Here is a 364414-nt window from a genome sequence, read left to right as displayed (position 1 = left end):
CCGGGCGCTCCTGGCGGCGCTGGAGGACGCGGCGCGGGAGCTCGGCTACGCCCGCGTGCGGCTCGACGCCGGCGCGGAGCAACGGCACAGCCGCGCGCTCTTCGCCGACACCGGGTACCGCGCCGTCCCGGCGTACAACGGCAACCACATCGCGGTGTTCTTCGGGGAGAAGATCCTCTGACACCGGGTCCTATGGTGTGGATCACACCGAGGTGCGACGATCGTCCGCGACCGCGAGATCGACATCGAGCACCGGGAGCGATGGATGGCGGATTCCGGTGCGGCGACGGCGTGGCACCAGCGCGCCCTGGCCGAGATCACCCGGTGGCCGTGGCTGCAGAAGGCCAACGACCGCGCCACCGCCGTCGTCGACCCCGTCTACGACCGCTTCCGCAGCAACCCCGTCCTCGAGCTGATGCACGGCGGGCGCTGGCTGGGGCACTCGCTGCACCCCGCGCTCAGCGACCTCCCGATCGGGTTCTGGTCCGCCTCCGTGCTGCTCGACTCGGCCGGGCAGGACGTGGCGCCCCGTGGTCGCCGGCTCGACCCGTCGTCGACGCTCAGCGCCGCCGGGCTCGCCGCGGCCGCCGCCACCGCCGCCACCGGGTGGGTCGACTGGAGCGTCAGCGACGGCGAGGACCGCCGCGTCGGGCTGTTCCACGGCCTCCTCAACGTGGCGGGCGTCAGCCTGCAGGGCGCGTCGCTCGCCGCCCGGCTCTCCGGTCACCGGCCGACCGGCCGTGCCCTCGGCGCCGCGAGCCTCGGCGTCACGGTGGTGGCCGCCTACATCGGGGGCCACCTCGTTCAGGGCCGGGCCGTGATGGTCAACCGCGTGGCCACGACCACCGGACCGACCCGCTGGGTCCGGGCGGTCGCCGAGGAGGACCTGCCCCTCGACGGCGTGACCGGCGTCGAGGTCGAGGGCCGGCACGTGCTCCTCGCGCGGCGCGACGGCGAGGTGCACGCGATCGACGACGTGTGCAGCCACGCCGGCGCGCTGCTGCACCGCGGCGAGACCGACGACTGCACCGTCACCTGCCCGCTGCACTTCTCGGTGTTCGACCTCCGCGACGGACGCATCGTGCGCGGACCGGCCCACCACCCCCAGCCCGTCCTGCCCGCGCGCGTGCGCAAGGGCTGGATCGAGGTCCGCGGCTCCGCCCCGGCGCCGCGGTCCCGTCGTCCGGCGACCTGAGTCCGACCCGCGAACCGAGAGGAACCACCACCATGGCCTGGGAAGCAGTGGCGGACGACGACCAGCTCGACGAGGGCGACATGATGGTCGTCCAGATGGGCGGGCAGCCCATCTGCGTCGTCCGGCTCTACGAGGACGAGGCGGTGGCCGTGCACAACACCTGCACCCACCAGCAGCAGCCACTCAACGAGGGCTACCTGCAGGAGGACGACTCCCTCATCTGCCCGGCGCACAACTCCCGCTTCGACCTGCACACGGGCATCCCCACGGGCGTCCCGGCCGTGGACCCGATCCCGACCTACGCGTGCAAGATCGAGGACGGGGCGATCTGGGTCGACTTCGAGCAGCAGACCAACGACGCGGCGATCCCGCACAAGCCGTACTACACGTGACCCTCTCCACGTGACGACGGCTCTTCGGCGTCCGCGAGCCCCGCGTAGGTGTCCCGCAGCTCGCGTTTGAGGATCTTGCCGCTGGGGTTCTTCGGCAGCTCGTCGACGAGCACGACGTACTTGGGCGCCTTGAAGCCGGCGAGCCGTTCCCGGGCGTGGGCGACGATGCCGGTGCCGGTGGCGCTCTCCCCGTCGCGCAGCACCACCGCGGCGGCGACCGCCTCGATCCACTCGGGGTGCGTCACGCCGAACACGGCGACCTCGCTGACGGCGGGGTGGGAGTAGATCGCGTCCTCGACCTCGCGGCTCGCGACGTTCTCCCCGCCGGTGATGATGATGTCCTTCTTGCGGTCGACGATCGTGAGGTAGCCGTCGGCGTCCATCACCCCGAGGTCGCCGCTGTGGAACCAGCCGTGGCGGAAGACCTCGGCCGTCGCGTCCGGCTTGCCCCAGTACCCGCGCATCACGTGCGGCGTGCGGTGCACGATCTCGCCGACCTGCCCCACCGGCACCGGCCGGTCGTCCTCGTCGTGCAACCGGGTCTCCACGTTCAGGCTGGGCCGCCCCGCGGTGCCCGCCTTCGCGATCTGCTCCTCGGGGAACAGGACCGTGGCGTTGGGGGCGAGCTCGGTCTGGCCGTAGTAGTTGAAGAGGCGGACGCCGGGCAGGCGCCGGCCCAGCTCCTCGAGGACGGCCACCGGCATGATCGCCGCGCCGTAGTAGCCCTTGCGCAGCGACGACAGGTCGTGCCCGTCGAACGACGGCGAGCGCAGCAGCCGGATCCACACGGTCGGCGGGCAGAACATCTTCGTGATCCCCTCGGCCTCGACCGTGCGCAGGATCAGCTCCGGGTCGGCCGCGTCCACGATGACGCTGGTGGCGCCGAGGTAGACGTCGGGCGTGAGGAAGTCGTGCAGGGCCGCGCAGTGGTAGAGCGGCAGCGCGTGCAGCTCGACGTCGTCGCGGTGGTACTCGCCGTCGACGATGTCGCTGACGTACTGGGCGATGAGGTTGCGGTTGGTCATGATCGCGCCCTTGGGGGCCGACGTGGTGCCGCTCGTGTAGAGCAGCTGCACCGGATCGTCGTCGCCGATCTCGACGTCCGGCGGGGTGGCGTCGGCGTGCTCGAGGAGCCGGTCGAACGACGTCCAGCCCGGCCGGTGCCCGATCACCACCCCGAGGGACAGGGCCACGTGGGCCGCCCCGAGCGTGTCGACCAGCGCGTCCTCGACGATCGCCGCCGTCGACCCGCTGTCCTCCAGCACGTAGCGGACCTCGGAGGCGACGAAGTTGAAGTTCACCGGCACCGAGATCGCGCCCAGCCGCGCGAGCGCGAAGTAGGCGACGACAAAGGCGTAGGAGTTGTGCGAGTAGATCGCCACGCGCTGGTTCCGCACGACCCCGCGCTCGGCGAGGGCGTTCGCGACGCGGTTGGCGTCGGCGTCGAGCTCGGCGAAGGTCCGGCGGGTGTCGCGGTGCACCACCGCGAGCTTCGCCCCGTACTTCAGCGCGGTCCGCGCCAGCAGGGTGCCGATGGTCTGGCGCCGGGCGCGGGCGAGGTCGGCGGTCCAGGGCGGGAGGTACCGGTCGATGTCGTCCATCTGGTGCTCCTCATCGACGTCCCGGGTGCGGGGCCGCACACACACGGACCCTTGCAGATCAGAGCGGCGACCCCGGCCGACGCGCGTAGCGGACGGCCAGCGCGCGGCACACCACGGCGCCCCCGGCCCCGAGCAGGCCCAGCCCGCTCAGGACGAGCAGGTAGGACGCGAGCCAGACGTGCTTGAACACCTCGAAGTACCCGTCCCCCAGCACCGCCGCCGCGACGAGGCCCAGCGCGGTGACCGCGGCGAGGCCGGCGGCGAGGCACCAGCGCGCGGCCGCGGGTTCCCGGTGTCGCCAGAGGACCGACGTGCCGGCCGCGGCGACGGCGAGCAGCACCAGCGCCGTCGGGAGCCACGCCGGCCACGGGGTCTCGTCGAGGACCGCGCGGAGGGCCGGCCCCCGCGACCCGGACCAGCCGGCGTCCCCGCCGAGGCCGGTGGGCCGGGCGGGGTCGCCGGGGCCCGCGGCGAGGTAGGGCAGGTCCGCGCGGGTCGTGGCCTGCAGCCCGACCCCGAGGCCCCGCAGCAACGCGCCCGGATGCCGGATCAGCGCACCGTGGGCGGCGGCGCGGGTGGCGTCGGCGTCCTCGCCGATCGCCCGGACCCACCAGTCCGCCGTCGGGAGCGGCGGGCCGTTGAAGAACCCGTCGCCGGCGACGTCCGCGGCCTCCGGTGGCAGGCCGAGCGCGCCGGGGCCGTCGGGACCGAGCTCGGGCAGCGCGAGCGTGAAGACCACGTCGTGGACGTTCGCGCCGCCGTAGACCTGGTCCTGGAACTGCACGGCGGCGCCGATCGGCACGGCGACCGCGAGGACCGTGGCCAGGGCGATCACGGGTCCGAGCCGCCGCCGGTGGCCCACGGTCACCACCGCGCACGCGACGACCGCGGCGAGGAGCACCGGGAGGTAGCCCACCTTCGCGGTGGCGGCGACCGCCCCGCCGAGGGCGGTCAGGGTCAGCGCGACGGTGCGGGCCGCCCGCTGCCCGGGGCGCGTCACCAGCAGCGCGGCGACCCCGCAGGCCACCGCGAGGGCGCCGAGCAGCCCGGCGGGCTCGCCGTAGGTGGAGACGAAGAACCGCGTGAACGCCGGAAGGGCGAGCGGGGCCACCGGGACGAGCAGCACGGCGGCACGCCCGAGACCCGACGCCGAGGCCGCCCAGGCCGCCGACGCCACGACCAGCCCGACGAGCACCGCGTACCACCAGGCCACGGTCGCGAGCGCCACCGAGCCGTCGCCGCCGAGCATCGCGGCCCGGAGCACGAGCGCGGCCGACGACGGCGTCGACATGCCGCACGTCGGGCTCGCCACCACGGCGAAGTCCGTGACGACACCGCCCTTCCAGGCCGCGATCCGGTCCACGGTGCGGGGGACCATCCCGAGGCCGCAGAAGAGCCGGAAGCCGTCGCCGTTGTCCTCCACCCCGAAGGTCCGGCCCGTCGGGAGCCCGAGGGTCAGGACGACCAGCGACGCCGCGGCGACGCCCGCGCCGAGGGCGAGCGCGATCCGGCGCGTCCCGTGGCCCACGAGCCCGTGCCCCTTGACGCTGGGCCTCATCACGCTGGGCGTCACGACGCCCCGACGAGGGGCCGGACCGCCGGCGGGTCCGGCGCGGCGTCCGGGGCCGTGCGGCGGGCGCACACCGCCCACAGGGCGAAGGGCACCGCCGCGGCGCCCAGGGTCAGGTCGAGCTCCCCCGCCGGTCCGCCCGCCAGCCGCCGAACCAGCGACAACACCGACGGGGCGAACAGGACCGCGGCACAGAACCAGCCCACGGCGCTCGGCGTCGACGGCCGGACCACCAGGAGCGCGGCGAGCAGCAGGGCCGCCGCCACCAGCCCGACGACGACGATCCCGGCCGTGAGCCCACGGTCCCCGGTGACCTTCGCCGCGACGTGCCACGGCGAGAACCGCGCCGACCCGCCGAGCAGGAACGGGACGATCAGCAGCGCCCACACGGTGCTCGCCGTCGCGCCCACCAGCACGGCCCGCCGCCACCCCGCGAGCGCCCCGACCGCCGCGGCCACCACCATCACGACCAGGGCCAGGTGCGGGCGGGTGCAGGTCGCGATGCCCAGCGCCGTCCCGGCCGCCACGAGCGCGCCGACCGACGCGCGCCGGGCGAGGGCGAGGGTCCACGCGGCGGCCGCGACCGCGGGGACCGCGCCGGTCACGAGGTCGTCGCCGACGACGAACTCCCGCACCACCTCCAGCCCGCCGAGGGCGACGCACGCCCACAGCAGGGTCGGCCCGGTGCGGCGCCACGACCCGCCGTTCAGCAGCGGCAGCAGGAGCAGCAGCCCGGCGACGTTCTGCCACGCCGCGTCGCCGGTGAGCCACGCGAACGGGGCGGCCATGAGCAGCGCGCCGGGGAGCGGGGTGATCGGGTTGCCGAGGTAGGTCACGCCCTCGTAGGGGTACCGGCCGTCGGCGAGCCGGGCCAGCGCGACGTCGAGGGCGTCGGACCGGTCGCTGCCCACCCCCATGGCGTGCCCGTACGCCACGGGGAAACCGAGGACGAAGAGCGCGACGAGGACGGCGACGACGACCGCCACCAGGCTCGGCAGCACCCATGCGGGGGCCCGGGCGACGGCCCGCGTCGCGAGGGGCAGGGCCGCGACGATGACGACGGCGCACGCGACGGCGTACACCACGCCGCCGGCCGTCCCGCCCAGGTTCGTCGCGGTGTGCCACGAGACCACGGCGAGGATCAGCGCCAGGCCCGTCGCCGCGGCCACGTCGCGTGCCCGAACGGGGACCCCGACCTCCAGCATCGCTCCCTCACCGCCGCGGCACGCCCGTGCGGGCCCTTGGCACAGTAGCGGGCGGCCCGACCGTGTCCCGGGGACACGGTCCCTGGTGACGGAGGGTCACCGCGATCGGGGGCGCGTCCAGCGCACCTCGATCGGTCGGGCCGGGTCGAGGGGGAACCCGGCGGCCTCCTCCTCGGCCGCCCGCCGGATCTCCCGCGACGGGGGGTCGAACGCCGCGACCTCGATGCGGTGGCCACGGCGCCGCCAGGTGCCGGCGAGCTCCCCGTCGACCAGCAACGCCCCGGGCTGCGGCGTGCCCCGCGGCCACACGGCCGCGCGCCGGGCGGCGTCGGGCACGAGCAGGTCGCGGTCCGGGGCCTGCAGGAAGAGATCACCCGGCGGCAGCAGGCGCACGCCGCGGGCCGGGGCGTCGTGCGGCGCGGGGGGCCGCGCCGGCGGCTCGGCCACCAGCTCCCAGGTCGCCCGCGCGTCGGCCGGGGTCAGGCCCGCCCAGGTCGCGAAGCCCGGGGCGGTCGAGGGCCCGAGCACGGCGAGGAAGCGGCGGAGCAGCTCGGCGCGCGCCGCGTCGGGGTCGACGGACGGCGGCGGCACGGTCCACACCAGGGTGTCCCGGCCGTCCCACCGGATCCGCACGCGGCCCGTCGGGGCGGCCCGCAGGAGCCGGTCGAGCCGGCCACCGACCGCGTCGAGTGCCTCGCGCTTGCGGACCCGGTCGGCGCCGAGCGCGGCGGCGAGGACGTCCGCGTCCTGCTCGGCGGCCTCCCGGAGAGCCTCGTCGCGAGGCAGCAGCCCGAGGGTGAACACCGCGACGTCCGCCGCGGGCACGACCCACACCGCGCCGCGCGGACCCCACACCTGCACGAAGCCGGGGTCCTCCCACGCGTCCGCCGTCGTGCCGGCGACCCGCGCGTACAGCGACAGGACCGCCGACCGGGGCGCGCCGTCCTGGAGCCCGCACCGGGCCGCCCGGCCGCACGCGGACGCGGGCAGCCGACGGTCGAGGTGCTGCGCGGCCAGGCGGGCCGAGAGAACCTCGGCGCGGGTGCTCAGGTGACCGTCTTCCCCGTCGTGTCGGCGCGGGCCTTGCTGGGCTGCACCCGCTTCGGCTCGCCGGGCATCTTGGGGTACTCCGGCGGGTAGGGCAGGTCGCCGAGGTCGTGGTCGCGCTGGTCGCGCTCGACCCACTCGAGCGCGGTCTCGAGTCCCCGCGGGTCGTCGTGCATCCCGGCGTGGGCGTCACCGCGCTCGGCGAGCACGCCGGCGGCGGTGAGGACGTCGAAGTCGTCGGGGTCGACGTCGGCGAGGTCGTCCCAGCGCAGCGGCATCGACACCGTCGCCCGGGGGGTGCCGCGCACCGACCACGCCGAGGCGATCGTGCGGTCGCGGGCGGCCTGGTTGTAGTCGAGGAAGACGCGTTCGCCGCGCTCCTCCTTCCACCAGTCCACGGTGGCCTCGGTGGGGATGCGCCGGCACACCTCGCGGGCCAGGGCGATGACCGCGCGCCGGACGCCGACGAAGTCCCACTCGGGGCGCACCGGGACCATCACGTGGATGCCGCGCCCGCCCGAGGTCTTCGGGTGGCCCCGCAGGCTGGCGTCGTCGAGCACCTCGCGCAGCACCCCGGCGACGCGCACCGCGTCGGCGAAGTCGGTGCCGGGCTGGGGGTCGAGGTCGATGCGCAGCTCGTCGGGCTCGTCGACCCGGCCGCGGCGCACCGGCCAGGGGTGGAAGTCGAAGGTGCCGAGGTTGGCCGCCCACACGGGCGCGGCGGTGACCGTCGGGCAGATCTCCTCGGCGGGCCGCCCGCTGGGGAAGCGCACCTCCACCGTCTCGAGCCACGGCGGGGCGCCCTTGGGCACGCGCTTCTGGTAGAAGAACTCGCCGGTCACGCCGTCGACGAAGCGCTTCAGGTGGGTGGGCCGCTCGTAGAGCACGGCGAGCAGCGGCTCGCGGACCGCGACGTAGTGCTCCACGACCTGGCGCTTGGTGATGCCCCGGTCCGGGAAGTAGATCTTGTCGGGGTTGCTGACGCGCACGGCGATGCCGTCGACGTCGATCTCCTCCGCCGGGGACTTCGCCACCCGCGGAAGGTTAGGGGACTACTCCCCGCCGGTCACGCCGCTCTCGTCGGCGGTGCGCAGCCGGTCGGCCAGCACCTGCAGCTCCCCGCGCAGCCGGATGAGGTCCTCGATCGGCAGCCCGGTCTCGGCCTGCACGCGCCGCTGGACGGCCATCACCGGCTCGCGGAGGGCCTGACCGTCCGGGGTGCAGGAGACCTCGACGGTGCGCTCGTCCTCGGGGCGGCGGCGGCGCACGACACGCCCGCGCTCCTCGAGGCGCTGCAGCAGCGGCGAGAGCGTGCCACTGTCGAGGTGCAGCTCGCGGCAGAGCCTGCCCATCGTCACCGGCCCGTGCTCCCAGAGCACGAGCAGGACGACGTACTGGCTGTAGGTCAGACCGAGTGGTGCGAGGCCCTTGCGGTAGGACGCCGAGATCGCACGCGAGGCGTCGTGCAACGCGAAGCACAGCTGCGCGTCGAGCGTCGTGCACGCCGAGGTGTCCGTGGTCATGCCTGACAGGGTAGGCCTGATCGGCCCGGTCGGGGGGTACCGTGGCCAGGTGAGCCTGTCCGAAGGTCCCTCCGGAGATCGTTTCCGGGGTCGCGGCGCCGGTGAGACGGCCGGTCCGCCCGGCCGGTTCGCCGACGATCTGATCGGACTGGACCCCGACGATCCCGAGGCTCGCGCCTTCGCCGCGCACCTCGACCGCATGGAGAAGGCCAGCCCGTCGACGTTCACCGTCGAGGGCCAGCTGGCCGGGGTGCGCGACTTCGCCGAGTCGGCCAACCGGGCGGACGGCGCCCGCCGACTGGCCGCCGTGGTCCTGGTCACCCTCGTCCTGCTGGGCACCGGCTACGTCATCTTCGAGGCCCTCGAGGTCGTCCTCAGCACGTAGTCCTGGCGCTGTCCCGACTCGGCGGCAGACCCCGCCGCGAGCGCCTAGCCTGGTCCCATGAGCAGTGACGCATCGATCGGCACCCCTAAGGTCAGCAAGTCGGACGCCGAGTGGCGCGAGCAGCTCAGCCCGGAGGAGTACGCGGTGCTGCGTCAGGCCGGCACCGAGCGGCCCTTCACCGGCGAGTACGACGAGGTCTTCACCGAGGGCGTCTACTCGTGCCGGGCGTGCGGGGCCGAGCTCTTCCGCTCCGAGACCAAGTTCGCCTCCCACTGCGGGTGGCCGTCGTTCTACGCCCCCTCCGCGGACGACAACGTGATCCTGCGCGAGGACCGCGCGATGGGCATGACCCGCGTCGAGGTCCTGTGCGCGACCTGCCACTCGCACCTGGGCCACGTGTTCAGCGGCGAGGGCTACGGCACCCCCACCGACCAGCGCTACTGCATGAACTCGGTGAGCCTGCGCCTCGAGCCGCTGGAGTCGAAGGGCTGAGTCGAAGAGCTGAGTCGGGAGCCTGGGTCGAAGGCCTGACCCGATCGGGTCGGCGGGCACGTTACGGTCGTCTCCCGATGTCCGTTGCTCTGACCACGCGTGACCGCCCCCGCCGCGTCCTGCGGGCCCTCGCCCGCCACCTGGCCCCGGTCCAGCCCCGCCGCCTGCTCGTCAGCGCCGGCCGCCGGCTCACCCCGCGGCACCTCGCCGGGCTGCGGACCGCGCTCGGCGCCCTCGAGCAGGGCAGCTGGATGCGGGAGCTCGAGGTCCACGTCCCCAACCGTGGCGACCGGTTCGACGTGTTCGCCGAGATCGTCGGGCGTCTGCGCTCCCCGCGGCCGCTGTACCTGGAGTTCGGGGTCCACGAGGGCCGCACGCTGCAGTGGTGGAGCGAGCACGTCGACGCGCCCGGGGCCCGCTTCGTCGGGTTCGACAGCTTCGACGGTCTCCCGCACGACTGGCACGCCGACGCCCCGGCGGGGAGCTTCGCCACGGGGCGCGTGCCCGAGATCCCCGACCCGCGGGTCGAGGTCGTGCCGGGCTGGTTCTCCGAGACCCTCCCGGGCCGCACGCTGCCCCCGCACGACGAGCTGGTGGTCAACGTCGACTGCGACCTGTACTCGAGCAGCCGCGAGGTGCTCGACTGGCTGGAGGCCCACCTCCGCCCCGGCACGCTGGTCTACTTCGACGACCTCTTCGACCACGACGCCGAGCTGCGGGCGGTGTGGGAATGGGTGGACGAGCACCAGGACGCCGTCCGGCCGCTGTCGATGGCACGGTGGGGACAGCACCTGCTGCTGGAGTACCGCTGACGGCTGGTCCGACCGGACCAGGCGACGCCCCCGTAACGACGCATTCCGTCGTGTTGTCGGTGGCTGACACCACCCGCGCCACGGTGTGGCCGCTCCCGGCGATTAGCGTCGGGAGACGGCACACCGCCTCCGCGTCCAGGAGAGGACCATTGCCGTCGATGACCCGCCCCGTTCGTCCGGGCTCCTCGCCCGACCACCCGCGCCGGCCGCATCCCCTCTCGGCGCGGTTGCCACGCTTCGACGAGACGGTCCAGTACGACGTCATCCGCGACAGCCTGATGCCCGAGGAGCACATCGACGGCGTCTACGCCAGTGAGAGCGCCGGCATCGCGCTGTGCGGGATCACCAACCGCCGGGTCATCCTGCTCGACACCGCGTTCCCCGGCGGCCGCGCGGCGCTCATCACAGCGCCGTACAGCCGCATCACGACCGTGGCCTACGTGTCGAACGAGGACGAGAACATCTTCTCGCGGACGGTCGCGATCCAGATCGGCCGGACCTTCTACGAGGTGACGTGCCGGGGCGAGCAGCAGGCCGCGGAGATCCACGACCTGATCACCTGGCACCTCATCGAGTGAGGGCGGGCATCCCGCCCGGGATGCCGGCCCCGCCGGTCACCCCCGCGAACTCCTCGACGCCGATCGCGGCGATGCCGCGGTCGCGCGCCGCGCGGGCCACGTCGCCGAGCAGGGCGGGCCAGGTGCACACCACGGCGTCGACGTCGCGCCCGACGAGCTCGCCGACCCGTGCGGCGATCCGCTTGCACGGGTCGATCGTGGGATCGAGCAGGTGGCGGTCGACCAGGTGGACGTCGACGACGCCGGGCGCGTGCTCGGCCAGGAGGCGCCGTGCGGCGTGGACGTGCGCGGCCGCCACATGGAGGAAGCCCACCGTCGCCACGTGGAGAATATGACACGTTGCGGTGCGTGAGGACAGAGTGTGATCGCCGTGCGGCATTCCCGACGAGTCGGACGGGCTGCCCGGCTCGGTGCGATCGGGGCTCACGTCACGGCAGGGACGTGACCAACTGCTCCGGGGAGACCCGCGGACCGGTGAAGAACGGGACCTCCTCGCGCACGTGACGCCGGGCCTCGGTGGCCCGCAGGTCGCGCATGAGGTCGACGATGCGGTCGAGCTGGTCGGACTCGAACGCGAGGATCCACTCGTAGTCACCGAGGGCGAACGCGGGCACGGTGTTCGCGCGGACATCGGCGTAGCCGCGGGCGGCCTTGCCGTGGTCGGCGAGCATCTGGCGACGCTCCTCGTCGGGGAGCAGGTACCAGTCCAGCGAGCGGACGAACGGGTAGAGGCAGAGGTAGCCCTTGGGCTCCTCCCCCGCGATGAACGCCGGGAGGTGGCTCTTGTTGAACTCCGCCGGACGGTGCAGCGCCGTCGACGACCAGACCGGGGTCGACGCGCGACCCAGCGCGGTGCGCCGCAGCGCGGAGTAGGCGGCCTGCAGCGACTCGATCTCGGGGGCGTGCGTCCAGACCATCCAGTCGGCGTCGGCGCGCATGCCCGCGAGGTCGTAGACGCCGCGCACGGCGACGCCCTTGCCCTCCTGCTGCTCGAGCACGCCCGCGAGCTCCTCGCCGAGGGCCGCGCGGTCCTCGGGCAGGCGCGCCGGGTCGGTGCGGAACACCGACCACATGGCGTACCGGACGGTCGAGTTCAGCTCGTCGTAGTTCAGCCGTGCCACGCCCTCCATCGTGCCACCCCCTACAGCGACTCCTCCGCGCTGGAGACGCCGGGCACACGGTCCTCGCGGAACGCCTCGACGAAGCGGCGGTGGTCCTCGCGCACGACGGCGGCGTAGTCGCGGCCGAACGCGACGAGGTCGGCGACGAACGCGTCGTCCTCCCCGCCCACGACGGCGAGGATCGCGTCCTCGACCTGGCCCTCCACGAGCCCCTGCTCGGCGTCGGTGTCCGAGACGCAGTGCGCCCGCGCGGTGGCGTGGCCGAGGTGGTGCAGGACGCCGCGCAGCTCGCGGGGCTCGGTGAGGTCGTCCCAGTCGAGGTCGTCCTCGTAGGGCGAGAGCTCGGCGACGACGTAGCCGACCCCGTCCAGCTCGGTCCAACCGAGCAGGCGGTCGGCGTGGGCCTGCAGTGCCCGGCGGGACAGCGACGTCCGGTGCCCGTGGTGCCGGAACCAGGACGCGACCTCCTCGTCGTCGACCACCCGGCTCGGCGCCGCCCGCACCGCCTGCTTCATCGACAGGACGATGTCGTAGTCGAGCGCCTCGTTCGGCCCCTCGATGAGGACGTTGTAGGCCGGGAGCCCGGCGCTGCCGATCCCGAAGCCGCTGCGCCCGACGACGTCGTGGACGACGTAGGCCGTGTCCGCCCACCGCTTGGCGGGCGGGATGGTCTTCAGGTAGTCGGCGTAGGCGGCGAGGACCTCGTCGCGCTCGCCGTCCTCGAGACGCCGCACGCCCGGACCGTCGCGGAAGATCCGGTCCTCGCCCTCGATCTCGGTGACCGCGTCCAGCAGTCCGCGGCGGCTGCTCTCCCGCGCGTGCTGCAGCGCCGCGTGGATCGGGCCGTCGGTGTTGCGGCGCGTCAGCGCGAACTCGCGCTCACTCGAGCCGCCGGAGAAGGACCGCACCGCCTCCAGGTAGGCCCGCAGGTAGGCGGTGTTCAGCGCGTCGATGTCGGCGTCGGAGAACGCCTTGGACCAGCCCAGGAGCGCGACGCTGGCCACGAGCCGGCGCAGATCCCAGGTCCAGGGCGCGACGTAGGCCTCGTCGAAGTCGTTGACGTCGAACACCAGGACGCCGTCGCCGTCGAGGTAGGTGCCGAAGTTCTCGGCGTGCAGGTCACCCTGGATCCAGACGCGACGGGTGCGCTCGTCGACCCACCGGTCCTCGAGCCGGGCGACGTCGGCGTAGTACAGGCAGGCGCTGCCCCGGTAGAAGGCGAACGGCTCGGCCGCCATCTTGCGGAACTTGTTGCGGAACGCCGCCGGCGAGGCCGCCATGAGGTCGGAGAACGCCTCCGCGAGCGTGTCGACGATGAAGGTCGTCCGCTCCTCGTCGTCGAGGGTGCCGTCGTCCCGGGCCCCGAGGGCACCGGCGAGATCGTCCATGGGCGCAGTGTGGCCCGGGCGACCTGCTCGCGGGCGACCTACCCGCGGGCGACCGTGGCGGCCAGGTGTGCCGCGACCCGCCGGGCCGCGGCGTCGGCGGTGGCGAGGCACGCCGGCACCCCGACGCCGTGCAGGGCCGCGCCCGCGATCGCGAGCCCCGGCAGCGCGGCCACGCCGTCCTCGAGCGTCGCGACCCGCTCGACGTGCCCGACGCCGTACTGGGGCAGGCCGCCCGGCCAGCGCACGACCGCGGACTCGACCGGCACCTCCTCGATGCCGGTGAGCGCGCCGAGGTCGCTGCGGGCGGCGCTCACCAGGTCGTCGTCGTCGCGGCGCAGCGCGGACGCCGAGGCCGCGTCGCCGTGCCGTCCGATCGACAGCCGCAGCACGGAGGTGTCGTCGGGGTCCTCGCCGGGTGCGAGGTGCGGCCACTTCTGCGCGCTGAACGTGGCCGCCTTGATCGTCCAGGGCAGGCCGTCGGGCCGGCGCTCCCCGGCCCCGACGAGGACCCCGGAGCGTCCGGCGAGCGGGGCCGCGGCCGCCGCGGGCAGGGCGAGCAGCACGAGCGCCGATGACCCGACCTCGATCTCGCCGGCCGCGCGTGCGGCGGCCGGGGCGTGGTCGGCGAGCAGGCGGCGCACGGCCGGGGCCGGCACGGCGAGCACCACGGCGTCGGCGTCGATCGGGGGCCCGTCCTCGCCGAGCTCGGCGCGCCAGCCCGTCGCGGTCCGGGCCAGCGCCGTGACCGTGCGCCCCAGGCGCAGCTCGGCGCGCGCGGCGAGGGCGAGGGTGGCGGGGAGGTCGGCGAGGCCGCCGCGGAGGGTGCCGAAGACCGGGAGGGGTGGCGCGCCCTCGATCGGGGGCGCGGGCAGGCACGAGCGCGCGGCGGCGAGCAGCGAGCGGGGGTCGGCGTCGAGCGCGGCGGCCAGCGCCGGCACCGTCGCGCGCACCCCGAGCGCGTCGGCGCGCCCCGCGTAGACGCCGCCGAGCAGCGGGTCCACGAGACGGTCGGCCACCTCGTCCCCGAGCCGCGCCCGCACCAGCGCGCCGACGGCGACGTCGCCGCCCGGCTCCCACGCGCCGGGACGGTCGGCGCGCAGCGCGGCGAGCCCCTCGGGCGACAGCGCGCCGGCGGCGACCTCCGGGTCCCCGGGCACGCCCATGACCGTGCGCGGCGGGAGCCCGACGGTGCGGCCGCCGACGCGCAGCGCGGACGCCGCGGGCCCCGGGTGCACGAGCTGGTCGTCGAGGCCCAGCTCGGCGATCCGCGCCGCCGCCTCGGGACGCCGCGCCAGGAAGGCCTCGGCGCCCGCGTCGACGCGACGGCCGCCGATCTCCAGGGCCGTGAGCTTGCCGCCCAGCGAGCGCGCGGCCTCGACGACGACGATGTCCGCCTCGGCGCCGAGGAGGGTGCGCAGGCGGTGCGCCGCGGCCAGGCCCGAGACCCCGCCGCCGACGACGAGGACGCGGCTCACGGCATGGGTGTGGCTGGCGCGGGTGTGGCTGGCACGGGTGTCTCGTGCACCAGGTCGACGACCCGCGCGAGCACGTCCGGATCGGTCTCGGGGAGCACCCCGTGGCCGAGGTTGAACACGTGGCCCTCGGCGGCGGCGCCCTCGGCGAGGATGCGGCGGACCTCGCGGTCGACGACGTCCCGGCCGGCGAACAGCAGCGCCGGGTCGAGGTTGCCCTGCAGCGCCCGGCCCGGCCCCACGCGGGCGGCGGCGACGTCCAGCGGCAGCCGCCAGTCGACCCCGACGACGTCGGCGCCCGCCTCGCCCATGGCGCCCAGCAGCTCGCCGGTGCCGACCCCGAAGTGGATGCGCGGCAGGCCGGTGTCGGCCAGCCCCTGCAGCACGCGGGTGGAGTGCGGGAGCACCAGCTCGCGGTAGTCGCGCTCCGAGAGCGCGCCGGCCCAGGAGTCGAAGAGCTGCACGGCGTCGACGCCGGCGTCGACCTGGGCGCGCAGGAACGTCAGCGTCGTGTCGGCGAGGCTGGAGCACAGCGCGTGCCAGGTGTCCGGCTCGGCGTGCATCAGTGCCTTCGTGCGCTCGTGGTTGCGGCTCGGGCCGCCCTCCACGAGGTACGACGCGAGGGTGAAGGGCGCGCCCGCGAACCCGATGAGCGGCGTGTCGCCGAGCTCTCGGACGAGCAGCCGCACCGCGTCGGCCACCGGCGCGACGCCCTCGGCGTCCAGGACCGGCAGGGCGGCGACGTCGGCGCCCGTGCGCACCGGCTGCTCCAGGACCGGCCCGGTGCCCGCGACGATGTCCACCCCGACCCCGGCGGCCTTGAGCGGCACGACGATGTCGGAGAAGAGGATCGCGGCGTCGACGCCGTAGCGGCGGACGGGCTGCAGCGTGATCTCGCACGCGAGGTCGGGGGTCAGGCAGGCCTCGAGCATCCCGGTGCCCTTGCGGAGCTCGCGGTACTCGGGCAGCGAGCGGCCCGCCTGGCGCATGAACCACACGGGGCGCCGCGACGGGCGCTCGCGCCGGGTGGCCGCGAGGAACGGGGCGTCGGGCAGGTGGCGTCGCGCCGCTGCGCCCTGCGTGCCGCCTGCGGTGGCCGTGCCCGCGATCCCGCTGCTCATAGTGGCCTCATCGTCCCACGCCCACGGCGCCCTCCGCCGTCGGGAGCGAGGGACGCCCCGGCTGCGCCGGAGGCAGCGAGGGACGCCCTCGCTCCCGCGCCGGTGGGACGAGCGGGTCGGGTGGTGGACGAGGGACGCACGGGGCCCGTCGGCGTGGGAGGTGCCGGAAAGAACCCGTTCGGCCTACTGTCGTCGAGGTGACGGCGCCCACCACCCACCCCGAGACGTTCCGGCGCGCGGTGGAGTCCCTCGCCGATCTCCGGACGCGTCCCGAGATCGAGCTGCGGACGATGCGGCCCCCGCAGCGCCTGGCGCCGTACTCGGCGGCCTGGAGCGCCGAGGTCCTCGCGGGCCCGCCCGCGCCGGGCGTGGGCGAGGTGGGCGACGCCGAGGTCGTCGTCACCGGGCGCCTCGTGCTCCTGCACGACCCCGAGGGCCAGGACGCCTGGGACGGCACGCTGCGCGTGGTGACCTTCGTGCGCGCCGAGCTCGACCCCGAGCACGCCGGCGACCCGATGCTGCCCGAGGTGGCGTGGTCCTGGCTCACGGGCGCCCTCGAGGACTCCGGGGCGGCCTGGACCGCGCTGGGCGGCACCGTGACCCAGACGGCCTCGGTGCGCTTCGGCGACATCAGTGGCCCGAGTCACGCCACCGATCTCGAGCTGCGGGCGTCCTGGACGCCCACCGAGGACGTCCTCACGGCGCACGGCGATGCGTTCGCGGGTGTCCTCGCCATCGCCGCGGGACTTCCGCCGGAGGGCGTGACGACACTCGGTACGCGTCGCGCCGGACGATCCGGCTGACATTTTTCCGGTACTACCGGTATCGCTCCCGCAATTTCAGCAACCCCTTGCAGGTCATCGCACCTTCGCGATGGGATGCACAGGCAGGCGTCCGATCAGCCCGAACCCGCTCCACCCGTCACGCGCCGACGTTGGGTCGTTGGTTGCAGCGGGGCTGTGCCGCTCGGCGCTACTCAGCACTCTACGTAGCGGCAGTTACACGCAGTGTTACCGAGAGACGATTCCGTGTCGTCTGTCCACTCCAAAGGGTGACCGCGGCCGCGTAACGCACGAAACTCCACCGAGCGAAGTTGGCCCTGATGCTCTCGTTAACTCGCCCGGGGGGATATCTTCTCTCGCACGCACTTCCTCGTCCGATCGGCGGCGCGGTCGATGGTTCGGGGGCCCGGTGCGGAATGTCGGGGGGCAAGACCGACTTCTAGGAGGTACTCGACGTGGCAACCGTGGGCCCAGGCATGGCCCTTCGCGGCGTCGCAAGCGGCTTGTTGCCGCCGGCCATGGTCCCGCATCCGCGGGAAGAGATGTTCTCTGTCCTGGTGGTCGACGACCACCCGTTGCTGCGCGAGGCGATCGCGCAGCGGCTCTCCTCGATGGGCGCGGGCACCGTCCACGAGGCGGCCTCGATCTCCGAGGCCCGCACCCGGGCACTGGCCAGCGGGCCGTGCGATCTCGCGATCCTCGATCTCGGCCTGCCGGACGGCAGTGGCCTGGACCTGATCGCCGAGCTCCGCGCGCAGGGCTGGAACCGTGTCGTGGTGCTGGCGGCCTCCGACGACCCGTCGGCGGTGCGTGCGGCCTTCCAGGCCGGCGCCCAGGCCTACCTGCTCAAGTCGGCGTCTCCCGGCGTCGTCACCGACGGCGTGCGGCGAGTGCTCGAGGGCGGCCTCTACGCCGACCCCTCGGTCGCTCCGCTGCTCGCGGCGGGCACGCGTGTGCCGGCCACGGACAACACACCCCGGGAGCTGTCGGCCCGTGAGGTCGAGGTGCTCCAGCTGGTCGCCGACGGGCGATCCAACAAGGAGATCGGCGACGCGCTGAGCCTCTCGGCGCTGACGGTCAAGAGCCACCTCTCCCGCATCGGGCGCAAGCTCGGGACGGGCGACCGGGCACAGATGGTCGCGCTGGCCATGCGGGCCGGCGTCATCCGCTGAGCGCGAGGGCACGGGGGTCGGCCCGCTCCTCCTCGGAGCGGCCGACCCCGGCCAGCCGGTCCACGGACCCCGCCGGGAACGCCGGTGGGGTCCGTGGCCGGGCCCCGGGAGACCCCTCCGCCCCCGACACACCGGCGAGATCCACTGTTCTCCCTGCGCCGGGCGCCGGGAGCGGGCAGACTCCACCGTCCGTGACGGCCAACACTTCGCAGAGCGAGCAGGCCGGGGCTCCGGATCGGGTCGGTCGGCCCGAGGACCAGCCCGAGGACCAGGCCGGGAACCAGACCGGGGACCAGGCGGAGCCCGCCGAGGACGCGGCCGTCGACCTGCTCGAACCGGCCGAGGGCGTACCGCCACTCGTCGAGGACATCGCGGCGCTCTCGGACGCCGCGGCGCGTCTGGCCGCGGGCAGCGGCCCCGTCGCGGTGGACGCCGAGCGGGCGTCGGGCTACCGCTACTCGGCCCGCGCCTACCTGGTGCAGCTGCGCCGCGAGGGCGCCGGTTCCTTCCTCGTCGACCCCATCGCGTGCGGCGGCGACCTCTCCGTGCTCGGCGACGCGCTGCGCGGCGTCGAGTGGGTGCTGCACGCCGCCTCCCAGGACCTCGCGTGCCTGGCCGAGGTCGGCATGCGCCCCGACTCCCTCTTCGACACCGAGCTCGCCGGGCGCCTCGTCGGCTATCCCCGCGTGGGCCTCGGTCCCCTCACCGAGCACCTGCTGGGCGTGCGGCTGCAGAAGGGCCACGGCGCCGCCGACTGGTCGCGCCGCCCGCTGCCCGACGACTGGCTGACCTACGCCGCCCTCGACGTCGAGCTGCTGATCGAGCTCCGCGACGCGGTGGCCGCCGACCTCGAGCGGCAGGACAAGACCGTCTGGGCCGAGCAGGAGTTCGAGGCCGTGCGCCTCGCCCCTCCCCCGCCGCCGCGCGCCGAGCCGTGGCGTCGCACCTCGGGGATGCACAAGGTGCGCCGGCCCGCGCAGCTCGCCGTGGTGCGCGAGCTCTGGGAGTCCCGCGACGAGCTCGCGGCCGCCCGCGACGTCGCGCCCGGCCGCCTGCTGCCGGACGCCGCGATCGTCGACGCCGCCCTGCGCGAGCCCGCCGGCCGCGAGGAGCTCATCGCGATGCCGGTGTTCCGTGGGCGTGCCCAGCGCCGTCTGGGTGATCGCTGGTGGTCGGCGATCGCCCGCGCCCGCGCGCTGGACCGCACGCAGTGGCCCGCCGCCGCCGCGCAGCCCGACGGCCCGCCGCCCGCACACCGATGGGGCGACAAGGACCCGGCCGCCGCCGCGCGCCTCGCCGCCGCGCGGGCCGCCCTCGCGGGGCTCTCCGAGCGCACCGGCACCCCGGTGGAGAACCTCGTGACGCCCGACCTCGTGCGGCGTCTGTGCTGGTCACCGCCGGACGCTGCCGATGCCGACACGGTGGCCGCGACCCTCGCGGACCTGGGCGCGCGGCCGTGGCAGGCGGAGCTCGCCGCTCCCCTGCTCGCCGAGGCCCTGACAGCACAGCCGGCCCCTGTCGACGAGCCGTCCTAGCTCAGGACGGCTGGTACGGCGGCGCCACGCCCCATCCCCACTGCGGGACGGGCGCCTGCTCGACGACGTCGGCACCGCTCTGCGAGTTCGCCAGCGCGAGCCGGGTGCCCCACTCGACGTAGCCGACGAAGGCGGCGCGGAACTCGGGATCGTCGGGCAGGCCGGCGTCGTCGGCCGCCCGGCTCATGGTCTCGGCGAACCGCCGGCGCTGGTCGGGGGTGATGCCGAGCTCCCGGTGGTGGGCGAGCATCCGCTCGTAGCCGCCGAGCGACGTCGTGTACTGCGCGGGCCCGCCGAACACCTCGGCCCACCAGAGGGTCACGTGCGCCCGGTGCTCCTCGGTGACCCCGCCCGGGAAGAGCGGGCTCAGCAGGTCGTCGCGCTCGACCCGGTCGTAGAACGCGTCGATGAGACGGCGGAACGCCTCGGTCCCGCCGGCCCACTCGTACAGCGTCGGTGTCATTGCAACACTGTAATCACGTGCTCGGCCGGGAATCCAGCGGCAACGCCACGGTCACCGCGAGCCCACCGCCCTCGACGGGCTCGGCGGACGCGCGTCCCCCGTGCGCGTGGGCCACGGCACGCACGATCGACAGGCCCAGGCCGGTGCCGGTGCCGGTGCGGCCGGCGCCACGGCGGAAGGGCTCGAACAGCTCCGCGACGGTCTCCGGCGAGACCACGGGTCCCGACGACGCCACGGCGAGCACCGCGTGCCCGTCCTCGACCCCGGTGCGCAGGGTCAGCCAGCCCCCGTCGACGTTGTGGCGCACACCGTTCTCGACGAGGTTCCCGGCGATGCGCCCGAGCAGGGCGGCGTCGCCGGCGACCCCGGCGGAGGCGAGGTCGGTCCGAATCCTCAGCCCCCGGTCGCGGGCCTCCGCGCGCACCGCGTCGAGCGCGATGGGCACGGTCTCGGCGAGATCGACGGGCTCGGTCGGCACGGCGTCGGCGGCCTCGGTGCGCGCGAGCAGCAGCAGGCCGGCGACGAGGTGCTCGGCGCGGCGGGTGGCCTCGCGGATCACCTCGGCCATGCGCCGCAGCTCGGCGACGTCGGCCTCGGGGTCGGCGAGGGTCACGTCGACCTCGGTGCGCAGCACCGCGAGCGGAGTGCGCAGCTCGTGGCTCGCGTTGGCGACGAAGCGGCGCTGCGCGTCGAACGCCGCCTGCAGACGGTCGAGCATCGCGTCGAAGGTGGCGGCCAGCTCGGCGACCTCGTCGCGGGGGCCGGTCAGCCCGATGCGGGCGTCGAGCGACTCCGCCGAGAGCCTGCGCGCGGCGGCGGTGACCTCGTGCAGCGGGCGCAGGACCCGCCGGACCAGGACCCAGGACACCAGGGCCGCCGAGATCACGACCATCGCGAACGCGATCGACCCGACCCGCAGCACCTCGGTGCGGGCGGACTTCCCGAGCGCGTCGGCCAGCTCCCCGGCCGGCACGCGCACGCCGTCGACGGTGACGGGGGTGTCGGGCGGGAGCTGGGGAACGCCCGCCGCGACCTCGCCGACGAGCATCCAGCCGAGCCACACCATCACCACGGCCACGACGGCGACGAGGCCGGTGGCGACCAGCGTCAGCCGGACCCGGAGGCCGGGTCCGCGGCGCAGGGCGGGCGAGGCGGCGGACACGGCCGTGACGCTACGGGGCGCGCGGAGGCGGCCCCGTGAAGGGCTCGAGCGGCCCTAGACCACCGCGGGCGACTCCGCCGGCACCCGGTAGCCGGACCCGACGACGGTGTCGATGATCCCCGGCTCGCCGAGCTTCTTGCGCAGGGTCATCACCGTGACCCGCACCGTGGTGGTGAACGGGTCGGCGTTCTCGTCCCAGACCCGCTCGAGCAGCTCCTCGGAGCTGACCACCGCGCCGCCGGCGGCCATGAGCACCTCGAGCACCCCGAACTCCTTGCGGGTGAGCTCGAGCACCGAGCCGCGGCGGGTCACGGTGCGCTTCGCCGGGTCGAGCACGATGTCCGCGGAGCGCAGCACCGGCGGCACCGCGGGCGTGGCGCGCCGGCCGAGGGCGCGGACACGCGCCACGAGCTCCGGGAAGTCGAAGGGCTTGGCGAGGTAGTCGTCCGCGCCGAGCGCGAGACCCTCCACCTTGTCCCGCAGCGCGCCGCTCGCCGTCAGCATGATGACGCGCGTGACGTCGCCGACGATCTCGGCGCACAGCTCGTCACCGGAGCGTCCCGGCAGGTCGCGGTCGAGCACGACGACGTCGTAGCGCGTCACCCCGACCTTCTCGCTGCCCTCGTCGCCGTCGTACGCGACGTCGACCGCCATGCCCTCGCGGCGCAGGCCACGGGCCAGCGCGTTGGCCAGGGCCTGCTCGTCCTCCACGATCAGTACTCGCACATCTCCACGGTGCCACAGGTCTCCTGAGCAGCCCCTGAGAAAGCGAAGAGGGGGCACGAGCGATCAGCGCGCGACGGTGTCCGCGTCCGGCACGAGAGTCGTGTCGCGCCCCGAGACCCATTCGGTGATCCGCCGGGCGACGTCGGCGTCGGTGAGGCCCGCCCCGGCGAGCACCTGGCCGCGCGAGGCGTGGGCGAGGAACTCCTGGTCGAGGGCGAGCGTGCGCACGGGGACGTCCACCTCGGCCGAGGCGAGGGCGTCGGCGATCGCCGACCCGACGCCGCCGTGGCGCCCGCCGTCCTCGACGGTGACCACGAGGCGGTGCTCGCCGGCCAGCGTCACGAGCGCCTCGGGCACGGGCTGCACCCAGCGCGGGTCGACGACGGTGACGCCGATCCCCTGCGCGGTCAGCCGCTCGGCCGCCTGCACCCCGAGCTCGCCGAACGCCCCGACGCACACGAGCAGGACGTCCGGGACGTCGGGCACGACGCTGTCGGGCAGCCGGTCGACCGCGGTGGGCCGCGGCGCGGCGCGCGAGGGACGGCCGGGCTCGGCGAGGACGTCGACGCGCCCGGGCCCCTCGGCCGGGCCGAGCGTGCGCAGCGCGGGCACCGCGGCGGGCACCGCGCCCTTCGACCAGCGCAGGGCGGTCGGCCCGTCGTCGATGCCGACGGCCTCGCGCAGCTCCTCGCGCAGCGTCACCGCGTCCCGGGGGGCGGCGACCCGCAGGCCGGGCACGATCCCGAGGATCGAGAGGTCCCACATGCCGTTGTGGCTCGCGCCGTCGCTGCCGGTGACCCCGGCGCGGTCGAGCGTGATCGTCACGGGCGCGCGGTGCAGTGAGACGTCCATGAGCAGCTGGTCGAACGCGCGGTTGAGGAACGTCGAGTAGATCGCGACGATGGGGTGCAGGCCGCCCGCGGCGAGCCCGGCCGCCGAGGTCATCGCGTGCTGCTCGGCGATGCCCACGTCGAACAGCCGCTCGGGGAACGCCTCGCCGAAGGGGGTCAGGCCGGTGGGGCCCTGCATCGCCGCGGTGATCGCGACGACGTCGGAGCGCTCGCGCCCCAGCTCGAGCATCGACTCGGTGAAGACCGCGGTCCAGTCCCGGGGCTTGGGCCCGACCGGCACCCCGGTCTCGGGGTCGAGCGGCCCCGGGGAGTGCATGAGGTCGGCCTCGTCGGCCTCGGCGGGGGCGAAGCCCCGGCCCTTCGCGGTCACCGCGTGCACGACGACCGGGCCGCCGAAGTCGCGGGCCACCCGCAGGGCGTGCTCCATGGCCTCGACGTCGTGCCCGTCGACGGGCCCGAGGTACTTCAGCCCGAGGTCGGCGAACAGCGGCTGCGGGCTCAGGGCGTCCTTCATCCCGGCCTTCGCGGCGTGCAGGGCCGAGTACAGCGTCGGGCCGACCAGCGGCATGCCCTGCACGGCGCGCTTGCCGTGCTCGAGGACCTGCTCGTAGCGGGGCAGCAGCCGCAGCGCCGTCAGCTTGCGCGACAGCCCGCCGATCGTCGGCGAGTACGAGCGCCCGTTGTCGTTGACGACGATCACCACGGGCCGGTCGGGGGCCGCGGCGATGTTGTTGAGCGCCTCCCAGCACATCCCGCCGGTGAGGGCCCCGTCGCCGACGACGGCCACCACCGAGCGGTCGCGCCCGGTGAGCGCGTCGGCCTTCGCGAGACCGTCCGCCCACGACAGCGCGGTGGAGGCGTGGGAGTTCTCCACCAGGTCGTGCTCGCTCTCGGTGCGGCTCGGGTAGCCCGAGAGCCCGCCGACCTGGCGCAGCCCGCCGAAGTCGCCCGCACGTCCCGTGAGGATCTTGTGGACGTAGCTCTGGTGGCCCGTGTCGTAGATCAGCGCGTCGCGCGGGGAGTCGAAGACGCGGTGCAGGGCCAGCGTCAGCTCCACCACACCCAGGTTCGGCCCGAGGTGCCCGCCGGTGCGGCACACCCGGTCGACGAGGAACGCGCGGATCTCGGACGCGAGGGCGACGACCTCGTCCGCGTCGAGACCGCGCAGGTCCGCGGGGGTGCGGACACGGTCCATCAACGTCACGAGGTCACCTCTGCTCCGCCGGGGGTCAACGGCCCGCCCAGTCTACGGACGCGCGGAGCGGGCGCAGTTCGCCCGGATCGTCGTCGACGGCGCGACCATCAGGTTCGCGGCCGCCGGGCGACGTAGACCACAGCCGGGGGGATGTTCGCCATCACCGTGCGGGTGACGACGACCTCCTCGAAGTGCGTCTCGAGGTTGCGCTGCACCTGCTTGGCGGCCGGGAAGAAGCGGATCCAGGCGTGCGCGAGCTGCGTCACCGCGCCGCCCGGGGCGGCGAGGCGCGCCAGCGGGCGGAAGATCGTGCGGTCCTTCGGCGACGTGACCGGCCACGGCAGCCCGGAGACGGTGAGGTCGCTGCGCACCCCCTCGGCGAGCAGGCGCTCGACGACGGCGTTCGCGTCGTCACAGATCACCTCGACCTTCGGGTGGCGCTCCTGGAGGACGGCGGCCATGCGGGGGTTGAACTCCACCGCGATGTGCCGGCCGCGTCCGCCCAGGCGCTCCTGGATCACGTCGGTGACCTGGCCGGTCCCGGCGCCGAGGTCGAGCACCACCGGGTCGCCGGTCTCGGGCAGCGGTGCGGCGGCCTGGCGGCAGAGGGGCGCGAAGCTGGGGACCAGCGCGGCGACGTTGAACGGGTCGCGCAGGAACTCGCGGGCGAACGCCTGGATCTCGGTCACGGCTGATCTCCTTCACGAGGGCTCGTCGGCCCGTGGTCCCGGGGTGGTGACGAGCGGGGTGGTGACGATCTGGAGCCGGCCTCGGGTTAGACCAGCGGGTCCGCAGGCTCCGCGGTGGTGTCCACGAGCGCCGCGCCCGCGGCGACGACCGAGGCGAGGAGCGCGCGGGCCACCTCGCCGACCATCGCGTCGTCGGGCGAGAACTCGGGGTGGTGCAGGCCGGGGCCCTCGCCCGGGGTGGACCCGGCCGGGGTCGTGCCCACGAACAGCATCAACGACGGCAGCACGTCACCGTAGTGCGAGAAGTCGTCCGCGCCGCAGGATCGGAACGTGGTGTCGAGCACCAGGCCGGTCGGCTCCCCCGCGCCGTCCGCGTCCCCGTGCCCGTTGCCGCTGCCGTGACCGCTGCCACTGCCCCTGCCACTGCCACTGCCACTGCCGTTGCCACTGCCGCCGGCCCGGTCCTCGCGGCGGCGGCCGCCGAGCGACGCCGCGACCGTGCGGGCCAGCGCGTCGTCGTTGACCACGGCCGGCTCGTTGGGCACCACGGTGAGCGTGGCGGTGCACCCGTAGGCCGTGGCGGTGCCCTCCACGACGTCGCGGACCGCGGCGAGCATCTCGTCCCGGTCGGCGTCGAGCGCCCGGACGGTGCCGCGCGCCGACGCGGTCTCGGGGACGATGTTGGGCGCCGAGCCCGCGGTTATCTGCCCGATGGTGATCACGCCGGCGGCCATCGGGTCGACGCGCCGGGACACGATGTGGTGCACGCCGGCGACGATCTCGGCGAGGGCGAGCACGGGGTCGCGCGTGCGGTGGGGGTAGCCGCCGTGCCCGCCGCGCCCGTGCACCTCGATCTCGATCTCGTCGGCCGAGGCGTTCACCGGGCCGCCGCGCACCGAGACCGTGCCGCGGGGCAGCTCGGGCTGGACGTGCACGCCGAGCACCGCCCCCACCCGGTGGGCGACGAAGGCGGGGTCGGCGGCGACGTCCGCGGCGCCGGACGGGGCCTTCTCCTCGCGCGGCTGGAAGACGGCGAGCAGCGGCGCGGGCAGCGCGTTGGCGCCCGCCCGTGCGATCGCGCGCACCACGGCGACCAGCGCGGCGACGTGCACGTCGTGCCCGCACACGTGCGCGGCGGCGCCGGTGGCGCTGAACGGCAGGCCGGTGCGCTCCACGACGGGCAGGGCGTCGAGCTCGGCGCGCACGGCCACCGCCGGTGTCCCGTCCTCGGCCGGGGGGCCGAGGCGCAGCATCGCCCCGGTGTCGGCCACCGGGTCGGGGGTGCGCCCGTCCGGCACCACGTCCGCGAGCGCGCCGAGCACGAGGTCGCGGCTGTCGGCCTCGTCCCCGGACAGGCGGGGGTCGCGGTGCAGCGCGTGCCGCAGCGCCACGGCCGCGTCGAGCTCGTCCTCGAGGGCGACGTGCAGCGCCGGGGCGACGCGGGGCGGGGTCGCCGGCTGGGGCGTCGTGGGCTGCGGCGTCGTGGGCTGGGGGGCCGCGGGCCGGGGCCGACTCACGCCGGCATCCGCCCGTAGACCCGGCGCGCGTTGTCGGTCCCGATCATGGTGGCCACCCGTTCGGCATCGGCGGGCGCGAGCTCGTCCGTCGCGCAGAGGTGCTCCAATAGACCACCCAGCGCCGAACGGAAACGCAGCGCCCCCAGCAGGTGCAGCTCGGGCAGGCCGAACGCGTCCGAGGAGTAGAGGACCTTCCCGAAGGGCGCGAGCTCGAGCAGCTCGCCGATCACGGTGGCGGCGCGGGGCCCGACGTAGGGCACGGCCAGGCCGACGTCGACGTGCACGCCGGTGAACACCTGCGCGAGCCACGCCGCCTCCCGGTGGTACGGGTAGCAGTGCAGCAGCATCAGCGGCACGCCCAGCGGCTCGACCAGACGGGCCAGGCCGACGAGCAGGGCCGGGTTGGCGCGGTGCAGGTCCTCGTCCCGGTCGCCGAACCCCGTGTGCATCTGCAGCGGCAGCCCGGTGTCCAGGCCGGTCCAGAGGCCGTGGCGCAGGAGCACGGGGTCGCGCAGGGGCTCGCCGGTCTCCGCGCGGCGCCGCAGCCACCCGTCGGCCGCCTTCTTGACCTCCGCGGCCTCCGGGCGGGTCGGGTCGACGTCGAGGCCCGCGCGGTAGGCCAGCACGCTCTTGGTGGCGACGGGCGTCGGCACCGCCCCGGGGTCGGTGCGCGCGGCGACGGCGTCCCGCACGGCGTCGCCGTAGCCGGCGGCGTCGACGCCCGCGTCGGCCACGGCCTCGGCCACCGCCTCGAGCCGCACCACCTCGCCCACCGCCGCGCCGGCCGCCGCGCCGAGGGCCGACGGGGCGAGCAGGTCGCCGGCCGCGAAGCCGTGGTCGACGAACACCGCGCCCACCCCGGCCCCGCCGAGGAACCGGCGGGTCACCTCCTCGGGCCCGAGCTCGGCGCGGCGGGCGAGGTAGTCGTCGGGGTCGGCGTGGGCGGGCAGGTCGAGCGCCGGCGCGCACCACCGGCGCACCGAGAACCCCAGCGCCGAGTCGAAGGCGCTCGTGCCCGGGGCCGGCGCGGCACCCTCGGTGAGCAGCGCCTCGAAGCCCGCCCGGTCCAGCGGACCGGCGACGACGCTGTGGCAGTGGTGGTCGATCATCCGGACCCCGTCCAGGAAGCTGACCGGCCCCGCCGGCACCAGCCCCGCGCTGACCAGGCTTCCGCTCAGGCTCCCGCTCACCGGTGACTCCCTCGACGCCGCCGGTCCCTGTCTACCGGAGTACGTCACGTCCGGCGCACGGTTGCGACGCACTCGACGTGATGGGTCATCGGGAATGCGTCGAACGCACGCAGCGTGTCCAACCGGTAGCCGTGCTCGGCCATCGCGGCGACGTCGCGGGCGAGCGCCGCCGGGTCGCAGGCGACGAGGACGATCCGCTCGGCACCCTGCTCGGCGAGCCGCCCGGCCAGGCCGCGGCCCAGTCCCTTGCGCGGCGGGTCGGCGACGATCACCGCGGGCGGTCCGGGGAGCCCGTCCAGGACCTTCTCCACCCGGCCCCGCACCACCTGCACGGCCGGCAGGTCGGCGAGGCACCGCCCCGCCGCCGCGGTGGCCGCGGGGTCGCTCTCGACGAGCACCACGCGACCCCCCGGCCCGACGCGCTCGGCCAGCGGGGCCGCGATGAGCCCGGCGCCGCCGTAGAGGTCCCAGGTGCACGCGCCCGGTGCGACGTCGCCGACGCCCTCGAGCACCGCGGCGACCACGGCGTCCGCGGCGTGCGGGTGGACCTGCCAGAACGCCTCCGCGGGCAGCTCCCACCCGCGGCCGGCGGCCTGCTCGTGGGCGGTGCCGCTGCCCAGCGCGGGGTGGCGGACGCCCTCGAACAGCTCCGCGGCGTGCACCTCGCCCGCGGCGTCCCGGACGATCTCGACCTCGGCGGTCGGGGTCCACTCCCGCTCCAGCACGGGCAGGAGCGCCCCCGGCGCGGCGATCGGGCAGTCGCCGACCGGGAGCACCTCGTGGCTGCGGTGCGCCCGCAGGCCCGGCCGCCCGTCGTCGGTGACGGCCATCCGCATCCGGGTGCGCCAGTCCAGCGGCCCGCCGGGCAGCTCCTCGACGGTGACCTCGCGCTCGATCCCCGCCAGGCGGGAGAGCTGCTCGGCGACGACCACGGCCTTGAGGTCGCGCTGCAGGGCCGGCTCGGCGTGCTGCCAGTCGCAGCCGCCGCACCCGCCGGGCCCCGCCCACGGGCAGGGCGGCTCGACGCGCTGCGGCGACGCGACGAGCACCGCGACCGCGTCGGCGCGGCAGAACGAGCCGCCGGCGTCCTCGGTGACCGCCGCCCGCACCCGCTCGCCGGGCAGCGCGTGGCGCACGAACACCACCCGGCCCTCGTGGCGCGCGACGCAGTGGCCGCCGTGCGCGACCGCCCCGACGTCGAGCTCGAGCAGCTGGTCGGTCCAGTCGGTGACGGCGGGCTGGGCGGCGGGCTCGGCGGGGGGGTCGGCGGGGGGCTCGGCGGCGGGCTCGGCGGCCCCCTCGGCGGGCGCGCTCATCGCGGTCGCGCCGGCGTCTCGTCGAGCCCGGCGGCGGGGCGCCGGGACGGCGAGCGCCCGGCCGTCGCGGGGCTCGGCGGCGGCGCCGGGGCGGCGTCGGCCGGTACCGCGGGCCCGCCGGCACCCGGCGGGGGCTCGTAGCCGCGGCGCGCCGAGCCCGGCGCGCCGGGGGGACGGCGGGCCGCCGCCCGCTTCGAGGACTCGAGCTGCCACGGCACGCTGACCACCATCACCCCGGGTTGGAAGAGCAGGCGGCCCTTGAGCCGCAGGGCGCTCTGGTTGTGGAGCAGCTGCTCCCACCAGCGCCCGAGCACGTACTCGGGGATGAAGACGGTGACCACGTCCCGTGGGTTGTCGGTCCGGATGCGCTTGACGTACTGCAGGATCGGCTTGGTGATCTCTCGGTAGGGCGACTCGACGACCTTGAGCGGCACCGGGATGTCGCGGCGCTCCCACTGCGCGACCAGCATCCGCGTGTCGCCGTCGTCGACGTTGACCGTCAGCGCCTCGAGCACGTCCGGGCGGGTCGCGCGGGCGTAGGCCACCGCCCGCAGCGTCGGCATGTGCAGCTGCGAGACGAGCACGATCGCGTGGTTGCGGCTGGGCAGCGTGCTGGTCATCACCTCCGGGGCGGCGATCTCCTCGGAGATCCGGTCGTAGTGGCGCCGGATCGAGAGCATCAGCAGGAACGCGAGGACCCCGGCGACGATGGCGATCCACGCGCCGACCACGAACTTCGTCACCAGCACGACGAGCAGCACCGTGCCGGTCATCGCCGTGCCGAAGCCCGAGACCCACCGGGAGCGCCGCAGGCGGGAGCGCTCGGTCGCGTCCGTCTCGGTGCCCAGCAGCCGCGTCCAGTGCCGCACCATGCCGGTCTGGCTCAGGGTGAACGAGACGAAGACGCCGACGGTGTAGAGCGGGATCAGCGCCGTGACCTCGGCGCCGAAGCCCACCACCAGCACGACGGCGAAGAAGGCCAGGAACAGGATGCCGTTGGAGAACGCCAGCCGGTCGCCGCGGGTGTGCAGCTGGCGGGGCAGGTAGCGGTCCTGCGCGAGGATCGAGCCGAGCACGGGGAAGCCGTTGAACGCGGTGTTGGCGGCGAGCACGAGGATCAGCGCGGTGAAGATCGTGACCGCCCAGAAGCCGGGCGGGAAGCCGTCGAAGACCGTGCGCGCGAGCTGCGCGACCAGCGTCTCCTGGCGGTAGTCCGCCGGGGCGCCGACGAGCTGGTCGCCCGGGCGCTCGGCCATGACCACGCCCGACGCGCGGGCCAGGGCGATCATCCCGGAGAACAGGAAGACCGAGATCAGCCCGAGCAGCGCCAGCGTGGTGGCGGCGTTGCGCGACTTGGGCTTGCGGAACGCCGGCACCCCGTTGCTGATGGCCTCCACGCCGGTCAGGGCGGCGCAGCCCTGGGTGAACGAGCGCAGGACGAGGAAGACGAGCGCCAGCTGGGTGAGGTCGTCGGTGGAGTCGCCGCCGCCCTCGGGGAGCACCCCGAACCCGGCGCTCGGGGCGACCAGGGCGTCGCCGGAGGCCAGCCGCAGGGCACCGACGACGATCATGCCGACCATGCAGACGATGAAGCAGTAGGTCGGGATCGCGAAGGCGGCCCCGGACTCGCGGACCCCCCGCAGGTTGACGGCGGTGAGGACGATGATGGCCAGCACCGCGAAGAGCACCTTGTGGTCGCCGACGAACGGCACGAGCGCGCCGAGGTTGTCCGCGGCCGACGACACCGACACGGCCACCGTGAGCGTGTAGTCGACGAGCAGGGCGCTGGCCACGGTCAGCCCGGCGTACTTGCCGAGGTTCACCGTCGCGATCTCGTAGTCGCCGCCGCCGGACGGGTAGGCGTGCACGTTCTGCCGGTAGCTCACGATGACCGTGCCGAGCACGAGGATCACTGCCGCGCCCACCCAGGGCGACAGCGCGTAGGCCCCCAGCCCGGCCAGCGACAGGGTGATCAGCACCTCCTGCGGCGCGTAGGCCACCGACGACAGCGCGTCGGAGGCGAACACGGGCAGGGCGACCCGCTTGCGCAACAGCGTGCCCTGCAGCTCGTCGCTGCGGAACGGCAGGCCGAGCAGCAGGCGCTTGGTCGCCGTGGCGAGCTTGGACACGTGGCGAGCGTAGGCGCGTCCGCACCGACCAGCGCATCGGTGGGTACGCCCTCCGGGGAGATACGGTGCGCACCGCCCGTCCGGGGATGTTCCGGCGCGGCCGAGCGAGGATCGGGGAGGCGGCGTGCACATCGTCGTGATGGGCTGCGGGCGCGTGGGGTCCTCCCTCGCCCTGGCCCTGGAGCGGCTGGGCCACGACGTGGCCGTGGTCGACCGCGACGCCCAGGCGTTCCGCCGCCTCGGCAGCGACTTCCACGGCCAGGAGGTCGTGGGCACCGGCTTCGACCGCGAGACGCTGACGGCCGCGGGCATCCACCGCGCCGAGGCGTTCGCGGCGGTCTCCTCCGGGGACAACTCCAACATCATCGCCGCGCGCGTGGCCCGCGAGACCTTCGGCGTCGCCCACGTCGTCGCCCGCATCTACGACGCCAAGCGCGCCGCGGTTTACGAGCGCCTCGGCATCCCCACCGTCGCCACGGTGCCGTGGACCACCGACCGCTTCCTGCGGATGCTGCTGCCCGACGGCGTGGCCACGGCCTGGCGCGACCCGTCGGGCACCGTCGCGATCATGCAGGTGCACTTCCACGAGGACTGGGCGGGCCGGCCGGTCACCGAGCTCGAGGAGGCCACGGGCAGCCGCGTGGCCTTCATCGTCCGGTTCGGCACCGGCGTGCTCACCACCCCGGAGACGGTCCTGCAGGCGGAGGATGTCGTGTACACGGCCGCGGTCAGCGGCACGGTGGCCGCGGTCACCGCCGCGGCGGCGGCGTCACCGGAGAGGGCGGAGCAGTGATACGGGTGCCCGGGAGGGACGACCGATGCGTGTGACCGTGGCCGGCGCCGGGGCGGTCGGCCGTTCGATCGCCGCCGAGCTCGTCGAGGCCGAGCACGAGGTGATGCTCATCGAGCGCGACCTCACCCACGTCGAGCCCGAGGCCGTCCCGCAGGCCGAGTGGGTGCACGCCGACGCCTGCGAGCTGGCCTCCCTCGAGGAGGCCCGCGTGCAGGGCTGCGACGTCGTCATCGCGGCGACCGGCGACGACAAGGTCAACCTCGTCGTCTCCCTGCTCGCGAAGACCGAGTTCGCCGTGCGCCGCGTCGTGGCCCGCGTGAACGACCCGCGCAACGAGTGGCTGTTCACCGACGCCTGGGGCGTCGACGTCGCCGTGTCCACCCCGCGCATGCTCGCGGCGATGGTCGAGGAGGCCGTGTCCGTCGGCGACCTCGTGCGCCTGATGACGCTGCGTCAGGGCACCGCGAACCTCGTCGAGGTCACCCTGCCGCCCAACACCCCGCTGGCCGGGCGCGCCGTGCGCGAGGTGCCCCTGCCCCGCGAGGCCGCCCTCGTCGCGATCCTGCGCGGCGGCCGCGTGATCGTCCCGCAGCCCGACGACCCGATCGAGCCGGGCGACGAGCTGATGTTCGTCGCCTCGGAGGACCTCGAGGAGGAGATCCAGCGCGTCCTCAAGGGCCGACCGGAGGCGAGCTAGCGGGCCCGTCGGGAGTGGGGCCGGGTCTCGGGTCGTGACCGGCCGTGGGTGTGGGCCCGGCGGCTGCGCCGGACCGCCCACACCGTGACCGCGGCGGCGACGGCGGCCAGCGGCACGCCCATCGCGATGCGGACCCAGCCCAGCCAGGTGTCGGCGTAGACGGAGTCGTAGAGCCAGCGCTGGACGACGAAGCGCGCCCCGAACACGACGACCCAGGCGAGCGAGGCGATGTCGAACGCGCGGCGCACCGCGACGTCCCGGCGCCAGGCCTGGCCCTCGCCGTTGACGAGGTGCCAGATGACCCCGACCAGCGGTCGCCGGACGATCACCGACAGCAGGAAGACGCCGCCGTAGATCAGGCTCGTCCAGATGCCGAGCAGGAAGAAGCCCCTGGCCTCGCCCGTGCGCCAGGCGACGAACGCGCAGACCGCGACGCCGAGCAGGCCGGACAGGGCGGGCTGGACCGCCTCGCCGCGCGTGAGCCGCCAGCCGGCCACCAGGAGCGCGGACGCGACCGCCGCGACGATCGACGCGACGAGGTTGCCGGCGACGGCCTGGGCCACGACGAACACGACCACCGGGACGCCGGAGGCCACGATCCCCGACATCCCGCCCATCTGGTCGAGCAGCGTGGGGTTGCGGGGCGCGGGGGCGTCGTCCGCATCCGGATCGGGGTCGTCGGGAGCCTCGTCGCGGGCCTCGTCGCGCACCACCGGCGTGCCCAGGGCCTCGGTCTCCGGCTCCTCGCGGCGCGGGGCACCCACACCGCGCACGGGACCCGTGGGCGGGTCGATCGGCTCGGCCGGGCCGGCGGGGTCGGACGCCGGGCCGGGATCGGAGGGGCGCGTCTCGGGTCGGATGGCGGTCTCCCGGAGGACGGCGGACGGCCCGGGCGGGGCGTCCCGCACCGGCCGACGGCCGGTGGGACCACGGTACTCAGTGCGTCCGCTGGAGCTCGTAGTACGGGTTGTAGATGACCTTCCGCCCGTCCCGGACCGCCACCCGGCCGCTGGCGCGCACGGTGCGACCCGGCTCGATGCCCGGGATCCGGCGGCGTCCCAGCCACACCAGGGTGACGCCGTCGGTGCCGTCGAAGAGCTCGGCCTCGAGCGTGGCCACCGAGCCGCGCGGACAGATCTCCACCGAGCGCAGGCGGCCCTTGACGGTCACCGCCTCGCCCGTGCTCGAGTCGCAGGCACGGTTGCACCCGGACCGGACGGCCTCGGCGGACAGGTCGTCCGCGTCGAGGTCGCCGACGTCGGAGGTGAGCCGACGGACCATGCGTCGCAGGAATCCGCTCTCGGCGCTCATGACCGCTCCTGTGCCGTCACCGCGGACGTCGCCTCGATCGGGCGCCGTCGGCCGCGGACTGCTCCCGAGAATAGTCCTGTCGTGTGCGATCGGTCGCCCGTGTCCCGCAGCTCACGACCTGCTCAGCTGCGGCCCGGTGAGGTGCCCGCCCCGGGCCGCTGCGGCAGCATCATCGGGATCACCGGACCCTCGGGCCGGGTGATCTGCCGGGGCTTGGTGGGCATCGACTCGACCAGCGAGTCGGCGAACTCCTCGGGCACGTCCTCGGGCACGTCGAGCGGCAGCAGCGAGCGCACCGGCAGCGCGTCCGACGAGCGGACGACGACCGTGCCGCGGAGCATCTCGCGCAGGAGCCCGTGCAGCTTGAGGGCGTGCTCGACCGGCCCGGTGCCGACGCCGCGCAGCATCCACCGGGGTCCCTCGACGCCGATGACCCGCGCCACGGTGGTGCCGTTGCGGGCCACGAGCTCGCGGCCCCACTCCCCGCGGTCGCGCCGGATCGTCGCGCCCTCCTTCTGGAGCTGGGCGGCGAGCTCCTCCACCAGCTCGGGCCAGAGGCCACCGGTGCGCGGCGCGGCGAAGGCGCTGACCGTCAGCCGGCCCTCGGGGACCATCGCGTGCACCGCCCGCAGCGGGCCGGAGGGGTCGGGCTCGGCCTTGAGACGGGCCCCTCGGGGCACGGGCAGCTGCACCGAGCCGAGGTCCAGGCGCAGCCGGCCGTCGCGCGGCGCCTCCTCGGCGTCCCACGGGCCCTGTCGCTGGTGGTGACGGCGCCCCGCGGGGTCGGCGGCGACGCCGACCTGGGCCACCCGCCCCGCGCGCTGCCGGTGACGCCCACCCCGCACGTCCTCGCTCACCGCTGGTCTCCTTCCGTACGACGTCCCCCGCCGGCGACCCCGGTCGATCCGAAGCCGCCCTCCCCCCGGGCCGACGGCGCGTGCGCGGCCAGGGCCTCGACGTCGTCGACGCCCTCGAGGACCCGGAACACCGTCTCCTCCACCCGCTGGACGACGAGCTGGGCGACGCGGTCACCGCGCCGCAGGCTCACCGTGCGGGCCGGGTCGTGGTTGACCAGGCACACCTTGACCTCGCCGCGGTACCCGGCGTCGATCGTGCCGGGCGCGTTGAGCAGCCCGATGCCCTCACGGACGGCGAGCCCCGAGCGGGGCATCACGAACGCCGCGTAGCCCTCGGGGAGCACGAGCGCGATCCCGGTGCCCACGAGGGCGCGCTCGCCGGGAGCGAGGGTCACGTCGTGGGCGGCTGCGAGATCCGTGCCGGCGTCACCGGGACGGGCCTGCGCCGGCACGGGGAGCCCGGGATCGAGGCGGACGAGGTCGACCTGCACCACGGCGCGCGAGACTACTCTGGGTGTCGTGAGCTCCCCACGGCCCTCACCGGGATCCGACGCGGGCCCCGGAGACGGGGCCGACCACGACGAGCGCCTGACGGTGCCCTGGTGGTGGTGGCCGCCCGCGCTGCTGATCGCGGTGCTCCTGGCGGCCGAGCTGCACATGGGCTATCCCGGCGTGCGCTCCTGGCTGCCCTACGTGCTCCTGCTGCCGCTGGCGGCGGCCGTGCTGATCTGGCTGGGCCGCGTGCGTGTCGGGGTCGGCACGCCGTCGGGAGGGGCCGACCGGGCCGCGCGCGAGCTGCGCGCCGGCGAGGCCCATCTCCCGGTGTCGTTCGTCGGACGGGTCGACGTCGTCACCGGCGAGGCCAAGCGGGAGGCACTCGGCCCCCAGCTCGACCCGCAGGCGTTCGTTCTGCACCGTCCCTGGGTGGGGCCCGTCGTCCGGATCGAGGTGCTCGACCCGGACGACCCCACCCCCTACTGGGTCATCTCCACCCGTCGTCCGGAGCACCTGATCGCGGCGCTCCGGTGATCACGCCGCACAGTCGCGGCAGATGAAGAGGCCTCCTCGCTGGTCGGCGAGGCGGCTGCGGTGATGGACGAGGAAACAGCTTCCACAGGTGAACTCGTCAGCCTGCTTGGGCAGTACGCGGACCGTCAGTTCCTCGCCGGAGAGGTCGGCCCCGGGGAGCTCGAAGCTCTCTGCGGTGTCGGTCTCGTCGACGTCGACGGCGGCGGACTGCGCTTCGTTGCGCCGGGCCTTGAGCTCCTCGAGGGAGTCCTCACCCATCTCGTCGGTCTCGTTGCGGCGCGGCGCGTCGTAGTCGGTCGCCATGCGGTGTCCCACCCTCGGTCTTGCCCGGTTGCTGCCGGAGGTACATCTGTCGTGCGGCAGCACAACGCGGGAGGACGGCCGTTTGTGCCGGACCGGGAAAGTGACCCGGGTCTCACCGGGGTGACCCGGCGCGGACGAACGCGACGTCCGCGCAGAGGCTGCGGAGCGGCGGGAGGGTAACCCACGCGACCCCGCCCGGTCAGCCGGCCCCGGTGTCAGCGGCGCGGCGGAACGGACACGACCCGGCAACCCGCACGTCCACGACCCCTTCCCCGCCGTCCCCGCCACGCCGGGCCGCGGCCGGGGTCGGTCGCGCAGGGGGACCACTACTCTGGCCCCGACGCGGCGGGCCGAGGTCTCTCGCCGCGTCGGGGCGGGAAGGGGCGTCGGTGGTCGGCACGTTCAAGGCGGGCACGTCACGTGTCCGCGACGTCTACCGGCGGCGCAACATGGTGCCGGCCACGGTTCTGGTGGCCGTGCTGGCGGTGGCGAGCATCGTCACCTGGACCATCGTGTTCACCAACTCCACGGCGGGCTCGGTGACGTCCTGCAACGCCTCGCCGGTGGCGGGGGCGGGCGCACCGCAGGCCTCCGACGCGCTGGACGACCAGCAGGCCGCCGCGCCCGGCGACGTGCGCGTGAAGGTCCTCAACGGCGCCGGGCAGCGCGGGCAGGCCCAGCTGGCGGCCGCCGAGCTCGGCGAGCTGGGCATCGCCGAGGCGGCCCCGCCCGACAACGACCCCTTCTACCCCGCGCAGGACCTCTCGTGCGTCGGGCAGATCCGCTACGGGCCCGAGGGCGCCTCCGCGGCCCGCACGGTGAGCCTCGTGGTGCCGTGCGCCGAGCTCGTGTCCGACGGCCGCACCGGCAGCGAGGTCGACCTGGCGCTCGGCGACGACTTCCGCGACATCTCCCCCGGCCAGCCCGTCACCGAGGCCCTGCGGGCGCTGGGCCGCCAGACGGCCACCGACGGCTCGGGCGCCCCGGCCCCGACGCCCGACGCCGCCACGCTGACCGCCCTGCGCACGGTCGACTGCAGCTCCTAGATCTCCCCGGCCCCCTCGGCGGCGAGCAGCGCGACGAGCGCGGCCACGATCCCGGCCGGGGCGGCGAGGGTCGCCTCGTCCCCCAGCCCGTCCTCACTGCGGCCCGGCAGGCGCACGACCGCCCCGGCCTCCTCGGCGATCAGCGACCCGGCCGCGACGTCCCAGGGCTGCAGACCGTGCTCGTAGAAGCCGTCGAGCCAGCCCGCGGCCACCGCGCAGAGGTCGAGCGAGGCGCACCCGGTGCGACGCACGTCCCCGACCGACGTCGCGATCCGGGCGAGCACCGCCGCCTGGCGCCCGCGGCGGGCCGGGTCGTAGTTCAGTCCCGTCCCGACCACGCCGAGGCGCAGGTCCTCCAGGGCCGAGGCCCGCAACGGCACGTCGTCACGGAAGGCGCCGTGGCCCCGCGCCGCGCGCCACACCCGCCCCGAGACCGGTTCCACCACCGCGCCGGCGACGACGACCCCGTCCACCTCGGCCCCGATCGAGACCGAGAACCAGGGCAGGCCGTGGGTGTAGTTCACGGTGCCGTCGATGGGGTCGACGATCCAGCGGACCTGGCCCGGGGCCGGCGTGCCGCTGGTGCCGCCCTCCTCGCCGAGCACGAGGTCGTCGGGACGGGCGGTGGCCAGGCGCTCGCGGACCAGGGCCTCGCAGGCCCGGTCGCCCTCGGTGACGACGTCGGTGGCCGAGCTCTTCGTGTCCAGCCGGCCGGGGTCGGCGACGGCCCGCTCGCGCACCGTGAGGGCCAGGGCGGCGGTCTCGCGGGCGATCGTCACGGCGAGACCCTCGAGCACCTCCTCGTGCAGCGGGGAGTCCATGAGGAGCATCCGACCACACGCAGGTGGCGGCCCGGCGACGCCCGGACCACGGGCCGGGGCGCCCGTGCGGACGCTCGGAATCGATCCCGTGACCGGCCGCGACGAGGACTCGTCCGTCGTCGGACCTGTGAGGTGCGACGGACTCGCCCGACGCTCGTTACAATGGATGGTGAGCCGAGGCGGTACACCCGGGGGACGGGGACCTTGGCGTACCCCTCCCCCTTCCGGGTGGCCCTCCGGCGGCCCGGCCCGTCGATCCCACCGCCGTGCAGCCGTTCGTCACGAAAGGTCGTCTGTGGCAGCCGCAAAGTCCGCAACCCGACGCCGCGTCTCCGACGCCGCCGACCCCGCCGAGGCCCCTGCGGGCCCGGTCGGTGTGGTCGCGGCTCCCGAGGATGCGGAGGCGCCCGCGACGGCCCCTGCGAAGAAGGCCACCCGCTCCGCCAAGGGCACCAAGAAGGCCGCCCCGGCCAAGGGCAAGGGCGCGGCGAAGGCCGACGCCCCCGAGGGTGCGGAGGACGCCGACGGCGCCGCCGACGAGCCCGAGGGCGCCGACCTCGAGGGCCTGGAGGGCACCGAGCTCGAGGCCGCCGCCTCGGAGCTCACCGAGGACGTCGTCGTGCTCGGTGCCGAGGTCGTCGAGGCCACCGAGGTCGAGACCGAGGAGCCCACCGAGGAGGACAAGAAGTCCGGCGACTTCGTCTGGGACGAGGAGGAGTCCGAGGCGCTGCGCCAGGCGCGCAAGGACGCCGAGCTCACCGCCTCGGCCGACTCGGTCCGCGCCTACCTCAAGCAGATCGGCAAGGTCGCCCTCCTCAACGCCGAGGAGGAGGTCGAGCTCGCCAAGCGCATCGAGGCCGGCCTCTACGCCTCCGAGCGGCTGCGCAAGGTCGCCGAGGCCCAGCAGGAGCTCGCGACGCAGATGCGGCGCGACCTGCGGTGGATCGTCCGCGACGGCGAGCGCGCCAAGTCCCACCTGCTCGAGGCCAACCTCCGCCTGGTCGTGTCGCTGGCCAAGCGCTACACCGGCCGCGGCATGGCGTTCCTGGACCTGATCCAGGAGGGCAACCTCGGCCTGATCCGTGCGGTCGAGAAGTTCGACTACACCAAGGGCTACAAGTTCTCGACCTACGCGACGTGGTGGATCCGCCAGGCCATCACCCGCGCGATGGCCGACCAGGCCCGCACCATCCGCATCCCGGTGCACATGGTCGAGGTCATCAACAAGCTCGGCCGCATACAGCGTGAGCTGCTCCAGGACCTCGGGCGCGAGCCCACTCCTGAAGAGCTGGCCAAGGAAATGGACATCACCCCGGACAAGGTGCTGGAGATCCAGCAGTACGCCCGGGAGCCCATCTCGCTCGACCAGACGATCGGCGACGAGGGCGACTCGCAGCTCGGTGACTTCATCGAGGACAGCGAGGCCGTGGTGGCCGTCGACGCGGTGTCCTTCACGCTGCTGCAGGACCAGCTGCAGTCGGTCCTCGCGACGCTCTCCGAGCGCGAGGCCGGCGTGGTCCGCCTGCGCTTCGGCCTCACCGACGGCCAGCCGCGCACCCTCGACGAGATCGGCCAGGTCTACGGCGTGACGCGCGAGCGCATCCGTCAGATCGAGTCGAAGACGATGTCGAAGCTGCGCCACCCGTCGCGCTCGCAGGTCCTGCGCGACTACCTGGACTAGACGCTCACTGCGACGGCCCCCGAGTTCCGGCTCGCTCGGGGGCCGTCGTCGTGTCCGGGGGCGCGAGGTGGGGGCAGCGAGGGTCACCCTGGCTGCGTAGGAGGCAGCGAAGGGGTCCCTCGCTCCACCCCCTCGCCGGGAGACAGCACTCCATCGCGGTCCTGACGCGCCCGGGGAGATCGTCCGCACGACGGCGATCTCGGGGCCGTCCGGTCGATGGCCCCGCAGGAGCCGGGTTCCTAGACTCCCGGTCGTGACCATGAGCCCGGCGTCGGGCGGCGTTCGTCGCTCCCCCCAGGGCGGGCTGGCCGAAGTCCTCGACCTGATCCTCGACAAGGGCCTGGTCATCGACGTCTTCGCCAAGATCTCGCTCGTGGGCGTCGAGATCGTCACGATCGACGCCCGCATCGTCGTGGCCAGCGTCGACACCTACCTGCGCTTCGCCGAGGCCACCAACCGTCTCGACCTGCACGCGAAGGGCGGCGTCGGCCTCGACGAGCTGCCCAAGAAGATGACCGAGGGCGTCACCCACGGCGCCGCGAAGGGGATCACCAAGGGGGTCCTCGACGCCGGCCAGGAGAAGTGGCGGGAGTTCCGCGGCAAGCGCTGAGCCCTCGGCGGGCGCCCGTCCCCGGCTGGGATGCTGGCGGCGTGCATCCCGATCCCGCCGCCGACGGCCTGCCCGCCCCCGATCCCGCCGAGGTCCACCGCCGTTCGGTGGCCCTGATCCAGGGCATGGACGCGAACGACCTCCCGGCGGTCGGCGCCCTCCTCGGCGAGCTGGCCGGGCCCGAGGAGTTCGCCGCGCAGGTCATCAGCCTCGCGAGCCTCGCCCGCCTGCTGCTCGACCAGCGCGACGACACGGCCCCGGGGTCGGACGACGCGCGGGCCGCGGTGCTGCACGAGCTGGCCGGTGTCCTCACCGCCGCCGAGGGCGGCTGATCCCCACCGGGTGACGCCGCGCGGCGTCGGGCAGGATCGGGGGGTGAGTGCCGCGAGGGATCTGCCATCGGACGAGCCCACCGTCGCCGAGGACGCCGCGCTGGCCCGGGAGCTCGCCGAGGCCACCGGCGACCTGCTGATGACGTTGCGCGACGACACGTCGGCAGGCCGCGAGCGGGAGTACCGCGGCGACGCCGAGGCGCACGACTACCTGATCGGCGCGCTCACCCGTCACCGGCCCGAGGACACGGTGCTCTCCGAGGAGGGCACCCAGGACCCCGCGCCGCGCCGTGGGGCGCACCGGCTCTGGATCGTCGACCCGCTGGACGGCTCGAGCGGCTACGGCCGCGGCGGGGACGAGTGGGGGGTGCACGTCGCGCTGGTGGTCGACGGCACGCTGGTCGCCGGCGCGGTCTCCCTGCCCGCCCGCGGCGAGCTCGCCGACTCGGCCACCGTCCGGCCGCTGCCCGACACCCCCGTCGACCCCGAGGCCGGGCTGTCGGTCACCGTCAGCCGCTCACGGCCCCCGATGGAGCTGCGCCGGCTCGCGGCGGCGTTCCCCGTGCGCACCGTGGCGATGTCCGCGGCGGGCGTGAAGACCCTGGCCGTCGTCGACGGCCTCGTCGACGCCTACCTGCACTCGGGCGGGCAGTACGAGTGGGACAACGCGGCGCCCGCCGCGGTCGCCGAGGGCGCGGGCGTGCGCGTCACCCGCCTCGACGGCTCCCCGCTGCCCTTCGGCGCCGAGGACCCGTACTCCCCCGACCTGCTCATCGCCCGCCCGGCCGCCCACGAGGCGATCCTGGACGTCCTGCTCGCCCGGTAGCGGGCCCGTCTAGTAGCGCCAGCGCCAGGCGGCGAGGACGTCCTCGGGCTCGCGCTCGGCCGCCCAGGCGGCGTCCGCGCGCCGGACCTCGAGGAACGCCCCGAGCCGCTCGGTGCCCAGGGCCTCGGTGATGCGGGGGTTCGCGAGCAGTGCGGCCTCCTGGTCGGCCTGGGTCGTGGGCAGCTTCTCGACGCCCGCGGCGGCCCGCTCCTTCTTCTTCCAGGTGCCGGGGTCCGCGGCGATCGGGGACGGCGGGACGAGGTTCTCCTCGACGCCGGCCACGCCCGAGGTCAGCAGCGCGGTGAGGGCGAGGTACGGGTTCGCCGAGGCGTCGGAGACCTTGAGCTCGACGTTGGCGTGGTCCGCGCCGAGCAGCGGCGAGCCCACGACGTAGCGGACCGGGGCCTCGCGGTTCTCGATGCCCCAGAAGCCGTAGGCGCCCGCGAAGAAGCCCGGCCGCAGCCGCGCCATCGAGCCGATCGAGGGCGCGGTGACGGCGGCGAGCGCCGGCAGGTCGCGCAGGAGGCCCGCGATGTAGCCGCTGCCGGCCGTGCCGGGCCCCTCGGGGCCGCCGGCGAGCAGGTTGACGCCGTCGCGCCACAGCGAGCTGTGGACGTGCCAGCCGTTGCCCGCGAGCTGCAGCGACGGCAGCGGCGCGAAGCTGATGCGCAGTCCGTGGCGCGCGGCGGCGGCCAGGACGGTCTGGCGGGCCAGGAGCTGCTCGTCGGCGGCCCGGACGGGGTCGGTCGCGCCGAGCGAGAGCTCGACCTGCCCCGGCCCGTACTCGGCGTGGAACTGCCCGATGCGCAGCCCGTTGGCCTCGGCGTCGCGCAGCACGTCGGTGGCGAACGCGTCGATCTCGAGCAGGCCGTGCGGGCTGTACGCCGGACCCCGGTAGGCGGGCACCACCGCGCCGTCGGGGCTCGGCGCGGAGACCGCGAACTCCATCTCGTAGCCGACCAGAGCGGTGTAGCCGCGCTCGGCGAGCCCGTCGACCGTCGCCGCGAGCAGGGAGCGCTGGTCCCACGGCCACGGCGACCCGTCCACGTCGACCTGGGTGCCCGGGGCCCACGCCATGCCCCGCTGGCCCGCGAGCGGCGTCAGACGGTCGAGGTCGGGCACCAGGCGCACGTCGCCCGACGGCGTCTCGCGCCCCGGCGCGCCGTACTGGATGCCGTCGTTCGTGTTGAAGATCGCGAACACGGTGCTCACGCCGATGCCGGTCTCGGCGACCTGGGGCAGCGACGCCACCGGCACCGTCCGGGAGCGCGGGATGCCGTTGTTGTCGCACCACGCCACGGTGACGCCGGCGACGCCCACGCCCCGCAGCTGTTCGACGAGCTCGCTCGCCCGCTCCGCCGTGTCGCCCACCGCAGTCTCCTGTCACCGTCCCGGTGTGGTGGCCACAGGCTAGTGGGCGACCCCGACGGACCCGCCGTGACCGACGGGGGCAGCGGGGAGCGGCGGGGCGCCGTCACCACTCGTCGCTCGAGATCGACTCACCAACGGGTGGTCCTCGCCCCTACCCCGGAACGAACGGTTCTCCACCTCCGATGAGCGGTTCGTGACGGATGACAAAGCGGCGCGTGAACACGAGCGGTCGCGGGCAGCGTCTGACACAGTGGAGGGACGGTCGCATGACCGGATCTCGCGGGCCCGGGACGAGAGTCACGGACCCCGACGGAGGGAGATGACGATGCCCGGCACCCTGACCCGGCCAGAACTCACCGCCTCGGACCGCTGCGACCGCTGCGGTGCAGCGGCCAAGGTCCGCGCCGTACTGCCCTCCGGTGGAGAACTCCTCTTCTGCGGGCACCACGCCCGGGCCCACGAGGCCAAGTTGAAGGAGCTGTCGGTGGACGTCCAGGCCGGTGAGAGCGCATGACGGCCACCTGACCAGCGACTTCTTCGCAGAAGACCACAGCCTCAGATCGAGACCACGACGGGCGAGGACCTCAGGGTCCTCGCCCGTCGTCGTGTGCGGGGTCGGGCGTCGTGCTCCGGCCGCCACCGGCGGGCTCCCCCGGACCGGCGCGGGCCCCGCCCCGGACCGCGATCATGCGGTCCGCTCCGCGGTCGGGAGAACCGGGCGTCCGGTCCGCGTCCCCGGTCCAGCTGCTTCGCTCCGCGCCCGCTCCGCCCGGCGAGCCGGGCCCCTCGGCATCGTGACGCTCCGGTGAACGGCGTGACGCCGGGATGTCGGACCGCGACGACCGCGACAGCGCCCCCTCGCCACGGAGTGTGATGTGTAGCACAGGTTAAGGATCAGACACTCTGCGTAGAGATCAGCGCCAGGACCGCAGCGTGGCGATGCGCTCCTCGATCTGCTCGAGCGACGCCATGGGCGTCGCCGGCCCCCCGCAGTACTTCCGCAGGTCGCCGTGGATGGCCCCGTGCGGCTTGCCCGTGCGGTGGTGGTGCGCGGCGACGAGGGCGTTCAGCTCGCGCCGGAGCTCCTTGAGCCGCTCGGCCACGCCGACGTCGCGGCGGAACTCGCGGACCGACGACGGGGACGGCTCCGGGGCCGCCGCCGCGGGCGCCGGCGCTGCCGACTCCTCCCCGCGGTCGAGCTGCTCGCTCTGGCGCCGGCGCAGGAGCGCCCGTACCTGGTCGGGCTCGAGGAGCCCGGGCAGCCCGAGGTAGTCCTGCTCCTCGGCGGAGCCCGCGCCGGCCGCGGTGCCGAAGGACGACCCGTCGTAGATCAGCTGGTCGAGCTCGGCCTCGGCGGACAGCGACTCGAACGCCTTCTCCTGCTCGCCCGGCTCGTCCTCGGTGCGGTTGGCCGCCTCGAGGAGGTCGTCCTCCCAGCCCTCCTTCGGCCGGTGGGGCTGGCCGAGCACGTGGTCGCGCTGCACCTCGAGCTCGCTGGCCAGCGTGAGCAGCGACGGCACGCTGGGCAGGAAGACGCTCGCCGTCTCCCCCGGCCGCCGGGACCGGACGAAGCGGCCGACGGCCTGCGCGAAGAACAGCGGCGTCGAAGCGCTGGTGGCGTAGACGCCGACGGCCAGCCGCGGGACGTCGACGCCCTCGGACACCATCCGGACGGCCACGAGCCAGCGCTCGTTCGTGCGCCCGAACTCCGCGATGCGCCCGGAGGCCTTCGGGTCGTCCGAGAGCACGACGACGGGCTCCTCGCCCGCGATGCGGCGCAGCAGCGCGGCGTAGGCCTTCGCCGTGGTGTGGTCGGTGGCGATCACGAGCCCGCCGGCGTCGGGGACGCCCCCGCCGCGCAGCTGGGTCAGGCGGGTGTCGGCGGCCTGGAGGACCGCCGGCATCCACTCGCCCTTGGGGTCGAGCGCGGTCTTCCAGGCGCGGGCGTTCTGCTCGGCGGTGAGGGGCTCGCCGAGCCGCGCGGTCATCTCCTCGCCCGCGCTGGTGCGCCAGCTCGCCTGGCCCGAGTACGCGAGGAAGACGACCGGGCGGACGACCCCGTCGGCCAGCGCGTCGGCGTAGCCGTAGGAGTGGTCGGCGCGCGAGCGCAGCACGCCGACGCTGTCGGGCTCGTAGGCGATGAACGGGATCGGGTTGTCGTCGGACCGGAAGGGCGTCCCGGTCAGCGCCAGCCGGCGCGTCGCGCCCGCGAACGCCTCGCGGGTCGCCTCGCCCCAGGACTTGGCGTCGCCCGCGTGGTGGATCTCGTCGAAGATCACCAGGGTGCGCCGGCCCTCGGTGCGGTTCATGTGCAGCACGGGGTGCGCGGCGACCTGCGCGTACGTCACGGCGACACCGCGGAAGTCGGTCGACGTGCGCCCGACGGCGTTGGAGAACTCGGGGTCGATCGCGAGGCCCGCGGCACCGGCGGCCTCGGCCCACTGGTGCTTGAGGTGCTCGGTGGGACAGACGATCGTCACCGTGTCGACGGAGCGGTCGCCGAGCAGCTCGGCCGCCACCCTCAGCGCGAACGTGGTCTTGCCCGCGCCGGGCGTCGCGACCGCCAGGAAGTCCTTGGGGCGGTCGGTGAGGTACCGGGTCAGCGCACGGCGCTGCCAGGTGCGCAGCGGCCGTGCCGCCACCGTGTCCGTACTGGTCGGGCTACCGGTCGTACGGGTGGTCAAGGGCCCTCCGGGCAGACGTCGGACGGGGACGACGGCGGCCCGGTTCCGGGGCGGCCGTCGGAGGGGGTCCGGAGGGACCTACTCGCCGTCGTCGCCGGGCCGCATCTTGCTGAAGATCTCCTTGCAGGCCGGGCAGACGGGCGAGCCCGGCTTGGGCGAGCGCGTGACCGGGAAGGTCTCGCCGCAGAGGGCCACCACCATCGACCCGGTGACCGCCGACTCGGCGACCTTGTTCTTCCGGACGTAGTGGAACATCTTCGGGTCGTCGTCACCCGTGCGGTCGGTCCCCTGGGGCCGGGTGTCGGGAAGCACGGTGGTCTGGCTCATGGGCTCCATGATGCCCCACGACCCCGACGGTGGGGGCACGCCGGGAGGCCCGTCGCGCAGAGTCCCCGGACGCCGGGGGCGGATCGCACCGAACGGCACCCACACCGCCGACCGGGCTGTCACGGTGAGCGCACCCGTCCCCGGTCGAGGAGGAGTGCTCATGGCCGAGCCGGCCCGGTCGGCCCATCCCCTCGCTCGTCCCGGCGTGGCGCGTCCGTTGGCCCGGCCGCCCGCCCCCTGGCCGTCCGACGAGTTGGCCGGCGAGCTGCCCGACGGCCCGGGGTCGCGATTCGAGGCCGTCCACGCCTTCGTCGCCGAGCACCGCGCGCGCCTGCTCCGGCTGGGCCTGCACCTCCTCGTGGCCGCGCTGCCGCTGCTCGCAATCTCCGCGCACGTGTTCGGGATCGCCCCGATGAACGTGACGGCCGGCCTGCTCGTGGTGCCGTTGACGCTGGTCACCCTGCTGCTCGGCGTGTTCTCCCCCTCCGGCGAGGAGCGGCTGCTGCTCTCCGGGGCGATGTGGGGGGTGCTGGCGACGCTGGTCTACGACGCGGTGCGCCTGGACACCGTCTACCTGCTGGGCTGGTGGGGCGACTTCATCCCGCGCGTGGGCACGTGGATCCTCGGCTCCGGTTCCGCCGCCGGCCCCGGGTCCCCGGTGGTCGGCGCGGTCGTGGGCTACCTGTGGCGCTACGTCGGCGACGGCGGCGGCATCGGGGTCGCGTTCTTCGTGCTCGTCGCCGCCACCGGGCTGCGCCGGTGGGGCGCGCGCGCCACCGTCGCGGCGTCGGTGACGTTCGCGGTCTTCCCCGTGTGGACGGGCCTGGTCGCCACGGTGGCGCTGGCCCCGCGCGGGCAGCAGCAGATGTTCCCGCTGACGCCGGCCACCGTGCTCCTCTCGCTCGTCGGGCACCTCGTGTTCGGCCTCGTGCTGGGGCTGGGGTGCGCCCGGTGCCGCCGCCTCGAGGAGTACTGGCCCTGGACGCCGCTGCTCGACCTGCGGCGGGGCGTCCCGGCGCTGGTGCCGGTCCGGCCCGCGAGGAACGACGGCTGGGGGCCGCCGGCCCTCGTCACCACCGGCGGTGACGACCCGGAGCGCACCGAGATCCGCCCCCTGGCGCCGCCGAGGCCCGCGGACGCCCGCCGGGGTGGCGCACGTCCGCACCCGCTCGATCCGGCCTCGGGGCCGGTGCGTGTGCTCGACATGCCGCCCGGCCCGGCACCCGCGGTCCGCGCCGGGCCGAGACCACGGTCGGGACCCTGGTCGGGACCCGTGCCGATCGTCCGGCAGGCCCGCCCGGGCACGGGGCCGTGGCCGCACCCCGCGCCTCCGGGCGGCGACCCCTGGTCGGGCCCGGTCCGGTCTCGCGCCACGAGTTCCGCGAAAGCGCCACCGGGCCGCGCGGGCCGCGGCTAGCGTCCGCGACGCGGAGGCCGGGGTGTCGGACGGAGGGTCATGAGCGGGTCGCGGTGGGGGCGCTCGCCCCGGGTGCGGCGGGGCACGCAGGTGCGGGCGGAGGCGGACGCGGAGACGCCCGCGAGCCCGTGGGACACGCTCGAGCGCCCCGCCCGCGGTCCCCGCCGTGTCCCGGTGCTCCTGCTCGCCGTGCTCGCCGTCGCGAGCATGGTCATCGGCGTCCTGGCCGGCGCCGGGACGCCGCTGGTCTCCCACGGGGGCCTGGTCGCGGTCGCCGAGGACGACGAGGGCTCCGGTGACTCCGGGTCCGGGTCGGGCTCCGACGACTCCGACGACTCCGACGACTCCGGCTCCGGCTCCGGCTCCGGCTCCGGCTCCGGCTCCGAGGAGGACTCGGGCTCGGGTTCCGGCGGTGGCTCCGATCAGGAGGACGGCGGGCAGGACGAGGAGGAGGGCGGCGGGGGCCAGGCCGGTGGGGGTCAGGGCGGTGGGGGTCAGGGCGGTGGCGGCGGTGGTGGCGGTGGTGGCGCCGGCGCCGGCGCCGGCGGGGAGGACGCCGAGCAGTTCCCCGACCGCGACAAGGCGGGCCGCCCCAGCGCCGAGGAGTTCGTGGACATCCAGAACGTCCGCTCGGTGGGCCGGCGCGGCGAGGGCGGCGTGTTCTCCGGCGGCAGCTACAGCATCCGGTGCGCGATGAGCGCGCACCACAACTCCGACAACTTCATCATCGCCCCGGGCGTGCGCAACGGCGCCCAGCACACCCACGACTACGCCGGCAACGAGGGCACCAACTTCGCCTCGGAGGACGAGACGCTCGAGGAGTCCTCCACGACCTGCACGAACGGCGACCGCTCCCCCATCTTCTGGCCGGTGCTGCGGGATCTCCGCGGCGTCGGGCCGGACGTCGGGGCCGACGGGGGCAGCCTCGACGGCAACGTCGGGTCGTTCATCGAGCCGTCGTCGGTCGACTACACGTTCCACGGGCACGGCACGCGGCGCACCGAGCCGATGCCGCTGAACATCGCCCTGGTCACGGGGTCGGCCAAGGCCGCCACCACCGGGGGCGAGGGCAGCAACGCCAAGTTCACCTGCACCGGGTCGGGTCAGCGCATGACCGACCTCTACCCGATGTGCCCGGAGGGGTCGTCGCTGCAGCGCGTCTACGACTTCCCGAGCTGCTGGAACGGCCAGGACCTCGACTCGGAGGACCACGCCACCCACATCCGGTACCCCGACGAGAACGGCGAGTGCGACGAGGACCTCATCCCCGTGCCGGCGCTGCGGATCACGGTGACCTACGAGGACCCGCCGCCCGGGCGCCAGTTCGCCATCGACAGCTTCCCCGAGCAGCGCCACAACCCGATCACCGACCACGCGCTGCTGGAGTACCTGTCCTCCGAGCGCCGTGCCGAGGAGGGCGCGGACTGCATCAACAGCGCGCGGCGCTGCGTGCAGGGTCCCTCCGAGGACGCCGCGGCCGCGGGGTCCACCGACATCGTCGACCAGGTGCCGCGCTCGCGGACGTTCGTGCACGCCCTCGCCACCCACGCGAACGCCCACCAGCCGCGGCCCGCGGTACCGGCGCCCGACGGCACGCCACACGACGGCACGGCGCACGACGGCACGGCGCACGACGGCAACGGCGACGCCGCGCCGGAGCAGCACCCGTCCGTGCCGCGCCTCCCGGCTCCCGCCGGCGGGCTGGGACCGCTGCCGGGCGTCACGCCCCTGCCGCGCAGCGCCCCGCAGGTCGCGCCCGTGCGCATCCCGATCGTGCAGGGCACCTGACGCGGGTCAGGACATCGACCGTCCGGACGTCACGGTCCGGGACGCGCCGAGGCGAGGATCAGCCCCCGGTGCCCGTGCGCGGTGGTTCGTGGGCCGGGCCGTCCTGCTGGGACTGGCGGGGCCACTCGGTGCGCTGGTCGCGCCGGTCGAGCACCTCGGCGGCCTCGATGATCTGCGCGTCGGGCACGCTGTCGAGCTCGCGGTGGCTCTTGCGGTAGCGGTTGGCCTTCTCGGCCTTCTTCGGCGGGCGGTCGTTCGCGATGAGCACCGCGACCCACGGCAGCGGCACCGACAGCACGATGAACGCGACCGCGACCCAGGGCCACTGGAAGGCGATGCCGAAGACCCCGGCGAGGATGAGGCACGGGATGCGGCACGCCATGATCAGCGAATAGCGCTTCTTGCGCGCCGCGAACTCCTCGTCGTACGAGACCTGGGCCTGAGTGATCAGGATCGGCCCGTCGTCGTCCTGACGTCGGTTCACGCTCGTCGCCTCCTCGGCACCGCTCTTGCGCGGGTGCCCGCACCCATCAGAGTCAACCCTGGGCGCCCCGGGCGCCACCTGGGGGCGATCAGGAGGGCGCGTCGGCCTTCGCGGCCTTGGCCGCCTTCTTCTGCGCCTGCTTGAACTCGCGCACCTCGCCGAGCGTGACGGGGTCGACGACGTCGGCGATCGAGCGGCGCGAGCCGTCGTCGCCGTACGAGCCCGCGGCCTCGCGCCAGCCCTCCGGGCGCACGTCGCACTGCTTGCCGAGCAGCGCCGTGAAGATCTGCGCCTTCTGCTTGCCGAAGCCGGGCAGCGACTGCAGGTTCGCGAGCACCGTGCGCCCGTCGGCGGCGTCCGTCCAGAGGCGCTCGACCTCGCCGCCCCAGTCGGCCACGATCGTCCGGCACAGCGCCTGCACCCGCTCGGCCATCGAGCGCGGGTAGCGGTGCAGCGCCGGCGGGCCGGTGAACGCGGCGACGAGGGCCTCGGTGTCGTACTCGGCGATCCCGGCGGCCGTGAGCGGGCCGCCGAGGCGCTCGGTGAGCAGGGCGGGCGAGGCGAACGCGCGCTCCATCGGGAACTGCTGGTCGAGCAGCATGCCGATGAGCAGCGCGAGCGGGTTCGAGCTCAGGACCGCGTCGGCGTCGGCGTCCTGCGCGAGGGTCAGGTCGGGCACCGGGTCAGCGTCCCAGATTCTTGGCGAGCACGGCGAACCTGAAGTCGTCGTCCCGCGGCTCGCCCACGCCCTCCGCGCCGTAGGGGAACGGGCGGGTCTCCCCCGTGCGCGCGTAGCCCCGGCGCTCGTACCAGGCGATGAGCTCCTCGCGGCGGTCGATGACGAGCATCTCCATGACCGTCGCACCCCGTTCGCGGGCGTGGTCCTCGGCCGCGGCGAGGAGCGCCGACCCGACGCCCCCGCCCTGGAGACCGGGCCGCACCGCGAACAGGCCGAACGACGCCGTCGACGCGCTGGCCTCGTGGGTGACGGCGGCGCAGCCGAGCAGGTCGCCGGCGACGAGCACGGAGATCGACGGGTCGGCCACGTCGGCGGCGAGCAGCTCGCGGGTGGTGCGCGGGCCGTCGATGAGGTCGGCCTCGGACGTCCAGCCCTCGCGGCCCGACGGACCCCGGTAGGCGCTGTGCACGAGGGCGAGCAGGGAGTCCACGTCGGCGGCCTCGGCGACGCGGATGGTGAGCGGAGCGGTCACGGCGAGGCAGTGTGCCTGCCTTCTGGCTGGTATCGCTCGCCGAGCGAGCGCTACCAGCCAGTAACCGCCTCAGCGCCGGGTCGGGGCGAGCTGATCGAGCCCGCGCCCGGTGTCGACGGGACGGCGGGCGATCACCGGCAGGCCGCGGGCCCACAACCGGAGGCCCCGGTGCCGGATGGCCGCCGATACGCGCAGCGTCACCGCCGGGTGCCGCAGGACGGCGGCGAGCACCGTGCGCGCCGTGACGGGGCGCCGCCGGCCGCGCAGCGTGGCGACGAACGCCGTCCCGCCCTCGCGGCGCAGCACGATCGTCGCCGAGAGCGTCTCCCCCGGCTCCGGCACGCGCATCCGGTACTCGCCGTCGACGGGGAAGAACGGCGAGACGTAGAAGTCCTTGTCGACGCGGGCGCGGCCGGCCTCCGGGTCGTCGGAGACGTCGAGCAGGTAGTGGTGGCGCCCGCCGTAGGTGTTGTGCACCTCGGCGACGACGGCGACGAGCGCGCCGTCGGCGTCGCGGCACCAGTAGAGCGTGATCGGGTTGAACACCCACCCGAGCACGCGGGCGTGGGCGAGCATGAGGACCCGCGCGGGCCGCTCCATCCCCCGCGCGGCGAGGAACGCGTCGAGGTTCTCGCGGATCGTGCGGTCGGGGTGCCCGATGTGGTCGGCGGCCCGGAACCGCGCGAACGGCCGGAGCGGCGCGGGCAGGCGGGGCAGGTCGTCGAGGTCGACGAGCCACAGGTACAGCCGGTGGGTGAAGGCGTCGTCGAGGCCCTCGCGGCGCTGGTGCCCGACCTCGGCCTCGTAGAGCCAGCTCACCACGTCACGCCGAGGGCGGCGGCGGCGCGCACCCCCGAGGCGCAACCGTCCTCGTGGAAGCCCCAGCCCTGGTACGCGCCGGCGAAGGCGATCCGGTCGTCGTTCAGGCCCGGCAACCGGTTCTGGGCCGCGACCGACTCCGGGGTGTAGGCGGGGTGCTCGTAGTCCATGCGGGCGATGACCTTCGACGGGTCGATCCGGTCGGTCGCGTTGAGGGTGACGACGTAGGTCTCGAGTCCGGGCAACCGCATCAGCCGCGTCATGTCGTAGCTGACCAGCACCTTCGACTCCCCCGGCACGCGCAGCAGGTTCCACGACGCCCGGGCCCCCTCGGCGCGCGGGAGCACCGAGGTGTCGGTGTGCAGCAGGGTCTCGTTGGGCGAGTAGCGGAAGGCCCCGAGCACCGAGACCTGCTCGGCGGTCGGCGCGAAGAGCAGGCGCAGCGCGTCCGGGGCGTGGGTGGCGACGACGACGCGGTCGAAGCGGCGCTCGACGTCGGCGTCGTCGCGGACGCGCACCTCGTCCCCGCTGCGCACCACCGCCCGGACCGGCGTCGACACCTCCACCGCCGACAGGCCCTTCGCGGCCCGCTCGACGTAGGTGCGCGAGCCGCCGACGACGGTTCGCCAGCGGTGCGAACCGCCGATCGAGAGCATGCCGTGGTTCGCGAGGAACGTGAACAGGTAGCGCGCCGGGTACTGCCGCGAGAGCTCCGGCCCCGACGACCAGACCGCGGACACCACCGGCACCGCGAAGGTCTCGACGAAGTAGGGCGAGTAGCCGCCGGCGTCGAGGAACTCGCCGAACGTGACGTTCTCGGCGAGCGGCGACGATCCGTCCACCACCGCGCGGGCCTGGCGGTGGAAGCGCAGGACCTCGCCGAGCATCCGCAGGTAGCGCGGGTTCGCGAGGTTGCGCGGCTGGGCGAAGAGACCCTGCACGCCCCGGGCGCCCGCGTACTCGAGGCCGGTGGCCTCGTCGCGGACGCTCATGCTCATCTCGGAGTCCTGCGTCGCGACCCCGAGCTCGGAGAACAGCCGCAGCAGGTTCGGGTAGGTGACGTCGTTGTGGACGATGAACCCGGAGTCGACCGCGACGGTGTCGAGCTCGTGGGTGTGCGCGTGCCCGCCGAGACGACCTTCCGCCTCGAACAGGGTGACGTCGTACCGCCGCTGGAGCAGGTAGGCCGCGGTGAGTCCCGAGACCCCCGCACCGATGACCGCGACCCGCTCCCGCATGCCTGCTCCTCACCCGAATCCCTACGGATTCTCCAGGGGGACCTCCAGTCCCTCCGGATCCCCTGCCGCCATCGCTTTCGCGACGGGCTCGGTGAACGGTTCGAGTCCGAGGGCCCCGAGGGCGAAGTGTGTGACGAGGTCGTGCCAGTCGGACGCCCGCCGCAGCATCGTGTGGCCGTCGCCGAGGACGTCGAAGCGGGCGACGCGATCGGAGATCGTCGCCACCCGGCCGGCGAACCACCGGGAGGCCTGCGGGGAGGTCATGCGCTCGCGGTCGCCGTGGGCGATCAGCACCGTCCGGCCCGCGAGGTGCTCCCAGGGCTCGCCGCGCTCGATCCACGGCGCCAGCCCGGCGACGCCGACCACGCCCTCGTCGCCGCCGACGCGCAGTGCGGCGCGCCCGCCCATCGAGTGCCCGACCAGCACGACGGGCACGTCGCCGTGACGCTGCCGCAGGTCGCGCAGGGCCCAGCGGGCGTCCTGCACGGGGTCGAGGTCGGGGGCGTTCCAGCCGCGGTAGCGGTAGCGCAGCAGGCCGACGTCCACCCCGCGGCGGGCTCCGGCGGACGCGAGGCTCCGCGCGAACGGCACCATCCGCAGGTAGGGCAGCCGCAGGCCGTCGGCGGCGTCCCGGTTGTCCGGGCTCCCGCCGTGGAGGACGACGACGGCGCCGGTCACGGGACGCCGGGTGGCGGGGCGGACGCGGTCGAGGCGCGGGAGCGTCACGTCTCCATCCTGCGGCCTGCGGCGTGGGGACGCGGGCCGGGAGGCGCCTCAGCGGACGAGGCGCGCGCCACCCTGCCTGCCGGCGAGCGCGAGGATCAGCTCGGCGGCGCTCGCGGCCACCGGCGTCCCCCGCCCGTGCGTCCAGGCCAGGTCGGTGGCGCTGAGGGCGAGACCGGCCGTGTCGACTCCGAAGACGGTGCGCCCGCCCGGGGCGACGAGCTGATCGAGGACCGCCGCGGCGGCCTCGTCGGCACCGACCCGCCCGAGGGCCAGCGGCACCGTCACGTCGAGTCCGTGGATCACCACGTGGCTCAGCGAGCCGGCCATCCCGCCACCGGGCTGGGCGAAGGAGGCCATCGTGTCGCTGCGCAGGTCCGCGATCAGCGCGGTGGGCAGCAGCGTCCCGTCGGCCGCCGCGAGGCGGTCGGAGGTGCGGGTGAAGTCGTACCCGTCGGCGGCGAGCTCGGCCGCGAAGCGGTCGGCCGGGTAGCGCGCGGCCATCGTCAGGTGGGCGACGACGTGGGCGACCGTCCACCCCGCACACAGCGAGTCCGCCGACCAGCGGTCGGGCCCGAGCGGCTCGAGCGCGTCCGCCAACGCCGTGAACTCGGCCGCGACCAGGGCGTCGAGCGTGCTGGTGCTCATGCCGGAGCCCCGCCCGTGAGGACCTGGGTCAGCCGCACCTGGTTGCCCGAGGGATCGCGGAACCCGGCGTCGATGCCGTAGGGCCGCGCCTCGGGGGGTTCGGTGAACTCGACTCCCCGGGCCGTGAGCAGCTCGTGGTCGCGCCGCACGTCGTCGGTCGCCAGGAAGATCGCACCGGCCAGGCCCTGGGACATCACGGAGCGGATGAGCTCGGTCTGCTCGCGCGCGAGCACCGGCGGCTCCGGGACCGCCATCAGCACGAGCTCCAGGTCGGCCTGCCCCGGTGGCCCGACGGTCAGCCAGCGGAAGCCGCCGAGCTCGGGGAAGGTCGCGTCCGCCCGGAGCTCGAACCCGACCTTGCGCGTCCAGAACTCCAGGGCGACCCGCTGGTCGTGGACCCAGACGTTGATGCGGTGGATGGCGAGCACGGCGCCGACGTTAGGGATCCGCGACGCGCGGGTCCTCTCGAGAACTCCGGTTCTGCGGGCGCCCGTAGAGGCGCGTCACGCACTCCGGCAGGAGCGCGTGGTCGTGCGCGGGCGGGAACGCCGTCCGATGGGCGGTCGGGGTGCGCCCGAACATGCGCCGGAAGCTGACGGTGAAGCTGCCGACGCTGCTCAGGCCCACCTCGGCGCAGATCCGGGCCACCGTGTGATCGGTCTGGCGCAGCAGCGCCGCGGCCCGTTCCAGCCGACGCGTGAGCAGATAGGCGTGGGGGGTGACGCCGAACGCCGCGGCGAAGCGGTCGCTGAAGTGGGCGGTGCTGAGCCCGGCGGCGCGCGCGAGATCGGGCACGTCGAGGGGTTCGGCGTAGGCACGGTCGGCCAGGTCGCGCGCCCGCAGCAGGTGCCGCTCGACCGGGTGCGCGGTCACCGTGCCCACGGCCCCATCATCGTGGCCCATCATCGCCCGGCGACACGCCCGTGTCACGGCCGCCGAACCCCTCGCGCGCCCGGGACGTACGCGTGCCGAGACATCCCTGCCCCCGGAAGGAACCCCATGAAGGCCGGAGACATCGCCCCCGACTTCGAGCTCGCCGACGACACCGGCACCCGCCGGACGCTGTCCGGACTGCTCGCCGACGGTCCGGTGGTGCTGTTCTTCTACCCCCTGGCCTCCTCGGGCGGCTGCACCCAGGAGAGCTGTCACTTCCGCGACCTCGCATCCGAGTTCGCCGCGGTGGGGGCCCAGCGCGTCGGTATCAGCGCCGACTCGGTCGAGAGGCAGCACACGTTCTCGACCGCGAACTCCTTCGACTACCCCCTGCTCTCGGACCCCGACGGTGCCGTCGCCAAGCAGTTCGGCGCCAAGCGGTCGTGGCTGCCGGCGCTGCCGGTGAAGCGCAAGACCTTCGTCATCGACACCGACCGCACGGTGCTCGAGGTGATCGGCAGCGAGATGAAGTTCGACCTGCACGCGGACGACGCCCTCACGACCCTGCGCGAGCGCCAGGGCGCGTGACCCCGCCCCGGCTCTGCCCCGTCCGGTCCGCACCGCCTCACGTGGCGCGGGCCGGGCGGGAGCCCGGGGGCAGCGGGAGGAAGCCCGAGGTGCGGCGCACGTACTCGTCGTAGCCCGGGCGCTGCGACATCGACTTCTCGGTGAGCTCCTTGCCCGTCACGGACGTGAGCAGGTACGTCATCAGCAGCGGCCCGACGACGGTGACCAGGGCGAGCGGGTGGCCCGCCGCGACGACGAAGACGCCCCACCAGACGCAGGCGTCGCCGAAGTAGTTCGGGTGGCGGGTGTAGCGCCAGAGCCCCGAGTCCATGACCTTGCCCTTGTTGTCCGGGTCGGCCTTGAACGACGCGAGCTGGGCGTCGCCGACCGACTCGAAGGCGAACCCCACCAGCCACAGCAGGGCGCCGACGATCACCACGGGCAGCACCGTCGACGCCCGCACCATCGCGGCCAGCACGGGCAGGGACACGACGAGCATGACGCCGGCCTGCGGCAGGTAGACCTTGCGGAGCACGAAGGCGGTCACCGCGCCCGGCGGGTGGTCGTCGCCGAGCATCTCCGCGTAGCGCGGGTCCTCGCCCTTCCCGTGGTTGCGCCAGCCGATGTAGATCGCCAGGCGCAGGCCCCAGACCGCCACGAGCGCGAGCACGACGGTGCGCACCACGGTGTCGCCGACGCCGAGGACGCCCGAGGTCACGTACGCGATCACCGCGACGGCCACGAAGCCCAGGCCCCAGGTCACGTCGACGACGCTGTGCCGCCCGGCCGCGCGCGCGACGACCAGCGTCGCCGCGAACACCACGACGACGCCGGCCACCGCGGCCGCGACCAGGAGGCCGAAGGCGGCCAGGTCGAAGGCTGGGCTCACGATCCCGTCGTACCCGCGTCCGACCGCGCCCGCACCGACCAGTCGTCGCGGGTGACGGGCATGCCGCTGCGGCCGCGGTCGGTCGGGCGGGCGAGGAGGATCTGGTCGACGCCCATGCGGTTCTCCTCGAACGCCAGCGCACCGCCGGCCAGGTAGAGCCGCCACATCCGCGCGCCGCGCTCGCCGAGGAGCCCGACGGCCTCGTCGAAGCGCTCCTCGAGCGTCGCGAGCCAGGCCCGGATCGTCGGGACGTAGTGCTCGCGCATGACGTGCACGTCGCGGACCTCGAGGCCGGAGCGCTGCAGGAACGTCAGGGTGTCGCCGACGGGGCGCATCACCATGTCCGGGGTCACGTAGGTCTCGATGAACGCTCCGCCGCCCGGCGCGTTCGCCCCGCGCGACATCTGCTGGACGAGCGCCCGCCCGCCCGGCCGGAGCGCGCCGTGGAGGGTCGCGGCGAAGACCGGGTAGTGCGCGTCGCCGACGTGCTCGCCCATCTCGATCGCGCTCACGGCGTCGAACGGGCCGTCGACCGCGGTGATCTTCTCGGCGACGTCGCGGTAGTCGAGCAGGTCGACCTGCACCTGCCCGGCGAGCCCCTCGGCGCGGATCCGGGCGTTGACCTGGTCGCGCTGCTCGCGCGAGATCGTCACCGCCCGCACCTGGGCGCCGAACTCGCGCGCGGCGTGCACGGCGAGCGAACCCCAACCACAGCCGATGTCGAGCAGCCGGCGCCCGGGCGCGAGGTCGAGCTTGCGGCAGACCAGGTCGAGCTTGTCGCGCTGCGCCTGCTCGAGGGTGCTGTCCTCCGACGTCCAGTAGCCCGACGAGTAGGCCATGGAGTCGTCGAGCAGCAGACCGTAGAAGGCGTTGCCGGCGTCGTAGTGGTGGGCGATGACGGCCCGGTCGCGGCGCTTGCTGTGCAGTCGCCCCTTGATCCTGATGGCCTCGGGCGGGGGCGCCGGCCTGGTACCGAGCAGGCCGAGACGCACGGCCTGCGCGGCCAGGCCCGGCAGCTCGCGGGCGCCGGGGCGGCGCTTCGTGATCGTCCCGGAGTTCACCAGCGCCCACATCGCCGAGAGCCCCTCGGCGAGGTCACCGTCGACGTCGAGGTCGCCCGAGACGTAGGCGTGCGCCAGGCCCATCTCGCCCGGCTCCCACAGCAGCCGGCGCAGCGCCCGCCGCGAGCGCAGCACCACCGTCGGGACGCCGGGCCCCGGCGCCGCCCCGGCCTCGCTGCCGTCCCACGCCCGGATGCGCACCGGGATCGGACCCTCGAGGAAGGCCCCGACCGCGCCCACCACCCGCTGTGCTGCCCCTGCGCCCATCGTGTTCTCCCTCCGTCGCGACGTCCCATGGATCGGACGGAAGCGGCCATCGGTTCGCCCGGTTCGCATCCGTCACAGTTGCCTCGTCGCGATCGGGTGTAGACGGCGTGTCGTCCGGGTGATCCGAATACGGAACGTGCTGCGATTCACTCCATGGTGGGGGTGGACCTGGCGGTGAACGACGTCCCGATCGTGGGAGAGCCGATCGCGTTCGGTGTCGGGTTCATCGTGCTGCTGTTCGTGTGTTTCTCCGCCGTCCTCCGGAAGTACTTCGTCACGCTCGCACACGAGGGGGGTCACGTCCTCGTCGCAGCTGTCACCCTCCGACCGAAGATCACCATGGAGCTCAAGGACAACGGCAACGGAGAGACGGGCTGGGCACGCTCCGCGTGGTTTCCCAACGTCCTGAATTGGATCGTGGGCTACGCGACACCTCCCCTTCTCGGTCTCGCCGCCGCCGCACTCATCGCGATCGGGAACCCCTGGGCGGTCCTCCTCGGAGCGGTGGTCCTGTCCTTCGCCCTCATCCCGTTCTCGATCAAGGGGCTAGCTTTCCTCGTACCCACGTTGGTGGTGCTCGGAGTCGGCTACGTACTGGTGTCCGGTTCGGCAGAGCTCCAAGCCGGAGTCGCGGTGGGCATCGCGTGGCTCCTGCTCATCGGCGGCGCCGCCGACAACCTGAAGTTCCGTGGCGGCAAGGCGGACGCGGGCTACCTGGCAAGAGCGACGATCATCTTTCCTACGTTCGTATGGGAGCTGCTCTGGGCCTTCGTCTCGATCGTGACCCTCATCGTCGGCGGCCAACTCCTCCTCCGGCCGGGCTACGCCATCGGCTAGGGACGCCCACCCATGCAGTCCGCGACGCCGGGAGACATGATCTGCGGCATGGCGCGTCAGGACCGGCTCCGCCGGATCTCCCAGGCCCACGATCGCCGTCGTCCGGGGCGGCCGATGCGGCTGTGGCGCAAGCTCGCGATCCTGGCGCTCTACCCCCGCACCGACCGCGGCTTCTGGTACGGCTTCGCGATCGACGTGCTCTGGCCGGTGCTCATGGCCGTGGCGCGCTGGGACTTCCGCGGCGGGCGGCAGGTGCCGGCGTCGGGCGGGGCGCTGCTCGCGGTGAACCACCTCTCGCACGTCGACCCGATCGTCCTGGTCTCCTACTGCATGGCCCAGGGCCGCGTGCCCCGCTTCCTCGCGATGAAGGAGCTGTGGGGCCAGACGGTGGTCGGCGCGCCGCTGCGCGGGGGCCGGCACATCCCCGTCGACCGCAGCGCCTCCGGCATCGAGGCCTACCGCGCGGCGGTCGAGGCGGTCCGCCAGGGCGAGGTCGTGGTCGTCTACCCCGAGGGCGGCTTCTCCGAGAACTCCGACGGATGGCCCCGCCCGGCGCGCACCGGCGTCGCGCGCATGGCCCTGGAGACCGGCGCGCCGGTGATCCCGGTGGCCCAGTGGGGCTCCAACCACCTGCTCCCGCCGACCGCGAAGTTCGGCACGCTCTACCCGCGCGCGACCCTGCGCGTGCTCGCGGGCCCGCCCGTCGTCCTCCACGACCTGCGCGAGGGACGGATCGGGCGCACCGCCCTGCAGGAGGCCACCGACCGGATCATGGGCCGGATCACCGAGCAGCTCGCGGTGCTGCGTCGCGAGGAGCCGCCGCAGCCCGAGGTCCGCGACCCGGAGCCCGCGGCCGACCTCCAGCCGCCCGCCGTCAGCTGAGCAAGCTCCACATCAGCCCAGAAGATCACCAGCGCGTCGTACACCTCCCGAACGCGGACGAGGTGCATCTCGCGCCCCTGATCTTCGGTGCCGACCCTGCACACCGGCCCCAGAACGAACGAACGGCACTTCCGCTTCATCCGATGAAGCGAAAGTGCCGCTCGTGTGCCTCCGGCATGTGAGCACTTCGAGGTGCCCACATGCGCGCAGCGCACCTAGCCGTTCATCTGCTTCTGCATCTCCTCCACGACGGTCGGGTCGACCAGCGTGGACGTGTCGCCCAGCTCCTCGCCCTCCGCGAGGTTCTTGAGGAGCCGCCGCATGATCTTCCCCGACCGCGTCTTCGGCAGGTCACTGGCGAAGATCACCGTCGCGGGACGGGCGAGCTTGCCGATCGACTGGGCCACCTGCTCGCGCAGCGCCTGCTCCAGCTCCTCGGTGCCCTCCTTGTCGCCCTTGAGCGACACGAAGGCGACGATCGCCTGGCCGGTGTCGTCGTCCTTGCGCGCCGCGACGGCGGCCTCGGCGACGTCGGCGTGCTCGACCAGGGCGCTCTCGACCTCGAAGGTCGAGAGACGGTGGCCGGACACGTTGACGACGTCGTCGATGCGACCCATGAGCTGGATGTCGCCGTCGGCGTCGTACTTGGCGCCGTCACCGGCGAAGTACGCGTCGGAGTACTTCGACCAGTAGGTGTCCTTGAAGCGCTGGTCGTCGTTGTAGAGCGTGCGCATCATGCCCGGCCAGGGCTGGGTGAGCACGAGGTTGCCCGTCTGCTCGACGCCGAGCTGGTTGCCCTCGTCGTCGCGGACCTCCGGACGCACACCCGGGAACGGCTGCTGGGCCATGCCCGGCTTCATCGTGGTGATCCCGGGCAGCGGCGTGATCAGGATGTGCCCGGTCTCGGTCTGCCACCAGGTGTCCATGATCGGCGCCTTGCCGCCGCCGACGTGCTCGCGGTACCACTCCCAGACGTCCGGGTTGATCGGCTCACCGACGCTCCCGAGAATCTTGATCGAGCTCAGGTCGTGGCCCTCGATGTGCTGCTCGCCGGCCTTCATGTGCGACTTGATCGCCGTCGGCGAGGTGTAGAGGATCGTCACCCCGTACTTGTCGACGGTCCTCCACCAGACGTCCTTGTCCGGGTAGCCGGGGACGCCCTCGAAGAGCACCGAGGTGCACCCGTTGGCCAGCGGTCCGTAGACGATGTAGCTGTGGCCGGTGATCCAGCCGATGTCGGCCGCGCACCAGTAGACCGAGTCGTCCTTGACGTCGAAGACCAGGTTGTGGGTCGTCGCGCAACCGACCAGGTAGCCGCCGGTGGTGTGGACGACGCCCTTCGGCTTCCCGGTGGAGCCCGACGTGTAGAGCAGGAAGAGCAGGTCCTCGGACTCCATCGGCTCGCACGGGCAGTCCGACGCGTCGCCGGAGACGTCCGCGACGAGGTCGTCGAGGTAGACGTCGCGGTCGCCCATCGGGATGTCCGCGCCGGAGCGCTTGACGACGACGACCTTCTCGACGGTGGTCGGGCCGGCGTCGAGACCCTCGTCCGCGTTGGTCTTCTGCGCGCCGGACTTGCCGCCGCGCATCGCCTCGTCCTGGGTGATGAGGACCTTGCACTCGAGGTCGTTGCAGCGCTCGGCCACGGCCTTGCCGCTGAACCCGCCGAACACCACGGTGTGCGGCGCGCCCAGACGGGCGCACGCCAGCATGGCCACGACGGCCTCGGGGATCATCTGCATGTAGATGCCGACCGGGACGCCCTTGCCGACCCCGAGCTTCTTGAGCCCGTTGGCGAACTTGACCACCTGCTCCTGCAGCTGCGAGAAGGTGATGTCCCGCGCCTCGGACGAGTCCGGGCCGTCGTCGGGCACGACGTGCAGGGCGACCTTGTCGCCCTTGCCGTTCTCGACGTGGCGGTCGACGCAGTTGTAGCAGGCGTTGAGCTTCCCGCCCACGAACCACTTCGCGTAGGGCAGGTTCCACTCGAGCACCGTGTCGAAGGGCTCGAACCAGCTGATCTTGTCCTGGGCCTGCTGGCTCCAGAACTCCTCGAGATCCTGCTCCAGCATCTCCGGCCGCACGTTGGCCGTCTTCGACAGCTCCGAGTCCGGCGGGTAGGTCTTCCCCTCCTGGCTGGTGGTCGCTTCCGACATCCGCGTGTGCCTCCCGGTCGTCGTCACGGGCACCGACGGGCGCCGTCGACGCCTGGTGCCCCTTGCTGTGTGCGTACCGTCACGCACATCCCTGCCCGAGGCAACGGTGCGATCGGAGAAGTCGCGTCCGGGGTGGCGATGATCGCCTGCGGCTGCAGTGTGACGATCACGTGCGTGCCCCGACCCGACCTCCCCGATTCGGACATCGCTGTCACGGGGGGTGTCGTCGTCCCTGATGCCCAATTGTGGCGTGGCTTACGCACGGCCCTGGTGCGAACGGGGTTCACGGTGGACCGGGTGGCCGCACTCCTCGGCCCGGCGGCACGCGCCGCGCTCGACCGCGGCGAGACCACGCCGGCCCGTCGGGCGATCCGGGACGCGGGCGACGCGGGCACGCTGATCCGGTTGTTCCTGCTGGGCGACCCCGTGCCGCGGGACGAGGTGGCGGCGGCGCTGGAGCCCGCGGACGTCGACGAGGCCGTGTCCGCCGGGCTGCTCGCCGACCGGGACGGGCAGGTCTCCGCCGCGCTGGACCTGCGCCCGCACGGCGACGCGGCCGTCCCGGACGCGGCGCCGTGGTGGGTGCTCTCGGACCTCGAGGTCGACCCCGCCGGCCGGACCGCCGACCGCGAGCACGTCCTGGGCACCGGCGCGGCGTCGCTGTCGCTGGCGCGGGCGACGGTCCGCCGCCCCGTCGACACGCTCCTGGACGTGGGCACCGGGTGCGGGGTGCAGGTGCTGCACTGCTCCGGGCACGCGCGCCGGATGACGGCCACGGACGTCTCGGCCCGCGCGCTGGACATGGCGCGGGTGACACTCGCGCTCTCCGGGGTCGACGCCGAGCTCCTCGACGGCCCGTGGCTCGAGCCGGTGGCCGGGCGCCGGTTCGACCAGATCGTCAGCAACCCGCCGTTCGTGCCCGGGCCGCCGCAGGTGGACCACGTCTACCGCGACTCCGGGCTCGGCGGCGACGGGGCGAGCGCGCTGCTGGTGGGCCGGCTGCCCGGCTTCCTGACCGAGGGCGGCGTCGCCCAGCTGCTCGCGTCCTGGCTGATCACCTCCGACGACTGGACCGACCGCCCGCGCACCTGGCTCGCGGAGGCCGCCGACGCCGCCGCGCCGGACGGGCTGGACGCGTGGGTGGTGCAGCGCGACGTCGCGGACCCCGGGCTGCACGTCGGCACCTGGCTGCGGGACGCGGGCGTCGACCCGGCCTCGCCCGAGGGCACGGCGCTCTCGGAGCGGTGGCTGGACTTCCTGGCCGGCGAGGGCGTCCACGCGATCGGGTTCGGGTTCGTGACCCTGCGCCGCACCGCACCGGACGTCGCGGGCACGGTCGTCTGCGAGGACCTCCGCCAGTCCCACGACGACCCGCTGGGCCCCGAGATCGAGGGGTGGCTCGACCGGACGGCGTGGCTCGCCCGCCACCCCGGCGACGCGCTGCTCGACACGCGGCCCCGGGTGCCGGACACCGTCGCCCTCGAGCGCGGCCTCGTCCCCACCGACGAGGGCTGGTCGGAGGTGGCGGCGACGCTGGTGCGCCTCGACGGCCCGCAGTGGCGCCACGACGTCGACGAGCTGGGCGCCGCCCTGCTGGCCGGGTGCCGCGGGTACCTGCCGCTGCGCGACCTCCTCGAGCTGCTCGCGCTCGCGCACGGCCGCGACGCCGACGAGCTCGCCGAGGCCACCCTGCCCGTCGTCCGGGACCTCGTCCGGCACGGGATGCTCGAGTGCGGGTGAGGGTGACGTGCGGGCCGTCGTGAGCCGCGTGGCCTGGGCGCGCGTCACCGTCGAGGGCCCCGACGGCGACGAGGTCGTCGGCGAGCTCGACGCCCCCGGGCTGCTCGTGCTGCTCGGCGTCCACCGCGACGACGGTCCCGACGCCCCGGAGACCATGGCGCGCAAGCTCCACGAGCTGCGCCTGCTCAGGGGCGAGCGCAGCGACGGGGAAAGGAGAGGCGACGAGCGCTCCTGCGCCGAGACCGGGGCCGGCCTGCTCGTCGTCAGCCAGTTCACCCTCTACGGCGACACGCGCAAGGGCCGGCGCCCCTCGTGGTCGGCGGCCGCACCCCCGGCGGCGGCGCGCGCGGCGGTCGACGAGGTGGTCGCGGCGCTACGCCGGCGCGGGGCGCCCGTCGAGGTGGGGAAGTTCGGGGCCGACATGCGCGTTGTATCGAGCAACGACGGCCCCTTCACGGTGCTCGTGGAGACGTAGCGCAGGCGCGCTCGGGCCGTCGAGTGGAGATCCGGAAGAAGTTGCCCGCGGGTGGCGCGCGCCATGCGTCGGGCACGCCACACCGGGCACCCCACTGTTGTATCCCAGTACGGGAACGAACGCCGTCCCCGACGCGTTCGACCAGATGTAGCGGCGCCACAGCACCTTCGCGCCGCGCAGGGAGGAAGCAATGACGGCGACACTCGCACCGCAGACCGGCCCCGAGGCGGCCACGCCGACCGGGTCTGCCGAGAGCGACCTCGACGCCCAGGGCCCTGCGGCGGACCTCGTCCGCGTCTACCTCAACGGTATCGGAAAAACCGCGCTGCTGACGGCCGCCGACGAGGTGGACCTGGCACGCCGCATCGAGGCGGGCGTCTACGCGGCGCACCTGCTCGAGCAGTCCGAGGACCTCGACCCCCAGCGCGCCACCGACCTCCGGGCCGTGGCCCGCGACGGCCGTCGGGCCCGCGCGCACCTGCTCGAGGCCAACCTGCGCCTGGTCGTCTCGCTGGCCAAGCGCTACACGGGACGCGGCATGCCGCTGCTGGACCTCATCCAGGAGGGCAACCTCGGCCTGATCCGCGCCGTCGAGAAGTTCGACTACGCCAAGGGCTTCAAGTTCTCGACGTACGCGACGTGGTGGATCCGCCAGGCCATCACCCGCGGCATGGCCGACCAGGCCCGCACCATCCGCCTGCCCGTCCACCTGGTCGAGCAGGTCAACAAGCTCGCCCGCATCAAGCGCGACCTCCACCAGACCCTCGGCCGCGAGGCCACCCACGAGGAGCTGGCCGAGGAGTCGGGCATCGCGGTCGAGAAGGTCTCGGACCTCCTCGACCACAGCCGCGACCCGGTGAGCCTGGACATGCCGGTCGGCTCCGAGGAGGAGGCCCCGCTCGGGGACTTCATCGAGGACGCCGAGGCCACCGACGCCGAGTCGACGGTCATCTCCGGCTTGCTCCACGACGACATGCGCCGCGTCATCGCGACGCTCGACGAGCGGGAGCAGAACGTCATCCGGCTGCGCTACGGCCTGGACGACGGGCAGCCGCGCACGCTCGACCAGATCGGCCGGCAGTTCGGGCTCTCCCGCGAGCGGGTGCGCCAGATCGAGCGCGAGGTCATGGTCAAGCTCCGCGACGGTGACCGCGCCAGCCGGCTCAGGGCCTACGCCGCGAGCTGAGCCGCGAGCTGAGCCGCGAGCTGAGCCGCGCGCTGAGCCGTGCGTTGACGGGCCCGACCGCGCGTTCGGGAACGCACCGTGTCGGGATCGTTCCGGACGGTGCCGCCCGAAGTGCGGATTGACGGTGACTGGCCAGTAACGGCAGTCTGAGGTGCACGGGCCGGGTGTGACCCCACTCACGTGGGGTCCACCGGCTCGGCCAAATCCATGACGGCAGGTCGCAACCCGACCTCGCCTCGCGACGGGAGACCGGGACGGTCGGGGGCCGGCCCGGTCTTCCGACTTTCCGGGGTCCGGCTCCTCCCCCCTGGTCCCTCCGCCCTCAGGGCACCTGTCCGGTCAGCACCACCGGACGCTGCCCCAGCGGGGCGTCGAGGGTGACCTCCAGCGGCGGGTAGAGCACCTCGCGTGTGCACGGTCCGGGCCCGGTCGTGAACTGGACGACCCGCAGGACGACACGGTCCGTGCCCTGCTCGACGACCCCCACCCGCGCGTCCGTGCACCCGCCCGCGCGTCCGTAGACGCCGACGGTGCGGTCCCCGCGGGTCCACACGAGCGTCGGCAGCCCCGCGGGCAGCGCTCCCGCGTCGACCCGCTCGACGGGCAGCACCGTCGTGCCCGCGGGCGGTGTCGCCACCAGCGGGTCCGGGACCGCCGGGACCGGTCGGTTCGCCGGCGGCGCCCCGGTGGGGATCGTGGCCGCGGTCGGGGGTGCCGGCGTCTCCCCCGCCTCGCCGCAGCCCGCGGCGAGCAGGACGACGGCGGCGAGCAGCCCGAGGCGCAGGGCCGTCGGGATCGCGGGTGCGTGGCGCATGGTGCGTCCGACGGTAGGGCGCCGCCGTCCGCGGTGTGCTGCGCACCCGTGAGCACTTTCGGGTGCTCTGGCCCCTGAGCGCGTCAGCGCAGACGGCGCGGCCCGGCGTCGCTGGGACCCGGCGGCGGGCCGAGCACCACGGTGACGCCGGTGGCGTGCGCCCCGCGCTCGGCGGCGAGCACCGGGTCGAGCACGAGCGAGCGGATCTCGGGGACGGCGTCGGCGAGCACGCCGATCCGCAGCACGAGGTCCTCGAGCGCGGGCAGGTCCGCCCGCCGGGCGCCGCGGTAGCCGTCGAGCAACGGGGCGGCCCGGGGCGCGCGGACCAGCGTGGCCGCGTCCATCGTCGACAGCGGCGTGGCGCGGTAGGCGCGGTCGCCGAGCAGCTCCCCCACCACCCCGGCGAGCCCGAACGACACGAGCGAGCCGAACGACGGGTCGTCGCGGACCTCCACCACGCACGGGATCCCGGGCGGGGCCTGCACCTGGACGTACACCTCGTCGGAGCCCGAGAGCTCGACGAGCTGCTCGTAGGCGCTCGCGATCGCGGTGGACTCGGTGAGCCCCACGTGCACCCCGCGCAGGTCGCTGCGGTGCCGCCACCCGCGGTCGGCGGTCTTGAGCACCACCGCGCCGCCCAGCTCCCGCGCCACGGCCACCGCGTCCTCGGCCGACCGCACCCGGCGGAACGGCGCCACGACCACCCCGACGCAGCGCAGCAGCGCGTCGGCCTGCTCGTCGGTGAGCAGCGTGCGCGGGCCGGGCTCGATCGCCGCGACGAGCGTGCGCGCCGCCTCGACGTCGACGCCGGACGGGACGACGAAATCGCCGACCGGCCGCGAGCGCCACTGCGTGTAGCGCACGGCGCGCGACAGCGCGAGCACCGCACGCTCGGGGCTCGGGTAGGACGGGATGCTGCCGCGCTGCGGACCGCCGTGCTCGCCGTCGTAGACGGTGAGCACCTCGGGCACGCCCTCCGAGGCGAGGAATGTCGAGACCACCGGCTTCTCCGCGCCGCGCACGGCGTCGGCGAGGGCCCGGGCGTGGTCGGTGGCGTCGGTGGTGATGGCGGGGACGTAGACGACGACGAGGGCGTCGCACTGGTCGTCGGCGAGGAGGTCGGCCACCGCCGCACGCAGCTCCTCGGCGCCGCTGGAGGTCCCCAGGTCGACGGGGTCCCGGGCGAGGAACAGGCCCTGGGCGAGCACCACGTCCGCGGCCAGCACGCCCAGCGCCGTGGAGTTGCCGACGATCCCGATCCGCGGGCCCGGCGGCAGCGGCTGGTGGGCGAGCAGCTGGGCGGCGTCGAAGAGCTCGTCGACCGAGTCGACCCGGATCACCCCGGACTGGTCGAACACCGCGCCCACGGCGACCTCGTCGATGGGCTGCGCGCTGCCCGCGAGACCCGGCGCCGCGGCGACGTGGCGCCCGCTCTTCACCGCGATCACGGGCTTCTGCCGGGCGAGCCGGCGGGCGACCCGGGCGAACTTGCGCGGGTTGCCGAAGGTCTCCAGGTAGAGCAGCACGACGTCGGTGTCGGGATCGGTGTCCCAGTACTGCATGAGGTCGTTGCCCGACAGGTCGGCGCGGTTGCCGGCCGAGACGAACGACGACAGTCCCAGGCGACGCTCGGCCGCGGCGGCGAGGATCTGGATGCCGAGCGCGCCGGACTGGCAGAAGAAGCCCACCCGGCCCGGCGGGGGCAGCCGCGGCGCGAGCGAGGCGTTGAGCGACACCTCGGCGGCGAGGTTGACGACGCCGAGCGCGCTCGGCCCCACCACCCGCATGCCGTTCGCGCGGGCGGCGGTGACCAGCTCGCGCTGCGCGGCGAGGCCGGTCGGACCGGTCTCGCCGAAGCCCGAGGTGATGACGACGAGCCCCCGCACCCCCTTCTCGAGGCACGCGTCGAAGACGCCCGGGACCTCGTCCGGCGGGACCGCCAGGACGGCGAGGTCCACGTCGTCGGGGATCTCGGTGACGCTCGGGTACGCGCGCACCCCGCGCACCGACCGCGCCTCGGGGTGCACCGGGTAGACGGGGCCGGTGAACCCGCTGCGCAGGAGGTTCGCGAGCACGACGTGGCCGATCTTCGTCTCGTCGGGCGAGGCGCCCACGACGGCCACCGACCGCGGCGAGAGCACGTTGGCGACGCTGCGGGCCTCGGCGCGCTGCTCCCGCGACAGCTGCACCTCGCGGGCCCGCGAGGTGGACGCGACGTCGAACTCCAGGTGCAGCGTCGACCCCTCGAGCGCGCGGCTGACCTCGAACCCGGCGTCGCGGAAGACGCGGACCATCTGGTGGTTCTCGGTGAGCACCTCGGCGACGAAGCGCGTGAGGCCGCACTCGCGGGCGGCCGCGGCGAGGTGCTCGAGCAGGATCGACCCGAGACCCCGGCCCTGGTGGTCGTCGCGCACGACGAACGCGACCTCGGCCGCCGTGGTCTGCGCGAGCCGCACGTAGCGCCCGATCGCGATGATCTCGCGGCCGAGCCAGAGCACGAGGGCCACGCGGTCGTGGTGGTCGACCTCGACGAAGTTCTTGAGGTCGCGCTCGGGGATGTGCGGGTAGGGGCTGAAGTACCGGAAGTAGCGGGTGCGGTCCGACAGCCGGGCGTGGAACGCGACCACGTCCTCGGCATCGTCGGCCGAGATCGGGCGCAGGTGTGCGGTCGCGCCGTCGGAGGCCACGACGTCGGCCTCCCAGTGGGCGGGGTAGGGCGCGTCGGGCACCGCCCGGACCTCAGCGGTCGTGGCGTCGGGGTCGGCGATCTCGGTCATCCTCGCCCTCGTCGGGGTGTCAGTCGCGGGTGTCCGCCGGGTCCAGGCCGTGCAGGGGGAACACCGCGCGGCGGGTCTCGAGCAGGAACGGGTCGACCTCGACCTCGGTGAAGCCGCCCCAGCGCTCGAAGTCGGTGGGGGCGTCCTCGGTCATCGACGTCGGCAGGGGTCGCCGGGTCTTCTCGGTGGCGTACGACGTCCAGTCCGCGGGGATCGGGCGGTTCGGCTCGACGTCGCGGTCGAGGACGGTGGCCAGCAGGTGGGTCCAGGACCGGGGCACGGCGCGGAAGAGCCCGTAGCCGCCCCCGCCGAGCGCGAGCCACTTGCCGTCCGAGTACTCGGCCGCCAGCTCCCGCAGCCTGCTGTAGATCGCGCGGTGGCCGTCGACGGTGAGCGACAGCTCGGCCAGCGGGTCCTCGTGGTGGGTGTCCACCCCGCACTGGGTGACGAGGATCTGCGGCCGGAAGGAGCCCAGCAACGACGGGACGACGGCGCTGAACGCCCGCAGCCAGCCCTGGTCGCGGGTGCCGGGTGGCAGCGCGAGGTTGACCGCCGTCCCCGACGCCCGGCCGCTGCCGAGCTCGGAGGCGAAGCCGGTCCCGGGCCACAGCGTCCGCGGGTGCTGGTGCATCGAGATCGTCAGCACGCGGTCGTCGTCGTAGAACGCGGCCTGGACGCCGTCGCCGTGGTGGACGTCGGTGTCGAGGTAGGCGATCCGGTCGTAGCCGTGGTCGAGCAGCCAGGAGATCGCCACCGCGCAGTCGTTGTAGACGCAGAAGCCCCACGCGTGGTCGGCCATGGCGTGGTGCAGCCCGCCGGCGATGTTGATCGCGCGGTCGGCGCGGCCCTCGGCGATCTCCCGGGCCGCGGCGATCGACGCCCCGGTGGCCAGGGCACTCGCCTCGTGCATGCCCTCGAAGATCGGGTTGTCGGACGTCCCGAGCTGGTGGGCCATGTCGTCGCCGCGCTCCGGGGCGAGCCGCACGGCCTCGAGGTAGCTGGCCACGTGGACGCGGCGCAGCTCCTCGTCGGGCGCCATCGTCGGGGTCAGCAGGTCGACGCCGTCGAGCACACCCAGCGAGCGCGCGAGGCGCATCGTGAGGTCGAGGCGGACCGGGTGCAGCGGGTGCGACTCGGAGAGCTTGTAGCCCAGCAGGCTCTCGTCCCAGACCACGGCCACGCGGGCCGGGTCCACCGTCGGGGCTCCGGAGCTGCTCACGTGGCGACGGTACCGGGGCCGGTCTCCACCGGCCGTCCCGTGCCGCACCAGTGTGACCAGCTCCCGACGTAGAGCCCGGCGGGATCCGCGGGCGTCCGCAGGCCGGCGTGCTCCAGCCCGAGCACGAGCATCGCCGCGCTCACCCCGGAGCCGCAGTAGGCGCCGACCGCCCCCGCCTCCTCCACCAGCGGGCGCAGCACCGACGCCGCGTCGTCGGCGGCGCGCCAGTGGCCGTCGTCGCCGATGAGGGTGGCGGCCGGCAGGTTCTCGGCCCCGGGCACGTGGCCGGCGACCGGGTCGATCGGCTCGGTCTCGCCCCGGAAGCGCTCGGCGGCGCGCCCGTCGAGCAGGACGGCGTCGCGCGCCGCGGCGACGTCGGCCGCGCCGGACGCGGTGAGCACCGGCATCGCACCGGCGTCGACGCGCAGGGTGCCGGGGCGGCGCACGCCCCCGCCGACCGTCGAGACCTCGCCGCCCGCGGCCACCCACGCCGGCCAGCCGCCGTCGAGCACCGCGACCCGGTCGGGCCGGATGCCCGCCCAGCGCAGCACCCACCAGGCCCGGGACGACGCCATCCCGTCGCCGCCGTCGTAGACGACGATCTCGGAGTCGTCCACGGCGCCGGCGCGCTGCAGGGTCTCCTCGAGCACGTCCGGGTCGGGCAGCGGGTGGCGGCCCGCGGGGCCCGGCGGACCCGCGAGCTCGGTGTCGAGGTCGACGTAGACGGCGCCGGGGATGTGGCCTGCCTCGTGCTCGACGAGGCCCGGCGGGTCCTCACGGGCGGCGGCCTTGCGCTCCTTGGCGTTGCGGGGCGGCGGCCGCAGCGTCCACCGCACGTCGAGCACCACCGGGCGTCCCTCGGGGCGCGCGAGGGCGTCCCGGAGCCAGTCGACGGGCACGACAGGGGTGGGCAGGGGACCCGACTCGGTGTCCATGCGTCGATCGTGCCCTGTGGCACCACCTCGCCGCCGTATCGGTGTCGGACGGCGTCGGTACTATTGGTGAGCGGAAAGGGGTGTGCATGAACGACCTCATCGACACCACCGAGATGTACCTCCGGACGATCTACGAGCTCGAGGAGGAAGGGGTCGTCCCCCTCCGGGCCCGCATCGCCGAGCGTCTGGAGCAGAGCGGTCCCACCGTCAGCCAGACCGTCGCCCGCATGGAGCGCGACGGCCTGGTCCACGTCGCGGGCGATCGTCATCTCGAGCTCACCCCCAACGGGCGCGCCAAGGCGGTGGCCGTCATGCGGAAGCACCGCCTCGCCGAGCTGCTGCTCGTCAACGTCATCGGGCTCGAGTGGGAGCACGTGCACGTCGAGGCGTGCCGCTGGGAGCACGTCATGAGCGACGCCGTCGAGCGCAAGCTCTTCACGCTGCTCGGCGAGCCCTCGGTGTCGCCGTACGGCAACCCGATCCCCGGTCTCGAGACGCTCCGGAACAGCGACGGCGAGGAGCCCGCGGCCCCGACGCGCACCCCCACGCCCGACGAGGCGGGTCTCGTGCGGCTCGACGAGTTCGCGCGCGGCGGCGGCGGCAAGGTCGAGGTGCGCCGCATCGCCGAGCACATCCAGCTCAACGAGCAGCTCATGGCCGACCTCAAGAGCGCCGGCGTGCTGCCGGGCAGCGACGTCGACGTCGTGGCCATCCCCCGCTTCGGCGACGCCGTGGGCGTCGGCCACAAGGGCTCGAGCGCGCAGGTCGACCCGCTGGTGGCCCACGCCGTGCTGGTGCGCGCCCAGTAGCTCCTCCCCCCGCCGGGCCCACGTCGGTAGGCCCGGCACACTGGCCGCCATGACGCTGGTGGTCACGGGGGGCGCCGGGTACGTGGGCAGCGTGTGCGCCCGGTACCTGCTGGATGCGGGCAACGACGTGGTGGTCGTCGACGATCTGTCGACCGGGCACCGGGACGCGGTGCCCGACGGCGCGCGCCTGGTGGTGGGCGACGTCGCGGAGGTCGCCGACGAGGTGCTCGGCGCGGGTGACGTCGACGGCGTCGTGCACTGCGCGGCGCGCTCGCTGGTGGGCGAGTCGGCCGAGAGGCCCGCGAAGTACTGGCACGGCAACGTCGTGACCACCGTCGCGCTGCTCGACGCCCTGCGGCGCCACGACGTGCCGCGGCTGGTGTTCTCCTCGAGCGCGGCCACCTACGGCGAGCCCGAGAGCTCCCCGATCACCGAGGACGCGCCGACGCGCCCGACCAACACCTACGGCGCGACGAAGCTCGCCGTCGACCTCGCGATCGGCAACTACACCGCGGCCTCGGGCGGCGCGCTCGGCGCCGTGAGCCTGCGCTACTTCAACGTCGCCGGGGCACACGGCACCGACGGCAGCGGCGACACGGGCGGCACCGCCGCGCTGGGCGAGCGGCACACCGTCGAGACCCACCTCATCCCCCTCGTCCTCCAGGTCGCCCTCGGGCAGCGCGACGAGATCGCGATCTACGGCGACGACTGGCCCACCGCCGACGGCACCTGCGTGCGCGACTACATCCACGTCGACGACCTCGCCGAGGCCCACGTGCTCGCGCTGGACCTGCTGGCCCGCGGCGACGCCGGGTCGGTCCGCGAGGCGGACGGCCACCTCGTGTGCAACCTGGGCAACGGGCAGGGCTTCTCGGTGCTCGAGGTGATCGAGGCCTGCCGCCGGGTGACCGGCCACGCCATCCCGGCGCGTGTGGCGCCGCGGCGCGCCGGCGACCCGGGCGTGCTCGTCGCGTCGTCGGCCCGGGCGCGCGCCGAGCTCGGCTGGAAGCCCACCCACACCGACCTCGACGGCATCGTCGCCGACGCCTGGGCCTTCGCCCGCGCGCGGGCCTGAGGCCACCTCACCTCGTCCGGACTCCCAGCCGCGCGCCCGACTCGGCGCTGGCCTCGCGGATGATCGTGCGCACCGCGTCCGGCCCGGCGCCCGACGCGAGCAGGGCCTCGACGAGCCCGGTGAGCCGGTGCCCCGGGTCGGCGCGGCGCGCCCGCTCGAGCGCCACCCCCACGAGCGCCGAGCCGCCGCGCACGAGCAGCCCACAGGCCAGCAGGATCGCGGGCTCGGCGACCTCGGGCGCCGGGACGGCCCGCACCAGCAGCGTCCAGAGCTGCTCGGCCGCCGCCGCGACCGTCTCGTCCGGGTCGAGCGCCCAGCCCATCACGGTGTCCCGGACGTCCGGGTCGGTGAGGGCCACCGCGACGCGCGCCATCTCCGCGTCGCCGAGCACCCGACCGGCGGCCACCTCGCCGCGCGCGGCGACGACCGCGTCGAGGTCCCGGCGCGCGGCCGCCGGCCCGCCCAGCTCCCGGTCGAGCGCGGCGGCCTCGAACTCCGCGGCGAGCAGCTCGGGCATCCGGTGGTGCGACCCCGCCGGAGCCAGCGACGCCTCGAGCTCGTCGCGCGACGCGTAGGTGACCTGGCCGAGCCAGGCCGCCGCGGCCGCGAGCGGGGAGTCCTCGGTGGGGGCGACGGCGCCCCGGCAGTCGCACGGCGGGTAGCACCGCCACGGCGCCCCGGTGGCGATCGCGGGCACCCACAGCCGCGAGGGCACGGCGACGCCGCGCCGGGTGAAGGCCTCGCGGACGGCGTCGGCGACGTCGACCCGGGGTGGCTCGCCGTCGTCCGGGCCGGAGGCGACGACGATCACCGCGACCTCGACGGGGCCGGTGGGCACCACCCGGGCCGCGCACCCCTCGACGACGGCCTCGACGTCGTCGGGGGCGGGCAGGTCGGCCCGGGCGACGACGCCGAGCCGTCGGCGCCGGCCGCGCCCGTGCACGGCGACGATCACCACGGACTCGACGGGGCGGAAGCCGAGCAGGTGCGGGACGGCGGCGATGAGCTCGCCGGGTTCGTGCAGGCGGAGTCGGAGGGGGGCGGTGGTGGGTGCGGTGGGCGATGCGGTGGGCGGGGCGTCGGACGACGGGCGGCCGGGGCGGTGGTCGGTGCTCACACGGGTTCCGACGCAGCGGCGGCCCCACCGGATCCATCGGGTTTCCGGGGCCTGTGGACAACCGCTGTTCCCCGGAGCGTCACGCGATCCGCTTGCCGGGGCCCCCGGCGGCGGCGAGGGTGGGGCCGTGCACCCCGTGGATCCCCCGACGGACGTCTCGCCCGATCTCGCCGCGGGCCCCGACACGTCCCACGACTACGACCTGCTGGTCATCGGCTCGGGTCCCGGCGGGCAGAAGGCGGCGATCGCGGCCGCCAAGCTCGGCAAGCGCGTCGCCGTCGTCGAACGTCGCGGCATGATCGGCGGCGTCTGCACCCAGACCGGCACGATCCCCTCGAAGACCCTGCGCGAGGCCGTCCTCTACCTCACCGGCTACGCGATGCGCGGGCTCTACGGCGAGAGCTACCGGGTCAAGCAGGACATCACCGTCCAGGATCTGCTCGCGCGCACCAACTTCGTCATCGGCCGCGAGGAGGAGGTGATCCGCGCGCAGCTGCAGCGCAACCGGGTCGACCTGCTCAGCGGCGCCGCCCGGTTCGTCGACGAGCACACCGTCGAGGTCGTCGGCGAGCCGCGGGGCGAGCGCAGCGACGGGAAGAGATCTCGCGGCGAGCACCGGACGGTCACCGCGGCGAAGATCGTCGTCGCCACCGGCACCCGCCCCGCACGGCCGCCGCAGGTCGAGTTCGACGACCGCCGCGTCGTCGACTCCGACGGCATCCTCGCGATGGAGCAGATCCCGGCCAGCATGGTCGTCGTCGGCGCCGGGGTGATCGGCATCGAGTACGCCTCGATGTTCGCCGCGCTCGGGACCCGCGTGACCGTCGTCGAGCGCCGGCCCCAGATGCTCGACTTCTGCGACGCCGAGGTCATCGAGTCGCTGAAGTTCCACCTCCGCGACCTCGCGGTGACCTTCCGGTTCGGCGAGGAGGTCTCCGGCGTCTCGGTGTCCGAGCGAGGCACCGTGACGACGCTCGCGAGCGGCAAGAAGATCCCGGCCGAGACGGTGATGTACTCGGCGGGCCGCCAGGGCGTCACCGACGAGCTCTCGGTGGAGCGCGCCGGGCTCGAGGTGGACGACCGCGGCCGGCTCAAGGTCGACGAGCACTTCCGCACCGCGGTGCCGCACATCTACGCCGTCGGCGACGTCATCGGCTTCCCCGCGCTCGCCGCGACGTCGATGGAGCAGGGCCGGCAGGCGGCGTACCACGCGTTCGGCGAGCCCGTGCAGTCGATGACCTCGGTCTCGCCGTTCGGGATCTACACGATCCCGGAGGTCAGCTACTGCGGCGCCACCGAGGCCGAGCTCACCGAGCAGGCCGTCCCCTACGAGGTGGGCATCTCGCGCTACCGCGAGCTCGCGCGCGGCCAGATCGTCGGCGACGACTACGGCATGCTCAAGCTGCTGGTCTCCCCCGACACCCACGCGCTGCTCGGCGTGCACGTGTTCGGGACCTCGGCCACCGAGCTCATCCACATCGGCCAGGCGATCATGGGCTGTGGCGGCACCGTCGACTACCTCGTCGACGCGGTGCTGAACTTCCCGACGCTCTCGGAGGCCTACAAGGTCGCCGCCCTCGACGCCACGAACAAGATCCGTGCCCTCGAACAGTTCGCGTGAGCCCGGCTTCGCGCGCGACGCCTTCGTCCTCCCGCGCACCCCCGGCGGTGGCGACGCGGTCTACCTCGCCGGCAACTCCCTGGGCGCCCAGCCGCGTGCCGCGCGGGACGCGGTGCTCGCGGCGGTGGACGAGCAGTGGGCGAGGGTCGGGGTCGCGGGCTGGGAGGACAGCGGCTGGTGGGCGACGCCGCAGCGCCTGGGCGACCGGGTGGGCGCGCTCGTCGGCGCCGCGCCCGGGCAGACCGTGGTCGGCGACTCGACGTCGGTGCAGCTGTTCGGGGCGCTGATCGCCGCGTCCCGGCTCCGGCCGGGGCGCTCGGTGCTGCTCTCCGACGCCGGCCACTTCCCCACCGACCGCTACCTCGCGACGTCGGTGGCGCGCCTGACGGGGCTGACGCTCGTCACCGCGGCACCGGATGCGCTGGCCCCGGACGCCGACACCGCGGTGGTGGCCGTGCCCGCCGTCGACTTCCGGACCGGCGAGCGGTGGGACCTCGCCCCCATCGTCGACCGTGCCCACGCGGCCGGCGCGGTGGTGGTGGCCGACCTGTCGCACGCGGTCGGCGTCCTGCCCGTCGACCTCGACGGGCTCGGCGTCGACCTGGCCGTCGGCTGCACCTACAAGTACCTCAACGGCGGCCCGGGCGCGCCCGCCTTCGTCTACGTCGCCGCCCGGCACCACGACGTCCTCGACCCGCCGCTGACCGGCTGGACCGGCCACGCCGAGCCGTTCGCGATGACCGAGGCGTGGACCCCGGCGCCCGGCGTCGGGCGCCTCCGCGTGGGCACGCCGCCGATGCTCTCGATGCTCGCCCTCGACGGCGCGCTGTCGATCTTCGACGGCGTCGCGCTCGCCGACGTCCACGCGGCGTCCCTGGCGCTCGGCGACGCGTTCCTCGAGGCGCTGCCGGCCGGGGTCGACGTCCTGACCCCGCGGGAGCACGGACGTCGGGGCGGGCACGTCGCCGTGCGCGTCCCCGACGCCGAGGGCCTGTGCGCGGCGCTGGCCCGGCGCGGGGTCGTCGTGGACGCCCGCCCGCCGGACCTGCTGCGCTTCGGCTTCGCCGCGCCCTACGTCACGCTCGACGACGCCCGCATCGCGGCTCGGGAGCTCGCGGCGCTGTTGGTCTGAACGGACGCCCGGACACATGTCAGCGGCGTGGCGCCGCAGACGTTGAGTGTCCGTAGCGCCACGCCGCTGACAGGAAGGTTGGTCCGATCAGCTCCCGGTGGGGAACCGCAGGATCGCGCCGACGCCGTCCTGCAGCGACGTGCCGCCGCCGAGGACCTGCACCTGGCCGCCGAGGGCACCGACGGCGCGCAGCAGGACCTGCTCCGCGGGCCGGGCGACGGGCTCGGTGTCGGAGATCTCGGCGAGGTTCGCCGGGTCGGTGGAGATGGCCTCCGGCGACGACCCCGCGTAGAGCTCGCCCGGCACCTCCTGCCCGTCGACCAGCAGGAGCGTGTCGACCGCGCCGGTCCGCGCGGCCTCGAGCACCGGCTCGAGGCCCTCGACCGCGTTGGCGTGGCCCTTGCCCTCCTCGAAGCGCTGGCGCACGGCCGACTCGCGCTCGGTGGCGATCTCGCCGGTGACGGTCAGCAGGGCGTCCTCGAGCGCGTCCTCGGAGGCGCCGGCGGCGCGGCTACCGGCCTCGATCTCGCGGGTGATGTCGGCGAGGTCCCCGGTGAGCTCCTGGCGCACCGCCGAGCGGCCCTGGATCTCGCCGGCGATGACGATGACCTCGGGCCGGAACTGCGAGGCGGCGCTGCGCAGGCCCTTCACGACCGCGTCCGCGTTCTCGTAGGACGCCATCTCGTGGCGGTTCTGGCGCGTCCGGTTGCCGACGCCGCCGCCGCGGGCCTTGTGGACGGTCTCGATCGCCTGACCCTTGACGGTCTCCTCGGAGAGCTCGCGAGCGCCCTCGCTGTTGTCGGCGATCACCTGGTAGATGTCGCCGCCGGTCTGGTCGACCACGGCGAGCAGCACGCGCACCGAGCCGGTCTGGCTGCGGTAGTACCGCCCGAGCTCGGGCAGCGGTGACCACACGGCGATGTCGCCCGCGGCGTCGACGGCCTCGACCTCGTCGTCGAAGAGGATGCCGTCGGCCGAGGCCACGAGGACCCGGCCGACCTCGGTGATCGAGCCGGCGCGCTCGCCACCGAGCTCCTCGTCCAGCGCGGCGACGGTCTTGTCGTCGGCGCCGGCCTGCTGGAGCTGCCTCGACAGGTCGCGCCAGCGCAGCTCGACCTGCTTGGCCGAGTTCTCGCCGGCCTGCACGGCCTCCAGGTAGACCGTCGCGAACGGCCCCGGCCGCTCGAAGATGTCTCGAGTACGCGACAGGTCCATCCGGTGTTCCTCCTGCTCCACCCGTCCCGGGGTGGGACGGGAACGTCGACTTCCTTATCGTTCGACCTACCCTCTCGCCCCCTCCCGCATGCGTGATGAGGGGGTGAGCGGTGCGCTCCCGGCGACCGGCGGGAGCCGGCACACGGGCACGCACCCACGAGAGCGAGCGCACATGCAGCACGACGCGGTCCTGGCCGAGACGATCGGCATCCGGGGCCACGGTAACGACGAGATCGAGGCCTACACGGCGCGGCCGATGGACGGCAGGCCCCGCGGCGGCGTGATCGTCATCCACCACATGCCCGGCTACGACGCCGCGACCAAGGAGATCACGCGCCGGTTCGCGACCATGGGCCACCACGCGATCTGCCCGAACCTCTACACGCGCGAGGCCCCGGGCGCCGCGCCCGACGACGCCGCCGCCACCGCGCGCGCCCAGGGCGGGGTGCCCGACGAGCGCTTCGTCGGCGACGCCGCCGGCGCCGCGCGCTGGCTGCGCTCCCTGCCGACGAGCAACGGGAGGGTCGGCGCGATCGGGTTCTGCTCCGGTGGACGCCAGGCCGTCCTCGCGGGCATCGAGGTCGACCTCCAGGCCGCGATCGACTGCTACGGCGCCTTCGTCGTCGGTGCGCCGCCCGAGGGGTTCCCGTTGCGGGTCAGCCCGTTCGGCCACCGCATCCCCGAGCTGCGCGCGCCGCTGCTCGGCCTGTTCGGCAACGAGGACGCGCACCCCTCCCCCGACCAGGTCGACGAGCTCGAGAAGCTGCTCCGGGAGGCGGGCAAGACCTACGAGTTCCACCGGTACGACGACGCCGGGCACGCGTTCTTCTCCGTCGACCGGCCCAGCTACCGGCAGGCTGCCGCCGTCGACGGCTGGGAGCGCATCCGCGACTTCCTCGCACGGCACCTGGGGGCGTGAACCGCATGTGCACCTACAGCACCGAGAAGCGCGCGCTGACGAAGTCCAGCGGCAAGGGCCCCGACGGCTGGTTCCCGCTCGAGACCGCCACCGTCTACTACGACCACCCCGTCCACGCGCCCGACGAGCACACGGTGAACATCGACTTCCTCAACCCCGGCCGGGGCCCGGGCGCTCGCGTCGCGGTGGAGCTGAGCCTGGACTCGGCGAAAGAGCTGCTCGCTGCCCTCGCGGTCACGGTGGAGCGCGCCGCCGACCACTAGGACCCCTCCCGCTCCTCCTCGAGCGCCTTGCGTTGACGACAGTCGCGATATATCGTAAGCGTGTCGCGATCGAACAATGAAGGAGGAGCGACATGACGACCCACGAGACGCCCGGCGAGCGCCGGGACGAGGGAGAACGCGGGCACGGCCCGCACGGACACCACAGCCACGGCCCCCACGGCCGCGAGCGGCGTCGCCACGGCGGGTTCGCCCGCGCGGCGATGTTCGGTGGAGACGCGGGCGATCCCCGCGAGCGGTTCCGCCGCGGGAAGCGGGGCGGCCCCTTCGGGCGGCCGGGCTTCGGCGGCCCCGGGGGCTTCGGAGGCCCCGGTGGCGGACCGGGTGGTGGCTTCGGCGGTCCGGGCGGCTTCGGCGGCCCGCGCGGCGGCGGCCGAGGACGACGGGCGCGCGGTGACGTGCGCACGGCGGTCCTCGCGCTGCTCGCCGAGGAGTCGATGCACGGCTACCAGATCATCCAGGAGATCGCCGAGCGCTCCGGTGGGGCCTGGCGCCCCAGCCCGGGCTCGGTGTACCCGACGGTGTCGCAGCTGGCCGACGAGGGCCTGGTGCGCACCGAGAAGGCCGAGGGCCGGTCGGTGATCCACCTGACCGACGCCGGCCGCACCTACGTCGACGAGCACCGCGAGGAGCTCGACGCCGTGTGGAACACCGCCGCGGCCGAGGACGGCTTCGGCGCGCTGCGCGAGTCGGTCGGCCTCGTCATGGGCGCCGTCTCCCAGGTCGCCCAGGTCGGGCGTGAGGAGCAGGTGACCGAGGCGGTCCGCCTGCTCGACGACACCCGTCGCCGGCTCTACCTGCTCCTGGCCGGGGAACCCGCGGGCGAGCCGGCCACCCCGGGCGGCGACACCGACCCGAGCGGGAGCGAGACGGGCACGGCCGGGTGACCGTCACGTGGCGGCAACACGGGGGTGATCTCGCGTCACACCGCGCCCCTATGCTTCCGGTCCCGCTGACGACGAGACCGAGGAGGTCGGAGGACCGGCCGTGTTGCTCCGCCGCCCGCCGTCCGGACCCCCCTCGCCCGGCCCCGTCCTGCGGGACGTGCCGGGCGAGCGATGGGCCCTGCAGTACCGGACCGTGCACGGGTACCGCCGTGCGTTCCGGATGGCCGGCTCCGGTCCGGTGCTGCTGCTCATCCACGGGATCGGCGACGACTCGTCGACGTGGGGTCCCCTGCTCGACGACCTCGCCCGCGACCACACCGTCCTCGCCCCCGACCTGCTCGGGCACGGCGGCTCGGACAAGCCGCGCGGCGACTACTCGGTCGCGGCGTACGCGAACGGGATGCGCGACCTGCTCGGCGTCCTCGACGTCGACCGCGCCACCCTCGTCGGGCATTCGCTCGGCGGCGGCGTGGCCATGCAGTTCGCCTACCAGTACCCCGAACGCACCGAACGGATCGTGCTCATCGGCGCCGGCGGGGTCTCCCAGTCCGTGAGCCCGGCCCTGCGCGCGGCCTCGCTGCCCGGCGCGCAGCTCGTGCTCGGGATGCTGGGGCTGCCCGGCATGCGCACGCAGACCGAGGCGGTGATGTGGGCGCTCACCCGCCTCGACCACCCGCTGGGCCGGGACGCCGAGGACCTCGTCCGGCTCGTCGACGCCCTCCCCGACGCCACCAGCCGCAGCGCGTTCCTGCGCACCCTGCGGGCCGTCGTCGACTGGCGGGGTCAGGTGGTCACCATGCTCGACCGCTGCTACCTCACCGCGGGGATGCCGACGCTCCTGCTGTGGGGGTCCGACGACATGATCGTCCCGGTCGAGCACGCGCAGCTCGCGCACGACGCCATGCCCGGCAGCGAGCTGCAGGTGTTCGAGGGCGCCGGGCACTTCCCGTTCCACACCCACCCGGGCGAGGTCCTGCGCGCGCTGCGCACCTTCCTCGCCGGCACCGCCCCCGCGCACTGGAGCGCTGCCGAGTGGCGCGAGCTCCTGCGTCACGGGCGGGACGACTAGTCGTCGTGCCACCTGCCGTGAGCGGCCGCCCTCCGGTGGTCGCGCTCACGGGGTCGTTCGTGGAGATGCTTCGGTTTCCGAAGCTTCCGCTGCGAGTCGGCCGCCTCCCCGTCCTCCGTGGGCGAACACCAGATCACCCACGAGCGTCGGGGTCCGGCGATGGGTGAGGATGGTCGCGTGAGCTCCCCCGCGACCACCGCCAGCCCGGACGGGACCCCCGACGACCCCTACCTGTGGCTCGAGGAGGTCACCGGCGACGAGGCGCTGACCTGGGTGAAGGAGCGCAACGCCGAGTCGCTGGACGTCCTCACCGGGGGCGGGCGCTTCACCGAGCTCCGCGACGGGCTGCGCGCGGTGCTCGACGCCGACGACCGCATCCCCTACGTGCGACGCCGGGGCGCGCTGCTCTACAACTTCTGGCAGGACGTCGAGCACTCCCGCGGGCTCTGGCGGCGCACCACGCTCGAGAGCTACCGCACCGGCGACCCCGACTGGGAGCTGCTGCTCGACCTCGACGCCCTCGCGGCGCAGGAGGACGAGAACTGGGTCTGGGCGGGCGCCGCCGTCCGCTTCCCCGACTACGACCGCGCCCTCGTCCAGCTCTCCCGCGGGGGCGCCGACGCGACGGTGGTGCGCGAGTTCGACCTCGCCTCGAAGAGCTGGGTCACCGACGGGTTCACGCTGCCCGAGGCGAAGAGCCGCGTGGGGTGGATCGACGCCGACACCGTCTTCGTCGGCACCGACCTCGGGCCCGGCTCGCAGACGACGTCGGGCTATCCGCGGGTGATGCGCCGCTGGCGTCGCGGTCAGCCCGTCGCCGAGGCCGAGGTCGTGTTCACCGCCGACGAGACCGACGTGTCGGCCTTCGCCTCGCACGACCACACCCCGGGCTTCGAGCGCGACTTCGTCGGGCGCAGCCCCGACTTCCACACGACCGAGGAGTACCTCCTGCGCCCGGACGGGACGCAGGTGCTCCTCGACGTGCCGCCGGACTCCGACACCGACGTCGAGCGCAGCTGGCTGCTGGTGCGCACGCGCTCGCCCTGGACTCTGGAGGGCGTCGAGCACGCCGCCGGCTCGCTGCTCTGCTTCGACTTCGAGGGCTACCTGGCCGGCGACCGGTCGGCGCGGGTGCTCTTCGCCCCCACCCCCAGCCGCTCGCTGGGCTACCACGCCTGGACGAAGAACCACCTCGTGCTCGCCGTCCTCACCGACGTCGTCACCCGTCTCGAGGTGCTCACCCCCGACCAGGACTGGGCGCGCCGCGAGCTGCCCGCCGGGCCCGATCTCGGCTCGGTCGACCTCATCGGCGTCGACCCCGACCAGAGCGACGAGTACTTCCTCGACACCGACGGCTACACGCAGCCCTCGACGTTCTTGCGCGGCGAGCTGGGGCGCGACACCGACCCGGAGCCCGAGGTCCTGCGCACGGCGCCCGCGCGCTTCGACGCGAGCGGTCTCGAGGTCCGGCAGTTCTTCGCGACCTCGGACGACGGCACCCAGGTGCCGTACTTCGTGGTCGGCCGGGTCGCGGACACCCCGGGCCCCGCGCTCATGACCGGCTACGGCGGCTTCGAGATCGCCCTGACCCCGGGCTACAGCGGGATCATCGGACGGGGCTGGCTCGCGCGGGGCGGCACCTACGTCGTCGCGAACATCCGCGGCGGCGGTGAGTACGGGCCGACGTGGCACACCTCGGCGCTCGGCGAGCACCGCCACCGCGCGTACGAGGACTTCGCGGCCGTCGCCCGCGACCTCGTCGAGCGCGGGATCACGACGGCGTCGCAGCTGGCCATCCACGGCGGCAGCAACGGCGGCCTGCTCATGGGCGTGATGCTGACGCGCTACCCGGAGCTGTTCGGGGCGATCGTGGTGATGGTGCCGCTGTTCGACATGCGCCGGTTCCACCTGCTGCTGGCCGGGGCGTCGTGGATGGCCGAGTACGGCGACCCCGACAAGCCCGAGGAATGGGCGTGGATCGCGCAGTACTCGCCGTACCAGAACCTGCGCGCCGACGAGGCCTACCCGCCGGTGCTCGTCACGACCTCGACCCGCGACGACCGCGTCCACCCCGCCCACGCCCGCAAGGCCGTGGCCCGGATGCGCGAGCAGGGCCACGACGTCGAGTACTACGAGAACATCGAGGGCGGCCACGGCGGCGCGGCCGACAACGCCCAGCGCGCCTTCCAGTGGGCGCTCGTCTTCGAGTTCTGCTGGCGGCAGGTGGGCTGAGGGCAGCCGATCACCAGAGGTCGCGCGTGTACCAGTGGGCGGCGTAGGGGTTGGCGTTGTAGGGCTCGGTCTCGACGAAGCCCTCGCGGGCGTAGAGCGCGCGGGCCTCGAGGAGGTCGTCGGCGGTGTCGAGCACCAGCCGACGCAGTCCGGCCTCCCGGGCGAGCTCGGTGAGGTGGTGCAGCAGGCGCGTGGCCAGGCCCTGGCCGCGCACCTCGGGGTCGACCCACATGCGCTTGATCTCGCCCGCGCCCGGCGGGACGTCGACCCCCTCGAAGCGCAGGCCCGCACAGGCGACGACCCGCTCGCCCTGCTTCGCGACGACGAGGACCCCGGCCGGTGGGGCGAGGGCCAGGGGGTCGTCGGCGAGGAACTGCTGCGACCACGTCGGCTCGGGCGCCTTCTCCGGCCAGCGGCGGGCGAGCTCACCGGCGTAGGCCCGCAGGGCGGTCAGCCCGTCGGGCGAGTCGGGGCGCACGGCGGTCAGGACGATCTCCACGTCCCCATCCTGCCGAGCGCCCCGACGTCGGTGATCAGTAGCCCGGCGCGACCTCGCCGTTCCAGTCGACCAGCTGCACGATCACGCGGTTGGGGTCGCGCACCTGGAACGCGCGCTCGCCCCAGGGCTCGGGCGTCAGCGGCATGGTGATCGCCACGCCCTCGGACTCGAGCCGGGCCAGCTCGCCCTCGAGGTCGTCGACGACGAACGCGAGGATCAGCCCGGCGGCGTGCTCGTCGCGCTGGTCGACGGGCAGGGACTCCAGCCCGGTGCGCAGGAAGACGACGGACATGCCGGCGTCCTCACGGGCCAGCGACACGAAGCCGTCGGCGGCCATGGCCTGCTCGAAACCGAAGTGCTCGACGAGGAAGGCCCCCGAGACCTCGGGATCGGCGACGTTGAGGGAGACGGCGGACGCACTGATCTTCATGGACCCTCTTTCTCCGTACGCTGTACACCGTACGTTGTACACGAAAAAGTGAGAGGGTGTCGCCGATGAGCGCCGACCCCGCCCGCACGCTCGCGCTGCTGTGGCGCACCGCTCCCCCGGCCACCCGCGGTCCCCGGCGCGGTCTGGACCTCGACGCGGTCGTGCGCGCCGCCACGACGCTCGCCGACGCCGGCGGCGCGGACGGGCTGGCGCGCCTGACGATCCGCGCGCTGGCCACCGATCTCGGCGTCGCGCCGATGACCATCTACACCTACGTCCCCGGGCGCGACGAGCTCGCCGACCTCGTCCTCGACGCCGCCTACGCCGCCATGCCGCGCCGCGACACCGCCGGTCGACCCTGGCGCGAGCGCCTCACGGCGGTGGCCGAGGAGAACCGCGCGCTCTACCGCGCGCACCCGTGGGCGGCGCGCGTCGACCCCCGGCGTCCCGTGCTCGGCCCCGGCGAGACCGCGAAGTACGAGCACGAGCTGGCGGCCTTCGACGATCTGGAGGACCTCGACGACGTCGACCGCGACGCCGCGCTGACCTTCCTGCTCGACGTCACCCGCGCCGCGGCGCTCCCAACCACCGGGACCGACGACGGATCCTCCGACGACGCCGCCTGGTGGGCCGCGCGGGCCCCGGTGCTCGCCGAGGTGCTCGACCCCGAGCGCTTTCCGCGCGCCACCCGGGTCGGCGCCGCCGCCGGCGCCGCGCAGGGTTCGGCCCGGGATCCCGACCGCGCGTGGCGCTTCGGGCTGGAGCGGGCGCTCGACGGGCTGGCCGCGATGATCGGGTGAGGGGGATCAGGGAGTGAGCACGTGCCGGTCGCGGCCGGCGCCGATGCCCATGAGGATGGTCGGCACCACGAGCACCGCCATCACCACGAGCGGGACCGTCCACCCGTCGGTGAGGTCGTGGAGCGCGCCCAGACCGAAGGGGCCGACGGCCGCGAGCGTGTAGCCGATGCCCTGGGCCATGGCCGAGAGCTCGGCGGTGTGCGCGGTGTCCGGCGAGCGTAGGGTGATCAGCAGGAGTCCGAGGGCGATGTTCGAACCCTGCGCGACGCCGAGCAGCACCATCCAGAGCGCGGGCAGCGTGCCGGGCGCGAGGATCAGCCCCGCGTAGCCGGCGATGTAGAACAGGCAGGTGACGGTGACGAGTGCGCTCTGGCTGGGGCGGCGCATCGCCAGCGAGGGCATCGTCGCCGAGAACACGAGCCCGACGATCCCGGCCAGCGAGAGCAGCAGGCCGGCCTCGGCGGGACTGCGGCCGGCGTCGACGTAGATCGTCGGGATCCACGCCGACGTCGCGTAGAACTGCAGCGACTGCAGGCCCATGAACAGCGTGACCTGCCAGGCCAGCGGGTCGCGCATCAGCCCGCGACGCATCGCCGCGGCCTCCCCCACCGGGCTCGACGGCACCGTGCGACGGCGTGCGCGGGGGACCCAGACCGCCAGCGTCACCAGCGCGAGCAGGCCCCACAGCCCGAGCGTGTACCGCCAGTCGAGGCCCGTGACGCGCTGCAGGGGCACGGTGACGGCGGCGGCGAGCGCCCCGCCACCGGTGAGCACCATCGAGTAGGCACCGGTCATCGCGCCGGTGCGGTGCGGGAAGTCGCGCTTGACCAGCGTCGGCAACGACACGTTGCCCACCGCGATGGCGGTCCCGACCAGCACGCTCCCGACGAGGATGACCGCCAGCGCGTCCACCAGGCGCAGCGCGATGCCCGCGGTGAGCACGAGCAGCGCCGCCACCATCAGGCGCTCGAGTCCCCAGCGACGTGCGAGGCGCGGCGCGATCGGCGCGAGCAGACCGAAGCAGAGGACCGGGAGGCTGGTCAGCAGCCCGGCGACGCCGCTCGAGACGCCGAGGTCGTCGCGCGCCTGGTCGACCAGCGGCGCGACCCCGACGACGGGGGGACGGAGGTTGGCCGCGAGCAGGAGGACGGCGAACGCGGCGAAGGCGCCGCCGCGCCGCGCCGTCGTCGCGGTGGCGACGGGCGTGCTCACGACCAGAGCCGGGCGACCTCGTCGGCCCACGCCTGGCCCTGTGCCCGTCCCGCCCGCGCCGAGGCCGGCATGGTCGACGGATCGAGGACGTTGGTGCCGAACGCCGCGAGGGAGGTCTCGTCGGCGAGGATCGCGAGCGCCCGGGTGTCCGGGTGGCTCTCCTGCCGCTGCTCGATCTCCTGGGTCACCGAGCGGAACGGCCCGCCCGCCGGCGGGTCGAGCGGGGCGACGACGAGCACGCGGTCGGCCGCCCCCTGGATCTCGAAGCCGTCGTCGTCGGCACGGGCCACGTGCACGACCGACGCGACACCCCCGTCGATGTAGCGCCGCTTCGCCGCCGTCATCGGCGGCCAGATGCCGGGCACGGCGCAGCTCGCCGCCACGGTGTCGACCAGCTCGACGCGGGCGTCGCGGGTGAACACCGCCAGCTCCCCGGTCTCCGCGTCGACCGCGGAGATCCGCAGGTCCGTCCGGGGCCATTCCTTCACCGGCAGGCGGGCCTCGATGATCGCGCGCCGCTCGGACTCGGGCGGGGTGTCCGCCGCGAGCGCCCAGGCGCCGAGGCGCGCCCGCATCACCCCCGCGTCGCGGGCGCCGTCCATCGCGGCGGCGAGCTGGGCCCCGAGCGCCTCCATGTCCAGCGTCGCGGGCGGGCCGGAGCTGTCGGACGCCGCACCGGCGAGGTGCTCCTCGTGCACGGCGGCGAGGTCCACGCCCGTGGTCAGCAGGGTCCCGACGACGGAGCCGGCCGAGGTGCCGACGACGCGGTCGGCCAGCGACAGGTCGACGCCGCCCTCGGCGAGGCCGACGAGGACGCCCACCTCCCAGGCGATGCCGGCGAGTCCCCCTCCCCCGAGGACGAGGGCGCGGATGGGGCCGGGGTGAGCGTCTTCGGTCACGGCGACACCTTCCACCGCATGGCGCCGACGCGCACGGGCGGGTTCCGGAGATCACGCCGGCGGCAGGCGAACCTCGAGGTCGTAGAGCCGGGTCGTCTGCTCGGCGTTCTGGTTGTCGTCGCTGACCAGAAGCACCCGCAGGGCCCCGTCCGGCGTGCGCCCGAGCACCGTCATCCCCTCGATGTTGTCGAGCAGCGGGTTCGCCTGCACCTGCTGTGACGTGGCCCCGAGGTCCGGGCAGGCGCCGAGGTCGGCGAGCGGCGTCCGGACGAGGGTGTCACCGCGCGGGTCGGCCAGGACGAGGTGCACGGTGTTGCCGACGCCCCGGGTGAAGGCCCGTTCGACGACGAGCAGCCGGCCGTCGCCGGTGGCCGCGAGCTCCGCGACGTCGAGGCCGGGGTCGGGCCGGTAGGAGTACGTGGGGCCGGGCGCACCGCTCGTCCAGGTCGGGAACCGGCGCACGCCCGGGTCGTCCCCGGCGAGCGGGCCCTCCATCGCGGCGACGACCCGCTCGGGGGCGAGGACGGCGACGCCCTCGAGGGCGTCGTTGCGCGCGGCCCGGGCGGCGAGGTCCGGGGGCACGTCGAGGCGGCCGACCAGCCGGCCGTCGGTGTCGAACCGGAGGACCGCCGGCGGGGCCTCCGACGCGACGAGACGCGTGCCGTCGGCGTCGACGGCGAGGGCCTCGGCGTCGAGGGCCTCGCCCGCCCCGTCCGCCAGTGGCGTCGCGGCGCGCGGCTCCCGGGACCGCGGGTCGAGTGTGAACAGCACCGAGCGGTCGCCCAGGGCGAGCAGCGACCCGTCCCGGTCGACCGCCAGCCCCGACAGCCCGAGGAGCGGGTAGGTCCGCCGTGCGCCGTACGTGGCGCCGTCGAGGGCGTCGGAGAAACCGGTGATGGCGACGGCGGGCGAGCAGGGTTGCGGGGCGACCTGGACGGCGGGCGCCCCGCTGCACCCCGTCGCGGTGGCCAGAGCGACGAGCAGCGCCGCCACCACCTTGAGCATGCGATCCACGTTCCCGCACCCGAGTGCGTGGCGCTGACATCTCTCGGTCAGCCGTCGCGCCGCGACTCCGCCTCCGCGACGCGCTCGATCACCGTCAGGACGCTGTCGGGGTTGAGCGACATGGAGTCGATGCCCTGCTCGACGAGGAACTCGGCGAGGTCGGGGTGGTCGCTCGGACCCTGACCGCAGATGCCGACGTAGCGGTCCTTGGCGTGGGCGGCCTCGATCAGCATCGTGATCATCTTCTTCACCGCGGGGCTGCGCTCGTCGAACAGGTGCGTGAGCCGGTCGTCGTCGCGGCCGATCCCCAGGGTGAGCTGGGTGAGGTCGTTCGAGCCGATCGAGAAGCCGTCGAAGCGGTCGGCGAACTCGTCGGCCTGCAGGATGTTCGACGGGATCTCCGCCATGACGTACACCTGCAGGTCGTCGCGGCCCCGCTCGAGCCCGAACTCCGCCATCGTCTCCAGGACGCGGTCGGCCTCCTCCGGCGTGCGGCAGAACGGGACCATGACGATGACGTTGGAGAAGCCCATGGACGTGCGCACGCGGTCCAGGGCGCGGCATTCCAGCGCGAACGCCTCCTTGTAGTCGTCGCTGTAGTAGCGCGACGCCCCGCGCCACCCGAGCATCGGGTTCTCCTCCTCGGGCTCGAACTGCCTGCCGCCGAGGAGCCCCGCGTACTCGTTGGTCTTGAAGTCCGAGAGGCGCACGACCACCGGCTCGGGGTACTGCGACGCGGCGATCGTCGCGATCCCGCGGGCGAGGTGGTCGACGAAGTACTCGGCCTTGTCCGGCCAGCCCGCGGTCAGCTCCTCGATCTGCTGCCGCGCGTCGTCGTCCTCCACGTCGTCGAGGTGCAGCAGGGCCAGCGGGTGGGCCTGGATGACGTTGTTGACCAGGTACTCCATGCGCGCGAGCCCGATGCCGTGCGCCGGCAGGCGCCACCACTGCATCGCCGCCGCGGGGCTGCCGATGTTCATCATCACGCGCGTGCTCGTCCCGGGCACCGACTCGAGGTCCAGCTCGCGCTCGGAGAACGCGAGGATCCCGTCGTAGACGTGCCCCTCGTCGCCCTCGACGCACGACAGCGTGACCTCGCGGCCCGCGGCGAGCCGCTCGGTGGCGTCCTGGGTGCCGACGACGGCGGGCACCCCGAGCTCGCGGCTGACGATGGCGGCGTGCGAGGTGCGGCCACCGCGGTCGGTGACGATCCCGGCGGCGCGCCTCATGATCGGCACCCAGTCCGGGTCGGTCATCTCGGTGACCAGCACCTTGCCGTCCTCGAACGAGTCGACGTCGTCGGCCGACGCGATCACCTGGACCTCGCCCGCGGCGATCGCCTGGCCGATCGCGAGCCCGGAGACGAGCACCTCGCCGGTCTCGTCGAGGTGGAACGTCGAGAGCGTCCCGGCGCCGGCGCGCGACTGCACGGTCTCGGGGCGGGCCTGGACGACGAACAGCTCGCCGGTGCGCCCGTCCTCGGCCCACTCGACATCCATGGGTCGCCCGTAGTGCTGCTCGATCGTCACGCCCCAGCGGGCCAGCGTGAGCACCTCGTCGTCGTCGAGGACGAGCGCGCGGCGCTCCTCGTCGTCGGTGTCGACGTTGGTGGTCGGCTCGTCGCCCGAGTCCGTGTAGACGAGCTTGCGCTCCTTCGCCCCGACGGTCCGGGCCAGGATCGGCGTCAGCTCCTCCCGGTCGAGGAACGGCTTGTAGACCGTCCACTGGTCCGGGGTGACCTCGCCGCCGACGACGTTCTCGCCGAGGCCCCAGGCGCCGTTGATGATCGCGGTGTCGGGGAAGCCGGTGTCGGAGTCGATGGTGAACATGACGCCGGCGGACCCGAGGTCGGAGCGCACCATCTTCTGCACGCCGATCGAGAGCGCGACGTCGGTGTGCTCGAAGCCCTGCTCGACGCGGTAGCTGATGGCGCGGTCGGTGAACAGCGACGCGTAGCAGTCCTTGCAGGCCGCGAGCAGCGCGTCCGCCCCGGTGATGTTGAGGTAGGTGTCCTGCTGGCCGGCGAAGCTGGCGTCGGGCAGGTCCTCGGCGGTGGCGCTCGAGCGCACGGCCACGTCGACGTCGTCGGTCTCGTAGCGCTCGCCCAGCTCGGCGTACGCCGACCGGATCGCCTCGGCCGTGGCTTCGGGGAACTCGGCGGTGTCGAAGAGCCCGCGGATCGCCGCCCCCGCGTCCGCGAGCTCCCGCTTCCCGTCCGCGAGCTCACCGAGCACGGTCGCGATCTGCTCGTCGAGGCCGTTGACCTGGAGGAACGAGCGGTAGGCCGACGCCGTCGTCGCGAACCCGCCGGGCACCCGGATGCCCACCTCGGCGAGGTTGCCGATGAGCTCACCGAGCGAGGCGTTCTTGCCCCCGACCTCCTCGACGTCCCCGGATCCCACCGTCTCCAGCCACCGGACCTCGTCCGCCACCGTGTCCTCCTCCGTCGCGGTCGGTCGCGCCACCGTTCCCGTCACGGCGGCGCAGGACCGATCGGCGGGAGGACTCCCCCCTCGGGGCACCGAGGGAAACAACGGAGCGATTCAGGACGGCGCGCGGACCAGCCGGGCGAGCAGGCGTTCGATCTCCGCGTCCGGGTCCGAGGTCAGCCCCGTGTGCACCGGACCCGGTTGCAGGACGGTGCTGCGCGGGGCGATCAACCAGCGGAAGCGCTCCCCCGCCGACAGCACGCCGGCCGGACCCTCGCCGCGCACCGCGCCCTCCCAGGCGGCCACCGCGTCGCGCACCGCCTCGAGGTCGGCCGACGGGGCGAGGGCGCGCAGGCGGTCGGCGTCGAGGTGGGTCCGGACGGCGAGGTGCTCGCGGTGCCGGCAGTAGAGCAGCACGCCGACGTTGACCAGCTCGCCGCGCTCGATGTCGGGCACCACGCGCAGCAGGGCGTACTCGAAGGTGTCGCGCTCCGTCTCCCGGCTCATCGCGGCACCCACGCCTCACGGGCGGCGAGGCGGGCGAGCAGGTGCTCGACGTAGTCCTCGGGCGCCACGTCGTCCAGCCACTCCTCGGGGATGAGGGCGGCCGCGTCGGTGAGCATCGCCTCGTCGACGCGCCCCGACAGCTCGGCGTCGGCCTCGGCGCGGGCCGTCGCGGCCGGGGCGAGGACGTGGTCCGCCAGGTCGTAGGGGCGAGCGACGACCGACGCAGCCCGTGCCCAGGAGTGGTGGAAGTACAGGCAGGCCCCGTGGTCGATCAGCCACATCTCGCGGTGCCAGCGCAGCAGGTTGGGGTTGCGCCAGGAGCGGTCGACGTTCTCGACGAACGCGTCGAACCAGAGCACCCGCGACGCCTCGAGCGGGTCGACGCGGTGCGCGACCGGGTCGAACCCGAGGGCACCGGGGAGGAAGTCCATGCCGAGGTTGGGGCCGCCGCTGCGGGCGAGCAGCTCCTGGACCTCCCAGTCCGGCTCCGCGCGGGCGATCACGGGGTCGACGTCGAGGACGACGAGCTCCGGCACCCGCAGCCCGAGGCGCCGCGCGATCTCGCCGGCCACGACCTCGGCGACGAGCGCCTTCGGGCCCTGGCCCGCCCCGGTGAACTTCGCGACGTAGGTGCCGAGGTCGTCGGCCTCCACCAGCCCGGGCAGCGACCCGCCCTCGCGCAGCGGGGTCACGTACCGGGTGGCGGTGACCCGGCGCAGGTCGGACACGCGCTCATCCTCTATGGGCTGCGCCCACGTGAATGATCCGGGTCGTCCCGGCGACCCGGATCACTCACGAGGGCGGAGCCCATCAGGAGCCACCCCGATCCGACGCAGGAGGAACAGGCAGGCCACGGCGATGTCGTTCCACGCCGTCGCGACCTCGGCGCGCTCCCAGTCGATCTTCTCGCGCAGGGCGCGTGCGGTGGGGAGCACCTTGGCCAGGTCGCAGGCGTGCTCGTTGAGCGCCGCGAGCTTGCCGATGATCAGGTCGGTGGCACTGACGACGGGCATGGCCACCGAGAGCACCTCCTGCTCGGTCGCCCGCCCGAGCAGCTCCTGGTCGACGCTCTCGCCGGCGAGGCGGAAGAGGATGTCGACCAGGGCGCCGTCGCTGTGGACCTTGAACAGCCAGTCCTCGGGCGGATGGTGCACGTCGAGCCCGGCCTCGGCCAGCACCGTCGCCGCCTTCTCTGCCTCGGCCTCGACGACGACGAAGTCGACGTCCTTCTCCGGCTCCGGCCCGCCGAGGGCCCACCCCGCGTAGCCGCCCGCCAGCGCGAAGCCCACACCGCCGCCGCGCAGGGCGACCGCGACGCGCTTGAGCGCCTCGCGCCGCCCGGCACCGGCGGGTGGGTGCTCGGGCTCGTGGGGTGCGCTCACCCCGGTTTCGTTACCCGAGCTGATCGGCGACGAACCCGGGCGGGCACCCTGGGCCCGTGCGACTGGGGACCTGGAACGTGCTGCACGGCGCCGCCACGCCCACCGGGCCGGCCGACGTCGACGGCTACGCCGAGGCGGTGAAGGAACTCGACGTCGACGTGCTCGGGCTCCAGGAGGTCGACCGTGCCCAGCCGCGGTCGGGCGGCGCCGACCTCACCGCCGTGGCCGCGGAGGCGATGGGCGCCGTCGAGCACCGCTTCGCCTCCACCCTGCTGGGGGTGCCCGGCGACTGGGAGCCGTCGCCGGTCACCGATCCCGGCGAGACCCCGGCGTACGGGATCGCGCTGCTCTCGCGGCTGCCGGTGACCGAGTGGCGGGTCCTGCCCCTGCCGCGCCTGCCCCGACGGGTCCCGCTGCTCCTCGGTCACCCGCGGGAGCTCGTGTGGGTGCGCGACGAGCCGCGGACCGCGGTCGCCGCCCGCATCGAGGGGCCGCACGGCCCGGTCACCGTCGTGACCACGCACCTCACCTTCATCCCGGGCTGGAACCTCGTCCAGCTGCGGCACCTGGCCCGTGCCCTGCGCGGCGCCGGGCCGGTCGTGGTCACCGGGGACCTCAACCTCGGCCCCCGGCGCGCCCGCTTCTCCAGCGGGCTGCAGGGCCTGGTGACCGGGCGGACCTTCCCCGCCGACGCCCCCCGCCGCCAGATCGACCACCTGCTCGGCCGGGGCGTCGTCGCCTCCGCCCCGTCCGTCCACCACCCGCCGCTCTCCGATCACCGCGCCCTCTCGGCGACCGTGGTGCCCGCCGGCTGATCTCGCGAGTCCGGGAGCGAGGGTCGCCCTCGCTGCGTGGGAGGCACGCGGGGCGTCCCTCGCTGCACCCCTCGCCTGGTCAGGCGGGGTCGACCTGCTGCCAGAGGTCGGTGAACTCGATGGTGTCGAAGAAGGCGATCACCTCGGCCACCGCGCCGTCGGCCCCGAAGCGCAGGTACCAGGTGTAGGTGTTCCGGTAGGGCGCGCCGTCGCGCCGCGTGGCCTGCGCGTCGAACAGGACGATCGTCCAGTCGCCGTCGGCGAACAGGTGGCGCACGGACGGCACGAGGGGCTCGGACATGCGGGCGTTGAACGGCTCGATCACCGTCCCGATGAACTCGGCCTTGCTGCCGTAGGTCCGCGAGACCGGGCTGTTGCCCACGATCGTCCAGGTGGCGTCGTCGGCGAGGAGGTCGAACGGGCCTCCCGTCCCTGCCGCCCAGGCCTCGAACGCCGCCGCGACCCGGTCCTTGTTCGCCTGCTCACCCTCGTGATCACGGGACACGCGGCGAACGTACCCCGCCGCGAGGGGCGCCCGGCAGCCGTGCGGCCGGGCGCCCCTGGCGGGGCCGGGGAGCGGACGGTCTAGCTGCAGCCGCTGGTGGAGCCGCAGCCCTCGCAGACGTAGCAGGAGCCGGCGGGCCGCATCTTCGTGCCGCAGGTGAGGCAGAGCGGCGCGTCGGCCGCCTTGCCCTGCTGCAGCTCGAGCAGCTCGGTGGAGCTGCCGACGGAGACGTCGGCCCGGCGGCGGTCCGGGGCCTCGGGCTTCTCCGTCGAGATGTCCAGCGACGTGCGCAGCGACTCGACGTCCACCGGGTCCGCCGCCGGGGCCGCGGGGGCGCCGGTGCCGTAATCGGTGGCCGCGACCTGGGCCGAGCGCTCGTCCGCCGAGAAGATGCCCAGCTGGGCGCGCTTCTCGTAGGGCAGGTGGTCGAGCGCGACGCGGCGGAACAGGTAGTCGACGACGCTGGTGGCGATGCGGACGTCCGGGTCGTCGGTCATGCCCGCCGGCTCGAAGCGCATGTTGACGAACTTGGAGACGTAGGTCTCCAGCGGGACGCCGTACTGCAGCGCGATCGAGATGGCCATGGAGAACGCGTCCATGACGCCGGCCAGCGTCGAGCCCTGCTTGGACATCTTGACGAAGATCTCGCCGAGGCCGTCGTCGGGGTAGCTGCCGGCGGTCATGTATCCCTCGGCACCGGCGACGGTGAACGACACCGTCTGGCTCGGCCGCTTCTTGGGCAGCCGCCGGCGGACCGGCCGGTGGTCGGCGGCCGCCACCTCCTTGCCGGTGGTCGCCTCCGTGGTGCTGCCGCTCGTCTTGCCCGTCGACAGCGGCTGGCCGACCTTGCAGTTGTCGCGGTAGATCGCGAGCGCCTTGAGCCCCAGCTTCCAGGACTCGAAGTAGATCTCCTCGATGTCCGCCACCGTCGCCTGCTCGGGCATGTTGACGGTCTTGGAGATCGCGCCGGAGATGAACGGCTGGACCGCGGCCATCATCCGCACGTGGCCCATCGGGGCGATCGAGCGCGTGCCCATCGCGCAGTCGAACACCTCGTAGTGCTCGGGGCGCAGGCCCGGGGCGTCGATGACGTGGCCGTGCTCGGCGATGTACTCGACGATCGCCTCGCTCTGCTCGGGCTGGTAGCCCAGGAGGTCGAGCGCGCGCGGGATGGTCTGGTTGACGATCTGCATCGAGCCGCCGCCGACCAGCTTCTTGAACTTGACCAGCGAGAAGTCCGGCTCCACCCCGGTGGTGTCGCAGTCCATCATGAAGCCGATGGTGCCGGTGGGGGCGAGCACGCTGGCCTGGGCGTTGCGCCAGCCGTCGCGCGCCCCGACCTCGAGGCCGTGCTGCCACTCGCGGGTGGCCGCGTCGCGGACGCGGGCGTCCTCGCGGTGCACCGTGCGGATCGCGTCGTTGGCCGCGGCGTGCTTGCGCATGACCCGGCGGTGGGCGTCGGCGTTGCGGGCGTAGCCCTCGTAGGGGCCGACCGCGCCGGCGAGCTCGGCCGAGCGCCGGTAGGCGGCGCCGGTCATCAGCGAGGTGATCGACGCCGCGAGCGCGCGGCCGCCCTCGGAGTCGTAGGCCCGGCCGGTGGCCATCAGCAGCGCACCGAGGTTGGCGTAGCCGATGCCCAGCTGGCGGAACGCGCGCGTGGTGTCGCCGATCGCCTCCGTCGGGAAGTCGGCGAAGCAGATCGAGATGTCCATCGCCGTGATGACCAGCTCGACCGAGCGCACGAAGTCGTCCACGCGGAACGCGTTGTCGTCGCCGAGGAACTTCATGAGGTTCAGCGACGCGAGGTTGCAGCTGGAGTTGTCCAGGTGCAGGTACTCCGAGCACGGGTTGGACGCGGTGATGCGCCCCGACTCCGGCGAGGTGTGCCAGTCGTTGATCGTGTCGTCGTACTGCAGGCCCGGGTCGGCGCACTCCCACGCGGCCTCGGCCATGCTGCGGAACAGCTGCGTGGCGTCGACGGTGTCGATCACCTCGTTGGTCATCCGCGCCCGCAGGCCGAACTCCGAGCCGGACTGCACCGCGCGCATGAACTCGTCGGAGACGCGCACCGAGTTGTTCGCGTTCTGGTACTGCACCGAGGCGATGTCGGACCCGCCGAGGTCCATGTCGAACCCGGCGTCGCGCAGCACGCGGATCTTGCGCTCCTCGTCGCGCTTGGTGGCGACGAACTCGGCGACGTCGGGGTGGTCGACGTCGAGGACGACCATCTTCGCCGCGCGGCGGGTGGCGCCGCCGGACTTGATGGTGCCGGCGGACGCGTCGGCACCCCGCATGAACGAGACCGGGCCCGACGCGGTGCCGCCCGAGGAGAGCAGCTCCTTCGACGACCGGATGCGCGAGAGGTTCAGGCCGGCGCCGGAGCCGCCCTTGAAGATCAGCCCCTCCTCGCGGTACCAGTTGAGGATCGACTCCATGGTGTCGTCGACCGAGAGGATGAAGCAGGCGCTGACCTGCTGCGGCGAGCTGGTGCCGACGTTGAACCACACCGGCGAGTTGAAGCTGAAGTACTGGTGCAGCAGCATCCAGGTGAGCTCGTGGGAGAACACCTCGGCGTCGGCGGGGGTGGCGAAGTACCCGTGCCGCGTGCCGGCCTCGGTGTAGGTGCCCACCACGCGGTCGATGAGCTGGCGCAGGCTCGACTCGCGCGCCTCGGTGCCCAGCGCGCCGCGGAAGTACTTGCTGGTGACGATGTTGACCGCGTTGAGCGACCAGGACTGCGGGAACTCGACGCCGCGCTGCTCGAAGTTGACCGAGCCGTCGCGCCAGTTCGTCATCACCACGTCACGGCGTTCCCAGACCACGTCGTCGTAGGGGTGGACCCCCGCGGTGGTGTGGACACGCTCGATCGTCAGGCCGCGCCGGGGCGCAGCTGTGCCCGACTCCTCGGACGTGGTGCCGACGGTCTCGGTCATCGATGTCATCCCTCTGTTCGTTCCCCGACGTTCCGGCGGCGCTTCCCCACGCTCCGACCCGTCCCTGTTCTTGCGACCGCTAGTCCTCGGCCCGTGCTCCGGCCGGTGTCCCGGCTGTGTCCCCCGTCGTCCCCGCAGTGTCGCCCCGACCCCCGACACCGCCGGCCCGCGTGGCGCGCAGGTCCGCGATCTCGGCCTCGAAGTCGGCCGCCGACGAGAAGTTCCGGTAGACGCTGGCGAACCGCAGGTAGGCCACCTCGTCGAGCTCGCGCAACGGCCCCAGGATCGCCATGCCGACCTCCTGGCTGGGCACCTCCGCGGTACCCGACGCGCGGACCGACTCCTCGACCCGGTGCGCCAGCTGCGCGAGGGCGTCGGTGTCGACCGGGCGCCCCTGGCAGGCGCGGGCCACGCCGCGCACGACCTTGTCCCGGCTGAAGGGCTCGGTGACCCCGCTGCGCTTGACGACCGCGAGCACCGGCTCCTCGACGGTGGTGAAGCGCTTGCCGCACGACGAGCACGACCGGCGGCGCCGGATCGCCTGACCCTCGTCCGCCTCACGCGAGTCGACGACGCGGGAATCGGTGTTCCGGCAGAACGGACACCGCATGCCGACACCCCCCTCCCTCGTCGCGCGGCCACCGGCGGAGTTGTCCCCAACCCCCGCACCGGGACCCGGCCCCCACCCCGTCCCTGGGGACGGAGCTGGGGATCACCGGTCCCGATCCGTGGATCGAAGGCCCTCACCCGTGGATCGACCACCGTCGTGCGGTGGATGACCCTGTGGAGCGTCTGATCACCGTGTGCACAAGCTGTGGACTAACTACACCAGTGTAACCACTAGATGTTGGGGTGGGACGGTAGCGACGCGCGGACGCGCCACGCAACTCCCCGGCCCGCCCACGCGGGCCCGGGCGCCGAGCGGACGTCGGGCCCGGACGGGCGGGCGGAGGCGGGACGGCCGGTGCCCGAGTGGGTGATGACGGCGTGCGGCGCCCCCCGGACGTGTCCGGTCGCCGTGCGATCAGGCCGCGCTGACGGCCGTCGGAGACACCGACGACGACCGCGAGGACGGCCTGATCACGCGGACGTCCGCGCCCACCGGAGGGCGGCGTGGCACGCCGCCGCAGGTCGCCGGGCGCACGGAGCCCCGGCGGCGACCGGCCTCACCCCGCGGCCGCGGCGGCCGGCACGACGAGGGGGCGCCCGGGCGTGAGGGCGGAACCGTCGAGCTCGTTGAGCTCGCGGATCCGGCCGGCGACCGCGTCCGCGTCGGACCCGGGCGCGACGCGGCCCGCGACGTCGGACAGCGACTCGCCGGAGCCGACGACCGTGACCGTGGTGCCGGACGGGGCGGGAGCGGCGGCCCCGGCGAGCGGCACCACGAACCCGACGAGCACGCCGAGCAGCACCCCCAGCACGACACCGAGGACCGCGACGGCCACGATCCGTCGGCGCCGCAGCACCGCCGAGGCGACCAGGGCCTCGACCGGACGGGCGGCACGGGCGGGCGTGGCGCCGCCACCGGCGACCCGCGGGCGGGCGGGCGGCAGCACGGCCGGGCCGCGCCGACCGGCCGGGCGCACCGGGCCCCGGGCGTCCTCGGGGCGCGCCGGGCGCGTCCCCGCGGGCTGCGGGCGCGCCGCGGACCGGCCCATGGGCCCGGCGGGCCCCGCGGACCCCGTCCCCCGACCCGACACCTCGACGTCGCAACGGTCCCGCGCACCGGTGGTCCCCACGGACATGTCGACCTCCTCGCCTCGCACACGCGTTCGATCGAACGCGTGTGCGATGTCTAGCATCGACCCCCGACAACGTCGACGGATCGCCCGGCGTGTCGTTCGAACACGTGTTTGATCCCGTCGGTCCTCGGCGCTAACTTCGCAGCGCAACCCCGCCACGCGGGCGCGGCGTCCCTTCGACGCCGGACACGACATCGGAAAGGACACGGTCATGGCACGTACGCCCCAGGGCCCACGCGGGCCCGAGGAGTCGGGGGCCACGGCCGACGCCGTCGTCCCCGCGCGGGTGCACCCGTTCCCCGAGCCCGCCGACGCCGACGCGTCGCCCGGCCTGACGCCGCGGCAGCGCAAGGTCCTCGAGGTCATCCGCGACCACGTCGAGCGCCAGGGCTACCCGCCGAGCGTGCGCGAGATCGGCGACGCGGTCGGGCTGACGTCCACCTCGTCGGTCGCGCACCAGATGCGCACGCTGGAGAAGAAGGGCTACCTGCGTCGCGACCCCAACCGCCCGCGTGCGCTCGACGTGCGCCTGCCGGAGGAGCTCGAGGGCGCGGACACGGCCGACCACACCGAGGAGATCCGCGCGGACCGGCCCGCCCCGACGTTCGTGCCCGTCGTCGGCCGCATCGCCGCCGGTGGGCCGATCCTCGCCGAGCAGGCCGTCGAGGACGTGTTCCCCCTGCCACGCGAGCTGGTCGGCGAGGGGTCGCTGTTCCTCCTGCGCGTCGCCGGCGACTCGATGGTCGACGCCGCGATCACCGACGGCGACTGGGTGGTCGTCCGACAGCAGCCCGTCGCCGACAACGGCGAGATCGTGGCCGCGATGATCGACGGCGAGGCGACGGTCAAGACGTTCAAGCGCAGGGACGGCCGGGTCTGGCTGATGCCCCACAACGTGAACTTCGAGCCGATCCCGGGCGAGGACGCCACGGTGCTCGGCAAGGTCGTGGCGGTCCTGCGCCGCCTCTGACCGCCGCCCCTGACCGCCGCCTTTGAGCCGTGTCAGCCCGCGGCGCCCTCCTGCCAGGGCGCGGGCCGGCGGACCACCACGGCGAGCACGAGGACGATCGCCAGGAGGACCACCGGGGCCGGCAGGAGCGCCCAGGCGAGCCCGGCGTTCAGGACGAGGACGGCACCGATCAGTGCGCCGCCGAACATCATCGCGACCGAGAGCACCCGCCGGGTGACCACCGCTCGCCCCGAGGTGCGCACGTCCGCGGCGATCCCGGTGAGGGTCATCGTGAGCACCGTCGTCGTCAGGTCGGGGACACCGAGGCGGCGGACGGCGGAGTTCTGCAGCCCGAGGGCGATGGCGGCGAGCGCCGCGACCGCCGACGCGAGCCCGCTGGACGGCGTCCCGCTCACGCCGACGAGCAGGCCGACCGAGACGAGCAGGAGCACCGTCTCGATCAGCGCCGCGTCGCGCAGCAGATGACCCCGACGGTGCGCCCGGGACGTGGCGAGCGCACCGCCGGCCAGGGCCCCGACCAGGAACCCGCCGAGCGCGGCGAGCGACGCCGCCAAGGCGAAGCCGGGTGCCCCGGCCACCGCGAAGCCCAGGAAGACGATGTTGCCGGTCATGTTGGCGACGAAGACGCGGCCGAGACCGAGCACGCTCACGGCGTCGACGAGCCCGGTCGCCGCCGTCATGACGAGCAGCAGGGCGGGGAGTGGTCCGTGGGCCGGTCCGGAGACGAGCGATCCGGCGCGCGATGCGGGCATGACCGCCATCCTCGCCGGACGCCCGCCGCCACGAGCACCGCAGCGACGAGGAGCACCACGACGCACACGCCGATCCCCCCGAAGCGTTCGGCCGAGCCGCCGCGCGACGCCACCAGCCCGCTGAGGAGGACCACGGGCACGAGCAGCGCCGGCAGCGCCCCGCGGACGGCGGCGAGGACGGCGGGCTCGAGGACGACCGGGCTCGGTTCCGGGTGTCGCGACATGCCTGGAGCGTCGTCCCGCCGTCGATCCCGCACCATGCGCGATCCCGGAGGCCTGCCTACGTCGGGGACAGAGGCTGCTGCGCCGCCCGACGCAGGTGCTCGGCGAGCTCGTCGACGCCCGGGCCGGGGCGGGCGCCGCGCTGCAGGACGAGCGTCCGCCGGGCGAACGGCTCCGCGAGCTCGCACACCGCGAGCGCCCGCGCGGGGTCGACGACGTGGCGCGGGACGACGGCGAGCCCGACCCCGGCCTCGGCCAGGTCGACGACGGTCCCGAGGTCGACGGCCCGGCCGCGGTAGCGGGCGACCGGGGCGTGCTCGCCGAGGTTCGCCTCGAACGTGCGCGTGAGGGGCGCGTCCGGTTCGAGCCCGACGAGTGGGTGCTCGGCGACCTCCGGGAAGGTCATCGCGTCGCGGCCCGCCAGGACCCCGTCGGTCGGCCCCACGACCACCAGCGAGTCGTCGGCGAGCCTGTCCTCGGCGCGGGGAGGGGCGTCGCGCGCGTCGGCGATGACCACCCCCAGGTCGGCCTCCCCGTCGGCGAGAGCGCGGACCGAGTCGGCGCTGCGGCGCTCGCGGGTCACGACGTCGACGTCGGGGTGCGCGACGAGGAACGTGACGAGCGCCCGCGGCACGAGGCGGCGCATCGGGGAGCTGCCGGCCAGCAGGACCAGCGGCGTCCCGGCCGGCCGGCGGTACCCGGCGACCGCGCCCTCGAGCCGGACCAGGTCGTCGAGGACCTCACCGGCGTGGCGGGCGAGGGCGATGCCGGCCGGCGTGGGCCGGACCCCGCGGCGCCCGCGCTCGAGCAGGGCGACGCCGGCGTGGTGCTCCAGCGCCCGGATGCGCGCGCTGGCCGACGGGAGGCTCAGGTGCAGCCGCTCGCCGCCGGCGGTGATCGACCCCTCGGCGACCACGGCGCGGAACAACCGCAGGTCGAGGAGGTCGTACCGCACCCCGCGAGCCTACGGCTGCCGCGGACCCTGGGGCGTCGTCCCGGACCAGCACGTACTCTTCAGGTCATCTGATGACTGAGAGGTGAGCATGCGTCCGGTGCGACGGGGTGGGCTGGTGGACCAGGTGATCGACGCGCTCACGGCGTCGATCCGCAGCGGCGCGTGGCCACCCGGCCACCGTCTCCCGGCGGTGACCGAGCTGGCCGTGGAGCTGGACGTCGGTCGCTCCACGGTGCGCGAGGCGGTGCAGGCACTGGCCCACCGCGGGGTGCTCGAGGTCGCCCAGGGGCGGGGCACGTTCGTCGGCGATCCGGGCGCGGGCGCCTGGCACCTCCGACTGCAGCGCAGCGAGGCCCTCGACGTCTACGAGGCCCGGCGCGGCCTCGAGATCGAGGCCGCGCGGCTGGCCGCCCTCCGGCGCACCGACGACGACCTCGCGGCGATCGAGGCCGCGGTCGCCGACCGGCGCGCCGCGCGGACCTGCGGCGCCGTCGGCGAGTGGGCCGCCGCCGACCTCGCGCTGCACCGCGCCGTGGTCGCGGCGACCCAGAACCCGGTGCTCGTGCGCCTCTTCGACGCCCTCGCCGACGGGGTGCACGCGACGTTCCACCACCAGAGCGCCGACCCCGGCAGCGGCGTCGACACCGCCGACGACCACGACGCCCTGGTCGACGCCATCGCCCGTCGCGACCCCGAGCGCGCGGCCGCCGCAACCCGCGCCTACCTCGACGCCTGCGAGGCGGAGCTGCGCACGCTGCTGGGCGCCCGGTGACGGCGCGCCGCCGCGCGCTCGCACTGGCCGTCGAGCACGGCGTCGACGACCTGTACCAGGGAGCGGTGCCCGCGCTGCTCCCCGCGCTCGTCGCCACCCGCGGCTGGGACCTCACCCGCGCGGGCGGCATCGTGCTCGCCGCGACGGTGCTGTCGTCGGTGGCCCAGCCGCTGTTCGGCGTGCTGGCCGACCGGCTCCGCGTGCCCGGTCTGCGGGTCGCGGGCCTGCTCACGGCCGCGGGCGGCGTCGCCGCCGTCGGCGTCGTCGACTCCTACGTCGCGACCTGGGCGGTCGTGCTGCTCTCCGGGCTCGGGACCGCGGCCTACCACCCCGAGGCCGCCCGCGCGGTGCACGCGACGGGCACCGGCGACCGCGGGATGGGCTGGTTCACGGTCGGCGGGCTCGCCGGGTTCGCGGCCGGCCCGGCAGCGGTCGGCCTGGTGGTCGGCGGCCTCGGGTTGGGTGCCACGCCCCTGCTCGCCCTCCCGGCCGTCGGCGCCGCCGTGGTGGCGCTCGTGCCCCGGAGGCGTCCGGGGCCGGTCGACCCGGGCCGGGTCCCGGCGGCGTCGGAGTCGGCGAGGGGCCGCGACGACTGGCCGCGCTTCGGGTGGCTGACCGGTGTCGTCGTGTCCCGCTCGGTGCTCTTCTACGGCCTGTCCGCCTTCCTCGCGGTGCACCTGACGATCCGGTTCGACCTCTCCCCCGGGCTGGCGGCGATCACGCTCGGCATCTTCACCGGGGCGGGCGCGGTCGCGACGATCACGAGCAGCGCCCTGACCAGGCGCTTCGGGCGCACCGCGGTGCTGCGCGGGTCGTACGTCGCCGCGCTCCCGTTGCTGGCGGCGACGTTGCTGGCGCCGTCGCCGGTGCTCGCGCTCGTCGCCACCGGCCTGCTGGGTGCCGCGCTCGGGGTGCCCGTCCCGGTGCACACGACGCTCGGGCAGGCCTACCTGCCGCACCACCTGGGCCTCGCCGCGTCGGTGACGCTGGGGCTCGCGGTGAGCGCCGGCGGCCTCGCGTCCCCCGCGCTCGGCGCCCTCGCCGACCACGCGGGCACCACCGTCGCCCTCGCCGTCCTGCTCGGCTGCCCGCTGCTCGCGGGGCTGCTGACCCTCCCGCTCACGGATCCGGAGGAGCGAACGGGGAGTTCGCGCGCCTAGACGCAGCGAACGGGCTGTTCGCTGCTACCGGGACGTGCGCCGGCGCACCACGGCCACGACGGCGACGAGCGCGAACACCCCGAGGGCGACCGCGACGACCACGCCGATGGTGGTGAGCGGCTCCGGGAGGCCGGCGCGCTCCGGGACCGGCCTGCCGACCGACGTGGCCGGGGTGCCCTCCGTCGCCAGCGTGGTCGCGCCGGGCACGGCGAGCAGGGGTGCCGGCCTTTCGCCCGACGGCGTCTCCCCCGTCGCGAGCAGCGTCCCGTCCGGGGCGAAGGCCAGCGCCTCCCCCTGGACCTCGCCGGACAGCGGCACGCGCACCGGTGGCGACGCCAGCGCGGTGACGACGTCCTCGGCGGTCGCGGTGCCGCCCGGCGCGGGGTAGAGCCAGGCGTCGGTGTAGGTGCGCAGCGCGACGACCCGGCCGTCGGCGGAGATCGCGCCGCCGGTGTAGGTGCCCGAGCCCACGCTGGTGATCGCCTCGCCGGGCACCACGACCTCGCCGGCCCGCCGCAGCGGCTGCGGCTCCTCGGAGTCGTCCGGGGCCTGCTCGGCGACGTAGACCCCGCTACGCCCGCTGAGATCCTTGGTGACGATCACCGGGCGGTCGTCGCCGGGCACCAGCAGGGACTCGGCGTCGTGCGCGCCGTCGGGGTAGGCGAACCGCGAGACGGTCTCCGCCCCGTCGGGGGCCAGCCGCAGCACGGCCACCGAGGAGCGCCGCCGACCGTTGTCCCCGATGTCGGCGATCCACAGGGTGCCGTCGGCGCCGCGGGCCAGGTCCTCGACGTCGCGGCCCTTCTCGGGCACCTCGCGCTCGCCGACCACGACGCAGCGGTCGTCGAGCACGTAGACGGTGCTCGCGTTGCCGCTGTCGTTCACCACCGCGGAGGTACCCCCGGGCTCGGCGACGAGCCCGGAGGCCTCGGCCAGCCGCTCGTCGTCGAGCGTGCAGCGGACCTGGGGCTCCGCCAGCGCCACCCCGGGCACGAGGAGGCCCGCTGCCACCATCAGCAGGACGAGCAGGATCCGCCTCAGGGCACGTGCGCCGGGTCGACCGCCGAGCGCCGCATCGACGTCGCGAGTTCCTCGGAGACACGCGCGTGCAGCACCGTGCCCTCGGCGGTGTGGCGCTCGGCGAGCACCTCCCCCTCACCGTGGGCCCGCGCGACCAGCGCTCCCTCGGTGTACGGCAGCACCACCTCGAGCTCGACGTCCGGGTGCGGGAGCTCCTCGGTGAGCCGGGCCCGCAGGCGGTCGAGGCCCTCGCCGGTGGTCGCCGAGACGAACACCGCGCCGGGCAGCGCCGCCCGCAGCTGCGCGAGCGCCATCGGCTCGGCGGCGTCGACCTTGTTCACCACGAGCAGCTCGGCCGGCTTCGGGCCTTCCAGCTCCCCGATGACCTCGCGCACGGCCGCGATCTGGTCCTGCGCCGAGGGATCGGACCCGTCGACCACGTGCAGCAGCAGGTCCGCCCCGCCGACCTCCTCCAGCGTCGAGCGGAAGGCGTCGACGAGCTGGTGGGGCAGGTGGCGCACGAAGCCGACGGTGTCGGTGAGCGTGACCTCGCGGCCGTCCGCGGTCTCCCAGCGCCGGGTGGTGGGGTCGAGGGTCGCGAACAGCGCGTCCTCCACCAGCACGCCCGCGTCCGTGATCGCGTTGAGCAGGCTGGACTTGCCGGCGTTGGTGTAGCCGGCGATGGCCACGGCGGGCACGGCGCGCGCCTGCCGTCGTCCGCGCTTGGTCTCACGGACCGTGGACATGTCCTCGATCTCGCGCCGCAGCTTGGAGATCCGGCGGTGGATGCGCCGGCGGTCGGTCTCGAGCTTGGTCTCACCGGGACCACGGGTGCCGACGCCGCCACCCCCCGCGCCGCCGCCACCGCCGGCGCCGCCGCCCTGGCGGGACAGCGACTCGCCCCAGCCGCGCAGGCGGGGCAGGAAGTAGCGCAGCTGGGCCAGCTCGACCTGCGCCTTGCCCTCCTTGGAGCGGGCGTGCTGGGCGAAGATGTCGAGGATCAGCGCGGTCCGGTCGACGACCTTGACCTTGAGCTTCTCCTCGAGCTGGCGCAGCTGCCCGGGCGAGAGCTCGCCGTCGGCGATGACGGTGTCGGCGCCGGTGGCCTGCACGGCCTCACGGAGCTCGGCGACCTTGCCGGAGCCCACGAACGTGCCCGGGTCGGGGTTCTTGCGGCGCTGGATGAGGCCGTCGAGGACCTCGGAGCCCGCGGTCTCGGCCAGGCGGGCCAGCTCCACGAGCGAGGCCTCGGCCTCCCGCGAGGTGCCCTCGGTCCACACGCCGATGAGCACGACGCGCTCGAGGCGCAGCTGCCGGTACTCGACCTCGGTGACGTCGGTGAGCTCGGTGGACGACCCCGTGAGCCCCGGGACGCGCCGGAGGGACGAGCGCTCCTCGAGGTCGAGCGCACCCCCGGTGGGCTCCTCGGGAGACCCGTCGGTGCCCGGGTCCGGGGCCAGGGGGTCGAGCCGGATGTCGCTGGCGCGGTCGCGACGGGCGCCCCGGACGAGGGGCGACGTCGATGCGCGGGGGTCCTGCGGTGCGGGTTCTGTCATGTTGCGACCCATGGTTCCACGACCGGCAACGCGAAAACCACCGCGCGTTCAGGCCGTCGCGGGAACGGGGGCGCCCCAGGTGCCGTGAGCGACGAGCTCGGCGGGACCGGTGAGGGTCGTGGTGGCCCCGTCGACGCCGACGACGAGCGTGCCGCCCGGGGTGTGGACGGTGACCGCCCCGGTGCCCCGACCCGCTGCGTGCAGGGCGGCGACGGCCCCCGCGACGGTCCCGGTGCCACACGATCGGGTCTCGCCCGAACCGCGCTCGTGCACCCGCAGGCGCACCGCCCCCTGGGTCAGCGGGGTGAGCACCTCGACGTTCACGCCGTGCGGGAAGAGCGAGGTGTCGAACCGCGGCGGGCGGGCCAGGTCGAGGGCGTCGAGATCGGTGGACGTCACGCAGGCCAGGTGCGGGTTGCCGACGTCGACCGCGACGCCGGAGAGCTCCACCCCGTCGACGACGGTCGAGGACCCGGGCCCGATGAGGGCGGGTCCCATGTCGACGGTGACGGGGCCGGTGTGGTCGACGGTCACCCAGCGGGTGCCGGCGCGGGTCGCGACGGGGTGGGTTCCGGGCGCGACGAGGCCCGCGTCGACGAGGTGGCGCGCGAACACCCGCACCCCGTTGCCGCACATCTCGGCGAGCGAGCCGTCGCCGTTGCGGTAGTCCATGAACCACGTCGCCGTGCCGGCGTCGATCCCGGCCACGGCCGCGGCCGGCGAGTCGGTGCGCGCGACGCGCAGGACCCCGTCGGCGCCGATGCCCCGCCGGCGGTGGCAGAGGGCGCGCACCAGCGCGCCGTCGTCCGCGTCCAGGTCGATCGCGCCGTCGGGGTCGGGGAGGACGACGAAGTCGTTCTCGGTGCCGTGCCCTTTGACGAACTCCACACTCCCCAGACTATCGACCCCCCAGCTCTTGCGTGACGTGCAGAACATCCTGCTGTGCAAATCTGCACGGACTGCAAGTTCGGCGTAGCGTGGTCCTCGTGACCACGGGACTGCGCGAGCGCAAGAAGCTCCGGACGCGGCGCCGGCTCGGCACGGCCGCGCTCGACCTCGCGGTCCGGCACGGGCTCGCCGACGTCACCGTCGAGCAGATCGCCGAGGCCGCCGAGGTCTCGCCGCGGACGTTCTTCAACTACTTCTCCTCCAAGGAGGAGGCGGTCGTCGCCGCCGGCGTCGAGCACGCCCGGGAACTCGCCGACCGCCTCGCCGCGCGCCCGGCCGACGAGCCGGTGATGGCGTCGCTGCGGGCCGTCATGCGCGAGCTGCTCGGCGAGAGCGCCCCGCCCAAGGAGTGGGTCGCCCAGGTCCGGCTCGTGCGCGCCAACCCCGCGCTCCTGCCCCACCAGCTCGCGGCCCACGCCCAGATCGAGCACAGCCTGCGGGTCGTGCTCGCCGAGCGCACCGGCCTCGCCCCGGACGACCTCCACCCCGCGCTGACGGCCGCCGCGGTGATGGCGGCCATCCGGGTCGCGACCGACCGCTGGCTCGGTTCCGACGAGCACGCCGACCTCGGCGACGTCATCGACGACGCCCTCGACCTGCTGGCGGGCGGTCTGCGCCACCCCTCCCGGGCGCCCTGACGCGGCCCGTCCCCCCGCGCCGCGTCCACCACCCCCGCTCCCCTCCGGAGACCCCCATGTCCGCACCCGCGACGGCGCCGTCCGCGGTGTCCAGCCCCGCCCCCGCCGCGCCGGGCACCCGTCACGTGCTCGTGGCGCTGTCGGGCCTGCTCATGGCCCTGTTCGTCGCGATCCTGTCCTCGACGATCGTGTCCAACGCGCTCCCCCGGATCCTCGCGGACCTCGGCGGGTCGCAGGCGCAGTACACGTGGGTGGTCACGGCCTCGCTGCTGGCGATGACCGCCTCGACGCCGATCTGGGGCAAGCTCGCCGACCTCTTCTCGAAGAAGCTGCTCGTCCAGATCGCCATCACGATCTTCATCGTCGGCTCGATGCTCTGCGGCCTCACCACGGACACCGAGGCGCTCATCGGCTTCCGCGTCCTGCAGGGACTCGGCATGGGCGGGCTCATGGCCCTGGCCCAGGTCGTGATCGCGGCGATCATCCCCCCGCGCGAGCGGGGCCGGTACTCCGGCTACCTCGGCGCGATCATGGCCGTGGCGACGGTCGGCGGCCCGCTCATCGGCGGCGTCATCGTCGACAGCATCGGCTGGCGCTGGTGCTTCTACGTCACCGTCCCGATCGCCGTGGTCGCCCTCGTCGTCCTGCAGCGCACGCTGACGGTGCCGACGGTCCGGCGCGAGGTGCACATCGACTACCTCGGCGCGGTCCTCATCGCCGCCGGCGTCTCGGCCCTGCTCGTGTGGACCTCGCTCGCCGGCAAGCAGTTCGCGTGGGGTTCGTGGGCGTCGGTGGCGTGGGTCGGCGGCGGCGTCCTCGCCCTCGTGCTCGCCGTGGTCGTCGAGTCGAGGGTCCGTGAGCCGATCGTGCCGCTGCACCTGTTCCGCAACCCGACGGTCGCGCTGGCCACCGTCGCCGGCCTGTGCGTCGGCGTCGCGATGTTCGGGTCGACGGTCTACCTCAGCCAGTTCTTCCAGCTCGCCCGCGGCGCGTCGGCCACCGAGGCCGGCCTGCTGACCCTGCCCATGATCGGCGGGCTGTTCCTCGCCTCGACGATCGTCGGCCAGCTGATCACCCGCTACGGACGCTGGAAGCCCTACCTCGTCGGCGGCGGCGTCCTGCTCACCGTGGGGCTCCTCGGCGAGGGACTCCTCGTCAGCGCGACGGTGTCCTACCCGGTGCTCGCGGTGTTCATGGCGATGGTCGGCGTCGGCGTCGGCGCCACCCAGCAGAACCTCGTGCTCGCCGTGCAGAACCAGGTGGCCATGAGCGAGATGGGCGCAGCCAGCTCCACCGTCGCGTTCTTCCGCTCGCTGGGCGGTGCCGCCGGCGTGGCCGCGCTCGGCGCGCTGCTGAGCACCCAGGTGACGACCTCGATCAGCCAGGGCCTCGGCGCCCTCGGCCTGCCCGCCTCGGCCACCGGCTCCGCCGGCCAGATCCCGAACCTCGCGACCCTGCCCGGGCCGGTCCGGGGCGTGATCGAGAACGCCTACGGCGACGCCATCGCCACCGTGTTCCTCGCGGCCTCCCCGCTGGCGCTCGTGGCCCTCGTCGCGGTGCTGTTCCTGCGCGAGGTCCCGCTGCGCACCACGATCGACGTCGAGGAGGTGCCGGCGGCCGGGCCCGCCGTGCACGACCCCGACACCGCGCCCGCCCCGCTGCACCGCCCGACCCTGGCCGGTGTCGTCCGCCGGGGCGAGGAGCCGGCGCCGGGCGCGGTCCTCACGGTCGTGGACGTCGACGGGCAGCAGCTCGGGCGGGCGGTCTCCGGCGGCGACGGGTCCTACACGGTCGACACCCGGGACGCCGGGCGCCCGCACCTGCTCGTCGTCCAGTGGCACGGCACCCCGCACGTCGAGGCCCTCGGCGGCGCGACCGGCCCCCAGTACCGCGACGTGGCCCTGCCCGGCGCGTCCGGACGCCACGCCCTCAGCCGCACCTGACGACGTATCCCGTGGTCTACGGGTGGCTCCCGGTGGCCCGGTGGAGGGCCAGGACGGCGTCGGCGTCCGCCTCGCCGGCGTCGAGCCAGGTGATCCGCCCGTCGCGCCGGAACCAGGACCGCTGGCGCCGCACGAGCCGCCGGGTGGCGACGATCGTGCGGCGCCGGGCCTCGTCGAGGTCGATCGTCCCGTCGAGGTGCTCGAGCACCTCGCGGTAGCCGACGGCCCGCGAGGCGGTGGCGCCCTCGCGCAGCCCGCGTCCGGCCAGCGTGCGGACCTCGTCGACGAGCCCCGCCGCGAGCATCCCGTCGACGCGGACCTCGATCCGCTCGTCCAGGACGGCGGTGTCGCGGTCGAGCCCGACGAGCACGGCGTCGTGGCGGGGGGCGCCCGGGCGGGGCAGGCTCGCCGCGAACGGGAGGCCGGTGAGCTCGACGACCTCGAGGGCGCGGACGATCCGGCGCCCGTTGCTCGCGAGGATCCCGCGGGCGGCGTCGGGGTCGCGGTCGGCGAGCCGGGCGTGCATCGCCGCCGGCCCGACCGTCGCGAGCTCGGCGTCGAGCCGCGCGCGCACCGCGGGGTCGGTGCCCGGGAAGCGCAGGTCGTCGAGCACCGCCTGGACGTAGAGACCCGACCCGCCCACGACCAGCGGGACCCGGCCCCGCTCCCGGATCGCGTCGACGGCCGCGCGGGCGTCGCGCTGGTAGGCGGCGACCGTGGCGGTGTCGGTGACGTCGAGGACGTCGAGCAGGTGGTGGGGCACGCCGCGACGCTCCACGGGCGGCAGCTTCGCGGTGCCGACGTCCATGCCGCGGTAGAGCTGCATGGCGTCGGCGTTGACGACCTCCGCCCCGGTCCCCCGGCGGTCGAGGGCGGCGGCGAGATCCAGCGCGAGGTCGGACTTGCCGGTCGCCGTGGGGCCGACCAGCGCGATCGGGCGGATCATCTGGTCGAGGATCCCAGACGTGCGGTTCCGGAGGGGCGCCGGACCCGCAGCCCCCCACCTGACCGGGAAGGGAGTTCCTGCGCGGCCTCCGGACCTGCTTGAATGCCCGGACGCCGAGGAGCGGGAGGTGTCGGCCGGAGATGACCGACGAGCAGGCTCGGGGCGCCGTGGACACCGCGGCTCCCGGCGGCGCGGCCCCGCCCACGGTGACGCCCCCGGCCTCCCCAGCCCCCACTCCGGCCGGTGCCCCGCCCACCTTCCCGTCCGTGCCGGCGGCGGCGGCCGACCCGGGTCGGTGGGGGCGCGTGGACGACGAGGGCACGGTCTGGCTGCAGGTCGAGGGCCCCGACGGCGCCGTGACCGAGCGGGCGGTCGGTTCGTGGCAGGCCGGTGACGCCACGGAGGGCCTGGCCCACTTCGCGCTGCGCTTCGACGATCTGCGCACCGAGGCCGACCTGCTCGTCCGCCGCCTGACCTCCGGTCGCGGCGAGGCGCGCGCGACGCTGCGCAGCGCCACCGCCCTGCGCGAGCGCCTCACCGACGCCGCGGTGGTCGGCGACGTCGCTGGGCTCGCCGCCCGGCTCGACGCCGTCGTGGCCGCCGCGGAGCAGGCCGACGAGATCGAGCGCGCGGCCCGGGCCGGGGCCCGCGAGGACGCGGTGGCCCGCAAGGAGGCGCTCATCGCCGAGGCCGAGGCGCTGGCCGAGGAGACCACGCGCTGGAAGCACGCCGGCGATCGTTTCGCGGCCATGGTCGACGAGTGGAAGGCCGTCACGGGCATCGACCGGCGCACCGACGACGCGCTCTGGAAGCGCTTCTCCCGGGCCCGCGAGACCTTCGCCCGCCGCCGCGGCGCGCACTTCGCCGAGCTGGACCGGGCGCGGACCGCGGCGAAGGCCCGCAAGGAGGAGCTGGTCGCCGAGGCGGAGGCGCTCACCGACTCCGAGGACTGGGGCCCCACCGCCGGGCGCTACAAGGAGCTCATGGCGGAGTGGAAGGCCGCCGGGCGCACGAGCAAGGACGCCGACGACGCGCTGTGGGCGCGGTTCCGCGGCGCCCAGGACAGGTTCTTCGCCCGCCGGTCCGAGACGTTCTCCGCCCGCGACGCCGAGTTCACCGGCAACGCGACGGCCAAGGAGGCGCTGCTCGCCGAGGCCGCGCGGATCGACCTGTCCGACGTCGACGCCGCCCGCGCGGCGCTGCGCGACGTCCAGGAGCGGTGGGACGCGATCGGCAAGGTGCCCCGGGAGCGGGTCCGTGAGTTCGCCGGGCGTCTCAAGGAGGTCGAGGACCGGGTCCGCGCCGCGGTCGACCGCCGCTGGCAGGCGGTCGACCCCGAGACCGAGGCCCGCGTCGCACAGTTCCGCTCGCGCGTCGAGGGGTACGAGGCGCAGGCGGCCAAGGCGCACGCCGCGGGCGACCTCCGCCGCGCGAAGGAGGCGGAGCGCCAGGCCGCGCAGTGGCGCGAGTGGCTGGCCGCCGCGGAGCAGGCGACCCGGTAGATCCGGCGCGGTCGGGAGCTACCGCCGCGAGAAGGCGTACCCCGCCCAGCGGCCGGCGAGCACGATCATCGCCAGCAGGGCGAGCCAGAGCCCCCCGCCCGGGCCCGTGCCGGCCGAGGTGTTCTGCGACCAGATCGCCCACAGGCCGGTGACCGACGTGATCGCGCACCCGGCGGCGGTCACGAAGACCAGCGGCCAGCGAGCGGTCAGCAGCGTGACCGCGGTGCCGACCACGCCGAACACCACGGCGAGCGTGCCGAAGAGCCGGGGCAGGACGGTGACGCCCGGGCGGCCGAGCACGACCTCCCAGCCCGAGGCACCGAGCCCGGTCCAGGGCAGCACCGCGGCGAGCAGCAGGACGAGGACGGCGACGGCGGCGACCAGGGCGCCGGCGCCGAAGTCGACCCGCGCGTCCCGCGGCGGCGGGCCGTCGGTGCGGGGCCGGCCGGTGTGGGGATCGGTGCTGTGGGGATCGGTGGTGCGGGGATCGGTCACCGTCAGACCTCCGTGAGGGTGGCCGGGAGACGCAGCATCAGAGGAGCACGCCGATAGGGGAGCCCGGCTCCTCGGGACCCGTCCCGCAGCCGGTGGCGGGCGTGGCCGGAGCGGCCGGCGGCCCGAGCGTCGGCAGACCGAGACCCGTGGTGCGCGGGGTCGTCGGTCGCTGCCCGGCGGCGTGGGCGTCGCCGGCTCGCGTGCGCCGGTGGGTGCGCACGTCGCCGTCGGCGACGATGTGGTGCGGCGCGCCGTAGGTGGCGCGCACGGTGACGACGTCGCCGGGGCGCACCGCTCCCTCGACGGCGGGGCCGACAGGGGTGAAGTGCACGAGCCGCCCGTCGCGGGCGCGTCCGCTCATCCGGCGGGTTACCCCGTCCTTGCGGCCCTCACCGGTCGAGACGACGAGCTCGAGCTCCCGGCCGACCTGCTCGCGGTGCAGCTCGAGGGAGATGCGCTCCTGGAGGTCGACGAGGCGGTCGTAGCGCTCCTGGACGACGGCCTTGGGCACCTGGTCGGGCAGCGTCGCCGCGGGCGTGCCGGGCCGCGGCGAGTACTGGAACGTGAAGGCCTGCGAGAACCGCGACTCCTCCACCACGCGCAGCGTCTCGGCGAAGTCCTCCTCGGTCTCGCCCGGGAAGCCGACGATGATGTCGGTGGTCAGCGCCGCGTCCTGCATCGCCTCGCGGACCTCCGCGACGATGTCGAGGTAGCGCTTCGCCCGGTAGGAGCGGCGCATCGCCTTGAGCACGCGGTCCGAGCCGGACTGCAGGGGCATGTGCAGCTGGGGGCAGACGTTGGGGGTCTCGGCCATCGCCGTGATGACGTCGGAGGTGAAGTCGCGGGGGTGCGGGCTGGTGAAGCGCACCCGCTCGAGGCCCTCGATCCCCCCGCACGCACGCAGCAGGTCGGCGAACGCCGTCCGTCCCGTCGCGCGGTCCTCGAACCCGACCCCGTAGGCGTTGACGTTCTGGCCGAGCAGCGTCACCTCGAGCACGCCCTCGGCGACCAGCGCCTCGACCTCGGCGAGGATCTCGCCCGGCCGCCGGTCGACCTCCTTGCCGCGCAGCGAGGGCACGATGCAGAAGGTGCAGGTGTTGTTGCAGCCCACCGAGATCGAGACCCAGCCCGCGTAGGCGGAGTCGCGGCGGGCCGGCAGGTGCGACGGGAAGGTCTCGAGCGCCTCGAGGATCTCGACCTGCGCCTCACCGTTGTGGCGGGCCCGCTCGAGCAGGGCGGGCAGGGACCCGGTGTTGTGCGTGCCGAAGACGACGTCGACCCAGGGGGCCTTGCGGACCACGGTGTCGCGGTCCTTCTGCGCCAGGCAGCCACCGACAGCGATCTGCATCCCGGGCCGGCGGGCCTTCTCGGGCGCGAGGTTGCCGAGCTGGCCGTAGAGCTTGTTGTCGGCGTTCTCGCGCACCGCGCAGGTGTTGAACACGACGAGGTCGGCGCCGTCGGCGTCGGGCGTGTGCTCGTAGCCCGCCTCCTCGAGCACCCCGGCCAGGCGCTCGGAGTCGTGCACGTTCATCTGGCACCCGTGGGTCCGGATGTGGAAGCGGGGCCGGGGTCCGGCGCTCATGCCTGCGGTCATCACCGCCCAGCGTAGGCGCCCGTCACTTGCCGAGCCGCTCCGCGTCGAAGTCGTCGACCCTGCCCACCGTCGCGCGGTTGACCCCCCACAGCACGATGCCGAGGAGGATCAGGATGCCGCCGAACAGGTACTCCTTCGGCGGGCGCCCGGAGAAGGGGCTGGCGAGGAACGCGCACAGCACGGCGGCGACGATCGGGATCGCCGTCGGGGTCCGGAAGTGCTTGTGGTCCGACGGGTCGCGGCGCAGCACGAGCACCGCGATGTTGACGATGGTGAAGACGACGAGAAGGAGCAGGGACGTCATGCTGCCGAGCTCGGAGATGTCGAGCAGCAGGACCAGGATGATCGCGAGACCGCTGGTGACGACGATCGCGAACCACGGGGTGCGACGTCCCGGGTGCACCTTAGCGAACGCGTTCGGGATGATCCGCTCGTTCGCCATGCCGTAGAGCAGCCGGCTGGCCATCATCATGTTGATCAGGGCGGTGTTGGTGACCGCGAACAGCGTGATCGCGGCGAACACGATCGCCGGGAAGGCCGGCGACGCGGTCTGCACCACCTTCAGCAGCGCCCCGCTCTCGGCCTCCGCGAGCTGCTCGGTGGGCACGAGCGTCGAGGCGATCACCGCCACGATCAGGTAGATCGTCGCGGTGATCCCCATGGCCAGCAGCATCGCGCGGGGGAACGTCCTCGGCGGGTCGACGGTCTCCTCGGCCATGTTCACCGAGTCCTCGAACCCGACCATGGCGAAGAACGCCAGCGCGGTGGCCGAGGAGATCGCGAGCAGGACGGCGGGCTCGGAGAAGATCGAGCTCTCCGGGGCCGACGCCGCGAACTCGGTGAGCCGCGACGGGTCGCCCAGTCCGTTCAGCACCGCGTAGCCACCGAGCACGATGACGATGAGCAGGCCGAGGAGCTCGATCGAGGTGAGCACGACGTTGACCTTCACCGACTCGCCCACGCCACGGAAGTTGATCGCTGCGAGCATGAGGAGGAAGGCGACGACCACCAGCGGCGTGACCCAGCTCGGCAGCTCCCCGACGATCGTCTCGAGGTTCCGCCCGCCGAAGGCCTGGGCAGCGGAGGCCGCGGAGGTGATCCCCGAGCACATCACCGTGAAGGCGACGAGGAACGTGATGAAGGGACGCTTGAAGGCCAGCTGCGTGTAGAGGGCCGCGCCCGCGGCACGGGGGTACTTGCCCACCAGCTCGAGATAGCTGAACGCCGTCATGAAAGCGACGACGAAGGCCAGCAGGAACGGCAGCCACAAGGCCCCGCCGACCCGTTCCGACACCGTCCCGGTGAGGGCGTAGATCGTGGTGCCGAGGATGTCCCCGATGATGAAGAACACGAGCAGCTTGGGCCCGATCGCGCGGACCAGGCTCGTGCCACCGCCCGATCCACCGCCGGATCCTTCGGTGGTCGGGGCGTTCGTGGTGTCGTCGGTCACGGGGGCATGTTGCACCATGACGCGATGACCCGGGGCCTGCGTCGCCGCACGGTCCTCGGGGCTGGTCTGGGCGGCGTAGCGCTGCTCGGCGTCGGGTGCGCCCCGCCCGACAGGACGCCCGTCGTCGTGGCCACGGGCGGGCCGCAAGGGGTCTACCGGCGTCTCGGCGAGGCGATGGCCGAGCTCTGGCGGATCGACCCCGGGGTGCCGACGGGGGTCCTCGGCAGCGAGGGCTCGGTCGACAACGTCGGCATGCTCGTCTCCGGCCGGGCGCGGGTCGCCTTCTGCGCCGCCGACGTCGCGGTCGACGGCGCGGTCGACGGCGCCCGTCCCCGCCACCCGCTGCAGGCGCTCGCCCGGGTGCACGACGACGCGATCCACGTCGTCGTCCCGGCGGAGTCGCCGATCCGCCGGCTCGCCGACCTCGCGGGACGCCGGGTCTCGGTGGGCGCCCGCAACTCCGGCGTGCTCGTCGTCGCCCCGCGCCTGCTCTCGTCGGTGGGTCTGACCGCCGAGCGGGACATGCGGGCGGTGATGCTCGGGCTCGACGAGTCGGCGGCAGCGCTCGCACGCGGCGAGATCGACGCCTTCTTCTGGTCGGGCGGCGTCCCCACCGCCGGCGTCGAACGGCTCGCCGCCACCCGCCCGGTCCGCCTGCTCGACCTCGGCGAGGAGACGGTACGGCTGCGCACCCGGTACCCCGTCTACGACGTCACCACGGTCCCGGCCGGCACCTACGGGCTCGTCGACCCCGTCAGTGTGGCCTCGGTCCGCAATGTCCTGCTCGTCACCGGCGACATGGCCCCGGACCTCGCCGAGTCGCTGACCCGCGCGCTCCTCGAGGGACGCGAGGCCCTTGCCGACGCCGATCCAGCCGGTCGCAGCATCGACCCCCGCTCGGCGATCGGCACCCAGCCGGTCGCGCTGCACCCCGGGGCCGTCGCCGCCTACCGGGCGGTCAAGGGGCTCTGATCCACGGCCGACCGGGACGCGGCGGCCCCGGAGGCGGGGGCATCGGAGACGGGGGCATCGGAGACCGGGATATCGGAGACGGGGGCATCGGCCGAGCCGGCCGCCGCCTCGGCCCGCTCGCCGTCCGCCTCCGGCGCCGCGGCCGGCGGCAGGCGCAGCACGACGCGCAGGCCCCCGTCCTCGGGCAACTGCAGCAGGAGCTCGCCCCCGACCCGCTCGGCCGAGCGGGCGGCGATGGCGAGCCCGAGGCCGGTGCCGGCGCTGCCGTCCTGGGCCGGTGAGCGCCAGAACCGGTCGGTGGCGCGGGCGAGCTCGCTCGGATCGATCCCGTCGCCGTGGTCGCGCACGCCGATCTCGACCCAGCCGTCGACCCGCGCCGTGGAGAGCTCGACGTCGGTCCCCGGCGGGGCGTACTTGAGCGCGTTGTCCAGCACCGCGTCGAGCACCGCGACCACCGAGTCCACGTCGGAGCGCGCCACCAGCCCGCCGGGGCCGAGGCGACGCAGGGACAGGCTCTCGTGCTCCGCGAGCACGCCCCACGTGTCCGCCCGCTCGTCGAGCACCGGGTCGATCGGCATCGGCACCGGCTGCGGCGGACGGCCCTCGGCGCGCGCGAGCGCCAGCAGCGCGTCGAGCACCGAGGCCAGGCGATCGGTCTCCTCCAGCGCCGCGCCGTGCTCGTCGCGCAGGGCGTCGTCGACGCGGGCGTCCGGCACGGCGAGGGCGGCGCCGACGTTCTGGAGCCGCAGCCGCAGGGCGGTCAGCGGGTTGCGCAGCTGGTGGCCGGCGTCGGCGACGAACGCACGCTGCGACTCGAGCGCGTGCGTCACGCCCACGGCCATCTGGTCGAAGTGCCGGGAGAGTCGCCGCAGCTCGGGCGGGCCGTGGTCGTCGCCGACCGGGCGGGGCGCCCGGCCCGCCCGCACGGCCGCGGCGACCTGGGCCGTGCCCCTGTCGAGGCTCTCGACGGGGGCGAGGATCCAGCGCACGAGCGGGAGCGCGAGCCCCGCGGCGATGCCGAGTGCCACGAGCGCCGTCCCGGCCAGCGCGGCCCAGGCGCGCAGCGTCTCCCACCGCGCCGGCGCCGTGGGCGAGACCGTGACCGCGGCACCCCGCACCTCGCCGCCGACCAGGACGGGCTCAGCGAGCAGCATCGGTGCGGTGTCCCAGGGCCATACGGTGTCCGGGGGCTCGGAGCGCTGCCCCACCAGGGCGAGCTGCACCCGCGCCACGGTCGCGTCGGACACCTCCGGGCGCGACGCCGTGAGCACCCGGCCCTCGCGGTCGAGCACCACCGCGGCGATCCCGTACAGCTCGTCGTAGCGGGCGAGCTCGCCCGCCAGCGCCCCCGGCTCGTCGTCGGTGACCGCGCGCTGGGCCAGGGCCGCGAACCGGGTGGTGTCCCCCAGCCGGTCGGCGAACAGCCGCGACGTGGCCGCCGACGCCGCGGCGCCCGCCAGCGGCGCGCCGAGGCCCACGACCAGCAGGCCCACGAGGACCCCGAAGACGACGAGCAGTCGCGTCCGCACCCCGTCAGGCCCCGCTCCGGCGGTCGGCCCCGGCGGCCAGCCGGTACCCGACCCCGCGCACCGTCGCCACGATCCCGGGGCGGGCGAGCTTGGTGCGCAGGGTGGCGACGTGGACGTCGAGCGTCCGGTCGGCGCCCGGCCAGCGGCGGCCCCACACCTCGGCGACCAGCCGGTCGCGGGTGCACACCGCGCCGTCGGCCTCCGCGAGCAGGGCCAGGACGGCGAACTCCTTGCGGGAGAGCGCGACCTCCTCCCCGTCGACGGTCAGCGCGTGCCGGGCCCGGTCCAGCACGACCCCGTCGCCGAGCTCCGCCACGGCGGCGGGGGTCCCGCCGGTCGGGGGCACCACGCCGCGACGGCGGCGCACGGCGTGGATGCGGGCGACCAGCTCCCCGACGTCGTAGGGCTTGACCAGGTAGTCGTCGGCGCCGTGGTGCAGCCCGAGGATGCGCTCGTCGACCCGGCCGCGGGCGCTGACCACGATCACCGGCACGTCGCCGGCCTCGCGGATGCGCCGGCACACCTCGAGGCCGTCGACGTCGGGCAGGCCGAGATCGAGGAGCACGACGTCGGTGCCGGCGAGGTGCGCCGGTACGGCGAGCCCGCGCGAGACCCGCTCCACCTGCATCTCGTGGCGCTCGAGGGCGGCGCGCAGGGCCGCGGCGACGCGGTCGTCGTCCTCCACCACGAGCACTCGCACTGCCGCGCTCCTCCCGGCCCACCTCCCCCGATGTCACGGTCGCCACGGGGTGGCCCGGTAACCCTAAGTCTTCCTCAAGAGCGTGGACGCCCAGTTCGGCGCACTGGCACGTTCCGCACCACCGGGTCGGTGGCACAGCGAGGAGGACCGGTGGCGATGAGTGACCAGAGCGCCCCGGGCGCAGCGAGCTCCAGCGCCCCGATGGTGCGGATGGCCGGGGTCAACAAGAACTTCGGCGACCTGCACGTCCTCAAGGACATCGACCTCGAGGTCGCGCGCGGCGAGGTCGTCGTCGTGCTCGGCCCGTCGGGATCGGGCAAGTCGACCCTGTGCCGGGCGATCAACCGCCTCGAGCCGATCGACGGCGGCACCGTCGAGATCGACGGCACCCCGCTGCCCGAGGAGGGCAAGGACCTCGCGAAGCTGCGCGCCGACGTGGGCATGGTGTTCCAGCAGTTCAACCTGTTCGCCCACCTGACGATCCTCGACAACGTCGTGCTCGCCCCGACCCGCGTCCGTGGCGTCTCGAAGGCCGAGGCGCAGGAGCGGGCACACGCGCTGCTCGACCGGGTCGGGATCGCCGAGCAGGCCCAGAAGTACCCCGCCCAGCTCTCCGGTGGCCAGCAACAGCGCGTGGCCATCGCCCGCGCGCTCGCGATGGAGCCCAAGGTGATGCTGTTCGACGAGCCCACCTCGGCGCTCGACCCCGAGATGGTCGGCGAGGTCATCGAGGTCATGGCGGGTCTCGCGAAAGACGGCATGACCATGGTCGTGGTGACCCACGAGATGGGCTTCGCCCGCCGTGCGGCGCACCGGGTCGTGTTCATGGCCGACGGCGAGATCGTCGAGGACACGACGCCCGACAGCTTCTTCTCCCGGCCCGCCACCGAACGGGCCCGCGACTTCCTCGGCAAGATCCTCACCCACTAGATCGGAGCCGTCATGAGACGCGTCGTCTCTGTCCGGACCCTCGGCGTCCTCCTCGCGGTCGTTGCGCTCGCCTTCGGCGCGGCGTGCGGGCGCGAGGGCAGCCCCGGCGGCCAGCCGGTCGCCGGCGTGCCGGTCGCCCAGAACGTGCAGGTGCCCGGCTCGCCGACGTTCGCCGCGATGCAGCAGCGCGGCCGCCTCGTGCTCGGCGTCAAGAACGACCAGCCCGGCCTCGGCATCCAGGACCCGACCACCGGGCAGTACACCGGGTTCGACATCGAGATCGGCCGCATGGTGGCCGCCGGGCTCGGCTTCTCCCCTCAGCAGATCGAGTACCGGGTCATCCCGTCGGCCGCTCGCGAGGACGCGATCTCCCGCGGCGACGTCGACCTCTACGTCGGCACCTACACGATCAACGACAGCCGCAAGCAGCGCGTGGGCTTCGCCGGCCCGTATTTCGTCGCGGGCCAGGACCTGCTCGTCCGCGCCGACGACACGACCATCACCGGCCCGCAGACCCTGCAGGGCAAGCGGGTCTGCTCGGCCACCGGGTCGACGCCGATCCAGCGGGTGCGCCAGCAGAACCTGACCCAGAACGTGGTCGAGTTCCAGAACTACTCGCAGTGCGTCGACGCCCTACGCGGCGGCCAGGTCGACGCCGTGACCACCGACAACGCCATCCTGCAGGGCTACGCCGCCCAGACGCCCGACCAGCTCAAGGTCGTCGGCGTGGTGTTCTCCGAGGAGCCGTACGGCATCGGCATGAACCGTGACGACGTCGCCCTGCGCAACAAGGTCAACGACCTGATCCAGGCCTCCGAGAACGACGGCACCTGGACGCGGCTCTACAACGAGACGCTGGGCCGCTCCGGCACCCCGGCGCCCCAGCCCCCGCCCATCGAGCGTTACTGAGGCGCTTCGCGCTCGTGAGTGATCCGGGTCGTCACGGCGACCCGGATCACTCACGTGGCGAAGCCATGGAGGCCACACGTGGACGTCCTGTTCGGCAACCTCGGTGAGTTCCTGACCCGCTTCGGCGGCACCATCGGGCTGTTCGTGTGCTCGGCGATCGCGTCGCTGATCCTCGGCGTCATCCTCGCGGCCATGCGCGTCAGCCCGGTGCCCGCGATGCGCGCCACGGGCACGGTCTACGTGACCCTGCTGCGCAACACCCCGCTGACGCTCGTGCTGTTCTTCTTCGCCCTCGGGTTCACCAAGCTCTTCTTCTACCTGCCGTTCTTCCTCCTCGCCGTCATCGGGCTCTCGCTCTACACGGCCGCCTTCGTGTGCGAGACCGTGCGCGGCGGCATCAGCACCGTGTCCGAGGGCCAGGCCGAGGCCGCCCGCGCGCTCGGGTTCGGCTTCACCCAGACCCTCACGCTCGTCGTGCTCCCCCAGGCGGTGCGCTCGGTCATGCCGCCGCTGACCAGCGTGCAGATCGCGCTGCTCAAGAACACGACCGTCGCCGCCGGCTTCTCGGTGTTCGAGGCCGGCGGGTTCTACCGCGCGGTCAACGAGCGCGGCGGCTCCACCCTGGTCGCCCTCCTCTGGGTCGCGCTCGGGTTCATCGTGCTCGTCATCCCCCTGACGGTGCTGCAGCGCCGGCTCGAGAAGCGCTGGAGCGTGGCCCGGTGAGCGCCCCGACCGCGGTCCTCTTCGACGTCCCTGGGCCCCGCGCGCGGGCCCGCAACACCGTCGCCGGCGCCGTCACGCTCGCCGTCGTCCTGGCGCTGCTCGGGGTCCTCGTCTGGCGCCTCGCGGCCACGGGCCAGCTCGACGCCCGCGTGTGGGAGTGGGTCCTCTACGAGAACGTGCAGCTGGCGATCCTCGACGGGCTGATCAAGACGCTGCAGGCGTTCGCGACCGGCGCCGTGCTGGCGCTGGCGCTGGGCGCGCTGCTGGCCCTGGGGCGGCTCTCGGACCACCGCCCGCTGCGGTCGGTGTGCAGCACGGTCGTCGAGCTGTTCCGCGCCGTGCCGCTCGTCGTGCTGATGTTCCTCTTCTACTACGGCCTGCCCTCGGCCGGCATCAACGTGTCGACCTTCGTGGCCGTGGTGCTGGGGCTGATGCTCTACAACGGCGCGGTCCTCGCCGAGGTCTTCCGCGCGGGCGTGCTGGCCGTGCCGCGGGGACAGTCCGAGGCCGCCTACGCCCTGGGGATGCGCAAGTCCGGCGTCATGCGGTTCGTGCTGCTCCCCCAGGCCGTTCGCTCCATGCTGCCCTCGATCGTGAGCCAGCTCGTGGTGCTGCTCAAGGACACCGCGCTCGGGTTCCTCATCACCTATCCCGAGCTGCTGTTCCAGGCGCAGTTCCTGGGCTCCAACGCCGCGCTCGGCTCGCCGCTGATCCCCGTGGCCCTCGTCGTCGCGGTCATCTACATCACCCTGTGCCTGCTGCTGTCGGCGCTGGCGAACTGGCTCGAACGGCGTTCGCGGCGCAACCCGGCCGTCATCGCGGTCGCGATCGAGCGACCCGACGACGCGTGACCGACCTGACGATCCGACCGGCGCGCCCCGACGAGCTCGAGACCCTCCGCGAGCTCGAGATCGCCGCCGGTGCACCGTTCCGCGACCTCGGGATGGACCCGATCGCCGACGACGCCCCGCCCTCGACGGTCGCGCTCCGGAGCGCGCTGGAGCGCGACGGGCTGTGGATCATCGAGGACGGCGGCGTCGTGGCCGGCTACCTGATGGACGACGTCGTCGACGGCGAGGCCCACCTCGAGCAGGTCTCGGTGCACCCGGACCACGCCCGCCGGGGCCTCGGGGCGCGGCTCGTCGAGGACCTCGTCGCACGGGCCCGAGCGGACGGCCACCACGCGGTCACGTTGACGACGTTCGTCGACGTCCCCTGGAACGGGCCCTACTACGCACGGCTGGGCTTCCGTCCGCTCGCCGACGACGAGCTCGGCCCGGGCCTGCGGGCCGTGCGCCGCGCCGAGATCGCCAAGGGGCTGGACCGGTGGCCCCGGACGGCGATGCGCCGCGAGCTCTGAGGGCCTGCGGTCGTCCGAGGTTCGCCGTGGAAACCCGTCCGTCCCGTCCTTACTCTCGGTGACCCCGGTCGTCGAGGAGGCAGCGTGGACCCCGAACCGGCCGCCGCGCCCCGCGGCTCGCGCATCCACCGGGTCACCGATCTCGTCGTGGGGCTCCTGCTCCTCGTCGGTGCCGTGGGGGCGGCGGTGAACGCCGGAACGGCGACGTGGGACGCCGCCGTGCTGCTCGCCCGTGGCGAGTCCGTGACGGCGACCGTCGTGGCCGCCGACCACGACTCCCGGCTCGGTCGCATGGACGACCTCGTCGTGGCGCTCCCCGCCCCGTACGACATCCGGACGGAGGTCGCGACGCCGCGCGAGGACCTCGAGCCCGGTGACGTCGTCGCGACCGTGGTGGATCCCGACGCGCCGGCCCGCGCCGCTCTGGTCGACGACGGCTGGCCGTGGCGCACGACGGTGCCGCTGCTCCTCGCCCCCGTGCTGGCACTCGCCGGCCTGTTCGCCCTCGGCCTCGCGGCGTTCGGGCGTTCGCCCGGGACGGAGCCGAAGACGACGGAGCCGGAGACGACGGAGCCGGAGACGACGGAGCCGGAGACGACGGAGCCGGAGACGACGGAGCCGGGGTCGACGGAGCCGGGGCCCTGACGCACCGCGGCCCGGGCCCGCCGTGGCGGACCCGGGCCGACGGGCGACCGGAGGGGCGTCAGGCCTGCGCGCCCCCGCGCTGCTCGATGTGCGCGATGTGGTCGGCGTCGAGCGCGGAGCCGTTGTCGGGCCCCGGGGCGTCCAGCGAACGGGCGCCGGTGGCGCCGCGCTGCTCGAGCTCCTGGCGCTTGAAGATCTTCTTACCGAGCCACACCAGCGGGTCGTACTTGCGGTCGACCACGCGCTCCTTCATGGGGATCAGCGCGTTGTCGGTGATCTTGATGTGCTCGGGGCAGACCTCGGTGCAGCACTTGGTGATGTTGCAGTACCCGAGGCCGTGCTCCTCCTGCGCGTCCTCCTTGCGGTTGCGCACGTCGAGCGGGTGCATGTCCAGCTCGGCGATCCGCATGAGGTAGCGCGGGCCGGAGAACTCCTGCTTGTTCTCCTCGTGATCGCGCACCACGTGACAGACGTTCTGACACAGGTAGCACTCGATGCACTTGCGGAACTCCTGCGAGCGCTCGACGTCGACCTGCGACATGCGGTACTCGCCGGGCGCGAGCCCCTCGGGCGGCGCGAACGCCGGCACCTCGCGGGCCTTCTGGTAGTTGAAGTCGACGTCGGTGACGAGGTCGCGGATCACCGGGAAGGTCCGGATCGGCGCGACACTGATCTCCTCGTCCTCCTCGAACGTCGACATCCGCGTCATGCACATCAGCCGCGGGCGGCCGTTGACCTCGGCGCTGCACGACCCGCACTTGCCGGCCTTGCAGTTCCAGCGCACCGCCATGTCCCCGGCCTGGGTGGCCTGGATGCGGTGCATGATGTCGAGGACGACCTCGCCCTCCTCGACGTCCACGGCGTAGTCGACGAAGTCGCCGCCCTCGGCGTCGCCCCGCCAGACCTTGAACTGTGCCTGGTAGCCCATGCCTACGCTCCCCCTCCGGTGAGCTCGCCGCCCGGGTCGCCGCCGGTCTCCACGGTGGTCGAGCTCCGCTCCGCTTCGTCTCCGGCGTCCTCGGTGCCCCGCGACTGCCGCGGCGGCGCGTCCGAGCGGTGTCCGCCCAGCTCGTCGCCGGTGTAGTACTTCTTCAGCTCGTCGAGCTCGAAGAGGTCGAACAGGTCGTGGCGCATGGCCGGCTGGCCCTGGTGCTCGAGGTGCACCTCGTCATCGCGCAGCGAGCAGACGAGCAGCTCCTGGCGCCAGTTCTCGTCCATGGTCGGGTAGTCGTCGCGGGTGTGGCCGCCACGGCTCTCCTGCCGCTCGAGCGCGGCCTTCGCGATGCACTCGCTGACCATGAGCATGTTGCGCAGGTCGAGCGCGAGGTGCCATCCCGGGTTGTAGGCCCGGCGGCCGTCGACCGCGACGCGCGGGATGCGGTCCTTGAGCTCGTGGAGCTTCTTGAGCGCCAGCTCCATCTCGTCGGCCTTGCGGATGATGCCGACGAGGTCGTTCATCGTCTGCTGCAGTTCCTGGTGGACCGTGTAGGCGTTCTCGCCACCCGAGTTGTGGATCGGGCGCTCGACGTCCTCGCGGGCCGTGGTGATCGACTGCTCGCTGACCGACGGCACCTCGTCGAGCCCGTCGAGGTAGGCCGCGGCACCGGCACCGGCGCGGCAGCCGAACACCAGCAGGTCGGACAGCGAGTTCCCGCCGAGGCGGTTCGAGCCGTGCATCCCGCCCGCGACCTCGCCCGCGGCGAAGAGTCCCGGCACCGCCGACGCGGCCGTGTCGGGGTCGACCTCGACGCCACCCATGACGTAGTGGCAGGTCGGCCCGACCTCCATGGGCCCCGCGGTGATGTCGACGTCCGCCAGCTCCTTGAACTGGTGGTACATCGACGGCAGGCGCCGGGTGATCTCCGCGGCCGGCATGCGGCTGGAGACGTCGAGGTAGACGCCGCCGGCCGGGGAGCCGCGGCCCTCCTTGACCTCGTTGTTGATCGCGCGGGCGACCTCGTCACGCGGGAGCAGCTCCGGCGGGCGACGGTTGTTGTCCGCGTCGGTGTACCAGCGGTCGCCCTCGTCCTCGCTCGTGGCGTACTGCTCGCGGAACACCTCGGGGATGTAGTTGAACATGAAGCGCTCGCCCTCGGAGTTCTTGAGGACGCCGCCGTCTCCCCGCACCGACTCGGTGACGAGGATGCCCTTGACGCTGGGCGGCCAGACCATCCCCGTGGGGTGGAACTGGACGAACTCCATGTTCAGCAGCTTCGCGCCGGCGCGCATGGCGAGCGCGTGCCCGTCGCCGGTGTACTCCCAGGAGTTGCTGGTGACCTTGAACGACTTGCCGACGCCGCCGGTGGCGAGCACGACCGCGGCGGAGTGGAAGCAGACCAGCTCGCCGGTGGGACGCCGGTAGCCGAAGGCGCCGGCGATCCGGTCGCCGTCCTTGAGCAGCTCGGTGACCGTGTACTCGTGGTAGACCGCGAGGTCGGACTCGTAGTCACCGGTGCGGGCGAAGTCCTCCTGCTGCAGCGAGACGATCTTCTGCTGCAGGGTGCGGATCAGCTCGAGTCCCGTGCGGTCGCCGACGTGGGCGAGCCGCGGGAACTGGTGCCCGCCGAAGTTCCGCTGGCTGATCTTGCCCTCGGGCGTGCGGTCGAACAGCGCCCCGTAGGTCTCGAGCTCCCACACCCGCTGCGGCGCCTCCTTGGCGTGCAGCTCGGCCATGCGCCAGTTGTTGAGGAACTTGCCCCCGCGCATGGTGTCGCGGAAGTGGACCTCCCAGTTGTCGCGAGGGTTCGCGTTGCCCATCGACGCGGCGATCCCGCCCTCGGCCATGACCGTGTGGGCCTTGCCGAACAGCGACTTGGAGATGATCGCGACCCGCTTGCCGCGCAGGCGGGCCTCGATCGCGGCCCGCAGGCCGGCACCGCCGGCGCCGATGACGACGACGTCGTAGGTGTGGTGGGTGACGGGGGCCTCGCCCGTTTCGGGCGCGCCGGCCGCCTCGAAGGCGGTGGTGGTTCCCGGGTCGGTCATCAGTTCACGATCCGCAGGTCGGAGATGGTGCCGCTCGCCACGAGCATCACGTACAGGTCGGCCAGGATCAGCGTCCCGATCGTCAGCCAGGCGAACAGCATGTGGCGAGTGTTGATCTTCGAGAGTCCGGTCCAGAGCTTGTAGCGCACCGGGTGCTTCGAGAAGTGCTTGAGCCGTCCGCCGGTGATGTGGCGGCAGGAGTGGCACGACAGCGTGTAGAGCCAGAGCCCGATCACGTTGACCAGCAGGATGAGCGTCCCCAGCCCCACCCCGAACGACGTCTGCCCGGTGGCCGGGTCGGTGCTCTGGAACGCGAGCAGCATGTCGTAGGTGTTGAGGATCGAGATCGCGAACGCGACGTAGAAGAAGTAGCGGTGCGCGTTCTGCAGGATCAGCGGGAACCGCGTCTCACCGGAGTACGACGCGTGCGGCTCGGCGACCGCGCACGCCGGCGGCGACGACCAGAACGCCCGGTAGTACGACTTCCGGTAGTAGTAGCAGGTCAGCCGGAAACCGAGCAGGAACGGCAGCGACACGAGCGCGTAGGGCAGGAACCACGGCATCTCGCCGAACCACTGGCCCAGGTGGCTCGCCTCGGGGATGCACGAGGCGCTCACGCAGGGCGAGTAGAACGGCGAGAGGTAGTGGTACTGCTCCACGTAGTACGCGGAGCCCCACAGCGAGCGGATCGTCGCGTAGACGACGAACGTGGCCAGGCCCAGCGCGTTCGCCAGTGGCGGCAGCCACCAGCGATCGGTGCGCAGCGTTCGCTGTCGGATGTCGGGTCGTCCCGGCGCCGGCGGCCGGTACGTCCCGGAGTCGTGTGTGGTGGTCACGGCACCCCGGTCCTCGTCTGCGATGACGTTCCGCGTCGCCGGGACCGCCGCGGTACGGGGCGGAGAGCCGCAGGGAACCACGGCGCGGCGACGCTCTGTGGTGGGCCGCACACTACGACGCGTCAAACCCCGGTGTCGCCCGGGTCACCCCCGTCTCGGGGCGTGACGATGGCCACGTCGGGTGATCGAGACCGCCAGGGAGCGTCAGCGGTGGTCCGCGTCCGGATCGGACAGGAGGTCGTCGAGCGCCTCGTCCCCTGTCTCGTCCGGGGACGGCCGCTCCGCGAGCGCCTCGCGGACGACCGCGTACGCCACGCCCGCGTCGTAGCCCTTGCGCGCGAGCATCCCGACCAGCCGGCGGGCCGCCACCGCGTGCTCGAAGCGGGCGAGCGAGGGCAGCCGCCGGTCGACCAGCGCCCGGGCGCGGGCGCGCTCGTCGTCGCGGCCGATCTCCTCGACCGCCGTCGTCGCCGTCTCGCGGTCGACGCCCTTGCGGTGCAGTTCCCCGGCCAGCGCCCGCTTGCCGAGGCCCTGGTGCCGGTGCCGCGAGGACACCCACTGCTCGGCGAACGCGGCGTCGTCGACCAGCCCGGCGGCGCCCAGGCGGTCGAGCACCCGCCCGGCGACGGCGTCGTCCACGTCCTTGCGGGCGAGGGCGTCGGCCAGCTCGGCGCGTGAGCGGGCCCGCGTGGTGAGCAGGTTCAGGCAGATCGTGCGCGCCACCGACTCGGGGTCGGCGGGCGGATCGGCCGCGTGATCGGGACGGTCGGCGTCGGGCGGTTCCGGCGCGCGTCCCCGCGACGACCCCCGCCGCCCGGCCCTCTGACCGAGGCCCATCCGACTCAGAAGTCGACGGGCGCCGCGGCGGGCGCCTCGGCGTCGAGCTTCGCCCCGATGCCGAGCTTCTCCTTGATGCGCTTCTCGATCTCGTCGGCGACGTCGGGGTTCTCGCGCAGGAACTTGCGGGCGTTCTCCTTGCCCTGCCCCAGCTGGTCGCCCTCGTAGGTGTACCAGGCGCCCGACTTGCGGACGATCGCCTGCTCGACACCCATGTCGATCAGCGAGCCCTCCTTGGAGATGCCGCTGCCGTAGATCATGTCGAACTCGGCCTGCTTGAACGGCGGGGCCACCTTGTTCTTCACGACCTTGACCCGCGTGCGGTTGCCGACCGCGTCGGCGCCGTCCTTGAGCGTCTCGATGCGGCGGATGTCGAGCCGGACCGAGGCGTAGAACTTCAGCGCCTTGCCACCCGTGGTGGTCTCCGGCGAGCCGAACATGACGCCGACCTTCTCGCGGAGCTGGTTGATGAAGATCGCCGTGGTGCCCGAGGCGTGCAGCGCACCGGTGATCTTGCGCAGCGCCTGGCTCATGAGGCGGGCCTGGAGACCGACGTGGCTGTCGCCCATGTCGCCCTCGATCTCGGCGCGCGGCACGAGCGCGGCGACCGAGTCGACGACGATGACGTCCAGCGCGTTCGACCGGATCAGCATGTCCATGATCTCGAGCGCCTGCTCACCGGTGTCGGGCTGCGAGACCAGCAGCGCGTCGGTGTCGACCCCGAGGGCCTTGGCGTACTCCGGGTCGAGCGCGTGCTCGGCGTCGATGAACGCCGCGATGCCGCCCTGGGCCTGCGCGTTGGCCACCGCGTGCAGCGTGACCGTCGTCTTGCCCGAGGACTCCGGGCCGTAGATCTCCACCACGCGGCCGCGGGGCAGTCCGCCCACGCCGAGCGCCACGTCGAGGGCGATCGATCCGGTCGGGATGACGTTGACCGGCGCCCGGCCGTCGTCGCCGAGCCGCATGATCGAGCCCTTGCCGAACTGCTTGTCGATCTGGGCGAGGGCGAGCTCGAGCGCCTTGTCGCGATCCGGTGCCTGTGCCATGGAATGCCACCTTGCGTCGAAGGTCGGGGTGTCAGGGTCAGGGGTCGACTCTCTGGCGCCGACGCTAGGCGGGGGGTCCGACAACGGTGGAGCCGGACCGGCCGCCCTGTGGAGGAACGGAACGGTTGTGGACGGACGACGGCGACGCTGACGCCGCACGGCGGCCGTACGGAGGAGGGTAGACGAACACCTGTTCGATACCGAGCCCCGGTCGCCGACCGGCGTGTCGGGTCTGCCTCGGAACCGGTCAGCGCCTCTCGGCCGGCACCTCGAACTCGGCGCACACCGCCCGCCACACGTCGCGGGGCTCGTCGCCGTCCTCGAGGGCCTGCTCGACGGTGCGCCCGCGGAGCGCGCCGAAGACGTGGTCGCGGGCGATGGAGCCGGCACGCACGGCCCCGAACTCGTCGTCCATGAGCCGGCGGAAATGGGTCAGCCGCACGGGCCCCACGATAACCTCGAGGACGTGGACCTCCTGCTCACCACCACGGCGTTCGACTCCCTCGGGGGCACCGTCGGCGCGGTGGTGGCGCTGCTCGGGATGCTCGCGGCGCTGGTCGTCCTGCTGCGCTGGTGGTTCCAGAACCGCGGGCGCTGACCAGGGCCTCCTCACTGCATGGCCTCACTGCACGGCCTCACTGCACGTCGAGGTGGCGCAGGCTCGGCCAGACGGCGTCCCACGGGGCGAGCCGGCCGGTGGCCAGCCACACCTGCGCCCCGGGATCGGTGGGGCTCCCGGCCTCCCCGACCGGCCGGACCTCGGCGAACCACGGCCGCAGCTCGTCGGCGGTCGACCCGACGTAGAGGACCGAGTCCACGTCGTCGCCCGGCGGCGGGAACCACCCGTAGCTGCGGTTGCTGCTCATCGCGGGCGGGAGCGTCCCCTCCGGTGCCTGGACGTCGAGGATGGCGGCGTAGATGTAGGACTCGGCCATCACCCCGGTGTGCACGCGCCTTTCGGGCGGGAGCGCGTCGTACGCCCGCGTCGTCGCCTGCGTGACCTGCTCGCCGACCGCGGGCGCGGCCGCCGGTACCGACACCGCCAGCATCGCGCCCGCGGCCCCGGCGCCGAGCGCGGCCGCCGGCCACGCGACCCACCGTCCCCGGCGGTGTCCGGTCTCCCGCCGGCGCTGCAGGCCCACGGCACCGACGGCCGCGAGGAGCCCGTACAGGCCGACGAGGTAGTACGGCCGTCCGATGGTGATCGAGAACGCGGCGTAGAGCACCGCCGCGGTGAGCGCGAGGTAGCGCAGCTCCCGCAACGCCGGGTCGCGGGCGAGACGCCACAGCCCGAGGAGCACCAGCGGGACGCCCACGACCCCGGCCGAGGCGATCAGCCCGATCATGACCCCGGTGCGACCCTGGTAGAGGTCGGCCGCCTCGGCGGCGACGATCGGCGCCATCCGCAGCTGCGGCCACCCGTTGAGGGCCTGCCAGACCAGGGTCGGGGCGGCGATCACCGCGGCGAGACCGACGCCCACCCAGAGGTGCGGCCGGCGCAGGAGTGCATGCGGACCGAGCACGGCCACCGACAGGAGCAGGACCGCGCCCAGCAGGATCACCTGGAACTTCGTCTGCGCCGCGACCCCCACGGCGACGCCGAGCGCGAGCAGCAGCCGGTCGTCACGGACCCGCCACCACCGCACGAGCAGCCAGCCGATCAGCAGCCAGGTGACCGGCTCGAGCGTGTACGGGGTCAGCCAGTGCCCCGTGAACGCCGTCCAGATGCCCGTGGCCTGGGCGATCGCGGTGAGGGTCTGCGCCCGCGCATCGCCTCCGAGCTCCCGGGCGATCAGCGCCGCGAGCACCACGGCCGCAGCCGTCGCGGCGATCGCGGGCAGGCGCAGCACCAGCACCTCCCCGGGCGCGATCAGGTCCGTCAGCGCCGCGAGCAGCGGGGCCACCGGCGGCTGGTCGACCGAGCCCCAGTCGAGGTGGTGGCGCCCGATCGCCAGCGTGAGGGCCTCGTCGAACCACCAGCCGGGGATCCACGCGACGGCCAGGTGCGCGGCGGCGACGGCGGCGGCGACGGCGCCGACGGGCCACCGCGCGAGACGCGGCAGCGTGGCGGGCACGGACGGGCCTGCGGTCGTGGGCGGAGCCGTGAGCGCCATGCCGACGAGCGTCGCGGGACGGCGGGCCGGCGACCACGGCGCACCGGCCGGAGATCACCGTCGAACGGACCGCTCCCGGTCGACCTTCGGCCGGGGCGGCGTGTCGGACGGCGGCGCTAGCGTGACCACCGTGCCGTCCACCGGGCTGACCCCGCGTCTGTACGACGCCGGCGCGCTCGCCGTCGCCCTGCTCGGGGTCTACCTCGTGCTGTGGCCGGAGCGCCCGGTCCTGCCCACCGAGGCGCCGGCGTGGTGGTGGATCGACCTGGTGGGCGGGGTTCTCGCCGCCCTCGTGCTGCTCGCCCGCCGCCGCGCCCCCATCGGCTCGGCGCTCGTCGTCTTCGCGCTGACGATCCCGTGCACGGGCGCCTGGCTCGCCGGTGCCGTGGCGACCTTCTCCCTGGCGGTACGCCGGCCCTGGCCGACGGCGGTGGGTCTCGCCGTGCTCTCCCTCGCGATCGCGCCCGTCCAGGGTCTCTTCCGTCTCCAGACCGAGGAGAGCACCTCGTGGGCCAACGTCGGGTGGGCGGTGGTCATCACCGCGGCGCTGGTGGCGACGGGGGCGGCGATCCGCGCCCGCCACGAGCTGCTCGACTCGCTGGTCGAGCGGGCCGAGCGGGCCGAGACCGAGGCGGCGCTGCGGGCCGAGGCGGCCCGGACGGCCGAGCGCACCCGCATCGCCCGCGAGATGCACGACGTCCTCGCCCACCGCCTGTCGATGGTCTCCCTGCACGCCGGGGCGCTGGCCCACCGGCGGTCCGCCTCGCCCGAGGAGATCCGCGACGCGCTCGAGGTCATCCGGGCGGGTGCGCGCGACGCGCTGGTCGACCTGCGGGCGATCCTCGGCGTCCTGCGCGACCCCGACACCGACGACGACGACGCCGGCGTCGATCCCGCCCAGCGGCCGCCGCAGCCGACCCTGGCCGACCTGGAGCGCCTCCTCGACGGCGTGCGCGCCGCGGGCACCCCGGTGACCCTGCGCGACGAGCTGGCCGAGGGTGCGCTGCCCGACGAGTGCGGGCGCACGCTCTACCGGATCACCCAGGAGGCTCTCACCAACGCCGCCCGCCATGCCCCGGGCCGGCCCGTCGAGGTCGTGCTGCGGGGCGCGCCCGGCGGCGAGGCCGAGCTCGAGGTCTCCAACCCGCTGCCCGCCCGCGGCCCCGTCCGGCCGCCCGGCAACGGGCTGCTCGGGATCACCGAGCGCGTCGACCTCGCGGGCGGTCACGTGCTCTCCCGCGGCCCCGACCACGACCGCTTCCGTGTCGCGGTGCGGGTGCCCTGGCCGGTCATGGAGCCGCGATGACCGAACCGACCCCGGTCCGCGTGCTCCTCGTCGACGACGACGCGCTCGTGCGCTCCGGACTGCGGCTGATGCTCGGCGAGGCCGACGACATCGCGATCGTCGGGGAGGCCGCCGACGGCGACGAGGTGCCCGCGGCGGTCGCCGAGCACCGTCCCGACGTCGTGCTGATGGACCTCCGCATGCCCCGGGTCGACGGCGTCCGGGCGACCACCGAGCTCCTCGCGCGGCCCGAGGCGCCCGCCGTCCTCGTCCTCACCACCTTCGACTCCGACCAGGACGTCCTCGCCGCCCTGCGCGCGGGCGCCACGGGCTACCTGGTCAAGGACACCCCGCCGGCCGACATCGAGGACGCCATCCGCCGGGTCGCGGCCGGCGGCACGTCGCTGTCGCCGTCGGTGACCCGCCGCCTGATCGCGGCGGCCACCGGGCGGGGCTCGGGACGCCCGGACGCCGGGGCCCGGATGGCCGCCCTCTCCGAGCAGGAGCGCTCCGTCGCGGCGGCCGTCGGGCGGGGCTGGAGCAACGCGCGCATCAGCCGCGAGCTGCTGCTCTCGCTCTCGACGGTCAAGACCTACCTGTCGAGCGCGCTGTCCAAGCTCGACCTGGACAACCGCACCCAGCTGGCGCTGCTGGCCCACGACGCCGGGCTGTCGTCGGAGGACTAACCGAGCAGCCCCAGGACGCCCTTGCCGGTGAGGTAGATCCCGACCCCGCCGACGGCGAGCACCAGCAGGACCGTGGCGTGCCGGCGTCCCCACGCGTGCACCGTGCGCACGAGCTCGAGGGTCCGGTCCGGGCGCAGGATCACCAGCACGAGCACCGCGACCGGCACCGCGAAGCGCAGGAGGTTGTAGACGAGCACCTGCGCGATCCCGCCCACCGGGCTCGGGTGGGTCTGGAGCACCGCCACCAGCGCCGCGATGTAGTAGAGCCCGGGGAGGTTGGTCACGAGGCCCGCCCCGGCCATGGCGGTCGGCGTCGGGGACTTCAGGCGCGTCGCGAGCGCGTCGGGGAGCACCGACGAGCGTTCGCGGTCGGGCCGTCGACGCGGGCGCGGGAGACGTCCCGTCCCGCGGGCGGCGGCCCAGACGATGGCCAGGACGCCGAGGACGACGTCGACGATCAGGCGCCCGGCGGTGTGCTCCGAGCTCCGGGTGCTCGCGCCGAACGCGGTGACGACGAGGACGCCGACCACGACGCTGATGGTCGCGCCGGCCAGCAGGTACGCGGTCAGCAGGCGCCGGGGGCTCTCGGTGAGCAGCACCGCGTACACGATCGCCAGGGGGACGGCGCGCACGGCGCTGACGAGACCGAGGACCAGGGCCTCGGGGCTCACGGAGCACTCACCGCTCGTCCTCCGGCACCGCGCCGAGGTGCAGGGAGACGAGCCGCTCGCCGGCGAAGGACACGGTGAGCACGCCGGGCGTCCCGGAGGCCGCCACCCGCCAGACGACCTCCTCGCCGACGAGCTCCTTGCGCGTGACGTCGCGGGCGACGGCGGTGGCGAGCAGGACCGCGACGTCCTCGGTGGCGCGCCCGAACGGGGGCTCGACCTCGAGGCGGGCGCCGGCCAGCAGCGTCCGGAGGCGCTCGACGTCGCCCCCGGTCCAGGCCTCCTCGAACCGCAGCGAGGTCAGGAAGACCTCGGCCTGCTCGGCACCGCGCCGGCGCAGGTCGCGCAGGAACACCACGTCGCGGTTGACCTTCGACGCGGCGCCGAGCAGGCCGCTGACGATCGAGCGGTCGAGCTCGAGCACGCGCACGGCGACCTGGCGGTACCCGCTGGCCGCGGTGAGCGTGCCGGCGGCGAGGAGCTGGTCGATCTTCTCGATCGACGCGAGCTCCTGGTAGAGCGAGAGGTTGCCGGCGAGCTCGTTGCGGCGGTCGGCGATGTCGAGGGTCGTGCGGGGCTCGTCGTCGCGCCGCGTCGGGTTGATCTGGACGACCCAGAGCTCGTCGGGGTCGTCGTCGAGCAGCGGGGCCACCGGCGGGTTCTGCGAGAACAGCCCGTCCCAGTAGAGGCCGCCCTCGACGTGGATCGCGCGGAACAGGGTCGGGATCGCCGCGGAGGCGAGCACGGTGTCCGGGGTGATGCGGTCGCGGCGGCTGTCGAACGCGCGGAACGCGCCGCTGCGGACGTCGACGGCGCCGAGGACGAGGCGCGGGTGGCGGGCGTCGGTGTCCGGGACGTCCAGCGCGTCGAAGTCGACGTGGCGGCGCAGCAGCCGGCGGAACTCCTCGCGCCCGTCGAACGCCGGCGGCACGAGGTAGGGGTTCAGCGGCGGCGCGAGGCCGAGGCTCTGGGCCACGCCCGCGCCCACCGCGGCGGCGTTGCCGAGGCGCTCGAGCGGGTTGCTCGCGGCGTTGTCCTCCCAGAAGCCCTCGAGGTCGGCCGGGATGCGGTCGCGCCGGCCGTCGCGCAGCGCCGCGAACGTCAGCAGCGCGTTGATCGCCCCGCCCGAGGTGCCGCTGACCGCGACGACCTCGTGGCCGTCGAAGGCCCCGCGCTCGACGAGCCGGGACACCACCCCCGCGGTGAAGGCGGTGTGGCTGCCGCCGCCCTGGAAGGCCAGCGCGATCCTCATGCGTCCCCCTTGTCCGCAGGCCCCGCGGCCAGCAGGTCCCCGAGCCACGCCGCACGCGGGTCGACGTCGACGAGCAGGGCCTTGACCAGCAGTGTCAGGGGGATCGCGAGCACCGCGCCCAGCGGCCCCAGCAGCCAGGCCCAGAAGCCCAGCGACAGGAACACGACGGTCAGCGAGAGCCCGACGGCGTCCCCGATGTAGCGCGGCTGCACCAGCGAGCAGAGCACGAAGTTGACCACCAGGTAGATCACGACGACGACCAGCGCGAGCCCCGGGCCACCCTCCAGGAGGGCGAGCAGCGCCGGCGGCACGACCCCGATGAAGAAGCCGACGTAGGGGATGTAGTTGGTGATGAAGGCGAGCAGTCCCCAGAGCACCGCCAGCGGGACGCCCAGGGCCAGGAGCACGACGGTGTCGACGACCGCGGTGAGCAGCCCGAAGACCGTGGTGACGACGAGGAAGCGCCGGGTCCCGCGGACGAAGTCGCCGAGGACGCCCGCGACCGCCGGACGCACGCCGGCGAGGACCCCCAGCTTCGCGCGGAACCCGCCCGACTCGATCGCCAGGAACAGCAGCAGCGAGAAGAGGAAGACCAGCGAGCCGGCCAGGCCGACGACCCCCGACAGGACGCCGGCGGCGACCCCCGCCACCCGTCCGAGGTCCAGGCCGGCAGCCAGCTCGCGGATCGGCACGACGCCGATCCCGAGCGCCGCGAGCTGGCCGACGAGGTCCCCGACCAGCGCCGCCGCCTCGGCCCGGTACCCCGGAAGCACCGTCGCGAGGCGGGCCAGCGACACCAGGATCGTCCCGGCGAGCGCGGCGACCACCGCGTAGACGAGCAGCACCAGGACCGTCGACGACAGCCAGCCCGGGAGGCCCCGGCGGCGCAGCCAGGTCTCCACCGGACGGACGGTGATCACCACGACCAGCGCGAGCAGCAGCGGGCCGATGAGCCAGGCCAGCGAACGGAGGCCGACGACGAGGATGACGGCCGCGGCGCCGCCGACGAGCACCACGAACAGCCTCGGCAGCGCGGGCCCCGTCGGGACCTGGACGGTCACCCGGCCACGCTAGTGCTCGGCGCGTCGTTGTCGGGGGTCCGGGGCACCATGGAGCCGTGACCGTCCTCGAACGCTTCTCCCCCGCCACCCGCGACTGGTTCACGGGCGCGTTCGAGGGGGCCACCGCCGCGCAGGAGGGCGCGTGGGAGGCGGTCGCCGAGGGGCAGCACGCGCTGGTCGTGGCGCCCACCGGCTCGGGCAAGACGCTCGCGGCGTTCCTCTGGGCGCTCGACCGTCTGGCCACCACGCCGCCGCCCGAGGAGGCCACGCGCCGCTGCCGGGTCCTCTACGTCTCGCCGATGAAGGCGCTCACCGTCGACGTCCAGCGCAACCTGCGCTCGCCGCTGGCCGGGCTGCGCCAGGCCGCGCACCGCCTCGGGATGACCGAGCCCGACGTCACGGTCGGCTCGCGCACCGGCGACACCCCCGCCGACGAGCGGCGCAGCTTCAACCGCACGCCGCCGGACATCCTCGTCACCACGCCCGAGTCGCTGTTCCTGCTGCTCACCTCGGCGGCGCGCGAGTCGCTGCGCGGGGTCGACACGGTGATCGTCGACGAGGTGCACGCCGTGCTCGCCTCCAAGCGAGGGGCGCACCTCGCGCTCAGCCTCGAGCGCCTCGACGCCCTGCTCGACGCCCCGGCCCAGCGCATCGGGCTCTCGGCCACCGTCCGCCCGGTCGACGAGGTCGCGTCCTTCCTCGGCGGCGGGCGCCCGGTGCGGATCGTCAACCCGGAGACGGCGAAGACCGTGCAAGTCCGGGTCGAGGTGCCGGTCGAGGACATGGCCGCGCTCGACGGCGGCGGCAATGACTCGGGGCCCGGCGTCGAGGAGGAGGTCGAGGGCTCGGCGGCCGGCGCGGCGCAGAAGGCCTCGATCTGGCCGGCGGTGCAGGAGCGCGTGCTCGACCTCGTCGGCGAGCACCGCTCGACCATCGTGTTCGCCAACTCCCGCCGGCTCGCCGAGCGGCTCACCGCGCGGATCAACGAGCTCGCCACCGAGCGGGCGCACGCCGCGGAGGAGGAGCGGCCGCCCGTGGAGCTCGACACCGACGACGAGGCGGACGAGGTCGCGCCGGTCGTCGGCACCGCGTTCCCCGCCGAGGCCGTCGGGCAGTCGGGGACGGCCGAGCCCGCCGAGGTGATCGTCGCCCGCGCCCACCACGGCTCGATGAGCCGCACCCAGCGCACCCTGGTCGAGGAGGCGCTGAAGTCCGGGCACCTCCCGTGCGTCGTGGCCACGTCGAGCCTCGAGCTGGGCATCGACATGGGCGCGGTGGACCTCGTGATCCAGGTGGAGGCGCCGCCGTCGGTGGCCAGCGGATTGCAGCGGGTCGGCCGCGCGGGCCACCAGGTCGGCGCCGTGAGCGAGGGCGTGGTGTTCCCGAAGTACCGGGGCGACCTCGTCTCGTGCGCCGTGGTGGCCGAGCGCATGGCCGGCGGCCAGATCGAGGCGATGCGCTACCCACGCAACCCGCTCGACGTCCTCGCCCAGCACGTCGTGGCGATGACGGCGATGGAGCCGTGGTCGGTCGACGACCTCACGTCGCTGGTCCGGCGCGCCGCGCCCTTCGCGGGGCTGCCGGACTCCGCGCTGCAGGCCGTGCTCGACATGCTCGCCGGGCGCTACCCCAGCGACGACTTCGGCGAGCTGCGCCCGCGCATCACCTGGGACCGCGTCACCGACCAGCTGGCCGGGCGCCCCGGCGCGCAGCGCCTCGCGGTCACCAGCGGGGGCACGATCCCCGACCGCGGGCTCTACACGGTGGTCACGCCCGGCTCCGGCGAGGGCGGCACCGGCGGGTCCCGGGTGGGCGAGCTCGACGAGGAGATGGTCTACGAGTCCCGGGTGGGCGACACCTTCCTGCTCGGGTCCACCAGCTGGCGCGTCCTCGACATCACCCGCGACCGCGTCGTCGCCGAGCCCGCGCCCGGCGTGCCGGCGCGGATGCCGTTCTGGAAGGGCGACGCCCCCGGCCGCCCGCTGGAGCTGGGCCGCGCGCTCGGGGCGTTCGTGCGCGAGGTCGCCGCGGCCGACGACGAGGCGGCCCACGCCCGCACCGAGGCCGCCGGGCTGGACGCCAACGCCTCGACCAACCTCCTGACCTACCTGCGCGAGCAGAAGGAGTCGACGCGCCACGTCCCCAGCGACCGCACCATCGTCGTCGAGCGCTTCCGCGACGAGCTGGGCGACTGGCGGCTCGTGGTGCACTCCCCCTTCGGCGCGCAGGTCAACGCGCCGTGGGCGCTGGCGATCGCCGCGCGGTTCCGCGAGACGCGGGGCCTGGAGGTGTCCGCGGCGAGCGCGGACGACGGCATCGTCCTGCGGCTGCCCGAGGCCCTCGACGACGCCGGCGAGGAGATCATGCCCACCGCCGAGGACGTGCTGCTCGACCCGGACGAGGTCGAGCAGGTGGTCACGGCCGAGGTCAGCAACTCCGCGCTGTTCGCCGCGCGCTTCCGGGAGTGCGCGGCCCGGTCGCTGCTGCTCCCGCGCCGCGACCCGACACGCCGCACCCCGCTGTGGCAGCAGCGCCAGAAGGCCGCGCAGCTGCTGAGCGTCGCGAGCCGGTTCGAGCAGTTCCCGGTGGTGCTCGAGACGATGCGCGAGGTCCTGCAGGACGTCTACGACGTCCCGGGGCTCGCCGAGCTCATGCGCGACGTGCGCTCGCGGGCCGTGCAGGTGGTCGACGTGGCCACCACCAGCGCGTCGCCCTTCGCGCGCACGCTGATGTTCGGCTACGTCGGCATGTTCCTCTACGAGCTGGACGCCCCGCTGGCCGAGCGCCGCGCCGCCGCCCTCTCGCTCGACTCGACGCTGCTCGCCGAGCTCCTGGGCTCCGAGGCCATCCGTGAGCTGCTCGACGGCGACGTCCTCGCCGAGATCGAGGGCCAGCTGCAGCGCACCGACCCGGAACGCCACGTCCGCGACGCCGAGGGCACCGCCGACCTGCTGCGCTTCGTCGGCGACCTCACCACCGCCGAGGCGGCGGCCCGCGGCGTGCAGGAGCAGTGGCTCACCCAGCTGGAGTCCGCGCGCCGGGTGATCCGGGTGCGGGTGGCCGGCGAGGAGCGCTGGATCGCGATCGAGGACGCGGGCCGGTTCCGCGACGCCCTCGGCGCCGGCCTGCCGGTCGGCGTGCCCGAGGCGTTCACCGAGCCGGTGGCCGATCCGCTGGGCGATCTCATCGCCCGCTTCGCCCGCACCCGCGGGCCGTTCCCGGTGGCCGCCGCGGCCCACCGCTTCGCGCTCGGCACGGCCGTCGTCGGCGGGGTGGTCGACCGCCTGGTCTCGTCCGGCCGGCTCATGCGCGGCGAGCTGCGTCCCGAGGGCGCGCTGCCGCTGCCCGGTGTGCCGGCCGACCTGCCCGCCACCGGCCCGGACGTGTGCGACGCCGAGGTGCTGCGCCGGCTGCGGCGCGGCTCGCTGGCCCGGCTGCGCGCCGAGGTCGAGCCCGTCGAGCCGGCGGCGCTGGGACGCTTCCTGCCGTCGTGGCACGGGATCGGGCCCAAGCGGATGCGTCGCTCGCCCGGTCCCGACGACGTCCTGGGCGTCGTCGAGCAGCTCGCCGGCGCGCCGATCCCGGCCAGCGCGCTCGAGAGCCTCGTGCTCCCGGCCCGGCTGCCCGGCTACTCCCCCGCGCTGCTCGACGAGCTCACCAGCGCCGGGGAGGTCACGTGGACCGGGTGCGGCTCGCTGGCCGGTGGCGACGGGTGGCTGGCGGTCGCGCCCACCGACCTCGCCGACCTGCTGCTGCCCGACCCCGAGGACGAGCACGTCGACACCCCCCTGCACCGCGCGCTGCGCGAGACGCTCGACGCGGGCGGTGCGCTGTTCTTCCGCCAGCTCACCGAGCGCACGCAGGCGGTGCTGCGAGAGGGCGGCGAGGCCGAGACGGCCCGGGAGATCGACCTGCCCGATGACGCGACGCTCGTCGCCGCGCTGTGGGACCTCGTGTGGGCCGGTCTCGCGACCAACGACACGCTCGCGCCGGTCCGGGCGCTCGTGTCCGGCGGCGGGTCGCGCGGCAGCGGGGGCTCGCGTGGCGGGGCGCACAAGCAGCGCCGCTCGCCGTCGCGGGGTCGCTACGCACGGCTCGGGCGCGCGCCCATGCCCTCGCGCACCGGTCCGCCGACGGCCCAGGGCCGCTGGTCGGGCGTGCCCGTCCGCGAGGCGGAGCCGACCCGGAGGGCCCAGGCCCGCACCGAGGCGTTCCTCGAGCGCCACGGCGTGCTCACCCGCGGCGCGCTCGACACCGAGCGCGTCACCGGCGGCTTCGCCGGCATCTACCCGGTGCTGCGGGCGATGGAGGAGTCGGGCCGGGCGCGGCGCGGCTACGTCATCGAGGGCCTGGGCGCGGCGCAGTTCGCGGTCCCCGGCGCCATCGACCGGCTGCGGGCCGAGTCGCGCCTCGAGGACGACGGCAGCGCGCCGACCGCCCTCGTCCTCGCCGCCACCGACCCCGCCCAGCCGTGGGGCGCGGCCCTGGAGTGGCCGCCGACGACCGGCGACAACTCCCATCGTCCGGGGCGCAAGGCGGGCGCCCTCGTCGTGCTCGCGAACGGGGAGCCGGCGATCTACGTCGAGCGGGGCGGCAAGTCGCTGCTGAGCTTCACCGGCGAGCGCGACGCCCTCGCCGCCGCCGCGTCCGCGCTGGCCACGGCCGTGCACGAGGGCTGGCTGGGAGGCATCGCCGTCGAGAAGGCCGACGGCTCGGGAGCCCTCGACGGGATCCTGGCCGAGGTGCTCACCGACGCCGGCTTCCGGCACAGCCCGAAGGGCCTGCGCCTGCGGGCTTAGGGTGGGCGCCGACACCGATCAAGGGAACAGCAGGGAGCGGTATGGCGCTGGCGTGCCCCACGTGCGAACAGTCCGCGGCCGAGTACCTCGGGATGGCCGACGACGGGCGCAACATGATGCGTTGCACCAGCTGTGGGCACGAGTGGGTGCTCGGCGCCAAGCCGATCTCACCCCGGGCGATCAGCCAGACGACGCGGTCGCGGAGCACGACGACCCGCACCACCACCCCCCGCTCGACCGGCCCCGGCGCGACCCCCTCCGGCGCGACCACGCCCCGGGCCCGGACGTCGGTCCCGGGCAGCTCGCGGCCGTCCCGCGGCGCCCGCCCGGTCGAGGGCGTCGACATGGCCCGTCGCCGCTTCCCGACCGTCGACGACGTGGCGCCCGGCGCCCTGGTGCGCCTGGAGAGCCTGCGCAAGGAGTTCCTCGCCGACTTCCCGCGTCCCGACCCCGAGGCCGGGCTCTACCGCGACGTCTACCGGCAGGCGTTCGAGGCCGACGCCCTCCCGTACACCACGCCGGTCGCGCTCAAGGACTTCGCCAACAGCAAGGTCGTGGCGAGGCCCGGCAACATGAGCCGCTTCAACGACGAGTGGAAGACCCTCGGCAACCAGCAGGCGGCCGAGGCGTTCCGCGGGGTGATCGAGTACCTGCTCCGCGGCGAGGAGCCGGCCTCGCAGGAGGACCGGCTGACGACGCTGATCACCTCGGACGAGCCGCCGGCCATGCCCGGCTTCCGCGAGTCGATGCTGACCCGGGTGCTCTGCATCGCCGAGCCCGAGCGGTTCCTGCCGATCCTGGTCTACTCGAGCCCGGCCGGGGGCAAGCGCGAGATCGCCCGCCGGGTGTTCGGCCTCGAGCTCCCGGCCCCCGCGACCACGGGGCAGACGATCGGGCGGCTCGTGCACTGGAGCAACGACCTGCTCGTCGAGCTCGTCGGCCACCGCTTCGTCGACCTCGACCACGCCCGCCAGTTCCTCTGGTGGGTCAAGGACCACCCGGACCTGGGCTGACCTCGTTCCCCGGGGCCAGCTTCGAGCGACGGCGGCCGTAGACGAGGTAGATCACGAGCCCGATCAGGAACCAGACGGCGAACCGCAGCCACGTCTGCGGGTCGAGGAACGTGATCAGCCAGAGCGAGAAGACCACGCCGATGATCGGCACCACCGGCATCCCGGGGCAGCGGAACGAGCGCGGCAGGTCGGGGCGCCGGTAGCGCAGCACGACGACGGCGATGCAGACGACGACGAAGGCCAGCAGGATGCCGATGTTGGTCAGCTCGGCGGCCTCGCCGATCGGCAGGAACCCGGCGATGAGGGCGGACGCGACGCCGAGCACCCAGGTGATGCGGTTCGGCACGCGGTGCTTCTCGCTGGTCTTGGAGAACCACGGCGGCAGCAGCCCGTCGCGGCTCATCGCGTAGCCCACGCGCGTCGCGCCCATGAGGAACGTGAAGAGCACGGTGAGGATGCCGAGGATCGCGCCGACGGCGACGATCAGCCCCACCAGCGGGAGCCCGACGTCGGCGAACGCCTGCGAGAAGGCCGCCTCGCCGTCGATGCGCGTGTAGTCGACCATGCCGGTCAGCACGAGGCAGGCGAGCACGTAGAGCACCATCGAGATCGCCAGCGAGTAGAGGATCGCCTTCGGCATGTGCTTCTGGGAGTCCTGCGACTCCTCCGCGGCGGTGCTCATCGCGTCATATCCGAAGACCGCGAAGAACACCGTCGCGGCGCCGGTGAAGATGCCCGCGAGCCCGAACGGCGCGAACGGGCTGTAGTTGCCGGCGTCGATGTGGAAGGCGCCGACGACCACCACGAGCAGCACGACGCCGACCTTGAGGTAGACCAGCGCGGTCTCGGCGCGGGCGGCGTTGCGCATCCCGCGGTTGAGCACGAACGCGATGAGCAGGCAGAGCAGCATCGCGAACAGGTCGACCTTGTGGGTGCCCGGCGGCAGGCCGTCGGACTCAGTGCCCGGCGCCCCGAGCATCCACTCGGGTAGCGAGAGCCCGAGGAACCCGAGCAGGTCGTTGAAGTAACCGGAGATCCCGATCGCGACCACCGCGACGATCGCGGTGTACTCGAGCAGCAGGTCCCAGCCGATCAGCCAGCCGACGAGCTCGCCGAGCACCACGTAGCCGTAGGTGTACGCCGACCCGGCGCGCGGGATGAGCCCGGCGAACTCGGCGTACGAGAACGCCGCGGCCGCGCTCGCGACGCCCGCGACCAGGAACGACAGGAGCACCGCGGGCCCGGCCGTCTCGTTGGCCACCTGCCCGGCCAGCGAGAAGATGCCGGCGCCGATGATCCCGCCGACGCCGATCGCCGTGAGCTGGCGCAGCGTGAGCGTCCTGCTCAGACCCGTCCCGCCCGCGTCGGGACCCGTCTCGATCTCCTCGACGGGCTTGCGACGGAACAGGGCCGCGATCCCCCCGCGGGGCGACGTGGTCGTCATCCGCCCATGGTGCGGTCTCGATCCCCCTAGAGGCCACACAGGGACTTCACCTCGCCGGCGCCCGTCCCCGGACGCCGGATCAGGACGAGGTGCCCACCCAGCCCAGCCGCGTCGAGAGCTCCTCGGCCGCCGCCCGGAGATCCGGGACGATCGCGCGGGCGCGACGGCGCGGCAGCCGGTAGGCCGGGCCGGCGGCGCTCAGCGCGGCGACGACGACGTCGCCGGCGCCCCACACGGGCACCGCGACGGCGTGCAGGCCCACCTCGAGCTCCTCGAAGGACCGCGCGTTCCCCTCGTCGACCACCCGGGTGAGCTCGGCGCGCAGCGCGGCCGGCTCGGTGATCGTCGACTCGGTGTAGCGGGGCAGGCGCCGGCGCAGGAACGCGCGGCGGTCGGCGTCGCTCATGTACGCGAGCAGGACCTTGCCCGCCGAGGTCGCGTGCAGCGGCGTGCGCCGCCCGACCCAGTTGCGGGTGGTCACCGACGACGTCCCGAACTCCTGGGCGACGTTGATGGCGGCCTCGCCGTCGTGCACCGCGAGGTTGACGGTCTCCCCCACCGCCTCGGCGAGCTGCTGGCAGGTCGGCTGGCCGAGACGGGCGAGGTCCATGCTGCCGGTGGCCGCCGCCGCGAGGCGGACGACGCCGAAGCCCAGGGCGATCCGGCCCCGGTCGCCCTTCTGCTCGAGCAGCCCGCGACGCGCCAGGGCGGCCACGAGCCGCGAGGCCGTGGACTTGTGCACCCCGAGCTCGTCGGCCAGCTCGGTGATGCCGATCTCGCCACGGGCCGCCACGACCTCGAGCACGGTGACCGCCCGATCGACCGAACGGACGAGCGCGGGCTCCTTGCCGTCGCTGTCGCCGTCGGTGCGTGCCATCGACCGACATCCTCTCCGACCGGACGAGGGCGACCGGGCGGCGGGGTGCGGCGCGCGAGCGGAGCCACCTCGGGTTGCGGGATACGCAACCCTAGCGTGTCGTCAGCGCGTCTGCCGCTGCTCCCGCGACGGGACGCCGTTCGGCCCGCCGAGGTCGACCGCGTAGGTGCCCAGCGAGACCGCGAGGGCGTCGAGCATCCGGTCGAGGGCGACGCGGTCGATGTTGGCGACGGTGTCGCAGGCCTGGTGGTAGCACCGGTCGAACGGGACACCGGCCTGGCCGCCCCACAGCGCGGCGTCCTCCGGTGTCTTGACCTCCTCGGCCCCGGTGAACAGCCCGCCCGACGGGATGCCCGCCTCCACGAAGGGCCCGTAGTCCGAGCGGCCGTCGAAGTCGGTGCCGCGCGGCTGCACGCCGGTGGCCGTGAGCGCCGCGGCGAGGGTCCGCTCGATGCCGTCGGACCCGGTCGGGCCGGGCGGCGCGCCCTCACGGTCGGAGTCGTCGCCGTCGTAGATCAGGTAGGCGGGGTTCGGCGAGGCGAGCATGTCCGAGTTGAGCAGCACCGCGATGTCGCGGCGCGCCTCGGGCGTCAGACCCTGCACGTAGGCCGTCGACCCGAGCAGGCCGTTCTCCTCGGCGCCCCACCACGCGAAGCGCACGGCGTTGGTCACCGGCGGGGCGCCGCCCATCCGCATCGCCAGCTCGAGCTGGGCGGCCGACCCGGAGCCGTTGTCGTTGATCCCGGGTCCTTGCGGGACGGAGTCGAGGTGGGCACCGCTCATGACCACCTCGTCGGGGCGCCCGGTGGTGGTCTGCGCGATCACGTTGCGGGTGGTCACCGTGGCCGTGCGGGTGGCCAGGGTCAGGCCGACCGGGGTGCCGCCGCGGGCGACGAGCCCGTCGAAGTCGGCCTGCAGGAGCCCGCCGGTGGGCAGGCGGCCCTCGGCCACGGAGCCGAGCGTGCCGCCGAGGGGACCCGGCGCGTTGTTGCCGACGAGCACGGCCGCCGCCCCGACGTCCGCCGCGACCTGCTGCTTCTGCGTGAACGTGCACGAGCCGCGGCGCACGAGCACCACCGCGCCGCGAGCCGGCAGGTTCGCGTAGTCCGTCGCCTCGCAGCCCGGCGTCGGGTCGGCCGGCGCGTCCGGGGCCACCACGAGCGGCGCGGTGACGCCGCCGGGCGGGGTCGCCGGCGAGTAGGTCAGCGCGGTGACCGCCGGACCCGGCGCCCCACCGACGGTGAGCGTCTCGCCGTCCACGGCGAAGGTGTCGAACGGGAAGCTCGGGGTCTCCACCCGGAAGCCCGCCCGGCGCAGCTCGCTCGCGACGTACTCGACGCTCGCGTCGTAGCCCGGCGAACCGGCCGCGCGGTTGCCGGCGTTCGCGTCCGCGATCCGCTGCAGCTCCTCCAGCCGCGCGAACGCCGCGTCGCCGGTGCTCTGCTCGGCGAGCCGGCGCGGCAGCCCGGGGTCACCGGTGGGCGCGGCCGCCGGGCTGGGCTCCTGCTGGCCGGGCTCGGGCGGGGCCGTCGTCCCCGCGCCCCCGCTGCCGCCGTTGCCGCAGGCCCCGAGCGTGAGGGCGGCCACGATGACCAGCGCCGCGGCGCTCCGTCGAGACGCGATCATGCTCACGGACCGTAGCGGATCGGTGCGGACGCGGTGACGGCAACCGCCCGGACCGGACGCGGGGCGCGACAAGAGACACGTGTCCCGTGGAATGCCCGCCGTCTACAGTTGGTTGGCACAGCCAATTACCCCTCACGTCCTCCGGGAGGATGCGTGCCGAACACCGGCGCTCCGGAGTCGGTGGACTCGGTATCGGGCAGCGGCGCGCCCCGCCCGGCGCTCGTGGTCACGGTCCTGTCGTCGGTCGGGCTCGTCGCCTCGCTGTGCATGACGCTGGTCGTGCCGCTGGTGCCACAGCTCCCCCAGCTGCTCTCGACGACGTCCGCCACCGCGTCCTGGGTGATCACCGCGACGCTGCTCGCGGGTGCGGTGGCCACGCCGATCGCCGGCCGGCTCGGCGACATGATCGGCAAGCGCCGTGTCCTGCTCGCCACGCTCGGGCTGCTCGTCCTCGGCTCGGTGCTGTGCGCCGTGACCTCGGACCTCGTGCCCGTCCTCGTCGGCCGCGCGCTGCAGGGCGTCGCGGTGAGCGCGGTGCCGCTGGGCATCAGCCTCATGCGCGACACGCTCCCGCCCGAGCGCCTCGGGTCCGGGATCGCGCTGATGAGCGCGACGCTGGGCATCGGCGGCGGCCTGGGCCTCCCGCTGGCCGCCGTGATCGTCGAGATCGCCGACTGGCACGCCCTGTTCTGGGTCGCGGGCGCCCTGGGGCTCGCGGGCCTCGCGCTCGTCGCCGTGATCATCCCCGAGTCGACCACCCGCTCCGGCGGGCGCTTCGACACCGGCGGCGCGGTCGGCCTCTCGATCGGCCTCATCGGCCTGCTGCTCGCCGTCTCCAAGGGCGCCGAGTGGGGCTGGACCAGCGCCGCGACCCTGGGCTCGGCGGCCGTCGCCGTCGTCGCCCTCGTCGGGTGGGCGCTCTACGAGCTGCGCGTGCGCGACCCGCTGGTGGACCTGCGCCTCAACGTCCAGCGCGCGGTGCTGCTGCCGAACCTGATCTCGATCCCGGTCGGCGTCGCGATGTTCACGGGCATGGTCGTCTTCCCGCAGCTGCTGTCCGCGCCGGTCGCCTCCGGCCACGGCCTCGGGCTGAGCCTGCTCGTCGCCGGGCTCACCCTGGCCCCGAACGGCATCGTCATGATGGCGATGTCGCCGGTGACCGCCCGCATCTCGAGGATCTGGGGTCCTCGGACGTCGCTGCAGATCGGCCTGGTCATCATCGCCGCGGCCTACGGCGCGGGCACCCTGCTGCTCTCGGCGGCCTGGCAGGTCTCGCTGGTCATCGCCGTGATCGGGGCCGGCGTCGCGCTGGCCTACGGCGCGCTCCCCGCGCTGATCATGCGAGCGGTGCCCACCACCCGCACCGCGGCCGCCAACGGCCTCAACACCCTGATGCGCTCGATCGGTACGTCGACGGCGTCGGCCGTCGCGGCGGTCGTGCTCTCGGCGTCGACCGTGCCGGTCGAGGGCACGCTCGTGCCCTCGCTGGGAGCACTGCGCACCACGCTGATCATCGCCGCGGGCTGCGCCGTCCTCGCCCTGCTCGTCAGCCTCGCCGTGCCCTCCCTGCCCGACCCGGCCCGGCGGGTGGAGCCGTTCGGGGACGACGCCCCCGACGGCTCGGTGGCGGACGAGCCCGCCGCACCGGCGCTGGTCCGCGGCCGGGTCCTGCACGACCACGGCGCCCCGGCCACCGGGGCCCGCGTGACGCTCGTGGGCCACGATGGCCGGCAGCTCGCGGTCATCCCGGTCGATCCCGACGGCGGGTTCGCCGCCGACCCCGGTGCGGAGCGCCCCGTCCTGCTCATCGCGGGCCTCGCCGGTGCCCGGCCCGCGGCCGTCCACGTCGTCCCGGGCCAGGACACCCTCGACCGCCCGCTCGTGCTGGCTCGCCCGGAAAGCTGAGTGCCGGAGAGCTGATCCCCGGAGTTTGTGCTGCGCTCCGCGCGTGGCACCCCTCCCGCCAGGACCCGACGACGTGTCCCGGGAGGGCTCCATGTCCATCGACGACACCCCGGTGGTGGCGGTCCGCCAGGCCACCGCCGCGCTGCGAGCAGGCACCGTCACGCGTGCCCTCGACAGCGACGACCTCGGGCTGCTGGGCGCGGAGGCCCGCGGCCTGGTCGAGCAGCTGGTCGACGTGCTGCAGAGCGTCGACCGGACGACCACCGACCCGCGCGACCCGCACACCCGCGACCTGAACTCGCTGCGCGAGCGGCTCGCCGGCGCGCTCCGCCCCGTCGACGTGGCCGGCGACCCGCGCGACCGCGTCGGGGAGCAGGAGGTCAGCGTCGGTCGGCCCGACGACTGACCTGGTGGGACGATGGCGACGTGCCCGAGGGTGACACCGTCTTCCTCGCCGGCAGGCGCCTGCACGACGCGCTGGCCGGCGCGACGCTGACGCGCGGGGAGCTGCGGCACCCACGTCTCGTGCAGCACGACCTCGCCGGGCGCACCGTGCTCGAGGTGGTCAGCGTCGGCAAGCACCTGTTCACCCGCTTCGACGACGCCACGAGCCTCCACAGCCACTTCCGCATGGACGGCACCTGGCACCTCTACCGGCCGGGCCGTCCCTGGCGCGGCGGCGCCGACCACCAGATCCGGGCGATCCTCGAGGTGCCGGAACGCGTGGCCGTCGGCTACCGGCTGCACGACCTCGACCTGCTGCCCACCGCACACGAGGACACCTGGGTCGGCCACCTCGGGCCCGACCTGCTCGGCCCCGACTGGGGACCCGAAGCGGCCGCCGAGGTCGAACGGCGCCTGCGCGCCGACCCGGCCCGCGAGCTCGGCGCCGCCCTGCTCGACCAGCGGGTGGCCTGCGGGGTCGGCAACCTCTACAAGGCCGAGATCTGCTTCCTGATCGGGGTCTCGCCGTGGACCCCGGTGGGCGACCTGTCCGACCGGCAGGTCCACGACGCCGTCGCCTGGGCCCGCAAGCTGCTCGAACGCAACGCCTGGCGCCCCGAGCAGTCCACGACCGGCGACCTCGGCGGGAACGCCCAGCACTGGGTGTTCGAGCGCGGCGGGCGTGGGTGCCGCCGGTGCCGCGACGTCGTGCGGACCGCCGGGCAGGCAGAGACACAGCACGCCGATAGGGGATCGCCGGACCGCGAGGACCGCATCGCCTACTTCTGCCCCACCTGCCAGCCCGGCCCCCATCCCCCGCTCGAGCGCCGGCGGGGCCGCCGGCCCCAGCAGCAGTCGGGTCGCCAGGCCCGCTACTAGCGAGCGGGCAGCGTCCCTCCACCACAGGATGCTTCGACAACCGAAGCATCCTCACGATGTCGACGACGACCTCACGGGTGCATCCGCGCGCCTTTGACGATCTTGTCGACCGCGTTGCGGGGCCCGTGCACCGCGATGCCGACCAGGTCGAGGTCGTCGCGGCCGACCTTGGCCACCGCGGCGCGGTTGTCGGCGTCGTTGCCCGTCGCGAAGAGGTCGGCCGTGAACACCGCGATGCGCAGCCCGCGGCCGAGGGCGCGTCCGTGGGCCGCGCGCACCACGGCGGCGTGGCCCGCGAAGACCATGACCGGCTGGCCGAGCATCGGCAGGTAGGCGGTGCCGTCGGCGTCGGCGTAGGGCTCGCCGACCAGCTCGGGGGTCGCCGCGGTGATCCCGCTGACCAGGAACGCGGTGACGTTGAGGGCCTGCCAGCCCGCGAGGTCGTCCCGCAGGACGACGGCGATCTTGGTGTCGAATGCGCTGCTCACCGGGTCAGCGTCACCGGGTCGCACCGCGCCGGTCTTGTACGTTCCTGGCATGGCTGGCCCGGCCGAGCACGTCCGCGCCTGGCGCCCGGCGGTCCCGGGGGTCACCGAGGTGTTCCACGCCCGGTTCACCGAGCACGCCTATCCGTCGCACACCCACGACGCGTGGACCCTGCTGATCGTCGACCACGGCGCCGTGCGCTACGACCTCGACCGCCACGAGCACGGCGCGCTGCCGACGTCGGTGACGCTGCTGCCGCCCCACGTCGCCCACGACGGGCGATCGGCCGTGCCCGGCGGGTTCCGCAAGCGCGTCGTCTACCTCGACGACACCGCCCTGCACGGCCCCTCGCTCACGGGTCGCGCCGTGGACCGGCCGGCGTTCGACGACCCGGTGCTGCGCCGGCGCATCGACCAGTTGCACCGTGCGCTCGCCCACCCCGGTGAGGAGCTGGCGGCGCAGAGCCGGCTCGCGTTCATCACCGAGCGGCTCGCGGCCCACCTCGGCGACGAGCGCGCCGCGACACCCCGCGACCCGGGCCTCGCCCACCGCCTGCGGGATCTCCTCGACGCCCGGTTCCCCGAGGGTCTCGGCCTCGACGAGGCCGCGCGGGTGCTCCACGCGCACCCGACGCACCTCGTGCGGGCGTTCGGCGCCGAGTTCGGGCTGCCGCCGCACCGCTACCTCACGGGACGACGGGTGGACCTCGCGCGCCGCCTCGTGCTCGGCGGGATGCCGCCGGCCGAGGTGGCGACGGCCGCGGGGTTCCACGACCAGCCGCACCTGACCCGGCACTTCCGCCGCGTCACCGGCACCACGCCGGGCCGCTTCACAGCGGCCCGGCGCGGATGACCTCCGGGACCGGAGCTTCGGTACCGGCGACTCGGTACCGGCGACTCAGTACTGGCGCGGGGCCTGCGTGTTCTGGGTGGGCTGCTGCGCCGGCGCGGGCTGGGCCTGCGTCGGCTGCGCCGGCTGGACCTGCGGCTGGGCCGCCTGCCCGGCCGGGATCTGGGCGCCGCCGCCCATCGAGGCGCGGATCTGGTCGAGGCGGCTCTTGCCCGCGAAGTCGCGGGTGGACTCCTCCACCTCGAGCATCCGGCCCTGCACGCTGTTCTGCGCCAGCTCGGCCTGACCGAGCGCGGTGGAGTACCGCCGCTCGATCTTGTCGCGCACCTCGTCGAGCGAGGGCGTGTTGCCCGGCGCCGCGACCTCGCTCATCGAGCGCAGCGATGCGGAGACCTGCTCCTGCATCTTGGCCTGCTCGAGCTGGCTGAGGAGCTTGGTGCGCTCGGCGATCTTCTGCTGCAGCATGTTGGCGTTGCGCTCGACGGCCTGCTTGGCCTGCTGCGCCGCGCCGATCGACTGGTCGTGCAGCGTCTTGAGGTCCTCGACGTTCTGCTCCGCGGTGACCAGCTGCGAGGCGAACTGCTCGGCGCTCTGCTCGTAGCGGCGCGCCGACTCCTCGTCGCCCTTGGAGCGCGCGTCGTCGGACATCACCAGTGCCTGCCGCGCCGAGGCCTGCAGCTTCTCGATGTCGGCCAGCTGACGGTTCAGCTTCATCTCCAGCTGCCGCTGGTTGCCGATCACCGACGCGGCCTGTTGCGACAGCGTCTGGTGCTGACGCTGTGCGTCCTCGATGGCCTGCTGGATCTGGACCTTCGGGTCCGCGTTCTCATCGATCTTCGAGGAGAACGCGGCCAGGAAGTACCGCCAGGCCTTGACGAAGGGGTTGGCCATCTGCTCCCGCCCAACTCGTGACGTCGATACGGCTCAGGCCGCGACAGCCGCGCCTGGTCTCCCGACCATCGTCTCACCTCCTCGCGGAGGCTTCCACCGACCCGCCCATCGGCGACGATCACGCGGGCCGGACGCTCACACCGATCACACGGCTCAGGCCGCGACGCGCACCACGGGCGACCGCGGACCGCTGGTCGCACCGCCCGCCAGACCCACCAGACGCACCGTCGTCGCCCCCTCCACGGGCGCCACGACCTCCTCGTCGGCGTCCCGCTGCGGCAGGCCCTCGGGCTCGGGCAGCGCCACCGTGCGCGGTGCGCCGGGCTCCTCGGGCTCCGGCGGGGTCGGGAGGGTGGCGGACATGCTGGCCGACATCCGGGCCGAGGCCTCGTCCCCGGAGGTCGCGGGCTCGAAGGCCTCCTCGACCGCGGAGCGCAACGCGGCGTCCACACCGGGCGCGGCCCCGAAGCCCCGCGGAGCACCGGCACCGGCGCCCGCGCCGACCCCGGCCGGGACCGGGCGGGGCGCGGGACGCAGGACGTCGGCCACCTCGTCGAGCAGCTCGGGCAGCGGCAGGGACAGCGCCTCGCAGATCGCGGCGAGCAGCTCGCTCGACGGCTCCTTGCGCCCGCGCTCGATCTCGGAGAGGTAGCCCAGGCTCACGCGCGCCTCCTTCGAGACGTCACGCAACGTGCGGCGACGCTCGGTCCGGGCGCGGCGGATGCTCCCGCCGATGGCCTCCCGCAACAGCAGCGACATGCCACACCTCCCACCACCGGCCGCGCGGGGTTCCCCTGGCGGCACCTCGGAGGGAGGGCCGTCGACGACCGTGTCCGTCCACCGTACCGACGCGCGACGATCAGGGAGCGCGTCGCGAGCCCCGCCGCGTTCGCCGAGGGCGAACGCCGTCGGAGCCCCTCGGACCGCGGGAGTCAGACCGCCGCGGCGCGGGCCTTCGCCCGCGACCGCAGGCGCAGCGCGCGGATGAGGTAGTCGAAGCCGGTGACCACCGTGACCACCACGGCGGCGACCATCAGCACCGCGACCGCGGGCTCGAGCACCGCGGGCAACGGCATGATCGCGAGGCCCAGAGCGAGCGTCTGCACCACCGTCTTGATCTTCCCGCCCCGGCTCGCCGGGATCACGCCGTGGCGCAGCACCCAGAACCGCAGGAGCGTCACGCCCAGCTCGCGGACCGCGATGGTGATCGTCACCCACCACGCGAGCTCCCCCAGCATCGACAGCCCCACCAGGGCGGCGCCGGTGAGGGCCTTGTCGGCGATCGGGTCGGCGATCTTGCCGAAGTCGGTGACGAGGCCCCAGCGTCGGGCGAACTCACCGTCGAAGGTGTCGGTCAGCGAGGCGAAGGCGAAGACCGCGAACGCCGCCCACCGCCAGCCCGGGCTCTGGCCGTGGTCGACGAACAGCACGACGAGGAAGACCGGCACGAGGAGCAGGCGCACCACGGTGAGCCCGTTCGCGATGTTGACCAGTGGCACCGGGGGGACCACGCCCGACGGGGTGGTCGGTCCGCCCGGGCCGGCGTCGGTCACCACGCTCCGGCACCGACCGGCGCACCGGTGGCGGGGTCGGACGCGAGCTCGGTGCCGGCATCGTCGAGAGCGTCGGTCACCACGGCCAGCGCCTCGACCACCAGGTCGATCCCCTCGGCGTCGGTCACCGGCCCCCGGACCACGACGCCCGGGGCGAGCCCCTCGAGCAGCTCGGGGTCGCCCTCCAGACGGCACTCGCCGTCGACGTCCGGGCCCTGGTGCGGGGCGCGGCCCACCCAGCACTCGTCGTCGGCGTCGTACCGCTCGACCAGCACCTCCACGGTGGTGCCGACCCGGCGCGCGGCCCGGTCCTCCGCGACGTGCTCGGCGAGCCGGGTGATGCGCTCGACGCGGGCGGCGATCTCCGTCGGGTCGACCTTGTCGGGCAGGCCGAGCGCCTCGGTGCCGTCCTCGTCGGAGTAGCCGAACACCCCGACCGCGTCGAGCTCGGCCTCGGCGAGGAACGCCTCGAGCTCGGCGAGGTCCTCCTCGGTCTCGCCCGGGAAGCCGACGATCACGTTCGACCGGATGCCCGCCTCGGGGTCCAGCGCGCGGATCTCGCGGCAGAGTGCGAGGAACGTCTCGCGCGACCCGAAGCGCCGCATCCGGCGCAGCACCGCGGCGCTGGCGTGCTGGAACGAGAGGTCGAAGTAGGGCGCCACCCGGGGCGTGCGGGCGATGGCGGCGAGCAGCGGCGGGCGGACCTCGGCCGGCTGCAGGTACGACACGCGGACCCGCCGCAGCCCGGGCACGGCGGCCAGCTCGCCGAGCAGGCGCTCGAGGGCGCCTCCCGCGGCGCCGCGGGCGTCGATGTCCTTGCCGTAGGACGTGGAGTTCTCGCTGACCAGCAGGACCTCGGCGACGCCGTGGTCGGCCAGCCAGGCGGCCTCGGCGACGACGTCGCGGGGGTCGCGGGAGACGAAGGCGCCGCGGAAGGACGGGATCGCGCAGAAGCTGCAGCGCCGGTCGCACCCCGAGGCGAGCTTGAGCGGGGCCACCGGGGCGTCGTCGAGGCGCTGCCGCGGCACCGTCGGCACCCACTCGTGGCCGGGGATGCTCTGGTCGCGCACCGCCTCGGGCCGCTTCACCGGGCTGATCGGGAGCAGCGTGCGGCGGTCGCTGGGCGTGTGGGCCGCGAGGGGCCGTCCGGCGAGGACGTCGTCGAGCCGGGAGGGCAGGTCGCCGTAGTGGTCGAACCCGAGCACCGCGGCGGCCTCGGGCAGCGCCTCGGCGAGCTCCGCGCCGTAGCGCTCCGCCATGCAGCCGACCGCGACGACCCGGGCGTTGCCCCCGCCCGCGGCCAGGACGGCGTCGACGGAGTCCTTCTTCGCCTGCTCGACGAACGTGCAGGTGTTGACGACGACGACGTCCGCGTCGCCGTCCGTCCCGTCGGCGGAGGCGCTGACGTCCCACCCCTCCGCGGCCAGCCGGCCGGCCAGCTCCTCGGAGTCGACGTCGTTGCGGGCGCACCCCAGGGTCACGAGCGAGACCCGTGGGGGACGCTCATCGGTACCGGGGGAGCTCTCGACCACCTGCCCAGCCTATCGGCCCGGGGGCTGGCCTACCCTCCGCCGGTGTGAGCCCCTCGCCCGAGACGGCCGCGCCGGTCCTGCTGAGGCGGGCCCGCACGGCCGACGTCCGCGGCATCAAGACCCTGGTCGACTCGTTCGCCGACGACAACATCCTGCTGCGCAAGCCCCTGGTCACCCTGTACGAGACGGTCCAGGAGTTCCGGGTCGCGGTCCGCGGGCGGGAGGTCGTCGGGTGCGGGGCGCTGCACGTGCTCTGGGAGGACCTCGCCGAGATCCGCACCATCGCCGTCGACCCACGGATGCAGGGCGCGGGCATCGGGCACGCGCTCGTGGAGGAGCTGGTGGCGCAGGCGCGGGCCCTCGGGCTGCGCAGCCTGTTCGTGCTCACCTTCGAGCTCCCCTTCTTCCAGCAGCACGGGTTCCGGGAGATCGAGGGCTCGCCGGTGGCCCCCGAGGTCTACGCCGAGATGCTGCACTCGGCCGACGAGGGCGTGGCCGAGTTCCTCGACCTCGCCTACGTCAAGCCGAACACCCTGGGCAACAGCCGGATGCTGCTCGACCTGTAGGGCAGGCCTCTCGAGCGGACCGGGAGAGCGTCAGCGCAGTGCCGCCGTCACGCCCGAGAGCACACGGTCCCAGCCCGCGCGCTGCTCGGCGCCGTAGTGGTGCCCCGACCCGGCCGGTGCGCCGACGGCCCCGAGGAGGTCGACGGAGGTCTGCACGAAGGAGACGACCGGCAGCCAGGGCCGGGCGACGGGCCGCTCCGGCGGCGTCACCAGGAGCCGCGGCGACCAGACGGCGGCGGGGTCGGTCGGGTGCGCGAGCGTGACCGCGCCCGGAGACGGCGGCGTGTCGGCCGGTGGCCCGACCCAGAACGCCCCGTCGGCCCGCTCGGGATGGCGCGCCCACGCCTGCGCCCCGGCGAGGGCCCCGAGGCTCTGGCCGTAGAGCACGACGCGGGTGCCCGCCGGCCGGTGCCGGGCGACGGCCGCGAGCAGGGCGTCGGTGGTGGCGACGGCGTCGTCGCGGGCGGTCAGGTACGACAGCCAGCTCGGGGCGTCGTCGTAGGCGACGGCCACCGAGGCGACGTCGCCGTCCGTGGCGCCGGCGAGGGTGTCGAGCGCGACGTCGTCGACCCAGCCCGAGCCCGTCGGGACCACGACCACCAGCGTCCGCCGCGCCAGGCCACCCTCGGCGGCGAGCCGGCGGACCGCCGTCTCCGCCCGGTCGGCGGGTGTGCCCGGCCCGAGGGCGAGGTCCACGTGCACCGGCGTCGTCCCGAGCGCGGGTGCGACGGCGGACGCCGGCGACGCCGCCGCCCGCGGGGTGTGCGCGAGCGGGACGAGGGACGCGGCGACCAGGACGACCGCGGGCACGACCGCCACCCGCGCGATGCCGCCCCGGGCGGCGAGCAGCACGACCGTCCCGAGCACCACCGCGGGCGCCCAGCCGATCGGGTCGAGGCCCAGCTCCACGCTCTGGGCGTCCTGGAGCCCGAGCGTGACGGCCACCCAGGCCGCGGTCACGACGACACCGACGGGACCCAGCGGTGCGCGCCCCCGACCGAGCCGGGCGCCCAGCGACCACAGCACCCCCGACTCCACGACCTGCACGAGCACCTCGCGCGGCAGCAGCGGCGGGTAGGTCGAGACCGCCAGGAGGAGCGCGCCGATCACGTCGTGTCCCGGACGAACGGGCCGTGCTCGACCACCGGGACGCTCCAGCCCTGGCGCCAGGAGTTGGCGGTGACGACGACGTCGGCGAGGCCCGCCAGGAGGTGGCAGCGGGCGGGCTCGACCCCGCTGGTGTCGCAGGCGCGGCCGAGGTCCCGGGCGAGCTGCGCGTCCAGCGCCTCGCGGGCCCACGGCCCGAGCACCCCGCCCTCGGTGGCGGCGTGGCGCAGCAGGTCGTACCCGAGGTCGTGGGCCCGGCAGGCGTCGTCGAACGCCGGCGGCAGCGCGACCGGCGAGGAGCACGCCCCGCCCGGGTCGACGAGCATCCCGCCGGTCACGACGGGCGGGCGCTCCGCCGCGGCCAGGAACGACGCCGGCAACCGGGCGGCGGCGCGGTCCGCGCCCGTGAGGTCCGCGACCGCGCGGGCGGACCCGGCGTCCTCGGGGCCGCGCTGCGTCACCGTGGCACGCCCGGTGCCGGTGGACAGCAGGAGCACCCCGAGCGCGACGAGGACGGCGAGCACGACGGCGGTCCCCGACGGTCGGACGCGCGTCGCGCCGGTGCTGGTCACGACCCGGAACGATCATCGCCGGGGCCGTCGTCGGGCGTCGTGCCACGGAGCCGTCGTGGCGGGGCCACCCCGGACCCGGGACGGGTCGCGGGTCATACCCAGGGGGGAGGCCGGAGGCGCTACCCGGGAGTGACGACACGGCCCGTTCCGTCCTCCTACTCTCCGGCCATGGACGGGACCCGGGTCGCGCGACGGCGTCGCTGGTCGTGGATCGGTCGGATCGTCCTCGCGGGGATCCTGCTGGCGATCGCCTGGCCGACGTCGCTGAACGAGCTCGCCGTCACCTCCGCGACCGCCCTGCCCGTCGCCCTCGTCGTGGCCCTCCCCGTGCTCGTCGCGCCGGAGCACCCGTGGCGCGCCTGGGGGGCGTCGGCGCTCGGCGCCCTGCTGGTCGCGCTGCTCGTCGGCCCCGCTCCCGGGTACACCGGCGGGATCCAGGCGGTGCACCTGGTGGTCCTCTGCGGCCTGACCGCGCTCGTCGTCGGCCGGTGCGCGTCGTGGGCCGCCGCCGTCGCGGCGGTCGGGCTCGCCGGGGCGTTCGTCCTGGCCACCGGCGCGGCGCCCGAGGGGTTCGGGCTGGCCGTGTTCTGGACGGCGGTCGTGCTGGCCGTCGGCCTGCTCCTGCGCCGCGTGCTCACCCAGCGCCGCGAGATCGCCGTCGTCGAGGAGCTCCGCGCCGACGAGGAGTCCCGGCGCGCCGTGCTCCAGGAGCGCGCCCGCGTGGCCCGCGACCTGCACGACGTCGTCGCGCACTCGATGTCGATGGTGGTGGTGCGCGCCGAGACCGCCCGCTACCGGCTCCCGGGCGTCGACGAGGCGTCCGCCGGCGAGTTCTCCGCGGTCGCCGACGCCGCGCGCCAGGCCCTCACCGAGCTGCGCGGCGTCCTCGACGTCCTGCGCACCGACGACGAGGGCCGCCTCGCCCCGCAGCCGACGGTCGCCGACGTCGACACCCTGCTCGCCGCGACCTCCGACGCCGGCGTCGACCTCACCGTGACCACCACCGGCGATCCCGCGTCCACCGGCCCCGCCGCCGCCCTGTCGACGTACCGGATCCTCGCCGAGGCCCTGGCCAACGCGTCCCGGCACGCCGCGGGCGCCCCCGTCGCCGTCACCCTCGACCACGGCCCCGACGCGGTCCACGTCCGCGTCGTCAACGGTCCGGGCCGCGACGCGACCGGGCCCGGTTCCGGCCTCGGGCTGCCCGGGATGCGCGAGCGGACCGCGGCGGTGGGCGGCGAGCTGACCGTCGGCCCCACCGACGACGGTGGCTTCGCGGTCGACGCCCGGCTGCCGGTCGTCCGCGCCGTCGGGGTCGCCCCGTGACCCGTGTGCTCGTCGTCGACGACCAGGCGATGGTCCGCGAGGGCTTCGGCGCCCTGCTGTCCGCCCAGGAGGGCCTCGAGGTCGTCGGGCACGCGGCGGACGGCGAGGAGGCCGTCGAGGCGGTCGACCGCCTCTCCCCCGACGTCGTGCTGATGGACGTCCGGATGCCCCGCCTCGACGGGCTCGCCGCCGCCCGGCGGATCCTCGCCCGTCACGACGCGGTGCGGGTCCTCATGCTCACCACGTTCGACGTCGACGACTACGTCTACGAGGCCCTGCGCGCCGGGGCCAGCGGCTTCCTGCTCAAGGACGCGCCGGCCGAGGAGCTGGTGCGCGCGGTGCGGGTGGTCGCGGGCGGCGAGGCGCTGCTGGCGCCGTCGGTCACCCGCCGGCTCATCGCGGACTTCGCCAGCCGGGCCGTGCCCGCCCGCGCCGTGTCCGCCCGGATCGACGTGCTGACCGCGCGCGAGCGCGAGGTCCTCGTCCTGATCGCCCGGGGGCTGTCGAACGGCGAGATCGCCGCGCAGCTCGTCCTCGCCGAGCAGACGGTGAAGACCCACGTCGGGCGCATCCTCACCAAGCTCGACCTGCGCGACCGCGTCCAGGCCGTCGTGCTGGCCTACGAGACGGGGGTCGTGAGCGCCCGGCTCGACCAGCACCGGGACGGCCGCTCCGGGTGATCCTCCCGCCGACGACGGGGTCCTCAGATGTCGTCGTCCGGCACGCGGGTGTCCTCCGGGTCCTCGGACTCGCCCCCACCCGCCGACGGGGCCGGCTCGCCCCGCAGCGACGCGAGGAGGTCGGGCAGCTCGTCGGGCTTGAACAGCACGTCGCGGGCCTTCGAGCCCTCGGACGGCCCGACGACGGCGCGGGTCTCGAGCAGGTCCATGAGCCGCCCGGCCTTCGCGAACCCGACGCGCAGCTTGCGCTGGAGCATCGAGGTCGACCCGAACTGGCTGGTGACGATCAGCTCCGCCGCGGCCACGAGCAGCTCGAGGTCGTCGCCGATGTCGGCGTCGATCTCCTTCTTCTCCCCGGCGGCCTCGGTGGTGACGCCCTCGGTGTAGTCCGGGTCGGCCTGTTCCTTGCAGTGCTCGACGACGGCGCTGATCTCGTCGTCGGCGATGAACGCACCCTGCAGGCGGTTGGTCTTGCCCGCGCCCATCGGCAGGAACAGGGCGTCGCCCATGCCGATGAGCTTCTCGGCGCCGGGCTGGTCGAGGATGACGCGCGAGTCGGTCAGCGACGACGTCGCGAACGCCAGCCGAGACGGCACGTTGGTCTTGATCAGGCCGGTGACGACGTCGACGGACGGGCGCTGGGTCGCGAGCACCAGGTGGATGCCGGCGGCGCGGGCCTTCTGCGTGATGCGGACGATCGCGTCCTCGACGTCGCGCGGGGCGGTCATCATGAGGTCGGCGAGCTCGTCGACGATGCACATGATGTACGGGTAGGGCCGGTAGACGCGCTCGGAGCCGAGCGGCGCGGTGATCTCCCCGGAGCGCACCTTGCGGTTGAAGTCGTCGATGTGCCGCACACGGTTGGCCTGCATGTCCGTGTAGCGCTGTTCCATCTCCTCGACCAGCCACGCCAGCGCGGTGGCGGCCTTCTTCGGCGAGGTGATGATCGGCGTGATCAGGTGCGGGATGCCCTCGTAGGGCGTCAGCTCGACCATCTTCGGGTCGATGAGGATCATCCGGACCTCGTCCGGTGTCGACCGCGTGAGCAGCGAGACCAGCATCGAGTTGACGAAGCTCGACTTACCGGAGCCGGTGGAGCCGGCGACCAGCAGGTGGGGCATCTTCGCCAGGTTGGCCGTCACCATCCGGCCCTCGATGTCCTTGCCGAGCCCGATGACCATCGGGTGGGTCTCGGCACGGGCGGTCGGCGAGTTCAGGACGTCGGCCAGGCGCACCATCTCGCGGTCGGCGTTGGGCACCTCGATGCCCACCGCGGACTTCCCCGGGATGGGGGCGAGCAGCAGGATCCGGTCGGTCGCGGCGGCGTAGGCCAGGTTGCGGTGCAGCGCGGTGATCTTCTCGACCTTCACGCCGTGCCCGAGCTCGACCTCGTAGCGGGTGACGGTGGGTCCCCGGGTGAAGCCGGTGACCTCCGCGTCGACCTTGAACTGCTCGAGGACCCCGGTGATCGCCTCGATCATCGCGTCGTTCGCGGCGCTGCGGGCCTTGGGCGGGTCGCCCGGGATCAGCAGATCCGGTGGCGGCAGGCGGTAGTCGTCGTCCGCGCCGGGCTCGCGCTGGGAGCTGAACGAGGCCGCGGCCTGCGGGTCGGGCTCGGTCTCCGGCGGCGCGGTCACGTCGGGCACGACGGCGGGCGCCGCCGCGGCCGGGCGCTTCTTCGCGGGCGGCGCGGGGGCGGCGGCCGCGGGCTCGGCGACGACGGCCGCAGCGCCCTCGGGGGGCGTCGTGAGGTCGGGCACCGCGCCCGGGGTGCGCTCGCGGTGGCGAGCCGGGTGCGCGGCGGCGTCCGGGTCCTCCTCGGAGGCAGCGTCCTCCCCGCGACGTCGACGACGGATCCGCGTGGTCGGCGCCGTGCCGTCGTCCCCGTCGACCCGGTCGACGTCGACGTCCTCGGGGCCGCCCCACTCGTCGTCGCGGTACTCGCCGGTGACGAGGGCGCGCAGGCGCTCGCCGACCTCGCGCACCGGGGTGCCCGTGAGCACGAGCAGGCCGTAGAGCCCGACGAGCACGAGCACGATGCCGGCGATCCAGGTGGTGACGCCGCGGGCCAGCGGGTCGGCGACGACCGCACCGATCACGCCCCCGGCGGCGCGCCGGCCACCGAGGTCGCGGGGTGCGCCGGCGACCAGGTGCCACACCGCGAGCACGGCGACGCCCAGCAGGAGCCCGCCCACCACGCTGCGCGGGCGGGTCTCGGGCGACGGGTCGGTGCGCAGGAGGATGACCGCGACGCCCAGCAGGACGACGGGCAGCACCAGGGCGGCCGCGCCGATGATCGTGCGCAGGCCGATGTCCAGGCCCGTGCCGACCGGGCCGCCGGCCCCCCACCACACGCCGGCGGCGGTGAGGACGGCGAGCACCACGAGCCCGAGGGCCACCCCGTCACGGCGGTGGGCGGCGTCGACGTCCCGGGCGCGACCCAGGGTGCGGACCAGGGAGCCGAGGCCGCGCGCGGTGAGCACCCAGCCAGCGCGCAGCGTGCGCACGATCGGCCCGGGTTCGCCGCGGCGCGCGGGCGCACGACCCTTCGTCGTCCGGCCCTTCGAGCCGCCGGCGGGGCGGCGCCCGCCCTTCGAGGGCGGGCGCTGCTGGGGCGACCGGGTCGGCGCCTCCGGACCGGCGCCACTGCGGCGCGGCGTCCGGCCGCCGGTCAACGGGCGGCTACGGGACGCGCGCTTGTCTGGTGTCTCGGTCCGCCCGGCCATGCCGTCACGGTATCCCGGGCGCACCACGAGCCCCGGTAGCCACACGCGCCACGACCCGGCCCGTCCCCGTTCGAGACCCGGAGCCCCGGAGGGTCAGCAGTCCGGAGAATCGGCAGTCCGGAGAATCGGCAGCCCGGAGATCAGCGACCGGCGTGGTAGCCGACCTCGCCGGCCCACACCGAGGTCTTCTGGACGTACTCCCCCGCGCAGGTGACGTCGCGCTCGGAGATCAGCCGCTCGAACGCCGCCGCGGTCGCGACCACGTCCGGCGGGCAGCACCGGGTGGAGAGCTCGAGGAGCTCCCGTCCGCTGGGGAAGCGGAAGTGCTCCAGGTCGGCCCGGCTCAGCCCCTCGGCCGCCGCGACCTTGACCCGCCGGACCACCAGCGGGCCGTGGACCAGGAGCTCCTTGAGCAGGTCGTCGTCGACGGCCTCGCTGCCGCCGCCGCACGCCCACGCCTTCTGGGTGGGCGAGAGCAGCTGCCGCGACTCGATCGAGCCGGCGATCACCGCGGCGGCCGCGGCGCGATCGATCTCGCGGCGCACCTCGATGTCCTGCCACACGCCCCCGGGCACGACGTCGTACTCCACGCGCGCGCCCCGGGGGATCGCCTCCGGCCGCGTCGTGCCGCTGCGGCGCGTGGACACGCAGAGATCGAAGCGCCCGCGGGCCCGGCGGCGCAGGCGTATCTCGACGCCGGCGCGGATCAGGTCCAGCGAGGGGGTGTCGACGAGGTAGGACTCGCGCACGCTCCACGTCGGGGACGGACGTCCCGTCAGCGCCTCGGCCGCCGCGCCCGCGGGGGGCATCAGCAGCGACTTCATCTCGACGCTGGCACTGTCGTCCCCGGGTCCGTGCAGCTGGGCGAGCGCCTCGGCCGCCGCAAAACTGCCCACCGATCGACCTCCTGCCGGACCTCCGTGTCGGTCCCCGTCGCCGGCATCGCCCTGCCGCGACCATAGCTCTGCGCGGTGACCCGGGACACCTCGGGACACGGATCCTGGCGGGTTGGCCAGGTGCCCCCGAGCGTGCGCGGCGAGCCGTGACCCTCCGGTGTGTTTCCGGAGACCGGAACGGCTCCGAGATTGCTCGGAGATTCGCCGCACGCCACCGTTTCCCCTGGCGGGCACGTCGGAACGACCCCCATCACATGATCGACATGGCGGACGGACCAATCTGACCCTTGCTGATCACGGACCGCATCCCTATGGTCACCTGTGGCTCAGCACACACCGTTGACCGGCAGACTTGCTCCGCTCGTCGCCGAGAACGTCGTGTCCTGCCGCCCAGCGGTCGACACCCTCGGCCAGACGGTCCTCCTGGACCGTGGCGGCACCTGCTGTACGCCGTCTCCGAGGTGTCCCCGGGACGGCGACAGCCAGGAGGAGCACATGGGAGTGCCCGAGCATGCGTCCGCGGACGCGCTCGCGCCGGGAGGCATCAGCCCCGGCGGCAGTCACTCCTCCTCCCTGCACGTCGATCCCGCCGTCCGCCGCGTCGACCTCACGCGGCTCGTCCGACCGGGAGAGCGCACAGCTCCCGGTCGTCCCGGGCCGGAGTGACCGTCGACGACGGAAGGGACGGGCAGGTTCACGCGGTGGCCGTGCCACCGCGCGCAAGGAGTCCGCTAGTGACGAGGAGGGACGGCCGATGACGGCCACGGATAGCGATCGCGAGTCCGAGCTGCACGCAGCGGGACTGGACGGACAGAACAGAACGGCCCTGGGCCGGCTGCTCGGTACCGGCGGCATCGGTTACGCCGAGGAGGGATCGGACGGGGTCATGCGGGCCACGGTCCGCATCCCCGAGGACCAGCTCATCTTCGAGCCCTCGATCCTCGTCTTCCCGCACGGCGGCGAGATCGAGCTCACGCTGATCAACGACGACAAGAACACGCACTGCGCGGTGCTGCCCAACAACGGTGACCCCAAGATCATTTGGATGGTCAACCACTCCAAGGGCACGGCGCGGCTCAACCTGGGCGGACCGGGCACGTACTACTACGGCTCCACCACCGGCAACGACGAGGGCCGCGGGCTGACCGCCGCGCTCGTCTTCGGTGGCGAGGTGCCGGACTCGGCCAAGCTCGACCGTCCCCCGCAGCCGCGCCCGTAGAGAGGAACTCGTCAATGACTGACTACGTGGACGCCGGCGAGGCCGTCCCCCACAAGACCCTGAGCGCCGTCAAGGGCAATGCCCCTCAGGTCAGCAACGTCGACTACGAGCGCATCAAGAACGCGACCTCGGAGCCGCACAACTGGATCACCTACTACGGCAGCTACGACGCCCAGCGGCACAGCCGGCTCGACCAGATCAACAAGGACACCGTCAAGCGCCTGACCCCGGCGTGGGTGTTCCAGGCCGGCTCGACGGGTCTGCACTCGGGCTCGTCGACGTACTCGTTCGAGGCCTCCCCGCTCGTGGTGGACGGCGTCATGTTCATCTCCGGGCCCGAGGGCAAGGTCTGGGCCATCGACGGCAAGACCGGCGAGGAGCTGTGGCGCTACAAGCACGCCTCCCCGTACGACGTCTCGCTGTGCTGCGGCAACGTCAACCGCGGTGTCGCCGTGGGCCACGGCAAGGTGTACATGTACACCCTCAACGCCCACCTCATCGCGCTCGACGCGGAGACCGGTGACCTGGTCTGGGACGTCACCAACGGCGACGTGCGCGCGGGCGAGTCCGGCTCGGTCGCCCCGCTGATCGTCAAGGACAAGGTCATCGTCGGCAGCGCCGGCGGCGAGTTCGGTGTCCGCGGTCACCTGGACGCGTTCGACGCCCAGACCGGTGAGCGCCAGTGGCGCTGCTACACGGTGCCGAAGCCGGGCGAGCCCGGCTCGGAGACCTGGCCGGACGACGGCGAGGCCTGGCAGCGCGGCGGCGCGAACTGCTGGATCACCCCCTCCTACGACCCGGAGCTCGAGCTCCTGTTCCAGGGGACGGGCAACCCGGCGCCCGACTTCGACGGCGGTGTGCGCGAGGGCGACAACCTCTACACCGACTCGACCGTCGCGATCGACGTGAACACCGGCGAGATCCGCTGGCACTACCAGTTCACGCCCCACGACCTGTGGGACTACGACTCGACGATGGAGAACGTCCTCTTCGACGCTCCGGACGGGCGCAAGCTGCTCGCCCACGCGGACAAGAACGGCTACTTCTTCGTCCTCGACCGCACCAACGGCGAGCTCGTCCGCGTGTTCCCGTTCGTCGACCGCATCACCTGGGGCGACATCAGCCCCGACGGCAAGGTCACGCCGAAGGTGTACCCGGACGAGGAAGGTGTTCCGGTGCACTTCTGGCCGGGCCCGGCCGGCGGCAAGGAATGGACGCACATGGCGTACAGCCCCAACACGGGGCTGATCTACGTGCCGGTGCAGGAAGTCGGCGCGACGGCCACCCGCCGTCGTCGCGAATTCAAGGAGAGCATCCCCTACTGGGGTGCCGGTGTGGCCGTCGACCTCGACGACCACTACGGATTCGTGGCCGCCATCGACCCGCTCACGGGCGAGGAGAAGTGGCGCTGGCGCAACGAGTACCCGATGTGCGCCTCGACCCTGACCACCGCCGGTGGTCTGGTCTTCCAGGGCACGCCGACCGGTGAGTTCGTCGCCCTCGACGAGCAGACCGGCGAGAAGCTCTGGTCGTTCCAGTGCGGCAGCGGGCACCACAGCAGCCCGATGTCGTACAGCGTCGACGGCCGGCAGTACATCGCGGTGCCCACGGGCTGGGGCGGCTGGATCGAGGGCTTCCTGCCCGGGCTGCTCGGCGCGGCGGCGGGCGACGCCCTGTTCGTCTTCGCCCTGCCCGAGAACTAGTTTTCCGCTCCAAGGAGATACGCCCGTCAGCGCTCCTACGTCGCGCTGCCGAGCGATCTCCGTCGCGAAGCATGTGAGAGGAGGTCACGAGATGGAGCTCCACGTGTGGGAGGCCCCGCAGTTCGAGGAGATCGGGGTCGCTCCCGAGGTGACGATGTACGTCGCCCAGATGGACGACTGATCGACTGACACCGGGAGGGGCGCCGGACCGCGCAGGTCCGGCGCCCCTCTCCGGGTGTTTGGGGTCCGCTCGAGCAGGAGAACCGTGGAGAGAGGGTATGACCGTCGAGGAGACGCTGGCGCCGCCCGAGGCCCCACGATGGCTCTGCGAACTGTGTGGATTCATCTATGATCCCGAGGAGGGCGACCCCGACAGCGGCATCCCGCCCGGGACGCCCTTCGAAGACATCCCGGACGACTGGATGTGCCCGATCTGCGGAGCCGAGAAGTCGGACTTCCGCATGCTGGAACCGGGAGAGCACCTCCCGGGGATGTGAGGATGCTGATCAATGATCACCGGGTACGGCCACTTCGTCCAGCTCGCAGAATCACTGCAGTGGGACGAGACCACCATCGACCTCTCCACGGACATCGAGTCCTGGACGAAGCTCGAGGACAGCGAGTACGACCAGATCCTCGGACTGATCGCCGGCTTCTGCGTCGGTGAGACGTCGGTGGCCCTGCACCTCGGATCGTTCCAGTCGAAGGCCACCGTCGACGACGCGATGGCCGGCTGCTTCGAGTCGCAGGCCCGCGACGAGGCCCGGCACGCCCGCTTCTTCGACCGCGTGGTCAGCGAGGTCGTCGGCGTCCCGGGGAAGAACCTCAACGAGCGGCTCGAGGTCCTGCGCGAGCGGGTGAGCCCGGACCTCCTCGAGCTGTTCGAGGAGCGCCTGCCGGCCATCGCCCGCGGCCTCGCCGACTCCGACGAGGAGCTCACCACCGCGGTCGGGCTCTACCACATGATCCTCGAGGGCGTGGTCCTCACCGCGGGGCAGCACGCGCTGCTCGACGCCCTCGAGAAGCTGTCGGTCCCGATGCCCGGGATGCGCAAGGGCATGGAACTGGTGCTGCGCGACGAGCGCTGGCACATCGGCTTCGGCTCCCGGGTCATCCAGAGCGCCGACCTCGTCGACAACGACCTCGAGAAAATCCTCAACGAGGGCTCGAAGGCCGCGTGGGCCTGGGGAGACCTCATCTCCTCCAAGGACATCGAGAAGGTCGACCAGCTCCACAAACGCCGTCTCAAGTCCGTCGGGATCAAGTTCTGGTGATCCCCGAGAACACTGCTGCGCTCTGCCGCAGCAGGTAGGTTGGACCGACCGTTGAGAAAGGAGGTGGCATCAAGCATGGAGATGCTCGCCGTGTGGGAGACCCCGCAGTTCGAGGAGTTCGGAGTCGCCCCCGAGGTGACGATGTACATCGCTCAGCTCGACGACTGACCAACGTCACCGCGAGGGGCGCCAGAATTGTTCTCGGCGCCCCTCGCGTGCGTTGTACCGCAAAATCACGAGGAAGTGTCCAGGAGGAGGGCGACTCACGATGTGGGTGCGGGTGCTGGGAGCCGGCGCCGGTGGCGGCTTTCCCCAGTGGAACTGCGGGTGCCCGGGTTGCCGGGCCGTCCGTGACGGTTCCCGCCCCACCCGGCCGCGCACGCAGTCGTCGATCGCCGTCAGCGCCGACCGGACCACATGGTTCCTGCTCAACGCCTCCCCCGACCTCCGCAGCCAGATCGAGGCCACGCCCGCGCTGCAGCCCCGCTCGGGACGCGAGAGCCCGATCGCCGCGGTGCTGCTCACCGACGCCGAGCTCGACCACACCATGGGTCTGCTGCTCCTGCGCGAGGGTCCGGGCATCGAGCTGCACGCCTCCGACGCCAGCATCGAGACGCTCACCGGGGGCACCGGGTTCCTGCCGACCCTGGAGCGCTACACGGAGGTCGACCGGCGGCGCGTCGTCCCCGGCGAGACCGTCGCCCTCGGCGAGGGCCTGTCCTACCGCGCGTTCGACGTGCCCACGGTGAAGAAGAAGCGGTTCGCGGACGGCTCGTCCACGGACGCAGCCGCCTCGGACGTCGGCCGGGTGGTGGGCTATCGCCTCACCGACACGGCGAGCGGGCGCGTCGCGGTGTACCTGCCGGGCGTCCAGGAGATCACCCCCGCGGTGCACGACGAGCTCGCGGCCGCGGACGTCGTGCTGGTCGACGGCACGACGTGGACCGACGACGAGATGATCCGCCTGGACCTGGCGTCCAAAACCGCCCGCGACATGGGGCACATGGCCGTCGACGGTCCGGACGGGAGCCTCGCGGTCCTGGCCGGCCTCCCGGCCGAGCGCAAGATCTACGTACACATCAACAACACGAACCCCATGCTGCTCGAGGATTCCCCCGAGTACGCCACGGTGGTCGCCCGCGGCGCGGAGATCGCGACCGACGGGCTCGAGGTGGAGGTCTAGACCGGATGACGGCGACGCACGACGTGACCCACGAGATGGCGGGGACCAACGGCGCCGGACACGGCGACGCCGTGGGCCCGGACGCGCTCGTCGAACGCCTGCGGTCCCAGGCCACCCGCTACCACAGCGAGCACGACTTCCACGTGCGCATGAACGCGGGCGAGCTGTCCCCCGCCCAGATCCGGGGCTGGGTGGCCAACCGGTTCTGCTACCAGGAGGCGATCCCCCGCAAGGACGCCGCCATCCTGGGCAACTGCCCCGACCGCGAGATCCGGCAGCGCTGGATCCGCCGGATCACCGACCACGACGGCACCGAGACCACCGAGGGCGGCATCGAGGCCTGGCTGCGACTCGGCGAGGCCGTCGGGCTCGACCGTGCCGAGCTGCTCGACGGGCGGCACATCGTGCCCGGCGTCCGGTTCTCCGTCGACGCCTACGTGGTGTTCGCCCGCACCCGGCCCTGGCTCGAGGCCGTGGCGTCCTCGCTCACCGAGCTCTTCGCGCCGGGCCTCATGGCCGAGCGCCTCGCGGCGTTCGAGAAGCACTACACCTGGATCGACCGCGACGGGCTCGACTACTTCCGCAACCGGCTGCACCAGGCCCCGCGCGACTCCGAGCACGCCCTGGAGATCGTCACCGCACGCTGCCGCACGGCCGAGCAGCAGGACGCCGCCGTCGCCGCGCTCGCGTTCAAGAACGACGTGCTCTGGGCGATGATGGACGCCATCGACAGGGCCTACCCGGCATGACCGGCACCGTCCCGCTCACCGGCCGTCCCGCGCTCGCTCGGTTCGTCAAGATGCGCTTCGACAAGGCGCGGGACCGCCAGGTGCTGCTCGGCCCGGAGACGGTCGTGACGCTCAACCCCACCGGCGCCGACATCCTCGGTCTCTGCGACGGAACGCGTACGGTCGCCGACATCGTCGACGAGCTCGGCCGACGCTACGACCGCGTCGTCGACGACGAGGTGACGCAGTTCCTCGCCCAGCTCGTCGCCCGGCGCTGGATCGCCATCGAGGAGGACACCCGTGGCTGAGACGACGGTCGACGGCCCGCTCGGTCTGCTCGCGGAGCTGACGCACGCCTGCCCGCTGTCGTGCTCCTACTGCTCGAACCCGCTGGAGCTCACCAAGCGCTCCGCGGAGCTGGCCACCGCCGACTGGCACCGCGTGCTCGACGAGGCCGCGGACCTCGGCGTGCTGCAGAGCCACTTCTCGGGCGGTGAGCCCCTGCTGCGCCGCGACCTCGTCGAGCTGGTCGGGCACGCGAGCTCGCTCGGGATGTACACGAACCTCGTGACCAGCGCGATCGGCCTGTCCCGCCCCCGCGCGCAGGCCCTGCGCGAGGCCGGCCTCGACCACGTGCAGGTCAGCATCCAGGCCGACGAGCCCGTGCTCTCCGACCGTCTCGCCGGCATCTCGTCCTTCGACAAGAAGATCGAGGCCGCGCGGCTGGTCAAGGAGCTGGGGTGGCCGCTGACCCTCAACGTCGTGCTGCACCGCCAGAACATCGACCGCGTCGAGGCCATCCTCGGCTGGGTCGAGGAGCTCGGGGCCGACCGCGTCGAGCTCGCCAACACCCAGTACTACGGCTGGGCGCTGGCCAACCGGTCCGCGCTGCTGCCGAGCCGTGAGCAGCTCGAGAACGCGGAGAAGGTCACGCGCGCGTTCCGCGAGCGACTGCGGGACCGCACCGACGTCATCTACGTCATCCCCGACTACTACAGCCAGTACCCCAAGCCCTGCATGGGCGGCTGGGGCGACCGCCAGCTCGTCATCGGGCCCGAGGGGAACGCCTGGCCCTGCCTGTCCGCCCACGAGCTGCCGCTGCCGAAGGCGAACGTCCGCGAGCACGACCTGGAGTGGATCTGGCGCTCGTCGCCGATGTTCACCGCGTTCCGGGGCACCGACTGGATGTCCGACCCGTGCCGCAGCTGCGACCGGCGCGAGGTCGACCTCGGCGGGTGCCGCTGCCAGGCCTTCCAGCTCACCGGGGACATGACCCGCACCGACCCGGTCTGCGTGCTCTCGCCCGATCGCCACATCATCGACGAGGCCGTCGCGGCGGCGAACGACCCCGCCGCCGCCGAGCCGGTCGGCGCCGTCCCGGTCGGTTCGGGGCCCGTCGGGCTGGGGATGCCGGAGCTCGCGGTCCGGCCGCACCGTGCGGACTGATCTGGGCAGGACTGATCACCGGGAGCGATACCGCGAGTGACCCGGGTTACACAGCGGGGTGAGGCTGTCAACCCGTTGAAACACGCACACATGACGATCACCATATGGCGGCCACCTCACCAAACGTCGGTTGAGCAAGGAGCCGTTCGTGATCCCCATCCTCCAGTTCGTCCTGGGCATCGCGGTGCTCGTGTACAGCGCCGAGAAGCTCATCGGATATCTGGTCGGCGTCTCGAGTCGATGGGCGATCTCGCTCTTCCTCATCGCGGTCGTCTTCACCGGCATCGAATTCGACGACCTCGCCTTCGGCATCGTCCTCAACCTCGAGGACCTCAGCGAGGTCGCCCTCGGCACCGTCGTGGGGACGACCACCGCGATGACCGGCATCGTGCTCGCCCTCGCGGCGATCATCGCGCCGACCCCGGTGGACGTCCCCAAGGACTACCTCGCCCTGTTCGTCCTCGCGCCGATCATCATGTTCGCGCTCGCACTCACCGGGGCCCTGACGGTCGTCACCGGCGTGGTGCTGCTCCTGCTGTTCGTGGCGTTCGTCGGCTGGGTGGCGTACCGCGAGTACTCCGCACGACGCCCGGTGTGGCGCAACGCCGAGGTGTACGAGCAGCTCGAGAAGGCGGGGGTGACCTCCGGCGGCGGCACGGCGACCCTGACCCGTGAGGGTGGGGCTGGTGACGGCCCGAGCGCCGGCACGGGCACCGGCGGCGGCACGGGCGGCGGCACGGGTGGCGGCACGGGTGGCGACACCGGCCCCGGCGGTCACGGCGGCTTCGAGCTGCCGGCCGACCTCCGCATCGACCAGGGCTTCCTCAAGGCTCGCCAGACCTCGCCGGTCGGCACCGTCGTCCTCGCCGTCCTCGCCCTGGTCGGCCTCGTCGTCGGCGCCGTGGTCGCCGGCGCGGGCACCGAGGGGATCCTCGACGAGTTCGCCATCGAGGGCACCGTCTTCGGTGTCACGATCGCGACGCTGGCGCTCTCGCTCGAGGACATCTTCCTCACCGTGGAGCCCGCCCGCCGGGGCGCGCCGGAGATCGGCATCGCCAACGTCATCGGCAGCGTCGTCTTCTCCGTGACCGGCAAGCTGGGGATCATCCTGCTCATCGGCGGGGCCATCACCATCGACGCCGACACCCTCGCCTGGCACATGCCGGTCCTGCTGGTCATGACGGTGATCGCGGCGATCTTCCTGGCCACCGGCCGTCTGCGCCGCTGGCACGGCTTCGTGCTGCTCGGCCTCTACATCGCCTACTTCGTGATCAGCCTGGTCTTCTTCGGTGAGGTCCCCGTCGACGACTGAGCCGGACCCACCGAGGACACGCCCACCGGAGAGGACGATGTGACGTGACGAAGGATCGAGTCGGGGCCGGCTTCGCCGTCCTGGCCGCCATCATCGGGCTGTGGCTGGTGTTCCAGTTCCCGCAGTCCCCGGGCGACGACGACGACGGCGACGACGCTCCCGTCCCCGGCACCAGCGAGATCGCTCCGGCGCCCGGCGGTGTGCTGCCGCCCGGCCAGGTCCAGCAGCCCGCCCCGGGCGGCCAGGTGCAGCAGCCGCAGGCCCCCGCGCAGCCGGACACCGACGGCGATGACGACGACGACGACGGCTAGGACGTCCTGACAAGACCGTGCGGCCGCGCTCCCCCGACGGGGAGCGCGGCCGCACGTCGTCGTGGTCGGCTCGGTGGTCAGGTCAGTGGGCGATCATCCCGTGCGGGTCGATGACGAACTTCTTCGCGACGCCCGAGTCGAACTGGGCGTAGCCCTGCGGGGCCTCGTCGAGGGAGATGACGGTCGCGTTGACCGCCTTCCCGATCTGCACCCGGTCGCGCAGGATCGCGTTCATCAGCTGCCGGTGGTAGCGCATCACCGGGCACTGGCCGGTGGTGAACGAGTGCGACTTGGCCCAGCCGAGACCGATCCGGATCGACAGGCTGCCCTCCTTCGCGGCGTCGTCGGCCGCCCCGGGGTCGCCGGTGACGTAGAGGCCGGGGATGCCCAGCCTCCCCGCCGCCCGGGTCACCTCCATGATCGAGTTGAGCACGGTGGCCGGGGCCTCGCCCGCGCCCTGGCCGTAGCCGCGGGCCTCGAAACCGACCGCGTCGACCGAGGCGTCGACCACGGGCTCGCCGACGATCTGCTCGATCTTGTCCGGCAGCGTGCCCTCCTGGGAGAGGTCGACCGTCTCGGCGCCGATCACCCGGCGGGCGTGCTCGAGGCGCTCCTCGTTCATGTCGCCGACGATCACCGCCGCCGCGCCGAGCAACTGGGCCGAGGCCGCGGCGGCGAGGCCGACGGGACCCGCACCGGCGATGTAGACGGTGGACCCGGTGGTGACCCCGGCCGTCACGCAGCCGTGGTAGCCGGTCGGGAAGATGTCCGACAGCATCGTCAGGTCGAGGATCTTCTCCATCGCCTGCTCGCGGTCGGGGAACCGCAGGAGGTTCCAGTCGGCGTACGGCACGAGGACGTACTCGGCCTGGCCGCCCTGCCAGCCGCCCATGTCGACGTAGCCGTAGGCGGAGCCGGGACGTTCGGGGTTGACGTTCAGGCAGACCCCGGTGTGGCCCTCCTTGCACATCCGGCAACGCCCGCAGGCGATGTTGAACGGCGCCGAGACGAGGTCGCCCTGCTTGATGAACTCGACGTCGCGGCCGACCTCGACGACCTCGCCGGTGATCTCGTGGCCGAGGATCAGGCCGGGCGGCGCCGTGGTGCGGCCGCGCACCATGTGCTGGTCGGACCCGCAGATGTTGGTGGCGACGAGCCGGAGGATCACGCCGTGCGGGGTCTGGCGGCCGACGTTGGCGGGGTTCACCCCCGGTCCGTCCTTGAGCTCCAGGCCCGGGTACTCGATGTCCTGGACTTCGACCTTCATGGGCTCGATGTAGGCGACAGCCTTCATGGGCGCTCCTCAGGGGGTCGTCTCGCCGGCTCGGACCGGCCCCGGCCGGGGCCGCCGCGACGGGCTGACTCCTTGATCCTCCGCCGTGGAGTGGCGCGTGTCACTCGCGCGGCCGCACCAGGACGGGCCCCTGGACGTTCCAGCGGTCAACGCTCTCCGCAGTCGCCCGACTCCCGTTCGTGACCGCCACGAGCCCGGCGGCGACGACAGCGCACAGAACGGTCACCGCCCGCGTCCGCCGCGTCCCCACCCCGGGCTCACCCGACCCCGGCGAGCAGCAGGACCGCGGTGGTCACCCCGGCACCGACGACGACACCGGCGACCACCTGCGGCGCGGTGTGGGCGCGCAGCACGAGACGCGCCCACCCGACGAGGGGCACGGCGAGCCAGGACAGTGCCCACCACGGCCCGCCGAGCAGGGTCAGCACCGCCGCCGCCGCGGCCACGACGGCGGTGTGGAAGCTGATCTTCCAGACGAGGGTGATCGCGGTGGCCACGGCGACCGTGACCAGCACGGCGATCTGCAGCGCGGTGATCGCGCGCGGCGCGCCGGCGACGACCAGCACCACCACGCCGGTGGCGACCGAGAGCGCGGCCAGGCCCAGCGGCACGGCCCGCTGCTCGCGCTCGCGCAGGTGGTGGTCGGTGTACCGTCCGCTCCGCACACCGCGGTCGACGATGAACGCCGGGATCGCCACGGTGAACAGCATCCCGACCAGCGACCACGCCACGCCCACCACCCCCACGGCCAGGGCACCGACCACGGGGTAGAGCACGGCGAGCAGCAGGGTCGGCGACGTCAGCGTGGTGACGCGCGAGGCGATGCGCCGGGCGGAGACGGTGGCGCTCACCCGCGGGAGCCTAGGCCGAGGACGACCACCGCCGAGCAGAGGAGAGACGCGTGGGCCGGGAGGCACAGCTCGTGCTGGCCGTGGTGACCGCACCCCCGGGGCGGGTGCTGCTCGTGCACCGGCCCGGGGAGTGGCCGCCGGCGATCCTGCCCGGTGGGCGCCCGCAGGCCCGCGAGTCCCCCGGCGCGACCGCGGAGCGCGGGTGCCTCGAGGAGGCGGGCGTCGAGATCCGCGCCGGCCGCCAGCTCGGGCGGCTCCTCGACGACGGGATCGCGACGATCTACGTCGCCGCCCGCCCGCAGCACGAGGTCGACCCCGAGGAGATCCCGATCAGCGTGCGCGCCGGCTGGTACACGCTCGACCAGGTCGACCTCGTGCTCCCCGACCTGTGGGCACCGGTGCGCCACCACCTGTCGAAGACGATCCGCCGGTGATGCGCCGGTGATCCCTCGGACCGGCCGAGTCCTTCAGACCGGCAGCACCGTCGGGACGATCATCGGGCGGCGGCGGTAGGTCTCCCCCACCCACTTGCCGACGACCCGGCGCACCGACTGCGCGATGCGGTGGGTGTCGGTGATGCCCTCGGCCTCGGTGCGCGAGAGCTCCATCTCGACGAGCGAGACGACGTCCTCGAGGGCCTTCGGGTCGTCGGAGAACCCGCGCCCGGAGATGCGCGGGGGCGCCACCGCGCGTCCCGTGGCCGCCTCGACGGCCACGGTGATCGCGATGAAGCCGCCCTCGCCGAGCACGAGGCGGTCCGAGAGCGTCGACTCGCCGACGTCGCCGACCTGGTTGCCGTCGACGTAGACGTGCCCGACCTCGACCCGCCCGGAGATCGCGGCCCGGCCGTCGACGAGGTCGACGACCACGCCGTCCTCGGCGATGACCACGTTCTCGACGCCGGTCCGGCGCGCGATCTCGGCGTTGGCGCGCAGGTGGCGCCACTCGCCGTGCACCGGCATGACGTTGCGCGGGCGCAGCGCGTTGTAGAGGAACATCAGCTCGCCGGCACTCGCGTGGCCCGAGACGTGCACCTTGGCCACACCCGAGTGCACGACCTCGGCGCCGAGGCGCGTCAGGCCGTTGATCACCGCGAACACCGCGGTCTCGTTGCCGGGGATCAGGCTCGAGAGCAGGACGACGGTGTCGCCCGGGGTGATCGTGATCTGGCGGTGGTCGCCGCGCGCCATGCGCCCCAGGGCACTCAGCGGCTCGCCCTGCGAGCCCGTCGAGACGAGGACGACGTCCTTCTCCGGCATGGCCAGGGCGTCGTCGAGATCGACGAGCAGGCCGTCGGGGACGTGGAGCAGGCCGAGGTCGGTGGCGATGCCCATGTTGCGCACCATCGAGCGCCCGGTGAAGCAGACCTTGCGCTCGTGCTTCGCCGCGGCGTCGAGCACCTGCTGGACGCGGTGCACGTGGCTCGCGAAGCAGGCGACGATCAGGCGGGACGGCGCGTCGCGGAACACCCCGTCGATCACCGGCGAGATGTCGCGCTCCGGGGTGACGAAGCCGGGCACCTCGGCGTTGGTGGAGTCGACGAGCAGCAGGTCGACGCCCTCGTCGCCCAGGCGCGAGAAGCCGGCCAGGTCGGTGAGGCGTCCGTCGAGGGGCAGCTGGTCGAGCTTGATGTCGCCGGTGTGCAGCACCGTGCCGCCCGGGGTGCGGACGGCGACGGCGAGGGCGTCGGGGATCGAGTGGTTGACCGCGAAGAACTCGCAGTCGAACGAGCCGTGGTGCCCGCGCTCGCCCTCGCGCACCTCGAGCAGGCGCGGGGTGAGCTGGTGCTCCTTGCACTTCGCCGCGACCAGGGCGAGCGTGAAGCGCGACCCCACGACGAGCAGGTCGGGACGCTGGCGCAGGAGGAACGGCACGGCGCCGATGTGGTCCTCGTGCCCGTGCGTGAGCACGAGCGCGTCGACGTCGGAGAGCCGGTCCTCGACCGCGCGGAAGTCGGGGAGGATCAGGTCGACGCCGGGGGCCTCCTCCGACGGGAAGAGCACCCCGCAGTCGACGATGAGCAGCCGTCCGCCGTACTCGAGGACGGTCATGTTCCGCCCGATCTCCCCGATGCCGCCGAGGGCGACGATGCGCAGCGCGCCCTCGGGCGTCGGGGGCGGGGCGCCCTCGGCGCCGGGGGCGGACGACGTGGGCACGCCGGAGCCGCGGGCGCAGTCGTGGGTGGGCGGCGTCGAACCGCGTCCCTGCGGAGGGCCGCCGCGGGGCGGCTCGGGGCGGCGGGCGGTCGATCGGCTCATCGGGCGCCTCCGTGGGCGCGGCGCGGCGAACGGGTGGTGATCAGGTCCTCCTGGTGCGGGGGGCCGGGGCGGGGGGTCCGTCCGGCCGTCGTGGGTGGGTCCTGGCGGGACCCGTCGCTGATGTCGGTGGCGTGCCTCTACAGGCCGCGCTCGAGGGCCATGACCGCGGCGACGTCGGCCGGCTCACCCTCGGGGTGCACGACGCACTCGTCCCGGCCGGCCGCGTGCAGCAGTAGCTCACCCGGCTCGCCGGTGAGGATGACCGTGCGCGGGCCCGACTTGACGGCGTGCTCGGCGCCGTCCGGACGGCGCAGCGTCACGGCCACGGGGCTGGAGCGGTAGGTCAGGCGGCCGAGGAGGCCGACCATGCGCCAGAGCTGGTGGTCCCGCGCCTCGTCCGGCGGACGGGGCGACCAGCCGGACTGCGCACGGCGGACGTCCTCGTGGTGGATGAAGAACTCCTGGACGTCGACGGCGCGCAGCGGAGGCAGCGCCAGCGGGCTCCAGAACGGCGGGCCCGAACGCAGGGTGCCGACCAGCTCGCCGAACTCACCGTGGGCCACCGAGTCCTGCACGCGCTCGGTCCACCACGCCAGCGGCGGGATCAGGATGCCGGGCGCGGCGTCGAGGCGGCGCTCACGGGTGATCAGGTGGGCGACCAGGTCGCGCGTGGTCCAGTCGCCGCAGAGCGTGCTCTCGTCGGGGCCGAGCTTCAGCAACAGGTCGGCGAGATCGCGACGCTCGGCGTCGGCGATCTGTGCGGCACTCATGGACTACTCCTACCCGGGGGGACCCGGGGTTCACCCCTCGGCGACGAAGGGGCTGGTGGCGACCTCGGACCCGCTGGGCAGCCGGGTGATCTCGAAGTCGGCGAAGACGTTGGGGACCTCGGCCTGCAGGATCTTCAGGCACATGATGGCGAGGTCGCGGATCTCGACGTCGGCGTGCTCGCTGGCCCGCATGGCGATGAAGTGCCGCCAGGCGCGGTAGTTGCCGGTGACGACGATCCGCGTCTCGGTGGCGTTCGGGAGCACGGCGCGGGCGGCCTGGCGGGCCTGCTTGCGCCGCAGCGTGCGGTTGGGCTCGTCGGCGAAGCGCTCCTCGAGGCCCGCCAGGAGCTTCTCGTAGGAGGCCAGCGCCGCGGCGCTGGCCTCGGCGAAGAGCTGGTGGAGCTCGGGATCGGCGGCGATGACGTCGGGCTCCACCATCGCGGCGTCCCGCTCGGGCACGTAGCGCTGCGAGAGCTGCGAGTACGAGAAGTGGCGGTGCCGGATCAGCTCGTGGGTCAGGCTGCGCGACATCCCGGTCAGGTAGAAGCTCACCGACCCGTGCTCGAGCACGGAGAGGTGGCCGACCTCGAGGATGTGGCGCAGGTACCCCGCGTTGCTCGCCGTCGCGGGGTTCGGCTTGCTCCACGACTGGTAGCAGGCGCGGCCCGCGAACTCCGCGAGCGCCTGCCCACCGTCCGCGTCGGTCTCCCACGGGACCCCGGGCGGCGCGTGGAACTCGGTCTTCGCGATCAGCGTCACCTGGGGATACACGGTGTCGGCCACCCCCGCACGGTACGACACGGGTCCGGCGCGTTCGCCCGCGGCGGACGTGACACCACGATGGTGGCGCTCCCGTCGTCGTGGTGTCACAGTGGTGTCATGGACCTGACACCGTACGTCGCCTCCCTGCGCGACGACCTCGCCGCGGCCTCCGCGGTCGGCGACGAGGCCACCGCCCGGGCGGGCAGCTCGCTCGCCGCCGCCCTCGAGCCCGCCGTCCGGCTGGCGCTCATGAACGCCCTGTCCGACCTCGCGGGCGAGGTCACCGAGGCCCTCGGCGACCGCACCGTCTCGCTGCGCCTCTCGGGGCGCGAGGTCAAGGTCGTCGTCGACCGCGACTCCTCCGGCGACGGCGCCGACGGCTTCTTCGCCGGCCCGACGTCCTCACCGTTCGCCGGCACCCCCGGTGGCGGGCCGGGCGGGCCGCAGCGCCCCACCCCTCCCCCGCCGCCCGGGCCGGGCTTCTCGGGCGCCGACGCCTTCAACGCCGCCTTCGGTGGCGGCCAGGGGTTCGGCGGCCGGGGCGGTCCCGACGTCGGCGACATCTCGCGGATGACCCTGCGCCTCGTCGACCAGATCAAGGGCCAGGCCGAGCGCGCCGCGGCGTCGCAGGGCATGAGCCTGAACTCCTGGATCGCCCAGGCCGTCCAGGGCGCGCTGCACGACAAGCAGCGCGGCGGCGGCTGGGGCGGCGGCTGGGGCGGCCGGGACGGCGGCTGGGGCGGCGCGCGTGACAGCGGCGGCGGCAGCGGCTGGACCGACGGGCGCCCGAACGACGAGCCGGCGCCGGAGAAGCCTGCGGACAGCCCCGCGGACGAGCCCGGCGACACGTCCGGTCCGTCCGGCACCGCGAAGGACGGCCCCGACGACGGGGGCGTCGACGGGTGGGTGAAGGGATGAGCCCGGCGCGCGAGGTCACCGGCACCGGCCCCGAGCCGGTGACCCTGGACGTCGCGCTCGATGCGGGCCGGGTGCGGGTGCGCCTGGCGCCGCCCGCCGAGGACGGTGCGTCCCTGCGCGTCCGGCTCGAGGCCGACCCGGACGCCCCGCCCGGCTGGCTGCGCGGGCTGGGCACGGTGCTCGGGTTCCTGGGCGTCGACCGCGACGGGCCGTCCTCGCCGGAGGAACGGGCGGAGGCGGCCGTCGCGGCCGCGACGCTGGAGTGGGACGCGGAGGCCCGCCGGGTCACCGTCCGCGGCCCGCGCGACCTCGGCCTGCGCGGCGTCCCGCTCGCGGTGACCGTGCGGGCGCCGCAGGACTCGGAGCTCCGGGTGCGGGCGGGCGCCGCCCGGGTCGCCGTGGAGGGCCGCGCGGGCGAGGTCTCGGTGCACGGCACGGGCGAGGTCCGCCTCGACGAGGTGGCCGGGCGCACCGACCTGCGCTGCGGCGCCGGCGAGGTGCGCATCGGGCGCCTGGACGCCCCGCTGCGCCTCACCGGCGGCGCCGGCGAGGTCCGCGTCGACCACGTGCACGCGCCGGTCGAGATCACCACCGGCGCCGGGCGCGTGCGTCTGGGCGACGTGCACGCCGACGTCGCGGTGCGCGCCGCGGCCGGCGACATCGAGGTGGCCGACGCGGTCGCCGGCGACGTCGAGATCGGCACCGGCGTGGGCTCGCTGTGGGTGGGCGTGCACGCCGGCGTCGACGCGAAGGTCGTGCTGAACGCCGCCGTGGGCCGCGTGCGCAGCGAGCTCCCGGTGCGCGCCGACCGTCCCGACCAGCCCGACGGCGGACCCCTGCGCGTGCGGGCGAGGACCGGCGCGGGCGACATCACCGTCGCCACCGCCCGTCCCCGCCCGGCGCTCACGGCCTGAGCGCGGTGACCGGCGGATCGAGCGAGGGCCGCCCCCACTGCGCCCAGCGCAGCGAAGGACGCCCTCGCTCTCCGCACCGCGCGACCCCTGGAACGAGCGAGGGACGCCCCGACTGCGTCAGGCGCAGTCAAGGCGTCCCTCGCTCGACACCGGCCGGCGGCGCCTAGTCCGAGCGCGCTCCCGTGAGGGTCGCGCCGAGGACGTCGTGGTTGAGCTGGGCGATCGAGGCCAGCGGGATGCCCTTGGGGCACACCTCGTGGCAGGCACCGACGTTGGTGCAGCCGCCGAAGTCCAGCTCGTCCTGGGTGGCGAGCATGTTGATCGCGCGGGTCGCCCGCTCGGGCTGCCCCTGCGGGAGCAGGCCCAGGTGGGTCACCTTGGCCGCCGTGAACAGCATCGAGCTGCCGTTCGGGCAGGCCGCGACGCAGGCGCCGCAGCCGATGCAGGTCGCGGCGTCGAACGCGTCGTCCGCCGAGACCTTGTCCACCGGGATCGCGTGCGCCTCGGGGGCCGACCCGGTGTTGACCGAGATGTAGCCGCCGGACTTGATGATCTCGTCGAAGGCGCTGCGGTCGACCACGAGGTCCTTGACGACGGGGAACGCCTTCGCCCGCCACGGCTCGATGTCGATCGTGTCGCCGTCGTTGAAGTGCCGCATGTGCAGCTGGCACGTCGTCGTGAACTTCTGCGGGCCGTGCGCGTTGCCGTTGATGACCATGCCGCACGAGCCGCAGATGCCCTCGCGGCAGTCGTGGTCGAAGGAGACCGGGTCCTTGTCGTCGAGGACGAGCTTCTCGTTGAGCACGTCGAGCATCTCGAGGAACGACATGTCGGGCTCGACGTCGTCGAGCGTGTACTTCTGCATCTTGCCCTTGGCCTCGGGTGAGGCCTGACGCCAGATGCGCAGGGTGAGCTTCACGTCAGACTCCGCTACTTGTAGCTGCGCTGGCTCGGGTGCACGTAGGAGAACTCGAGGTCCTCCTTGTGCAGCACGGGCCGCTGGTTCTCGCCGGTGTACTCCCAGGCCGCGACGTACGAGAAGTTCTCGTCGTCGCGCTGCGCCTCGCCGTCCTCGGTCTGGGACTCGACGCGGAAGTGACCGCCGCAGGACTCCTCGCGGTGGAGGGCGTCGAGGCACATGAGCTCGGCGAGCTCGAGGAAGTCGGCGACACGGTTGGCCTTCTCCAGCGACTGGTTGAACCCGTCGCCGGTCCCGACGATCTTGACGTCGCGCCAGAACTCCTCGCGCAGCGAGGGGATCCGGTCGAGGGCCTTCTCGAGGCCCTCCTTGCTGCGGGCCATCCCGCACTGGTCCCACACGAGCTGACCGAGCTCGCGGTGGAACGAGTCGACGGTGCGGTGCCCGTTGGCCGAGAGCAGCTTGTCGATGCGCTCGCGGGTCGACTCGACGGCCTCCTGGACGGCCGGGTGGTCGTCGGGAACGGCGTCGAACGGGGCGTCGGCGAGGTAGTCGGCCACCGTCGTCGGGAGCACGAAGTACCCGTCGGACAGGCCCTGCATCAGCGCGGACGCGCCGAGGCGGTTGGCGCCGTGGTCGGAGAAGTTGGCCTCGCCGCCGACGAACAGGCCCGGGATCGTCGAGCGCAGGTCGTAGTCGACCCAGAGCCCGCCCATCGTGTAGTGGATCGCCGGGTAGATGCGCATCGGGACCTCGTACGGGTCGTCCCCGGTGATGCGCTGGTACATCTCGAACAGGTTCCCGTACTTGGCCTCGACGGCCGGGCGCCCGAGGCGCTCGATGGCGTCCTTGAAGTCCAGGTACACGCCCAGGCCACCGGGTCCGACGCCGTGCTCGGCGTCGCACATGTTCTTCGCGGCGCGCGAGGCGATGTCGCGCGGCACCAGGTTGCCGAACGCCGGGTACTGGCGCTCGAGGTAGTAGTCCCGCTCGTCCTCGGGGATGTCGTTCGGGTTGCGGTCGTCGCCGCGCTCCTTGGGCACCCACACGCGGCCGTCGTTGCGCAGCGACTCCGACATCAGCGTCAGCTTCGACTGGTACTCACCGCTGACCGGGATGCAGGTCGGGTGGATCTGCGTGTAGCAGGGGTTGGCGAACAGCGCGCCGCGCTTGTGCGCCCGCCACGCCGCCGTGACGTTGGAGCCCTTGGCGTTCGTCGACAGGTAGTAGACGTTGCCGTAGCCGCCCGAGCAGAGGATCACGGCGTCGGCCAGGTGCGTCTCGATCTGCCCGTTGAAGAGGTTGCGGGTGACGATCCCGCGGGCCTTCCCGTCGACGACGATCAGGTCGAGCATCTCGGTGCGCGGGTGCATCTCGACCGTGCCGGCGCCGATCTGGCGCTCGAGGGCCTGGTACGCGCCGAGCAGCAGCTGCTGGCCCGTCTGCCCGCGGGCGTAGAAGGTGCGCGAGACCTGGGTGCCGCCGAACGAGCGCGTGTCGAGCAGGCCCGAGTATTCCCGGGCGAAGGGCACGCCCTGCGCGACGCACTGGTCGATGATGTTGAGGCTGACCTCGGCGAGGCGGTGCACGTTCGACTCGCGGGAGCGGAAGTCGCCGCCCTTGACCGTGTCGTAGAACAGGCGGTGCACCGAGTCGCCGTCGTAGCGGTAGTTCTTGGCGGCGTTGATGCCGCCCTGCGCGGCGATCGAGTGCGCGCGCCGCGGGCTGTCCTGGTAGCAGAACGACTTGACGTGGTAGCCGGCCTCGCCCAGCGTCGCCGCCGCGGCGCCGCCGGCAAGGCCGGTGCCGACGACGATGACGCTCATCTTGCGGCGGTTGGCCGGGTTGACCAGGCGCGCGGAGAACTTGCGGTCGGCCCACCGGTCGCCGATCGGGCTGTCCGGGGCGCGGGTGTCGGCGATCGGGTCCCCGACGACGTAGCGGCCCTCCCCCTGGGTGGCCGTGGGCTCCTGCTGCAGTTCAGGCCTAAAGAGATCAGACACCGTGTCACCTCACCAGACCGGTCATCACGGACAGCGGCACGATCGCGAAACCGATCGTGATCACGGCCGCCACGACGAAAGCGAAGGTCTTGAGCGCGTTCTGCTTCAGCGCGCTGTTGGCGCCGAAGGTCTGGATGGCCGACCAGAGGCCGTGCCGGATGTGGAGACCGAGCGCGACGACGGCCAGGATGTAGAAGAGCGCCACGTACCAGCGGTCGAAGCTCGCGACGAGCTTCAGGTAGGCGCTCTCGTCACCGCCGAGGGGGTTCACCGTCCCCGTGGTCAGGTCGAGGATGTGCCAGATCACGAACAGCGCGATGATCACCCCACCCCAGCGCATCGTGCGGGCGGCGTAGCTGCCCTCCCACCGCTGACGGTGCTGGTACCCGATCGGGCGGGCCTTCTTCGCCTGGTACCAGAGCGAGAACGCGGCCCACATGTGCAGCACGACGCTGCCGACCAGGACCGCGCGGATGCCCCAGAGGACACCCTCGTAGCCGAAGATCGCCTCGCCGATCTCGCGCAGGTGCTGCGAGTAGGCGTCGAACGTCTCGATGCCGAAGAAGACCTTGAGGTTCCCGATCATGTGGGCGATGACGTAGAGCAGGAACACGATGCCGGTCACGGCGATGACCGACTTCTTCCCGACCGAGGTACCCCACGTCCTCGACACGATGTTGCGCTGCGGAGTGATGACCACGTGAAAACGGTAAGTCGCCGCCCCACGAAGCGCTAATGCATGCAACAGCGGCATGGCATAGCTTCTAGCTATGGCGATGACCATCAAACAGCTCAGCTACTTCCTCGCTGTGGTGGACACCGGCCGGTTCACGCAGGCAGCGGCGTTGTGCCGCGTCGCGCAGCCGACGCTGAGCAAACAGATCCGCAGCCTCGAGGAGGACCTGGGCGAGACCCTCGTCACGCGGGGTCACGACAACGTCACACCCACGGCGGCGGGCGAGGCCCTCCTGCCCCTCGCCCGGCGGATCGTGGCGGACTCCGAGACGGCCCGGATGGAGATCGCCGAGCTCGCCGGGCTGCGCAGGGGACGGCTGCGCCTCGGGGCCACCCCGAGCCTGTGCGTCAGCGTCGTGGCCGACGTCCTCGAGGTCTTCCACGGCCGCTACCCGGGCATCGCCCTGCAGATCTCCGAGGGCGGCTCGCAGGACCTCGTGTCCGATCTGCAGCGCGGCCAGCTCGACGTCGCCCTGGTGATCGACCGCGGCGTCACCGTCGCGGACCTCGCGCTGACCCCCGTGCTGCGCGAGGAGCTCGTCGTCGTCTCGGCGCCGGGGTGGCCCGACCTCGGCGACCACATCGGCGTCGCCGAGCTGGCCGCGCACCCGCTGGTGGTCAACCGCCCCGGCTACGAGCTGCGCGAGGTGACGCTCGCGGCGTGCGCGGCCGCCGGCGTGACGCCCCGGATCGCGGTGGAGGGCGGCGAGATGGACGCCGTGCTGCGCATGGTGGAGCGCGGCCTCGGCGTCGCGATCGTGCCGAGCCTCGTGCTGGCCGGGCACCCGACGCTGCGCGCGACCCGCCTCGACGGCGGGGCGTGGAGCCATCGGACGATCTCGCTGGCGCACCGCACGGACGTCGCGCCGACCCGCGCCGCGCAGGCGTTCCGCGAGGACCTGCTGGCCGTGCTCGCGCGCACCTCGCGCACCGGGCACCTGCCCCCGGGTGTGCGCTACGTCCACCCTCCCGCGCTGATCGCCTGAGCCAGCGCCGGCGCGAGGTCGCCGCCCCCGTCGACGGCGACGCCGTCGAGCCCGAGCCACCCGGCCATCGTCGCGAGCTCCGCGGCGAGCTCGGCCGCGACCCGACCGACCTCGACCCCGTCCTCGGCGAACGCGCCCGGCACGTGCAGCACGCCACCGACGCGGTCGGCCTTGAGGTCCACCCGCGCGACGAGGCGCCCGTCGAGCAGGAACGGGAAGACGTAGTACCCGTGCGTGCGCTGCTCGGCCGGGGTGTAGATGCCGATGCGGTAGTGGAAGTCGAAGAGGCGCAGGGTGCGGGCGCGGAACCAGATGAGCGGGTCGAACGGCGCCAGCAGGGCCCGTCCGGTGACGCGGCGCGGCAGCCGGGCCTCGGGCGGTCGGTAGGCCGGCGCCGGCCAGCCCTCGACGTCGACCCGCACCAGCTCGCCGGCGTCGACCAGCTCCGCGACCGCGGCCTGGCTCTCGGCCGGCGGCAGGCGGTGGTGGTCGCGCAGGTCCGGCTCCGTGGCGACGCCCAGCGTCGTGGCGGCGCGGCGGATCAGGGCCCGCATCGACTCGTCGCGCTCCGGGCGCAGGGCGTGGACCGCGGGCGGGATCACGCGCTCGGAGAGCTCGTAGGCGCGGCGGAAGCCGCGGCGCGTGCCCGTGGTGAGCACCCCGGTGGCGAAGAGGTGCTCGCAGGCCACCTTGACGTCCGAGCGCTGCCACCAGCCGCCGTGGGCGCGGGCCACGCGGTCGCCGGCGTCGCCGAGCACCTGCGCGACCTCGCTCGCGTCGAGCGGGCCGTGGGCCTCGATCACCTCGTGGACGGCGTCGAGGATGTCGGGCCGGTGGTCGAGCGCGTTGCCGAGCCAGCGGCTCTGCCGCTTCTCGTTGTCGCGCATCCGCCAGCGGAACAGCGGCCAGTCCTCCACCGGCAGCAGGCTCGCCTCGTGGACCCAGTACTCGACCATCGTGCGGCGCCGTCGCTGCGCGGCCGTCTGCGGCCAGGCCAGCGCGTCGAGGGCGTCGCGGTCGTACGGGCCGAGCCGGGCGAACAGCGGCGCGTAGTGGGCGCGCACGGCGACGTTGACCGAGTCGAGCTGGAGCAGGCCGAGGTGGCGCGCCGTCGCCGCGAGCGTGGCGCGGCTCGGCCGTCCCTTGCGGGCGGCGCCGCCGAATCCCTGGGCGGCGACGGCCGCGCGCCGCGCCTGCGCGGCCGACATCTGCTCCACGTTCCCGATCCTGCCCCAGACCCCCGACAACGCCGGAATCAACCAGCCCACACGGGCGTTGACCAGGGAAAAGAGTTCTGAGGAGGACCCATGGTCGGGGACCGTGTGGAGATCGTCGTCGACGCCGGTGGCACGACGAGGACGTGGGACGTGGAGGCGACGAGGGCCGGGCGTCGCGTGGAGATCGCGCACGGCCGCGGCGTGGTGGAGGTCAGCGAGGTGACCCGCGGCGGGACGCCGGTGCGCACCGCCCGCTTCATGTCCTCGCGGGTGCTCGCGCTCGTCGAGCACCCGGCCCGGCAGGTCCGGCTGGTCGACGACGAGCCGCCGGCGCTGCCGCTGCCGAGACCCGCGTAGCGCACGCCCCGTACCCGGCCGGGTGCGGACGGCGATCATGCTGGTCAGGGTGGTCGCCGTGGCGCAGGATCTCCCCGTGCCCTCCACCGTGCCCGAGATGATCGCCGCGGCGCGGCGCCCCGCCGAGGCTGTCCTCGAGCACGTCGGACCGGGGTCGCAGATCGTCGTCAACGGGTACAACGGCGAGCCGGGGACGGTGATCGACGCCCTCGAGGCGGCCGGCGACCGACTGACCGACGTCCGCCTGCACGAGATGCTCGCGCCCCGGACACGGCCCTCGATCGAGGGCAGGATTCCGGGGCTGCGCCACGTCTCGTGGTTCCTGTCCCCCGCGACGCGCGAGGCGTTCCACGCCGGGCACTGCGATCTGGTGCCCAACAACTTCAGCGACGTGCCGCGCCTGCTGCGCCGCTCGGTGCGCCCGGACCTGGTCGTCGCGTCCGTGTCGCCGCCGGACCGGCACGGCTACTTCTCGCTGGGCACCATCGCCACCCACACCGCGGCGTTCATCGGTGAGCTGCCGTTCTTCGTCGAGGTCAACGCGCAGATGCCGCGCACCTACGGCGGCAACCAGCTCCACATCAGCGACATCGTCGGCTGGTGCGAGGCCGACCGGCCCCTCGTCCTGGCCCCGCCTCCCGAGCCGACCCCGCGCGACCGCACGATCGCCGGGCTCGTCGCCGACCGCATCCCGGACGGCGCCACCCTGCAGGCCGGCATCGGCGCCGTCCCGGACATGGTGCTCGCCGCCCTCGGCGACCACCGCGAGCTGGGAGTGCACAGCGAGGTGCTCGGCACCGGCTTCGTCGACCTCGTGGACCGGGGCGTCGTCACCGGCACGCGGAAGGCCACCCACCGCGGGAAGATCATCACCACGTCCGCGATGGGCGACGCGTCCCTCCACGACTTCGTCGCCGACAACCCCGGGGTCGAGTTCCACCCCGTGGACTACACCAATGACCCGTGGAACATCGCCCGCGAACCGCTGTTCCGGGCGGTGAACGCGGCCCTCGAGGTCGACTTCCTCGGGCAGTGCGCCTCGGAGTCGCTGGGCAGTCAGTACTTCTCGTCCTCCGGCGGCCAGCCCGACTTCGCGCGCGGCGCGATCATGTCCGAGCACGGCGCGGCGTTCATCTGCCTGCACTCGGCCACCCACGACGACACGGTGTCGCGGATCGTCCCGCAGCTGCATCCGGGCGCCGCGGTCACCACGTTCAAGAACATCGTCGACCACGTCGTCACCGAGTACGGGGTCGCCGAGCTGCGCGGCGCCACGATCGCCGAGCGCACGCAGCGCCTCATCGCGATCGCCCACCCGGGTTTCCGCGACGAGCTGACCGCGCAGGCCCGCACGCTGGGGTACCTGTGAGCGCCCCGGCCGAGCCGGAGTGCGTGCCGTTGAGCGACGAGGACCGCGCCATCCTCGACCTCGAGTGCGCCACCGTCGTCGGGCACGTCCTGCACGGATCGATCGTCGACGGGCCGGTGGTGGACGCCGCCGCGTTGCGCGCGCGGATCGCGGCCCGCCTGCCCGCCGCCCCCGAGCTGCGCTACCGCCTCGACGAGCGCGCCGGCGCACCCGTCTGGGTGCCCGACGGCGAGCTCGACCTCGAGCGCCACGTCGTCGACGCCCCCGACGGGCCCTACGACGACGAGGCCCTGCGCGCGCTGGTGGCCGACCGCTTCGCCCAGCACCTCGACCGGACCCGTCCGCTGTGGGCGATCGACGTGGCGCCGCGGGCGGGCGGGGGCACGGCCCTGCTCTGGCGCGTCCACCACGCCCTCGCCGACGGCGCGACGATGACGCGCCTGTCGCACACGGTGCTCTACGACGAGGGTCCCGTCGACGACGCGGGCCGCCCGGCCACGGGGACTGCGGTGTCCCCGCCCGCCACCGTGCGCGCCGACCACGCACGCCGGCGCGCCCACCTCATGGGCGTCCTGCGGCGCGAGTTCACGGTCGGGCCCGCGCGGTCCCCGTTCGACGGGGCGATCTCGGCACGACGCGACGTCGCGTTCCTCGACACCGACCTGGCGGCCCTGCACGCGGCGGCGAGATCGGCCGGGGCGACGGTCAACGACGCCTTCCTCGCCGTGCTGGCGGGCGGGCTGCGGCGCTGGCTCGACCACCACGCGGGCACGGTCACCGACCTGCGCGTCCGCGTCCCGGTGAGCCTGCCCCGCGAGGACCCGTCCGCCGGCAACCGCGACTCGGCCTTCGACCTGCCGCTACCGGTGCACGTCACCGACCCCCTCGAGCGCCTGCGCGCCGTGCACGAGCTGACGACGTGCCGCAAGGACGCCGCCGACGCCGCGCTGCTCGACGACCTCCTGCACCGCCTGGCCGAGGTCTCCCCGCCGCTGCGCCGCGTCGTCGACCGGCTGCGGGCCACCGCCCGCGCGTTCACGGTCAGCGTCTCAGACGTGCCCGGGCCCCGCACGCCCGTGGCGGTCCTGGGCCGTCGCGTCCACGCGACCTGGCCGCTGGCCGAGATCGGCGTCCACCACGCGCTGCGGGTCACCGCGGCGTCGATGGTCGACGTGCTGTCCTTCGGGGTGTGCGTCGACCCGGGCCTCGTCCCGGACGTCGACGTGCTCGCCGACGGCCTGCGCGCGGAGGCCGACCTGCTGGTGACCGCCTGTCAGACCAGGCCGGAGAGCCGCTGAGCCACCTCGCGGTAGCGGCTGACGGCGACGAGGTGGATGCCGTCGACGCCCGCGTCGCGCAGGGCCAGCGCGTGCTCGCAGGCGGCGTCGACGCCCGCCGTGTCGTCCTCCTCGAGCGCGCCGACGAGCCCGTCGGGCAGCTCGAGGTCCATCCCCTCGGCGACCCCCCGGGCCATGTCCGGGCCGGTGGGCACGAGCACGCCGGCGCGGACGGGCACGGTGAGGTCCGCGTGGCGCTCGCGCCACGCCGTCACCGCCGGCAGCGAGAACGTCGGCGCGAGCCACACGACGTCGGCATCGCGCTTCCAACCCGGCAGGTCGCGGCCCGGGGCGGCGACGACGCCGACCGTCAGCGGGGCGTCGTGCTCCTCGGCCAGCGCCCGGGCCTCGCGGAGCATGGCGCCGACCGTCAGCGGGCCGTCCTCGGCGGGGTCGTCGGGCTTGTCGCCCCGGAGCAGCAGCACCTCCTGCACCCCGAGCGCGAGCAGCCCGAGCAGGTCGCGGCGCAGGCCGAGGGTGTTGCGGTCGCGGGCGTTGAGCACGGCGACGGTCTCGTGGCCGCGGCGTCGCACCTCCGCCGCGACCACCAGCCCCGCCACCGCCGCCCGCGCCGTGGCGTTGTCGGGCACGAGGAAGCGCGCGGCGACCGGCGCGAGCGCGTCGAGCTGGCGACCGACCGGAGCGAGGTCCGGGCGGTGCGGGACGTCGAGCTCAGCCGTGACATCGAGAGCCGTCACGTCCAGCGTCATGACACCTCGGTGAGCGACCCGGTGTCGACGTCGTAGAGGAACCCGCGCACGGCGTCGGTGTGGACGAGGAACGGGCAGTCGCGCACGGCGGCCAGGGAGTCGCGGAGGTCCTGCTCGGTGTCGGGGAACGTGCCGGGGACCCAGGTGGGCCTCTGCCCGGTGTCGGCCTCGAGCTCGGCGACGAAGTCGTCGTCGGTGAAGGTCGCCATCCCGCACTTCGTGTGGTGGATCAGCACGACCTCGCGGGTGGAGAGCTTGCGCTGGCTCACCGCGAGCGAGCGCAGGACGTCGTCGGTGACCACGCCACCGGCGTTGCGGATGACGTGGGCCTCGCCGTCGCCGAGTCCGAGCACCCGGTAGACGTCCAGCCGGGCATCCATGCAGGCCACCACGGCCACGCCGCGCGAGGGCGGGCCGGGCAGACCGGGCGTCGAGAACCCCGCCGCGAAGGACGTGTTCGCGGCCAGCAGCTCGTCGGTGGTGCTCATGCGTCCTCCTGGGTGTCGCGGCGAGGCCACACTGCCCGTCCGTCGTGTCCGGATGCCCGCCCGCATCCTGGCGGTCACACGCCGGCGGTGCACCGCGTGGTGATCGGGACGACAGCGGGTCTCTAGGGTCGAGGCATGGCGCTCGCCTCCGTCCGCCCCGCCACCGCCGCCGACGCGACCGCGGTGGCGCAGGTCCAGCGCACGGTGTGGACCTCGGCGTACGCCGAGCTGCTCCCGCCGGGGGCGGTGGACGGGTTCGACGCCGACGCCGTCGCCCGGGCCTGGGCGGACCCGATCGCCGCCGGGGCGGTGCGCATCGCCGTCGAGGGCGACGCGGTGGTCGGCTTCTGCGCGGCGGGGCCGGCGTCGGCCGAGGACCTCGCGGACGCCGCCGGCGCCGTGCCCGAGGACGCGTCCTCGGTGGGCCTGGTCGCCGCGCTGCTCGTCGAACCGCGCTGGGGCCGTCGCGGGCACGCCGGGCGCCTGCTCGTCGAGACCGCCGCCGCCCTGCGCGCCGCGGGGGCGACACGGGCCATCGCCTGGGTGCCCGAACGGGACGTCGCCTCGCGCCGCTTCTACGAGCGCGCCGGCTGGGACCCCGACGGCACGGTGCGCACCCTCGACGCCGGCGGGCGCCCGCTGCGCGAGATCCGCGTCGGCGGCACCCTGGACCTGGAGTTCCGGCCCGAGCCGTCCCTCGACGACCTGGACCTGCCCCTGCTGCCCTGACTCTTCATCTCTCACCTGGGGAGCGCCCGTGCTGGTGGTGTACGGCTTCACCCGCATCGCCGTGGTGGTGCGGCGCTGGTTCGAGATCTCCCCCGAGGCGGTCATGGAGCACGGCGCCCGCATCGAGCTGCGCCTGCTCACCCCGCAGGAGCACCGGGGCAGCGAGTCGGCGGCGCAGCCGACGGTGGTCGACGAGGCCTTCTGGCGCGCCGACCTGTTCGACCGCCTCGACCGGTATCCCGGGGAGTTCTCGGCCGCGCACCTCCACCCGTTCTTCGAGGGCGACGAGCCGTCGGACCGCGTGTGGTCCGCCGAGCTCACCGCCGACCCGTGGGGCTGGCTCGCCGACCAGCTCTCCGACGTCCGCGCCTGGCTCGAGGGCGCCGGGCTCGACCCGGCCCTCGCGGCCGACGACGCCGACGCCGTCCGCGCGGCGGTCCCGCAGATCGTGGCGACGGCGCGGACCTTCGGCCCGGAGCACCGGATGTCGCGCGACGAGGACTTCCGCCTCACCCGGGACGCCGCGGAGCGGGTCCGGCGCATGGTCGCGCTGATCCCCGAGCCCACGTCGGAGGACCGGGAGTACCTGCGGCCCTGGCTCGAGCAGCGCTAGTCGAGATCCAGGAGGGCGTCGAGGCCGACGGTGAGGCCGGGGTGGTCGGCGACGCCGCGGACGGCGAGCAGGACGCCCGGCATGAACGAGCTGCGGTGCAGGGAGTCGTGGCGGATCGTGAGGGTCTCGCCCTCCGAGCCCAGCAGGACCTCCTGGTGCGCGACGAGCCCCGCCATCCGCACCGCGTGCACGGGGATGCCGTCCACCGTGGCGCCGCGGGCGCCGTCGGGGTCGTGCGTGGTGGCGTCCGGACCCGGTCCGACGCCGGCCTCCGCCCGGGCGGCGGCGATCATCTGCGCGGTCCGGGTCGCGGTGCCCGAGGGGGCGTCGGCCTTGCGCGGGTGGTGCAGCTCGACGACCTCGACGGACTCGTAGAACCGGGCCGCCTGGGCGGCGAAGCGCATCATGAGCACCGCGCCGATGCCGAAGTTCGGGACCACGAGCACGCCCTGGCCGGGCTGCAGGCGGCCGCGGACGTCGTCGAGGAGCTCCTCGCCCACGCCGCTCGTGCCGACCACGACGTGCAGGCCGGCGTCGACGCACCAGCGCAGGTTGTCGGCGACGGCCGAGGGGTGGGTGAAGTCGACGACGACGTCGGCGGCCTCCAGCGCCTCGCGCGGGTCGCCCACGTCGACGCGGGCGACGAGCTCGAGGTCGTCGGCCCCGTCGACGGCGGCGCAGGCCTCGGAACCCATGCGCCCCGCGGCGCCCAGCACCCCGACCTTCACGATGGTCGAGCTTCCGCTCCGCTCCGTCTCCGGGATCGTCACTCCACCATCTCCCGCACCTCGTCCGGCAGCTCGTCGGCGTCACCGTAGGGGCCGACGACCGCGGCCGCGCGGGGCCCCGTGAGCAGCTCGGACGCGAGCGCGGCGACGTCGGCGGCGCCGACCCCGTCGATCCGCTCGAGGGTCGAGGCGAGGTCGGTGGCGCGGTCGAGTCCGCCGTGGTCGAGCTCGCGACGCCCGAGGCGGGTCATGCGCGACGAGGTCTCCTCGAGCCCGAGCACCAGCTCGCCGCGCAGCTGCCCGCGCGCCCGCGCGAGCTCCGCGTCGGTGATGCCGTGGGCCGCGAGGTCGCCGAGCTCGTCGCGGACGACCGACGCCGCGGCGCCGAGGCGCTCGGGCGCGCAGCCCACGTAGACCGCGAGCGTGCCGGCGTCGGTGTAGCCCGTCGTCGACGAATAGACGGAGTACGCGAGACCCCGCTGCTCACGGACCTGCTGGAACAGTCGCGAGCTCATGCCGCCGCCGAGCACGGTGGACAGCACCTGCAGGGCAGGCCAGCGGGGATCCGCGCGGCGCAGCGAGGGCACGCCGAGCATGAGGTGGGCCTGCTCGGTGTCCTCGTCGCGCACCCCGAGCCGCCCATCCGGCGGGTACACAGGCGACGTCGCGGGCGTCTCGCCGGCGGTCCGGTGCCACGGCTGCGCCGGGCCGTCGAGGCGCGACCCGTAGGCCGCCTCGACCGCGGCGAGCACGTCGGCGTGCACGACGTTGCCGGCCACCGCGAGCACGGAGCGCGCCGGGACGTAGTGGCACGCGTGGAAGTCCGCGAGGCGGTCGCGGGTCATGCCCGTGACCGTCTCCTCGGTGCCGATCACCGGCAGGCCGAGCGGGTGCGCGCCGAAGAGCAGCGCGTCGAAGTCGTCGGCCAGCAGGTCCTCGGGGTCCTCGTCGCGGCCGGCGATCTCGGAGAGCACGACGTCCCGCTCGAGCTCGACGTCGGGCGTGGCCATGACGGCGTCGAGCACCACGTCGCCGAGCACGTCGACCGCGAGCGGCATGTCGCGGTCGAGCACGTGCGCGTAGAAGCAGGTGCTCTCCTTGCCGGTGAACGCGTTGAGGTCGCCGCCGACGGCGTCGATCTCCTCCGCGATCGCCCGCGCCGAGCGGCGCCGCGTCCCCTTGAACAGCAGGTGCTCGAGGAAGTGCGCGGCGCCGTGCGCGCCGGTGCCGACGGCGGGCTCGTCGCGCGAGCCCACGTCGACCCAGAGCCCGACCGAGGCCGAACGGGCCCCGGCCACGTGCTCGGTGACCACCCGCAGGCCCCCGGGCAGCACGGTGCGTGCTACTCCGGGGGCCGGGTGTTCGGTCGCACCGGTTCCCGTCGGGGAGGTACCGAGAGCCGTTCCGATGGTCGAGCTCCGCTGCGCTACGTCTCCGGTCACTCCGGCGACGAACCCCCGATGGCGCCGGTGACGGCGCCGGAGGTCGCGGCGGCCGGGGCCGACTCGGCCGGGGCCGGGGCGTCGGAGCCCGCGGCGTCGGACCCGCCGTCGCCGTTGGTGGCGGCGGCCGCGTCCTCCTCCTGGACCGGGATCAGGCTGATCTTGCCGCGGTTGTCGATGTCGGTGATCTCGACGCGCAGCTTGTCGCCGACGTTGACGACGTCCTCGACCTTGCCGATGCGCTTGCCGCCGCCGAGCTTCGAGATGTGCACCAGGCCGTCGCGGCCGGGCAGCAGCGAGACGAACGCGCCGAACGCGGCGGTCTTGACCACCGTGCCGAGGAAGCGCTCGCCGATCTTCGGCAGCTGCGGGTTGGCGATGGCGTTGATCCGGTCGATCGCGGCCTGGGCGCTGGGCCCGTCCGCCGCACCGACGTAGATCGTGCCGTCGTCCTCGATGGAGATGTCGGCGCCGGTCTCCTCGGTGATCGAGTTGATCATCTTGCCCTTCGGGCCGATGACCTCGCCGATCTTGTCGACGGGCACCTTCACCGTCGTGATGCGCGGGGCGAACTCGCTCATCTCGTCGGGCGCGTCGATGGCCTCGGCCATGACGTCGAGGATCGCGAGGCGGGCGCCGCGGGCCTGCGTCAGCGCCTTGCCCAGCACCTCGGACGGGATGCCGTCGAGCTTGGTGTCGAGCTGGAGCGCGGTCACGAAGTCCTTCGTGCCGGCGACCTTGAAGTCCATGTCACCGAACGCGTCCTCGGCACCGAGGATGTCGGTCAGCGCGACGAACTTCTGCTCGCCGTCGACCTCGCCCGAGACGAGGCCCATGGCGATGCCCGCGACCGGGGCCTTCAGCGGCACACCGGCGTTGAGCAGCGACATCGTCGAGGCGCAGACCGAGCCCATCGAGGTGGACCCGTTGGAGCCCAGGGCCTCGGAGACCTGCCGGATCGCGTAGGGGAACTCCTCGCGGGTGGGCAGCACCGGCACGAGCGCCCGCTCGGCGAGCGCGCCGTGGCCGATCTCGCGGCGCTTGGGCGAGCCCACGCGGCCGGTCTCGCCGGTGGAGAACGGCGGGAAGTTGTAGTGGTGCATGTACCGCTTGGTGGTCTCCGGGCCGAGCGAGTCGATGTTCTGCTCGAGCCGGAGCATGTTCAGCGTGGTGACGCCCAGGATCTGGGTCTCGCCGCGCTCGAACAGCGCCGAGCCGTGCGCCCGCGGGATCACCTCGACCTCGGCGGCCAGCGGACGGATGTCCGTGGTGCCGCGGCCGTCGATGCGGAAGCCGTCGGTGAGGATCCGCTTGCGGACCGTCGACTTGTTGAGCGAGCGGAACGCCTCGCCGATCTCCTTCTCGCGGCCCTCGAACTTGGGCCCGAGCTCGGTGACCAGGCGGTCCTTGATGGCGTCCTGGGCGTCGTCGCGCTCGTGCTTGCCGGCGATCGACATCGTCTTGTCCAGCTCGTCGCCGACCGCGGACGTGACCGCGGAGAGGACGTCGTCCTGGTACGCCGGGAAGGTCGGGTAGTCCTTCGTCGTCGTCCCGGTGGCGCGGTAGAGCTCCTTCTGCGCCTCGCACAGGGTGCGGATGAACGGCTTGGCCGCCTCCATGCCCTGGGCGACGATCTCCTCGGTGGGCGCCGGGGCGCCCTCGCCGATGAGACCGATGGCGTGGTCGGTGGCCTCGGCCTCGACCATCGCGATGGCGACGTCGCCGCCGTCGGCCGTGATCGACCCGGCGATGACCATGTCGAACACGGCGCTCTTGAGCTGCTCCCAGGTCGGGAACGCGACCCACTGGCCGTTGATCAGCGCGACCCGCGTCGCCCCGATCGGCCCGTCGAAGGGCAGGCCCGAGATCTGGGTGGACGCCGACGCGGCGTTGATCGCCAGGACGTCGTAGGGGTCCTTCGGGTCCAGGCTCTGGACCGTGATGACGACCTGGACCTCGTTGCGCAGGTTGCCGACGAAGGTCGGGCGCAAGGGGCGGTCGATGAGCCGGCAGGTGAGGATCGCGTCCGTGGACGGGCGGCCCTCGCGGCGGAAGAACGAGCCGGGGATCCGGCCCGCGGCGTACATGCGCTCCTCGACGTCGACCGTCAGCGGGAAGAAGTCGAAGTTGTCCTTCGGCCGCTTCGAGGCGGTCGTCGCGGAGAGCAGCATCGTGTCGTCGTCGAGATAGGCGACGACGGCGCCGGCCGCCTGACGGGCCAGACGGCCCGTCTCGAAGCGGACGGTGCGGGTGCCGTAGGCACCGTTGTCCAGCACCGCGGTGGTCTCGTGGACACCGTCGGTGGATGTGGCAGTCGTGGTTGCGGACTGGGTCATGAGGGTTCCTCCTCGTGGCCCCACCACGTCCCGCCCCCGGCTCTCTCCGCGACGCGGTCGGCGAGCGAGCGGTCATCGATCGAAGCCCCCGGGCTCCGCCCCAGTACCGATGACTGGGGACGATTCCGGGGGCCACTACCGAGGACCGGCCGACGCGCGGGCGTCGCGGATTCGCGGGCGGTGGTGGTCGGGCCGATGTGTGGTGCGCACGCCTCCGCGCCGACCGGCATCGTGGCCGGTCGGCGCGGAGCGGGCGCGGGATTCAGGGCAGCCTCGTCAGCGACGCAGCCCCAGCCGCTCGATCAGCGAGCGGTAGCGGGCGACGTCGACGGAGGCGACGTACTTGAGCAGGCGCCGGCGGCGGCCGACCAGCAGCAGCAGCCCGCGACGCGAGTGGTGGTCGTGCTTGTGCATCTTGAGGTGCTCGGTGAGCCGCACGATGCGCTGCGTCAGCAGCGCGACCTGCGCTTCGGGCGACCCGGTGTCGGTCTCGTGCACGCCGTACTCGGCGAGCGTCGACTTCTTCTGCTCGGTGGTCAGTGCCACGGGGGTGGTGCTCCTTCTGTGCCATCGGTGCCGTGACGATCGGCGGCACCCGCCACGACGAGCTCGTCGGGGGATGTCGCACGCTCGCGGGGGACGGGCACGCCCGGTCCACCCGCCGCCCGGCCACCACGGACCGCAGCCAGGCGAATCAAGGACCAGTGTAGCGACGAGCCCGACACCGGCCGCTGCGGGCCTGCCGCACCCGTCGTCCCGGCCCGGCTCATCCCCCGGCGGCGGCCCGGCGGAGCAACCCGGCCAGCGACGGGAAGCCGGGGTCGAGCGCGGCCGCGGCCGCGGCGAGCTCCTCCGGTCCGGCGACGGTGCGCAGGAGGTCGTAGTCGTTGCGGAGCTCCGCCTCCCGGACCTCTCGGAGCAGGCGGGCCACCGCCTCCGGGCCGCTGCCCGCGTCGCCGGCGGCGATCCGCTGCTCGAGCAGGAGGAGCCGGCCCAGCACCGCGGGCGACCCGATCTTGACCCGCCGGCCGCTCATGAGCTGGGAGAGCATCGGGGAGCTCACCCCCAGCGCCACGGCCAGCACCGCCTGGGAGACGTCGAGGGCGCCCAGGAGACGACGCAGGCGGTCGCCCAGCGGCTCACCGTAGAAGCGGCGCTGCAGCTCCCGGTTGCGCCGTACGGCGTCGGCCCTGCCCTCCTGCCTGCCTTCCTGCCCGCCCAACCCGCCACCCTCCGGCTCTCCCCGCGCGGCGATCGTGACAGCCGGGCCGCGGCGGTGGGTGCCGTTCGGGGAAACCGGCTCAGACGCCCAGGACCTCGCGGGTGCGCACCACGTCGCTGTCCATCGTGGCGATGAGCTCGTCGATCGAGTCGAAGCGGTCCATCCCCCGGATGCGCTCGACGAAGTCGACCGCGACGCGGGCGCCGTAGAGGTCCTCGTCGGTGTCGAGCACGAACGCCTCGACAGTGCGCTCACGTCCCGAGAACGTCGGGTTGGTGCCCACCGACGTCGCTGCCGCGCGCTTCTGCCCGCGGTGGTGGAACCAGCACGCGTACACCCCGTCCGCCGGGATCGCGGCGTGCTCGCCGCAGTCGACGTTCGCGGTCGGGTAGCCGAGCTCGCGGCCCCGCTGGTCACCGCGCACGACGACGCCCTCGAGGCGGTGCGGCCGGCCGAGCGCCTCGGCGGCGGCCCGGACGTCGCCGGCGCTGATGCAGGCGCGCACGTAGGTCGACGAGAAGGTCACCGGCGACCCGGTCAGCGCGACCGAGGGATCGGCGACGAGGTCGACGCCCTCGGCGGCGAAGCCGAACCGCTGACCCAGGCGCTCGAGCTCGGTGACGTCCCCGGCGGCGCGGTAGCCGTAGGTGAAGTTGCGGCCGACGACCACCATCGCCGCGTGCAGCCGGTCGACGAGCAGCTCGTGCACGAACTCGTCCGGCGCCACGCGGGCGAGGTCGGGCGTGAACGGCAGCACCCAGAAGGCGTCGATCCCGAGCTCGGCGACCAGCTCCGCGCGCCGGGCGAGCGACGTCAGCCGGGCCGGGTGGGTGCCGGGGCGCAGCACCGAGGCGGGGTGCGGGTCGAACGTGATCAGCACGGTCGGCAGGCCCAGCTCGCGGCCGTGGGCGACCGCGCGGGCGATGAGCTGCTGGTGGCCACGGTGGACCCCGTCGAAGACGCCGATCGTCACCACGCATCGACCCCAGCCCGACGGCACACCGTCGAGTCCCCGCCAGCGTTGCACGGCGGCGAGCCTACGGGCGGGGCCCGCCCCGGCGCCGTGTCGGTCGCGCGTCGGTGATCACGTCCCGGCCGGCGCGAGCACCAGGACGGGGCGGGCGGAGCCGCGGTCGTCGGCGACGAGCCCGACGACGTGCCCGTCGGGCCCGAAGACCCCCACCGTCCCGGGCCGGCCCGCGGCCGCGAGCGGGCGGCCGTGCGCCAGGCCCGCGGCCTCGTCGGCGTCCGCGTCGCGGCGCGGGAAGGCCGTGGCGACGGCGGCGTCGAGGTCCAGCGACAGCGCCGCACGCCCCTGCTGCTCCTCCTCGCCGGCCAGGGTCTCGAGGGTGCGGGCGTGGGCGAGGGTGAACGGGCCGACCCGCGTGCGCCGCAGCGCCGTGAGGTGCCCGCCGACGCCGAGCCCGGCGCCGAGGTCGCGGGCCAGGGCGCGGACGTAGGTGCCCGACGAGCAGTCGACGAGCACGTCGAGGTCGCGGAACGGGCCCTCCGTGCGTGCCGCGAGCACGTCGAAGCGTCCGACCGTCACCGGTCGGGCGTCGAGCCGGACCTCCTCGCCGGCCCGGGCGCGCTCGTAGGCCCGGCGGCCGTCGACCTTGATCGCCGACACGCTGCTCGGCACCTGCTGGATCTCGCCCGTCAGGGCCGCCACGCCCTCGGCCACCGCGTCGTCGCCGACCCCGGCGGCGTCGACCGCGTCGCCGATCGGCTCGCCCTCCGCGTCGTCGGTGTCGGTGGCCAGGCCGAGCCGGATCGTCGCGAGGTAGGTCTTGGTGTCCAGCGCCAGGTGCCCGAGGAGCTTGGTGGCCCTCTCGACGCCCAGCACCAGGACGCCGGTGGCCATCGGGTCGAGCGTGCCCGCGTGCCCGACCTTGCGCGTGCCCATGAGGCGCCGCGCCCGCCCCACGACGTCGTGGGACGTCCAGCCCGCCGGCTTGTCCACCACGAGCAGCCCCGGCGGCGGGGGCTCACGGCGTTCCCGGGGTGCTCCCCCACCACGTCCCCCACCACGTCCCGGCACGGCGGGTCACTATGCCCGCCCTCACGGATCCGGCCGACCGCGGGATCAGCAGGCATCCTGGAGCCGTGAGCACCCCGACGCGTACCGACGTCCTCGTCGTGGGCGCCGGCCCCGCCGGCTCGGCCGCCGCGGCCTGGGCGGCCGACGCCGGCCACGACGTCGTCCTCGCCGACGCCGCGGTCTTCCCGCGCGACAAGGCGTGCGGCGACGGCCTGACCCCGCGGGCCATCGCCGAGCTGGAGCACCTGGGCCTGGGCGACTGGGTGCGCGGGCGGGGCCAGAACCGCGGCCTGCGCGCCGCCGGGTTCGGGCAGCTGTTGGCCCTGCCGTGGCCCGGCGGCTCGCTGCCGGCGCACGGCGGCGCGGTGGCGCGCACCGAGCTCGACGCCCGCATCCGGACCGTGGCCCTGGAGCGGGGCGCGCAGCCGGTGGAGGGCGCCCGCGCGGTGGACGTCGAGCGCGACGGCGACCGGGTGTCCGGCGTGGTGTTCGACACCGACGACGGCCCGCGGACCATCGCGTGCCGCCGCCTCGTGGTCGCCGACGGCGCGCGCTCGACCCTGGGGCGGGTGCTCGGTCGGGTGTGGCACCGCGACACGGCCTACGGCGTCGCCGCCCGCGCCTACGTCCGCTCCGGCCGCCACGACGACGAGTGGATCTCGTCGCACCTGGAGCTGCGCGGCACCGACGACGAGGTGCTCTCCGGCTACGGCTGGGTGTTCCCGCTGCACGACGGGCACGTGAACATCGGCGTCGGAACCCTCGCCACGGAGGCCCGCCCCGCCAACGTGCGGCTGCGCTCGCTGATCGCGCACTACGCCGAGCAGCGCCGCGAGGACTGGCAGCTCGAGGGCGAGGTGCGCGACGTCGCGTCGGCGCTGCTGCCGATGGGCGGCGCCGTGTCCGGCGTCTCCGGCCCCAACTGGGCGCTCGTGGGCGACGCCGCCGGGCTGGTGAACCCGCTCAACGGCGAGGGCATCGACTACGGCCTGGAGAGCGGGCGGACCATCGCGGGCCTGCTCGGGGACGACGACGACCTCTCGCTCGCCTGGCCGGCGACGCTGCGCCGCCAGTACGGCTCGGCGTTCTCGATCGCCCGGCGCCTCGCCGGTCTGCTGACGGTGCCGCGCCTGCTGCCCCTCGCGGGGCCGGTGGGCATGCGCTCGCGGATGTTGATGACGGTGGCCCTGCGCGTCATGGGCAACCTCGTCACCGAGGAGGACGCCGACCTCGTCGCCCGCGCCTGGCGCGGTGCGGGCCGGGCGTCCCTGCGCGCCGACGAGCTGCCACCCTTCCCCGCCGCCGACCTGCGCACTCCGCTCGCGGCGAGCTGAGCCCACGATCCGGCGTCAGGCACGGCCGGTCCGCGCCCGTGGGACCGCGACGATCGGCTCGCGCGGGCGCGGGACGTCCCCGGGCCCGTGGTGCCAGACCGGCGTGATCGCGAGCCACGGCGGCGTGCCGGGCGGACCCGCGTAGGGCACGCCGAGCCAGCCCGCCGTCGTGCCGCCCACGGGGTCGCCCGCCCAGACCAGCACCAGGTGGCGCAGGCCGTCGGGGTCGTCCGCGGCGCCCGGGACGAGGCCGGGCCACCACGTCTGGCCCGACTGGTCCTCGACGCACGGCTCGTAGCGCCGCGCGTTGTCCTCCGCGGCCAGCCTGCGGACGTCGCTGGCGGCGTCCCACCGGATGCCCGACCGCCAGTCGTGCTCGTCGTCGTCCTCCACGGGGTGCAGGCGGCGGTCGGCGACCTTCATCAGCAGCATCCGGCGCACGCCGATCCGCAGGACGAGGGCCTGCTGCACCGAGGTGACCACCACCCCGCGCGCCGCCCACCGCTCGTGGTCGACCCGCAGGAGCAGCGTGCGAATGTTCTCCGACGCCGTGATGCCGAGCGAGGTGGCGGTGTCGCCCGCGACCACGGGGTCGTACCGGTCGACGTTGCGCTCCCACACGTCGGCCACCGTGGCCTCGACGAGCTCGGCCAGCCCGGCGTCGCGGATCGCCGCGAGCACGTCGTCCAGCCAGCCGCTCACCTGCGCGTCCCACCTCATGGGGACATGGCACCACCGACCCCCGACAGTGCTCCCCGAGAATGCGGCGATCCTGTGTCGAGAACCGGGCGGCGGCTCCGTCCCAGGGGTACGAGCGGCCGAGGAGGGTCGCCACGACGAAGGAGAACGACCGTGAAGTACCTGATGCTGAAGCACTACCGCGGCGGTCCGACCCCGGCCGTGGACTCCCCGCCCATGGACCAGTGGACGCCCGAGGAGGTCGACGCCCACATGACGTACATGAGCGACTTCGCGAAGCGCCTGGTGGAGACCGGCGAGTTCGTCGACAGCCAGGCCCTGTCGGCCGAGGGCGCGTTCGTCCGCCACGACGGCGAGGGGCGCCCGCCGGTCACCGACGGCCCGTTCGCGGAGACCAAGGACCTCATCGCCGGCTGGATGATCATCGACGTGGAGTCCTGGGACCGCGCGCTCGAGCTCGCAGGCGAGCTGTCCGCCGCGCCCGGCGCCGGTGGCAGGCCGATCCACGAGTGGCTCGAGGTCCGGCCCTTCCTCACCGGCGTGCCGGGGAACACCGAGTGATCACGGACGGGCTGCGGGAGCTCGTCCCCGCGGTGATCGGCGTCCTCGTCCGGCGCGGAGCGGACTTCGCGTCGGCCGAGGACGCCGTGCAGGAGGCCCTGATCCGGGCGCTCGAGACCTGGCCCGACGACCCGCCGCGTGACCCGAAGGCGTGGCTCGTGGCGGCGGCCTGGCGCAAGTTCCTCGACGCGGTCCGGTCGGAGTCGTCGCGCCAGGGCCGGGAGCTCGCGGTCGACCTCGAGCCGCCCGCCGGCCCGGTGACCGGCGCCGACGACACGCTGCGCCTCTACTTCCTGTGCGCCCACCCGACGCTGCCGGCGGCGTCGGCCGTCGCGCTGACGCTGCGCGCGGTCGGCGGCCTGACGACGCGGCAGATCGCGACCGCCTACCTGGTCCCCGAGGCGACCATGGCGCAGCGGATCAGCCGGGCGAAGAAGCGGATCGAGGGTCTGCCGCTCGACCAGCCCGGCGACCTCGGCACCGTCCTCCGGGTGCTCTACCTCGTGTTCAACGAGGGCTACGGCGCCGACAGCACCGAGCACACCGACCTGGCGGACGAGGCGATCCGCATCGCCCGCCAGCTCGCCGCGCTCACCGACGACCCGGAGGTCGCGGGGTTGCTCGCGCTCATGCTGCTGCACCACGCGCGCCGCGCCACGCGCACCGGAGCGGGCGGACGCCTGATCCCCCTCGCCGAGCAGGACCGGTCGCGCTGGGACACCGGCATGATCGCCGAGGGCGTGGCCGTCCTGCAGGCTGCGCTGGCCCGCGACCGCCTCGGCGACTACCAGGCCCAGGCGGCCATCGCGGCGCTGCACGCGGACGCCCCGAGCACCGCGGAGACGGACTGGGTGCAGATCGTGGAGTGGTACGACGAGCTGCTGGCGCTCACCGACAGCCCGGTGGTGCGGCTCAACCGCGCGGTGGCGGTCGGCGAGGCCGACGGCGCGCAGGCCGGCCTCGCGGCGCTGGCCGACCTCGATCCCGACCTGCCCCGCCACGCGGCGGTGGCCGCGCATCTCCACGAGCGCGCCGGCGACCTCGCACGCGCCGCGGAGCTCTACGCCGAGGCCTCCCGGACCGCGACCAGCGTGCCGGAGCGCGACCACCTCACCCGTGAGACCGCGCGCGTGCGGCAGCTGCTGCGGCCGTGACCTGCGGCGGTCGACGACGACCGTGTCCTAGCGTGCGGGCGCATGACCATCCGAGCGGTCGTGTTCGACATCGGTGGGGTCCTCGAGATCACCCCCGCCATGGATTTCGACGCGCGGTGGGAGAACGACCTCGGCCTGGCGACCGGAACGGTCTTCCAGTGCCTCGGCGACGTGTTCGCCGCCGGCAGCCTCGGTGAGGTGACCGAGGCCGAGGTGCTCGGGGCGGTGCGCGAGCGGCTCGAGGTCGGCCGCGAGAAGGCCGACGAGATGATGGCGATCGTGTGGGAGCAGTACCTCGGGACCGCGAACACCGAGCTCATCGCCTGGGCGCGGCGGCTGCGACCCGCCCACCGGACCGGCATCCTGAGCAACAGCTTCGTGGGGGCACGAGAACGCGAGCACGCCGCCTACGGGTTCGGCGACCTGGTCGACGTCCTCGTCTACTCCCACGAGGTCGGGGTGGCGAAGCCCGACCCTCGGGCCTACGAGATCACCTGCGAACGGCTGGGGGTCAGTCCCGGCGAGGCCGCGTTCCTCGACGACGTGGAGGCCGCGGTGGACGGCGCAAGCGCGGTCGGGATGCGGGCGGTGCTCTACCGGGACAACGCCCAGGCCATCGAGGAGCTCGAGAGCCTGATCGCTTCCACGACCTGAGGTCCCGAGTGCTCGCTCGCCGGTGCCGTTGCCGTGCGGCCCACCTCAGAAGGGCGGGGGCGGGTCGATGAGGGCTTCGCCGCGGCGGTGGGCGGTGTCTGCGGTCGACCCGGTCGACCCGGTCGTCTCCGGTGGGAGCGAGGGTGCGAGGTCGTCGGCCTGGTCGTCGTCGTCCTCGTTGTCCTGGTCGTCGTCGGCGGGGTCAAGGGCTTCGTGGGCGGGCAGGGGGCGGGGCCCGTCGCCGGGGTGGGGTGCGGGAAGCGGGTCGGGGAGCGGGTCGGTGATGCGGGGAGGTTCGACGGTGTGGCGGGCGCCGGCGCGGGTGGTGATGTGGAACCGGCCCGGGGAGGGCTGGGTGACCCGCCAGCCGCCCTCGTGTTTGGTGCGGTGGTGGTGGCGGCACCAGACCCCGCAGTTCCAGGACACGCTCGGGCCGCCGAGGGCGTGGTCGAGGGTGTGGTCGAGGTCGCTGGCATGGGCCGGGCGGCGGCAGCCCGGGGCCACGCAGTGGCGATCGCGGATGCGCACCCACCTGTCGACCTCGGCGCCGGGACGTCGCCGCCGGGCCTGCGCCGGCGTCGCGGCATGGTCGGGTGGACGACCGGGCGGCTGGTCGGGTGGGTGGTCGGCGGTGAGTCGGTGTTGCAGTTCGTGCAGCATCGGGGCCCACGTGTCGTGGTCGTCGGGGGCGAGGGCGGCCAGCAGCGTTGCCGGAGCCTGGAGCTCGACAATGGCGTTGCTGCCCGTCCCCCGCCGGCGTCCGGGCCGGTGGGGGCCGGCTGGTCGATCCGCCGACCGCGGGCGGCGGCGTGGGAGCAGGACCTGCAGCAGGCGGCCGTCGTCGTCGGTGAGCACCATCCGCCACTCGCTGCGGCGGTGACGCTCGAGCAACTCGCGGGCGGTGCCGGCGAGCACCGTGCCCCACCCCGGGATGTGGGCCGGCATGTCGTCGAGCCCGAGCGCGGTCGAGAGCCGCAGCCGGACCTCCACGATCCCTTCCCGCACCACACCCGCCCGAGGGTCCGCGCCCGAGATCAGCTCGCCGCCCTCGGCGTCGTCGCCCTCGTAACCCGGGCTGTCGTCGGCTCTGGCCGCGTCGTCATCCGCGGCACGACCGTCAGCGAGCGCATCGGCGGCGGGCGCATCGGCGGCGGGCGCATCGGCGGGCTCACGTTTGCCGGAGCCGCTGTCGTCGAGACCACCGGGGTCGCCGTCGCCGCCGTCACCACGGCCGGAGCCCGCAGGGCTGGGGCCACCGTCCTCGGGGCCACCGTCCTCGGGGCCACCGTCATCACCCGGGCCACCGTCCTCGGGGCCACCGTCCTCGGGGCCACCGGCGCCTCCCGCGGGAGCGGGAGCGTCATCGTCATCCGGGGCCTCGGCGCCGAGCTCGGCGACCAGCAGCGGCACCAGCTGCTCGTCGGTCAACCCCGCCGCGAACCCGTCGAGCAGCCGCTCGAACACCCGCCCCCGCAGCCACGCCATCCGCCGCGTCACACCACCCCGACGCACCGCCAACGCCAACGCATCCACCCGCGCCATGATCGCCACACCGCTGCTCATCGGCAGATCACAGCCCGACACGTTCGCCGTGCCCGACGGGTTCCGCGACGCCACCACCCGCAGCCGCTTCTCCGCCGCCCGCTCCCGGCGCGCCGCCCACTCCGGGTCCAGCGCCCCCGCCACCTCCTGCAACCGCGCGATCAACGCCCCCACCGGCAACCCCGGCGCCTCCGGCAACAACACCCGGCACACCTGGTGGGCGTGGTCGTCCGCCAGGTCGCGGGTCCACTCCGAGAACACCCGCGCCTTGGGCTCGTCGAGCTCCCCCGAGCCCATCGCCGCCGCCACCTCCACCAGCCGACGGTGCAGATCGTCGGCGAACTCCAGACACCGCCCCGCCATCGACCGCGACCACCCCAGCGCCGTCGACACCTCGTCACCGGAGAACTCGTCGACCAACGCCCGACGGGTCGTCGTGCCGTCCTCCGCCCGCCCGGCCTCGTGCACCGCGGTCAGGAACCGCGCCGCGGCCCGGTTCCGCGCCCGCGCGCACCCCCGCAGGTACTCGATCGACTCCGCACCGGCCAGGCACGTCGGATCGACCCCCTCCAACGCCGCCACCAGCACCGACCCCGGCGCGAGACCCTCCAACCCGGCGACACCACCGGGGGTCGGATCGAGGTCGATGCTCACACCAGGAACGCTAGACCCGACCCCCGACAACGAAGTCGATCATGACGCCGCGGCCGTGAGCCGATCGACCGTGACGGCGCGTGCGGCGACGGTGCGGTCACGACCGCCGAGACGGAGATGCGCGGTGGCGCCCTCGAGGACGAGGAACAGCTCCTCGGTCACGGTGGGGTCGGCGTCCGGCACGGCGTCGGCCACCAGCTCGGCGAGCCGCGCGAGGACGGCGTCCTTGTGCTCGCGCACCACGGTCATCCCGGGATGGTCGGCGGGCAGCTCGGCGGCGGCGTTGAGGAACGCGCAGCCGCGGCTGACGTCGAGATCCGGGTGGTCGAGGTAGGCGTCGAAGAGGACCAGCGGCCCGGGCTCGGGCGCCTGCGCGAGGCGCTGCTCGAGATGGGACCACCAGCGTTCGTGGCGGCGCCGCAGGTAGCTGACGATCAGGTTCGCCTTGGACCCGAAGCAGTCGTAGAGGGTCTTCTTGGTGACGCCGGCCGTGTCGGCGATCAGGGCGACGCCGACGGTGTTGATGCCGTCGCGGTAGAAGAGCTCGCTCGCCACGTCCAGCACTCGGGTGCCCGCCGGTGTCAACGCCTTCTCGTCCCGCACCACAGGCACTATACCGACCGGTGGGTTGACATCCCAGCCCACCGGGCACACGGTAGCTATACCGGTCGGGTTACTACGAGGGGTGCGGACATGACGTGCGTGGAGGCGACGACGAGGCCACCGTCGGTAGGACGGGTCGGGGCCGGACCGACCGGGGGCGGGCGGGCCGGGACGATGCCGCTGGCGCTGAGCGGCCTGCTGTTGATCGCGGTCTGCTACGGGCTGGCGCGGTTCGCGTACGGACTGTTCGTGCCGGTGTTCCGGACGGAGTTCGCGCTCGACGCCGCGACCGTCGGCGCCATCGCCTCGAGCAGCTACGTGGGCTACTGCGTCGCGATCGTCGCCGCGACCGCCGCGGCCGCCCGGTGGGGCGCGCGGGCGGTGGCGGTCGCCGCGGGTCTGTGCGCCGCCACCGGCACCGGGCTCATCGCGCTCGCCCCGACCACCGCCGTCCTCACCGTCGGCGTCGTGGTCGCCGGGTCGAGCACCGGCCTGGCGTCGCCACCGCTGGCCCAGGCCATCGCCCACCGGGTCCCGTCCGAGCGCGCGGACCGGGTGCAGACGGTGGTCAACGCCGGCACCGGGCTCGGGGTCCTCGTCTCCGGACCGGTCGCGCTGCTGCTGGCTGACACCTGGCGATGGGCCTGGGCGGCGTTCAGCCTCGCCGCCCTCGGCGTCACCGTCGCGGTGGCGGTCACGGTGCCGCGGGCGGTCGCCACCCGGCCCGCCGGCGGTGCGACCCCGCCCGCACGCCCGCGGGCGTGGCGACGGCGGCTCGGCACCGCCCGGATGCTGGCGGCCGCCCTGGTGTTCGGCGCCGGCAGCTCGGCGGTGTGGACCTTCGGCCGCGACGTCGTCAGCAGCGCCGGCGCGAGCGAGGTCGTCTCCACCGGCTCCTGGATCGTGCTCGGCGCGGCGGGTCTGCTCGGCGCCCTCGCCGGCGACGTGGTCGCCCGCCTCGGGCTCGCGCGGGCCTGGAGCGCGGCGATGCTGCTGGTCGCGGCGGCGACCCTGGCGCTCGGCCTGGCCGCCTCCACGGCCGTGGCGGTCTTCGCCGGCGCAGCGGTCTTCGGCGGCGTCTACATCGCCCTGAGCGGCATGCTGCTCCTGTGGGGCACGCGCGTCTTCCCGGACCGCCCGGTGCTCGGGGTGGGCGCCGCGTTCCTGCTCATCGCCCTCGGCCAGGCCTTGGGTGCCCCGCTGCTCGGCCTGCTGGCCGACCACCTCACCCTCGCGGGCGCGTTCCTCGCCGCGGCGGCCCTCCTCGTCCTCGGCGCGACGGTGCGTCCGCGCCCCGAGCACCGCTGACCCGACTCACGTCCCCGTCACCGCCCAGGCCTCGCCCCGGACCCGCAGCCCGACGGCCACGGCGCGGGCGACGATGAACAGCGACAGGCCCGCCCAGATGCCGGCGAGCCCCCAGTCGAGCACCAGCGAGAGCCAGATCGTCGGCAGGAACGCGCCGAGCGCGGAGCCGACGGTGATCCGGCGCAGGTAGGCCGCGTCGCCGGCGCCGAGCAGCACCCCGTCGAGCGCGAAGACGTAGGCGGCGATCGGCTGGAGCGCGACGAAGAACCACCAGGCCTGCGGCACGACGTCTCGCACCGCGGGGTCGGGGGTGAACACGCCCGGCAGCACCCCCGCGGTCGCCGCGAACACCAGACCGGCCACGACGCCCAGCACCAGGCCGTAGCGGGTGACCCGCCCGCTCACGCGCCGCGCGACCCCCACCGACGCCGCCCCGAGCGCCGCGCCCACCAGCGACTGCGCCGCGATGGCCAGCGCGTCGAGGACGGTGACCATGAACGTCCAGAGCTGCAGCACGATCTGGTGGGCCGCCACCGACGGGGCCCCGAAGCGCGCCGCGACGGCCGTCGCCGACAGGAAGCAGGCCTGGAACGCGGCGCTGCGCAGCAGCAGGTCGCGGCCGAGCCCGAACTGCGCCCGCATGTCGGCGAGGCGCGGACGCAGCGAGACGCGCTCGAGCACCAGCGCGCCGACGAACAGCAGGCCCACCGTCGCCTGCGCCCCGACGTTCGCCCACGCCGAGCCCTCCAGCCCCAGGGCCGGGAACGGGCCGATCCCGTACACCAGCAGCGGGCACAGCACCGCCGAGAGCCCGTTGCCGGCGAGCACCACGACGATCGGGCGGCGCGTGTACTGCACCCCGCGCATCCACCCGTGGCCGGCGAGCGCGACGAGGATGCCCGGCGCGCCCCACACCGCGATCCGCAGCCAGCCGGTGGCGGCGTCGCTGACCGCTCCCCCGCCGCCGAGCAGGTCGGCCACCCAGGGCGCCGCGAGCCAGACGACCGCCACCACGAGCAGCCCGACCAGCACCGCGATCCACGTCGCCGCCACCCCCTCGGCGACGGCGGCGGCCCGGTTCCCGGCGCCGTGGTGGCGCGCGGCACGCGCGGTGGTGCCGTAGGCGAGGAACGTGCCCAGGCTCGCCACCTGGGCCAGCACGACCCCGCCGACGGCGAGACCCGCCAGCGGGACCGCGCCCAGGTGCCCGACGACGGCGGTGTCGACCAGCAGGTAGAGCGGCTCGGCGACCAGCACCACCAGCGCCGACGACGCCAGCGCGAGGACCCGCCGCGCCCCGGGGTCGGTGTCGGGAGGAGCCGTGGTCATCCCAGCAGGGGGGCGTCGGCGAGCGCGCGCCGCACCCGCTCGAGGATCGTGGGGGCGTCGCCGTCGAGGGTGAAGCCGGAGGACACGCGGTGCCCCCCGCCCCCCAGCGCGGAGGCCGCGGTAGCGACGTCGATGCCGCCCTTGGAGCGCATGCTGGCGGTCCACCTCTGTTCGCCGACCTGCTTGAGCACGACGGCGACCTCGGCCTCGGCGGTCGTGCGCAGGACGTCGATGACGCTCTCGACCTCCTCCTGCCGGACGCTGTCGACGTGCTCGCGCTCGACCAGGGCGTGCACGAGCCCGAGCCCGCGCGCCTCCCCGGCCTCGAGGCGGGCGGTCGCCAGAACCGCCGACAGCATCGCGAGCCAGGAGAACGGGTGGGTGTCGAGCAGCGGGCGCGTCACGGCCTCGGCGTCGACGCCCGCGACGAGCAGGCGGGCGGCCATCGCGTGGGTGTCGGGCGACGCCGCCCGGAAGTTGCGGGTGTCGGTGACCAGGCCCGCGTAGAGGCAGCGGGCGGTCGGCAGGTCGACGGGCGCGCCCATGGCGTCGAGCAGGTGCAGCACCATGACGGCGGTGGCCTCGGCCCGCGGGTCGACGTAGTAGTGGGTGCCGAAGCCGGTGTTGGACACGTGGTGGTCGATCACCAGGGTCGTGCCCGCCGTGGCGGCGCGGTCGGCGAGCGGGCCGAGACGGTCGACGCTGCCGGTGTCGAGGACGACGAGCAGCTCGGGCGCGGCCACGACCTCGTCGGCCGTGACCACGAGCCCGGCCACGTCGAGGTCGCGCAACGACTCGGCGGGACGCGCGGGCGCGCCGAACGACACCTGGACCTCGGCACCGGCGCGGTGCAGCGCGAGCCCGAGGGCCAGCGCGCTGCCGAGCGCGTCGGCGTCCGGGTTGACGTGGGCGAGCAGCACCACCTGGCGGGCCGCGATGAGCACGCCCACCGCCTCCTCGAGACGGACGGGCCGGCTCGCGCCGCCCTCGCGCGCGTCCTCGACGACCGCCATCGCCGGCCTGTCCCTTCGCGTCCCCGCTCAGCCCGTCGGGCGGGACGGCTCCTCGTCGCCGACCGGGACGTCGTCGAGGTCGTCCTCGTCGTCGCCGTCCTCGCGGGGCTTGCGGTACGGGTCGGCCTCGCCGGCGTAGGAGGCGCCGACGGCGAGCGTCGCGACCTCGGCGTCGGCCTGGCGGACGCCCTCGAGCACCTCGTCGAGGCGGGCGGCGCCCTCGGGGATCACGTCGGGGACGAACTCCAGGGTCGGCGTGAACCGCACCCCGGTCTGGCGACCGACGGCGCTGCGCACGACGCCCTTGGCGCTGGCCAGGGCGGCGGCCGACCCGGTGCGTTCCTGCTCGCCGCCGTAGACGGTGTAGTACACCGTGGCGTCGCGGAGGTCCGGGGTGATGCGGGTGTCGGTGATCGTCACCATCGCCAGGCGCGGGTCCTTGACCTCGTGCTCCAGCGTGGAGGCGACGATCTGGGAGATCCGCTTGGCGAGCCTGCGGGCCCGTGGCGCGTCGGCCATGGCGGGGGCTCCTTCTCGTGGAGTGGGTCAGTCGTCGTGCGGGCCCAGCCAGCGGGTCCGCGCGGAGAGCACCTGGAACTCGGGGTGGGCGGCCACCAGGCGCTCGCAGTGGTCGAGCACGTCGGTGACGTGCCCGGGGTCGGCCGCCACCGCCGCGACCCCGATGAGGGCGCGGCGGTGCAGGTCGAGATGGCCGGCCTCGGCGACCGAGACGGCGTACCGGCGCTTGAGCTCGGCCACGACGGGCCGGACCACCGAGCGCTTCTGCTTGATCGAGCCGACCTCCCCGAGGAGCAGGTCGAGCTCGAGCGCACCCACGTACACCTTGGCCTCCGGCCTTGGTGAGTGGTTGTCCGTGCCGCGAAGGCACGGACAACCACTCACGAGCGCTCAGCGCACCTACTCGCGGGGCTTCTCCCGCATCTCGTAGGTCATGATCTTGTCGTCGACCTTGATGTCGTTGAACGACCCGAGCGTGAGACCACACTCGTAGCCGTCGCGGACCTCGGTCGCGTCGTCCTTGAACCTCTTCAGCGAGCTGATGGTGAGGTTCTCGGCGATCACGGCACCGTCGCGCACCAGGCGGGCCTTCGCGTTGCGGCGGATGATCCCGTCGGTCACGAGGCAACCGGCGATCGTGCCCACCTTCGAGGAGCGGAAGACATCGCGGATCTCCGCGGTGCCGAGCTCGACCTCCTCGTAGATCGGCTTGAGCATGCCCTTGAGGGCCTGCTCGATCTCGTCGATGGCCTGGTAGATCACCGAGTAGTAGCGGATGTCGACGCCCTCGCGGGTCGCCAGCTCCGTGGCCTTGCCCTCGGCCCGGACGTTGAAGCCCAGGACGATGACGTCGGAGGCAATCGCGAGGTTGATGTCGCCCTCGGTGATCGCACCGACGCCGCGGTGCAGCACCCGCAGCTGGACCTCCTCGCCCACGTCGATCTTCATGAGCGCGTCCTCGAGAGCCTCGACGGTTCCCGAGTTGTCACCCTTGATGATCAGGTTGAGCTCGTTGGTCTCCTTCAGCGCCGCATCGAGGTCCTCGAGGCTGACGCGCTTGCGACGGCTCGCCAGCTGGGCGTTGCGCTCGCGGGCACGACGGCGGTCGGCGATCTGGCGCGCCACGCGGTCCTCGTCGACGACGAGGAACGTGTCGCCCGCGCCCGGCACCGACGTGAACCCGATGACCTGCACCGGGCGGGAGGGCAGCGCCTCCTTCACGTCCTCGCCGAACTCGTCGAGCATCCGTCGCACACGGCCCGAGGCGTCGCCGGCGACGACCGAGTCGCCGACGCGCAGCGTGCCGCGCTGCACCAGCACCGTGGCCACCGGGCCGCGGCCGCGGTCGAGGTGCGCCTCGATCGCGACACCCTGGGCCTCCATGTCCGGGTTGGCCCGGAGGTCCAGCGACGCGTCCGCGGTGAGCAGCACGGCCTCGAGGAGGCCGTCGATGTTGATGTTCTGCCGCGCGGAGATGTCGACGAACATCGTGTCGCCACCGAACTCCTCGGCGACGAGGTTGTACTCGGTGAGCTGCTGCCGGATCTTGGCCGGGTTCGCGCCCTCCTTGTCGATCTTGTTGACCGCCACCACGATCGGCACGTCGGCCGCCTGCGCGTGGTTGATCGCCTCGATCGTCTGGGGCATGACGCCGTCGTCGGCTGCGACCACGATCACCGCGATGTCCGTGGACTTCGCGCCTCGGGCACGCATGGCGGTGAACGCCTCGTGACCCGGGGTGTCGATGAAGGTGATCTTCCGCTCGACGCCCTCGAGCTCGGTGTCGACCTGGTACGCGCCGATGTGCTGGGTGATGCCACCCGCCTCGCCCTCGGCCACCTTCGTCTTGCGGATGGTGTCGAGGAGGCGCGTCTTGCCGTGGTCGACGTGACCCATGACCGTGACGACCGGCGGGCGGGCCTCGAGGTCCTCGTCGTCGCCGTCGTCCGACCCGTAGGTCAGCGAGAACGACTCGAGCAGCTCGCGGTCCTCCTCCTCGGGGGAGACGACCTGGACGTCGTAGTTCATCTCGCCGCCGAGCAGCTCGAGGACGTCGTCGGACACCGACTGGGTGGCCGTGACCATCTCACCGAGGTGGAACAGCACCTGCACGAGCGACGCCGGGTTCGCGTCGATCTTCTCCGCGAAGTCGGTCAGCGAGGCACCACGCGGGAGCCGGACCGTCTCGCCCTTGCCCTTCGGCAGGCGGACGCCGCCGACCGAGGGGGCCTGCATGTTGTCGAATTCCTGACGCTTCTGACGCTTCGACTTGCGTCCACGACGGACCGGTCCACCGGCGCGCCCGAAGGCACCCGCGGCACCGCCGCCACGACCACGGCCACCGGGACCACCGGGACGGCCACCGCCGCCACCGGGGCGGAAACCGCCACCGGCCGGGGCACCGCCGCCACCGCCACCGGGACGGAAGCCACCGCCGCCGCCACCGGGACCGCCGCGGCCGGGAGGGCCACCGCGGCCGCCGCCGGGACCGCCCGGACGGGCGCCACCGGGGCCGCCACGACCGGGAGGACCGGCCGGACGGGCCGGCATCATGCCGGGGTTCGGACGCGGGGGCATGTTGCCGGGCGTCGCGCTGCCGCCACCGGGACGGGGCGGACGGTCGGCCGCGGCCGGACGCTCGCCGTCGCGCGGCGGGCGCGGCGCGGGCGCGTCGCCGTCACGCGGCGGACGCGGACCCTGACCCGGCGCCTGGCCGGGTGCCTGACCCGGGGCCTGCCCGGGCTGCTGCTGACGCTGCGGACGCGGCGGGGCACCGGAGCCCACGCCGAAGGGGTTGTTGCCGACGCGCGGCGACTTGGGGCCGGGCTTCGGCGCCGCCGGACGGGGCGGCACGGTCGACGCGTCCCCGCCGGCCTGGCTGTCGGCCGCCGCCGCGGCGGGGCGCTGCTGCTGCGGGCCGGGGCGGTTGCCGCCCTGACGCTGGTCGCCGCCGCCGCCCTGACGATCTCCGCCGGGACGCGGGATACCACCCGGACGCGGGCGGTCGCCGCCCGTGGGACGGGGCGCGCTCTGCTCCGAGGTGCCGGACGTACCGGCCGTGCCCGTGCTCGCCGCCGCGGCCGGAGCCTCGGGAGCGGCGGGCGCCGGCGTCTCGGCGGCCGCCGGAGCGGCGTCGGGCCGCGGTCCGGGGGTCGCGCCGGGGCGCGGAGCGGGGGGGCCGGGGCGCGGGGCGCCGCCGTTGCCGCCACCCGAGGACCCGGCGCCGGGGCGCGGGCCGGGCGTGGCACCGGGGCGCGGTGCGCCGCCGGTCGACCCCGAGGAGTCGCCGGAGGGGCCGGGACGCGGTCCGCCGCCGGGGCGGGGGCCGGGCGCGGCGCCCGGTCGGGGCCGACGGCTACCGCCGCCGTTGCCGCCACCGGACATGGAGTCGCGCAGCTTGCGCGCGACCGGGGCCTCGACCGTCGAGGACGCCGACTTGACGAACTCGCCGAGAGACTCGAGCTGTGTGAGTACCTGCTTGCTGGTGACGCCGAGCTCCTTAGCGAGCTCGTGCACCCGGGCCTTGCCTGCCACTGATCTCCTCATCCTCGAGGTCAGCGGGGGCCCGCGACCTCGTGTCTACGCCTGTGCCTTCATCGGAAGGGCTTCACGGCTGGCTCATGGGGGTCGACCTGCTTCCTCATCCGCACGCGACGGTCGTCGCGGTGGTCGTGCAACCCGGTGGGAGTGGCGCCGGGGTCCGGGTCGAGCAGTGCGTGCAGGGCCCCGGTGTCGAGCGGCCCCGGGACGCGCAGCGCCCTGGGGAACGCCGATCGGCGCTCCGCGCGGTGCAGGCAGCTCGTCTCGGGGTGCACCCACGCACCTCGACCGGGCTTCCGACGCCGCGGGTCGGGATCGACGATCCCGTCCGCGGCCACCACTCGTAGGAGTTCCGACGCCGAGACCCGCTGACGACATCCGAGACAGGTGCGCACCGGCCCGAGATCATCACCCCGACGATCACGATCCGGCGCCACCCCACGGCTGGGCTCGCGGGTTCGGGCCACCGGTCACTCTACCGCGCCACTCGAGGAGGACTCGACCCCGCCACCGGGGACACCGAGGGCGTCCCGCGGATCACCGGTCGGAGCAGCGTCGGGGCCGTCCACCGAGCGGGGTGTCTCCTCCGGGGCCGTGTCCTCCGGGTGGTCCTCCGGGGGCGCCTCCGCGTCGGACCGGATGTCGATCCGCCATCCGGTGAGTCGCGCGGCCAGACGGGCGTTCTGCCCCTCCTTGCCGATGGCGAGGGAGAGCTGGAAGTCCGGCACGACGACCCGGGCGGTGCGCGCCTTGAGGTCGACCACCGTCACCGACACGACCTTCGACGGGGAGAGGGCGTTGCCGACGTACTCGGCCGGGTCCTCCGCCCAGTCGATGATGTCGATCTTCTCGCCGTTGAGCTCGCTCATCACGCCGCGCACCCGCGCGCCCATCGGGCCGATGCACGCGCCCTTCGCGCCGAGGCCCGGCACGGTCGACCGCACGGCGATCTTGGAGCGGTGACCGGCCTCCCGGGCCACCGAGACGATCTCGACGTGGCCGGCGGCGATCTCGGGCACCTCGAAGGCGAAGAGCCGGCGCACGAGGTTCGGGTGCGTGCGCGAGAGGGTCACCTGCACGCCCCGCGCCCCGCGGACCACGCCGACGACGTAGCACCGCAGGCGCGCGCCGTGCTCGTAGCGCTCGCCGGGCACCTGCTCGGCGGCGGGCAGCACGCCCTCGATGGAGCCGATCTCGACGACGACGACGCCGCGGGCGTTGGCCCGCGCGTCCCGCTGGACGACGCCGGCGACGACCTCGCCCTCCTTGGCGGAGAACTCGCCGAACGTCCGCTCGTGCTCGGCGTCGCGCAGCCGCTGGACCACCACCTGGCGCGCGGTCGCCGCGGCGATCCGGCCGAAGCCCTCGGGGGTGTCGTCGTACTCGCCGAGCGTCTCGCCGTCCTCGCCGGTCTCCGGGACGAGCACGCTGACCTCGCCGCTCTTGCGGTCCACCTCGACCCGGGCCTTCGGGTGCTCGCCGCCGTTCTGCTTGTAGGCGGTCAGCAGAGCGGTCTCGATCGCGGAGAGCACGGTCTCGAACGGGATCTCCTTGTCCCGCTCGATGGCGCGCAGCGCGGCGATGTCGACCTTCACGGCCGTCCTCCCTGTCCGTGCGTCTCCGCACCCTGTCCCGAACCCTGCTCCAGCGCGGCCGCCACCAGGGCGTCCACCTCGGACGACGGTGCCGGCTTGAACTCGACCTCCACGACGGCCTGCCGGACCTCGGCCAGCGGGAGCCGGTGCAGCACCGGCCCGCGCGGCGTGCCCTCCGCCAGGGTCACCGTCGCAGCGGCTCCCTCGCCCTCGTCCCCGCCGTCGGTCCCGTCGACCGGACCCACGCGCGCGGTGAGCGTGCCGCCGCCGGTGCGCGTCACCGCCACCCGGCGCAGCCAGGCCCGCCGCCAGTGGTGCGGGCGGGTGAGCGGTCGGTCGGTGCCCGGCGTCGTCACCTCGAGCGTGTACTCGCCGTCCGGGGCCGCGATCGTGCCGCCGCTCTCCGTCTTGTCGCCCTCCGTCTTCTCGGATTCGTCCAGCACGCGGGACAGCTCGCGGCTGACGCCGGCGACGGCGTCGAGGTCCGGGCCGGGCGCCGGCGGGTCGTGCGGACCGGGCACCTCGGCGGTGTCCACCACGACGCGCACGACCTGGCGGCGCCCGGCCGGGCGCACCTCCAGGTCGTCGAGCACGAAGCCGGCGGCCTCGACCACGTCGACGACGGCCGGGCGCAGGCGCTCGGCGGCCTGCGCGGGGGACGTCCCAGGGGACAACGGTGCTCCTCACGGGCGGGGCCCGCCGCGGCGCCGGTGACTCTCGTGCGCGGCGTGGGCGGGCGGGAACGGGGCGGCGCCCGGGAAGCGGGCGCGCAGTGGTTCAGCCTAGCGCTCACCCTCCGGACCTCCCCCGGCCGCGGCGGCGCGGCGGGACCCGTGACGCGGGGCGGCTGGCAGACTGGCCCGTCGTGGTCGTCCCCGTCGTCACCCCCGCCCGAGCCCGCACCGGGACACCCCGCCGTGCGGTGCTCCGGGGTGCGGGTGCGCTCGCCGGGCTCCTCACCGGAGTGACTGCGGCCGGGACCCTCGCGGGGTGCGCCCGGCCCGAGGGTCCCGACCCCCTCGAGGAGCCCCTCGCCGCGGCGCGCGACGACGCCGTCACGGCCGCCGCGGCCGCCGCCGCGTACCCCGAGCTCGCCGGCCGTCTCACCCCGCTGTCCCGCGCCCGCCGGGCCCACGCCGACGCCCTCGCCGCCGAGATCCGCCGCGCGCGCCCCGACCGGACGGCGACCGTCGACGCCGCCGCGGGCGCCACCCCCGCGCCGGCCCGCCCGGCCGCGAGCGCGGCCGCCGCGGTGACCGCGCTGCGGCGCTCGCTGGGGACCGCCCGCGACGGCGCCGGGGCCCTCGCCCTGACCGTGGAGCCGTCCCGCTGCGGCCTGCTGACCTCCGTCGCGGCCAGCTGCGCGGGCCACGTGACGGTGCTGGGGTGACGGCGGGATGACACAACCTCTCGACGACGGTGACCTCCGGGAGATGCTGCTCACCGCGCTGGGCACCGAGCACGCCGCGATCTGGGTGTACGGGCTGGTGTCGGCGTTCCTGCCCGCCTCGACGGCGACCGGCCTGGCCGCCGCCTCGCTGGCCCACCGGGAACGCCGCGACGCGGTGGTCGCCCTGCTCGCCCGCGACGGGATCGCCGCACCCCCCGCCGCCGCGGCCTACCGCCCGCCCTCTCCGGTCACCGACGCCGCGTCGGCGGCCGGGCTCGCGGCCGTGGCCGAGGACGACGTCGCGGCGGCCTGGCGGGCCGTCGCCGAGCGCACGGAGGCCGCGACCGGCGGCGAGCTGCGCCGGCTCGCGCTCGGGGCGGTGACCGCGGCCGCGACGGTGTCGGTCACCTGGCGCGACCTGGCTGGGCGGACCCCGCTCGTCGCCCCGTTCCCCGGGGACGGTTCGGAGACCTGAGCCCGGTCAGCGCAGGGCGAGCCCCGCGCGGGAGATGCGGTCGAGGGCGTCGCCGTCGGTGAATCCGGGGTCGATGCCGTCGGCCTCCGCCACCGCCACGCGGTCGCCCAGCTGGGCCGAGGCGTAGCCCTGGCCGGTGAGCTGCTCGGGGGCGCCGGGGTAGCCGCGCTGCTCGCGCAGGAGGTCGCTGATGTTGCCCGTCCCGTTGCTGTCGACCAGCGAGCGGAACGCGCCCGCCGTGGTCGTGTCGGGCATCTGGACGGTCGCCACCGCCACGACGACGTCGCGGCCCTCGGCGTTCGCCGACCACAGGGAGCGGTCGAGGTGCAGGCAGCCGCGCTCGCGCAGGAACGCCGCCGCCTGGCCGTAGGCGTGGCCCTCGCAGGACGTGTCGGTGGTCGCGACCTCGCGGGTGAAGGTGATGCCGTCCACGGTGCGCGTGGCCGCGGGGTCGGGCTCGCCGCCGCCCCCGGTGGCCGCGCGGCCCACGAGGAACGCGAGGCCGAGCGCGACCAGGAAGGCCGCGACGGCGGCGAGGGTGAGACCGCGCCAGCCCCAGACCCAGTCGGGCAGCGCGCCGCCGTAGCGCCCCCGCGCCGCGCGTCCGGCGCGGCGCGGCGCGGCGAGCAGCCCGCCGATCGCCCCGCCCGGGCGCGGGCCGGAGGATCCGGAGAGCGACGACTCGGAGGGGGCGACGGACGTGGCCGGCGACGACGGGAGCCGCCCGGTGGCCGGCAGCGGCGTCCGCGCCGCGGGGACCGGCGAGGGCGAGTCGGAGGGGACGGGCACGGGCGTGGTCTCGGGCGAGGCGCCCGCCTGCAGGGCCGGTGTCTCGGGGGCGAGGAAGCCCGCCTCGGCGAGGCGCGCGGTGTCGGGTACGTGGTCGCCCAGCCGGAACGCGAGGAGCAGGCGGCGCAGGTCCTCGACGTCGATCACCCGGAACGAGCCGACCGGCGCCTTGAGCGCCGCGCGGGCGGCGCCGGCCCCGGCGTCCACGTCGTCCTCGCCGAGCGTGCCGAGGACACGGCGGGGCGCGGCGCACGGCGGGTCGGACAGGCCCAGGAGGCGGTCGAGCTCGTCGGCGGCCTGGCGGGCCGAGGGCCCGGAGCCGATGTCGAGCGACGGCGCCGAGGCGGTGGGGTCGGCGACGCGCGGCCCGCGCCCGCCGCCGGCCACGACGGCCTCGCGGACGTTCTCGCGCTCGCCCGCGGTCAGCGGGGCGAGGCCCAGCACGCCGTCGGGACGCAGCACCACGGCGTCGAGCACGCCGTCGGCCCCGCCGGGCAGCGCCACGACGAGACCGGGCACCCGCGCGCCCGGTGAGCCCTCCTCGAGCAGGGCGCGCACACGCGAGACCCGCTCCGGAGCGATACCGAGGCGCGGATCGGGAGCCAGCACCAGCATCCGATCCTCCACGTTCGGGGGACATGGACCGTGCTCAACGTAGCCGAGAGGGTCACGTTCCGATCACGACCCCTAGGTCGGCGCGTCGCTCACTGAGACGAACGGCCGTCAACGCGACAGACGGCGCCGCTCTCCCAGTCGAGCCACGAACGGGACAGCGACGCGCGCCATCCCCGGCAACGCCGCCGAGGAACGCTGCAGGGCAGCGCGCCAGCCGGGAACGGTACGCAACGCCCGTCGCCCTCCGAGCATGCCCATCGCCGCGTCGACGACCTCGTCCACCGACAGCAGGCGGGTGCCGGTGAACAGCAGCGCCGAGCTCGGCCGGTGCGCGACCTTGCTGACCAGCGAGGTGTCGACGACGTCGGGGCACAGCGCCCGCACCCGGACCGGCCGGCGCGCCGAGGCCAGCTCGATGTCGAGGGCCTGGGTGTAGCTCAGCGCCGCGGCCTTGCTCGCACCGTAGGTGGCGAAGCCCGGCGTCGGCCCGAGCCCGGAGAGCGAGACGATGTTGAGGATGTCGCCGCGGCGCATGACGTCCACCGCCGCGCGCGAGCCGTGCACCGTGCCGAGGGTGTTGACCTCGAAGGTCGCGGTGACCTCGTCGTCGGTCGCCTCCCAGGCCGGGGCGGTCGACAGCACGCCGGCGTTGTTCACCCAGACCGTGACGTCGCCGAGCCCCGCCGCCGCGAGCGCCACGGCGCGGTGGGCCGAGGCGTCGCGGACGTCGAGCGGCATCGCCGTCGCCGGGCCGTCGAGGGCCTCGGCGGTCGCCTGCGCCGCGGCCGCGTCCACGTCGGTGACGACGAGGTGGTGACCGCGCGCCGAGAGCGCGGCGGCGATCCCCGCCCCGATCCCGCGGCCCGCGCCGGTCACGACCGCGACGGCCACTCGTCCTTGTCCGGAATCGGGGTGCACGGCGGGCATTCTGGCCCCTCCGCACGCGCGCCCGGAGGCCCCTACCCTCGCCCGGGTGTACAGCGAGGAGATCGAGATCCGGACCGGCGAGCGGGAGACCGTCCGCGACATCACCGGGGAGTGCCGCAGGTTCGTCGAGGGGGCCGGGTCGTCCGACGGTCTGCTGCACGTCTTCGTCCCCCACGCGACGGCCGGGGTGGCGATCATCGAGACCGGCGCGGGCAGCGACGGCGACCTCCTGACCCAGCTCCGGGAGCTGCTGCCCGCCGACGACCGCTGGTCGCACCGCCACGGCTCGCCCGGCCACGGCCGCGACCACGTCCTGCCCGCCCTGGTCGCGCCCTCGATGTCCGTGCCGGTGCTCGGCGGCGCGCTGACCCTGGGCACCTGGCAGTCGGTGTGCCTCGTCGACACCAACACCGACAACCCCACCCGCAGGGTCCGCCTGAGCCTGCTGGCGGGTTAATCCCCGCAGATCTCGGCGAGCCCCTCGGGGCTCGTGGCGTGGTCGAGCGCCAGCGCCGCGGCCCCGCGCAGGGCCCCGTCGTCGCCGTGCACCGCGTCGAGCACGGGCACCGGGTCGGCGCGCCGGAAGGCCATGAGCGCGCGCTCGTAGGCCTCGTCGAACGCCGGTGACGCGCGCAGGCCGCGCGCCAGCCCGCCGAGCACGACGACGTCGGGGTCGTGGACGTGCACCAGGCCGGCCACGCCCCGGGCCAGGTGGGCGGCCACGGCACCGACGGAGGCCACCGCGTCCTCCTCGCCGCTCGCGGCCCGCGTGAGCACCGCCTCGGCGTAGGAGCGGGGGTCCTCGGGCGCCGGCGCGCCCAGGTGGCGGGCGAGCGCCCGGCCGTCGACCTCCGGGCCCCAGCACCCCGTCGCCCCGCACGGGCACGGGCGCGCCGGGTCGCCGAAGGGGAGGTGGCCGTACTCCCCCGCCGCGCCGTGCGCCCCCAGGTGCGGGCGGCCGTCGAGCAGCAGCGCCCCGCCGAGCCCGACCTCGACGGTGAGGTAGAGCGCCGTGCCCGCACCGGCCGCCGCGCCGGTGCGGGCCTCGGCCACGCCGGCGAACGTCGCGTCGTTGCCGACCTGCAGCGGCACCGGGTCGGGGCCGAGCGCTGCGGTGACCGAGCCGAGGTCGACGGCGTCCCAGGCCAGCTCGGTGGCCCGCACGAGGCCGTCGTCGGACACCGGCGCGGGGGCGGCGAGGCCGACCGCCACGACGCGGTGTCCCCGGGCGACCTCGGCGACGGCGGCCCGCAGGGTGTCCGCGACGGCCGAGGGGTCGCGGCCGTGGCGGGCGCCGACGACGTCGGTGACCTCGCCGTCGAGGCCCGCGAGGCCCACCCGCCAGTCCTCGTGGCGCACGTCCACCGCGACCACGCGCGGGCCGTCGGGGCAGGCATCGAGACAGGTGGTGGGACGCCCGCGGCCCTGGACCGGTGCGCGGCACTCGGTGATCCAGCCGGCCTCCCGCAGGCGCCCGACGGTCTCGGTGACCGACGCGCTGGACAGCGAGAGGCGGCGCGCGAGCTCGACGCGGGTCAGGCCCGGCGAGCGCCGGACCTCGGCGAGCACCTCCGCCTTCGTGCGCCACCGGTCCACCCGGGCGCGACCCGGCTCACGTCCGGTCTCCGTTGACGCGGTCATGGGGACGATTATGCTCGGATAGCGAGAATATTCAACGTGCAGGAAGGAACCTCCGTGACGCTGCAGCCTGCGGTGCTCGACCGGCCGGTCCCCGGGACCGCCGAGACCGCCGAGACCTTCGCGGCCGTGCTGCTGGACATGGACGGCACCCTGGTCGACTCGGACGCCGCCGTCGAGCGCTCCTGGCGCTCCTGGGCGCGCCGCTGGGACGCCGACCCGGACGCGGTGCTCGACGTCATGACCGGTCACCCCGCGGAGAGCACGGTCCGCCGGGTCCGCCCCGACCTCGACGAGGCCCGGGTCGCCGAAGCCACCCGCGACCACCTCGAGCACGAGTACGTCGACCTCGCCGACGTCGTCGCCGCCCCCGGCGCGCACGAGCTGATCGACCGCCTCGAGGCCACGTTCATGCCCTGGGCGGTCGTGACCAGCGCCGACACGCGGCTCGCCCGGGCTCGGCTCGACGCCGCCGGACTCCGGTTCCCGGTGCTCGTCCCCCGCGACCTGGTGACCCACGGCAAGCCGGACCCCGAGGGCTACCTCCGGGCCGCCGACTTCCTGGGCGTCGACATCACCGAGTGCCTCGTCGTCGAGGACTCCGCCGTCGGCGTCGAGGCCGGCCGTGCCGCCGGCGCGACCGTCGCCGGCCTGCGCGGCGAGCCCGCCGACCTGGCCGTCGCCACCCTCCACGACGTCGTGCCCCTGATCCCCCGGGAGGTGACCGCGTGACCCCGCCCACCGCCACCGAGACGCCCGCGATCGTCCGGCAGGAGGAGCGCCCGACGCGCCTCTCCCGCGTCCCCGCCGGCGTGAGCCTGGCCGCGCTGGCCCTGGGCGGGCTCGCGATCGGCACCACCGAGTTCGCCAGCATGGGCGTGCTGCCCGGCTTCGCGTCCGACCTCGGGGTCTCGGTGCCGACCGCCGGCATCGCCATCAGCGCCTACGCGCTCGGCGTGGTCGTCGGCGCCCCGCTGATCACGCTCATCGGGGCCCGCTGGCCGCGCAAGCAGATGGTGGTCGTGCTGGCCGTCGCCCTCGTCGTCTTCAACGCGCTGTCGGCGATCGCGCCGTCCTTCCTGCCCTTCGTGGGCCTGCGCTTCCTCTCCGGGTTGCCGCACGGCGCCTACTTCGGGGCCGCCGCCGTCCTCGGGTCGGCCCTCGTGGCCCCGGAGAAGCGCGCCCGGGCCCTCGCGACCGTGATGCTCGGGCTGACCATCGCCAACATCATCGGCGTGCCCGCTGCCACGTGGTTGGGCGAGATGTTCGGCTGGCGCAGCGCCTACGTCGCCGTCACGGTCGTCGCCCTGATCACCGTGCTCGCCGTCGTCACCCTCGTGCCCAGCCCGGCCGGGGACCACGGCGGCAGCTTGGGCGGCGAGCTCACCGCGCTGCGCAGGCCCCAGGTCTGGCTGACCCTCGGCGTCATCGCCGCCGGCTTCGGCGGCCTGTTCGCGGTGTACAGCTACATCAGCCCGATCCTGACCAACCAGGCCGGGGTCGCGCCGACGACCATCCCGCTGCTGCTCGGCGCCCTCGGCGTCGGCATGACGATCGGCAACATCGCCGGCGGCCGCTTCGCCGAGAAGGCCCCGCGGGCGACGATCGCGATCGCCCTCGTCACCTACGCGGCCGTGCTGGTCGCCTTCACGATGGCCGCGCACAACGCGGTCACCGCGACGATCGGGCTCTTCGCGCTCGGGTTCGTGGGTCTGTCGGCCGGGCCGGCGCTGATGGGCCGGCTCATCGACTTCGCCGCCGAGGGCCCGTCACTGGCTGCCGCGAGCTTCCACTCGGCGTTCAACGTCGCCAACGCGGTGGGCGCGGCGCTGGGCGGCCTCGTGCTCGCGGCGGGCCTGGGCTACGACGCCCCGGCCGCGGTGGGCGCGGTGCTGCCGCTGATCGGTCTCGGCGTGCTCGCGATCTCCGTCGCGCTGGAGCGGCGGGCGGCCGCCCCGTCGCCGGCCTGATCAGCGGGTCAGTTCCCCGACGACCTCGTCGACCGGGACCTCGCGGCGCTCGCCCGAGGCCCGGTCGGTGACCTCGACGACCCCGTTCGCCAGGCCCCGCCCGACGGTCAGGGTGGTCGGCATCCCGAGCAGCTCGGCGTCGGCGAACTTCACGCCCGGCGAGGCCTTGCGGTCGTCGAGCAGCACCTCGAGGCCCGCGTCGGCGAGCTCCGTCGCGATCCGGTCGGCCGCCTCGGCCTGGGCCGGGTCCTTGCCGGCGATGACGAGGTGCACGGCGTACGGCGCGACCTCCGCCGGCCACACCAGGCCCTTGTCGTCGGCGTGCTGCTCGGTGATCGCCGCGACCGCGCGGGTGACGCCGACGCCGTAGGAGCCCATGGTGATCGTGGTCGGCTTGCCGTCCGCGCCCTGGACGGACAGCCCGAGCGCCTCGGCGTACTTGCGGCCGAGCTGGAAGATGTGGCCCATCTCGATGCCCCGCGCGGCGACCAGCGGGCCGCCGCCGTCGGGCGAGGGGTCGCCCTCGCGCACCTCGGCGGCCTCGATCGTGCCGTCGGGGGTGAAGTCGCGGCCGGCGACGAGGTCGACGACGTGGCGCCCGGGCTCGTCGGCACCCGTGACCCACGCGGTGCCGGTGACGATCCGGGGATCGACGACGTAGCGCACGCCGTTCTTCGCGAGCCCGACCGGCCCGATGTAGCCCTTGGTGAGGAAGGGGTTCGCGGCGAAGTCCGCGTCCTCGAGCAGCGCGACCTCCGCCGGCGACACCGACGCCTCGAGGCGCTTCATGTCCACCTCGCGGTCGCCGGGGACGCCGACCCCGAGCAGCGTCCACTCCGTCGACCCGGGCAGGCGCGTCTTGACCATGACGTTCTTGAGGGTGTCGGCGGCGGTGAAGGTGCGACCCAGCCCCAGGCCGTTGACGTGCGCGACCAGCGTGTCGATCGTCGGCGTGTCCGGGGTGTCGTACACGACCGCCTCGGGCTCGTCCTCGGTCGACTGCTCCGGCGGCGCGGGGGTCGTCACGGCCTCGACGTTGGCGGCGTAGCCCGTGGCGGGCGCGCGCACGTAGGTGTCCTCGCCCGACGCGCAGGGCGCGAGGAACTCCTCGGACGCCGAGCCACCCATCGCCCCCGACATCGCCGAGACGATCTGCACCTCGAGCCCGAGTCGCGCGAAGATCCGCTGGTAGGCCTCGCGGTGCGCGTCGTAGGACGCCTGCAGGGCCTCGTCGGAGAGGTCGAACGAGTACGAGTCCTTCATCGTGAACTCGCGCCCGCGCAGGATGCCCGCCCGCGGGCGCTCCTCGTCGCGGTACTTGGTCTGGACCTGGTAGAGGATCACCGGGAAGTCGCGGTAGGAGCTCGTCTCCCCCTTGACCATGAGGGTGAACATCTCCTCGTGCGTGGGGCCGAGGAGGTAGTCGGCCTTCTTGCGGTCCTTGAGGCGGAAGAGCGCGTCGCCGTACTCGGTCCAGCGTCCGGTCGCCTCGTAGGGCTCCTTGGGCAGCAGCGCCGGGAAGTGCACCTCCTGGCCGCCGATCCCGTCCATCTCCTCGCGGATGATGGCCTCGACCCGGGCCAGCACCTTCATGCCCAGCGGCAACCACGAGTAGATGCCCGGAGCGACGCGGCGGACGTACCCGGCGCGCACGAGCAGCTTGTGGCTGATCACCTCGGCGTCGGCCGGGTCCTCGCGCAGCGTGTGCAGGAACAGACCCGACATTCGTGTGACGCCTCGTGCCATGGACCGAGCGTAACGACGCGCGGGAAGAGGGTTGCGCCCGGCGCTGATGGTCGCGGGACGATCACGGCGTGGACCACGAGGCCGCCCGCGCGCTGATCGCCGACGAGCCCCACTACGAGATCACCTTCGGCGAGGGACGGACGTGCTCGCTGTGCGGGGCGAACGTCCTGGGCCCCGACCGGGACCGCCACACCCGCTGGCACCGGGCGCTCGCCGAGGTGCTGGGCCTGGGGTGGACGGACCTGTCGACGCGACCCGTGGACCGCGCCCTCGCCGACGCCGTCGACGCCGTCGTGCACCCGAGGGGCTGGGCGAAGGTCTCGCGGTTCGTCGCAGCGCAGCCGGGCTGGCGGGTGGTGTCCTCGGTGCCGGTCGGCGGCGACGCGACCCTCCTGATCGGCGCCCCGGGCGTGGTGGTGGCGCACGCGGTCGAGGGTGCGCGCGCCGACGTCCGGGCCGGCGTCCTGCGCGTCGACGGTCACCTCACCGGCCACGTCGACGAGCTGCGCGCGGCCGTCGCCGGGGTGCGCACGGTGCTCGCTGACCGCGGCGGGCTCCCCGTGACCGGGGTGCTCGTGGTGCTCGGCACCCTCGAGGGCGGCGACCCCGACCCGCCCGACATCCTCGCCGCCGCGGCGTCCGCCCTGCCCGAGCGGCTGGCGCTGCTGCCGGCGACGCTCGAGTTCGGCGAGGTGGACGTCCTGTGGGACCGCGTCCGTCGGTCGACGACCTGGCGGGGGTGAGCTCGGGGGTCCTGACTCCTCGCCGGGCGACGCTTCGGTTTTCGAAGTGTCGTGCTGTCGCGACGCTGTGCCCGGGGTCCGGGTACGCGGCCGGCGCTCGACTCCCTCCCGGACGACGCTTCGATTCCCGAAGCGTCGTGCTGTGGTGGCGCCGTGCCCGGGCTCCGGGACCGCGCCCGGCGCTCGACTCCCTCCCGGGCGACGCTTCGATTTCCGAAGCGTCGTGCTGTGGTGGCGCCCTGGTCGGGCTCCGGGTCCGCGCCCGGCGCTCGACTCCCTGCCGAGCGATGCTTCGGTTTCCGAAGTGTCGTGCTGTCGCGACGCTGTGCCCGGGCTCCGGGTACGCCCGGCGCTCGACTGCCTCCCGGACGACGCTTCGATTTCCGAAGCGTCCGGCGAGGGTGGCGCTGATCGCTCCGGGTGCTCCGGCGAGCCGACGTCATCGGCTCGCAGGAGCACCTGCGGCGATCTGGGTGTCGTCAGCGGTAGAGGACGACGTCCGGGGCCGGGTCGGCGGCCAACAGCTCGGTGGGCGACGGGCCACCGGGCGGGAGGACCACCGCGCGCGGTGCTGACGCCTGCGCCCCGTCGGTGGCGACGACGGCGAGCTCGGACGGGGCGCTGGTCGCGGTGCCGGGGACGACGACGAGCTTCTGCGGCAGGTTGCCGGTGCGTACGACGTCGGCGAGCCATGCGGTCACGGCGCCGAGCTCCTCGGGCGCGAGCGGCGGGGAATCGAGGGCGAGCCCGACGTCGGGCTCGCGCAGCAGGCGCTCCCAGGGCTCGAGGGCGTCGCGGACGGCGGTCGGTCCGGTGGGCACGGCGAGGACCAGGAGCTGGCGGTGGGCCCGGGTGAGTGCGAGCCGCTGCCACGCCGCCGGGGTGTCGGCGACGTCGCGCACCGGCAGCTCCAGGGCCGGCAGGACCTCGCGGTCGCGGGTGCCGAACGGGACGGCGACGGCGTCGAGACGATCTGCGCTCGCCTCGCTCGGGCCGCTACCCGGGGCCTCGCGCAGGACGACCACCCGCTGCGCGGGCAGGATCATCGATCCGCCCCGAGGAAGCTCGACGGGCGGGCCGGCAACCGCGGCCACCGGTGCGGCCGCGATGATCGGCGGGGGCTCCGGCGCCGGCCCGACCCCGAGCGCACTGGCGAGCCCGAGCACCAGGGCGATGAGCCGCGGGATGATCCACACGGCCGCCACCGCGAGGAACGCGATCAGGAAGATCGCGAGTACCCGCCGGCGGCGACGCTTCCGGTTCGCCTTCGACGCCGCGCGCGCCGCGGCCTCGCGGGCCGCCGCCTCGCGCGCCAGCGGCGGCGGGACGGTCTCGGCACCGGGCAGCGTCGACACGAGGTCCTGCGCCTCGGTCTCCTCGCGCTCGCGGCGCTCGCGTTCGGCCTGCTCGCGGGCCTCGCGTTCGGCAGTCTCGCGGGCTTCGCGTTCGCGGGCTTCGCGTTCGGCCTGTTCGCGGGCCTGCTGCTCCGCGGCCTCCCGCGCTTCGCGGTCGGCCTGCTCACGGGCCTCGCGCTCCGCGGTCTCCCGCGCCTCGCGCTCGGCCTGCTCACGGGCCTCGCGCTCCGCGGTCTCCCGCGCCTCGCGCTCGGCGGTCTCGCGGGCCTGACGTTCCGCGGTCTCGCGCGCCTCGCGCTCCGCGGTCTCCCGCGCCTCGCGCTCGGCCTGCTCACGCGCCTCGCGCTCCGCGGTCTCCCGCGCCTCGCGCTCGGCGTGCTCACGCGCCTGACGCTCGGCGGTCTCGCGGGCCTCGCGGTCGGCGGTCTCGCGGGCCTCGCGGTCGGCGGTCTCGCGCGCCTCGCGGCCGTCGTCCTCGATCGAGGCGCGCGGGTCGGGGGCGACGGTGACCTCGTCCGGGCCACCCCACGCGTCGTTGTCCTCCTCGGACTCGACACGGCGCCACCACCGGGTGCCGACACCCATGAGGCCACCTCCCCTCCGCCGCCGGGGCCTCACGAGGCCTCCCCCGGCACGCGGGCCCACGTTAGGTGGACACCTGGTCGGAGACGGCGCGCCGCGCCCGGACACGCGGGAGGTGTTCGCCGGGACACGCTGGGCCGATCAGGCCAGGCCGAGCACCGCGAGGGCCGCGCGGGCGGCCTCCCCGCCCTCGTCCTCGGCCACCGCGAGCGCGCCGGGCACGTCGAGATCGTCGAGCAGGCGCTCCGTCACGGCGTCCGCCGCCGCGACGCCCCGACCGTGCCGGGCGGCCGCGGCGTAGAGCCGCTCGAGGCGCGCCGCGGCGGCGTCGAGCGCCCCCGGCTCGATGTCCCAGGCGCTCGCCCACGGCCGGTCGAGCAGCAGCAGGCGCACGGCCGCGGCGGGGTGGGTCTCGAGCAGCTCGCCGACGAGGAGGAGGTTCCCGGCCGACTTCGCCATCTTCTGCCCGTCGACGCGCACCGTCCCGACGTGCAGGCGCGCGCGGGCGAAGGGCCGTACGGCGGTGACGGCCTCGACCATCGCCGCCTGGTGGGTGTGGTGGGGGTGGCGCAGGTCGGCGCCGCCGATGTGGAGGTCGACGGCCGGCCCGAGCATCGTCAGCGCCATCGCCGCGCACTCCGCGTGCCAGCCGGGCCGTCCGTCGCCCCAGGGGCTGGGCCAGGCCGCCTCGCCGGGCGACGCCGGCCGCCAGACCAGCGCGTCGGCGGGGTCGTCGGCACCCGGCCAGGGCGCCTCACTCGACGTCTCGTCCGGGTCGGCGGGGATCTCGGGCGTCGGCACCTGCCCGGCGCGGAACAGCACGGCGCCGTCGCGCTCGTAGGCCGCGCCGCGCTCGAGCAGCGCGGCGGCCAGGGCGACGACCCCGTCGACGTGGTTGTGGGCGCGCGGCTCGTGGGTCGGCGGGCGCACCCCGAGGGCGGCCATGTCGCGGTCGAAGCGGAACTGGCCGACCGCGGCGAAGCTGTCGAACCGCGCCCCCGCCCGCTCGGCGGCGGCGTCGAGGACGTCGTCGACGTCGGTGACGTTGCGGCAGGTGACGAGCTCGACCCCGGTGCGACGCAGCACCCGGGACGCGACGTCGGCCCAGACGAACGTGGCCGCGTGCCCGAGGTGGGTCGTGTCGTACGGGGTGATGCCGCAGACGTAGGCGCGGGCGCGGCCGACGAGCGGCAGCGGTGCCCCGGCGAGGCGGAGCGTCATGAGCGGACCCTTCCCGTGCGCTTGGCCGCGCGACGCCACTGCACCATCCGCCCGAGACCGGGGATCGCGAGCAGCAGCACCCCGGCGATCGCGGCGAAGAGCAGCCAGATCCCCAGCGGCAGGGTGGCCTCGAACCCCAGGAACGCCACGCGGGCGGGGTCGAGGTTCTGGAGGATGAACACGAGCAGGAACACCAGGACGACGGCGCCGAGGATCAGCCCGATCCAGGCCCCGCCGACCCGCGTGCGTCCGGGGCTCGTCTGCACACGCGGCCGGGCGGCGGCGGCACCGTCCGGGATGGTGAGGGGCTCCGACGGCGGGGTCCGGCTGACGGAGCTCGGATCGGAGGGGCCCGGGCCGACGGTGCCCGACCCGGCCACCTCGGCCCGCGAGATGGCGCCCGTGCCGGGGGTGGTGGGCCCGTCGGCGGGCGACGGCGCGCCGTACCGGGGCTGCTCGCTCATGGTCGTCATCCTCCCCCGTCACGCGCGCCCGCGTCAGACCCGGTCGGCCGCGTCACGCCGCCCGCCGACCTCAGCAGGCGGCCGGCACCACGTCGGCCTCCGCCGCGGAGGCCACCTGCTCCTCGGCCTCGTCCAGGCGACGGCGCTGCGAGGCGCTGACCAGCGCCTGGGCGTCGGACCCGAGCAGCACGCGCCGCGGCACGCCGGTCGGCGCGAGGGGCGCGTCGGCGGCCCGGATCATGCCCGCGACGGTGCGGGCCTGGTCGCCGGTCATGTCCTCGACGGCGACCCGCGGGCCGTGCAGGTGCTCGTAGGCCGGGTGCTCGGCGGCGTGCCCCGCGGCGTCGAAGAACGTCGTGCGGATCATGCCGGGCTCGGGGAGGACGACGTCGATGCCGAACGGCGCGACCTCCGCGGCCACGGTCTCGGCGAAGCCCTCGAGGCCCCACTTGCTCGCGTGGTAGAGCGAGAACGCGGGGAACGTGACGTGCGCGCCCATGCTCGAGACGGGCACGAGCCGCCCGCCGCCCTGGGCGCGCAGATGCGGCAGGACGGCGCGGGTCAGCTGGACGACGGCGGTCAGGTTGGTGGCGAGCAGGGCGTCGACGTCGGCGTCCTCGAGCTCCTCGGCGGCGCCGAACACCCCGAAGCCCGCGTTGGCGACGACGACGTCGATGCGCCCGAGCTCGGCGAACGCGGCGTCGACGACGGCGCGCTGCGCCGCGGTGTCGGTGACGTCGAGCGCGCGCACCCACAGGCGGTCGCCGTGGGCGGCGCGCAGGTCGTCGAGCTGCTCGGGACGGCGGGCGGTGGCGGCGACGCGGTCTCCGCGGGCGAGGAGCTGCTCGGTGAGCTCGCGCCCCAGGCCGCGGGACGCGCCGGTGACGAACCAGGTCTTCATGGCTCCCAGTGCAGCCCCGCACGGCGCCGCGATCAACGACGCGGATCGCTACGCTCCGACAGGGAGAGCCTGTCGATCGGGGGCGCGCGTGGAGCTGCGGCAGCTCGAGTACGTCCTCGCGGTCGCCGAGGAACGGCACTTCGGGCGCGCCGCGGAGCGCCTGCACGTGCGGCAGCAGTCCGTGAGCGAGCAGATCCGCCGCCTCGAGCGCGAGCTCGGCGCCCCGCTGTTCGCGCGCACCAGCCGGCGGGTGGCGCTCACCGAGGTCGGCGAGGCCTTCCTCCCCGAGGCGCGGCGCACCGTGCTCGCCGCGCGCACCGCCGTCGAGGTCGGCCGCCGGACGGCCGCCGCGGGCGGGGGCGAGGTCCGCGTGGGCTACGCCGAGGACCTCGGCACGCGACTGTTCGAGCTCGCCGCCCCGCGCCTCGCGCACCGGGACCCGCCGGTGCGACCCGTGCCGGTGCCGATGGGCACGCGCGAGCAGCTGCGCGCGCTCGCCGCGCGGCGCCTCGACGTCGGGCACACCTGGCAGCCCGAGCTGACCGGGGAGCTGACCTCCCTCTGTACCGCCCGGGAGCGGCTGGTCGTCGTGGTCGCGACCGGCGACCCGCTGGCAGCCGAGGACGCCGTCGACCCGGTCGCGCTCTCCGGGCGCCCGCTGGCCCTCGTCCCGCGCACCACGAACCCGTGGGTGCACGACCACTACGTCCGCGAGCTCACCGCACGCGGGACCCGCGTCGCCGTCGCCCGCCAGCACGCCGTCCGCCTCGACCGGCTCCTCCCCCTCGTCCTCGCCGGCACCGCCATCGGCCTCACCACCGAGCGCGCCGCCGCGGGGGTCGCGGGCACGGGGGCCGTGTCCCGTCCGCTCGCCGGTCCCCCGCTGCTCGTCGAGCACCGCCTCGTCTGGCGCGCCGACACCACCGACACCGCGGTGCTCGCGCTGGTCGACGTCGTGCGGGAGCTGGTCGACGGGGGCGCGCTGGGCCTCAGCGCGCCACCGCCACCGTGACGCCCCGGCCCCGCTGCTTGCCGACGACGAGCTCGCCCCCGCCCCGCTCGCGGGCGGCCAGCAGGGCGGCGGCCTCGGCGACGCTCCCCGTGCCGGTCAGCCGGCGCACGACCGGCGAGGGGTGCGGGACGTCGACGGGGTCGAGGACCGAGGCCGGGTAGGTGCGCAGGGTCCGCCCCGCCGCCAGCGTCGTCACCGCGGGCTCGCCCGCGCGGGTCTCGATGGTGGCGACGACGGCGACGTCCTCGACGAGCCCCAGGGCCGCCACCGCGTCGAGCAGGTGCTCCGGCGGCGTGCCGGGCTCGACGCCGACCCCGAGGACGAGCACGCCTACGGGGTCACCAGCGCGTCGAGGACCTCGACGACGTGGTCCTGGATCGACAGGTGCCCGACGCCCGGTAGCCGGTGGATCCGCGCGATGCCTGCCGGCAGGCGGGAGGCGATGTCCTCGGCGTGGTCCATCGGGACCCACGCGTCCTCCTCTCCCTGGAAGATCTCTACCGGCGTCGGGACGGCGGACCAGTCAAGGTGGCCGTCGGGGTCGCCGTGCTCGGCGAGGGCGACGGTGCGCCCGTCGACGGTGACGTTCATGAGGGCCTCCGGCCTCGTGAGGGATCTGGGTCGTCGGGACGACCCTGATCACTCACGTGGCGCAGCCATCGCGCGACGCCACCCGGACGGCTGACGGGGTGGGTGTGCAGGTAGGAGGCGTGGACGCCGCCGGTCACGAAGCCCTCGGGCTCGGCGCCGTCCCAGCGCCACGCGGCGGACGCGCCGGCGCGCGGGGTGGCGACGGTGCGGTGGAACTCGTGCCCGGTCACCGTCTCGCCGGCGGCGGCGAGCGGGGAGTCCGCGCAGGCGGTGGCGGTGCGGTAGCCCAGGGACAGGCGCGGGCCCATCTCGGCGTCGGCGTCGAGCACCCCGCACATCGGCGCGCCGTCCAGCGAGCGGGCGAGGTAGAGCAACCCGCCGCACTCGGCGTGCACCGGGGCTCCGGACGCCGCCAACGCCCGGATCGCCGCGCGCAGCGGGGCGTTGGCGCTCAGGGCCTCGGCGTGCTCCTCGGGGAAGCCGCCGGGCAGCACGAGACCAGCCGTCCCGGGCGGCAGCGCCTCGTCGCGCGCGGGGTCGACGGTGACGACGTCGGCGCCCCCGGCCGCCAGCATCTCGGCGTGCTCGGGATAGCCGAACGTGAACGCGGCCCCGCCGGCCACGGCGACCACCGGCGCACCGGGGACGCGCTCGCCGACCGCCGGATCCCAGGGCGTCGTCGGCGTCGCCGGCGCCGAGCGCGCGAGGGCCACCACGGCGTCGAGGTCCACGTGCCCGGCGACCAGCGCGGCCATCGCCTCGACCGCCTCCCGTGCCGCGCTCCCGTGCTCGGCGGCCGTCACCAGCCCCAGGTGCCGCGACGGCACCGCCAGCTCCGCCCGGCGCGGCAGCACCCCGAGCACCGGGAGCCCGACCTCGGCGCACGCCGCGCGCAGGACCTCCTCGTGACGGTTCGACCCGACCCGGTTGAGGATCACGCCGCCGAGGCGCAGCCGCGGGTCGAAGTCCCGGAACCCCGCGAGCAGCGCGGCGACCGAACGGGACTGACCGCGCGCGTCGACCACCAGCACCACGGGCGCCTCGAGCAGCCGGGCGACGTGGGCGGTCGAGCCGTCGGCGTCCGGGTCGGCGGCGATCCGGCCGTCGAAGAGCCCCATGACGCCCTCGACCACGGCCAGCTCCGCCCCGCGCGCCCCGTGCGCGAGGAGCCCCGGCAGCGTCGCGGGGTCGACGAGCACCCCGTCCAGGTTGCGGCCGGGGCGGCCGGCCGCGAGGGCGTGGTAGCCGGGGTCGACGTAGTCGGGGCCGACCTTCGCCGGGGCCACGGCCGTGCCGCGGGCGGCGAGGGCGCCGAGCAGGCCGGTGGCGACGGTGGTCTTGCCGCTGCCGGACGAGGGCGCCGCGACGACGACCCGGGGCGGCAGCACTACCACTCGATCCCCTTCTGCCCCTTCTGACCGGCGTCCATCGGGTGCTTGATCTTGGTCATCTCGGTGACGAGGTCCGCGGCGTCGGTGAGCGCCGGCGGCGCGTCCCGGCCCGTGACGACGATGTGCTGGTAGCCGGGCCGGTGGGTGAACACCTCGACCACCTCGTCGACGTCGATCCACCCCCACTTCAGCGGATACGTGAACTCGTCGAGCACGTAGAAGTCGTGGGCGCCCGCCTCGAGCCGGCGCCGGATCTCCGCCCAGCCCTCCCGCGCGGCCTCGGCGTGGTCGGACTCGGTGCCCGCCTTGCGCGACCACGACCAGCCCTCGCCCATCTTGTGCCACTCGACGGGGCCGCCCTGGCCGGTGTCGCGGTGCACGTCGCCGAGGGCGCGCAGCGCGGTCTCCTCGCCGACCCGCCACTTCGCCGACTTCACGAACTGGAACACCGCGATCGACGAACCGGCCGTCCACTGGCGCAGCGCGAGCCCGAACGCGGCCGTCGACTTCCCCTTGTTCACCCCGGTGTGCACGAGCAGCAGCGGACGACGCCGGCGCTGGCGCGTCGTCAGCCCGTCGGCGGGGACGGTGCTCGGAACCCCCTGCGGCACGGCTGCCCTCCTTCCGTATGTGAGTGGAATTCCCGGCTATAGCCGGGAATTCCACTCACGAGGCTCGGAACTGCTCCACGACACCGGCGACGGACTCGCCGGTCAGCTCGTCGAGGGTGACGACGGTGCCGCCGGCGACGCGGGCGAGGCGCCCGGCGAGCCCCAGGCGCACCGGCCCCGACTCGCAGTCGACGACGACCGTGCTCACGCTCGCACCCCGCCCGCCGGCGCCCGCGTCGCGCGCGAGCCCCCGGGCCGCCCCCAGCGCGGCGTCGAGCCCGCCGGACGCCGTCGCGCGCCCGTCGGTGAGCAGCACGAGCAGCCCTCGGCGCCGGGCGTCCCGGGTCCGCTCGGTGCGCAGGACCGCCCGCGCGGTGCGCAGGCCCTCGGCGAGCGGGGTGCGCCCGCCGGTGCGCAGGTCGTGCAGGCGGGCGTGCGCGGCGTGCACCGAGGTGGTCGGCGGCAGGGCGACCGTGGCGGCGCTCCCCCGGAACGTCACCACGCCGACCCGGTCGCGGCGCTGGTAGGCGTCGCGCAGGAGGGCGGCGACGGCCCCGGTGACCGCGCTCATCCGCTTGCGCGCCGCCATCGAGCCCGAGGCGTCGACGCAGAAGAGCACGAGGTTGCCCTCGCGGCCCTCGCGCACGGCGTGGCGCAGGTCGGTCCGCGCGACACCGGCGGCGCCCCGCCCGGCCGCCGCCAGCATCGTGGCGGGCACGTGCAGCGTGGTGTCGTCGTCGGCGTCGGGCACCGCGCGCACCACGCGACCCTGCTTGCCCCGCGCCCGCGAGCGCCGCCCCGGCGCGCCCTCGCCCGTGCCGCGTACCTCGAACCGGCGCGCCCGCAGCCTCGTGGACGCCGGCGCGCCGACCGGGACGCCGGCGGGCTCGGGCTCGTCGCGCCCGGCGCACGGAGGCGGCTCGGACGCGGTCCCGTTCCCGGACGACGGCGTTGGCGACGACGGGGAGGACGACGAGGGCGGCGGCGCCCCGCCCCCCGGACCGCTCCCCGGACCCCCGCCGTCGGGCCCGGGGTCGTCGGGGCCGGAGTCGTCGGGGCCGGGCTCGTCGGGCCCGTCGGGGCCGGCGTCGTCGGAGGCACCGCCCTCGGGAGGCGGCTCGCTCTCGTCCGCCGCCTCGTCCGCCTTCTGCATCGCCTCGTCGAGCTCGTCCTCGCCGAGGTGCGGCTCGTCGAACGGGTCGCGGCGACGCCGGTGCGGCAGGGCCAGGCGGGCGGCGACGCGCACGTCGGAGGCGTCGACGGCGTCCGCCCCACGCCACGCGGCGTGGGCGACGGCGGTGCGGGCGAGGACGACGTCGGCGCGCATGCCGTCGACCTCCACCTCGGCGCACAGCGCGGAGATCCGCACGAGCTCGGCGTCGGGCAGGGCGACCGACGCCAGCCGCCCGCGGGCCTCGACGAGCCGGGCCCGCAGGGCGTCCTCGTCGCCGGCGAAGCGTGCGGCGAAGGCGTCGGGGTCGGCGTCGTGGGCGAGGCGCCGGCGCACGACCTCGGTGCGCTCCGCGACGTCCCGGGACGCGGCGACCCGCACGGTGAGCCCGAAGCGGTCGAGCAGCTGCGGACGCAGCTCGCCCTCCTCCGGGTTCATGGTGCCGACCAGCAGGAACGCCGCCGGGTGGGTCAGCGAGACGCCGTCGCGCTCGACGTGCGCGCGCCCGGTCGCGGCGGCGTCGAGCAGGAGGTCGACGAGGTGGTCGTGGAGCAGGTTGACCTCGTCGACGTAGAGCACCCCGCGGTGCGCGGCCGCGAGCAGCCCCGGGCGCACGGAGGTCCGCCCGTGGGCGAGCACCTCCTCGAGGTCGAGCGACCCCGTGACGCGGTCCTCCGAGGCCCCGACCGGCAGCTCCACCAGGCGCACGTCCCGGCGCTCGCGCGGGGCGTCGGACGGGAACGGGCCGTCGGGGCTCTGCTCCCCGGCGTCGACGTCGACCGAGAACCGGTCCCCCGCGACGACCTCGACCGGCGGCAGCAGCGTGGCCAGCGCGCGCACGATCGTCGTCTTCGCGGTCCCCTTCTCCCCGCGCACCAGGACGCCGCCGATCCCCGGGTCGACCGCGGTGAGCATCAGGGCGAGACGCAGGTCCTCGTGGCCGACGACGGCCGAGAACGGGAAGCCCAAGGGGTGTCCTCACGGATCGGGAGTCGAGGTTCGAGGGACCCTAACCCACAACATCTGAGCGATCGCTGAGATGAGCGCGACTCCGCGGAGCGGGACCCGGACCGGGGGCGTGGTCCGGGTCCCGTCTCCGTCTCGCCGGACCGGCCTGCCCGCCGGTCCGTCGTCCTGTGCCGTGAGCGGAATTCACGGCTATGGCCGTGAATTCCGCTCACGTGAGCTGGGAACGCAGCGCGTCACGCAGGGCCGCGACGCGCACGTAGTAGCCGGGGCGCCCGGCGCGGGCGCAGCCGTCGCCGAAGGAGGTGACGCCGATGAGCTTGCCGGCGGCGACGAGCGGGCCGCCCGAGTCGCCCTGGCACGAGTCGACGCCGCCCTGGTCGAACCCCGCGCAGGTGAGCCGGCGGGCGTCGAAGGTCCGGTCGCCGGCGCGGCAGTAGTCGTCGCCGCGCACCGGCACCGTCGCCGTCAGCAGGTAGCGCGAGGGCGTGGCGCTCTCCGAGGTCGCGCCCCAGCCGAGGATCTGGGCGGCGCGCCCGTCCTGGTAGAGCGCCTCGTCGCCCGGACCGGCGAGCGGCAGTGGCGTGCGGGTGCTGGGGGTCGCCAGCGTCAGGACCGCGAGGTCGGCGCCCTTGCCGACGCCCTCGAACTCCGGGCTGACCCACGCCGAGGTGACCGCCGAGGTGTCGCCGGTCGTCGACTGCTTGTCGTCCCGCCCCGCGACCACCATCACCTGCGTCGGCGTCGTGGTGGCCATGCAGTGCGCGGCGGTGAGGACCTTGGTGGGGGCGACGAGCGTGCCCCCGCAGAACTGGAACCCCGCGCCGTCGGTGAGGAACACCGCCCACGGGTGCTCGTCGGTGGTCGTGCGCGCCCCGCCGACCACACGGACGCCGGCGTCGACGACCACGCCCGATCCGTCGTCGGAGGAGTCGTCCCCACCGGGGGTCGTCCCCTCGGAGGCCCACGCGCCCGCCGCCCCGGCGAGGACGATCAGCAGGGCCGTCCCGGCGAGCACGAGGATCCTCCCGACCGCGGTGATCCCGTCGCGCACGCCGTTCGACATCCGTACTGCCCCTCCCGCTCAGGTCCGTTCGGCGCTCTACCGGGGGCCGTTCGGCGCAGCGGCGGGGTGCCTTCGGGGGAAGAGACCAGCAGTCAGGCCGACCTCGGGCAAGGCCGAGCGGCCATAGTTCGCTCCGCCGAGCGACGACGAGCGGTCGATTTCCGTCGACAAACGTCACCATGGAGTGGTCGAAGCGCGATGAGTGGTCGTCACCAACCGGTGAACGGCGATCTTCGGACCGCTCGTCGTGGGACGGCGGGGCCACGCCCGGTCCGGTCGCGCACTACCGTGGACGGCGTGCCCCACCACGACCTCGTCATCATCGGCACCGGCTCCGGCAACACGATCCCGGACGAACGGTTCGCGGACATGGACGTGGCGATCGTCGAGCACGGGGTGTTCGGCGGGACCTGCCTGAACGTCGGCTGCATCCCGACCAAGATGTACGTCTACGCCGCCGACGTCGCCGAGACGATCCGCCGGGCGGGCATCTACGGCGTGGACGCGAGCATCGACAAGGTCCGCTGGACCGACATCCGCGACCGGGTGTTCTCCCGGATCGACCCGATCGCCGCCGGGGGGCAGCGCTACCGCCAGTACGAGGCACCGAACTCGACGGTCTACCTCGGCCACGCCCGCTTCACCGGCGAGCGGACGCTCGAGGTGGCCCCGACCGACGGCGGCGAGCCGGTCACCCTCACCGGCGACCGCATCGTCGTCGCCGCCGGCGCGCGCCCCGCGATCCCGCAGCTGATCGCCTCCAGCGGCGTGGACTTCCACACCTCCGACGACGTCATGCGCATCGACGAGGTCCCCCGCCGCCTGACGATCGTCGGCGGCGGCTACATCGCCGCGGAGTTCGCCCACGTGTTCTCGGCGCTGGGCGCCGAGGTCACCGTCGCCACCCGCGGCCCGGCGCTGCTGCGCGAGCAGGACGAGGACATCTCGAGCCGGTTCACCTCGCTGGCCGCCCGGCGCTGGACGCTCTACTGCGACGCCGCGCCGACCGCCCCGCCCGAGCAGCGCGCCGACGGCACGATCGTCGTGCACTGCCAGCACGGCGCCATCGAGGGCGACGCCCTGCTCGTCGCCGCCGGGCGCATCCCGAACTCCGACCGGCTCGACGCCGCCGCAGGCGGGCTCGCCCTGCACTCCGACGGGCGCATCGTCGTCGACGAGCAGCAGCGGACCTCGGTGCCCGGCGTCTACGCGCTCGGCGACATCAGCTCGGAGTTCCAGCTCAAGCACGTCGCGAACCACGAGGCCGCGATCGTGCGCCACAACCTGCTCTACCCCGACGACCCGCGGGAGACGAACAACCGGCACGTGCCGGCGGCGGTGTTCACCGACCCGCAGATCGCCTCGATCGGCCTCCGCGAGCAGGACTGTCGCGACCGCGGCATCCCCTACGTCACGAAGATCCAGAACTACGGCGACGTCGCCTTCGGCTGGGCCATGGAGGACACCACCGGCGTCGTCAAGCTCGTCGCCTCGCCGGACGGCACCCTGCTCGGCGCCCACCTCATGGGCCCGGAGGCGTCCTCGCTGGTCCAGCCGATGATCCAGGCGATCACCTTCGGCCTGGACGCCCGCACGATGGCCGAGAAGCAGTACTGGATCCACCCGGCACTGCCCGAGGTGCTGGAGAACGCCCTGCTCGGGCTCCCGCTCGACCCCGAGGTCGCCTGAGTCCGGTCTGGGCCTCACTCCGTCCGCCGGAACCGCCACACCGCCAGGGACAGCAGCAGGACGCAGAACCCGATCGTGATGAGGATCTGCACGCCCACGGGCACGGTCCAGCTCCCCCAGACGATGCCCGGGTCGAAGCGCGCGCGGGTCGCGGCGTCGACGTCGAGGTGGTCGAAGACCACCGAGCGCAGCGGCTCGACGGCGTAGGTCATGGGGTTGATGTGCGTGAGCACGGCGAGCCACGTCGGCAGCCCCGAGAGCGGGAAGAGCGCCCCGGACAGGAACATCAGGGGCGTGATGACGAGCTGGACCAGCGGCATCGCCGTCTGGATCTGCTTCACGCGCGCCGCCAGCAGGAGGCCGAGCGACGTGATCATGAAGCCCATCAGGAAGATCAGCCCGACCATCGCCAGCAGCATCAGCGGGTCGTAGGGCACACCGACCAGGCCGGCGAGGGCCAGGAGCACGAAGCACTGCAGCGTCGCCACGGTCGCGCCGCCGAGGGCCTTCCCGATGAGGATCGAGGCGGTCGACACCGGCGCGACGAGCATCTCGCGCAGGAAGCCGAACTCCCGGTCCCAGACGATCGAGATGCCGGCGAAGGCCGCGGTGAAGAGCACCGAGATCGCCATGACGCCCGGGAACAGGAACGTCGTGAACGCGACGGACCCGGCGCCCTCACTGCTCCCGAGCAGCGAGCCCAGCCCCGTGCCCAGCACGAACAGGAACAGCAGGGGCTGGGCCAGCGACGACAGGATGCGCGAGCGGTCCTTGACGAAGCGGATCATCTCCCGCTGCCAGACGACCGCCGCGGCGCGCGCCTCGGTGGCGAGACTGCTCACGGGGACCCGCACGGCCTCCGGGGTCATCGTGGTGGTCATCAGCGTCCCCTCATCCGCATCGCCATGGGATGCATGCTCGGCCCGGCCTCCGCGTCGCGGATCGTCGTGCCCGTGTGGGCCAGGAAGACGTCGTCGAGGCTGGGCCGGGTCACGGTGACCGAGCGGATGGTCACGCGGTGGCTGCCGAGACGTTCGAACAGTCGCGGCACGAAGCCCGCGCCGTCGGCCACGGCGATCGACACCGCGCCCTCGCGCACGGCGCCCTCGAGGCCGAACTCGGAACGCAGCGCGCGCAGGGCGGTCTCGTCGTCGTCCGTGGTGATCGTGACGCGGTCGGCGCCCACCTGGGCCTTGAGCGCGTCCGGGGTGTCGAGGGCGACGATCCGCCCCTCGTTCATGATCGCGATCCGGTCGCAGTGCTCGGCCTCGTCCATGTAGTGGGTGGTGACGAAGACGGTGATCTCCTCTGTCCGGTGCAGCTCCGCCACGTAGTCCCAGATGGTGCCGCGGGTCTGCGGGTCGAGGCCGATCGTCGGCTCGTCGAGGAAGAGCACCTGGGGCGAGTGCAGCAGCCCGCGCGCGATCTCGAGCCGCCGCCGCATGCCGCCGGAGTAGGTGGCGACGGGGTCGGCCCGGCGGTCCCAGAGGCCGACCATGCGCATGACCTCCTCGCGCCGGGCCGGGGCGCGCCGGCGGTCGACGCCGTAGAGCTCCTGGTGGAACCGCAGGTTCTGCTCGCCCGACATCGGGGCGTCGAGCGTCGGGTCCTGGAACACCAGCCCGATGCGCCGGCGGACGGCGGCGCGGTCGCGCACGACGTCGAGCCCGACGACCTCGGCCTCGCCGTCGGTCGGCTCGACCAGGGTGCACAGGATGTTGATCGTGGTGGACTTCCCGGCACCGTTGGGTCCGAGGAAGCCGAACGTCTCGCCGCGCGCCACCTCGAGGTCGATGCCGCGCACCGCCTCGATCGCGCCGTAGCGCTTGACCAGGCCGCGGACCGCGACCGCGGGTGTGTTCATGGCCCCTCCTCTAACAGCGTTAGGGACGCTACCCTCACACCGTTCGAGGGGGCAAGGGAGGACGCATGACGCTGACCCGCGACGCCGTCGTCGACGCCGCGGTGGACCTGCTCGGCGAGGTGGGACTCGAGGGCCTGTCGCTGCGGCGGCTCGCCCGCGACCTCGGGGTCAGCGCGCCCACGCTCTACTGGCACGTCGCCGACAAGCGGACGCTGCTCGACCACGTCGCCGAGCGCCTGCTCGCCGACCAGTGGCAGGTGACGCCCCCCGCGCCGGGCGAGGACTGGGCGGACTGGCTGCGCGAGCGCGCCGTCGTGCAGTACCGGGCCCTCGTCGCCCACCGTGATGCCGCGCGGGTCGTCGCCGGCAACCGTCCGACGGAGGCGGCGCTGCCCGCGGTCGAGGTGGTGCTCGGCACCCTCATCGACGCGGGCCTCTCCCCCGTCGACGCGTTCTCGACCGTCCAGGCGATCGGCAACCTCGTCATCGGCTCGGCGATCGAGTACCACGCCGAGCGCGAGCGGCCGCCGTCCGACCACGGGCACCAGGCGCCCCCCGACCCCGAGCTCTACCCGCACCTCGCCGCACTCCGGCCGGCGCTGGCAGCGCACACGGGCACCCCCGACGCCCACGAGGCCCTGTTCCGCCACGGGCTCGACCTCATGATCGCGGGACTGCGCGCGTCCGTGGCGGCGCGCTGACCGCTGCCGTCAGTCCTCGCGGTGGCCCTCCCGGTGGCGGTACTCCTCGCCCGGGATGGACGGGTTCTCGGCGCGCGCCTGCTCGGCGTCGGCGTCCTGCGCCGCCGCGCGCTCGCGCTGCTCGGCCTCGGGCAGCGAGTCGTCCCCGGACCCGGGCGTCGCCTGCCGGCCGCGGCGCTCGGTGCTCGCGATGGACGTGGCGGAGTCGGCGTCCGCGGCCTCCTCGTTCGCACGCTCGCGCGCCACGGTCTCGGGGAGTGACGGCGGTTCCTCGCGGTGATCCTGGTCGGCCATCTGGTGCTCCCTTTCGACGACGTCGGCGCGGTCACCGTCCGCGCACAGGGCACCCGGCGTCAAGCAGCCGTACGGTCCCACCCTCCGACGGGTCTCAGGACGGCGGGAGCCCGACCGACGACGCTGCGGTGTCGGCGACCGCGTCGAGGAAGGCCGCGCGGTCGACGACGACGTTCTCGTACTGGCCGAAGAGCTCGAAGCCGACGGTGCCGAAGAGCTGCGTCCAGGCCGCGATCGCCGGCAGGACGAGCGGCGGGGCCACGCCGGGGAGCAGGCCCTCGAGCAGCACTCCGTCGCTCTCCCCGTCGCTCTCCCCGTCGCCGGGCGGCGCTTGGCCGTGCTCGGCGACGATCGCGGCCAGGAGCAGGCCCACGCGCCCGGCGGCCGGGATCGTCTCGGCGGGCGCGGCGTAGCCGGGCACCGGCGACCCGTAGATCAGCGCGTACTCCGCGGGGTGCTCGAGCCCCCAGGAGCGCACGGCCCGCCACACGGCGCGCCACTGGGCGCGCGGCGGTGCCTCCGGGTCCCGGGCCGCCTCGGCGCGCTCCCCCACGGCGTCGTAGGCCTCGACGATCAGCCGCGTGAGCAGCTCGTCCCGACTGGCGACGTACCGGTAGACCGCCGAGGAGACCATCCCGACCTCGCGGGCCACCGAGCGCAGCGAGAGCGCCGCCGCGCCCTGCTCGGCGAGCTGGCGGCGGGCCTCGTCGAGGATCGCTCGGGTGGTCTCGGCGCGCGCCCGTGCGCGGGTCCCGGGGGGCATGCGGGTCATCGTGCCACACAGCGAGAGCAGTGCTCTTGACAACCTGCGTCGCAGCGAGAACAGTGCTCCATACGAGAGCAGCGCTCTCGTACTGCCGAGGAGGACACCGTGACCGCCAGCCACTACCAGGCCCCCGGACGCATCACGCGCTCGATCATGAACCCGCTGGTCGCGGGCCTCACCCGGCTCGGGCTCCCGCTGGCCGGCTCCGCCGTCCTCGGTGTCCGTGGCCGCACCAGCGGCGAGGTCCGCACGACGCCGGTGAACCCGCTGCGCCTCGACGGCCGGCGCTACCTCGTCGCCGCCCGTGGGCACACGCAGTGGGTGCGCAACCTGCGCGTGGCGGGCGAGGCCGAGCTCCGCGTCGGCCGGCGCACCGAGACCGTGCGCGCCACCGAGCTCGCCGACGCCAACAAGGCGCCGGTGCTGCGCGCCTACCTGCGCGCCTGGGCGTGGGAGGTCGGCGCGTTCTTCGACGGCGTCGACGCCGACTCGTCCGACGAGGAGCTCGCCGCCATCGCCGACCGGCACCCGATCTTCGTGGTCACCCCTACGTGAGTGATGTTCCCGGCTATAGCCGTGAACATCACTCACGGGGGACGGAGCTGCCGGTGCACGGGAGCGCGGATATCGTGCGGCCATGTCCGGTGATCGCGAGCACGAGCTCGTCCTGTTCGGCGCCACGAGCTTCGTCGGCGAGCTGACCGCCGGCCACCTCGCGCGCCACGCGCCCGCCGGCACCCGGATCGCTCTGGCCGGGCGCTCGCGCGAGCGGCTGGAGAAGGTCCGCGACCGGCTGCCCTCGCCCGGCGGGGACTGGCCGCTCATCGTCGCCGACACCACCGACCCCGACGCCCTCGCGCGCATGGCCGCCTCGACGACGGCGCTCCTGACCACCGTCGGCCCCTACGCCAAGTACGGCCTGCCCGTGGTCGAGGCGTGCGCGACGGCCGGCACGCACTACGCCGACCTCACCGGCGAGGTCCAGTTCGCCCGCGAGGCGATCGACCGCTTCGACGAGCCGGCCCGCGCCAGCGGCGCCCGGATCGTGCACTCCTGCGGCTACGACTCGATCCCCTCCGACCTCGCGGTGCTGCTGCTGCACAGCCGCGTGCAGGCCGACGGCGAGGGCGAGCTCGCCGACGTCACCGCGGTCGTCCGGGTCCGCGGCGGCGTCTCCGGGGGCACGATCGACTCGATGAAGGGGCTCGCCGACGGTGCGCGGGCCGACCGCTCGGTGTTCAAGCTCATGCGCGACCCGTTCGGCCTGAGCCCCGAGCGCGCCGCCGAGCCCGACACCCGGCAGCCCAGCGACAACCCGACCCCGCACCAGGTCGAGGGCCGGTGGGTCGCCCCGTTCGTCATGGCCTCCTACAACACCCGGATCGTGCGGCGCTCGAACGCGATCGCGGGCTACGCGTACGGCAAGGGCCTGCGCTACGGCGAGGTGCTGGGCACCGGCAAGGGGCCGGTCGGCGCGATCACCGCGGGCGTGGTCACGGGCGGGCTGAGCGCGCTCCTCGCCGGCCTGTCGACCCCCGGCGTGCGGCAGGTGCTCGACCGCGTCCTGCCCAAGCCCGGGGAGGGCCCGAGCGAGAAGACCCGCGAGAACGGCTGGTTCCGTCACGACATCGACGCGACGACCAGCACCGGCGCCCGCTACACCGCGCGCGTGTCGGGCTCCGGCGACCCGGGCTACGCCGCCACCGCGGTGATGCTCGGCGAGACGGGGCTCTGCCTCGCCCTCGACGGCGACCGCCTGCCCGACCGCGCCGGCTCGCTCACCCCCGCCACGGCGATGGGCCCGGCGCTCGTGGAGCGCCTGCGCACCGCCGGCCATGTGTACGACGTCGCCCGGGCCTGACGGCGGGCGCATGCTCCGCATGCAAGCCCTGCGTCCACGCTGGCGTTCAACGCCAGGAAATCCACCTCGATCATGAGGACGAGACGCGGACCTCGGGCAGCCCGGCCGGCGCGCCCTTCGCGATGAGCGCCTCGAGGGCGTCGGTGTCGAGGTGGGTCTCGACGAGGTCGCCGAGCAGGTCGAGCTGGGCCGCGCGCGTCGCCGCGTAGGACGTGGCGGGCGCCGGGGTGAAGTCGCGTCCGGCGGCCGCCGCGGCGCGCACGAGCAGGCGCCGGCGCAGCCCGTCGTTCTCGAGGAGCCCGTGCGCGTGCGTGCCGAGCACGTGCCCGCCGTCCACCCCCTCGGGCGTCCCGTCGGCCAGCGTCACCAGCGCGGCGGCGTCGGAGCGCAGCTCCCGCCCGTGGTGGATCTCGTAGAACGCCACCGGCTCCCCCAGCGCCGTCCCCGTCGGCGTCCCGAGGTGCTTGGCGACGTCGAAGGTCACCTCGACGTCGAGCAGGCCGAGGCCCTCGACGGTGCCCGGCGCGGCCTCGACCCCGTGCGGGTCGTGGATGCGCCGGGAGAGCATCTGGTAGCCGCCGCAGACCCCGAGCACCGGCCGCCCGGCGCGGGCGTGGGCGAGGACCCCGTCGGCCAGCCCCTGCGCGCGCAGCCACGCGAGGTCGGCCACCGTCGCCTTGGAGCCGGGCAGCACGACGAGGTCGGCGTCGGCGAGGCGCGAGGGCTCGGTGACGTAGCGGACGGCGACCCCGGGCTCGGCGGCCAGCGCGTCGACGTCCGTGCCGTTGGACACCCGCGGCAGGCGCACCACCGCCACCCGCAGCCAGTCGCGCCCGACCGGCGGCGCGGGCCGTCCCACCACCCCGTCGGCGACGTGGCCCAGCGAGTCCTCGGCGTCCAGCCACAGCTCCGGGCTCCACGGCACGACGCCCAGCGTCGGGCGGCCGGTCAGCGCCCGGAGCTGCTCGAGGCCGGGCTCGAGCAGCGCCGGGTCGCCGCGGAACTTGTTCACCACCCAGCCCGCGACCAGCGCCTGGTCGGCGGGCTCGAGGACCGCCAGGGTCCCGAACAGGTGCGCCAGCACGCCGCCGCGGTCGATGTCACCGACGACGATCACGGGCAGGTCGGCGGCGCGCGCGAGGCCCATGTTGGCGATGTCGGTCGCCCGCAGGTTGATCTCCGCGGGCGAGCCGGCGCCCTCGCAGATGACGACCTCGTGCTGCTCGCGCAGCGACGCCAGCGACGACGTGACGACCTCGAGCAGCGCCGCCTTGCGCTCGCGGTAGCTCGCCGCCGACACCGTCCCGTCGACGACGCCGCGCACCACCACCTGCGAGGTCCGGTCGCTGCCCGGCTTGAGCAGCACGGGGTTGAACCCGACGCTGGGCGCGAGCCCGCACGCGGCGGCCTGCAGCGCCTGCGCGCGCCCGATCTCCCCGCCGTCGGCGCACACCACCGAGTTGTTGCTCATGTTCTGCGCCTTGAACGGCGCCACGTCCACGCCGCGACGGTGCAGCCACCGGCAGATCCCGGCGACCAGGACGCTCTTGCCGGCGTCGGACGTCGTCCCCGCGACGAGCAGCGCGCCGGCCGTCACCATCCCGGGAGCCCCGCGAGCCCGGGGAGGCCGTCGAGGGAGTGCTGGTTCTTCTCCGTGCGGTAGCTCCGCAGCCACTCGGGGCTGCGCCGCTCCGCCCAGGAGTCGAGCAGCTCGCGGTCGGACTCGAGGGCCATCCGCGGCACCGCGTAGCCGCAGGCGTCGGCGACCCGGGTGACGTCGATGGTGATCACGCCGCGGGCCTCGGTGCGGCGCGACGCGAGCCCCATCGCGAACGGCGCGAGCGCCTCGTCGAACCCCTCCTCGCCGCGGGTGACGACGCGGCCCCGGCCGTGCAGCCGCACGACGTTCGGTGTGCCGTCGAAGGAGCAGAACATCACGCAGATGCGCCCGTTCTCCCGCAGGTGCGCGGTGGTCTCGATGCCGCTCGCGGTCATGTCGACGTAGGCAAACGTGTGGTCGTCGAGGACGCCGAAGGTGCCGCGCAGGCCCTTCGGTGAGACGTTGACCAGCCCGTCGCCCGACAGCGGGGCGGTGCCGACGAAGAACACCGGCTGCTTGCCGATCCACCGGGCGAGCCGGGGCTCGATGCGCTCGTAGACCTTGGCCACGCCCGGCAATCTCGCACGGCCGGTGCGCCCGGCGCAGCAGCGTGGCTCACGTGGCTCACGTGGCATCGAGCTCGACGTCGACCAGGACACCCGCCGCGGCGTCGTCGACCGCCTTCGGCACCGCCGAGAGGTCGCGGGCGGCCAGGGCGACCCGCTCGTCGCGGACCGTCTCGGTGAGCAGGCGCAGGCGGTGGATGCGCCCGGTGGTCGGGAGCCCGTCGAGCGGGTCGACGACGAGGTCGCCGCGCAGCCGCACCGGACCGGACACGTGCCGCGGGGCGTCCCAGAGCGCGCGGAACCCGTCGCCGGCGAGCTCGGTGGACCAGGTGGTCGATCCCGGCCGTCCGACCGCGGGCACGGCCACCGCGTCGACGACGTCGGACCAGCCGCGCGGCCGGTCGCCGGTCCCGGTGGCGTGCTCGACGAACCGCAGCCGCCAGGTGCGGATCTGGCGGATCGAGGCCAGCGGGCAGGCGCGGGCACGGATCACCGCGGCGGGCAGCAGGATCGGCAACGAGCGCACGCCACCACGATGACCGACGCGGGCGTGATCGGCTCAACGGTGGAGATTGGGGCGGCGCGCGAGCTCCACAAAGTCCGGACGCTCGACCACCTCGACGCCCGCCTCGGCGAGCCGTGCCGCGCCCGAGGGCGTCCCGACGAACAGCGGCGGCTCGCGCCAGGCCATGACGACCCGGCCGACACCGGCGTCGAGGATGTGCTGGGTGCAGGTCGTCGGGCGCGAGGCGCGCTGGCCGCAGGGCTCGAGCGAGGTGTAGATCGTGGCGCCGGGCAGCCGCGGGTCGGCGTGGTCGACGTCGCGCAGGGCGACCTCCTCGGCATGGTCGAGGACGTCGTCGCGGCGGCTGTGCCCGGTCGCGAGCACGGTGCCGTCGGCGGCGACCACCACGCAGCCCACCGAGAACGCCGACGCCGACGGCGGGCAGCGTTCGGCCAGCGAGCACGCCTCGGCGAGCCAGCGGGTGTCCGCGTCACCGAACCGGTAGCGCAGCAGCACGTCCTGCTCCACCGGGCGAGTCTCCACCAGGTGGCCCCGGGTGGGCACACCGGTGAACCGCGGCCCGGCGCCGACCAGCCGCGGCGCGATCGCCAGCTGCAGCTCGTCGACGGCGTGGGCGGCGAGGAAGTCGCGGTGTACGCGTGCGCCGCCCTCGATCATGAGGCGCACGACGCCGCGGGCGGCGAGGTGGTCGAGCACCTCGTCGGGCGTGCCGCACAGGACGACCGTGTCGGCGAGCTCGCGACCCTCGGTCAGCACGCGGGCGCCCGGGTCGACGGGGCGCGAGGAGAGCACGACGCGCAGCGGCGACGGCCCCAGCCCGCGCGCGATCCGGTCGGCGTGGCGCTGCGGGGAGCGCACGAGCAGGCGCGGGTCGTCGGCGCGCACGGTGTCGCCGCCGACGAGGATCGCGTCGACGCCCGCGCGCTCGGCGTCGACGCGGTCGAGGTCGGCGGGCCCGGAGAGCACGAGCCGCTCGGGGGTGTCGTCGTCGAGGAAGCCGTCGATCGACACCGCGGCCGAGGCGAGCACGTGCGGAAGCCTCATCGGCGTGTCGCGAGGTCGACGATGTGGCGATCCTGGCGTCCAGTGCAAGCGAGGACGCAGGGCTTGCACCGGCAGGTGCTCACGGCAGCGTGAGGATCTCGCTGCCGGTGTCGGTGACGAGGATCGTGTGCTCGAACTGCGCGGTGCGCGACTTGTCCTTGGTCGTCACCGTCCAGCCGTCGTCCCAGACGTCGTAGTCGACGGAGCCGCGGGTGATCATCGGTTCGATCGTGAACGTCATCCCCGGCTCGAGCATCTCGTGGCGGTCCGGGTCGTCGTAGTGGACGACGACGAGGCCCGAGTGGAACGCGCGCCCGATGCCGTGGCCGGTGAAGTCGCGGACGACGCCGTAGCCGAACCGGTTCGCGTACGACTCGATCACGCGCCCGACGACGTTGAGCTCACGCCCCGGCTTGACCGCCTTGATCGCCCGCTTCGTCGCCTCGAGGGTGCGCTCGACGAGCAGGCGGTCCTCCTCGTCGACGTCCCCGGCGAGGAACGTCGCGTTCGTGTCGCCGTGCACGCCGCCGATGTAGGCGGTGACGTCGATGTTGACGATGTCGCCGTCGCTGATCACCGTCGAGTCCGGGATGCCGTGGCAGATGACCTCGTTGATCGAGGTGCAGCACGACTTCGGGAAGCCGCGGTAGCCCAGCGTCGACGGGTAGGCGTCGTGGTCGACGAGGAACTCGTGGACGACGCGGTCGACCTCGTCGGTGGTGACGCCCGGGCGGATGGCCTCGCCACCGGCCTGCAGCGCCTGCGCGCCGATCTTGGACGCGACCCGCATCGCCTCGATGACCTCGGGCGGCTGCACCCAGGGATCGGTGCTGCGCGTGGGCGCGGGCTTCCCCACGTACTCGGGGCGGGTGATGTGCGGGGGCACCGGGCGCAGCGGGGTCTGCTGCCCGGGCCGCAACGGGGCGCGGACCGGCATGCCCCCACCCTAGGCGCCCCGCTCGCGGGCCGCCGTCGCGTCGTCCCGTGGACGGATCCGGGCCGGTGTCTCCACCGGTGGAGCAGCAACGAGCCGTCGCCGCCGAGGGCGCGGCACACGATGCGGTGAGAACGGCTCGCCACTCCTGGCGACGCTCCGTGAACGAACCCCATCGTCGTCGACGGTTCGCCACGACATCGATGCCACCGCCGGGGTCGATCGCGCGCGAGCAGGATGCACTCGGGGGGAACGATCGTGAACAGGAAAGTGGCCGCCGCCGTCGTCTCCACCGTCGCGGCCGGGGCGATCGCGGTCCGGGGGCCACCGCCCGTGCGGGTGACGTCCCCCCGCCGCCGGTCGGGACGGCCGTTCCCGCCGCTCCGGTGGGCGCTCCGGGCTGCTCGACCAGCGAGGACGCCGGCGCCCGGACGCCCGCGGATGCCGGCGTGGAGGCGACGACCCGCCCGGCCGCCGACCCGGACTGACCGGACCGCACGACACCACCTCGGCCTCGTCCGCGTCGCTCTCGCGGAGCGGAAGGGGCTCCCCCACGCGGCCGGTTCGATCCGGGACGCCGTGCCGATCGGCGATGGCGGGGCATCGTCGCGTGCCTCGAAAGACTCACCGGATCGGGACCCGACGAGCCTCAGTGGTGACGGCGTGTCATCGACCGACGGAGCAGGCGGACGACGCCGCGCCACCCCAGCACCAGTGCGCCGAGCGCGACGGTGGCCACGATCGCGAACGACAGGGGCAGGCGTCCGGTGATCGCGGCGCGCAACGGCAGCCCGATCACCACCGCGCCCGCCCACACGGCGAGCCCCGCACGCCAGGCGAGCGGGTCGCGCCACGTCCGCGCGGCCAGCGTCCCCACAGCGGCGCCGACGACGAAGGGCGCGGCGGTGAGCAGCGTGCCCGCGAGGTCCTCGGTGTGGCTCGCCCGGCCGATCACCGCGAAGGCCAGCACCGCCGCGGCGTCGAGCGCGATCCAGGAGGCGTGCCGGGTCGGGGTCGCAGTGGTGGTCACGACCCGAGGGTAGTTAGAACAGCACCGTCGCGAACGAGCCGACCTGCTCGAACCCGATGCGCTCGTAGGCGCGGCGGGCGGGGGTGTTGAACGCGTTGACGTAGAGGCTCGCGACCCGGCGCGCCCGCACGAGGTGGGCGACGACGGCCGCGGTCCCCGACTGCCCGAGCCCCCGGCCCCGCCACTCGGGGTGCACCCAGACGCCCTGGATCTGCCCGACCCGCGACGACAGGGCGCCGATCTCGGCCTTGAACACGACCTCGCCCTGCTCGAAGCGCACGAACGCGCGCCCGGCGCCGATCAGCTCCGCCACCCGCGCCCGGTAGCCCGCGCCGCCGTCGCCGAGGCGCGGGTCGACCCCGACCTCCTCGAGGAACATCGCGATCGCAGCGGGCAGGTAGCGCTCGAGCTCGTCCGGGCGGGTCTGGCGCACCGCGGGGTCGGGCGTCACCGTCGGGGCGACCGCGGTGGCCATCAGCGGCTGGTCGGGACGCACCTCGCGAGCGCTGTCCCAGTGCTCGGAGAGCTCCTCCCACAGCGGGAGCACGAGCTCGCGGCGCCCGACCAGCGACGAGCACGAGCGACGCTGCCGACGGGCCCGCTCGGCGAAGTGACGCACCTCCGTGCGGTCGCCGCGCAGGGGCACGAGGTTGGCCCCCGAGAAGCACAGCCCGTCCAGCCGACCGCCGACGCCCCACAGCTCACCGCCCAGGCGCCACGGCTCGACCCCGACCGTCTCGACGCGCGAGGCGACCATGCAGGTGGCGACGGGATCGGCGTCGAGGGCGCTCCGCACCTTCGACCGGTCCCGGTCGTCGAGCAGCCGCGCACCGGCGGTACGGAGCACCTCCCAAGCGTGCCATGTCCACGGTCTCCAGGGGAGATCGCGTCCCTCCGTCAGACGAGGGCCGGTCGCTCCCAGGGACGGTGCAACACGTGGTGGTCGAGGAACGCCCACACCGTGCGGTACCAGAGCTTCGCGTCCCCGGGCTGGAGCACCCAGTGGTTCTCGTCGGGGAAGTACAGGAACTGCGACTCCACCCCGCAGCGCTGCAGGTCGTACCAGAGCCGCAGCCCCTCGGAGATCGGCACGCGGTAGTCCTTGTCGCCGTGGATCACCAGCATGGGCGTGGCGATCGACCGCACGTGGCGGTGGGGCGAGTGGGCGTCGTAGCGCTCGCGCTCGTCGAGCGGGTCGCCCCACTCGCGGCGCCAGTGGAATGACGCGTCGGTGGTGCCGACGAAGCCGTCGAGGTGCCAGATGCTGGCGTGGGTGACGATCGCGGCGAAGCGGTCGGTGTGCCCGGCCATCCAGTTGGCCATGTAGCCGCCGAAGGACCCGCCCATCGCGGCGACGCGCGTGGCGTCGATGTCCTCGCGCGCCACCGCGGCCTCGGTGGCCGTCATGAGGTCGGTGTAGGGCAGTTCGCCCCAGGCGCCGGTGGCGGGGTCGAGGAACTCCTGGCCGTAACCGGTGGACAGGCGCGGGTCGGGCAGCAGCACCGCCCAGCCGCGCGCGGCCATCAGCCACGGGTTCCACCGCCACGACCAGGCGTTCCAGCTCGAGAGCGGCCCGCCGTGGATCCAGAGGATCAGCGGGGCCGGGGAGGCCGCCGACGCGCCGCCGGGCAGCACCAGCCACGAGCGCAGGGCCGTGCCGTCCGCGGCGGTGGCGTGCACCTCGGTGAGCGTCCCGGGCAGCGGGTCGAGCTCGGTCACCCCGCGCAGCGCCGTGACACCCCCGCCCACCTCCTGGTCGGCGCCCTCGGGGTTGAGGCGCACCGGCGTCGGGGGCGCGTCCACGCCCGAGCGCAGCGCGTAGAGCGCCGAGCCGTCCCGGGCGGCGACGACGTCGGTGTAGGCCCCGGAGCGGGTCAGGCGGGTGACGGTGCCGTCGGTGATCGACACGCGCAGCACCGGCCCGTGGCCGGCCTCGTCGACGACGACGTACACGACGTCGCCGCCCGGCGCCCCGGTGACGCCCCGGACCTGGACGGCCTCCTCGGGCAGGACGTCCCGCTCGCTGCCGTCGACCAGCGACCGCGCCTTCAGCGTGTGCGCCATCCCGCGCCCCGGGCGGGGGTGCCGCTCGCGCACCCACAGCAGCCACCGGCCGTCCGGGGTGATGGTGGGCGCCTCGTGGTCGGCACCCGGCTCGTCGCCGACGACGACGCGCCCGTCCTCGGTGTGCAGCTCCAGGCGGCGGCGCCACGACGCGGGATCGGCGGGGTCGGGCACCTCCGCGACCACGGCGACGGTCCGCCCGTCGGGGCTGATCGCGCTCCCGCCGAAGCGGTGGTCGGCGCCGGGGGCGACGTGCTCGGGCTCGCCGTAGCCGGCGTCGGGGTCGGCCGGGTCCGGGGGCGCGCACCGCTGCAGGTGCGCGCGGCCGGGGCCGAGGTCGTGGTCCCAGAAGCGCACCGGGAACCGGGTGTGCAGCCGCGCCGCGACGCCCGCGGTCTCGCGCGCCTCCCGCTGCTCGGCCGCGTCCCCCTCCACCGGCTTCGGGGTGACCAGCGCGAGCGTGCCGGCGTCCCGCGCGACGGCGAAGCCGCTGACGCCGCCGGGACGCTCGGCCACCGGCCGCGCCTCGCCGCCCCGGGCCGGCAGGAGCCACAGGGCGGTGCGGTCCTCGGTCGGCTTCTCCGCCGTGGGGTCGGCGCGCCGCGAGGTGAAGAGCAGGTCGCCGTCCGGGGTGAACGTGGCCGACGACTCGCCGGACGACGACCGCGTCAGGCGCCGCGGCGCCCGCTCACCGCCCGGGTCGAGCTCCCACAGCGAGGTGCCGTACTTCTTCCCGTCCGCGGAGAGCTCCGAGACGGTGGTGACGAGGCGCGTGCCGTCCGGGGACAGCGCGAGCCCGGCACAGCGGCGGCTGGCGACGAAGGCGTCGAGGTCGTCGAACGTGCTCACGCCCTCATCCGATCACGGAACCCCGACCCCCGGCACTGCCGAGCCCGCTCGCCGGTGATCGACGGAGCGATACGGACACTCAACGTCTGCGACGGCACGCCGCTGACATCGAGCCGCCGGGATCAGCCCACCGTGACGGTCGGCGCGTTGCCGGCCTGGCCGCCCGCGAGCTCGTCCTCGCCGGCCTCCTCGGCGAGGCGCAGGGCCTCCTCGATGAGGGTCTCGACGATCTGGGCCTCGGGCACGGTCTTGATGACCTCGCCCTTGACGAAGATCTGGCCCTTGCCGTTGCCCGACGCCACGCCGAGGTCGGCATCGCGGGCCTCGCCCGGCCCGTTGACGACGCAGCCCATGACGGCGACGCGCAGCGGGACCTCCATGCCCTCGAGCCCGGCGGTCACCTCGTCGGCGAGCTTGTAGACGTCGACCTGGGCGCGCCCGCAGGACGGGCAGGAGACGATCTCGAGCTTGCGCGGACGCAGGTTCATCGACTCGAGGATCGAGAGCCCGACCCGGACCTCCTCGATCGGCGGGGCCGAGAGCGAGACGCGGATGGTGTCGCCGATGCCCCGGCTGAGCAGGGCGCCGAACGCCGTCGCGGACTTGATCGTCCCCTGGAACGTCGGCCCGGCCTCGGTGACGCCGAGGTGCAGCGGGTAGTCGCACTGCTCGGCGAGCAGCTCGTACGCGCGCACCATCGTCACCGGGTCGTGGTGCTTCACCGAGATCTTGATGTCGTGGAACTCGTGCTCGGCGAAGAGCGAGGCCTCCCACAGCGCCGACTCGACGAGCGCCTCGGGCGTCGCCTTGCCGTACTTCGCCATGATCCCGGGCTCGAGCGAGCCGGCGTTGACGCCGATGCGGATCGGGGTGCCCGCGTCCTTGGCGGCGCGCGCGATCTCGCCGACCTTGTCGTCGAACTTCTTGATGTTGCCGGGGTTCACGCGGACGGCGGCGCAGCCGGCGTCGATCGCGGCGAACACGTACTTCGGCTGGAAGTGGATGTCGGCGATCACCGGGATGTTCGACTTCTTCGCGATGGCCGGCAGCGCCTCGGCGTCGTCGGCCGAGGGCACGGCGACGCGGACGATGTCGCAGCCGGCCGCGGTGAGCTCGGCGATCTGCTGGAGGGTGGCGTTGACGTCGGAGGTCAGCGTGGTGGTCATCGACTGGACCGACACCGGGTGGTCGCTGCCCACACCGACGCCGCCCACGTCGAGCTGGCGGGTCTTGCGCCGGGGCGCGAGCACCGCAGGGGCTTCGGGCAGGCCGAGATCGATGGTCATCTCTCTCCCGTGCTGGAGGACCTGACCCCTCCAGTGTCCTACAGCCCCGAGGCGCCCGCCGGTGGGCCGTGACACGTCCGGAGTGAGCTACAACCCCAGGTCGATCGGGTTGACGATGTCGGCCACGATCACCAGCAGCCCGTAGGCCATGATCACCGCCGCGAAACCGACGCCGATCGGCATCAGGCGGGCGAGGTCGACCGGGCCGGGGTCGGGGCGCCCCCGCAGCCGCGCGATCCGCTTCTTGACCGCCTCCCACAGCGCCGGCAGCACGTGCCCGCCGTCGAGCGGCAGGATCGGCAGCAGGTTGAGCAGGCACAGCGACAGGTTCACCGCGGCGAGCAGGTTGAGGAAGATCGAGATCTCGACCGCCACCGGGCGCTCCTGCTCGAGCACCTGGCCGCCCATGACCGAGACGCCGACGAGGCTCACCGGGCCGTTGACCTCACGCTCCTCGCCGAGGAACACCGCCCCGAACAGCGCCGGCACCTTCTCGGGCAGGCGCGCGATCGCGTAGACGGAGCCCTCGAGCATCTCCCCCATGCGCTCGGTGACCTGCCCCACGGTCTGGCGCATCACCGGCTGGATCGGCTCGAGGCCGAGGAACGACGCGGTGATGTAGCGCGGGTCGGCGCCGAGCGGGGTGTCCAGGTCGGGCACCTGGTTCTCGATCAGCGTCGGGTAGAGCGTGAGCTCGGCGCCGTTCCGCTCCACGACCACGGGCACGGTGCCGCGCGCGTCACGGATGGCGCGCTGCAGGCTCGGCCAGTCCGGGTAGGTCTGGCCGGCGAAGCTCACGATGCGGTCGCCGGGCTGGAAGCCCGCCTGCGCGGCGGGCGTCGGCGGGGCGCCCGGCGGGCAGCCGGGACCGGTCTGCGACGAGGCCGGGACCACGCACTCGCTCACGGCGTTGACCACGGGCTGCGGGGTCGCGACGCCGAAGCCCATGAGCACGATCGCGAACAGGACGATCGCCAGGACCAGGTTCATGAACGGCCCGGCGAGCATGACGATGATCCGCTGCCAGGGCTTGCGGGTCCAGAACTGGCGGTCCTCGTCGCCGGGCTCGAAGTCGCGCACCGAGTCGGCGCGGACGTCGTCGACCATCCCCTGGAAGGGCCCCGACCGGCGGCTGCGACCGACGCGCTCGCCGGGAGCGGGCGGGATCATCCCGATCATCCGGATGTAGCCGCCGAGCGGGACGGCCTTCAGGCCGAAGCGCGTCTCGCCCTTCTTGACCGACAGCACCGTCGGTCCGAACCCGACCATGAACTCGGGCACGCGGATGCCGAACCGCCGGGCCGCCGTGTAGTGGCCGAGCTCGTGCCACGCGATGGAGAGCAGCAGACCCAGCGCGAAGAGCACGATCCCCAGGACGAGCATCACGGGTCAGGACGGTAGACGGCCGGGGATGTGCCCTGCGTGGGCGCCCCGGGTCGGGACGCCACTCGGGACACCGGTCAGGGCACCGGCACCAGGCGCTCGCGGGCCCGGGCGCGGGCCCAGTCCTCCGCGGCGAGGACGTCGGCGACGGTGTCCGGGTCGGCCACCCACTCCCCCGCGTCGTCGAGCACCGCGGCGAGCGTCTCGTCGATGCCGGTCCAGGCGCAGCGGCCGGCGAGGAAGGCGGCGACGGCCTCCTCGTTCGCGGCGTTGTAGACCGCGGGCAGGCAGCCCCCGGCGCTGCCCGCGGCGCGGGCGAGGTCGAGGGCGGGGAACGCGTGGGCGTCGACGGGCTCGAAGGTCCAGCTCGTCGGGTCGGCGAACGTCTCGGGCCGGCTCGCGCCGGCGAGGCGCTCGGGCCAGGCGAGCGCGAGCGCGATCGGCATGTGCATGTCGGGCGGGCTGACCTGGGCGATCGTCGCGCCGTCCACGAAGGTGACCATCGAGTGGATCATCGACTGCGGGTGGACGACGACGTCGATGCGCTCGTAGGGCACGCCGAACAGCAGGTGGGCCTCGATCAGCTCCAGCCCCTTGTTGACCAGCGTCGACGAGTTCAGCGTCACCACCGGGCCCATCGCCCACGTGGGGTGGGCCAGCGCCTGGTCGACGGTGACGCCGGCGAGCTCGCTGCGGGGTCGTCCGCGGAACGGGCCGCCGGAGGCCGTCAGCACGAGGCGCCCGACCTCCTCGGCGCGGCCTCCCCGCAGGCACTGCGCGAGCGCGGAGTGCTCGGAGTCCACCGGGACGAGCTGGCCGGGGGTCGCCGTGCGGGTCACCAGCGGCCCGCCGGCCACCAGCGACTCCTTGTTGGCCAGCGCGAGCGTCGAGCCCGCGGCGAGCGCGGCGAGCGTCGGGGCGAGCCCGCGCGAGCCGTCCATGGCGTTGAGCACGACGTCGGCACCCGAGCCGGCCAGGTCGGCCGCCGCCTCCGGGCCCGCGAGGACGTCGGCACCCGTGCGCTTCCGCAGGTCCGGCGCGGCCGCCGGGTCGGCGACGGCGAGCGTCGGCACCCCGAACTCGGCGGCCTGCTGGGCGAGGAGGTCGGGACGGCCGCCACCGGCGGCGAGCCCGGTGACGACGAAGCGCTCGGGGTGGGCCCGCACGATGTCGAGGGCCTGGGTGCCGATCGATCCGGTGGAGCCCAGGAGGACGAGCCGGCGAGGCTCGGAGGTGGACCCGGACGGTGTGCTCATCGCGGCTCATCATCACGGGCGCGGGCCCGGGACGGTAGGTTGGACGCGCCCGCACGAGCGAGACGACAGGAGTGCCCCGTGGCCTCGAACAGCCCTGCCAAGCAGGAGCGCGGCGGCGGAGTCGCGCACCACGACCACGAGGCCGTGGTGGTCAACGGTGTGTCCTCGGACGACGAGCCCTCGGTGGAGTGGGGCTGGCACGCGCACTACCCGAAGCTGGCGCGGTTCGCGGGCTTCCTGGTGGCGGCGATCATGCTGATCATGCTCTGGGGCAACCACGTGGGCGCCCAGGAGGACATCTGGCTGGTCGTCCTCGCGATCGGCTTCTTCGCGCTCTCGCTCGGCTCGATCATCCGCGCCCGGACGTCCTGGCGTCGGTGAGCGCCCCGCCGGCGCCGCCCGAGCAGCGCCGGGAGCCGTCGGCCCTGCGGCGGTGGCTGCTCGACGGCCTGGCCGACCGTAGCGCCCAGTACTCCGGGCCCCACGCGAAGCCGCGGGAGACCTCCCACGGCAAGCCGTGGTGGCGCGTCATGTGCCTCACGGGCGTCGACTACTTCTCGACGTTGGGCTACCAGCCGGCCGTCGCGGTCGTCGCCGCCGGGCTGATCTCGCCGATCGCGACGCTCGTCCTCGTGGTGATCACGCTCGCGGGCGCCCTGCCGGTCTACCGGCGCGTGGCCCGCGAGAGCCCGCACGGCGAGGGCTCGGTGGCCATGCTCGAGCGGCTGCTGTCGTACTGGTGGTCCAAGCTGCTGGTGCTCGTGCTGCTCGGCTTCGCGGTCACCGACTTCCTCATCACGATCACGCTCTCCACCGCCGACGCCACCGCCCACATCGTCGAGAACCCTCTGGTCGGCAGCGCGCTGCACGGCTGGGAGGTGCCGCTGACCTGCGCGCTCGTCGTGCTGCTCGGCGTGGTCTTCCTCATGGGCTTCGCCGAGGCCGTCAACATCGCGGTGGTCGTGGTGGCCACGTTCCTGCTGCTCAACCTCGTGGTCGTGGCCGGCGCGCTCTACCGGGTGTTCACCGAGCCGGTGGTCGTCGCCGACTGGAGCGAGGCCCTGCTCACGCAGCACGGCAACCCGCTGGTCGTCGTCGCGATCGCCCTCGTGGTGTTCCCCAAGCTCGCGCTGGGCCTGTCCGGGTTCGAGACCGGGGTCGCGGTCATGCCACTGGTCAAGGGCGCCGAGGGCGACACGGAGAAGCACCCCGAAGGGCGCATCGCGGGCGCCCGCAAGCTGCTCACCACCGCCGCCCTGATCATGAGCGGGTTCCTCGTCACGTCGAGCTTCGTGACGACGCTGCTCATCCCGCTCGACCAGTTCGGGCCCGAGGGCCAGGCCAACGGGCGGGCGCTCGCGTACCTGGCGCACGAGCAGTTCGGCGAGGTCATCGGCACGGCCTACGACCTGTCGACCATCACGATCCTGTGGTTCGCCGGGGCGTCGGCGATGGCGGGGCTGCTCAACCTCGTGCCCCGCTACCTGCCGCGCTACGGCATGGCGCCGAACTGGGCGCGCGCCGTGCGTCCGATGGTGCTGGTGTTCACGACCCTCGGCATCCTGATCACGATCATCTTCGACGCGAGCGTCGACGCGCAGAGCGGCGCCTACGCCACCGGCGTGCTGGTGCTCATCACGTCGGCGTCGATCGCGGTGACCCTCTCGGCGCGGCACAAGGGCCAGAAGGCGGCGACGGTCGGCTTCGGGATCATCGCCGTCGTCTTCGTCTACACGACCGTGGCGAACATGATCGAGCGTCCCGAGGGTCTCAAGATCGGGCTGCTCTTCGTGGCGGCGATCTTCGTCGTGTCCTTCGCCTCGCGGGCGCTGCGCAGCACCGAACTGCGGATCACCGGGGTGCACCTCGACAAGACCGCCCGCCGGATCGTCCGCGAGGCCCACGAGGAGGACCCGGAGGCGGCGATCCGGCTGGTGGCCAACGAGCCGGGCCGGCGCGACAAGCGGGAGTACGAGGAGAAGGAGCTCCAGGAGCGCGCCGACCACCACATCCCGTCCGGCGACGTGGTGATCTTCGTCGAGATCACCGTGGACGACCCCTCGAACTTCGAGTCCGAGCTGTACGTGCTCGGCGAGGAGCGCCACGGCTACCGGATCCTGCGCGCCCGCAGCGCGACGGTGCCCAACGCCATCGCGGCGCTCCTGCTGCACCTGCGCGACCTCACCGGGCGCGTGCCGCACGTCTACTTCGAGTGGGACGAGGGCAGCCCGGCCACCAACATCGCCCGCTACCTGCTCTTCGGCGTCGGCGAGGTGGCCCCGGTGACCCGCGAGGTGCTCCGCGAGGCCGAGCCCGACCGCCACCGCCGCCCGGCGGTCCACGTCGGCTGACCCGTGAGCGAAGTTCCCGGCTATAGCCGGGAACTTCGCTCACATGGGTCAGACCGGGGAGACCGGGACGGCGGCCTGGACCTCCTTGGCGGCCTTGCGGGCGGCGACGAGGACGGCGTCCCAGACCGGCGAGAACGGCGGGGCGTAGGAGAGGTCCATGAACGTCATCTCCTCGACGGTCATGCCGTTCCAGATCGCCGTGGCGAAGACGTCGATGCGCTTCCCCGAGCCCTGGCGGCCCACGATCTGGGCCCCCAGGAGCCGGCCGGTGCGCTGCTCGGCAAGCACCTTGACCGTCATCATCTCGGCGCCCGGCCAGTAGCCGGCCGTCGTCGTCGACTCGACGGTGGCGGTGACGTAGCCGAAGCCCGCGGCGGTCGCCTCGGACTCGGTCAGACCGGTGCGCCCGATCTCGAGATCGCACACCTTGCTGATCGCCGTGCCGATGACGCCGGGGAAGGCGCCGTACCCGCCGGAGATGTTGGTGCCGATGATCCGGCCGTGCTTGTTGGCGTGGGTGCCGAGCGCGATGTGCACGGGCTTCCCGGACAGCTTGTGGTGCACCTCGACGCAGTCGCCACCGGCCCACACGCCGGGCGCGGCCTGCATGCGCACGTCGGTGGCGATGCCGCCGGCCGCACCGATCGTCAGCCCGGCGTCGGCGGCGAGCTGCGCGTTCGGCTTCACGCCGAGACCCATGATCACGATGTCGGCGGGCAGCACCGTGTCGCCGGCGCGCACCGCACGCACGCGCCCGTCCTCGCCCACGTCGAAGCCGTCGGCGGAGGTCCCGGACAGGACCGATATCCCCATGCCCTCCATGGCTTCGCGGATCATCGCGCCCATGTCCGGGTCGACCTGGGTGAACGGCTCCGGGGCGTGCTCGACGACCGTCACCTCGAGGCCCCGCACGACCATCGCCTCGGCCATCTCGACGCCGATGTAGCCCGCGCCCACGACCACGGCGCGCCGGCGGTCCCCGTCGGCCAAGTCCTTGACGATCTCCTCGCCCTGCTCAAGGGTCTGCACGCCGAAGATGCCCAGCGCGTCGGAGCCCTCCAGCGGAGGCACGGTCGGCACCGCGCCGGTGGCGATGACCAGCTCGTCGTACCCGAGCTCGTAGGTGTCGCCGTCGTCGACGCCGCGCACGCTCACCGACCGCTTGTCGAGGTCGATCGCCGTCGCCTCGGTGCGCATCCGCACGTCGATCCCGGCCTCGCGATGCTGCTGGGGCGTGCGGGCGATGAGCTGGTCGCCGTCGGCCACGTGCCCGGAGATCCAGTACGGGATGCCGCACGCCGAGTACGACGTGTAGTGACCCCGCTCGAGCACGACGACCTCGAGGGCGCCGTCCTCGGCGTGGCGCAGCGCCGTGGACGCCGCCGACATGCCGGTGGCGTCCCCGCCGATCACCACGATGCGCTTGGTCATGAGCCTCCGTCCGCTCCGGGAGTATCGTGCCGCCGTGACCGAGGCCGCGGAGATCGAGGTCGACGGCCGGACCGTGCGCCTGTCGAACCCCGACAGGGTGTACTTCTCGGCGCGCGGAGAAACCAAACTCGATCTCGCCCGGTACTACCTCGCCGTCTCCGACGGCATCGTGCGGGCGCTGCGGGAACGGCCCTGCATGATGCACCGCTTCCCCACCGGCACCGACGGCGAGAAGGTGCACCAGAAGCGCCTCCCCAAGGGCGCCCCGGACTGGGTGCGCACCGTGCGCGTGCACTTCCCGCGCTACAACCGCACCGCCGACGAGCTGTGCGTCACCAGCCCAGCCGACGTGATCTGGGCCGTGCAGATGTCGACCGTGGAGTTCCACCCCTGGAACAGCCGGGCGGCCGACGTCGAGACCCCCGACGAGTGGCGCATCGACCTCGACCCCATGCCCGGCGTCGAGTTCCCCACCGTGCGCCGGGTGGCCGCGGTCGCCCGGGAGGTGCTCGACGACCTCGGCGCCGTCGGGTTCCCCAAGACCTCCGGCGGCAAGGGCCTGCACATCTACGTGCGCATCCGTCCCGAGCACTCGTTCACCGAGGTGCGTCGGGCGGCGCTCGCGTTCGCCCGCGAGGTCGAGCGCCGCGCCCCGGACCTGGTCACCACCGCGTGGTGGCGCAAGGACCGCGAGCCCGGGACGGTCTTCCTCGACTGGAACCAGAACACCCGCGACCACACGATCGCCTCGGCCTACTCGGTGCGCGGGACGCCGGAGGCGCGGGTGTCGGCGCCGCTGCGCTGGGACGAGGTCCCCGATGCCGAGCCGGGCGACTTCACGATCGCGACGATGCCCGCTCGCTACGCCGAGATCGGCGACCTGACGGCCGGCATCGACGAGTCGGTGTTCGACCTGCGCGCCCTGCTCGAGTGGGCCGAGCGCGACGAGGGCGTGCCGGACGAGCCGCCCGAGGTCTGAGCGAGACCCCGGCCCTCAGCCCCGCGTGAGATCCCCCGTCGCGACGACCTGGTCGCCGGCGAGGGTCTCGTAGGTGAAGCGGTCCGGCCCGGCCTCGGTGGCGCGCACGACGCCCTCGGAGCACGGGCCCGCGATCGGGCGGGCCGCCATGTCGGTGGTGCCCTGGACGCCGTTGAGGACCAGGTCGAACCGGCAGTCGAAGACGGAGAACGACATCTCCCCCACGCGCTCGCCGACCGCCCCGGACGTCAGGTCGACGCGGACCCCGAAGTCGCGTCCCGAGGCGGGCTCGTTCTGGGTGCCGTTCCACGTCCCGACGAGGCCGTCGGGCAGCCGGGCCGCGGCCGGGCCGGGAGGGGCGGCCTGGCCGGGCAGGTAGTCCCGGGCGAGCAGGTAGCCCGTGCCGCCGAGCACGAGCAGCCCCAGCAGCACCCCGGCCACCAGCCACAGCCGGGGGCGCCGGGACGGGAGCGAGGACGGGGGTGGCGCCTGTGTCCCCGAGGCCGTCCCCGAGGCCGTCCCCGGGGCCGTGCCGGGCTTCGTGCCCTGCTTCGTGCCCGCGAGGGCCGGGCGCGCGAACTCGTCGGTCGAGTCCGACCGGCCGGGCGCGGCCGCCGATCCAGCCGGCCCGCCCGCCCCGCCGGGCCCGCCCGCCCCCGGGATCGTGGGCGAGCTCGGCGACCCGGGCACGACCGCCCCGACGCCCGAGACCGCCGCGCGCGCGGCGGCGGCGAGCTCGCCCGCGCGCTGGTAGCGCTGGTCGGGGTCCTTGGCCATCGCGATGGCGACGACCTCGTCGAGCGCCTGCGGCAGGCCGGCCCGCAGGCTGCCGGGCCGGGGCGCCGGCTCGTGGACGTGGGCGTGCATCAGCTGGTGGATGCTCCCGGACGGGAAGGGCTGCTTGCCGACCAGCGTCTCGTGCAGCACGCAGCCCAGGGCGTAGACGTCGACGCGGTGGTCGCCGCCCGCCCCGGGCATGAACCGTTCGGGCGCCATGTAGGCGGCGGTGCCGATCAGCGTGCTCTGCTCGGTGAGGCGGGAATCGCGCAGGCTCGCCGCGATCCCGAAGTCGATGAGGTAGGCGAACTCGGGCCCCGAGCCCTCCGTCTGCGCCAGCAGGATGTTCGAGGGCTTGACGTCGCGGTGGATCAGCGCGGCGCGGTGGGCGGCGTCGAGCGCCGCCGCGACCTGCTCGACGACAGCGACCGCCCGCTGCGGGTCGAGCGGCCCGGAGGCGGCGATCGCGCCACTGAGGTCGATGCCCTCGACGAGGCGCATGTCCAGGTAGAGCTGCCCGTCGATCTCGCCGTAGTCGTGGATCGGGATGACGTGGGGCTCGTGCAGCCGGGCCGTCATCTCGGCCTCGCGCCGGAAGCGGGTGGCGAACCCCTCGTCGCCGCTGTGGGCGACGGAGAGGCGCTTGAGCGCGACCGTGCGCTCCTTGCGCAGGTCGGTGGCCCGGTGGACCTCGCCCATCGACCCGCGCCCGATCATCCCCTCGATCCGGTACGGGCCGAAGCGTTCGCTCGCCACGTTCCCCCTCAGTCCCCCTCCGCGCCCTCGACAGTCTCGAAGCCTCGAAGGCCTGGAGGGGAATCCTATTTGGCCCCCGGAGCCTCGGTGAAGGTGCCGAGGACGAGGTCCCGCTCCCCCGAGGCCTTGGCGCGGATGGCCGACGGTGTCGACGCCGCGGCCGAGCTGCTGGCGGACGCCCGCCCGGACCTGGTGCGCACGGCGGTCACGACCATCACCCCGGAGCTCGAGGAGCGGCTGCGCACGTCGATGGAGCGCCGCACCGGCGTGCCCGCCGGGGCCGCGCTCGTCGCCGCGCTGCGCGAGCTGGCCGCGACGCGCGTGGGCCTGCTGACCCCGTGCGTCGCGGCGGTCCACGACCGCGAGAAGGCCTCCCTCGCCGAGCACGGGGTCGAGGTCGTCGTCGACGCGGCACTGGGCCTCGACACGAACACCGAGATGGCCCGCGTGCGCCCGCCGGAACTGGTCGAGATCGTCGCGCGCCACGCCCACCCCGAGGCGGGGGCCTACCTGCTCAGCTGCACCGCGCCACCTAGAAGCGGATGCCGTTCCAGGGCACGCCGGGCGCGGCGAAGAGCCGGGCGAGGCGGCCGGCGGCGCCGGGGCTGTGCTCGGAGAGCCGCCCGGCCCGGGCGAGGACCCGGGGATCGACGCCCCCGAGGTAGAGCGACCCGAGCGCCGCGGCGTCCATCTCGACGTCGGGCGTGTCGCTCGTGGCGGCGACGGCCGGGGTGACCGGGTCGGTCGTGTCCAGCGCCCAGTCACCCGCGGCGTGCCGGTCGGGGTCGTGCACGCGCAGCACGATCCGGTCGGTGACGGGGTAGCGCCGGGCACCCAGCGCGGCCGGGACGTCGAGGACGCGCAGCCAGAGCATGTCGCGCGGCCCGCCGGAATTCACCGCGCGGTGGTCGGTGAGCAGCCACGGGAGCGGTTCGTCGAGCGAGGCGTTCGCCCACCCCACCTCGCCGACGAGGTCGAGCGAGCCCAGGTGCCGCCACAGCTCGCGGTAGGACTCCGGGGTCGTCGCCTGCAGGTCGTGGACGGCGAGCGTCGCCGAACCGGTGCCCCACCAGGACTCGGCCACCCCGTGGACGACGTAGCCGGCGGGGCGCCCGGTCGCGTCGGCCCAGGCGATCGCGGAGCGGGGCGAGGAGTCGTGGGGGCCGCCGGTGATCAGCGCGTGCCACGACGCGGCGGACCGGTCCATCGAGCCCGGGTGCCGGCGCCGGGCGCGGTCCTGGATCGGCCCGGCGACCGACGCGAAGCCCGCCGGGTCCAGCGTCCGGAGGCGGCCGGTGGGCCCCGGGTCGCGGAACCGGGCCGCGCGGGTGTCCAGGGTGAGCGACCGCGTCCAGGCCGCCAGCCCGAACCCGAAGCGCTCGTAGAGCGAGCCCTGCGTGGATGTGAGCGCCGCGACCGGGGTGCCGGCGCGCACCGCCTCGGCGAGGTCGTCGACGAGCAGCGCCCGCAGCAGGCCGCGGCGGCGGTGCGTGGCCCGGACGCCGATCGAGGAGATCGCGTCGGCGGCCACCTCGCCGCCCGGCACGGTCATCGCGGTGTCCCAGGAGCGCAGGGTGGCCACCGGGGACGTGTCGGCGGTCTCGTACACCCCGCGCAGGCGCTGCCCGGCGTAGGACGCCGCCATCGTCGCGATCTCCTCGGGCCCCGGCCGGGGCCCCAGGAACGCCGCCATCATGGCCCGGATCCAGGTCGCGGTGTCGGCGTCCGGGGCGCCCTCCGCGAGCGAGGGCACGAGCCGGTGGACCTGCCAGTCCCCGGCCGTGCTCACGGCCGGGCGGTGGCCGCGAGCTGCCCGCAGGCGGCGGCGATCTCGCGGCCGCGGGTGTCGCGCACCGTGCACGCCACGCCGCCCTCGCGCACGCGCCGCAGGAACTCCGCCTGCACCGGCGCCGGGCTCGCGTCCCACTTGCTGCCCGGCGTCGGGTTGAGCGGGATGAGGTTGACGTGCACCAGCCGGCCCAGGTGCTTCGACGCCAGCTTCGCCAGCAGGTCGGCGCGCCACGGCTGGTCGTTGACGTCGCGGATCAGCGCGTACTCGATGGAGACGCGGCGCCCGGTGACGTCGGCGTAGTGCCGGGCGGCGGCGAACACGTCGGCCACCGGCCAGCGGGTGTTGACCGGCACCAGGGTGTCGCGCAGCTCGTCGTCCGGAGTGTGCAGCGACACCGCGAGCGTGACCTGCAGGTTCTCCTCGGCGAGGCGGTGGATCGCCGGCACCAGGCCCACCGTCGACACGGTGACCGAGCGCTGCGAGAGCCCGAGCCCGGCGGGCGGGGCGTCGCAGAGGCGGTGCACGGCGTCGACGACGCGGCGGTAGTTCGCCAGCGGCTCGCCCATGCCCATGAAGACGACGTTCGACAGCCGGCTGAGGTTCGCGCCCAGCCCGCCCCCACGCACGACGGCGGCCGCGGCGCGGACCTGCTCGACGATCTCAGCGGTCGACAGGTTGCGCTCCAGGCCGTTCTGGCCGGTGGCGCAGAAGGGGCACGCCATGCCGCAGCCGGCCTGGCTGGAGATGCAGACGGTGGCGCGGTCCGTGTAGCCCATGAGCACGCTCTCGACGAGCGCTCCGTCGTTGGCACGCCACAGCGTCTTGCGGGTGGTGCCGCCGTCGCAGTCCTGCTCCCAGGTGGGGGTGAGCAGCGAGGGCAGCAGCGCCGGTCCGAGCGTCTCGCGCGCCGCGGGGGGCAGGTCGGTCATCGTCGCCGGGTCGCTCTCCAGGCGCGAGAAGTAGTGGCGCGAGAGCTGGTCGGCCCGGAAGGCCGGCATCCCCAGCTCGGCGACCGCGGCGCGGCGGCCCTCGGTGTCGAGGTCGGCGAGGTGCTGCGCGGGCCGGGTGCGGCGCGAGCCGCGCGGCGAGAGCGTGAGCACGGGCCCGGGAGCGCTCTCCTGATCCGGGGTCACGGCGGGCTCGGTCATCGGTCCCTCAACATCTCCACGAGGCCCACGCGGTCGGCCGCGGAGAGCAGGATGACGACGCCCGCGAGCAGCCCGAGCAGGCCCTGCGAGACGAAGCCGCCGGCCGCCATCGTCGAGACCAGCGCCGAGAGCAGGCCCGCGCCGACGAGCAGGAAGCCCAGCCAGCGCGTCGGCCGCTGCCCCGTGGAGCGGCTGAGCAGCACGAACGCGGCGCCGGTGAGCAGCAGCGCCAGGCCGGGCAGGAGGGCCGAGGCGCTGAGCAGGCCGAGCACGATGGACGCGACGATCACGATGACGACCACGCCGGCGGCGAGGCGCAGCACCTCGGTGGAGCGCGAGGTGTCGAACGGACGCGGTCCCCGGCGGCGGTTCTCCACCCCGATGCCGATGGCGACGGCGATGCCGATCGCGAGGATCAACGTGCCGACCCCGTCGGCGCCGAGACCCAGGGTGCCCACCGCGAGCCACACGAGCCCGGCCGCGATCTCGACGAGCACGGGGTCGACACGGACGGCACGGCCGCCGCGTCGCGGGGGCGGAGAGCCCTGGAAGCCACGCCCGGGCGGACGGGGAGGCGGGTACGCGGACACGACCTCCACGGTAACCCCGCCGACGCTCCCGCCCCGCGAGCGGCCCCACCGTGGTCAGCGCCCGGATCGCCGCCGGATCTCGTCGACGACGGCCGGCAGCACCTCGTGCACGTCGCCGATCACCGCCCACGTCGCGCGGGTGACCATGGGCGCCTCGGGATCGGTGTTCACCGCGAGGATCGAGCGCGCGTTCATGCAGCCGACCCAGTGCTGGGTGGCGCCGCTGATCCCGCACGCGACGTAGAGGTCCGGGCTGATCCGGGTACCGGTGAGCCCGACCTGGTCGGCGTGCGGGCGCCAGCCGTTGTTGGTGGCGACCCGCGAGCACCCGACCGCTCCGCCGACGAGACCGGCCAGCTCCTCGAGCACCGCGTAGCCCTCGGAGCTGCCGACCCCGCGCCCGCCCGCGACGACCACCGGCGCGGTGGTCAGCGTCATCCCGGCGGCACGCTCCCGGCGCTCGACCAGCCGGGCCCGCGGCACCGAGGCCCGCAGCTCCGGGACGACGACGTGCACCGTCATCTCGTCGGCCGCGGCCGTCTCGCTCGGCGACGGGCTCCCGGGGCGCAGCGTGCACAGCCGGATCGGCGCGGTCAGGGCCGCGTCCTCGAGCAGGATGCCGCCGGCCCGTTCCCGGGTGACCTCCCAGGTGTCGTCGGTCCCGTCCGGCACGGGCCGGATCTCCGTGCACGCCGTGGCCAGCGGCATCCCCAGCTCCGCGGCGGCCCACGCCATCGCCTCGGTGCTCCGGTCGGTGCTCGGGGCGAGCACGGCCGCGGGGCGCAGATCGGCCACGAGCCCGGCGAGCGCCTCGCCCAGGCACGACGGCGACCCGTCGTCGAGCAGCTCGTGGGTCAGCAGGTGGAGGCGCCCGACGCCCCGTTTCACGAGGTCGTCGGGGAGATCCCCGGGCTCCCCCACCGCGACGGCCTCCACCGGCACACCGAGGGACTCGGCGAGGTCCCGCGCAGCGGCGAGGACCTCGGCGGACCCCTCGGTCAGTGTTCCGTCGCCGTCCCTCTCGACCACGACCAGCACCATCAGCGCACCATCCCCAGCTCGGCGAGCACGTCCACGACCGCCGGCGCCGCCGCGGCCCCGCGGCCCAGCACGACGGTCTGCGCCCGCGCCTCGGGCCGGTGGCGCAGCCGCAGGGTGCGCAGGCCACCGGTCGCTCCCGGGCCGTCCAGGACGCGGACCGGCGCCCTCTTCGCCCGCAGCCGGCCCTTGATCGTCGGATAACGGGGCAGGTTGAGCCCCTCCAGCACGGCGGCGACGGCGGGCAGCGGCGCCTCGTGCAGCTCCACCCCGTCGGGCGTCGCGCGGCGCAGCGTCACGGTCCCGCCGCCCGCGCCGTCCAGGTCGATCCCCTTCACCCCGCCGACGACCGGCCGGCGCAGCGCGCAGGCGACCCGGAACCCGACCTGCGCGTGCCCGGCGTCGGCCGAGGCCTCGCCGAACAGGACGAGGTCGTAGGGCGGCAGCTCGCCCAGTGCGCCCGTGACGGCGGCGGCGGTGGCCTCGGGGTCCGGGTCCGTCTCGGGGCTGTCGACCCGGACGGCGTGGTCGGCGCCCATCGACAGCGCGTAGCGCAGCTGCTCCTCGGTCTCGGGCGGCCCGACGGTGAGCACACCCGCGGAGCCACCGGTGCGCTCGGCGATGCGCACCGCCTCCTCGACCGCGCACTCCTCGTGCGGCCCGATGGTGAAGCCGAGGTGGCGGGTGTCGATCGCCGTCGCGTCGGCGGTCAGCAGGATCTCCGCGCCCACCGCCGGGACGCGCTTGACGCAGACCAGGACGTCCATCCCGCCCGTCACCTCATCCGCGTGTCGTCGGGATCGAACTGCGGCGTCCGGCCGGCCCGGGCGACCGTCACCGGGTAGCGCTCCCCCAGGTACTCGACGAGCAGCCCGGCGCCCTCGACGGCGTGCCAGGGCGGCAGGTAGGCCATCAGCAGGTAGGTCCCGAGCGACGGCCCGGCGCCCGCGCTGGTGACGAACGACGGCCGGCCTCGGCGGTCGGTGATCCGGGCGCCGTCGGGTGTGAGGATCGGCTCGCCGCCCTGGGGGAAGCGCGGCGTGTCGTCGAGCGTCAGCGTGCACAGCGTCGCCTCGGGCTCACCCTCGCGGGCCTTGGTGTACGCGGCCTTGCCGATGAAGTCCTGGGACTTCAGGCCGGGCAGGGCGAGCCCCGCCTCCACCGGGCCGTGCTCGGCGTCGAGCTCGTGGCCGACGAGCCGGTAGCCCTTCTCCATCCGCGCGGTGGTGCCGTAGACGCCGATGCCGGCGGGCACGAGGCCGTGCGGCGCGCCCGCCTCCGCGACCGCGTCCCACAGGCGCAGGCCGCACTCGAAGGGCGCGTGCAGCTCCCAGCCGAGCTCGCCGACGTAGGACAGGCGCAGCGCGAGGACCGGGATCGAGCCGATCGTGATCGTGCGCCCGGTGGCGAACGGGAAGGCGGCGTCGGACACGTCCTCGTCGGTGACCGCTGCGAGGACGTCGCGGGCGCGCGGACCCCAGAGCCCCAGGGTGCAGACCGCCGAGGTCACGTCGGTCAGCGCCACCGACCCGTCGCGCGGCAGGTGGCGGCGGAACCACGCCAGGTCCCGCGCGCCGTCCGAGCCGCCGGTGACCACCCGGAAGTGCCGGTCGCCGAGCCGCACGACGGTCAGGTCGCTGCGGAAGCCGCCGTCCGGGCCGAGGACCGGCGTGTAGATCACCCGCCCGACGGGCCGGTCCATCTGCGCCACCGTCAGGTGCTGGACGTACGCGAGCGCCCCGGGGCCACGGACGTCGAACTGGGAGAACGCGCTGAGGTCGATCATCGCGACGCCGCGACGCATCGCCAGGTGCTCGGCGTTGATGATCGGCGACCACCAGCGCGCGTCCCACTCGTACGGGCGGTCGGACACGCCGAGCTCCGCCACCAGCGGCGCGTTCGACGCGTACCACTGCGGGCGCTCCCAGCCCGCCACCTCGAAGAACTCCGCGCCCAGGGCCACCTCGCGCTCGTGGAAGGGCGAGCGGCGCACCCCGCGGTCGGAGCTCCACTGCTCGCGCGGGTGCGTGATCCCGTAGGTCTTGTTGAAGCCCTCGGACGCGCGGGCGTGCACGTGGTGGCGGGTGCGCTCGTGCGGGGCGAAGCGGGCGATGTCGGAGGCGGCCGCGTCGATCTCGGGGGCGCCCTCGGTCATCCACTCGGCGATCAGCCGGCCGACACCGGGGCCCTCCTTGATCCACACCGCGGCGGCGGACCAGAGACCGCGCACCTCCGGGGTCTCCCCCAGCAGCGGGTGCCCGTCGGGCGTGAGGGAGAGCAGCCCGTTGATGGCGTGCCGGATGCCGGCGTCGGGACGGTCGAGGACGGGGTGGAACAGCTCGAGCGCCGCCTCCATCTGCGGGTCGAAGTCGTCGGGGGTGAACGGCAGCTGCGTCGGCGAGAGCGCCGCGGCCGCCAGCGACGGGATGTCCTCGGGCTCGCAGAGGATCGGGCGGTGGGCGTACGACCCGATCTCCAGGTCGGCGCCGCTCTGCCGCTCGTACATCAGCGGGTCCATGTCGCGCACGATCGGGAACGCGATCTCCCGCCCGGTCGCGGCGAGCTCGGCGATCGGGCCGACGTCGATCATCTGGTGGACCGCGGGCGTGAGCGGGATCGCCGCGCCCGCCAGCGCCGCGATGCGCGGGCTCCACACGCCGCACGCGACGACGACGTACTCGGTGTCGACGTCGCCGCGGTCGGTGCGGACCCGGGTCACGCGCCCCTCGTCGGTGTCGACGGCCAGCACCTCGGTCATCGCCGACACGGTGAGCGCGCCCGCGGCCGTGGCCCGCTCGCGCATCAGCTCGCCGGCCCGCAGCGGGTCCACGACCGCCACCGACGGCGTCCAGAACCCTCGGAGCACGACCGTGGGGTCGAGGAACGGGACCTTCTCCGCCACCTCGGCCGCCGTGATCAGCTCCGCGTCGATGCCCCACGCGTGCGCCGACGACATGCGCCGGTGCAGCTCCTGGACGCGCTCCGGGGTGCGGGCGACCTCGATGCCGCCGCACGTCGTCAGCGTCCCGAGCTCGGCGTACTGCCGCGACGAGTCCGCGGTGAGCTGCGTGATCTCGCGCGAGTGGTCGACCGGGAACACGAAGTTCGACGCGTGGCCGGTCGAGCCACCCGGGTCGGGCAGTGGCCCCTTGTCCAGCAGCAGGATGTCGCGCCACCCGAGGCGCGCGAGGTGGTGCACCACGGAGTTGCCGACGATGCCGGCCCCGATCACGACGACCTGGGCACGGTCAGGGAACGGTGTCACGGCGGGTCCTTCCCAGCGTGGTGGCCAGCCTCAGGCGGCCGCGCGGCGGGCCTCGGTCAGCCACCGCACGGTCGGCTCGATCTGGTTGAACGTGAAGACGTGCAGCCCCGCGAGGTCGCTCCCGCCGGCGGCGAGGGCCTCGACGAGGTCGTCGGGACGGTGCGAGCGCGACCGCAGCAGGGAGCCCGCGGTCCCGCGGTGGGAGCGGGCGAAGCGCACGGCGTCGGCGACGCCGATGCGGACGCTGACGCGCACCAGGCGCGCGGCGTCGACGACGCCCGGGACGCCGGCGATCACGGGCAGGCGGATCCCCCGACCGCGGGCCTCGTCGACGAACGCGCCGACGAGATCGGCGTCGAAGCACAGCTGCGTGACGGTGTAGTCGATGTGCTGCGCCTTGACCGCCAGGTCGGTCCAGAGGACGTCGGTGGCGATCCGGTGGTGGCCGTCCGGGTACGACGGCACGCCCACGTGGGGCGGCCGCCGTCCCAGGTCCTCCATCGCCCGGAGCACCGCGAGCCCGTCGGGGAACTCCCCGGCCGGCTCCCGGGCGTCGCCGCCCACGACGAACACGTCGCGGACGCCGACCCCGGCGAGCCGGTCGAGGTATCCGGCGAGCTCGGCGCGGTCGCGCAGGCTGCGCGCCGCGAGGTGCGGCACCGGGGCGAACCCCAGGCCGGCGAGCCCCTCGGCGACCGCCACCGTCGCGTCCGGGCCCCGGCTCGGCGAGGCGGTGACGGCCACCGTCGCCCCCGCGGGGAGGGCGGCGGCCGCCCCGAGCACGCCCGCCACCGGCGCCACCTCGTAGCGCGGGCGGTCGAGCAGCGCGGCGAGGGTTCCCGGCTCCACGGCGACCCCCGCTCAGCCCTTGGGGGTCTGCTTGCGCGGGTCGACGAAGGGCTTCTCGACCACGACGGCCTCGCGGACGTCACGCCCCAGCGTCGAGCTGTCCCCCGCGCCGGCGTCCACCACCAGCGACGTCCCCAGCGGCGTGCACGGCGTGGCGACCATGGCCAGCCCGATGTTGCGCTCGAGCCGCGGCGACCAGCAGGCGCTGGTGACCGACCCGACCACGGCACCCGCCCCGTCCCGCACGGTGAACGGCTCGATCATCGAGCCGTCGTTGAACGTGCCCAGCCGCGCCCCGCCGATCTCCACACCGACCAGCGAGCGGTCCAGGCCCCGCTGCTTGGCCCGGATCAGGGCGTCCTTGCCGACGAAGTCGGCCTCCTGGTCGAGGTCGACCATCCATGTGTAGTCGTAGCCGACCTCGAGCGGGTTGGTGTCGAGGGTGATGTCGCAGCCGTAGGCGAGCATGCCGCCCTCGATGCGCCGGATGTGGCACGGGCCGATCGGGCGCAGGCCGTGCGGCCGGCCCGCCTCCCACACCCGGTCCCACAGCTTCCCCGCGTCGCGGGTGGCGTGGTGCAGGTAGATCTCGTACCCGATCTCCGCGCTGTAGCCGGTGCGGCTGATGACGACCTCCATGTCGTCCAGCACGGCGTGGCGCAGGTGGTAGTACGGCATCTCGGCGACGTCGGCCCCGAACAGGTCGGTGACGAGGGCCTTGGCCTTCGGGCCCTGGACCTGCACGGGAGCGACGTCGATCTCCCGGACCGACACGTCCCAGCCGCCCGCGTGGGCCAGCCCCGTCGCCCAGAGCCCGACGTCGGAGTCGGCGAGCGAGAGCCAGAAACGGTTCTCCTCGACACGCAGGAGGACCGGGTCGTTGATGATCCCGCCGTCCGGGGCGGTGATGAACACGTACTTGCACTGCCCGACGGCGCACTTCGTGAGGTCGCGGGGCACGAGCATGTTGGTGAACGCGAAGGCGTCCGGCCCGGTGATCTCGATCTGGCGCTCGACGCCGACGTCCCAGAGGGTCACGCCCTCGAGCAGCGCCCAGTACTCGGCGACCGGGTCGCCGTAGTGCCGGGGGTGGTAGGTGTGGTTGTAGACGCTGTACATCGCCACGCCGTGCGCCCGGGACTTCCAGAAGTAGGGCGACTTCCGCAGGCGGGGATAGAGCAGGACCGCCGGATCGGTGACCACCGTCGAGGCTGGTCCCGGCGCGATGTCGACCGCGGCCCGGCTGGGCAGGACGTCCGTCATCGGCACTCCACTTCATCGTGCGTCCGGGGGCACCTCCACTGAACCGCTCGGACGAGGTTGCGAGATACGCAACGGGTTGTCATTGACGCAACGAGTCTGCGTCCGTGACCGAGATCACGTCAAGAGGTGGGGAGAACTGATATATCCGGACGCGCGTCAGGGCCGCAGGAGCCCGGTGGGCTCGCGACGCGTGTGCACGCGATAGCCCACTGAGAGGGCGAGCCCGGGGGTGCCGTCGATGGCCTTCTGCGCGACGGCGGGGGTGAACTCGATGCGCAGGACGTCGCCGAGCGTGGTGCGGTCCGGGAAGCGCCACTGCGTGTCGACGCGGCGCACGGCGAAGCCCTCGCCGGCGAAGAAGCGCTCGGCGGCCGCGGGGTCGTAGCGGGGCGCCGACGCCCGCATCCACGCGCCGTAGGAGTGGCGGGTGGCGTCGAGGTCGACGATCACGAGCGCCCCGCCCGGACGCAGCACCCGGGAGGCCTCGGCGAGGCCCGGCTCGCAGCCGGGGCCGAAGAAGTAGGCGGTGCGCGCGTGGACGACGTCGGCCGAGTCGTCGTCCAGCGGCAGGGCGGCGGCGCTCCCCTGCTCGACCCGGCACACCGGGTCGTCGGTCACGCGCTCGCGGGCCCGCGCCACGAGCGGGGCGTGCGGCTCGACGCCGACCACGGAGCGGGCGCGCTCGGCGAAGCGCGGCAGGTGGTAGCCGTCGCCGCACCCGACGTCGACGACGTCCGCCCCGTCGTGCGGGGCCAGCTCGCACACCGCGTCCCACAGCGCGCCGGTGGCGTCCTGCGCGGCGTTCTCGCGTTCGTAGACCTCGGGCCAGCGCCAGATGTTGGGGGACTCGACGACGTCCCCCCTCCGGAAGCGCGTCACGTCCCCGGGAGGGGGACGAGCACGAGCAGCAGCAGCCACGCGACCGGCGCCGAGGTGACCAGGGAGTCCAGGCGCTCCATGAGGCCGCCGTGGCCCGGCAGCACCGAGCCCATGTCCTTGATGCCGAGGTCGCGCTTGATGAGCGACTCCACCAGGTCGCCCGTGACCGCCGTCGCGACCAGCAGCGGGCCGACGATCAGGCCGAACCACCAGTGGGCGTCGAGCAGCAGCGCGATCGAGAGGCACGCGCCCGTGGACCCGGCGATGATCGAGCCCGCGAAGCCCTCCCAGGACTTCTTCGGGCTCACCTTCGGCGCCATCGGGTGCTTGCCGATGAGCGCGCCCAGGGCGTAACCGCCCGTGTCGGAGCAGATGACGACGATGAGGAAGACCAGCACGCGCGCGGCGCCGTCGGCGGGGACGACGAGCATCGTCGCGAACGCCATGCAGAGCGGGATCCAGCAGAGCACGAGCATCGAGGCGCCGACGTCACGGACGAACCCGCCGGCACCGAGGCGCATGCGCCACAGGAAGCAGCCGATCACCGTCACGAGCAGGGCGCCGAGGATGCCCTCGGTGTCGAACGGCCAGGCCAGCCAGATCATCGCCTGGCCCCCGATCAGCACCGGGACGCGCGAGAGGCGGATACCGGCGCCGCGGTGCAGGGCACCGAAGAGCTCCCAGGTGCCGATGACGGCCGAGACCGCGACGATCGCGATCCACGCCTGCCGCACGGTGAGCAGCGCGACGAGGATGACGGCACCCATCGCGAGCCCGACGCCGATGGCCACCGGCAGGTTGCGGCCGGCCTTCGAGCTGCGCTTCGGGGCGTCCTGGGGCTGGGCGTCCTGGGGCTGGGTGTCCTCCGGCTGGGTGTCCTCCGGCTGGGTGTCCTCCGGCTGGGCGTCCTCCGGCTGGGCGTCCTCCGGCTGGGCGTCCTCCGGCTGGGCCTCGTCGGGCTGGACGGCGGCGGCCGGGGTCGCGTCCGCCGGGGTGGCCGGGGACTCGGTGGGGGCGGGCCGTCGGGGCCGCGACGCGGAGGAGGGCACGTCAGACCTCGAGGAGCTCGGCTTCCTTGTTCTTCACCAGGTCGTCCACCGCCGCGACGTAGCGGGACGTCACGGACTCGAGCTCCTTCTCCGCCCGCCCGGTCTCGTCCTCGCCGGCCTCGCCGTCCTTGACGATGCGCTGCAGCTCGGTCATCGCGGTGCGGCGCACGCTGCGGATGGAGACCTTGGCGTCCTCGCCCTTGCTGCGCGCGACCTTGACCATGTCCTTGCGCCGCTCCTCGGAGAGCTGCGGGAACACGACGCGGATGATCTGGCCGTCGTTGCTGGGGTTCACCCCGAGGTCGGAGTCGCGGATCGCGCGCTCCATGCTCTGCAGCTGGCTGGCGTCGTAGGGCTTGATGACGGCCATGCGGGCCTCGGGGACCTGCACCGAGGCGAGCTGGTTGAGCGGGGTCCACGCGCCGTAGTACTCGACCTGGATGCGGTTGAACATCGCCGGGCTGGCCCGGCCGGTGCGCACACCGCCGAGGTCGTCCTTGGCGACGCTGACCGCCTTCTCCATCTTCTCCTCGGCGTCGAGGAGCGTCTCGTCGATCATGTCGGGCTCTCCTCAGGGGCCGGAGGGGGTGTGGACCAGCGTCCCGATCCTCTCACCCCGCACCGCACGGGCGATGTTCCCCTCGACGAGCAGGTTGAACACCATGATCGGCATGTTGTTGTCCATGCAGAGGCTGAAGGCGGTGGCGTCGGCGACCTTCAGGCCCTTCTCCAGCACCTCGCGGTGGGAGATCTCGTGGAACATCGTCGCCGTGGGGTCGGTCTTCGGGTCGGCGGTGAACACGCCGTCCACGCCCTTGGCCAGCAGCACGACCTCGCACTCGATCTCGAGGGCACGCTGCGCCGCGGTGGTGTCGGTCGAGAAGTAGGGCATGCCCACGCCGGCGCCGAAGATGACGACGCGGCCCTTCTCGAGGTGGCGCATCGCGCGCCGGGGGATGTAGGACTCGGCGACCTGGCCCATCGTGATGGCCGTCTGCACCCGGGTGTCGATGTGGTGCTCGCGCTCGAGGAAGTCCTGCAGGGCCAGGCAGTTCATGACCGTGCCGAGCATGCCCATGTAGTCGGCACGCTGGCGCTGCATCCCGTAGCGGTGCAGCTCCTCGCCGCGGAAGAAGTTGCCGCCGCCGATGACGACGGCGATCTCGACGCCGGAGGCCACGACGTCGGCGATCTGGCGGGCGACGGTCCGCACGACCACGGGGTCGACGCCGACGGCGCCGCCGCCGAACATCTCACCGCCGAGCTTGAGCAGGACCCGGCGATGACCGGGGCGGGCCTCCACGTCGGCGTCGGACACGGTCTGGGGACTCGCCACGCTCTCCTCCACCACGGGTTCCGGCGGTGCCGCCGTCACGGCGCCGGCGCCCGGTCACCCGGGCACCGACGCCGTGAGCGGTTCGTCAGGGCTGGCCGACCTCGAAGCGCGCGAAGGTGCGGACGTTCACGCCCGCCTCCTCCAGCACCTTGCCGACCGACTTCTTGTCCACCGACACCGAGTCCTGCTCGAGGAGCACGGTGTCCTTGTAGTAGCCGTTGAGGCGACCCTCGACGATCTTCTCGAGGATCTTCTCGGGCTTGCCCTCCTCGCGGGCGGTGGCCTCGGCGATGCGGCGCTCGTTCTCCACCACGTCGCTCGGGACCTCGTCGCGCGTGGTGTAGAGCGGGCGCGCCGCCGCGACCTGCATGGCCGCGCCGCGGGCCGCCTCCGACGCGTCGTCGCCGTCGCCGGTGTAGGCGACGACCACGCCGATGGCCGGGGGCAGGTCCGAGGACCGCCGGTGCAGGTACGTCGCGGTGGGGCCGTCGAGCACGGCCACACGACGCAGCTCGAGCTTCTCGCCGATGCGCGCCGAGAGCTCCTGGACCTTCTCGTCGACCGTGCCCTGCCCGAGGGTGGCGGCCTTGAGGGACTCCAGGTCCTTGGTGCTGTTCTCGAGCGCGGCACCGAGGATGTCCTCGGCGAGCTGCACGAAGTCGGCGTTCTTGGCCACGAAGTCGGTCTCGGAGTTGAGCTCGATCATCGCGCCGTCACGGGCCGCCACGATGCCGTTGGCGGTGGTGCGGCCGGCCCTCTTGCCCACGTCCTTCGCGCCCTTGATGCGCAGCGCCTCGACGGCTGCGTCGAGGTCGCCCTCGGACTGCTCGAGCGCCTTCTTGCAGTCCATCATCCCGGACCCGGTGAGGTCCCGGAGCTTCTTCACGTCCGCAGCGGTGTAGTTCGCCATGGTGCGGCTCTCGTCCGTCCTCGTCGTCGTTTGTCGTCTCGCCTGCGGGGCCTGTCAGCCCTGCGGCGTGCCGTTGACCTGACCGGCCTCCGGCGCCGCGGCGATCGCGTTGTCGTCGCTCTCCGAGTTGGCGTCGACCGTGCCGGCCGTCCGCTCGGGGCGGCTCACCGGCGTGGTGTCGTCCCCGGCGGCCTCGGCGGTGGCCTCGGCCTCGGGCGTCGCGACCGGCGAGTCACCGGGCGCGTCGACCGCGGAGCTGGTGCTGCCCTGCTCCAGGCCGGTCGGCGCGCTCGCGCCGTCCCCGCCGGACGCCATGAGCTCCTGCTCCCACTCGGCCAGCGGCTCGTCCTCGCCGCGCTCGCCGTCGCCGCCACCGTTGCGCTGGCCGCGGGCCTGGAGGCCGTCGGCGCAGGCCTGCGCCACCACGCGGGTCAGCAGGGCCGCCGAGCGGATCGCGTCGTCGTTGCCCGGGATCGGGTAGTCGACCTCGTCCGGGTCGCAGTTGGTGTCGAGGATGGCGACGACCGGGATGTTGAGCTTCCGGGCCTCACCGACCGCGATGTGCTCCTTCTTGGTGTCGACCACCCACACCGCGCTGGGCACGCGACCCATGTCGCGGATACCGCCCAGGGTCTTCTCGAGCTTGTCGTGCTCGCGGGTGAGCATGAGGATCTCCTTCTTGGTGCGACCCTCGAAGCCCCCGCTCTGCTCCATGGCCTCCAGCTCCTTGAGCCGCTGGAGACGCTTGTGCACGGTCTGGAAGTTGGTGAGCATGCCGCCCAGCCAGCGCTGGTTGACGAACGGCATGCCGACGCGCCGCGCCTGCTCGTCGATGGCCTCCTGGGCCTGCTTCTTCGTGCCGACGAAGAGCACCGTGCCCCCGTGGGCGACGGTCTGCTTCACGAACTCGTAGGCGCGATCGACGTAGGACAGCGTCTGCTGCAGGTCGATGATGTAGATGCCGTTGCGCTCCGTGAAGATGAAGCGGCGCATCTTGGGGTTCCAGCGGCGGGTCTGGTGTCCGAAGTGGACACCGGAGTCCAGCAGCTGGCGCATCGTGACGACGGCCATGCGGTGGAACTACCTCTCTCGGTGGCCCGACACGTACTCGGGCCCGGCGGTTGCTGCGGCGGTCCCGGGTCGGGCCGCCGCCCTGGTGTCCTCGTGACCGATCCGGAACCCGCCTGCGGCGGGACCGCCCGGATGCGGCTCTGGCAGCGCCTGGGCGTGCGGGCGCTTGAGAGGACACGCGAAGTCGGCCCGATCTGCTCCCCGCGGACGGGGAGAGCACGGACCGCTGGTCACGAGTCTACTCCCGGCCCACCCGCGCCCTCGGCACGCCCTGCTGCGGTGGGTGCACCTGCGGTGCAAGCCCTGCGTCCACGCTGGCACTGGGTGCGCGGAAATCCGCTTCGTCGCGCGCCGAGGGAGCCGGGACGGGGTCCGCTGCGTCGTGGTTGCCAGCGTGGGGGCCACGCTGGCGTTCAACGTCCGGAAATCCACCAGCTCGCGGCCCGAGGGAGCCGATGAGGTGTCGGGTGCGTCGAACCTGATGTGACGACGACCCTCGCCCGCGTCCTGTCCCTGGCCGCGCTGGTGGCGACGCTCCTGGCCACCGGCTCGCCCGCCGCCGGCGCGCCCGCTCCCCCGCCGGTCGTGCCGGTCGGGGCCTACGGCTGGCCGCTGGCGGGAGTGGACGGCGCCGGCGCGCCCGCCCGCGCCGGCGTGCCGGGCGCCGCGACGCGCCTGTTCGACCCGCCGCCGCACTACTACGGGCGCGGGCACCGGGGCGCCGACCTCGCCGGGCGACCCGGGCTCCCGGTGCTCGCCGCCGGCGACGGTGTCGTCGTCCACGCCGCCCGCCTGGCCGGGCGCGGCGTGGTGTCCGTGCAGCACGGCGACGGCCTGCGCACGACCTACGAGCCGCTCACCGTCACGGTCGCGCCGAGCACGCCGGTGCGACGCGGCGACCCGCTCGGCGTCCTCGACCCCGGGCACCGTGGCTGCCCCGTCGCGGCGTGCCTGCACTGGGGCCTGCGCCGCCCGTCGACCACCGGCGCGGTGGGCGCCCTCGAGTACCTCGACCCCCTGCTGCTCCTGGGCCTCGGGCGCGTGCGGCTGCTGCCGACCGACCCGTGAGGCGCTCAGGCGTGCTGCAGCTCGGCGAGACGACCGCGCAGACGCATCACGGCGCGCGTGTGCAGCTGACACACGCGGGACTCGGTGACCCCGAGGACCCGCCCGATCTCGGCGAGCGTGAGGTTCTCGAAGTAGTAGAGGCCCACCACCGTGCGGTCGCGCTCGGCGAGCTGCCCGACCGCCTCCGCGAGCAGCCGCCGCGTCTCGCGGTCCTCCATCGCGGCGAGGGGGTCCTCGGCGTCGGTGTCCGGCAGCGAGTCGGCCAGGGACGGCGCGGACCCGCCGTCGCCCCCGCCCGCCCGACCAGCGGCGACGAGCTCGTCGAGGGCGGCGACGCTGGTCATCGCGATCTGCCCGAACGTCGAGCGCAGGTCCTCGGTCGAGGTGTCGAGCTCCTGGGCGAGCTCGGAATCGCTGCAGGACCGCTGCTCGCGGCCCTCGAGGCGCTCGATCGCCCGCTCGATCTCCCGGGCCCGCGAGCGCACCGAGCGCGGCACCCAGTCCTGGGAGCGGAGCTCGTCGAGGATCGCGCCGCGGATGCGCTGCATCGCGTAGACCTCGAACTTGCGCCCGCGGTCGGGCTCGAAGCGCTCGATCGCGTCGACCAGCCCGAAGATCCCGCACTGGATGAGGTCGGCGACGTCGACGTGGGACGGCAGGCCGGTGCCCACCCGCCCCGCGACGTACTTGACCAGCGGCGCGTAGTGCAGCACCAGCCGGTCCTTGGTCGACTTGCGCGGGTCGGCCTCGAACGCCGCCCAGAGCTCGGCGATGCCGGCCTCGACCAGCGCCTCCTCGTCGGGCGCGCCGGCCGCGACGCGTCCCAGCGTGGCGGGCAGGGCGTGCACGGCCGCCGTGTCGCGCGACCCGTCGGCGGGTGCGGGCACCGGCGCGAGCGCGGTGGCGCCGTCGGTCACCGGGCCCGGAGGTCGGCGTCGGGGCGCCCGGTGCGGGGTGCGGGCGGCCGCGCCGGCGGCACGGACGGCGGCGTCGGAGTCGATGCCCGGCAGGGCCGGCAGCGGGCCGGTGGGCGGGGCCTCCGTGGTCGCCACCGACGCGCCGTCGCGCCGCGGCTCAGGCGCGGGGGTGGGCGGTGTCATGGATGGCCCTCAGTCGCTCGGCGGACACGTGGGTGTAGAGCTGGGTCGTCGCGGGTGACGCATGACCCAGCAGTTCCTGAACGCTCCTCAGATCCGCTCCCCCCTCGAGCAGGTGCGTGGCCGCCGAGTGCCGGAGACCGTGCGGCGCGATGTCGGGTGCCCCCGGCACCGCCCCCGCCGCGTCGTGCACGACCGTGCGCGCGATGCGCGGGTCGAGTCGTCCCCCGCGGGCGCCGAGCAGCAGCGCCGGCGGGGAGGTCGGGACCGCGAGCGCGGGCCGGCCGTCACGTCGCCAGGCATCGAGGGCCGCGGCCGCGGGGACGCCGTAGACGACGGTCCGCTCCTTGCCCCCCTTCCCCAGGACGCGCAGCGTGCGGCGGCCGTCGTCGACGTCGTCGACGTCGAGGCCGCAGAGCTCGGAGACACGTACGCCGGTGGCGTAGAGCAGCTCGAGCAGCAGGTGGTCGCGCAGCGCCACCGGGTCGCCCTCCGCCGCCCCGGACGCCGCGGCGCGCAGGGCGTCGGCCGCCTGGTCGGCGCGCAGCACCTCGGGCAGCCGCCGGTGGGCGCGCGGCGAGGCGAGGCGGGCGCCGGCGTCGGTGGGCGCCCGCCCGGTGCGCACCGCCCACGCCGTGAACGTGCGGGCCGCCGCCGCGCGTCGCGCCAGCGTGGTGCGGCCCGCGCCGCGCGTCCGGCCCGCGGCGAGCCAGGAGCGCAGCCCGGGGAGGTCGAGACCGGCGAGGTCGAGCGGGGTCTCCTTCGCGGCGTCGGGCCCGTGGACCTGCACGCGGAGGTGGTCGAGCAGCGTGGTGACGTCGCCCAGGTAGGCCCGGACCGTGTGCGGCGAGAGCGCCCGCTCGTACCGCAGGTGCGCCTCGTACGCCTCGAGGTGTGCAGCGGCGGGCACGGCGGCGGGAACGGCCGGAGCCTCGACCGCCGATCCACCGACACGGGGCCCGGGGACCACCGACCGATCGTCACCGGCGGCGTCCATCGGGGCCCGACGCGCGGGGTCCGACGCGCCGTCGGCGTCCGTCTCGGTGAACGCGGAGCGTGACGACGTGACCGGGTCGAAGGGGAACCCACGAGAGCGCCCTCGACCGGGTGACCGGCGCGGCCCAGAAGGGCCTCCGGTGGAGTCGTCGGGAGAGAACGTGCCGGTCATCGCGGTGAAGACTCTCGATACGACAGGCCACGGTCAAGCACCGACGCGTGTCGTGCGGTGACCGTGGGCCACCATCGAGGAGCGGTTCCATTCGTCGCGCTCTGCAACCGCTCGTCGCTCTGTGCCTGTTCACCCGGGTCGACCCCATGGTCATCAACGACCTCCGCCGGGGAGTCGGCGCCCCGGAGATCATTCGAGCGGGTGATGAGACCCGGGAGATCCGCGCGGTGACCATGGGCCGGACGTACCGCTGGGCGCGCCGTCCGGACCGGACCGCGTCCGGCGCCCCGGAGGCGCACGGGGTCCGACCGTTGGTCGGGGCCGGCGCGCCACCCGGTGGAGGGTCGGGGTGTCCCCCACAGGACCCCCACGCCGCGGCGGCGTCAATGGGGCCCTCGACGGGGCCCTCGGCCGGGCCGTCAGCCGGGTCGCCGGCGCCATCGCCCGTTCTCCTCGACGACGAGCCCCCGCGCCGCGAGCACCCACAGATGGCCGACGACCTCCGCGGGATCGACGCCGCTGTCCTGGGCGAGGCGTTCCGGGGTGCGGGCCGCACGCAGCGGCAGGGCCTCGCGCACACGCAGAGCGCCGGCGTCGAGACCGTCGGTCGGCCGGTGCGGCGTCGCCGGTGGCGGGGCCAGGGCCTCCCCCACGGGGCCCACCTCCTCGAGGACGTGCGCGGGCCGCCCGGCGACCGACACCGCCGGGCGCCGGGCGAGCTCGTGGCACCCCAGGGACAGCGCCGAGGTGACCGGCCCCGGCACCACCATGACGGCCCGCCCCAGCGCCTCGGCCACGAGCGCCGTGCGCATCGCCCCGGACCGGGCGGCCGCCTCGACGACGAGGGTGCCGGCGCTCAGCGCCGCGACCAGGCGGTTGCGCACCAGGAAGCGATGCCGCGCGGGCGTCGCGCCCGGCGGGTACTCGGTGAGCACCAGGCCGGTGCGTGCGATGTGGTCGATCAGCGTGGCGTGGGTGGGCGGGTACGACCGGTCGATGCCGCACGCGAGGACCGCCACCGTCCGCCCGCCGACGGCGAGGGCCCCGCGGTGGGCAGCGCCGTCCACGCCGAGCGCGGCGCCCGAGACCACCGTGACGCCGCGGTCGGCGAGCTCGGCCGACCAGTCGCGCGCGACCCACAGGCCGTACTCGCTGGCCGCGCGGGCCCCGACCATGCCGACCCAGCTCCGGGGCGCGTCGTCGAGGCGCCGCGGGCCGCACGCCCACAACGCCAGGGGTACCGCCAGCCCGTCGCGCACCGACGCGCCCTCGAGCCCGACCGTCCCGTCCGGTCCGGCGGCCACCCCGAGGCCCGCGAGCGCCGCCGCGGGCCACTCCGGGTCCTCGGGGACGATCAGCCGTCCGCCACGGGCGGCGAGCAGCGCGAGGTCGGCTGCGGCGCGGTCGGTGCCCCGCCGGGCCGCGGTCTCGGCGGCCACCGCCGGCGGCAGCGCGTGGGGGCCGTGCGCGGCGCCCTCGCGGACCAGCTGCGCCGCGTCGACCGGGCCGATCGCCTCGACGAGGGCGCCGAGGGCCGGTGCGGGCGGCTCCGCGACCCGGGACAGGTACGCGCGGGCCCGCATGACCTCGGGCGGCACCGGGGAGACCGCCGCGGCGTCCGTCGCCGTCGTCGTGCTCATGCGACGGCCCACCCGCCCGGCTCGCCGTCGGGGTCGTTCACGAAGCCCTTGAACCCGATCGCCTCGACCACGTCGGACATCTCCGGCCCGGCCGCGCCGCGCAGGTCGCTGATCGTCCAGGCGACCCGGAGCGCGCGGTCCGCCCCGCGGGCGGTCATCGCCCCGGAGCGCAGCTGGCGCTCGAGGACCGCGGTGGCGTCGTGCGGGAGCCGCCCGCGCCGGCGCAGCTCGGGCCCGGGCACCTCCGCGTTGGTGGGCCACCCCGCGTCGCGCCACCGTTCGCGGGCCGCCGCCCGGGCCGCGAGGACCCGTGCCCGGACGGCCGCGGTGTCCTCCGGGACCTCCTCGAGCCCCTCGGTGGGCCCGCCGGCCCAGGACAGCCCCTCGACGGCCCGCAACGACACCCGTAGGTCGACGCGGTCGAGCATCGGACCCGACAGGCGCGCCACGTAGCGGCGCTTGGTGAGGCTCGAGCAGGTGCAGTCGGTGTCCCGGGGCGGGGCGCACGGGCACGGGTTGGCCGCCATCACGAGCTGGAAGCGGGCGGGATAGCGGACGACGCCGTCGGTGCGCGCCAGACGGACCTCGCCGTCCTCGAGCGGCGTGCGCAGCATCTCCAGCACGTGCGGGGCGAACTCGTAGATCTCGTCCAGGAACAGGACGCCGCGGTGGGCCAGCGACACCGCGCCCGGCCGCGCCAGGCCGCTGCCCCCGCCGACGAGGGCGGCCGACGACACCGAGTGGTGCGGGGCGACGAAGGGCGGCGCGGCGGGCAGGGCCTCCTGGGGATCGAGCGCCCCCGCCAGCGAGCGCACCGCGGCCACCTGGAGTGCGGCGTCCACGTCGAGGTCGGGCAGGAGCCCCGTCATCCGGCGCGCCAGCATCGTCTTGCCCGAGCCCGGCGGACCGACCATCAGCAGGTGGTGGCCCCCGGCCGCCGCGATCTCCACCGCCCGGCGGGCCGCGAGCTGCCCGACGACGTCGGCGAGGTCGTCCGGCGGGGCGCCGCCGCGGGGACGCGCGCCGGCCCGGACCGCGCCCAGCGTCCCGTGCTCGCCGCGCAGCCAGGCCAGGACGTCGGACAGGTGCTCGGCCCCGAACACCTCCAGGCCCTCCACGAGGCCCGCCTCGACGGCCGCGGCCGCGGGCACCACCACGCGCTCCACCCCGAGGCGCCGGGCCGCGAGCAGGGCCGGCAGGACCCCGCGCACGCCGCGCACCCGCCCGTCGAGCGCCAGCTCGCCGAGCAGCACCACCCCGCGCAGCCGGGCGAGCGGCACCGCGCCCGCCGCCGCGAGCACCGAGCAGGCGAGTGCCAGGTCGTACCCGCTGCCCTGCTTCGGCAGCGTCGCCGGGGAGAGCGCCAGCGTGATGCGCCGCGCCGGCCACGTCTCCCCGGAGTTCACGACCGCCGCCCGCACGCGGTCGCGTGACTCCGCCAGCGCCGCGTCCGGCAGCCCCACCAGCGACACCCCGGGCAGGCCCTGGCCGATGTCGGCCTCGATCTCGACGACCTCGCCGTCGACCCCGCGCAGCCCGATCGACCACGCGCACGCGAGCGCCACGTCAGAACGCCCCCTCGTAGTGCTCGAGCTGCGGGGCCGCGCCCGGGGCCAGGAGCACCGCGACGACGTCGAAGCGCACCTCGACGAACCCGGAGCCGCCGGCGGCGTGCCTCTCGGCCAGCCAGCGCTGCGCGAGGCGCCGGATGCGGGCCGCCTTGGCGTGCGTGACCGCCTCGGCCGTGCCGTAGCCCGTGCCCGAGCGCGTCTTCACCTCGGCGACGACGAGGTGGTCACCCGCCGCGGCGACGAGGTCGAGCTCGCCCTCGCGGCAGCGCCAGTTGCGGTCGAGCACGATCAGCCCGCGGGCCGCGAGGTGGTCGGCCGCGAGGTCCTCCCCGCGCCGCCCCAGCGTCTCCCGGTCCGGTCTCCCGCGCGTGGTGGCCATGGCGGCTCCCTCGTCCACACCGTCCGGGCGCTCCGGCGGCGGGATCGAGGGTGCGGGGCGCGACCGTCCGGGCGGGAGCCTCGGCGTCGCGCCCGGGGACGAGCGGCGGGGGTGTGGACGGGGCGTTGCGGTGCTGAGGCCGGTCAGCGCCCGGGCGGAGCAGCGTCAGCCGCTGAACGGCCCCTCGTCGAGGCGGAGGTCAGGCTTCTCCAGCTCCTCGACGTTGACGTCCTTGAACGTCACGACGCGCACGTTCTTGACGAAGCGCGCGGGCCGGTACATGTCCCAGACCCAGGCGTCGGACATCGTGACCTCGAAGTACACCTCGCCGTCGGCGTTGCGCACCGCGACGTCGACCGTGTTCGCCAGGTAGAAGCGGCGCTCGGTCTCCACGACGTACGAGAACTGCGCGACGATGTCGCGGTACTCGCGGTAGAGCGAGAGCTCCATGTCGGTCTCGTACTTCTCGAGATCCTCTGCGCTCATCGCGGCTCTCCCCCCTCCGGCATGGCCTCGTCCACGACGTCCGTCTCGTCGAGCCCGCCCGGCCCGTTGTCGAACTCCACGAGCTCGTCGGCCTCCCCGTTCTCGGCGGACGCCTCGTCCACGGTCACGGCCCCATTGTGTCGCACGCCGGCCGGGAGTCCGCCCGGGCTCCGGCCGCGCGCCGCGGCAGCGACGTTGACGAAGCTGAACCGGTGGTCCTCGCTGGGCCCGTGCTCTGCCAGCGCTGCGCTGTGCGTCGGCGTGCAGTAACCCTTGTGCAGGTCGAAGCGGTACTCCGGACGGCGCTCGTGGAGGTCGGCCATCAGCCGGTCCCGCGTCACCTTGGCCAGGACCGAGGCCGCCGCCACGCACGCGGCCGCGAGGTCACCCTTGGGCACGGCGAGCGCGGGCACGCCGAAGCCGGACACGGGGAAGCCGTCGGTCAGCACGTAGCCGGGCCGGGTCTCGAGCCGGGCGACGGCCCGGCGCATCCCGTCGATGTTGGCGACGTGGACGCCCCGTCGATCCACCTCCGGCGGGTCGATGAGCACGACGTGCCAGTCGACGGCGCGCCGCTTGATCACCCGGGCGAAGTGCTCGCGCTCCTCGTGGGTCAGGAGCTTCGAGTCGGTGAGCCCCTCGAACTTCCGGGCGTCGCCGGGACGCAGGATGCACGCGGCCACCGCCAGCGGGCCGGCGCACGCACCACGCCCGGCCTCGTCGACCCCGACGACCGGGCCCAGGCCGTGACGCTCGAGCGCCGACTGCAGCGCCCAGCTCTCGGTGCTGCGGCGGACGATCGCGCGGGGCGGCTGCACACCGGTGCGCGGGGGCAGGGCCACCCGCCGGCGGGCGGGACGGCGACCGGCGCCCGCGGCGCGTCGGCGGCCCGCGTCGTACCCCGCCGTCACCGGTCCGGGAGGCGGGGCGGTGCCGCCCGTCCCGGGGGGTCGAGGGGTGGATCGTCGGCATCGCCCTGCCGGTAGCGCGACCGCAGTCGACGGGACACCCACACCAGCGGGATCGCGCCGAGCACCCCGGCCGCCAGGGGAGCCCCGGACGTCCAGGTCGGCGCACCGAGGGCGGAGACCTGCGCCTGCGGATCGGTGTCCGGCACCCCGCCCCAGCGGCCGACGGGCAGGACGATGACCCGGGCCTTGCCGATGACGTCGGTGACGCCGATCGGGCCGTGCACGCGGGCGTCCGCCGAGTTGTTGCGGTTGTCGCCCATGACCCACAGCTGCCCCTGGGGCACCTGCACGGGCGCGAAGTCGGCCTGGGTGCGGCCGAGGTTCGGCTGGTAGTAGATGTACGGCTCGTCGAGCGGCTGCCCGTCGACGGTGACGCGGTTCTGCGGGTCGCAGCAGGCCACGGTCTGACCGCCGGTGGCGACGACGCGCTTGACGAAGTCCTTCTCGTCCGGAGGGGCCAGCCCGACCAACGAGAGCCCGCTCTGCAGCCCGCGGACGAGGACGTTCTCGGAGCGCTGGCCACCGCCGCCCCCGGACTCACCGTTGTCGCCCCAGGTCGGCGGGCCGCGGAACACCACGACGTCGCCGGGCGACGGCTCGGAGAAGCGGTAGGTGATCTTGTCGACGGCGACGCGGTCGTTGTTGCACCCGTTGCAGCCGTGCAGCGTGCGTTCCATCGACGCCGACGGGATGACGTAGATGCGGGCCAGGAAGGTCTGGATGACGAACGTCAGCACCACCGCGACGACGATCAGCAGCGGCAGCTCGCGCCAGAACGAGCCCTTGCGCTTGGGCTTCTTGCCCTTGCCCTTCTTGCCGCCGGTGTCCGCCGCACGACGGCCGGGGCCGCTGCCTGCGCCGTCGTCGCCGTCCTCGGGCTCGTCGCCGTCACGACCGGGGCCCGTGCCCGCGCGGCGGTGCCGGCCGGGACTGGCGCCGGCGCCGCGGGTGACCTCCGTCGTCGCCGTCGTGGTGCCGGTGTCGCGCGACGACGGGCGGGGCGGGCGGGAGGCGAAGCCGTCGGCACCCGCGAGGCCGGTGTCGGCGCCCGCGAGGCCGCTGTCGGAGGGCGAGGAGGTGCTCGGCGCGGCCTCGGAGGGCGCGGACGGAGCAGGCTCGGGGCTCGGTGACGGCGCACCCTGGGACGGCGCACCCTGGGACGGCGCACCCTGGGACGGCGCACCCGCGGGCGGAGCGCCCGGACCGGGCGCGGGCCGGGGCGCACCGGGCGGCGGCGACACCGGGCGGGCGCCGAAGCCGGCGGGCGGCGGTCCTCCCGCGGAGGGCCCGGGTGGGCCGGCGGGGCGACCGTCCGGAGGCGGCGTGCCGTACGGCGCCTGCGGGGGCGACGAGCCCCAGGAGGGGCCTGCCGGCCCCGGAGGCAGGGGCGCGCCCTGACCGGGAGCCCCGTGCGACCCGTTGCCGTAGGTGCCGAACGAGCCGTTGCCGTAGGCCCCGTTGCCGAACGAGCCGTTGCCGTGGGAGCCGTTGGTGCCGGTCCCGTACGCCCCGTTCCCGTTCGCCACCGGCGGGCCGAGGGCGTCGCCGTTGCCCGAGGAGTTGCCGTATCCGTAGGACACCGACGACCCGTTGCCGCCGTAGCCGGGGTAGCCCTCCGGCCGGGGACCGAGCCCGTCGGCGCCGGAGAACCCGGAGGGAGCGCCGGGGACGCCGGACGGACCGGACGCGTAGGTGTCCGACCCGCTCCACCCCGAGGAGCCGTAGGGCGCCTGGACACCGGGTCCGGAGGACGTGGGCGGCGCCGGGACGTCGCCGTACGGGTCCTCGTGGTCGGCGGGGTCGTCACGCCCGGCGTGCCGTCCGGCACGGGTCGTCTCGCCACCCGTGCCGGTGTTCCGGTACGGCGGGAGGGAGGGCTCCTGGGGGCGCACGCGACTCAGGTTAGGAGACCGAGACGACCGGCTCAGCCGGCCGGCGTCGTCTCGCGCTTCTCACGGATCTTCGCGGCCTTGCCCCGGAGATCACGGAGGTAGTAGAGCTTCGCCCGACGGACGTCACCGCGGGTGACGACCTCGATGTGATCGATGTTCGGGGTGTGCACCGGGAAGGTGCGCTCCACACCGACGCCGAAGGAGACCTTGCGGACGGTGAACGTCTCGCGCAGGCCGCCACCGTGGCGACGGATGACGACACCCTGGAAGACCTGTACACGAGAGCGTGAACCCTCGATGACCCGGACGTGCACCTTCACGGTGTCCCCGGCGCGGAAGTCCGGGATGTCGGAGCGCAGCGACTTGGCGTCGAGTTCGTCCAGGGCGTTCATCGTCAGCGTCCTCGCGGTCGTCTCACAGGCCGGCGCCGGACCCCGTGGGGCGGGTGTCCGTGCAGCCGAGGTGGATCGGTTTCTCGGGCCGACGGCCGGCGACTCACCGACCTCGATCAGGTCGTGCGCCGTCCGTGGCAACCTCCCCAGTCTGCCATGCCGCTGGTCGCGCGCCGTGGACCGGGTCGTAGCCGCAGGCCGTCAGGACCTCGCGATCCCGCGCGTCGAACGCCGCGGCCCCGTCGCGGGCCAGCAGCGCGTCGAGCAGATCGGGCCGCGTCGCCGCCGTGCGCTCGAGAGAGCGGTCGCGGCGCCACCGGGCCACGGCGCCGTGGTCGCCGCTGCGCAGCACCGGCGGGATCGGCAGGTCGCGCCACGTCTCGGGGCGGGTGTAGGCGGGGGCCTCGAGGAGGCCGCCAGTACCTTCCGCGAAGCTGTCGAGCTCCGCCGACGCCGGGTTGCCGAGCACGCCGGGCACCAGCCGGGACACGGCCTCGACGACGACCAGGGCCGCGACCTCGCCGCCGGCGAGCACGTAGTCGCCCAGCGAGACCTCCTCGACGGGCATCCGCCGGGCGGCGTCGGTGAGCACGCGGGCGTCGATCCCCTCGTAGCGCCCGCAGGCGATGACGAGCCACGGCTCGGAGGCCCACCCCGCGGCGCGGCGCTGGGTCAGGGGCTCGCCCGCCGGGGTCGGCACGAGCAGCCTCGGCACGCCGTCATCGGAGGAGCCGGACGTCGTGACCTCGTCGAGCGCCGCCCCCCACACTGGCGCGGTCATCAGCATCCCCGGCCCCCCGCCGTACGGGGAGTCGTCCACGGCCTGGTGCACGCCCGTGGCCCACCGGCGCAGGTCGTGCACCCGGACGTCGAGACGGCCCGCACGGCGCGCCCGACCGACGAGCGCCTCGTCGAGCGGGGCGAGGTAGCCCGGGAAGATCGTGACGACGTCGATGCGCATCGGGCACGATCCTGCCCCTGCCGGTCGCGAAGGGGGTCCCGAGGGGTGGAGCAGTTCCTGTCGTATCCCGACCAGTGGCGCCTGCTCGCGCCACTGGGGCTGGCGGTCGTGCTCTGCACGCTCATCGGCCTGGAGCGCGAGCTGGCGGCGAAGAGCGCCGGGCTGCGCACGCACACGCTGGTCGGGGTCGGGTCGGCCGCCTTCATGCTGATCTCGAAGTACGGCTTCGACGACCTGCTCTCCTCCCCCGACATCGACCTGGACCCCTCGCGGGTCGCGGCCCAGATCGTCTCCGGGATCGGGTTCATCGGCGGCGGCCTGATCTTCGTGCGCCGCGACGCGGTCCGCGGCCTGACGACGGCGGCCACGGTCTGGGCGGCGGCCGCGGTGGGCACCGCGTGCGGCGCGGGCCTGCCGCTGCTCGCGGTGGCGGGCACGGCCGTGCACTACCTCGTGACCCGCGGCTACCGGCCCCTGGCGCGGCTGATCACGCGCTCGTCGACCGTGCCCCGCGACCTGCACCTCTCCTACGCCGACGGGCGCGGAGTGCTGCGCGCGGTGCTGTCGATCTGCACCGAGCGGGGGTTCTCGGTGGCGGGGATGCACGTCGACCGCGAGGACTCCACCGACGGCGTCGACGGCACCACCCGCGTCGCCTCGGTGACCCTGTCGCTCGCGGGGCGGGGCTCACTCGCGCCGCTGTCCGGCGAGCTCTCCGAGCTCCCGGGCGTGCTCGCGGTCGGCGTGCCGACCGAGGAGGAGTGAGCCTCCCCCGGTCGTGCAGCTCAGTCCTCGAGCAGACCCTCGGGCGGATCGAGGACGAGCCGCCCGCCCGGCACGTCGACCCGGGTGACGATCGCGGCGACGAACGGGATCAGCACCTCGCCGCCCTCGGGGCGCCGGACGGCGAGCAGCTCGCCGCCCGCGCCGTGGAGCACGTCGGTGACGGTGCCGACGGGCGTGTCGTCGGCGAGCACCACGGCGAGGCCCTCGAGCTGGTGGTCGTGGAACTCGTCGGGGTCGTCGGGCTCCTCGTCCAGCGGCGGCGCGGTGAGCTCCGCGGTCCGCAGGGCCTCGGCGGTGTCGCGGTCGTTGACCTCCTCGACCGTGACCAGCAGCCGTTCCCCGTGGCGGCGGGCGGCGATCACCGTCAGCTGCCCGGCCCCGGACACACGTCGGCCCCGCACCGAGAGCACGACGCCGGGGGTGAACCGGGCGTCGACGTGATCGGTGCGGGGCTCGATGACGAGCTCGCCGCGCAGGCCGTGGGCCTTGACGACCCGGCCGACGACGCGGTCGTCGGACGCGGCGTCCTTCATCGTCGGCGCGTCAGCGATCGGTGTCGACCACGTCGACCCGCACACCACGGCCACCGATGCCACTCACGACGGTGCGCAGCGCGGTGGCGGTCCGGCCGTTGCGGCCGATCACCTTGCCGAGGTCGTCGGGGTGGACCCGGACCTCGAGGGTGCGGCCGCGGCGGTTGGTGACGAGGTCGACGGCGACGTCATCGGGGTGGGCGACGATCCCGCGCACGAGGTGCTCGAGCGCCTCGGCGAGCTCGCTCACTCCGCGGAGCCGGAAACCTTGGCCAGCTCCTCGTTGAAGCGGGCCTGCTTGTCGACCTTCTGCGGCTGCGGCTTCAGCTTGCCCTCGGCGCCGGGGAGGCCCTTGAACTTCTGCCAGTCGCCGGTGACCTTCAGCAGGCTGTGCACCGGCTCGGTGGGGATGGCGCCGACCCCGAGCCAGTACTGCGCGCGCTCAGAGTTGATCTTGATGTCGCTCGGCTCGCTCTTCGGGTGGTACTCACCGATCTGCTCGATGACGCGACCGTCCCGGCGGTTCTTGGCGTCCGCGACCACGATGCGGTAGTGGGGCTCGCGGATCTTGCCCATGCGGGCCAGCTTGATCTTGACAGCCACTGCTCTGAGTGCTCCTCGGTCGGTGGTGCTCGGGGCCGCCCGGCCGGGGTGGGGACCTCGGGGACGGCGTGCCCGCTCGTGCGAAGAAGTGACCGCCTGCGCGAGGCGGCCACGGTGACCCGTGAATTGTGCCAGACGGCCACTCAGGCGAACGGCGTGAGGGTGACCCCGGCCGCGCGCAGGGCGTCGGCGACGCGGCGGGCCGAGGCGACGGCGCCGGGGCTGTCGCCGTGCAGGCACAGGGACGCCGCCGCCGTCGGCAGCTCGGTGCCGTCGACGGCGACGATCACCCCGTCGGCGGCCAGGCGCCGGGCGCGCTCGACGACGGCGTCGGTGTCGGGCAGCAGTGCGCCGGGCTCGGAGCGGGGCACCAGCGTGCCCTCCGGGGTGTAGCCGCGGTCGCCGAACGCCTCGGCGTGCGTGGCCAGGCCCGCCTCCTCCGCCCGAGCGAGCAGCCCCGACCCGGGCAGGCCGAGCACCGGCAGGCCGGCCTGCCGCGCCGCCTCGACGACGGCACGGGCCTGGGCGTCGTGGTGCACGACGGCGTTGTAGAGCGCGCCGTGCGGCTTGAGGTAGGCGACCTCGCCGCCGGCGACGCGGGCGAACTCCCGCAGCGCGCCGACCTGGTAGAGCAGGTCGGCGGTCAGCTCCGCGGGGTCGGCGTCGACGAAGCGGCGCCCGAAGCCCGCGAGGTCGCGGTAGGAGACCTGGGCGCCGATCACCACGCCCCGCTCCACCGCCCGGGCGCAGACCCGGCGCATGGTCGCGGGGTCGCCGGCGTGGAACCCGCAGGCCACGTTCGCCGAGGTCACGACGTCGAGCAGGGCGTCGTCGTCGGTCAGCGACCAGATCCCGAAGCCCTCGGCGAGGTCGGCGTTGAGGTCGAGGCTGACTTCCGACGCTGCGCTCACACCCCGCAGCCTAGGACGGACGGTCCCTTGACCTGGAGCGTGATCGAGGGCGCAGGCTGTGCCCATGACCGACCAACGGCCCGCGACGGTCGAGCCCTCCCCACCCGAGGGGGAGGACCCGCCGGTCCGCGTCGGCCTGCTGCTCGGGGTGCTGCTGGTCTCGGTCACCGTCGCCGTGCTCGCCAACAGCATGGTGCTCGTCCTGGTGCCCGAGATCGGCCGGGACTTCGTGGCCTCGCCCGGCGGCCTCGCCTGGGTCGTCACGGCGTTCTCGCTGACGTTCGCGGTGACGACGCCGCTCTACGGCCGGGTCGCCGACGTCTTCGGGGTCCGCCGGGTCTTCGCGTTCGGGCTCGCGGTGTTCATCGCCGGCTCGCTGCTCGCCGGGCTCGCGCCCGACATCGGCTGGCACCTCGTCGGCCGTGTCCTGCAGGGCGGGGGCAGCGCGGCGGTGCCGGCGCTGGGCTCGGTGGCCATCGCCCGGGCGCTGCCGCCGGGACGCCGCGGGTTCGGCTTCGGGATCGTCGGCACCGGTGTCGGTGCCGGGCAGGCGCTCGGCCCGCCGCTCGCGGGGTTCGTCGCCGAGGTCGCCGGGTGGCGGTGGCCGTTCCTCGGTGCCGCGCTGCTGATCACGCCGCTGCTGTTCCTCGCACCGCGTGTGCTGCCCGACGGGCGTCCGGACGCCGACGCCACGTGGCGCCAGATCGACCTGATCGGCGGCGTCCTGCTCGGGGCGGCCGTGGGCCTGGGGCTCTTCGGGCTCACCCGCGGCCAGCAGGTGGGCTTCGGCGCGGCGTCGTCCTGGGGCGCGGCGCTCGCGGCCGTGCTGCTCGCGGCCGGGTTCGTCGTCCGCATCCGCCGCACCCCGCGGCCGTTCGTACCGCCGGCCCTGCTCACCCACGGTCCGTTCGTCAACGCCGTGGGCGTCGGGTTCCTCGGGATGTTCGGCTACCTCGGCACGATCCTGCTGGTGCCGCTGCTCGTCGCGACGGTCAACGGGCTCGGGGTCGGGCAGGTCGGCCTCGTGCTGCTTCCTGGAGCGCTCGCCGTCGCCCTGCTCTCCTCGCCCGCCGGGCGGCTCTCCGACCGCCTCGGCCCGCGCCGGCTGGTGGGCATCGGCCTGGGGATCCTCGCCGCGGCCGCGCTGACGCTCTCGACGGCGGCCGGCGGGTCGGCCGTGGTGCTGTCCGGGGTGACGTTCGCGCTCGGGGTCGGCCTCGCGTCGATCACGTCGCCGCTGATCAACGCCGTGGCCGCCGCCGTGCCCACCGAGCACGCGGGCGTCGGCCTCGGCCTCTACCAGGGCGCGTTCTTCCTCGGCGGCGGGACGGGCGCCGCGGTGCTGGGCACGGTGCTCGCGGCCCGCACCAGCGCCGGGAGCGGCTCGTGGAACCCGCTGCACGACGGCGCGGGCGGGGCGTTCTCCGACGCGCTGCTCGTCGTCGGCGGCGTCCTCGTCGTCGCGATCCTGCTGTCCCGCCGACTGCCCGGACGCGTCTGAGTCAGGACAGCCGGACCCCGGCCCGCAGCACCAGGGACGGGGTGCGGAGGGCGTCGGTGTCGGCGCGCGGGTCGCGGTCGACGACGACGAGGTCGGCCGGCGCTCCGTCCACGAGGCCCGGACGACGCAGCCAGTCGCGCGCGGCGCCGCAGGCCGCCTCGAGCGCGCGGGCGGGACCGAGACCCACCTTCGCGAGGGCCGCGATCTCGTCGACGATGCGGCCGTGCACGATCCCGCCGCCGGCGTCGGTGCCGGCGAAGACCGGCACGCCGGCCTCGATCGCCGACGCGACGGTGGCCGAGGCGCGGGCGTGCAGCTCGCGCATGTGGGTGCCGTAGCGCGGGAACTTCTCGCCGGCCGCGTCGGCGAAGGCCGGGAAGTTCTCGACGTTGATCAGCGTCGGGACCAGCACCGTCCCGCGCTCGACCATCATCGCGATCGTGGTGTCGGTGAGCCCGGTGCCGTGCTCGATGCCGTCGATGCCCGCCCCGATCAGCCCGGGCAGCGCGTCCTCCCCGAACACGTGGGCCGTGACCCGCGCACCCTCGGCGTGCGCGGCGTCCATGGCCGCCTTCAGGACGTCCTCGGGCCACAGCGGGGCGAGGTCGCCCTCCTCGCGCTCGATCCAGTCGCCGACGAGCTTCACCCACGGGTTGGAGCGGGCCTGCTCGGCGACCAGCGCCGGCAGCTCCTCCGGGGAGTCCGCCTCGATCGGCAGGCCACGGATGTAGCGCTTGGGCCGGGCGAGGTGGCGGCCGGCCCGGACGATCTCGGGCATCCGCGGGTCGTCGTCCAGCGGGCGGGTGTCCACCGGGGTGCCGCAGTCGCGCAGGAGCAGCGCCCCGGACGCGGCGTCGGTGTGCCCCTGCGCGCGGGCCTCCTCGAGGTCGACGGGGCCGTCGGGCCCGATGCCGACGTGGCAGTGGGCGTCGACGAGACCCGGCAGGATCCAGGCCCCGTCGGCCACCGTCGGCGCGTCGGGCACCGGGTCGAGGCTGATCCGGCCCTCGGCGGTGACCCACAGCTCGCCGACCCGCTCACCCTCGGCGGTGCCGTCGAGCAGCACGCCGCGCAGGTGCAGGGGTCCCGGAGAGGTCGGCGACGACATGCCGGGCAGGGTACTGGGCACCATGGACCCGACGTCGGTCCCTGACGAGGAGGTGTCGTGCCGCCCGTGAGCGACTCCCCCGGCGTCGACGACGTGCACGCCCTGGCGCTGGGCATGCCCCACGTGACCGTGGTCGAGGGGCCGAAGGGCAACGCCGTCTACCAGGTCGGCGGGAAGTCGTTCGTGTTCTTCCGGACGCCCCGCCCCGACGCCGCCGACCCCGTGACCGGCGAGAGGTACACCGACGTGATCATGTTCTGGGTCGAGTCGGAGGAGGACAAGGACGCCCTCGTGCGCGACCCGTCCAGCCCGTTCTTCACCACGCCCCACTTCGACGGGCACCTCTCGGTGCTGCTGCGCGCGGTGGACCTGCCACGGCTCTCGCGCGACGAGCTCACCGAGATCGTCCAGGACGCCTGGCTGGCGCGTGCCTCGAACCGTCGCCGGGAGCGCTGGCTCGCCGAGCAGCAGCGCTGACTACTTGCGCTTCTTCTTGTTGCCCTTCTTCGAGCTGCGCGAGCCCTCGCCACCGCCCGCGCCGGGGAAGCTCAGGGCGCCCGGGTCGAAGCCCGCCGGGAGCTCGTTCATGCCGGCGAGGGCCGGCGGGAGCTGGTTGAGGCCCGGGGTCTGGTAGCTGCCGAGGGAGCGCTCGCCGCGATCCGCCGTCTGACCGGCGCTCTCCGAGGCGATCCCGGCGATCGCGGGCATCGACTTCGGGCCCTTGCGGACCTGCTTGCCCGCCTTCGCCGCCTGGCGCTTGCCCTTGCGGCCGCCGCCCATGCCGGGCAGGCCGAACTGGCCGGCCATGTTCTTCATCATCTTGCGGGCCTCGAAGAACCGCTCCACGAGCTGGTTGACGTCGGTGACGCCGACGCCCGAGCCGTTCGCGATGCGCAGCCGGCGCGACCCGTTGATGATCTTCGGGTCGGCCCGCTCGGCCGGGGTCATGCCGCGGATGATCGCCTGGACGCGGTCGAGGTGCTTCTCGTCGAGCCCGGAGAGCTGGTCCTTCATCTGCGCGGCGCCGGGGAGCATCCCCAGGACGTTCGCGATCGGGCCCATCTTGCGGACGGCCATCATCTGCTCGAGGAAGTCCTCGAGGGTCAGCTCGCCGGAGCCCATCTTCGCGGCGGCGGCCTCGGCCTGGCCCTCCTCGAAGGCCTGCTCGGCCTGCTCGATGAGGGTGAGCACGTCGCCCATGCCGAGGATGCGCGACGCCATCCGGTCGGGGTGGAAGACGTCGAACTCGTCGAGCTTCTCGCCGTTGGAGGCGAAGAGGATCGGCTGGCCGGTGACCTCGCGGACCGAGAGCGCGGCGCCACCACGGGCGTCGCCGTCGAGCTTGGTGAGCACGACGCCGGAGAAGCCGACCCCGTCGCGGAACGACTCGGCGGTGGTGACCGCGTCCTGACCGACCATCGCGTCGAGGACGAACAGGATCTCGTCCGGGGTGACGGCGTCGCGGATGTCCGCGGCCTGGCGCATCAGCTCCTCGTCGACGCCGAGGCGGCCCGCGGTGTCGACGACGAGCACGTCGTACTGGCGGCTCTTCGCGTCGGCGACGGCCCGGCGGGCGACGTCCACGGGGTCGCCGACGCCGTTGCCCGGTTCGGGGGCGAACACCTCGACGCCGGCGCGCTCGCCGACGATCTGGAGCTGGTTCACCGCGTTCGGGCGCTGGAGGTCGCAGGCCGCGAGCATCGGTGTGTGACCCTGGCCCTTGAGCCAGTGCGCGAGCTTGCCCGCGAGCGTCGTCTTACCGGAGCCCTGCAGGCCGGCGAGCATGATCACCGTCGGCGGGTTCTTGGCGAAGCGCAGCCGGCGGGTCTCCCCGCCGAGGATGCCGACGAGCTCCTCGTTGACGATCTTGACGACCTGCTGGGCGGGGTTCAGCGCCTCGGAGACCTCGGCGCCGAGGGCCCGCTCCTTGACCTTCCGGACGAACGCGCGCACCACCGGCAGCGCGACGTCGGCCTCGAGCAGCGCGATGCGGATCTCGCGCGACGTGGTGTCGATGTCGTTCTCGGAGAGCCGGCCCTTGCCGCGCAGGTCGGACAGGACCGACGTGAGACGGTCGGACAGGGTGTCGAACACGGTTGGACCCACTCCCGGAATCGCGCGCCGCGGCCCGTTGTGCGACCCGGCGTCCTCCTCACAACCCTAACCGGCGGCCCGCGACGGTCCGACCGCTGCCAGCCGATCCCGGGCTCAGCCCGCGGGCGGCACGGGGGTCGAGGGCCGGGTGGAGGGCCCGGTCGCGGCGGCGGCCAGCACGACCTCCTCGACCTTGCGGCGACGCTCCGTGTCGAGGCCCTGGTGCTCCGCGGTCTCGAGGCAGAACGCGTCGAGCACCGAGGTGCCCAGCGTCGACACCCGCGCCCACCGGACGTCGAGCTCCTGCTCCTCGAGCACCGCGGCCACGCGGTGGAGCAGGCCGATGCGGTCGCTGGTGCGCAGCTCGAGCACCACCGCCCCCGTCGCCTCGTCGTCGAACCACACGACCCGGCTCGGCGCGGGCGCGGGGCCCGGCCGGTCGTAGTCGCGCTCCTTGGCCTCGAGGCGGGCGGGCAGGTCGAGCGAGCCGCGCAGCACGCGGACGAGGTCCTCGCGCAGCAGCGACGCCTCCGGCAGGCGCCCGAAGCGCGGCGAGACGGTGAACGCGTCGACCGCGACCCCGTCGTGCTCCCCGAGGTCGGCGGTGTGCACCTGCAGGGAGTGCAGCGCCAGCACGCCGGCGGCGCGCGAGAGCAGGCCCGGTCGGTCGGGCGCGGCGACGGTCATGGTGATGGTCGTCAGGTCACCCTCCCCGGAGATCGAGACCTCCGGGCGCCCGCTCTCGGACACGGCGTGGGCCAGGGCGATCGCCTCGTCGGACAGCGGCGACGGCCCGGGTACCGGTCCCCCGGACATGACGACACGGCAGCGGCGCACCAGGTCGCCCATCAGCGTCGCCCGCCACGACGTCCAGACCCCCGGCCCGGTGCCGAGCGAGTCGGCCTCCGCGAGGGCGTGCAGCAGCTCGAGCAGGACCGGGTCGGCGCCGAGGGTCTCCACGACGCGCTCGACGGTCGCCGGGTCCTCCGGGTCGCGGCGCGACGCGGTGTGCGGCAGCAGCAGGTGGTGGCGCACCATCGCGGCGAGCGTGTCCACGTCCGCGGGCCAGAGGCCGAGGCGCCGCCCGATGTGGCGGGCGAGGCGCTCGCCGACCTCGGAGTGGTCCTCGTCGCGGCCCTTGCCGATGTCGTGCACCAGCGCGCCGAGCAGCAGGAGGTCGGGACGCGAGACCTGCGTCGTCAGCTCCGCGGCGCGTCGGGTGACCTCGACGAGGTGGCGGTCGACGGTCCAGACGTGCGAGCGGTCCCGCGGGGGCAGGTCCCGCACCGCACCCCACTCGGGGAACAGCCGGCCCCACAGGCCGGTGCGGTCCAGGGCCTCGATGACGTCGACGGTGCCCTCGCCCGCGCCGAGCAGGGCCAGGAGCTCGCTCAGCGCGGCGCGCGGCCACGGCTCGCGCAGCTCCGGCGCGGCGTCCGCGAGGCGGTGCAGGGTGCCCGCGGCGATCGGCAGCTGGGTGCGCGCCGCCGTCGCGGCGAGGCGCAGCACCAGGGCCGGGTCGCGCGAGACCTGCGCGTCGCGGGCGAGGACGACCTCGCCCGCGTGCTCGACCACCCCGTCGTCGAGCGGCCGGCGCGCCGGCGGGCGGCGCAGCGCGGCCAGACCCCGGCGCGGCAGGGCGGAGCGCGCCGAGCGCAGGGCGGTGTCCGTGGCGAAGACGACCGTGCGCGCCGCCCCGGACAGGGCGCGCGCGAGGTCGAAGCGGTCGGTGACGCCGAGATCCCCCGCGGCGGCCGCCACGACCTCGTGGGCGTCCTCCGCCTGCATCACGTCGCGCGCCCGGCCGGCGCGGCGGTGCAGCTCCACGCGCAGGTCGAGCATCAGCCGCCGGGCGTCCTGGACGTCGACGGTGGGCCGGTCCACCAGCTGCGCCGCGGAGAGCGCGTCGAGCAGCTGGATGTCGCGCAGACCCCCGTGGCCGTTCTTGAGGTCGGGCTCGATGCGGTGCGCGACCTCGCCCGAGCGCTCCCAGCGCGTCGCGGTGGTGGCGACGAGGTCGTCGAAGCGGTTCCGGATGCCCGCGCGCCACGCCTGGCGGGCCGTGGCGGCCAGGCGCTCGGCGAGGTCCGGGTCGCCGGCGAGGTGGCGGACCTCGAGCAGGCCCAGTGCCACCCGCAGGTCGGTGGTGGCGACCTCGATGGCCTCGCCCACCGTGCGCACCGAGTGGTCCAGCCCGATCCCGGCGTCCCACAGCGGGTACCAGAGCGCGTCCGCGACGCGGGAGATGCGCTCCTTGTCGCCCCGCCGGCTGCGCCCGTCGTGCACGAGCACGAGGTCGAGATCGGAGTGCGGCGCGAGCTCCCGGCGCCCGAGGGCACCGACCGCCACGAGTGCGGAGCCCTCCCCCACGCCCACCGATGCGGCGCGCGAGGAGAGCCAGAAGTCGTGCAGTTCCACGAAGGCCTCACGCAGCGCGCTCGGTCCCAGGCGCCGCGCCCCCGGCGGCGGATCGAGCAGCGCGTCCCGCGCCCGGAGCAGGTCCGAGGCGTCGCCGTGGCCGCTCGGGGTGCCGATGTCGGTGCCCGAGGGTCCGGTCCCGCTCCGCTGCGCGTCCGTCGCCATCCGCCCCCACGTCCTCTCCGGCGCGCTCGACGGCGGCCTCCGTTCGTGCCCCGCACCGGGAAACGGGCGGGTCCCACCGAGCACGCGGGTGACGACGGCGCCGGGTCCCCGTGGAGGGGGCCCGGCGCCGTCGTCGTCCAGCGGTTACAGGGCGTCGGCCCCGCGCTCGCCGGTGCGCACGCGCACCACGGTCTCGACCGGGGTCACCCAGACCTTCCCGTCACCGATCTTGCCGGTGCGGGCGGTCTCGGCGATCGCGTCGACGACCTTCTCCGCGGCGGTGTCGTCGGTGACGACCTCGATGCGGACCTTCGGGACGAAGTCCACGGAGTACTCGGCACCCCGGTAGACCTCGGTGTGGCCCTTCTGGCGGCCGTAGCCCTGGACCTCGCTGACGGTCATTCCCAGGACCCCCAGCTGCTCGAGGGCTCCCTTGACGTCCTCCAGCACGAACGGCTTGATGATCGCCGTCACCATCTTCATCTCGTTCAGCCCTCCTTACCGGCAGTCGCGGTGACCTGCGTCGGGGCGGACAGTGTGGAGTGCGACGACCCGAAGGTGCCACCGCTGCGCAGGCTCGAGAAGTCGTAGCCCGACTCGGCGTGCTCGCCCTCGTCGACGCCCGTGGCCTCACTGTCGTCCTCGACGCGCAGGCCCATGACCGCCTTGATGATCAGGGCGATGATCGCGGTGACGATGCCCGAGTAGGCGATCACGGCGACCGCGGCGATGGCCTGGATGCCGAGCTGGCCGAAGCCCCCGCCGTAGAAGACGCCCGCGGCCGCGGCCGGGGAGCCGTCCCAGGCGAAGAAGCCGATGAGCAGCGTGCCGAGCAGACCACCGACGAGGTGGACGCCCACGACGTCGAAGGAGTCGTCGAAGCCCAGCTTGTACTTCAGGCCGACGGCGTAGGCGCAGCCGATGCCGGCGATGAAGCCGATGGCCATGGCGCCGAGCGGGGTCACCGCGGCACAGGCCGGGGTGATGGCGACGAGGCCGGCGACGATGCCCGAGGCGGCGCCGAGCGAGGTGGCCTTGCCGTCGCGGATCTGCTCGATGATCAGCCAGCCGCAGATGGCGGTGCAGGTGGCGACCACGGTGTTCAGGAACGCGTAGGCGGCGGAGTAGTTCGCCACGGCGGCCGAGCCGGCGTTGAAGCCGAACCAGCCGAACCACAGCAGACCGGCGCCGAGCATGACCATCGTCAGGTTGTGCGGACGCATGGCCTCACGCGGCCAGCCACGACGACGGCCCAGCACGATGCAGAGCACCAGGGCGGCGGTACCGGCGTTGATGTGGACGGCCGTCCCACCGGCGAAGTCCACCGCGCCGATGCCGTTGGCGATCCAGCCGGCGTCGAGGTCGAACACCCAGTGCGCGACCGGGAAGTAGACCAGCGTAGCCCAGAGGATGGAGAAGACCATCCACGAGTTGAACTTCATGCGGTCCGCGGCCGCGCCGGCGATGAGGCCGACCGTCAGGATCGCGAACATGGCCTGGAAGGCCACGAAGGCGATGTCCGGCAGGCCGTCGGTCTGCACCGTCTCGGACAGCAGGCTCGAGAGCATGAAGTACTGGCCGGGGTTGCCGAGCAGGCCGCCACCCACGTCGTCGCCGAACGACATCGAGTAGCCGAAGATGACCCACAGCACGCCCACGGTGGCGGTCGTGCTGAACACCATCATCATCATGTTGAGGACGCTCTTCGAGCGAGCCTGGCCGCCGTAGAACAGCGCCAGGCCCGGCGTCATGAGCAGGACCAGCGCCGTGCTGGTCAACATCCAGGCGATCGTTCCGCTGTCGAGTTCCACGGTCAGCAGATTCCCTTCGTCGCGGTGAGACCGGTTTCGAAGAGCGAGAATGAAGAGCGCGTGTTTCGCGCAGCGGCGCGTTCCGTTTCACCGCAGTTAACACGGGTCCGTTCGATGTGACGTTCATGTTTCCCGACCGGACGTGACGGGTGGCGGTGAGACCTGGGTCATGACGCTGAGCGATCAGGCCGTCCGACCGGGCTATCCAGCGCTCCGGACGAGGCAGAACGGGTTGCCGTCGGGGTCGAGGAACACCCGGAACGATTCCCCCGGCTGGTGCTCGTGCTTCGTCGCGCCCGCCTCCAGCACGGCCGCCTCGCCAGCGTCGAGATCGTCGACCTCGAGGTCGAGGTGGGACTGGAGCGCGCCCTCCTCCGGCCACGCCGGGGCCCTCTTGGCCGGCGCGAGCTGGAAGGCGAGGGACGGCCCGCCGCCGCCGTCGAGCTCCACCCAGTCGTGGTCGGTCTCGGACTCGGCGACGGGGAGCCCCACGAGCCGCGAGTAGAAGCGCGCGAGCGCCATCGGCTCGGGGGTGTCGAGGACGGTCAGCTGCAGGCGTGCGATGCCGGTCATGCCCGCGGAGGTTAAGGGCGGGGACCGTCAGCGCAGGAGCGCGTCCACGAACGCCTCGGGCTCGAAGGGCGCGAGGTCGTCCGGGCCCTCGCCCAGGCCGACGAGCTTGACCGGGACGCCCAGCTCACGCTGCACCTGGAACACGATGCCGCCCTTGGCCGTGCCGTCGAGCTTGGTCAGCACCACGCCGGTGACGTCGACGACCTCGCCGAACACCCGCGCCTGGGTCAGCCCGTTCTGGCCGGTGGTCGCGTCGAGGACGAGCAGGACCTCGTCGACCTCGGCCTGGCGCTCCACGACCCGCTTGACCTTGCCCAGCTCGTCCATCAGCCCGGTCTTGGTGTGCAGGCGGCCGGCGGTGTCCAGCAGGACGGCGTCGACCCCGGAGTCGGTGCCGCGCTTGACGGCGTCGAAGGCGACACTGGCGGGGTCGGCGCCCTCCTTGCCGCGCACGGTCTCGGCACCGGCGCGCTCGCCCCAGGTCGCGAGCTGCTCGGCCGCGGCGGCGCGGAACGTGTCGGCGGCGCCGAGGAGCACGACGTGCCCGCTGCCGACGAGGACCCGGGCGAGCTTGCCGGTCGTCGTGGTCTTCCCGGTGCCGTTGACCCCGGCCACGAGCACCACGGCGGGCCGCCCGTCGTGGGAGAGCGCGCGCACCGAGCGCTCCATGTCCGGGCCCAGGGACTCGATGAGGACCTCGCGGAGCAGCTCGCGGGCCTGGTCGGGGGTCCGGACCCCGCGCGACGCGATGCGCTCCCGCAGCTTGGCGACGATCTCCTGCGTGGTCGACGAGCCGAGGTCGGCCATGAGCAGCGTGTCCTCGACCTCCTCCCACGAGTCCTCGTCCAGGTCGCCCGCACCGAGCAGACCGAGCAGGCCCTGCCCGAGCGTCGAGCGCGACCGGCCCAGCCGCCCGCGCAGGCGCTCCAGCCGGCCCTCGGCCGACGGGATCTCCTCGGTCGGCGCCGCCGGGGCGACGGTCGCGCCGGTGGGTGGCGCGATGGTCTCGGTGGTGTCCGCGGTGGTGGTCGGCCCGGCGATCGCCGACTCCACCGTCTCGGGCTCGGTGGTCGTGGGCTCGATGGTCGTGGGCTCGGTGGCGGCGTCGGTGGCCACGGGCCCGACGGTCTCGGGCTCGACGGTCTCCGGCTGGGCGGCCTCGGCCTCGGCGGCCTCCGGGGGTGCGGTGGCCTGCGGACCGGCGACGCCGGGCTCGACGGTGACACCCGGGCCCGTCGAGCCGGTGTCGGTGCCGGTCTCGGTGTCCGTGTCGAGGTCCGGAGCGGCCTCCGGCGCCGTGGCCTGGGGGCCCGCGGTGTCGAGGCGTTGCCCGGGATCGGCGGGTTCCGGCGTCGGCTCGGGGGTCGGCTCGGGGGTCGGCTCGGGCGTCGGCTCGGGCGTCGGCTCGGGCGTCGGTTCAGGACGGGGCGGGGCGAGGGTGGACGTGCCGCTGCCCGCGCTGAAGTTGAACCCGCCGCCGGCCTGGTAGGTGCCCTTGCTCGGCTTGGCGGCCTCCTCCTCCTGCTCGGCGAGGGAGACCCGCCGGCGTCGGCGCAGGTAGAGGCCGATGCCCAGGACGATGAGCAGGAGCACGATCACGGCCGCGGCCACGATCGCGGCGAGCACGCCCGGCGGCAGGGTCCCGGTCCCGGCCGCGAGCACCGCGTGCGACACCGGGTCGGGCGAGGTCGGGTCGGGCAGGGAGGTCAGCGGCGAGCTCCGGAACGACACGCTGCTCAGTCTCCCAGCCGGGCGTGGTGGCAGCGCGCCACCGGGTCACCCTGACCCGAGGTCGTCCCCCTCGCTGAGGACGCTTCGAGAACCGAAGCATCGCCAGCACGGCATCACCGGGCCGCGGCACCGACCCGGCAGGGCGTCCTCGGCGCTCACAACGCTTCGAGAACCGAAGCATCTCCAGCACGGGACCAGCCGACCGCAACTCCCCGCGGCGCGGTCAGCCGACGAGCAGGACGAGCGCGGCGACGAGCAGCGCGAGCACCGCCAGACCCCCGAGGGCGAGGAGCGCCACGCACACGGGGAAGCCGGCGGTGCGCTGGCGGGCCGGGCCGAGCGAGCCGGCGAGCCGCGGCAGCGCGGGCGCGCGGTAGAACACCTCGACGGTGTGGCCTGCGGCGACCGGCACGGCGTCGGCGACGTGGCCCCAGCCGTTCCGCCCGCCCTCGACCTCGATCTCCACGAGGTGGCGGCCCGCCGGCAGGTCGATCGGGGTGCGGCCCCAGGCGAACCGCCAGGGCAGGCCGTCGACGCTCACCGCCACCTTGCGGGCGCCGAGGTGCGGGCTCAGGCGGCAGTACGAGCTGTCGATCACCAGTCGACCGCTGGGCTCCGGCGACGGCTCGGGCGCGGGGACGACCGTCCGCAGGCGCACGAGCGGACCGGACGGGACGCCGGACCCGACACGGGCGTGCCGGCCGGTGCTGGGCCCGTCCGGCACGGTCCGGGGGACGGGCGACAACACCGGGGCGCCGGCGGGGGCGGCGTGGGCCGGGTGAGCTGGACCGTGTCGCACCGCCGTCATGTCCGCCCCCCGTCGTCAGCCCTCTGACCAGCACGGTAGAGGCGCCTCGCGCCCGCGGGGAGCCCACGGGGGCGTCGTCCCGCTCGCCCGAACCGGGCGTCTTCGACTACGCAGTGCAACCTTGAGGCACGGAACGTGGTCAGGTCGAGGTGGGAGTCTCCGCGAACGGGCCGGGGGCGTCGGCCCCGCGCAGGCGCTGCGAGATGACCGCGGTGATGCCGTCGCCGCGCATGCTCACGCCGTACAGCGCGTCGGCGATCTCCATCGTCGGCTTCTGGTGCGTGATGATCACCAGCTGGGAGCTGCGGCGCAGGTCGGCGAGCAGGCCGATGAGCCGGCGGAGGTTGGCGTCGTCGAGCGCGGCCTCGACCTCGTCGAGCACGTAGAACGGCGACGGCCGGGCGCGGAAGATCGCGACGAGCATCGCGACCGCCGTCAGGGACTTCTCCCCGCCGGAGAGCAGCGAGAGCCGCTTGACCTTCTTGCCGGGCGGGCGGGCCTCGACCTCGACGCCGGTGGCCAGAAGGTCGTCCGGGTCGGTCAGCACGAGTCGGCCGTCGCCTCCCGGGAACAGCACCGGGAACACGGCCTCGAACTCGCGGGCGACGTCGGCGAACGCGCCCGCGAAGACGTCGAGGATCGTGGCGTCGACCTGGGAGACGACCTCGAGGAGGTCGCGGCGGCTGTTCTTGACGTCCTCGAGCTGCGTCGACAGGAAGCGGTAGCGCTCCTCGAGGGCCGCGTACTCCTCCAGCGCGAGCGGGTTGACCTTCCCGAGCGTGCCCAGCTCCTTCTCCGCGCGGGTGGCCCGGCGCTGCTGGGTGGCGCGGTCGAAGGGCTCGGACGGCGGCATGACGACCTGCTCGCCGCGCTCGCGGGCCGCCTCGACCTCGGCCACCTCGCCCGCGGGCGGCGGGCTCGGCACGTCCGGGCCGTACTCGCCGACGAGGTCGTCGAGCCCGATGCCGAAGCGCTCGCCGATCCCGGACTCCATCTGCTGCAGCCGGGTGCGCTGCTCGGCGCGGACCACCTCGTCGCGGTGCACCGCGTTCGTGAGGCGTTCGAGGCCCGCCTGGAGCTCCCGCTGGCGCTCGCGGGCGGTCTCCAGCTCACCGGCACGGGCCGTGCGCACCGACGCCGCCGCGTCGCGGGCCGCCGCCGCACGGGCGAGCGAGCCCTCGAGCCGCTCCAGGGCGTCGCGCCCGTGCCGCACCGCCTCCTCGGTGAGCGCCGCGGCCCGGGCCCGGGCGCGGGCCCGCTCCTGCGCCCGCGCGCGCTGCTCGCGCTCCCCCGCCGCGCGGCGACGCAGACCCTCGGCGCGCCCGGTGACCGCCCGCAGCCGCTCCTCGGCGGTGCGCAGGGCGAGCCGGGCGTCGACCTCGGCCGACCGGGCCGCCGTCAGGGCGGCGGACGCCGCGTCGCGCTCGGCGGCGTGGTCGTCGGCGTCGGCGCCTGCCGCGTCGTCGGCCGCCTCGTCCTGGGCCATCGCCAGGCGCTCGGTGAGCTCGTCGAGCTCGGCGCGCCGCTCGTCACGGGCGCTCTCGACGGCCGCCTGGCGCTCGGTGAGGCGCTGGGCCTCGGCCTCCGCGCCGCGCACGGTCTCGGTGAGCCTGCCCAGGCGCCGGGCGGCCTCGGCGCGGGCGGCGTCGTCGGCGGCGCGGCGGGCGTCGGCGGCCCGGCGGGCCTCGGTGTCGGCCCGACGACGGTCGTCGCGGACCTGGCGGGCGACGCCGACCTCGGCGCGCGCGGCCGACTCGGCCTCCTTGGCGGCCTCGAGCCCGGCGTCGACCTCGCGGATGCGGCGGTCGGCGGCGGCGAGCCGGTCGCCCGCCTCGTCCGCGGCCGCCTGCATCTCCAGCAGGCTCTGGTTGCCCGACGGGCCACCCTCCGCCCAGTCGGCGCCGAGGAGGTCGCCGGCGCGCGTCACCGCGCGCAGGTGGGGGTGGTCGCGGACGACCGTGCGGGCGGCGGCGAGGTCGTCGACGACCACCGTGCCGGCCAGGACGCGGGCGACGGCGCCGGCGAGGTCGTCGGGGGCGCGGACGAGGTCGGCGGCCCACCGGGCCCCGGCGGGCGGATCGCCGGGGGACGCCTCGGCCGCCCCGCCCCCGCCGACCAGCAGCCCCGCGCGCCCACCCTCCGCGGCGTGCAGCTCGGCGAGCGCGTCGGCGGCGGCGTCGGTGCCCGTCACCGCCACCGCGTCCGCGGCCGAGCCGAGCGCGGCGGTGACCGCGTCCTCGTGGCCCGGCGTGACACGCAACAGCGCGGCCACGGACCCGAGCACCCCGGGCACCCGGTCGGACGCGCCGAGCAGCGCGCCGGCGCCGTCGCGCCGGGTGAGACCGAGCGCGAGCGCGTCGGTGCGGGCCTGCCAGTGCGCGCGGTCGCGCTCGGCGTCGCGGTGGGCCGCGCCGGCGCGGTCGACCTCGGCCCGCGCCGCCTCGTGGCGCTCGACGGCGGCGTCGAGCGCGGCCTCGGGGTCGGGGCCGTCCGCGTCGTCCACCACGGTTCCGGGGGCGTCGTCGTCCCGGGACTCCGTCGCCGGACCGGACTCCTCCTCGGCCGCGGCGAGCTCCTCGCGGGCGGCCCCGGCACGCTCGTGGGCCTCGGTGAGCGACGCCGCGATCTGCGTGAGCTCCTCGGTGGACGAGGCCAGGCGCCCGCGCAGCGTCTCGACCTGCCCCGCCAGGCGCGCCACGCCCTCGCGGCGGTCGGCGGCGGCGCGGGTGGCCGCGGCGAGGCGGCGCTCGGCGGTGGTGAGCGCGTCCTCGGCGGTCTCGCGCTGCTCCGCGTGCCCCTCGAGGATCGCGCGGGCCTCGGCGACCTCCTCCTCGAGCGTCGCCTCGTGCCCCGCGGCCTCGTCCGCCTGGCGCTCGAGGTCGTCGGGGTCCGGGCCGGTGGGCGCGTCCTGGGCCGTCGCGACGTGACGGTGACGCTCGGCGGCCAGCGCGACGGTGCCGCGCAGGCGCTCCTGCAGCGCCGAGAGGCGGTACCAGCCCTCCTGCGCGCGGGTGTGCGCCGGCGTCGCGGCCTCGACCGCGGCCTCGAGCGCCGCGACCCGCTCGCCCACCTCGGCCAGCGCGCGCTCGGTCTCGTCGCGCCGGGCCCGGGCGGCGTCCTCGTCGGCCTGCTCACGCTCGATCTGCCCGCGCAGGGTCACCAGGTCGTCGGCGGCGAGGCGCAGACGGGCGTCGCGCAGGTCGGCCTGGATGGTCTGGGCGCGCCGGGCGATCTCGGCCTGCCGTCCCAGCGGCTTGAGCTGGCGGCGGAGCTCGGTGGTGAGGTCGGACAGGCGCGTGAGGTTGGCCTGCATCGCCTCGAGCTTGCGGAGCGCCTTCTCCTTGCGCTTGCGGTGCTTGAGGACCCCCGCGGCCTCCTCGATGAACGCCCGCCGCTCCTCGGGCCGCGACTGCAGGATCGCGTCGAGCTGCCCCTGGCCGACGAGCACGTGCAGCTCGCGCCCGATGCCGGAGTCCGAGAGGAGCTCCTGGACGTCGAGCAGGCGGCAGCTGCTGCCGTTGATCTCGTACTCGCCCGCGCCGGAGCGGAACACGCGCCGGGTGATCGACACCTCGGCGTAGGAGATGGGGAGGGCGCCGTCGGAGTTGTCGATGGTCAGCGTGACCTCGGCGCGGCCCAGCGGGGCGCGCCCCGACGTGCCGGCGAAGATGACGTCCTCCATCTTCCCGCCGCGCAGCGCCTTGGCCCCCTGCTCGCCGAGCACCCAGCTGATCGCGTCGACCACGTTGGACTTGCCCGACCCGTTGGGCCCGACCACGCACGTGATGCCCGGCTCGAAGCGCAGCGTCGTCGAGGACGCGAAGGACTTGAAGCCCTTGAGCGTCAGGCTCTTCAGGTGCACGCGGACGTCCCTCCCCCGCCGGTGACCCGGGACGCTACCCGCGGGGCCCGACGGGGGGACGGACCACCCGAAACGCCGAACATCAGTGCGGTCACCCACCGTTTACGAGCGGGGACCATGGGTGACCCGACAGGCATGGCAACCGCAACGCACTACCTCGAGATCAACGCCCCGGCTGCCCAGTGCTACCAGTGGTGGCGTCCGCTGACGAACCTGCCTCAGATCATGGACGACGTGAAGTCGGTCGAGCCCAAGGGGGGCGCCGCCGACGTCACGCACTGGGTCGTCGACGGTCCGCTCGGCAAGACCGTCGAGTGGGACGCCAAGATCATCGACGAGGAGACCGACCGCAAGATCGCGTGGAAGTCGCTCGAGGAGAGCAACAACCACGTCGAGACCGGCGGCGCGGTCCGTTTCGACCCCCACGGTGACTCCACCGGCGTCGAGGTCAGCCTCCACGTGCAGACCCCCGGCGGCGCCGCGGGCGACGCCGTCGCGAAGCTGTTCGCCGACCCGCAGAAGAAGATCGAGAAGGCGCTCGAGGAGTTCAAGCAGCTCATGGAGCGCTCCTCGCAGAACGTCTGAGCCTCCGCGCTCCGTCGTCCGGGCCCCGCATCGCGCTGCGATGCGGGGCCCGACGCGTCTCCGCTCGCGGTCGGTGGCAGCTACGCTCGAGGACGTGACCGAGCCGGGATACACCGAGGACGGCGTCCCCACGTTCGAGCACGTCCGCGAGACGATCGAGCGCCGCTCGACCACGGCCGCGGGCTACGAGGAGCTGGTCTCCGAGAGCCCCGAGGGGCAGGCGCGGGCCGAACGCGAAGCCGACCACGAGAGCGCCGCCCGCGACAAGCTCGAGGAGATCCGGCGCTCGCTGCGCGGCGAGGGCTGACCCGCTACCGGGTCCCCACGAGCAGAGCCGCCGACGTGCGGTCGTGCACGCCGAGGACCGCGTAGGCGTTCTCGAGGTGCTTGCCGACGGTCCGGCGGCTGATGCCGAGATCGTGGGCGATCGCGCGGTCCGTGGCGCCCTGTGCGACCCCGGCGAGGACCGCGCGCTGGCGAGCGGTGAGCGGACACGGCTCCGGCTCGTGGGCGGCGCGCCAGAGGGCGTCCGCGAGGTGCGGGCGCACGAGGCCGAGCAGGGCGAGGTCGCGGTCGGTGAACGCACGGTCGGCGCGGACGAGCGCGACGCGGGCCCGCGCGAGACCGTGCCCGAGCACCGCGGCCATCTGGTGGCGCCCGCTCGGCCTGCCGCCCGCCGGCCAGGACAGGGCGGCGCCGTCGAACCCGGTCACCGCCAGGCCGTCGCTCCCGACCAGCGCCGCCAACCGGGGCCACACGACCGCGTCCAGGTCGCGCACGGAGAGCACGGCGGCGGCACCCGCGGCGAGGTCGAGGGCCGCGGACAGCGCGCGCTCCGGTGTCATGCTCGGCTCCCGTGGGCGGGTCACCGAGTGTCGACCGCTTCGCGGCCCCGCACCAGCACGGGTCGGCGACGGTTCACTCGTCCGGCCTACGGAAGCTTCCGTATCGAGACGCGCACCGCCGGGGTCTTCACTGGTCGGACCGCCGTTCGTGTCCAGCCGAGGAGAACCGTCATGCCGCGCAAGATGCTCGATTGTCGCGAGATGCCCAGCGAGAGCGGGTGCTCGCTCACCCTGACCGGCGAGGCGGACGAGGTCCTCGAGGCCGGCGCCGCCCACGCCGTCGCCGTGCACGGCCACACCGACGGCGACGAGCTGCGGGCCGGGCTCCGCAGTGGCCTGCGCGACGCGCCGCAGGCGACCGGGCCGGGGGCGTTCGTGCAGGTCATCGAGTTCAGCACGCGGTCCTACGACGAGATGGACGCGCTCATGGACGGCTGGATGGCCGACATCGGCGCCGAACGGGCCGCCGGGTGGATGGTCATGGGCCGGCATCGGGACCGCGCGGACTCCTACCTCCAGGTCGTCGCGTTCGACAGTGCCGAGGACGCCCGGCGCAACTCCGACCACCCGGTGACCACGGCCTTCGCCGAGAAGATGCGGGCCCTCTGCGACGGACCCCCGACGTTCCACGACCTCGACGTCGTGCGGGCGGAGCCGTCCTGATCAGGGGTGGCGCCGCCGCGGACGCGGCTGGCAGGTCGGGCACCAGTACGACGACCGGTTCATGAACGGCGCCCGCGCCACCGGCGTCCCGCAGCGGGGGCACGGGCGGTCGGCCTGCCCGTAGACGGCCAGCGCGCGGTCGAAGTAGCCGGAGTCGCCGTGCACGTCGACGTAGAGCGCGTCGAACGAGGTGCCGCCGGCGGCCAGTGCCTCGTCCATCACCTCGCGCGCCGCCGTCAGCACCCGCCGGCCCTCGGGGCGCGTCAGCGTCGCGGTGGGGCGCTCGTAGTGCAGCTTCGCGCGCCACAGCGACTCGTCGGCGTAGATGTTGCCGATCCCCGACACCAGGGTCTGGTCCAGCAGTGCGCGCTTGAGACCGGTGCGCCGGCGGCGCAGGCCCCCGACCGCGGCCTCGGCGTCGAACGCCGGGTCCATCGGGTCGCGCCCGATGTGCGCCACGGGCACGGGCAGGTCCTCGGGGCCGGTCACGTCGGTGACGGTGAGGCCGCCGAAGGTCCGCTGGTCGACGAAGCGCAGCTCGGGGCCGCCGTCGTCGAAGCGCACCCGGATGCGCAGGTGCAACTCATCGGGTCGCTCGGCGGGCTGGACCAGCATCTGGCCGCTCATGCCGAGGTGCGCGAGCAGCGCCGCCTCCGCGTCACCGAGCTCGATCCACAGGTACTTGCCGCGCCGCCGCACCGCGTTCAGGCGGCGGTCCTTCAGCCGGTCGACCAGCTCCGCGGCGCCGCCGGCCTGGCGGCGCACCGAGCGGGGGTGGGAGACCTCGACGTCGCTCACCCGCCGACCCGTCAGGTGGTCGGCGAGACCCCGCCGGACGACCTCGACCTCGGGGAGCTCAGGCACCGCTGGAGGGCTCGCCCCCGCCGTCGAGGTGCTGGTAGGCGGTGCGGGCGGCCTTCTGCTCGGCGTCCTTCTTCGTCCGCCCGATCCCGCTGCCCAGCTCCTCGCCCGCCACGACGACCGTCGCGGTGAACTCCTTGAGGTGGTCGGGACCCTCGTCGGTCATCCGGTACTCGGGCACGCCGAGGTCCCGGGCCGCGGTGAGCTCCTGGAGGCTCGTCTTCCAGTCGAGACCGGCGCCCAGCAGCGGCGCCGTGCGCAGCAGCTCGCCGAACAGGCGCTCGACGAGCGTGCGCGAGGTCTCGATGCCGTGCTGGAGGTGCACCGCGCCGAGCACGGCCTCGACGGCATCGCCGAGGATGCTCGGCTTGTCGCGGCCGCCCGTCAGCTCCTCGCCGCGACCCAGGTACAGGCGTTCGCCGAGGCCCAGCTCGCGGGCCACGCCGGCGAGCGCGTGCATGTTGACGACGCTGGCGCGCAGCTTCGCGAGCTGCCCCTCGGGCAGATCGGGGTGCTCGCGGTAGAGCCGCTCGGTGACGATGATGCCGAGCACGGCGTCACCCAGGAACTCGAGGCGCTCGTTGGTGGGCAGCCCGCCGTGCTCGTAGGCGTACGAGCGGTGGGTCAGGGCGAGCTCGACCAGCTCCGGGCTGAGATCGACCTGCAGGACCTCACCGAGCGTCGACACGTCGGACTCGACCTGGGGCTCCACCGGCTCCGCGCTCATCGCCGTCACCGCGTACGCGGCCCTCAGGCCGGGGTGACGGCCCGGCGACCGGCGTACTGGCCGCAGTTCGGGCACGCCACGTGCGGCGGCTTCGGCTTCGCGCACGCCTTGTTCTGGCACGCCACCAGCTGCGGCACGGACGCCTTCCACTGTGAGCGGCGGGCGTGGGTATTCGCGCGCGACATCCGGCGCTTCGGGACGGCCACGGTGGTCAGCTCTCCTCTAGTTCTCGGTACTACGGCCGGCGCCGCCGTACTTCTCCTGAAGCGCGGCCCAGCGAGGATCGATTCTCTCACGAGCCTCTCCGGCCGGGACGAAGGCCCACGCGTCGGGGTCCGACGACTCGACCCCGGGGCAGTCCTCGCGGCAGAGCGGGGTCACCGGCAGCTCGAGCAGGACCGCGTCGCGGACCGCGGGCTCGAGGTCGATGCGCTCGTCGACGATCCGGCTGACCTCGTCCTCGTCGGCCGTGTCGTCGGTGACCGAGTCGGGGTAGGCGTAGAGCTCGGTGAGGTCGACGTCGACGTGGTCGGTGAACGACTCGAGGCACCGCGAGCACTCGCCGACGACGTCGGTCTGCACCGTGCCGGAGGCGAGCACGCCCTCCATCACCGACTCCAGGCGCAGGTCGAGGTGGATCGGCTCGCCCACGGGCACGCCGATCATCTCGAGCCCGAACCCCTCGGGCGCGGCGACGTCCCGGCGCAGCGGCTTCATCTGGCCGGGCCGGCGCAGGAGCTCGCGCGCGACGTCGACCACCCACGGGCTCGCGGCGTCGACGGTGGATTCGGGGTGCTTCTTCTCGCCTGTCATCTCGACCGACGAGTCTACGCGAGGGCGATCAGGCGCCCAGCCGCTCACTCCACCGGAAGCGCCGGCCCTCGCGCGGCTCGTCGCGCACCTCGGGCTCGTCCTCCTCGCGACCGCGCGACGGCCCCGTCCCGGCCGAGCCGGCGGGGGTGCTCATGCGCAGCTGGTGGCGGTGGCGCCCGACGGTGTCGAGCACCGACTCGAGCGTCTCGGAGAAGTCGGCGAGCGTGCCGTCGACGTAGTGGTCGCACTCGGAGCGACGGCGGTCGGCCTCGTCCGTGGCCGCGTCGACGAGGCGCTCGGCCTCGACGTGGGCGGCGCGGGTGACCTCGTGGGCGTCGACGAGACGCGCCTGCTCGGTGCGGCCCTCGGCCACGGCGCGCTCGTAGTTCTGGCGCCCGGCCTCGCTCATGCGCTCGGCCTCGGCCTCGGCGCGCTCGGTCAGCTCGGCGTACTCGCGGCGGCCGCGTGCGACGGTGCGCTCGGCCTCGTGCTCGGCCTCCGCGATCATCTGCTGGGCCTGCTCGCGGGCCTCGGCCAGCATCCGGTCGGCTTCGGTGCGGGCGTCGGCCCGGGCCGTCTCGGCCTCTTCGGTCGCCTCCGCGATGATCTTGTCGCGGTGGTCGAGGACGTCCTGCGCGTCGTCGAGCTCGCCGGGGATGGCCTCGCGGACGTCGTCGAGCAGCTCGAGCACGTCGCCGCGGGGCACCACGCAGCTGGTGGTCATGGGCAGCCCGCGCGCCTCCTCGCAGAGGGTCACGAGCTCGTCGAGAGCTTCGAACACGCGGTACACGTCCTGGAGTGTGCCGCCACGGGGGCCGGCGACCCGGAATTCAGCCGCCTGCCCGGCGTGTCGTCGCGGCTCAGACCCTCCTCGGCCCCGGCTCAGCCCAGGCGCTCGAGCAGGCGCCGGTGCACCTCGGGGTGCAGGAACGCGCTGATGTCGCCGCCCCCGCGCGCGACCTCCTTCACCAGCGAGCTGGAGACGAACGAGTGGGCGGGGTCGGTGATGAGGAAGACCGAGTCGACGCCGGTGAGGTGACGGTTCATCTGGGCCATCGGCTCCTCGAACCCGAGGTCGGTGGCCGACCGCAGGCCCTTGACCATCGTCGCGGCACCGATGCTGCGGCAGTAGTCGACGACGAGCCCCTCGAACGCGTCGGTGCGCACGTTGTCCAGGCCGTCCAGGGCCGTCGCCAGCAGGTCGCGGCGCTCGTCGACGCTGAACAGGCCCTTCTTCGCGGGGTTGATCGCCACCGCCACGACCACCTCGTCGAACAGCGCGGCCGCGCGCGCCACGACGTCGGCGTGCCCGAGCGTGACGGGGTCGAACGAGCCGGGGCAGACCGCGATCGCCATGGGTGCGGATCATGGCAGAACCGGCAGGATCGGGTGCGTGGACGACGAGATGCTCCGCGCGGACCTCGCGGCGGTGTACCCGCAGTTCGGCCTGCGGCTGGCGCACGCGGGCCTGGTGCTCGTCCCGCCGACCGACGTCGAGCTCTTCGAGCTGGCCGCGATCGTCGGCGAGCCGGGCGGGGTGGTCGACGACGGCGAGGAGCACTTCCTCACCTGGCCCACCGGGGACGCGGACGCCGTCGACCGCTTCCTGCGCTTCCACTGGTCGCTGCGCGTGCGTCCCTCCCCCGCGGGCTGGCTCGTGCCCTTCGCCGTGGTGTCGGGCGGCCGCGCCGTCGGCGTCGTCGGGCTGGGCGCGCCGCAGTGGCCCGGCGAGCGGGTGGTCGACACGCGGGCGTGGATCGCGCGCACCGACCAGGGCCACGGGCTCGGGCGGCGCTGCCGGGCGATGCTGCTCGAGCTCGCCTTCGCGCACCTGGGCGTCCGGCGGGCGGTGACGGCCGCGGCCCGCGAGAACGCCGCGTCCCGCGCGGTGTCGAAGCGTCTGGGCTACCGCGAGACCGGGGAGATCCGCGGGTTCGACGGCGTCGTCGAGGTGCACGCCTCGCTCACCCCGGCGGCCTGGCGACGTCGGCGGCTCCCCGACGTCGACGTCGACGGTGTCGACGCGTTCCTCGCGGCGCTGGAGCCCTAGCCCGAGCACGGGGGTTGGACCAGTCCGACCAGCGTCGCGGCGCGCCCGGCGGGCCCGCGACGGCCGACCGGGCCCGTTTCCGTGCAGGTCATCGCCGAGCACCCTCCTCCGACACCCAGGAGGAGGGTCCATGACCGCAGGAGGAACTCCGCGCCGCGAGCGGCGGACATCGAAAACGGCCTCGTCGGGAGGCTCCACGTCCGGAGGCGCAGCCGACGAGCAGCCCGACCCCGGCACCAGCCGTCGGGGCGGCCGGACGTCCCGTGGCGAGGACGGGGCGTCCCCGCCGGACGTCTACCTCGACGTGCCGAAGCTCGAGGTGGACCACATCGGCCTCGAGGTGGAGAACCTCCGGGCGCGGGTGTCCCTGCAGGCCGAGGTGCTCGACCTGCTCAAGCTCAACGTCGGTGTCGACGCCCAGCTGGGCCGCGTCGCTCTCGAGATCGACGGCGTCTCGGCCGAGGCGACGCTCAAGGTCCGCCTCGACGAGGTCGCGGGGATCATCGACCGCGTCCTGACCACGATCGACCGCAACCCGCAGATCCTCGAGACCGTGGCGCGGGCCGCCCAGGACGCCGTGCAGGAGGTCGGATCGGGCGTCGGCGAGGCGACGAGCCAGGTCGGGCGCGCGGCCGGCGATGCCGTCGGTGAGGTCGCGGGGCAGGCCGGGGACGCCGTCGGCCAGCTGTCGGGCGAGGTCGGCCAGGCCGCCGGCGAGCTCACCGACCGCGCCGGCGAGGCCGTGGGCGACGCGACCCAGGTCGGCGGACAGGCGGTCGGCGCCGTGACCGGCGCCGCCGAGAGCGTGACCGGCGGGTCCTCGCACGAGGACGGCGACAGCGCCGGCGACACCTCCGGGGCGCCCGACTCCTCCGACTCCTCCGACTCCTCCGACTCCTCCGACACCTCCGACGCCTCTGCCGAGGCCGAGGACGGGGCGGGCGGGGGTGGCGGACGCTCCCGCCGCCGTGCGTCGACGGCACGGGCGCGACCCGGACGCCGTGCGACGTCGTGAGCGAGGACCGCGAGCCGGACGTGGAGTTCCGCGCCCGGGTGCAGGCCCGTCGGCTGCGGTTCGAGGCGGTCCCCGAGGTCCGCATCGACGCCTCGGCGTCGGGGAGCAATCGGGTCAATCTCCCGGACCGGGTCGAACCGCACGTGACCTACGAGGACGTGCACATCGACCACGTGATGCTGTCCTGGCTCGAGCCGCCCGCCGAGGACCCACCCGCCGAGGAGCGAGCCGCCGAGTAGCCATCCGTGAGTGACCGCCCGGGCGGCCGGTGCGGGGACCGGCCGCCCGGGCGGAGTCCGTCAGCTCCCCGACTCGCTCGTGCGGCGCCGGCGCGTGCCCGCGCCGCGCCCGCTCTCCCCCGTCTCGGGGCGGCTCGGCGACCGCGGCTTCCGCGGCCGCGCCGGGGCCGACTCCGGCGAGGAACCCGACCCCCGCCGACGCCGGGGCGTCGGCGAGGACGTGGTGGCCGCGGACGCGTCGTCGTCCTCGTCGACGACGTCTTCGTCGACGGCGTCCTCGTCCTCGGCGTCCTCGGCGTCCTCGGCGTCCTCGGCGTCCTCGGCGTCCTCGGCGTCCTCGGCGTCGGTGTCCTCGGCGAGCTCGTCCTCGTCGAGCTCGTCCTCGACCTCGTCGTCGCCGACCTCAGCGGTGTCGTCGGCGGTGTCCTCGGCCGTGTCGTCGGCCGTGTCGTCGGCGGCGCCCTCGTCGAGCTCGTCCTCGTCGAGCTCGTCCTCCGCCTCCGCGTCGTCCTCGGCATCGGCGTCGGCGTCGGTCTCCGCGTCGGCGTCGGCGTCGTCGACCAGGTCCGCGTCCTCGTCCTCGTCGTCCAGGTCGACGGCGTCCTCCTCGTCGAGCTCGTCGTCGACGTCGGCGAACTCGTCGGCGTCCTCGGCGGGCTCGTCGGTCGTGATGTCGATCCGCACGGTTCGTCCGCCGATGACGAGGGTCCCGTGCAGGTCGATCGATTCGATGAGCGCATCGGTCATGGGTGGTGGGTCCTTCCCGGGGTGCCAGGGCGCGGGTCGAGGGGGTCGGCCCGTCGCGTGGAGGCCGGTGTCCCCGGGCGGGAGGTGCGAGATGCGGGGTCGGCGACCTTCGGGCCGAAGTGACTCCGGGCGGTGCAGTCGGTACGCCCCACCACCGGCAGGCGGTGCGCCGACGATCGCGTCGTCGTTGCGCCGAGGTGCGCCTGCCACCGACGCGCACCCGGGGAGCGAGGGTCACCCTGACTGCGTGGGACGCAGCCGAGGGCGCCCTCGCAGCAGGGCGCGCGACCCGCTCAGGTCGTGAACGCCCGGACCGTGACGTCGGTGCCGGCGGCGGTGGCCGTCCGGTAGACGATCGCGCCGTCGGGGTTGGCGATCCGCTCCTGGGCGCCGAGCGACGACACGCCCGAGGCCTGGAGCCAGGGCGCCACGGCCGCCACCGGGAGCCGCACGGTGAGCGTGACGAGCGTGTCGATCCCGCCCTGCGACTCCAGCCGCAGCACCGTCGCCTCCGCCGGCAGCGGGGCGAGGGCGGCGAAGCGCAGCGCCTGCCCGAGGTCCGGAGCGGGCGGCGCCGCGCGCTCGGGCGTGACCGTGCACGCCGCCAGCAGGGCGAGCACGACCACCAGGAGGAGCCTCACGTCCTGGTGGCGACGTGCAGCGTCGTCTCGCCGTAGGCCCGCGGCTGCTCGGGCTCGAGGCCCTCGGGCCAGGTCGGGGCCGGGGACCGCCCGTCGCGCTCGACCACCACCACCGCGTCCGGGCGGGTCCAGCGCGGCAGGAGGGCGACGACGTCGTCGACGGCCTCGGTGTAGGGCGGGTCGACGAAGACGAGGTCCACCGGCCCCGGGGTCCGCCTGAGGTACGCGAGCACGGCGCTCCGCCGCACGAGCGCACCCTGCACGCCGGCGACGCCCACGTTGCTGGTGATCACCGCGCAGGCGCGGGGGTCGCGCTCGACGAGGACCGCGGTGGAGGCTCCGCGCGAGAGCGCCTCGATCCCCAGGGCGCCGGAGCCCGCGAAGAGGTCGAGGACCTCGGCGTCCTCGAGGGCCCCGCGCGCCTCGAGCACCGAGAACAGGGCCTCGCGCACACGGTCGGACGTGGGCCGCGTGCCGGTCGGCGGGACGGCGATCCGCCGACCGCCCGCGACGCCGCCGATCAGCCGTGTCACGCGAGGACCACCACGAGGTCACCGCCCTCGACCTGCTGGACCGACCCGATGGCCACCCGCTCGACGGTGCCGCCCTTCTGGGCGGTGATCGACGCCTCCATCTTCATGGCCTCGATCGTCGCGACGGTGGCGCCGGCGGCGACCTCGTCGCCCTCCGAGACCTGCAGCGTCACGACACCGGCGAACGGTGCGGCGACGTGGCCCGGCTCGTTCTTGTCCGCCTTCTCGACCGCCTTGACGTCGGTGTCCACCGAGCGGTCGCGCACCTGCACGGGCCGCAGCTGCCCGTTGAGCGACATCAGGACGGTGCGCAGGGCGCGCTCGTCGGGCTCGCTGATCGCCTCGAGCTCGATGAGCAGCTGCACGCCGGTGTCGATGTCGACGGCGTACTCGAGCTCGGGCTCCAGGCCGTAGAAGAACTCCTGGCTGCGCAGCACCGACGTGTCGCCGTAGGCGGTGCGGTGCTCGCGGAACTCCTTGGTCGGGCCGGGGAAGAGCAGCTCGTTGAGCGTGGCCGCGCGGTCGGACTCGAGGCCCTTGCGGTCGTCGTCGGTGAGCTCGGCGAGCCCGGGACGCTCGGCGCGGCCCTCGAGCGCCTTGCTGCGCAGCGGCTCCGGCCAGCCGCCGGGCGGGTCGCCGAGCTCCCCGCGCAGGAAGCCGATGACCGAGTCGGGGATGTCGAACTTCGAGGGGTCGGCCTCGAAGTCCGCCGGGTCGACCCCGGCGCCGACGAAGTGCAGCGCGAGGTCGCCGACCACCTTGGACGACGGCGTCACCTTCACCAGGTGCCCCAGCATCCGGTCGGCGGCCGCGTAGGCGTCCTCGATCTGCTCGAACCGGTCCCCCAGCCCGAGCGCGACGGCCTGCTGGCGCAGGTTGGAGAGCTGCCCGCCGGGGATCTCGTGGTGGTAGACGCGGCCGGTCGGCGAGGCCAGCCCGGCCTCGAACGGCGCGTAGACCTTGCGCACGACCTCCCAGTAGGGCTCGAGCGCGTTGACGGCGTCGAGGGACAGGCCGGTCTCACGCTCGGAGTGGTCGGTCGCGGCGACCAGGGCCGAGAGAGACGGCTGCGAGGTCGTCCCGGCCATCGACGCGACGGCGCCGTCGACGGCGTCGACCCCGGCGTCGATCGCCGCGGTGAGCGTCGCGAGCTGGCCGCCCGCGGTGTCGTGGGTGTGCAGGTGCACGGGCAGGTCGAACCGCTCGCGCAGCGCGGTGACGAGCTTGCGCGCGGCCGGGGGCCGCAGCAGCCCGGCCATGTCCTTGATGGCCAGGACGTGCGCGCCGGCCTCGACGATCTGCTCGGCCAGACCGAGGTAGTAGTCCAGCGTGTAGAGCTTCTCGCCGGGGTTCATGAGGTCGCCGGTGTAGCAGAGGGCGACCTCGGCCACGGCCCCGCCGGACTGGCGCACCGCGTCGATCGCCGGCCGCATCTGGCTGATGTCGTTGAGCGCGTCGAAGATCCGGAAGATGTCGATGCCGGTGCGGGCGGCCTCGGCGACGAAGGCGTCGGTGACCTCGGTCGGGTAGGGCGTGTAGCCGACGGTGTTGCGCCCGCGCAGCAGCATCTGCAGGCAGAGGTTCGGGACCGCCTCGCGCAGCCGGCTCAGGCGCTCCCACGGGTCCTCGGCGAGGAAGCGCAGCGCCACGTCGTAGGTCGCGCCGCCCCAGCACTCCAGGGACAGCAGCTCCGGGGTGGTGCGCGCGACGTGCGGGGCGACCTCGAGCAGGTCGCGGGTGCGCACGCGGGTGGCGAGCAGCGACTGGTGGGCGTCGCGGAAGGTCGTGTCGGTGACCCCGACGGTGGTCTGCTCACGCAGCCAGGCGGCGAAGCCCTCCGGGCCGAGCTCGCCCAGGCGCTGCTTGGACCCGTCGGGCGGTGCCACGTCGAGGTCCACCACCGGCAGCTTCTCGCGCGGGTCGGCGAGGTCCGGCTTGTTGCCGTTGGGCTTGTTGACGGTGACGTCGGCGAGGTAGCTCATCAGGCGCGTCCCGCGGTCGGCGGGGGCGCGCGCGGAGAGCAGGTGCGGGTGCTCGGCGATGAACGACGTCGTCACCCGGCCCTCGCGGAAGTCCGGCTCGTCGAGCAGGGCCATGAGGAACGGGATGTTGGTCGAGACGCCGCGGACGCGGAACTCGGCCAGGGCGCGACGGGCGCGTCGCACCGCGGTGGTGAAGTCACGCCCGCGGCAGGTGACCTTGACCAGCAGCGAGTCGAAGTGCGCGCTGATCTGCGCGCCGGCGTAGGCCGTGCCGCCGTCGAGCCGCACGCCCGACCCGGACGCCGACCGGTAGGCCGAGATCATCCCGATGTCGGGGCGGAACTCGTTGGACGGGTCCTCGGTGGTGATCCGGCACTGCAGCGCGAAGCCGTGCAGCGCGACCGAGTCCTGCGACAGGCCCAGGTCCTCGAGGGTCTCCCCCGACGCGATGCGCATCTGGCACGCCACGAGGTCGACGTCGGCGACCTCCTCGGTGACCGTGTGCTCCACCTGGATGCGGGGGTTCATCTCGATGAAGTGGTGGTTGCCGTCGCCGTCGAGCAGGAACTCCACGGTGCCGGCGTTGACGTAGCCGATCTGCTCGGCGAACTTCACGGCGTCCGCGCAGATCGCCTCGCGGGTCTCCGGCGACAGGTGCGGGGCCGGCGCGATCTCGACGACCTTCTGGTGCCGGCGCTGCACCGAGCAGTCGCGCTCGAACAGGTGCATGACGTGCCCGGCGCCGTCGGCGAGGATCTGCACCTCGATGTGCCGCGGGTCGATCACGGCCTGCTCGAGGATCACCGTCGCGTCGCCGAAGGCGCTCGACGCCTCGTTCATGGCCGCCTGCAGCGACTCCCGGAGCGCCTGCGGTTCCTTCACCAGGCGCATCCCGCGCCCGCCGCCGCCGGCGACGGCCTTGACGAAGATCGGGTAGGTCATCTCCTCGGCCGCGGCGAGGAGCGTGTCCATGTCGTCGGAGGGGTCGGTCGAGTCGAGGACCGGGACGCCGGCCTCGCGGGCCGCGGAGACGGCCTTGTGCTTGTTGCCGGCCATCGCCAGCACCCGCGGGGGCGGCCCGATGAACGTGATGCCGGCCTGCTCGCAGGCCGTCGCCAGCCCCGGGTTCTCGGACATGAAGCCGTAACCGGGGTAGATCGCGTCCGCGCCCGACCGGCGCGCCGCGTCGATGACCGCCTCGACCGAGAGGTAGGCGCGGACGGGGTGGCCGATCTCGCCGATCTGGTACGCCTCGTCGGCCTTGAGCCGGTGCTCGGAGTTGCGGTCCTCGTGCGGGAAGACCGCCACCGTGGCCGCGCCGAGCTCGTAGGCGGCGCGGAACGCCCGGATGGCGATCTCGCCGCGATTCGCCACGAGGACCTTGCGGAACATCGAACCCCCACACTCGGGCGACCGGGACGGCGCAGGTTACCGCGCAGATCCTCGGTGTCGGGAGCGTCGCGGACGCGACGGACGTTGTCGGTGTGCGGTATCAAGGAACGACAGTCCCGAGGAGGACACCGTGGACCGACAGAAGCGCTCGGCGGCCCCCTGGCTGTTCGGCCTGGCGGCGCTGCTCGCGCTGCTCTCGCCGGTGATCTTCCTGGCCGTCTGGGTCGCCGCCGGCGACCTCGAGGGCATCGGTGTCGCCCTGCTCGCCGGGGTGGCCGACCTCGTCCTCGCGGCGATCACCGCGATCACCGCGACCGTCCTCGCGGTCCGCCGGGGCGTCACCCGCGTGCGCACGGTCGTCCACGGCCACCCGCAGGGCCGGGCGGGCCGCATGGCCGAGCACGACGCGGCGCGGTGGCACCTCGCGCGCCGGCGCTTCGGGGAGCTGCAGGCCGAGTACGCCGCCTTCGAGGCGAGCCGGGCCGCCGTGGCCGCCCGCCCGGCGCTGGCCGACGTCACGGTGCCGGCCACCGCCCGCTTCGTGCAGGCCCTGGGCGACGCCGAGTTCCTGGCCACCGAGACCGAGCCCGCCCCGCCCCGACGCGCCGAGTTCACCGCCGCCGTCGACCGCGCCTCCGCGGCGTGGGAGGACGCCCAGCGCGTCGCGGAGGGTCTCGCCGAGGCTCGCCGGGCCGGGTACCCCGGGGACGCGGGGCCGGCCGCTGCGTCCGGCCCTGCCGCCCGCGAGACCCGCGCCGTCGACCCGGCGCCCCCACGGGTCGCGCCTCCCGGGTCCGAGTACACCCAGGCCGCCGACGCCGTGCGCCGCGCCGCCGCCCGCGGGGCCCGCGACCTGCGCGACCGCCTGCGGGCTTAGACGACGGCGCGACCACACCGGAGCGAACGCGCGGTTCGCTGCTTCTACGCGCGCGGACTCCCCGTTGATCACCACGCCTCGGCGCGCACGGCCCGCGCGAACGCCGCCGGCCTCTCGACGAGCACGTAGTGCCCGGCGTCCGGGACGACGACCACCCGGCGGTCCGGGCGCAGCGCGGTGACCGTGTCGGCCGCCAGGTCGGGCGCCCCGCCTGCGACGACGAGCACCGGCATCGCCAGCGGGCGCGGGTCGGCGCGCTGGGCGACGGCGTCGCGGTCGAGCCCCCGGTACCGGCCCATCGCCGCGTCGAGGCGGCCGGGCGGGGCGTAGGCGGCGACGGCCTCGTCCAGCGGGAAGGCCGCCGAGCCGGTGAACCCGGCGAGGAACTCCCGCACCCGGCCCCGCTGCGCCGCCTCGACGGCGCCGGGCGGCGCGTCGCCGAAGGACCGCAGGTGCGGCGGGCCGCGCTCGGCGAGCCCGTAGCCCGGCACGCCGCCGCCCGAGAGCACCAGCGAGGCGACCTGCTCGGGGCGGGCGCGCGCCCAGGCCACCGCCGTCATGGCGCCCAGGTCGTGGCCCACGACCGCGGCGGGCGGGAGGTCCAGGGCGACGGCGAGGCCCGCGAGGTCCGCGGCGAGGTCGGCCGTGGCGTAGGCGTCGGTGCCCGGCGGGGCGAACCCCGAGCACCCGGCGCCGCGCAGGTCGGGGACCACGACGCGGTGGTCGGCGGCCAGGTCGGTCGCGACCGCCCGCCACGTCGAAGCGGTCTCCGGGAAGCCGTGCAGCAGCACGACGGCCGGGGCGCCGACGGGGCCGGCGACCGTCACGTGCAGGGAGGTCCCGGCGACGTCCCGGGTGAGCACGTCCCCGCCGACGACCGCCGGAGCGCAGGGATCGGGCGCCGAGGCCGGGCGGACAGGCGCACAGCCGACGACCAGGAGCACCAACGCCGAGACGACCGTTCGGCGCAGGCCGAGCGGTCGGAGGTGCGGGGCCACGACGTCGAGGATGACCGGTCGACCCGGGAAACCGACCGATCACCCCGGAATCGGGGTTTGCCAACCGGTCGACGGGGCATCCGACGTGCGCAGACCTGGTGAGTGGGAGCTGGGGAGCCTCCGCACACCGCATGGTCCGGGCCCGCCGTTCGGGGCGGCGGGCCCGGACTTCTCTGTCTCGCGGTCGGTCCCGGCCTCAGGCCAGACGACGGATGGTGTTCATGTCGTCCATGCGCCGCTCGACATCCGAGATCTTGACGTCGGAGCCGGACTGCGGCGCCTCGATCATCTTGCCGTCGCCGATGTAGATGCCGACGTGGCTGACCGGGCTGTTGAAGAAGATGAGGTCGCCCGGCTTCATGCTGCCGGCGTCGACCTCCTGGCCCTCCTGGGCCTGGGCGCGCGAGGTGCGCGGCAGCTCGATGCCGGCCTTCTCGAAGGCGAACTGCGTGAGGCCGGAGCAGTCGAAGCCGTCCGGGCTGGTGCCGCCCCACACGTAGGGGACGCCCAGCTGGCCGCGCGCCGCGGCGATGGCCTGCCGCGCGACGGCCGACCCGGCCGACGGGGCCGAGGCCTGCTCGTCGGAGGACGCCGACTGCGCGCTCCGCTGCGACACCGACTGGCGCTCCGTCGTCTGCTGCGCCGTGCGCTGGGCGGCGGCGCGGGAGTCGGGCGAGTCGTGCTTGATCGACGAGGCGGAGGCGGCACCCGAGTTGACGACCGGCAGCACCGAGGAGGTCGCGGCGTCGGTGGGGCGCGCCGCGGGGGCCACGGCGAGGTTCGCCGAGGCCAGCTGCGGGGAGAGCGCGGTCTCGCCGGTGGCCGGCGGCTCCTGGTCGCCGATCAGGCCGTGCGTGGCCATGCCGCCGGCGGTCGCGACGGCGCCGAGGGCGGCCAGCGACAGCCCGGCGGTCTTCGCGGCGCGCGAGAGCGGGTGGGCACCCGTGTCCGTGACCGGGCGGCCACCGTGACGACCGTGCGCCGACCGGGCGCGACGGTCCTCGGGGACGATGCCCATCGAGCCGGTCGTCGCGGCCTCGGGGGCACGGTGACGTCCAGCCGGACGCGTGGTGGGGGCGTCCGCGATCTCGGGGAGCACAGCCGTCATGCGCGATCTCCATCGCCCGCCGGGCGGCGCTCGACGGACCGGGGTTCGTGGGGACGACCCCGGGTCCGCGGACGGCGGGCCGCTGGGGAGCTGCGGCTCGACGTCGGTCACCCGCCCCGTCCTGGGACGTCGTGCGCTCCGGGGAGGCCGCCGGACGGGGAGTCGGACGTTGCGGCCGAGCGCGCCGCTGGGCTGATGCTCAGCGACCACCGAAACGTAACCGATCCGTGACCCCACGACGCCACACCACGCCGTCACAGCGCGCTCTGCGGTCGTTGCACCGCGCTCATCGGTTTGCGCCCGGAACACGGGACCGCTCGCCGCGACGTACACCCGAAACGGTGACGACGAGCGGCCGCACTCACCCCCGGTTGCCGGAGTGCGGCCGGTCGGGGTTGGTGCGGACGGGGGTCACAGCCGGTCGAGGAACGCCGCCGAGGCCTCGTCGACCACCGAGCGCACCAGCCCGGCGAGACCCGGGTGACGGGCGAGCGTGGGGTCGGCGCCGACCACCTCGCGGGCCTCGTCACGGGCCTCCGCGACGAGGTCGGCGTGCTTGAGCACCGAGAGCATGTGCAGCCGCGAGCGACGCCCGGACTGCTGCGCGCCGAGCACGTCGCCCTCGTCGCGCACCTCGAGGTCGAGCCGCGAGACCTCGAAGCCGTCGGGCGTGGCCGCGAGGCGCTCGAGGCGCGTCAGGGCCGGTGAGCCCTCGAGGGCCTCGGTGACGAACAGGCAGGACGACGACGCCGACCCGCGGCCCACCCGCCCCCGCAGCTGGTGGAGCTGCGAGACGCCGAAGCGGTCGGCGTCCAGGATGATCATCATCGTGGCGTTCGGGACGTCCACGCCGACCTCGATGACCGTCGTCGCCACCAGGACGTCGACCCGGCCCTCGGAGAACGCGCGCATCACGGCGTCCTTCTCGTCGGTGGGCATCCGGCCGTGCAGCACCTCGAGCCGCAGCCCGGCGAGCGGTCCCGCGGCGAGCATCGGCGCGACCTCGGCCACCGCGAGCGGCGGGCGCGCCTCGGGGCCGGGCTCCTCGTCGGCGTCCGCCTCGGGGTCGAGCAGGTCGTCGGCGGCGCGGGCCGGCTCGTCGTCCTCGGTGCCCGGCTCGCCGCCCTCCTCACCGATGCGCGGACAGACGACGTACACCTGGTGGCCCGCCGCGACCTCCTCGTGCACGCGCTCCCACGCCCGCTCGAGCCAGCGGGGCTTCACGCCGGCCGGCACCGCGGTGGTCGCGATCGGCTGGCGGCCGGCCGGGAGCTCGTCGAGCACCGAGGTGTCGAGGTCGCCGTAGAGGGTCAGCGCGACGGTGCGCGGGATCGGCGTCGCGGTCATCACCAGCACGTGCGGCGTCGTGGTGCCCGGGCGCGAGCGCAGCTCGTCGCGCTGGTGCACTCCGAACCGGTGCTGCTCGTCGACGACGACGAGGCCGAGATCGGCGAAGCCGACGCCCTGCTGGATCACCGCGTGGGTGCCGACGACGATGCCCGCGGCCCCGGACTGGGCGTCGAGCAGCGCCTCGCGACGGGCCTTGGCGCCCAGCGACCCGGTGAGCAGGGTGACGCGCGTGGCGTGCCCGTCGGGGTCCGCGTCCAGCTCACCCGCCCGTCCGAGCGACCCGAGCATCGCGCGCAGCGACCGGGCGTGCTGCGCGGCGAGGACCTCCGTCGGCGCGAGGAGCACCGCCTGCCGTCCGGAGTCGACGACCTGGAGCATCGCCCGCAGCGCGACGATCGTCTTGCCCGAGCCGACGTCGCCCTGCAGCAGGCGGTTGAGCGGCTCCGTGCCGGCGAGCACCTCGGCGAGCGACTCGCCGACCGTGGTCTGGGCGCCGGTGAGGGCGAACGGGAGGCGGGCGTCGAACGCCGAGGCCAGACCGTCCTCGCGGCGGGGGCACGCGGGTGCCGGGCGGCTGGTGGCGTTCGCCCGGCGCCCGGCCATCGCGAGCTGCAGGCCGAACGCCTCGTCCCACACCAGCCGCCGCCGGGCCGCCCGCTGCTCCTCCCAGGTGTCGGGCAGGTGCACCCGGCGCAGGGCGTCGCCGAGCGTCGCGAGCCCGTGGGCGGCGCGCAGCACCTCGGGCAGCGGATCCTCGGGGTCGTCGAGGAGGTCGAGCACCTGGCGCACGGCCATCATCACCACCCACGAGCGCAGCTTCCTGGTGGCCGGGTAGATCGGGATGAGCCCCGGCAGGTCGGCGCTGACACCGGCGCCGAGCACGATGAACTCGGGGGCGGCGAGCTGCCAGCCGCCCTTGTAGCGGCTGAGGTCGCCGGAGAACAGGGCGCGCGTGCCGGGCTGCAGGTCGCGCTCGCGGTAGGGCTGGTTGAAGAAGGTGCAGGTGAGGCGCTGGGCGCCGATCACCACCGTCGCCTCGGTGATGTGGCCCTTGCGGTGGCGCATCCGCCGCCCGGAGACGCTGTGGACGGTGCCGAGCAGCGTGACGTGCTCCTTGTCGCGGAACCGCTGGTCCTCGCGGTCGGAGGAGTGCGTCACCTGGGTGTGCGCGATGTAGCGACGGGGGTAGTGGCGCAGCAGGTCGCCCACGGTGTGCAGCTCGAGCTGGCGGGCGAGCGGCCTCGCGGTCTTGTCGCCCAGGGCCGTGGGCAGCGGCGTCTCCATCCCCACCACGGGGACCACGATGTCATCCCACCCCGACAGGGACACCGCGCGACCCGTCGGCCCGCGCGGGCGCCACCCCGCCGGGATCGCGGGCGTCACGCCTCGGCTACCCTGACGTCAGGAGCGCACCGCCGTCCGCGGTGGAGTGCGCCGCTTCGCAGGACGAATACCGCCAGTACGAATGAGGAGTTCAGCCGTGAGTGCCGTCTGTGACGTGTGCGCGAAGGGCCCGGGGTTCGGGAAGTCGGTGTCGCACTCGCACGTGCGGACGAACCGCCGCTGGAACCCGAACGTGCAGACCGTGCACGCCCGCGTGGCCGGTGGCAACCGCAAGCGGATGAACGTCTGCACCTCCTGCCTCAAGGCCGGCAAGGTCAGCCGGGGCTGAGTCCCCGGCTCGCCCTCCGCTAGTTGCGGAGGTCGTCCCGCAGCGCGACCAGGGCGTCGCGCGTCGCGTGCGGCGCCAGTGCCTGCGCGCAGAGCAGCTCCATGGTGGCGAGGTAGTCGTCGACGTCGCTGCGCTTGTCGAGGTACAGCGCACTCGTGAGCTGCTCGAGGTACACCACGTCGGGCACCTCGGACCCGCGGGCGAACCGCAGGATGCTGAACGGCCCGCCGGCGCCCGCGTGGCCGCCGAGGTGGAACGGCACCATCTGCACGATCACGTGACGCCGGTCGGAGACCTCCAGCAGGTGGTCGACCTGGGCGCGCATCACCTCGGCGCCGCCGGTCAGCCGACGCAGCGCCGCCTCGTCGACCACCGCCCACAGCGTCGGGGGGTCCTCGGCGGCCAGCACCCGCTGGCGACGGAGTCGGAGCTCGACGCGACGCTCCAGCTCCTCGTCGGACATCGACCCGTGCCCGAGCGCGGTCACGTGCCGCACCATCGCCTCGGTCTGCAGCAGCCCGGGGACGAACTGGGGCTCGTAGGTGCGGATCTGGGCGGCCGCCTGCTCGAGGCCCACGTAGGTCTCGAACCAGGGCGGGAGCAGGTCGGAGTACCGGTGCCACCACCCGGGGGCGTTCGCGCGTCGCGTCAGCGCGAACATCTGCGCGCGCTCGTCGACGTCGTGGACGCCGTAGAGGCTGAGCAGGTCGGCGACGTCGCGCTCCTTGAACCCGGTGCGCCCGTTCTCCAGCCGGCTGATCTTCGCGTGCGAGCCCCGGATGCGGTGGCCCGCGGCCTCGCGCGTGACCCCGGCCCGCTCGCGCAGCGCGCGCAGCTGCTGGCCGAGCACGATGCGCAGGACCGTCGGGCCGCCGCCGGGGACGTCGCGGATGTCCCGGACCTCCGCAGGCGCCGGGTCCGACGCCGGGTCCGACGCCGTGGCCTCCCCCTCCGGTGCCACGGCGGGACCTCCATCAGCCTGACGTCGGCAGCCCGCCGGAGCGCGCCCGAGCTGCGCAACGACCGTAGCAGCAGGCCATGGCCCCGACGGCGCATCCGGGCCGTCCGGCGACGCTAGGCGCCCTCGGCCAGCAGGTCGTCGAAGTCGCCGTCCTTCGCCCCGAGGATGAAGGCGGTCATCTCCGCGCGCGTGTAGACCAGCACGGGTCCGTCGCGGTGTCGCGAGTGGCGCACGGCCACGCCCCCGTCCGGCAGCGGCGCCACCTCGACGCAGTTGCCCTTCGGGTTGCTGCGCCGGCTCTTGCGCCACGCGACGTCGTCCTGGAACGCGGCGTGCGCGTCGACGAACTCGGGCATGCGGTCTCCCCCCGGTGCTGCAACAGCGCTCTGCGGTGCAGATCCGCGGTGCAGATGTTCTTGCATCTGCACAGTACGTCGGTCAGGGTGGGGGGCGTCGCCGACGTCGGGTGGAGCGACGAACGGAGGTCCGCGTGAGCCAGCCGGGATACCGGAACGCTCCCGGACAGACCCCTGCCCCGCTCCGTGTCAGCTCCGAGCGGCTCACGGAGGACGAGGCCCGCGCCGCGTCCACGGCGAGGGCCGCCGCCACGATCGCGCCCACGGGGCCGGTCCCCGTGCCGCCCCCCGCTCCCGGCCAGCCTGCTCCTGACCAGCGGATGTCGTCGTCCGCGCCGGTCGTCGCCCGCCCCTCCCTGCCGGTGGTCGCCCCGCGCCCGCGCCGCCGGTTCGGCGAGCTCTGGCGCCTCGTGTTCGCCCGCCGCCGCGCCGGACGTCACCGCCCGGAGACCACCCCGCCGCAGGGGTGGAGCATGTTCGCGCCGCAGCGCCCCCCGGGCCGCCGCACCACGCGGCGCTGGGGACGTCGCTGACGTCCCGCCCTCTCGGGGTCTAGGGCAGCCGCCAGTCCAGCGGGTCGTCACCGAGCTCGGTGAGGTACTCGTCGACGCGGCTGAACGGCTTCGACCCGAAGAACCCGCGGTCGGCCGACATGGGGCTCGGGTGCGCCGACTCGACGGTCGGCACCTCGTCGCCGAGCAGCGGCTTCACCGTCTGCGCGTCCTTCCCCCACAGCACCGCGACCAGCGGCTGGTCCGGGCGCAGCACGAGCGCCTGCACGGCGGCCTCGGTGACCTTCTCCCAGCCCTTGTTCCGGTGCGAGCCGGGCGCGCCGGGCTCCACGGTGAGCACCCTGTTGAGCATCAGGACGCCAGCCTGCGCCCACGGCGTGAGGTCGCCGGTGCTCGGCGCGGGATGGCCCAGGTCGCTCTGGTACTCGCGGAAGATGTTCTGCAGGCTCTTCGGCAGCGGGCGCACGTCCGGGGCCACCGAGAACGACAGCCCGACGGCGTGGCCGGGCGTCGGGTACGGGTCCTGGCCCATCACCAGCACCCGCACGTCGGCGAACGGCTGCTGGAACGCCCGCAGCACGTTCGCGCCCGCCGGCAGGTACTTGCGGCCCGCGGCGACCTCGGCGCGCAGGAAGTCGCCCATCGCCGCGACGGTGTCGGCGACCGGCTCGAGCGCCTCGGCCCATCCGGCCTCGACGGATTCGGAGAGGGAACGGGCCACGCGGGGAGCCTCCGGAACGGGCGGGCGGACGGTCGACCGACGCTAACGCCCGACCGCCGCCGTCCCGCACCCACCCGGGGCTCCGGGCTGTGATCACCAGGCGGAGCGGCACGCCGAACGGGTCGCTCGACGTGCTTTCCGGTCTGCTGATCAGCGACGGGCGAGCACGCGGGCGAAGCAGAGGCTGTCCGGCTCGTCCCGGTAGACGCCGAACCGCGGGATCGCGACGTAGCCGCGGGCGCGGTAGAACGCCAGCGCCTCGGGCTGCTCGGTGCCGGTCTCGAGCACGGTGCGCGGGCACCCCGCGCTCGACGCGGCCCGCTCGAGCGCGTCGAGCAGGGCGCCGGCCAGCCCCCGCCGTCGGTGCGCGGGGTCGACCCACATGCGCTTGATCTCGGCGTCGCCCGGGCGCAGCACGTCCCGGTCGGCGGCGTCGATCGTCGTCGCGTCGTGGCGACGCCAGCCCCCGCAGCACACGGGCACGGTGCCCGGCAGGCTCCCGAGCAGGAAGAGCCCGCGCGGCGGCGCGAACTCGGCGGGGTCGACCGGTGTCCGGTCGGCCCCGCCGTAGCGCTCCACGTAGAACGCCTGGACGGCGTCGACGAAGCGCACGCTCTCCGGGTCGTCGTAGGCCGCGACCCGGAGCGTCAGCTCGCTCAGTCGATCAGCTCGTAGGCCGGGAGGGTCAGGAACTCGACGTAGTCGTCGGCCAGGGCCACCGACTCGAACACGTCGCGCGCCTCCTGCCAGCGACCCTTCTCGAAGGTCTCCTCGCCGACGGCGTCCTTGATCTTGTCGAGCTCCTCGCCGACGACCTGGCGGACGTAGTCGGCCGTGACCTTCTGCCCGTTGTCGAGCTCGATGTCGTTGTGCAGCCACTGCCAGATCTGCGAGCGCGAGATCTCGGCGGTGGCGGCGTCCTCCATCATGTTGAAGATGCCGGCCGCGCCGGTGCCCGAGAGCCAGGACTGGATGTACTGCAGGCCCACCGACACGTCGTTGCGCAGGCCCGCCTCGGTCTCGTCGCCCGGCGTCGACTTCACGTCGAGCAGCTCGGCGGCGCCCACCGAGACGTCCTCGCGGGTCCTGTCGAGCTGGTTGGGCCGGTCGCCGAGGACCTTGGTGAACTCCTCGCGGCAGATCTCCACCAGGTCCGGGTGCGCGACCCAGGAGCCGTCGTAGCCGTCGCCGGCCTCGCGGGCCTTGTCCTCGTGGACCTTCGCCATGGCCTTCTCGTTGGCCTCGGGGTCCTTGCGCGAGGGGATCTGGGCCGCCATGCCGCCGATCGCGAACGCGCCGCGCTTGTGGCAGGTGCGCACGAGCAGCTCGGAGTAGGCGCGCATGAACGGCACCGTCATGCCGACCGAGTTGCGGTCGGGCAGCACGAAGTCGCGGCCCCGGGACCGGAAGTTCTTGATCACCGAGAACAGGTAGTCCCAGCGGCCGGCGTTGAGGCCCGAGGCGTGGTCGCGCAGCTCGTAGAGGATCTCGTCCATCTCGAACGCCGCGGTGATCGTCTCGATGAGCACCGTCGCGCGCACGCTGCCCTGCGGGACGCCGAGCAGATCCTGGGCCTTGGTGAAGACGTCGTTCCAGAGCCGCGCCTCGAGGTGCGACTCCATCTTCGGCAGGTAGTAGTACGGCCCGCTGCCGCGCTCGACCAGCGCGCGGGCGTTGTGGAAGAAGTAGAGCCCGAAGTCGACGAGTCCGCCGGCGATCTTCTCGCCGTCGACGGTGATGTGCTTCTCGTCGAGGTGCCACCCGCGGGGGCGCACGACGACGGTGGGCTGCTCGTCGGCGGTGACCTCGTAGTGCTTGCCCTCGGGGCTGTCGTAGGTCAGCTTGCCGTCGCCGGACTGGGCGTCGATGAGGTTGACCTGGCCCGAGACCACGAGCTCCCACGTGGGGCTGTGCGAGTCCTCGAGGTCGGCCAGCCAGACCTTCGCGCCCGAGTTCAGCGCGTTGATGGTCATCTTGCGGTCGGTGGGGCCCGTCATCTCGACGCGGCGGTCGCGCAGGTCGGCCGGCGCCTCGGCGACGGTCCAGTCGCCGTCGCGGACGTCCTTCGTGTCCGGCAGGAAGTCCAGCGTCCCGGTGCGCGCGATCTCCTCGCGGCGCTCCTTGCGGCGCTCCAGCAGCTGCAGCCGCGTGGGCTGCGCGTGCCGGTGCAGCTCGGCCAGGAACGCGAGCGCGTCGTCGGTGAGCACCTCCTCCTGGCGATCGACGGTGTAACCCGACACCTCGACACCGGTGGCCATGGTTGAACGCTCCTCAGACGAGACGATGGTGCTGGGGCACGTTTCTACATCATGGAAGTTGACTTCCGCAATGCGGAATGATGGAGTGGCTGCGCCCTGCGTCACAGGCGTACCCGGGGAGGAGGAGTGCGATGCCGTCGGTGCAGTCCCTGACACGGGCGCTCGACCTGCTCGACCACCTCGCCGACGCCGGGGGGCGCGCGACGCTCTCGGAGCTCGCCGCCGCCTCGGGCCTGCCGGCCGCGAGCGTCCACCGCCTGCTCGCGACGCTCGTCGCCCAGGGCCACGTGCGCCGCGAGGCGGGCCGGCGCTACGCCCTCGGGCCCCGGCTCGTGCGTCTCGGCGACGTCGCGGGCCACGTGCTCGGCGAGGGCGTCGGCCCGGTGCTGCGCGAGCTGGTGGCCACCACGGGCGAGTCGGCGAACCTCGCGGGCCTCGACGGCGACGCCGCGGTGTACCTCGCCCAGGCCGCGTCGCCGCACCCGATGCGCATGTTCACCGAGATCGGCCGCCGGGTGCCCCTGCACGCCACGGGCGTCGGCAAGGCGCTGCTGGCCGCCATGGCGCCCGGCGACGTCGAGGCCGCGCTCGCCCGCACCGGCATGCCCGCGCGCACCCCGGCCACCCTCACCGACCCCGGCCGCCTGCGCGCCGAGCTCGACGTCGCCCGCACGCGCGGCTGGGTGCTCGACGAGGGCGAGCAGGAGGTCGGCGTGCGCTGCGTGGCCGCGCCCGTGCCCGGCGCGCCCACGCCGTGCGCGGTGTCGGTGTCCGGCCCGGCGGCGCGCTTCGGACCCGGCGAGGCCGCCGAGGCCGGCCCGGCGGTCGTGGCCGCGGCCGCGCGCCTGGGCGAGGAGCTGGCCGGACTGCCCGACGAGGAGCTGCGATGACCCCGCCCGAGACCCCTCCCGACGTGGCGGTCTGCTGGGACGTCGACGGGACGCTGCTGCGCGGCGGCGTCGTGGGCCGCGAGGTCCTCGAGCAGGCGTTCACCACCGTCACCGGGCACCCGCCGCCCGAGGAGCAGGTCATGATGCCGGGGCGCACCGACTGGCTGATCGGCGAGGCGCTGCGCGACGCCCTGCCCGACGAGCACGCCACCACCGTGCGCGGGCGCGGTGACGCCTTCGGCCACGACATGATCGCCGAGGTCGGCGCGGAGTGGGGACGCCGCGAGCCCGACCTCGCGGCCGTCGCGCACACCCTGCCCGGCATCCCGGAGACGATCGCCGCGCTCGCCGCCGAGCCGGGCGTCGTGCAGACCCTCACGACCGGCAACGTCCGCGCCGGCGCCCGGGCCAAGCTCGCCGCCGTCGGGCTCACCGACGGCCCGATCGACCTCGCGCTCGGCGGCTACGGCGAGGGACCGGGCGAGCGGGTCCGGGTCGTCGAGCAGGCCCGCGACGCGCTCGCGGCCCGCTACGGGAGCTCGCCGACGCTGGTCGTCGTCGGTGACACCCCGCTCGACGTCGAGGCCGCGCACAGGGCGGGCGCGATCGCGGTAGGAGTGGCCACGGGCGGGGCAACCCTCGTGGAGCTGCACGCGTCGGGCGCCGAGCACGTCGTCGCCGACCTCGCCGACCCCGGACGTCTGGTGGCGATCGTGCGGTCGGCGCGCGAGGATCGTCGGACAGCGAGTCGGGGAGGTGGCTGATGGTCGACGCCCAGATGGTCCGGGAGTTCACCGACCTGTTGTCGGAGAACGGCGTGATCACCGACGAGGTGGGTCTGCGCAGCTACGAGTGCGACGGCCTCACCGGGTTCCGGCAGGTGCCGGCGCTCGTCGTGCTCCCCCGTGACGCCGAGGAGGTCGCGGGCGCGGTCCGGCTGTGCGCGGAGTACGGGATGCCGTTCGTGGCGCGCGGGGCGGGCACCGGCCTGTCGGGCGGTGCGATGCCCGTCGCCGACGGCGTCGTGATCTCGCTGCAGAAGCTGCGCCGCATCCTCGAGATCGACGTCGAGAACCGGCGCGCGGTGCTCGAGCCCGGCGTCTACAACCTCGAGATCTCCAAGGCCGCCGCCCCGCACGGGCTCTACTACGCGCCCGACCCCTCCAGCCAGCAGGTCTGCACCATCGGCGGCAACGTCGCGGAGAACTCCGGCGGCGCGCACTGCCTGAAGTACGGCTTCACCACCAACCACGTGCTGGAGATGGAGGTCGTGCTCGCCGACGGCTCGGTGGTGACGCTCGGCGGGCCGACCGGCGAGCAGGCCGGGCCGGATCTGCGCGGGCTGTTCATCGGCTCGGAGGGCACGCTCGGCGTCTGCACCAAGGTCACGGTCCGGCTGCTGCAGACGCCGCAGTCGGTGCGCACGGTGCTCGCCGACTTCCCGTCGATCGAGGCCGCGGGCGACACCGTCGGCGACATCGTCGACGCCGCGATCATCCCGGCCGCGGTGGAGATGATGGACTCGCTGGCGATGGAGGCCTCCGAGGCCGCCACCGGCGCGGGCCTCACCGTCGACTCCCCCGCGGCGCTGATCATCGAGCTGGACGGCCCGGCGGACGAGGTCGAGGCGGAGTTCGAGCAGCTCACGGCCATCTGCGAGCGCCACGGCGCCACGCGGCTGCACGTGCCACAGGAGGCCGAGGAGCGCCAGAAGGTGTGGAAGGGGCGCAAGGCCGCGTTCGCCGCGGTCGGGCGGATCAGCCCCGACTACATCGTCCAGGACGGCGTCGTCCCCCGGACGCGTCTGGCCGAGGTGCTCACGCGCATCGCCGACATGGGCCGCGACGCCGGCCTGCGCGTCGCCAACGTCTTCCACGCGGGCGACGGCAACCTGCACCCGCTGGTGCTCTACTCGGAGGCCGCGGGCGAGCACGACGCCGCCGAGAAGCTCTCCACCGACATCGCCGAGCTGTGCGTCGAGCTGGGCGGGTCGCTCTCGGGCGAGCACGGGATCGGCACGGACAAGGCGTGCTCGATGCCGGCGATGTTCTCCGAGGACGACCTCGGGGTCATGCACCGCGTGCGGCTCGCGTTCGACCCGGACTCCCGCTGCAACCCCGGGAAGCTCTTCCCGACGCCCCGGCTGTGCGGCGAGCGTCCCGGCAAGTACCAGCCCCACCCCCTCGAGGAAGCCGGAGTGATCGAGCGACTGTGAGCACCCCAGCGGTCAAGACCGTCACGCCCACCACCGTTGACGAGCTCCGCGACGCCGTCCTCGACCACCCCGGCACGCTCCGGGTCGCCGGCGCCGGTACGGCCGCCGACTGGGCGGGCACGCCCGCGCCCGCCGACACCGTCCTCGACGTCACCGGGCTGAGCGGGATCGTCACCCACAACCCCGGCGACATGACCGTCGAGGTCCGGGCCGGCACGCCGTTCGCCGCGCTGCAGGACGAGCTCGCGCAGCACCACCAGCGCGTCGCCGTCGACCCCGCCCGCGCGGCCGAGGGCGCCACGCTCGGCGGCCTGTTCGCCACCGCGGACTCCGGCCCGCGGTCGCTGCAGTACGGCTCGCTGCGCGACCTCGTCATCGGCGCGACGGTCGTCCTGCCCGACGGCACCACCGCCCGCTCCGGCGGGCACGTCATCAAGAACGTCGCGGGCTACGACCTCACCAAGGTCCTGCACGGCGCGCACGGCACCCTCGCGGTGATCGCCGGGCTCGTGCTGCGCCTGCACCCGGCCCCGCGGTCCACGCCCACCGCGGCCGTGCCGACCGACCGGGCGGGGATGGCCGACCTCGCCCGCCGCGTCGCCGACAGCCCCGTCGAGGCCGTGGCGGTGCAGTGGCACGCGGACCGTCTGCTGGTCCTGTTCGAGGGCTCCGAGGACGGCGCCGACGCCCGAGCCCGCCGGCTCGTCGAGACCGTGGGCGGCGAGCTCCTCGCCGCCAACGAGGCGACCGCCGCCTGGGACGCGCACGGTGCCGCGGTGCGCGCGAGACCCGAGGGCCGCGCGGTGTTTCGCCTGGGCGTCATCCCGGCGGCGCTGCCCGGCGTGCTGGACGGGCTCGAGGCCGACGCCGGCGCGCTCACGGAGGTGACCGCGTCGCCCCGCACGGGGATCGCCACCGTGGCGCTGCCCGCCGACGCCGACCTCGTGGCAGCCGCGCACCGCCGCGTCGCCGAGGCCGGCGGCACCTCGTCCCTGCGCCAGCGTCCCGACGGGGCGTCCCTGCCGGCGTTCGGGCCCGCGCCCGCCTCGGCCGTCCTGCTGCGCGCCGTCGCGGCGTCCCTCGACCCCGAGCAGCGCCTGGGGCGCGGACGCCTCGCGCCGTGGGTCCCGCTACCCGAGACGACCGGAGTGACCGCATGACCATCCACCCCACCACCGGCCCCGGGCCCGACTTCTCCTCCGAGCGCGGCGAGAAGACCTCCCCCGAGCGCGCCGACGTCCTCGGCGGCGCGGCGACGTCTCTCGGGCACGGGTCGTTCGACGACCACCACCCGCCGGCGCAGGAGCTGCTCGACGACTGCGTGCACTGCGGCTTCTGCCTGCCGACGTGCCCGACGTACGCGCTGTGGGGCGAGGAGATGGACTCCCCGCGCGGGCGCATCTACCTCATGGAGATGGCGAAGAAGGGCGAGATCCCGCTCCAGGGCGCGTTCACCACCCACATCGACCGCTGCCTGGGCTGCATGGCGTGCGTGACCGCGTGCCCGTCGGGCGTGCAGTACGACCGGCTGCTCGAGGCCACCCGGCCGCAGATCGAGCGCCACGTGCCGCGCACGCGGGCCGACCGGTGGTTCCGCGAGGCGATCTTCACGCTCTTCCCCTACAAGCGGCGGCTGCGCGCGGCGTCGATCGGGGGCGCGCTGTACCAGAAGCTGCGCCCGAAGAGCATGGACAAGCTCATGGCGCGGGTCCCGCAGCGCTTCGAGCGCCTCGTGGCCATGGAGTCGCTCCTGCCGCCGGTGCGCCTGCGCGACGCCTTCGCGCGCATCGCCCCCCGCACGCCTGCGGTGTCGTCCCCCACCCATCCCACGCGGCGCGGGCGAGTGGGCCTGCTCACCGGCTGCGTGCAGGACGTCTTCTTCCACCCCGTCAACGAGGCCACCGTGCGGGTGCTCGCGGCCGAGGGCTGGGACGTCATCGCCCCGCGCGAGCAGGCGTGCTGCGGGGCTCTCGGCCTGCACGCGGGCCGGGAGGCGGAGGCCGCGGAGCGCGCGAAGAAGCTGATCGCGACGTTCGAGCGCGCCGAGGTCGACACGATCGCCACCAACGTCGCCGGCTGCGGGTCGTCGATGAAGGAGTACGGCGAGCTGCTCGCCGACGACCCGGAGTGGGCGGAGCGGGCGTCCGCGTTCGCCGCCAAGGTCCGCGACATCTCCGAGATCGTCGACGAGACGCTCGCCGACCCCCGCGCGCGGCGGCACCCGATCGAGGCGAAGGTCGCGTACCACGACGCCTGCCACCTCGGGCACGCCCAGAAGATCCGCACCGAGCCGCGGCGCGTGCTGCGCGCCATCCCGGGGGTGGAGCTCACCGAGCTGCCGGAGTCGGAGATCTGCTGCGGGTCGGCGGGGATCTACAACATGCTCCAGCCCGAGGCCGCGGGCGATCTCGGGCGGCGCAAGGCGGACAACATCCGCGGCACCGGGGCCGACGTGCTCGTCACGGCGAACCCCGGCTGCCTGCTGCAGATCCGCAAGTACCTCGACGGTGAGCTCCCGATGCTCCACCCGATCCAGCTGATCGACGCCTCCATCCGCGGCGTCCGGCCGCCGGAGATGGGCTGACGGACCCTACGTGAGCGAAGTTCCCGGCTAGGGCGGGGAACTTCGCTCACGTGGGGTCAGCGCCAGTGCCGCCAGCCCGGGTCGCCGGCGCCGCCCCAGCGGTCGGCGTCGACGGTGACGCCGGTGCCCGAGCGGACCTCGCCGCAGACGACCCAGTCGGACGGCACCGCGTCCTCGCTCGGGAAGGTGGCCGCCAGCGCGTGGTCCTCGCCGCCGGTGAGCGCCCAGGTCAGCGGATCGCCGCCGAGGGCCGAGGCGACGTCGCGCAGCTTGTCGGCCACGGGCACCAGGCGCGAGGAGAGGTCGATGTGCACGCGGGAGGCCCGGGCGACGTGCCCGAGGTCGGCGAGCAGGCCGTCCGAGGTGTCGATCATCGAGGTGGCCCCTGCCCGCGCGGCGACCGGGCCCGCGCGCCAGGGCGGGCGCGGCGTGCGGTGCGCGGCGACCATGGCCACCGGCGAGCGGAAGCCCCGGCGCAGGACGGCCATCCCGGCCGCCGACCAGCCCAGCTGCCCGCAGACCGCGACCACGTCGCCCGCCCGTGCGCCCGACCGGGTCACCGCCTCCCGGCCCTCCAGGGCACCGAGCGCCGTGATCGAGACCACGATGGTGTCGGAGGACACCGTGTCGCCACCGACGACGCCGATGCCCGCGTCCGCCGCCGCGTCCCACACACCCGACGCGAGGCCGTCGAGCACCTCGGTGCTCGTCGTGCCGGGGCAGGCGAGCGACAGCAGCAGCGCCGTCGGGACCGCGCCCATCGCCGCCACGTCGGACAGGTTCGCGGCCACGGCCTTCTGCCCCACCTGCTCGGGCGCGGACCAGTCGAGACGGAAGTGCACGCCCTCGACCAGCGTGTCCACGGTCGCCACGACCCGACCGTCGGGCGCCGCGACCACCGCGGCGTCGTCGCCGGGCCCCAGCAGGGTCTGCTCGGGCTGGAAGCGCCCCTCGGTCAGGCGGTCGATCAGCCCGAACTCGCCGAGCTCCCCGACCGTCGCCGCGGCAGACGGCGTCGCCCGATCGGGCGCCGACGCACCGGACGTACCGCCGATGCGTCGGACAGACCCCTCGGGTCGTCCGCTTCCCCCGCGCCCGTTCGCCGTCCGGCTCACCCCTCGACTCCCTGCGGTACCTTGCCTGCCACCTGAGTGCCGACGTTCCCACCACCGTCGGCCCGTTCCCCGAGGAGGCATGTCCGTGGTCCAGGCCTACATCCTGATCCAGACCGAGGTGGGTCGTGCCTCCGCGGTCGCCTCGGACGTGGCCGGGATCACTGGGGTGACCCGGGCGCAGGACGTGACCGGACCCTACGACGTCATCGTCTGCGCGGAGGCCGACGACGTCGACTCGCTCGGGCGTGATGTCGTCGGCGCCGTCCAGAAGGTCCCGGGCATCACCCGGACGCTCACCTGCCCCGTCGTGTCCACCGACTGAACGGTGGCTCCCTGGCGCGCGCCGGACGTGGCGCGCCGGCTCCCCCGCGTGCTCGTCGGGATCGTCCTGTCGCTGCCCGTGCTGCTCCTCGGCGGCGTCCTGCTGGCCTCCGTCGTGTTCGTGCGGGACCCGGTGCCCGACGTCGACACCGTGCGGCTCACCGTGCGGGGCGTGCCCACACCCGCCGCGGCGAGCGCCGACTGCTCCCGCCTGCTCTCCGGGCTGCCCGGCGAGATCCGGACCGACACCGGGATGCTGCCGCGGCGGATCCTGGCCGACCCGGTCCCGGCGGCCACGGTCGCGTGGGGCGGCGAGGACGGGGCGACACCGATCGTCCTGCGCTGCGGTCTCCCCCGTCCCCCGGAGGGCGCGACCGGGCCGCTGCGCGACGTCGTCGGCGTCGACTGGGTCGCGGTGGCGGACGACACGCCGGGCAGCACCACCTGGGTGACCGTCGACCGGGCCGTCCACATCGGCCTCACGGTGCCGGACGGGTTCGGGGAGGCCCCGCTGCTCGACGTCTCGCGCGGGGTCAAGATCGCGCTGGTGAGCCGCTGACCCGCCTCAGCGCGGCCCGACCCCGCGGGCGAGCGCGGTCTCGACGAGGGTCTCCAGCAGCGTCGGGTAGTCGATGCCCGCGGAGTCCCACATGCGCGGGTACAGCGACGTCGCCGTGAACCCGGGCATCGTGTTGAGCTCGTTGACGAGCAGCCGCCCGTCGCCGGTGAGGAAGAAGTCGACGCGCGCGAGACCCTCGACGTCCATGACTCGGAAGACCTCGACGGCCGCGGCGCGCACCGCCTCGGCCACCTCGTCGTCGAGCTTCGCGGGCACGTCGAGCTCGCACGCGTCGTCGAGGTACTTGGTGTCGAAGTCGTACCAGCCGGCGTCGCCGCCGACGACGCGGACCTCGGCGGGGACGCTTGCCTCGACCCGGCCGTCGGTGCGCTCGAGCACCCCGCACTCGATCTCGCGCCCGACGATCGCGGCCTCGACCAGCACCTTCGGGTCCTCGGCACGGGCCTTCGCGACGGCGGCGTCGAGGTCGGCCCAGTCGGCCACCCGGCTGATGCCCACCGACGAGCCGGCGCGGGCGGGCTTGACGAACACCGGCAGCCCCAGCCGGTCCTTCTCGGCGTCGGTGAGCCCGGAGCGGCCCCGGTGGAGCACCACGGCGTCGCCGACCGAGAGCCCGGCGTCGCGCAGCAGGCGCTTGGTGACGTCCTTGTCCATCGACGCCGCGCTCGCGCAGACCCCGGCGCCGACGTAGGGCACGCCCGCCATCTCGAGCAGCCCCTGGACGGTGCCGTCCTCACCGCCGGGGCCGTGCAGCACGGGGACGACGACGTCGACGCGCCCGAGCGAGCTGCCGTCCTCGAGCGCGACGATCTCGCGGCGCGTCGGGTCGGCGGGCAGCGCGACGGGCCGCCCGGACGTGACCTCGGGCAGCTCGCGGCCGTGCAGCCGCAGCACCTCGGGGTCGGTGGGGCCGAGCACCCAGGCGCCGTCGGGCGTGATCGCGACCGGCAGCACGTCGTAGCGGGCGGGATCGAGGTGCGCGAGCACGCTGCCGGCCGAGAGGCACGAGATGCGGTGCTCGCTGCTGCGCCCGCCGAAGAGGACGACGACGCGGGGGCGGTCCTGCGGGTCGCCTGCTCCCCGGCCTGCTCCCCGGCCTGCTCCCTGGCCCGTCATGGCGGCGGAGCCTACGCCGGGCTCAGAGGGCGGTCCGGACCGCGTACAGCTCGGGGAAGAACGACAGGTCGAGGACGCGGCGCAGGAAGGACGCGCCGCTCGTCCCGCCGGTGCCGGTGCGCAGGCCGATGGTGCGCTCGACGGTCTTGAGGTGGCGGAAGCGCCAGAGCTGCAGGTTGTCCTCGATGTCCACGAGCTCCTCGCAGGTCTCGTAGACGTCCCAGTGCTCCTCCGGGGCGTCGTAGATCGCGCGGAACACCTCGACCAGACGCGGGTCCTCCCGGTGGGGCTCGCGCACGTCGCGCTGCAGCACGTCGTCGGGCACCGGGAGGCCGCGGCGCGCGAGCAGGCGGAGGAACTCGTCGTAGAGGCTGCGCCGGTCCAGCGCCGCGGTGAGCACCGCGCGCGCCGCCTCGTCGTCGGCGAACACCTCGAGCATCGCCGCGTCCTTCGCGCCGAGGACGAACTCGACCGCCCGGTACTGGTAGCTCTGGAAGCCCGACGACGACCCGAGGAACCCGCGGAAGCGCTGGTACTCGCTCGGCGTCAGCGTCGCCAGCACCGTCCACTGCTCGATGAGCTGCTTCTGCACGTGCTTCACGCGGGCCAGGCGCTTGAGCGCGAGCGGGAGGTCGTCGCCCGCCAGGTCGTCGCAGGCACCGGTGAGCTCGTGGAGGGCCAGCTTGAGCCACAGCTCCGAGGTCTGGTGCTGGATGATGAACAGCAGCTCGTCGTGGGCCTCGGGGCGCGACAGCGGGGCCTGCGCCGTGAGCAGCGCGTCGAGGTGCAGGTATCGCCCGTACGTCAGGGGCTGGGTCACGGGGACGATCCTGTCCGCCCGGCGAGCACGTCCGCCAGTCTCACCAGGGCGTCGTCCAGCTCCGCGGCCGACGGCCCGGCCCACCCGACGAGCACGCCGCACGCGGCGCCGGGCACGTCGGGGTCGAGGTGGTGCTCGCCGATCCCTCCGATCTGCAGGCCCACGCGGGCGGCGGCGTCGACGGTCGCCCGCTCGGCGGCCCGGTCGGGCAGCGGGACCAGCAGGTGCGCGCCCGCCCGGTCGCCGCGCACGGCGTGCCCGGTGGCGGTCACGGCGTCGACGACCCGCGTCCGGCGGGCACCCAGCTCGCGGCGCAGCCGGGCCAGGTGGCGGGCGAGGGCGCCGTCGGCGTGCAGGGCGGCCACGACCTGCTGGCCGGCCGGGGCGGGCCGCACCCCCGTGCGTCGCCGGCGCTCCAGCACGGCGTCGCGCACCGCGGGCGGCGCCACCATCCACCCCGCGCCCAGGGTCGGTGAGAGGATCTTGCTGGTGGTGCCGAGGTGCACGGTGACGTCGGGCGCCAGGCCGGCGAGCAGCGGCAACGGGGCGACGTCGAAGCGCAGCTCGCCGTCGTAGTCGTCCTCGACGAGCAGGAGGCCCTCGTCGCGGGCGCGCTCCGCGAGCGCCGTCCGCCGGGCCACGGGCAGGCGGGCGCCGAGCGGGTACTGGTGGGCGGGCGTGAGGTACACGGCGTCGAGCCCCGCGGGGAGGTCGTCGACCCGCAGGCCCTCGTCGTCGACGCCCACCCCGACCACGGTCGCGCCGGCGTCGCGCAGCACCTCGGTGGCCCGCACGTAGCCGGGGTCCTCGACGGCGACCCGCGGGGCGCGCCCGGTGCGGGCCCGGAGCACGGCGACGACCTCGGCGAACCCGTCGGTGGTGCCGGTGGTGGCGAGGACGTCCCCGGGCGCCGCGGCGAGCCCGCGGTGGTGCAGGAGCAGGCGTGCGACGGCGTCGCGGAAGGCGGGCAGGCCGGCGTGCTCGGGGCGGGGCGCGGGCTCGCGGTCGCCCGCGTGGCGCCAGGCCCGCCGCCAGGCCTGCCGGTCGAGCACCGCGAGGCACGGGGACCCGGGCCGCAGGTCGAGCAGGTCGGTCCCCCGTGAGCGAAGTTCCCGGCTATAGCCGGGAACTTCACTCACGTGGGACGTCGCCAACACGTAGGTGCCGGCGCCGCGGCGGGGGCCGAGCCAGCCCTCGGCGACGAGCTGGTCGTAGGCGGCGGCGGTCACCGTGCGGCTGACGCCGAGCTCGCCGGCCAGGACGCGTGTCGAGGGCACCCGCTCGCCGACGCGCAGGGCGCCCGAGGCCGCGGCGGCGCGCAGGCCGTCGGCCAGCTGGGTCGCGAGCGGGGTCGGCGTCGCCCGGTCGAGCGGGAGCGCCAGCTCGGGAGGCAGGCCGCGCACGAGTGGCCTCCTGGAGTCGGACGGAAGTGGCCGTTCGAGCATGCCACTGTGTCGCCGACGATGGACCTCGTGACCGCACCACCGCTCTCCCCCACCGACCGCTCCACCGTCCGCCGCCACCGCGACCGCCAGCGCGCCGACCGCGCCGAGCTGCACGCCGTGCTCGACGAGGCCCTCGTCGCGCACGTCGGCCGGGTCGTCGACGGCGAGCCCGTCGTGCTGCCCACGCTGCACGCGCGGATCGGCGAGACGCTCTACCTGCACGGCTCCAGCGGCGCGGCGAGCCTGCGTGGCGACGAACCGGTGTGCGTCACCGTCACGATCATCGACGGGCTGGTCTACGCGCGGCGCTGGTTCACCCAGTCCGCGAACTACCGCAGCGCCGTGGTCCGCGGGCACGCCCGCAGGGTCGCCGACCCCGACGAGGCCCTGGCCGCGATGCGGGCGCTCGTCCGCCAGGTCGCGCCGGGCCAGGACGACCACGCCGACCCGCCGAGCCGCAAGGAGATGGCCGCGACGTCGATCGTGGCGCTCGACCTCACCGAGGCCAGCGTGAAGGCGCGCACGGGCCCGCCGGGTGACGGCGACGCCGTCGCGGCGGGCGACGGCCGGTGGGCGGGCGTCGTCGGCCTCGAGATGCGCGTGACCGGGGTGACGACGTGCCCGGCGCTGCCGGAGGACACGCCGGTGCCCCCGCACGTGCCGCGCCACGGGGACCGGACGAGCTAGACCAGCGCCACCGTGCGGTCCTCGGCGGTCCGGATGCGCCGGCGGAGCTGCACGGTGGTGCCGTGGTCGCCGGGGAGCACGGCGGTGGCGTGCGTGAGCTCGCGCATCAGCGGCAGCCCGCGGCCGCGCCAGCCGGGCCCGCTGCTCGGGCGCCAGGCCCCCTCGTCGGTGACGGTGACGACGAGGTCACGCCCGGTCAGCAGCGGGCAGGAGACGGCGGCCCAGAGCGTCATCAGCCCGGGCGTCCCGCGCTCGACGTAGGCGTGGTCGACGACGTTGGCGAGCGCCTCGTACACCGCGAGCGCGAGGTCGTCGGCGGTGTCGAGGTCGGCCAGCGGGTCGACCCAGGCCCGGAAGCGACGGCGCAGGATGGCCGCGTTGCCGGTGTCGGCGAGCGCGCACAGCTCCAGCGGTGCCACCGCCGTCCTCGGCACCGTCCGCGGGCCCATCCGCTGCAGCACGTCCATCGCCGCCAGTGTTCCCGGGCCCCGGCCCCGCAAACGTGACGGCGACCCCGGTTGTTCACTCGACCTTGAGCTCCCGGTTGATCAGCTCGTCGCCGACCTCCTTGGCCGTCACCTCGCCCGCGCAGACGCGGCGCACGGCGTCGACGATCGGGGTGTCGACGCCGTGGCGGCGGGCGAGCTCGCCGATCGCGTCGCAGGACTTCACACCCTCGGCGACCTGGCCGTGGTTGGCCTCCTCCGCCTCGGCCATGCTCAGGCCGCGGCCCAGGGCCTCGCCGAAGCGCCGGTTGCGCGAGAGCGGTGACGAGCACGTGGCGACGAGGTCGCCCATGCCGGCGAGACCCGCGAGCGTCATCTGCTCGGCGCCCAGCGCCACCGCCAGCCGCGAGATCTCCGCCAGGCCGCGGGTGATGAGCGAGGCCGTGGTGTTGTCGCCGTACCCGAGGCCCGCCGCGGTGCCGCAGGCCAGCGCGATGACGTTCTTGCACGCGCCGCCGAGTTCGCAGCCGACGACGTCGGCGTTGGTGTAGGGCTTGAAGTAGCCCGTCGAGCAGGCGTGCTGCACCGAGACGGCGCGCTCGTGGTCGGAGCACGCGACGACGGTGGCGGTGGGCTGCTCGAGGGCGATCTCCCCGGCGAGGTTGGGCCCGGACACCACCGCGACCTCGTCCGCCGCGGCCCCGGTGACCTCACGGATCACCTCGCTCATGCGCAGCAGCGAGCCGCGTTCGACGCCCTTGGCGAGGCTGACGAGCGTGACACCGCGCGGCAGGTGGCCGGTCCAGCGCTCGAGGTTCTCGCGCAGCCGCTGCGCCGGCAGGGCGAGCACGACGGCGTCGGCCCCGTCGAGCGCCTCGTCGGCGTCGGCGGTCGCGGCGAGCGCGGCGGGCAGCGTCACGTCGGGCAGGTACTCGTGGTTGCAGCGGTCCAGGGCCACGTGCTCGGCGACCTCGGCGCGCCGCGCCCACAGCGTCACCGGGGTCCCGGCGTCGGCGAGGACCTTGGCGAACGTCGTGCCCCACGTGCCCGCCCCGAGCACCGCCACGCGCCGCAGGCGCACGGGGGTGCCGCTCACGTGCCGGAGCCCCGCGGCCTGCGGGTGGGCTCCGGCGCCGGCTCGCCGCGGACGTCGGCGAGCAGGTCGCGCACCGCGGACATCATCCGCTCGGTCGTCTCGCGGAGCAGGGCCACCTCGGTGGACCGGTCGCGGTCGGGGCCGGCCTCCCGGGCGCGGGCACGCACGTCGTCGAGCGGCACGGGGTCCCCCGCCCGCACGGTGATCGTGGTGCGCCACGAGGGCCGGAAGCGGCGCTTGTAGTGATCGTAGACCGACAACGTGCCCCAGTGCACGACCGGGACGACCGGCACGTCGCTGTCGAGGGCGAGGCGGGCGGCGCCGGAGCGGGCGTTCATCGGCCAGCCCTCCGGGTCGCGGGTGATCGTGCCCTCCGGGTAGATGACGACGACGCCGTCGTCCGCGAACGACGCGCGGGCCGCGTCGAGGCTCGCGCCGGCCTCGACCGAGCCGCGGCTGACGGGGATCTGGCGGCTCCCGCTCAGGGTCCGGCCGAGCACGGGGACGTCCCAGAGCGACGCCTTGGCCAGGAACCGCGGCACGCGCTTCGCCCGGTGGACGAACACCGCCGTGTACACCGGGTCGAGGTAGGAGACGTGGTTGCACACCAGCATCGCCGGGCCGCGCTCCGGCACGTTCTCGAGGCCCTCCATGCGGCGCTTCGCCAGCAGGAGGGTCATCGGGTAGAAGACCGCCGCGGCCAGGGCCACCCACGGCCCGCCCTTCTCGCGCGCCCGTGCCACCGGCTCGCCCACCTCCACGTCCCCACTCGTACGGGTCCGGACCACCCCGGCCCGTCGCGGGAAGTCTCTCCCGACCGTGGAGGCCGGTCCAGCGGGGCCCGCCGGGTCCGATCACCCGCCCCCGCTGGTCGCCGAGGGGCAGACTGGAGCCGTGGACGTGCTGGTCGACCTCGTGGTGCCGGTCAAGGAGCTGCGCCGCGCGAAGTCGCGACTCGCCCCGGCCGTCGCCGACCTGCCGGGCGACGACGTGTCCCGTGAGCAGGCCCACCGCGCCCTGGCCCTCGCCCTGGCCCGCGACACGTTGCGCGCCGCCCGCGCCGCGGAGCGCACCGGCCGCCTGGTCGTCGTCACCACCGAGCCCGCCGAGCAGCTGGGGGCGGGCGGGCCGTGGGAGACCGTGCGCGACACCGGCGGCGGCCTCAACGCGGCGCTGCGCCGTGGTGCGGATCACCTGCGGCGCACCGGCTCCCGCGAGCACGCCGTGGCGGTGCTGCAGGCCGACCTGCCCGCCCTGCGTCCCGACGAGCTCGACGAGGCCCTGGCCCGCGCGGCGGCCCGGTTCGCCGAGGGCGCGACGTCGGCCTTCGTCGCCGACCACGCCGGCACCGGCACGACGCTGCTGGTCGCCGCGCCGGGCCACCCGCTGCGCCCGCGCTTCGGGCCGGGATCGGCGGCCGCGCACGGCGGGGCGGGGGCCGTGGCCCTCGACGGCGCGTGGCCGGGCCTGCGGGGCGACGTCGACACCCCCGGCGATCTGGCCCGGGCCCGCGACCTCGGCGCCGGCCCCCACACGCGGGCCTGGCCCGACCCCCCGACCGCCACCGCCGTCGGGGCCCCGGCACGCGAGACGGCCTGCTGAACCACGTCCGTCGAGCGGATGGACGGGGGTGGTCCGCGTCGCGGGTCCCTCGCGGTGCCCGGGCACCTCGGGCACCATCGGCGGCGTGAGCCCCTCCACGTCGTCCACGTCCGCCGAGACCGGGTCGAGCGACGGGACCACGGCTCCTGTCGACACCCATGCCGACACCCATGCCGACACCCATGCCGACACCCCCGCCGCCGACAGCACCCCTGTCGAGGAGCTGACCGGGCCCCGTCCCCCCGCCGCCGCCGACGAGAACGGCCGCGGGGCGCGGGGGCGCACACCCGGGGCCCCCGCCGCGCCGACGGCCGGGCCGGCGGCGCCCGCCGACCTGCCGGCGGACCGCTACGACAGCCGCGAGCTGTCGTGGCTGGAGTTCAACGCCCGGGTGCTCGCCCTGGCCGAGGACCCGAGCCAGCCGCTGCTCGAACGGGCGAAGTTCCTGTCGATCTTCGCGTCGAACCTCGACGAGTTCTACATGGTCCGCGTCGCGGGGCTGAAGCGCCGCGACCAGGCCGGACTCGCCGTGCGCGGCGCCGACGGCCTGACCCCGCGCGAGCAGCTCACCCGGATCTCCGCGCGCACCCAGGAGCTGGCCCACAAGCACGCCCGCGTCTTCCTCGACGAGATCGCCCCGGCGCTCGACGCGGCCGGCGTGCACCTCATCGACTGGTCGCAGGTCACCGACTGGGCCCGGCCCCGGCTCTCGGACTGGTTCGCCCGGCAGGTCTTCCCGGTGCTCACGCCGCTGGCCGTCGACCCGGCGCACCCGTTCCCCTACATCTCCAACCAGTCGCTCAACCTCGCGGTCGCCGTGCACGACCCGCAGACCGGCACCGAGCACTTCGCCCGCGTCAAGGTGCCGAACAACGTGCCGCGGCTCGTGCGCGTCGGCCCCGAGCCCGACGAGGACTCCCCCGCCGACAGCGACCGGCAGGCGTGGTTCCTGCCCATCGAGGACCTCATCGCCGAGAACCTCGACCAGCTCTTCGAGGGCATGACCGTCGTCGAGCACCACGTGTTCCGGGTGACGCGCAACGCCGACCTCGAGGTGGAGGAGGACCGCGACGAGGACCTCCTGCAGGCCCTCGAGCGGGAGCTGGCGCGGCGGCGCTTCGGCCCGCCGGTGCGGCTGGAGATCACCGACTCGATGAGCGAGCACATGCTCGAGCTCCTGCTGCGCGAGCTCGACGTGGACCCGCACGACGTCGTGCAGGTGCCGGGGCGCCTCGACCTCTCGGCGCTCATGGAGCTGATGCGCCTGAACCGGCCGGACCTCAAGGACCCGGTGTTCGTCCCGGCGAAGCACCCGGCGTTCAGCGAGGGCGAGACCCCGAGGAGCGTGTTCGCCACGTTGCGCGAGGGCGACGTGCTGGTGCACCACCCGTACGACTCGTTCTCCACGAGCGTGCACCGCTTCATCGAGCAGGCCGCGGCGGACCCGAAGGTCCTGGCGATCAAGCAGACGCTCTACCGCACCTCGGGTGACTCCCCGATCGTCGAGTCGCTGATCGACGCCGCCGAGGCCGGCAAGCAGGTCGTCGCCGTCGTGGAGATCAAGGCCCGGTTCGACGAGCGCGCCAACATCGGGTGGGCCCGTGCCCTGGAGCGCGCGGGCGTCCACGTCGTCTACGGCCTCGTGGGCCTCAAGACCCACTGCAAGGCCGTGCTCGTCGTGCGCCAGGAGGGCTCGACGATCAAGCGGTACTGCCATCTCGGCACCGGCAACTACAACCCCAAGACCGCCCGCCTCTACGAGGACATCGGCGTCTTCACGGCCGACGAGACGATCGCCGCCGACCTCACCGACCTGTTCAACGTGCTCACCGGCTACGCCCGGCGCACCTCGTACCGCAAGCTCCTGGTCGCCCCGTACGGGCTGCGGCGCGGGATCGTCGAGCGCATCGACCACGAGCGGGCGCGCGCCGAGCGCGGCGAGACCGCCGGCATCCGGATCAAGGTCAACGGCCTCGTCGACGAACAGGTGATCGACGCGCTCTACCGCGCGTCGGGGGCCGGCGTGCCCGTCGACCTCATCGTCCGCGGACTCTGCTCCCTGCGGGCGGGCGTGCCGGGCCTCTCGGAGAACATCCGGGTGCGCTCGATCCTCGGCCGCTTCCTCGAGCACTCGCGGATCTTCCACTTCGTCGGCGCCGACGAGTACTGGATCGGCAGCGCGGACATGATGCACCGCAACCTCGACCGCCGTGTCGAGGCGCTCGTGCCCGTCGCCGACCCGCGCCTGTCCGCCGAGCTCGCCTCGATCCTCGACTCGGCGACCGACCCGGGCACGCGCAGCTGGATCCTCGAACCCGACGGGTCCTGGGATCCGTGGCCGGTCGCCGCCGGCGAGGGCCACGAGGGCCTGCCGGTGCACGACCACCAGCTCCGGTTGCTGCAGCAGCGGCAGAGCCGGAAGTGACGGTCCGGGGAGACGGAGCGGAGCGGGAGTCGACCCAGTGACGGTTCACGCCGCGGGAGCGGTCCTCTGGCGCCCGGACGGCACCGGGCACGACGTCGAGGTGGCGGTCGTGCACCGCCCGCACCACCAGGACTGGAGCCTGCCCAAGGGCAAGGTCGATCCGGGCGAGACGCGGGTCGACGCGGCCGTGCGGGAGCTGGCCGAGGAGACCGGGTTCGCCGCCGTGCTCGGCCGGCACCTGCGGACGGTGCGCTACATGGTCGGCGCCGAGGACAAGGTGGTCGAGTTCTGGTCGGCGCGCGCCGGCGAGGGCCGTTTCACGCCGGGCGACGAGACCGACGAGCTGCGCTGGCTCTCCCCGCCCGAGGCCGTGGCGCTGCTGACCTACGAGTCCGACCGCGACGTCGTCGACGCCTTCACCGCGCGCCCGGCGGCGCTGCGGACCCTGCTGCTCGTGCGGCACGCGCTCGCCGGGAAGCGCTCGGACTGGGACGGCCCGGACGCCGACCGCCCGCTGGTCGAGGAGGGGTACGAGCAGGCGCAACGCCTGGCCCGGTTCCTCTCCCGGTTCGGGGTGAGCGCGCTGCACGCGGTGCCCAAGGCCCGCTGCCGCCAGACGCTGGCGCCCTACGCGGAGGCGGCGGGATTGACGATCCACGAGGCACCGGAGCTGGGCGACGGCGCGGTCGTACGCGACGACGGGCCCGCGCTGGCGCTCCTCGAGCGGCTCACCGCGGGCGGGACCGGCGGCGTGGTGGCTGCCGTGTGCGCGCAGGGCGACGGGATCCCGCACCTGGTGCGCGTGCTGGCGACGGCCGCGACGCGGGCCGGGTGCGCGCCGCTCTCGGACCGCGACCTGGCGGACCCGCCGTCCCGCAAGGGCAGCGTGTGGGTCCTGTCGTTCGGCCCGGACGGCACCCTCGCCGCGGCCGACTACCACCGCGACGCGGCCTTCTGAGGATCCTTCTCACAGGACGAATCGCCCGCGGCGGGACACCCGGGGACGGATCGGGGCGCGTTCAGAGGGGCCGCTGACCTGGGTTAACGTCGCGCCCGGCCCCGTCGTCGACCCGCCAGGAGCCCAGCCCGGTGCGTGTGGCGAACACCCGTCGCGTCCGCCAGATCGTCCTCGTCGTCCTCGGCGCGGTCGTCCTGCTGGGCGTGAACGTGCCCCCGGCGTTCTCCTACATCAGCGAGTGGCGTCACGAGCAGTTGATCAACAGCCCGGACTACGAGCGCGCGTTCGGGCACTGGGACACGATCAACGTGCCGGACGACCGCCGGGTCAACGCGATCCACGCCGCGCTGCTCTCCTCGGGCAAGGTCCTGCTCATCGCGGGGTCGGGCAACAAGGAGGACATGTTCGCGACGCGGGCGCTCAAGAGCCTGCTCTACGACCCGACCACCGGGCGGTCGCGGATGATCCCGGTGCCCGACGACATGTTCTGCGGCGGGCAGACGACGCTGCCGGACGGGCGGCTGCTCGTGGCGGGCGGCACCCAGCGCTACGAGCGACTCGACGGCGCGGTCACCAACGCGGCCGGCACGATGACGGTGAAGAACGAGGACCCGAACGCCCCGATGGTGCTGCCGGCGGGCACGGTGTTCGTCTCCCCCACCGGCGTGCGCTACCGCGCCGACGGCGAGACGCGGCTCCCGCCGGCACAGAAGAACGGCCAGGGACGCCGCACGCAGGTGGTGGCCTCGGAGGAGCCGGTCTTCGTCGAGGCCGTCGACCCCGGTCCCGGTGCCCTGACCACCGAACCCGCCCAGTACCGGATCGAGGGCCTCGCGCCCGACGTCGCCCGCAACGTCTACGGCCAGGGCCAGCAGATGACCCTGCGCAAGCAGGACTACCAGGGCACGAACAAGGCCTACACGTTCGACCCCGTCAGCGAGACGTGGTCACAGGTCTCCGACATGGCGTTCCACCGCTGGTACGCGACGCTGACGCCGATGTCCGACGGCCGGGTGCTGACGGTGGCCGGCCTCGACGGCGCCGGCGAGGTCCTCAACGGCCAGACCGAGATCTTCGACCCCACGACGAACGCCTTCTCCGAGCGCAAGGACCTCACGCGCTACTTCCCGACCTACCCCGCGATCTTCGAGACCGCGCGGGCCGGGCGGATGGTCTACACCGGGGCCAACGCCGGCTACGGCCCCGCCGAGAAGGGACGCGAGCCGGGGTTCTGGGACACCGACACCGGCGCCTTCGCCCCGATCCCCGGCATGCGCGACCCCGACCTGCTCGAGACGGCCGGCTCCGCCTGGGTCGGGCCCGTGAACGACCAGCGCCTCGCCGTCGTGGGCGGCGGCGGGGTCGGCGAGAGCCCGCGGTCCACCGGGCGCATCGACTACCTCGACCTGCGCGACCCGTCGCCGCACTTCACCGCCGGCCCGAGCCTGCCCGAGGGCGTGCGGTACCCGAACCTCGTCGACCTGCCCGACGACACCATGCTGATCTCGGGCGGTTCGCGGGACTACCGCGGCAAGGGCGGGACCAACAACCACATCGCGCGCCTGCTGCACCCCGACACGGGTCGGATCACCGCCGCCGCCGACCCCGCGGTCGGGCGCGACTACCACACCGAGGCGCTGCTGCTCCCCGACGGACGCGTGCTCACCGCCGGCTCGGACCCGCTGTTCGACGACCAGCAGAACCTCGTCCCGGGCACCTTCGAGCAGCGCATCGAGATCTACAGCCCGCCCTACCTCTTCCAGGGCGGGGGACGGCCGACGATCACGAACGCGCCCCCGACGCTGGCGCGCGGGCAGACGGCGACGATCCCGACGCCGGACCCCGAGCACATCCGCAGCGCCCGGCTGATCAAGGCCTCGACCGCCACCCACGTCACCACCACCGACATGCGCTCGGTGGCCCTCGACGCCGCGCCGACCGCCGGCGGGCTCTCGGTGACCGTCCCGGAGGAGCCCGGACTCACCCCGCCGGGCCCGTACCTGCTCTTCCTCGTCGACGACCGCGGCGTGCCGTCGGTCGGGAAGATGGTCTCCGTGGGCCCGGGGCGTCGGGCGCTGCCGGACTGAGGTGCGCTTCGCACATGTGAGCACTTCGAGGTGCTGCAGCACCTCGAAGTGCTCACATGGCCGAAGGCCACCTCAGCCCTTCTCTGCCTTCTTCTCCGCCTGGAACGTGTCCTCGTCGGCGCCGCGGCGCCAGTAGCCGGAGATCGAGAGCCACTCCCGGTCGAGCCCGCGCTCCTCGAGCAGGTGACCGCGCAGGGCCTTCACGTCGCCGGTCTCGCCGTGCACGAACGCGTGGACGGTGCCCGCGGGCCACTCGGCGGCGCGGACGGTCTCGACGAGGTCCTCGCCGGCGTCGCGGTGCAGCCAGCGCAGGGTCACGGCCTCGGACGTCGCGAGGGCGATCTCGTCGTCCGGGCCGTCGACCTGGACGAACGCGTGCACGGGCACGCCGGACGTGACGCTCTCGAGTGCCGCGGCGATGGCGGGCAGGGCCGCCTCGTCGCCCACCAGGACGTGCGCGTCGGCTTCGGGCGACGGCGCGTAGGCCCCGCCCGGCCCCATCATCGTGAGCTCGTCGCCCGGGACCGCCGCCAGCGCCCAGGGGCCCGCGACGCCGGTGTCGCCGTGCACGACGAAGTCGATCGCCAGCTCGCCGGCAGCGTGGTCGAGGGTGCGCACGGTGTAGGTCCGCACGATCGGCCACGCCTCCCGCGGCATCGACTCACGGATCGCGGGGACGTCGAACGGCTCGGGGTACTCGACGCCGGGCCGCGGGAAGGCGAGCTTGACGTACTTGTCGGTGAAGCCGTTGTCGACGACGCCGTCGAGGGCCGGTCCCCCGAACACCACGCGCAGCAGGTGCGGCGTCAGCCGCTCGGAGCGCAGCACGCGCAGGCGGTGGCCCGCGCCGCCCTTCCGGGTCCGTGAGGACGGGGCCGGGGTGGACGGTGCCGGGGTGGCGGGGGCCTGGGTGTCGGGAGCAGCCATGCCCCGACCCTACCCCCGCGAATTAGGGCAGCCTAAGTTCAGAGTCGGGACGCCACGCGGACCAGGTCGGCGAGGCCCCGCACCCGGCTCTGGGGCGGCCACGCCAGCAGGGTCGTCACCCGGGCCGCGTCGACCACGGGGATCGCGACGATGCCCTCGGGCAGGCCGGCGCGCACGGACTCCGGCAGCACCGCCACCGCGCGCCCGAGCATGACGAGCTGCTGGAGCTGGGCGCTGTCGTGGACCTGCGGGCCCTCGCCCGGGGAGAACCCGCCGTCGGGACGGGGCCAGCGCGGCAGCGGCAGGCCGGCGAGGTCGGCCGTGCGCAGCTCGGCACGGGCGGCGAGGGGATGCCCCGCGGGCAGGAACAGGGCCTGGCCCTCCTCCGCGAGCTCCTCGGTGTCGTAGCCGTCGGTCGCGTCGAAGGGCCGGTGCAGCAGGGCCACGTCGGCCCGGCCGTCGCGCAGCACCCGCTCCTGCTCGCCGGGCCCGCAGAGCGTGACGTCGACCTCGACCGCCCCGGGCTCCGCCGCGTACGCGTCGAGCAGCTTCGCGAGGAGCTCCTGCGACGCCCCGGCCTTCGCGACCAGCCCGAGCACCGGGCGCGCGCCGGTGGCCCGCCGGGTGCGGCGCTCCGCGGCGTCGACCGCGTCGAGCGCCGCCCGGCCCTCGGCGAGGAGGACCGCCCCGGCCTCGGTGAGCGCCACGGCCCGGGTGGTGCGGTCGAACAGCGGGGCGCCGAGCCGGCGCTCCAGCGCGCGGATCGCGCGCGACAAGGGCGGCTGGGCGATCCCGAGCCGCTCGGCGGCGCGTCCGAAGTGCAGCTCCTCGGCGACCGCGACGAAGTAGCGCAGCTCCCGGGTCTCCACCCCCTCATTCATACCCCCGCGGTATCGCCGCGCACCGAGATGGTCTTGGACCGCCCGCGCGACCGGGCCGAGCATGGGGGCATGACAACAGCGCTGATCACCGGGGCGAACAAGGGCATCGGCTACGAGATCGCCGCAGGGCTCGGGGCCCTCGGCTGGCGGGTCGGCGTCGGCGCCCGCGACGACCGCCGCCGCGAGGAGGCCGTCGAGAAGCTCCGGGCCGACGGTGCGGACGCCTTCGGCGTGCCGCTCGACGTCACCGACGACGAGAGCGTGGCCGCCGCGGCGGCCTCCCTCGACCGCCTCGACGTCCTCGTCAACAACGCCGGCATCACCGGCGACACGCCCCAGGACCCGAGCACCATCGACCTCGACATCCTGCGGACGGTGCTGGAGACGAACGTCTTCGGCGTCATCCGGACGACGAACGCGATGCTGCCGCTGCTGCGCCGCTCGGAACACCCGCGGATCGTGACCGTGTCCTCGGGCGTCGGATCCCTCACGCGTCAGAGCGCCGGCCAGGCCGGCCCGATCGCGATCGGCTACTCGCCGTCCAAGACCTACCTGAACGCGGTGACGCTCCAGTACGTCCGGGAGCTGGAGGGCACGAACATCAAGATCAACCTGGCGTGCCCGGGCTACGTCGCGACCGACCTCAACGGCCACCAGGGGCACCGCACCACGCAGCAGGGCGCCGCGACGCCCATCCGCCTGGCCACCCTGCCCGACGACGGCCCCACCGGCGGCTTCTTCGAGGACGCCGGCGAGGTCCCCTGGTGAGACCTCAGACGGTGGTCGGCTTGTGAGCCGGCCGCCTCGCCTCGTAGGCCTCGATGGCGTCGGCGGAGCGCAGGGTGATGTCGACGTCGTCGAGGCCCTCGAGCAGGCGCCAGCGGGCGTAGTCGTCGACGGTGAACCGCACCACGAGGTCGTCGGCGGTGATCGTGAGCGCCTCGAGGTCGACGGTGAGCTCGAGGCCCGGGCGCTCCTCGATCTTCTTCCACAGCAGCTCGACGTCGGACTGCTCGACGGTGGCGGCCAGCAGGCCCGCCTTCGACGAGTTGCCCTTGAAGATCTCGCCGAAGCGCGACGAGATCACGACGCGGAACCCGTAGTCCATGAGCGCCCAGACGGCGTGCTCACGGGACGAGCCGGTGCCGAAGTCGGAGCCGGCGACGAGCACCGAGCCCCGGCTGTAGGGCTCGGTGTTGAGCACGAAGCCCGGGTCGGCACGCCAGGAGGCGAACAGCCCGTCCTCGAAGCCCGTGCGCGTCACGCGCTTGAGGTAGACGGCCGGGATGATCTGGTCGGTGTCGACGTTCGACACGCGCAGCGGTGTGGCGATGCCGGTGTGGGTGGTGAAGGCGTCCATGGGTACGGGCCTCCTCAGGCGAACGTCAGGGTGGTGTGCGTGAGGTCCTCGGGAGAGGAGAGCGTGCCGCGCACGGCCGTGGCCGCCGCGACCAGCGGCGACACCAGGTGCGTGCGCCCGCCCTTGCCCTGACGGCCCTCGAAGTTGCGGTTCGACGTCGACGCGCAGCGCTGGCCGGGCGCGAGCTGGTCGGGGTTCATGCCCAGGCACATCGAGCAGCCCGCGGAGCGCCACTCGGCGCCGGCCTCGGTGAACACGGCGTCGAGCCCCTCGGCCTCGGCCTGCGCCTTGACCTTCATCGAGCCGGGGACGACGAGCATCTGCACGTCGTCGGCCACGTGGTGGCCCTTGAGGACGTCGGCGGCCGCGCGCAGGTCCTCGATGCGCGCGTTGGTGCACGAGCCGAGGAAGACGACGTCGACGGCGATGTCGCGGAGCTTGGTGCCGGGCTCGAGGGCCATGTAGGCGAGCGCCTTGCGCACGGCGGCCGCGTCGTCGTCGGACATCCCCTCGGGGTCCGGGACGGCCTCGGACAGCGGCAGGCCCTGGCCGGGGTTGGTGCCCCAGGTGACGAACGGCGTGAGCGCGTCGGCGTCGATGTGCACGACCTTGTCGAACTCGGCGTCGTCGTCGGTGCGCAGCTCGCGCCACGCCGCCACGGCCTCGTCCCACAGCTCGCCCTGCGGGGCGTGCGGGCGGCCCATCAGGTACTCGATCGTCGTGTCGTCCGGGGCGACCATGCCGGCGCGCCCGCCGGCCTCGATCGACATGTTGCACATGGTCATGCGGGCTTCCATCGACATCTCCCGCACGGCCTCGCCGCGGTACTCGAGCACGTAGCCCGCGCCGCCGCCGGTGCCGATCTGCGCGATCACCGCGAGGATGACGTCCTTGCTGGTGACACCCGGGCGCAGGCGGCCGGAGATCTCGATCGCCATCGTCTTGAACGGCCGCAGCGGCAGCGTCTGGGTGGCCATGACGTGCTCGACCTCGGACGTGCCGATGCCGAACGCCAGCGCACCGAACGCGCCGTGGGTGGAGGTGTGCGAGTCGCCGCAGACGACCGTCGTGCCCGGCTGCGTCAGCCCCAGCTCCGGGCCGATCATGTGGACGATGCCCTGGTTGGCGTCGCCCATCGGGTAGAGCTTGACGCCGAACTCCTCGACGTTGCGCCGCAGCGTCTCGACCTGCGTGCGGGAGACCTCGTCGGCGATGGGCGCGAGGATGTCGAGCGTCGGGACGTTGTGGTCCTCGGTGGCGATGGTGAGGTCCGGGCGCCGCACGGGCCGTCCGGCCAGGCGCAGCCCGTCGAAGGCCTGCGGGCTGGTGACCTCGTGCACGAGGTGGAGGTCGATGTAGAGGAGGTCGGGCTCCTGGCCCTCGCCGTGACGGACCACGTGCTGGTCCCAGACCTTCTCCGCGAGCGTGCGTCCCACTGTCTGCCTCTTTCCTCACCCAGAATCCCACAGAGTGGGACTATGGTGTCGTCCTGTGGGACAGGGTAGCGGTATCGGCGTGCTCGACAAGGCGGTGGTCGTCCTCCGGGCGGCCGCGGCGGCGCCCTGCACGCTCGGCGAGCTCTGCGAGCGCACCGGGCTGCCGCGCGCGACGGCGCACCGGCTCGCGGTGGGCCTCGAGGCGCATCGCCTGCTGGTGCGCGAGCCCGACGGTCGCTGGCGTCCCGGCCCGGCGCTCGGCGAGCTCGCCCACGGTCACGGCGACCCGCTGCTCACGGCCGCGGAGGACGTGCTCCCCGGGCTGCGCGACCTCACCGGCGAGAGCATCCAGCTCTACCGCCGCGACGGCTCGGACCCGACGGTGCGCGTGTGCGTGGCCGCCGCGGAGCCGGCGAGCGGGCTGCGCGACACCGTGCCGGTCGGCGTCCGCGTGTCGATGGCCGCCGGCTCCGGGGCGAAGGTGCTCGCCGCGTGGTCGGCGGAGCCCTCCGCATTCGCCGACCGCGTGCTCGAGGAGGTCCGCCGTCGGGGCTGGGCGCAGAGCGTCGCCGAGCGCGAGGCGGGTGTGGCCAGCGTGTCCGCCCCGGTCCGGGCCGCCGACGGCGCCGTGGTCGCCGCGGTGTCGGTGTCCGGACCCGTCGACCGGATCGGTCGCCGCCCCGGTGCCCGCTGGGCGGAGCCGCTGCTCGACGCGGCGCGCCGCCTGGAGAGCCGGGTCGGCGAGGCGGGGTAGGACTCCCCCATGGAGCGCGACCTCGTCGGCCACGGCCTGTCCGCCCCGTTCGAGCGCTGGCCGAACGGGGCGCGCGTCGCCGTGAACATCGTCGTCAACGTCGAGGAGGGCGCCGAGGCCGCGTGGCCCGACGGCGAGGGCAACGACAGCTGGGGCGAGTACGCGATCCCGATCGACCCGGCGATCCGCGACATCGGCACCGAGGGCCACTTCGAGTTCGGCAGCCGCGTCGGCATCTGGCGGCTGGTGCGCCTGTTCGAGCGGTTCGACGCGGACGTGACGTTCGGCGTGTGCGCCCGGGCGCTCGAGCGCAACCCACCCTTCGCCGAATGGCTGCGCGCGAGCCGGCACGACGTCCTCGGCCACGGCTACCGCTGGGCCGAGGTGACGACGATGAGCGAGGACGAGGAGCGCGCCGATCTCGAGCACGGAATGCGCGTGCTGCCCGATCTCGTCGGCCGCCCGGTGCGCGGCTGGTACGTCCGCTCGTTCCCGAGCGAGCGGACCCGGCGGCTCGCCGCCGCGCACCCGGACCTGGTCTACGACAGCGACGCCGTCAACGACGAGCTGCCGTACTGGACGGAGGTCGAGGGCCGTCGCTGGCTCGTCGTCCCCTACTCCAAGGTCCACAACGACACCCGCTACTTCCTCGCGCCCACCTACGCGACGCCGCGGCACTTCGCCGAGACGTTGATCGCCGCCGCGGACTTCCTGCTCGACGAGGCCCGTCACGGCGCCGGGGCCCGGCTGATGACCGTCGGCCTGCACCCGCGCTGGAGCGGTCAGGCCGCGCGGGCGAGCGCCGTGCGCGACTTCCTGTCCTACGTCGCCGGGCAGCCGGAGATCGCGCTGGTCCATCGCTGGCAGGTCGTGCACTGGTGGACCGAGCTCGACCTCTGACCCGGCGAGCTCAGGCGGACCGGCACTCCGGCCCGTGGATGCGCGCGAGCAGGTCGGCGACCGCCAGCTCGCGGTGCGGGGCGACGCTCCCGGGAGCGCGGGCCGTCTCGTCGCGCACCCTCGCCGCCAGCGCCGACACCGCCTCCCGGTCGCCCCGCACGAGGGCCTCGAGCGGCGCGGGGAGGCAGTGGACGGGCACGCCGTAGCGCGCGGCCAGCCGCGTGCGCGTCCGCTCGGGCAGCGCGGGCTCGGCGAACAGGACGACCGGGTAGCCGTGCTCGCCCCGCCACCCGTGCTCGGCCTCGACCACCCGGCCCCACAGGGCGGCCACGCCGACGACGGACCCACGCGTGACCTGGCGGGTCAGGCGGGTGAGGTCGGCGACGGCGTAGAGGCCGCACCGGCACGACACCGCCGGTGCGTCGTGGCGCCCGTAGCGGCACCACGCCGTGCGGGCCTCGCCCGGCGGCCACAGTGCACGAGTGACCGGGGCCAGCAGCCGTGTGCCGCCCGGTCCCGTGCTCACCGTCCACGTCCGCCAGCCCGCGACCGCGTGCGGGAGGTCCGGCGCGTCCACGAGGGCTCCCGTCGTCGGAGGGCTCCAGCCTGGCGTCCGGTCGGACACTGCGTCGATGACGTCGTGGGTCATGGCGCCGGCCCCAGGCGACGAGACCGACCGCCTCGGGGCCACCCACCACGCCATCCACGGGCTGGAGCGCCTCCCCCGTCGCCTGGTGACCGGTCCGGGAGACGCTTCGGTTTCCGAAGCATCCGTGTCAGGTCGGTCCAGGTCGGTCGAGCTCGAGACGCGACCCCGGTGAAGTGGTGTCGATGCTGTCCGCGCCCACGCTTCGATTTCCGAAGCATCTTCTTCAGGTTGGTTCAGGTCGGGCCGCGCTGCTCCCCCGAGGGCACCATCGGCAGCCGCCGACGCCCGACGACCCGTACCGGCGAGCCCCTCGGCGGGTCACGACTCGGGCCGTCGACTCAGCCGCCCCGCGTCGACGCCGACCGCTCCTCCACCCGCGGGACCGGGATCGAGGGGTGGGTCGGGAGCCGGTCGGCGGGCGAGGTCGCGTCGTTCGTCGACCGCGTCGACCGAGCCGCCGGGACCTGCGTCGGCACCGGCCCCGTCCAGCCGAACTGCTCGCTGTGGATCCGGCCCGGCGGGACGCCCAGCTGGTCGAGGGCCGCGAGCGACCCCGTGAGCAGCCCCGGAGGCCCGCACACGTAGTACTCGAGACGGCCGCGGGCGCGGGGCAGGATCTGGGCGAGCAGGTCGGCGTCGACGCGGCGCCCCGCGGTGCGCAGGACGTCGAGGTCGAGCCGGCGGCCCAGCACCTCGAGCTCCGGGCCGAACAGCGGCTGGTCGGGGCGCTCGGCGAGGACCAGGCGGTGCAGGCGACGGTCGCCGCGCTCGGCGAGCGTGCGCAGCATGCTCATCATCGGCGTGATCCCGACGCCGCCGGCGATCAGCACGAGCCCGTCGACCCGTTCCGGCGCATCGGGGGTGAAGCTGCCGTGCGGGCCGTCGAGCCACACCTTCTGGCCGGGACCGAGCCGGGCCAGCGCGCGGGTGAAGTCGCCGGTGGCGCGGACGGTGAGCTCGAGACGGTCGGTGAGCTCGGCGCTGGAGGCGATCGTGAACGGGTGCTCCTGGACGCCGACGACCCGCCGGTGCAGCCGGAGCCACACGAACTGGCCGGGGGCGAAGCGCAGCGCCCGGCCGCGGAACACCGGGGTCAGCGCCAGGGTGGCGACGTCGGCCCCCTCGTGGCGCACGCCGTAGACCACGTAGGCCCCGCGCCGGGAGAACAGCGGCTGCCACACCCACCGGCGCGCGAGCACCGCGAGCAGCAGCAGGGCGAGGGCGGAGCACACGACCCGCATCACGGGGTCCTCGAGGAGATCGCCGAGCCAGAAGACGTGCATCCCGGCGAGGGCGAGCGCCAGCGCGACCCCGAGGATGTGGGCCCGCACCCACCACTCGTAGCGCGCCCCGCGTCGTCGTCCCCACGCAGCGGCACCCGAGAGCAGCACCATCCCCACTGCGGCCGCGTAGCCGAACTGGATGCCGAGCGAGGCGGCGAACGGGTCGAGCAGCTCCGGGCTCTCGACGATCGCCGCAGCCATGTGCCCGAGCACCAGCACGAGGGCGGCGACGCCGAGCCACTTGTGCCCGCTCATGATCCGGTCGATCCCGAGAGCGGTGGTCAGCGCCCGGAGGCGTGAGGCGCCGACGGTGGCCAGCACCATCGCCACCGCGGCGACGAGGCCGGAGAGGACGACCGCGAGCTCGAGGAGCTCGCCCGCCTCCCACCCCTGTCGTCCGAGGAACACCGCCGGTGGACCGACCAGGACGAGGATCGCGACCGCCGACCAGAGGGCCCGTTTCGCGCGCTTCGACACGACGGCGACGCTAGGGACGGCGTCCCGGAGATCCGGCGCACCTGAGAACGATTGATCAACTCCCGAGACCAGCGGACGTCCGCGCACGGCCGACTGCCGATCCGCTGCGCCGATCGGGGGACCGCCGCCCGCTCCTCCTCTCAGGACGGCGGCCCGTCCTCGCCCCGAGGCGCGTACAGTTCGGATCACCCATTCGAGTGAGACCCGGGCCACCCACTCCCGTGGCCGGGGCGAACGGAAGGTGTGGTCCGCCCATGCACATCGGCGAGCCCGTCCGCATGCTGACCGTCGAGCCGGTGGTCGACCCCGTGCCCCGCGGGGACTACCCCGAGCGGTTCGCCGAGGTCGCACCTCGCGTCCCGCGCCCGACGCCGCGCTCGGGTGTCGGACGCACACCGCAGCAGGAGATCCCCGCTCCCCTCACCACGTGACGGAGGCGCCCGACCTCGCGACACCGATCGTGGGGTGGCGGGTCTGGCTGATGGGGTGGGACGAGGACGGCCCGACGCTCGTCTCCCCCGTCGCACCCTTCACGTGGCTCCCCCGGGTGGCGACGACGGCGGGCTGCCGAGCCGGCTGCCCGCAGGCGCCCACGTGGGACTGCCACTGCGGCCTGTACGCGACCGCCGACCTGCGGCTCGTGGCGCCCATGGTCATCAGCGCCGGCGCGATCCTCGGGTGCGCAGCGCTGTGGGGACGCGTCGTCGAGGCGACCGACGGGTGGCGCGGCGAGCGGGGCTATCCCCTCGTCCTGTTCGCGCCGACCGTCGACGGCGATGACCGAGGCCGTCGCGACCCGTCCCTCGCGCTCGCGCGCATCCGGTCCTCGCGGCTGCCCGGTTCACGTCCCGTCGGTCTCCCCGGCGCCGCCACGACCGAGGCGTTGGGCCGCCGCTACGCCGTGCCCGCCCATCCCCTGCCCGCGGTGCCGCGGCTGGCCGTGTGGGAGTCGGACGTGGCCGGGTGCGCCGTCGCGGTCCGCGAGGAGGCGGCCCGCGGACTGGGCGCCCGACGTCTCGGCGACCGGGACGCGGACGCCCGCTTCGCCCGCACGGTCGACGCCATGCTCGCGGCGCTGCAGGGACGCTGAGCGCCTCACTCCCGCATCAGCAGCGCCGCGACCTGGTCGGGTGCGGTGATCATGGCGTCGTGGCCGGCGTCGAGCACGTCCAGACGCCCGCGCGGTCCGGACCCGACCGTGGCGCCGAACGCCGCGAAGACGTCGGGCGCGGGCTTGGCGGCGCAGTGGACGAAGTGTCGCGGCAGGTCGGGCAGCGGAGTCCCGGGGAGCGGGTCCGCCAGGCCGCCGAGCGGGTGCGGGCGCAGCCGGGCCCGCACGAACGCACGGTCGTCCTCGGTCCGGAGCCCCCAGCCGTCCATGGCCACGTCCGGGTCGAGGACGATCCGGCCCACGTCGTCGACCAGGGCGCGGAAGTGGTCGCGGCGCGCAGGCGGTAACAGGTCGAACACCGACTGTCCGGGCGCCGGGACGAAGGCGTCGAGGTAGGTGAGCCGCGCGAGCCGGTGGGACGCCCGCTGCGCGACGCCGGTGATCACGGCACCACCCGAGCTGTGGCCGACGAGCACGACCTCGCGCAGGTCGTCGATCTCGAGGACGGCGAGGACGTCCTCGACGTGCGTGGCGAGACCCGTGTCGGGGGTACCGAGGTGGGCGCGGTCGCCGACGCCGGTGAGCGTCGGCGTGTGGACCTCGTGCCCGGACGCCCGCAGCCGCGAGGCGACGCGGCGCCAGCACCACCCGCCGTGCCAGCCGCCGTGGACCAGCACGAACACGGTCATCGGCCCTCCCCGCGCCCGCGACGCAGTATGGAGGCCCGTCAGGCGGGTTCCTACCCGCGCCGTTCCTGGATCTGGGCGGACTGCAGCGGGCTCGCCGTCCCGGGCCGCCGCCAGTGCCACACACCCATGGGCACGGCCCCGAGCGCGATCAGCGTGAGGCCGGCACCGACAGGACCCAGCGCGGCGAGCGCGACGCCGAGGACGACGCCCACGACGAGCGACGCGATCGACAGCCAGTAGGTCCGGTGGCCCTGCTCCCGCCGCGCGAGCCGCGCGAGCTTCGGGTCGCTGGCCTCGATGTGGCGCTGGATGTCGCGCAGGATGTACTGCTCACGGTCGTCGAGCACCGGAGTGCCTCCTCGACGTAGGTCGGTCGAGGACCTCCGGAGCGTGCACGGGGCCAGACCGATCGTTGGGCGTCCTCCTCAGCAATTCCCCTGCTCCAGGCGCCGAAACTCGCAGCAGGTGAGCGGTTCGTCGCCCGCGGTCACCGGTTCGTGGGACGGGACGGGCGCCACCCGTCGCGCCACGGGCGGCGCGTCAGCGACGGTGCCAGCGCACCAGTTCGACGAACACCTCGTCGAACTCCCGCAGGGAGAACTCCTCGCGGAAGCGCATGACCTCCTGGCCGGCCTCGGTCATCTCGACGAACGGTCCGTAGCAGTCGGACTCGCCGGTCATCGGGTCGACCACCAGCACCACGTACCCGTCGCAGCGGTCCAGGTCGGGATCGCCACCGCTCACGGCGATCACCCCGGTCCACCCCCTGTGGTGGACCCGGAGCCACCCGGCGAGCGGCCGGGGGGAGGACGCTCGCAGACGGTGACCCCGGGCAGGCGGGGATATCGCCCGGGCCGAACAGGCGCGCTGCCGATCCGGGCGCCCGCCGTCGCGCACCGTACTGGCCCTTCGGTGAGCGGACAACGTCCCTCGAGGTGAGCGGCACAGCGTGTCGCCCGAGCTCGTCGACGTCCCCGGCGCGGTCCACCGGTTCGACGGTCACGGCGACGCGACGACGCCGTCCCGCGCCCCGGCCGCGGGGCCGTGAGCCGGGCGGCGAGCGCGGCGCGGTGACCCGTCCTACGCGGGCGCGAACTCCTCGACGAGGCGCGAGAACCCGTCGGCGCCGTGACCCCGGTCGATGGCCCGCTGCGCGAGCCGGTGCACCAGCTCGGGCACGGCCGGGTCGACGCCCCGGCTCCGGCTGGCCGCGACGATGTGCGCGAGGGCCGCGGCGTTCATGACGAGGTTGTCCTCGTCCCCGGGGTGGCTCGCCGCGTCGACGTCCGCGGCCAGCCCGCGGAAGGTGGCCGGGAGGATCGCGACGACCTGCTCGGCGTAGGGCGCGAAGTCGGCGCCGGAGATCCCGTCGCGGCCCACCACGGCGGCGGCGTGCAGGAACGAGGCCATGCCGGCGAAGAACACGTCGAGCATGCCGAGGTCGAACAGGACGGCGCGTCCCGGGTCCGCGCCCAGGTAGTCCGTGCGGCCGAGGACCTCGAGCGTGGTGCGGTGCTCCTCGTGCACCCCGCCCGCACCGCTGTAGAGCACGAGCGCGTCGGGCGTCCCCACCAGCGGCGTCGGCACCATGATCGTGCCGGCCAGGACGTCGGCGCCGAGGTGGCCCAGCCGCGCCGCCGCGTCGCGGGCCTGCTCCGGGGTGCCGGAGGTGAGGTTCACCAGCGTGGCGCCCGCCAGGTCCTCGCCGAGGGGATCGAGCACGGCGGCGACGGCCGCGTCGTCGAGCAGGCAGACGACGGTCAGTGCCCCGGCGGCGACGGCTGCCGCTGGGTCCGGGGCGACGCGGGCGCCCTCGGCCACGAGGGCCTCGGCGCGCGCAGGGGTGCGGTTCCAGACGGTGACGGGGTGGCCGGCGCGCAGCAGGGCCCGGGCCAGGGCCGTCCCCATCGCACCGAGGCCCAGGACGGTGACCGGTTCGTTCTCGATGTCCATGGCGGAGGACGGTAAAGTCTCACACCGGTGTGAAGGTCAAGTCCGGAGGGCCGAGTCGTGCGGATCGGTGAGCTGGCGCGACGCGTGGGCGTGGCACCCCGCCTGCTGCGCTACTACGAGGAGCAGGGGCTGCTGCGCCCCCGACGCACCTCCTCGGGCTACCGCGAGTACGGCGAGGCGGACGTCGACGTCGTCCACCAC

Annotated in this window: 354 protein-coding genes and 7 pseudogenes (1 of these 361 cut by a window edge); 135 read left to right on the top strand and 226 right to left on the bottom strand. The window is 74.5% G+C overall.

Features of this window, described 5'->3' with window-relative positions:
• From PH191_RS05880 to PH191_RS05870, 3 genes and pseudogenes are all read left to right on the top strand, one after another.
• Positions 1 to 181 (top strand): annotated as a pseudogene (locus PH191_RS05880) (GNAT family N-acetyltransferase); the annotation flags it as partial.
• Positions 182 to 265: 84 nt separating this feature from the next.
• Positions 266 to 1195: a Rieske (2Fe-2S) protein gene (locus PH191_RS05875; RefSeq protein ID WP_274193640.1), complete on the top strand. Its 930-nt coding sequence runs from the start codon at positions 266 to 268 to the stop codon at positions 1193 to 1195.
• 32 nt (positions 1196 to 1227) lie between these two features.
• Positions 1228 to 1587 (top strand): Rieske (2Fe-2S) protein, encoded by a 360-nt coding sequence (locus PH191_RS05870; protein WP_274193639.1) that lies wholly within the window; start codon positions 1228 to 1230, stop codon positions 1585 to 1587.
• On the opposite strand, the gene PH191_RS05865 is transcribed toward PH191_RS05870, so the two are convergent.
• The 6 genes from PH191_RS05865 to PH191_RS05840 all read right to left on the bottom strand — a co-directional run bounded on the left by PH191_RS05865 (position 1578) and on the right by PH191_RS05840 (position 8533).
• Positions 1578 to 3188 (bottom strand): fatty acyl-CoA synthetase, encoded by a 1611-nt coding sequence (locus PH191_RS05865; protein WP_274193638.1) that lies wholly within the window; start codon positions 3186 to 3188, stop codon positions 1578 to 1580. The two genes, PH191_RS05870 and PH191_RS05865, sit on opposite strands and share 10 nt — an antisense overlap.
• Before the next feature lie 58 nt (positions 3189 to 3246).
• Positions 3247 to 4746: a glycan biosynthesis hexose transferase WsfD gene (gene wsfD / locus PH191_RS05860; protein ID WP_476293462.1), complete on the bottom strand. Its 1500-nt coding sequence runs from the start codon at positions 4744 to 4746 to the stop codon at positions 3247 to 3249.
• Positions 4747 to 4757: 11 nt separating this feature from the next.
• On the bottom strand, positions 4758 to 5963 hold the full coding sequence (locus PH191_RS05855) for a hypothetical protein (RefSeq protein WP_274193636.1): 1206 nt from the start codon (positions 5961 to 5963) through the stop codon (positions 4758 to 4760).
• A 96-nt stretch (positions 5964 to 6059) separates the two neighbouring features.
• The gene (locus PH191_RS05850) at positions 6060 to 6953 is read right to left on the bottom strand and encodes a DNA glycosylase AlkZ-like family protein (protein WP_274193705.1); all 894 of its coding nucleotides are present in this window, start codon (positions 6951 to 6953) and stop codon (positions 6060 to 6062) included.
• Positions 6954 to 7009: 56 nt separating this feature from the next.
• Positions 7010 to 8044: a non-homologous end-joining DNA ligase gene (gene ligD / locus PH191_RS05845; protein ID WP_274193635.1), complete on the bottom strand. Its 1035-nt coding sequence runs from the start codon at positions 8042 to 8044 to the stop codon at positions 7010 to 7012.
• 18 nt (positions 8045 to 8062) lie between these two features.
• Positions 8063 to 8533, bottom strand: coding sequence for a MarR family winged helix-turn-helix transcriptional regulator (locus PH191_RS05840; RefSeq protein WP_274193634.1), 471 nt, complete (start codon positions 8531 to 8533; stop codon positions 8063 to 8065).
• 139 nt (positions 8534 to 8672) lie between these two features.
• Between PH191_RS05840 and PH191_RS05835 the strand changes: the two genes are divergently transcribed.
• The 4 genes from PH191_RS05835 (at position 8673) to PH191_RS05820 (ending at position 10800) form a co-directional block, all read left to right on the top strand.
• On the top strand, positions 8673 to 8918 hold the full coding sequence (locus PH191_RS05835; RefSeq protein WP_274193704.1) for a hypothetical protein: 246 nt from the start codon (positions 8673 to 8675) through the stop codon (positions 8916 to 8918).
• 57 nt (positions 8919 to 8975) lie between these two features.
• The gene (gene msrB, locus PH191_RS05830) at positions 8976 to 9410 is read left to right on the top strand and encodes a peptide-methionine (R)-S-oxide reductase MsrB (protein ID WP_274193633.1); all 435 of its coding nucleotides are present in this window, start codon (positions 8976 to 8978) and stop codon (positions 9408 to 9410) included.
• Between the two features lie 77 nt (positions 9411 to 9487).
• On the top strand, positions 9488 to 10222 hold the full coding sequence (locus tag PH191_RS05825; protein WP_274193632.1) for a class I SAM-dependent methyltransferase: 735 nt from the start codon (positions 9488 to 9490) through the stop codon (positions 10220 to 10222).
• 158 nt (positions 10223 to 10380) lie between these two features.
• Positions 10381 to 10800 carry a PH domain-containing protein gene (locus PH191_RS05820; RefSeq protein WP_274193631.1) on the top strand — a complete coding sequence of 140 codons (420 nt, stop codon included), beginning with the start codon at positions 10381 to 10383 and terminating at the stop codon, positions 10798 to 10800.
• On the opposite strand, the gene PH191_RS05815 is transcribed toward PH191_RS05820, so the two are convergent.
• The 5 genes from PH191_RS05815 to hemE all read right to left on the bottom strand — a co-directional run bounded on the left by PH191_RS05815 (position 10790) and on the right by hemE (position 15902).
• Positions 10790 to 11122 (bottom strand): hypothetical protein, encoded by a 333-nt coding sequence (locus PH191_RS05815; protein ID WP_274193630.1) that lies wholly within the window; start codon positions 11120 to 11122, stop codon positions 10790 to 10792. The genes PH191_RS05820 and PH191_RS05815 overlap by 11 nt on opposite strands.
• 106 nt (positions 11123 to 11228) lie before the next feature.
• Complete coding sequence (gene hemQ / locus PH191_RS05810) at positions 11229 to 11921, bottom strand: hydrogen peroxide-dependent heme synthase (RefSeq protein ID WP_274189292.1); 693 nt, start codon at positions 11919 to 11921, stop codon at positions 11229 to 11231.
• Between the two features lie 20 nt (positions 11922 to 11941).
• Positions 11942 to 13309, bottom strand: coding sequence for a DUF2252 domain-containing protein (locus PH191_RS05805; protein WP_274193629.1), 1368 nt, complete (start codon positions 13307 to 13309; stop codon positions 11942 to 11944).
• Between the two features lie 38 nt (positions 13310 to 13347).
• A complete protein-coding gene (gene hemG / locus PH191_RS05800; RefSeq protein WP_274193628.1) occupies positions 13348 to 14784 on the bottom strand; it encodes a protoporphyrinogen oxidase in 1437 nt (478 codons plus the stop codon).
• Complete coding sequence (hemE, locus tag PH191_RS05795) at positions 14781 to 15902, bottom strand: uroporphyrinogen decarboxylase (protein ID WP_274193627.1); 1122 nt, start codon at positions 15900 to 15902, stop codon at positions 14781 to 14783. Before hemE ends, hemG begins: the two co-directional genes overlap by 4 nt.
• A 197-nt stretch (positions 15903 to 16099) precedes the next feature.
• Between hemE and PH191_RS05790 the strand changes: the two genes are divergently transcribed.
• The 3 genes from PH191_RS05790 to PH191_RS05780 all read left to right on the top strand — a co-directional run bounded on the left by PH191_RS05790 (position 16100) and on the right by PH191_RS05780 (position 19391).
• Positions 16100 to 16705, top strand: a complete 606-nt coding sequence (locus PH191_RS05790) for a DUF3000 domain-containing protein (RefSeq protein ID WP_274193626.1) — start codon at positions 16100 to 16102, stop codon at positions 16703 to 16705.
• A 434-nt stretch (positions 16706 to 17139) separates the two neighbouring features.
• Positions 17140 to 17856, top strand: a complete 717-nt coding sequence (locus PH191_RS05785) for a response regulator (protein WP_378014962.1) — start codon at positions 17140 to 17142, stop codon at positions 17854 to 17856.
• A gap of 191 nt (positions 17857 to 18047) precedes the next feature.
• Positions 18048 to 19391, top strand: coding sequence for an HRDC domain-containing protein (locus PH191_RS05780; RefSeq protein WP_274193625.1), 1344 nt, complete (start codon positions 18048 to 18050; stop codon positions 19389 to 19391).
• A 1-nt stretch (position 19392) separates the two neighbouring features.
• Here PH191_RS05780 and PH191_RS05775 read toward each other — a convergent pair whose 3' ends face one another.
• The 9 genes from PH191_RS05775 to PH191_RS05735 all read right to left on the bottom strand — a co-directional run bounded on the left by PH191_RS05775 (position 19393) and on the right by PH191_RS05735 (position 30629).
• Positions 19393 to 19854 carry a group II truncated hemoglobin gene (locus PH191_RS05775; protein WP_274193624.1) on the bottom strand — a complete coding sequence of 154 codons (462 nt, stop codon included), beginning with the start codon at positions 19852 to 19854 and terminating at the stop codon, positions 19393 to 19395.
• A 13-nt stretch (positions 19855 to 19867) separates the two neighbouring features.
• On the bottom strand, positions 19868 to 21016 hold the full coding sequence (locus PH191_RS05770) for a sensor histidine kinase (protein WP_274193623.1): 1149 nt from the start codon (positions 21014 to 21016) through the stop codon (positions 19868 to 19870).
• 54 nt (positions 21017 to 21070) lie between these two features.
• Complete coding sequence (locus tag PH191_RS05765) at positions 21071 to 21742, bottom strand: response regulator transcription factor (protein WP_274193622.1); 672 nt, start codon at positions 21740 to 21742, stop codon at positions 21071 to 21073.
• 63 nt (positions 21743 to 21805) lie between these two features.
• A complete protein-coding gene (dxs, locus tag PH191_RS05760) occupies positions 21806 to 23797 on the bottom strand; it encodes a 1-deoxy-D-xylulose-5-phosphate synthase (protein ID WP_274193621.1) in 1992 nt (663 codons plus the stop codon).
• A gap of 98 nt (positions 23798 to 23895) precedes the next feature.
• Positions 23896 to 24477: a class I SAM-dependent methyltransferase gene (locus PH191_RS05755; RefSeq protein WP_274193620.1), complete on the bottom strand. Its 582-nt coding sequence runs from the start codon at positions 24475 to 24477 to the stop codon at positions 23896 to 23898.
• A gap of 86 nt (positions 24478 to 24563) precedes the next feature.
• A complete protein-coding gene (locus PH191_RS05750) occupies positions 24564 to 25994 on the bottom strand; it encodes a M20 metallopeptidase family protein (RefSeq protein WP_274193619.1) in 1431 nt (476 codons plus the stop codon).
• Positions 25991 to 27184: an amidohydrolase family protein gene (locus PH191_RS05745; protein ID WP_274193618.1), complete on the bottom strand. Its 1194-nt coding sequence runs from the start codon at positions 27182 to 27184 to the stop codon at positions 25991 to 25993. Before PH191_RS05745 ends, PH191_RS05750 begins: the two co-directional genes overlap by 4 nt.
• Before the next feature lie 44 nt (positions 27185 to 27228).
• Positions 27229 to 28500, bottom strand: coding sequence for a class I SAM-dependent RNA methyltransferase (locus tag PH191_RS05740; protein ID WP_274193617.1), 1272 nt, complete (start codon positions 28498 to 28500; stop codon positions 27229 to 27231).
• Positions 28497 to 30629, bottom strand: a complete 2133-nt coding sequence (locus PH191_RS05735; RefSeq protein WP_274193616.1) for an APC family permease — start codon at positions 30627 to 30629, stop codon at positions 28497 to 28499. The genes PH191_RS05740 and PH191_RS05735 overlap by 4 nt, the downstream gene beginning before the upstream one ends.
• A gap of 124 nt (positions 30630 to 30753) precedes the next feature.
• Here PH191_RS05735 and PH191_RS05730 point away from each other — a divergent pair, with 124 nt between their 5' ends.
• A complete protein-coding gene (locus tag PH191_RS05730; RefSeq protein ID WP_274193615.1) occupies positions 30754 to 31422 on the top strand; it encodes a potassium channel family protein in 669 nt (222 codons plus the stop codon).
• Positions 31423 to 31447: 25 nt separating this feature from the next.
• On the top strand, positions 31448 to 32119 hold the full coding sequence (locus PH191_RS05725; RefSeq protein WP_274193614.1) for a potassium channel family protein: 672 nt from the start codon (positions 31448 to 31450) through the stop codon (positions 32117 to 32119).
• Here the strand turns inward: PH191_RS05725 and PH191_RS05720 are convergent.
• The 4 genes from PH191_RS05720 to dut all read right to left on the bottom strand — a co-directional run bounded on the left by PH191_RS05720 (position 32116) and on the right by dut (position 34781).
• The gene (locus tag PH191_RS05720) at positions 32116 to 32883 is read right to left on the bottom strand and encodes a DUF3159 domain-containing protein (protein ID WP_274193613.1); all 768 of its coding nucleotides are present in this window, start codon (positions 32881 to 32883) and stop codon (positions 32116 to 32118) included. The two genes, PH191_RS05725 and PH191_RS05720, sit on opposite strands and share 4 nt — an antisense overlap.
• A 172-nt stretch (positions 32884 to 33055) precedes the next feature.
• Positions 33056 to 33430, bottom strand: coding sequence for an OB-fold nucleic acid binding domain-containing protein (locus tag PH191_RS05715; protein ID WP_274189274.1), 375 nt, complete (start codon positions 33428 to 33430; stop codon positions 33056 to 33058).
• A 122-nt stretch (positions 33431 to 33552) separates the two neighbouring features.
• Positions 33553 to 34287 (bottom strand): DUF3710 domain-containing protein, encoded by a 735-nt coding sequence (locus PH191_RS05710; RefSeq protein ID WP_274193612.1) that lies wholly within the window; start codon positions 34285 to 34287, stop codon positions 33553 to 33555.
• The gene (dut, locus tag PH191_RS05705) at positions 34284 to 34781 is read right to left on the bottom strand and encodes a dUTP diphosphatase (protein ID WP_274193611.1); all 498 of its coding nucleotides are present in this window, start codon (positions 34779 to 34781) and stop codon (positions 34284 to 34286) included. Before dut ends, PH191_RS05710 begins: the two co-directional genes overlap by 4 nt.
• A 25-nt stretch (positions 34782 to 34806) precedes the next feature.
• Between dut and PH191_RS05700 the strand changes: the two genes are divergently transcribed.
• Positions 34807 to 35316 carry a DUF3093 domain-containing protein gene (locus PH191_RS05700; protein WP_274193610.1) on the top strand — a complete coding sequence of 170 codons (510 nt, stop codon included), beginning with the start codon at positions 34807 to 34809 and terminating at the stop codon, positions 35314 to 35316.
• Here PH191_RS05700 and PH191_RS05695 read toward each other — a convergent pair whose 3' ends face one another.
• Positions 35317 to 35619, bottom strand: coding sequence for a DUF4193 domain-containing protein (locus tag PH191_RS05695; protein ID WP_133825164.1), 303 nt, complete (start codon positions 35617 to 35619; stop codon positions 35317 to 35319). It lies immediately after the preceding gene.
• Positions 35620 to 36008: 389 nt separating this feature from the next.
• On the opposite strand from PH191_RS05695, the gene cei reads away from it, so the two are divergent.
• On the top strand, positions 36009 to 36665 hold the full coding sequence (cei, locus tag PH191_RS05690) for an envelope integrity protein Cei (protein ID WP_274193609.1): 657 nt from the start codon (positions 36009 to 36011) through the stop codon (positions 36663 to 36665).
• Here the strand turns inward: cei and PH191_RS05685 are convergent.
• On the bottom strand, positions 36662 to 37486 hold the full coding sequence (locus PH191_RS05685) for an inositol monophosphatase family protein (protein ID WP_274193608.1): 825 nt from the start codon (positions 37484 to 37486) through the stop codon (positions 36662 to 36664). The two genes, cei and PH191_RS05685, sit on opposite strands and share 4 nt — an antisense overlap.
• A gap of 277 nt (positions 37487 to 37763) precedes the next feature.
• Here PH191_RS05685 and PH191_RS05680 point away from each other — a divergent pair.
• The 4 genes and pseudogenes from PH191_RS05680 to PH191_RS05665 all read left to right on the top strand — a co-directional run.
• A pseudogene (locus PH191_RS05680) lies at positions 37764 to 39167 on the top strand (RNA polymerase sigma factor); the annotation flags it as partial.
• 259 nt (positions 39168 to 39426) lie between these two features.
• The gene (gene gvpJ / locus PH191_RS05675; RefSeq protein WP_274193703.1) at positions 39427 to 39777 is read left to right on the top strand and encodes a gas vesicle protein GvpJ; all 351 of its coding nucleotides are present in this window, start codon (positions 39427 to 39429) and stop codon (positions 39775 to 39777) included.
• Positions 39778 to 39818: 41 nt separating this feature from the next.
• On the top strand, positions 39819 to 40109 hold the full coding sequence (locus PH191_RS05670) for a hypothetical protein (RefSeq protein WP_274193607.1): 291 nt from the start codon (positions 39819 to 39821) through the stop codon (positions 40107 to 40109).
• 43 nt (positions 40110 to 40152) lie between these two features.
• Positions 40153 to 40935, top strand: a complete 783-nt coding sequence (locus PH191_RS05665) for an inositol monophosphatase family protein (protein WP_274193606.1) — start codon at positions 40153 to 40155, stop codon at positions 40933 to 40935.
• Between the two features lie 9 nt (positions 40936 to 40944).
• Here the strand turns inward: PH191_RS05665 and PH191_RS05660 are convergent, their stop codons facing one another.
• Positions 40945 to 42306 (bottom strand): type I glutamate--ammonia ligase, encoded by a 1362-nt coding sequence (locus tag PH191_RS05660; protein WP_274193605.1) that lies wholly within the window; start codon positions 42304 to 42306, stop codon positions 40945 to 40947.
• A gap of 319 nt (positions 42307 to 42625) precedes the next feature.
• Between PH191_RS05660 and PH191_RS05655 the strand changes: the two genes are divergently transcribed.
• On the top strand, positions 42626 to 42820 hold the full coding sequence (locus PH191_RS05655; RefSeq protein ID WP_274189263.1) for a DUF7455 domain-containing protein: 195 nt from the start codon (positions 42626 to 42628) through the stop codon (positions 42818 to 42820).
• A gap of 400 nt (positions 42821 to 43220) precedes the next feature.
• Here PH191_RS05655 and PH191_RS05650 read toward each other — a convergent pair whose 3' ends face one another.
• A complete protein-coding gene (locus PH191_RS05650) occupies positions 43221 to 44948 on the bottom strand; it encodes a DEAD/DEAH box helicase (RefSeq protein WP_274193604.1) in 1728 nt (575 codons plus the stop codon).
• 120 nt (positions 44949 to 45068) lie between these two features.
• On the bottom strand, positions 45069 to 45317 hold the full coding sequence (locus tag PH191_RS05645; protein ID WP_328308869.1) for a DUF3039 domain-containing protein: 249 nt from the start codon (positions 45315 to 45317) through the stop codon (positions 45069 to 45071).
• A gap of 160 nt (positions 45318 to 45477) precedes the next feature.
• Here PH191_RS05645 and PH191_RS05640 point away from each other — a divergent pair, with 160 nt between their 5' ends.
• Both PH191_RS05640 and PH191_RS05635 read left to right on the top strand, forming a co-directional pair.
• Positions 45478 to 46734: a hypothetical protein gene (locus PH191_RS05640; protein WP_274193603.1), complete on the top strand. Its 1257-nt coding sequence runs from the start codon at positions 45478 to 45480 to the stop codon at positions 46732 to 46734.
• 39 nt (positions 46735 to 46773) lie between these two features.
• Positions 46774 to 48522 carry a DUF1996 domain-containing protein gene (locus PH191_RS05635; protein ID WP_274193602.1) on the top strand — a complete coding sequence of 583 codons (1749 nt, stop codon included), beginning with the start codon at positions 46774 to 46776 and terminating at the stop codon, positions 48520 to 48522.
• Between the two features lie 58 nt (positions 48523 to 48580).
• Here PH191_RS05635 and PH191_RS05630 read toward each other — a convergent pair whose 3' ends face one another.
• From PH191_RS05630 to PH191_RS05590, 9 genes are all read right to left on the bottom strand, one after another.
• Positions 48581 to 49006: a DUF3099 domain-containing protein gene (locus PH191_RS05630; protein ID WP_274193601.1), complete on the bottom strand. Its 426-nt coding sequence runs from the start codon at positions 49004 to 49006 to the stop codon at positions 48581 to 48583.
• A gap of 88 nt (positions 49007 to 49094) precedes the next feature.
• The gene (locus tag PH191_RS05625; protein WP_274193600.1) at positions 49095 to 49685 is read right to left on the bottom strand and encodes an HhH-GPD-type base excision DNA repair protein; all 591 of its coding nucleotides are present in this window, start codon (positions 49683 to 49685) and stop codon (positions 49095 to 49097) included.
• 4 nt (positions 49686 to 49689) lie between these two features.
• Positions 49690 to 50217 carry a GNAT family N-acetyltransferase gene (locus tag PH191_RS05620; protein WP_274193599.1) on the bottom strand — a complete coding sequence of 176 codons (528 nt, stop codon included), beginning with the start codon at positions 50215 to 50217 and terminating at the stop codon, positions 49690 to 49692.
• A gap of 69 nt (positions 50218 to 50286) precedes the next feature.
• On the bottom strand, positions 50287 to 51039 hold the full coding sequence (locus PH191_RS05615; protein WP_420791754.1) for a DUF1365 domain-containing protein: 753 nt from the start codon (positions 51037 to 51039) through the stop codon (positions 50287 to 50289).
• Entirely contained in the window at positions 51033 to 52274 is a 1242-nt protein-coding gene (locus tag PH191_RS05610) for an NAD(P)/FAD-dependent oxidoreductase (RefSeq protein ID WP_274193597.1), read from the bottom strand. Before PH191_RS05610 ends, PH191_RS05615 begins: the two co-directional genes overlap by 7 nt.
• Before the next feature lie 21 nt (positions 52275 to 52295).
• Positions 52296 to 53000 carry an alpha/beta fold hydrolase gene (locus tag PH191_RS05605; protein WP_274193596.1) on the bottom strand — a complete coding sequence of 235 codons (705 nt, stop codon included), beginning with the start codon at positions 52998 to 53000 and terminating at the stop codon, positions 52296 to 52298.
• Positions 53001 to 53048: 48 nt separating this feature from the next.
• Complete coding sequence (locus tag PH191_RS05600; protein ID WP_274193595.1) at positions 53049 to 53645, bottom strand: maleylpyruvate isomerase family mycothiol-dependent enzyme; 597 nt, start codon at positions 53643 to 53645, stop codon at positions 53049 to 53051.
• The gene (locus PH191_RS05595; RefSeq protein ID WP_274193594.1) at positions 53642 to 54073 is read right to left on the bottom strand and encodes a VOC family protein; all 432 of its coding nucleotides are present in this window, start codon (positions 54071 to 54073) and stop codon (positions 53642 to 53644) included. Before PH191_RS05595 ends, PH191_RS05600 begins: the two co-directional genes overlap by 4 nt.
• Before the next feature lie 10 nt (positions 54074 to 54083).
• Complete coding sequence (locus PH191_RS05590; RefSeq protein ID WP_274193593.1) at positions 54084 to 54527, bottom strand: helix-turn-helix domain-containing protein; 444 nt, start codon at positions 54525 to 54527, stop codon at positions 54084 to 54086.
• A gap of 117 nt (positions 54528 to 54644) precedes the next feature.
• Here PH191_RS05590 and PH191_RS05585 point away from each other — a divergent pair, with 117 nt between their 5' ends.
• Positions 54645 to 55106, top strand: coding sequence for a peroxiredoxin (locus PH191_RS05585; RefSeq protein ID WP_274193592.1), 462 nt, complete (start codon positions 54645 to 54647; stop codon positions 55104 to 55106).
• Between the two features lie 37 nt (positions 55107 to 55143).
• On the opposite strand, the gene PH191_RS05580 is transcribed toward PH191_RS05585, so the two are convergent.
• Entirely contained in the window at positions 55144 to 55974 is an 831-nt protein-coding gene (locus tag PH191_RS05580) for a DUF1295 domain-containing protein (RefSeq protein ID WP_274193591.1), read from the bottom strand.
• The gene (locus tag PH191_RS05575) at positions 55971 to 57302 is read right to left on the bottom strand and encodes an SAM-dependent methyltransferase (RefSeq protein WP_274193590.1); all 1332 of its coding nucleotides are present in this window, start codon (positions 57300 to 57302) and stop codon (positions 55971 to 55973) included. Before PH191_RS05575 ends, PH191_RS05580 begins: the two co-directional genes overlap by 4 nt.
• Positions 57303 to 57455: 153 nt before the next feature.
• On the opposite strand from PH191_RS05575, the gene PH191_RS05570 reads away from it, so the two are divergent.
• The gene (locus tag PH191_RS05570; RefSeq protein WP_274193589.1) at positions 57456 to 58139 is read left to right on the top strand and encodes a M50 family metallopeptidase; all 684 of its coding nucleotides are present in this window, start codon (positions 57456 to 57458) and stop codon (positions 58137 to 58139) included.
• Between the two features lie 48 nt (positions 58140 to 58187).
• The gene (locus PH191_RS05565) at positions 58188 to 59021 is read left to right on the top strand and encodes a lysophospholipid acyltransferase family protein (RefSeq protein WP_274193588.1); all 834 of its coding nucleotides are present in this window, start codon (positions 58188 to 58190) and stop codon (positions 59019 to 59021) included.
• 215 nt (positions 59022 to 59236) lie between these two features.
• On the opposite strand, the gene acs is transcribed toward PH191_RS05565, so the two are convergent.
• Positions 59237 to 61177 carry an acetate--CoA ligase gene (gene acs / locus PH191_RS05560; RefSeq protein ID WP_274193587.1) on the bottom strand — a complete coding sequence of 647 codons (1941 nt, stop codon included), beginning with the start codon at positions 61175 to 61177 and terminating at the stop codon, positions 59237 to 59239.
• 243 nt (positions 61178 to 61420) lie between these two features.
• Here acs and PH191_RS05555 point away from each other — a divergent pair, with 243 nt between their 5' ends.
• The 3 genes from PH191_RS05555 to PH191_RS05545 all read left to right on the top strand — a co-directional run bounded on the left by PH191_RS05555 (position 61421) and on the right by PH191_RS05545 (position 64578).
• Entirely contained in the window at positions 61421 to 62917 is a 1497-nt protein-coding gene (locus PH191_RS05555) for a DUF7782 domain-containing protein (RefSeq protein WP_420791753.1), read from the top strand.
• A 7-nt stretch (positions 62918 to 62924) separates the two neighbouring features.
• Positions 62925 to 63392, top strand: a complete 468-nt coding sequence (dtd, locus tag PH191_RS05550; RefSeq protein ID WP_274193586.1) for a D-aminoacyl-tRNA deacylase — start codon at positions 62925 to 62927, stop codon at positions 63390 to 63392.
• A 190-nt stretch (positions 63393 to 63582) separates the two neighbouring features.
• Positions 63583 to 64578, top strand: coding sequence for a sigma-70 family RNA polymerase sigma factor (locus PH191_RS05545; protein WP_274193585.1), 996 nt, complete (start codon positions 63583 to 63585; stop codon positions 64576 to 64578).
• Between the two features lie 322 nt (positions 64579 to 64900).
• On the opposite strand, the gene PH191_RS05540 is transcribed toward PH191_RS05545, so the two are convergent.
• The 4 genes from PH191_RS05540 to PH191_RS05525 form a co-directional block, all read right to left on the bottom strand.
• On the bottom strand, positions 64901 to 65392 hold the full coding sequence (locus PH191_RS05540; RefSeq protein ID WP_274193584.1) for a hypothetical protein: 492 nt from the start codon (positions 65390 to 65392) through the stop codon (positions 64901 to 64903).
• Positions 65393 to 65475: 83 nt separating this feature from the next.
• Positions 65476 to 68169: a bifunctional acetate--CoA ligase family protein/GNAT family N-acetyltransferase gene (locus tag PH191_RS05535; RefSeq protein WP_274193583.1), complete on the bottom strand. Its 2694-nt coding sequence runs from the start codon at positions 68167 to 68169 to the stop codon at positions 65476 to 65478.
• A 19-nt stretch (positions 68170 to 68188) separates the two neighbouring features.
• Positions 68189 to 69388, bottom strand: coding sequence for an acetoin utilization protein AcuC (locus PH191_RS05530; protein WP_274193582.1), 1200 nt, complete (start codon positions 69386 to 69388; stop codon positions 68189 to 68191).
• Positions 69385 to 70323 carry a sulfurtransferase gene (locus PH191_RS05525; protein WP_274193581.1) on the bottom strand — a complete coding sequence of 313 codons (939 nt, stop codon included), beginning with the start codon at positions 70321 to 70323 and terminating at the stop codon, positions 69385 to 69387. The genes PH191_RS05530 and PH191_RS05525 overlap by 4 nt, the downstream gene beginning before the upstream one ends.
• A gap of 86 nt (positions 70324 to 70409) precedes the next feature.
• Here PH191_RS05525 and PH191_RS05520 point away from each other — a divergent pair, with 86 nt between their 5' ends.
• Entirely contained in the window at positions 70410 to 71132 is a 723-nt protein-coding gene (locus PH191_RS05520; RefSeq protein WP_274193580.1) for an iron-dependent transcriptional repressor DtxR, read from the top strand.
• 49 nt (positions 71133 to 71181) lie between these two features.
• Positions 71182 to 72207 carry a UDP-glucose 4-epimerase GalE gene (galE, locus tag PH191_RS05515; RefSeq protein WP_274193579.1) on the top strand — a complete coding sequence of 342 codons (1026 nt, stop codon included), beginning with the start codon at positions 71182 to 71184 and terminating at the stop codon, positions 72205 to 72207.
• A gap of 7 nt (positions 72208 to 72214) precedes the next feature.
• Here the strand turns inward: galE and PH191_RS05510 are convergent, their stop codons facing one another.
• Positions 72215 to 73324, bottom strand: coding sequence for a DUF4192 domain-containing protein (locus tag PH191_RS05510; protein ID WP_274193578.1), 1110 nt, complete (start codon positions 73322 to 73324; stop codon positions 72215 to 72217).
• A gap of 136 nt (positions 73325 to 73460) precedes the next feature.
• On the opposite strand from PH191_RS05510, the gene sthA reads away from it, so the two are divergent.
• Positions 73461 to 74945: a Si-specific NAD(P)(+) transhydrogenase gene (gene sthA, locus PH191_RS05505; protein WP_274193577.1), complete on the top strand. Its 1485-nt coding sequence runs from the start codon at positions 73461 to 73463 to the stop codon at positions 74943 to 74945.
• Complete coding sequence (locus PH191_RS05500) at positions 74923 to 76077, top strand: aminotransferase class V-fold PLP-dependent enzyme (RefSeq protein WP_274193576.1); 1155 nt, start codon at positions 74923 to 74925, stop codon at positions 76075 to 76077. The genes sthA and PH191_RS05500 overlap by 23 nt, the downstream gene beginning before the upstream one ends.
• A gap of 87 nt (positions 76078 to 76164) precedes the next feature.
• On the opposite strand, the gene PH191_RS05495 is transcribed toward PH191_RS05500, so the two are convergent.
• Positions 76165 to 77292: a baeRF2 domain-containing protein gene (locus PH191_RS05495; protein ID WP_274193575.1), complete on the bottom strand. Its 1128-nt coding sequence runs from the start codon at positions 77290 to 77292 to the stop codon at positions 76165 to 76167.
• 172 nt (positions 77293 to 77464) lie between these two features.
• Here PH191_RS05495 and PH191_RS05490 point away from each other — a divergent pair, with 172 nt between their 5' ends.
• The 5 genes from PH191_RS05490 to PH191_RS05470 all read left to right on the top strand — a co-directional run bounded on the left by PH191_RS05490 (position 77465) and on the right by PH191_RS05470 (position 82680).
• Complete coding sequence (locus tag PH191_RS05490; protein ID WP_274193574.1) at positions 77465 to 78211, top strand: dienelactone hydrolase family protein; 747 nt, start codon at positions 77465 to 77467, stop codon at positions 78209 to 78211.
• Positions 78212 to 78216: 5 nt separating this feature from the next.
• The gene (locus PH191_RS05485; protein ID WP_274193573.1) at positions 78217 to 78474 is read left to right on the top strand and encodes a DUF6295 family protein; all 258 of its coding nucleotides are present in this window, start codon (positions 78217 to 78219) and stop codon (positions 78472 to 78474) included.
• 92 nt (positions 78475 to 78566) lie between these two features.
• Positions 78567 to 79379, top strand: a complete 813-nt coding sequence (locus PH191_RS05480) for a PadR family transcriptional regulator (RefSeq protein WP_274193572.1) — start codon at positions 78567 to 78569, stop codon at positions 79377 to 79379.
• A gap of 220 nt (positions 79380 to 79599) precedes the next feature.
• The gene (locus tag PH191_RS05475; protein ID WP_274193701.1) at positions 79600 to 80448 is read left to right on the top strand and encodes an alpha/beta fold hydrolase; all 849 of its coding nucleotides are present in this window, start codon (positions 79600 to 79602) and stop codon (positions 80446 to 80448) included.
• 159 nt (positions 80449 to 80607) lie between these two features.
• A complete protein-coding gene (locus PH191_RS05470; protein WP_420791752.1) occupies positions 80608 to 82680 on the top strand; it encodes a prolyl oligopeptidase family serine peptidase in 2073 nt (690 codons plus the stop codon).
• Positions 82681 to 82690: 10 nt separating this feature from the next.
• Here PH191_RS05470 and PH191_RS05465 read toward each other — a convergent pair whose 3' ends face one another.
• Entirely contained in the window at positions 82691 to 83179 is a 489-nt protein-coding gene (locus PH191_RS05465) for a GNAT family N-acetyltransferase (RefSeq protein ID WP_274193570.1), read from the bottom strand.
• Between the two features lie 34 nt (positions 83180 to 83213).
• Positions 83214 to 83609 carry a VOC family protein gene (locus PH191_RS05460; RefSeq protein ID WP_274193569.1) on the bottom strand — a complete coding sequence of 132 codons (396 nt, stop codon included), beginning with the start codon at positions 83607 to 83609 and terminating at the stop codon, positions 83214 to 83216.
• Between the two features lie 65 nt (positions 83610 to 83674).
• Here PH191_RS05460 and PH191_RS05455 point away from each other — a divergent pair, with 65 nt between their 5' ends.
• Entirely contained in the window at positions 83675 to 84409 is a 735-nt protein-coding gene (locus tag PH191_RS05455) for a TetR/AcrR family transcriptional regulator (protein WP_274193568.1), read from the top strand.
• Positions 84410 to 84415: 6 nt separating this feature from the next.
• On the opposite strand, the gene PH191_RS05450 is transcribed toward PH191_RS05455, so the two are convergent.
• The 7 genes from PH191_RS05450 to PH191_RS05420 all read right to left on the bottom strand — a co-directional run bounded on the left by PH191_RS05450 (position 84416) and on the right by PH191_RS05420 (position 91843).
• Positions 84416 to 85621 carry a CynX/NimT family MFS transporter gene (locus tag PH191_RS05450; RefSeq protein WP_274193567.1) on the bottom strand — a complete coding sequence of 402 codons (1206 nt, stop codon included), beginning with the start codon at positions 85619 to 85621 and terminating at the stop codon, positions 84416 to 84418.
• Entirely contained in the window at positions 85618 to 86520 is a 903-nt protein-coding gene (locus tag PH191_RS05445; RefSeq protein ID WP_274193566.1) for a patatin-like phospholipase family protein, read from the bottom strand. Before PH191_RS05445 ends, PH191_RS05450 begins: the two co-directional genes overlap by 4 nt.
• 51 nt (positions 86521 to 86571) lie before the next feature.
• Positions 86572 to 87525, bottom strand: coding sequence for an esterase-like activity of phytase family protein (locus PH191_RS05440; RefSeq protein ID WP_274193565.1), 954 nt, complete (start codon positions 87523 to 87525; stop codon positions 86572 to 86574).
• A gap of 47 nt (positions 87526 to 87572) precedes the next feature.
• On the bottom strand, positions 87573 to 89957 hold the full coding sequence (ppsA, locus tag PH191_RS05435; protein ID WP_274193564.1) for a phosphoenolpyruvate synthase: 2385 nt from the start codon (positions 89955 to 89957) through the stop codon (positions 87573 to 87575).
• Between the two features lie 111 nt (positions 89958 to 90068).
• On the bottom strand, positions 90069 to 90461 hold the full coding sequence (locus PH191_RS05430; RefSeq protein WP_274193563.1) for a DUF3037 domain-containing protein: 393 nt from the start codon (positions 90459 to 90461) through the stop codon (positions 90069 to 90071).
• Positions 90458 to 91189: a HipA family kinase gene (locus PH191_RS05425; protein WP_274193562.1), complete on the bottom strand. Its 732-nt coding sequence runs from the start codon at positions 91187 to 91189 to the stop codon at positions 90458 to 90460. Before PH191_RS05425 ends, PH191_RS05430 begins: the two co-directional genes overlap by 4 nt.
• A 60-nt stretch (positions 91190 to 91249) precedes the next feature.
• On the bottom strand, positions 91250 to 91843 hold the full coding sequence (locus PH191_RS05420; protein ID WP_274193561.1) for a nucleotidyltransferase: 594 nt from the start codon (positions 91841 to 91843) through the stop codon (positions 91250 to 91252).
• A gap of 56 nt (positions 91844 to 91899) precedes the next feature.
• Here PH191_RS05420 and PH191_RS05415 point away from each other — a divergent pair, with 56 nt between their 5' ends.
• Positions 91900 to 92658 (top strand): endonuclease/exonuclease/phosphatase family protein, encoded by a 759-nt coding sequence (locus PH191_RS05415; protein WP_274193560.1) that lies wholly within the window; start codon positions 91900 to 91902, stop codon positions 92656 to 92658.
• A gap of 79 nt (positions 92659 to 92737) precedes the next feature.
• On the opposite strand, the gene PH191_RS05410 is transcribed toward PH191_RS05415, so the two are convergent.
• From PH191_RS05410 to PH191_RS05395, 4 genes are all read right to left on the bottom strand, one after another.
• Positions 92738 to 93163, bottom strand: a complete 426-nt coding sequence (locus PH191_RS05410) for a nuclear transport factor 2 family protein (protein WP_274193559.1) — start codon at positions 93161 to 93163, stop codon at positions 92738 to 92740.
• An 80-nt stretch (positions 93164 to 93243) separates the two neighbouring features.
• A complete protein-coding gene (locus tag PH191_RS05405; protein WP_274193558.1) occupies positions 93244 to 96096 on the bottom strand; it encodes a vitamin B12-dependent ribonucleotide reductase in 2853 nt (950 codons plus the stop codon).
• A 79-nt stretch (positions 96097 to 96175) separates the two neighbouring features.
• Positions 96176 to 96706, bottom strand: coding sequence for a transcriptional regulator NrdR (gene nrdR, locus PH191_RS05400; RefSeq protein WP_274193557.1), 531 nt, complete (start codon positions 96704 to 96706; stop codon positions 96176 to 96178).
• Between the two features lie 556 nt (positions 96707 to 97262).
• Positions 97263 to 97841: a LysM peptidoglycan-binding domain-containing protein gene (locus tag PH191_RS05395; RefSeq protein ID WP_274193556.1), complete on the bottom strand. Its 579-nt coding sequence runs from the start codon at positions 97839 to 97841 to the stop codon at positions 97263 to 97265.
• Positions 97842 to 98049: 208 nt separating this feature from the next.
• On the opposite strand from PH191_RS05395, the gene lexA reads away from it, so the two are divergent.
• Entirely contained in the window at positions 98050 to 98808 is a 759-nt protein-coding gene (gene lexA / locus PH191_RS05390; RefSeq protein ID WP_274193555.1) for a transcriptional repressor LexA, read from the top strand.
• Between the two features lie 32 nt (positions 98809 to 98840).
• Here the strand turns inward: lexA and PH191_RS05385 are convergent, their stop codons facing one another.
• Together PH191_RS05385 and PH191_RS05380 are read right to left on the bottom strand one after the other, a co-directional pair.
• On the bottom strand, positions 98841 to 99560 hold the full coding sequence (locus PH191_RS05385) for a YoaK family protein (protein ID WP_274193554.1): 720 nt from the start codon (positions 99558 to 99560) through the stop codon (positions 98841 to 98843).
• Positions 99561 to 99840: 280 nt separating this feature from the next.
• Positions 99841 to 100737 (bottom strand): LysR family transcriptional regulator, encoded by an 897-nt coding sequence (locus PH191_RS05380; protein WP_274193553.1) that lies wholly within the window; start codon positions 100735 to 100737, stop codon positions 99841 to 99843.
• An 88-nt stretch (positions 100738 to 100825) separates the two neighbouring features.
• Here PH191_RS05380 and PH191_RS05375 point away from each other — a divergent pair, with 88 nt between their 5' ends.
• Positions 100826 to 101509: a FadR/GntR family transcriptional regulator gene (locus tag PH191_RS05375; protein ID WP_274193700.1), complete on the top strand. Its 684-nt coding sequence runs from the start codon at positions 100826 to 100828 to the stop codon at positions 101507 to 101509.
• Entirely contained in the window at positions 101506 to 102669 is a 1164-nt protein-coding gene (locus PH191_RS05370) for an MFS transporter (protein ID WP_274193552.1), read from the top strand. Before PH191_RS05375 ends, PH191_RS05370 begins: the two co-directional genes overlap by 4 nt.
• A gap of 24 nt (positions 102670 to 102693) precedes the next feature.
• Here the strand turns inward: PH191_RS05370 and PH191_RS05365 are convergent, their stop codons facing one another.
• From PH191_RS05365 to dapF, 3 genes are read right to left on the bottom strand one after another with little or no spacing between them, the layout of a single operon-like run.
• A complete protein-coding gene (locus PH191_RS05365) occupies positions 102694 to 103683 on the bottom strand; it encodes an NHL repeat-containing protein (RefSeq protein ID WP_274193551.1) in 990 nt (329 codons plus the stop codon).
• Positions 103684 to 103706: 23 nt separating this feature from the next.
• Complete coding sequence (hflX, locus tag PH191_RS05360; RefSeq protein ID WP_274193550.1) at positions 103707 to 105245, bottom strand: GTPase HflX; 1539 nt, start codon at positions 105243 to 105245, stop codon at positions 103707 to 103709.
• A gap of 48 nt (positions 105246 to 105293) precedes the next feature.
• Positions 105294 to 106142, bottom strand: a complete 849-nt coding sequence (gene dapF / locus PH191_RS05355; protein WP_274193699.1) for a diaminopimelate epimerase — start codon at positions 106140 to 106142, stop codon at positions 105294 to 105296.
• A gap of 89 nt (positions 106143 to 106231) precedes the next feature.
• Between dapF and PH191_RS05350 the strand changes: the two genes are divergently transcribed.
• Together PH191_RS05350 and PH191_RS05345 are read left to right on the top strand one after the other, a co-directional pair.
• Positions 106232 to 106831: a TetR/AcrR family transcriptional regulator gene (locus tag PH191_RS05350; RefSeq protein ID WP_274193549.1), complete on the top strand. Its 600-nt coding sequence runs from the start codon at positions 106232 to 106234 to the stop codon at positions 106829 to 106831.
• Between the two features lie 56 nt (positions 106832 to 106887).
• On the top strand, positions 106888 to 108774 hold the full coding sequence (locus PH191_RS05345; protein ID WP_274193548.1) for an MDR family MFS transporter: 1887 nt from the start codon (positions 106888 to 106890) through the stop codon (positions 108772 to 108774).
• Between the two features lie 16 nt (positions 108775 to 108790).
• On the opposite strand, the gene miaA is transcribed toward PH191_RS05345, so the two are convergent.
• A complete protein-coding gene (gene miaA / locus PH191_RS05340) occupies positions 108791 to 109720 on the bottom strand; it encodes a tRNA (adenosine(37)-N6)-dimethylallyltransferase MiaA (RefSeq protein ID WP_274193547.1) in 930 nt (309 codons plus the stop codon).
• A 140-nt stretch (positions 109721 to 109860) separates the two neighbouring features.
• On the opposite strand from miaA, the gene PH191_RS05335 reads away from it, so the two are divergent.
• On the top strand, positions 109861 to 111222 hold the full coding sequence (locus tag PH191_RS05335) for a DUF349 domain-containing protein (RefSeq protein WP_274193546.1): 1362 nt from the start codon (positions 109861 to 109863) through the stop codon (positions 111220 to 111222).
• An 18-nt stretch (positions 111223 to 111240) separates the two neighbouring features.
• Here PH191_RS05335 and PH191_RS05330 read toward each other — a convergent pair whose 3' ends face one another.
• The 3 genes from PH191_RS05330 to PH191_RS05320 are packed head-to-tail and all read right to left on the bottom strand — an operon-like array spanning position 111241 to position 114761.
• Positions 111241 to 111717 carry an Rv2732c family membrane protein gene (locus PH191_RS05330; RefSeq protein ID WP_274193545.1) on the bottom strand — a complete coding sequence of 159 codons (477 nt, stop codon included), beginning with the start codon at positions 111715 to 111717 and terminating at the stop codon, positions 111241 to 111243.
• A 37-nt stretch (positions 111718 to 111754) separates the two neighbouring features.
• Complete coding sequence (gene miaB / locus PH191_RS05325; RefSeq protein ID WP_274193544.1) at positions 111755 to 113299, bottom strand: tRNA (N6-isopentenyl adenosine(37)-C2)-methylthiotransferase MiaB; 1545 nt, start codon at positions 113297 to 113299, stop codon at positions 111755 to 111757.
• A 34-nt stretch (positions 113300 to 113333) separates the two neighbouring features.
• Complete coding sequence (locus tag PH191_RS05320) at positions 113334 to 114761, bottom strand: APC family permease (protein WP_420791751.1); 1428 nt, start codon at positions 114759 to 114761, stop codon at positions 113334 to 113336.
• A gap of 24 nt (positions 114762 to 114785) precedes the next feature.
• Between PH191_RS05320 and PH191_RS05315 the strand changes: the two genes are divergently transcribed.
• Positions 114786 to 115733, top strand: a complete 948-nt coding sequence (locus tag PH191_RS05315; RefSeq protein ID WP_274193543.1) for a TAXI family TRAP transporter solute-binding subunit — start codon at positions 114786 to 114788, stop codon at positions 115731 to 115733.
• Here PH191_RS05315 and PH191_RS05310 read toward each other — a convergent pair.
• Together PH191_RS05310 and PH191_RS05305 are read right to left on the bottom strand one after the other, a co-directional pair.
• The gene (locus PH191_RS05310; protein ID WP_274193542.1) at positions 115709 to 117262 is read right to left on the bottom strand and encodes a sensor histidine kinase; all 1554 of its coding nucleotides are present in this window, start codon (positions 117260 to 117262) and stop codon (positions 115709 to 115711) included. The two genes, PH191_RS05315 and PH191_RS05310, sit on opposite strands and share 25 nt — an antisense overlap.
• Positions 117263 to 117266: 4 nt before the next feature.
• A complete protein-coding gene (locus PH191_RS05305; protein WP_274193541.1) occupies positions 117267 to 117962 on the bottom strand; it encodes a response regulator transcription factor in 696 nt (231 codons plus the stop codon).
• Between the two features lie 201 nt (positions 117963 to 118163).
• Here PH191_RS05305 and PH191_RS05300 point away from each other — a divergent pair, with 201 nt between their 5' ends.
• From PH191_RS05300 to PH191_RS05275, 6 genes are all read left to right on the top strand, one after another.
• Positions 118164 to 118892 (top strand): amino acid ABC transporter ATP-binding protein, encoded by a 729-nt coding sequence (locus PH191_RS05300; protein ID WP_274193697.1) that lies wholly within the window; start codon positions 118164 to 118166, stop codon positions 118890 to 118892.
• 12 nt (positions 118893 to 118904) lie between these two features.
• The gene (locus tag PH191_RS05295) at positions 118905 to 119801 is read left to right on the top strand and encodes a glutamate ABC transporter substrate-binding protein (RefSeq protein ID WP_274193540.1); all 897 of its coding nucleotides are present in this window, start codon (positions 118905 to 118907) and stop codon (positions 119799 to 119801) included.
• A gap of 78 nt (positions 119802 to 119879) precedes the next feature.
• A complete protein-coding gene (locus PH191_RS05290) occupies positions 119880 to 120524 on the top strand; it encodes an amino acid ABC transporter permease (protein ID WP_274193539.1) in 645 nt (214 codons plus the stop codon).
• Complete coding sequence (locus PH191_RS05285; protein ID WP_274193538.1) at positions 120521 to 121375, top strand: amino acid ABC transporter permease; 855 nt, start codon at positions 120521 to 120523, stop codon at positions 121373 to 121375. The genes PH191_RS05290 and PH191_RS05285 overlap by 4 nt, the downstream gene beginning before the upstream one ends.
• Entirely contained in the window at positions 121372 to 121884 is a 513-nt protein-coding gene (locus tag PH191_RS05280; RefSeq protein ID WP_274193537.1) for a GNAT family N-acetyltransferase, read from the top strand. Before PH191_RS05285 ends, PH191_RS05280 begins: the two co-directional genes overlap by 4 nt.
• Before the next feature lie 84 nt (positions 121885 to 121968).
• Positions 121969 to 122529: a DUF3592 domain-containing protein gene (locus PH191_RS05275; protein WP_274193536.1), complete on the top strand. Its 561-nt coding sequence runs from the start codon at positions 121969 to 121971 to the stop codon at positions 122527 to 122529.
• 58 nt (positions 122530 to 122587) lie between these two features.
• On the opposite strand, the gene PH191_RS05270 is transcribed toward PH191_RS05275, so the two are convergent.
• The 6 genes and pseudogenes from PH191_RS05270 to PH191_RS05245 form a co-directional block, all read right to left on the bottom strand.
• Positions 122588 to 123457: a succinate dehydrogenase/fumarate reductase iron-sulfur subunit gene (locus PH191_RS05270; protein ID WP_274193535.1), complete on the bottom strand. Its 870-nt coding sequence runs from the start codon at positions 123455 to 123457 to the stop codon at positions 122588 to 122590.
• Between the two features lie 101 nt (positions 123458 to 123558).
• Positions 123559 to 125514, bottom strand: a pseudogene (locus tag PH191_RS05265) (fumarate reductase/succinate dehydrogenase flavoprotein subunit); the annotation flags it as partial.
• On the bottom strand, positions 125514 to 126350 hold the full coding sequence (locus PH191_RS05260; RefSeq protein ID WP_274193533.1) for a hypothetical protein: 837 nt from the start codon (positions 126348 to 126350) through the stop codon (positions 125514 to 125516). The gene PH191_RS05260 and the pseudogene PH191_RS05265, both read right to left, overlap by 1 nt.
• Positions 126351 to 126554: 204 nt before the next feature.
• Positions 126555 to 127187, bottom strand: a complete 633-nt coding sequence (locus PH191_RS05255) for a regulatory protein RecX (protein WP_274193532.1) — start codon at positions 127185 to 127187, stop codon at positions 126555 to 126557.
• A 5-nt stretch (positions 127188 to 127192) separates the two neighbouring features.
• Positions 127193 to 128233, bottom strand: coding sequence for a recombinase RecA (recA, locus tag PH191_RS05250; RefSeq protein ID WP_274193531.1), 1041 nt, complete (start codon positions 128231 to 128233; stop codon positions 127193 to 127195).
• A gap of 247 nt (positions 128234 to 128480) precedes the next feature.
• Positions 128481 to 128675, bottom strand: a complete 195-nt coding sequence (locus tag PH191_RS05245; RefSeq protein ID WP_274189193.1) for a DUF3046 domain-containing protein — start codon at positions 128673 to 128675, stop codon at positions 128481 to 128483.
• A 24-nt stretch (positions 128676 to 128699) separates the two neighbouring features.
• Here PH191_RS05245 and PH191_RS05240 point away from each other — a divergent pair, with 24 nt between their 5' ends.
• The gene (locus PH191_RS05240; RefSeq protein ID WP_274193530.1) at positions 128700 to 128831 is read left to right on the top strand and encodes a hypothetical protein; all 132 of its coding nucleotides are present in this window, start codon (positions 128700 to 128702) and stop codon (positions 128829 to 128831) included.
• A 37-nt stretch (positions 128832 to 128868) separates the two neighbouring features.
• Here PH191_RS05240 and PH191_RS05235 read toward each other — a convergent pair whose 3' ends face one another.
• The gene (locus PH191_RS05235; RefSeq protein ID WP_274193529.1) at positions 128869 to 130347 is read right to left on the bottom strand and encodes a glycosyltransferase family 39 protein; all 1479 of its coding nucleotides are present in this window, start codon (positions 130345 to 130347) and stop codon (positions 128869 to 128871) included.
• 130 nt (positions 130348 to 130477) lie between these two features.
• On the opposite strand from PH191_RS05235, the gene PH191_RS05230 reads away from it, so the two are divergent.
• Positions 130478 to 131653: a sensor histidine kinase gene (locus tag PH191_RS05230; RefSeq protein WP_274193528.1), complete on the top strand. Its 1176-nt coding sequence runs from the start codon at positions 130478 to 130480 to the stop codon at positions 131651 to 131653.
• Entirely contained in the window at positions 131650 to 132318 is a 669-nt protein-coding gene (locus PH191_RS05225) for a response regulator transcription factor (protein ID WP_274193527.1), read from the top strand. The genes PH191_RS05230 and PH191_RS05225 overlap by 4 nt, the downstream gene beginning before the upstream one ends.
• Here PH191_RS05225 and PH191_RS05220 read toward each other — a convergent pair.
• From PH191_RS05220 to PH191_RS05210, 3 genes are read right to left on the bottom strand one after another with little or no spacing between them, the layout of a single operon-like run.
• Positions 132315 to 132989: a GAP family protein gene (locus PH191_RS05220; protein WP_274193526.1), complete on the bottom strand. Its 675-nt coding sequence runs from the start codon at positions 132987 to 132989 to the stop codon at positions 132315 to 132317. The two genes, PH191_RS05225 and PH191_RS05220, sit on opposite strands and share 4 nt — an antisense overlap.
• Before the next feature lie 7 nt (positions 132990 to 132996).
• Positions 132997 to 134238 carry a patatin-like phospholipase family protein gene (locus tag PH191_RS05215; protein WP_274193525.1) on the bottom strand — a complete coding sequence of 414 codons (1242 nt, stop codon included), beginning with the start codon at positions 134236 to 134238 and terminating at the stop codon, positions 132997 to 132999.
• Complete coding sequence (locus PH191_RS05210) at positions 134235 to 135299, bottom strand: AI-2E family transporter (protein ID WP_274193524.1); 1065 nt, start codon at positions 135297 to 135299, stop codon at positions 134235 to 134237. The genes PH191_RS05215 and PH191_RS05210 overlap by 4 nt, the downstream gene beginning before the upstream one ends.
• Positions 135300 to 135355: 56 nt before the next feature.
• Between PH191_RS05210 and PH191_RS05205 the strand changes: the two genes are divergently transcribed.
• A complete protein-coding gene (locus PH191_RS05205; protein WP_274193523.1) occupies positions 135356 to 140098 on the top strand; it encodes an ATP-dependent helicase in 4743 nt (1580 codons plus the stop codon).
• A gap of 41 nt (positions 140099 to 140139) precedes the next feature.
• On the top strand, positions 140140 to 141111 hold the full coding sequence (locus tag PH191_RS05200) for a hypothetical protein (RefSeq protein ID WP_274193522.1): 972 nt from the start codon (positions 140140 to 140142) through the stop codon (positions 141109 to 141111).
• On the opposite strand, the gene PH191_RS05195 is transcribed toward PH191_RS05200, so the two are convergent.
• The 3 genes from PH191_RS05195 to PH191_RS05185 all read right to left on the bottom strand — a co-directional run bounded on the left by PH191_RS05195 (position 141086) and on the right by PH191_RS05185 (position 145058).
• Positions 141086 to 142555 carry an amino acid permease gene (locus tag PH191_RS05195; RefSeq protein WP_274193521.1) on the bottom strand — a complete coding sequence of 490 codons (1470 nt, stop codon included), beginning with the start codon at positions 142553 to 142555 and terminating at the stop codon, positions 141086 to 141088. The genes PH191_RS05200 and PH191_RS05195 overlap by 26 nt on opposite strands.
• A 79-nt stretch (positions 142556 to 142634) precedes the next feature.
• Complete coding sequence (locus tag PH191_RS05190; protein ID WP_274193520.1) at positions 142635 to 143432, bottom strand: IclR family transcriptional regulator; 798 nt, start codon at positions 143430 to 143432, stop codon at positions 142635 to 142637.
• Positions 143433 to 143534: 102 nt separating this feature from the next.
• Complete coding sequence (locus PH191_RS05185) at positions 143535 to 145058, bottom strand: M28 family metallopeptidase (RefSeq protein ID WP_274193519.1); 1524 nt, start codon at positions 145056 to 145058, stop codon at positions 143535 to 143537.
• A gap of 153 nt (positions 145059 to 145211) precedes the next feature.
• On the opposite strand from PH191_RS05185, the gene PH191_RS05180 reads away from it, so the two are divergent.
• The 3 genes from PH191_RS05180 to PH191_RS05170 all read left to right on the top strand — a co-directional run bounded on the left by PH191_RS05180 (position 145212) and on the right by PH191_RS05170 (position 148286).
• Positions 145212 to 146963 carry an MFS transporter gene (locus tag PH191_RS05180; RefSeq protein WP_274193518.1) on the top strand — a complete coding sequence of 584 codons (1752 nt, stop codon included), beginning with the start codon at positions 145212 to 145214 and terminating at the stop codon, positions 146961 to 146963.
• Positions 146964 to 147054: 91 nt separating this feature from the next.
• Positions 147055 to 147369, top strand: a complete 315-nt coding sequence (locus PH191_RS05175; protein WP_274193517.1) for a hypothetical protein — start codon at positions 147055 to 147057, stop codon at positions 147367 to 147369.
• A 20-nt stretch (positions 147370 to 147389) separates the two neighbouring features.
• A complete protein-coding gene (locus PH191_RS05170) occupies positions 147390 to 148286 on the top strand; it encodes a DNA-formamidopyrimidine glycosylase family protein (RefSeq protein WP_274193516.1) in 897 nt (298 codons plus the stop codon).
• Positions 148287 to 148357: 71 nt separating this feature from the next.
• Here the strand turns inward: PH191_RS05170 and PH191_RS05165 are convergent, their stop codons facing one another.
• The gene (locus PH191_RS05165) at positions 148358 to 148825 is read right to left on the bottom strand and encodes a DUF2000 domain-containing protein (protein ID WP_274193515.1); all 468 of its coding nucleotides are present in this window, start codon (positions 148823 to 148825) and stop codon (positions 148358 to 148360) included.
• Between PH191_RS05165 and PH191_RS05160 the strand changes: the two genes are divergently transcribed.
• Positions 148824 to 149624: a helix-turn-helix transcriptional regulator gene (locus PH191_RS05160; RefSeq protein WP_274193514.1), complete on the top strand. Its 801-nt coding sequence runs from the start codon at positions 148824 to 148826 to the stop codon at positions 149622 to 149624. The genes PH191_RS05165 and PH191_RS05160 overlap by 2 nt on opposite strands.
• Positions 149625 to 149669: 45 nt before the next feature.
• Here the strand turns inward: PH191_RS05160 and PH191_RS05155 are convergent, their stop codons facing one another.
• The 4 genes from PH191_RS05155 to rimO form a co-directional block, all read right to left on the bottom strand.
• Positions 149670 to 150512, bottom strand: a complete 843-nt coding sequence (locus tag PH191_RS05155; RefSeq protein ID WP_274193513.1) for a PspA/IM30 family protein — start codon at positions 150510 to 150512, stop codon at positions 149670 to 149672.
• Between the two features lie 153 nt (positions 150513 to 150665).
• Positions 150666 to 151271, bottom strand: coding sequence for a helix-turn-helix domain-containing protein (locus PH191_RS30050; protein WP_420791750.1), 606 nt, complete (start codon positions 151269 to 151271; stop codon positions 150666 to 150668).
• A 173-nt stretch (positions 151272 to 151444) separates the two neighbouring features.
• Complete coding sequence (gene pgsA, locus PH191_RS05145) at positions 151445 to 152068, bottom strand: CDP-diacylglycerol--glycerol-3-phosphate 3-phosphatidyltransferase (RefSeq protein ID WP_274193512.1); 624 nt, start codon at positions 152066 to 152068, stop codon at positions 151445 to 151447.
• On the bottom strand, positions 152062 to 153597 hold the full coding sequence (rimO, locus tag PH191_RS05140) for a 30S ribosomal protein S12 methylthiotransferase RimO (protein ID WP_274193511.1): 1536 nt from the start codon (positions 153595 to 153597) through the stop codon (positions 152062 to 152064). The genes pgsA and rimO overlap by 7 nt, the downstream gene beginning before the upstream one ends.
• A gap of 44 nt (positions 153598 to 153641) precedes the next feature.
• Here rimO and PH191_RS05135 point away from each other — a divergent pair, with 44 nt between their 5' ends.
• Entirely contained in the window at positions 153642 to 154163 is a 522-nt protein-coding gene (locus PH191_RS05135) for an amino-acid N-acetyltransferase (RefSeq protein ID WP_274189175.1), read from the top strand.
• Positions 154164 to 154193: 30 nt separating this feature from the next.
• On the opposite strand, the gene PH191_RS05130 is transcribed toward PH191_RS05135, so the two are convergent.
• Together PH191_RS05130 and PH191_RS05125 are read right to left on the bottom strand one after the other, a co-directional pair.
• Positions 154194 to 155273 carry an alpha/beta-hydrolase family protein gene (locus tag PH191_RS05130; protein ID WP_274193510.1) on the bottom strand — a complete coding sequence of 360 codons (1080 nt, stop codon included), beginning with the start codon at positions 155271 to 155273 and terminating at the stop codon, positions 154194 to 154196.
• Positions 155270 to 155842 carry a hypothetical protein gene (locus PH191_RS05125; protein WP_274193509.1) on the bottom strand — a complete coding sequence of 191 codons (573 nt, stop codon included), beginning with the start codon at positions 155840 to 155842 and terminating at the stop codon, positions 155270 to 155272. Before PH191_RS05125 ends, PH191_RS05130 begins: the two co-directional genes overlap by 4 nt.
• A 168-nt stretch (positions 155843 to 156010) precedes the next feature.
• Here PH191_RS05125 and PH191_RS05120 point away from each other — a divergent pair, with 168 nt between their 5' ends.
• Entirely contained in the window at positions 156011 to 157168 is a 1158-nt protein-coding gene (locus PH191_RS05120) for a sensor histidine kinase (RefSeq protein WP_274193508.1), read from the top strand.
• On the top strand, positions 157165 to 157848 hold the full coding sequence (locus tag PH191_RS05115) for a response regulator (protein ID WP_274193507.1): 684 nt from the start codon (positions 157165 to 157167) through the stop codon (positions 157846 to 157848). Before PH191_RS05120 ends, PH191_RS05115 begins: the two co-directional genes overlap by 4 nt.
• A gap of 23 nt (positions 157849 to 157871) precedes the next feature.
• Here the strand turns inward: PH191_RS05115 and PH191_RS05110 are convergent, their stop codons facing one another.
• Together PH191_RS05110 and PH191_RS05105 are read right to left on the bottom strand one after the other, a co-directional pair.
• Positions 157872 to 160574 carry a DNA translocase FtsK gene (locus tag PH191_RS05110; RefSeq protein WP_274193506.1) on the bottom strand — a complete coding sequence of 901 codons (2703 nt, stop codon included), beginning with the start codon at positions 160572 to 160574 and terminating at the stop codon, positions 157872 to 157874.
• 140 nt (positions 160575 to 160714) lie between these two features.
• Positions 160715 to 161470 (bottom strand): hypothetical protein, encoded by a 756-nt coding sequence (locus PH191_RS05105; protein WP_274193505.1) that lies wholly within the window; start codon positions 161468 to 161470, stop codon positions 160715 to 160717.
• Positions 161471 to 162224: 754 nt separating this feature from the next.
• Here PH191_RS05105 and PH191_RS05100 point away from each other — a divergent pair.
• From PH191_RS05100 to PH191_RS05045, 12 genes are all read left to right on the top strand, one after another.
• Positions 162225 to 162689, top strand: a complete 465-nt coding sequence (locus PH191_RS05100) for an MSMEG_3727 family PQQ-associated protein (RefSeq protein ID WP_274193504.1) — start codon at positions 162225 to 162227, stop codon at positions 162687 to 162689.
• Positions 162690 to 162703: 14 nt separating this feature from the next.
• Entirely contained in the window at positions 162704 to 164392 is a 1689-nt protein-coding gene (locus tag PH191_RS05095; RefSeq protein WP_274193503.1) for a PQQ-dependent dehydrogenase, methanol/ethanol family, read from the top strand.
• Between the two features lie 91 nt (positions 164393 to 164483).
• Positions 164484 to 164573, top strand: coding sequence for a pyrroloquinoline quinone precursor peptide PqqA (gene pqqA / locus PH191_RS05090; protein ID WP_274189170.1), 90 nt, complete (start codon positions 164484 to 164486; stop codon positions 164571 to 164573).
• Between the two features lie 97 nt (positions 164574 to 164670).
• Entirely contained in the window at positions 164671 to 164889 is a 219-nt protein-coding gene (gene rd / locus PH191_RS05085; protein ID WP_274193502.1) for a rubredoxin, read from the top strand.
• A 12-nt stretch (positions 164890 to 164901) separates the two neighbouring features.
• On the top strand, positions 164902 to 165666 hold the full coding sequence (locus PH191_RS05080) for a ribonucleotide-diphosphate reductase subunit beta (protein WP_274193501.1): 765 nt from the start codon (positions 164902 to 164904) through the stop codon (positions 165664 to 165666).
• A gap of 75 nt (positions 165667 to 165741) precedes the next feature.
• The gene (pqqA, locus tag PH191_RS05075; RefSeq protein ID WP_274193500.1) at positions 165742 to 165834 is read left to right on the top strand and encodes a pyrroloquinoline quinone precursor peptide PqqA; all 93 of its coding nucleotides are present in this window, start codon (positions 165742 to 165744) and stop codon (positions 165832 to 165834) included.
• Between the two features lie 100 nt (positions 165835 to 165934).
• Positions 165935 to 166849, top strand: coding sequence for a pyrroloquinoline quinone biosynthesis protein PqqB (gene pqqB / locus PH191_RS05070; protein ID WP_274193499.1), 915 nt, complete (start codon positions 165935 to 165937; stop codon positions 166847 to 166849).
• Between the two features lie 35 nt (positions 166850 to 166884).
• Positions 166885 to 167598: a pyrroloquinoline-quinone synthase PqqC gene (gene pqqC / locus PH191_RS05065; RefSeq protein WP_274193696.1), complete on the top strand. Its 714-nt coding sequence runs from the start codon at positions 166885 to 166887 to the stop codon at positions 167596 to 167598.
• A complete protein-coding gene (gene pqqD / locus PH191_RS05060) occupies positions 167595 to 167885 on the top strand; it encodes a pyrroloquinoline quinone biosynthesis peptide chaperone PqqD (RefSeq protein ID WP_274193498.1) in 291 nt (96 codons plus the stop codon). The genes pqqC and pqqD overlap by 4 nt, the downstream gene beginning before the upstream one ends.
• Positions 167878 to 169023 (top strand): pyrroloquinoline quinone biosynthesis protein PqqE, encoded by a 1146-nt coding sequence (gene pqqE / locus PH191_RS05055; RefSeq protein ID WP_274193497.1) that lies wholly within the window; start codon positions 167878 to 167880, stop codon positions 169021 to 169023. The genes pqqD and pqqE overlap by 8 nt, the downstream gene beginning before the upstream one ends.
• A gap of 148 nt (positions 169024 to 169171) precedes the next feature.
• Positions 169172 to 170335 (top strand): sodium:calcium antiporter, encoded by a 1164-nt coding sequence (locus PH191_RS05050; RefSeq protein ID WP_274193496.1) that lies wholly within the window; start codon positions 169172 to 169174, stop codon positions 170333 to 170335.
• A 44-nt stretch (positions 170336 to 170379) separates the two neighbouring features.
• Positions 170380 to 170646, top strand: a complete 267-nt coding sequence (locus PH191_RS05045) for a hypothetical protein (protein WP_274193495.1) — start codon at positions 170380 to 170382, stop codon at positions 170644 to 170646.
• Between the two features lie 82 nt (positions 170647 to 170728).
• Here PH191_RS05045 and fdhA read toward each other — a convergent pair whose 3' ends face one another.
• On the bottom strand, positions 170729 to 171940 hold the full coding sequence (fdhA, locus tag PH191_RS05040) for a formaldehyde dehydrogenase, glutathione-independent (RefSeq protein WP_274193494.1): 1212 nt from the start codon (positions 171938 to 171940) through the stop codon (positions 170729 to 170731).
• 257 nt (positions 171941 to 172197) lie between these two features.
• Positions 172198 to 172791 (bottom strand): hypothetical protein, encoded by a 594-nt coding sequence (locus PH191_RS05035; RefSeq protein ID WP_274193493.1) that lies wholly within the window; start codon positions 172789 to 172791, stop codon positions 172198 to 172200.
• Positions 172792 to 172841: 50 nt separating this feature from the next.
• On the opposite strand from PH191_RS05035, the gene PH191_RS05030 reads away from it, so the two are divergent.
• Complete coding sequence (locus PH191_RS05030) at positions 172842 to 173225, top strand: NUDIX hydrolase (protein WP_274193492.1); 384 nt, start codon at positions 172842 to 172844, stop codon at positions 173223 to 173225.
• Positions 173226 to 173258: 33 nt separating this feature from the next.
• Here the strand turns inward: PH191_RS05030 and PH191_RS05025 are convergent, their stop codons facing one another.
• From PH191_RS05025 to thyX, 3 genes are all read right to left on the bottom strand, one after another.
• Complete coding sequence (locus tag PH191_RS05025) at positions 173259 to 175049, bottom strand: ribonuclease J (RefSeq protein ID WP_274193491.1); 1791 nt, start codon at positions 175047 to 175049, stop codon at positions 173259 to 173261.
• A gap of 137 nt (positions 175050 to 175186) precedes the next feature.
• On the bottom strand, positions 175187 to 175819 hold the full coding sequence (locus PH191_RS05020) for a TIGR03085 family metal-binding protein (RefSeq protein ID WP_274193490.1): 633 nt from the start codon (positions 175817 to 175819) through the stop codon (positions 175187 to 175189).
• A gap of 30 nt (positions 175820 to 175849) precedes the next feature.
• On the bottom strand, positions 175850 to 176602 hold the full coding sequence (gene thyX, locus PH191_RS05015; protein ID WP_274193489.1) for an FAD-dependent thymidylate synthase: 753 nt from the start codon (positions 176600 to 176602) through the stop codon (positions 175850 to 175852).
• A gap of 96 nt (positions 176603 to 176698) precedes the next feature.
• Here thyX and PH191_RS05010 point away from each other — a divergent pair, with 96 nt between their 5' ends.
• Together PH191_RS05010 and PH191_RS05005 are read left to right on the top strand one after the other, a co-directional pair.
• Positions 176699 to 177499, top strand: a complete 801-nt coding sequence (locus tag PH191_RS05010; protein WP_337994040.1) for a toxin-antitoxin system HicB family antitoxin — start codon at positions 176699 to 176701, stop codon at positions 177497 to 177499.
• Positions 177496 to 178413 carry a DUF4097 family beta strand repeat-containing protein gene (locus PH191_RS05005; RefSeq protein ID WP_274193488.1) on the top strand — a complete coding sequence of 306 codons (918 nt, stop codon included), beginning with the start codon at positions 177496 to 177498 and terminating at the stop codon, positions 178411 to 178413. Before PH191_RS05010 ends, PH191_RS05005 begins: the two co-directional genes overlap by 4 nt.
• A 163-nt stretch (positions 178414 to 178576) precedes the next feature.
• Here the strand turns inward: PH191_RS05005 and PH191_RS05000 are convergent, their stop codons facing one another.
• Genes PH191_RS05000 through PH191_RS04990 form a run of 3 tightly spaced genes read right to left on the bottom strand, consistent with a single transcriptional unit; the run spans position 178577 to position 182035 of the window.
• Positions 178577 to 179332: a succinate dehydrogenase/fumarate reductase iron-sulfur subunit gene (locus PH191_RS05000; protein WP_274193487.1), complete on the bottom strand. Its 756-nt coding sequence runs from the start codon at positions 179330 to 179332 to the stop codon at positions 178577 to 178579.
• Between the two features lie 11 nt (positions 179333 to 179343).
• Positions 179344 to 181311 carry a fumarate reductase/succinate dehydrogenase flavoprotein subunit gene (locus tag PH191_RS04995; RefSeq protein ID WP_274193695.1) on the bottom strand — a complete coding sequence of 656 codons (1968 nt, stop codon included), beginning with the start codon at positions 181309 to 181311 and terminating at the stop codon, positions 179344 to 179346.
• A 28-nt stretch (positions 181312 to 181339) separates the two neighbouring features.
• Positions 181340 to 182035 (bottom strand): succinate dehydrogenase cytochrome b subunit, encoded by a 696-nt coding sequence (locus PH191_RS04990; RefSeq protein WP_274193486.1) that lies wholly within the window; start codon positions 182033 to 182035, stop codon positions 181340 to 181342.
• Between the two features lie 76 nt (positions 182036 to 182111).
• Here PH191_RS04990 and PH191_RS04985 point away from each other — a divergent pair, with 76 nt between their 5' ends.
• A complete protein-coding gene (locus PH191_RS04985) occupies positions 182112 to 183056 on the top strand; it encodes a LysR family transcriptional regulator (protein WP_274193694.1) in 945 nt (314 codons plus the stop codon).
• Here the strand turns inward: PH191_RS04985 and PH191_RS04980 are convergent.
• On the bottom strand, positions 183026 to 184264 hold the full coding sequence (locus PH191_RS04980) for a winged helix-turn-helix domain-containing protein (RefSeq protein ID WP_274193693.1): 1239 nt from the start codon (positions 184262 to 184264) through the stop codon (positions 183026 to 183028). The genes PH191_RS04985 and PH191_RS04980 overlap by 31 nt on opposite strands.
• A 99-nt stretch (positions 184265 to 184363) precedes the next feature.
• Between PH191_RS04980 and PH191_RS04975 the strand changes: the two genes are divergently transcribed.
• The 3 genes from PH191_RS04975 to PH191_RS04965 are packed head-to-tail and all read left to right on the top strand — an operon-like array spanning position 184364 to position 187297.
• Positions 184364 to 184630, top strand: a complete 267-nt coding sequence (locus PH191_RS04975) for a hypothetical protein (protein WP_274193485.1) — start codon at positions 184364 to 184366, stop codon at positions 184628 to 184630.
• A 37-nt stretch (positions 184631 to 184667) separates the two neighbouring features.
• On the top strand, positions 184668 to 185999 hold the full coding sequence (locus PH191_RS04970) for an acetyl-CoA hydrolase/transferase family protein (protein WP_274193484.1): 1332 nt from the start codon (positions 184668 to 184670) through the stop codon (positions 185997 to 185999).
• Positions 185996 to 187297, top strand: a complete 1302-nt coding sequence (locus tag PH191_RS04965) for a WS/DGAT domain-containing protein (protein WP_274193483.1) — start codon at positions 185996 to 185998, stop codon at positions 187295 to 187297. Before PH191_RS04970 ends, PH191_RS04965 begins: the two co-directional genes overlap by 4 nt.
• Here PH191_RS04965 and PH191_RS04960 read toward each other — a convergent pair.
• Entirely contained in the window at positions 187273 to 188046 is a 774-nt protein-coding gene (locus tag PH191_RS04960; protein ID WP_274193482.1) for a hypothetical protein, read from the bottom strand. The genes PH191_RS04965 and PH191_RS04960 overlap by 25 nt on opposite strands.
• Positions 188043 to 188534: a beta-class carbonic anhydrase gene (locus tag PH191_RS04955; protein WP_274193481.1), complete on the bottom strand. Its 492-nt coding sequence runs from the start codon at positions 188532 to 188534 to the stop codon at positions 188043 to 188045. The genes PH191_RS04960 and PH191_RS04955 overlap by 4 nt, the downstream gene beginning before the upstream one ends.
• A gap of 135 nt (positions 188535 to 188669) precedes the next feature.
• On the opposite strand from PH191_RS04955, the gene PH191_RS04950 reads away from it, so the two are divergent.
• Positions 188670 to 189263, top strand: a complete 594-nt coding sequence (locus PH191_RS04950) for a GNAT family N-acetyltransferase (protein ID WP_274193480.1) — start codon at positions 188670 to 188672, stop codon at positions 189261 to 189263.
• A gap of 28 nt (positions 189264 to 189291) precedes the next feature.
• Positions 189292 to 189876 (top strand): hypothetical protein, encoded by a 585-nt coding sequence (locus PH191_RS04945; RefSeq protein ID WP_274193479.1) that lies wholly within the window; start codon positions 189292 to 189294, stop codon positions 189874 to 189876.
• On the opposite strand, the gene dapB is transcribed toward PH191_RS04945, so the two are convergent.
• The 7 genes from dapB to truB form a co-directional block, all read right to left on the bottom strand.
• Positions 189873 to 190604: a 4-hydroxy-tetrahydrodipicolinate reductase gene (gene dapB / locus PH191_RS04940; RefSeq protein ID WP_274193478.1), complete on the bottom strand. Its 732-nt coding sequence runs from the start codon at positions 190602 to 190604 to the stop codon at positions 189873 to 189875. The two genes, PH191_RS04945 and dapB, sit on opposite strands and share 4 nt — an antisense overlap.
• A 38-nt stretch (positions 190605 to 190642) precedes the next feature.
• The gene (locus PH191_RS04935) at positions 190643 to 192046 is read right to left on the bottom strand and encodes a M16 family metallopeptidase (protein WP_420791749.1); all 1404 of its coding nucleotides are present in this window, start codon (positions 192044 to 192046) and stop codon (positions 190643 to 190645) included.
• On the bottom strand, positions 192043 to 194382 hold the full coding sequence (locus tag PH191_RS04930; protein WP_274193476.1) for a polyribonucleotide nucleotidyltransferase: 2340 nt from the start codon (positions 194380 to 194382) through the stop codon (positions 192043 to 192045). The genes PH191_RS04935 and PH191_RS04930 overlap by 4 nt, the downstream gene beginning before the upstream one ends.
• Before the next feature lie 276 nt (positions 194383 to 194658).
• Positions 194659 to 194928 carry a 30S ribosomal protein S15 gene (gene rpsO, locus PH191_RS04925; protein ID WP_274189140.1) on the bottom strand — a complete coding sequence of 90 codons (270 nt, stop codon included), beginning with the start codon at positions 194926 to 194928 and terminating at the stop codon, positions 194659 to 194661.
• Positions 194929 to 195148: 220 nt separating this feature from the next.
• Positions 195149 to 195604, bottom strand: coding sequence for a helix-turn-helix domain-containing protein (locus tag PH191_RS04920; RefSeq protein ID WP_274193475.1), 456 nt, complete (start codon positions 195602 to 195604; stop codon positions 195149 to 195151).
• A gap of 79 nt (positions 195605 to 195683) precedes the next feature.
• Complete coding sequence (locus PH191_RS04915; RefSeq protein ID WP_274193474.1) at positions 195684 to 196631, bottom strand: bifunctional riboflavin kinase/FAD synthetase; 948 nt, start codon at positions 196629 to 196631, stop codon at positions 195684 to 195686.
• A 57-nt stretch (positions 196632 to 196688) separates the two neighbouring features.
• Positions 196689 to 197645, bottom strand: a complete 957-nt coding sequence (gene truB / locus PH191_RS04910; protein ID WP_274193473.1) for a tRNA pseudouridine(55) synthase TruB — start codon at positions 197643 to 197645, stop codon at positions 196689 to 196691.
• A gap of 65 nt (positions 197646 to 197710) precedes the next feature.
• On the opposite strand from truB, the gene PH191_RS04905 reads away from it, so the two are divergent.
• The gene (locus PH191_RS04905) at positions 197711 to 198979 is read left to right on the top strand and encodes a geranylgeranyl reductase family protein (RefSeq protein ID WP_274193472.1); all 1269 of its coding nucleotides are present in this window, start codon (positions 197711 to 197713) and stop codon (positions 198977 to 198979) included.
• A 15-nt stretch (positions 198980 to 198994) separates the two neighbouring features.
• Here the strand turns inward: PH191_RS04905 and PH191_RS04900 are convergent, their stop codons facing one another.
• Complete coding sequence (locus tag PH191_RS04900) at positions 198995 to 199699, bottom strand: hypothetical protein (RefSeq protein WP_274193471.1); 705 nt, start codon at positions 199697 to 199699, stop codon at positions 198995 to 198997.
• A gap of 144 nt (positions 199700 to 199843) precedes the next feature.
• Here PH191_RS04900 and PH191_RS04895 point away from each other — a divergent pair, with 144 nt between their 5' ends.
• From PH191_RS04895 to PH191_RS04885, 3 genes are read left to right on the top strand one after another with little or no spacing between them, the layout of a single operon-like run.
• Positions 199844 to 200239 (top strand): YciI family protein, encoded by a 396-nt coding sequence (locus PH191_RS04895; RefSeq protein ID WP_274193692.1) that lies wholly within the window; start codon positions 199844 to 199846, stop codon positions 200237 to 200239.
• The gene (locus PH191_RS04890) at positions 200236 to 201393 is read left to right on the top strand and encodes an RNA polymerase sigma factor (protein ID WP_420791748.1); all 1158 of its coding nucleotides are present in this window, start codon (positions 200236 to 200238) and stop codon (positions 201391 to 201393) included. The genes PH191_RS04895 and PH191_RS04890 overlap by 4 nt, the downstream gene beginning before the upstream one ends.
• Positions 201394 to 201435: 42 nt before the next feature.
• Complete coding sequence (locus PH191_RS04885) at positions 201436 to 202047, top strand: HAD family hydrolase (protein ID WP_274193470.1); 612 nt, start codon at positions 201436 to 201438, stop codon at positions 202045 to 202047.
• Positions 202048 to 202092: 45 nt separating this feature from the next.
• On the opposite strand, the gene PH191_RS04880 is transcribed toward PH191_RS04885, so the two are convergent.
• Both PH191_RS04880 and PH191_RS04875 read right to left on the bottom strand, forming a co-directional pair.
• Positions 202093 to 204243 (bottom strand): HNH endonuclease signature motif containing protein, encoded by a 2151-nt coding sequence (locus tag PH191_RS04880; protein WP_274193469.1) that lies wholly within the window; start codon positions 204241 to 204243, stop codon positions 202093 to 202095.
• A 39-nt stretch (positions 204244 to 204282) separates the two neighbouring features.
• A complete protein-coding gene (locus tag PH191_RS04875) occupies positions 204283 to 204846 on the bottom strand; it encodes a TetR/AcrR family transcriptional regulator (RefSeq protein WP_274193468.1) in 564 nt (187 codons plus the stop codon).
• 174 nt (positions 204847 to 205020) lie between these two features.
• Here PH191_RS04875 and PH191_RS04870 point away from each other — a divergent pair, with 174 nt between their 5' ends.
• Positions 205021 to 206154 carry an MFS transporter gene (locus PH191_RS04870; RefSeq protein ID WP_274193467.1) on the top strand — a complete coding sequence of 378 codons (1134 nt, stop codon included), beginning with the start codon at positions 205021 to 205023 and terminating at the stop codon, positions 206152 to 206154.
• Between the two features lie 6 nt (positions 206155 to 206160).
• On the opposite strand, the gene PH191_RS04865 is transcribed toward PH191_RS04870, so the two are convergent.
• The 8 genes from PH191_RS04865 to PH191_RS04830 form a co-directional block, all read right to left on the bottom strand.
• Positions 206161 to 207483: an MATE family efflux transporter gene (locus tag PH191_RS04865; protein WP_274193466.1), complete on the bottom strand. Its 1323-nt coding sequence runs from the start codon at positions 207481 to 207483 to the stop codon at positions 206161 to 206163.
• Positions 207480 to 208496, bottom strand: coding sequence for a DHH family phosphoesterase (locus PH191_RS04860; RefSeq protein WP_274193465.1), 1017 nt, complete (start codon positions 208494 to 208496; stop codon positions 207480 to 207482). The genes PH191_RS04865 and PH191_RS04860 overlap by 4 nt, the downstream gene beginning before the upstream one ends.
• Positions 208497 to 208523: 27 nt before the next feature.
• Positions 208524 to 209015: a 30S ribosome-binding factor RbfA gene (rbfA, locus tag PH191_RS04855; RefSeq protein WP_274189129.1), complete on the bottom strand. Its 492-nt coding sequence runs from the start codon at positions 209013 to 209015 to the stop codon at positions 208524 to 208526.
• 27 nt (positions 209016 to 209042) lie between these two features.
• Positions 209043 to 209339: a DUF503 domain-containing protein gene (locus PH191_RS04850; protein WP_274189128.1), complete on the bottom strand. Its 297-nt coding sequence runs from the start codon at positions 209337 to 209339 to the stop codon at positions 209043 to 209045.
• Positions 209340 to 209414: 75 nt separating this feature from the next.
• Positions 209415 to 212549: a translation initiation factor IF-2 gene (gene infB, locus PH191_RS04845; protein ID WP_274193464.1), complete on the bottom strand. Its 3135-nt coding sequence runs from the start codon at positions 212547 to 212549 to the stop codon at positions 209415 to 209417.
• Positions 212550 to 212608: 59 nt separating this feature from the next.
• Positions 212609 to 212893, bottom strand: coding sequence for a YlxR family protein (locus PH191_RS04840; protein WP_420791747.1), 285 nt, complete (start codon positions 212891 to 212893; stop codon positions 212609 to 212611).
• 132 nt (positions 212894 to 213025) lie between these two features.
• The gene (gene nusA / locus PH191_RS04835) at positions 213026 to 214150 is read right to left on the bottom strand and encodes a transcription termination factor NusA (RefSeq protein WP_274193463.1); all 1125 of its coding nucleotides are present in this window, start codon (positions 214148 to 214150) and stop codon (positions 213026 to 213028) included.
• Positions 214147 to 214824, bottom strand: coding sequence for a ribosome maturation factor RimP (locus PH191_RS04830; RefSeq protein ID WP_274193462.1), 678 nt, complete (start codon positions 214822 to 214824; stop codon positions 214147 to 214149). Before PH191_RS04830 ends, nusA begins: the two co-directional genes overlap by 4 nt.
• Before the next feature lie 191 nt (positions 214825 to 215015).
• On the opposite strand from PH191_RS04830, the gene PH191_RS04825 reads away from it, so the two are divergent.
• Entirely contained in the window at positions 215016 to 215540 is a 525-nt protein-coding gene (locus tag PH191_RS04825; RefSeq protein ID WP_274193461.1) for a hypothetical protein, read from the top strand.
• Positions 215541 to 215547: 7 nt separating this feature from the next.
• A complete protein-coding gene (locus PH191_RS04820; protein WP_274193460.1) occupies positions 215548 to 216015 on the top strand; it encodes a DUF4439 domain-containing protein in 468 nt (155 codons plus the stop codon).
• A 6-nt stretch (positions 216016 to 216021) separates the two neighbouring features.
• Here the strand turns inward: PH191_RS04820 and PH191_RS04815 are convergent, their stop codons facing one another.
• On the bottom strand, positions 216022 to 217419 hold the full coding sequence (locus tag PH191_RS04815; protein WP_274193459.1) for a hypothetical protein: 1398 nt from the start codon (positions 217417 to 217419) through the stop codon (positions 216022 to 216024).
• A 108-nt stretch (positions 217420 to 217527) separates the two neighbouring features.
• The gene (locus PH191_RS04810; RefSeq protein ID WP_274193458.1) at positions 217528 to 218310 is read right to left on the bottom strand and encodes an SDR family NAD(P)-dependent oxidoreductase; all 783 of its coding nucleotides are present in this window, start codon (positions 218308 to 218310) and stop codon (positions 217528 to 217530) included.
• 82 nt (positions 218311 to 218392) lie between these two features.
• Between PH191_RS04810 and PH191_RS04805 the strand changes: the two genes are divergently transcribed.
• Complete coding sequence (locus PH191_RS04805) at positions 218393 to 218803, top strand: secondary thiamine-phosphate synthase enzyme YjbQ (RefSeq protein ID WP_274193457.1); 411 nt, start codon at positions 218393 to 218395, stop codon at positions 218801 to 218803.
• Here PH191_RS04805 and PH191_RS04800 read toward each other — a convergent pair.
• On the bottom strand, positions 218800 to 219987 hold the full coding sequence (locus tag PH191_RS04800; protein WP_274193456.1) for an ROK family transcriptional regulator: 1188 nt from the start codon (positions 219985 to 219987) through the stop codon (positions 218800 to 218802). The two genes, PH191_RS04805 and PH191_RS04800, sit on opposite strands and share 4 nt — an antisense overlap.
• Positions 219988 to 220041: 54 nt before the next feature.
• On the opposite strand from PH191_RS04800, the gene PH191_RS04795 reads away from it, so the two are divergent.
• Positions 220042 to 220716 carry an HAD-IA family hydrolase gene (locus PH191_RS04795; RefSeq protein ID WP_274193455.1) on the top strand — a complete coding sequence of 225 codons (675 nt, stop codon included), beginning with the start codon at positions 220042 to 220044 and terminating at the stop codon, positions 220714 to 220716.
• Complete coding sequence (locus PH191_RS04790; protein ID WP_274193454.1) at positions 220713 to 221954, top strand: MFS transporter; 1242 nt, start codon at positions 220713 to 220715, stop codon at positions 221952 to 221954. The genes PH191_RS04795 and PH191_RS04790 overlap by 4 nt, the downstream gene beginning before the upstream one ends.
• Here PH191_RS04790 and PH191_RS04785 read toward each other — a convergent pair whose 3' ends face one another.
• Positions 221955 to 223679 carry a proline--tRNA ligase gene (locus PH191_RS04785; RefSeq protein ID WP_274193453.1) on the bottom strand — a complete coding sequence of 575 codons (1725 nt, stop codon included), beginning with the start codon at positions 223677 to 223679 and terminating at the stop codon, positions 221955 to 221957.
• A gap of 89 nt (positions 223680 to 223768) precedes the next feature.
• Between PH191_RS04785 and PH191_RS04780 the strand changes: the two genes are divergently transcribed.
• A complete protein-coding gene (locus PH191_RS04780) occupies positions 223769 to 224443 on the top strand; it encodes a hypothetical protein (protein WP_274193452.1) in 675 nt (224 codons plus the stop codon).
• Positions 224444 to 224922: 479 nt separating this feature from the next.
• Here PH191_RS04780 and PH191_RS04775 read toward each other — a convergent pair whose 3' ends face one another.
• The 4 genes from PH191_RS04775 to PH191_RS04760 form a co-directional block, all read right to left on the bottom strand.
• Positions 224923 to 226383: a hypothetical protein gene (locus tag PH191_RS04775; protein ID WP_274193451.1), complete on the bottom strand. Its 1461-nt coding sequence runs from the start codon at positions 226381 to 226383 to the stop codon at positions 224923 to 224925.
• A 138-nt stretch (positions 226384 to 226521) separates the two neighbouring features.
• Positions 226522 to 227601, bottom strand: coding sequence for a cysteine--tRNA ligase (locus tag PH191_RS04770; RefSeq protein ID WP_274193450.1), 1080 nt, complete (start codon positions 227599 to 227601; stop codon positions 226522 to 226524).
• Positions 227598 to 228065 (bottom strand): LapA family protein, encoded by a 468-nt coding sequence (locus PH191_RS04765; protein WP_274193449.1) that lies wholly within the window; start codon positions 228063 to 228065, stop codon positions 227598 to 227600. Before PH191_RS04765 ends, PH191_RS04770 begins: the two co-directional genes overlap by 4 nt.
• 70 nt (positions 228066 to 228135) lie before the next feature.
• On the bottom strand, positions 228136 to 228966 hold the full coding sequence (locus tag PH191_RS04760; protein ID WP_274193448.1) for an SDR family oxidoreductase: 831 nt from the start codon (positions 228964 to 228966) through the stop codon (positions 228136 to 228138).
• An 88-nt stretch (positions 228967 to 229054) separates the two neighbouring features.
• Here PH191_RS04760 and PH191_RS04755 point away from each other — a divergent pair, with 88 nt between their 5' ends.
• Complete coding sequence (locus PH191_RS04755; RefSeq protein WP_274193447.1) at positions 229055 to 229978, top strand: LysR family transcriptional regulator; 924 nt, start codon at positions 229055 to 229057, stop codon at positions 229976 to 229978.
• Here PH191_RS04755 and PH191_RS04750 read toward each other — a convergent pair.
• The 6 genes from PH191_RS04750 to PH191_RS04725 all read right to left on the bottom strand — a co-directional run bounded on the left by PH191_RS04750 (position 229956) and on the right by PH191_RS04725 (position 235774).
• Complete coding sequence (locus tag PH191_RS04750; RefSeq protein ID WP_274193446.1) at positions 229956 to 230306, bottom strand: cobalamin biosynthesis protein; 351 nt, start codon at positions 230304 to 230306, stop codon at positions 229956 to 229958. The genes PH191_RS04755 and PH191_RS04750 overlap by 23 nt on opposite strands.
• A gap of 2 nt (positions 230307 to 230308) precedes the next feature.
• Positions 230309 to 230569: an alpha/beta fold hydrolase gene (locus tag PH191_RS04745; RefSeq protein ID WP_274193445.1), complete on the bottom strand. Its 261-nt coding sequence runs from the start codon at positions 230567 to 230569 to the stop codon at positions 230309 to 230311.
• A complete protein-coding gene (locus tag PH191_RS04740) occupies positions 230566 to 231954 on the bottom strand; it encodes a cobyrinic acid a,c-diamide synthase CobB (RefSeq protein WP_274193689.1) in 1389 nt (462 codons plus the stop codon). Before PH191_RS04740 ends, PH191_RS04745 begins: the two co-directional genes overlap by 4 nt.
• A 2-nt stretch (positions 231955 to 231956) precedes the next feature.
• Positions 231957 to 232571, bottom strand: a complete 615-nt coding sequence (gene cobO, locus PH191_RS04735) for a cob(I)yrinic acid a,c-diamide adenosyltransferase (RefSeq protein WP_274193444.1) — start codon at positions 232569 to 232571, stop codon at positions 231957 to 231959.
• 55 nt (positions 232572 to 232626) lie between these two features.
• Entirely contained in the window at positions 232627 to 234657 is a 2031-nt protein-coding gene (locus PH191_RS04730) for a VWA domain-containing protein (RefSeq protein WP_274193688.1), read from the bottom strand.
• Positions 234658 to 234919: 262 nt separating this feature from the next.
• Positions 234920 to 235774, bottom strand: coding sequence for a S1 family peptidase (locus PH191_RS04725; protein ID WP_274193443.1), 855 nt, complete (start codon positions 235772 to 235774; stop codon positions 234920 to 234922).
• A 297-nt stretch (positions 235775 to 236071) separates the two neighbouring features.
• On the opposite strand from PH191_RS04725, the gene PH191_RS04720 reads away from it, so the two are divergent.
• Complete coding sequence (locus tag PH191_RS04720; RefSeq protein ID WP_274193442.1) at positions 236072 to 237463, top strand: mycothione reductase; 1392 nt, start codon at positions 236072 to 236074, stop codon at positions 237461 to 237463.
• 14 nt (positions 237464 to 237477) lie between these two features.
• On the opposite strand, the gene PH191_RS04715 is transcribed toward PH191_RS04720, so the two are convergent.
• Both PH191_RS04715 and PH191_RS04710 read right to left on the bottom strand, forming a co-directional pair.
• The gene (locus tag PH191_RS04715) at positions 237478 to 238344 is read right to left on the bottom strand and encodes an ABC transporter permease (protein WP_274193441.1); all 867 of its coding nucleotides are present in this window, start codon (positions 238342 to 238344) and stop codon (positions 237478 to 237480) included.
• The gene (locus tag PH191_RS04710) at positions 238344 to 239327 is read right to left on the bottom strand and encodes an ATP-binding cassette domain-containing protein (RefSeq protein WP_274193440.1); all 984 of its coding nucleotides are present in this window, start codon (positions 239325 to 239327) and stop codon (positions 238344 to 238346) included. Before PH191_RS04710 ends, PH191_RS04715 begins: the two co-directional genes overlap by 1 nt.
• Before the next feature lie 65 nt (positions 239328 to 239392).
• Between PH191_RS04710 and PH191_RS04705 the strand changes: the two genes are divergently transcribed.
• Positions 239393 to 240028, top strand: coding sequence for a TetR/AcrR family transcriptional regulator C-terminal domain-containing protein (locus tag PH191_RS04705; RefSeq protein ID WP_274193439.1), 636 nt, complete (start codon positions 239393 to 239395; stop codon positions 240026 to 240028).
• 9 nt (positions 240029 to 240037) lie between these two features.
• Here the strand turns inward: PH191_RS04705 and PH191_RS04700 are convergent, their stop codons facing one another.
• Together PH191_RS04700 and PH191_RS04695 are read right to left on the bottom strand one after the other, a co-directional pair.
• Entirely contained in the window at positions 240038 to 240322 is a 285-nt protein-coding gene (locus PH191_RS04700; RefSeq protein WP_274193438.1) for a hypothetical protein, read from the bottom strand.
• 94 nt (positions 240323 to 240416) lie between these two features.
• On the bottom strand, positions 240417 to 241085 hold the full coding sequence (locus PH191_RS04695) for a TetR/AcrR family transcriptional regulator (protein WP_274193437.1): 669 nt from the start codon (positions 241083 to 241085) through the stop codon (positions 240417 to 240419).
• A 156-nt stretch (positions 241086 to 241241) separates the two neighbouring features.
• On the opposite strand from PH191_RS04695, the gene PH191_RS04690 reads away from it, so the two are divergent.
• Positions 241242 to 241643 (top strand): nitroreductase family deazaflavin-dependent oxidoreductase, encoded by a 402-nt coding sequence (locus tag PH191_RS04690; RefSeq protein WP_274193687.1) that lies wholly within the window; start codon positions 241242 to 241244, stop codon positions 241641 to 241643.
• Positions 241644 to 241725: 82 nt separating this feature from the next.
• Positions 241726 to 242949 carry a saccharopine dehydrogenase family protein gene (locus PH191_RS04685; RefSeq protein ID WP_274193436.1) on the top strand — a complete coding sequence of 408 codons (1224 nt, stop codon included), beginning with the start codon at positions 241726 to 241728 and terminating at the stop codon, positions 242947 to 242949.
• Between the two features lie 70 nt (positions 242950 to 243019).
• Here the strand turns inward: PH191_RS04685 and PH191_RS04680 are convergent, their stop codons facing one another.
• From PH191_RS04680 to dxr, 11 genes are all read right to left on the bottom strand, one after another.
• On the bottom strand, positions 243020 to 244549 hold the full coding sequence (locus tag PH191_RS04680; protein WP_274193435.1) for a cobyric acid synthase: 1530 nt from the start codon (positions 244547 to 244549) through the stop codon (positions 243020 to 243022).
• Entirely contained in the window at positions 244543 to 245118 is a 576-nt protein-coding gene (locus PH191_RS04675; RefSeq protein WP_274193434.1) for a pyridoxamine 5'-phosphate oxidase family protein, read from the bottom strand. The genes PH191_RS04680 and PH191_RS04675 overlap by 7 nt, the downstream gene beginning before the upstream one ends.
• Before the next feature lie 55 nt (positions 245119 to 245173).
• Positions 245174 to 245641 carry a hypothetical protein gene (locus PH191_RS04670; protein ID WP_274193433.1) on the bottom strand — a complete coding sequence of 156 codons (468 nt, stop codon included), beginning with the start codon at positions 245639 to 245641 and terminating at the stop codon, positions 245174 to 245176.
• 33 nt (positions 245642 to 245674) lie between these two features.
• Positions 245675 to 246685, bottom strand: a complete 1011-nt coding sequence (locus PH191_RS04665) for a dihydrofolate reductase family protein (protein ID WP_274193432.1) — start codon at positions 246683 to 246685, stop codon at positions 245675 to 245677.
• A 79-nt stretch (positions 246686 to 246764) separates the two neighbouring features.
• Positions 246765 to 247622 carry a type I methionyl aminopeptidase gene (gene map, locus PH191_RS04660; protein ID WP_274193431.1) on the bottom strand — a complete coding sequence of 286 codons (858 nt, stop codon included), beginning with the start codon at positions 247620 to 247622 and terminating at the stop codon, positions 246765 to 246767.
• A gap of 646 nt (positions 247623 to 248268) precedes the next feature.
• Positions 248269 to 248649, bottom strand: a complete 381-nt coding sequence (locus tag PH191_RS04655) for a DUF3054 domain-containing protein (RefSeq protein ID WP_274193430.1) — start codon at positions 248647 to 248649, stop codon at positions 248269 to 248271.
• A gap of 13 nt (positions 248650 to 248662) precedes the next feature.
• Positions 248663 to 249496 carry a GNAT family N-acetyltransferase gene (locus PH191_RS04650; RefSeq protein ID WP_274193429.1) on the bottom strand — a complete coding sequence of 278 codons (834 nt, stop codon included), beginning with the start codon at positions 249494 to 249496 and terminating at the stop codon, positions 248663 to 248665.
• A 50-nt stretch (positions 249497 to 249546) separates the two neighbouring features.
• A complete protein-coding gene (locus PH191_RS04645; RefSeq protein WP_274193428.1) occupies positions 249547 to 251562 on the bottom strand; it encodes an alpha/beta hydrolase family protein in 2016 nt (671 codons plus the stop codon).
• A 122-nt stretch (positions 251563 to 251684) separates the two neighbouring features.
• On the bottom strand, positions 251685 to 252848 hold the full coding sequence (gene ispG, locus PH191_RS04640; RefSeq protein WP_274193427.1) for a flavodoxin-dependent (E)-4-hydroxy-3-methylbut-2-enyl-diphosphate synthase: 1164 nt from the start codon (positions 252846 to 252848) through the stop codon (positions 251685 to 251687).
• A gap of 87 nt (positions 252849 to 252935) precedes the next feature.
• Positions 252936 to 254231 (bottom strand): M50 family metallopeptidase, encoded by a 1296-nt coding sequence (locus PH191_RS04635; protein ID WP_274193686.1) that lies wholly within the window; start codon positions 254229 to 254231, stop codon positions 252936 to 252938.
• 77 nt (positions 254232 to 254308) lie between these two features.
• Positions 254309 to 255487 carry a 1-deoxy-D-xylulose-5-phosphate reductoisomerase gene (gene dxr, locus PH191_RS04630; protein WP_274193426.1) on the bottom strand — a complete coding sequence of 393 codons (1179 nt, stop codon included), beginning with the start codon at positions 255485 to 255487 and terminating at the stop codon, positions 254309 to 254311.
• Positions 255488 to 255565: 78 nt separating this feature from the next.
• Here dxr and PH191_RS04625 point away from each other — a divergent pair, with 78 nt between their 5' ends.
• The gene (locus PH191_RS04625; RefSeq protein ID WP_274193425.1) at positions 255566 to 255868 is read left to right on the top strand and encodes a DUF2631 domain-containing protein; all 303 of its coding nucleotides are present in this window, start codon (positions 255566 to 255568) and stop codon (positions 255866 to 255868) included.
• Positions 255865 to 257838, top strand: coding sequence for an APC family permease (locus PH191_RS04620; RefSeq protein WP_274193424.1), 1974 nt, complete (start codon positions 255865 to 255867; stop codon positions 257836 to 257838). Before PH191_RS04625 ends, PH191_RS04620 begins: the two co-directional genes overlap by 4 nt.
• A gap of 48 nt (positions 257839 to 257886) precedes the next feature.
• Here PH191_RS04620 and PH191_RS04615 read toward each other — a convergent pair whose 3' ends face one another.
• A complete protein-coding gene (locus tag PH191_RS04615) occupies positions 257887 to 259269 on the bottom strand; it encodes an FAD-dependent oxidoreductase (RefSeq protein WP_274193423.1) in 1383 nt (460 codons plus the stop codon).
• Here PH191_RS04615 and ligD (PH191_RS04610) point away from each other — a divergent pair.
• Entirely contained in the window at positions 259268 to 260248 is a 981-nt protein-coding gene (gene ligD / locus PH191_RS04610) for a non-homologous end-joining DNA ligase (protein WP_274193422.1), read from the top strand. The genes PH191_RS04615 and ligD (PH191_RS04610) overlap by 2 nt on opposite strands.
• A gap of 15 nt (positions 260249 to 260263) precedes the next feature.
• Here the strand turns inward: ligD (PH191_RS04610) and PH191_RS04605 are convergent, their stop codons facing one another.
• Positions 260264 to 261781, bottom strand: coding sequence for a serine/threonine-protein kinase (locus PH191_RS04605; RefSeq protein WP_274193421.1), 1518 nt, complete (start codon positions 261779 to 261781; stop codon positions 260264 to 260266).
• A gap of 135 nt (positions 261782 to 261916) precedes the next feature.
• Between PH191_RS04605 and PH191_RS30045 the strand changes: the two are divergent.
• Positions 261917 to 262246, top strand: a pseudogene (locus tag PH191_RS30045) (aspartate racemase/maleate isomerase family protein); the annotation flags it as partial.
• 67 nt (positions 262247 to 262313) lie between these two features.
• Here PH191_RS30045 and PH191_RS04595 read toward each other — a convergent pair.
• From PH191_RS04595 to rpsB, 14 genes and pseudogenes are all read right to left on the bottom strand, one after another.
• Positions 262314 to 263570, bottom strand: a complete 1257-nt coding sequence (locus PH191_RS04595) for a GNAT family N-acetyltransferase (protein ID WP_274193419.1) — start codon at positions 263568 to 263570, stop codon at positions 262314 to 262316.
• Entirely contained in the window at positions 263567 to 264721 is a 1155-nt protein-coding gene (gene rlmN, locus PH191_RS04590; protein ID WP_274193418.1) for a dual-specificity RNA methyltransferase RlmN, read from the bottom strand. The genes PH191_RS04595 and rlmN overlap by 4 nt, the downstream gene beginning before the upstream one ends.
• Complete coding sequence (locus PH191_RS04585; protein WP_274193417.1) at positions 264718 to 265311, bottom strand: hypothetical protein; 594 nt, start codon at positions 265309 to 265311, stop codon at positions 264718 to 264720. The genes rlmN and PH191_RS04585 overlap by 4 nt, the downstream gene beginning before the upstream one ends.
• A gap of 54 nt (positions 265312 to 265365) precedes the next feature.
• Positions 265366 to 266352: an electron transfer flavoprotein subunit alpha/FixB family protein gene (locus tag PH191_RS04580; protein WP_274193416.1), complete on the bottom strand. Its 987-nt coding sequence runs from the start codon at positions 266350 to 266352 to the stop codon at positions 265366 to 265368.
• On the bottom strand, positions 266352 to 267116 hold the full coding sequence (locus PH191_RS04575) for an electron transfer flavoprotein subunit beta/FixA family protein (RefSeq protein ID WP_274193415.1): 765 nt from the start codon (positions 267114 to 267116) through the stop codon (positions 266352 to 266354). The genes PH191_RS04580 and PH191_RS04575 overlap by 1 nt, the downstream gene beginning before the upstream one ends.
• An 8-nt stretch (positions 267117 to 267124) precedes the next feature.
• Positions 267125 to 269614: a GcvT family protein gene (locus PH191_RS04570; RefSeq protein ID WP_274193414.1), complete on the bottom strand. Its 2490-nt coding sequence runs from the start codon at positions 269612 to 269614 to the stop codon at positions 267125 to 267127.
• A 30-nt stretch (positions 269615 to 269644) separates the two neighbouring features.
• The gene (locus tag PH191_RS04565) at positions 269645 to 270463 is read right to left on the bottom strand and encodes a methylenetetrahydrofolate reductase (RefSeq protein WP_274193413.1); all 819 of its coding nucleotides are present in this window, start codon (positions 270461 to 270463) and stop codon (positions 269645 to 269647) included.
• A 12-nt stretch (positions 270464 to 270475) separates the two neighbouring features.
• Positions 270476 to 271726: a glycine cleavage T C-terminal barrel domain-containing protein gene (locus PH191_RS04560; protein ID WP_274193412.1), complete on the bottom strand. Its 1251-nt coding sequence runs from the start codon at positions 271724 to 271726 to the stop codon at positions 270476 to 270478.
• 156 nt (positions 271727 to 271882) lie between these two features.
• Positions 271883 to 272605 carry a class I SAM-dependent methyltransferase gene (locus tag PH191_RS04555; RefSeq protein WP_274193411.1) on the bottom strand — a complete coding sequence of 241 codons (723 nt, stop codon included), beginning with the start codon at positions 272603 to 272605 and terminating at the stop codon, positions 271883 to 271885.
• Positions 272602 to 273654 (bottom strand): phosphatidate cytidylyltransferase, encoded by a 1053-nt coding sequence (locus PH191_RS04550; protein ID WP_420791746.1) that lies wholly within the window; start codon positions 273652 to 273654, stop codon positions 272602 to 272604. The genes PH191_RS04555 and PH191_RS04550 overlap by 4 nt, the downstream gene beginning before the upstream one ends.
• A gap of 1 nt (position 273655) precedes the next feature.
• Positions 273656 to 274213: a ribosome recycling factor gene (gene frr, locus PH191_RS04545; protein ID WP_274189075.1), complete on the bottom strand. Its 558-nt coding sequence runs from the start codon at positions 274211 to 274213 to the stop codon at positions 273656 to 273658.
• 12 nt (positions 274214 to 274225) lie between these two features.
• Entirely contained in the window at positions 274226 to 274957 is a 732-nt protein-coding gene (pyrH, locus tag PH191_RS04540; protein ID WP_420791763.1) for a UMP kinase, read from the bottom strand.
• A gap of 118 nt (positions 274958 to 275075) precedes the next feature.
• Positions 275076 to 275900 carry a translation elongation factor Ts gene (gene tsf, locus PH191_RS04535; protein ID WP_274193410.1) on the bottom strand — a complete coding sequence of 275 codons (825 nt, stop codon included), beginning with the start codon at positions 275898 to 275900 and terminating at the stop codon, positions 275076 to 275078.
• 279 nt (positions 275901 to 276179) lie between these two features.
• Positions 276180 to 276971 (bottom strand): annotated as a pseudogene (rpsB, locus tag PH191_RS04530) (30S ribosomal protein S2); the annotation flags it as partial.
• A gap of 483 nt (positions 276972 to 277454) precedes the next feature.
• Here rpsB and PH191_RS04525 point away from each other — a divergent pair.
• Positions 277455 to 278039 (top strand): M23 family metallopeptidase, encoded by a 585-nt coding sequence (locus PH191_RS04525; RefSeq protein ID WP_274193408.1) that lies wholly within the window; start codon positions 277455 to 277457, stop codon positions 278037 to 278039.
• Between the two features lie 5 nt (positions 278040 to 278044).
• Here PH191_RS04525 and PH191_RS04520 read toward each other — a convergent pair whose 3' ends face one another.
• The 10 genes and pseudogenes from PH191_RS04520 to trmD all read right to left on the bottom strand — a co-directional run bounded on the left by PH191_RS04520 (position 278045) and on the right by trmD (position 288596).
• Entirely contained in the window at positions 278045 to 279139 is a 1095-nt protein-coding gene (locus tag PH191_RS04520; RefSeq protein WP_337994039.1) for a FliA/WhiG family RNA polymerase sigma factor, read from the bottom strand.
• Complete coding sequence (locus PH191_RS04515; RefSeq protein WP_420791745.1) at positions 279114 to 280133, bottom strand: tyrosine-type recombinase/integrase; 1020 nt, start codon at positions 280131 to 280133, stop codon at positions 279114 to 279116. The genes PH191_RS04520 and PH191_RS04515 overlap by 26 nt, the downstream gene beginning before the upstream one ends.
• Before the next feature lie 590 nt (positions 280134 to 280723).
• Positions 280724 to 281944 (bottom strand): DNA-processing protein DprA, encoded by a 1221-nt coding sequence (gene dprA, locus PH191_RS04510; RefSeq protein ID WP_274193406.1) that lies wholly within the window; start codon positions 281942 to 281944, stop codon positions 280724 to 280726.
• A complete protein-coding gene (locus tag PH191_RS04505) occupies positions 281941 to 283509 on the bottom strand; it encodes a YifB family Mg chelatase-like AAA ATPase (protein ID WP_274193405.1) in 1569 nt (522 codons plus the stop codon). Before PH191_RS04505 ends, dprA begins: the two co-directional genes overlap by 4 nt.
• A 1-nt stretch (position 283510) precedes the next feature.
• A complete protein-coding gene (locus tag PH191_RS04500) occupies positions 283511 to 283894 on the bottom strand; it encodes a YraN family protein (protein ID WP_274193404.1) in 384 nt (127 codons plus the stop codon).
• A 165-nt stretch (positions 283895 to 284059) separates the two neighbouring features.
• Positions 284060 to 284380 carry a DUF2469 domain-containing protein gene (locus PH191_RS04495; protein WP_274189066.1) on the bottom strand — a complete coding sequence of 107 codons (321 nt, stop codon included), beginning with the start codon at positions 284378 to 284380 and terminating at the stop codon, positions 284060 to 284062.
• Positions 284377 to 285198 (bottom strand): ribonuclease HII, encoded by an 822-nt coding sequence (locus PH191_RS04490; RefSeq protein WP_274193682.1) that lies wholly within the window; start codon positions 285196 to 285198, stop codon positions 284377 to 284379. The genes PH191_RS04495 and PH191_RS04490 overlap by 4 nt, the downstream gene beginning before the upstream one ends.
• An 89-nt stretch (positions 285199 to 285287) precedes the next feature.
• Positions 285288 to 286235, bottom strand: a pseudogene (gene lepB, locus PH191_RS30040) (signal peptidase I); the annotation flags it as partial.
• A 1040-nt stretch (positions 286236 to 287275) separates the two neighbouring features.
• Positions 287276 to 287635 (bottom strand): 50S ribosomal protein L19, encoded by a 360-nt coding sequence (rplS, locus tag PH191_RS04480; RefSeq protein WP_274193403.1) that lies wholly within the window; start codon positions 287633 to 287635, stop codon positions 287276 to 287278.
• Between the two features lie 103 nt (positions 287636 to 287738).
• Positions 287739 to 288596, bottom strand: a complete 858-nt coding sequence (trmD, locus tag PH191_RS04475) for a tRNA (guanosine(37)-N1)-methyltransferase TrmD (RefSeq protein ID WP_274193402.1) — start codon at positions 288594 to 288596, stop codon at positions 287739 to 287741.
• Between the two features lie 45 nt (positions 288597 to 288641).
• On the opposite strand from trmD, the gene PH191_RS04470 reads away from it, so the two are divergent.
• Positions 288642 to 289361, top strand: coding sequence for an MgtC/SapB family protein (locus PH191_RS04470; protein ID WP_274193401.1), 720 nt, complete (start codon positions 288642 to 288644; stop codon positions 289359 to 289361).
• 20 nt (positions 289362 to 289381) lie between these two features.
• Here PH191_RS04470 and rimM read toward each other — a convergent pair whose 3' ends face one another.
• From rimM to PH191_RS04450, 4 genes and pseudogenes are all read right to left on the bottom strand, one after another.
• Positions 289382 to 289915 carry a ribosome maturation factor RimM gene (gene rimM, locus PH191_RS04465; protein ID WP_274193400.1) on the bottom strand — a complete coding sequence of 178 codons (534 nt, stop codon included), beginning with the start codon at positions 289913 to 289915 and terminating at the stop codon, positions 289382 to 289384.
• A gap of 10 nt (positions 289916 to 289925) precedes the next feature.
• A complete protein-coding gene (locus tag PH191_RS04460) occupies positions 289926 to 290165 on the bottom strand; it encodes an RNA-binding protein (RefSeq protein ID WP_274189061.1) in 240 nt (79 codons plus the stop codon).
• A gap of 20 nt (positions 290166 to 290185) precedes the next feature.
• Positions 290186 to 290518: pseudogene (gene rpsP / locus PH191_RS04455) on the bottom strand (30S ribosomal protein S16); the annotation flags it as partial.
• Between the two features lie 143 nt (positions 290519 to 290661).
• Positions 290662 to 291429: a LamB/YcsF family protein gene (locus PH191_RS04450; protein WP_274193399.1), complete on the bottom strand. Its 768-nt coding sequence runs from the start codon at positions 291427 to 291429 to the stop codon at positions 290662 to 290664.
• 64 nt (positions 291430 to 291493) lie between these two features.
• On the opposite strand from PH191_RS04450, the gene PH191_RS04445 reads away from it, so the two are divergent.
• A complete protein-coding gene (locus PH191_RS04445) occupies positions 291494 to 292930 on the top strand; it encodes an MFS transporter (RefSeq protein ID WP_274193398.1) in 1437 nt (478 codons plus the stop codon).
• 1 nt (position 292931) lies between these two features.
• On the opposite strand, the gene PH191_RS04440 is transcribed toward PH191_RS04445, so the two are convergent.
• Positions 292932 to 294038 carry an amidohydrolase family protein gene (locus PH191_RS04440; RefSeq protein WP_274193397.1) on the bottom strand — a complete coding sequence of 369 codons (1107 nt, stop codon included), beginning with the start codon at positions 294036 to 294038 and terminating at the stop codon, positions 292932 to 292934.
• A gap of 66 nt (positions 294039 to 294104) precedes the next feature.
• On the opposite strand from PH191_RS04440, the gene PH191_RS04435 reads away from it, so the two are divergent.
• Positions 294105 to 294515 carry an MmcQ/YjbR family DNA-binding protein gene (locus PH191_RS04435; RefSeq protein ID WP_274193396.1) on the top strand — a complete coding sequence of 137 codons (411 nt, stop codon included), beginning with the start codon at positions 294105 to 294107 and terminating at the stop codon, positions 294513 to 294515.
• On the opposite strand, the gene ffh is transcribed toward PH191_RS04435, so the two are convergent.
• From ffh to smc, 8 genes are all read right to left on the bottom strand, one after another.
• Positions 294516 to 296132, bottom strand: coding sequence for a signal recognition particle protein (gene ffh, locus PH191_RS04430; RefSeq protein WP_274193395.1), 1617 nt, complete (start codon positions 296130 to 296132; stop codon positions 294516 to 294518).
• Positions 296133 to 296246: 114 nt separating this feature from the next.
• Positions 296247 to 298715, bottom strand: coding sequence for a [protein-PII] uridylyltransferase (locus PH191_RS04425; protein ID WP_274193394.1), 2469 nt, complete (start codon positions 298713 to 298715; stop codon positions 296247 to 296249).
• Positions 298716 to 298859: 144 nt separating this feature from the next.
• Positions 298860 to 299198, bottom strand: a complete 339-nt coding sequence (locus PH191_RS04420) for a P-II family nitrogen regulator (RefSeq protein WP_133824904.1) — start codon at positions 299196 to 299198, stop codon at positions 298860 to 298862.
• A gap of 5 nt (positions 299199 to 299203) precedes the next feature.
• Positions 299204 to 300496, bottom strand: a complete 1293-nt coding sequence (locus PH191_RS04415) for an ammonium transporter (RefSeq protein ID WP_274193393.1) — start codon at positions 300494 to 300496, stop codon at positions 299204 to 299206.
• A 231-nt stretch (positions 300497 to 300727) separates the two neighbouring features.
• Positions 300728 to 301099: a VOC family protein gene (locus PH191_RS04410; RefSeq protein ID WP_274193392.1), complete on the bottom strand. Its 372-nt coding sequence runs from the start codon at positions 301097 to 301099 to the stop codon at positions 300728 to 300730.
• A gap of 27 nt (positions 301100 to 301126) precedes the next feature.
• Positions 301127 to 302830 (bottom strand): signal recognition particle-docking protein FtsY, encoded by a 1704-nt coding sequence (ftsY, locus tag PH191_RS04405; protein WP_420791744.1) that lies wholly within the window; start codon positions 302828 to 302830, stop codon positions 301127 to 301129.
• Positions 302831 to 303053: 223 nt separating this feature from the next.
• Positions 303054 to 303488, bottom strand: a complete 435-nt coding sequence (locus tag PH191_RS04400; RefSeq protein ID WP_274193391.1) for a hypothetical protein — start codon at positions 303486 to 303488, stop codon at positions 303054 to 303056.
• A gap of 289 nt (positions 303489 to 303777) precedes the next feature.
• Positions 303778 to 307500, bottom strand: a complete 3723-nt coding sequence (gene smc, locus PH191_RS04395) for a chromosome segregation protein SMC (protein WP_274193390.1) — start codon at positions 307498 to 307500, stop codon at positions 303778 to 303780.
• Between the two features lie 135 nt (positions 307501 to 307635).
• Between smc and PH191_RS04390 the strand changes: the two genes are divergently transcribed.
• Complete coding sequence (locus PH191_RS04390; RefSeq protein WP_274193389.1) at positions 307636 to 308085, top strand: SRPBCC family protein; 450 nt, start codon at positions 307636 to 307638, stop codon at positions 308083 to 308085.
• Between the two features lie 94 nt (positions 308086 to 308179).
• Positions 308180 to 308392 (top strand): hypothetical protein, encoded by a 213-nt coding sequence (locus PH191_RS04385; protein WP_274193388.1) that lies wholly within the window; start codon positions 308180 to 308182, stop codon positions 308390 to 308392.
• A gap of 4 nt (positions 308393 to 308396) precedes the next feature.
• On the opposite strand, the gene PH191_RS04380 is transcribed toward PH191_RS04385, so the two are convergent.
• A complete protein-coding gene (locus tag PH191_RS04380; RefSeq protein WP_274193387.1) occupies positions 308397 to 308930 on the bottom strand; it encodes a helix-turn-helix transcriptional regulator in 534 nt (177 codons plus the stop codon).
• A 171-nt stretch (positions 308931 to 309101) separates the two neighbouring features.
• Here PH191_RS04380 and PH191_RS04375 point away from each other — a divergent pair, with 171 nt between their 5' ends.
• Positions 309102 to 309593, top strand: a complete 492-nt coding sequence (locus tag PH191_RS04375) for a DUF1059 domain-containing protein (protein WP_274193386.1) — start codon at positions 309102 to 309104, stop codon at positions 309591 to 309593.
• On the opposite strand, the gene mutM is transcribed toward PH191_RS04375, so the two are convergent.
• From mutM to coaD, 6 genes are all read right to left on the bottom strand, one after another.
• Positions 309594 to 310457: a bifunctional DNA-formamidopyrimidine glycosylase/DNA-(apurinic or apyrimidinic site) lyase gene (gene mutM, locus PH191_RS04370; protein ID WP_274193385.1), complete on the bottom strand. Its 864-nt coding sequence runs from the start codon at positions 310455 to 310457 to the stop codon at positions 309594 to 309596. It lies immediately after the preceding gene.
• A complete protein-coding gene (rnc, locus tag PH191_RS04365) occupies positions 310450 to 311181 on the bottom strand; it encodes a ribonuclease III (protein ID WP_274193384.1) in 732 nt (243 codons plus the stop codon). Before rnc ends, mutM begins: the two co-directional genes overlap by 8 nt.
• A gap of 23 nt (positions 311182 to 311204) precedes the next feature.
• Entirely contained in the window at positions 311205 to 311387 is a 183-nt protein-coding gene (rpmF, locus tag PH191_RS04360) for a 50S ribosomal protein L32 (RefSeq protein WP_274189568.1), read from the bottom strand.
• 16 nt (positions 311388 to 311403) lie between these two features.
• Positions 311404 to 311994 (bottom strand): YceD family protein, encoded by a 591-nt coding sequence (locus PH191_RS04355; RefSeq protein WP_274193383.1) that lies wholly within the window; start codon positions 311992 to 311994, stop codon positions 311404 to 311406.
• 28 nt (positions 311995 to 312022) lie between these two features.
• Complete coding sequence (locus PH191_RS04350) at positions 312023 to 312784, bottom strand: DivIVA domain-containing protein (protein ID WP_274193382.1); 762 nt, start codon at positions 312782 to 312784, stop codon at positions 312023 to 312025.
• Positions 312785 to 312876: 92 nt separating this feature from the next.
• A complete protein-coding gene (gene coaD / locus PH191_RS04345; protein ID WP_274193381.1) occupies positions 312877 to 313350 on the bottom strand; it encodes a pantetheine-phosphate adenylyltransferase in 474 nt (157 codons plus the stop codon).
• A 37-nt stretch (positions 313351 to 313387) separates the two neighbouring features.
• On the opposite strand from coaD, the gene PH191_RS04340 reads away from it, so the two are divergent.
• From PH191_RS04340 to PH191_RS04330, 3 genes are all read left to right on the top strand, one after another.
• A complete protein-coding gene (locus tag PH191_RS04340; protein WP_274193380.1) occupies positions 313388 to 314044 on the top strand; it encodes a GNAT family N-acetyltransferase in 657 nt (218 codons plus the stop codon).
• A 130-nt stretch (positions 314045 to 314174) separates the two neighbouring features.
• Positions 314175 to 315059, top strand: a complete 885-nt coding sequence (locus PH191_RS04335) for a hypothetical protein (RefSeq protein WP_274193379.1) — start codon at positions 314175 to 314177, stop codon at positions 315057 to 315059.
• Positions 315056 to 315298, top strand: coding sequence for a hypothetical protein (locus tag PH191_RS04330; protein WP_274193378.1), 243 nt, complete (start codon positions 315056 to 315058; stop codon positions 315296 to 315298). Before PH191_RS04335 ends, PH191_RS04330 begins: the two co-directional genes overlap by 4 nt.
• Before the next feature lie 60 nt (positions 315299 to 315358).
• Here the strand turns inward: PH191_RS04330 and PH191_RS04325 are convergent, their stop codons facing one another.
• The 4 genes from PH191_RS04325 to PH191_RS04310 form a co-directional block, all read right to left on the bottom strand.
• A complete protein-coding gene (locus PH191_RS04325) occupies positions 315359 to 316045 on the bottom strand; it encodes a hypothetical protein (RefSeq protein WP_274193377.1) in 687 nt (228 codons plus the stop codon).
• A gap of 293 nt (positions 316046 to 316338) precedes the next feature.
• Positions 316339 to 316686 carry a hypothetical protein gene (locus tag PH191_RS04320; protein WP_274193376.1) on the bottom strand — a complete coding sequence of 116 codons (348 nt, stop codon included), beginning with the start codon at positions 316684 to 316686 and terminating at the stop codon, positions 316339 to 316341.
• Positions 316683 to 317219: a 16S rRNA (guanine(966)-N(2))-methyltransferase RsmD gene (gene rsmD / locus PH191_RS04315; RefSeq protein ID WP_274193375.1), complete on the bottom strand. Its 537-nt coding sequence runs from the start codon at positions 317217 to 317219 to the stop codon at positions 316683 to 316685. The genes PH191_RS04320 and rsmD overlap by 4 nt, the downstream gene beginning before the upstream one ends.
• Positions 317216 to 320593, bottom strand: coding sequence for a pyruvate carboxylase (locus tag PH191_RS04310; protein ID WP_274193374.1), 3378 nt, complete (start codon positions 320591 to 320593; stop codon positions 317216 to 317218). The genes rsmD and PH191_RS04310 overlap by 4 nt, the downstream gene beginning before the upstream one ends.
• A 130-nt stretch (positions 320594 to 320723) precedes the next feature.
• Here PH191_RS04310 and PH191_RS04305 point away from each other — a divergent pair, with 130 nt between their 5' ends.
• Positions 320724 to 321470: a hypothetical protein gene (locus PH191_RS04305; RefSeq protein ID WP_274193373.1), complete on the top strand. Its 747-nt coding sequence runs from the start codon at positions 320724 to 320726 to the stop codon at positions 321468 to 321470.
• A gap of 68 nt (positions 321471 to 321538) precedes the next feature.
• Here the strand turns inward: PH191_RS04305 and PH191_RS04300 are convergent, their stop codons facing one another.
• The 3 genes from PH191_RS04300 to recG all read right to left on the bottom strand — a co-directional run bounded on the left by PH191_RS04300 (position 321539) and on the right by recG (position 326210).
• Entirely contained in the window at positions 321539 to 322468 is a 930-nt protein-coding gene (locus PH191_RS04300; RefSeq protein WP_274193372.1) for an alpha/beta fold hydrolase, read from the bottom strand.
• A gap of 196 nt (positions 322469 to 322664) precedes the next feature.
• Entirely contained in the window at positions 322665 to 323576 is a 912-nt protein-coding gene (locus PH191_RS04295) for a C40 family peptidase (protein ID WP_274193371.1), read from the bottom strand.
• A 411-nt stretch (positions 323577 to 323987) separates the two neighbouring features.
• On the bottom strand, positions 323988 to 326210 hold the full coding sequence (gene recG, locus PH191_RS04290) for an ATP-dependent DNA helicase RecG (RefSeq protein ID WP_274193680.1): 2223 nt from the start codon (positions 326208 to 326210) through the stop codon (positions 323988 to 323990).
• A gap of 196 nt (positions 326211 to 326406) precedes the next feature.
• Between recG and rpmB the strand changes: the two genes are divergently transcribed.
• On the top strand, positions 326407 to 326598 hold the full coding sequence (gene rpmB, locus PH191_RS04285; RefSeq protein WP_274189554.1) for a 50S ribosomal protein L28: 192 nt from the start codon (positions 326407 to 326409) through the stop codon (positions 326596 to 326598).
• A gap of 19 nt (positions 326599 to 326617) precedes the next feature.
• On the opposite strand, the gene PH191_RS04280 is transcribed toward rpmB, so the two are convergent.
• Both PH191_RS04280 and PH191_RS04275 read right to left on the bottom strand, forming a co-directional pair.
• Positions 326618 to 327559 carry a helix-turn-helix domain-containing protein gene (locus PH191_RS04280; RefSeq protein WP_274193370.1) on the bottom strand — a complete coding sequence of 314 codons (942 nt, stop codon included), beginning with the start codon at positions 327557 to 327559 and terminating at the stop codon, positions 326618 to 326620.
• Between the two features lie 113 nt (positions 327560 to 327672).
• On the bottom strand, positions 327673 to 327915 hold the full coding sequence (locus PH191_RS04275) for a DUF397 domain-containing protein (RefSeq protein WP_274193369.1): 243 nt from the start codon (positions 327913 to 327915) through the stop codon (positions 327673 to 327675).
• A gap of 134 nt (positions 327916 to 328049) precedes the next feature.
• Between PH191_RS04275 and PH191_RS04270 the strand changes: the two genes are divergently transcribed.
• Entirely contained in the window at positions 328050 to 328448 is a 399-nt protein-coding gene (locus PH191_RS04270) for a hypothetical protein (protein ID WP_274193368.1), read from the top strand.
• Positions 328449 to 328467: 19 nt separating this feature from the next.
• Here the strand turns inward: PH191_RS04270 and PH191_RS04265 are convergent, their stop codons facing one another.
• The 3 genes from PH191_RS04265 to aceB form a co-directional block, all read right to left on the bottom strand.
• Positions 328468 to 329148: a uracil-DNA glycosylase gene (locus PH191_RS04265; protein WP_274193367.1), complete on the bottom strand. Its 681-nt coding sequence runs from the start codon at positions 329146 to 329148 to the stop codon at positions 328468 to 328470.
• A gap of 150 nt (positions 329149 to 329298) precedes the next feature.
• Positions 329299 to 329760 (bottom strand): GNAT family N-acetyltransferase, encoded by a 462-nt coding sequence (locus tag PH191_RS04260; RefSeq protein ID WP_274193366.1) that lies wholly within the window; start codon positions 329758 to 329760, stop codon positions 329299 to 329301.
• Positions 329761 to 329804: 44 nt separating this feature from the next.
• Positions 329805 to 331406, bottom strand: coding sequence for a malate synthase A (aceB, locus tag PH191_RS04255; RefSeq protein ID WP_274193365.1), 1602 nt, complete (start codon positions 331404 to 331406; stop codon positions 329805 to 329807).
• A 131-nt stretch (positions 331407 to 331537) separates the two neighbouring features.
• On the opposite strand from aceB, the gene PH191_RS04250 reads away from it, so the two are divergent.
• The 5 genes from PH191_RS04250 to PH191_RS04230 are packed head-to-tail and all read left to right on the top strand — an operon-like array spanning position 331538 to position 337095.
• Positions 331538 to 332296, top strand: coding sequence for an IclR family transcriptional regulator (locus PH191_RS04250; protein ID WP_274193364.1), 759 nt, complete (start codon positions 331538 to 331540; stop codon positions 332294 to 332296).
• Complete coding sequence (locus PH191_RS04245) at positions 332293 to 333060, top strand: HAD family hydrolase (RefSeq protein WP_274193363.1); 768 nt, start codon at positions 332293 to 332295, stop codon at positions 333058 to 333060. The genes PH191_RS04250 and PH191_RS04245 overlap by 4 nt, the downstream gene beginning before the upstream one ends.
• Positions 333060 to 334511, top strand: a complete 1452-nt coding sequence (locus tag PH191_RS04240; RefSeq protein ID WP_274193362.1) for an FAD-binding oxidoreductase — start codon at positions 333060 to 333062, stop codon at positions 334509 to 334511. The genes PH191_RS04245 and PH191_RS04240 overlap by 1 nt, the downstream gene beginning before the upstream one ends.
• A complete protein-coding gene (locus PH191_RS04235; RefSeq protein WP_274193361.1) occupies positions 334508 to 335671 on the top strand; it encodes an FAD-binding oxidoreductase in 1164 nt (387 codons plus the stop codon). Before PH191_RS04240 ends, PH191_RS04235 begins: the two co-directional genes overlap by 4 nt.
• The gene (locus PH191_RS04230; protein ID WP_274193360.1) at positions 335668 to 337095 is read left to right on the top strand and encodes a (Fe-S)-binding protein; all 1428 of its coding nucleotides are present in this window, start codon (positions 335668 to 335670) and stop codon (positions 337093 to 337095) included. Before PH191_RS04235 ends, PH191_RS04230 begins: the two co-directional genes overlap by 4 nt.
• Before the next feature lie 56 nt (positions 337096 to 337151).
• Here the strand turns inward: PH191_RS04230 and PH191_RS04225 are convergent, their stop codons facing one another.
• Positions 337152 to 338150 (bottom strand): thiamine-phosphate kinase, encoded by a 999-nt coding sequence (locus PH191_RS04225; RefSeq protein WP_274193679.1) that lies wholly within the window; start codon positions 338148 to 338150, stop codon positions 337152 to 337154.
• Between the two features lie 145 nt (positions 338151 to 338295).
• Between PH191_RS04225 and PH191_RS04220 the strand changes: the two genes are divergently transcribed.
• Together PH191_RS04220 and PH191_RS04215 are read left to right on the top strand one after the other, a co-directional pair.
• Positions 338296 to 338532, top strand: coding sequence for an Lrp/AsnC ligand binding domain-containing protein (locus PH191_RS04220; RefSeq protein WP_274193678.1), 237 nt, complete (start codon positions 338296 to 338298; stop codon positions 338530 to 338532).
• Between the two features lie 3 nt (positions 338533 to 338535).
• Positions 338536 to 339090 carry a DUF3515 domain-containing protein gene (locus tag PH191_RS04215; protein ID WP_274193359.1) on the top strand — a complete coding sequence of 185 codons (555 nt, stop codon included), beginning with the start codon at positions 338536 to 338538 and terminating at the stop codon, positions 339088 to 339090.
• A gap of 6 nt (positions 339091 to 339096) precedes the next feature.
• Here the strand turns inward: PH191_RS04215 and PH191_RS04210 are convergent, their stop codons facing one another.
• Genes PH191_RS04210 through PH191_RS04200 form a run of 3 tightly spaced genes read right to left on the bottom strand, consistent with a single transcriptional unit; the run spans position 339097 to position 342450 of the window.
• A complete protein-coding gene (locus PH191_RS04210; RefSeq protein ID WP_274193358.1) occupies positions 339097 to 340227 on the bottom strand; it encodes a D-alanine--D-alanine ligase family protein in 1131 nt (376 codons plus the stop codon).
• A gap of 22 nt (positions 340228 to 340249) precedes the next feature.
• The gene (locus PH191_RS04205) at positions 340250 to 341047 is read right to left on the bottom strand and encodes a tryptophan 2,3-dioxygenase (protein ID WP_274193357.1); all 798 of its coding nucleotides are present in this window, start codon (positions 341045 to 341047) and stop codon (positions 340250 to 340252) included.
• The gene (locus PH191_RS04200; protein ID WP_274193356.1) at positions 341044 to 342450 is read right to left on the bottom strand and encodes an aminotransferase-like domain-containing protein; all 1407 of its coding nucleotides are present in this window, start codon (positions 342448 to 342450) and stop codon (positions 341044 to 341046) included. Before PH191_RS04200 ends, PH191_RS04205 begins: the two co-directional genes overlap by 4 nt.
• Positions 342451 to 342510: 60 nt before the next feature.
• Between PH191_RS04200 and PH191_RS04195 the strand changes: the two genes are divergently transcribed.
• Positions 342511 to 343179, top strand: coding sequence for a pyridoxamine 5'-phosphate oxidase family protein (locus PH191_RS04195; protein ID WP_420791743.1), 669 nt, complete (start codon positions 342511 to 342513; stop codon positions 343177 to 343179).
• On the opposite strand, the gene PH191_RS04190 is transcribed toward PH191_RS04195, so the two are convergent.
• From PH191_RS04190 to PH191_RS04180, 3 genes are read right to left on the bottom strand one after another with little or no spacing between them, the layout of a single operon-like run.
• Positions 343176 to 343646, bottom strand: a complete 471-nt coding sequence (locus PH191_RS04190; protein WP_274193354.1) for an ATP-binding protein — start codon at positions 343644 to 343646, stop codon at positions 343176 to 343178. The two genes, PH191_RS04195 and PH191_RS04190, sit on opposite strands and share 4 nt — an antisense overlap.
• Positions 343647 to 343701: 55 nt before the next feature.
• Entirely contained in the window at positions 343702 to 344721 is a 1020-nt protein-coding gene (locus tag PH191_RS04185; RefSeq protein ID WP_420791742.1) for an NAD(P)H-dependent glycerol-3-phosphate dehydrogenase, read from the bottom strand.
• Entirely contained in the window at positions 344718 to 345476 is a 759-nt protein-coding gene (locus PH191_RS04180) for a lysophospholipid acyltransferase family protein (protein WP_274193353.1), read from the bottom strand. The genes PH191_RS04185 and PH191_RS04180 overlap by 4 nt, the downstream gene beginning before the upstream one ends.
• A 139-nt stretch (positions 345477 to 345615) precedes the next feature.
• Between PH191_RS04180 and cofC the strand changes: the two genes are divergently transcribed.
• The 4 genes from cofC (at position 345616) to glxA (ending at position 351793) form a co-directional block, all read left to right on the top strand.
• Complete coding sequence (cofC, locus tag PH191_RS04175) at positions 345616 to 346323, top strand: 2-phospho-L-lactate guanylyltransferase (protein ID WP_337994037.1); 708 nt, start codon at positions 345616 to 345618, stop codon at positions 346321 to 346323.
• Positions 346324 to 346408: 85 nt separating this feature from the next.
• Positions 346409 to 348748: an RNA degradosome polyphosphate kinase gene (locus PH191_RS04170; protein WP_274193352.1), complete on the top strand. Its 2340-nt coding sequence runs from the start codon at positions 346409 to 346411 to the stop codon at positions 348746 to 348748.
• Positions 348749 to 348785: 37 nt separating this feature from the next.
• Entirely contained in the window at positions 348786 to 349706 is a 921-nt protein-coding gene (locus tag PH191_RS04165) for an NUDIX hydrolase (RefSeq protein ID WP_274193351.1), read from the top strand.
• Positions 349707 to 349837: 131 nt separating this feature from the next.
• Entirely contained in the window at positions 349838 to 351793 is a 1956-nt protein-coding gene (gene glxA, locus PH191_RS04160) for a radical copper oxidase GlxA (RefSeq protein WP_274193350.1), read from the top strand.
• Between the two features lie 72 nt (positions 351794 to 351865).
• Here glxA and PH191_RS04155 read toward each other — a convergent pair whose 3' ends face one another.
• Together PH191_RS04155 and PH191_RS04150 are read right to left on the bottom strand one after the other, a co-directional pair.
• On the bottom strand, positions 351866 to 352720 hold the full coding sequence (locus tag PH191_RS04155) for a siderophore-interacting protein (RefSeq protein ID WP_274193349.1): 855 nt from the start codon (positions 352718 to 352720) through the stop codon (positions 351866 to 351868).
• A 38-nt stretch (positions 352721 to 352758) separates the two neighbouring features.
• The gene (locus PH191_RS04150) at positions 352759 to 353601 is read right to left on the bottom strand and encodes a LysR family transcriptional regulator (protein WP_274193348.1); all 843 of its coding nucleotides are present in this window, start codon (positions 353599 to 353601) and stop codon (positions 352759 to 352761) included.
• 69 nt (positions 353602 to 353670) lie between these two features.
• Here PH191_RS04150 and PH191_RS04145 point away from each other — a divergent pair, with 69 nt between their 5' ends.
• The gene (locus PH191_RS04145) at positions 353671 to 354369 is read left to right on the top strand and encodes an SDR family oxidoreductase (protein WP_274193347.1); all 699 of its coding nucleotides are present in this window, start codon (positions 353671 to 353673) and stop codon (positions 354367 to 354369) included.
• Between the two features lie 4 nt (positions 354370 to 354373).
• Here PH191_RS04145 and leuD read toward each other — a convergent pair whose 3' ends face one another.
• The gene (gene leuD / locus PH191_RS04140) at positions 354374 to 354961 is read right to left on the bottom strand and encodes a 3-isopropylmalate dehydratase small subunit (protein WP_274193346.1); all 588 of its coding nucleotides are present in this window, start codon (positions 354959 to 354961) and stop codon (positions 354374 to 354376) included.
• Positions 354962 to 354975: 14 nt separating this feature from the next.
• On the bottom strand, positions 354976 to 356397 hold the full coding sequence (gene leuC / locus PH191_RS04135) for a 3-isopropylmalate dehydratase large subunit (protein ID WP_274193345.1): 1422 nt from the start codon (positions 356395 to 356397) through the stop codon (positions 354976 to 354978).
• Between the two features lie 55 nt (positions 356398 to 356452).
• Between leuC and PH191_RS04130 the strand changes: the two genes are divergently transcribed.
• Both PH191_RS04130 and PH191_RS04125 read left to right on the top strand, forming a co-directional pair.
• Entirely contained in the window at positions 356453 to 357151 is a 699-nt protein-coding gene (locus tag PH191_RS04130; RefSeq protein ID WP_274193344.1) for an IclR family transcriptional regulator, read from the top strand.
• A 9-nt stretch (positions 357152 to 357160) separates the two neighbouring features.
• Positions 357161 to 358051, top strand: coding sequence for a polysaccharide deacetylase family protein (locus tag PH191_RS04125; protein ID WP_274193343.1), 891 nt, complete (start codon positions 357161 to 357163; stop codon positions 358049 to 358051).
• Between the two features lie 10 nt (positions 358052 to 358061).
• Here the strand turns inward: PH191_RS04125 and PH191_RS04120 are convergent, their stop codons facing one another.
• Complete coding sequence (locus tag PH191_RS04120; protein ID WP_274193342.1) at positions 358062 to 358628, bottom strand: hypothetical protein; 567 nt, start codon at positions 358626 to 358628, stop codon at positions 358062 to 358064.
• 410 nt (positions 358629 to 359038) lie between these two features.
• Positions 359039 to 360460, bottom strand: a complete 1422-nt coding sequence (locus tag PH191_RS04115; RefSeq protein ID WP_274193341.1) for a ferredoxin reductase family protein — start codon at positions 360458 to 360460, stop codon at positions 359039 to 359041.
• 254 nt (positions 360461 to 360714) lie between these two features.
• Between PH191_RS04115 and PH191_RS04110 the strand changes: the two genes are divergently transcribed.
• On the top strand, positions 360715 to 360891 hold the full coding sequence (locus PH191_RS04110) for a hypothetical protein (protein ID WP_274193340.1): 177 nt from the start codon (positions 360715 to 360717) through the stop codon (positions 360889 to 360891).
• A complete protein-coding gene (locus PH191_RS04105; RefSeq protein ID WP_274193339.1) occupies positions 360888 to 361550 on the top strand; it encodes a hypothetical protein in 663 nt (220 codons plus the stop codon). Before PH191_RS04110 ends, PH191_RS04105 begins: the two co-directional genes overlap by 4 nt.
• 5 nt (positions 361551 to 361555) lie before the next feature.
• On the opposite strand, the gene PH191_RS04100 is transcribed toward PH191_RS04105, so the two are convergent.
• The 4 genes from PH191_RS04100 to PH191_RS04085 form a co-directional block, all read right to left on the bottom strand.
• The gene (locus PH191_RS04100; protein WP_274193338.1) at positions 361556 to 362260 is read right to left on the bottom strand and encodes an alpha/beta fold hydrolase; all 705 of its coding nucleotides are present in this window, start codon (positions 362258 to 362260) and stop codon (positions 361556 to 361558) included.
• Positions 362261 to 362310: 50 nt separating this feature from the next.
• Positions 362311 to 362607 (bottom strand): DUF3040 domain-containing protein, encoded by a 297-nt coding sequence (locus PH191_RS04095; protein ID WP_274193337.1) that lies wholly within the window; start codon positions 362605 to 362607, stop codon positions 362311 to 362313.
• A gap of 193 nt (positions 362608 to 362800) precedes the next feature.
• A complete protein-coding gene (locus PH191_RS04090; RefSeq protein ID WP_274193336.1) occupies positions 362801 to 363004 on the bottom strand; it encodes a hypothetical protein in 204 nt (67 codons plus the stop codon).
• A gap of 336 nt (positions 363005 to 363340) precedes the next feature.
• Positions 363341 to 364213 carry an NAD(P)-dependent oxidoreductase gene (locus PH191_RS04085; RefSeq protein ID WP_274193335.1) on the bottom strand — a complete coding sequence of 291 codons (873 nt, stop codon included), beginning with the start codon at positions 364211 to 364213 and terminating at the stop codon, positions 363341 to 363343.
• A gap of 57 nt (positions 364214 to 364270) precedes the next feature.
• On the opposite strand from PH191_RS04085, the gene PH191_RS04080 reads away from it, so the two are divergent.
• On the top strand, positions 364271 to 364414 hold the beginning of the coding sequence (locus PH191_RS04080; RefSeq protein WP_274193334.1) for a MerR family transcriptional regulator. The gene runs 255 nt beyond the window's last position; the window shows 144 of its 399 coding nt (coding positions 1-144); its start codon is at positions 364271 to 364273; the stop codon falls past the right edge of the window.

It is taken from the genome of Actinomycetospora callitridis (assembly GCF_028737265.1).
GTDB classification, from domain to species: Bacteria; Actinomycetota; Actinomycetes; order Mycobacteriales; family Pseudonocardiaceae; genus Actinomycetospora; species Actinomycetospora callitridis.
This window is presented reverse-complemented; position numbering and strand designations above follow the sequence as displayed.

Coding starts and splice junctions, on each gene's coding strand:
- PH191_RS05875 (WP_274193640.1), top strand. CDS start 266: ATGGCGGATTCCGGTGCGGCGACGGCGTGGCACCAGCGCGCCCTGGCC.
- PH191_RS05870 (WP_274193639.1), top strand. CDS start 1,228: ATGGCCTGGGAAGCAGTGGCGGACGACGACCAGCTCGACGAGGGCGAC.
- PH191_RS05865 (WP_274193638.1), bottom strand. CDS start 3,188: ATGGACGACATCGACCGGTACCTCCCGCCCTGGACCGCCGACCTCGCC.
- wsfD (WP_476293462.1), bottom strand. CDS start 4,746: ATGAGGCCCAGCGTCAAGGGGCACGGGCTCGTGGGCCACGGGACGCGC.
- PH191_RS05855 (WP_274193636.1), bottom strand. CDS start 5,963: ATGCTGGAGGTCGGGGTCCCCGTTCGGGCACGCGACGTGGCCGCGGCG.
- PH191_RS05840 (WP_274193634.1), bottom strand. CDS start 8,533: ATGACCACGGACACCTCGGCGTGCACGACGCTCGACGCGCAGCTGTGC.
- msrB (WP_274193633.1), top strand. CDS start 8,976: ATGAGCAGTGACGCATCGATCGGCACCCCTAAGGTCAGCAAGTCGGAC.
- PH191_RS05825 (WP_274193632.1), top strand. CDS start 9,488: ATGTCCGTTGCTCTGACCACGCGTGACCGCCCCCGCCGCGTCCTGCGG.
- PH191_RS05820 (WP_274193631.1), top strand. CDS start 10,381: ATGACCCGCCCCGTTCGTCCGGGCTCCTCGCCCGACCACCCGCGCCGG.
- PH191_RS05805 (WP_274193629.1), bottom strand. CDS start 13,309: ATGGACGATCTCGCCGGTGCCCTCGGGGCCCGGGACGACGGCACCCTC.
- hemE (WP_274193627.1), bottom strand. CDS start 15,902: ATGAGCAGCGGGATCGCGGGCACGGCCACCGCAGGCGGCACGCAGGGC.
- PH191_RS05775 (WP_274193624.1), bottom strand. CDS start 19,854: ATGACACCGACGCTGTACGAGTGGGCCGGCGGGACCGAGGCGTTCCGC.
- PH191_RS05740 (WP_274193617.1), bottom strand. CDS start 28,500: ATGAGCGCGCCCGCCGAGGGGGCCGCCGAGCCCGCCGCCGAGCCCCCC.
- PH191_RS05725 (WP_274193614.1), top strand. CDS start 31,448: ATGCGTGTGACCGTGGCCGGCGCCGGGGCGGTCGGCCGTTCGATCGCC.
- PH191_RS05715 (WP_274189274.1), bottom strand. CDS start 33,430: ATGAGCGCCGAGAGCGGATTCCTGCGACGCATGGTCCGTCGGCTCACC.
- PH191_RS05695 (WP_133825164.1), bottom strand. CDS start 35,619: ATGGCGACCGACTACGACGCGCCGCGCCGCAACGAGACCGACGAGATG.
- PH191_RS05685 (WP_274193608.1), bottom strand. CDS start 37,486: ATGGACTCCCCGCTGCACGAGGAGGTGCTCGAGGGTCTCGCCGTGACG.
- gvpJ (WP_274193703.1), top strand. CDS start 39,427: ATGAGCCCGGCGTCGGGCGGCGTTCGTCGCTCCCCCCAGGGCGGGCTG.
- PH191_RS05655 (WP_274189263.1), top strand. CDS start 42,626: ATGACGATGCCCGGCACCCTGACCCGGCCAGAACTCACCGCCTCGGAC.
- PH191_RS05645 (WP_328308869.1), bottom strand. CDS start 45,317: ATGAGCCAGACCACCGTGCTTCCCGACACCCGGCCCCAGGGGACCGAC.
- PH191_RS05640 (WP_274193603.1), top strand. CDS start 45,478: ATGGCCGAGCCGGCCCGGTCGGCCCATCCCCTCGCTCGTCCCGGCGTG.
- PH191_RS05635 (WP_274193602.1), top strand. CDS start 46,774: ATGAGCGGGTCGCGGTGGGGGCGCTCGCCCCGGGTGCGGCGGGGCACG.
- PH191_RS05610 (WP_274193597.1), bottom strand. CDS start 52,274: ATGCGGGAGCGGGTCGCGGTCATCGGTGCGGGGGTCTCGGGACTCACC.
- PH191_RS05600 (WP_274193595.1), bottom strand. CDS start 53,645: ATGAGCACCAGCACGCTCGACGCCCTGGTCGCGGCCGAGTTCACGGCG.
- PH191_RS05585 (WP_274193592.1), top strand. CDS start 54,645: ATGAAGGCCGGAGACATCGCCCCCGACTTCGAGCTCGCCGACGACACC.
- PH191_RS05575 (WP_274193590.1), bottom strand. CDS start 57,302: ATGGGCGCAGGGGCAGCACAGCGGGTGGTGGGCGCGGTCGGGGCCTTC.
- PH191_RS05570 (WP_274193589.1), top strand. CDS start 57,456: ATGGTGGGGGTGGACCTGGCGGTGAACGACGTCCCGATCGTGGGAGAG.
- PH191_RS05565 (WP_274193588.1), top strand. CDS start 58,188: ATGGCGCGTCAGGACCGGCTCCGCCGGATCTCCCAGGCCCACGATCGC.
- acs (WP_274193587.1), bottom strand. CDS start 61,177: ATGTCGGAAGCGACCACCAGCCAGGAGGGGAAGACCTACCCGCCGGAC.
- PH191_RS05545 (WP_274193585.1), top strand. CDS start 63,583: ATGACGGCGACACTCGCACCGCAGACCGGCCCCGAGGCGGCCACGCCG.
- PH191_RS05540 (WP_274193584.1), bottom strand. CDS start 65,392: ATGCGCCACGCACCCGCGATCCCGACGGCCCTGCGCCTCGGGCTGCTC.
- PH191_RS05535 (WP_274193583.1), bottom strand. CDS start 68,169: ATGACCGAGATCGCCGACCCCGACGCCACGACCGCTGAGGTCCGGGCG.
- PH191_RS05525 (WP_274193581.1), bottom strand. CDS start 70,323: ATGGACACCGAGTCGGGTCCCCTGCCCACCCCTGTCGTGCCCGTCGAC.
- PH191_RS05520 (WP_274193580.1), top strand. CDS start 70,410: ATGAACGACCTCATCGACACCACCGAGATGTACCTCCGGACGATCTAC.
- galE (WP_274193579.1), top strand. CDS start 71,182: ATGACGCTGGTGGTCACGGGGGGCGCCGGGTACGTGGGCAGCGTGTGC.
- PH191_RS05495 (WP_274193575.1), bottom strand. CDS start 77,292: ATGGACCTGTCGCGTACTCGAGACATCTTCGAGCGGCCGGGGCCGTTC.
- PH191_RS05490 (WP_274193574.1), top strand. CDS start 77,465: ATGCAGCACGACGCGGTCCTGGCCGAGACGATCGGCATCCGGGGCCAC.
- PH191_RS05485 (WP_274193573.1), top strand. CDS start 78,217: ATGTGCACCTACAGCACCGAGAAGCGCGCGCTGACGAAGTCCAGCGGC.
- PH191_RS05480 (WP_274193572.1), top strand. CDS start 78,567: ATGACGACCCACGAGACGCCCGGCGAGCGCCGGGACGAGGGAGAACGC.
- PH191_RS05475 (WP_274193701.1), top strand. CDS start 79,600: ATGGCCGGCTCCGGTCCGGTGCTGCTGCTCATCCACGGGATCGGCGAC.
- PH191_RS05470 (WP_420791752.1), top strand. CDS start 80,608: ATGGGTGAGGATGGTCGCGTGAGCTCCCCCGCGACCACCGCCAGCCCG.
- PH191_RS05460 (WP_274193569.1), bottom strand. CDS start 83,609: ATGAAGATCAGTGCGTCCGCCGTCTCCCTCAACGTCGCCGATCCCGAG.
- PH191_RS05455 (WP_274193568.1), top strand. CDS start 83,675: ATGAGCGCCGACCCCGCCCGCACGCTCGCGCTGCTGTGGCGCACCGCT.
- PH191_RS05440 (WP_274193565.1), bottom strand. CDS start 87,525: ATGCTCAAGGTGGTGGCGGCGCTGCTCGTCGCTCTGGCCACCGCGACG.
- PH191_RS05430 (WP_274193563.1), bottom strand. CDS start 90,461: ATGAGCCGGGAGACGGAGCGCGACACCTTCGAGTACGCCCTGCTGCGC.
- PH191_RS05405 (WP_274193558.1), bottom strand. CDS start 96,096: ATGACCGAGACCGTCGGCACCACGTCCGAGGAGTCGGGCACAGCTGCG.
- nrdR (WP_274193557.1), bottom strand. CDS start 96,706: ATGCGGTGTCCGTTCTGCCGGAACACCGATTCCCGCGTCGTCGACTCG.
- PH191_RS05395 (WP_274193556.1), bottom strand. CDS start 97,841: ATGTCCGTGGGGACCACCGGTGCGCGGGACCGTTGCGACGTCGAGGTG.
- lexA (WP_274193555.1), top strand. CDS start 98,050: ATGGCACGTACGCCCCAGGGCCCACGCGGGCCCGAGGAGTCGGGGGCC.
- PH191_RS05385 (WP_274193554.1), bottom strand. CDS start 99,560: ATGCCCGCATCGCGCGCCGGATCGCTCGTCTCCGGACCGGCCCACGGA.
- PH191_RS05375 (WP_274193700.1), top strand. CDS start 100,826: ATGCGTCCGGTGCGACGGGGTGGGCTGGTGGACCAGGTGATCGACGCG.
- PH191_RS05365 (WP_274193551.1), bottom strand. CDS start 103,683: ATGGTGGCAGCGGGCCTCCTCGTGCCCGGGGTGGCGCTGGCGGAGCCC.
- hflX (WP_274193550.1), bottom strand. CDS start 105,245: ATGACAGAACCCGCACCGCAGGACCCCCGCGCATCGACGTCGCCCCTC.
- PH191_RS05345 (WP_274193548.1), top strand. CDS start 106,888: ATGTCCGCACCCGCGACGGCGCCGTCCGCGGTGTCCAGCCCCGCCCCC.
- miaA (WP_274193547.1), bottom strand. CDS start 109,720: ATGATCCGCCCGATCGCGCTGGTCGGCCCCACGGCGACCGGCAAGTCC.
- PH191_RS05335 (WP_274193546.1), top strand. CDS start 109,861: ATGACCGACGAGCAGGCTCGGGGCGCCGTGGACACCGCGGCTCCCGGC.
- miaB (WP_274193544.1), bottom strand. CDS start 113,299: ATGAGCGCCGGACCCCGGCCCCGCTTCCACATCCGGACCCACGGGTGC.
- PH191_RS05315 (WP_274193543.1), top strand. CDS start 114,786: ATGACCCGGGGCCTGCGTCGCCGCACGGTCCTCGGGGCTGGTCTGGGC.
- PH191_RS05300 (WP_274193697.1), top strand. CDS start 118,164: ATGGTGCGGATGGCCGGGGTCAACAAGAACTTCGGCGACCTGCACGTC.
- PH191_RS05295 (WP_274193540.1), top strand. CDS start 118,905: ATGAGACGCGTCGTCTCTGTCCGGACCCTCGGCGTCCTCCTCGCGGTC.
- PH191_RS05270 (WP_274193535.1), bottom strand. CDS start 123,457: ATGGGCTACCAGGCACAGTTCAAGGTCTGGCGGGGCGACGCCGAGGGC.
- PH191_RS05255 (WP_274193532.1), bottom strand. CDS start 127,187: ATGGGCCTCGGTCAGAGGGCCGGGCGGCGGGGGTCGTCGCGGGGACGC.
- recA (WP_274193531.1), bottom strand. CDS start 128,233: ATGGCACAGGCACCGGATCGCGACAAGGCGCTCGAGCTCGCCCTCGCC.
- PH191_RS05235 (WP_274193529.1), bottom strand. CDS start 130,347: ATGGCGCTCACGGCTCCGCCCACGACCGCAGGCCCGTCCGTGCCCGCC.
- PH191_RS05225 (WP_274193527.1), top strand. CDS start 131,650: ATGACCGAACCGACCCCGGTCCGCGTGCTCCTCGTCGACGACGACGCG.
- PH191_RS05215 (WP_274193525.1), bottom strand. CDS start 134,238: ATGAGGATCGCGCTGGCCTTCCAGGGCGGCGGCAGCCACACCGCCTTC.
- PH191_RS05200 (WP_274193522.1), top strand. CDS start 140,140: ATGGCGCTGGCGTGCCCCACGTGCGAACAGTCCGCGGCCGAGTACCTC.
- PH191_RS05195 (WP_274193521.1), bottom strand. CDS start 142,555: ATGACGACCACGTCGCCCCGCGGGGGGATCGCGGCCCTGTTCCGTCGC.
- PH191_RS05190 (WP_274193520.1), bottom strand. CDS start 143,432: ATGGCACGCACCGACGGCGACAGCGACGGCAAGGAGCCCGCGCTCGTC.
- PH191_RS05185 (WP_274193519.1), bottom strand. CDS start 145,058: ATGATCGCGTCTCGACGGAGCGCCGCGGCGCTGGTCATCGTGGCCGCC.
- PH191_RS05175 (WP_274193517.1), top strand. CDS start 147,055: ATGTCCATCGACGACACCCCGGTGGTGGCGGTCCGCCAGGCCACCGCC.
- PH191_RS05160 (WP_274193514.1), top strand. CDS start 148,824: ATGGCTGGCCCGGCCGAGCACGTCCGCGCCTGGCGCCCGGCGGTCCCG.
- PH191_RS05165 (WP_274193515.1), bottom strand. CDS start 148,825: ATGCCAGGAACGTACAAGACCGGCGCGGTGCGACCCGGTGACGCTGAC.
- PH191_RS05155 (WP_274193513.1), bottom strand. CDS start 150,512: ATGGCCAACCCCTTCGTCAAGGCCTGGCGGTACTTCCTGGCCGCGTTC.
- PH191_RS30050 (WP_420791750.1), bottom strand. CDS start 151,271: ATGTCGCTGCTGTTGCGGGAGGCCATCGGCGGGAGCATCCGCCGCGCC.
- PH191_RS05120 (WP_274193508.1), top strand. CDS start 156,011: ATGGACGGGACCCGGGTCGCGCGACGGCGTCGCTGGTCGTGGATCGGT.
- PH191_RS05110 (WP_274193506.1), bottom strand. CDS start 160,574: ATGGCCGGGCGGACCGAGACACCAGACAAGCGCGCGTCCCGTAGCCGC.
- PH191_RS05100 (WP_274193504.1), top strand. CDS start 162,225: ATGACGGCCACGGATAGCGATCGCGAGTCCGAGCTGCACGCAGCGGGA.
- PH191_RS05095 (WP_274193503.1), top strand. CDS start 162,704: ATGACTGACTACGTGGACGCCGGCGAGGCCGTCCCCCACAAGACCCTG.
- pqqA (WP_274189170.1), top strand. CDS start 164,484: ATGGAGCTCCACGTGTGGGAGGCCCCGCAGTTCGAGGAGATCGGGGTC.
- rd (WP_274193502.1), top strand. CDS start 164,671: ATGACCGTCGAGGAGACGCTGGCGCCGCCCGAGGCCCCACGATGGCTC.
- PH191_RS05080 (WP_274193501.1), top strand. CDS start 164,902: ATGATCACCGGGTACGGCCACTTCGTCCAGCTCGCAGAATCACTGCAG.
- pqqA (WP_274193500.1), top strand. CDS start 165,742: ATGGAGATGCTCGCCGTGTGGGAGACCCCGCAGTTCGAGGAGTTCGGA.
- pqqB (WP_274193499.1), top strand. CDS start 165,935: ATGTGGGTGCGGGTGCTGGGAGCCGGCGCCGGTGGCGGCTTTCCCCAG.
- pqqC (WP_274193696.1), top strand. CDS start 166,885: ATGGCGGGGACCAACGGCGCCGGACACGGCGACGCCGTGGGCCCGGAC.
- pqqD (WP_274193498.1), top strand. CDS start 167,595: ATGACCGGCACCGTCCCGCTCACCGGCCGTCCCGCGCTCGCTCGGTTC.
- fdhA (WP_274193494.1), bottom strand. CDS start 171,940: ATGAAGGCTGTCGCCTACATCGAGCCCATGAAGGTCGAAGTCCAGGAC.
- PH191_RS05025 (WP_274193491.1), bottom strand. CDS start 175,049: ATGAGCCGATCGACCGCCCGCCGCCCCGAGCCGCCCCGCGGCGGCCCT.
- PH191_RS05020 (WP_274193490.1), bottom strand. CDS start 175,819: ATGAGTGCCGCACAGATCGCCGACGCCGAGCGTCGCGATCTCGCCGAC.
- PH191_RS05010 (WP_337994040.1), top strand. CDS start 176,699: ATGGACCTGACACCGTACGTCGCCTCCCTGCGCGACGACCTCGCCGCG.
- PH191_RS05005 (WP_274193488.1), top strand. CDS start 177,496: ATGAGCCCGGCGCGCGAGGTCACCGGCACCGGCCCCGAGCCGGTGACC.
- PH191_RS04985 (WP_274193694.1), top strand. CDS start 182,112: ATGACCATCAAACAGCTCAGCTACTTCCTCGCTGTGGTGGACACCGGC.
- PH191_RS04980 (WP_274193693.1), bottom strand. CDS start 184,264: ATGTCGGCCGCGCAGGCGCGGCGCGCGGCCGTCGCCGCCCAGGGATTC.
- PH191_RS04975 (WP_274193485.1), top strand. CDS start 184,364: ATGGTCGGGGACCGTGTGGAGATCGTCGTCGACGCCGGTGGCACGACG.
- PH191_RS04970 (WP_274193484.1), top strand. CDS start 184,668: ATGCTGGTCAGGGTGGTCGCCGTGGCGCAGGATCTCCCCGTGCCCTCC.
- PH191_RS04960 (WP_274193482.1), bottom strand. CDS start 188,046: ATGACGCTGGACGTGACGGCTCTCGATGTCACGGCTGAGCTCGACGTC.
- PH191_RS04955 (WP_274193481.1), bottom strand. CDS start 188,534: ATGAGCACCACCGACGAGCTGCTGGCCGCGAACACGTCCTTCGCGGCG.
- PH191_RS04950 (WP_274193480.1), top strand. CDS start 188,670: ATGGCGCTCGCCTCCGTCCGCCCCGCCACCGCCGCCGACGCGACCGCG.
- PH191_RS04930 (WP_274193476.1), bottom strand. CDS start 194,382: ATGACCCAGTCCGCAACCACGACTGCCACATCCACCGACGGTGTCCAC.
- PH191_RS04900 (WP_274193471.1), bottom strand. CDS start 199,699: ATGAGGTGGGACGCGCAGGTGAGCGGCTGGCTGGACGACGTGCTCGCG.
- PH191_RS04895 (WP_274193692.1), top strand. CDS start 199,844: ATGCTGAAGCACTACCGCGGCGGTCCGACCCCGGCCGTGGACTCCCCG.
- PH191_RS04885 (WP_274193470.1), top strand. CDS start 201,436: ATGACCATCCGAGCGGTCGTGTTCGACATCGGTGGGGTCCTCGAGATC.
- PH191_RS04870 (WP_274193467.1), top strand. CDS start 205,021: ATGCCGCTGGCGCTGAGCGGCCTGCTGTTGATCGCGGTCTGCTACGGG.
- PH191_RS04865 (WP_274193466.1), bottom strand. CDS start 207,483: ATGACCACGGCTCCTCCCGACACCGACCCCGGGGCGCGGCGGGTCCTC.
- PH191_RS04860 (WP_274193465.1), bottom strand. CDS start 208,496: ATGGCGGTCGTCGAGGACGCGCGCGAGGGCGGCGCGAGCCGGCCCGTC.
- rbfA (WP_274189129.1), bottom strand. CDS start 209,015: ATGGCCGACGCGCCACGGGCCCGCAGGCTCGCCAAGCGGATCTCCCAG.
- PH191_RS04820 (WP_274193460.1), top strand. CDS start 215,548: ATGACACAACCTCTCGACGACGGTGACCTCCGGGAGATGCTGCTCACC.
- PH191_RS04815 (WP_274193459.1), bottom strand. CDS start 217,419: ATGCTGGTGCTGGCTCCCGATCCGCGCCTCGGTATCGCTCCGGAGCGG.
- PH191_RS04800 (WP_274193456.1), bottom strand. CDS start 219,987: ATGACCGCGTCAACGGAGACCGGACGTGAGCCGGGTCGCGCCCGGGTG.
- PH191_RS04785 (WP_274193453.1), bottom strand. CDS start 223,679: ATGTCGGGTCTGTTCCTGCACACGCTGCGCGAGGACCCGGCCGACGCC.
- PH191_RS04775 (WP_274193451.1), bottom strand. CDS start 226,383: ATGGGTGTCGGCACCCGGTGGTGGCGCCGTGTCGAGTCCGAGGAGGAC.
- PH191_RS04770 (WP_274193450.1), bottom strand. CDS start 227,601: ATGACGCTCCGCCTCGCCGGGGCACCGCTGCCGCTCGTCGGCCGCGCC.
- PH191_RS04765 (WP_274193449.1), bottom strand. CDS start 228,065: ATGAGCGAGCAGCCCCGGTACGGCGCGCCGTCGCCCGCCGACGGGCCC.
- PH191_RS04760 (WP_274193448.1), bottom strand. CDS start 228,966: ATGAAGACCTGGTTCGTCACCGGCGCGTCCCGCGGCCTGGGGCGCGAG.
- PH191_RS04745 (WP_274193445.1), bottom strand. CDS start 230,569: ATGAACGTCACCGTCGACGGGCGCACCGTCGCCCTCGCCGAGCACGGC.
- PH191_RS04730 (WP_274193688.1), bottom strand. CDS start 234,657: ATGCTCACCGCGGTCGACCCGGGGATCGGCGGCGTCCTGGTGCGCGGG.
- PH191_RS04725 (WP_274193443.1), bottom strand. CDS start 235,774: ATGTCGAACGGCGTGCGCGACGGGATCACCGCGGTCGGGAGGATCCTC.
- PH191_RS04715 (WP_274193441.1), bottom strand. CDS start 238,344: ATGACCACCACGATGACCCCGGAGGCCGTGCGGGTCCCCGTGAGCAGT.
- PH191_RS04710 (WP_274193440.1), bottom strand. CDS start 239,327: ATGAACACACCCGCGGTCGCGGTCCGCGGCCTGGTCAAGCGCTACGGC.
- PH191_RS04705 (WP_274193439.1), top strand. CDS start 239,393: ATGACGCTGACCCGCGACGCCGTCGTCGACGCCGCGGTGGACCTGCTC.
- PH191_RS04700 (WP_274193438.1), bottom strand. CDS start 240,322: ATGGCCGACCAGGATCACCGCGAGGAACCGCCGTCACTCCCCGAGACC.
- PH191_RS04695 (WP_274193437.1), bottom strand. CDS start 241,085: ATGCCCCCCGGGACCCGCGCACGGGCGCGCGCCGAGACCACCCGAGCG.
- PH191_RS04690 (WP_274193687.1), top strand. CDS start 241,242: ATGAACCCGCTGGTCGCGGGCCTCACCCGGCTCGGGCTCCCGCTGGCC.
- PH191_RS04685 (WP_274193436.1), top strand. CDS start 241,726: ATGTCCGGTGATCGCGAGCACGAGCTCGTCCTGTTCGGCGCCACGAGC.
- PH191_RS04680 (WP_274193435.1), bottom strand. CDS start 244,549: ATGGTGACGGCCGGCGCGCTGCTCGTCGCGGGGACGACGTCCGACGCC.
- PH191_RS04665 (WP_274193432.1), bottom strand. CDS start 246,685: ATGAGGCTTCCGCACGTGCTCGCCTCGGCCGCGGTGTCGATCGACGGC.
- map (WP_274193431.1), bottom strand. CDS start 247,622: ATGCCGGTCCGCGCCCCGTTGCGGCCCGGGCAGCAGACCCCGCTGCGC.
- ispG (WP_274193427.1), bottom strand. CDS start 252,848: ATGACCATCGATCTCGGCCTGCCCGAAGCCCCTGCGGTGCTCGCGCCC.
- PH191_RS04635 (WP_274193686.1), bottom strand. CDS start 254,231: ATGCTCGTCCTGGGGATCGTGCTCTTCGCGCTGGGTCTGCTGCTCTCC.
- dxr (WP_274193426.1), bottom strand. CDS start 255,487: ATGAGCACACCGTCCGGGTCCACCTCCGAGCCTCGCCGGCTCGTCCTC.
- ligD (WP_274193422.1), top strand. CDS start 259,268: ATGAGCCTCCGTCCGCTCCGGGAGTATCGTGCCGCCGTGACCGAGGCC.
- PH191_RS04615 (WP_274193423.1), bottom strand. CDS start 259,269: ATGACCAAGCGCATCGTGGTGATCGGCGGGGACGCCACCGGCATGTCG.
- rlmN (WP_274193418.1), bottom strand. CDS start 264,721: ATGACCGAGCCCGCCGTGACCCCGGATCAGGAGAGCGCTCCCGGGCCC.
- PH191_RS04580 (WP_274193416.1), bottom strand. CDS start 266,352: ATGGTGCTGGTCGTGGTCGAGAGGGACGGCGACGGAACACTGACCGAG.
- PH191_RS04575 (WP_274193415.1), bottom strand. CDS start 267,116: ATGGACGTCCTGGTCTGCGTCAAGCGCGTCCCGGCGGTGGGCGCGGAG.
- PH191_RS04560 (WP_274193412.1), bottom strand. CDS start 271,726: ATGACGGACGTCCTGCCCAGCCGGGCCGCGGTCGACATCGCGCCGGGA.
- frr (WP_274189075.1), bottom strand. CDS start 274,213: ATGATCGACGAGACGCTCCTCGACGCCGAGGAGAAGATGGAGAAGGCG.
- tsf (WP_274193410.1), bottom strand. CDS start 275,900: ATGGCGAACTACACCGCTGCGGACGTGAAGAAGCTCCGGGACCTCACC.
- PH191_RS04520 (WP_337994039.1), bottom strand. CDS start 279,139: ATGACACCGCCCACCCCCGCGCCTGAGCCGCGGCGCGACGGCGCGTCG.
- PH191_RS04515 (WP_420791745.1), bottom strand. CDS start 280,133: ATGGACGCCGCCGGTGACGATCGGTCGGTGGTCCCCGGGCCCCGTGTC.
- dprA (WP_274193406.1), bottom strand. CDS start 281,944: ATGAGCACGACGACGGCGACGGACGCCGCGGCGGTCTCCCCGGTGCCG.
- PH191_RS04500 (WP_274193404.1), bottom strand. CDS start 283,894: ATGGCCACCACGCGCGGGAGACCGGACCGGGAGACGCTGGGGCGGCGC.
- PH191_RS04495 (WP_274189066.1), bottom strand. CDS start 284,380: ATGAGCGCAGAGGATCTCGAGAAGTACGAGACCGACATGGAGCTCTCG.
- rplS (WP_274193403.1), bottom strand. CDS start 287,635: ATGAACGCCCTGGACGAACTCGACGCCAAGTCGCTGCGCTCCGACATC.
- trmD (WP_274193402.1), bottom strand. CDS start 288,596: ATGCGCATCGACGTCGTCACGATCTTCCCGGGCTACCTCGCCCCGCTC.
- rimM (WP_274193400.1), bottom strand. CDS start 289,915: ATGAAGGACGCCGCGTCCGACGACCGCGTCGTCGGCCGGGTCGTCAAG.
- PH191_RS04445 (WP_274193398.1), top strand. CDS start 291,494: ATGACCGACCAACGGCCCGCGACGGTCGAGCCCTCCCCACCCGAGGGG.
- PH191_RS04440 (WP_274193397.1), bottom strand. CDS start 294,038: ATGTCGTCGCCGACCTCTCCGGGACCCCTGCACCTGCGCGGCGTGCTG.
- PH191_RS04425 (WP_274193394.1), bottom strand. CDS start 298,715: ATGGCGACGGACGCGCAGCGGAGCGGGACCGGACCCTCGGGCACCGAC.
- PH191_RS04420 (WP_133824904.1), bottom strand. CDS start 299,198: ATGAAGATGGTGACGGCGATCATCAAGCCGTTCGTGCTGGAGGACGTC.
- PH191_RS04415 (WP_274193393.1), bottom strand. CDS start 300,496: ATGTTGACCAGCACGGCGCTGGTCCTGCTCATGACGCCGGGCCTGGCG.
- PH191_RS04410 (WP_274193392.1), bottom strand. CDS start 301,099: ATGACCGGCATCGCACGCCTGCAGCTGACCGTCCTCGACACCCCCGAG.
- PH191_RS04390 (WP_274193389.1), top strand. CDS start 307,636: ATGGCAACCGCAACGCACTACCTCGAGATCAACGCCCCGGCTGCCCAG.
- PH191_RS04380 (WP_274193387.1), bottom strand. CDS start 308,930: ATGACACCGGAGCGCGCGCTGTCCGCGGCCCTCGACCTCGCCGCGGGT.
- PH191_RS04375 (WP_274193386.1), top strand. CDS start 309,102: ATGCCGCGCAAGATGCTCGATTGTCGCGAGATGCCCAGCGAGAGCGGG.
- rnc (WP_274193384.1), bottom strand. CDS start 311,181: ATGAGCGCGGAGCCGGTGGAGCCCCAGGTCGAGTCCGACGTGTCGACG.
- PH191_RS04355 (WP_274193383.1), bottom strand. CDS start 311,994: ATGACAGGCGAGAAGAAGCACCCCGAATCCACCGTCGACGCCGCGAGC.
- coaD (WP_274193381.1), bottom strand. CDS start 313,350: ATGGCGATCGCGGTCTGCCCCGGCTCGTTCGACCCCGTCACGCTCGGG.
- PH191_RS04335 (WP_274193379.1), top strand. CDS start 314,175: ATGACCGCAGGAGGAACTCCGCGCCGCGAGCGGCGGACATCGAAAACG.
- PH191_RS04325 (WP_274193377.1), bottom strand. CDS start 316,045: ATGACCGATGCGCTCATCGAATCGATCGACCTGCACGGGACCCTCGTC.
- PH191_RS04310 (WP_274193374.1), bottom strand. CDS start 320,593: ATGTTCCGCAAGGTCCTCGTGGCGAATCGCGGCGAGATCGCCATCCGG.
- PH191_RS04295 (WP_274193371.1), bottom strand. CDS start 323,576: ATGACGGCTGTGCTCCCCGAGATCGCGGACGCCCCCACCACGCGTCCG.
- recG (WP_274193680.1), bottom strand. CDS start 326,210: ATGGAGACGCCGCTGCCCACGGCCCTGGGCGACAAGACCGCGAGGCCG.
- PH191_RS04275 (WP_274193369.1), bottom strand. CDS start 327,915: ATGCCCGAGTTCGTCGACGCGCACGCCGCGTTCCAGGACGACGTCGCG.
- aceB (WP_274193365.1), bottom strand. CDS start 331,406: ATGGCCACCGGTGTCGAGGTGTCGGGTTACACCGTCGATCGCCAGGAG.
- PH191_RS04250 (WP_274193364.1), top strand. CDS start 331,538: ATGCCGTCGGTGCAGTCCCTGACACGGGCGCTCGACCTGCTCGACCAC.
- PH191_RS04245 (WP_274193363.1), top strand. CDS start 332,293: ATGACCCCGCCCGAGACCCCTCCCGACGTGGCGGTCTGCTGGGACGTC.
- PH191_RS04240 (WP_274193362.1), top strand. CDS start 333,060: ATGGTCGACGCCCAGATGGTCCGGGAGTTCACCGACCTGTTGTCGGAG.
- PH191_RS04230 (WP_274193360.1), top strand. CDS start 335,668: ATGACCATCCACCCCACCACCGGCCCCGGGCCCGACTTCTCCTCCGAG.
- PH191_RS04210 (WP_274193358.1), bottom strand. CDS start 340,227: ATGACGGGCCAGGGAGCAGGCCGGGGAGCAGGCCGGGGAGCAGGCGAC.
- PH191_RS04195 (WP_420791743.1), top strand. CDS start 342,511: ATGGACCTCGTGACCGCACCACCGCTCTCCCCCACCGACCGCTCCACC.
- PH191_RS04190 (WP_274193354.1), bottom strand. CDS start 343,646: ATGGACGTGCTGCAGCGGATGGGCCCGCGGACGGTGCCGAGGACGGCG.
- PH191_RS04155 (WP_274193349.1), bottom strand. CDS start 352,720: ATGGCTGCTCCCGACACCCAGGCCCCCGCCACCCCGGCACCGTCCACC.
- PH191_RS04150 (WP_274193348.1), bottom strand. CDS start 353,601: ATGAATGAGGGGGTGGAGACCCGGGAGCTGCGCTACTTCGTCGCGGTC.
- PH191_RS04145 (WP_274193347.1), top strand. CDS start 353,671: ATGACAACAGCGCTGATCACCGGGGCGAACAAGGGCATCGGCTACGAG.
- leuD (WP_274193346.1), bottom strand. CDS start 354,961: ATGGACGCCTTCACCACCCACACCGGCATCGCCACACCGCTGCGCGTG.
- PH191_RS04125 (WP_274193343.1), top strand. CDS start 357,161: ATGGAGCGCGACCTCGTCGGCCACGGCCTGTCCGCCCCGTTCGAGCGC.
- PH191_RS04110 (WP_274193340.1), top strand. CDS start 360,715: ATGCACATCGGCGAGCCCGTCCGCATGCTGACCGTCGAGCCGGTGGTC.
- PH191_RS04100 (WP_274193338.1), bottom strand. CDS start 362,260: ATGACCGTGTTCGTGCTGGTCCACGGCGGCTGGCACGGCGGGTGGTGC.
- PH191_RS04085 (WP_274193335.1), bottom strand. CDS start 364,213: ATGGACATCGAGAACGAACCGGTCACCGTCCTGGGCCTCGGTGCGATG.